Consider the following 429,339-nt stretch of genomic DNA (forward strand, 5'->3'; position numbering starts at 1 on the left):
CTCCGGGCACCAAATTTCTCCGTTAGCGGCCCAAAAACAGCCCCCAATTCGTTTTGACAGGCTCGGTGCCTCAGGTGTCGGATTACGCTTTGCTAATCCGACCTACTGGAAACATCGCGCCATTGCTCGCGTAGGTCGGATTAGGCGAAGCCGTAGTCCGACAAAGCGGCACCCAACCCGTATAAACCGCCAATGTTTGAGTAGGTCGGATTAGCCCGCAGGGCGTAATCCGACACCTGAGGCACCCAGCTCGAATATGATTAGGAATGCCCCTGTCAGGGCGCTGCTTCGCGCTCACCAAACCGTCTTTGCTGGGGCATCAAAACCAGGGTCGCCACCAGCGCACCCGCCACAAACACCCCAAAGGTCCAACCAAAGCCCAGGGCATCCGCCAGATAGCCCATGGCAAAGGCGCCCAGCGCGGGGCTGCCCATGCTGATCACGGTCCAGATGCTCATTACCCGGCCGCGATAGGCGTCGGCAACCATTAGTTGCAGCAGGGCCTGACAGCCGGTGCCGGTAATGGTCATGCACAGGCTGGCCAAGGTCATCACCGGTACCAGCCAGGTCAGGCCGGTCAACACCACCACGGGCAACAAGATCAGCGCGCCCAGCAGCAGGGCACCAAAAATCAGACGGCTGATAACGGCCGGGTCCCCGTGTTGGCGCGATATCAACAATCCTCCAGCGATAGATCCGACACCAGCGGCCGCCGTGAGAATCGCCAGGGATTGTGCGGTGCCATCGGCCAATTGCCCGGAGATTGCAGGTAACAGCTCCATCACCGTACGCCCGAGCAGGCCGTTGATCAGGGTCATGACCAGCACCAGCCGGATCAGCGGGGCCTGGCGGATAAACCCCAGCCCGGCCTTGAGGTCGGTCAGCACCGTGATGCTCCGGTCCCGGGGCATCACTTTAATGGGGGGAACGTTAAATAGCAGCACCAGGGTCGTCAGGAACAGTCCGGCCGACACCGCAAAGGCAACCCCGGTTCCGGCCAGATAGATCAACCAGGCCGCCAATGCCGGGCCCAGAATACGCGCGACGTTGAAGACGATGGCAGACAATCCGATGCCACTGGGCAGCAGGTCGTCGCTGAGGATTTTGGGAATCAGCGCCAGGCGCATGGGGTGATGGGCGGAGGTGATGCAGCCGTAGGCCAGGGCCATGGTCAGGGTCCAGGGCAGGGAGACCGCACCGCTAATAAAGGCGATGGCCATCGCTGAGCAGACGACACTGTTCGCCGCCGCCGTGCACAGGACCCCGGTGCGCGGATCAATGCGGTCCGAGAGCACGCCGAACAGGGGCGATAACACCAGTGTTGGCGCCAGCAGAAAGGCGCTGGCAATACCGACCCAAAACGCCGATTCGGTGAGTGTCCAGACGGTCCAGCCCAACAGAAAACGGACGATCCAGACCCCCAGCGTCGCGCTGCAGCTGGCGAGAAAATAGAAGCGGAAGGGCGGCGCGGAAAAGGCGGCAAAGGTCGTGTGCATCGCGCCATTCTAGCATGATGGGCGACCCGCGAGATGCTGAAAATCCCTTGCGGCCCGGTACGCCCCCTGTCGACCAGGAGCCGCCGCATCTCCCGGTGGATTGGCGTCGAAAGTCGGCTATTATTGATAGGAGCAGTGTACGCTCGACAACAATCGGCAAAAAAAGAGAGGTGTACCATGGATAAGAAATATGTTCTCACCGCGCTCGGTTACGCATTGCTTGGCATGCTGCTGGGTATCTACATGGCAAAAACCGCAAACAATATTCAACATGTCACTCATGCTCATATCCTTCTGATCGGCTTTGTGGTGTCGTTTATCTACGGGGTGATCTACAAACTCTGGTTGAAGGGCAGTTTCGGGAGGATGGGCCAAGTACAGTACTGGGCCCATCAGGCAGGGACGCTGATTATTGTGGTCGGGTTGTTCCTGTTATATGGCGGTTTTGTGGCGGAGTCGGTGGTGGGCCCGATTTTGGGAATTGGCTCCGTCGCTGTGATTGTTGCCATGTTGTTGATGAAGGTGATGTTCATCCGCTCGATCAGGGCTTCCTGATTTCCAAGGCGGGACAGCTGTGAAGCTGTCCCGCCGCGTGCAGCGGGCGAGAGGCTGGCAATCCCCTGCGTGATGGCGTATGGTCACTTTTTAGACAAAAAGACGAAATAACAATAAGGTGCGCAGGATGATGCGATTCTGGCTGGGCTTGGCCCTGCTGCTCTGGTCTTTCTCGAGTGTTGCTCAGGTGGTGATCAATGAGCTTCAGGCCTCTAACGGTGTCACCGTCGAGGACGAAGATGGCGACAACGAGGACTGGATTGAGCTCTACAATGGGGGTTCCGAAGCGGTCAATCTCGATGGTTATTGGCTCTCGGATGACTACGACAATCCCTCGCGCTGGATTTTTCCCGCGGTAACCCTGGAGGCTGGCGACACCCTGTTGGTCTGGGCCTCGGGCAAGAACCGACGCAGCGCCGGTGCGCCCCTGCACACCAACTTCGGTATCAGTGCCGGTGGTGAAGAAATTCTGCTGTCAGCACCGGATGGCACGTTGATAGACGAAGTGCCGCCCTTGCCGTTGCCAACGGACATTTCCTGGGGCCGGGTCAGCGATGGTGCCGATGAGTGGGCTTATTTTGACGAGCCGACACCTGGACAATCGAACACCACCGCGAGCTATGAAGAAATTCTGGACCCGCCGACCTTTTCTGCACCCGGCGGTTTCTATGACGGCGAGTTTTCCCTGACCCTGAGTCACGCCGATCCGGAGGTGACCATCGTTTACACGCTGGATGGCTCGCCGCCAACCCCGAACAACCTGGACGGCACCACCTACAGCTACAAAACCCGTTACCGCCAGGGACCCAGCCAGAGCGACGGTGAATTGGTGGAGCGCAGCTTTACCTCCTACAGCTACAACGAGCCTTTGCCGATAGCGGACCGCTCGGATGCGCCCAACGAGCTGGCGCTGATCCCGTCGACCTTTGACAACAATCCGAACTACCTGCCCGAACACCCCATTGCCAAGGGCCAGGTGATTCGGGCGCGGGCGTTCAAGGACGGCGCAATTCCCAGCACCGTGGCGAGCCATTCCTACTTTATTACCGATGGCGGCGAAAACCCCCATCAAGTGTCTGTGATCTCCCTTGCGGTACAGGAGGACGGGCTGTTCGAGTACCAGGACGGCATCTATGTCGCGGGCTCACGCTTTGATCAGTGGCGCGACGCCAATCCGCATGCTTGGGCCGATGGTGGCACCCAGGCCAACTGGCAGTTGCGCGGGCGCGAGTGGGAGTTGCCTACCCATCTCGAACTGTTCGAGCCCGGCAGCACCCAGGCAGATTTATTGCGCGACATTGGTATTCGTGTTCACGGTGGCTGGAGTCGCGAGGGGCGCAGTAAATCCCTGCGCCTGTATGCCCGCAACGCCTACGGCGAGTCGCGCTTCAATTACCCGATTTTTCCGGGATCCTCCGATGAGGATTACAACCGCTTGATGCTGCGCAACTCGGGCAACGACCGCTCCTATACGCTGTTTCGCGACGCCATGATTCAGGCGTTGGGCGAGGGGATGCGGATGGATACTCAGGCCTACCGGCCGGCGGTGGTGTACCTGAACGGCGAGTACTGGGGCATTCTCAACCTGCGCGAGCGCTATGATCGTCACTATCTGGCGCGCACCCACGGCGTCGACCCGGACAATGTGGACTTTCTCACCAATCGCGACGAAGTGGGTGAGGGCGATGCCGTCCACTATCAGGAGACCCTCGACTATATTGAGGCCCACGGGGTGGTTGAAGATCAACACTTTGCCCATGTCCAGACCCGGGTCGATACCGACAATTACATGGACTACACCATCGCCAACATTTTCGCCAACAACACCGACTGGCCGGGCAACAATGTTGATTACTGGCGTCTGCGCACCGACAGCTATCTGCCCGGGGCTGCGCACGGCCACGATGGCCGCTGGCGCTGGTTGTGGTTTGATGCGGACTTCGGTTTTGGCCTCTACGACGGCGTCAATGGCGCGAGCAATAACACCCTGGCGTTCGCCACTCAGGCAGGTTTGAGCGAGTGGCCCAACCCGGACTGGTCTACCTTTTTGTTGCGCAACCTGCTCGAGAACGAAGGTTACCGCGAGGATTACATCAACCGCTTTGCCGATCTGCTCAACAGTCAGTTCAGCAGCGCCCATGTGGTGCCCACCATCCGAGCCATGCAGGCGGTGATTGAACCGGAGGTCGCCCAGCACAGCGAGCGCTGGCGCGAGCCGGCGGATATTCAGTCCTGGCGCAGTCTGGTGCAGATAATGGTGGATTTTGCTCAGGTGCGGCCCGAGTACCAGCGTCAACATTTGGAGAGTCATTTCGGTCTCGCCGGCCGCTATACCCTGACGTTGGACAGCGCCAATGCCGCCCACGGGCATATTCGGGTAAACACCCTTGAGGTCACTGACGCAACGCCGGGTGTCAGCGATGCGGTTTATCCTTGGGAGGGCGAGTATTTCCGGGGCGTACCCATCCGCCTCGAGGCGGTGCCGGCACCGGGTTACCGCTTCAGTCACTGGAGCGGTGCCAGCGATGCGGATGAGGCCCGGATTACCCTCGACCCCAGTGGCGATACTCAGGTTCAGGCCCACTTTGTGCCGGCGAATCCGCCGTTTTTGCACGCCTGGGTGTTCGACGGTGACCTGGCCAATAACACGCCCCTTGAGACCATCAACGCGAGTCTGAGTCATACCGAAAAACCGGCGCGGATCGTGTTTCACTCCGCGCTTGAGGGTTACCCCTTTGATGAGGCCGATGAGCGCTGGCGCGATGCCTCCATGGAGCGGCGCAACGCGCCCACCACCATCAATTACATGCTCGACACGCCATACGCCGATGCCAACCTGCGCGGGCTCCAGGTCAAGCAGCCGTTTATGGGGGATGCGGGGGAGAATGCGCTGGCCTTCGAGTTGCCCACCACCGGTTACAGCGGCGCGGTGCTGCGTTTTGCCGCCATGGATGAGGGCGCCGCCGACAGCCTGCTGGTGGATTACTCGGTGAGCAGCGGCGAGCCCCGCTGGACCACGGCGGGGCTGTCCAACACCATTCTGCCCTTGGCGGACGACTTTCAGCTCTATCGAGTCAACTTTAAGGGTGTGCCCGGGGTGGATGACAATCCCGACTTCCGGGTGCGGATCCGCTTTGCCGGCCCGGACATGAATGCCAATGACGGCAACCGCGTGACCTTTAACAACATTTCCCTGGCCCTGGAGCAACAGACCGAGCTTGTGTATTTCTGGCTGTTCGACAGCGACCTGCCCAATAACACCGAACTGGAAGACATTCGTCCCACGTTCGGCGCAGTACCGGGTGCAAGGATCCACTATGCCTCGGCACTGCCGGGCTACCCGGACACTGATCGGCAGGCGTCTCTGGAGCGGCGCAATGAGCCTACCGCGCTCAATTACTGGCCTGAAGGCAATCAAGGCATCGACTTTGAGCAGGTCAATATGCGGGCCATTCAGGTGCGCCAGCCGTTCCGGGGCGAGGCGGGCGAAAATGCCCTGATGTTCCAGATGCCCACCGTGGGCATCCGTCAGCCGGTGTTCCGCTTTGCCGCCATGGATGAGGGAGCGGCGAGCGAGCTGAGGGTGGACTATGCCGTGAATGCAGGTACGCCCCAGTGGACCTCGGCGGGCTTGAGTCACCGGCGCCTGCCGTTGGTGGAAGACAGTTTTCAGGCCTACGAGGTGGACTTCAGTGGCATCGCCGGGGCCAGTGACAACCCGCACTTTATCGTCAGGCTGCGTTTTGCCGGTGAGGATATGGCGGCCGACAACGGTGACCGGGTCACCTTCAACAATATCAGCCTGCACGGGCGCCTGAGCGCGGCCACGGATACCGGCGACTTACCGCCCGCGTCCGGTGATCAGCCACCCGCGGGCCCCGGCGAGTTTGCCGGACGCCAGCGGGTGAGTGGGGCCACAGGCAGTGTTCTGGGCGACAACCACGATGCGGGACGTGAATCCGGCGAACCGGTCCACGGCGCGCATCTGAATGTGGAAGGGGCCGAACACAGTCTCTGGTGGACCTGGACCGCCCCGGATACCGAGCGCATGCGTTTTGTCAGTGACCTCAGCCGTATCGACACGGTGCTTGGGGTTTATCGGGGCGAGCAGCTGGAGGCCCTGACACCGGTGGTGGCAGCGCAGGACGCCCCCGATCAGCTGTGGTTTGTGGCCGAAGCCGGCGAGACCTATCACCTGGCCGTGGCCGGACGCGACAATGCGCAAGGCGAGGTGGCCCTGAGCTGGAATGCACAACCCGCCGATGCCGCGCCGGTGAGTGTCGATGGCGAGAGTGGTCAGCCGGCGATCATCTGTGAGTTGGCGGAGTGTGAGCTGGATGCTGACGGCAACCTGTTGTTGGACCTTGAGGGACTGGGACTGCTGGTATTGTTGCTGGAGTCCGATAATCCCCATTTCCATGCGCTCGAATATCATGGTGATAGCCCCTGGTATAACCACTTCAGCAGCCCGCTGGCGGATTCGCGCACGCGTATCATCGCCGACGTAGACGGCTTGCCGGTGGTGATCACCCGCGCTGTGGGGGAGGCTGGCCGCCACTATCAGATTGAAGCGTACGCCGATGGCCGGACCCGCCAGCGGGTGGTGTCGGCTCAGGGCAGCGAACTGCTGCGCGCCAATCTGGCACTGTCCGACAGTGAGGTCGAGCTTGATGATGACGGTGAGCTGCGCACCTGGGTGGCGTTGCCGGAAGGCGAGGCGGGGCCGTTAAGGGCCTATTGGCGACTCAATGACGATGCCAGCCTCCAACTGCGTTACGAGCGCCACAATAGTGTCAGCGATACCTGGGAGCCTGTGTCCGAGCGCCTGGCGGCTAGCCACCTGCCATCGGGAACACTGTTAGTGCTCGACGAAGTAGACGGCGAAATACAGCTGCGCGTGCGCGCGCGGGTTGCCAACGATCTTTATTTCTAGGGGCTCAAGATGATGAAATTATTCGCAATTGCTGCCTTCCTTGTGTGTTTGAGCGCTTGTGATTCGGGGTCGAGCGGGGCGCCGCCGGGCACCGGCTCGCCGGAACCGCCCGAAGAACAGCCGAGCGTGACCGACATGGTTGCCGGGGAGGTCTATACTGTAACCATCAACGACCGCCTGGTGGTGACCAGTGCTGATGCGGCCCTGATTGAGCTGGTCTACACGCTGGATTTGGACACCGGTGAAGACGGCACACAGGTACAGTTGCGGGAGGGTAGCGCCGAGCTGTTTCAGTAGTCTGGCCGATGCTCCATTTTGGGGCGTTCGCGACCCGTCAGTGGACTTGTCTCCTAAGTTGCTGTATTATATGGATAAGTTTGTCGGTGTGCGGGGATGCGCGCCGGCTTTCATTAACTGCTACAGGAACTGACAACGATGGCTACGGATACGGAATCATCTGAAGAAACACATATTGAGCGGGTGGCTGACCTCACCCTGAGAACCCCCAGGTCAACCGATGGCTACGCCCTGCACAAACTGGTAGAAGCCAGCCCCCCTCTGGACCCCAACTCCATTTACTGCAACCTTCTGCAGTGTTCTCATTTTTCCCAAACCGGTGTTGCTGTAGAGCTGGACGGCGAATTGGTCGGTTTTACCTCCGGCTACCTGATTCCCGACCGCCCCGACACCCTTTTTGTCTGGCAGGTGGTAATCGCTGAAGCCGCCCGTGGCAAGGGTCTGGCGAAGCGGATGCTCAAGCATTTGCTCAAGCGCGCCGTCTGCAAAAACGTGCGGCATATCGAAACCACCATCACCCCGGATAACGAAGCGTCCTGGGCGTTGTTTCGCAGTCTGGCGCGCGACCTGGAGACCGAACTGAACAGCGCCGTCTGGTTTGAACGCGAGCCCCATTTTGGTGGCCAGCACGACGACGAGCATCTGCTTAAGCTCGGTCCCTTTGAGGTCAGCACGCTGCGCTGAGACCCGCGCAGCGGTACACCGTTTTCCCCTTAAACCTCGAACCTACTATGCTAAGAGGCATTACACGCATGACAATCTTTTCTGAAGTTGAATCAGCAGTACAGTCCTACGCCCGTTCCTTTCCGGTTGTGTTCGACCAGGCGCGCGGCAGCCATATCTATGACGGCGAAGGCAACGCCTATCTGGATTTCCTGGCCGGCGCTGGCTCACTTAACTACGGGCACAACAACCCGGTTTTGAAGAAAGCGCTGATCAACTACATCGAAAATGACGGTATCACCCACGGTCTGGACATGCACTCCAAGGCCAAAGCGCATTTTCTGAGCGTATTCCGCGAGCGCATCATGGCCCCGCGTGATCTCGACTATCGGATGCAGTTTACCGGGCCCACGGGCACCAATGCCGTCGAGGCGGCCTTGAAATTGGCACGTAAAGTGACTGGTCGCAATGATGTGATCTCCTTTACCAACGGCTTTCACGGTGTGACTCTGGGTGCAGTGGCGGCCACGGGCAATCAGCACCACCGCGGCGGTGCGGGCGTGCCCCTGAGCGATGTCACCCGCATGCCTTTCTGCGGTTACCACGGGCGTGACGTCGACACACTGAAAATGATCGATAAATTGCTCAAGGACCCCTCCAGTGGCGTTGCCACCCCGGCGGCCTTCATCGTTGAGACGGTGCAGGGTGAGGGCGGCCTGAACGTGGCTGAAATGGACTGGCTTAAAGGCCTTGAAAAGCTCTGCCGCAAGCATGAGATTCTGCTGATTGTTGACGATATTCAGGCCGGTTGTGGTCGTACCGGCACCTTCTTCAGCTTCGAGCCTGCCGGCATCAAGCCGGATATTGTCACCCTGTCCAAATCCCTGAGTGGCTATGGCTTGCCGTTTGCGGTTGTGCTGTTGGCGCCGGAATTGGACGAGTGGTTGCCGGGCGAACACAATGGCACCTTCCGGGGCAATAACCACGCCTTTGTGACAGCTGCCGCGGCCATTGAGCACTATTGGGCCGACGACCGTTTTGAAAAGGAAATCCAGGCCAAATCGGCGCTGGTGACCAAGCGTCTGAAGGCGATCCGCGACCAACTGGGTGAAACCGAACTGCGCCTCAAAGGTCGAGGCATGATGCAGGGACTGGAGTGTCGCTCGGGCGAGATCGCGGGCAAGGTCAGTCAGGCGGCGTTTGAGCGCGGTATGATCATTGAGACTGCGGGTAATTACGATCAGGTGGTCAAGGTTTTCTGCCCGCTGACCATCAGTGATGAAGAGCTGAACAAGGGCCTGGATATTCTGGCCGACAGTTTTTCGGCGGTCTTTAAAGAACTGAGCTTGAGTCAGGCGTCCTGATTGGACGTTTTACTCGACCGAACGCACCGGCCCTGACACGGGCCGGTGCTCATTTTATACTTAACGAGTGAGATAGCCATGATCGTCAGAACCCTGAAAGAAGCGCAACAGTCAGACCGCAAGGTCGAGTCCGAAGGCTTTAACAGCGTGCGTTTACTGTTGAAGAACGACCAGATGGGCTTTTCCTTTCACATCACCACCATTTACAAAGACGCCGAGCTGCATCTGCATTACCAGAATCACCTGGAGTCCGTTTACTGCATCAGCGGTAAAGGCTCTGTCGAAACCCTGGACGACGGCAAAGTTCACCCGATCGAGCCGGGCACGATTTACATTCTGGATAAGCACGATAAACACATTTTGCGCGCCGAAGAAGAAATGCAGATGGCCTGCGTTTTCAATCCGCCATTGCACGGCAACGAAAAGCACAATGCCGATGGCGCCTACGAGCTGGACGGCGAGGAAGTCGGGAATTAAGTGATCCGTCAGCGTGGTGCCGAGCTATACCCAAGTCGGCACCCACTGTGGTTACCCCGTCTCGATAATCAACGTCCAGGGAGAATTTGCATGTCTCATACAGTAGAAAAAATCGGCGGCACGTCGATGAGCCAATACGAAGCCGTGCGCGACAACGTCATCAAGCGCAATGGTTCGTCCAAAGAATTGTATAACCGTATGTTTGTGGTGTCTGCCTATGGTGGCATTACCGACTTGTTGTTGGAAAACAAGAAGAATGGCCAGCCGGGCGTTTACGGTATGTTTTCCAGTAGCGATGACGACGATCCGTGGATGGAGGCTTTTGAGCGGCTGCGTGCACGTATCGATGAACTCAATGCCGGCTTCTTCGGCGAAGGCGATCTGCGCAAAAAGGCTGACAAGTTTATCGGCGAGCGCCTTGACGACGCCGAACGCAGCCTGACCTATTTGCAGCGCTTGTGTCAGCACGGCCATTTTGAGCTGGACTCACACCTGTTTACGGTGCGCGAGATGCTCGCAAGCATTGGCGAGGCCCACAGCGCCTGGAGCATGACGCATCTGTTGCAGCGCGATGGCGTCAATGCCTGTTTTGTCGACCTCTCAGGTTGGAAGGCCGAGGAGGCTCTGCCGCTTGACGATATGATCAAGAAGCAACTTGAAAAGATTGATGTCACCAAGCAGTTGCCGATCGTTACCGGTTATACCCACTGCAAAGAAGGGTTGATGGGCACTTTCGATCGCGGCTATAGCGAGATGACGTTCAGTCGTATGGCTGTCGTGTCGGGTGCCAGCGAAGCGGTGATCCACAAAGAGTACCATTTGAGCAGTGCCGACCCGCGTCTGGTAGGTGACGATAAGGTTGTGCCTATTGGGCGTACCAACTACGATGTCGCCGATCAGTTGGCGAACCTGGGCATGGAAGCGATTCATCCCCGTGCCGCTAAAGGCCTGCGTCAGGCGGAAATTGCCCTGCGTATCAAAAACACGTTCGATCCGGATCATCAGGGTACCCTGATCACCGGTGACTACGTCAGTGATACGCCCCGTGTAGAGATTATTGCCGGGCGCAAGAAGCTCTACGCCATCGAGTTCTTTGATCAGGATATGATGGGCAGTATCGACAAGTACGATTCCACGATTCTGGCGGCGATTGCGCGCTTCAAGGCGCATGTGGTGAGCAAGGATATGAATGCCAACACCATTACCCATTACGTTGCCGGCAACCTGAAAACCATCAACCGGATCCGCACGCTGTTGCAGGAAAAATACCCGGATGCGGAAGTCGACACCCGTAAAGTGGCGGTGGTTTCCGCCATTGGCAGTGACATGAAGGTGCCGGGCATGCTGGCCAAAACTGTGTCGGCGCTGTCTGAGGTCAACATCAGTGTGCTGGCGATGCACCAGTCAATTCGTCAGGTGGATATGCAGTTTGTGATCGATGAAGACGACTATGATGAGGCGGTCAAAAGTCTGCACCGTTGCCTGATTGAGGTGCATGACCACGGAAGCGCCATATGCGTTGCCTGATCGCGCTTGTTGCGCTGTTTGTGGCCGCCCATGGGTGGGCGGCTGAGTCCGAGCCTGATGAGTTTGAGGAAAATCGTCGTGTTGCACAGGCGGTCGATGAGCTTGGCGAACCGCTCTACAGCCCGTTTATCGAACGCTATGTGCTGGATGAGCTCAAACAGCTGCGCGTGGATATGGCCAATGTCCGCGTTGAACTGATTCAACAGGTGGTTGACCGCGAAATCGACTCCATCGATCGGGGTGTGACCTACGCGACCAACACCATCACCTATTTCTTCTATCTTATTGCCGGTGTCAGTTCCATTCTGGTGGTGGTGGGCTGGACGTCGATTCGTGACATCAAAGAAAAAATGGGCAATCTGGCCGATGAAGAAGTGGGCAAGTTGGTCGACGTTTACGAGGCGCGCTTGCGCAGCATCGAGAAGCAGCTGACCCAGAAGACCCGCCACATTGATGCCAACCGGGAAGAAATCGAGCGAACCCAGGAAATGCATGCCCTTTGGTTGCGAGCGGGACTGGAGAACTCGGCGGCCAACAAAATCGCGATTTACGATCAGATTTTGGCCACCAAGCCCAACGATACCGAGGCGCTGACCTACAAGGCCGATGCCGTACTGGAGCTGGGTGAGCCCCAGTGGGCGATCAACCTGTGCCACCAGGCCCTGAGTATCGACAAGGGTAATGCCCATGCCTTTTATCAATTGGCGTGCGCGCATACGGTGCTCGAGCACTATGACGAGGCCATCCAGTATTTGGCCGAGGCCTTGCGCTTCTCGGAGAGTTACCTCGACGAGATTTTACAGGAGCCTGCGCTTCAGCCCCTGGCCGAGCTGCCGGCATTCCAGGAACTGGTGGGTGAGCGCGGTCATGATGCCAGTACCTGATCCCTTGATGTTTTTGGAGACTGGCCAATGATGCGCGCCTATCGGGTTCATAAGCATGGCGATGAAAGTTTTCTGACACTGGAAAATGTCCCGGTGCCCGAGCCTGGGCCCGGGGAAGTGCGGGTTGCCCACCGGGCAGTGGGTGTCAATTTTATCGACATCTACCACCGCAGCGGTCTTTATCCGCTGCCGTTGCCCACGGGCATTGGCCTTGAGGCCGCCGGAGAAATTGATGCCGTGGGCGAGGGCGTCGAGGGTTGGCGGCAGGGGGATCGTGTCGCCTATGCAGGTGGTCCGCCCGGCGCCTACGCCGACGGCCACGTGGTCAAGGCCGAGCAACTGATTCGCCTGCCCGAGAGTGTCAGTTTTGAGCAGGCGGCAGCCCTGATGCTGAAAGGCCTGACCAGTGCTTATTTATTGCATGAGACTTATCCGGTGAAAGCCGGAGAGACCATTCTCTGGCACGCTGCCGCTGGTGGGGTAGGCCTGATTGCCTGTCAGTGGGCCAAAGCCCTGGGTGTACGGGTTATCGGCACCGCCGGTTCGCCCGCCAAGGCCGAGTTGGCGCGAGCCAATGGCTGCGACGAGGTCATTCTGTATGATCGGGAAGATGTGGCCAGTCGCGTGCGTGAGTTGACCGGTGGCCGCGGTGTACCAGTGGTGTACGATTCCGTGGGCAAGGATACTTTCGACGCTTCACTCGATTGTCTCGCGCCGCGCGGACTCATGGTGAGCTACGGCAATGCCTCGGGTGCGGTGACCGATTTCAGCCCGCTGCGGCTGGCTCAAAAGGGCTCTCTCTACCTGACCCGTCCGACCCTGGCGCACTACGCGAGTACGCCAGCGGAGCGCCAGGCGCTCGCCGACAAGCTCTTTTCGGCGCTGGACAAAGGGTGGATCGAGGTCGCGATCAATCATCGCTACGCCCTGAGTGAGGCCGCCAGCGCGCAGCGGGCTCTGGCGCGGCGCGAAACCACCGGCGCGAGCGTACTGATTCCCTGACGCGCAAGACTGTATGGCGCGTCACAGATGGTGTATAACAGGGCGTTAACGATAGAGACAGCAGGGCAGGAGAGGTCAGTATGCCATCGGGTTTCGGGACAAAATTGGTGATCGCGATTTCGTCGCGCGCGCTCTTCAACCTGAATGAAAGTCACCGGGTGTTTGAAAGTGAGGGGCTTGAGGCCTACTCCCAGTACCAGATTGACCACGAAGATCAGGTGCTTGAGCCCGGCGATGCTTTTCCCATGGTGCAAAAACTGCTTCGTCTCAACGATCATCTCGATGGCGACCCCCGGGTCGAGGTGATTCTGCTTTCGCGCAACAGTGCCGATACCGGCCTGCGCGTGTTCAACTCCATTGAACACTACGGCCTGCCCATCACCCGGGCGGCCTTCTGCAGTGGCAACAGCCCCTACCGCTATATCAGTGCCTTTGGTTGTCACCTGTTCCTTTCGACGGACAGCGAAGATGTGCGCCACGCGCTCGATCAGGGCGTGGCGGCGGCCACCCTGATGCCCTCCGGCGCCCGCCATGGCAATGACGACCAGCTGCGCTTTGCTTTTGATGGCGACGCGGTGCTGTTTTCCGATGAGGCCGAGCAGATATTCAAGAGTCAGGGCCTGAACGCCTTTACCGAGAGCGAGAAAGCCTCCGCCAAAACGCCGCTGAGCGGTGGGCCGTTCAAGGCCTTTCTGTCGGCGCTGCACGGACTCCAGAGCGAGTTCTCCGAGGCGCGCTGCCCGATTCGTACCGCCCTGGTTACCGCGCGCTCGGCGCCGGCACACGAGCGGGTCATTCGCACCCTGCGGGCCTGGAACATCCGCATCGACGAGTCCATGTTCCTGGGAGGCCTGCCCAAAGGCGAGTTCCTGAAGGCCTATGGGGCGGATGTCTTTTTTGACGATCAACAGACCCACTGCGACTCGGCCAGCGAGCATGTGGCCACCGGCCACGTACCGCACGGGGTCGCAAATCGGCCGCTGGAGAAAAATTCACCATAAATAACGTTGAAGTTTGTGCCAAAGCTGTCGATATGGTCTAAAGTTATCCTATAAGCCAGTAGAGGCCGTTTTCGCGACCGCTGGTAATCATTTGGAATAAGCACTATTCTACAGAAGAATAATTGTTGTTATTTTTATAACGTGACACGGCAGATTCCTTCTGCACGGTGAGCGCCATTCGGAGGGCTCTATGAAGCTTCAGCAGCTACGATATATCTGGGAGGTTGCGCATCATGACCTCAATGTGTCGGCAACTGCACAAAGTTTGTACACCTCGCAGCCGGGCATCAGTAAGCAGATCCGCTTGTTAGAGGACGAACTCGGTGTAGAAATTTTCTCCCGTAGCGGCAAGCACCTGACACGCATCACCCCGGCTGGGGAGGCGATTCTCAAAACCGCCGGTGAAATTCTGCGCAAAGTCGAAAGCATCAAGCAGGTGGCCCAGGAGTTCAGTAACGAGCGCAAAGGGAGCCTGTCCATTGCCACCACCCACACTCAGGCACGCTATGCGCTGCCGCCGGTGATCGAGCAGTTTATCCAGCAGTACCCGGAAGTCTCCCTGCACATGCATCAGGGCACGCCCATGCAGATTTCGGAGATGGCGGCCGACGGCACCGTCGATTTTGCCATTGCCACCGAGGCGATGGAGTTGTTCAGCGACCTGGTGATGATGCCTTGTTACCGCTGGAATCGTTGTATCGTGGTACCGCGCAACCACCCGTTGGCACAGATCTCGGAGCTGAGCCTCGAAGATGTGGCCAAGCACCCGATTGTGACCTATGTTTTCGGTTTTACCGGGCGCTCGAAGCTTGATGAAGCCTTTATCAATCGGGGCCTGGCACCCAAGGTGGTGTTCACTGCGGCGGATGCCGACGTCATCAAGACCTACGTGCGTCTGGGTCTGGGCGTGGGTATCATTGCCAAGATGGCTTACAGTGAAGAGGCTGACAGCGACCTGGTGGCACTGGATGCCAGCCACCTGTTCGAGAGCAGTGTCACCAAGATTGGCTTTCGCCGCGGGACCTTCCTGCGGGGCTTCATGTACGATTTCCTTGAGGGCTTCGCCCCCCACCTCAGTCGGCAAGTGGTCGACGAGGCCTATCACTGCCATTCCCGTGCCGAGCTCGAAGAACTGTTCGAGACCATCGCGCTACCCTCCCACTGATCCCCCTCTTTTATGCCCCGGTCCGCCGGGGCTAAAAAATTTTCACCGCCAGTGATCCAGGCCGCTTGAAAAATTGTACAACCCTAGTAATGAGTACAGTTATTTCAGCCTATGCTTGTACAAACGGTGAGTGGAGATAAAGGGCGGTTTTATGACCAAGATTCCTGTTGGGGTGAGTGAGTGTCTGTTGGGCGAGCCGGTACGCTACAACGGCGGTCATAAGCACTTCCGTTACCTGACGCGGGTACTGAGTGATTACCTGGAACTCTATCCTGCCTGTCCGGAAGTTGCGATCGGGCTGGGTGTCCCCCGGGACCCGATTCACCTGCTCGCCACCGATAAGGGCACCCGAGTCGTCGGCGCCAAGGATCACGGGTTTGATGTCACCGAGCCACTGGCGGCCGAGGCCGAGCGGGTCGCCGATACGCTGCCACAGCTCTGCGGCTATATCTTGATGCAAAAATCGCCGAGTTGCGGTGTCTACAACATCAAGCGCTATCGCAGCAATGGTTACCCCCAGGATAACGATGGCCGGGGTGCGTTTGCCGCCCGCCTGATGGAGCGGATGCCGCTTTTGCCGGTTGAAGAGGCCGGCCGGCTCAACGACCCGGCACTGCGGGAAAATTTCATAACCCGGGTATTCGCCTATCACGACTTCCAGCAGTCGGTCGGTGACAACCCAAAAGCCCGGGTGTTGATCGATTTCTGGTCCCGTTACAAGTATCTGGTGATGGCGCACCATCCGGAAAGCTACCGGGCGATTGGGCGACTGCTGGCGGATCTGTCGGGGCCGGACTTGCGTGGGATCACCGCCGAGCTCAAGGCGCTGCTGATGACCGCACTGAGCAAACATGCCGGGCGCAAAGGTCACACCAACACCCTGATGCACCTGCGCGGCTACCTGCGCGAGCAGCTCGACAGCGACGAGCGCGAGGAGCTGGGGGACGTGATTGAGGCGTATCGCAGCGGTGAAGTTCCACTGGTGGTGCCCATGACCTTGCTTAAACACTATCTGCGCAAGGTGGATTTCCCTTACCTGGAGCAGCAGCGCTACTGGGCTCCTTACCCGGATAAACTGGGGTTGCGTAATGTCAGTGTTGATTGAAACACCGTCCACGGGGGCGCTCAGCACCGACAGCGACGCGCACATCCCGATTCGGGAGGTGTCACGCGTGACCGGTGTCAACAGCGTGACCCTGCGAGCCTGGGAGCGTCGTTACGGGCTCCTGAAGCCGTTGCGTACGCCCAAAGGGCATCGTCTTTACCGGCGAGCAGATATTGAACGTATTCAAACCATTCAGTCCTGGCTCGCGCGCGGGGTCAGCGTCGGCAAGCTGCGCGACTTGTTGGGGCAGGCCGCTTGGGCGGGGCAGGGCGAAACGCCCGGGCAGGCTGCGGACTGGCGCGAATTGATTGACCAATGGCTTGGCGACTTGCGTCAGTTGCGCCGCGCCAAGCTCAAGGGCCGGCTGCGGGATCAGTCCGCCCTTTACCCCCTTGAAGCACTGACCGATGGTCTGTTTATGCCTCTGCTGTATCAACACTTGATTGATGGGGCCTATGACATCAGTGCCCAGCGTGTCGCGTTGCAGCAGGTGTTGCGTGAGCATGCCCACGGGCTTTTGCTGCGCCAGCGACAGGAGCGGGACGAATCCAGCCGTCTGCTCTTTATCGACTTGCAGTCTGGCCGGGCCGGCCCGCTCGCAGCGATGTTGGCGGGAACCTTGACCCTGCACGGGTACAGCGTTGATTTCAGCGAGCGTCTTACCCGTGACGAGTGTATCTATACGCTCGCGCAGCGCCCCTGCAGGGGGCTCTTGTTGTATGGCGATCAACACGAGGCAGACAGCCCGCACTACGTGGCGCACCTGGCTGAACACCTGAGTGTGCCGGTCATGTTTGCCGGACAGCTCACTGGCCTGTACCGCAGTCAGTTACCTGAGAGCTGTCAGCTGCTGGGACAGACTCACCGGGAGGTGGTGGCGGCACTGCGCACCCAATGGCCGCTACCCAATGTCCCTGTGACCACGAAGGAGATAACGAAACCATGACCCTCCCCGAGACCGGTATAGACCTGACAGAGACATCGCCTGCGGCGGCGCTGCGCGCGCTGTATCAACGCTTTGAGCCGGCAATATTGCCCGAGCTGGCGCGCCTGTACCGGGAGGACATCACCTTTATTGACCCGGTTCACGCGCTCAAGGGGCGCGCGGCGCTGGAGGCGTACTTTGCCGAGATGATGAATGGACTTGAGCACTGCCAATTTGAGTTTCACGACCAGTTGGAAAGTGTGTCCGGTGATCGTCAGGGGCAAGCGGTATTGACCTGGACCATGCACTATCGCTATCCGAAATTGGCAGGCGGACAGGCGCTGACCCTTGAGGGCAACAGCCATATCCGCTTCGATGATGGCATTTACTACCACCGCGACTATTACGACCTGGGGGCGATGTTCTACGAGCAGCTGCCGGTTATTGGGCGGGTGGTGAAACAGCTGAAAAAACGTTTGGAGAGCCAATGACAACGCTGGTGTGGCTGCGCCGGGATCTGCGCCTGGCCGACAATCCTGCCCTCTATCACGCGGCCCAGAAAGGGCCGGTGGCCCTGTGCTACCTACACTGTGACGAATTGGCTCAGGCCCACAACACCGCGCCGGTTCAGACGGATTTGATTGCGCGCCAGCTGGAGGCACTCGAACAGTCTGCCGGGCAGTGCAATATCCCGTTGTATTTTCTGCGTGTGGCGGCGCGCGCAGACATTCCCGGAACCCTGGTGACGCTTGCCGGCGAACTGGAAGCGCAACAGCTGTACTTCAACGCCGAGTACCCGCTCGACGAGTTGGAGCGCGATCGTGCCGTTGCGCGCGCCTGCAAAGCGGCTGAGTTGGGTTTTGAGCGCTTCCACGACCGGGTTGTCGTGCCGCCGGGCGAGCTGCGCACAGGCAAGGGCGAGCCCTATAAAGTCTTCACACCGTTCAAGCGTGCCTGGTTGGCGTGGGTGAGGCAGGCGGACCTCCGGCCTCTACCTGAACCCGCTGCTCAGGCGCACCAATCTGTGCGTCGGCCAAGGGCCAGTTGTTCCCGTGAAGCACTTTTTGCCGATGTCCCGCGCCGCAACCTGGCCACTCTCTGGCCTGCCGGTGAAGGCTTTGCTCGCGATCGACTGCAGGCGTTTGTGACTGATGTGCTTGCGGATTATCAACGCGACCGGGACTTTCCGGCACTGGCGGGTACGTCGGCGCTATCGCCTTACCTGGCACTGGGTATTCTGTCGCCGCGTCAGTGCATCAGTGCGGCGCTGGCCTCGGTGCAGGGCGAGTGGGATGCGGCAGGACAGGGCGCGCAAACCTGGATCAGCGAGCTGATCTGGCGCGAGTTCTATCAGCACGTGGCGGTGGATTTCCCGCAGGTGTGTCGGTATCAGCCCATGCAGGCCTATACCGAGGCCTTTCCCTGGCGCGCCGACGATGCCGACTTCGCGGCGTGGTGTGAGGGACACACAGGCATTCCCATTGTCGATGCGGCCATGCGTCAACTGAACCAGACCGGCTGGATGCATAATCGCCTGCGTATGGTCAGCGCCATGTTTCTGACCAAAAACCTGCGTATCGATTGGCGTATGGGCGAAGCCTACTTCATGTCGCAACTGATTGATGGCGATTTTGCGGCCAACAACGGTGGCTGGCAATGGAGCGCCTCAACCGGCACTGACGCGGCACCGTATTTCCGGATTTTCAATCCCCGCACCCAATCGGAACGCTTCGATCCGAACGGGGATTTCATTCGCCAGTATGTGCCCGAATTGGTGGCGGTGCCGACCAAACAGATCCACGCGCCGCCCGCGTGCAGTGATTACCCCGCGCCGATTGTCGATCTGTCTGCGAGTCGAAAAGAGACCATAGCCCTGTTTAAATCTCTGGGCGAGTTGAGGAGTTGATTCATGTCTAAACGTTACTGGTTGACCGGCGCCTCCAGCGGTATTGGTGAAGCCCTGGCGCGGGAGCTCCTGGAGCAGGGTTGCGAGTTGATTGTGTCGGCACGCTCAGCGGAACGCCTTCAGCCGCTCGTGGATGCGTATCCCGAACGGTGCCAGGCTCTCGCCGTTGACCTGATCGACGCGGAACAGCTCGCCCGTGCGGAAGAAGAGCTGGGCGGCCTGTGCGACTACCTCGATGGCGTTATCGTCAATGCCGGTACCTGCGAGTATATTGATGTAAAGGCGTTTGACCCGGCGCCGTTTGCGCGTGTCATGGCGATCAACTTTCAGGGTGCGGTCAATACCCTGGCCCTGGCCTTGCCGCTGTTGCGCAAGACCGAGCGGGCCCACGTGATCGGTATTGGCAGTATGGTTACCCGCTTGCCGTTACCACGCAGTCAGGCTTACGGCGGGTCCAAGGCAGCTTTTGAGTACTTGATGAACAGTTTGCGGGTGGATTTGGCGGGAGAGGGAATTGACGTGACCCTGGTGCGTCCCGGTTTCGTTAAAACCCCGCTCACCGACCGCAACGATTTCGATATGCCGTTTTTGCAAACGCCGATCCAGGCCGCACAAATCATCGCCAAAGGTATTCACAAGCGCCGGCGCATCGTTCAGTTTCCCCGGCCCTTAGTGATCATCATGGCCCTGGTGCGCTTTTTGCCGCTTGGGCTGCAAACCGGATTTTTGAAAAAGCTCTCTCGTAATCAGGAACATTCATGACCCTATCATCCAAAAAAATTGCCATTATCGGTAGCGGCGTCAGTGGCATGCTGGTGGGCTATCTGCTTAGCCGTCGGCATCAGGTCACGCTGTTTGAGGCCAGCACCATTGGCGGCCATACCGCCACCAAAGAGGTTAGCTGGCAGGGTGAAACCCAGGCCGTCGACACGGGCTTTATCGTATTCAACGATCGTACCTATCCCAATTTCATCAAGCTGATGTCGCGTCTTGGCGTGAAAAGCCAGCCTACGGAAATGGGCTTCAGTGTGACCAGCCTGGCGCAGGGGTTTGAGTACAGTGGTACCTCTGTCAACGGCCTCTTTGCTCAGCGTAAAAACCTGTTCAGCATCAGTCACTGGCGCATGCTGTCAGAAATCGTGCGCTTCAATAAAGCCTGTACCCGGGCACTGGAGAGTGGCTCGGTGAATGCGCGAGAAACCCTGGGCGACTATCTCGAGCGCGAAGGGTACAGCCAACGCTTTCGCGATTACTACATTCTGCCGATGGTCTCGGCGATCTGGTCGTCGGGCCTGACAACCGCAGCGGCAATGCCGCTACTGTTCTTTATCCGCTTCTTTCACAACCACGGTTTGCTGACGGTTACCCAGCAGCCTCAGTGGTACACCATCACCGGCGGTTCCAACACTTATATCGAACCTTTGACCGAGCACTATGCCGACCGGGTCTATGCCCATTGCCCAGTGACCCGGATCGTCCGCACTGTGGACGGTGTCCAGGTGACAACCGAGCGTTTTGGCGAAGAGCATTATGATGAGGTGGTTATCGCCTGCCACAGTGATCAGGCGCTGGCACTGCTGGCCGATGCCAGCGATGCAGAGCAAGCTGTGCTCGGGGCAATACCTTACCAGCAGAACGACGTGACTCTGCACACCGATACCGGTTTACTGCCGCGCAGTCGGCGGGCCTGGGCGAGCTGGAACTACTTGATGATGGTTGACGAAACGTCGGGGATACAGGACTTGCCGATGCTGACTTACAACATGAATATTCTGCAGAACCTCAAGAGCGATCACACCTATTGCGTGACCGTCAATCCGGGGAATCATGTAAATCCGGAGCGGATACTGGGTCAATACCGCTACAGTCACCCGGTTTTTACCCGCGAGAGTATTGCCGCGCAGCAGCGCTGGTCAGAGATTAGCGGGGTTCGCCACACCCATTATTGCGGTGCCTACTGGTGCAACGGGTTTCACGAGGATGGGGTTGTATCGGCGCTGCGCGTCGCTGACATGTTTGGTGAGGAGCTGTAGATGCACAGCGCGATCTATCAGGGGCAGGTCAGGCACCGGCGGTTTGTGCCCCGAGCACACGCCTTCACCTACAGCTCGACCCTGTTTTACCTGGACCTGGAAGAGTTGCCAGCGCTCTTTGATGGCACCTTTGGCTGGTCCTGCAACCAGCGCAACCTGGGCTGGTTTCGGCGTGCTGATTATCTCGGTCCGACGACACTGCCGCTGATCGACGCCGTGCGCACGGAAGTTCGTCGACAACGCGGTAGTTGTCCGGACGGCCCTGTGCGCCTGCTCACCAACCTGCGCCTTTGGGGGACCTGTTTTAACCCGGTCAGTCTTTATTATTGCTTCGAGCAGGGCGCCGAGTTTCCCTCCGTGGTTTTGGCACAGGTGAACAATACCCCCTGGCTGGAGCGTCACTGCTATGCACTTCCCTGTGATCCTGCGAACGGCAAGGTGCGTACAGGGTTCGTGAAGCAGTTTCATGTATCGCCCTTTAACCCCATGGATATGCACTACCAGTGGATGAGTACAGCACCGGGCGAGACGCTCGCAGTGCACATGGAAAACCACAAAGATGACCAATGCCATATGGATGCCACCTTGACGCTGACTCGGCGACCCTGGAGCGCCGCTGCGTTACGACGGATACTTTGGCTGCATCCCTGGCAATCGCTCAAAATTCCGGTAGCGATTTACTGGGAAGCATTGCGCCTGATCGTCAAACGCGTGCCAATTTACGATCACACACCGGTGGCGCCGGTGCAGAGCAAGAACACTGAACTATTACCCGTGAGTGACAGGAGTAAGATGTGAGCACTTCCCGTACCCGTATCGCGAGTCTTCGGCCCCACCGGCTGCCCCTGCTTAGCTGGAACCAGGCGCTGGCCAAGCGCTTGCTGATCAAGACCCTGGGCCATATGGAACAAGGCTGTCTGCGGCTCCATGAAGGCGACGAGTGTCACGAGTTTGGCGAGCGCGCCGATCAGGCGGATCTGGTGGCCGATATCCATGTGCACGACCCCCAGGCATACAGCGACGTGGCCTTCGGTGGCTCAGTGGGCTCCGGCGAAGCCTATATGAGCGGCTACTGGTCCTCGCCCAATCTGTCGGCGGTTACGCGCATTTTTGTGCGCAACCTGCGCGCGCTCGACAAGATGGATACCAGTCAGTCGTTGCTGGGGAAGGCCCTGCTCAAAGGCTTTCACTGGCTCAACCGCAATACCCGGGAGGGGTCGCGGCGTAACATTTCCGCCCACTACGACCTGGGTAATGATTTTTTCAAGCTGTTTCTTGATCCCACGATGATGTATTCCTCGGCGATTTATCCGAGCGCCGATGCGGACCTGAATACTGCGGCTGAGTACAAGTTGCAACGTATCTGTGAAAAGCTGGAGCTCAATGCAGATGATCACCTCCTGGAAATCGGTACCGGCTGGGGAGGGATGGCGATCTACGCTGCGCGTCACTACGGCTGTCGGGTGACCACAACCACCATCTCCCGGGAGCAGCGCGACTATGCGCTGGCGGCGGTCAAGGCGGAGGGCCTCGAGGACCGAATCACCGTGCTGTTTGATGACTACCGGGACCTGCAGGGTCGCTATGACAAATTGGTATCGGTGGAAATGATTGAGGCCGTAGGCCACGATCATTTCGGCATCTATTTTGATACTTGCAGCCGATTGCTCAACGATAGCGGCAAAATGTTGATCCAGGCCATTACCATTGCCGATCAGCGTTATGATCAGTCGCGCAAATCCGTGGACTTCATACAGCGCTATATCTTTCCCGGCGGCTCTTTGCCCTCAGTGTCGCGTATTGCTGATCTGGTGCGCAAGAAGACGGATCTGGTCATGGTTCATTTTGAAGATATTGGCGAGCATTATGCGCGTACATTGGCGGACTGGCGCGAACGCTTCCACGCCCAGGTGAGCACGGTGCGGGAGCAGGGCTTCGACGATCGTTTTATCCGCATGTGGGAGTTTTACCTCTGCTATTGTGAGGGTGGCTTCCGCGAGCGCAGTATCGGTACCGGGCAGTTGGTGTTCGCCAAGCCCGGTTATCGGCATCCGAGCCTGTGAGTATGCCCTTGACCCAGCGCCCTCTGGCGCGCACGCTACTGAATATTGGCCTGTTTGAAATTGGCTGGTTTGTCTGCGTGCTCGGCGGCACAGCCTGGGCGCTGCCCTATACGGCGGCGGTAGTGGTCTGGCATTTGGGGTGGTTTGCGCCCCGTCGGGAGGCCTGGCCCCTGGTGCTGGCGCTGCTGTTGGGCTTGCTGCATGACAATGTGCTGGGCTTTTTCGGCGTGCTTGACTACGATGGGGCATTTGCGCCCGTGTGGCTCGCGTGCCTGTGGGTGTTGATGGCCACCACCTTCGGGCATTCTTTGGCCTGGTTTTACCAGCGCCCGGCGGTGGCTGCGGTGTTTGGTTCGCTCGGGGGTGCGCTGGCTTACATGGGCGGAATAGTGCTGTCGGACGTCGCCTGGGGTATGGACCCGGGCTACGGCTTTGCGGTACTGGCCGTGATTTGGCTGGCGGTACTGCCACTGCACCGCTTATTAAGCTTGGGAGGATACCGGTTATGGCGACTTTAGGTAGGTTGAGTGCGCTGCTCGTGACGTTGTGCGTCTCTTTGGCGGCCTTTGCAAGTGACTACTTGATCGAGGGGCAGGCCTACGATCAGGAGGATCTGGACCGACTTCTTTACCGGGAGCGCTACACCGGAATTAATGAAGAAGGTGAGCGTCGGGTGAACTACTATGACCCCGACGGTGAGCGGATTGCCGAAAAGACGCTCTACTATGAGGAGGATCCGGCCAAGCCTGGCTTCCGCATCGTCGACAAACGCGACGGTAGTGAATTGGGTGCGCTGTGGGAAGAGGGGGGCGAACGATTGGTGCTGCTTCGCTCCGGACGCAATAACCTGCGAGAGAAACCGGTACGGCCCGATTCACCCCTGGTGATTGATGCCGGTTTCGATGACTATGTGCAAGCCAACTGGTCGGTGCTTGAAGAGGGCCAAACCCTGCGCTTTTACTTTGCCTTTCCCAATCGCCTGAGCACGGTGATGCTGCGGGCCGAACAGATTCTCCCTGAGGACTCGCCTCTGTATCAGCCCGATGAGCCTTGGCGTTATTTTGAGATTCAGGTGGCTAATCGCCTGATGGCCATGTTCGCCGATAATATTTACCTGGCCTATGACCAAGAAACTCGCCGGCTGATGGTCTATCAGGGGCGCTCCAACATCGCCAGTGATGACGGTGGAACCTGGGATGTGCGGATTTTTTACACCTATTCGGAAGGGGCTGACTGACCGGGACTCTTGCCCTGAAGCTCATAGGCAAAGGCAATAATGTGTGCCACGGCGATGTACAGGGCTTCGGGAATCTCGTCGCCCAGCTCAAGATTGACCAGCAGATCCACCAGCGCGCCATTGTCTTGTAATGGCACCCCGTGTTCGGCGGCAATGGCAATGATCTCCTCGGCCACTTCACCATACCCTTTGGCGGTGACCTGAGGCGCGCTTGAACCATCGTAGTAGAGCGCCACGGCCTTTTGCAGTTCGCGCTCGCTGAAAGGGCGTTCGTCATCGCGCTTGTGACTCATGTCTTGATATCCACCAGAGAGTAATTCAGGCTCACGCCGGCCTTTGGCGGCGGGCCACTGTGGCACTCCATCCGGGTGACAGAAATACCCTGAGCTTCCAGCTGTTTTTGCAGATTAGTCATATGCTTGCGGGTTGTTTTTAAGGTGCTTTCTTGTTCTGCCCAAAGCCGCACTGCCAAGCTTTTCTCAATCAGGGAGAGTTGCGCGTGGAAGGGCCCGGTGACCGGCAGGTCGAAGCTCATCATCACACTCCAGCGACGCTTGCGGCCTGTGCCGGCTTCGTCCTCATCCTCTTCATCCTCCTCGTCGATTTTTAACGCCAACATGCGGGTCTCCATGCCCAGGCGTATGGGGACTTCAAAGCTCCAGCTCTGGGTCGGCTGCGGGCTGTCGGCCTGGGTCAGCTGATGATTGACGGTTTGCAGTTGTGCCAGTTGTACCCGGGCGAGGCTGGCCAGCGTATGTTGTTGCATAAGTTGCATCAGTTGGGTGCGCATAACCCGCTCGGACAGGTCAGCGCGCGGCCCCCCCAGCGGTTGCTGTAAGAGTTGAAGCAGATTCAGGCCTGTGGCAACAGGGCGTTCGGGCGGGCCGCCATCGGTGCGCGTGCTACCGGGCAACTGTTGCTCCAGGCGCGCGAGCAGTTGCAGGAGTGCACCCTTGTAGTCTTGCGCGAGTGCCGGAGGCGGTGCGCTGCCAGGCGTTGCGGGGCGAGGGCTATCGGCTCCTTGTGGCTGCTGGGTCAGCTTGTGCTCGAGGAACACACCGCTGTCGCGCAAGGCCTTCTGCACTTGGGCCGGGTCCTTGAGTTGGTCTGGGCTCAGAGGCATCGTGTTCAGCTGGCGCAGCGCCTGATCGATGGCGGCGGGCAGAAGCCGCTCAAACGTGCGGGCCTGCGTGGGGCTGAGGTTTTGAATCTGGGTCTGGAGCTGACGGAGGTCGGGCTGATCCTTTTTGGGCAGCAATTGCCGCAGTGCGTCAGCCAGAGCCATCTGGTGTTGGGCGGTGCGATCAACACTTGAGGCCGTCGTATTCTGGGGGAGGGGGCTGGCTGGCGTCTGTGTCTGCCCGGGCTGGAACAGGAGACGCTGATCGCGAGCCATCTCCAGTTTCAGCGGTTGCCCGGTTGGCAGCGGCCTGTCGGTGTAGGCCGCCAGCAGTAAGCGCGGCGCCAGACGCAGCCGGGTCAGGAACAGTTCCGGCTTGTTGAGCAGTTGCTGCTGTTCGAGCAGCGCATTGAAACGTACTTGCTGGGTGTTGCTGCTGGGTTGCTTGCCGAGCAAAAGCAGCGCTTGCAGGGTCTGATTGGTCAGCGTCTCCCGCTGCGTCGGGGTCATTGGTGTTGACTGCTCAACCACGGCGTTCAGGAGTTTGCCGGGGGGCAGGGTTATCACTCGCCCGGTGGCGGCCACGTCCGCCGGTGCGCCGGAGGCGGCGGGGGGCGGAGGTGTCGTTGGCAGTTTGATCACCATGATGATGGGTTCCTGTCGACAGGGCCGAAACTCAGGGATGAAAGCCGTCGCCAAGGCCGGTATAATCTGCGCTCCGCTTTGGCGTCCTGTGATTATAGCGGCCCGTTCGCCCAAACCCTGAGGCGAATGGCCGTCAAAATGGACCCGAACGACAATCCTTCGAACATTGGCGAGCAGAGGATACGTTGAGTCTACCATTATTGGAGCTCCAGGCATTGGCTTGCGAACGCGATCAGCGTTTACTGTTTCACGGGCTCAATGTGGTATGTCAGCCCGGTGATGTCCTCCAGATCGTCGGCCCCAATGGCAGTGGTAAAACCACGTTGCTGCGCGCACTGACCGGCTTAAGCGATGACTATCAGGGCCAGATTCTCTGGCGTGGGCAGCCGGTTGCCCAAGTCCGCAACGACTTTCAGCAGTCGCTGCTTTATCTGGGCCACCAGGTCGGCGTCAAGGCCGCGCTCACGCCCCGGGAAAACCTCGATTGGTATCGGGCTTTGCAACTGAGTCAGGCGCAGGCAGAGGGCACCATCGATCAGGCCCTGGCGGAAGTGGGCCTGGCGGGTTTTGGGGACACGCCATGCCTGCAGCTCTCCGCGGGGCAGTTGCGCCGCGTCGCTCTGGCGCGCCTGTACTTGTCTGAGGCACCGCTTTGGGTCCTGGATGAGCCCTTTACCGCGATCGATGTGCGCGGCGTAGCGTCTCTGGAAGCGCGCTTTGCCGCGCACGCTGAGCGCGGGGGAGTCCTGCTTTTGACATCCCATCAAGCATTGAGTCTACCCACTTTGCGCCAAGTTGATCTGGGTCATTATCAGCCGGCGCCGGGGGCGGTAAGCTATGCAGAGTGAAGTTGCTCGCGGCTCGCGCCTGGCCAGTCAGGGACCGCTGCGCGCTACCCTGCGCAGAGATCTGATCCTGGCAGCGCGCCACCCGGGTGAGCTGGCCAATCCGTTGGTGTTCTTCCTGATCGTGATCACTCTGGTGCCCCTCGGTATCAGCCCGGAGCGCGAGGTGCTGGCGGCACTGGCGCCGGGGCTGCTCTGGGTGATGGCACTGCTGGCGGCGCTGTTGTCGCTCGACAGCCTGTTTCGCAGCGATTTTGATGACGGCTCGCTCGAACAGCTGTTAGTGTGCGGCCAGCCCTTGTACTTCGTGGTGTTAGCCAAGATTCTGGTGCACTGGTTAGTGACGGGATTGCCACTGACCCTGATGGCACCCCTGCTGGGGGTCATGTTGGCCTTGCCTGAGGGCGGCTATCTGGTATTGTGCCTGTCGTTGTTGTTGGGCACGGCCGCAATGAGCCTGATTGGTGCCGTGGGCGCGGCGCTGACTGTGGGCCTGCGCCGGGGCGGTTTGTTGTTGTCGCTGATTGTTATGCCGCTCTATGTGCCGATTTTGATTTTTGGCGCCAACAGCGTCCAAAGTGCGGTTGACGGTTTACCCAGCACACCCCAATTGGCGATTCTGGGCGCATTCCTCGCGGCGTCCATTGCCCTGGCTCCCTGGGCCGCCGCGGGTGCCTTGAAAGTGAGCTGTAATGATTGATTGCGGAGGGTTGTACATTTGAATTGGCAATGGTTTCACCGCTTGGGCTCGCCCCGGTGGTTTTTTGAAAAAACCGATCGCTGGCTGCCCTGGCTCACGGCTGTAACCCTGATTTTGCTGCTCGTGGGTACGGTGTGGGGCCTGCTGTTTGCGCCACCCGACTATCAGCAAGGCAACAGTTACCGGATCATCTATATTCACGTGCCGGCGGCGTTTCTGGCGCTGGCGGGGTACTACGTCATGGCCATCAGCGGAGCCATTGGTATCATCTGGAAGATGAAGCTGCCCTATATGATGATGGCTGCTGCGGCGCCCATCGGCGCAGCGCTGACCTTTGTATCCCTGGTCACCGGCGCGATCTGGGGTAAGCCCACCTGGGGCACCTGGTGGGAATGGGATGCGCGGATCACCTCCATGCTGATCCTTTTCTTCCTCTATATCGGGATCATGGCGCTGCAGAATGCCTTCCGCAACCAGGACAGTGCTGACAAGGCTTGCGCAATTCTCGCGCTGGTGGGCACCGTCAATATCCCGATCATTTACAAATCGGTGGACTGGTGGAATACCCTGCATCAGCCGGCGACCTTGAAGCTGACGTCGGCGCCGACCATCCATGCGACCATGTTGTACCCGCTGCTGACCATGGTGGTGGCGTTTTATTGTCTGTATGCGCTGGCACTTTTCCGCTACACGCGGGTCGAAATCCTCCGGCGCGAGCGGCGTACCCGCTGGGTGGCTGATTTGGCACTGGGCATCCGCCCGGGGGATAGACCGCGTACTCAAAAGCAGGACACTGAGGCTTCAGAATGACCCGATTCCAGTTTGAATCCTGGTATGACGTAATGATGATGAGTGGCCACGGGCCCTTTGTATGGGCATCTTTCGCCATCACCTTCGCCATTGTTGCCTACCTTTGGATCATGCCCGGTATACGCGAGCGTCGGCTGTTGCGCGAGCAGCGCCGGTTGCTGGCGATTGAGGCCGCTCAGCACGCGGCGGCCAGGGAAGGGCAGGGAGGGTAAGTCCCGGCGGGATGCTGGTATACTTCGCGCCGGTGAACGATCGGCGGTTTATTGTGTTTTCCAACGTGTGGTAGTCATTTCATGCACCCAGCTCGTAAGCAACGTCTGTACTTCGTCCTTTTTATTGTCATTTTCTCCACCGTGGCGATCGGCCTGATGGCCTACGCCCTGCGCGCCAACCTGAGTCTGTTCTACGGCCCAGCCCAGGTAGTCAGCGGTCAAGTGCCTTTTGATACCCGTATCCGCGCAGGCGGCTGTGTGGTGCCGGGTACGGTCGCGCGCGACCCCGATTCGTTGCAGGTCGGTTTCCTGATCACCGACGGCGTGGCCAACCTGCAGGTTTATTACACGGGGATTCTTCCGGACTTGTTTGGCGAAGGTGAGGCGGCGGTGGTCAACGGCATGGTCCGGGAAGACGATGGGGCCTTCTATGCCAGCGAGGTGCTGGCCAAACACGATGAGCAGTACATGCCCCCCGAAGTGGCCGAGGCCATGAAAGCCTATGACGGCGGCGAAAAGTCGTGCGAGGATATGAATTATGGTACCTGAGGTTGGACATTTTGCGCTGATTCTGGCGCTGTTTTTCAGTTTTGCGTTGGTGGTTTTGCCGCTCCTGGGGGCCAGTTCGGGTAATCGCCTGCTGATGCTCAGCGGACGCTCGCTCAGCTATGGGCTGTTCGTGATGGTGAGTATTTCATTCGCCTGCCTGGTGTACGCCTTTGTCACCGACGACTTCTCGGTGGCCTATGCCGCCAGCCATTCCAACAGTCTTTTGCCCATCTACTACAAAGTCAGCGCGGTCTGGGGCGGTCACGAAGGGTCGCTGCTGCTCTGGGTGATGATGCTTGCGGGCTGGACTCTGGCCATTGCCATATTCAGTGGCTCATTGCCTCTTCCGGTGCAGGCGCGGGTGTTGGCGGTGATGGGCTTTATCAGCATAGGCTTTTTGCTGTTTATGCTGCTGACGTCAAACCCCTTCGATCGGGTTTTGCCAATTCCGCCCGCCGACGGCAGCGATCTCAATCCGCTGCTCCAGGATATTGGCCTGATTCTGCATCCACCGATCCTCTATATGGGGTATGTCGGTTTCAGTGCGACCTTTGCCTTTGCCATCGCCGCGCTCCTGACCGGCAAGCTGGATAGCGCCTGGGCGCGCTGGTGCCGTCCCTGGGCCAACACCGCCTGGTTGTTCCTGACCCTGGGCATTGCCTTGGGCAGCTGGTGGGCCTACTACGAACTTGGCTGGGGTGGCTGGTGGTTCTGGGACCCGGTCGAGAATGCATCATTCTTGCCCTGGTTGGTGGGCACGGCGCTGATTCACTCGCTCGCGGTCAGCGAAAAACGCGGGCTGTTCAAAAGCTGGACGATTCTGCTGGCAATTTTCACCTTCTCCCTGAGTTTGCTGGGGACTTTCCTGGTGCGTTCCGGGGTGCTGACTTCAGTGCACGCGTTTGCCAACGACCCGGATCGGGGGGTGTTTATTCTCGGCTTCCTGCTGGTCGTGGTGGGCGGCTCACTGGCGCTCTTTGCCCTGCGCGCGCCGGTGGTCAAAAATGCACCCAGCTTCAAGTGGACCTCTCGCGAAACCTTGCTGTTGTCGAACAATGTGCTGTTGATGATCATCATGATCACAGTGCTGCTGGGAACGCTGTATCCGCTTATTGCCGATGCGCTCAACTGGGGCAAGATCTCGGTGGGGCCGCCATACTTCAACCTGTTCTTTATTCCGCTGATGGGCATCATTTGTGTGTTGATGGTGTTGGGGCCAGTGTCCAACTGGAAGCGCACGGATCCCAAGCGCTTTGTGCGAGTGCTAGCCAAGCCCTGGGCGCTGAGCCTGGTGGTCGGTTTGCTCTTTCCGATATTCTACGCTGAGGGTTACAGCTGGCTGGCGGCGCTATCGGTGTTTATCGGGGGCTGGGTGATTATCGGGTCGCTCGGTGACATGTGGAGCAAGATGCGCTCGAACAAAAGCCTGCGCCAAGGCTATCGGCAATTGGGTTTGAGCTACAAGGGCATGATCGTTGCGCATATCGGTATTGGCGTGACCGCCATTGGGGTCTGTCTCAACAGCCTGTACAGCGACTTGCGCGATGTCCGTATGGAAGTGGGCCAGGTCGTGCAGATCGAAGACTGGGGCTTCCGTTTGGAAGATGTCTACCGGGTTGAAGGGCCGAATTACATTGCCGATGAGGCACTGGTGACGGTGAAACACAAGGACCGTTTTTATCGGGAAATGAAACCCCAAAAGCGTCGCTACCTGTCCGGGGGTAATATCATGACCGAGGTGGCACTGGATCCGGGTCTGTTCCGCGACCTTTATGTGGCCATGGGTGAGCCGGTCTCTGAAAACGCCTGGGCCATGCGTGTGCACTTCAAACCTTTTGTGCGCTGGATTTGGGGCGGGGCGGTATTGATGGCCATCGGCGCCGGTATGGCAGTGGCCGACAGGCGTTACCGACGCCGCAAGTCGGCGCCCAAAAAAGCGGCTGTGTGAGGGTGCAGGTATGAAACAACGATTGGCATTATTTGTTCCTCTGGGTGTTTTTCTGCTCTTGTCGGTGCTGTTTTTTCGGGGCCTGTTCCTGGACCCAAATGCCATGCCTTCGGAACTGGTCGGGCGAGAAGCTCCGTCGTTTGATTTGCCGGATCTGTTGGCACCGGAGCAGCGGGTGACCGAAGCGGTGCTGAAAGGGGAGGTGACTCTGCTCAACGTCTGGGCTACCTGGTGTCCTCCCTGTCGTGTCGAGCACCCGTATCTGGTTGACCTGGCGGAATCCGGGATTCCGATTGTGGGCGTCAATTACAAGGATGACACCGATGCGGCGCGGGATTGGCTCCGGGATCTGGGTGATCCTTATATCCGTACCGTGATCGATGCCAGCGGTCGTCTGGGCATTGATCTGGGCCTGACCGGCGCGCCGGAAACCTATCTGGTGGATGCTAACGGCATCATTCACTATCGCCATATCGGCATTGTGGATGACGAGGTATGGGAGCAGACCTTAAAGCCCCTGTACGAGAGCCTGCAGTAAGGTGGCCCCCTAAGGCACTTGGCTTGATCCGGGTCAAAGTCAACTCTTCAAGTCACCGCTAGACTGACAGTGTGAATTAAATACTGACAGTGTAGAGGTGGCTTTTATGTATCTGGATGGCGTAGTGGCTTCGAGTATTCTGGTGGTCGTGTTGTGCGCGGCGATGATGGTGTACGGCGGCTGGTATGTCTGGCGGCACGTGAAGGATGAAGAGCGCGATGATAAGCGCGGGTGAATGTGCTGCGTGACGTTTTTTTTGGCAGGGTGGTGGTTTGATTCGGCTTGGGTGTCTCAGGTGTCGGATTACGCTGCGCTAATCCGACCTACTCGATACATCGTGCCATTGTTTGCGTAGGTCGGATTAGCCCGAAGGGCGTAATCCGACACCTGAGGCAGCGAATCCAAAAAAAAGCCCCCAAGCATTGCTTGGGGGCTTTTTTCGTATATGGCGGACCGGACGGGACTCGAACCCGCGACCTCCGGCGTGACAGGCCGGCATTCTAACCAACTGAACTACCGGTCCTCGGCAGTCCTAACGCAGTATGGTGGGTGGTACAGGAGTCGAACCTGTGACCTACGCCTTGTAAGGGCGCCGCTCTACCAACTGAGCTAACCACCCTGCGCTTAGGTGGTGCGTATTCTAACGATAAGTGACTGTAGGTCAACAAGTTTTGGTCAAAAATAGCGGTTTTTTTTAAGCGTTGATCGAATCCTCAACAAACTGCTCGACAACTGAACAATTTGCTCCGATCAGTGTCTCTTTCATTGGCCTTTAGGCGCGTTATGGCTACGTACCCTCGGTCGGCGCTTGGGCCAGATCAAGTGAGCGCATAAAAAGTCGCTCCCGGCTCGCGTCGCCTTTGGCCCCCTTGTTATACTCTATGCTGTTGCCTGTTATGTGGAACCCCTAGGTTATGCCCATCCGTTTGTTTGCTCTTATCTGCCTGTTGTTCGGCGCCGCCAGCGCCACCTGGGCTGCGATCGATACGTTTGAATTTGAGACCGAGGTCCAGCGCCAGCGCTACCTCAGTTTTGTCGACGAGATGCGTTGCCCCAATTGCCAAAGTCAAAATCTCGCCGGCTCCGATTCGCCCATAGCCAACGACCTGCGGCGCGAAGTCTATACCATGATCATGGATGGCCAATCAGATCGGGAAATCGTCGATCACATGGTGGCTCGCTACGGTGACTATATCCTGTATCGGCCGCGCCTGAGTCCGGTTACTGTGGTGCTTTGGTTCGGGCCGCCGGCGTTGCTGATTATCGGTATCGTGATTTTGATCCTTATGGTTTATAAGCGCCGCGGCCGCCGGGCATCGGCCGCGGATGTCGGGAGCTGGAACGAAGACGCTGACCTGGCGCCGCAAGACCAGGAACGACTGGCCGCGCTCCTCGAGCGTCGGCGCAACAACGACTCCGGGGGAGATAAGTAAGTATGGCAATGCTATGGGTGAGTGCAGTTTTTTTGTCGTTGTTGGCGTTGGCCTTTTTACTCTGGCCACTGCTGGTCGGGCGACGGGAGCAGGGGGAGGTGACCGAGGAGGCGGAGGCGCAGCGCCAGCAGCTCGACACCAATATCGCCCTCTATGAGGAGCACCTGGCAGAGCTGGAGGCGAATCGGGAGCGCGGTAGCCTCAGTGAGGAGCAGTTCGTTCAGCTCAAGCGCGAAATGGAGCGTTCGCTGCTGGAGGATGAGCACAACCTGATGAAAACCGAAAAATCCATGAGCGTGCGCTTTGGGCCTTGGTCGCTGGTGGTGGTGAGCCTTGCGGTCATTGTCGGGTCTTTCGGGTTATATCAGTATCTGGGTGCCAGTCAGGATGTGGTGCTCAAACAGTTGCAGCAAGAGAAGATGCAGCTCGACCATGACGATATGGCGGCCGGGCGCTCCCCTGATCCAGAGCGTACCCGCGCGCTCATTCGCAAGATCGAGCAGCGCCTGGAGCGCCGCCCCAATAATACCCAGTATTGGTTTTTCCTGGCCCGCAATGCTCTTGAGATTGGCGATTTTGATCGCGCGATTTCCGCCTACCGTGAAGCCATGGCGCGAGACCCCCGATCGGCCCGTATTACCGCCGAGCTGGCCCAGGCCATGTTCTTGCGCAACAACGAGATGACCGCTGAGATCGCTGCGTTGGCGCAGCAGGCTATCAGCCAGGAGCCGTCCAACACCACGGCGCTCGGGCTCGCGGGCATTAACGCGTTCGAGCAGCAGGATTTTCGCTCAGCGGTAGACTACTGGGAACGGGCATTGAGCTTTCTGGATCCGCGCTCCCAGTCCGCCCAAACCCTGCGTCGCAGCGTCGCCCATGCCCGCGAACAACTCGGCGAAGAGGCACCGGAGCCCGGTGCTGGGCCCGGTCTCGCAATCCAGGTGCGTTTAGGCGACCAGGTTGATGTCAGCGATGACAAGTGGGTTTTTGTCTATACCCGCGAGTGGCAAGGCAGCCCGATGCCGCTGGCAATTACTCGGGTTCGTGTGGGTGATCTGCCGACTGAGATTATTCTCGATAATACCATGGCCATGTCAACAACAGCATCGATGACTGCCGGGCAAGAGCTTGAGGTCGTAGCGCGCCTGTCTCAACAGGGCGATGCCAGCCCGCGTCCGGGGGATTGGCAGGTGACCTACGGACCGGTTGAGTTGTCGAGTCAATCACCCCAGGTTGAACTGATTATCGACCAGCAAATCCCCTGATGACTCAATCCATGAGAGCCAGGGCCTTGATGAGGGCCCAGGCTCGCATGCCCTCCTCAAGTCCCAGCTCGTCGGCGGACCAGCGACTGATCTGCGCCAGCAAGGGTTCACCATTGCCCAAGCGGCAGGACACCAAGCAATGCCCGCCGCCGGCGAGCGGTGTGACCGCCTCAATGGTTACCGGTAACTGATTGCGGATACTGATGCCCTCGATGGCGGTCAGTGCCAGACTCACGTCCTTGGCGAGCACCCGCAGGCGGCTGGCTCCAGACACGCTTCGTCGCTCAGTCACTAACCAGAACTTCAGGCTTTCGGAACTTTCGCTGTTGACCAGGAAGTGCGCCATGGTGCGATCGCCGCCAAGGACAAGCTGTCCCTCGAACACGGAGGCTGGCCCTTCGTTGACAAACAGGGGTGAATCCGGGCGGCTCAGGGCGTCTGGCAGCGACTCAATCCGGTCAATGCGCCCATTGGCCATAAAGGCGACATGATCGGCGAGCCGCTCCACTTCTTCCGGAATATGGCTGATCAGTAAGGCGGGAATCGAGAGTTCGCGCACGACGCGGGTCAAGAATGGCATGATTTCCCGCTTGCTCTGGGTATCGAGCGCTGACAGCGGCTCGTCGAGTAGCAGCAGGCGGGGACTGGTCAGCAGGGCCCGCCCTATGGAGACGCGTTGACGCTGTCCGCCGGAGAGTTCCTGAGGCCGGCGCGCCAGCAAGGGGCCCAGGGCCAGCAGGTCGTAAATCTGCTCCGGGTGCAGGCGCCGGGAGCGCTGGGGCAAGCGTTTGTAGCCGTACTCCAGGTTGGCGCGGATCCCCAGATGGGGCAGCAGACTCGGTTCCTGAAAAACCAGACCCGTGCCACGCTTGTGAGGCGGAACGAAATAGCGCCCGGCCTGCCAGGTTTCCTGGCCCAGGCGGACTTCGCTGGCGCGCACGCGCTCAAGCCCGGCAATGACCCGCAGGAGTGTGGTTTTGCCGCACCCTGAACGACCAAAAAGGGCCGTGACTCCGGTGATCGGAAGTTGGTTGTCTACCTGGAGGCGAAAGCCGTCCGGGCGCCGAACCGTGGTGGTGACTTTCAGGCTCATAGGGTCACCGTACGAAAGCGGCGGTTGATGCCATAGACGATAAACAGCACCACAAAAGCGCTTACCAGCAGTCCGAGTGACAGGCGATGGGCGCTGGCGTAGTTCATGGCCTCTGTGTGGTCGTAGATCAACACCGACAGAACCTGGGTTTCTCCAGGAATGCTGCCCCCGAGCATCAGAATGACACCAAACTCACCCAGGGTATGGGCGAAGGTCAGGGTCGCGGCGACCACAAAGCTGCCCCGCGTTAGCGGCAGAATCACGGAAAAAAAGCGATCCATGGGGCCTGCGCCCAGGCTGGCAGCCACCTCACCCGGACGACGCCCGAGGGTGTTGAAGGCCTCCAGCAAGGGCTGCACCGTAAACGGCAGCGAATAGATCACTGAGCCAATCAGAATCCCGGTGAAGCTGAACGCCAGATGATTCAAGCCCCAGGTCTCCAGTGTCCCCCCTACAAAGCCCTCCGGCCCCAAAGTGATCAATAGATAGAAGCCCAGGACAGTGGGCGGGAGTACGAGGGGGAGGGCCACAATCGCCTGAATAGCGGTGCGCAGGGCCGAGCGTCCGCTCGCCAGCCACCAGGCCAGAGGGGTTCCCAGAAAGAGCAGGATCGCCGTGGTGTAGAGGCAGAGTTTGAGCGTCACCTCAATGGCTTGCCAATCCGTTGGGCTCAGTCCAAACATTTAGGAGTCTGCCTCCGGTAGCACAAAGCCGTAGCGGGTCATCACTGCGCGCGCCTGCTCGCTGCCCATAAAGTTGGCAAACCGGTGCGCGGTGGCCTTGTCGGCGCCGTGGCGAGTAATCACGAAACTTTGGGTCAGCGTTTCGTGCAGGGCATCGTCGATCAGGGTATAGCCATTTTCCGCGAGCTCGGGAAACAAGGCCAGTGAGAGGGCGATAATGCCGGCGTCGGCGGCGCCGGAGGCTGCCATTTGCGCCGCGTGGGCGATGTTTTCGCCGAACACCAACTTGGGTTGAACCTGTTCCCAAAGGCCACTGGCCTGGAGGGCCTCCTGGGCGCGAGCACCGTAGGGCGCGTGGCTCGGTTGGGCAATGGCTACTCGGCGAATGTGGGGTTGGGCCAGATCGGCCAGCTCAAGTTCGCCGTGGCGTCGACTCCAGATCACAATCCGCCCCAGGGCATAGACCGATGGGTCGGTGGCTGTATGATCCCTGGCCTTGAGGCGCTCGGGAAAGGCGATGTCGGCGGAAAAGAAGACATCGAAGGGCGCCCCGTGGATGATCTGGGTGGTCATCTTGCCCGACGAGCCGTAAATGATCTGCACCTGATCCTGAGGGTGTTCGACGAGATAGAGTTCGAGGATGTCGTCAAGGGCGTAGCGCAGGTCTGACGCCGCGGCAACGGTGATCCCCTCGCGGGCGGCCAGCGGGCCGGCTGCCAATAGCAGGACCAGGCTCAACAACAGGGATCGGCACATAAATTGATCACTATTCAGGCGGCATTAGCCAGTGAGCATAACGCGAGTCTCAATCTCACGCAATTTGCGGATTTAATCCATGCTCTCATGGTGTAAAGCGACCGGCAAGCGTGTAGAATTTCGCCCCTTAAGCCGGGCTTGCGTACCGGCCCGCCAGCGCCTCGTGTGCTGGCCAGATAATCCAGATAAATCAACAGGGTAGCGACCGAAAAGAGAATACGGATCTATGCGCCTCAAGTGTATCAAGCTGGCTGGCTTTAAATCGTTCGTCGACCCCACGACGGTGAATTTTCCGAGCAACCTCTGTGCCGTGGTCGGCCCAAATGGTTGCGGGAAGTCCAATATCATTGACGCCGTGCGTTGGGTGATGGGGGAGTCGTCCGCCAAAAACCTGCGCGGCGAGTCCATGACTGACGTCATTTTCAACGGCTCAAACGGCCGTAAACCGGTCGGTCAGGCCTCCATCGAACTGGTGTTCGACAACAGCGACGGCACGGTACAAGGGGAGTACGGTAGTTTCACGGAGATCTCCGTGAAACGTAAAGTCACGCGCGACAGCCAGAATCACTACTACCTCAACGGCGCCAAGTGCCGCCGCCGGGACATTACCGATATCTTCCTGGGTACCGGTCTCGGGCCGCGCAGCTATGCCATTATCGAACAGGGCATGATCTCCCGGCTGATCGAAGCCAAACCTGAAGATCTGCGCGTCTACATCGAGGAGGCGGCGGGCATCTCCAAGTACAAGGAGCGCCGTCGCGACACCGAAAATCGCATCCGGCGTACCAAGGAAAACCTCGAGCGGCTGACCGATATCCGCGACGAGCTGGAACGCCAGCTGTCGCGCTTACACCGTCAGGCCCAGGCTGCCGAGAAGTACACAGAATTCAAGAAAGAGGAGCGGCAACTCAAGGCGCAGCTGCAGGCCCTCAAGTACCGGCAACTCGACTTGCAGGCGAAAGCCAAGCAGGCGGGCATTCGCGATCTGGAATTGCGTATGGAGTCCTTCGTCACCGATCAGGTGAGCAAGGATACGGAAATTGAAAAATACCGGGCTCAGTACACCGAACTCAGTGACAAGTTCAACGAGGTCCAGGGCCGCTATTACGCCATTGGTGCAGATATTGCCCGTATTGAGCAGACCATTCAGCACAGTAAAGAGCGCGGCCGGCAGTTGCAGACGGACCTGGATCAGGCCAATCGCGACCTGAAAGAGGCGGAAGAAAGCCTGCAGGCGGACACCCAAAAGATTGAAGGTTGGGAAGAAGAGTTGCTCGAAATTGAGCCGGAGCTGGCGCTGGTCCGCGCCGCCGAAGACGATTCCGGCGACACTTTGCAGACGGCAGAAGAGTCCATGCAGCGCTGGCAGAGTGAGTGGGACAGCTTCAACCAGCGTGCGGCTGAGCCTCGCCAGAAGGCCGAGGTGCAGCAGTCGCGCATCCAGCATCTGGAGCAGGTCCAGCAACGCCTGCTGCAGCGCATTGAAAAGTTGAAAGAGGAAAAAGCCGGCCTGGGCGGTGATGACAACGACGAAGAGCTGAACCTGCTGCGCGAGCAGCTCTCGGAACAGGAGTTGGCCGCTGAAGAGCAACGCGGGCGGGTTGAGGAAATCAACGATCAACTGGACCAGCAGCGTACCGGCAACAATACCGCCAGTGATGAACTGGACAGCGTCCGCAGTCGCCTGCAGAGCATGCGTGGCCGCCACGCCTCGCTCGAAGCCCTCCAGCAAGCCGCCTTGAACCAGAAAAGCGAAGCGGTCAGTGACTGGTTAGAGGCCCGGCAACTGGATGCCCAACCGCGCTTGGCGGAGACGCTCACCGTGGCCGAGGGTTGGGATCAGGCCCTGGAAACCGTGCTGGGCGATACCCTGCAAGCGGTGTGCGTGGACGGCGTTGATGCCGTTGCTGGCTTGCTGGGCGAGCTGACCCAGGGCGAGCTGGTCCTTTTTGATACCCGCGTGGCGGCACCGGGACGCACCGGAAGCAAAGCCGAACGCCTGAGCGACAAAGTCAGTGCCGATGTTGAGGTCAGTGGCTTGCTCAACGGCATTTATACCGCCGAGGACCTGGCCGGTGCCTTGGCCCTACGCGATCAGTTGGAGCCCGGCGAGTCGGTAGTGACCCGCGACGGCCTCTGGCTCGGCCCACAGTGGCTGCGGGTCGCGCGGGATACCGACGCGACCTCGGGCGTGATTGCCCGACGTCAGGAGCTGGAAGAACTGACCGCCGAGATTGAGCAGGTCGAGGCGGAGGTCGCCGCTTTGAGTGAAAAGCTCACCCAGGGTCGGGAGTCCGTCAAGGCGCTGGAGCAGGAGCGAGAAAACCTGCGTCGCAGTGCTGACGACCAAAATCGCCGCTACAGCGAGCTGCGCTCGGAGCTGAGTGCCCGTCAGGCCCGAATCGAGCAGATCAGCATGCGCCGCGAGCGCACCGACACCGAAATTCGCGAAGCCGCTGAGCAGCTGGATCAGGAGGCTGAACGCCTGGCCGAGGCGCGCATGATCCTGAGCGAGGCCATTGAAGCCATGGGCCAGGACACCGACGAACGCGAGCGCCTGTTGCAGCAACGCGACGACGCTCGCACCGCCCTGGATCAAGCGCGTCAGCGGGCCCGTCACGACAAGGACCGTGCACACGAGCTGGCCATGCGTCACCAGTCCCTGAAAACCCAGCTCGACAGTATGCGGGTCAATATTGCCCGCCTGCAGGAGCAGAGTCAGCGCCTGGTGGAGCGACGTGAGCAATTGCTTGAGTCGCTGGGCGAGACCCGCGACCCGCAAGAGGAGCACGAGCTGGAGCTGGAAGCGAACCTCGCCAAACGGGTGGCGGTCGAAGAGGAGTTGAGCGAGGCGCGTCGGGGTGTGGAAACCATCGAGCAAGGTCTGCGTGCGGCCGAACAGGCCCGCAGCCGTGCTGAGCAAGAGGTTCAGGCTGTGCGCGCGCACCTGGAGCGCGAGCGCCTGGCGGCCCAGGAGTTTGAGGTCAAGCGCGCCGGTTTAGCCCAGCAATTGGAAGAGGATGATTTCACTATTGAGGTTCTGCTGAGCGAGCTTCCCGAGGACGCCGAGCTGCAACCGCTGGAGCAGGCCCTGGAACAGGTGGCCGGGCGCATCGCACGCCTGGGGCCGATCAACCTGGCGGCGATCGACGAGTACAAGACCGAATCCGAACGCAAGAATTATCTGGATACCCAGAACGATGACCTGCTGGAAGCCCTGGAGACGCTGGAGAACGCGATCCGAAAAATCGACCGCGAAACCCGGACACGCTTCAAGGAAACCTTCGACCAGGTCAATAAAAGCCTGCAGGAGCTGTTCCCGAAAGTCTTTGGCGGAGGCCATGCCTATTTGGAACTTACCGGCGAGGATCTACTCGATACCGGTATCGCCATTATGGCGCGTCCGCCGGGCAAGCGTAACAGCACCATTCACTTGTTGTCCGGGGGTGAGAAAGCCCTGACGGCGATTGCACTGGTGTTCTCGATTTTCCGTTTGAACCCTGCGCCTTTCTGTATGCTCGACGAGGTGGATGCGCCTCTGGATGACGCCAACGTCGGTCGTTATGCGCGCATGGTGGAGGAGATGTCGCAACACGTGCAATTCATTTATATTACTCACAACAAAATCGCTATGGAGATGGCTCATCAGCTGATGGGGGTTACCATGCATGAACCCGGTGTCTCACGCCTGGTGACCGTGGATGTGGACGAGGCGGCTGAATTGGCAGCGGTTTAATCTGAAGGCCTGAGTCAGGACCTGAGCAGGAAAGGACAGAGTTATGCGCGAGTGGTTAACGGTCATTATCGTTTTGCTGATTATCGGGATAGTGCTCGATGGGGTGCGCCGTATGCGTCAGTCCCGGCGCGACAGTGTGCGTATGGCCCGCGGTGGACTCAGCGGCAGCAGTCGCAGCGCCGAGCAGGATGACTTCACCAGTGAGCTGCCCAACGGCGGCGCGCGCGTGGTGGCCTATCGCGAGGCGCCCGAGGTGACACTCAAACCGCGACCCATTACCGCTGTCGAGCAGGACCAGGACACGCTAGATGAAGACCTCGAGGCATCGGTCGATGATGACGAGGCTATCGATTCAGACGAAACGTCGCCCGCCGACAGTGGTGTCGACGAAGCCCCTGTTGAGGAGGCGCCTGAGCCGGAGGCACCCGCGCCAGCAACGCGTTACATGCCTGAGCAAGGCAGCCTTAACCTCGACGAGGCGGTACCGCTGCTGATGGAGTCCGTTGAAGACGCTGCCCAGAAGGCCGATTCCACACCCAAGTCAGTGCCGCCAGCCGCCGCCAAGCGGCCCACCCCAGAGGCTCCGAGCCGAAAGCCGGAAACCCTTGATGAGCGCAAGCGCATAGAGCCGAGCTTTTCGGCCTTTGATGCTGACGAGGAAGACGACCTGGATGCCCCCGTAGCGCAGGCCCCGGAGAAACATGACGAGCGCGATGAACCCTTCGCCGCTGCGTCTGCGGCGGCCTCTGCGGCCGCCGCCAAAGCCAAGAGCGTGTTCAGCGCCGGGGCCAAAGCCCTGGCGGCCAAGGCCCCGCGCAGCAAGCCGCCTGAAACGCGTGCCCCGGCGCCGACGCCCCCGCCTCAAAAAGCCCCCGCCGCGACTAAACCCAGTAGCAGCGCGCCAACGCCCCCCGACCCCGAAGAGGTGCTGGTGATCAATATCATGGCGCCGGAAGGCGAGCGCTTCCTCGGGCCCGCGCTGCTCGACGCACTGCTGGCCAGTGGCCTGCGTTTTGGCAGCATGGCCATTTTTCACCGCCACAGCGACGAAAAGGGCAAGGGCCCCATTCTGTTCAGTCTGGCCAATATGGTGAAGCCCGGGGTCTTTGATCTCGAGACGATGGACGAGTTCTCTACGCCGGGTGTGAGCCTGTTTATGACCCTGCCGCTGGAAATTGAAGGCAGCAGTATCAAGGTGTTTGACCTGATGGCCGACGCCGCCCGCGATATCAGCAACGCACTGGGGGGCGAGCTCAAGGACGAAAACCGCAGCATTATGACCCGGCAGACACTGGAGCATTGCCGCCAGCGGGTGGCCGAGTTTGAGCGCAAACAGCTATCGCGCCCCCATCATTGAGTTTGGAAGCGAGAATGTCCGACAATCACCCGGAAAGCCCGGCTGACGCGGCGCGCGAAGTGGACGCGCTGCGGACCCAGATCAACGACCATAATTACCGCTACTATGCGCTCGATGAGCCGCAGATTCCCGATGCCGAGTACGACCGGTTGATGCGGCGTCTGGCGGCGCTGGAAGCCGATTTCCCCGATCTGGTATCGCCGGATTCGCCGACGCAACGGGTCGGCAGTACGCCGCTGAGCGCGTTTGAAACCGTCAGTCACGAGCTGCCCATGCTCTCCCTCGACAACGCCTTTGATGAGGCGGATATGGGCAACTTCAATCGCCGGATTCAGGAGCGTTTGAAGGATACCGCTGAGATTGAGTACGCCTGCGAGCCCAAACTTGACGGTATCGCGGTGAGCCTGCTGTACCGCGACGGCAAGCTTGAGCGCGGTGCGACCCGCGGCGACGGCACCACGGGCGAGAATATTACCCAGAATGTGCGCACCATCGACTCCGTGCCCCTGCGGCTGATGGGGCAGGGTTACCCGGCCGTCCTTGAAGTGCGCGGTGAAATCTATATGCCCAAAGCCGGGTTCGAGCGTCTGAACCAGACGGCCCGCGAGCGGGATGAGAAAGTGTTTGTAAACCCGCGCAATGCGGCAGCCGGCAGTTTGCGCCAGCTCGATGCGCGCATCACGGCGCAGCGTCCGCTCGAAATGTGTGCCTATAGCGTTGGCCTGGTCGAAGGCGGAACCTTGCCTGAGACCCACACCGATGTCCTGTACGCGCTGCAGCGTTGGGGCTTTAAAATCAACCGTGAAATGCGTGCAGTTCAGGGCATTGATGCCTGTCTGGCGTACTACGCCGATCTGGGTGCGCGCCGGCAATCGCTGAGCTACGATATTGACGGCATTGTCTTTAAGGTCAACCGCCTGGACCTGCAACAGACTCTGGGTTTTGTGTCCCGCGCTCCGCGCTGGGCCATCGCCTACAAGTTTCCGGCTCAGGAAGAGATGACCCGCTTGCTGGACGTTGAGTTTCAGGTGGGTCGGACCGGCGCCGTGACGCCGGTGGCACGCCTGGAGCCGGTGTTCGTCGGTGGCGTTACCGTCTCCAATGCAACCCTGCACAACCAGGATGAAATCGAACGGCTCGGCGTAAGGATCGGCGATACCGTGATTGTCCGCCGCGCCGGTGATGTGATTCCACAGATTGTGGGCGTGGTCGAAAGCCAGCGCCCGGATAGCGCGCGAACCATTGTTTTCCCTGAGGCCTGTCCGGTGTGTAGTTCGCCGGTCGAACGGGTACCCGGCGAAGCCGTGGCCCGCTGCGACGGCGGTTTGATTTGCCCCGCACAGCGCAAAGAGGCCATCAAACACTATGCCTCACGCAAGGCCATGGATATCGATGGTCTGGGCGACAAACTGGTCGAGCAACTGGTTGACCGGGATTTGATCACAGCGGTGGCCGATCTCTACACGCTGAGCAAAGAGAATCTGGTGTCCCTTGAGCGAATGGGCGAAAAATCCGCCGAGAACCTGCTGGTCGCGCTCGATAGTAGCAAGACGACCACCTTGGCGAAGTTTATTTACGCTTTGGGCATCCGTGAAGTCGGTGAGGCCACAGCGCGCAACTTGGCCAGTCATTTTGGTACCCTTGAGGCACTCGCCCAGGCGGAGGAAGACACGCTGCAAGCGGTGCGCGATGTCGGTCCGGTGGTTGCCCATTTTGTGGCTGAATTTTTTCGTCAGGCTCACAACCGCGAAGCGGTGGCGGCACTTCAGGCCGCGGGCGTCAACTGGCCCGAGCAAACACCGGTCAAAGCCGAAGCCTTGCCCTTGAACGATCAGACTTGGGTACTGACCGGCACACTTGAACAGTTGACCCGGGATCAGGCCAAAGAGGCGCTACAGGCGCTCGGTGCCAAAGTGGCGGGCAGTGTCTCAGCCAAAACCACCTGCCTGGTCGCGGGGCCGGGCGCGGGCTCGAAACTGGCGAAAGCCGAGAGTTTGGGTATCGATATTCGCGATGAAGCGCAGCTGCTGTCCCTGTTGCGTGAGCATGGCCAAGGAGAAGAGTGGTGACCGGTATTCGTTTGATGATGGTGATGATCACCCTGGCACTCCTGCAGGGTTGTGCGACCTCTGCCCAGCCGAGCAGTATCGATAATGTCTGCGATATTTTTGATGAGAAGCGGGGCTGGTACTCCGATGCTCGTGCCGCTCAGCGCCGCTGGGGGACGCCGGTGCCGGTGATGATGGCGATGATGTATCAGGAGTCGAGTTTTCAGTATTCGGCGCGCCCGCCGCGCACCAAGTTACTCGGATTTATTCCCTGGCGGCGGGCGAGCAGCGCCCACGGTTACGCCCAGGCTAAGAACGAAGTCTGGTCCGAGTACCGGCGCGACAGCGGCAATCCCTGGGCGAGTCGACGTAACTTTCGCGACGCCATTGATTTTGTCGGCTGGTATAACAGCCTGAGTCATCAGCGTAACGATATCGCCCTTAACGATGCCCGCAACCTGTACCTGGCTTACCATGAAGGTCACGGCGGATTCCGTCGCGGCAGCTACAACAGCAAGGCCTGGTTGATCGGTGTTGCCGGGCGGGTCGATGAGCGCGCCAAGCGCTTCGATGAACAATTGTCCCGGTGTCGCCGTCGCTTTCGCGGTGGCTGATACCGGTCAGACTCAATCTTGCGTGAAAACGGAGTGACTATGGATCAGGAGTCCATTGTTTACGGTTGTATCAAAGACGTGCGTTTGCTGCCTTCCGACCGGGAGCGAGTGGCGATCAATCGTGCCGCCATGCTGGCGCTGCCTCACGCCGAAGAGTGGCCGTTCCTCGCACAGGAAATGTTTTCGATTCCGCAAACCGAAGTCCTGGGCGGCTACCAGACCACGGTGATGCACTTTGGGGCTTCCTATAAAGCTGTGGAATACGAATGGGATCAATGGATCGCCCAGTTCGAAGCGCTGTTGAGTCAAATGTACTGGGTGTCCGCGACGGTACACCTGGAAACGGAATTGGCGGGCACGCACACGTTTATCTGGGAGTCCACCGGCAACTTTCATGCCCCCGGCTCAGGCGACATGGAAGTGCGCTGCGAATGGAGCCACGAAGGTGGCCTCGCGCTGTAAACCACACACTGACACCAAGGTTATTGCCATCATGTCTGAATCTCCAAGCCGCTTGCCTCTGACACCTCCGGCTTTTCGTTTTCGCCGTTTGCGACGCACCTCGGCGCTGCGCGAGCTGGTGCGTGAAACCCACTTGCGCATCAGTGATGTGGTACTCCCGATTTTTGTCGAAGAGGACGCGCAGGCGCCCGTGGCCATCGACAGTATGCCCGGGGTAGTCCGCTACCCGGAGGCGCAGCTGGCAGAGGTCGTACAGCGCGCCTGGAACAAGGGCATTCGAGCGGTACTCCTGTTCGGCGTTTCGACCCATAAGGATGCCTGCGGCTCGGATACCTGGCACGAAGACGGACTGATGGCGCGGATGATTCGCGCCGCCAAACAGGCTCAGCCCGAGATGCTGGTGATCAGCGATAACTGCTTCTGCGAATACACCGACCACGGTCATTGCGGTGTGGTCGAAGGCGAGGACGTGGCCAACGATAAAACCCTGGCGAACCTGCAGTTGCAAGCGGTGGTCGCCGCGCGCGCGGGGGTGGATATTATTGCACCTTCGGGCATGCAGGACGGTATGATCAGCGCGTTGCGCGAGGCGTTGGACGCGGCGGGTTTTGAGCATATCCCTATCATGTCCTACTCCACCAAGTTTGCGTCGGCTTTTTACGGCCCGTTTCGCGATGCCGTTGACAGTAACTTCAAAGGTACCCGCGACAGCTACCAAATGGACCCGGCCAACCGCCGGGAAGCGCTGGCGGAGTCTCTGCAAGACGAAGCAGAAGGCGCCGATATCCTGATGGTCAAGCCGGGCATTGCCTACCTGGACGTGATTGCCGACATCCGCGCCAATTCCGAGCGTCCACTCGCGGTTTACCATGTGAGCGGTGAGTATGCCATGATCAAAGCCGCGGCCAACGCCGGCGTCGTCGACGAACGTGCGATCGTGCTTGAAACCCTGCTCGCATTTAAGCGCGCCGGTGCTGATCTCATCATTACCTATTACGCCGAACAACTGGCCGACTGGCTTCAGGATTGAGTTATGCCCACGCTGATTGAACGTTTTAAAACCAACCCCATGTGGTCCGCCTATCTGCTGATTGGCGTCAGCATTTTGTTTGTCATTGGGGGCCTTGTCTGGCTGGCCAGTCAGCCCGCACCGCTGCCGGAAGAGCCGCCGGTGCCTGAGGAGCCAGCGTTGGATGCCTCGACTTACGATCGCGGCTCCGAGCAATGGTGTGATGCCATGCTTGAAATCGACGGCATGACCTGGTCTGAAGACGATACTCGCGACTTCTCTCAGCACTGCTTGTACGACTAGGCGAGTATGTTTTTTGCCGATTCGCGCGAGCATTTTTTCACACCGCTGACCGGTAAGTACCGGGCTGTAGTTGCTGAGTGTCTGCGTCTTTTGTATCAGCGGCTTTACACGGATCTGCGCGATTACGGGATTGCCCTGGGACGTGAGCAGTTGCTCGATATATTCAAGGAGGCGATCGCGCGCGCACCGGTTCTGGACGATGCCGACGAGAGCGACGGGGAAGGGCGCTTCAAGAACCAGCGCGAGCTGGCCGGGTTTATTGTCAACCGGCTGCTTGAGCACGGTTGGCTGGAGAAGCAGGTCGACGAGGCCAGTTTGCAAAGCAGCTACGGTTTTACCCGGATGGGTCGGCTATTTACCCAGCCCTTCGCCGACAGCCAGCGCAACGAATTCCGTACACGCAACCGCAACACCCGCAATACTCGCAACAGCTTGCAGGCCTTTTACGACCGGGGCGAGGTCCACGATCTGCTCGATGCTTATGAATACTCCGAGCGGATCATCAGTGATTTCACCGATGTGATCGCCGACCTGGAGGAGCGTAAGCGGCAACTGGTGCGCGAGGTGGAGTCGCGCCAGTTGGTACAGCAGGCCACCGATGAGTTTTTCGACTTTATGGACAAGGTGTTCAAGCCGGACCTGGAGGTGCGCCTTTCGGCGGACAGCGTGGAAAAATACCGTGACCAGATCGCCGATCTTGTTACCCGCATTCGGCGCAAGCGTAAATACGGCCAAGGCGACCCGGAAACCGCAGACAAGGACTGGCGTGCGGTGATGGAGCTGCGCCTGCGGCAACTCTTGCCGCAACGGGTGGTGCCCGGCAGTTCGCTTCTGGAAGGCCTGCTCCAAACCATTGAGGCGCGCCTGAAGAACGCCTGCGAGACGATGCTGCCGGCTTTGCGCCGAGCGCTTAACACCTTCACCCAGCGAGCGGATATTATTATTCGTCAGCTCACCTACATTCACAGTCAGGGCAATGATGATATCGCGGGCCTGTGTCAGCAGCTCAGTGGACTGGAGCGCGCCCAACAGGATACGGTGCTCGACGCCCATGCGGACGCGTTGAGCGGTGTTCATCTGGGTTTGATCGACCCGGGCCAGATTCAGCTGCGTGAACGGCGCGGCAAACGCCAGGTGCGGGTCAATGTCGATGATGACCCAGCGCTCGACCCCGAGGCACAGAAGCAGCTGTTCATTCAGCAGGCCTTGGATCAGGCCTTCAGTGTGCAGGGCAGCGGTGTGCGTCAGTATATCCACGCGGCCCTGGCCGAGCGCGGCAGCATCAGCAGTCGGCAACTGCGGGCCGAGTCCGCGCAGGAGCTGTTATGTCTCGCCCGTGCCATTGAGGTGGGGGCGCTGGAAAACCTGTCATCGCGCTTTCGCTTTCATATTCACCAGCCCGAGGGCATCTTGCATGCCAGCCCGGCGGTGCGCGATGGTCCCTATTTTAGCGCGCGGGATGATTACCGTATTGAATTGATTGAGGACGCCCATGAGCAGTCTGACGCTTAATCTCGAAGAGCAACTGCGCAAACACAGCCTCGACCTGAGTGATTGGCGCGCACTTTTGCAACGCTTGTTGGATTACGGTGTTTTGTGCCGGAGCGACAGCCAGGTGGAAGCGGAATTCTATGATCAGTTTGTGCGGATTGCGCCGCTGGTGGATGAGTATTTGGCGCTTATCGGGGTGCGCTTTCAACACGATGAGCACTTTCAGTTTGTACGCCTGATACCCCCGGGCGCACGCGTTCCCGGGCTCGAAGACGAGTCCGATGAGCCGTTTAATGGCGGCTTGCGTACGCGCCTGGGGCAGGGCGAGGTGGCGCTGATTCTGGTGTTACGTGCGGAGTATGACAAGGCCTTGCGTGAAGGCGCGATCGACGAGCAGGGCTGTGTGACCTTGTCTCTGGAGGCGGTGGCTTTGGCCATGAAGAATCTGTTGCGCCGTTCGTTACCGGAGTCGCGGGTGGAACGCTGGCAGTTGTTCCGGCGTTTGCGGCAGTTGCGCTTGGTGCATTTTACCCAGGAGGCGGATCTGGAGCAGGCGGATACCTGGATTCGGGTTCGGCCGTTGATTGTGAATTTGGTGAGTAATGAGTGGTTGGCGTCGGTGCGGGAGTCTTTGGATGAGCTGGAGCCGGTGGATGCAGATGAGGCGGATGACGTGGTTGTTGCTGCGTCGGTTTTCGCTTCGTAAGGGTCGTTGCTTCGTAAGAAGGTTTACGGGCTTGGGGGTAAGGGGTGCGGGACACGCTGTAAATACGTCCCTGTACGCTTGAAGTCGGCATCCATGCCTCCTACAGTCCCGCACCCCTTACCCCCAAGCCCTCTGCCGGCCGGTTGATCTCGATGCTCTTTTCAACTCGCTATTTCTCTGGAGTAGGTTGGAGTATGTCGCGACTATCAGGCTTGATATTTGATAGATGCTGATCTGTTTTCCGGTCAGATACTTGTGAGTTTGAACGAATCCACCGTTGGTGGGAGAGGGGATGGGTTCACGGCATGTCCCACACCCCTCTACCCATCCCCTGAGCCGCCCAAGGTTAAAAGTAAATTTATGTATCTAAAAAAGTTTATCTATATCAACTGGGGCAACATCCCCAACAGCGAGTGTGAGTTTGGGCCGATCAACCTCTTTTCGGGGGGCAATGGGTCCGGCAAAACCACCGCGGCGGATGCGATTCAGACCATCATGACCGCCGCCCACGACAGCCTGTTTCACTTTAACCCCGGCCAGGACGAATCCAGCCAGCGGGGGCGAGGGGGGAAGCAGGTGCGTACGCTTGCGTCCTACGTCCTGGGTTGTGACGACGGCGCCTACGCCCGGCCCGATGGCTGTGATGGCTACCTCGGGGCGGTGTTTTATCCCACGCCCGGGGAAGACGGCCAACCTTTTACCGCCTTGATCGGCATGCGTGCGTTTATCGAAGGTGCGGGCCAGCAGCGGGTTGCGCGTCTGGACGACACCCAGTTTTTCATCTTGCCGGACATCAGCCTGAGCTTGAGCGACCTGCTTAAAGAAGACAAAGCCGGGCGCTATGTGTTGCCGCTCGATCGGGTCCATGCCCAGTTGCGGCGTCAGTTCAGTAGCCAGGCGGTGGAGAAGTACGACAAGAAAAAATCCTACCTGTGCCGATTTTATGGCGCGCTGCGGGGGCGTCAGGATGCTGTTTCCGAGCGGGAAGCGATCAACGCGGCACGGGCGTTTTCGCGTTTTATGGCGTACAAACCCATCAAGGGTATCGACGAGTTTGTAGCGACGGAAGTGCTCGAGCCGAGGGATCTGGGCGAAGCTATTCGTACCGTATCGTCGATGCTCAAACGCATTCACACCATGGAGGCGGACGCCCGTCAGATTCAGGAAGCGGTAGAGCGCCTGGCGCAGGGCTTGACCACCACCGATACCTATATCCAGACCTGGCTCGAATGGCAGTTGGCGCATTATGGCCTTGCCCGGCGGCGCTATAATGACTGCCAGTTTCGCTACCTGACGCAAAAGAATTTGCAGCAAGAACTGCGCGACAAGCTGTCGGCCAACAGTCAGGCGGTCACCGTGTGTGAACAACGGCGCGAAGAGCTGCAGGCGCAGATTCTCGACGTCAATACCCGGCGTTTGGGTGTGCCTGCCTTGCGCGACAAAGATCAGTTAGAGAAGGACAAGGCAGCACAGGAGAAGGCGATTCATGCGTCGGTGCCTGACTTATTGACCGGGAGCCAGCAATTGCAGGCTCATACTGAGGCGGCGTCCGAAATCCAGCAGCACCTGAGTCAGGTGTCTCTTGAACTGGCGATACCGGCCCTGGCAGAGAAAAACCTGAAACAATTGCTTAAATCGGTTGCATCTGATGACCGGAAAATCGATGTTCACGGTTTGCTCAATCGGGATTGGATTGATCTGAGTCCACTGGAAGATACCCTCAGCCAGGCACGTGAGCAACAGCAGCAGCACAATCAGTTGGCCGCGGCATTTCACGGCGAACGTGCCGATGGCCAGGAACGTTTACGTGATCAACTGGCTGCCGAGGCGGGCAAACGTCAACGGACGATGGAGCAGGCTCAGAAGCAGAGCGAAGCCCTGCAGCGCGATATCGACGCCTTGAGCACGCAACAGGTCAGTTATCCGCCGTTTGTGCGCGCAGCCTTGGCCGCGATTCAACAACAGTGCCCGCAAGCGGATGCTCGGGTACTGTGCGACTACGTGGAAATTGTGGCGCCCGACTGGCAGTCGGCGCTGGAAGGCTATATCGGGGGTGCGCGCTTCGGCATCATTGTTGAGCCGGAGTATGAGGCTGAAGCCATTCGGCTTGTGCGCAATCTGTCCGGCGGCAGTAAAGCCCGGGTGATCCAGGGCGACAAAGCCCGGCGCGACTGCGAGCGGATGAGCAGTTTGCCCGCAGACTCGGTCATTCACCTGATGCAGTTCAGTCATGCAACGGCTGAATACTATCTCAAAGCCAGTTACGGACAAGTGCTGCAGGTGTCTGATGCCGAGGCGTTGCGCGGTGTCCGGCGCGGGGTTACGCGCGATGCGATGGGCTCTGGCAACTACGCAATGTTCCGTTGTGATATCCCGGATACCGATCTGGTGTTCGGTCAGGGCGCGCGCGAACGGGCGCTGGCGGCCAAACAGGCGGCGTTAATACTGGCACAGAAGGAGTGGCAGGCTGCCGACGAGCTGGCGCAGCGGACGCGGGCTTTGGTGCAGGCGGTGGATCGATTGAAGCCGGTGCAGGTTGCCGATCAATTACAGACCATGCGCGATGCGCAGCGTCGGTCAGACGCCATCGACAAGCAGCTGGAACAACTGGACTTGGGCGACAGTGAAGCCCTGGAGCAGGAACTGGCAGAGCTGAAAGCCCTGGATAAGGCATGCCTGCAAGAGTATCAAGCACTCAACGAAGAGCGGGTGAAGGTTCTGGCGCAGCAGGCCAATGTCGATGACAAATGCCGCCAGCTCGATAGCGAGCAGGATCGCACCCTCGCGACGGTTGATCAGTGCGAAGCTGCACTGGAAGGCATCGGCGCTCTCTGGCCCGAGTTCGACAGCGAAACGCGTCTGGCGGCCGTCGATGACGACCTGCGCGATACCGGCTACTACGAAAATCAGCTGCCTACTCTCAGTGGCGAACTCAAAGCCAGCCTCAATCGGCTGCAACAGAACCTGATGCAACACAACCAGTTCAGTCGCAGTGCCGATGCCATGGCCTTCGAGCTGGATTACACCGACGAGCTGAGTCGCAAAAACTTTGCGGCGGTGTGTGATCTGCGGCGTCAGTACGATGCCCTCTACAACCGTCATAAGAACAACATTCTTGCGCAGCGTCATGCTGAGCTGGGCTCATTGCGGGAGAGCTTTAACAACGCATTTGTCTCGGATCTGTGCCATGTGGTCTATCAGTCCATCAATGACGGCAAGAAAGTCCTGGAAAATCTCAATGCGGAACTTGAGCACCATCGTTTCGGCGCTGACCGTGAACGCTTTCGGTTCGGTTGGGACTGGGTGCCCGAGTACAAAGAGTATTGGCAATTTTTCAAGGCGGTCATGGACAATCCCAGCTTGCGCGAGGGCGACAACCTGTTCGATATTCCCCTGGAGCCCAAACACCAGCGGGTGCGCGAGCGCCTGATGGCTATGCTGCTCAGCGACGATGAACAGCAGGCTCTGCGCGAGCTGACGCGTATGTCCGATTACCGCAACTACCGTCGCTACGAGATCTACAAGGAACCTGAGGGCAAGCCGCCCATCGCCCTGAGCCAGTACGGTACCGGGTCAGGCGGCCAGTTGGAAACCCCGGCCTACATTATCCGCAGCGCGGCGATTACCTCGGCGTTTCGCTTTAACGAAGGCAGCAACCATCTACGCATGGTGCTCGTGGATGAGGCCTTCTCCAAGATGGACGAACATCGCTCGCGCGAGGTGATCAATTACCTGACCGAAAGCCTGGGCCTGCAATTGTTGTTCATTATGCCCAGCAGTAAATCCGGCCCCTTTATGGATTTGATCTCCAACCAGTTTGTGTTCAGCAAATGCCCCACCGCCGAGCGCGTGGGCGAGCTCAACAGCCGGGTGATCCTCGACCGCCAAACCTGTGATCAGGCGCAGATCGAGAAACTGATGGCGAACCACCGCCGTACCATCCGCCAACAGGCGGAACTGGAATTCCTGTCCGAGGTGGAGTGATGCAGCGCCCGGTCTGGTGGCAGGATGAGGATGTTGCCGATTTCCGGGCGCTATGTCTGTGGGCGCTCAATCAGTTTGAACGTCAGAGGGAGTCAGATCGGGCCCGACCCCTTCGGCGCACATTGTCGGCGGTTAACTTTCCGTCACTTTACGATTACCTGTCCGCTGAACGGCGTGAATTTTTGTGGCAGTGTATGCTTGAGGTGTCGCCAGGACTTTTTGTGCTATCGAATCAGAAGTCGCTGCCTGACACCCCGCCTGATCAGCCGTTTACCATCAGCTTCAGTGAAGGGGCCGAGGCAAGATTGCGACAGTGGCTTGATCGGCCGGTTGTCAGTGCTGAACTGAGCGCCTGGCAGAAAGCAGTCAGAGACTGGGAAAACTCCCCCGATTGGCGCGAGCTCGAGGGTGAGCTGCCATGGGCGGACCTCGGCTATTCGCCGGAGGTGGTCTTGGCAGCGTTGTCCGCGCTTGCCGATCTGCCCGAAAGCACACGCTTGACTTGGCGTCAGCTGAGCGCACAGTTGTTTGCGGGAGACTCCAAGTACCTTGACAGGCCTTTGCGCCAGCGCTGGTTGCTCGCGAAATTCCCTGTTCTGAATACCTGTATTGTCCCCCGGCCGATACTGTGTTCCGCGCATTTGGTGGCGCGGGCTCAAACGGTCTTGATCATAGAAAATCAGGACAGCTTTCTCCACCTCAAGTCCTACGCCCAACGTTTGAGGGCACACCTGGTGTATAGCCACGGCTTTACCGGTGCGGCAGAGCGTATCAGGGAGAGACCCATTGTGGATTTCAGTTACAGCGGCGACTTCAGCCAACGGGATGACTTTGAGACACATTGGTTTAACGCCTCGTCACGTTCTTTGCACATGACGTTTTGGGGTGATTTGGATTACTCAGGCCTTGCGATACTGAGCGCTTTGCGTCTGCGCTTTCCTGAACTTGAGGCCTGGCGACCTGGTTACAGCCCGATGTTGGCGGAAATTCGGGCCGGGCGGGGTCATCGGCCGGACGATGCGGGCAAGGAAAACCAGGTCTGCAGTTTTAGTGCATCAGGCTGTGCCTATACAGACAATGAATTGATCCCGGCACTCGCAAGGCATGGCCGCTTTGTCGACCAGGAAGCCGTGACCCATGAGCTGCTAGACTTACCCTTGATAGATGATGCAGGTGATGACTATGCGTAAATTGCTGGGCTTTGTGGGGCTGTGGTTGGTGGGGATCGGGGCGATGGCACCCGTGGCCGCTGAGCCGGTTTTTTCTCACACTCAGGTTGGGATCAGTCTGGGGCGGGTGTCTCTCGATCGCCCGTTGATGTATCGCGCGGAGCGCTTTGACAGCTTGCTGTCGGCGGAGCTGGATGCCAGCGTTCAGGTGCTGGACAATGCGGTTGTCGGCTTCTCTACTCGGGTCGAGACCGCTGACCGAAACGGTGTTGATGTGAGTGTGTTGAACAGCACGGCATTTGTAAAGTTTCCTTTCTCTATCAATGAGTTGGTGATCATTCCTAAGGTAGGTTATAGCTATTCTGAGGCCGAGACCTGCCAGTGGAATCTTTGCGCACGCACCAGCGATGATGCTCTGATGGTCGGGGTTGAGGGTCGTCTATGGGTGGTCCCTGGGCGTTGGGAGTTGTTTGGGGGCTATACGGACTACACCTCTGAGTTTATCAACCCTTGGGCTGATGGCGGAGTCGCTTACTGGTGGGATCGCCAGCACCGCTTTCACGGGCGCTACCGAGAAGATCGTGAAAGTCATACGTGGGAAGTCGGGTATAGCTTTCAGTGGTGAAGACTTGGCTCAAACCTCGTACAATGCGCGATCTTTTAAAGGAGCTGAAAATGCACAAATTGATTCCGGCCATGATGGCCACAGTCGTCCTCGCGTGCGCACCGCTGACCGCTAGCGCGCAATATGCCACCAACTTCTCCTATACCTTTTTGGGCATTGAGATCGGCTCGGCGGACCTGGAACAACAGGTTCTGGTGGACAACGAGGTCTACGAAGAGCTTGGTGTTGCGGACATTTTTGGCAGCTACCAGTTCAGTGATAACGCCGCGGTGTCCTTTTCGAGTCTGGCGATGAGCAATTCCGGCAACAGAACAGAGATCACGGATACGATTGCAACCCTGAGTCTGCACTTCCCGTTTCAATTAAATACCGTGGATCTGGTGCCTCATATTGGTTGGGCCGGCGTTGAGGCTGAGGCCTGTTCAGGCAATTTTTGTTACTCGGAAAGCTTCAACTCACTCACCTATGGTGTCGATCTTCGCCTTTGGCTCGTACCGAATACGTTAGAGCTGGGCGTTGGTTATACCGACTATGCCGAGGATGAGTTGAGCCGTGTGGTGAGCCTTGAAGCTGCGATGTGGGCTTGGGAGCGGCACCGTTTCAGTCTGTCGTATTACGATCGCGAGATGAGCAAGACCACGACGATCGGTTATCGTTATAACTGGTAAGCGTTGGGGTTGGGTGCCTCAGGTGTCGGATTACGCCTGCGGCTAATCCGACCTACTCGGACATTGGTGCTCTGTGTTGGGTTGGGTGCTTCACTGTCGGATTACGCCTGCGGCTAATCCGACCTACTCGGACATTGGTGCTCTGTCTTGGGTTGGGTGCCTCATTGTCGGATTACGCTTCGCTAATCCGACCTACTCGAACAACGGTGCTCTGGTCCGACCTACTCGGGGCAATGGCACGTTGGTTTCAGTAGGTCGGATTAGCGCGGAGCGCGTAATCCGACAAAATGGCAGCAAGCCCGACTTTGTCTTCCGTCTTTCGCCGCTTTATACTCGGTTACAACCCATCCGATTCGATTCAATCCGCGCATAAGGGCTTGTGGTGTCCCAATATTGGCTCAATATTTTCGCCGTCGCCGCGGGCAGTGCTCTCGGCGGGGTGCTGCGTTATTGGGTGTCCACGGCGGTTCAGCATCAGGCTGAGAAGTGGCGCGCCTGGCGCGGTTTTCCCTGGGGCACGCTGGTGGTCAATGTCACCGGAGCGATTCTGGCGGGGCTGCTGATCGGCCTGAGTGTGCGCCTTGCGGCCTGGTCCGCTGAACTTCAACTGCTCCTTCTGATCGGCTTTTGCGGCAGCTACACCACGGTGTCGTCCTTCGCCTTGCAAACTCTGGCTCTGGGTCGGAGCGGCAACTGGCTGGGCGTCGCTGCCAACCTGCTGGGCAGTCTGCTGCTTTGTCTGTTGGGGGTATACCTGGGCCGAACACTGGCGGGGGTGTGGTTATGACCCTGGCGCTCTGGATCGCCCTGGGAAGCGCCCTTGGCGGCAGCGCCCGATTTATGCTGGCCGATCTATCGATGCGCATGGGGCCGCAGGCATTTCCCTGGGACACGCTGGCGGTCAATACCCTCGGCTCACTGCTCATCGGGGTCGTGGCCGCGCTGTCGGCCACCGGTGGTCGCTTCGTGGTAAGCAGTCGCTGGCGGCAATTCTGGATGACCGGCGTATGCGGCGGGTTTACCACCTTCTCCATTTTCAGTGTTCAGAGTCTGGCGCTGCTGCAAACCAACCTGTGGCTGGGGCTGCTAAATCTGCTGGCAACGGCTACTCTATGCCTATTGGCCGTCTGGGTGGGTTGGCACTGGGGCAGCCGACTCGATCGAACAACAACAGAGGTGAACGGTTAAATGTCATTTGAGCGCGCATTGGATCGACTGGAACAGATTCTCGGGCGGGCCGAAGCACTCCTGCCTCCCGTGGCGCCCGAACCGGACTGGCAGGCGGATGCCTTCCGTTGGCGGCGTGAGAATGGGCGCGGTTACCTGCAGGCGGTACGTCATCCCCACGAGATCGCGCTCGACGCTTTGCACAATATCGATGAGCAGAAAAAGGCGATCCTGCGCAATACCCAACGCTTTGTCGAGGGCAAGCCCGCGAACAACGTCCTTCTGACCGGGGCCCGCGGCACGGGTAAATCCACGCTCATCAAAGCCTGCTGGAACCACTTTCGCGACCAGGGTCTGAAGTTGATCGAAGTGGATAAAACCGATCTGCTGTCGCTGATCGACATTCTTGAGTTGATCGAGGAGCGGGACGAGCGCTTTATCCTGTTTTGTGATGACCTTTCGTTTGAGGAAGGGGAGAGCGGCTACAAGGCCCTCAAGTCTGCACTCGATGGCTCCATTGCCGCCCCGTCGGCCAATGTGCTCTTTTACGCGACCTCCAATCGCCGCCATCTGCTGCCCGAGAAGATGCGGGAAAACCTCGACGTCCTCTATGAAGACGGCGAGGTGCGGCCCAATGACAGTATTGAGGAAAAGGTCTCGCTGTCTGAGCGTTTCGGCCTCTGGCTGAGCTTTTATCCGTTCTCCCAGGATGACTACCTGGCCGCGGCCCGTTATTGGGTCGAGGCACTCGGTGGCCAGTGGAATGACGACACCCGAGCGCGGGCACTGCTCTGGCACCGGACCCGGGGGGCGCGCAGCGGCCGGGTGGCCTGGCAGTTCGCCCGGGACGATGTCGAGGCCTAGGTGATGCAACGCCTCGGACGTTGGTTGCTGACCGCGGGGGTGGCCTATGCCACGCTGGTGGTACTGGTCTGGGCCCTGCAGGGCTGCATGATTCACATTCCCAGCCGCACTCTTGCGGCCAGTCCGGCGGCTATCGGGCTGGGTTATGAGGACGTGCGCCTGGAAACGGAAGACGGCGAGCGCCTGCATGCCTGGTATCTTCCTGCGCCCTCGGCCCGCGGAACCCTGCTGTTTTTCCACGGCAATGCCGGCAATATCTCCCATCGTCTGGACTCGTTGCAGATTTTCCACGATTTGGCGCTGAACGTGTTGATTGTCGATTACCGCGGTTACGGCGAGAGCAGTGGCCGCCCCAGCGAGCGGGGCCTTTACCGGGACGGGCAGGCGGCTTTTGACTACCTCTTGAGCGAACGGGACGAAGCGCCGGAGCGTCTGATCTTCTTCGGTCGCTCCCTGGGGGCGGCCGTGGCCGCCGAGACCGCCCGTGGGCAGCCTATCGGGGGCCTGATTCTCGAATCCGGTTTTACCTCCGTTCCCGATATTGGTGCCGATCTCTATCCCTTCTTACCGGTGCGCTGGCTCACCCGTTACCGCTATGACGCCCGGGCGGCGCTTGCTGAGGTCGAAGCCCCGGTTCTGGTGGTCCACAGTCCGGACGACGAGATCATCCCCGAGCGCCATGGTCGGGCGCTCTACGACGCCGCATCTGAGCCCAAGCGCTTTCTGGCAATCAGGGGCGATCACAACCACGGCTTCCTGCGCTCCCGGGAGACCTATATTCCCGGGCTGGACGCCTTTCTCACCGAGGTGCTCGGTCGGTGATGCAAAGCGAGGCCTAAGCCCCTACAATAGCGCCCTCACGATTCAAGAATGGCGTTATTTATGAAAGACTCCCGCACCATCGGCTTTGTCAGCCTGGGTTGCCCGAAGAACCTGGTGGATTCCGAGCGTATCCTGACCCAATTGCGCACTGAAGGCTACGACATCGTGCCGCGCTACGACGACGCCGATATGGTGATCGTCAACACCTGCGGCTTTATCGACAGTGCGGTGCAGGAGTCCCTGGGCGCCATCGGCGAGGCCCTGAACGAGAACGGCAAAGTCCTGGTGACCGGCTGCCTGGGGGCCAAAGAGGATGAGATCCGCGAAATTCACCCGCAGGTGCTGGGCATTTCCGGTGCCCATGCCTACGAGGCGGTGCTGGAGCAGGTGCATCAACACCTGCCCCCCAAGAAGGATCACAATCCCTACCTGGATCTGGTGCCGCCCCAGGGCATCAAACTGACGCCGCGCCACTACGCCTACCTGAAGATTTCCGAAGGCTGTAATCACACCTGTACCTTCTGCATCATCCCGGATATGCGCGGCAAGCTGGTCAGTCGTCCGATAGGCCAGGTGATGGGCGAGGCCGAGCGCCTGGTCAAGGCGGGGGTGCAGGAGCTGCTGGTGATCAGCCAGGACACCTCCGCCTACGGCGTGGATATCAAATACCGCACCGACTTCTGGGAAGGCCGCCCCCTCAAAACCAATATGCTACAGCTGGCCTCGGCCCTGGGAGAACTGGGCGTCTGGGTGCGTCTGCATTACGTGTATCCCTATCCCCATGTGGACGACGCCATTCCATTGATGGCCGAAGGCAAAATTCTGCCGTACCTGGACATTCCTTTTCAGCACGCCAGCCCCCGCATCCTCAAACTGATGCGTCGCCCAGGACAAGTGGATAAGGTTCTGGAGCGGATTCGCAACTGGCGGGCGCAGGTACCGGAACTGGTGATCCGCTCGACCTTTATCGTCGGCTTCCCGGGCGAAACCGAAGAAGACTTCCAGATGCTGTTGGACTTCCTGGAAGAAGCACAACTGGATCGCGTCGGTTGTTTCCAATATTCACCGGTAGACGGTGCACGGGCCAATGACTTGCCTGATCCAGTACCAGAGGACATCAAGCAGGAACGTTTTGATCGCTTTATGCAAGTGCAGCAGCGGATTTCGACCGAGCGCCTGAAACTGCGCGTAGGCAAGGTGCTGACAGTACTCATTGATGAGGTCGATGACGAGGGTGCTATCGGCCGCAGTTACGCCGATGCCCCGGAAATCGACGGCCTGGTTTACCTGAATGGGGAAACCACGGTAAAAGTAGGCGAGCGAGTCAATGTTTTAATTGAAGCCGCCGACGAATACGATCTTTGGGGTTCGGTGGTTTAATTTTATTTCGTCTCTCCAGCGTAGACGTCGTTTGCGAGCGGAGGTACTTCCGGGACACGCTGTGAATACGTCCTTGTACGCTTGAAGTCGGCGTCCTGCCTCCTACAGTCCCGGAAGTACCCCCGCTCGCAAACGACTTGTGCGTACTGCGGTTTTGGCTTTACTTTCCTGGAACGATAAAATTAATTTTGTTGGGTGAGAGTGTTTTATGCAGGCTTTGTTGATCGGTGCGGGGGCATCCTACGAGTGTGGTTTGCCGCTGGCGGAAGAGTTGGGGGCGGAGTTGCGTTTGTGGTTGACGCCCGAGCGGTTGGCCGCGCATAACGAGGCGTGGGCCGAGCAGGGGGTGGCCTGGCCGCGCCCGGTGGTGGCGCTGATGGAGGCATGGCTGGCGGATCGCACCCAGGGTTATGAGGACTTGTTGGCCCAGCTGGATGCCCGTGCCGATAATGAGGCGCAGGCGGAAGACGCCTGGCGGCGGTCGGCGCTGTTTGTGCGGCAGGTGTTGTACGGGTTGTTGTTGGAGCGGCAGATCAAGAACAGTCACTATGCCCGGGTAGTGCTCAGGGATTTTACTGGCATCAAGCACCTGGTCGCCGAGAACCACCCGCTGTGGGTATTCACGACCAATCAGGATTGTCTGCTGGAGTTGTTGGCGGCGGAGCAGTTTATTCCGCTCAAGACCGGCTTTGTGGACGGTACTGAATTGAGTGTGGGCGGTGCCGCTGAGCGGCGCACCCTGGAGTTTGGCACCTGGGATGGCGCTGAGGCGACGGCTGATTTTTTCGGGCCGGGTGAAAGTGGCATCAATCTGGTCAAGCTGAACGGTTCGCTCGATATCTTTGCGGAGTACTCGCCCGAGATGTCGGCGCGTTACTATAAACTCGCATCGAACAGTAAAACGCCGGAGACGTTTCTCGACGGGCTGCTGCACCTCAATACAGTCACGCAAACCCTGGCGCTTGAGCAGGGTGGTGTGGTTGCCAATGAGTGCCTGTGGCAGGACGAGGAGGGCACTGGCCATACCTGGCGCAAGCAGTTTGGTGATGGCCCGGATCTGAACCCGCTGATGGCCGAAGCCTTGACCCAGGTGCGGGAGCTTTACGCTATTGGTTACGGCTTTGGCGACAAGGCACTCAACGATCAGTTGCGGGGTTGGCTTGAAGGTAGCGCTGAGCGTCAGCTGCGGGTGATCAATCCTGAGGTGCGCGCGACGCCGGAGGCGTTTGCCCCTGTCGATGAGCAGTTTATTCCGGCGCGCAAAAAAGGCGCGGGGGCGAGTGATTTTTTTATGAGTCTGGTGCGGGATTACGGCAGCGTGCTGCAACGTCTGCAGCGCTCGATGCGCCACAAGGCCCGGGCCCGCCTCAAGGAAAAGCTGCTGGCAGCACTTGCCCCGAAGTGACTAGCGGAGGGCTTTGGGGGGCAAGGCCCGCCAGAGCCAGAAACTCACGGCGTAAAAACTCACCATCGCCCAGCCAAAATTCCATTCCACGACATTTTCACCTTCAAAGCTCCAGCTGGGTTCCGCAAGGTTGACCCAGAGCGAGCTCAATCCGATAACCCACTGCGCTGATACCAGTGCAAACTGCACCCGCAGCAGTCGTTGTACGTAAGGGCCGAAAACCCGGTCGGCACTGTGCAAGGACTGCAAAGTCATCAATTGCGCGAGTGCGGCAAAGGAAAAATAGAAAATCACGCCGGTACGGCGCATAAAGCGGTAGAAATCACCCTCTGACCCCAGGTAATTGGCGTAGAGCACCAGCGCAAGGGCAGAGATGATCGAGAGAGCCAAAATGACGTGGTGTCGTATTCGCTTCCCAGCCAGCTCATTGAGCCAGTGCCATTGATAGATCCAGTAAATCACCATCAGCATGCTCAGGGGCATCATGAAGCCGCGAAACCAGAAGAGCGCATCGCCGTAGCGGGCTGCACGGCTGATGGAAGTGCAACCCTCCCACAGGGGGATGCAGGCCACCGCCACCTCCTGGTGAATGGCGATCAGGTAGGCACCGACGACGGCAATGATGGGAATAAGGGTGTTAAGCAGGGCGATTAGCGGTGCAAACATCACATTGAGCCTTCGGTCTACAATCACTGGGTCCCTGTCATTGTATGCGTCAACGCCGGTTTTGCCAAAAACGCTCAGTGTTCAAGCGCGTAGCCGCGCACCGCGAGATAGTCTTCAAACAGTTGCTCCGCTGAAAAGTAAAACATGCCCCGGTCATTGTAATCGGGAGTAAAGACCGCCTGTAGCTCGCCCTCGGGGTTAAGCAGGTAGATCATGACTCCGTGATTGACCAGGTAGTGTTCGTCCCTCGGCTCGGGAATCTCCCAGAGTATACCCATGCCGCGCTCGAAAGGCTCCCGGGTATCCGGGTTGACGCCTCCCAGGCCGTGCATGTCCGGATCAAAATGGCGCACGTACTTTGCCAGGCGCTCGGGCGTATCCCGCTCGGGATCGACGGTATAAAAGAGCAGACCCAGATCAGTAAATTGGCCCTGAGCCTGCGCCTGGCGGCGGACGTCCGCGAGCAGGCTCAGGGTGATCGGGCATATATCCGGGCAATAGGTGTATCCATAACCCAGTAGGTGCCAGCGACCTTTGAGGTCGGCGTTAACAAAGGAACGGCCGCCATGGTCCTGTAGTTCAAACGCTGGTAAGGGCTGGGTATCGAGGATCAGAACCCCCTGAATGTTTGGTGCCTGTAAAGGCAGGCGCAGGGCATAGAGCGAAGCCACCAGGCTGACCGCCAAGAAGGCGATCAACAGGGTCACAATCAGGCGGGTTCTTCGGCTCATCGCTCGCATTATTCAGGAAGCTATTGGGTAAAAAACATCAGTCGGGTTACATAGGTGTAGTTGCCCTCAATGGCGAGAATGGCGACCAACACCAGCAGCGCCAGGGGCGGCAACACCAGTGACAGCTGTAGCGAAAGCCGCTCCCACATGAAGTGCATAAATACCGCCACAATCACCGCTGCTTTGAGAATCATAAACAGAATGATCAGAGACCAGCGCAGCATACCTTCGAGGTGATAGTACTCCACCAGATAGGAAAAGAAACTTAAAACGAACAACAGTATCCAGACTTTGATAAACAGCCCGATAGAGGGATGGTGTTGACCGGATTCACTCATAACAACCCCCGTTACCAAAGATAGAAGAAGGCAAAAATGAAGACCCACACCAGATCGACAAAGTGCCAGTACAGGCCCGTAATTTCGACGATGGAATAGCCCTTCTTCTCGTAGTGGCCCTTGTGCACCTTGCGCGCGACAAGGGCAATGTAAATCACACCGCCGAGCACATGCAGGCCGTGAAAGCCGGTGATCATGAAGAAGATGGCACCAAACTGGCTGGCGCCCAGCGGGTTGCCCCAGGGGCGGATGCCGTCGACAAAAATCAGCTTGGCCCACTCGTAGGCCTGCAGACTGACAAACACCAAACCCATCACGGCGGTGAGCGCCATAAACAGGACAGTCTTACGCTTGTCGCCCCGATAGGCGTAGTTCACGGCCATGGCCATAGTGCCGCTGCTGGTGATCAGGATAAAGGTCATGATCGCAATCAGCAGTAGGGGAAACGTGGTGCCGCCGATGGTCATGGCAAACAGCTCAACGGTGTCCGGCCAGGGATCGGTTACCGACATGCGCACAGCCATGTAGGCTATCAGGAATATGCCGAAGATGAAGGTGTCCCCAATCAGGAAGATCCACATCATCAACTTGCCCCACGGAATGGGGAAAGTTTCCTTGTCGGCGGAAAAGTCCGAAACCAGACCGGACCAGCTGTCCCCGGTGCCCGCTACCGTGGGTTTGGCGTCGCTCATAGATCCACCTCCAGGCCACACAAGGCGGCAATGGTGTTATAGGTTTCCGGACTGGCGGTCATCAGCGCGAACAGTACCAACCACAAGGCGAGCAGGTAGTGCCAGTAGCTCGCACAAAGCTTGATACTCTGGGCGCTGCGCGCGAGGGCGGTGCCTTGCCAATTAAGCCATGTGGCGCGCACCAATACCGCAACACCACCGAGCAAGTGCAGGGCATGAATGGCGCTGAGCAGATAAAAATAGCTGTTGGCGGGATTGGTCGTAAAGCCGTAACCCATGCCGGTCAGGTGACGCCAGAGCCAGATCTGAGCGATGACGAATTGGGCACTGAAGAACAGCGTGATCACCAAGGCAATCAAGGTCGGCCCCTGTGCGCCGCGACGTGCGCTGATCAATGCCGCGTGAATTGCGACACTCGCACCCACCAGCAGCGCGGTGTTCATCCACAGCCGACCGGTGTTGTAGAAGGGCGACCAGGGTTCCGCCGCCAGCGCCTGAAAGCCAGGATACTGGGAGTGGGTGATAAAGGTCAGAAAGAACAGTGTAAACAGCACACTGATGATGACCATAAAAATACCCAGGGCGATTTTCTTCGACGTCTGCGGCTGTCCAGGCCCAGCATGCATAACGCCGGTGTGCGCAGGTTCCCAGGATTTTTCGGTGAGTTTCGCAATCAAGCTCATGAGCGTTCCCCCTGGGGCGAATCATCTTCCATTTCCACGGCCTCTGACGGCATATTCTGTGGAATAAAGTCGGCTTTTACACCCGGCACACTGTAGTCGTAAGCCCAGCGATGCACCTCAGGGACTTTCTCGCCCCAGTTGCCGTGCTTGGGCGGGACATCTGGCGTCTGCCATTCCAGACTGGTGGCACCCCAGGGGTTGTGTCCGGCCCTGGGCCCTTTTTTCAGGCTCCAGATCACGTTGGCAATGAAGAGCAGTTGGGCCAGCATGACAATGATGGCTGAGATACTGATGCCGGCGTTAAGGCTGTGGGCTGACTCGGGTACATAGGCCGCTTCGCCCATGGAGAAGTAGCGCCGGGGGAGCCCGAGAAAGCCCAGGTAGTGCATGGGCAGGAAGGTGGTATAGGTACCGACAAAAGTGACCCAAAAGTGCCACTTACCCAGGGCGGTATTGAACATGCGCCCGCTGATCAGCGGATACCAGTGGTAAATGGCGGCGAACAAGACCATCACAGTGGATACGCCCATCACCATATGGAAGTGGGCCACCACAAAGTAGGTGTCGGCCAGGGGCACGTCAATGGCGACGTTACCCAAAAACAGACCGCTCAAGCCGCCGTGGGTGAAAGTGAAGATAAAGCCGATAGCAAAGAGCATGGGTACGGTCATGTGCAGGTTGCCGCGCCAGAGCGTCAGCACCCAGTTGTAGACCTTGATGGCCGTGGGTATGGCGATAATTAACGTCGTGGTGGCAAAGAAGAACCCGAAAGACAGGTTCATCCCACTGACGTACATATGGTGCGCCCAGACCACAAAGCTCAAACCGCCGATGATCACAATCGCCCACACCATCATGCGGTAACCAAAGATGTTTTTACGCGCGTGAGTGGCAAGCACGTCGGACACCATACCGAAGGCGGGCAGGGCGACGATATACACTTCCGGGTGGCCAAAGAACCAGAACAGGTGTTGGTATAGCAGTGGGCTGCCACCGGAGTGGTCGATGGCTTCACCCATGGACATCAATGCCGGCATAAAAAAGCTGGTGCCGGCCAGCTTGTCGAGCATCATCATGATCGCCGCGACCAGCAGCGCCGGGAATGCCAGCAGGCCCATCAGCGATGCGGTGAAAATGCCCCACAGGGTCAGGGGCATGCGCATCAGGCTCATGCCTTTGGTGCGTGCCTGGAGGATGGTGGTGACATAGTTGAGGCCACCCATGGTGAACGCGACAATGAAGATGCCCAAAGACACCAGCATCATGATGATACCGAGCTCGTGCCCGGGCGTGCCGGGCAACAGGGTGTGGGGCGGGTAGAGTGTCCACCCGGCCCCCGTGGCCCCGCCAGGGACAAAAAAGCTCGCCATCAGAACGATAACGGACAGCAGGTAAGTCCAGTAGCTGAGCATGTTGAGATAAGGAAATACCATGTCCCGGGTGCCCACCATCAGCGGAATCAGGTAGTTGCCAAAGCCGCCAAGTAGCAGCGCGGTGAGCAGGTATACCACCATGATCATGCCGTGCATGGTCATGAACTGCAGATAGGTGTTGGGATTGATAAAGGAAAAGGTATCGGGAAAGCCCAGCTGCAGGCGCATCAAACCCGAAAGTACCAGCGCGAGCACACCGACCATGATCGCGGTGACGCCATACTGGATGGCAATGACTTTGTGATCGAGACTCCAGACGTACTTGCTGAAAAAGCCCTGGGGATGGTGCATGGATTCCTGGGGCTGATCGGCGAATGCAATGTGATTCATAACGGTCTTCCCATTAATCCAAGGTGTTGATATAGGCCACCACATCCCGGATGGCCTGTTCGTCGCGCAGCCCCTGCACCAGCATGACCATCTGGTTGCCGTGGGAATCCTGCGGGTGCAGACCGCGAATACCGTCGCGGAAGTAGGTGACCTGCCGCTCCAGATACCAGTCCTGCTGACCGCTGATACGCGGCGCGTTGGTGTGGTAGTTCCCGGAACCATCGCTGCCGTGGCAGTCGCTGCAGAAGTTTCGGTACAGGCGCTCACCACGCGCGGTATTGCCGGTGATGGTGGGTGTTACCTGAGTCTCCGGCATAGCCGCCATGTACGCGCTGACGTTGCGAATGGCCTGGCGGTCGGGCAGTACGGCCATCATGGCTGCCATCTGCTGACCGTAGGTATCGCCATCGTTATAACCACGCACACGGTCTTTGTAATAGGCCAGTTGTCGTTCGAGATACCACTGATCCAGCCCCGCGACTCGCGGCGCATTGAGCCCCTGATTTCCCTCACCCTGTTGGCCGTGGCAGGAGGCACAGGTGGCATAGAGTGCTCGGCCGATGTCTTGGTCACCGCGGTAAGCACGGCTCTGGGTGTCGGCAAAGGTGGGGTGGCTGGCCAGCCACTGGTCAAAGTCTTCCTGCTCCTGAACGACGACCTTGCCGCGCATGGCGTGGTGGGCGGTGCCGCACAGTTGCATACACACCACATCAAAGGTGCCGGTGCGGGTCGGTTCCAGCCACATACGGGTTACAGTGCCGGGCACCAGGTCCATTTTGGCGCGGAAGTGGGGCACGGCAAAGTTGTGCAGGACATCCTGGGAGCGAAGCCAGAATTTGTGGGGTTGACCGACCGGCAAGTGAAGAATATTGCTGAATACCAGAATGTCATCCTGGCCAGCGGGATCCTGAGGGTCGAGACCAAAGGGGTTGTGCTCGCTGACAAAACGCGGGTCGGTGCGCCCTAGCTCGCCGTCCTCGCCGGGAAAGCGATACATCCAATGCCACTGTTTGCCCACGACTTCGACCTGCTGAGCGTCGCTCGGCGCCTTGACAAAGCTGGCCCAGACAAACAGGCCGGGGGCGAGCATGATCGCAATACCCAAAGCGGTAATACCCGTGAGCCAAATTTCCAGCTTTTTGTTTTCCGGCTCGTAGTGGGATTTCTGACCTTTTTTGTGCTTGAATTTAAATATCGCATAGGCCATGAAAAGGTTGACCGCGACAAAAACCAGGCCCGTGATCCAGAAAGTGATATTGATGGTGGTGTCAATCGAACCCCAGTTGGAAGCGAGTGGTGTGAACCACCAGGGGCTCGCGAAGTGAAAAATGACAGTCCCCAAGACCAGTAAGACAAGAATGACTACCAGTACCATAGTGTCCTGCTCCGACTTGTTATTGTAGTCTCACACAAAAGCCGGGTATCGACCCGGCTCAGATTTTTTTGTTCAGGGTGCCCAGTGGGTAAATTTATACCACTGTTTTTGCATGCCCACGACCCAATTGGGGACATCTTCACCAAGCCCCACCGCTTTGACATGCGGATGTTCTTTCATGGTCTGACTCAGTACATCTTCCTGTTCCGGGGAGACGTCGACGATCAGCAGGTGCTTCCCGTGTTCAAGCAGCTTTTGAAAGCGCTTGTATTCGTGGTGGGGCTGTTCGATGCCAATCAGTCCGCCTTCCCAGGTGCAAAAGCCGAGCATGATGATGGCGAGGAAGATAACGGGAATCCAGAGATAACCTTCCGCAAGGCCAAGCAGGTAGTTGCCTCCGAGAATCAAAATGGCGACCACAAGGCCTACCAGTGCGCCAATCTTGGTGGTGTGAACGACATCTTTTCGCAGTAGTGACTCTACTTGATGCAGGTGGTGCTTTTCCAGCTCGGCATCGTTATTACTGAGCACGTGAATTTGTGGGCGACTGATATCCCGACTTTCAAGATCCTTCTCGAGCTGCTCCAGGTCATCCAGGTCATTACTGACGTAGAAGTGTCGTTTCATTGGCTCACCTATTTTTGCTTAGTATGTGTGTAAAAGGTGTAACAACTATCCCGGTTATACCCATTGTAGCAGCTTGATTGGGAGTATCTTGGCGGTCCTGACGGAGGCGACAAAGCGAATGAATCAAAAATAACTTTAATGTCTATGAGAATTCTTTTTGATGAAGAAACACGATTAAAACCCGTGTTATTTTAGGCGTACGTTATTTTTAAGCTTTTTAAGCGCTATCAAAATAGCTGTTTATTTAAAATTCGTTTAACCGCGATCTTTACAAGCAATACAGATGAATTGTGCGTCAGTGAAAATCCCGCGCCTTGGCTTGGAGCTCGGACAGCCGGTGACTGATATCTTCCAGGCGCCCGGCGATGATATGGATGACTTCACCCTCCTTCTCGGCAATGCCGTGAACCTTCAGTAGCCGGGCATTGAGAAAGGCGGATTTTTGCGCCCGGCTTGTGGCCTTCCAGACCACGATATTGCTGGTGCCGGTGTCGTCCTCCAGGCTGATGAACGTCACTCCGCCGGCCGTGCCCGGGCTCTGGCGACCGGTGACCACGCCCACCACGGTCACCAGAGCTTTGTGGCGACAGTGCGCCAGCGCTTCGGCGGGTGTGTAGTGCCCGAGAAGGTCGGCATCGGCGAGAATGCGAATGGGGTGGCGGTTCAGGGTCAGGCCGGTTGCGGCATAGTCTTCGACCAGGTTATCCAGCTCCGAAGGGCGGGGCAGGTAGCTGCCCGGCTCCTCGGCCAGTTGTTGCTGAAACAGCGGCAACCCCGGCAGGTCATCCATCAGCTGCCAGCGCGCCTGGTAGCGGTTATCGCTCAGGCTTTGTAGTGCTCCGGCGCTGGCGAGTGCCTCCCGGTTGTGTTGGCCCAGGGGCAGGGCACTCAGCGCGCTGATACCGGTGAAGCAGCCGCCCGCTGTCTGGGCGCGGGCGTTGACCAGCACCTGGGCTGCCTCCCGGGACAGGCCGGAAACCAATCGGAACCCCAGGCGCAGCTCGCCCCGATCGGTCAGGCTGTGCTCGTAGTCAGAGGCGTTGATATCCACTGGCAGTACGGTCACGTCGTGGCGGCGGGCATCCTGAACCAGCTGTGACGGGCTGTAAAAACCCATGGGGTGACTGTTGAGCAGTGCGCAGTAAAATGCCGCCGGATAATAGTGACGCAACCAGGCCGAGGCGTAGGCGAGCAGCGCGAAGCTGGCCGAGTGGGACTCGGGAAAACCGTACTCGCCGAAACCGCAGATCTGTTGAAAAATGCGTTCGGCAAAATCGAGGCTGTACCCCCGGGCGCGCATGCCGTTGACCAGCTTGTCCCGAAAGGGCGTCAGTTGGCTGTTCTTTTTCCAGCGGGCCATGGCCCGGCGCAACTGATCCGCTTCGCCACCGCTGAAACCGGCGGCCACCATCGCCAACTGGATCACCTGCTCCTGAAAGATGGGCACGCCCAGGGTGCGCTCAAGCACGCCGCGCACGGCATCGGAAGGGTAGTCCACCGCCTCCTCGCCCCGACGGCGCTGTAAATAGGGATGCACCATGCCACCCTGAATCGGGCCGGGCCGAACAATGGCAATCTGAATCACCAGGTCGTAGTAACAGGCCGGGCGCAGGCGTGGCAACATCGACATCTGGGCGCGGGATTCGATTTGAAAGACGCCCACAGTATCGGCCCGCTGGATGTCCGCGTAGACGGCCGGGTCATCCATGGCCCGGGTTATACCCGAGAGCGTCAGTGACGGCCCGCCCTGTTGCCGGACCAGATCAAAACAGCGCCGAATGGCCGACAGCATTCCGAGGGCCAGCACATCGACTTTAAGCAGCCCCAGGCTTTCCAGGTCGTCCTTGTCCCACTGGATCACTGTGCGCTCGGCCATGCTGGCATTTTCCACCGGCACCAGTTCATGCAGTGGTCCGGCGGAAATCACAAAGCCGCCCACATGCTGGGACAGGTGCCGGGGAAAACCGCGCAGGGTATCCACCAGTAGACTGAATTGTTGAAAGCGCGGACTGTTGATATCGACACCGGTGTCGGCCAGCTGTGCTTGCCAGTGATGACCGTCGTCGCGCCGGTTGATCTGCGCCTGCCATTCGGTCAATTGCGCGAGAGGGTAGCCCAGGGCTTTACCGATATCTTTAAAAGCACTTTTAAAACGGTAGCAGATGACGGTGGCGGCCAGAGCCGCACGTTCACGCCCGTACTTGTGATAAATGTACTGAATGATTTCTTCGCGCCGCTGGTGCTCAAAATCCACATCGATATCCGGTGGCTCGTTCCGCTCTTTGGAAATAAAACGCTCAAACAAAACCTGAATGCAGCGTGGATCCACGGCGGTAATTTCCAGGCAGTAACACACTACCGAGTTGGCGGCCGAGCCGCGCCCCTGGTAAAGAATATTGCGCTGCTGGGCAAACATCACCAGATCGTGAATGGTCAGGAAAAAATGTGCGTAGCCGAGTTCGTCAATCAGGCCCAGCTCTTTATCGATCAGTGTTTGAATGTCCGTGCTGACACCTTCAGGAAAACGTTTGCGCGCTCCCTGTTCGACCAGTGCGCATAGGTGCTCAAAGGGGGTTGTGCCGCCGGGCACCAGTTCGGCGGGGTAGTCATAGCGCAGCTCACTCAACGAAAACTGACAGCGCTCGGCAATGGTTTCGCTTTGGGCAATCCAGGTGGCGGGAAAAAGCCGGTTGAGTTTATGCAGGGTGCGCAGGCTGCGCTCGGCATTGGCCAGCAGTGCGCGCCCGGCATCGGCAACCGTTACGCCCAAGCGGGTCGCGCGCAAACACTGTTGCAAAGGCAAGCGTGCCGGACTGTGCATCAAGACCCCGCCACAGGCGCTGATGGGCAAGTCCCACTGATGTGCCAGCTGTTCGCAGTGGGCCTGGTAGTGATGTTCCCCCGGGGCCAAATGACGTTGGCAGCCGATCCACAGGCGTGTCCGGTGATCGCGACACAATTGCGTTGCCCAATCCTGATCAGCCTCGGTATCACCGCTGGGTAACCAGAGCAGGAGGCAGTGTTTAAGGGTGCGGATGTCCCAGGGATCGAGCTGATAGTCGCCCTTGGCACTGCGCCGGCGTGCGCGGGTAATCACCCGGCAGAGTTCAGCGTAAGCGGTGCGGTCGGGGCAGAGTGCCACCAGTGTCAACGCATCCAGGCGCAACAGGCTACCGACAATCAACTTGATGGACAGCTTTTGTTCGCGCATGGCCGTGTGCGCGCGCACCACCCCGGCCACAGAACATTCATCGGTGATCGCCAGGGCGCTGTAACCCAAATGCGCGGCCTGGGCAATCAACTCTTCCGGGTGAGAGGCGCCTTCGAGAAAGGAAAAATTACTCTGGCAAAAGAGTTCGGCGTAGGCCATCGATCACCTCAACTGAAATAACCGTGCAGGTACCAGCGGTGACGCTCGGCGCTGTTGGGTATCCGGTACACCCAACACCACTGACCGGGCTCGCGCGAATCCCGGCGCCGGGCGACATAATAGTCGCGCACCACCAGCGCGCCGTCCCACCAGCCAGTGGTGATCCGCTCCGGGCCGTGAATGATGTCCGGGGCCTGGGCCAAGGCTTGCGGTTTCGGCAGCAACAGGGTCGGGCGCAGCGCCCTGGTGTCGGGCAAAGGCGCTGTCGCTTCGGGCGTAAGGGCCGGGCGTGTGCTGCTGACATACTCCGGGCGATGCTCATTGGCGCAACTGCACTGTTGCACCGCCGCGCGCCCCAGTCGGGCCTGTAACACATTGACCAGTTGCGCGGCCGACTGTCGGTTGCGCCGTCCGGCGAGCAAATCCTGCGAGCTGCCCTGTTGCGGGCAGAGCCTGTCGGCGTAGAGTCCGAGGGCATACACCGGTGCGGCCAGCGGTTTCTCCGTCAAGCTCAGTGCCAGCAAAGTATGCCAGTCGTCGACCCGGTACAGACCCTCGGCGGCGCCCACCTGCAGGCGCTCCGGCGGTTGATCGCGCAGCCAGAGCTGTAGTGTGAGCTGCTGCACGGCGCTGTCCCTGCGGCGCAAAAAACTTTCCAGCTTTGCCAGCAAGGTATCAATGGGTGCCATCAGGCGGTCACTCAGGCTGACTTCGTAATAGAGGTCGAGGGTTTCGGCAAACTGATCTTCCGGTTGATAAAAAGCCAGCGGATGTTTCAACTGTCCGGTGAGTCGCCCGATGTAGTGGACGCTCTGGCTGTCAAAGCGCCGGGCCAGGGCTTTCAGGGGCATCGCGCTCAGTTCGCCCACACCGGTCAGGCCCAAGCGCCGGCACTGGGTTTGGACCTTGTCGCTCAGGTCGGTGTACACCAGTGGGCAGGCGGCCAGGGCCTCGTTCAGAGGCTCGGCGGAAGCGGGCCAGTGGTTGTAGCCGGTAAGGGCCAGCAAGCGCGCGGCCAACGGCGTTGCGCCGGGGGCATAGTGGTAGCCCTGTTCATCCCTGAGCGTTTCCAGTTGCTCGGCAAGGGCGGCCCAATAAACCCGCAGGTCCGGGTAGAGCCGGCGCATGGCCTTCAGTTTAAGCCAGAGTCCCGCCGGAGGATGCAGGCTGATGTCGGCGCTGGTGCGGTACAGCAGACGCGCGCGATCACGCAGCGCGGCATCGGCTTCAGCCTCTGCCAGCGCCGTGAGTGCGGGAAAATACAGATACAGCCACTGCATGGTTAACCGGCGTGACGGGCGGCCGGCTGGCGCACAAAGGGAGTGATATTGGGCGCCCGCTCGGGCACCACCAGGTCGGGCCAGTGGGTGTGCATCGCCACCACAAAGGCGGGGACCGGCCAACCTCCGCGCTGTTTGAGCACCGCTACCTGTACGCCGCGGGCATGGGCACGCAGTTGCAGGCGCAGGTGCACGGGCAGGGCGCCGCCCCGGGCGTGGGGCGAGCGCAGTACCAACAGGAGTGCATCACCTTCACTGGCAGCCAGTTGCAGGCGTTTGATGTGGGTGACTGTGAGCCGGTCGCACCAGGTGATCACCAGGCGGCAAAGCCCGCTTTTCAGGCATTGTTCGGCACTCCAAAGCTGCTTTTTACCGCTCTCGGTGTGAATCAACAACAACCGCTCCAGATCGACCCCCGCGTGCTGCCAGGCGTCACTCTGTAAAGGGTGGGGCGGGTTGATCAGTGCCAGCCAGTGTTCCTGTGTGACCTGTTGCGCCAGGGGCAGCAGTAAGCGCAACTCGCCGATGCCCAAAGGCGTCTCCACCAGCCCGACGCCGGTCGCCGGCCAGCCGCCGCCGAGCGCCTGATCGAGCGCCGGATAACCGCTCGTCAGGGGCGTGCTCTGTGCCAGAGGGCGCTGAAAACCGCGGGCGATCAGGGGGTGATCGAAGGACAGCATGGAAACCTCTCGAATACTGTATATAAAAACAGTATACTCCCCTGGAGTCAGAGCGCAACCCATGAACATTCTGTAATAAGTTGTAACCTCCGTATCATCTTGAACATAGGTTCGGTAAACTTTGCGGTCATCGAATTTCGGGGGCTGTGCGTATAGAGCCCGCAGCGGCTATGTCTTGTGGCCTGTCAACATTCAGGGAGAACCATCCAATGACCAAACGCATGATCATAATGCTGGCTATCGTCGGCGTGATCTTTGGCGGCATTTTCAGTTTCAAAGCCTTTATCAACCATATGATCAACGATTTCTTCGACAATATGCCGGAGGAAACCGCCACAATTACCGCCGCCGAGGTTTTGGAGGATCGCTGGAGTCGGGAGCTTTCGGCAGTCGGCAGTTTTCGGGCCATTAACGGCGCCAACCTGACCACCGAGGTCGGCGGTATTGTCACCGGTATCCACTTCAGTAATGGGGATGAGGTGACCGAGGGCCAACGCCTGGTATCCCTGGATATTGAGACTGACGAAGCCGATCTGGATCGGCTGAAAGCGGCTGAAAGTCTCACCAAGGTCGAGCTGGATCGCTACCAGCGCCTGTATCGTGAAGGCAATATTTCCCAGTCCGAGCTGCAGCGGCGCGAGAGTGAGGCTGCTCAGGCCAGCGCTTCGGTGCGAGCCCAGCAGGCCCGGATTCGTCAAAAAACCATTCGCGCCCCCTTCGACGGTATTTCAGGGATTCGTCAGGTCAACCTGGGGCAGTATGTGTCCCCCGGCAGCGCAGTGGTTTCTGTTCAGGCTCTGGATCCCATTTACCTGAACTTCACGCTACCTGAGCGCCGTCTGGCAGAAATTCAACCGGGACAGCCGGTCAGCGTTAGCATCGATGCTTACCCGGATGAGTATTTCGAAGGCGAGATTACTGCCATCGAACCGGCCATGAGTGAGTCGACCCGGACCTTTACCGCCCAGGCGACCCTCGCAAACCCCGATCACAAGCTGCGCCCCGGCATGTTCGGGCGCGCGGTGGTCACTATGGGTGAGCCGCGAGTCGTGAATATCATTCCCCAGACAGCGGTACAGTTTAATCCCTACGGCAATTCGGTCTATATCATTCGGGAAGACGACGAAGGCACTGAGCGGGTCAGCCAGCGCTTTGTGCGTACCGGAGAGCGACGGGGCGACCTGGTGGAAGTGCTCGAGGGTCTGGAGCAGGGCGACAAGGTCGCCACCTCCGGTCTGCTCAAGCTGCGCAATCAGGCACCGGTCGCGATCAGCGACAATGGTGACATGGCGCCCTCGGCGGACGTCGATCCCCGTCCGCGCAACCAGTAACCGGTCGTCGTCTTTATTAAGGGAGTAAAAGCACATGCGCTTTACTGACGTTTTTATCCGTAAGCCGGTACTGGCAACGGTGGTCAGCCTGTTTATTCTGCTGCTGGGAGCACGGGCGGTATTCGACCTGAATACCCGCCAGTTCCCGGAAGTACAGAATGCCGTGGTTACCGTAAGCACGGCCTATATCGGCGCCGATGCGGACCTGATTCAGGGCTTTATTACCAAACCCATGGAGCGTGAAATCGCTGCCGCTGAAGGTATCGACTATATTGTCTCCTCGTCTTCGGCCGGGATCAGCTCGGTGCAGGCGTACCTGCGCCTGGATTACGATCCCAACGAAGCCCTGACCCAGATCGCCGCTCAGGTTAACGCGCTGCGTTCAGACCTGCCGCAAAATGCCGAAGACCCCGTGGTACAACTGGACGTTGGCCAGCAGGTCGCGGCCATGTACCTGTCATTTTTCAGCGAGGTGCTCGACAACAACCAGATCACCGACTATCTGGTTCGGGTGATTGAGCCCCAGTTGGCCACTATCCCCGGCGTCCAGCGTGCGGATATTCTCGGGGGCCGTACCTTCGCTATGCGCATGTGGCTCGATCCGGAGCGGATGACCTCGTTGAATGTGACCGGTGCCGATGTCATGCGTGCCCTGCAGGCCAACAATGTGTTGGCCGCCCTCGGTCGCACCAAAGGCCAGATGGTCGCTATCGATCTGAACGCCGGCACCGATATGCGCAGTGTCGAGGAGTTCGAACAGTTGATCGTGCGCTCGGAAAACGGTGCTCTGGTAAGAATGCAGGATATTGCCGAGGTTGAGCTGGGTGCCGAAAACTATGACGCCTCAGTCACCTTTAACGGCCTGTCCGCGACCTTTATGGGCATCGAAGTCGCGCCCGATGCCAACGCCCTTGACGTCATCGCCGACGTGCGCCAGGTGTGGGAAAACGACATTATTCCGGAGTTGCCGGAAGGCCTCGAAGCGGATATTCCCTACGATTCCACCGAGTACATTCAAAACGCCATCGACGAGGTGGTGACTACCATCGTGCTCGCGTTGATTATCGTGTTGATCGTCATTTACGCTTTTCTGGGTTCGATTCGCAGCGTGATCATTCCGGCGGTGGCGGTACCCCTGTCGCTGGTGGGCACCTTCTTCCTGATGTGGGTGATGGGTTTTTCCATCAACCTGCTGACGCTACTCGCCATGGTGCTGGCCATCGGTATCGTAGTCGACGATGCCATTATCATGCTCGAGAATATTTCCCGCCATGTGGAGGAGGGCATGTCCCGCTTTGACGCGGCCATTCTCGGTGCCCGGCAACTGGCCTGGCCGGTGGTCGCCATGTCGACGACATTGGTTGCGGTCTTTATTCCGCTGGGCTTTGTGAGCGGACTCACCGGGGTGCTCTTCATCGAGTTTGCCTTTACGCTGTCTGCTACTGTGATTCTGTCCGGTGTTGTGGCGCTGACTCTGTCGCCAATGATGTGCTCCAAGATTTTGCGCTCGCGTCGCCACGGTGGTCCGCGTCCCAAACTGGAAGTGAAGCTCGATAGCCTGTTTAACGGCTTGCGCGAACGCTACCAGCGTCGGCTGCACAACACCCTGAATACCCAGCCGGTGGTGCTGACATTTGCGGCAATCATTTTGGCCTCCTGCTACTTCCTGTTTGTCACCAGCGCCGCCGAACTGGAACCGCAGGAAGATCAGGGTTTTGTGTTCGCGATGGGACAGGCCGATTCCTTCGCCACCCTCGATTACACCGAGCGCAACACCCGCCAGCTCGACAGCATGCGTGACGACATCGACGAACTGGACAAGATGTTCGTCATCAACGGCATGATGGGCACCAACACGGCGGCGGCCGGCTTGGTGCTCAAACCGTGGGGCGATCGTGAGCGCAGCACCAATAAGGTTCTGGAAGAGTCCATTCAGCCGGTTTTGAGCAGTCTGCCGGGGCTGGAAATGTTTGCCTTTATTCCACCCTCACTGCCCTCGCCAGGCGGTGGTGCCCCGGTGGAGTTTGTGATCGGCACCACCCAGCCCTACGAGTCACTCAACGAGGTGGCCAGTACTGTGATTGAGCGGGCTATGGAGAGCGGGCGCTTCATCTTTATCGATGGCGACCTGAAAATTGACCGTCCCCGCCAGACCGTCAATGTTGACCGGGAAAAAGCCGCACTGATGGGGGTCGAAATGCAACAGATTGCCGCTGACCTTGGCAGCCTGACGGCAGGCGCTTACGCGGGACGTTTCTCGCTCGACAGCCGCTCCTATCGGGTAATTCCTCAGGTGCAACGCAGTGACCGGCTCAACCCGGAGCAGTTGGAAAACTTTTACACCCGCAACCGCGATGGTGAACTTGTGCCCCTGTCGACTCTGGTGACTCTGGAGGAGTCGGTGCAACCGCGCCAGCTTTCGGGCTTCCAGCAGCTGAACTCGGTGACCTTGCAGGGCGTTCCTCGCCCGGGTGTGTCCCTTGGCGAGGCGCTGGGCATTCTGCAGGAAATTGCCGACGAGGTGCTGCCACCGGGTTACAGTGTCGACTACGGCGGCCAGTCGCGCCAGTTCATCAACGAGGGCGACGAGTTGGTAATGACCTTCTTCTTCGCGCTGCTGGTGATTTTCCTGGTCCTTTCGGCCCAGTTTGAATCCTTCCGCAATGGCATCATCATCTTGGTGACCGTGCCTATGAGTATTGCCGGCGCGCTGATTTTTATCAGCCTGGGCTTCGCCAGTATCAACATCTACACCCAGGTGGGACTGCTGACGCTGATCGGCCTGATTGCCAAACACGGCATTCTGATTGTCGAGTTTGCCAATAAACTACAGCTTGAAGGCCGCACCAAGCGTGAAGCCATCGAAGAGGCCACGGCGATCCGCCTGCGGCCGATCCTGATGACCACCGCAGCCACGGTACTGGCGGTCATTCCGCTGCTGATTGCCAGCGGGGCAGGGGCCGGGGCCCGCTTCGCGATGGGCTTGGTGATTGCCAGCGGCATGACCATCGGCACACTGTTTACGCTTTTTGTTGTGCCTTCGGTATACTTGTGGCTCGCGCGCGATTTCCACAAAGACCCGGATCGCGAATTGGGTGCAGCCGTGGCAACGGAGTAACAGAGGTATGTGGTTCAGTCATCTGATCACCTGCGGACGCCGGCACTTGTTGCCGGCGTTTGTGGTTTTGGCCAGTGCATTGGGTTTGACGCCCACCGTACTGGCCAATGAGCGTTTGAGTGCCGATCACGTCGAGGTGCGTTGGCTCGCGCCTGAAACCTTCGCCGAGGGCGAAACCGTCACTCTGGGCGTTTATTTTGAGATCGACCCGGGATGGCACCTCTACTGGCGCAACCCGGGCGACTCCGGCGCCGAGCCGCGCTTCCAGTTCAGCGGCAACGCCGACGTTGGCGACATTCTCTGGCCCATTCCCAAGCGTATGGCCATCGCGCACCTGACCAATATCGGCTATGAGGATCACATCGCCTACCTGTTTGAAGTGACCCCGGAGGCGGGGGCCGAGCAGTTGCTGTTGGAGGTCGATCTGGAATGGCTGGTGTGCGAGGTTGAATGTATTCCCGGTTTTGGGGTGCTGAGGCTGGAGCGCGCTGTCAGTGCCGAGACCCGCTGGCCTGATTCCGAGCGCGCGATCAAGACACACTTCAGTGCGCGCCTTCCCCAACCGGCGAGCGTGTCCCCCTGGCAAATCACCGGCGCCTGGCAGCAGCTACGCCAGCTGTTTATTGATGTTGCAGGCGAGGGCGATGAGCCGCCACAGCTATTCCCCGGCGACGGCGGCTTTGTCGCATCGGGCGAGCCCGACTGGGAGCCTACGGAGCGGGGGTTTCGTGCGCAAATTGGAACCAGCGCCATGGCCGCGCCCGAGACTCTGGATCTGGTGCTGGTCGAGGGCGAGCGCGGTTGGGCCTTTCCTTCCGTGCTACTGGGTGATGCTCCCGCAACACGGGTAAGCGAGCCTCTGGCATCGGCCACTTTTTGGGTATTACTGCTGTCGGCGCTGATCGGTGGGGTCATTCTTAACCTGATGCCGTGCGTATTTCCGGTGCTGTCGATCAAGCTTTTCAGCCTGATCAATGCCCAGGGCGAGGGCGGGGCAGCCCTGGCCCATCGCACCCGTGAGGGTCTGCTGTACACCGCCGGGGTGTTGACCACATTTGCCGCGCTGGGCGCACTTTTCCTGGTGTTGCGAGCCAGTGGCGCCGCAGTCGGCTGGGGCTTCCAATTACAATCGCCGGGCGTCGTACTCGGGTTGGCACTGTTATTCTGGGTCATGGCCTTGAGCTTTCTCGGGGTATTTGAGTTTGGTCACGGCCTGATGCGCCTGGCGGGCAAAAGCCAAGGCAGCTCGTCGTTTATGACCGGCGTTCTCGCCGTGTTTGTCGCGGCGCCCTGCACCGGGCCCTTTATGGGCGCCGCCCTGGGTGCCTCGGCGACCCTGCCGCCGATTCAGGCGATGGCCATCTTTATCGGTCTCGGCCTGGGTTTGGCATTGCCATTTCTGATTCTGGCATTGAGCCCGCGCCTCTCTGCACGCCTGCCCAGGCCCGGTGCCTGGATGGACACCTTGCGTCAGTTTTTGGCTTTTCCGCTCTTTGCCACGGTCATCTGGCTGCTGTGGGTGCTGGGGCGCTTGCTCGGCGATAGCGGCTGGCTGCTGGGCAGCTCGCTTCTGTTGCTGGTGGCTTTTGCCATCTGGTTAGCCAAGGCCCAGCGTGCCTTGTGGCGCACAATTGCCTTGCTTCTGGCAATCGGTGCAACGCTGGTCGGTCTTTACCGCGTCGAAACCCAGGCTCCGCCGACGCCTGGCGATGTCGAGGGCGAGTGGAGCGCCTACAACCCGGCGCGTATTAGCGAGGCCCGAGCCACCGGGCAAGCGGTTTTTATTGACTACACTGCTGCCTGGTGTATTACTTGTCAGGTGAACAAGACCCTGGTGCTGGATACCCGCGAAGCCAATGAACTTTTCGCGCGCCATGACGTATTACGGATCAGGGCTGACTGGACCCGTTACGACCAGGTCATTACCGACTCGCTGGCCCAATTGGGTCGTAGCTCGATTCCGGTGTATGCTTTTTATCCGGCGGATGGGGGCGAGGTGCAGCTGTTACCACAAGTACTGACACTCAGCATTCTGCGTGAGATATTTGATTAACTTTGTTCAGTAACCCATTGATTTTAAAAAGAGGAATTTGTGATGAAAGCAACATCTACACTCCTGGCCATTACCCTCTGGGCGTGCTCTGGCGCCGCCTTGGCCGCCGCTGTGCCGGGCGAAGCCGTGCCTGATTTCAGTGTCGTCGATGCCGAGGGTAACACCCACACACAAGCCGATTATGAGGGAAGCTGGCTGGTGGTTGAGTGGTTCAACAAAGATTGCCCCTTCGTCAAAAAGCATTACACCGGCAGCGATAACATGCCTCAAACCCAAGCTTTCGCCCGCGACAATGACGTCGAGTGGCTGACGGTCATCTCGTCCAATGTCGGCACCCAGGGTTACCTGGAACCGGCGCAGGCCTTGAGCGTTGCCCAGGAGTACAATTTGCAAGCCAGTGCTCCTTTCCTGCTCGATGTGAGCGGCGATATGGGTCGCGCCTTTGATGCCCGTGTTACCCCGCACATGTACGTCATCAACCCTCAAGGTACCGTGGTTTATGCGGGTGCCATCGACAGCAACAGCTCCGCCAACCCGGCCGTCATTCCGGAATCCACCAATTATGTGCAACAGGCGCTGGAGGAATCCCTTGCCGGGCAGGCCGTTTCCGTCCCCGTCACCCAAGCCTACGGGTGTACCGTAAAATATTAATGGTGATCGCCTGATCCGATTCGCACAATTGTTGCATTGGAAGCTCTATACTGGTTATCGATACTGACCGCTCGTCAGTCGTTTTGGAGGCACTATGGAGACGCAAGTGACTACTCGTGAACCGGATCAGGCGCTCAGCGTTGACGATTTGAAGGAAAAAATCCTTACACATCTGCATGTTAGCTTAGGCACCGACCGTAACAAGGCCAGCCGCCAAGCCTGGTGGCGAGCGATTTGCTCGGCTGTCAATGAAAGCGTGTTTGACGGCTTGCGTCGTACCCAGCGCACCCACTACAAAGAAGATACGCGCGCCGTGCACTATTTTAGTGTCGAGTACCTCATGGGGCGCCTGCTAAGCAGCAACCTGCACAATCTCGGTTGCTACCAGGCCGTCGCAGACGCGGTGGAGCAGTTGGGCCTGAATCTGTCCGACCTGGAAGAGCAAGAGGAGGACATGGCCCTGGGAAATGGAGGCCTTGGCCGCCTCGCCGCCTGTTATATCGATTCCCTGGCGACGCTCAATTACCCTGCTGTGGGTTACGGCATTCACTACGAACACGGCCTGTTTCAACAGACCTTTCAGGACGGCCGCCAGATTGAGCGCCCGGATAGCTGGCGCGAGTATGGCAATCCCTGGGAAATCTGCCGGCCCGAGTCCATTCAGGAGGTCGCGGTTTACGGCCGCGTTGAAACCCAGCACGATCCCAATGGCAAGATGACCAAAATCTGGCACCCGGGGCGCACTATCAAAGGCGTCCCCTGGGATATTCCGGTTGTGGGTTATAACGGCTCTTCCGTCAATGTTCTGCGTCTTTGGGAAAGCCGTGCCAGTGACTTTTTTAACTGGGACGTCTTCAATTCCGGTGGTTATATCGATGCGGCGCGGGAAAACGTCGAAGCGGAAACCATCTCCATGGTGCTTTACCCGAACGATGAAACGGATCGGGGTAAAGAGCTGCGTCTGATCCAGCAGTATTTTTTCTGTTCCTGTTCCCTCAAGGACATTATCCGCCGTTACAAACGCGCCCATGGTGATGACTGGAGTCAATTCAGTGAGCAGGTGGTCATTCAGCTCAACGATACCCATCCGGCAATTGCCATTCCCGAACTGATGCGCATTCTGGTTGACCGTGCGGGCATGCCTTGGGAAGAAGCCTGGGATATCTGTACTGACGTTTTTGCCTATACCAATCACACGCTTTTACCGGAAGCACTGGAAACCTGGTCGGTAGCGATGCTGAGCAAGGTCCTGCCGCGCCATATGGAAATCATCGAAGAAATCGACCGACGTTTCCTGGTGGAAGAAGTCGAGATCATGTGGCCCGGCGACGAGGGCAAGAAGCGGGAGCTGTCAATTCTGGAGAACGGTGGTCATCCCAGAGTGCGTATGGGACATCTATCGGTCGTGGGCTCCTTCAAAGTCAATGGCGTCGCCGCCGTGCACTCCAACCTGGTGAAGACCGACCTGTTTCCGGATATGGTCAAGCTCTGGCCGGACAAGTTTGTCAATGTGACCAATGGGGTTACGCCGCGTCGCTGGATCAAAGCGTGTAATCCGCGCCTGGCCACTTTTCTTGACGACCAAGTGGGCGATAACTGGCCGGCGCACCTGGAAGATCTGAAAAAGCTGAAAGCCAAAGCGGATGACAAGGCTGTCCAGAAAGCCTTTATGGAGATTAAGCAACAGGCCAAAATTGATCTGGCCAGCACCATTCGGCATCTCACCGGTATTCAGGTGAATCCGAAGGCAATTTTTGATGTGCAGATCAAGCGCTTGCACGAATATAAACGCCAGCATCTGAATCTTCTCCATATCCTGTTGCTCTATAGACGTATCCTGCAAAACCCCGACTACGATATTCATCCGCGGGTGTTCATCTTTGGAGCCAAGGCTGCACCGGGCTATCACCTGGCCAAGGAAATCATCTATGCCATTAACAAAGTGGGCGAAAAAATCAATCACGACCGCCGGGTACGCAACCTGATAAAAGTGATTTTCCTACCGAACTACCGGGTCAGCCTGGCGGAGAAAATCATTCCCGCCGCGGATGTCTCCGAGCAGATTTCGACGGCAGGGAAGGAGGCCTCCGGCACCGGCAACATGAAGTTGTCCATGAACGGTGCACTTACCGTGGGGACACTGGATGGCGCCAACATCGAGATTGCTGAAGAAGTGGGCGAGGATAATATCGCGATTTTTGGTCTGGATGTGGATGGGGTCAAAGCACTGGATCGCGACGGCTACAACAGCCGCGACTACTATGACAACAACGAAGAACTGAAGGCCGTTCTCGATTGGCTTGAAGGTAGCTACTTTACCCCCTCCAACCCGGGGGAGCTGGCAATCATCAAACACAGCCTGTTGGACCATGGTGACCCCTACAAAGTCCTGGCGGACTTTGAGGGTTACGTTGCCGCCCAGGAAAAAATCGACGGGTGGTACCGAGACCCGTCGGTGTGGGCAAAAAAAGCGTTGATCAACATTGCGGGTATGGGCAAGTTCAGTTCCGACCGGTCAATCCAGGATTACGTCCGCCAGGTCTGGAAGTTGGAACCGTGTAACATTGCCGATAAATAGCCTGCTGTCAGTTCAGGCCTCCAGGAGCGGGCGATACACCTGATCCCGGTAGGCCTCGGCACTGGCGTCCCAGGAATAGTCCGCTTTCATCCCCGCCAACTGGATTTTGCGCCAGCGGTCGCCGTCGGTATAGGCGGCCAGCGCCCGCTCCAGTGCACTGAGAAAGCTTGCAGCGGTAGCGTCAGGAAAGACAAAGCCGTTGCCTTCTTCTTCGTTGGCATCGGCATCAATAATTGTGTCTTTGAGTCCACCCACGTTGTGAACCACCGGCGGTGTGCCATAGCGTAGGCTATACAACTGGTTGAGGCCGCAGGGCTCAAACATCGATGGCATCAAAAACAGATCAGCACCGGCTTCAATCTGATGCGACAGCTCCTCACTGTAACCCAGAGTGACCGACAGGCGGCCCGGGTAGCTCCGCGCCAGTTCAGTCAAACTGGCTTCATAGTGACTCATACCACTGCCGAGCAGCGCAAACTGTATCCGACCGCTTTTCAGCAAACCGGGCAGCACCTGTAGCAAGAGATCAATCCCTTTTTGCTCGACCAACCGCCCGATAAACCCGAGCAAGGGCACGTGCGGTTCTACTTTGAGACCGAGTGCCTCTTGCAGCGCGGCTTTGTTCACTGCTTTGCGCTTGAGGGTATTCCGGTTGTAGCGCTGTGCCAGGGACTGATCAGTGCCAGGGTTCCATTCATCGGTGTTGATACCGTTAAGAATCCCCACCAGTCGGTCGCTGCGGCTGCGCAGCAAACCGTCCAGTCCCCAGCCGTGCTCGGGCTGCTGCATTTCGAGTGCATAACTCGGGCTGACCGTGGTCAGGTAGTCGGCGTAGACCAGCCCGCCCTTGATGAAGGCGGCGTAGTCAAAAAATTCCAGTTTTTCAAAATGCCAATAATCATTACCCAGTTTCAGCTGATCAAAGGCGTCCCAGGTAAACAATCCCCTGTAGGTCAGGTTATGGATCGTGAATACCGTGCCGGGGCGATTTTTTTCCTCGTTCAGGAGCAGGGGAAGGGGACCCGTCTGCCAATCATTGGCATGGACAATATCCGCCCGCCAGTTCAGGCCTGCCCGATCCATGGCAAGCTCACAGGCAGCGCGACAAAACAGCATAAAACGCAGATGGTTATCGGGCCAGTCCTGGTTGGGGCTGGCGCAGTAAGGGTTGCCGGGGCGTGCGGAAAAGTAGGGGTGATCCACCAGCCAGACCAGCACGCGGGTGCCCGGCAGGCGGGTTTGCCAGAGTGTTACGGGCTCGCCCAAGACGGTAAATTCTGAAATCGCTTTCATACCGGTAATCCGGGATTTTTCCAGGACGTCCGGGTAGGCGGGAAGTACAAGGCGTACATCACAGTTGGCTCGTGCAAGCGCGCGCGGCAAGCTGCCGGCGACATCGCCCAGGCCACCGGTTTTGATCAGCGGGTGCGCTTCGCTGCTCACAAACAGGGTTTTGATCATTGAAATCGTCCTAGCAGGGGGTTCAAGACATCAGTTTCAGAACGATGCCCGCCAAGGGAGGCAGGGTCACGACCAACGAGTGTTCCCGGGCCATCCAGGGAACGGGTTCGCTGTCCACAGGGATGCCATTTCCAAGGTTACTGCCACCGTAATAGGTGGAGTCAGAATTAAACACTTCCTGATACTTTCCCGCAACAGGTATACCAATGCGGTAGTTCTCGCGCGGTACCGGGGTAAAATTCAGAATAACCAGGTTGAAGGTATCGCCGTCCCGGCGCAAATAGCTGATCACGGATTGGGTGCTGTCGTGACAGTCGACCCATTCAAAACCGCCATGGTCGAAGCTGCGTCGGTGTAAGCTGGGTTCTTCACGGTAGAGCCGATTGAGGTCGGCGACAGCGGTGCGCAAGCCATCGTGGCTGGACAACTCAAGCAGTGACCAGTCGAGGGACTCCTTGTGTGCCCACTCTTTCCATTGACCAAACTCGCAGCCCATAAACAACAGCTTGGTGCCCGGGTAGGTAAACTGGTAGGTGTACAACAGCCGCAGATTGGCAAACTTCTGCCAGTCGTCGCCAGGCATCTTGTTGATCATGCTGCCTTTGCCGTGAACCACTTCGTCGTGGGAAAACGGCAGTTGGAAGTTCTCTGTGAATGCGTAGATCAGGCCGAAGGTCAATTGATCATGATGGAAATGACGGTGCACCGGATCCATGCTCATGTAGTTGAGCGTATCGTGCATCCAGCCCATGTTCCATTTCATGGAAAAACCCAGACCGCCGACCCAGGTGGGGCGGGTCACCTGCGGCCAGGCGGTGGATTCTTCGGCAATCACCAGCGCGCCCGGGTGGTGGCCGTGGCACAGCTCGTTGAGTTGACGCAGAAAGTCGATCGCCTCCAGGTTTTCATTGCCGCCGTGACGGTTGGGCTCCCAGTCGCCCGCTTCGCGGGAGTAGTCCAGGTAAAGCATGGACGCGACAGCGTCGACCCTCAGACCATCAAGGTGGAACTCATCCAGCCAATAGAGTGCGCTGGCCAACAGAAAATTGCACACCTCATTGCGGGAGAAGTTATAAATCAGTGTGCCCCAATCCCGGTGTTCGCCTTTGCGCGGATCCTCATGTTCATAAAGGGCGGTACCGTCAAAGCGCGCCAGTCCGTGTTCGTCCTTGGGAAAATGCGCAGGCACCCAATCCAGAATGATGCCAATACTGTGGCGGTGCAGGTAATCCACAAAGTAGCGAAAATCATCCGGCGAGCCAAAGCGGCTGGTCGGAGCAAAGTAACCGGTTGTCTGATAGCCCCAGGAGTCGTCGAGCGGGTGCTCAGTAATGGGCATTACCTCAATATGGGTAAAGCCCAGCGGCTGGATATAGTCTACCAGCTGATGCGCCAGCTCCCGGTAATTGAGAAATTCACCGGCCGGGCCGCGCCGCCATGACCCCAGATGCAACTCATACACAGACATGGGCGCGTGTTGCCAATCCCAGCCTTGGCGTTCACTCATCCAGTGATCGTCCTGCCATTGATGTGTACCGTCGGCCGGCACCCGGGATGAAGTGCTCGGGCGCATCTCAAACGCACGCCCGAAGGGGTCGCTCTTCATGACCACGTAACCGGTATCACGGTTGCGCACCGAAAATTTGTACAAGGTGTCCGGGCCGAGCCCGGGAATAAAGAGCTCCCATACGCCGCTGCTGCCGCGCACCCGCATCGGGTGGGCATGTCCGTCCCAGCCGTTAAAGTCACCAACCACGCTCACCCGCTCCGCTGCCGGTGCCCAAGTGGCAAACAGCACACCGTCAACGCCATCGACCGACTTCGGGTGCGCACCCATAACGTCGTACAGGTTCCAGTGGCGGCCTTCGCCGAAGAGGTACAGATCCAACTCGCCCACTTGCGGTGCGAAACTGTAGGGATCAACGTCCAAGTGAGTGCAATTGTGCCGATCCGTCCAGGCAAGTGTGTAGTGGGGCGGGAGGTCTTTCGCCTTGCCTTGCCACTCGAAAAGGTCCGTGTCGGGGTAACGCGTCATGGGCGTAGCGGCGCCACTCAGTTGCAAGGCGGCATCTCGGGCGCCCGGAAGGAATGCGCGCACAACCGTCTGATCTTTCGAGCCGCTCACCGGATGGTAGCCGAGCACCTCAAAAGGATCGTGATGGCGGGCTTCCAGGATGCGTTCGAACCCGGAGGGGAGCGTCTTTCCTTGCTGCTTTTTACTCATGAAAAAAGTTCCGCCTAGTGGCCGTCATGATCTGCTTGTGGGAACGGTTTATGCATCACCGAATAACCTGCAACACGCGCTGTCGCTGGCAGGGTGGCACAGTGTTAAATCAAGGTGCACCCTCAGTGTAGCAAAGTTAATTGCCAAGCGGTTGGCACAAATCATTCCCAAAAAATATTTTCTGCGATAGTCTTGATTCGCCAGTTGAACGCTAAAACTGTGACTACACTTAATTATGGTTCCCTACCTTTAATCTCGCAGTACGGTGCTATTCAACAAGGAGCTATTCATGACCAAAACTGAGTCAGGACGTTTTGTCAGTTTGCTGACCCGGGAGACCCTGGCATTGATTCTCGCTGGGGGGCGCGGCTCGCGCTTACGACAACTCACCAATTGGCGCGCCAAGCCCGCTGTGCACTTTGGCGGCAAATTCCGCATTATCGACTTCCCTCTCTCCAACTGTGTCAATTCCGGTATTCGTCGTATCAGCGTCCTCACGCAATACAAGTCACACTCTCTCGACCGCCATATCCAGCGGGGCTGGGGCTTTCTCGGGGGCGAGCTGGGCGAGTTCGTCGAGCTGCTCCCGGCCCAGCAACGGTTGGAGACCTCCTGGTACTCAGGCACCGCCGACGCGGTCCTCCAGAACCTGGACATTATCCGCCGGCACAACCCGTCCTATACGCTGATCCTGGCAGGGGACCATGTCTACAAGATGGACTATGGTGCCATGCTGGCCGCACACGTCGAAAATGATGCTGATATCACGGTGGGCTGCGTCGAGGTCCCCCTGGAGCAGGCCAGTGCCTTCGGCGTGATGTCAGTAGACGGGGATCACCGCATCGTCGAGTTTGCGGAAAAGCCCGAACACCCCAAGCCTACGCCCGACAATCCTGATCGGGCCCTGGCATCCATGGGCATCTATGTCTTCTCTACCGAAGTCCTGTTCAAGCAATTATTGCGTGATCGGGACCTGCCCGGGTCATCGCACGACTTCGGCAAGGACATCATCCCTTCCATGATTGATACCCACCGCGTTCAGGCTTTCCCCTTTCGCGATCCGGTCACCGGCGGCGAAGCCTATTGGCGCGATGTGGGAACCGTCGACTCCCTCTGGCAGGCCAATCTGGAGCTCACCAGCGTCACCCCCGAACTGGATTTGTACGACGAAGCCTGGCCGATCTGGACCTATCAGGAGCAGGTACCGCCGGCCAAATTTGTCTTTGACGATGAAGGCCGACGGGGCAAGGCCATCGATTCCATGATCGCCGGGGGCTGTATTGTCTCGGGCGCCAAGGTCAAGCACTCGCTCCTGTTTTCACGTGGTCGTGTGCACTCCTACAGTGAAGTGACCGACTCGGTGCTGTTTCCCAACGTGGATATTGGTCGCCACTGCCGCATCCGTAAGGCGCTGATTGATCGGCACTGCAAAATTCCCGAAGGCACCGAAATCGGTTACGACCTGGAAGCGGACCGCAAGCGCTTTCACGTGTCGCCGGGCGGTGTGGTTTTGGTAACGCCGGAAATGCTTGACGAGGATTTCCCTCATGTCCTCTAAGCCTATGCGTAAAACGCCGGTGGTGCTGTGCTGGCACATGCACCAACCGGATTACCGCGATCGCGTTCAGGGGCAATTTGAGCAACCCTGGACCTATCTGCACGGCACCAAAGATTACATCGAAATGGCTGCGCACCTGGAGGCACACCCAAAAGCCAAGGCCGTGGTCAACTTCGCCCCCATTCTGCTCGACCAACTGACCGACTACGGTACGCAAATCAATGCCTACCTTGCGGGAGAGGGCGGCTTAAATGATCCGATGCTGGCGGCGCTCGTGGGCGATGACCTCCCCGAGCCGGGGAGTGAGGACTTCGACCGCATTGCACATCAGTGCCTGAAAGTGAATCGTACCCGGGTGATCGAGCGCTTCCCGGCGTTCGCTGCTCTGGCAACCCTGGTTGAGACGGATCACGTTCTGCGCTACGTAGGCAAACAGTTCTTGTGGGACCTTCTGGTGTGGTATCACCTGGGGTGGATGGGTGAAACCGTACGCCGCAACGACGAACGGATTCAGGCTCTGCAGGATAAAGAGTGGCACTTCGACAGCGCAGACCGGCGACTACTGCTGGGCATAATCGGCGAGTTGATTAACGGCATCGGCCCTCGCTACCGGCGCCTGGTGGCAAGCGGCCAGGTTGAGCTGGCCATGAGCCCTTGGGCCCACCCGATTGTGCCTTTGATGCTTGACCTGAATAGCGCAAAAGAAGCAATACCTGATGTCGCCATGCCTGAGGCGGAGACCTACCCAGGCGGGGAGGCCCGGGCACGCTGGCATATTGAAACCGGCTTGCGCGTCTTCGAAGGTTACTTCGGTACGCGTCCGGCGGGCTGCTGGGCGTCAGAAGGTGCACTCAGTAACGCCACGCTCGCGCTTCTGGATGACTACGATTTTGAATGGACGGCCACCGGTGACTCGGTGCTGCACAACAGCTTGCGGCACCCTGACAACGGCGCGCTTAAAGAGACGCTGGACAGCTATCACTGGCACTACCGCTTCGGTGGCCAGGCGGTACGCTGTTTCTTTCGGGACGACGGCCTCTCAGACCTTATCGGCTTCAAGTACGCTGACTGGCATGCCGACGACGCCGTTGGCGACCTGATTCACCATATGGAAAATATTGCCAAGGCCCAGGATTCTGGTGACACCATCATCTCGATCATTATGGATGGCGAAAACGCGTGGGAATACTATCCTGAAAATGGGTGGTATTTTCTCGACGGTCTTTACCAGCAGTTGACGGACCACCCGCACCTGGAGCTGACCACCTATCGCGACCTGATTGACCGAGAGGAAGGGCCCGACGCAGTGCATCTTAAGAACCTCGTTGCGGGTAGCTGGGTCTACGGCACGTTCTCAACCTGGATTGGCGACAATGACAAGAACCTCGGTTGGGATTTACTGTGTGCCGCGAAAAGCGCCTATGACCAGCGCATCGACCAGCTCGACGAGGAAACTCGCCGAGCGGCGACAGAGCAGTTGGGTGTGTGTGAAGGCTCCGACTGGTTCTGGTGGTTCGGTGACTACAACCCGGCGGACAGCGTGAGTGACTTTGAACGCCTCTATCGCCTGCATTTGAGTAACCTGTACCGCTTGCTGGATCTGCCCGTGCCGCCCGCTTTGCTGGAAGTCATGAGCGTCGGCAGCGGCGCACCGGAACACGGTGGCGTGATGCGTCACGGCCATGCCGAAGCGGAAGAGGGCGGACGACGATGATTGAGGTGCCCGCGAGCCTGAGCCCACTGTTTACCACTCGGCGCGCTGGCGTTTTACTGCATCCTACGTCCCTCCCATCGGCGGGGGAGTGCGGTAACCTGGGTAAAGAGGCTTACCACTTTGTGAACTTTCTGGCCGATGTAGGGCTGAGTGTATGGCAGATGCTACCCGTTGGGCCGACCCACGCGGATCTGTCGCCTTATCAATCGCTCTCGTCCTATGCTGGAAACCCGCGTCTGATCTGTTTGGACTGGTTGGTGGAGCAGGGCTGGTTTGGCGCCGAAAGTATCGCGGGCCACACTGACGAAAATCGCGGGGCAATATTTGTTCAATTGGCGGAACAATTTACGCGTGAGCAGGTAAAAGAAAAGAGTGCACTGGGAAAACGTTTTGAGACGTTTGTTGAAGACAACGCACATTGGCTTGAGGATTTTTGCCTGTTCCAGGCACTCAGGGACCACTACCGCAAGGACCCCTGGTATCGCTGGCCAATGCCGATCAGGCACCGGGAACCGGAAGCGCTAACCGAGGCGCATAAAGACCTTGCTCAGCCTTTGCAGCGCTTGCGTTTCGAACAGTTCTGTTTCTTTGCTCAATGGCAGGCCTTGAGAGAGTACGCCCACAGCAAGGACGTGTACTTTTTTGGGGACATTCCGATTTTTGTGGCCCATGACAGTGCAGACGTATGGGCGAACCAGGGGCAGTTCCACCTGGATGATGACGGTCAGCCCATTACCGTGGCGGGCGTACCCCCGGATTATTTCTCCGAAACCGGGCAGCACTGGGGCAATCCGCACTACCGCTGGGACGTGATGCAGGACGATGGCTTTCAGTGGTGGCTGGGCCGTATTGACGCGCAACTCGCGCTCTACGATTTGTTACGCGTTGACCACTTTCGTGGTTTTGACGCTTACTGGTCAATCCCCGGTGGCAGCGAGGACGCTCGCACGGGGCACTGGGAGTCGGCGCCGGGGAGGGCGCTGCTGGATACGTTGTTCGAACACGCTTCGCCACTGCCCATCGTCGCGGAGAATCTTGGCGTCATCACCCCGGAGGTGGAAGCACTGAGACTGGATTACCAATTGCCCGGGATGCGGGTTTTACAGTTTGCCTTTGATGGCAATCCGCAAAACCCGCACCTGCCGCATAACCACGAGCCGTTAGAAGTGGTGTACACAGGGACACATGACAATAACACCAGCCTGGGATGGTTTGAGGGGTTAACGTCGGATGAGCGAACCTTTGTTCGGCATTACTTTGGCTGTGCCAATGATGAGGGCCACTGGCTTCTGATCAAGGCAGCGTTGGCGTCAGTCGCGCAGCTGGCCATAATCCCTATGCAGGATGTATTGGGCTTGGGGAATGAACACAGGATGAACTTACCGGGTACGGTGGACGCCAATTGGCGTTGGCGCTTTGAATGGCAGCAGGTCCCTCCGGAGCTGGTGCCAAGACTGCGCGAATTGCTTCACCTTTACGGACGTTTAACCGAATGATTGCACAAGTGAGGGCAGCACTATGGATAATCGTCGAAGCGAACGTGTGGCAACGGACTTGCCCGCACAGATTTTCAGAAGAGGACTCCCCGTAGCGGTCGGGCGCATCAAATTTTGTAGCCGCCACGGGCTCTTTATCGAAACCGACTACCAGAACGTCGGCCCCAACGACCAGTTGGATCTGACGGTCATTTTGCGGCGCAACGCCGGCGAGATGCCCAAGCGTTACAAGCTGGGCACCCTGGTTGTCCGTAAGGCCAAGAAAGGACACGGGCTGGCGCTGGAAACCCTGGCCGATAACGATGCTTTCGAGCTGCGCCAGCTGGTTCAGTGCGCCAGCGCCAATAGTCGTCGCTCCACCCAGGGAATGACCTGGGCGTACCGGTCGTGAAATGATCCCCACAAGTGTCGGATTGCGGCTCCACCTGGTCTGGTCCATTGGGCATCACGTCACGCACTTATTGACTGAGTAGGTCGGATTAGGCGAAGCCGTAATCCGACACCTCTGGTACCGAACATTAACCAAAGCTGTCACGAGGCCCTTGTGAAAAAAGTCCTATTCCTGTGTGTCGCCAACAGTACCCGCAGCCAACTTGCCGAAGGCCTGGCTCGCCACCTCTGGGAGGGCAAAGCCAAAGTCATGAGTGCCGGTTCCAAACCCACCCAGCTCAATCCGTTGGCGGTGAAAGTACTGGCAGAGGAAGGCATTGATATCAGTCACCACCGGGCAAAATCTGTTCGGGAAATGAACCTCGATGGCGTTGACCTCGTAATCACCTTATGTAAAGAAGAGATCTGTCCAAGTCTGCCCGTGCAAGTAGAGCACCTGCAGTGGCCCATAGACGACCCGGCAAAAATCGGTACCGAGGATGAAGCCGAGGCGTTAGCGGCCTTTCGCCAGGCCCGAGACAGTATCGCCAAACATATCAAAGCTCTGGAGATCTAATGATTGGCCTTTGGCTGCTGGGACTTGCCAGCCTCGTACTCCCTGCCTACGCTCACTATCGCCTGCCAACTCACACCTCGTACCCATCAGCGCTGTGGATCACCCGACTCTTTTTGTTGGGCTTGGGGCTTGGCGTTGCGTGGGTTACCAGCTTCCGCTATTTTGCCCACCTGGACGACGCTGCGCGTCTGCCCCTGCTGCTCTTTGGTTTTGGGATTGCACACTTCCCCGCGGCAGGTGTGCTTTACCTCAAGCAGTGGCGCAGGAATGACCTGCGCCGTACGCAAAATCCTCCGGATTAGGGCAGGGCATCCAGTGTTGCCTGTACCTCGTCTCTGGTAGGTTTGAGTTGTGCCAGACCCTTGTGCTGGCGGCGCATGCCCAGCGCGTGCAGCAGCGGCACTGCGATAAACACCGACGAGCCCGTGCCGAGCACAATTCCGAACAGCATTGGCCAGGCAAAACTTGCCACCGCAGCGCCGCCCACCAGAGCCATAGGGGTCAGGGCCAGCATTGTGCTGATAGAGGTCAAAAGTGTACGCGTGAGGGTAGAGGAGACACTGTCGTTAAATAACGACCAGAGTGAATGTTCGGAGGCATCTCGTAATCGCTCCCGAATACGGTCAAACACCACAACCTTGTCATTGACCGAGTAGCCGATCAACGCTAGCAGGGCCGCAACGGCTGTCAGGTTGAACTCGATTTTTGCGAGAGCAAAAAAGCCCACCGTTATCACCAGATCCATGGCCAGCGTCAGTGTTGCCGCCAGCGCAAAGTGCGACTCAAACCGAAACCAAAGGTAGGCCAGCATGCCGGAACCGGCAATCAATACCGCCAGAATGGTCGCCTCGGTAAAGTCGCCACTGACCTTGGGTCCAACCATTTCGACCCGGGGGAATGTCGCCTCGGCGTCTGCCGTGAGAACGTCATCTTTCAGCGTCTGTATCAGCGATCCGGAGGCAACATTATCGGCGGTCTGCGCAGGTAGCCGAATCTGGAAGACTCCGGCGTCCCCAAGTTCCTGAATCGATGTGCCCTCAAGTGTTGGGTGCGCCAAACTGTTGCGCAGCTGTTCCACGGTCAGTGTCGAGCGCACTTCCGCGATACTGCCACCGGTAAAATCAATCCCGTAGGACAGCCCCTGAACAGAGAAAAGGCCAATGGACACCGCGCAAAGTAGGGCGGCAAAGGCCAGGCTTGCGACGCGCAACTTTAAGAAATTGATCGACCTTCGGCCCAGCGTATTCATCCACTGCGGTCCGGGAATGACCAGTGGTCTGCGCCCCAACCCCCTGACACGCCACTCCATCAATACCCGCGTTATCCCAATCGCGGTAAACATGGAAGTTAACAAACCAATACCCATCGTGACCGCAAAGCCACGCACCGGGCCGCTGCCGAACAGAAACAACAGACTGATCGCAATCAGGGTCGTGACATTGGAATCCAGGATTGTTGCCCAGGCGCGCGCAAAACCGGCATCCAGCGCTTTCCAGGCACTGCTGCCACGGTGTACCTCTTCGCGGATACGTTCATTGATCAGAATGTTCGCATCCACCGCCATACCGATACTCAGAATAATACCGGCGATACCCGGCAGCGTCAGCGTTGCGCCAAACAGGCTCAAGACACCGAAAATCAGCCCAATGTTTAATGCCAGCGCCGTGCTTGCGATCAAGCCCCAGCGGCGATAGACCACCAACATAAAACCGAACACCAGCAGAGTGCCCACCAGGCCCGCGCTGATACCCATGGCGATGGCATCGCTGCCCAGCTCCGGGCCGACGGTTCGCTCTTCCACCACCTCGAGCGGTGCGGGCAGGGCACCGGCGCGCAGCAACAGAGCCAGATTGCTCGCCTCGGCCGCTGTAAAGTGTCCACTGATCTCGCCGCTACCACCAGCAATCACCGAGCGAATAACCGGCGCGGTAATCACTTCGCCATCAAGCACCACAGCGAGGGCGCGACCCACATTGGCACGCGTCAGCTCACCAAAACGGCGGGCACCCGCATCGTCAAGACGAAAGGTCACGACCGGTTCTCGGGTCTCGGGATTAAACGCCATGCGTGCGTCCCGAATATGCTCACCTTGCAAAGCGACGGCCTGCTCAAGACTGTGCATAAAATCGCCGTTGGCGTCGGGCAAATGCAATCGGGGCGCGGCCGAGCGCTCATTGGCGGCCCAATGGAAAGTCATCTTGGCGGTGGTTCCCAGCAGGGTGCGGATACGGCTCGGGTCATCGACGCCGGGCAACTGCACCAGAATGCCGTCGCCACCCTGGCGGGTCACGGTCGGATCTGCCAGCCCGGTTTCATCCAGGCGCCGGCGAACCATCGCCAGGCTGCGGTCTATCACATCCTCCAGCGCCGCTTTGCGCTCATTCGCTGACAATGCGTCCAGACCCAGTTCCGTGGTATCGATATTCAGCAGCAGCTGCGAACCACCGCGCAAATCCAGGCCCAGGGGCACTTGATTAGCGCTGTACCAGCTCGGTAAGTGCTGCGTGAAGGTTAGCGGTAACACATTCGGCAGGGCGCTCAACAGGCCCAGCAGTACCACCAGGCCATAGACAATGGCCCGAGATTTCAGGGATTTCATGATTTTTCCTCGTATAATCCAGTATTTTTAGACGAACTTATAAGCGGATTAAACGAGTGGCGGCCCCCGGGACGAGCGCCCAAGCAGGAATCGGGAAACGGAAAAAGCCGTGAAATACCGGTCTGGCGCCGCCGTTTTGGTCGTCGGAACAGGAAAAAACCCGGTCGCCAAAGCCATCGCCAACGGGTCGTCGGGCGCGTCGCCAAACGGCGAACAGCCCTGAGACGGCACGCCAAGACGCGCGGACGACTGAAGTCCCAGAACCGGGTCGACAGCAATGGCAAAACCCGTATCAGAGGGTAACCGAGCATCCTGGCTGGCTGCTCCGGTGCTGAGCACGCCCAGCAACAGAATCAGCAATACCGCCCAGACGCTGCGGAAAGCGCCAGCGGAGCGTGATATGCCAAAGACCGGATCAGAGTTCATGGAGCTTTCTCAAGAAAGATTCCCATAAATTGGGGGCGCCCGGGGGTAAAGTCAATGCCGGTTCGGAGAAATATCCGGCAGGTAATGGGGCTTGACGACGATCCCATTCTATCTGGCATTGCGTATAATGTATATTATGTTAAATTATGTGTTATCCTGCATGACATTGTCAGAAACGACCCGTTGTCATTTCAATATGAGACTGAGATTGGTCTCAGTACCGTTTGAAACGCGCTAACCCTTGCTACGCCTAGCTTAGCGGCCTATTCTGCTACTGGCCCTGCTACTGATTTTCAAAAATAAGATGAGATTCTTGCCAATTTTGACGTCTACTAAAATTACCTTTGCCGTGCACTAACAGCGTATGGCATAGACCTGAAGCGCTCGTTTAGTCATCAGTTAAACCTATTATCAGTTTAAAATTGTCCAATTATGGAAAAATAAATTATGTAACAACAAGTTACATGGTGTCGCAGCGAAAAATCATCCGATCTTGTATCAGTTTACGTGTTAGTGACAGCGCGTCCACTATGAGTTCTGTCGTCGCTGGGAAGCGTCCAGCGCTCATTTTCGACACACCGCCCTACCGCCTTTTGCTGTCCTCTCAGGGTTGAGGTTCCGGCCCTGGACTCGGCGTTCTGTGCACGGAAGGCTTGCAGGTCGTCTTTCCTACATTCAAGGATGTCTCCAACTGTCCGCATTCGGCCAAAAGCAGACACAGAGAAAGCTACCAGTCCGACTTGTTCGGGTAGTTCACGCGACCCTTGAAATACTCTACATTAAGCGACTGATTGATTCGCACCACTCCAATTGAGTGCGATAACCGTCCGCTGCTTCGATAGGTCTCTTTCTCATAGCGCTGAAGATCGAAGAGCAATAGCAGTTCTTTGTCGTACTTCGCCAGAACTTTCTTAAGTACACTTGATTTGCAGAGCAGAAACAGTCCCGGATGGGGACCGTCTTCTCGGTTGGTTTCATTGCGTCCCCAGGCTTGGGTTCGAAGTGAAAGCGTCCCGCGATTGTTATTCCAAAAACATCCGAACGCATCTCGCCGTGTCAGCTTACAGAACTTCGAATATTCTTGCGCAAGATGCGGCCGTAAATTGGCGACCGAAACGCCATATGGATCATTCTCATCCAACCTGGTCTCGCCGGACGGACAAAAGATCCAGGGTGAGTACTCCTTCTTATCGCTGCGCAGATATTCATCATCTTCGTCGCCCTGGAACGCAGGAACCCAAGCTAGTATGGGCTTTTCGCGAATAAGCTTTCTCGCAAGCTGCTCGGCCTTTTGGGGCGGAACAAGCGCAGAGGATAGTCCGATCTCAACACCATCGGATGAATACCATCTTCCGTGAACAATCAGTTCTCTACCAACGCCTTTCTCAATATCAAGGCCGGCGAGCCCCATAATCTTCTTCTGATCGCCGGTTATCGCGAGTCCGTTCTTCTTATATTCCAGCAGTCTCACAGAGGCGGCATCAGGCGTCCTGTCTGTTCCATCGGATAGCCACAATCCATCCTTGCGAGTAAGCACGTAGCGATCAAGCCACTCTTCCCAAGGGTCATCCTCATACCACCAGTCATCAGTTACAGAATGGGCGGCCAGGAGCTTACCTGCAGCAATGAACAAAGCATGCCAGCCGAGCTGTTGGCCGTAACCGTGAAAGCGCGTAGTCATCTCCCGAGAACTTCTCACGCGCGTTTCGCGGCCTCCATCCTCATACATGTGTGTCATTGATGGATCAAGCTTTTGCACGATGCCCGAAATCAGATCATCAACCTGCCAGCAACCCTTGCCGAACACGCGACCGAGGCTATCAACATCATACTTCCTGAAGTCGTACTCCAGATGAAAACGAAAGGGCGGCTCGGGCACTGACTTCGGACGCCCCTGAAAGAAGCCGCCTCCGTTTCGGCTCTTTTTTCGTAAGCGCGGATACGGAGACTTGTTGGCGTTGCGCCCGGTTTCTAATGTGGCTGCGTCAAGCGTCAGTTTGCCACGATCTACACAGGCAAGGAGGGCGTTGGCAGCAAAGTGCCGCATAAGTACGTGGGGATCATCCTTCTCCATGAAGACGACCAGGAGTAGATCTTTGTAACGCGCGACCTGATCTGGATGATCAAGAGCAGCGCGCGCAAGGGCGATCAGGAGCCACAACCGAGCATGAAGGTAGTAGAACACCAGTTCGGGTGCCTGGAATGGTGCGGCTGTCTTTGTACCGAAGGCGGCAACAACCTTATCAACAATGTCCCAGCGCCCGAATTTTGCAAATCGACGTATGCAGTGAGCCGCGCGCCACCTGTCAACAGCATGGGGTGAACCGAGCACGCGCCAAATTAGCCCAGCCGCGATTTCGACAAAATCATCTGCTGGGTAGCAGCCAGCTTTCCAAGGACCGTCTGTGACGTTTTCGGCAATCCGTGCCGAGTCACTGGAGAGGAGTCGCTTCAGCGCAAGCTGCCCCTGCCCTTCATCCGCTTCAGGGCATATGAAATTTGCGAACGCAAGCCATACCGATCCAGCGACAGTGCTATCAGGGCGTGAGAAGACCTTTATCATCTCAAGGACGAGTTCGGCCATAGGCACGCCCGTGAACTCGGATATCTCATTGATGTTCGACCCCGAGAATCGACCGTCATCGACCAAATCATCAGCATGGGCAAGAATCAGCGGCTGTGCCAAGCTCCTGTAGACGCCCGCAAGCGCCGCGGATGATCCGCCCCACGCTTCCTTTGCATCTTTTAGCTCTGCGAATTTCCAATAGAAGAACAGATTTTCGAGGTTAGCAACATTGCGCACATACTGTCCACGCGCCTGAAAGGGAACTTTGGCTCGCAGCGAGGAAAAGAATTCACCTTTTAGGTCATACATGTTTCCCAGTGCATTGAATTCTTCAATGGCCTTTACAAGCGATGCCTCGTCGGTCGGATTCGTCGCTTCAGCTATACGCGCGAGTGCCACCCGGTTTGCACTGTCACGTTTGGCAGCTTCTCTACGCATCTTCGGATCAAAGCTGCAGCTACTTCCATATGCAGTATTTCGCCCTTGCCTTGCTATCTCATATCGTTCCTGCGCGGCTTTCAGGTGCTTCGTTAGATCATTCGATGTACCCAACGCTTCATCAGCCAGCACGTAAAGTGTCTCGACAGTCTCGACACTCGCTATCGTCGGGTTGTCATCCTCGAACTGCGTAATCAGTTCCGTGACAGTTTCGGCATCCGGCCCAGCCTGGGCGCGCAACGCTTCGGCAAACTCCTTCGTCCCGGCATAGAAATATTCAACCGGATTGGCGAGGCGGTTTAGGCAAAGTGCATCCTTCGGATCGATCTTCCCCGCTTCGAGCAGGCCCGTAAGATAGGTGAAAAGTGTGTTGTCCAGAGCTATCCTGTTGCGGTCATCCCATCGGCTGAGCTTGGATAGACCGCGTATACCAGCCGCCTTCGCCATGCCGCGACCGTACGCACCCCAGAAAAACTTCTCGGGCTCCTCGCCCATATTGAGTTCGCAGATATTGCTGAGCGTGTGAAAGTCACGTTCGTCCAGTTCGTCACCTTTCATCTCTGATGCGAACAAGAGCAGCTCATTTGTGAACAGGTAATCACCTGAGCCGATTGCGTCCATCTGTTCCAGACCATCCCGGAAGTACACAGCAGCCTCATCTAGGCTAGCTGGAAGTATTGCCCGGCCAAGAGCGCCATAGAGAGATGCCCGGTAGGTAACTTCATCCTCTTTCTCGATCATCGCGCGCGCCTTTACGGCCTGCTCGCCTGCAATCGAGTGCAGCGGGATTCGTTGCGCGAGAATCTCGATGATACGAACCAAGTCACTGGCATTGCTCATGTGAGCGTGTACGGCCGTGAGCATGCGCTCTATGGACTCTGGTTTCAGTTCGTTGCGAGACCACAATATGAACAGAACAGCGTCAAGACCCAAGAATTGAAAGAAGGGATCGGTATCCTCAACCCGGTAGTGGTCGCGATTCTTTCGGGTTTGCTCCCAGGCTTCCACAAGCTCGACAAAGCGCTTGTCGATGGTCCGCGCCGATGCTGCGAGTGCAGCCGACAGTGCCTCAGTGATCGCAAGCAGCGGCTCCAGGCGGATGTCAAGAAAGCGCTCGGCCGCCTGCTGCTCATCATAGCTAATGGCATTAGCCGGTACGTTCTTGGTCTGCCCGTCATCGTAACGCGGTTTGCGCGGAAGCTTGGAGAGCTGCTCCTTGGCCTTTTGTCGGAAGATTTTTCCAGAAATAGTCTTCGGAATGCGCGCGCAGACCGATACCAGCTCTTTTGGCAATAGGTCCTTCTCGTGAATAGCACGCTTCTTTGCGGCAGCAAGCAGGGCAACCCGGAACAAGTAAGCGAAGACATCGTTGCGACTAAACGCGTCACGGTATGCCCAGATTCTGGGCCGATCATGCCGTGCTCTTAGTGAAATAGATTGCGCCTCAGCGCCGAGGCCCAACGAGAGCGCGACGGCAGCCGACTTCCTCAGGCCGTCTTCGAGTTCGTAGGTCTTGTGGCGCGAGTAGCTTTGAGGCAAGTCAATCTTCGTCTCCTTCTTGCATAGAGCGGCGAGTTTGACGCAAAGGGGCTTGCGTGTAGCGTTCGTCAGCTCGCGGAATGACAATGCAGCTGCGAGCGGACCGATACTGGGGAGCGCATCGATGAACCTGCCAGCCCAGCGAGCGGGGTGCGTTCCTAGGAAGCTGGCAAGATGCGTGTATCCGAGAACGAGCTGAGAGACTTCAAAGGCATACCAGTCCCGCCAACCTGTCAGGTAGCCAGCCGCATCTTCTGGGCGACCTTCCGAGACCAGAAAGAAACTTGTGGCAGCGATATCGGCCTGATCGGGAACCGGTTCACGATCAAAATCTTTTCGCTCTGTGCGCCGATAATGTTGTATCCACTCTTCATTCGCATAGGCATGTCGGCTCGCCTCTGCCGGATCACCCGACAAAATATTGACGATGGCAAGACGTGCATGCCGCGTTCCCGGCCAAGCCGTTCTTATTTCAAATAGTCGCCGCTGGGCGTCATCATCATCGGCTGCAACGACGAGATCAGGATGTTTCATCAGGTAATCGGCACCACGCTGATCAACCTCGGCTATGGTCGATAGCTCGACGAGCAGCCGCACAAGGCTGTTGTAGTCAACCTTGAGAGCCGCGTGCAAAGTGGCAGCCTTAAGCCGGGCATATTGTATATTGCGCTTGCCAACTGTGCTGGTAATCGAGGCGGGAATACGATCATCGAAAGCAAGGGCGAACAGCCGCTCACCATCATCGAGTTCGTGTAACAGGCGCGGAAGCGCACGGGCCGCATATACCGACGCATCCTGGCGAGCAAGGAGATTGGATGCGACACGCTCAAGCGCATCACGCGATGTCGCGTATCGATTGTGGATCAGCGTTTCCGTTGGCTCATCACGGAACATGAGCCCATGATTGGTGCGCTCCAGTAGAGGGCTTAGGTCCGAAGCAAAGCTCTCAATGGCCGCGAGCTCCATGCCATGAGCGGCGGCATACTCACCCACCGGCACGGGCGGAGGAAGTACCGCCAGCCCTGCAAGAAAGGCACTGAGGTCCTTGTCCTCATAACCTTGCTTTGTAGCCAAAGAGAGCGCATCCGTGATTCTTTGTTGAATCAGATCATCCAGCTCGATGTCTTTGTTGATCTCGGATGGATCGAGAAGACCGCGACCCGCCTTGACCAGGTAATCCAGCACACGCGGATTGCCACCTGACCGGGCGTGCGCGACGTTCACTTCTACGGTCGTGACGCTTTTCAGTCGCGCGCGTAAGAACGCGGCCGTTTCATCCTTGGTAAATGGGTATAGTTCGAATTCATCAAGCTTGGCATAGGTCTTTGGCCTGCGTTCCGATTCGGATCGGCATGAAACGATAAGCTTTACGCCGTAAATCGGTTCCGTATCGAGACTCTCCAGCAGCTTGATTGGAAAGGAGTCTTCGCTGGTCTGGCCTGCCGCGAAAGCAGCGTTGTCGATGGCATCGATAAAGATCGCCAGCTTACGTCCTGGCGTCATACGCGAGAGGGTAGTCAGGCACTGCGTAAGGCGGCGGCGGAATGTGCTGAGCAAAGTGTATACATCGGGACTGTCCGGTAGCATCGGATCGCAGAGGCCGCGAAATGCCAGTGTATTCGCAATATGGATTAGCCCCTTCTTGGGTAAATGTCGCGCGTCTTCCGGAGAGCGGTAAGCACCACCACCAAAACAATCGAAGAAAACAACCTCGTGGTCCGTGGCAATCTTCGAGGCGAGCGAATCCATAAAGACCGTCTTGCCGACGCCGCCGGTCGCATGAATAAGAAACGGCGTTGACGTGTTATCGATGCGAGTCATAGCCTCGCTGAGCTGCTCCCGCTCCAGTACTTTACCTACATCAACGAGGGCCGCATCACAGGGAAGCAGGTCCTTCGGGTCACCGATCTGAAGCGCTGCCAGTACGTCAGTGCGTCTGATCAGATTTCGGTCGGTACCGGCATAACCGGCCTTGTCGCGTACAAGCTCCCGAAGCTTCCCGAGCCGGGCGGCAGCAATCGGATCGCTCGTGGCAGACCAGTCAACGAGCAGGTTGGCAAGCTCGTCCTTTGTTTGCGGCAGGCTCCCGGAGCGTCCAATGATTTTGAGTTTTCGCGCAAATTCCGCCAGTGGCTTTCCCGATAAACCGGAAGCAGTCTTGAACTGCTTCGCCTGTGCCATAACATCACCGCTAACGCTCGACCCCGTCGCCGTAGCCTCTATGGCCTGAAGCAGTGAATCGCTGATTGGCTGGTTCGTGATAAGCTGAAAGTCGAGTTTGTCTTCGACCGCTTCAGCACCGTATTTGCGCTTAAATGAGCGGTAGGTCGCGCCAAACTTTTCTACTGTCTTCTTTGCGTGAGAAGCGCGGAAGTCCTTGTTCTGATTAGCGATGGAGTATTTGAACTGGGCAAAGATTGTTCGGGCGGCATCCTCGAAATTTGTGCCTCGGCCGTAGTAGAACGTCAGATCAGCGACCTCGACCGTAGCAGCGGATGCCCCGGCCTGATCGGCAGGTGAAGGCCCTTCGACAGCGATTGCCTTCAGGTCGGTATCGGGCCATAGCAGCTGCGTCGCTTTGCGAGCTGTCCAAGCTTCATGAAACTCATGTCCGTCCCGTGATGCCCTGACTTTATCGATTTTATGATTTCGTCTCATCATACCCCATGATTCGATTTATGTGCGACTAAACTTAGCCTGACTGCGACCATCAACAAAATTAGAAGCTGATCGCTAAGCCAAATGCGGATCTGGCGCTGAAAACTGAGTGTCCGCTTTGGGTCGATTTCTGACTCTGGCCAAAGGCAGACTTTACATCTATTTGACTTTGAATATTGGAGAACATCATCAACTTATGCAACTATCTGAATCAAATAGCGCTGTGGCTTGTATCTAATTCTCTTTCTGAGCCAATTTATTCAACCCCAAAGGTTCTATATTAAATCTCACTGTTTTGACAAGCATGTTATCTATGTAAATCATTGTTATCTTCAGCAGCGCGAAAAGCTTCTAGAAACTTCTCTCTGTCATTCAGTCGTATCATTACAGGATCATCGCACGAGGATGCTTTTCCGAAAAACACCGCATGTCGTTCTTTTAAGCTTGGTAAAACGCGTGCATATTCTGAACCGATGTAGTTTCCAAGAAATTCCTTACCTGTATCGTCAAACGTCCTCATCGCAAAAATTGAATTGCATTGGTTTAGGATGGTCTTGGTGACGTTTGCTGTCCTCTGTGTAATAAGCAGGCACCCTAAACCATATTTCCTGCCCTGCAAGATGGCCCTCGCACTCGCCGCCGTAGCATTCTTATCACCATCGCTGGCAACGGAGTTCCACTCTGGCACAAGACTATGTGCTTCTTCATAGATTAGGCATGCACGTGCGGCATCCACCATGCCAATCTCTTGGCACGCTTTTAGAGCAGCGCTAGAAAAAACGGCTGTGATTTCACAGGCTGTAAGATCGGTAAATGCAGCCTGATCTTGAAAGGCATTCATCGTTTGCTTGCTGACACGAAATCCAGCAGGATTAAAGATCAGAATTGACTGATCTGTTGCGGGCGAAAGAAATTCAGAAATTTTAGTGTTTACGGCTGCATTGAAAGAATGCAGCGAACCACCTTCATCCTTACCTCTTGTGACGGGCCTTCCCCGTGCGGCGCTAGACAAGTACTGATTAACGGAAGCCTGATAGTCCTGGTCGACAAAGTCTGATAGCAGTGTAGCGTACTGGTCAGTTAGATCGAGACATATAATCTTAATACCTTTTGCGATCATTCGTTCGACCAACTCTATCGAAAGATAGCTTTTCCCAATACCGAGAATGCCGAGAATGGCGGTGTTGTGCGTTACGGCGTCAGAGATGTCGATTGAGATTTGGTAGTCTGTGCCGGGAAAGTGACCTACGGCATCTGCATTGCATTCAAACTCATTGGTCGATTTTATAAAAACGGGTGCGTTAATTCGGGGAAGCCATTTTATTGGCTCAAACTTTCTGTCTTCAGGGTTCCACTTGCCAATCTTCCTGGCTTTAGCGCGAACGTATCCATACTTGTTTTTTTGTTGAACAGCTTCTTCCCGCGTTACACCGCCAACAATCTGATAGATGACGTCGTCGTTTCGAATATTGACATCGATCAGACATCCTTCGGAAAGCTCCTCATCGTTAGTAACTTCTATCTCGATGAACTCAATATCTGAGTCACTATCGACTATGCCGCAAAGAGAGCCGATACGTTCTAACCCCACCACTGCCTGTGCTTCTTCATCGCCAACTGGAAGCAGAGTGGCTGCTCCGCTTCCGACTGTCGCTTTACCCGCCTGTTCCTTTAGCGCTTCCGGAACAGGTAGATTCAATGCTCTCAAAAGAACTCCTTCGTCTCGTCCTACATAGTTGAGAGCGACACCAAGGGTCGTAGGTCCTTGATCGTCGGAAATGGCCATGAGTGTGCCGGACTTGTGGCGAACATCGTCGTCCTGTCGGATTAACACTATCCCTGGAGCCTGATGCGCGGCCACGGTCCCAAGTACGTCAGGCTCATCTTGATCGAATTGTCCATGCACCCACCCGGCGAACTGCCATAAAGCCTCGATAGGATCGAAGGCAACAATCAGGGCCCACGTTGTGAGTATGGCATAAATCTCGATTGGCGAGGCCCGGTGAAATACCCAGGCAAGTATTAGGATAACTAGCGTAAAAATCGTTCTTGGCGCTCCAAAGGCTTTTACTGCGCGTTCAACGCTTAAAGCCCAGGGGCGGCTTTCCCGCCCATGTGTGCGCTTAACCAATAACACGACTATCGAAATAAGGAAGCAAAGAGTACAGGCACTAAAAGCAAGCCAAATTATTATTAGATCGGATTGTAGTGCAGGCTTCGCTGCAACCGCAGCAATCAACGTTCCGGCGGCAACGAACGAGTTAGTTGCGACATCCGCAGGCGGAACGAAGTGAGGATTGAGGAGCCGACTACCTAGAAGAAGGCTTGCGACACCATTGGCAAACCAAAGAAGCTTCTCATTGATCGGAAAGCCTTGCCCGATAACCGCCCATTGTATTATTACCAAGGCAATTAAATACAGGACTGTCGCGGTAGTTCTTCCTTTTTTGTCTATCAATGGAGCTCCTTTGTTTCAATGATCGTGATGTGAAGTTAACGTCCGCTATGGGTCGGAAGCGGACAAGCTATACCGGCTCTGGTCGTGCCGCACTTTTCACGGTAAGGTGAAAAAGACCACAAGGCGGAGAAAATTTGGCCTGGTATTCGCTGCACCAACTTTTAAATGAAAAGCTCTCGTAACGGGATAAAGGGCCTCCCGGTTTCAGCCGCTCGTCGTACCTTTGCTTCTAAAATATCTGTCACGGAAAGTCTTCTATTTAGCATTTCATACAAGTCTAAACCGTCCATGCACACGATGCGTTTCCCTTTCCCAAAAGCTTGAAGCCCGTCGCTAGAGAAACCACTATTGCTCAAAAATAGTCCTCGCGACCAAAGCGCCTTCTGCCCTATCTTTCCTTCAAACGTATGCAAGTCTCCTGCTCCAGTAGGCGCATTTTGCCACTTTGCTTCCAGTAAGTAGGTTTCATTATTCAAAACAAAGCTACCATCAATTTGCTCACCGACCGTTCGGAACGAGGAGCGCGCAGAAAGTCCGTAGGCATCAAATAAGGTTTTTAGGAACCTCTCAAACGCAAATCCACGGCTTTGAGGTGTCAATTCTGACAGTTCAATGAGTTGTGAAAGCAGACGTTGACTTAAATTTTGATCAATTTGGACTTTAGTTTCTTCCTCAGATGACCGCACTCCGGATTCGCCTGCGCCTTCCAGCTTACGAATTATTTGCTTTAGATGCTTCTCGGCAGCACCTGGAATCGACTGATCTGCATAGATTTCCCAACCTTCGAGCAAACCGTTAAGAAACTTCAAAACTTGTACATCTGTAGCCAACCGCCAGAAAGCACGTGTTCTATGAGCTTTAGACCCTGAGGCTTGATCATAAAAGGAGTCAAAAATCGAAACACCGACAATTTCTCTAAAAAATTCATCGAAGGTACGATTGGAAAAGTTGAGCACGTAGCCACTAGACATCCCTAACTCACGTTCCAATTTTTGCTTATCTATCAGACCAAGACTACTCATTTATCTCGCCTAGACGCTAAATGCTTCGACTAAAAGTGTGCGGGCACACTTGCTCGAATCTACCTGGATATTCAACTGCCGTCTCATCGTGTAACTTGTTGATTTATATGAAGCTACCGTTGTCTTTGGGTGGAAGAGTGCGCCCCCCTGACCAAAGTGTGCACTATTTGTCAGCAAATTTAAATGCACCGTAAAAATTGATTAATATTTAATCAGGCTCGTGTGAGGTTGGCCGAAATCACTTACTCCACTTATCTAGTCAGCAACAGCTCGGACTCACCATCAAGCTTCTCCTTAACAGATCTCCATTCCGGCAAAAACCGGTCAAGCAAGCCGTAGAACTTGGGACTGTGGTTGTGCTCAACGAGGTGGCACAGTTCATGGAGCAATACGTAGTCAATCGCACGGGTGGGTGCTTTGATCAGGTGTGGGTTCAGAAGCAATGACCCATCGGGTGAGCAGCTTCCCCACTGGGTCTTCATTTCCAGTATGCGCCACGCTGGGACGTTCTCAGCCCAGGGTAGCGTGTCCACCATCCGCTCCAGTCTTCGCTGAAAAATGTCCAGCGCTCGTTCCCTATACCACTGCCCTACCGCTTTTTGTGTCCGTTCTGGGGTCAGGTTCTGACCTTGGACGCGTAGCTGTCCACGGGTGAGCTTGCAGGTCGTCTTCCGCTGCTCTGGGTCCTCGATCACCTTCAGGACATAGCGCCGGCCCAGATAACGCATACTCTCTCCGCTGACCCATTGGCAAGGCCGGACATGGCGGTTGCGCTCCTCAATGTCGTCCAGATGCTTGAGGACCCACCGGGCTCTCCGCTGTACGGCGGCTTTGACCTCTGGCAGGCGAGCGGACTGCGGAGCGTCCACTTGTACACGGCCGTTGGGGTGGACATGCACCCGGATGGTGGCTTTTTGGTGGTTCGGAAGGAGGCACAAGTGGTACCGGAACTCCCTGTCGCCGTATCTGGCCACATGCTCCGAAGGCTTTTCGTCCTGAGCGGTAGCGATAGAGGTCATCACCTGGCCCCTCGGTTGCGTAGTATCTGCACCACCTCATCCAGCACTTCTTTGGCCTTATCCAGCCCGACCAGGGCGAACAGGCGCGGTAGCAGATTCTTGCGAACGTCCTGCTCAATACCAATGGGGTTGAGCGAGTTCTCTGCCACAGCCCGGCTCACAACTTGGTCGATTTCGAAGGCCTCTTCGATCAGCCGGTCGTCCTGCTCGGCTTCCAGTGCCGCAAAGTCCTCGCCCAGCACCAGCTTAAAGGCACCGTAGTAGGCTTGGGCGTGTTTGTTGCCCCGGAAGGTGCTGACGGGCAGGTCCGGGACATCGCGGTCTTCAACCATTTTCTCCAGATCACTGAACAGCCTGAACTGAGCCTTGTAGTCGAACATGGCCTCGGCTTTTTCAATGGCTTCCTTCAGTAGTGCGGAGAACACCTTCTTGGCGTAGGGGTCATCGCCCAGTTTCTCTTCAATGGTCTTCTTGGTACGGGTCTTGATCTTGTCGGTCTCGTTCCGGGCCTTATCGTCGGACCAGTAATCCGGGTGTGTCTCGCCAATAGACTCAATCACGACCGGCTCTTCACCCTTTTCAACATCAACTCCGGTGACATAACGGTCAATCAGGTCCCGGATCTGGCCCTCATAGGACGAGTAATCAACGGTTTCCTGTGCATCCAGCCGGACGGTCTTGCGTAAATCCGAAAACCATTTGAGGTCCCGCTTATAGCGCCGAATGTCTTCCTCGGTGAACGCTTTGTCCTCAAAGAAGCTCTGGGTTGAGAGCGCTGTCTTCAAGCACATGCCAAATTCCGTGACAGCCTCGTAGAAATCCTCTCGCAGAGCTTGCCGGGTATCGACCTCTTCACCGTCTGGATCGGCCTCGTATTTGGGCATAAACACCTGGCGATACGATTCCTGATCCAGCTTGTTGTCGATGTGGTTGAAAAAGCGCCAGAGTTTGTCGTGCAGGGCCGGTAGCTTTTTGTACTCTGTATCCACGTTGGCATACAGGCCCTCAATATCTTCTATGGCAAAGCCGCCCTGAGTCTGGTTCTCAAAGTCTTGGTAGTCTTTTATGGCGGTATCCAGCTCTTTGAGGATGCCTCGGTAGTCGATCAGGTAGCCGAAGGGCTTTTCCGGGTGCAGACGGTTGACCCTGGCGATGGCCTGGATCAGGTTGTGCCCCTTGAGTTGTTTGTCGATGTAGAGCACTGCATTGCGGGGTTCATCGAAGCCGGTGAGGAGTTTATCAACGACAATAAGAATGTCCGGTGGTCCGTCGGAGCCGAAGTCCTCGATGATGGCTTTCTCATAATCCTGGGGATCACCAGAGACATTTTTCTTCCACCACTCCTGCACCAAAGGCAGGTTGGATTCATCTGCATCGGTGTGCCCTTCCCGAGTATCCGGAGGAGAAATCACGATGGCACTGGTGACCAGGCCAAGGCTGTCCAGAGACTGTTTATAGCGGATGGCACTGAGTTTGCTGTCAGTTGCCAGCTGCCCTTTCAGCTCCAGCCCCGCCTTCTTATAGTTCTCACTGAAATGTACGCTGATGTCGAAGGCATTGAGCCTGATCCGGTCTTCCGCCGTGTAGATTTGGCCTTGGTTGGTGTATTTGCGCTTGAGATCACCCTTCTGGCTGTCCGAGAGTGAGGCGGTGACCTTCTCGAACCAAGTATCGACAGCCTTCTGATTCACTTCCAGCAGGGGTTTGCGCTCCTCATAAAGTAATGGGGTGATGGTGCCATCTTCCACCGCCCGCTTCATAGTGTAAGCGTGAATGATCGCGCCGAATTTTTCGGCGGTTTCGCTCTTCTCATTCTTAAGCAGCGGGGTGCCGGTAAACGCAATAAACGAGGCGTTAGGAAGAGCCTGGCGCATGCGCTGGTGGTTCTCTCCACCTTGGCTCCGGTGGCCCTCATCGACGATGACGATGATGTTGTTGGACGGGTTATAGCACTCCGGCTGCTTGGCGGCCGAGGCGAACTTGTTGATGATGGTAAAGATGATACGCTCGTTCCCGTGGCCAATACGCTCCGCTAGCTGCTTGCCGGAGCGGGTTTTGGCCAGGGCGTCGCCGCTTTTCTTGCCGGCAATGTCGCTGCCGAAGGCGCCGCCGGTCAGGAAAGTCCGCGAGAGCTGCTTCTCCAGATCCACCCGGTCGGTGACCACTAGAATCCGACAGTTCTTTAGAGCGTCACTGAGCAGCAAGGCCCGACAGAGGTACACCATGGTGAAAGACTTGCCGGAACCGGTGGTATGCCATAGCACACCGCCTCGGCGTTCGCCAGTGGGCTTGAAGCCGGAGATGCGCTCCAGCAGAGCCTTTATGCCGAATGCCTGCGGGTAGCGGGCCGCGATCTTTCCGACCTTGCGGTCAAACAGGATGAAGAGGCGGAGAAACTCCAGGAACCGGTTTCGATCCAGTAGGCCTACGAGTAACCGGTCCTGTTCCGTGGGCAGCACGGTCTTGGACCAGAGTTGTTCAAAATAGGACCGAATCTTCGGGGGCTTGCCCTGGAACAGAGCATGCTTGTCCGACGCCGACAAACGACGATTTTTGATGTCCTGGATGGTCTGGTCGTCAAACTCTTCGTCTGTCCACTTGGACCAGAACTTGGCCGGTGTATGCGTTGTACCGTAGCGGCCATCGGTAAGGCTAATGGAAAACAGCAGCTGGGCGAAGGCGTAAAGGTAGGGAATTTCGTCGTTCTTCTGGTTGCGGAGGTTCTGGCTGATGCCCTCCTCCACCATATTCTTGTTGGGATTGCCGGAGGCGGCCCGCTTCGCCTCGACTACCGCCAAAGGGATGCCGTTCACAAATGCCACCACGTCGGGCCGGCGGGTGTGGGTACCCTGGGCCGACAGTACATCCATCTCTTCGGTGACATGAAAATCGTTCTGATCCAGATCTTCCCAATCGATCAGGTGAATCGTGGGCTGTGCCTTCTTGCCACCGACAAACTCGGTCACGGTGATACCCAGGGTAAGGCTGTCGTAAACGGCCTGGTTGGCGTCCATCAAACCCTGCGCCATGGAGGGCGTGGTGATCTCCCGGATGATCTGATCCACCGCCTGATCGGACAACGGGTACCACTCGCCTTTAAACTCAAACCGGCGCCGGCGCAACACCCGCTCCAGCACCGGTTTCATCACCACATCCCGCTGGCTGCCCCGAAGGGCCTGACACTCCGTGGCCGGCAAAAACGTCCAGCCAAGGTTCATCAACGTGGCCAGGGCCGGGATGTGACTGGAATGCTGCTCATTCCCTTGAGGGGTGGTGTTCATGCGGCCTCCGTTTCCACGTTCACCCGACGCTTGCCGGTCAGGAGTTGTTGCATAAGGGCTTTCTTTTCTTTTCGTAAGCAGTTGAGCCGACGTGATAATGCCTCAATTTCAGCAGAGGATGAATAAAGCACGTCCGCAACCCTTTCTTGCTCTTCAATGCAAGGAACGGGAACGGTTGTGCTTAGGAACTCTGATGGTTTGATGTTAAGCAATCCATTATTTCTAACGCCTGTATTTACTAAAGATCCAAGCTGGGGCTTTAGATAGTCCGCTTCGAATAGGTATTTGAAGTATCTGTGGCTCATCCCAGCATTTAGTTTGAAGCAAACATATACGTGTGGAACCAAACCTCTATCGAACTGCTCCAGATCAAAGACGCAACCAAACTCATAAGTTTTCGAGTTTCCCTTGTTGTAGGCAAACTCACCTCTTTCTAGCAGGATATAATTTTTGACACTTTCTCCTGCCATATATCGACTGTACTTATCTTCTTGCTTCACGAATCCGCTTCGTGAGGATATTGTGAGAATTGGGTGTTTCCCTCCATCTGTCTTTCGCTGAATGCGCGAGGAAATCTGGGATATTTTCTTTACTTCCCAGTTATCGCTAAAGGGCTCGCCATCACAACTCAGCAACCGCTTCTTCCCGGTCAGTAGCTGCTGCATCAACCCTTTTTTCCGCTGCTGGCTGTTCTTAAGCAGGCGCTCGGTGGCGGTGATGGCCTGATCCCAGGTGGAGAGGATTTGGGCGATCCTTTTCTGCTCTAAAACTGGAGGAGCTAAAACCTTAAAGCCTCCTATTGCCCTCGTGTCGAGAAAAGGCTGGGCGTTCCCCGTGAAAAGCGCGTGTTGCTGTCGAATTATGGTATCCGAACATAGGAAATAGTATAGGTACCCCGAACAACTCGTAGTTTTAGGGCGAATTCGAGGAGCATTGTATGAGAACGGTAAACCAGAATATTCATCTGGAACCCTAAATATGATTCCCGCAGTAGCACCCGTTCCAGCAATCAAGATATCATCCTTTCTTAAAATGAATCGGTCGATAGCTGAAGTATGGAGAACGTACTTTTTGGAGTCCCCTAAAAAGTCTGAAATGCGAATCAATCGAATTCCGTCGTCTGGAGCTTCGACATAGGTTAAATACTGTGAACCGGCGCCCCTTTTGATATCAGCCAACTCGCTTAGCTGAGTTATAATCCAGCCCTCAGGCACCATAACCCAGCTCCTTCAAATAGCTTTCCATTTGTTCGTTCAATTTCGCAATCTCGGCTTCAATCTCCTTCCGCTCCGCTTGCACGGCCACCAGGTCGATTTCCTCTTCTTCCTCAAAGGTGTCCACGTAGCGGGGAATGTTGAGGTTGAAATCGTTCTCCTGGATTTCTTCAAAGTTGGCCAAGTAGGCGTACTTGTCCGAACCTTGCCGCTGTCTGTAGGTGTCGACCACCTTGGCGATGTTCTCATCGGAAAACTGGTTCTGGTTTTTGCCGGCCTTGAACTCGCGGCTGGCGTCAATGAACAGCACCATGTTGTCAGTTTTGTCCTTGCGGAATATTAAAATCGCGGCCGGAATGCCGGTGCCGTAAAACAGTTTTTCCGGCAGGCCAATAACGGCATCCAGCAGATTTTCCTCAATCAGCTTTTTGCGGATTTTGCCCTCGCTGGAGCCCCGAAACAGAACCCCGTGGGGCACCACCACCGCCATGCGCCCGGTCTTCGGTTTCATCGTTTCAATCATGTGCAGGATAAAGGCGTAGTCACCCTTGGTCTTGGGCGGTAACCCGCGCCGGAAGCGGGCGTACGGATCGCTCTCAGCTCCCTCGACGCCCCACTTTTCCAACGAGAACGGCGGGTTGGCCACCACAATGTCGAAGTGCTTCAGGCCGCCGTTTTCGTTTAGCAGCTTGGGATTGCGGATGGTGTCGCCCCACTCCAACTTGTGATTGTCGACGCCGTGCAGAAACATGTTCATTTTTGCCAAGGCCCAGGTGCTACCGATGGCTTCCTGACCGAACAAGGCAAAGTTCTTGGAGCCGCCATTGCCCTTGCGAATCTGGTTGGCGCATTTGAGCAACAAGGAGGCGGAACCGCAGGCTGGGTCGCAGATTTCGTCGCCCTCCCTCGGGTCGACGATCTCGGCCATCAACTCGGACACTTCTGGCGGAGTATAGAATTCACCGGCCTTCTTGCCGGACGTGGCCGCGAAGTTCTTGATCAGGTATTCGTAGGCATTTCCGATCACGTCCAGCTTGCCGATCCGACTCGGGCATAAGTTCAGCTCCGGGCGGGCGAAGTCTTCCAGAATGTGGCGCAGGATGTCATTTTTTTGCTTCTCGTCACCGAGCTTGTTGGAGTTGAAGCTGATGTCCTGGAAGACATCGGCCAGCTTGGCTATGTTGGCCTCTTCAATGGCGTGCAGCGCCTTGTCGATGCGCTCGCCATTGCCGGGCTCGTGGCGCTGGTCGTGCAGTGCATAGAAGCCTGCCTCGCGAGGCAACACAAAGCGCTCGTTCTTCATCAGCTCTTCAATCAACTCGGGAGTGTCGCCATGCTCGGCCGCATAGGTGTCGTAGTGGTCCTGCCATACGTCCGACAGGTACTTCACGAACAACATGGTCAGCACATAGTCCTTGTAGATGCTGGGGTCTACGGTGCCCCGAAAGGTGTCGCAAGCGTTCCAGACCGCCTTGTTGATCTGTTCCTGCTTGATGGCATCGTTACTCATAGTGTTGAATTCCCGGTTTTTATGTCTGGGCGTAGTATTTGCCGGCCAACCGCATTGATCATGCGCTGTTGGTCCTGGTAACGCCGGATTGGTGCTCGTAGGAAGGTTCAGGTCTGTTTTAAATTCGTTTCGTAGATCGTTGATATTACAGGCTAAATCAAGCTTTTATCAAGATTTTTGCGCCACTTAGGGCGCCATTATCGCACGGCTGCCCTACCCTGTGGGCTCTGTTACCCACAGCACCGCTTGAACTTACGCCCACTGCCGCACAGGCAGATGTCGTTTCGCTCCGGCTTTACGCTTTCATCCCGGGTCTTGCCGCTGACATAGAACCAGCGCGCCGACTCGCGCAGAAAGTCCGAGTGTTCTTCCAGGAAACGCCATTGAGACCCTGCACGGTAATAGGCTTTGAAGTGAACGCGGCCCTGGTCTCCGCTGGCGTCGCTGGCCAACACCTCCAAACCCACCCAATCCGGGCTGTCAGCCAAATCCAGGCTCTTGGGCCGGGTTGAGGAATGCCAGGTCGCCATCAGGTAATCCGCCCGGCCCTGCACAAAGGCGCTAAACCGTGAGCGCATCAGCGCCTCGGGTGTGAGCGCAGGCTCTCCGGCATGGTATGGGCCGCAGCAGCGGTCGTAGGCCTGCTGGCTGCCACAGGGACAAACCTGGGTGTCACTCATGAGATCACTTACGTCACTATCGACCGGTGTCATTGGCGCAAAAACTTCGCCGCATAGGAGCAGCTGGCTTTCATTGGGTAGTCTCGACTTTCAGCCCAAGAGATACCCTGGCGAACCAGCTTTTCAGCCAGTCCTTTATTGCGGTATTCGGGAGGCACATAGGTGCGGGTAAAGTCAACGACGGTCTGGTCCGGCTCGCGTGATTGGCCGGTGCTGAGGGTGTAATTCAGCTCTGCGGGGGTATCGCCGTCGAGTGGAATGATGAAGCGCTTATTTTCCGGCTCGTGGATAACGGTGTCTGTGCTCATATCGGCCTCCTATTTTGTCTATATTGCCTGAAGATGAAGCTTGCTCCTACTGACCTCTAGGCTCTCATCCCAGTTAAGGGTTTTGAGGGTCATACAATCGTTTTCCTCGATCAGACTGACCTTTTGGCGAGCATTAACCACTTTTGTCAGTACCTGTCTCCGATTGACTGCCAAGAGCTTCACGGCGCATAAAGGCCCAGTCAATCAGCGCCTCCACTGAGGGACCGAGCGCTATCCCCATCTCGGTCAAGGTGTACTCCACCTTTGGGGGCACTTGCGGATAAACCATCCGTGTGACAATGCCATCCTTCTCCAACTGTCGGAGCTGCTGGATCAGCATCTTCTGGTTCACCCCCTCAATACGTCGTTCCAGCTCGGAAAACCGCAAAGGCGATTTGGCCGCAAACAGCTGAATGATGATGACGATTTTCCACTTGCCCTCAAGCACTCTCAAAGCTTCGCTGGTCGCAGAAGCCCAGACGAGCTGCTGTTCAGGGTCCTCGCAGCGCCAGTCTCGATCGGCCATGCTTACCTCCCGGTGGGTATTGCACTTTTTGGTAGGTTCTTGTCATTACGTCTGTTTATCTCTATTTTGATCGAAAGCAACGGCGGAGGCTAGTACAGAAATGAAAATTGGCGTAATGGGTATCGGTAATATCGGCGGCACGCTTGCCCGCAAGCTAAGCGCGGCGGGGCATCAGGTTCGGGTCGCAAACTCCAGGGGAGCTGAGAGCGTTCGGCCATTCGCCGACGAAATCGGTGCTGAGGCTGTCGACACGCGCGGCGCAGTCGAGGGAGTGGAGCTGGTTATCCTGGCGATCCCGCTCTCTGCGATTGCCAAGCTCCCCAAATCGCTCTTCGAAAGCATCCGAAAAACGGTTCCGGTGGTTAGCACAAGCAACTACTACCCCGAGCTGGGAGATCCACGCATTCCCGAGATGGATGCGGGGCAGGTAGAGAGCCTATGGGTCTCGCAACAGCTGGGTCTTCCCGTGATCAAAGCCTTCAATAACATTCTTGCCTATTCCCTGGCCGAGCTGGGCCATCCCCACGGGGCGGAAGACCGACTTGCGGTTGCGGTGGCCGGAGACGATGTTGAGCAGAAACGCACGGTCATGGGACTCGTGGACGAGATCGGCTTTGACCCGGTGGATGGCGGCACTCTGGAGGAGTCGTGGCGACAACAGCCCTCAACGCCCTCGTACTGCTGCGATTGGGATGCCGAGACAATGCGCAAAGCGCTGGCCGCTGCCGTGGAAGGCGAGGCACCCCGAAAGCGCGCTCAATTGCCTGAACAATTTGGGTCGCTCGGTGCGAGCCCGACCCACAATGACATCGTCGCGCTCAATCGCTCCCTGAACTGGCCTGACTGATCTGATTATTCCACGAAAGGAGAAGAGAAATGAAAGCTGTAAGACGGACTGCCGGCGACAAGCCGGACCTGGAACTATACGACGAATCGACACCTTCACCCGGGGACCATGATGTGCTGGTTCGGGTTCACGCCGCCTCCCTGAACTTTCGCGATCAGGTGATATTGGATGGCCAATACGGTGGGCCAACTCAAGAAAACGGTATCCCTTTATCGGATGGCGCGGGAGAGGTTGTTGCGGTTGGCAAGCGCGTAACCCGCACCCAAGTCGGCGATCGGGTTTCGGCAAGCTGCAACCCGTTCTGGATCGGCGGGCCGATGCTGGCGGAATACCATTTGAACAGCTTTGGCATATCAGCCGACGGCTGGCTGGGTGAGTCTATCCTCGTGCACGAAAACGCCATCGTGCATCTGCCCGACTACCTATCGTACATAGAAGCGGCATCCTTGCCTTGCGCCGCGGTTACGGCCTGGACAGGCCTCAATTTGTCGTCGCCCCTTCAGCCTGGTCAAACGGTGCTGGTCCAGGGTACAGGCGGTGTCGCCCTGTTCTCTCTCCAGGTGGCGCGAATGTTTGGTGCTCGCGTCCTGGCCATCACCTCGACCGACGAAAAGGCCGAAACACTGAAAGCGCTGGGCGCAGAATCCGTGGTCAACTACCGCACCTTCCCGGACTGGGAACGCGAGATCCTCGAGCTGACCAATGGCAAAGGCGTTGACAAGGTGATCGATATCGCGGGGGAGAAAACCATCGTCAAATCAGCGGCATCCTGCCGAATTGGAGGGGAGATTGCGCAGGTCGGATTCACCAGCGGCGTCGGTGGTGGCTTGCCACCGATCGACATACTCGCACGCTCTCTGCGAGTTGCTGGCACGGCCATTGGCCCGCGGACGAATTTCGAAGCGCTGCTCGCCGCCATGGCCCAACATGAAATGAAACCGGTCATTGATCGGGTCTATCCGTTCGCGGAATACCGCGATGCCTACCAGCGTCTTGCCAGCGGGAATCATGTCGGCAAGGTCGTCATCGACGTGGCACATTAGCCCCAGGACTCTCCAGCTCGGATAGCGCCCTCCCCCGGCGTCAACGCCAACGCCGGAAAATGACGCTGGCGTTGACGCCACCAAAGCCGAAGCCATTGGATATGGCGTGTTCCATCGAGAGTGGACGTGATGTACCTCGCACTAAATCAAGCCCTTCGCTAGCGGGATCCGGATTCTCCAGATTGAGTGTGGGTGGTGCAATCTGGTCACGGAGCGCCAGGATCGTCAGAATCGCCTCCAGGCCCCCGGCCGCCCCGAGCAAATGCCCGGTGGCCGACTTGGTCGCACTTACGGCCACCCTGTCGCCGAAGGTGGCCTTGATGGCCGCAAGCTCTCCCCTATCCCCTAAGGGTGTGGAGGTAGCGTGGGCATTGAGATGCTGAATATCAACGGGACTCAATTTTGCCTGCGCCAGCGCGTTTGACATCGCTCGCCGGGCACCACTGCCGTCCTCGGGACCTGATGTTATATGGTAGGCGTCAGCCGTCGTCCCGTAACCGACGATTTCAGCGATAGGCGTCGCACCGCGGGCAAGCGCATGTTCCAGTTCTTCAATAACAAGAAGTCCTGCACCCTCCCCCATGACAAATCCGTCCCGGGCGATATCAAAAGGACGAGAGGCCTGCGCCGGCGTATCGTTAAAATTCGTGGAGAGCGCGCGAGCGGCCAAGAAGCCCCCCAGACTCACTGTGTCGATGCAGGCCTCGGCTCCCCCGCAGATGGCGACATCCACCTCATCCGCTCGAATCATTCTTGCGGCATCACCAATCGCCTGGACGCTGGCGGCGCAAGCGGTTACCGGCGCCCCGATGGGCCCCTTGTAGCCATGTCGAATAGAGACATGACCCGCAGCCAGGTTGACCAAAAAGGAAGGCACGGTAAAAGGCGAAAGGCGCCGTGCGCCTCGGGTGTCCGTCGTGCGCACTGCGGCGGCAATTGCCGGAAAGCCACCCACCCCGGATGCGATCACCGTAGCGGTACGCTCCTGCTCACGAGCGTGCTTGGGATGCCATCCTGCCTGGGTCACGGCTTCCTCCGCCGCAGCCAGTGCCAGCAGCATAAATCGATCCATCTTCCGCTGCTCCTTGACAGGCACAAAGCGATCGGCATTGAATCCGGCCTCTGGATCTTCCAGGTGATCCGGGACCACCCCGGCGATCTTTACCGCAAGATCACTCACCGTGGCCTCGGGTAATCGCCTGACACCAGACTGGCCATTCAAAAGCCGAGCCCAGTTGGGTTCTACGCCGACACCCAATGGCGAAACCAGCCCAAGACCTGTCACAACAACTCTACGCATACTTTATTCCTCGTTTCAAAATCGTGATGACCACAACGCTCATAACTAGGCGATGTGCCCTTCCCTCGCCACCGGCTTGATCCTGAACCAGATGGCGTACATCGCCGGCAGGAACACCAGGGTCAGCACCGTTCCCGCGAAGGTGCCGCCGATCAAGGTGTAGGCCAGCGTTCCCCAAAACACCGATTGAGTGAGCGGTATGAACGCCAGAATGGCGGCGAGCGCGGTCAAGATGACCGGGCGGGCACGCTGCACGGTGGCCTCGACCACCGCGTCAAAAGGCACCAATCCATCCTGTTTGTTGCTGCTAATCTGACCGATCAGGATGAGCGTGTTGCGCATCAGGATGCCGGCCAGCGCAATAAGCCCGACGAGCGCGTTAATACCGAACGGTTGCTGAAACAACAACAAGGTAGGCACCACACCGATGAGGCCTAGCGGCGCGGTGGCGAACACCATCGTCATGGCAGAGATCGAGCGAACCTGGAAGATGATCGTGGTCAATGTCAGGGCGATCATGATGGGGAACAGCGGCACCAGGGCACTATTCGCCTTGCCGGATTCCTCAATGGAACCGCCCAGCTCTATCCGGTAGCCCGCCGGCAGTGCGGCGATGATCGGCTGAAGCTCTTCCCAGATGGCTTTGGACACGTCGGGTGGCTGCAGGCCTTCCGCTATATCACCACGCACGGTGATCGTCGGCGTGCGGTCGAAGCGGCGCAGAATGGGGTCTTCCATGTGGACGTCTATCGTACCAATCTGCGATACCGGAATTTTCTGGCCGGCGGCTCCGGTCAGAGTGAAATCAGCGATCCTGCTTGGGTCAAGCCTTGTGCTGCCAGCCGAACGGGCCACGACCTGAACCGAGCGGATGTCCTCGCGTACCTCGGTAATAGGGATGCCACTCAACAGGAACTGTAGCTGTTGGGCGACATCGTTCGAGGTCAAGCCAAAGCTCTGCAGCCGATCCTGATCAAGCGAGAAACGCAATGCGGGTACGCGTGCGCCCCAGTCGGTGTTAACCGTTCGCATCTGCGAAGAGTCCTGCACGACGGCACGTACCTGGGCCGCGATGCCGCGCAGCTCATCAGGATCGGGACCCATCACACGAAAAGCCACGGGGAAAGGCGAGTACGGACCGAATACCAACTGGTTCACCCGCACGCGTGCCTCGGGTGCCAAGCCATCGGCCACCGCCTGGCGCAACCTGAACTTGAGTGCATCGCGCGCTGCTGGATCATCTGTGAGGACGACAATCTTGGCAAACGAGGGATCAGGCAGCTCCGGTGCCATGGCGAGATAGAAGCGCGGCGCCCCCTGCCCCACGTAGGCCGTGACAATTGTCGCCTCCGGCTGCTCGGCGAGCCAAGCCTCGACCTTGGCGGTCGCCACGCTCGTCTGCTCAATTGAGGTGCCATACGGCATTTGCACTTCGACCAGCACCTCAGGCCGATCAGAGGCCGGGAAGAACTGCTTGTTGACCACGCCCATGCCAAGGATCGCGATGCCAAAGGCACCGATCACCCCCGCCGCGACCAGCCATTTACGGCGGATCACCGAACCCAGCAGCCGACGGAAACGCTCGTAGTTGGGCGTGGCGTAGATAGCCCCGTGGCCGCCCTCGCGCTTCTTGAAATTCGGAAGCAGCTTAACCCCCAAATAGGGCGTAAACACCACGGCCACGATCCACGACACGATCAAGGCGATACCAACGACCCAGAACATATTGCTGGTGTACTCGCCAGCAGTGGACTTGGCGAAGCCATTCGGCATGAAGCCGATCGCTGTCACCAGTGTTCCGGAGAGCATGGGTGCGGCGGTGTGGCTCCATGCATAGGCCGCGGCACGAATACGGTCGTAGCCTTCCTCCATCTTCACCACCATCATTTCAATAGCAATGATCGCATCGTCGACCAAGAGCCCCAGTGCCAGGATCAACGAGCCGAGAGTGATGCGGTCGAAGGCTATGCCGGTGGCTGCCATGACGATAAAGACGGCGGCAAGTGTCAGGGGAACAGCCGCCGAGACCACGATGCCAGCACGCCACCCCATACTGAGGAAGCCAATCAGCATCACCACGCCGAGGGCGGCGAAGAACTTGAGCATAAACTCGTCGACGGCCGAACGGATATTGTCAGATTGGTCGGTGACCTTGGAGAGTGTCATGCCAAGCGGCATCTCGGCGTTGATAGCTTCAGCTTCCGCTTCTAGCCCTTTACCGAGATCAAGGCCGTTCCAACCCTCCCGCATGACGATACCGAGCAGCACGGCTGGTTCACCGTTGTTGCGAATGAGGAAAGTGGCCGGATCTTCGTAGCCCCGCTTCACCTCGGCAATATCGGCAAGTTTCAGCGTATGGCCCTGTGCATAGACGGGGGTATTGCGTATCGCCTCAAGGTCATCGATCGCGCCATCAAGCCGAATGAAAACCTGGGGGCCCCTCGCATCAATCGAGCCAGCGGGCATCATCGCATTACGCCCATTCAGTGCCGCGAAGAAGTCGCGCGGGGAAACACCGAGAGTCGCTAAGCGATCATGTGAGAACTCGACAAAGATCCTTTCGGACTGCTCGCCGATGATATTCACCTTTTTGACGCCCGGCACGTGAAGCAGACGCTGTCGCATGCTTTCAGCTTCGCGAACGAGGTGACGATGAGGTTCGCCCTTTGCTTTCAACGCATAAAGTGCAAAGGTCACATCAGCGTATTCGTCATTCACCATGGGGCCAATGACGCCACTGGGCAGGCTGCTGGCCTCATCGCCAAGCTTCTTACGTGCCTGATAGAACTGCTCGGCGACCTCGGCGGGTGGCGTGCTATCGAGCAGATACACCGTAGTGAAGGCTAAGCCCGGGCGCGTGAAGGTCTCCGTCCGATCATACCAGTCCAGTTCCTGCATGCGTTTTTCCAGGGGCTCGGCGACCAGCTCTTCCATCTCCTTTGCGGTAGCGCCGGGCCAAGCTGTCACCACCGTCATTTGCTTTACGGTAAAAGCAGGGTCTTCAGCCCGGCCGAGCATCAGGAAAGCCACAATGCCGGCGATGGAAATCGCCACCATCAAAAAGAGAGTGACCGAGCGCTCGCGTACCGCGAGGGCTGAAAGATTGAAGGCGCTCATGGCTGCTCACCGCGATCTACGGCCAAGCCCGTGGTAACCGCGCGCTCATCCAATAACCGGACTTGCGCGCCCTCGTGCAGCAAGTGCGCGCCTAGCGCCACGATGCGATCACCCACGTCGAGGTCGCCAACGACCGACGCCGTTTCATCGCTGAGGCCAACCACCTGTACGGCGTGCCACGTGACCTGCGGCGTCTCCCCTTCGATCAGCCATACGCCCGGCCCTTTGCCTGAATCGAAGAGCGCGCCTATCGGTACCTGCTGGGCCGAGGCGGAAGTGTCGATCCGAATGTCAACGGAGATGGTCGAGCCCAACGGGGCGTCCGCCAGACGGCCCTCCAGTAGGTAGCGCGCCTCGAAAGTCCGAGTCAGAGGATGTGCGGCATCCGACAACTGGCGAAGCGTTGTCGAGTCGGTTAGACCTCGGTCATACAAGGTCGCACGCCCCGTGGATCCGACCGCTGGTCGCAGCGTTTCGGGGAGGTCGATAAGTGCCTCGCGGGGGCCAGCATGGGCCACCCGCACCACGGGCTGACCGGCAGCAACGACCTGACCGGGTTCTGCCAGCGTTTCCACCACCACCCCGTCAGCATCGGCGAGAAGATCGGCATAGTCGGTCTCATTGCGTGCAACGTCCGCCCGAGCCTCGGCCGCCATGAGATCCGCCCGAGCCGTCTCGGCGGCTGCACGGGCACTGTCGTAGGCGGATGCTGACACCGCGCCTCGAGAGACCAGGTCGCGGTATCGCGCCTCGTCCTCAGTGGTTTGGCGCACGCGCGCCCTGGCGGCAGCCACGGCCTGCTCGTGGGCTCGCGCGGCGAGCACCAGATCCGTGGGGTCGATACGCATCAGTGGCTGGCCGCGCTCGACGGCCTGACCTGTATCGACTAGACGCTCCTGTATCTTGCCAGGTACGCGAAAGCCGAGATCACTTTGCACACGCGCGGCAACAATACCGGTAAATGAACGCTCGGCCTTTAGGTCGGCCTCCACGGTCGCTACTCGTACATAGGGATTCTGCGTCCGGGGATCGGCTGAAGCGCTGCCGTCGCTGCAAGCCGCCAGAACCAAGGGCAGCAGAACGACGATAGCGAGGAAATGGGTATTACGGTGCTGAAGCATGGCGACCTCCAGTGAATAAGGCCTCCATCTTCCAACTTGTGACCATTTCTGTCAATAGTCACAAACACATATATTCAGCGCTTTACGGCGCCAAGCTGCGTAGCACCAAGCTCGAAAGCTGCACGGGCCCGTCTTCAACGAGATCCAGGTTGTGCTGCAGCAGGAGGGGATTCGCATAGGGCTGCATGACCAGAAAGATTGAATGTACGGTCTCATCCAGGGGTGTCTTGCGCTCGAAATCGCCGCTTTCCCGTCCTTCACGGACGATCTCCATCAACATCTGTTCTATGCGCTGCGCATAGGCGCGAGCTGAGGGCCACCCTTCGCCTGCGGAGTGGGCGGCGATGTCGTACAACTTGCGATCATTGAAAAACAGGTCCGAGCCGGTCGCCACTAGTGCTTTGAACATTCTCCGAAACTTCTCCGTTGGCGTGGTCGCACTTGCTACGGCCTCTTCAACCGCGACGAGAATGGCGCTCAAGGTCCTGGAGCAGATGGCCTCGCCGATGGCCTGTTTGGAATCGAAGAACTTATAGATATAAGCCTTTGAAAAACCGATCGATTTGGCCAGGTCGGAGACCGTGGTCTTCTCGTACCCGTAGTGGCTGAAGTGTTCTTCGGCGGCCGCCACGATCTGCTCACGAACACTATGATCGGCAGGGCCCCGCGACTGCGGGGCGGAAGATGTAATTTCACTCATGGGGAAAACGATACCTCGCATTCTTTAGCTTGACAACTAGTGACCATACTGGATTATGGTTACTTACACAATTCTGTATCCCGGAGACTCTCATGCCCACCTGTCCTCGCACCCTCCCCTTTCTACTGACTATCAGCGTTTTAGCGGGTTGCGCTGTGGGCCCCGACTATAACCCACCGGAGACGGTCTTGTCGGCTCGCTTCCTCGGGCAGGAGGGCGTCGAGGAGCGTGAGGGCCAAGACAAGGCAAACCTCCAAGCCTGGTGGACCGCCTTCGATGATCCCATGCTAGCGCGTTTCGTCGTCCTCGCCGTCGAGCAGAACCTGGACATCGTGCAAGCGGCGACACGTCTCGCCCAGTCCCGAGCATCATTGCGCCAAGCCGATGCCGCCCTATTGCCATCGGCCAATGTGAACGCTCAGGCTGCAAAAGTATACCAGTCAGTCGAGACGCCGCTAGGGCAAGTGCTTTCTGTCACCCCCGGTTTCGACCGCAGTGGAAGCGCCTTTGAGGCTAATCTTGGTGCGAGCTGGGAAATCGATGTGTTTGGTGGCCTGCGGCGAGGACGGGAAGCGGCGCGCGCGGAGTATGTGGCATCTGAAGCGGGTGTCGTCGCGACACGGCTGGCCGTAGCCGCCCAAACGGCGGACGTATACGTCATGATCCGGGGGTTACAGGCGCGTATCACGATTGCTGAACAGCAAGCTGAAACCCGTCGCGAACTGCTCGACACGATCAAATTCCAGTACGAGAAGGGGGTTGCTGCCGAGCTTCAGGTGAACCAGGCCGAGGGGGCGCTCGCTCAAGTCGAAGCACAAATTCCGGCTCTTGAGGCCGGACTCGAATCGGCGATGAACGCGCTGGACGTGCTTCTCGGTGCGCAGCCTGGTACCTACCGTACCGAAGTGAGTCAGGTGGCGCCAATCCCGGCTGCCCCAGGCCTGGCACAAACCGGCACGCCGGCCGAGATGATTCGGCGGCGCCCGGACCTCATCCTGGCCGAGCAGCGCCTCGTTGCTGCTAATGCGCGCATTGGCATGGCGATTTCGGAGTACTACCCCAAGTTCTCGCTCGGCGCACTGCTGGGCAGTGCCACCACGCTATCGAGCGGTAACCTCTTCTCCAGCGATGCCAGTCAAGCCCAAGGTGTGCTCGGGCTTCGCTGGCGCCTGTTCGACTTTGACCGCGTTGAGGCACAGATTGCCGCTGCGCGCGGCCAGGAAGCCGAAGCGCTCGCCGCTTACCGTATAGCCGTATTGCGCGCAACTGATGAGGTCGAAAACGCCTTTTCCGCGCTTGTTAAACGCGAGGCCCAGGTCGACATTCTGGCGCGGGGTGAATCCTCTCTCGCCCGAGCCCGCGAAAACTCACTTGCCGCCTATGAAAGTGGTGTCGTCAGCCTGATCGAAGTGCTCAATGCCGACGCCAACTTGCTGCAAATAAGCGACACAAAGGCACAGGCACAAACCGAAACCGCACGTGCTGCTATTGCCTCATTTAGGGCTTTGGGAGGCGGATGGGACGCACCGCATCCAAGCACCGCCCGCACAAACTTGGTTAATGACCTAATCCGCTCGATGCACTCGGAATATTCGAAGACCGAATCTCTCGACTGAATTGATCTCTCCCCCCGTCGTCAGGAAAGCGCACCTGAAGGTCTCGGGAGGGGTTCACAGCTCGAGAATGATCCTGGTCTTTAGGCGTTCCTCGCCATAAAACTTCTTCTACAGCCAGGAGAGTTCTCCTTTACCAGCAGCACAGTGCCTTCACCTGTTATGAGTCATTCTCAAGCTTCACACTTCCTTGTCGGACTCTATTTGTATTCGCTTTCTTTCGAGCGAACCGACTGCGTTCAAAATCAAGATTCCAATGAGTAGTCCTAAAATCTCAATCAAACTAAAACTCCCGCCTCCAGAGCTCTCTGGATTACTCGGAGATCCTTGTTCGGGTGCTGCTGGATTCTCTGGCTCCGGAGCGGGATCAACCGGTTCTTCATCGATTGGGTTTTCAATTGGATCCGGGGCTTGGCCAATCGTGAACGATACAGGAAAGATTTGCTGATTCAATGTAGAACCTATCCCTGCCGATGAGCGAACAACCAATAGCACATCGTACATTCCTGGCAATAAATACTCGTGTTGGGTCTGATGAGACTGACCAGCGACGATCTCATTCAAATGGGTGCCATCACCAAAGTCCCACTCAAAGTCATAAGGAGCGACGCCACCTTCGACCATCGCGCTGAAAGTTGCCAACGCAGGCGCGGTGCTCGAGTTAACGGCGAGATCAAAACTGACACTCAGTGTTTCAGGCTGGATAACTGAAAGAATGTAAAGCGTCGCTTTCGCTTCCAACCCGGAACTTTCGTCCTTTAAGGTGACTTCTACGTCGTAGGTACCAGGATCATCAAACGTATGTTGCCAGTCTCCGCCTGCAGAATGTTCTTCCCCATTGATTCTCCAGTTATAGAGATAGTCACCACTACCCCCCTGCCCCTGAGCAGAAAAGTCAACCGTCAGTGGGACTAGGCCTGACAATTGGCTGGCAGACACACTCGCCAAGCTGAGCAAGGTGATCGGTTCAGGGCCCGCGACTACATTAACTGGCATACTTGCCGAGGTAGTACTACCTGTTTCCGAATCGGTTACCGAAACGCTCACCAAATAGGTGCCAGGGGCAATAAAGTCAAAACTAGGATTCTTCTGTGTCGATGATGAACCGTTGCCAAAATCCCATAGATAGGTAACGGTTCCATCGCCCCCCAAAACATCGACTTGAAAATTCACGTTCAAGGGCGCAGCCCCATAGGTTGCATCGGCCGACATTTTACTAATCGAGACTGGATTAAACTGGCTTTCAGCAATCGGATTGATACTTATCAGACCCTGAACATTGTTGAGTGGATTGCTAGCATCTTGCACTTTTAGCATCACCTCCTGCTCGCCCACCTCCAGAAAGCTTAAACTTACGCTCTGACCTTCAAAGGAGTCCCCCGAAGGTAAGGTCCACAGGAAATCATAGGCACCAGAACCACCAACTGCATCCGCAAAGAACTGCACATCAAGAGGAACATATCCAGATAGCTTGTCCGCTGAAATCAGCTTGAGGCTAACAGGTAGAACTGCCGCACCGGCCAAGTCAATTGTAATTTTCGGTGTCACGGGATCGTTGTGGCTAATCTGCAATTCCGTAGACACATTGCCGGTTCTCACCGGATTGAACGCCAGCTGCAAGTCACAGGTTGTGCCTGGGGCGATAACATCACAATTCCCTGTTGGGTAGAAGCCGTAATCCGCACTGACAAACTCAAGGTTTTCAATCAGCAACGGAGCCGTACCATTATTTTCCAAGCCCAAGACCAAATTTGATGTTTCACCTAAAATAAGCGTGCCATAGCTCAAGCTAGTTGTTGATAATGATACTCTGGGGACGTCTTCAGCTTCTGCCAAGATACTTATTTCCATTGTCTCGTAGTCTTCCCCGTCCGTGAAGACAGCAATGGCTCCCGAAAGCGATCCTGATGCCAAGGCTTTCAAACTGACACTTATGACACAACTTTGAAATGAAGCCACCAGGGTTTCACTGCAGTCATCTGTCAGTATTTCAGCGTCTAACTGATTGGGGAAATTGAGAGAAATTCCCTGTATGTTTAAAGGGCTATAGCCCTTATTCTCAATAGTAATTTGTTTTGTTTGAGGGTAGGTTGTCAACAAATTGGCTGTCACTTCAGATTCAAATGCCAAGGGTCTAGCGACTGCTCGGGAAAACCAACTTTCATGACCCCTGGTCATTCGTGTATCTACAGGAACGTCCGGATCATCTACTGCGCCGGCGTAGCTGGCTTTATAAGCCGTTACACCCACGTACCAATTTCCTGGTCCTATCGACTCAATAGAATATTCGGTCGCTAAGCCAACATCCTGACGATACTGATAAAAGGGGGCATCTTTCTTGCCCCAATAGACAAAATACCCCGCCGGATCGGGATGGGTGGTGTGATCCCAGCTAACCGCTATGGTATCCCCAAGGGTGTTAACTTGGATATTGCGTGGCGGTGAAATGGGAGTATCAGAAATTTTCTCTAATTGAAAGGGTGAAAAATCGATAATTGCCAAACCAGAGGACGTGTAAAAATCACGAATAGAATTTTGTATTTCTGCTTCTTCCGAAGTGCCCCACCAGTTATCTGTTGCATTGACATACTGTCCCTGCCCAGCCCACGTTCCCATCAAAATACTAAAGCCACTACGCTCAACATTGCTATTATTGATTCGTGTTCCCGAACTACTAAGTTGAATCATGGCCATAGTGGCCGCTTCATTGCCGCAGGAATTATTATAGAAAAGGCTATTCAGGATTTGATGATTGCCCGGTATAACGAAAAACGGATCTCCACATCCGCTGTTATTAACAAAGCTATGACCACTACCTTGAATTGTAGCCATACTCGAGTTTGATAATATGCGGCTATCTGCAACCAGGTTATGTGATCCCTGAATGCTTATACTGTTCGAGCCCACATATCCAATGATCATATTGTCGGTAAAGTCGTCATCCGAAGATGAAAAATGCGGCGATGTTCCGTTGATTATCAGGTTGCCGTAGATACGATTATTGATACACGACAGGTAAAAGGCAGTCCCATTTTCATAGAAAACGTTAGCTGAGATGTCTACACTACAACCAGCTATTCCTAATTGATACCCTGAAAAATAGTTATTTTTTATTATTGAACTTGGCGGTGTGCTTCCTATACCAACGGCTACACCACCAGTTATAAATTCAGAATCTGTTAGTATTAAACTACCTGCAGACTTGTTTATCGCATACCCTTCAATGTTATTGAACTTTGAACTTCTTACAATCAGGGGCGTGTCAGCAATGTAGCCTCTCAATATTCCGCCACCCATACTGTTCAGAATTGCAATATTGTTGATGTAGGGTGCCTCGCGTTCAATGGCTATCACCGGACGATCACTGAGTGTTGAGTTGCCGCCATCAATGAAATCGACATAGGACAAGATAGAGCCGCTGCTATAGTCATCACCATCCAACTGATAGCCAATACTACCCGATTGAAAGAACACGCCCCCCCAATGCTTGCCTGACTCAATGGCTCCAAAGCTGACCCGGTTGTCTGAGACGCCCAGAATCCTGAGCTCACCCTCTACCTGAATAGCCGATTGCTCTCCAAGTAATACCTGTGTGCCCGGTTCGATAGTAAGTCTTGCGTCAGGGCGAATAAGAACATTCGTCGATATTACGTAAGGGCTACCTGCTTGGTTCCACACCACGTCGCCACTTAGTGCGCCCTGCACCCAGGTTTCGGCCCTGCTTATCAGCGACACAGTGGACAACAGAACCATTCCAAGCGTGACAGATAACACCTTGATTTTGATAGAGATTTTCACAATACCCCTCCTTGCCCATATAGTCGCACCAATTGAAAAAATTGGAACATAGGGCAAATAGTTTGTCATACCTAAAATTAGGTAATTGGCGTATATAACTATTTGAGGAGGTATATCTTGGACGTAAGCCCGGAAAGGGAGTGGGTATCCAGCTTCATGTGGATATTGCGGATATGGGTCCGCACCGTACTTTCAGAAACGCTCAGAATGCCGGCGATGGCCACCGGGGACTTCCCTTCTGTCACAGCTATCGCTATCTGCGCCTCCCGAAGCGTAAGATCATAGTAATCACAGACCCGTTTTACGATATCGCACGCTGTAACCTTTTCTTTTATGACAATCAATAGCTGATAATCGAAAAGCAGGGAGTGGCCCTCTTGTGCGATGGGAATTACTTCCATTATAAGGGGTGAATCCTGATACTTTCCTAACACTAGTGTCTTGGCGGTGGGCACAAAGAAACTTCTAGGCTTGTACCACATGTCTAAGAAAGTAGCATCAAGTTTTTCCTGATCGGCATGACTAAACGCTTTTATTTTTTTGCTTTTTATCTTAAGGACTGGACTTTTGGATAGGAAATCTTCAGCAGCACTGGAAATCGAGGTGATATTAGCCCATTGATCACATATGACAACTCGCTTTGACAACCGCTCAAATGTTGCTTTTACAGTTTCAATGGTCTGACTTTCTAATGCCAACTGCAACTTAACTGCTGACTGTATGATTGGAGATAGTCCATTAAAAATGGCTCTTTGCGGTGGCGACAAGTTTTGTTGGCTCTTACCCCTCATGACTGCCAGTCCGATTAGCATTTCTCTGTTGAGAACTAAGGGGGTCAGGCACGCGTACGGAATATCATAAACATTGGCATGTTCATTGATAAATACCGATGTTCGCCGCTCAGGTTCGAAAAGGAACTCTTCACTTGAACGGCTAGTCAGTTCAGGAATGTTTGTTCCAGCCCGCACAAAGGGATTGATTGACGGATTAGCTCCGCCAATTCTTTGAAAGTCCTCTATCCAATCATTCCCCAAACCGTAAATGCAGTTAAATGGAATTGACGATTTTGGGCCCAAGCCGATTAACTGCGCCGCCTTCGATCCGGTTATCTGTGCCAGGTTGCCAAGTGCATCTGTCCAACTACCCATCCCAGATGCGGCGACACCAAAACTTTGAACCGTCGTTTGCCACTGAGCCTCCAAACTTCTCATAAAAGGTTCCTTGCTAATCACGCTTCTACAGAAAAGCTATTGGGTACTTCTATCCAGTTGCTCGTTAATTCTCCAGCTACAGCTTCCGGCCAATTCGGACAGGATTCCCCGTGAGGTGGCACTAAATTATGTATCATGTAAGTGAGAAGCGCAATTTTGTACATATCAATAAGTGGCAATCTGCTACTTTCGCCCGAGGCAAGAGGTTTCAATTTGACTTGAAATAATCAGGTCCGCTGGTGTCGATTTATTTTACAAATAGTAAGACTGCCCGAATCGGCTATAAGACTGATATTCTTCTTATGATCGCTTGAGGCGCGCATATGCCGTTTTCGGCAGCCTCTCAATCGCTGGCCACGCCGACGAACCAGCGGAAGAGTCAACGGATGGATCCATAGGCACTCTGGAGAAGCTGCAGGAAAGAATTGCCGTAATCAAGAAAGACACGGGGGCAACCGCTCTGCGGTTATCCGAAAATACCCCCTACGTAACGGTACAACCTTGCAACAAGAACTGCATACTTAAAATTGAGTATGACAGCCCCCCGCAACCGTTCTAAGCTAAGCATCATTTCTGAGTTTGATGCACGACCGTCATCTTAAGGAGCTGCGATGCTGACCTTTACCGAATTTTCGTCCAGACACACTCGACTGAAAATGATTAACTTTTTACGCGGAGCCGTATCTGCCAATAGGCGTGGATTGATGCTGGCGGTGCTTGCCAGCCTGGTGCTCACTGGCTGCGGTTGCTGTGAGAACGATGCTGACGGTGGCGGTGGCGACGCAAATACTGGCGGTGGCGACGCAAATACTGGCGGCGGTACGTATGAGGTGAACACGCCGCAGAACTTATCTCAGGCCTTGAACATTGAAGGTGCGACTCGCCGATCCGGCACAGTGCCGGTGCCTCTAGGCGCGTTCGGTGGCGACATCGAAATGCAAGACACCATCGCTTTAACCAAGTATTCCGCTAGTGACATCGAGCTTAGTTTTCCGGCGATTCAAGCGAATATGCAGATCGGTGCCATCTACATGAAGGTCGTTGGTGCGGATGACTATCTCGTCATTCCTGTGGATACTAGCGTGGGGGAAGTCCAGGCCGCCGTCGATCAGTTCTTCACGCAGACCGCCATGCCTTGCCGCGGTGGTGGCGGAGGACCCTCGTGCTTCGGCATCGCTGTCCCTCCAATGCCCCCGACAGCCACTGTTAGCGAAGCCCGGACCTTTCCGGTCGAGTTCACGGCCGCCATGCTTCCGCAAGGCGAGCCGTGCTGCGCTCAGTTTTTCGATAGCATGTGGCCCGGTTTTAATGACCCCAGCCTTTGGAGCAGTACGCGTACGGCGAATTTGAGAGTCCAGCCAGTCGGCACCGGCGACGTGCAAGTCACGCTAACCTGGAACACGACTGCCGACGTGGACCTGCACGTCATCGAAGAGACGTTTGGCGGCCATATTTACTACGCCAACCCCGCCTCAAGCAGTGGCGGCTATCTAGATCTCGATAACACAGAAGGCTACGGCCCCGAAAACATATTTTACGAACAGGTGCCACCAGGGGGGTCCTACCGAGTGGAAGTCCACCATTATTCGGGGGATCTGCCGACGGCCTACACAGTGACGCTGCGCCGTGGAGCCACTATTGAGACGTTTAGCGGCACGCTGACGCGCTACGACCAGTACGATGTTATAACTACCTTTACAATAACCAGCGCGGGCTCGTGGGATGCAGGCTCGGGGGATGCCGGCCTTGGGGATGCCGGCTCGGGCGGTACAGGCTCGGGCGGTACAGGCTCAGGCGGTACAGGCTCGAGTGGCGGCGCAGGTTCGGGCGGGAGCATTGGCCCGGCCACGGGGGCCTTTGGTGTTAAGGTTTACCGGCCGACGGGAGACTGCGAGACAACACGAACAACGTACATTACCGGGCTCGATGGGAGCTCAATTCCCATGACGACTGTGCTGAACTATTCGGGCACCCTAAAGGCATACACCTACGACAATACGGTTGATCGCTACACCGAAGGATTTATTGCTAAACCAGGCGGCATGGGTTCTACCGACAGCCAAGGGCTGTACTGGTACCAGTTGTACGGCCCGCGCTCTGGTACCGTGGGAAACGCCAGGTATTACAAAATCGAGTGGGAATTCACCCCCGAAGGATCCTCGTTCCCGACATATTGCATCATCAGTGGCGTCGCAGAGATCGACTTCGAGGGGCAAACAAAGAACGTCGTGATTCGTTGGTAGGGGCACCAAAAGGTAAATGAGATCGATCGATCCTTACCCACTTTGGTGAGGAGGCCGCACACAGGGGCAATTCAGGATGTTACTCATAGTCTTCTCGAATCGCAAATTGATCGCTCAAATAGGCATCAAACAATCGGCGGGCAATGGGTGCCGCAACCCCCGCGCCTGACTCGGCGTTCTCGACAATCACCACGACGGCGATCTGAGGATTTTCAAGGGGCGCAAAACCGATAAATAGTGCATGAGCGCGATGGCGCTCTTGCAGCGCCTCGGAGTCGTATCTCTCGCCCTGCGCTGTGGCGACAGCCTGGGCGGTACCGGTTTTGCCCCCCATGCGGTAGGCGGCACCACGGCGGATCCCCTGAGCAGTGCCGCGGGGGCCGTGAACAACATCACCCATGGCGTCAAACATAAAATCCCAGTGCTCGTCGCTCACTTGGAGAACATCAACAACATGTGGAACCTGAGGAATCTCTCCAATCGTACTGATTATTTGGGGTCTGTGGCGTACGCCACGATTGGCCAGAGTAGCGGCTACGACGGCCAATTGCATAGGCGTGGTCAGGACATCGCCCTGACCAATAGCCATGTTCAGATTGTCCCCCGGGAACCAAGGCAACCCGCGCGCGCTGCGTTTCCAGTCACGAGAGGGCCAGATCCCCTGCCGCTCCGTGGGTATATCAACCTCGGTGCGGGCGCCGAGTCCGAAGCGCGAGCCAAAGCTGTGCATCGAATCTACCCCCATGCGGTGACCCAGGTCGTAGAAATACGTGTTGCAGGATTCGACCACCGCCTGTTTCAGATTGACTCTATCGCCGTGGCCATGCCGGCGCCAATCCCGATACAGGTGACTGCTACCAGGCAACTGGTAGTAGCCCGGATCCGGAACCGAATAGGCAGGATCGACAATACCGTGGTGCAAGCCAGCAAGACCAAGAACCGGCTTGAGGGTGGACCCTGCCGGGTACTGCCCCTGAACAAGGCGGTTGAACAGCGGATTATCAACAGACTCATTGAGCAGGCGATAATCGGCAAAACTGATACCGGTCACAAACAGGTTGGGATCATAGCTGGGCAGGCTCACTGCGGCCAGAACGCCGCCACTCGCAACATCCAATGCCACCACCGCGCCGCGTCGTCCATCGAGTGCCGCGACGGCCGTTTGTTGCAGGCGAATATCCATGTGCAGGCGGAGATCCTGTCCGGGGCTCGGCGCCGCGCGATCGAGAACCCTCAGCACTCGACCTCTAGCATTGGTCTCAACATTCTGATGCCCGACTTGGCCGAGCAGTAAATTTTCGTACTCACGCTCAAGGCCAACCTTGCCTAGAGAGTGAGTGCCGCTGTAGCGGCGGTAATCGTCTTCGTCAAAGTGTATGAGATCACTCTCACTGATACGTCCGACATAGCCCACCGAGTGGGCAAACAGGTCACCAAACGGATAATGGCGCACTAATTGGGCATCCACTTCTACCCCATCCAGTCGATACTCATTCACGGCCAAACGGGCAATTTCTTCTTCCGTCAGACGATAACGCAATGGGGTCGCCTCAAACGGTCGGCGTCGTTGGGTTAGCTGCTCGCTAAAACGCTCGATATCACCGGGAGTCACATCGACCAGCGTCTGGAGAAGCTGCAAGGTCGCATTCAGATCTGGCACTCGTTCGCGCACCAGGGACAGGGTATAGCTCGGGCGGTTCTCGGCCAGCAAAACACCGTTGCGATCGTAGATCAGGCCCCGCGTTGGGGCTATAGGCTGGACATGCACGCGATTGCGATCGGATTGCGTCGCATAGGCAAGGTGGTCAGTGACCTGCAGGCTGTAATAGCGCAGCACTAGCACACTCATCAATAGAGCCATCAGCAATGCGACCACCACTAACCGGCTCGCGAACACATGCGCCTCACGGTGGTGATCCTTAAAGCGTTGCGACTCTGACATCATGCCTCGACTAAACGGATATTATTGGGAAATTCGCTACTATTTACGGGGGATACGTCGGGTAAGACCACCATGGCCAGATTTGGTTTCCGCGTAAAACCGACAAACGTCCAATTTGGGTGCTCGTGATTGTAGCGCCATAGCCACTGGGTGGCGATCCATATTCTTTTTGAGTCTTTCATCGTACTTGTTAAAAGCATTCGAGTTGGTTGAGAAAATTGCGCTATGCGCGGACTTTAACTACCTTTAGTGGGTGACGCCAGTGATTTAACTCGGGATAAGAGACTATCCCCGCGGCAGAGACTGCGCTGAGTTTGGTGAGAATGTTGCCAACACTAATCAGCCGACAGGAAGTACCTGCCATGTATATCCCGTGCCCTCCCCTACGATTCTACGTGCCCACTATGTTTTGCGCTCTTCTTCTCCTGTCTGCCTGTGGCGGTGGAGGAGGTAATGATGGTGACGGTCCCAACCCTTCCGGCAATAACGGCAGTCATAGCGATAGCACCAGTTCCGCATCCAGCAGCAGTGTTGGCGAGGATCCGGTGGCTCAAACCCTGACCAACCTCAACGTCAGCCTTGCTGAAACTGCGCGGGTCGACCGAAACAACGCCCCGTTACCGGAAGACTACACCCCTCTTGGTAAGAACCGGACCCTACAGAAAAAGAGCGAACTGTTCCTCGCGGGGCTGGTTCTGGAGGACGATGGCCCGGAGGAGTTCGTTCATATTCTGAAATTTGAACCTGGGGTAAGCAACGTCCAGGGAGTTCCCGATTCGCCAGACCGCACGCGGAAGATGCCCGACGCCCCTCTGCATACCGGCTGGAAAGGTAGCCCTTACAACCACGCTACGGGCTGTGATGTGGATGGCGACGGGCTGGAAGAGACCGTCTTGTTCTGGTGGAGTGCCAGTGATAATGCCATGAGGCTACAGGTGCTGGATGACGACGAAGCAGGGTTTACCGAATCCTCGATCAGTATTCTCGGATCCGTAAACACCCCATCCTGGCTGCAGATTGCCTGTGGAGACTTCAATGGTGATCGTCTTGGCAACCTGGTGATCGGTGTCGCAGATGACACTTCCGGGACAGTAACCGTTGATTTTCTCTCTGGCAGTCCGGAAGACGGCTATGTGGTGGATGGCAGTTACCGTAAATCCTTCGCCGCCACGCAAGAAAACAGTAGACTTGGCGTTGAGTTGGTCACGGGACAGCTGGATCACGATGCGGGCTACGAACTGGTGATTTTGATCAATGAGGTTTGGGGCAGCGGTGCACACTCATCGCCCGGCACGGGCCGAAGTGACTACTATGTTTACGATGATCAGCAGAACAGTTTCGCGCTGCTCTCCTCTGGTCGCCTGAGCGCTGAGGCAGAAAACGCTACCTATAACGGCCTTACCGGATCCATTGCGTTGGGCGATATTGATGGTGATGGCCTGGACGAAATCGTACTGGCTGCGTTAACCAGTTTTCCGGTGGTCTGCGAACCGGTAGAAGTCATTCAGTATGTACTGGATCATTCCCTGAACGACTTTGCCAATCTCGGCGCTCACCATTCCGTTACCCATAAAAACGATCAGGGTTCCGGCTGTGAGTCAGGCGGCAATAGCGGACATGTAGCGCACATTTGGGTTAATACACTGGATATCGACGGCGATCAATATCATGAAATCCAGGTCAACGGTGAGATTTACGAGGATTTCTACAACGCGAGCACTCCGTGGACTCGCTTGATGGTCGACGTGGGAGAGGAGAACCCGGTTCCCGCCAGAATTCCCAACAGATATATTTATAAACAGGGCCCCGGAAATAATGCGTGGGCACGAGTCACCCGGGCCAACACCACCATGGCAGTGGGCAATGTTACCGCAGATGATAAAGAGAATGTGATTGTCTACAGCGCTGGTTCAGTGGCTACCCGTAGAAACAGCAGTGGTACCTCTCTTGTGCATACGCCCGCAGTCACCATCTGGGGCATTGATCCACTGACCGGGCGCTGGGGAAGCAACCGTAATATTGCCGATGGATTACTGTATGCCGAGGTGCTTTCCGGACCGGCAGATACGTCCGTATCCGGTGGCCCACCGATTGTGCTCGCCATAAATGTAGACGCCGACGGCACTATGCTGAGCTACAGTGAAGGCTCTTACGAGGTTGTTTTCAGCGAACCAATTGTGCATGCGGCTCTGGCTGCCCCGCCCTGTTACGATGATGGCACTCAGGTTTCCGCCGACTGCCGCACCTCATGGGGTACCGGTACAACCACCGGTGTCAATGCTTCCATTTCTCATGAGATCTCCGTAAAGCATCACACCGGGATAAGTGCAGGGGTCAGTTTGCCGATTGTCGGCGACGTGGGTGTCGAGATGGAACAGACGGTTGGCGTTTCATTAAAGGCAGAGGCAAGTCTGGGGTATCAACTGACCAGAACGGTTACCTATACCACCGGCCCCATGGAAGACACGGTGATTGCCACGGTCATTCCCTACGATCAATACACCTATACGATCATGTCGCACCCGGTGTATCCACAGCTGGTCGGTGAAGATATGGTCATTTCATTGCCCCGCACACCCCGAACCTTTCAGATCAATCGCGATTTTTACAATGACAGTCTGGTTGGCGAAGGCTTGAGAATTGACGACAGCGTGTTTTCCCATACCATTGGTGACCCGAGCAGCTACCCTACCCGCTTCCAGATGTTGTCACAGGCCGGTGCCACCCACATAGGCCCCAAAGATGTTGGTACCAGCAGTGGCAATCAGTCGGTTGCCATCTCTGAAAGTTTGGCGGCAGGATTTACCACTACGGTAGGGATTGCTTACGAAACCACCGTAAAGGCCACCGGCGGGAAAGTCATGCAAGGGTTCACCGTCGCCAACAACACCGAGGCCTCTCTGGGCTTTACCGTTGGTGAGGAAGTCACCTTCACGGGCACGGTTGGGGACATGCCGCCCGGCACCTTGGAGTTGGATGCCGTGTACAGCTTCGGGATGTTTGTGTACAAGCTGAACCCAGCCAACGTTGAGCGACCGTTTCAGGTCATCAATTACTGGGTGGAGTGATTGCCAACCGCCCTGGTAGTATGATGGGCGAAGAATATGGGTTTTACAGCACGTACCGGATGAACAGAAAAGCCGCGAGACCGGCCAGGGAAAACGCGATTATTGCCACCAGGCCGTCATTGGCCACTAATGACAGCCCCAGAATGGCAATGACCAGGCCTGCAATGGTGGCGGAAAACGGGACCACTTCCATCAGTGGCATGATCAGGGCAAGCGCCAGGCAAAGTAACGCAATAATATGGACGCCCGCGCCACTTGTCAGAAAAGTCAGCCGCGGCTGAATATACCGGTCAATAAAAGCGGCGGGCTTGCGGATAGTGCGTATTGCCTTGCGCAACCGTTTTGTGGACACCGAGCGCTTGATCAGCCAATTAGGCAACCAGAAACTGCGTTTGTAGATGAGTAGTTGACCCGAGATCAGGAAGACCAGCACGCCCATCAACGTTGGGAAGAAAGGAATACCGGATAGCGGTGAGAAAAGAATTAAACCCACCAACAGCAACAGCGGGCCAAACGACCGAGTACCCACCTCCTCGATCAGCTCCTCCATTGAGAGCGTCTCGCGGTCCTCGGTCGCTTTGCGGATGCGTGCTAACAGCTGCGTCAGATTGGTGAGTTGCTCGTCGTCGCTCATCCTTCTCCTATAATTGCCCTTCACTCATGCGTTTGTGCGCATAATCCACCGCGCGCGCCGTCAACGCCATATAGGTGATGCTCGGGTTCTGGGTGCCGGCGCTGGTCATACACGCTCCATCGGTGACAAACACATTGGGTACATCGTGCATCTGGTTCCATTGGTTGAGTACGCTTGTGGCCGGATCGTGGCCCATGCGCGCAGTGCCCATCTCGTGAATACAGGCACCTACTGCGGTTGCTTCGTTGCGGGTAGACACATTGACACACCCCGCCGCCTCCAGCATTTTGGCCGCCTGGCGCACACCATCTTCGCGCATTTTGATTTCATTATCACGAAGCTTGGCATCGAACACGATGGTGGGGATGCCCCACTGGTCGCGCTTGTTGAAGTTCAGATACATACGATTCTCATGATACGGCAAAATCTCGCCAAAACAGGTCATGCGAATCAGCCAGGGACCCGGCTGAAATACCACCTCTTTGAGGGCCTCACCGTTTACACCAGCAGGATTGTTGTTCAACCGAATCGCCGACCCTTGATAACTGAAGCCCCGCAGGTAGTCTTCGGTACGGGTTTCATCATCCAGATTCATAAAGCGCGGAATATAAAAACCCACCGGCTTACGGCCGGAATAGTACTGGTCGTCCATCGATGTCAGCACACCCTGAGCGCCCATACCGTAATGGTGATCCATCATATTGTGGCCCAACTCCCCGCTGGTATTACCCAGACCGTTGGGGAAAGTCTCCGAACGGCTGTTGAGCAAAATCGCGGTGGTGCCAATGGTACCGGCGTTGCAGAAAATGATACGCGCGCTGTACTCGTGATGCTCGCCGGTTTCGGAATCGATCACACGCACGCTTTTTGCACGTTTGGTTTCCGGATCGTAGACAATTTCCTGAACAATACTGTTATTGCGCAGTGTCAAATTACCGGTTTCTTCCGCCACGGGCAGCGTCGCCGCCTGGCTACTGAAGTAGGCGCCGTAGGGACAGCCACGGATGCAGCGGTTGCGATTCAGGCACTGACCGCGCTTACCCTTGTGAACCTCCGGTTTGTACTCGGACAGGTTGGCCACCCTGCCCGGCGTTACCACCCGACCAGGAAAGGTTTCGGCCACGGCTTCACGCAAGTGCTGTTCGGCACAATTTAACGGAAAGGGCTTGAGAAACTTGCCGTCCGGCACCTGTTTCAGGCCTTCGGCCTGACCGGCAATACCCACAAAGGTCTCAACCCGATCGTACCAGGGCTCGATATCGTCGTAACGAATCGGCCAATCAATGGCGATGCCTTCTTTTTTGTTGGCCTCAAAATCGATGTCGCTAAAGCGATAGCAGTGCCGTCCCCACATGATCGACTTGCCGCCGGTGTGGTGTCCGCGAATCCAGTCAAAGCGCTCGTCTTCGTCGTAGGAGTAATCGGAGTCCTTGTTGACCCAATGTTTATTCTCCTGGCGTACCCACCAGCCCAAACGACTCTGTTGCGGGTAGTGCTCTTCAATTTCTTCCCGTGGTACGTTATTGCGGTGAGGCAAGTCCCACATATCATCGTGGGCGGTTGGATAGTCACCGTGCTCTACCGAGCGGCCGCGCTCGAGCACCAGTGTTTTGTAACCTTTCTGACACAGCTCCATTGCGGTATAGCCACCGCTAATGCCCGAGCCAATCACAATTGCATCAAAATCGGTTTGTGAAGTCTCAATCATTATTATATCGCCCACGCTGTATTGTTAACGTCGTCCACCGAAATGCACGGAGAGTAGGTGCCCGGAACTGGCACGTAATTCAGGAAATTTTTGCCGACCTCTTCGCTGGTCAGGTAGTAAGCAACGAGCTGTTGCTTCACTTCCACAAAACCCGCCCTCGCCTCGGCCAAGTCGGTAATTTCGCCGATCTCAAGCGCCGTCAGCACCTGGGCCTTCTCGCTGCTGTCAAGGTCACCAAAATGCTGATCAGCCAGGTGACGCTCCAGCTGATACCAGTTTTCGCGGAATTGACGCTGAAAATCGCCATCGAATACCAGGCCAAACATGGCATCCAGGGTCTGATGTGCGCCCACATCCGTGGCTGAGGGGCTGTCTGTGCGGGGCAGGATGGCATCCGCAATCACCCCGAGTAGGGCAAATTGTTCCGGACTGAAAAAGTGCAGCGCCGCTGATAGCTCGGGGGCATCTTCGCCGTTGGTAGTGCTACCAGTGCCGTTAGGGGTAGGGCTGCAACCGCTCAGGATGGCCGCTGCCAGGGGAGCCGATACCGCTGTGCCTGTAAGCCAAGCCGTGTATCGAAGGATTTCTCGTCTATTCATGGTGGTTCGCCTTCGGCAGTGTCGTTATCACATTATCAATGCCCTGCTCCGCCGTATCAAAGGGTGCCTGACACGGCAGAGGTATCTTAAAGGACTTAATGACCATAAGTAAGCCCCGTTTACGTAGATTTACGGACGTTGGCCAGTGTAAAGGCCAGGCCGGTCAGCGCTTGTAGGCCTGATCCGGTGATACCTGCGTTGCTTCCCGACCGGCGTCGGGCAGGTCCGCCCAGGGCTCCCGGGGCGCCGTAGTGCGCTCCCCTTGACGCGCGGCGTAGCGTTCGTCGTGCAGCGATCGCAGCAGTCCCCACGCCATGCCCAAAATAATGACCGAAAACGGAAGCGCTGCCATGATCACCGCCGACTGCAGGGTCTCCAGGCCACCTGCTACCAGCATCACGCCGGTCAGCAACGCCAGAGCCATCCCCCAGATGATCCGGTGGGCAATGGGTGGCTCGGGGTCACCGCCAGACAGGATCGTCGTAATCACCAGGGTGCCGGCATTGGCAGAGGTCACCAGATAGGTGGCAATGAGCACAATCAGGCCCCCGGAAACGATAAGGCCCGTGATCCCAAGGCCCATCCTCTCGACAGTCACGAACAAGGCCTGGGCCACATCGTCGTTGACCGCCGTCGTGATGCCGCCTTCGCCGAACAGCTCATGATAAATGGCTGTGCCGCCGAACAGGCCAATCCACACGATGGTGATCACCGTGGGCACCAACAGTACGCCAGCAACAAACTCGCGTAACGTCCTACCCCGGGAAATCCGGGCAATGAACATCCCCACAAATGGCGACCAGGCCAACCACCAACCCCAGAAGAACACGGTCCACTCGGATTGCCAGCCATCATCGTGGGTCGCGTTGGTGTAGAACGTCATTGTGAACAGGTTGCCTATATAGGCTCCGGCCGACTCCAGGGTCAAGGCAATCAGATACTGCGTCGGCCCCGCAATCAAGACAAACAGCACCACGATAATACTGAGCCAGAAATTCAATTCCGATAGGACCCTCACGCCTTTCTGCAACCCCGAAACTACGGAAAAGGTTGCCACTGATAACAGCCCGAAGGTCACGGTCAGCTGCAACCACAAGGTCGTCTCCAGACCAAAGACCTGTGCCAGACCGGCGTTCATCTGCTGTACGCCCAACCCCAGCGTCGTAGCGATACCAAACACGGTGGCAAAGGTCGCCAGGGTATCAACGGTGTTGCCCGCCCAGCCATCAGTGCGCGCGCCGAGAATCGGCTGCAAACCGGAGCGAATTGTCAGTGGATAGTCTCGACGATAGGCGAAATACGCGAGCACCAGTGCGACGAAACCAAAAATGGCCCAACCGTTCAGACCCCAGTGGAAAAAAGTCAGGCGCATGGCGATCTGCGCCGCCTCGGGTGACAACCCATCCTCGATAAACGGGTTGGCCTGGAATTGCATAATGGGCTGCGCGACCGCCCAAAACAGAATGCCAACTCCCGTACCGGCCGCGAACAGCATCGCCACCCAGGAGAAAAACGCGAATTCGGGTTGCTCGCTATCGTGCCCCAGCCGGACATTCTTATAGCGCCCTACCCCCAACCAGATCATCAAGAACAATAAAAAGGCCACCACGGCCACGTAGTACCACTCCAGCAGCGGCGAGATCGCCTCCCTGGCACCGGACACAAGCGCACTGGCGTGTTCGGTATAAAAGGCCCCATACACCAACGCCAAGGCGACCAGCACAATCGAACTCGCGCTGACGTAAGGGTTCATCCCCTTGAAGGGGCCTGTTGCCGCTTGGCGGTAATGCATGGATAGCTCCGGGTGGTTAGAAAATTCGAGTCTAGCGAACTCATGAAGTTATGCAACCAAAGGAGTTGCCCAGTGGCCCGCTGACGACTAGGCTTAAGGCACTATGAGAATCCGGTATCGTACACTCACAGCTTGGCTCGGCGTGTATTTTTTTCTGACCTTGCTGCCCATGGGCCTGGCGCTGATCTTTGATCGGCCGCCAGCCCGAGCCCTTGGCATTGAAATCGGCGCATTGCTCGGTATGCTCGGCCTGGGGGTTCTGGCGATGCAGTTGGTGATCTCCGGTCGGCATCCCTGGTTTGCCCGTGGCGTAGGGCAAGACAATCTGTTGCAGTTTCATCGGCAGATGGGGCTTTTCGCCTGGCTTTTGGTGTTGGCTCATCCGATCACACTACTGATCGCCGAACCTGATTTTCTTGAGTTTTTGCATCCAGGTGATGAGCTGTTGCGCGCAATCAGCCTGAGTGCACTCCTGGTCGCAACCACCTTACTGATTGTGACGTCCCTGTGGCGCATAAATATGAAGCTGCAATACGAGTGGTGGCGCGCGCTTCACGGTCTGCTGGCGCTATTTGTGGTCAGCACCGGCCTTGGCCATGCCCTGATGGTAAGCCACTACACGGCCGGCTGGCCGGTGAAGATCGCGCTGGCCGTCGCCGTAGGCGCAGCACTCCTGCTATTGATAGACTCACGAGTGCTGCGCCCCTGGCGATTGAAAGGCAGGCCCTGGACAGTCGCCAAAGCCGAACAGATCGACGGTGATGCCACGCGTCTGGTGCTCGACGCCGACAACCACAAAGGTACCCCATTTGCGCCCGGACAGTACGCGTGGATCACGCTGGGGGACACGCCCTTCTCGCTGCAGCAGCACCCCTTCTCGATTCACTCGGACGCCCACAACCCTGCGCGCCTGGAATTTACCGCCAAACACGCCGGTGACTTTACCCGGTCACTCAGCGACGTTAAAACCGGCACCCGCGCCTGGGTTGAAGGGCCCTACGGGGTGTTTACCCTTGACCCGAGCAGCGATCAGGATGCCGTGCTGGTGGCCGGTGGCGTCGGGATCGCGCCCATCATCAGTATGCTGCGCAGTTGCGCGGCTGAAAAAAGCCGCAAAAAGCTCTTGCTGCTGTACGCCAATAGCGATCGGGCGTCGGTCCTATTTTGGGATGAGCTGGAGACGCTCTCGGAGCAGCTGAACCTTCGCGTCGTTCATGTCCTGGAAGACCCGCCCGAGGACTGGACGGGGGAAGAAGGGTTGATTGATGGTGAGCTTATGGACAAGTATCAAGACAGTAGCAGCTACAATCCAGACTATTTTGTGTGCGGTCCACCGCCGCTGATGAACTCGGTGGAATCGGCATTGCGCGATCGGCGCGTACCCCTTCATCGGATCAATTCCGAACGGTTCAACCTCGTTTAACACCCACCCATCAAGGAGGCTTCATGTTGCATCTGTTTGCAAAACACGCGGGCACTGCTATGGCTATCGTCCTGCTGGGTACCACCCTGACGATAGCCTGCGTGCTGTTCGCCTAGAAACGAGGCCTCAGTGCGCCGCCTCCAGATAGCGCGGCGCAACTTCGGTGGCAAAATACATCACCGGCACCAAGGCCGCGTTGGCATCGATAGAGATTTCCCGCGACGCCCAACCCGTGCCCTCAAGGGCAAACATCTTCATACCGGGCTCCGCACCAAAATCCGGCATATAGGGGTCGTTGGAGTTGGTCCAGTTGTTTGGCCCCAGAATCATCTTGCCACTTTTACTGTCGCTGACCAGATTGTCGTGGGTACGGGTGATCGCGTGATCAATATGCGGATAGTCCGCCGCCGTCAGCATCGCAATGGCCACCGCATTGGTGCCAAAGATCTGATCGAGTACGCGCAATACGCCGTTGGTGTAGCGCGCCGCCGCCTGATAGTCACCACGCGCATGACTGATATCGGCGGCACGCATCAGAATGCGTGCATCGTTGAGCTGCATACGGTTCGAGCCCCAACGAAAGTTGTTGTCCACATCGTCATGATCGCCGCTGTTCCAGAAATCCGATTGCACATCAAAGGTGATGCCGGGGTAACCCAGCTGCTGATAGCTCAATACCTGATCCGAGTAGGCAAACAGGTTTTCTTCCGCCTGCGTCAGGTCCAGGCCTTCGGGGCGAAGCGCCAGAAGCGATAACGTGGCCTCAGTAGAAACCGCCCCCCACCAGAACTGCTGCACCCGATTGTGGTGACTGTGCGCAGTGATTTGTGCCTGCAAGCGCTCGGCGTCATCACTGTAACCGAGCTGTTGCGCCGCCAGATAAAGCTCTACAAGCGCGGCGTAGTGATCGTCGTTAACGTTGTTATCGGCCGGGTCCGCTTCAGGCCCGTCCGCACAGGGCTCGCGGTGGGTGCGCGGCTCGCGCCACAGACTCCAATTATCGTTGTTGGGGTAATAGCCCCCTTCCCCACCAAAATCTTCAGGCCCCAGGCACACGAAATCCGTCGTCTCCGCATTGTCCAGTGCTTGTGCGGCAAACCGGTAAGACCGCCGGGTCTGTTCCGGTGTCCCGTAACGGTCGTGCAAACGCGCCATCGCGGCGATGCTGCGCGCCACTGAGAAGGTCGCTTTGGTTTCCGGCTTGGAGATGCACGACAACCCGTCACCGGACGCACCCGGGCACGGCGCCCAGTCATCGTTGGAGTTGGTGTGAAGTTTGGCCACGGCCAGGGTTTCGCCGGGGAAGAACAGCTCGTACATGGGGCTGGCAAAAAACACCAGCTCATCATACACCGAGGTGTTCGGGCCCTGATGCCCCTGATAGTAGGTGTTGATGTCCGGATAGACCTCCAGCAGGTTGATCAGACTCCATTTGGCCTCCGCGGCATTCACCGGATAGTACCCCTGGTCGCCGGCATCGGCGATAAAGTTCAGGGTCACCTCGTGATCGGTCCAACCGTGAACCGCGCGGGCGAAGTGATCACCGACGCGACGGTGGTCGCGGAAGTAGTCGAACACCTCGTATTTGAGTGTACTGTAGGGGTCATTGCTGATTCGGAAACTGTAGGACGCGTCTTCATCGACGGTCAGAAAGTAGCCGCCGCCCTGCCCTGTATAGGCCGAAAAATCGATCAGGAAAAAACTGTCGCCCGAGGCGTAATCATCGGCCCGGTGATCAGAAGCCGTTCCCTCAAGAACCACCCGGCCGGTGGTATCACGCAGCTGCCAACCGACCGGTGTCGGGTCGTCGCTCAGATAGACCGCAACCTTATCCTGCAGCGGCAGATAACCGGCATAGTTCACCCGGAAGCGGTTTTCCATCTGGGAGCCGTCGTCGGGGCTGTTGCCGACCGGGGCCTGGATGCGGGGTTCCGATGTACTGCAGGCGCTGAGCGCGAACACGGTCGCGATACACAAGAGGAGGATACGGGCAAAGATCATGGGGGCACCTTGGTTATAGGTATTATTACAATAAGTGCCCGGCATTATAGAAGAGCGGATGAAATCGGTTCAATACGCTAGGGAGGAAAGTGTTTGTTAATTAGGTGGGGATTAACATTCGGGAGGGTGGTGTCCGATTGTTTGGGTTTGGTGGCACATTATTCGCGCCTGGTGCCTCAGGTGTCGGATTACGCTGCGCTAATCCGACCTACTCAGACATAGGCACGCCGTCTCCAGTAGGTCGGATTAGCCGAAGGCGTAATCCGACAATGAGGCACCCACCCCAATTCAAAGCACCGATGCTCCAGTAGGTCGGATTAGCGCAGCGTAATCCGACAATGAGGCACCCAAACCACCTATTCAAGTAACCCATTACAAATGCTATAGTCCCATCAACCATAACATTCAACAAGAGGTCTCCCATGCCCGGCTACTCCCCCAACCGTCGCCAACTGCTTCAACACCTGGGACTCTCCGCCACCCTGTTATCCACCGGCGTGTCCCCCCACCTGTTGGCCAGCCCGTCACGCAAAATCGGCGTCGCCCTGGTGGGCCTGGGCTACTACAGCACAGACTGGCTCGCCCCTGCCCTGCAATTGACTCAACATTGCGAGCTGCGCGGCATCGTGACTGGCAGCCCGGAAAAAATACCGGTCTGGCAGGAAAAGTATGGTATTCCGGATGGCAATGTTTACAACTACGACAACCTGCATGAAGTCGCCAACAACCCGGATATCGACGTGATCTATGTCGTGACCCCCACCAGTACCCACAAGCGCTTTTCGCTGATTGCCGCCAACGCGGGCAAGCACGTCTGGTGCGAAAAACCCATGGCCATGGACGAGGCAGAGTGCCGGGAGATCATTGAGGCGTGTCGTAAGAACAACGTCAAGCTGACCATCGGCTACCGCATGCACCATGAACCCAATACCCAGACGGTCATGTCACTGGCGGAAAGTCAGCCCTTTGGCCCGATCGAAAACGTCACTGCCCACGCCGCCTATGACGGCGGCACCGAATGGGATCCGGCGTTCTGGAAGTTGCGCTGGGACATGGGCGGCGGGGCCATGTACGATATGGGCGTCTACCCCCTGAACGGGGCCCGCTACGCGACCGGGGAAGAACCCATCGCCGTGACAGCACGGCACGAAGAAACCTTGCCGGACGTGTTTACCGAGGGTGACTCCACGACCTACTTTACCCTGGAGTTCCCCAGCGGCGCCGTCGCCGAGTGTATGACCAGCATGGTGAAAACCGGCAACAAACTGGAGGTCAACTGTACAGAAGGCTGGTATCGGTTGGAACCGATGTCAGAGTTTTCTGGCGTTCAAGGTTCTGCCAGTAACGGTGGCAAACTCAATAAAACCGTCGCCAATCAGCAGGCGGCACAAATGGATAACGATGCCCTGGCAATCATCCACGACACCGATGTGCTTGTGCCCGGCGAAGAGGGCTTGAAAGACATTCGGGTCGTGGTGGCCGCGCTCAAATCCGCGCGCGAGGGTCGGCGGATTGTACTTTAGTCCACTGTATAGTCGAACACGATGATGTCATCCAGGAGCGGTATAAACACTGCTTTCAGCGCGTCGTGTGCCGGATGAGGCAGATACGCCTGGCGCGCGGACTCATCGGTAAAGTTCATGACCACTGCATGGGTATAGCCCTGGTTTTTCCCCTCAGGGCTATCGTTCAAGCCCCACTCGACCGACTCGACACCCGACACCGCATCGGGCATTGATTCAAACAACGCGCGCAGGTCTTTGAGTTTTTCGGCAGTCGCCTGGGAATTAAATTTGATTAAAAGGATATGTCTGATCATTTTTCACTCGCACCAATGAATTACTGTCCGTATCAACCGGACAGTAATTCATTTTGGCGCTGGTGCCAAGCGGGGGCTCAGTTCGGATTATCGATAATGATCTCGACCCGACGGTTCTGCTGTCGCCCTGCGGTCGTGTCATTGCTCGCGACCGGCTGTTCCATGCCGATGCCACTGGTGGAGATCCGGCGGGAAGCAATTCCCTGTTGCGTCAGGTAGTCACGAACCGACTGGGCTCGCTGCAGGGACAAGGTCTGATTGAACGCCGCACTGCCCACGCTATCGGTATGTCCCTCAATCTGAATCCGCCGCTCGGGATGCTCGTTCAAAAAGCTCACCAACCTGTCAAGATTGCGGTTAGTGCCATCCTGGAGCTCAGCACTGCCGGTCGCAAACAACACATCTCCCAACGTCAACACCAAGCCTCGATCGGTGACTTCTGCCTGAAGTTCGTCAATCTGCCGCTGATACTCGGTCGACTGCTGCGCTGCAGAAGAACGTGCGCTTTCAGCATCATCGCGCGCTCTTCCGACCTCGCGTGTGCGCGCTGCCAGTCGCGCCGCATCGCGTTCCTCACTGAGCCGCTCGCGCTGATCTTCCGCATAGCGGGCGGTCGCTCGCGCTTGGGCAATCGCCACTTTCTGTTCCGCCATATAAACACGATGTTCGCCCAATGCCGCATCGGTTCTGGAAACCGGTTGCTCAGCCTCGCGTACAGCCGCTTCCGCCTCCCTGAGTTCTACTCGGGCGCGATCGGCCAGGTTCGGATCATTCTGGAGCGTTGTCAGCGTGTTGCGCACTTGCGCCGCGCCGGGGGGACTCTCCGGCGTGGTGGCGCAGGAAGCGATCATCAGGGATGAGAAAACCAGTGCAAGTACCGTTGAAATCTTCATTGCTGTCCTCCTGTCCGACGCATTTCTTCCTCGAGCGCTTCGGCACTGCGCTCCATTTCTCTATTGATAGCGACAGCCTTGGCGGACTCGGTTCTGGCCGACGCGAGCTCAGCAACGACCATCGCCTCCCGTGCAAGACGCCCGGCCTCAATCATTTGCTCGTTGCTGACGAATTGTTCAGCCTGGGTCAACTTCTGTTGCGCTTCATCCAGCTCGGCGCCAGCGTGCTGACGAGCGCCAGCCTGCTCGGCCATTGCGATGGCCTCACGGGCGTCATTGAGTGCCGAAGTCGGCGCCACAGGTGCAGAACTGCATGCGCTCAATAGAACGATTGCCGTTATCAAACTGAACCCGGCGCGAATTCGATGGCTGATTGTTGTATCCGTGAATTGAGTCATAGAGCTGCTCCTGAGGGTAAGACTTCTTCGACTCAACTATAGAAGTGTAGGTTCTTAGCATCTGTGCGGCAGCGCACCGAAGCCTGGTTGATATCGCGCTAATGTCGGCGTATCAACACAAATTCAGGGAGTAGCAAAAATGGGCGTATCAACAATTTTATTGGTCATCTTGGTGCTGATGCTGGTCGGCGCTTTTCCTGCCTGGTCTCATAGCAGAAGCTGGGGCTATGGACCCAGCGGTGCCATAGGCGTTATCGCCTTAGTACTCCTGATCCTTCTTCTGACAGGGCGAGTTTGACCTGAAAGCCCCAATTTCCCCAATGTGCGATAGCGTACAGACGGGGCCAGTTCTTCAGGCTAACGTCCGCCTGTTTCGTGCGGTAGCAATGCCCCAGAGACCGCTCGATACGGCGTCGCACATTATTTGGGAAGATGGGCTACAATGAAGCTCGCGCGCTAAACCAACAAGGAGACGTGAGACATGCACCAGACGGTCCAGTCGGCACAATCTGCTAAGCAGGTCCAGCCGCCCCAGCAGGTGACGTCAAACAATCCGGTGACGCCAAACCAACCGGTAGAGCCAACTCAAAACCGGCTCCTCGCAGCGTTGACGCCTGACGTTCAACAACGAATTTTCCCCTACCTTGAAGAAATCTCCCTACCCCTGGGTAAAGTGCTCTATGAGCCTGGCGATAGGATGCGCTATGCCTACTTTCCCACCGACAGCATTGTGTCACTCCTTTATGTGATGGAGAGCGGCTCATCGGCAGAAATTTCTGTGGTCGGCAACGAGGGATTGGTCGGGATCTCGCTCTTTATGGGCGGAGAAAGTACGTCCAGTCGCGCCGTGGTTCAGAGCTGTGGCACCGCTTATCGACTGCTCGGGCAACGCCTGATGGATGAGTTCAATGGCCACGGTCAACTGATGTCACTGACCCTGCGTTACACCCAGGCGCTGATTACCCAGATGGCACAGACCGCCGTCTGCAATCGCCATCACTCCATTGATCAGCAACTGTGTCGTTGGCTCCTGCTCTCCCTGGATCGGTTGCCGACGAACCATCTGCACATGACACAGGAGCTTATCGCCAACATGCTCGGTGTTCGTCGGGAAGGTGTAACCGAAGCGGCGGGACGACTGCAAAAACTCGGGATTATCGCGTACCGTCGCGGCCACATTCAAGTGCTGGACCGCCCCAAGCTGGAAGAGCTGAGCTGTGAGTGCTATAGCGTGGTGAAAGCGGAAACCGACCGCTTACTTAAACCCACATGCAACAAACACCGCTCATAGCTGTCTACGCTTAGGCGCCATTAAGGTCCGACAAGCCTTGAGTGTGGTTGCGCACAGACCAGGGACAACAACTTTTCTATTATCGTTGTTATGGCGACTTCTTTGAAGACAATTATGGCGACTAAACCGATACAGTCTGACCAGGCAAAGGCGCACCCGATGCAGAGGTGCCCGGATTGCAAGCATCCCGAATACGCCCCCGGCGAGCTCAGCGGGGTTCGTCATTTCTTCGGCAATATTTCCTTTGAAAATATGGCGCAGATTACCCTAGACGCCATTGGCGATGCGGTTCTCGTTATCGACCCCAAGGGCAAGGTCATCTATCTTAATAAAGTCGCTGAAAAGCTGACTGGTTGGCAGAGTCATGAGGCGCTGGGGCGACCCATTGGACAAGTCTTTCTGATTGTCGATGGCATCACCCGTCAGCGTGCGATAAGCCCGGGGCAGAGAGCCATTCGGGAGAAGCAGACCGTAGAGCTCGCTCTTGGCAGCGTACTGATTCGCCGCGATGGAACAGATTTAGCGATTGAGGACTCTGCGGCGCCCATACTCAACCACCTTGGCGAGATAGAAGGCGCGGTTATTGTATTTCATGATGCTCGCCAGTCCGGTGCCGAGATCCAGAAGATGAATCATCTTGCCCAGCACGATGCGCTCACGGGTTTACCCAATCGCGTACTGTTGATGGAGCGCCTTAATCACGCCATCGGCATGGCGAAAAGGCACCGAAAGAAGATTGCATTACTGTTTATAGACCTCGATTACTTCAAGGATATTAACGACTCCTTCGGGCATACTGTCGGCGATCACTTTCTACAGGATGTCGCGGAAAAACTCGTCTCCTGTGTCCGAATCACCGATACAGTAAGCCGCCACGGCGGTGATGAATTCATGATTCTTTTGAGCGAGATCGAGGAACGAGAAGATGCGGCCCACATTGCCGAGAAACTTCTGGAGAAGTTTGCGGGCAAGCACTTGATCGATGGTCATGAATTACAATTGAGTTTGAGTGTTGGGATCAGCGTCTACCCGGATAACGGCGACGACGCTGAAACATTGATGCGAAACTCCGATGCGGCCATGTATAGTATCAAAGCCAACGGTCGAAACAGCTATCAGTTCTTTGGTGGTTACACCTAAGTAGAACTTACTCCGCCTCTTGCTGTTTACCGTCCTCAATTTTCTCATCGACCTGCTCCGCCTCTTCAGCGTCCGCACCCTCTTCCTCCTGCTCAAGTTCGGCACCTTCGGTCAGCCTCAATTCGATGTAAACCGGGAGATGATCCGACCCCCAGGCAGGCCCTGTCGCCATACGAACCAGTTTGAAATGAGCGGAGTGAAAGACGTGATCCAGCGGCCAGCGCAGAAAGGGATTATTGGCATGGTAGGTGTTATACATTCCTCGCCCGACGCGAGGATCGAGCAGACCACTGATGCTTTGAAACAGATTTGTGGTCGTTGACCAGGGCACGTCGTTGAAGTCTCCGGCAACAAGGGTCGGTCTATCGCGTTTTCCTACATCTCTGCCCACAACCAGCAGTTCCGCATCCCGCTGGGTCGTCTCGGTCGCATACAGTGGGTTGGGCGGGTCCGGATGAACGAAGTGCATAAAAACCCGGTTACCCGACGCTAGCAACACCTGCATGTGCATCGAAGGAATGCTGTCTTTGATAATGTGCCGAATGTCAGGATCGATCAGCTCCAGCCGACTGTGCACCAACATCCCATAGGTGTTGTCGAGTGGCCGCTTGAGCGTGTGCGGATAATTTTCTTCCAGCTCCCTCAGCGACGCCTCCCACCAGTCATCGGTCTCCATGGTCAAGATAACGTCCGGGTCATAATCGTCCACAAGAGCAAACAACGCCTCGGACGCCCTGTTATCCATTTGTACGTTTATGATCAGCAAACCGAGGGTACCCTCACCCGAGGGTGAGTCGGCGGCCAGGACCTGTTTGGGCATCAACACGGTGTACGGGAAGATCTTCACGAGCTGATACCCTACAGCCATTAGCAGAAATCCAAGAATAACTGAATCGTATAAGCGATGCTTTCCCAGCACGTAGAGATAAAGAGCAAAAAGAACGATGCCTGCTATGGCAAGCTGCTTTCGTGGAAAATCAAGAACACGAATCCACCAATGGTCAAAACGCAAGAGCGGCAGTGCCGTAGCGGTTATCAGCACCAACGCCAGAACGATCAGGGCGATTTTGGTCGGATTTGACAGTATTTCTCGAAAAAGCATGACTCACTACGTGGCGGCGGGGTAAATACATAGGCTAGAATAATGACAGCTAGCGTCGAAATGATCTGTTCGCCGGCACACGTAAAGCCCGAAATGGCAAAATATGGACTTCTGTTCGGTGCCGCGCAGACAGGCGGTAGCATTTGCGAGAAACTTTTTGATACCAACCGGTGGAAGCCGAACGGCCCCCACCCGTGTCTCACCACAGCAACGGGGAATATCATGAGTAAAGCAGCCAGTAGTGACCACGCCACCACCGACCACCTCTCTGAACGCGTCCACAAATCGGTTGATCACATCGCCGAGACCGCCGCCAAAGCCGAAGAGCGGATTCGTCATGAGGCCGAGGATGTCAGCCACAAAGCGAAGGAATACTCAGAAAAAACCGTGAGTTCAGTCACCGTCTTTGTACATGAAAACCCCCTGATGGCCTTGGGTATCGCCTTTGCCGCAGGTGCCTTGGTGACTGCACTGAGACGTCGAACCTAGTGTCTCGTCGTACGCAATTGAAACAGGAGGCCGCGCACTTGCGGGGTCGAATTGATCGTCGTACGTGGCTCATTCGCCGGCGTGTCGACCTCCTGAGGAAACCGTTGCGGGCCCTGGTCCGCAATCCAGCCGCACTGCCCGCTGCCTTTGTCTGTGGGCTATTGGCCGGGCGGCTGTCGATATCCAGCATCTACTGCGCTTATGGCGTGCTGACCAGCTTGGTAAACCAGGTGAAACCCGTATCGTCAGACACGCGATAACTTAGCGGAAACGAAACTGAGCTTGTCCCAAAACAGCCGAGATCCCCATACTAATCCCGGTCACGATAAGCTACTATGGGAACGATATTCTGAGAACAAGCTTGGAGTTTGTATGGTCACCACCGTCGATGAATTCAATGTCTACACAAAGCTGCGAAGCAAGGCTGAAGCGCAGTTACAGTCGAGCGCACCACGCATAAGAGGCGACTGGTCGTTGGGCGTTGATGCCCTGCGCCTGCTCCACCGCCTGTCCAGCCACCCTGACAATGCCGATGACGCCCTCAAGCTGCTTCACGAACTGCAGGTTCACCAGGTTGAACTCGATGTTCAGAACGAGGAAATTGCCGCCAATGAGCGCGCACTGGCCGAGGATTTGAGCCTTTACCAAACCCTATTCGACGCCGCGCCCTTTGGCTATTTTCTCGTCAATCTCGACGGCGATGTTATTCAGGCTAATTTTGCCGCCGCAGAACTTTTTGACCTTGATCGAGAGAGCATTGAGGGGGATCCCATCGATACACTCCTGCGCACGCGAAGCCGGCCACAGTTGGTAGGCATGCTGGCGGAAGTCGTACGCAGCGGCACCCGCGATGCCTGTATCGTCGAGACCGACGGGCCAGAAGGCTCCCGGCACATGCAATTCGTGGCCAGCCTCTCGCCAGAGCGCACGCATATTTTGTTGGTTGTCCGCGAGTGCGTGGATGCCGAGTAACACCGGACGCCCGTTTTACCCCATGGAAGCTTTACTTTGACGACGACACGTATCTTGGGGATCGGCGCCTCTGCCGGTGGCCTGGCTCCGCTGGAACAGTTTCTCGCCCGAATTCCGCCCCACAGCCAGATGGCTTATGTGGTGGTACAGCATCTCGATCCCACCCATAAGGCGCTGCTCCCGGAGCTACTCCAGCGCGCCACGGTCATGCCGGTGCGCGAAGCAACCCAGGGTATGGCCATCGAACCTGACTGCGTCTATGTAATCCCGCCGAACAAGGAGCTGACGGTTGCCGACGGTTTGCTGAAGCTTGCCAAGCCCATGGAACCCCGCGGTATGCGTCTGCCCATCAACGTATTGTTCTCCTCGCTCGCCAGCGCCCAGGGCAGGCAGGCCATAGGGGTGGTACTGTCAGGCATGGGCTCCGACGGAACCCTGGGATTACAGGCCATAAAGGCCGTAGGCGGACTCACGGCCGTGCAGCAACCGGACACGGCGCAGTTCGACGCCATGCCCAAGAGCGCCATCGCCGCAGACTGCGCTGATATCACTGGACCGCCCGGCGACCTGCCGTCCCGCATACTGGCATGCCTGGCCCAGGAGCCCCCCCCGGATGACACGCCGGATGAGGTTTCGGTCGAGCCTGATGAAGAGTCTACGCCTTTAGAGCGTATTCTCCGTCTACTGCAGGAGCGTACTCGCCACGACTTTTCACTCTACAAACCCAGCACCTTGCAACGCCGCATAGAACGCCGTATGGCGATTCACGAAATCGCCAGCTTGACGGGGTATGCGGATTTTCTCGAGCGCAACCCGCAGGAAATCGACCTGCTGTTCAAAGAAGTGCTTATCGGCGTGACCCGCTTTTTTCGCGACGCCCAGGTGTGGCAGCAGCTCGCGGAAAGCACCCTGCCCGACCTGCTGGCACGACAGCCCATGGAGCCGCACCTGCGTGCCTGGGTGGTGGGATGCTCAACCGGCGAGGAAGCCTACTCCCTGGCCATCGTGTTCGTTGAGGCGCTGGAAAAACTGCCCCACGCCCACGACTTTACCCTACAGATCTTCGCCTCCGACCTGAGCCCCGACGCGATCGCCACGGCGCGCCGCGGCCACTACCCCCTGGACATCAGCAACAGCGTCTCGCCAGAGCGCCTGGCGCGTTTTTTCAGTGCCCATGACGATGGCTACCAGATCAGCAGTGAGATCCGCGATCTGGTGTTGTTTGCCCAGCAGGATGTGGTACTCGACCCCCCCTTTACCCGGCTTGATCTGATATCCTGCCGCAACTTGCTGATTTACTTTGATCAAAGTCTGCAACGCCGACTCATTCCCCTGTTTCACTACAGCCTGCGCGCGGGCGGTGTCCTGTTGCTGGGGAGTTCAGAGACGGTCGGGCGCTATACCCAGCTTTTTGCGCCTATTCAGTCCAAATTGCGACTGTATCGGCGCCAGGACAATGCCCAGATTCGCGACTCCCGGCTGCCGGTAAAGTCGTTTCCACCTCTATCATGGATAGCCAAGGAGCTTCCTGTGCCCCCCAGCAACTCACCCCCCGAGACAACGGACAACCTGCAATCGGCCGCAGACCAGGTACTGCTGCAGGTGTATTCTCCCGCCGCCGTGGTGGTCAATGATGAGGGGGATATCGTCTATATCAGCGGGCGCACGGGAAAATACCTGGAACCTGCTGCGGGCAAGGCCAATTGGAATTTTCACGCCATGGTGCGTGAAGGCCTGCGCTCACCCATCGGCAGTGCCCTACGCCAGGCTGTGGATCAAAGCGAACCGGTTCATCTTCAAGGCCTGCAGGTACAACTGCCTGGGGGCGCCACGCAGAGTGTCGACGTCATCGTACAGGCGCTCCGTGAGCCCAATAACCTGCGCGGCATGAAGATGATCGTGTTCAGGGATGTCGCCCCTCCCCGTGTCGGTCCCGAAGGCAAGAAAGACACACCCAAAACGGCCACCCAAAAGGCTCATGCCGCAGAGCTGCAACAGTGCCAGGATGAAATTCAGTTATTGCGGGAGGAAAACCGGGCATCCCGGGAGGAACTGCAGTCAGCCAACGAGGAGCTGCAATCAACCAATGAAGAGCTGCAGTCAACCAACGAAGAGCTGACCACCTCAAAAGAAGAAATGCAGTCCATGAACGAAGAGCTGCAAACCATCAACGCTGAAATGCAGACCAAGCTCGATGATCTCGCCCTCGCCCAAAGCGACATGAGTAACTTACTCAACAGCATCGAGATCGCCATTCTGTTTCTCGACCAGAATCTGAATCTTCGGCGTTTCACCGACCGGGCACAAAAAATCATCAGCATCCGCGAAGGCGATATCGGCCGCCCCCTCACTGATCTCACCACCTGCCTGCAATACCCGGACCTTCACGACGATGCCCTCAACACGCTGAGCACCCTGGCATTCTCGGAAAAACAGATCACGACCACCGACGGCCGCTGGTTCACGGTAAGGATCATGCCCTATCGGCGATTGGACAACGTCATTGACGGGGTTGTGATCACCCTGCTCGACATCACCGAAACCAAGGAGCTGGAACAGGCCTTACGCAAGGATCTGGATGCTTGACGATAAGACCGGTGCGCTGACGTGCTCACTTCTCTTCAGGGTGCGGTTTAACCGCACCCACAAGCGAGCGAGCAAGAATGACCAGGGTGTTGACACTTGAGCGGCTATTGCGGAACCTGAGGTCCCGCATGACGCACCTGAGTCGCCAGAAGACCAGAGCCGCAAGCACCATATTCACCAACGCAACGGTCAGCAGAGCCCCCATCACACTGAAGGCCTGAAGGCTGGCCAATGCCATCACCGCCGCCGCTCCGGCAAACAGCCAACCACCCACCAGCAGCATCGAAATAACCACCGTGAGTCCGATCATCACCAGGACTGTGTGCCCGAATAACTTGGCTTCCACCACGATCAAGCGTGCTATGTCAGCGGACATGGCCCTCAGGATCCGGGCGATGCTCCAGGTGTCATCAGCCGCTTCCGTTGTTTTCTCAGAGGAATCTGTTTCGTTCATAAAGTGAGATCCTGCTGGTTGCTCAGTGCGTGTTCCAGGCTGGACTTGATCTCGCTCCAGATGGCAACAAAGAACGCCGTCAAGGGCACCGCGAGTACCATCCCGATAATGCCGCCCAGTGCCGTCCCCCAGAAGAACAGGGAAATCACCACCAGCGCAGGATGCAAGCCTGAGTGGTTGGCCATGATCTTCGGTGTCAACAGCCAGCTTTCAATCAGCTGCACGACCGCAAACGCCAAAAGCGCCAGCATCAGCAGCTGCACGCCGCCGCCATCCTCCTGTAGATAGGCCATGGGCAGGATGACCAGCAAACCAATCAAGGTGCCCAGAAACGGGACAATGTTCAGTAACCCCAACACCAGGCCCGCAAGAACGCCAAACTCCAGCCCGATCACTGTAAAGCACAGGGCGTATAAGGCCCCCATGCACATGGCGATGATCAATTGCCCCTGAAAGAAGGCGGTAACATAGCCTACGAATACATCCATGAAGTACAGCACTTTCTTTCGAGTGCGCTCCTGAAAAATGGAAAGCAGCTCAGATGCGTATCCACGAAGCGCTCCCCCGGAAAGCAGTGCAAAGAACAGAAACAGGGGGACAAAACTCATGGCCGCCAAAAGTCCGAGATAGGAGACGATGGTTTTTCCCGAGTCTCCCAGGACTGACGATGACTCTTCTCCGCCATTGTTGCTCTCCATTCTGCTCTCAATCATGGCACTGAGCTGGGGAAATGTAAAAGAAAAACGCTCCTGCCAGTTTGCCAGCGTCTCGGGTAACACCGTCATCAATTGCCCCGCCTGGCTGATCACAGTGGGCACGAGAAGGACGATTAAACCGCCAAAACTCGCAAAGAAGACCAGCAGTATTACCAGGATCGCCAGCAAGCGCGGAAAGCGGAGTCGACAGTGGAGAAACTCGACCACCGGGTAGAGCACCAGGGCCAGAATACCGGCGAGAGACAGTGACAGGAGGAGGTTGTAGAACGTACTCAGTACCCACCCCAATGACCATACGACGATCACGATCAGAGCGGTCAGTGTAACCAGGGACAACAGAACGGCGGTACAGCGAAACAGGCGAAGCTCAAAGGCATTGAACAGTCGCCTGTCCGGACGCGGTGCCGCAGGGTCGTTCTCGGCAGCCGCGTCCCCGACAACCCGAGGTTCCTCGACGTCGTGGGGCATTGCGGGCTCCTGCGCTAGTTAGCTGAGGATTTACCAAACAGCAGCATCCCAACACCGGCCGCCGCAGAGGCCGCACCCAAAATCACGAGCCAAGTGGTAGATTCGGTGAAACGACCGGTAAAGGCCTCTGACACCTGATCCCCCACGCTTTGGGACGACTGGTAGGCGAAGTATAGCAAAACAGCGCCTACAACAAGCAGTATAAGAGCCATCACTCTGTTAATCGGCATATCAATCTCCTTTCGATCACTTTTTCGCGTCACTGTCGTTCATATCACCCACCTTGGCTTGACCTTTGCCGATATGTTTCTCGGCTTTTCCCTTGTACTCTTTGCCTTTGTCATCGGTCACCTTACCGGCAACCTCTTTGGTTTTTCCTTTCACTTCTTTCTTAGTACCTTCAACCTGATGCTTGTTCATGACACTGCCTCCAGATGACCGTGCTGTTTGGGTGAAGTTCCACGATAATCCAGTCTTCACCCCAGGTCTGTGCGTTGCCTAACGTAGTCCAGCGCCCCGGCTTATTCTGCCCGACCTGAAAAAACAAACGGCAGGAGCTTTCGCCCCTGCCGTCTATCCATTTCACCGTATTCAGAAACCCGGAATTCAATCCCGGTTTTCAAACTCCGGCGCGGAGCGTAAATCTTGACGGGTTACGTCAACTCGCAACTGCCGGTCGTCATGAGTGCCTGTCCTTGTAATCTTGTCCCAGCTGATGGCGACGTCTTTTTCACCAATGCCGAGGAAGCCTCCGACGCCAATGATAACCGCGACAACTTGGCCATCATCGTTAATGATCAGGTCATCCACCGAGCCCAGATCTTCATCATCACTGGTTCGGAGGTCAGTACCGATCATATCACTTGCCAGTCTGCTGTTTGCAGGCGCAGCGCTCATATAGTTCTGACCCTGCATGCGAGACTGGCCTCGCTCTTGCAAACGATCTGACGCCGATTTGGAGTCAGACTGATCAGAGCGGCCTGTACGTTGGTCACTCTGGTTACGCTGATCGCTTTGGTTATACTGGCCACTTTGCGTTTCATGTTTAGTGCCTGGGCCAGTGGATTCCTGAGCAAGCACAGAGGCTGCACTCAGGGTAATGATGGGCGTAACCAATGCGTAGAACGCCAATGATTGTAGCTTCTTCATATGAATCTCCTGCTAGTTGCGTTTGCTGAACAGACAGCGGGCCCTGTCCAACCGCTTCATCAGAGCATTTTATTCCCGGCAGAATTACCCGGAACTCAACTGAATCGCCTTGGGATATGCCGTTCAGGATGAAGCTCTAACGGTACGCTTAGGAAGGTACTTAGTCGGTTCGCTGACGCACTAATGCTTCCGCCACCACCAGATCACGCGCGGCGCCAAAAGCAGCAAAATGATCACCCCGTACAGAACGGCGTCAACATAACTGGAGCGCACCTGCATGAATACATGCACCCAGGCGAGTAGCGCAACCAGATAGATGCTTTTGTGGAGTGTGAGCCAGCGTTTGCCAAGGCGGCGCATCATGCCCTGGGTGGAAGTAACCCCAAGGGCAATCAGCAATACCACCGCGGGCATGGTGACAAGAATGTACGGACGCTCGACCAGTTGTTGACCAAAACGCGCAAAGTCCAGGCCGAGGATAAATACCAGGTAGGCGGTGATGTGCAGGAGCACGTAAAAAAGACAGAACAAGCCCAGCATCCGCCTGTGTGTCTGTAGCCAACGAAAGTGCACGTGGCGCCAGCGCACCAAACGCCGAATGGGCGTAACGGCCAGAGACGCGAAGAGAAAATACAGCGCCCATTCGCCCAGAAAAAGAACGATGGTTTGTGCGGGGTCTGCGCCCAACTGATGGGTGACGGTGCGATAGGTAATCCACAACAGCGGCACCACGCCAACCAGAAACACTAGCCAACGGCGCCATAAAACCGGTATGGAAACGAGTGTGACCATTTAATAGTAACGAGTCAGATCCATCCCCTTGTACAGGTGCGCCACTTCCTCGGCGTAGCCATTGAACAGGCGAGTGGGAATGATGTTGGGGCGAAACAGACCGCTGGGCAGGCGCCGCTCGCTGGCTTGACTCCAGCGCGGATGGTCCACCTCAGGGTTGACGTTGGCATAGAAGCCGTACTCTCGCGGTTGCATCATATTCCAGGTGGTTTTCGGTTCTCGTTCGGTCAGCACGATCTTGACGATCGATTTGATACTTTTGAAACCGTACTTCCACGGCACCACAAGCCGCAGGGGTGCGCCGTTCTGATTGGGCAGCGTTTTACCGTACAAACCTACTGCCATGAGCGTAAGCGGATGCATGGCCTCATCCAGCCGCAAACCTTCCCGATAAGGCCAATCGATGGTACTGAAACGGCTGCGCTGGGCGGGCATCTCCGCCGGTCGCACGAGCGTTTCAAACGCGACATACTTCGCCTTGCTGGTCGGCTCTACCCGTTGCAACAACGCGGCCAGCGGGAAGCCTATCCAGGGGATCACCATTGACCAGGCTTCGACACAACGCAAGCGGTAGACGCGCTCCTCCAGGTCCATCCCCTTGAGGACATCCTCTAGCGGATACACGCCGGGCTTGGCCACCTCGCCGGCAATCTCGACGGACCAGGGGTCCGTTGTCAAGGCGTCGGCCTTGTCGGCCGGGTCGGTCTTACCCTGCCCAAATTCATAGAAGTTGTTGTAGCTCGTCACATGCTCGAAGGGTGTGAGCGTCTCGCCCAGCGCCCGGGTATTTTCATCGGCTGCGGCTATCTGCGCGCGCAACCAGTCGGGTCCCCTCCCCTCGCCCCGGGCAACATGCGCAGGCGCCGCAAATAACGGCGGTGCCGCGATCGCGCCCAGGCCCAACGCGGCAGCGCTCATCGCGCCGCGCATAAAGTCCCGGCGGGCCCGGTACACCGGCTCGGGGGTGATTTCAGACGCAGGAATGTCGGTACGGGTCTTGATCAGCATGGGGTGCCCTCGCGTAGTCGTTCTCAGACCCATTGTAAGGCCCTTAAGTTTCTTACGCGCTAGCTGAGCTTTGGATCAAAAAAACGGGATCGGCATGACGCCGACCCCGCTCTTCGAGCTGCGTGAGTCACTGTCGACTCAGTCTTCACCCTCCAGGGAGCGAATGTAAGCCACAACATCGCGCAATGCCTGGTCGTCAGGCAGGATATTGGCAAAGGTCGCCATTTCCTGACCGCGGGGGTCGCGCGGATCGCCACCCCGGGCACCAGAGCGGTAGTTGCGCAGTTGGGTCAGCAAGTACCAATCCGCCTGGCCCGCCAGTGCCGGGGCTTCCAGATCGCGATTGCCTTGCCCCTGAGCACCGTGACAAGAGGCACAGGTGGCGTAGTGTTGCGCGCCCACGTCGGCGTTGCCTTCAACAGTAGCCGCCTGTTCAATCGGCTCCAGACTGCTCAGGTAGTGCCCAAGGTGCGACATCGGCCGCTCGGATTGTGGCTCAACGTCAATAAACGCCAAAGCCGCCCGCATGGAGATCCCGTCCGGGTCGCGGAAATGGGTACCGCGTACACCCGCATAGAACTTCTGTAACTGGGTCTGAACATACCAGTTTTCCATCCCCGCCAAAGGTGGTGCGGCCTGGCCGCGATCGCCCTCGGCGTCACCGCCGTGACAACCGGCGCAATGCTGCCGGTAGAGGGCCTGACCGTCGGATACCCGACCCCATTCCCACACCTGTGGCTCAAATACATGCTGGGCGTGATACTCGGCATAAGCCGCTTCATCGACCCGGGCAAAGCTCAGCTCCAGACCGGCTGCGCGCAACTTCAGTGCCATCTGGGCGTCGCTGTCCAGCTCATCGACCAGGGCCTGAAGTGCTGCCAGCTCAGACGCGCTTGGCTCGGTACCGCGCTCGCGCCAAACGTCCAGCGCGGCCACGGTCATCAAGCCCAGGCGCTGCACCGGCAGGCCTTCCCACGCTTCCAGGGTCGCGGTCAGGTCATCCGCATCCGCCACCAGGAAGCGCCGGGCCAACAAGTACTCCGGTGTCTGCTCCAGGTTTTCGAAGTGCTCGAGGAAGCTGCCCTCCACCTCAAAGTCGGCATCGGTCAGCACCTGCCAATAGTGGCTGTCATGTGTCAGCGCAGCCAGTGTGAACGCCTGAGCAGTCCACTCATCCACCGGCAGTGCGGTGCGCTGGCGTACCAGTGCTTCGCCGGCGTCAGCCGAAGGCGCTTGCTCCGCGTAGGCCAACACCGCCCACAAGCGCGCACGGGGATCGTCGTCCTCCAGGGATTGAGCGGCCAACTGCAAGTCGGCAGGGGCACCGCTCTCAACCAGAGCCTGAACCGCATTTTTGCGTGTGGAACCCGAAGGATGATCCAACGCACTGCGCACGGCGTCCAGCGCCTCATCTGCAGTGGCGGTAAAGGCGCCCAGGCCATGCAAGGTCCAAATGGCGTGAATCGAGGCCACATCCAACCCCAGCGCATCGCGCTGCGGAGCACCGGTCAGAATGGCGCGCAACGCCGGAATGGCATCGGTGCGCTCTTCAGTCACCAGCAGCCGCTGTGCGGTTTTGCGCCAGAACATGTTGTCGTTGGACAGGGTTTGCACCAGGGTATCGGTATCGGCATCCGTCAGGTCCAACGACGGGGACTCGGGCGCATCTTTGGCCACCAGGCGATAAATACGGCCGCGTTCGCGGTCGCGCAGCGGGTTGATGTGGGCATTCCCTTCACCCGCTTCCGCCGCAAACCCGGCCGACTCCTCGGTCGGGATGGGGTTGTGCTGAATGATGAAGTTATACCAATCGGCAATCCATAAGTGACCATCCGGGCCCACTTCCATATGCACCGGTGACAACCACTCATCGGTACTGGTCAGAATCGACCCGCGGTTCTTCGCGTTATAGCCAACGCTGCCGTCCTCGGCATCGATAAAGAACTGACCGAGCAGATGCGCGGTGGGCTCACCGATAAAGGCGCCCCGATTCCAGAAGGTCTCGGGCCAGGCGCGAGCCGTGTAGATATCCAGGCCGGCGCCAGCGGTATAGCGGCCGTGATGATCCACTTGCAGGAAGTTGTACGTGGACGGAAAGACGTGCGGAAATTCCTCAATCTGTGCGGACATGCGCGGCGGCACTTCGTCGTGTTTGCCGTACACATAATTGCGCCAGAGTGGGACATGAAAGATGGGCGCGTTGTTCGCCGTAGAGCCGAACACTTCAAAGTCTTCGCTAAAGGCAAGCCCCCAGGTGTTGTTGCTGAACTGCCCAACCGCCTCGATGTGACTGCCATCAAGGTTCATGCGATAGACACCGTTCTGGAACGAATCCCCATCTTCATCTTCCGGCGTTGCGGAATAGCCCACCACGCCCCACAGCCGGTTATCGTGACCGTAAAGCAGGTTAGACGGCCCTGCGTGGGTGTCATAAGTACCCCAGCCGGTATTGAGTACTTCCCGCACATCGGCTTTACCGTCGCCCGTGGTGTCTTTCAGGAACAGAAAGTGAGGCGCTTGGGCAACCACAAAACCGCCGTTGAGCGGCATGATGCCCGTGGGAATACTCAAGCCATCGGCAAAGACTTCGCAACGATCAGCACGGCCGTTACCGCTGGTGTCTTCACACATGGTGATGCGGTCATTGCCCTCACCATCCGCGACCATATCGTGGGGATAATCCACCGACTCCACGACAAACAGGCGACCTTTTTCGTCCCAGGTGAAGGCCATCGGATTGACGATATCCGGCTCGCTCACAAACAGTTGCAGTTCAAAACCTTCCGGCACCATGCTCAGGGCCATAGAATCTTCCGCACTGAAGGCTTCCTGATACTGCGGACCGGGCTCAACGCGGCGATAGTTGGGAATGGTGCCGGCATCGCGGTACACACCTTCGGGCAAGGTGGCGACCAACGCCCGATTGGCGTCGCGAATGTCGTCACCCACCGCCCACAGGATGCCGCGAATCAACAGATCGTGGAACGCCGGCTGCCCCCAGGTGCGCTGATCGTGACCGTAAGCGGTATAGAACACACGGCCGTGGCCCTGCTCACGCACCCAGGTCCAGGGCTCGTCCTCACGGTACATCAGTACCGTGCGGCCCTCTTCGTTGTGGTCGCTGTGAACATAGGTTTCATCCCAGGTTTCAAATTCTTCGAAACCGTCCATGATCGGGTGGTTGCGCTGATCTGGCGCAATGGTCGCAGTAAAGTAACCGTCACCATGGCTCTGGAAGCGCGCACCTACCAGATTGACGTAGGTCTCGGAGCACTCGAAGCAGGCACTGGCGCTGTGCACCGGGATAAAGGCGCCGCCGCCTTCAACGTAGCGTTCCAACAACGCTTCGCGATCGCCCAACTCGTTGTAATTGGCGTACATCATGACCGCATCGAAATTGGCCAGCTCCTCTTCCGTCAAACGCTCAAGATCCTCTTCATACTCCATAAAGATCTTTTCGCGCCCGAGCGCCTGATTGAACAGTGGCGCATTGGCGTAAGAGAGGTGATACCCGCCCTCCGTCTGTCGGTGGCCGTGACCGATAAAGAGCAGGTTGATCACCCCGTCTCTATCCCGATCTGCCCGTGAATCCCGCGCTGTTGATGCACTGTCGTCGCCACTGGAGCAGCCCACGAGGGGCACCAGCGCAGCAGATAACACCAAAGCAGATAGCCGTGACCGCCAAGCGGTCCAGTTCAATTTGGATGTATTCATCGTATTATCGCTTATCTCACCTTGCCGGCCTGCGATCAGGCCGGCTTCTCATAGAATAATTTTTTTATGGTCTAGTCCTGGATTGCCACACCGACCAGGGTGCACTAACGCCAGGAACAAAACAGCTTGCCGGAATTTACGAATTCTCAAGCGTAAACGCTGGCATTTTTTTCACTTCACCACCGGCCAGTGCCGATTCGTGCGCAAGAATACCCACACAGGTGATATTGGCAGATTCCACGGCGTTCGGGTAGGCGTTATAGCCCTCCAGTACCGCGCGGATGAAATTGTGTACCAAGTGTGGGTGCGAGCCGCCGTGGCCACCGCCCTGGGTAAAGCTCAGGTGCTCGTGCTCTTCGTCATAAACCCCCTGGCCGGTGAAAGACTGGATCTCTTTCGGCAGCAGGTGTGCGTAATCAGGCACTTTGACTTTCTCGGGTACGTCCGGCTCAGGCTTGCCACGGGTGTGCATGACCGGGTCTTCGCCCTCAACCAGCGGCCACTCGTAGGACTTCTCGGAGCCGTAAACATCAAAGCTCTCGCGGTACTGGCGCGCGGTGTCGTAAAGCGAACGGTAGATGCGGGCACCCACATCCGAGTCTTTGATCTGGATATGGCAAGACTCAATGGCGAAAGGCGAGCCGTAGATTTTGGCAAATTCGTCGCGGATTTTGCCCGAACCGATGCACTGAACCTGGCTCGCCAGCTTGCGCTGCAGCCCCAGAACCGGGCCTACGCAGTGAGTGGCGTAATGCATGGGCGGCATACCTTCCCAGTAGCTGGGCCAGCCGTCCATATCCTGCTGGTGGCTGGCTTGCAGGAATTGAATCCGGCCCAGATCACCACGGTCATACATCTCTTTCACAAACAGGTACTCGCGGCTGTAGACCACGGTTTCCATCATCATGTAGACCTTGCCGCTGGCCTTGGTGGCCTTGACGATGCGCTCACAATCTTCCACGCTGGTGGCCATGGGCACGGTACAGGCCACGTGTTTTCCGGCCTCCAGGGCCATCAGGCTGTGCTTGGCGTGGTCACCGATGGGCGTATTGATGTGAATCGCGTCGACATTCGGGTCAGCCAGCATATCCTCGTAGGAGGTATAGCGGCCACCGGCGGGCACATCGAACTTGTCCGCCAGCTCATTCAGGCTCTTTTCGTTGCGCTGGCACAGCGCAGTCACTTCCGCGTTCGGGTGAGCTTGATAAATGGGAATAAACTCGGCACCAAAGCCCAGTCCAACCAGTCCTACTCGCAATTTGTCATTATTAGCCATGAGTCGATTCCTCCTCGTCAGGAATATTCGTAAAGTTTCGGGTTAAACCTGAGACCACCAGTGGCGCAGGAACGCCAGCCCCCGGCGGGCAAATTCATCTTGATTGGGTGCAAAGCGACGCCAGATGCATACCGCATCGGCCAGGCTGGAGGCGTCGGGGGAGAAGCTTTCGATGGACAGCATGCCGTCGTAGCCCACTGCGCGCAGACCTTCGCGCAAGCCTGCCCAGTCACTGTTACCATCGCCGGGCACACCCCGGTGGCTGTCAGATACCTGTACATGTACCAGCTGATCACCGGCCAGTTTCACCGCTTCGCAAAAGTTGGTCTCTTCAATATTCATATGGAAGCTATCCAGTGCAATGCCAAGATGGGGACTGCCAACCGAGGCCAGCATACGCTGCGCATCCTCGACGGTGCAGATCATGTCGGTTTCGAAACGATTGAGCGGCTCAAGGCCCAGGCGAATGCCGTGCTTACCCGCGCGCTCCGACAGCTCACCGAGGGCAGCGGCTGAGCGTTCCCACTCAGCCTGGCGCAACGCCTCGGTACCCAGGCGGGCCTTGGCGACCGGTGCGTTCATCGGACCCACCAGAACGCCGGACTCCAGGCCCTCGGCAAGTTGCAGACAGTCCTCGAAATAACCCATCGCACGGCGGCGAATGCCCGGATCGTCGGTACTCAGGTCCCGATCGCCCACCACGGCGGTGCAGACAACGGCCTTCAGGCCCAGGTCTTTGAGCACCGGAAGGAGCTTGTCGGCATTGATGTGATCGGGGTCTTCTACCGGAATTTCCACGAAGTCATAGCCCATATCGGCGATCTTCTGCAGCAATTCCACTTGGTCGCTGGTGAAAGGCGATGTCCATAGCCAGGTGCTGGCACCAAATTGCATCTATTATCTCCTTTATAGGTTCGTCTTATAGTCCCTCAGTATAGTAGACGCACCCGGCGCGAAGTGCTTGTACCTTGTCGTAAAAAAATTGTACTATTTCGACATGAATCCACTAAACGCATGGCTCTCTGAACTCGACCCCAGGCACTCTGCAGGGCTGCTCTTTGAGTACATGCCCAACGTGCTCTATTTTGTCAAAGACCGCCAAGGCCATATCATGACTGGCAACCAGGCCTTTGCCGAGCGGTGTGGCTGCCCCTCGGCCAAAGAGCTTTACGGCCGCCGGGACGACACCCTCTTCCCTTTGTATATGGTAGAAAAATTTCGCCGCGACGACGCCACGGTATTCAGCACCGCCGAGCCATTGCACGACCTGATTGAGCTGTTTCCCACCCGAGAGGGACTGCCCGAGTGGTGTATCACCCATAAAGTGCCTTTAATCGACCGCAAAGGCGAGGTGATGGGCCTGTGTGGCATTGTACAGAGCTATGAGCGCATGCATGACCATCCCCAGCGCCCGGTGTTCAAGGTCGTGGAATATATCCGCGCCCACTATGCCGAACGCCTGAATATCCCTGAAATTGCCGAGCATTTTGGCTTCTCTCTGCGCCAGCTGGAGCGCCGGTTTGTAGAGACCTTTCGCGCCAGCCCACGAGAGTACATCATTCGCCTGCGTATCCTGATCGCCTGCGAACACCTGCGCACTACCCGGGCACCCATTTCCGAGGTGGCCCTGGACTGCGGTTTTTACGATCATAGTAGTTTTGTGCGCCACTTCAAGCGGATGCTGGGCGTCACTCCCCTCGCCTACCGGAAAAAACACGCAACCGCCTAAATGTGAACCGGTTCCCCGTTTAGCAAGTTAACGCAATATGCTAAACGCCATCTTATATCATATTAGACTATAAGCTTATATACACCTTGACAATATGATGCCGTTTTTCTAGGGTTCGGCCTGCCCGGCTATGATGCGGTTGGCCGGGCAACGGTGTACGAGGGTTTGTCATACTGGCAAACCAAAACTCATATCCGACAGACGAGAGTCTGACAAACCGGAGAATAATAATGCGATTGAAACTAAACCTGAGCTGGGCTCGGTCACTTTTTGTGACTCTAGCCGCCTTAATGCTGTCCTCGGCGGTCAATGCCCAACAACACTGCGCCAACCAAACCGGCACTCATGACGGTTACTACTTCACCCATTGGTCTGATGGGATAGGGTCCGCCTGCATGACGCTCGGTAGCGATGGCAACTACAGCTACACCTGGTCCAACACCGGCAATTTTGTCGGCGGCAAGGGCTGGGCCACTGGCACCAGCAACCGGGTCATCAGCTACAACGCTGGCACCTACGACCCTCAGGGTAACTCTTACCTGGCACTCTACGGCTGGTCCCGGAACCCGCTGATCGAGTATTACGTGGTCGATAGCTGGGGCAACTGGCGTCCGCCGGGTGGTACATCGGTAGGCACCGTCACCAGTGACGGCGGCACCTACGACCTGTACCGCACCGAACGGGTCCAGCAGCCTTCCATTGAAGGTACCGCGACCTTCTACCAATACTGGAGTGTGCGCACGTCCAAGCGCCCGCAAGGCCAGAACAACACCATCACCTTCCAGAACCACGTCAACGCCTGGGCCAACCAGGGCTGGCAACTGGGTTCGCACGATTACCAGGTGATGGCGACCGAAGGCTGGGAGAGCAGCGGCAGCTCCAACGTCACCGTCTGGGAAGGCGGTAGTGGCGGCGGCAGCAACGGCGGCGGCAACGGTAATGCCGGTGGCGGTGGTGGCGACAACACCATCGTGGTGCGTGCCGTAGGCACCTCAGGCAACGAGCAGCTACGCGTCAACGTCGGCGGCAGCACCGTGGAGACCCTGAGCCTGTCCAGCAGCTGGCAGGACTATACCGTGACCACCAGCGCTTCCGGTGACGTCAATGTTGAATTGTTCAACGATCAGGGCCAAGGCTACGAAGCCCGCGTTGAATACGTCATCATCAACGGCGACACCCGCTACGGCGCCGACCAGAGCTACAACACCAGCGCCTGGGACGGTGAGTGCGGCGGCGGTTCCTTCACCATGTGGATGCATTGCGACGGCATCCTCGGCTTTGGTGACATGTAAACCGCAAAAAAAGCCCCGCTGCTTCCGCAGCGGGGCCTTACCATGTGCAAGTAGGTCGGATTAGCCGCAGGCGTAATCCGACACCTGAGGCACCCCAATACAAACCGAAGCTCCTCTGTGCGCGTAGGTCGGATTAGCCGCAGGCGTAATCCGACACCTGAGGCACCCCAATACAAACCGAAGCTCCTCTGTACGCGTAGGTCGGATTAGCCGCAGGCGTAATCCGACACCTGAGGCACCCGAGCCTAGCCCTAAACACCAAATAACCCACGATCATCCAGCCCCCGGATTCGGGCGCTTCTCTGGTATTTCGACCTCAATTTTTCAGCTGGCTATAGCTTCAAGGGCTCTCAGTGTAACCATCTAACAGTATTTTGCATAAAGGTCACAAAAGCTTCGTGCTGATGGGCATCGCCGTCGTGCCCCAGGGTTGTGACCACGACTCGGCCATCACCGTAATCAACCGTCCATTTCACAGGGTATTCATCACCGGTGTCGGGTTCGATGCCGACCGCCAACACATGCATATCAGAACCTTCTTCGTTTCTCTGAAAACGGTAAAGCTCATCTGTAATCCTAAAACGTTCAGGAACGCCCGCCATCAGTGGGTGCTCAGTATCGGTAACATAGACTTCGAACTCACCCAGCGGACCGTGGCTTGAGGTCCCACCGCCAATCAGGTTTTTGTAGTACTCCGGCCAGTCCCAGATATACCAACTTGCTGCGTGTACCAGGAAAAGGCTGTTTCCTTCCTCAACAAATTCAATAATTCTATCGGGAAATTCCGGAATATCGATTGCCTGATTGGTATTGATATTCAAAATATCGATGTCAGAAAGCGCCGGAAGCACGTCATTCGGATCATTGGTAGAGCGGACATTGGCACCCGCGTCTGTCATTATTTTTGAATCCTCTTCCACAAACCAACGTTCAAAATCGTGCCACTCTCCACCGCTGAAGATCAGCACCTCGGGTGATTTATCCGCTGTAGACTCTGTGCTACTCGGACTGCATGCCGCAAGGAACAACACTGCCGAAAGCAAGAGTGATATCAGTAGAGGGGTTTTTAAGTGGAACAGTTTATCGGCGTAACTCATAAGTCATCTCAGTATAAATATATGTACAGACTGTTAATTGAAATAAATATAAACAACGACGATCAGACAACATAGCAATGATTCAACGGGCCACATCCGTCCAATCCAGACTCGCTGAGCCATTCCGCTTGCCTTCACCAGACGGTGTTCCTAGTGTTGATCCCGTTATCTTCTTGTATTTGTATGATTTTCTCCGATAGCCTATACCAACGCTCCCAGCCACGCAAGAAATGACAATCACAATCCGTGCAGCAACGGCGCTGTTCACGTCGGTCGAATTAGCCCGCAGAGCGTAATCCGCCCCCCAGAGGCCTCCCGATCCCGTGCTAGAGCCGGATCAGAAAGGTTAATTCGCTGACAACTACGGTTTCTCTTCAACAACACGCGGGTTGATATCAATTCTCCCTGTTTGACATCGACTCGACTGTCAGAGTATTTTTAATGTTCATATAAATATTAAATTCGGATAACCATAACACCTATGTCCTATTTAAATATTCGCGCCGACAAGGCAATAACTTACGACGCCATTGTCATTGGTTCCGGTATCAGTGGCGGCTGGGCAGCCAAAGAGTTATGTGAAGGCGGACTGAAAACCCTGGTGCTCGAGCGGGGCCGCGTCGTCGAACACCAGAAGGACTACCCCACCTCCTTCGATGATCCTTGGGACATGGCGCTTCGCGGGGCATTGAGACCCGAAGATCGGGAGAAACACAAGTACACAGCCCGCGCCGGTTTCGTGGGCGAAACCAACAAACATTTTTTTGCGGACGATCGTGCCAACCCCTATACCGAAACCAAACCCTTCACCTGGGTCAGAAGCCATCAGATGGGCGGACGTTCACTGGTGTGGGGGCGGCAGACCTATCGCTGGAGCGACCTGGACTTTGAAGCCAATGCCAAAGACGGCTACGGTGTGGACTGGCCGATCCGCTACCGGGATCTTGAGCCCTGGTACGACTATGTAGAAACCTTCGCGGGTATCAGCGGGGAGCCTTTGGGGCTGCCGCACTTGCCGGACAGTCAGTTCCTGCCCCCGATGGAATTGAACTGCGTCGAAAAGCACGTGAAGAAACGGCTAGAGAAACAGTACCCGGGCCGCTACCTCACCATTGGCCGTGTAGCCCATGCCACAAAAGCCCTTAACGGCCGAGGCCCCTGTCAGTTTTTTAACCGCTGCGATCGCGGCTGTCCCTTTGGCGCTTACTTCAGCAGCAACGCCGTGACCCTACCCGCAGCCGGCGCCACGGGTAATCTTACGCTACGCCCCCACTCTATCGTCCACTCGATCATCTACGACGACAGCCAGGGCAAGGCCACCGGTGTCCGAGTGATTGATGCAGAAACGCACGAGGTTATTGAGTACAAGGCCCGCATCATCTTCAGCAATGCCTCGGCCCTGAGCAGCACACAGATATTATTGCACTCAACCTCGGAGCGCTTCCCCAACGGCCTGGGCAACGACAGCGGCGAGCTGGGCCACAACCTGATGGACCACACCTACCGCGTGGGCGCCATGGGCCGCTTTGACGGTTTTGAGGATCAGTACTACTCGGGGCGCCGACCCAACGGCATTTATATCCCCCGCTACGTCAATCTCGATGAGGCAACCGCCACCGACAAGTTTTTACGTGGCTTCGGTTACCAGGGCGGCGCCTACCGGGAGAACTGGTCCGCCGGCACCAATCAGCCAGCGTTCGGCGCCGACTTTAAAGACAGCCTGTTCACCCCTGGCGATTGGCGCTTTTTTATCACCGGCTTTGGCGAATGCCTGCCCTACCACGACAACAAAGTGAGCCTGGACCACGCGACCCGCGATGCCTGGGGGCTGCCGGTGCTGAATATCGATTGTGAGTTCAAGGACAACGAGAAAGCGATCAACCGGCAGATCCGCGCCGATGCGGCCGAGATGCTCGAAACCCTGGGCTTCAAGGACATTGTGGACTTTGACAATGAGCATGTCCCCGGCCACGGCGTGCACGAAATGGGCACGGCCCGCATGGGGCGCGATCCCGACACGTCAGTGCTGAACGGCACCAACCAGGTCCACGCCGCGCCCAACGTGTTTGTCACCGATGGCGCCTGCATGACCTCATCCTCCTGCGTCAATCCCTCACTGACCTATATGGCCATTACCGCCCGGGCCGCCAATCACGCTGTCGCGGAACTTAAGAAGGGGAACCTGTGATATGAACCGACGAGAAGCTATCAGACAAACCCTTTTTCTTGGCGGTGTCGCGCTATCGGCGCCGGCGTTGATGTCAGTTCTCAGCGCCTGCAGCAATCAGAAGGACGACGCACTCAGTCCCCTGAACAGCGAGCAGGCCAATACCATTGCTGAACTGGTGGACACCATCTTGCCGGCCACCGACACACCTGGCGCCAAAGACCTCAATGTGAATGGGTTTATTGAACAGGTTATCGCCCAGTTGATGCCGCCCGCCGAACAAGACGGTCTGCGGCGGGCTATTGATGCGTTCAACGCGCGCAGTCTGGAACGATTTGAAGACACCTTCGCCAACCTGGATCAAGAACAACGCCAACAGATGCTGAAACAGGAAGAGCGCGAATCCGGCACTTACAACCCCCAGATCTGGGGCGGCACCATCGGCGAACAGAAGCCCGTCGGTTTTTATCGCCAGCTCAAGTCCCTGGCGATCTGGGGGTATTTCAGCTCCGAATACATTGGCAAACATGTGCTGTCATACGATCTGGTGCCGGGCGAGCAGAAAGGCTGTATTCCGCTCTCTCGAGTGGGGAATAGCTGGAGCCTGTGACTAAGGCCGGCTTCGGCCGGCTACAAAGTGTTACATTTTGCGCGTATTTTCTTATTGTACTGACGCCTGAGCGGTGCCACACTATCCGGCGCCCTGTTGTGGAGTTGTCTGGGCATCCAACGGTTTCCCGACCATCGGCCCCGTAAAGGACAACATGGATAATAAAAGCGAACTGCTTTCACAACTGCGTATTGATCGAAGTGATGATGAACCCGGCGCCAGCAAATGGCCCTGGATCTTCGGACTTTGCCTCCTGTTGCTGATCAGCGCAGCCATCCTCTGGGCTGTAACCCGCTCCGAACCGCTATTGGTCGAAACTGCCATCGCCCGGACACACAACCCCGACAATCAGACGCCCCATCAAAGTGTGCTCGATGCCACTGGTTATGTGGTGGCCCGCCGCTATGCCACGGTGTCCTCCAAAGTCACCGCGAAAGTGGAAGAGGTGTTGGTAGAGGAAGGCATGCGCGTGGAAAAAGGTCAGGTCGTCGCCCGCCTGGACGATGTTAACGACCGCAAATTGTTGGCGCTGGAACAGGCGGGCCTGGCCATGGCCGAGGCGCAACTGGAAGAAACCCGCGCCCGCCTGAGCGAGGCCGAACGGGTGCTCGAGCGGGTCGGCGAGTTGCACCGGCGCGAACTGCTGAGTGAATCCGAGTTGGATGTCGCCCAGAGCAATGTGCAATCGCTGCGAGCGCAACAACTGGCCCGCGAGGCACAACTTCTCAGCGCCCAGCGCCGGGTGGAACTGCAAGAGCAGCACCTGGATGATCTGATACTGCGGGCGCCTTTCACCGGCGTGGTGATCTCCAAAGACGCGCAACCCGGTGAAATGATTTCACCGGTATCCGCCGGCGGCGGCTTTACCCGCACCGGCATCTGCAGCCTCGTGGATATGGAGTCGCTGGAGATCGAGGTGGACGTCAACGAGAGCTACATTCAGCGGGTCCAAGCGGGTCAGCCGGTCCTGGCAACGCTGGAGGCCTATCCCAATTGGCGTATTCCCGCGCAAGTCATCGCCATCGTACCTACCGCTGACCGACAGCGAGCCACCGTGCGGGTACGGGTGGGTTTTGATGAACTGGACCCACGCATACTGCCGCAAATGGGCGTCAAGGTCGCGTTTCTCGAAAGTCGCTCAGAGGCCGAGGAGTCATCGGTGCAGGCGCGTCGGGATATCGTAGTTCCCCGCAGCGCCGTGCACCGGAGCGATGGTCGTTCGATGGTTTACACCCTGGAAGACAACAAGGCCCGGCGCCGGGCCGTTGAGGTGGAGGCGCGCAATGAACACGAATTCTGGGTCACCTCCGGGCTCTCCCCCGGAGACCGCTATGTATTGGCGCCACCGCCCGAGCTCGACGACGGAGTGGCCGTGACCTTCCAATAAACACCACAGACAGAATGAGGGAGTATGCGTATGTCTCAAGCAAATCAGGCGGTGGCGCCGTCAGTCAACGAAAACGAACTGTTGGTAGAGTTGAACGACATCGGCAAAAGTTACCGCAAAGGTAAGGAAACGGTACCGGTACTGTCCGGATTGAACATGACCATCAAGCGCGGCGATTTCCTGGCCTTGATGGGTCCCTCCGGCTCGGGCAAAACCACCCTGCTCAACCTGCTCGGCGGGTTGGACAGCCCCACCAGTGGATCGTTGAAAATTGCCGGCGATCGTATCGACCGCTTCAGCGCCAGCCAGCTGACCCGCTGGCGCGCACCCCATGTGGGTTTTATCTTCCAGTTCTACAACCTCATGCCGGTGCTCACGGCAGCGCGCAATGTGGAACTACCGCTGCTACTCACCAAATTGTCCGCGAAAAAGCGCCGTCAACATGTTGAAGCGGCACTGACATTGGTGGGCCTGAAAGACCGGGCCAAACACCGCCCCGGAGAATTATCCGGCGGGCAGGAGCAGCGGGTCGCCATCGCCCGCGCCATTGTCTCTGACCCGGACCTGCTACTGTGCGATGAACCCACGGGTGACCTGGATCGCACCACCGCCGATGAAATTCTTGAACTCTTGAAAACCCTGAATCGCGAGCAAGGCAAAACCATTGTCATGGTGACTCACGATCCGCGTGCCGCCGAGTATGCTCAGAGGACTTTGCACCTGGATAAAGGTGCGCTGATCAAGGACGCCTGATCATGAAATACTTCTACTTTATCTGGAAAAACCTGGTGCGCAAAAAACTGCGCACCACGCTTACGATTCTATCCATTGCGGTGGCCTTTATTCTGTTCGGCGCACTGGGCTCCATCAACGCGGCCTTCAGCCAGGGCGCGGAGATTGCCGGTGCCGATCGACTGCTCACCATTCACAAGGTCTCGCTGATTCAGAGCCTACCCTACAGTTACGTCAACCGGGTGCGCGGCGTCGAAGGCGTGAATGAAGTCACTTACGCCAGCTGGTTCGGCGGCTACTACCAGGAACCACGTAACCAGTTTGCGCAGTTCGCCGTGGATGCGGACAGCTATTTCAGTATTTACTCGGACCTGATGACGCTGCCGGAAGATCAGATGCGGGCCTGGAAAAACAACCGCATGGGCGCCGTCATCGGCCCGGTACTGGCGCAGCGGTTCGGCTGGGAAGTTGGCGACCGGGTGCCGTTGTTCAGTATGTTTCCCCAGCAGGACGGCAGCCGCAACTGGGAATTCGTGATCGAAGGCATTTTCTCAGCGCAGGCCTCGGGCGCCGACGAAGGCAGCATGCTGTTCCATCACGAGTATTTTGACGAGGCTCGCCAGTGGGATCAGGGCACCGTGGGCTGGCTGGTGATCGAGGTGGACGACCCGGAACAGGCGGCCGAAGTGGCCGAGCGGGTCGATGCCCTATTTGCCAACTCCCCCACCGAAACCAAGACCAGCACGGAAAAAGCCTTTATCGAAGCCTTTATGGCGCAGTTTGGCGATATTGGCACCATCACCGGGCTGATTCTCGGCGCCGTATTTTTCACCATGCTCCTGGTCGCCGCCAACACCATGTCTCAGGCTGTGCGCGAACGCATTCCGGAAATGGCCATTCTCAAAACCCTGGGATTTTCTGACCGATCGGTATTGATCATGGTTCTGGCAGAATCGATTTTGATGGCACTTATCGGTGGCCTGCTCGGACTGCTGCTGGCCTGGTTGATGGTGGGGGGCGTGGCCGCGGAAGTGGCCGCGTTCCTGCCGGGCTTTAGTATGCCCGCGCGGGTTTGGAGCAATGGTGTCCTGGCTATCGTCCTGCTCGGCGTTATCGCCGGGTTACTGCCGGCGATTCAGGGGATGCGTCTAAATATTGTGACCGCGCTGGGGAGGCGATAGCCATGAGCGAATTGACACAAATTGGAACCGTCTGCGCGATGAACATTCGCAATCTGCCCAAGCGGCTTGGCTCATCAGCCGTCGCCGTGTTCGGCGTCGCCTGTGTGGTCGGCGTCTTTATCGGGGTGCTGTCCATGGCCTCTGGCTTTCAGCGCACCATGACCATGGCGGGGGCCGACGATACCGCCATCGTCATGCGCTCTGGCTCCACCTCGGAGCTCAGCAGCGGACTCAGCCACGAGGAAACCCAGTTGGTCACCCAGTTACCGGGCGTGCTCCAGCGCGATGGCCAGGCGGTTTCCTCGGCGGAACTGTACGTGGTGGTGGACATCCCCAAACGTGCCACCGGAACCAGCGCCAACGTGCCCCTGCGGGGCGTCCAGCAAGGCGCGTTTCAGGTACGGGACAACATCGAATTTATTCAGGGGCGTAACTTTGATACCGGGCGCAATGAACTGATTGTGGGACGCGGGGCACACCACCAGTTTGCCGAATTGGACATTGGCTCGACGGTGCGCCTGGGGCAGACCGAGTGGACCGTGGTAGGTATTTTTTCCGCCGGAGGCGGGTCTGCTGAATCCGAGCTTTGGGCGGATGCCAGCACGGTCCAGTCCGCTTACCGGCGCGGCAACAGTTTTCAGAGTGTTCGAGTCAAGTTGGCGTCCGACACTGCCTTTGATTTATTCAGCGCAGAAGTCGCGGACGATCCGCGCCTGGATATGGACGTAAAGCGCGAATCGGACTACATGGCCGAACAGGCCGAGCCCTTAAGCCTGTTTATCAAGGCCATCGGTTATCCTTTGGCGGTACTGATGTCGCTGGGCGCCATCTTCGGTGCCATCAACACCATGTACGCCTCGGTGTCGGCACGCACTCGGGAAATCGCCACCCTGCGCGCCATCGGCTTCGGTGCCTTTCCGGTGGCGCTGTCCACCCTGGTGGAGTCCTTGTTACTGGCCGTTGTCGGCGGTCTGATTGGGGCGCTGGTGGTGTTTCTGGTCTTTAACGGTTACACCGTATCCACCATCAATAGCGCCAGCTTTAGCCAGGTGGTGTTCGATTTTGCCGTCACGGCCGACCTGCTGATCCAGGGGATCATCGCGGCGGTGGTGATCGGGCTGGTGGGCGGTTTTTTCCCCGCCGTGCGTGCGGCCCGGTTGCCGGTGGCAACGGCATTGAGGGAGACCTGAGGAAAGGTTGGTGCCACAGGTGTCGGATTACGGCTGCGCCTAATCCGACCTACTGGAAATCGAATACACCTGATCCACCTCGCAAAACAGAAATCTTTTCGGACGTCAGTGGGTGGGAAAGAAAGTATCCTTGACCGTACGCGCACTGATGTTCGCGCAGGAAAGCCAATTGCTCAATCTTTTCAATGCCTTCCGCCACCTGCTCCAGTCCCAGGGCTTTAGCCATATCGATAATGGTGCAGGTAATCGTTGCGCCGTCCTCGCTCGCAGGCAGGGCGTCGATAAACGAACGGTCAATCTTCAAGCTACTTACGGGCAAACGCCGCAAATAAGACAGGGACGAGTAGCCGGTACCAAAATCGTCAATATTGATCTCGATGCCCTGCTCTTTCAGCCATGCCAGGTTCTTATCCACAATCTCGTTGTCTCGCACCAGAGAGTGCTCGGTAATCTCGATACGCAACAGCTTTGCGGGTATCTGCGAGAACGCCAATCGCTCAAGCAAGTCCTGGGAGAATGTGGGTTGCACCAGCTCCGCCGGTGACACATTGATGGCAACTGTTATGTCCCAGTCGGTTTCCCTGCACCAGACCTGCAGCTGCCGGAAGACCTCCTTGCGTACCCAGCGACCGATCGGCACAATCAAGCCGTTCTCCTCTGCCACAGGAATAAATTGATCCGGCGTTACTTGCCCGAGCTCCTGGCAACGCCAGCGTAGAAGCGCTTCCACGCCCGTCATCTTGCCCGTACGCAAGGAAAAAATGGGTTGGTAAAGCAAATAGAATTCATCCCTCGCCAGAGCCCCCTTCAAACAGGACTCAATTCTCAGATGCTCGGAGAGCGAGTCTGAATAGGCATGATCAAAGTAATGCACCGGCTCCGCCAGGCCCTCGGGACTTAACCGAATCGCTGCAGACGCCTGCTCAATCAGGGCGCCGGCACTCTTGCCCTGACCGGGAAATAGACTACCCCCGATTTTGACGCTCAGGTAATGCTCCTGGCCCTCACAACGATAGGGACGTTCAAGTGCAGCGTGAATCTTATGGGTGAAAGCTTCGCGTTGGCTATCGGCTTTTACAGGAAATATAAGCACTAACTCATCCGCTTGTAAGCGCGCGACTGAGCCACCTGCCGGGCAAGTATCCTGCAGCCTGTCAGCCAGTTGCCGCAGCAGCTCATCCCCGGCGTGGGTGCCCAGGCTTTGGTTGATCAGGCGCAGTCCCGTTACATTGAACAGCAAGACGACGACCTGCAAGGACTCTACGTTGGCCAACTCAAGTAACTGATCCAAACGGTTCATCAACAGCTCGCGATTGGGCAAATGCGTCAGGGGGTCATAATAGGCCGACAATTCGATAGAGCCCTTCAGTGCCAGCAAGTCAGCGCAATGGGCAATTTCATTTTCAACCAGATCCGCGAAGTGTCGCAGGCGAGTACACTGCACCTCGTCAAAGTGACGGGGCTTGTGGTCGAGCACGCAGAGCGTGCCCAAGGCATGGCCGGTCGGACCGCGCACCACCGCGCCAGCGTAAAAGCGAATATGAGGATCGCCGGTGACCAGTGGGTTGCCGGCAAAACGCGGGTCTTCCAGCGCATTCGGCACAACCAACAACGAATCCTGATTGATGGCGTGGCCGCAGAAGGAAATATCCCGCGGGCATTCGGATTTGTTCCAGCCCAGCTTGGATTTGAACCACTGCCGGTCCCGATCCACCAGGGTAATCAACACGATGGGAAAATCGAACAGCTCCGCCACCAGGCTGGTATAGCGGTCAAAACGCAGGTCCGATGCAGTATCCAGCAGTTCCAGGCCATACAGCTCCGCCAGGCGCTCCTCCTCACCCTCGGGAATCTTCGGCGCGATGTAGGTGCTCTGATTCATGATTGTCCGGGGCCTCCTGGAGGGTCCTTGCTCTCAGTATAGAGGATAGCGCCGCCACTGCCAGTGTGGGCGCAAGTCCCGACCGCTGGGCTCAAAGCCCCTGCGCGCCCCGGCGCAACCAGTTATGCACAAAGGCAAGTTTATGGCGGGCGTGCTCCGACAGTACGAACGGATAGAGGTCCGCCAACCCCATACTGCGGTTGACGTGATTCATGCCCACGGTGAGCGCTGCGGCGGTTTGGATCAGGCGCCCGGCATCCGGCTCCGAGTAGGGGTCCCAGCCCGAGCTCACTATGTCCGGCGATGACAGCCCGGTGGCCACAAAACTGTCGGCAATGTCGGTCAGGTGCAGCAGGTGGGACGCGGTCTCCGCCCAGTCCTCGTGCGGGTGTGAAGAGGCGTAGCTGGTCAGATAATGCTGTTTCCAGCCCTCTGGCGGGCCGTTCTCGTAGTGGTATTGAAGCGCGGCAGGGTAATCAATCCGCTCGTCGCCGAACATGGCGCGAAACTCGTCCATAAAATCCTCACGCAGACTCAGCCGCCACCAGAGCATGTGGGCAATCTCGTGGCGCATATGCCCGATCATGGTGCGATAAGGCTCTTGCAGCGCCTCGCGGCGAGTCGTGACCAGAATGGGATCCACCTCCGCCACACTGATGGTCACCACGCCCTCCGCATGCCCCATGGGAACCGGCGTCGGGCCCTCTGCGAGCAGGTGAAATACCGGCCGCGCCCCCGGGTCTTCAGGGCGAAACCAGTGCCAACGGCCGAGGTTGTCCAGCGCCCAGCGCTTGGCGGCTTCGGTTTGGGCCCAGTTGGGGATGGCATTGGGAATCGATGGGTCAGGTGCGAGCGCGGTCATGGCGCAGGATCGGCAGAAGGCGCCCTCTTCCGGCGCTATCCAGTTGCACCCGATTCTGTCCCGGTTGGCGCAGAAGGGCCGCATGGGCACAAAGGCCCGGGCTTGGGGGTCGTAGGCGACCGGCGTACCGTCGGCGGTCGCAAGATTGTCGAACCAGAGCCTACCGGCACCGACCGGATTGGCAAAAACGCGCATAGGAAAAGCTCCCGCTAGAAGTGTCAGCCTCCATCATGCGCGTTAGAACCGCCTATGTACACCTTAACGCGCACCCGGCTGGATGCGCGTCAGGGCTTGATCAGGGCGTGTATTCGTAAACACCGATATCCGGTGCGTCCCCCTTGTAACTCAGGCCGATATTGACGCCACCGTCGACCATAAAGCTGTCAGGTTTGGGGCGCAGCAGGTTGATCACCGGCAGCGAACCATCCGCCTGGCGCGGGCTCGTGGCCAGGGACATATCCAGGCTCTCAAACATGCCGCTGGTCGGGCTACCCTCCTGCCAGCTGTTGCCGCCTTGGGTCGCGCCGCTGGAAAGATCCACACTGCCCTGAAAGCTCACATTGTTGTAGAAGATATGGCGCTTGCCCGAATCCGCCGGATCATTGGGGAACACATAGTTTCGCCCGTTATTAAAGGCGGTATTGTTAAGCAACGTCAGGGCACCGCTGTTATTGTTGTGGTCGAAGCCCTTGGCATTGCCGCTGGTCCCAAAGTTGTTGAAGGCGATATTGCGCACCACAATGTGGTCGCCCGGATCGTGGTTGCCGCCCAGCTTGAAGCCGTTGCCGCCGCCTTCGAAATTGCTCGGGTTGCCAAACACGCTGGCGTCGCCGTTGCCGAAGGTCCAGTTGTTCTGTAGCACAATCGGGTGCGGCGCACGCCAGAAATCGAAACCGTCATCCGAGTTCTCCCACGAGCGGTTGCCATAGAAATGGTTGCCCGGCCCGATATCCAACTGCTTGGCCCCAAAGCCATCGGCATTATTCCCCACCCGGCTGGTGTAAACCGCCGAGTTGAAGTTACGGAAGCTGTCGCAATTCATGATCAGGTTATGGGAGGCAGAGCCGCCCAAAAGGATACCGGTATCGTAGTTATCATGGGACACCAGGCGCTCCAGGCGGTTGTGGCTGCCATCCATACGCAGGCCATTGTGCCCTGCATTGCGAATGGTCAGACCATACAAATGCCAGTGGTCGGCATTCAGGCGCACGCCGTGAGCATTGTTCTGGATCCCCTGGGGCGCAAAATCCAGAATGGGTTGCTCGCCGGGATAGGCGAAGACCGTAATGGGATTATTGGCCGTGCCGCTGACATTGTTCAGGCGAACGGTATCGTCGTGAAAGTAGACGCCCCCGCGCATCACAATCACATCACCGGGCTGGGCATTACTCACCGCATGGTTCAACGTCGCATAGGGTGAACCGATCGTGCCTGAATTGTTGTTGCTGCCGTTGGTCGCCACGTACACCGTGCGGCTGCCATTGGGAATCACATTGTGCGGCGTGGGTGTGGGTGCAGCCGGCACCAGATGTGACAGATCTTCCACCAGAGGTGCAGAACCCCCGCCGGAGCTGCCGCAGCCAGGCTGGGGCTGTGCTGACGACTGGTGCTCGATCCACAAATCACTGATGGTTACCGAAGCCTCGCTCTCGACACGCAGTTGCAGAAAGGAAGTCGCGGTGCCCACCGAGGAATCAACCACCACCCGCTGCCCTGCGCCGAGGTTGCTGACGGCAACGTCATGGATGCGGGAAGCGCCGCCGTGGGCCGAGTTAGCCTGGCCAGTGGTATTGTTATCCACGTAGATCTGGAATTTCTTACTGCCGTTGCCCGATGTCCCCTGCACACAGAAAGAAATACGGTAGGGTTGGCTCAGGTCCAGCTCGCCGGTGGTGTTGCTGAGCGAGTCGCTGGAAGAGGTACTCACCGTGGGCGTGGTATTACCCAGGCTGAAGCGGGCATTCCCAAAGGTCAGCTGGTTGTTGGCGACAGACATATTTCCGGAGCCGGCCAGCGCATGGTAGAACGCCGTATTCGAACTGCTCGCCAGTGACTTGTAGTTCGCGCTGAAGAAGTGACTGGCATTGGTCGCGTCGAACGCCTCGGTCAGGAGTGAGGATGAACCGCCACTCACGGGCAGAAACTCCCAGTGTTGGTTCTCCCCGGTGGTTATGTCCCACTGACGGATATCGCCACCGTTGCTGGTGCTCCAGCCCCATACATCCAAGGCCAGGCCGCTGTGACGGGAAACAATGCGCTGATACCCCGAGCCGACGCTTTGAATCTCCCACTGCTGAACATTGGATTCGGTCCAATCGTACTGCCGAATCTCTCCGCCGGGATCCATGCTGAACTCCCACACATCAATCGACTTGTTGCTGCGAACCGGTCGAATGGAGTAGTAGCCATTACCCAGATTGGTCACATCAAACTGCTGATGGGTGCCGCTGCCCAGCTCCCATTGCTGGATGTTTGCACCATTATCTGTACTGGCGCCCTCGACCTCCATGGCCAAACCGCTATGGCGGGAAATAATGTTATAGCGGCCATCGGCCACTTGCGCCTGTACCATCGAAGTGCCCAAAAGTGCCATCGACAGCAAAGCCCACTGACTTATTTTTTTGAAAACGTGCGATATATCTCTCATCGGTTCACCTGTTATTTATTATGGTAATACGTGAACTCACCCGCCAAAACTGCAGCTGTCCCATATGAAGCAAGGGGAGTCCGGATGAATGGAAGCCTTTCCGAGGAGTGCCTCGTCCCTAAGCGACTTATAGTTATCGGTACAGCTGTACTATTATCTGACAATACTCAAAATGGCACTAGGTAACAATTCACAGTTTTGCCCGATATCCAGCACCATTTTGAATAAGGATCTGGGAAATCTATTTCGATATGTTATTGATTTCATTATTCTAATAAGCGACCTGAGGGGGGACCTAGGACCCAGAGTCGATACCAGGTCAGATGGCCAGTAGATTGTATGATTCCCCATCTAAGTTTAAAGGGTCATGCAGCCTACAATATCATGAAGCTCTTCTTTTATATCCTTCCAGTTCTCTGCCAAATTTACCGTGCAAATTCTTACGTTGTGACCCTGTATTCGGTAATTTAAACGAAGCTCTTGTTCAATAGTGGGATAAAGCAACATGCCCTCTGAATGGGCATCGGGGCCGCCGCGAGCCTCCATATTCTTCAGGTACGCAAACAGTTGATACAGATTACTTGAATGGATTCGCTCGGTATCATAGTAACTAGTCAGGGTGCGAACATAGTACTTAGCATCAATAACCAAGGTCTTTGTCTTGCTCCGAACCGATATATCAGTTTCCATCCCTGGCAGATAGGCCATATCAGACGAAGATCCAGGCTCGACCGTCCAGGATATTCTTTCTTTTGTAATAGAGAGATCAGGTCGCTCGGTTCGATAAAAGTTAAAAAGAAACTCCTCGTAGACGCGCGCCATTAGCTTTTCATCACGTAGAAAATCTCGAAATCTATAACCCCCCTCCTCTTGGTCAACCAGAAGGCCGGCAGCGACAAGTTCGCATACGTTTAACAGAAACCGATAGAAACGCGCGTTTCCATGGTGTTGAACTCTTCGGAAAAGGGACTTCTTCAGCGGGGGGCAATCGATACCATCAAGCTCACGATACAGGCCAACCAACTGCTTTCTCAGCTGACCATCCAGATCGGACACCTTCGCGAGGTGGTACAGCGTTGAGCGGATAATCTGGTTGTTCGCAGTATTGGTAGTGAGTTCGTCAAATTCACAGTGAGCCAGCCCCTGAGCAGCAAGCGCCCGGCGCGCAGTCGTTGCCATATCAATGCGGCCTCGAATACCGGGAATTGTCTCTTGATAGTTTTGGTAACCCTGCTCCAAGCCGCGTCTAATCAGATGACGAACCCCCTGAGCGAGCACCGACGCAAAAAGATCCACTTGGCGAGTGGAGTCTATCCCCGATATATTGACCACCTCGGACTCCGCCAACCGATTCCAAGAGTAGATAAGCAAGTAATACAAATTCTGTATAGGAATGGAGGGAGTCATTGGAAAACCTTAGTGTTCATCCTAAGCCAACAAGCCATCAATTAGCGACTGAGCAGTTCTAGGGTCATCAAACCAGTATTCCCGAACCAACGGTGCTATTTCAAACTCAACAACCTGTTTGAACCACGCATTGCCGTAAACACCAGATTCAGAAGGGCCACAAAAAAAGCTATGGCCTATACAGAAACCGGGGCCTAGATTAGCGCTATCGTTAGCAATTTTGGAATTTAAAGCATTCATGCGACTCACAATAGTGGTAATCATAGCCTTCTCCACTCCCTTTACTTCTAAAAAATGGGAAAACCCTTCGCTTTCGAACTCTGGCTTAAGATCTACAAAGGCAAAACGACGGCGCAGCGCGTAGTCTACCATCGAAAGCGAACGGTCAGCCGTATTCATCAGTCCAATTAAGTGAACATTTTCTGGAATATAGAAGCGCTCTCCCAGGTCTTTACTGTAGGTAAGTGGAACACTCCAGTCCGGACCTCGCTTATCGGCTTCTATCAATAGCATTAGCTCCCCGAATATCTTGCTTAGGTTGCCACGGTTAATTTCATCAATTATGAAAACAAACAGCTTTTCAGGGGCTTTCCCAGCTTTGGTGCAGAATTGGTGAAAAAGGCCATTCTTCAACTCAAAGCCAGCGTCGCTTGGGCGATAGCCCTGAACAAAGTCCTCGTAAGCGTAAGACTGGTGAAACTGCACCATATCGACCTGGTTAACGGACTTTTTACCCATCAAAGCGTAAGCTAGTTTCTTCGCCAAAAAAGACTTTCCCACGCCCGGAGGCCCTTGCAATACGATATTCTTCTTGTTCCGAAGAAGACTCAACATACCCTCTAGCCTTTCACGGCTAGTGAACACATCGCCTACAAAGGAATCTATAGAGAAATCCTCCTCTTCACTCTCAGATGGATTCGAGTCATAACCAGGGATTTCTGGCTCACTCACCACAGCAGCTTCTTCTCCAATAGTAGTCAGGTATTCGTCAATAAGATCCGCAAGATCAGCATCAATCTGATCTTTATCAAGTTCTTCTGATAAATTGTAAACGTTATGGACGTATGAATCTCCATAACGAATAGCCGGCTTACCTACCATTTCCCTAAAATATTCGCTCACCGTTTGACTGTCGCCATTAACGTCCCAGCTCATCAACGGAGTATTGGTCGCACTGACACACTTCGCCAAAATCAATATACGCTCGGCCCTGTAGTAAAGGTAAGCAGGGTATATCCCTTTGGTGGGGCTTTGCCCCTTCGCCAACATACCTATCCAGGGCACGTGAGCTTGGTTGCCAGCGCCAAAACTGATCCTCAAGGTTAGTCCAGCGTGAGATCCAGGATAGTCCTTAGTGCGCAAATCTTCGGTTTGGGCCTGCTCAAGAAACGTGATCAAGGTATCGTAAATAGATTGGTTTTCGGTACCGTACTGAGACTTGGTAGTGTTTTGCCACAAAGCTTTTAGCGGGGGCACATACCAGTCCAGATCTGAGGTTCCAAATGAAGCCTCTTGATACGACCGGATCTCGGCAAGCTTACTATCCACCTGATGCGCCTTAAGAACTTTAACTTCTTTGTTAGTCAAACCACCAAAGCTTTTAAGAATTTTGATACGGTCGCTATTTCCGAATATTCGCTCGAACGCGTCAGGAAAAAGAAGGTAAAGCAACATGTGGCGAAACTGCCGGTTATCGTTCCCAGGTATCTTTTCTAGCCACAACGCCAAGCGATCGCCATCTTCAAGCAACGAGGCCCTTTCAGATTCTAATAGCGAAAAAAGCTCCGCCAATATCTCGATAAAATAAACTAACTCCTTCCAGCGCAAATTGTTATATGCAGTACCACCACTACCGATGCCAGAGAGAACGAAATCTGAGAGAAGCGATTCATCGTCGGGCAGACTCTCTCCTGCCCAGGAAAGAATGGCAGCCACGTTCTGCCGCTTCTTTTCTGGATTTATGTTGCTAGGCGACAGCAACATGACCCACATAATCTCAGCGCAAAGGACCTTAGCCTCACGAGACGCGGACTCAAGCTGCTTTTCAAGCTTCTCCGTAAAGTTACCCTCACCATAATCGAGATTTTTTACATAATGAGTAACGAGATCATCTACAGCTGAACTATTCCATACTTCGCCCAGACCGAAAACCGATTGGCCGTCGATCAAACTGGTTTTTCTCCATTTTTCTGCTGCCGAGAGAATGGGGGTTATGTCTTTTGCTCCGCAAAATCTACTCATCTCTAGATGCCCTTTTTAGCTCGTTTCCTTAAAAAATTTTGCCCGCAATAAACTTAGAAAACCCGGACCCAACTTCACATAAGCCTTAATTGCCTTTAAAAACCTTTGCCACCAATTACAACCCCTCTACATCCATCCCATGCTCCGCGAGCCACTGCTTACGCTCTTCATAATCCGGCATGGCGCGCTCCAGGCGCAGCCAGAATTCGGCGGAGTGGTTGGGCTCGTGCAGGTGTACCAGCTCGTGGACGACCACGTACTCGGCGATGCGCGCCGGCAGCAGGATGGTTTTCCAGTGGAAATAGAGCATCTGGCCCTTGCCGCAGGACCCCCAGCGGTAGCCCAGGTCCTGCACTTTCATGCCGGCGGGCTGCACTTCTAGCCGGGCGGCGAACTCCTGCACGCGCTGCCAGAGCCAGGCTTTACCGCGCTGGCTGTACCAGCGGATAAAGTGTTGCCGGGCTTCGGACAAAGCATCCTGGCGCAGGTGAAAGCGGCCGTTGACCAGTTTCAGCGGTTCCGCCTGGTCCTCATCCACCAGGTTCAGGCGGTGGTGGCGACCCAGGTACAGAAAGCCCTCGCCCTGCACAAATTGTTTTTGGCGAATGGTTTTCTGCATCAGCGCCTTTTCGGCGAGTTTTTTGTACACCCAGGGCTGTTTGCTGCGCACAAAGGCTTCGAGCGTCTCCAAATCGACACCCGGCGGGACGGTCAGGCGCAGGGAGCTGTCCCGCTCCACCGTCAGTTGCAGGGTCTTTCGGCGCGGGCTTTCGCGCACCGGAATGGTCAGGTCATCGACGGTGACGATCATTCCTGCTCCAGTTTATAAGAGTTGGCCTTGGCCAACTCACGCAGCTTATCCACCAGCGGCGGCACGTCGTTAAAGTCCAGTAGTTCACTGTCGACAATACGCTCGAACAGTGCCTGCTCCAGCGCCTCCTGCATGGGGCGGCGGTGGGGTTGCCAGAAGGCGGAGGTTCGGACCTCCTGAATGGTGTACTCCACCAGGCTTTCGGTGAGGGTGATCAGGTCCGTCTCTACCGCCATATCCGGCTGGGCCTCGCCGCATTTGGCGGCGCGTAGCATGCGGTAGAACGGCAGGTAGTGCTCCGGCACATCGGGCAAGCCCGCCTCGTGCTGGGTGCTGCCGCTGTTGACCTCGTCGATAATGGATTGCAGTGCGGTAATCAGCTCGGCCCACTGCCCTTCCAGGCCGTCCAGAATGTCCTTTAAGCGCTCGCTGAGTTTGCCGTAGTACACCGGGTCCTCATCCAGCTTTTGCTGAACATGGCTGCGAATGGCATGCTCCATTTCCGAGGCCACGGCCTTCTGGGCTTTCTCCGGGTCGGCGTTGTAGCTGGCGGCCTGGTCGCGCACCTGATTCAGCTGCTGGCTAAAGCTGGCGTCGGTCAGGTTGACCGGGGCGATTTTCGGATCGATGCCCAGGGAAATAACATGGTCATCGATCAGCTTGCGCACCTTGGCGCCCACATCCTTGCCCAACACTGGCCCGTCGCGGTAGCGGCGTCGGGCGGCGGCGTAGATCATGGCCAGTTGCTTGGCGTCCTGGGTAAAGGGCAGCGCCTCCGGGCGCGGCAGCACCAGGTCCAGGCTCTGCATAAAGGCTTTGACCTTTACCCCAAACTCCTGGCGCAGGCGCTCGCTGTCCAGGGCCTGCACGCAAGTTTCGATATCGTTCAAGTCTTCCATGCCACGGGCGCGCAGCACATCCACGGCACGCAGGTGGCGGTCGCGAAGGGCGGGGATTTCGTCTTTCAGGCTGCGCAGGGCGCCGTCCACGTCCTCATCGCTGTAGGCGGCCAGTGCGGCTTTCAGGTGATTGGCCACACCGTAGTAATCCACCACAATGCCGGCGGTTTTGCCAAAGCCGGTGCGGTTGACGCGGGCGATGGTTTGCAGCAGTTCCGCTTCGCGAATGGAGCGGTCCAGGTACATGACGCCTTCAATGGGCGCATCAAAGCCGGTGAGCAGCATGGACTTGACGATCAGAAATGCCAGCGGGTCGCTATTGTCTTTGCTGGATCCTTCTTTGGGAAGCAGCGGTTTCTTGAAGCGGTCAATGGCCAAGTCTTGGGCGGCGCGGTCGGTGTGTTCGGCCCACTCACTGCCGTCGTTATTATCACCGGAGATAATGGTGGCAAACTGCAACCGGCCAATCAGCTCCCGGTAGCGCCAGGCCTGTACCAGCGCCTGCATTTTCGGGGACTTGCGACACAGTTCTTCGTCGTCCAGTGCCTTGATGTGTGGAGGCAGCAATGCCACCTCTCCCAAGAGCTCGTCGCGGGCTTTTTCAAAGGCGCCGTTGTAACGCACCGCCGCGAGGCGACTGTAAGCCACCACCTGGGCCTTGAAACCGTTGGGCAGTATGTAGGTGACGTAGTGACGCAGCATGTCCCGCGCTTTTTCTTCAATCAGCTTGGGCGCTTCCAGGACATTGCCCTTGGTGGCGTATTTCTTCTTGATCGCCTCCAGCTCGTCGTCGCTTTTGCCGGCAAAAAAGTCTTCAAACAACTCGTCCAGGCTGCTACCGTCTTTGACTGCGCCCTGCACCGTGCGGCCTTCGTACAATACGGGTACGGTGGCGCCATCGGCTTCCGCCTCGCGAATGGTGTATTTGTCTATAAACTCGCCAAAGATTTCGTGGGTGCGTTTTTTCTCGCCCATAATAATGGGAGTGCCGGTAAAGCCGATGCGCGCGCAATTGGGCAGGCTGGCCAGCAGGTTGGCGTGCAGGTCGCCAGCTTGAGTGCGGTGGGCTTCGTCCACCATTACCAGAATATCTTCGCTGTTGTTCAGCTGCTCAAAGTCGCCGAGCTTGCTGGCCTCGTCCCGGTATTTTTGAATCATGGCAAACACCAGCCCCGGCCCGTCCTGGCGCAGGATGTTTTTCAGGCTCCGGCTGTTTTTGGCAGTTTGCACCGCTTCGCCACTCAAGGTGGCGGTACCGGAGAGCTGCTTTTGCAGGTCGTTGCGGTCGGTGACTACCACCACCTTGAAACGGCGCAGGGCGGGGTCGGTGCGGATGCGGCGCAGGGCGAACACCATGGTCAGGCTTTTGCCCGAACCCTGGGTGTGCCAGACAATGCCGCCCCGGCGGTCGTATTCGCCGTCCTGCTTGCGGGTTTTGCCGGCTTTCAGCCGGTCAATGGCTTTGACCACACCGCGATACTGCTGGTAGCGGCACACCAGCTTGATGGTCTGGCCGCCGGTGGTCATAAACAGGGTAAAGTGGCGCACAATATCCAGCAGGTTGGCTTTATCCAACATGCCCGCCACGGTGCGCTGCTGGGGCGAGAGGCTTTTAACCCCCAGGGCTTCGGCCACCTCGGCCTCGGTGCGCTGGGGGTTATCGATGCCCGCCACGGTTTTCCAGGGCAGGTAATGGCCACTGCCGGCGGCCAGGGTGCCCACCAGACACTCATCAAAGCAGGTGGCCAGCAGAAACTGGTTGGTGTTAAACAGCGCCGGTGCCCCTTCGTTATCGCTCACCTCCCCCTGGGCAAAACGCTGATTGGAATAGCGGCGCAACTGATCGATGGCCTCGCTCACCGGCGCGGAGCTGGCGGTGGGGCTTTTGCACTCGATCACCACTAGCGGAATGCCGTTGACCAGCAGCACCAGGTCCGGAATCACATGCTGCTTGACGCTGTCGTGCCCCGGTGGGCACTGCACCTTGAATTGGTTGATCACCGTGAACTGATTATTGGCCGGGTTTTCCCAGTCGATATAGTGAATGGTGCGTGAGCGCCCGCCGTCCCAATCCGCCAGGCCGTCCACCACAAAGCCTTCGGTGACAAGTTCCGTGGCAATCTGGTTGGCCTCCATTAGCCCCGGCGCGGCAATGCGCGACAGGGCGGACACCGCACTGCTGCTGCGCTCCTCGTCCAGCCACTCCACCTGCTCGCCATTGTCCAAAGTGCGGGTATTGATCCGTTTTAGCTGGGCGCGCAGTACGTCGGTTTGCAATACCTCGGCAAAACTATTGCGCCCGGTGGCCGCCGGGTTATCCAGGCTGCCGGGGGTAAAGGTCCAGCCCATAGCCACCAGCTGGTCGATTAAGGGCTGTTCGCTGTACTGTAATTCCGGGCCCATAAACAAACTCCTGTTAGCTGGCTTTGGCGGTGTCGAGAAGAGAGGTAACGCGGACGCGGCCGGTTAGCAGGTCGTCCATTAGGCCGGATTTTTGTTTTTTTAGTTTTTCGTTTTCACGGTGATGAGAGTCCATTTTTGAGTTGATGGACTTAACCCGAGTTTCAATCTCTAGCTGTTCCGCCGCAGGCGGAACCATAACCGGATATGCTTTCAACTGCGTCGAATTTATGGATGCTAGATTTGTCGACTGTTTGGAGCTAAGCACAAAATACTTCTTTCCATAATGAGAGCCAGACCAATAAGCGAGAAAGAATGGACTCAGCTGTTTCTTATCAACTCGCACACGAAAAACATGGTTCTGGTGAATACATTCCTCAATCTGCTCTTCCCAAACAGTTCCGCGCCCCAACTTGTCGAAGTCGCCTCCCTCGTTCATTAAGACATCGCCGTATTGCAATCTATAGCGCTCTTTCTCTTCAGCGCTAACGGTGATCGACTTAACTTCGCTCAGATCTAAATATCCATCCTGAACATTCGCTACACGAAGGTATGGAACGCTTACACTCCTAGACTTACCTCCGCTCCCGCCCACAGTTACGCCAGATACAATATCAGCCATGCTTCCGAGCTTAACTTCCTTCCACTCTACAGGGAAGAACCCTTGGCTGAATTTAGAATAGAGCTCGGGGGCTTGGTCGCGGGGTGGGCGGAGTTGGCCGTTGGCGTCGATGCCGCGCGTCAGCAGATCGTGCAGCAGGCCCTGCTTGACCTGCTGCAACTTGGCGATAATGGCCTCGGTTCGGCGGATCTGGGTGTCCAGGGTGTCGAGGATATTGGCGATATACTCTTGTTCTGAGAAACTAAAGCCCGGGAGTGGAATTTCGTATAGGCGCTTCGTTGATAAGTGCTTAACCGTTGTCTGTGGGGTAACTCGGTGTATTTTTTCTATTTGCGGTATTAAGTACCAAAACAAAAAACCTTGATGAATGCTTGGTGAATTTGAAGAAATCTTACAAACACGCTGATTTAGAAGGGCTTCACGGCCCTCCCAGCGAACTACATTAAAGTCGCCATCCATGCCCACCAATAAATCACCGCTTTCAATCAGGTAATCATCCGGGTAAGGGCCGATGTAATTTACTTCGGTTTTTCCGCTCATTATGTCTCGAATTCTTACTAGCGGGATTCCATCTTCTGCCGTGAACCCAGTAGACGGGAAGGCAAAACCGGATAACACCTTGATGCTTGTCCCAACAGAGGCCTCAAACATACCCCAACCCCTCCAAATACCCAGCCAACTGCTTCGCCGCATGATCCCGCTCTTGCTCAATCTCGGTCAGCGTCACCTGATATTTATCCCACCAGTTTTCCGCGGCGGCGATCACCTGCTGGCGCTGAGCACTAACGTAGCGCTCGACGATGCTGTGCATATCGTTGTGCAGTATCGTTAGCAATAGTTCGGCGGCCTGGGCATTGTCCAGGGCGTCCACGCTGGCATTCAGCTCTTCCGGCAGAGCAGCCTGTTTTTCCTTGAGCTTTCTAACAGTGCCAGCGCGCTGCTTCTTCCAGTTCAATATGCGCTTTGTCAGCTCGGCGATTTCCGCCTCGCTCAGCGGCTCATTGTCGTTCTCGCTGTCATCGTCCTGATCGTCGCCGCTTTTGGGCAGCTGTTCTTCGGCGGCTTTGATCTGGCTGTCCAGCTCGGCTTTGCGGTTTTCCAGTTGGTGCAGCTCTTCCAGAAAGCCGTTTAATAAAAACTTCACCAGCTTGTGTTCCAGCGGGTCATCTTTGTTATTTTTGTCCTCCATGGCGGTGAGGATGCTGGTGCGCCAGGCGTCCACCACGCCGCGGCTGTCGCGGGCCATAAGGGTGAGAAAGTCGTATTTTTGCTGGTGCCAGAAGCCAGCGATCATGCCGCTGATTTGAAAGTCGTCCAGCAGGCCGATGGGTTTCAGGGCCTCGCTAAAACTGCTGAGCAGCTCTTTGCGCAGGGCGGCGTATTCCCGGCGCTGGGCCAGTGCCGTGATGCTCTGGCTGTGGTGTTGCCACCAGTGGTTAAAAGCGTCGCGCAGGGCTTGTTCCTGAGCCTGCACCCCGGCGTTTTTTTCGATGGCGGGTTTGATGTCCGCTTTTTGCGTGAACTGCTCGCGAAAGAGCTGGTAGCCAGGGTCGTTGGGTTTGGGCTGGAACAGGTCCTCGGGGTTTAGGCCCTGGGCCTGAAACAGGGGCCGCTTGGCGGTAATTTCCGCCTCGGGGATGCCGCCCACCAGGTGGGCGTGTACGTCGTGGGGCTCCGGCGGCGGCGCGTTGTCCGCGTAGCGGCGGATGTTCAGGTTGTAGCCGTTCTCGCGCAGGGTGCCGGTGCTGACGATGCTGGCAAAGCCGGGAATGTCCCGCCCTTCCCCTTCGGCAAAAGCTTCGTAGACGGCGGCGATTTTTTCGATGTGCTCCGGCATCAGGTAGTTTTGCGCCCGGCCCTCAAAGTATTCCCGATCGGCGTTGATAAACAGGGTTTTGCCCTGGTTGTTGGGGTGTTTGCTACTCACCTGCTGGGCGCCTTCACTGACGCGCTGGCGCAGCACCAATATGCAGGCGGGAATGCCGGTGCCGTAAAACAGGTTGGGCGGCAGGCCGATCACCGCCTCCAGCAGGTCGTGCTCAATAATACCGGCGCGGATGCGCTGCTCGTCACCGCCGCGAAACAGCACGCCGTGGGGCAGCACCGTGGCCACCATGCCGCCCTCGGCACACACCGCCAGCATATGCTGCAGGAACATCAGGTCCGCTTTTTTGCTGCCCAGGGGCACTTCGCCGTACTGGAAGCGCTCGCGGTGCAGGGGCTGGAATACCGGCTGGCCGGTTTCATCCTCGTCCTTGCTGCCGAAGTTGATGCTGAATGGTGGGTTGGTGAGGATGCGGTCAAAGCGCTGCAGCTCGCCGCCTGTGGTATGGCGGGGCTTTTCCAGGGTGTCGTCGTTCTGCAGGTTGGCGGTGGTGATGCCGTGCAGCAGCATGTTCATTTTCGCAATGGACCAGACGGTGCCGGCGGCCTCCTGGCCGTAGCAGTCCAGCCGGTAGCCCTCGCCGCCGTGCTCGTCGATCCACTCCTTGGCGGCAATCAGCATACCGCCGGAGCCGCAACAGGGGTCGTAAACACGGTGGTTTTGCTCGGGCTTTAGCAGCCGCACCATCATGCGCACCACTGGGCGGGGCGTATAGAACTCGCCGCCCTTTTTACCGGCGGAATCGGCAAAGTCGCCAATCAGGTATTCGTAGGCCGCGCCCAGCAGGTCCGGGAATTCAAAGTCCCGGTCGCGCAGGCGGTATTTGTTGAAGTGGTTGATCAGCCCGCGCAGCTTGATATCCGGCAGTTTGCTTTGGCCCACCTTGCGGTTGAAGTCGATATGCTCCAGCACATCCTGCAGGCTGGTATTGCCCTGCTCCAGACCGCCCAGGGCGGTGTTGAGGGCGTCGCCGACGTTTTTGTGCACCTCCTTGACCAGGCAGCTCCAGCGGGAGTTTTCGGGCACATAGAAGGAGTTTTTATACCAGAGCCGGTTTTCGGCGATTTCGGCGGCCTCGGTTTCGGACTTGCCCTTGGCTTTCTGGTCGGCAATCACCTGCTCGCGGCGCTCTTCGAACACATCCGAGCAGCGCTTGAGGAACAGCATGCCGAAGATGTATTCCTTGAATTCCGAGGCGTCCATCTTGCCGCGCAGGATGTCGGCGGCGCTGAAGAGGTGGCGTTCGAGTTGGGTGAGGGTTAGGGGCATAGAACGTCCTGATTCGGGGTCACTTGACAATTTCTTGTTTAATTATCGCGGAGGCCTGGAGCTACTCCGGCTCAAATGACGCCTAATATACCATCCTGACGGCGAAGAGCGCTCATCAGTGTACCCGAATAGGCTGATTTTCCAAGGGTGCATTGAGTGATAATTCAGTGCTAAGAGATGGTGAATCTGGTCCGACAGGCGATAAGGCTATTCCGATATGTTATTGATTTCATTATTCTAATAAGCGCCTTGAGGGGTCACAGCATTCATTTACGTTCCTTGATAATTCTTTGTAGCACGGCAGATTTGAATCGCGTAGAGTCCAATTCAGGGTAGGAACCGCCCTCTCTATCATGAGCATATCCAAGGACCTTGTCCGTGCGCTGACGCACCTGACGGGTCGGTTACACATCTTCATTTATTTTCCCAGGAGCCTGCGGTGCTATCAGTCACACCCACACGCCTGCCTATATTCGCTTTGGTCATGAGCAGCCTTCTGCTTATGGCGTTCTCCCTGCCCGCTCACCCCAGCGAAGGTGGCTATCGGCTCCTTGAGCTTAGCGGCACGAAAGTGAAATGGGGGGAGCGACGGCTGGGTGTGGGTGCCCGCGTCAGCTATGCCTTCGCCACGGAAGCCCTGCGCTTCGATAACGCGCACAACTGCCGCGACCTGGCGCCCATGGAAGCACTCTCCGGGGAGCGCCTCTCCATGGAAACGTTGGAACGTGAGACCGCCGCGGCCTTTAACATCTGGGAGCGCGCCGCCGGCCTGTCGTTCCATCAGGTCAGCGACCCCCAGGAGGCCGATATCATCCTCGGCGCCCAGGGCCGGCCGCGCGGGCGTGCTTACGCCAATGTCGACTATGCGCCGGATCCGGAGGGGGATGTACGCACCATCAAGCAGGCGCTGGTGTGCCTGAATCCAGAGCAGCAATGGAAGGTCGGGTTTGACGGTGATAAGAATGTCTACGATATCCGCTATACGCTGATTCACGAGATCGGCCACGCCATCGGCCTGGACCACCCCGGACCATCCGGACAGGTGATGGGCTTTCGCTACACCGAGTCCTTCGCCGGCCTGCAGCCGGGCGATCTGCGTGGTGTTCGGCTGCTCTACGGACCAGCCATGGATCGCAGCCCGGCCATCACCGGTTTTGACACCGAACTGGCCGTCATCCACGACGAAATGTCGGTGGCCGAGCAGCGCGACGAGTAGTTCAAAAGCACGCGAGAGCTTCGCTATTGCGTCTTGCCGTCAGGAAAACACTGACAGGTTCCAGCGCCGGGCCACCTTGCCGAGCATGCGTACACCCGCGATACTGTTGCCGGCGGCGTCCAGCTTCGGCCCCATGACACCGAAGCCCATACGCCCGGGCACAACAGCCATAATCGCACCGGACACGCCGCTCTTGGAGGGGATGCCGACATCGACGGCATAGCGGCCCGAGGCTTCGTACATACCGGTGAGGAACATCACCGTCAGTACAATGCGTACGTTCTCTTCCTTGATCAGCTGGCGATCCGAGCCGGGTACACGACCCTTATTGGCCAAGACCGACGCGATGCGGCCCAGATCAATGCAATTCATCGTAAGCGCTGTCTGACGGGCGTACGGCAGTACGGTGTCTTCCTCCCTGCCCTTCACCACGTCGTGATCCCGCATGTAGTAAAACAACGCGCGATGAAGATCAAGGGACTCACCCTTGAGCATCTCTGGGTCGTAGTCAATCTTCGGGTTGCTGGCCAGGCTACGGACAAAATCGCGCAGGCGCGAAAACCGCTCCTCACCATCGACGCCATGAATCTTCCCGGTGACGGCAATCGCCCCGGCGGTAATCATGGGGTTGGAAGCGAACCCCTTATGCCCCTCCTCCAGCGCGGCAACCGAATGGTAGGCGTCGCCATTAGGCTCCTTGCCCACGTGCCGGAAGACCTCTTCAGCGCCGCAGTCCTCCAGCGCCAGCGCGAGCGCAAGGGGCTTGGAGGCGCTCTCGATGTGAAACACCGCCTCGGCATTGGCGGCGTGCTTGACCAGGCCTGAGGTGTCCACGGCACAGATACCGAATGTGTCTTTATTGATGCAGCCCTCGTGGTCGGCATCTCGCTCCTCCTCAACGATCTGGTCGAGGAAGGCTTCTATATTTTCATTGATAGCGTCCATTAGGTCGCCACGGGTCGGTCGGTGCCCTGGGACTTGTCCGTATTGTCATTCGCGATGATGACGTCGGCTTCAGGGACTGCCAGCGAAGCCTCTAGGGCCTCGAACTCAAACGGCAAGCTGTCCGACGCTTCCTGGTACTTTTGCTCCAACTGTTCGCGGCTCTGGGCGGCAATCAGCATATCGGCAATCACGTAGCTATAGGGATCCTGGTCACGCAGATCCGTCAACTGATCGCCCTCTTCCAGCCACACATACACGCGGGTATCCGGTTGCACGTTCTTCTGAAACGCCGCGATATCCTCCGCCGTCGGTACGCGCTTTGCCACCATGTTCTCATGGCTGTAACGGCGATGAAGGAACTTCGCCGCGCGCTTATAGCGACCGCTGACCTGGTCAAAACGCGGCCGTTCTCCCAAGGCGACTTGAACAGCCACTTCGTGGTTCGATAAGCCTTTCACTTGTTCAAACAGGTAGGAGTGAGACTGCGAGATACGCGGATTGATCTCGATGATCCAGAGCTTATCTGTCTCGTCATCCCAGAAAAACTCGATATTGAAGCAACCGGAATCGAAGCCGATATGCTCCATAAACCGACAACTCACACTGATGGCCAGCTTCTGCACCGGCTCAGGCGCACAGCTCGGGTATTCATAGCGCTCGAAGCTTTTGCCGTTCGATCCGATAACCATATCAATGATGCCGTGGACGTGGCACTTACCGCTTTGCACATACCCTTCCGGGGCCAACTCCCAGCCGCGCACATACTGCTCAGCGATCAGAAAGTTACCGCTTATTTCGTGCAGCTCCTGGGGCAGCTCGATACGTGCCAGGATGTTATCGAAGGGATCACCCAGCAAGCCGATGGTTCTTCGGATTTTGCTAATCGCGTCATCAAACTCCTGCTCGTTGGTTACATGAAAGCCGAGCATGGAACTGTAGCCTTTGATCGGCTTCAACCAGAACGGAAAGGCAACCGTGATCTTTTCCAGAGCCTTGTCATCAAACGGATCCACAGCACAAAAATCCGGCGTGTGCTCAGGCACCAGACGGCGCTGCTCCAGACGGCTCCAATACTTATGAGAGCATTTGATCACGGATTCCAAGGTGGGGCCCGGTAGCTGATATTCCTTACACAAAATCGCGTGTAACGCTGCCCCGGGAAAATCCCAGTGACAGACGATACCATCAACGCTATCGTACTGGTCCAGTACCATGCGCGCCTTAATGAGCATGGCTTCTATGTCGTAACCGTCCTGGTTCGCGACTTCATCGGTATGTAGCAGCGCGTGGATATTGATGTCTTCAATATCTCTGATGTCCTCAACATCCGACTGATGCTTGAGGTCGTAGCCGAGGACAAAAATATTCCTTCTCGGTATCTCTTCGGGGCGTGACATAAATTCTCCTTACTGCGTGGCAATCTCGTCTTACAGATTGTCTCTGGGCAGCGTTTGCTCCCAGTTCTTTGAGAAAATGCGATGATCGCCCTCGTAGGCATCCAGTCGCGCGTGTACGTGAAATTCGGTTTCCGTGCAGGTCAAAATCGTGCGGGTCTCCACCTCGACATTCCATTCCTGCGCGCGCTTTAGCGCCCACTGGGTGTGAGTCTCACCCCGCACGGAGGTAAAATCATCCTCCCGAAAGCTGTACCACTCCCGGGTATAGCGCGAGAGCTCTGTGTCAGTCTCAGGAATCAAGCGACTGCCCTGGTTGTTGGTCACGATCAGGGTCGAGGTGTTCCTTGCCATATCTTTGTGCACGACCCAGTTGTGCTCCCCCGGGGCGGTACTGATGATTTCCAGGGGCTGCCCGATCACAGGCTCGTCAAAGGGCCGCAGCGCGTCGTCTTCCGGGCGAGGCTCGCGCAGAGGCAGTACCAGCGTGCTTTGCGCCGGGTAAACTGTCAGCCTCACCGGCGCAGGAGGCGTCCAGGCCACAGGCCAATATGAGGTTGAAACGGACACGCGAATCACATTTCCGACCGGTAAACGCTGTGCGATACCGTTCAGCGGAATCTCGACCCGGTAACGCCGATGCGGCTCGAGTGGCTGGGGGTCGGCACTGCCGTCCCGGTGGGTCAGATTCAGTAAGCCATAGGTTATCCGGGTAGACTTGCCGCTCGGGCGCACATCCGACAAACGCACGGCGACCATGGCTTGGGGTTTATCAACGGATAGTTCCAGCTCGAGCACCGGCCTCCCGGCAATCTCAACAACCTGCTCCAGCGGGTCGCTGCTGAAGACCATCGACCCCCCGTCATCCTCGCGTTGGTCTCCGGGCAGATCCGGGGCCGCCGCATAAGAGCACCACTTACCGGCAGACAGACCAACGCCCAGTGGCGACTGCACCACCTGTTCGTCAAACCCGCGGCGTTCACGCTCTGGTGCTTCCCCATCCGAGGGCAACCGGATATGGCCCCGGGTCAGGGGACAGCGCTTGTCCGTAATGTTGCTCGACGGCCAGCCGGGTTCGCTGATCCAGCGCCCCGGACGCTCCTCGTACGCGAAGTACGGCGGCACACTGTCCTGTGACCAGGCGCGCAATGCCGGCTCGTCCATAATTCCCGTCTCTATGCCTTTAAGCCAGTAGTCCCACCAGCGCAAGGCTTCCTGCAAAAAACCAATGGCGGGCCCAGGAATCCCCTTATGCGGGTAGAGGTGCCCCCACGGGCCGATCAAGCCTTTACAGGGCGCCTCCAAATGCTCCAGCAAACGAAATACCGCGTTGGTAAAACCGTCCGCCCAGCCGCCAATGGCATAAACCGGGCACTGAATTGCGGAAAAATTTTCACACACCGAGGCCGTCGACCAATAGGCGTTGCGGTGCTGATGCGCCAGCCACTTCATAATCCAGGGATCGTTTTCCTGCAAACGCTCCAGCCACATGGCGCGCCATTTATCGCCGACCACGGCCGGGTCCGGCGGCAGACTGTTGAAGCCAAACATCACCGTCGCTTCGGACAGGTTGTCGCCCAAAAGGCACCCGCCCATGTAATGCATATTATTGTCGTAAAGGTCGTCGCTGGCGCAGGCGCTGATGATGGCTGTAAGCGCGGGCGGCCCCCGGGCAGCCACCTGCAGGCTATTGAACCCACCCCATGAGATGCCCATCATGCCCACCTTGCCATCGCACCATGCCTGCTCAGCGATCCAGGCAATGGCTTTCACGGCGTCCAACTGCTCGATCTGGGTGTACTCGTCAAGCAACAAACCTTCCGAGTCACCACTGCCACGCATATCGATTCGCACACAGGCGTAGCCATGCCCCGCCAGATAGTTGAAGTTCTCCGCATCGCGAGCGCGGGTTATATCCCGCTTACGATAAGGGATATATTCCATAATCGCAGGCACCGGAACGCTGTCGGCTCCCTCAGGCAGCCAAATCCGCGCCGCCAGCAGGGTTCCGTCGTCCATACGAATAAACGTGTTCTCGATGATGCGAACCTTGTAGGGACAGGCTGCCACTGTTCTCATACCATCTCCTTGCTGATTGTCACCCTGCGACAAACGGTACTCGCTGACACATCAGCCAATGAAAATGGTGTCCCCACAGGATGTGGAAAGCTGAAACAATGATTGAGGCTAACACTATTAAGAAGAGGAGTTCTGTGGGAGAGCGTACAGAGGGTAGGACGCATCGAGGCGTGACAAAGGGGAGTATCGCTCACGCCGTCCTTTGGGCGGCCATCGGCAGACGCACCGCCCGGCCTTCACCGGCCTGGACAGCGGTGTTAAAAGATCTTATCCAGTTGCGCGCGATAGCGCTCAAAGGCCTCGAACTGCGGCATATGGCCGACGTCGTCAAGCTCATACAGATACCCTTGAGGAATGCGTTCAACGGCGGCTTTTCCGAGCTGATCGAAACGACCCAGCTCATACTCCACACCGTCCTTCTTCCACCCTCGCCCGGGGCCAGTGGTATCTCGGGTTCCGATAATCAAATGGGTCGGCACCGCTAACTGATCGAACTCGTTGACCACGCTACCGGTGAAAATCATGTCAAAGGTCAGCGCATTGTTCCAGGCGATGCGCTCCCAGTCCGGGCCGTTCAACCAACCGGCATGCATCTGAATCAGCGCTTCATACGCTTCGGACCATTTGCCGTCGTAGTAATGCTCACGCTGATAGCTGCGCACCTGATCAATGGTTTTGTCGAGTTCGTTGTCGTAGAAAAAGGCGGGATCCTGGTACTCCACGTACCGCAGGTAATCCTCCAAACCAATCGGATTGACCAACACCAATGCCTTGACCCGATCGGAATGGTTCAGAGCATAGCGAGTCGCGAGCATACCGCCCATGGAATGTCCCATCACGATCAGATCATCGATCTCCAGCGCATCCACCAGCTTCTGGGTATTATTGACCAGCCCCTCCAGCGTAAACTGATAATGCGCGGGCTTGGAGGACTTCCCGAAGCCGATCTGGTCGGGCATCAGCACCCCGTAGCCTTTTTCATGAAGGTAGTTCGCCGTATCTTCCCAATAATCAGCCGCGAAGTTTTTGCCATGCAATAACACCACCGTCGGCCGCTGCTTTTTGCCAGGCAAATACATGTAAGCCATTTCCAGGCGCTGACGCTGACTTTCAAACCCAAAGGTCTGTACCTCAAAGGGATAGGGGTAACCTTCAAGGCGAGCATCGTATACAGGCACCTCATCGGCGAACACCGAAGGCGCTACGAGGGACAGACAGGCGACACACGCCAGCGAAGCCCAGCAAAGCGTGCGTGCCTTTTTTGCGACGCCACGGTGATGATTTCTCATGAGTGCTCCTGATAGTCGCCTGAACAGAACTGTCCCAAATCTAGCAAGAGTAAGCCTCGAATACAACGTGGCATTGATGACAGCAGAACGCTCTCACACAGCGGACTTCGGTTGGCGCTCCTTCATCACAGACCAGAGGGTTGCTGACACCATGTAGGCGATAGACGGTAATAACAGCCAGTTGTGCACCAGCGTGATGTCTCCGGTACGCAGAGCGCCGATACCCAGTCCCAGACACACCAAGAGCGACAGCAAGGCGACAAGTCCCGCCACAACCTGCCCTTTGGGCACCGACACGATCGCTTGGTTTGCCCGCTGGTGTGCAGCAACCTCCAGGTAGCGCTGCTCCTGCTCACGCCGCTCGTCTTCGGCGTGCTCGAGCGCTTCGGCCTGTTCACGGTACGCCTCTCGCCCGCCCGCCAGAGACGCCATCCCGATATACAGGAGTGTTGCAGTGACCCAGACCGGCAGCAACAGGAAGAACAGGTGCAACCCCCATTGGCTGAAACCCCAAGCCGCCGCCAATGACAGTACCCAAGCCAGAAGCGCCGGCCAATTTAAATAGCCGCCCCGATAATGATTCCAGTAACGCGTTAGCCCCAGGCGCGGGAACAGCCAATGCTCCGCCACGATCACGGCACCGACGGGTGCCAGAATCAGGCCCATCAAGCCAACAAAATCCAGCAACTGGGTAAACACAAAGGGGAAGCAGGCAATCACCGTCGTGACGGCACCGGTAATGGCCGTCACGACGGTACGATTCCAGCACGGTCGCAGGGAATGAAAGGCCAGGCCGGCGCGGTAGATGGTCGGATTGGAGGTGGTCCAACCGGCAATAATCACCACGATAATGCCGGTAGCACCCAGGGCCTGAAAAGCGACAGCACCCGCATCCAGTTCGACAATGGAGGTCTTGAGCATATAGGCGGCACCGGCACCCATGATCCCTGCGCATACCCACGCCATATAATGGCCAATGAACATGCCCAGGGCGGATAAAAAGCCGTAGCTGGACTTACGCGCGTAGCGCAACAGGGTCATATCCGACAAACCACCGTGCATGGCCAGATTGGCCACCCAGGCGAACGCCGCCACATGCCAGGCATTGAGGCCGCTGTCTGAGCCCTGCCAAATATGGGTCTCGGCAATGGTCATAAAACGCGCCCAGGCGCCCTGCCCCGCCAGCTCCGAGGTACTTGCACTGAGCACCGCATAAAGCGTGAGCGCGCCTACAATAAACATCAGAATCATCCAGGGTGCGCATACCTGAGCGAAAATGGCCACACGCCGAAACCCCTTGACCGCAATCATGGTCACCATAGCACCCACCGCCAGTGCCACGAACACGAAACTGATGCTGGTGGGATACCAATTGACCTGGACGGGAATATTGAAAAGAATTCGTGCCGCCGATGCCGAGACCGTAATCATAGCGCCCGCCAGTACACAGAACAGAATACCGTTGACCACACTGTAGAGGTTGATAATGCCCTTGCCGCCGATACGTTCAAGGTAGGCGTACAGGGTTAACCGGGTATTAACGGCAATCGGCGCGCAGATCAAACCCCAGGTCAGCACCGCGAGCAGGTTGCCCCACAACAGGCCCCAGAGAATATCCTGAGTGCTTACGCCCCAGGCGACAAAGGCAGCGCCAATCACAAACTCGGTGCCGGCTACATGTTCGCCCGAATAGTTGGCGGCGAAGTGGCGCGCGGGCTCCAGACGTTCCGGCTGTACCGGGGATCGCTCGAATTCATTATTATCTGACATACTCATCTCGCCTGGGAGGTGGTCTCGCCGACCCCAATATCAATCATTTATAGTCAATATAATACATATACATTCAACTTCAATCAATTCAAGATGGCACCGCTTCTACCGACAGTCACCCTCGGTACAGGAAGAATCAGCAGGTATTGGTGGGTTTTGGCGTGTTCGACGGGCAAACAAATAAAGCATCGAGCAAAAAGAAAGGGCGCATGGCGCCCTTTCGTCTTTACTGATGAGGGAGAATCAGACTCACTCAGGGGCGGTATTCAAAAGCCCCGATGTCCGGTGCCGCCCCCTCAAATGGGCGCTCTATATCAACACCGCCATCAATCATCATGCTGCCCAAGGCCGGACGCATAACATCAATATCCGGTAAGGAGCCATCGGCCTGACGTGGGCCCTTGGCCGCCTCCACCGATGTGCTGAGCAGCATGGATTCATTTGGGCTACTCGCGGCTTGCCAGCTATTGCCTTCCATAACCGCACCGCTCGGGTAGTTGTTGCCCTGCCCGGTATTGATACTCAGATTGTTGTAGAAGCGATACTGCTTACTGGCGTCTGCCGGGTTCCTGGGAAAATCGAAATTTCTCCAGCCATTACCGACCGAGGTATTGTGCGCAAGGGTCAGCGCTCCCGTGTTGTTGTTATTGTCAAAACCGCGCCAGATATTGCTGAACGAGACGTTGCGGTAAACGATATGATCGCCTGGCTCATGGTTGCCACCCAGCTTGAAGCCGTTACCGCCGCCATCGAACTCATCCGGATTGCCAAATACTTCGGCATCGCCGTTTCCGAAGGCCCAGTTCTTATACATCACGACCGGGTGGAGCGTGCGCCATAAGTCGTAGCCATCATCGGAGTTCTCCCAGGCACGGTTGCCGTACAGCATATTGCCGGGGCCGACACCATTGAATTTGACCCCAAAGCCATCGGCGTTGTTACCAATACGTTCATCAGGGTTGTTCACCAGGCGGCGACGGCCATCGTTAAAGTTGTGGTAACTGTCGCAGTTCATTACCAGATTATTGGAGGCCGTACCGGCCATATGAATCCCGGTATCGTAGTTGTTGTGAGCCACCAAGCGCTCCAGGCGGTTGTGGCTACCATCCATACGGATACCGTTGTGGCCTGCGTAGCGAATGGTCAGGCCGTACAAATGCCAATGGTTGGCATTGAGGCGAATACCGCTCTGATTGCCGTCGGTAACCTGACCATCAAAATCCAGAATCGGCGTTTCGCCAGGATAGGCAAAGACCGTTATCGGATGCTCAGCTGTGCCATTGCGGCTGGTGCCGATACTGACGGGATCAGTGCTGGCGTAAACACCATCGCGCATGACAATGACATCGCCGGGTTGAGCGTTGGCGACGGCGTGATGCAGCGTCGCAAAAGGGGCGCTTTGAGTGCCGTCGGCACTGTTGTCGCCATCCGGTGCAACGTAGAAAGTACGCAGCCCCGTGGGAATGACATCATGGGGTGTCGGCGTGGGCGCTTCCGGCACAGTGAACACGTAGGGTTCAGGCATCGGAGGGCAGCCGGCCTCGTCGTCAGAGCTACCATAGCCAACCACGCAACCGAGATCTTCCGGCAGTTGATCCTGCACTTCTGCAGGGCTGTAGGCGCCGGTGTCTGTCCAGATGACCCAATCGACAGCCCCTCTGTAGGCACTGCCTCCACCGTCACCTATACGGATAAAATTGTCACCGTCATTATTGGTGGGGCGCATGATCACACCGTTGAGTTGAATCAGGGGTGTCATGCTGTCACTGGTGTAAACCGACACATTACCGATCGTCGCGCTCGTTAACGTAATGGCCACCTGATAGATCCGGAAACGGGTCATGTCCAGACCGGAGCCGCTCACTGAGGTGTCGTTATCGGCCCGCTCCAGCTGTACGCCGGCGTTGCCACCATCAGCACGGAAAATTGTTTTCAGGCGACTACCCGGCAGACCTTCGTCAGCCAAAGCCACCTCAATCTCCAATACCCGAAAATTGTCACTATTACCGGTAATCCCGGCAATAAATGTAAAGTGCTTGGGGTACTCACCGTCGGCAGGCGCCACACCATTTAACTGAGCGAGCAAGCGATCGTTGTCATTGGCAGTGCTGTCAAAAGTCACCGTGCCATCGCCGACGACCGTAAAGAAATCCGCCTCCGGAGGTTGGGCAAGCCCGAATTCAAACTGGCTGCTGCTGCCGTCTGCCAGGGTAATGGAGCCAGCCGCTACGGGATGGTGATTGGCATTGTAAGCTGACCAGCCCAGGGGGTTGTCTGCGGGCACACTACTGCTGGAAGAGCTGTCGCTGGAATCCTCAGAACTTGAGCTGCTTTCTGAAGAACTGCTATCTGATGAGGTACTTTCTGAAGAACTACTGGATGATGGGTCGTCGTTGCTAGAACTACCGCCGCAAGCGACGAGTATACTCATGAAGGCCAGGATCAGGCCAAGCGTAAAGGGTCTCATAACGTGTCCTCTTGGCACATAACCCAGGCACTAACCAGGCCCCAGGCTCTGCGCTCGATTGTTTTTTTGGTTATTAGTGTTGTGGTTTTTTCCACCACAACCGGAGCAGTCTAGCATGACTGACAAAGAGATATCACCACGCCTCAACACCAAACTGATGGCCGCTGATGTCGCATTATCACGCATAAACATCCGTGCAAATTGAAATTGCACACTGCGGATGCAAAGTGGGAACGTTGCCCTATAGCACACCTAGCGCTATGAGACTTTCTCTGCCCAGCGGGATCCGCTTCTCGGCATCCGACGCGTCCACTATGTCGATATTCACCGCGAAGCTGTAGACCCTGCCCTGCTTCACGACCCAGCCAATCCACCAGCCGATATTCGGATCCGGGGCATTGGTCCAGCCGGTCTTGGCATGTAGCGCCCAGTCATCGCCTTGCTCGATCAGGGTAATGTCGCGGACCTGCTCTTGAAGGTTCGCCGGGTACGGCAGTTCATTCTGAGCCAGGTCAGCCAGGAAGACGGCCTGTTCAACAGCGGATACCGTTAATGGGCCAACCAGCCAGAAATCGTCGACAACCGCCCCTATCTCACCGTTGCCGTAATTCATCAAGGCAAGATTCTCGGCCATTCGATTCAGGGTGATTTCGCTGGCGAGCCCTTTGTAGATGGGTACATTTGAAATGGGTAACGCGTCACGTAGCGACATGTCCCGCTCCCATGAGGAAAAGCGCTGCGGCTCCCCACCGTAGGGCAAGACCTGGTCTACGTCGTTTACCACACCCTCGGCGAGCCCGATGAGCGTGTGTGGAACCTTGAAGGTTGAAGCGGGTATATAGCGGGTCTCAGCGCGCGCCTGATCAAACCCCACGAATCTGTTCTCCGCCACATCGTATAGCACGAAGGTCCCGCTCACGCCGGCGTCAGAAAACAGCGCTTCAACGTCTCGACTATCCGTCCACTCAGCAGCCAACCCAGTAGTCGCAGCCATTAGACAAACCGTAGCAATAATCCTTTTTACCCTTTTCTTGGTCATTTCGTCTCCGCTGTTCTGGGCTTGCATCTTTTAACCGTGGACCGGCGACCCGTCTTTCTTCACCACGTGCCGCAAATAAAGCGATTGCCCTAAGGTGGCGAAAGGTGAATGATCAGGTTCATGCATGAACTTTCGGTTTCGAGAAAAATACCAATAAAACAGCCAGTGGTCCAAACAGTGAGCCCATGACTACCCAAAATGGGACGTCAGCCTTTCTCTTATTAGCCACGGAATAACAAATTCCGGCGCACAAAAGAAACAGTATCAATAGTGCAGGTATGGGTATCATGAATATACCTTCTCTGAGAATTACAATGCATGGAAGAATCTATCCTGGCGAGGGATATAATAGTTATCATAGTCCAAAGACAACACAACGCTTCTCGATCTACCTACTATTTCATTGCGTGGAACGAAACCTATAACTCTGGAGTCGACACTGTTGTCCCGGTTATCGCCAAGCACCAAATAATGCTCAGAAGGAACCTCCAAAGACCGAAAGCTTGACAACCGAGAACCGCGCTTATCGATACGCACTACGTGCTCAATACCTGGCATATTCTCCAGTTTGTCTACAGTTGATGCAGAGGACGTGATTGTCACGTAATCAAGCTGCTCTCCGTTTATGGTTAAGATATTGTCGTTTAATTCAATAATATCGCCAGGACTTCCAACGACTCGTTTCACCAACCTTTTTCCCGAGGCCTTTGAATCAAAAATGACTATATCGCCCCTGACAGGGTCAGAAAATGTAAACAGCGAGACCTTCGTAAAAGGTATCCGAATATCATAAGCCAACTTATTTACAAAAATTCGATCACCTTCAACTATCGTAGGCTTCATTGATCCCGTCGGAACGTCGCTCCAATCCGCAACAGCGCTCCGAAAAATTAGCATTAAGGCAATAAAAAGAATTAATGACTTATTCTCTCTCCAGGATCTTAAAATCCACTTTTTCATGTAATCACTCCTTATTAAATTCGCGATCTCTAACAACGTCGTTTCAGGCGCTGCAAAGGCCTGAGCTCTGATTTCAGCTCAGGGTCGATATTGATGTTTCGTTCCTTCTCCAGGGTAGCCATACACCAAGTGGAGCTTTATCGTTTGTCCTCGATCGAGGACCTGATAACTTTCAAGATGGAAGTCGTGAACTCTCATATTTGCCTAACATTTATATCGTAGCCTCTGAGGCCGTTTTACCCGAGGCTATTATTCCAAGGCAGGTTTCATACCCCCAACCCCGGCAGCGTCAAGCTTTGCGGGCAGCCTGCATGCTTTTCGGGGTTTTCCACAGGCCCAATATGGCGGCTCCCGGCGGATTTGGGGCGCAACGAATTACTGCTTTGCTGGCCCCCGTCCCAGGTCTGGCAGGGATGTTTCACGAACATAGCATGTGTGGAGTCACTGGGCATCGACTTTGTCTGCCCGAGCAAATCCTCGTCCGATCACGAGGCCGGTGATTATGTCGTCGTCGCTCACGAACTCCACGAGCATTCCATCGCGGGTAAAGAACACATGTTCGGCCTCCGGCAATAGCTCTCGAGTTTCTCCGTCAGCGATTCGCGTGAATAACCGACCTCCCTCGTATGTGATTTCCATAGGGACTTGGTGTTCCTGAATCTGGTAGAGGCCAACGAACCTTTTATACGCCGCTTCAGACAGGGTGATTGTCGTCTTCTCGCGAGGTTTTATTCCTGGCCAACCGTATTCCCGCGCGATAGTAAGCATTAATTCCTGCGCAAGATGTCCGCCACTGTCCGAATTGGTCATCACGATGGCGCCCGCTCCTTGCTCCACGAAGGCAGTGAAAATGGTTCTGAAGCCAGCGTTCGAACCTCCATGACCGAATCGTTCGCCATCGTCTTCGATTATTGGGCCGAGCCCATGGGATTGCATGCCCGCTTTGAGCATCATACGGGCCGAATCCCCAGACAATACGCGACCGGTATCGGCATAGGCTCGTTGAACCTCTACGATATAACGCGCAATATCGGTGGGCGTTGTCCATAAGCCTGCTGCGGCCATCTCAGGATAAACATGCCAACGCCCAACAATTTTATTCCCCTTCCCATCGTATCCAGAGGCGGCGCGTGCATGCCACTCTTCCGGCAGCGGTTGCTCATAGGTACTGTTTTTCATATCGAGAGGCTCAAGCACAATACTTCTCATGAGTCCCGGAAACGGTTGTCCAGAAACGTCACTCATTAGCAACTGCATTACCGTATAGCCGCCGCCTGAGTACCCCCAGCTTTCTCCCGGCTCCTTGCCGACGCGTACGGCTTCAGTATTACCTCCGCCCTCCAGTACCTCGACAGTGGCCGGCACTGTGGTGTCAGTCGTATACCCCGGGAAGCCCCCAACTGTGGTCCCTGAAGAATGGTTGAGTAGGCCGCGTAGCGTCACCTTTTGGTTCGCTGTAAACTCATTTTCCGGAATTTTCCAGCTCGTCAATGAATCATTTACGTCTCGGTCGAGATATAGATGACCATCCTCTACGAGTTTGAGTGCCGCGAGGGCCGCGATAGGTTTGCTGAGAGATGCCGCTTGAAAGAGTGTATCCGTTGTTGCTGGTACGCCGTCCTCTTTGTCAGCGAGTCCGTATGCTTTGGCCCACTCCACTTCTCCGTCCCGAATCACCGCAATGCTGACCGCTGGTACATTTAATTGCTTCATTCGATCCTCTAGCGATACCGCCGGCACTGCTTCACCGCGAACGACGAGAAGAGGAGAGATCGCTGCTTCGATAGCTTCTATCCGATTCTCATGCGCCGGCTTGGAGTCGCAGGCCGAGATCACCGTTACAAGGAGGATAAGAACAGAGCATGTGTACCGTTTCATGATTTTCCCTTTCATTCAGGCGCCAAGTTCAATTTAAACCGAGAGTACCCCCAAAGCCCCGTACGGTCAAGCCTGGAGGTAAGTGGCCCACTTTTGCCACCACCCCACCGATTTGAGGAGCCGCCCTTTGCTGCTATGCTGGTCCCCGTGCAAGGCCTGGCAGAGATGGTTTATGAATGAACCATTGAATAACGCCGCGATCTGCGGCAAATTTGAAGCGCAGCGTGAAATTTGTCCGACAGCAGCGCCTTGTTAAATGCAGCTTTCTATAATGTGCTGCACAAGAATTTTGAGTTTTCCAAAGTCATAACCATCCTCAAGCGAGGAGATTTTTTTAAACTGCTTCGTATAATACTCTTTTTCCTCCAATGCTCCTTGGTAGGAATCTAAGACGCTTTTATAAGAAGACCATCTGATTATAGGTGTATTTCTGGTTTTGTATGACAAGTCAAGAAAGCACTCAATTGCCACAGCTTTTCCGTTAACATTGGCCACCTGCTCACCATTTGGACCAACAGTTAGAAAACTAGAAAACTCTTCTAAGTCAGGAAGTTTAGCAACTCTCAAATTATCCGGCGCATCAATGGATTTTGCCTTTTCATACTTTTCGAGTCCTTCGGCATCGTTGTCGAATATAAATAGGCATTTATTTAGCATCCTAATACTAACGAGCCCTTGAAAGAATTTGAAAAGGTTACCTGTTCCGGAAAATGGGTAATGTTCTTCCATATCTACAAAAGTAAAAAAATCTGAAATATCAGGCCTGAGAAGATCAATTGCCCGTTTAATGATAAATGCGTCGGAAGAACCCTCTGTTACGATTAAGAACTTCTGATTATCATTAAGGTCTTCAAAAAGCTCACTTTCTGTCACCCAGCCACCTTCAACTATGTCATGGGTCCTCCATTCTAGTTTAAGATCCTGATTTTTGGGATTTTCAGCAAGTAGTCTCAGTTGAACATAGGGATCAAGGTTTTCAAAAAACGTTCCTATATCGTTATCCTGAGTATCAACATGCTCTCTCAGCCCCTCAAATTCACTTTGCGAGAGCACAACCTTCGAGGCATATTCTCCAAGGTCGTAGTCAGGATAATCGTCGCTCAACTTAATTTTATCAATATCAATACTTGATATAACCCTGGCAAAATCTTCGAAATTGAGATTAAACTTGGGATAGTAGTCTGGATAATCTTTCAAACAGTCTTCATAAATTCTCTTAATATCTTTGAGCGAATACCCTAGCAGATCTAATCTAAGCTTTACTTTGCGCAAAGGACTGGCAAAGCCGGTTTGCTCGTATGTCTCTCCTTCATACGTGTGATAGTCAATCACTCCCTGATCAGTAGGATTAAATAACCTTGAATGATTGATAAAGTGGTTATTCTTACCCCAATCAATTTCCAAGTTTCCAATACCTAAACTTACTATTGATCCCATCTTATTCTCATGCTTTGAAGACTACCGAGCATTTAACGCTGCCAACACACGCAGCTTTTCAGTGGAGTCGAAGCCGCAACGAAAAAGCTGTCGCTGTAGCTGGCCTTGTTACACATACGCTGAATCGGTGCGCGCATTAATAATCTCAATATCTGGATTAATCTTTTCCACAAGCTCAGTGATAAAACCTTTGTCTTGGGTACTCATGCGGCTGCCACAAATGATTATACGTACTGTGACATCGACAAACAGCTTTCCCCGAGTAAATACTCGTTCCTCTGCCTCGTACTGCCAAACATCAAGTTTATGACTAAGAACGTCAACTGCAGCACCGTTGTGGAAATTATTCAATCCAACCTTATGAGGCCCATCATACTCGATCGGTCGTACCTCATATTCTCCGGGGTTAATCTCTACACCAATAACGACTCCTCGGTGCCCCTCTGAGTAATGAGACCACATCAGTTCGTTATTCGGGTCTCGCGATAAAGCACAGATACGCAACTTCTCCTTCTCGCCTTTCAGCAACCTGCGCATATCCTCATCAAGCGAGCCTCCACTTTGGCTATAGAGGTATTTCCCTTCCATCGGGTCGTTAAGATCGAAGTACGGGGCGGCGTATAGCCGACTTTTTAAAATAATGTCCGTAAAAAACCGGAAATCTTTTATTCCTCGGTACTTATAAAGCAATCTCAAAGTCTCCTAGCGTGTGTAACGCCGTGTACAACGGCAGTTTTTAAGTTGTGGCTTTGTGGGTTACTTTTGCGCAGCAAAACCACAAAGCCGCGACTTAAAAACTGTCCAGCGCACGAAGTGCGCGGGTTGATACACTTTGTTACATGTTTGATACGCCTACGCTTCGAGTCTTTATATGACCAATAAAGTACCGTAAAGAAAGTATTCGATAGCGAAGAAGTAGTATCAGGGCAGAAAACGCCCCAACCAACGTAATCGTATTTTCCAGCTGTCTAAGCTCAAACGCCAGAACTAGGATTCCATAAAGAGAAGCAAAAAACAAAATTGAAATTAAAGCCCACTTTCCGGAGGCCATTTCTTTCCTGTCATCGTACGTCTCAACTAGATAATGTTTGCAACTAGGGCATATTAGAGACTTTTTCGTGTCACGCCAATCTTCACAAATCCTACTTTTCTCATCGAATAAATTTCCGCAATTGCCACACTCATATTTCTTCATAGCATTCACATGTAACGCTTTTGCTAAGGGGCGACAAAAGCGGCAGCTTTTGGCGTCCCGCGGAGGGCCGAAGGCCCGGAGCGAACTTAAGCAATTGGTTATGCGCCTTAGTTGCAGGTATGCTCAGGCTCAAAGTTAAATTCTTTAAAGTATTGCATATCAGTCGAGAACGTCCCAACTTTGAACTTGTGTGCTTCCATTGCTTTGATGGATGATCGCACAAACCGTAAACTAGTCGCCTCAACTATTTCAATATTCTCGGGCGTCCCCTCACTAGAGATATTGAAAGATAGCCTAACAACTCCTGAGTCATCTTTGCATATTGGCGGCATCGGATATCTAGGCTCGACTTCCTCGATAGCTTCTTGGGCGGCCAAATGAAACGTTACGAACACTAAAAAGACTGCTATTAGGTATCTATTCATGGTTCGAATCACCTTGCGCATAACGTTTTTAGCAGGGGCGCAGTTTACTGCGTCCCTTGCCTAAACTTGTTAAAAGGCTGGAGCTTGCTAGAGGCAACGGCGACCAGCTGAAGAACTACCAGCCCCGCCAAACCCAGTGGGTAAAGAACATACCAGCCCATAAACACCTCCGCCTTAACTACTGCAAAAGCAGACAGAATGTCCCATAGAAGTAAGCCGACCCCGCCTACCAGCAACCAAATGACATAGCCAGGCAGATTGCCCGCGCGACGTTCCGCCAAAACAGTACCAACTACAAAAGCCACAAAGAAACAGCCGATGTTAACGGCGTGCACTCTAGCTGGTGCTCCGCTAAGTGCCACAGAAAGAACCGATAGCACTACGAATAAAGTGAAACTTGCGGCAACGGTAGGTTTCATATTGGCCTTTTAACGTTGCGCACACGGGCGCGAGTTTACGAGCGTCCCACCGCCGCCTGCGGCGGTGCAGTGGTGCGCTTGGTTACATGCCATGAACTAGCAAGCCAGTGAAACCTGCAATGAAGGAGCAAATTGTAGCTGAGTACATGGCATCTTTGTATGCTCCTGGCTTAGTGCCGAGAACACCCAGCAAACCACACAAAATCACTGCCGCGACTAAGAATGCCGCTGAAATAGGGTAGAAAACTACTGCCAGTAGCATTACTAAAAGCGTGCAAAGAAAAATTACGGTGAATCTCAGTTTGTCCCTCCGAGTTGGTTTGCCGTACTTTCTTTCAAATGAACCACGAGACAATCTGGAAATAGCAACTCCCGCTACACCAATTGAAATTATGACAAGTATTTGTATTAGCACGTTGCCCATTTATATTCTCATGTAACGCCTAAGCACACGGGCGCGAGTTTACGAGCGTCCCACCACCGCTTTCGGTGGTGCAGTGCTGCGCATGGTTATGTGGTAGCAGATTAGTAAGGGCCGCAGCTCTTCGTTGTAACACCAACGATCTCTCCATCTTCAATGTATGACACTGACTCAACTCTGCTAGAGACTTCAGCACAGCTTCTGCAAGCCGCGACTGTTCCGCTGGCTCGGTTTATATACACGCGAACCTCACCTTCAGATTCGGTCGAATCCCGCCATATTTCGAAACTCGCTGGATCCTCTACCTGCGACCAGTCGCCCTCGCTCAGGACCCTTTGGCACTCTCCAGGGAGAGAGGTGCAACCAGCAACACCCATAGCGAAAAGTACAGTAGCAACATGCCTCATTCCGAACCCACATAACGCCCGCGTAAAGCGCGCGAGGTACGAGCGTCGCATTTAACGCGCTTGTTATGCATGGCCACTAATGCTTGGAATTTCTTCCAGAACCAATTAAAGCTCATAGATATCATTTGGGTTCAATTCCAGTTCCCTTACAGTGCTGGCACTCTATCGGCTCATAATCTAGCTTCTCACCATCCCGAAGGTCACCGCTATTTTGGGGGTTGGCCTTTCCCACCCTCGTACCATGGCAGACGGAACATTCTTTAGTTTGGTTACCAGCATTCATGAAAAGTCTCCTTTTCTTATTGGTGCATAACGCCTGCTATATGCGGCCAGAATGAAGGCGCAAAACGCTGTAACGGAGGTCCGGCCACAGTTTTCTGTGGCGTACACAATTGCATTTTTATGCAGGCTATAGCGATCACCGCCTTTTATTTTCAAGCGCTTTCTCCAATAAAAAGCCGGCCATAAAGCCACTAGGATCAGCTTTTGGCAAAGCACCTTTGTAGCTCTTCTTGACATTACCTGTGCTTGATACGTTCTGCTTACAGTGTGCCATAGCGTTGCTGGACGCGCTCCAGTCAGGGAAGGAAACTGTGATTTTTATGTATTCGTCGTTCCCTGGGTAATGGAACGATTCGCATGCTTCCTCTCCCCCGTCATACTTCATCATCACCAAATGAACGAATGACAGGTTGTTCATTAGCTCTACTTCATCTCTACGCAGATAAAATGTGATCATCCTATCTTTTACATTTTCCTCTATCTCCATTCCTGTATATCTCCTGATAGTGCATAACGCCGCGTACACGGGCGCGAGCTCGCGAGCGTCCCACCGTCGCTTGCGGCGGTGTAGTGGTACGCATTGTTAGCCATGGGTTCTACTCAGCTCGATACCCATAGAGCGGACCTCATCTTCTCTATGGTGACGCCCGGCGAAGGTTCCTTTAAGTCTAGATCCACCATTAGTGACCTTTAGAAGCATAGTCGAGAACGCAACTATCTTCCTATTTGAGCTTTTCAAATTGAGTGTTACGTACCCTTCCCATACAAATCCCGATACGACAAACCCAAAAAAATTATTCTCACCATCACTTCTATCAATGTTTACGCTACCCGTGCCCTTAAGTGAGTGGGCAGATTGCTTTATATCAAGCTTTACTATTGTTTCTGCTGAATCCGTTTTCTCTTTAAATTCCCATACGCCTTCTAAATCAACCCCCTCGTATCGTAACTCTTGATACCACGGAAGAATGACATGTTTAAATAGTGCAGCAACAACTGACAATAAAGCCGCTGTAGCTACACCGCTGACAACACCAAGTACAATCTCCAATTGCTCCCCCATCTTTTTCTTGGCTAACGCCTTGCTCACCGGTAAATTGCGAGCGCAGCGAGTAATTTATCCGCGTGCAGCAAATTGTTATGCATTTTTCTCCCGACAGGCATCAATAAAGAGCTCGCCCAACTCAGTGAGAATCGTTGAGGTGTCCGTGTCAATTTCAATATCAAAGTCTACGGAAGCGTATGATGAGTCTCGATCACCAATCGGTACTTCTATACTATGAGTCCCAGCACTTGCCTCATAGACAACCTTAGCCAATCCCAGCCGAATTATATTGGCAATCTCGAACTCTTTGATGTTCTTCTCCGGGATGCTTTCTGGCGCTGCAATTTGCCTTCTGAGCATAAATTCCTTGTATTCAAGAGAGCGAATCTCTCTTTCCTTTGATCGCGCCAAAGACCTCAGCTCCATTGCCTCTGATGAATATACCTGCTTCCCATCTGGTGACAAACTCTGTAGTTTCTGGCTAATTTCATCAACCTCGGATTTAAGTCTGATTTCTATCGATGACCTATTTTCCAAGAAATCTGATAACTCCCCCTCTAGCTCCGACACTCTTCTTTCTTTTTCAATAAGAACCGACTCAAGAAGTTTGAATTCATCACTTGATAGCTGACTTAAAATATATGGAAATACGTGATTCTGAATATTTTGTTGAGAGTCAACCATATTTACTAGTAGTATTGCCCACTTATCTTGGAGCTCATCATCATCTTCCAAAGATGCATGCTCTAGATATGGACAGAGAAGCTTCGGAGGAATTGCTTTAACGCTTACGTTGTTCTTCTCGCATACTGCCTTTGCCTTATTCAGAATTCGAACTTGATTATTGAATCTCCAGAGTGAGATCTGATCTTTTATCAGAAGACCAAGCTCCTCAGCTGGCGGCAAAACAAGCCTATCAATAAATCCCTTCGCAACATCAATCCCTTTCTCAAGAGCTGTAGATGTGACGTCTATTTTTTTTTGATTGCTGTCATCACTCATTTCGCTATCCATAATTGTGCATAACGCCGCGCACACCGGTGCGAGCTTGCGAGCATCCGGCGGCCGACAGGCCGCGTAGTGCTGCGCTTGGTTATGTGTTGAAGGGCCATAGAAGCTCCACAAGAAAGTCACCATATGACCAGAGTAATGTACCAAAAACTACAATATATACGCCGATATATTTGGCGTAATTGTCAGTTTTTTCAGCCATATCTGCAAACATTCCTTCTATATTAAATTGGCCCACGCCTAACCTTTCTGTGGGTGACACAAGTGGAGGTTTTGGTTCATTTGCGTGATACGGGCCTCGCCGGATTAGATCACGGCCAAGCAATAGGGCGCCAAAAACAGTAATAATTCCACCGCACCGGGATATGTGTTCCCAGTTATTATCCACTAGAGAGAAAGCTACGGATGCGAGAACTATCAAAAGCACCACAGTTACGTATCGATATAAGCCGGCTCTCTTATAATAGATAAGGTGTGATTTCCAAGTCATTGTCATAGTAGAAACACATAACGCCCGCCATAAACGGCCGAGTGAAACGAGGTCCGGCGACCAAAGGGAGCGTATTTAATGGCTTGGTTATGCATTTTCACTCCATTAGGATATCTATTCCGTCGTAACCGCCTCGGCAGCTACGTATTACCTCAAGAATCTGGTCAATTTCAGGGGAGATCGTAGTAATAGAAGATCCATCTTCAAAAGACACCCCTACCACTCGGCTATGCCCTTGAGAGATGGAACGCACATCGCTGCAACGCGAAACAACTTCGGGCTTGGCCTTAGTCCAGGGAACGTAGTTTTCGTACTCCTTCGCTTCGTTCCTCTGAGACGCGTACTCCCGCTCATATTTTAAGTATGAGCAGGAAGCCAGCAGTGCCGTAGCTATTACCAATACTATTCTCATGATTCCCTTGCATAACGCCCGCAACACCGGGCATTTTGTAGCGCAGCGTAAAATTGATCCGTGTTCTTGCGCTTGTTATACAAAATTTCTACCGCCCTCTCTGTTTACAGTCTTGAATGTACCTAAACACTGTATACATCGCATTAACAATGGCGGTTGCTTCAGGGACATCTAACAGGTCATTCACATGGGCGAGGCTCGCCTTATTTCTTAGCGTAGAAAACGCGTCAATAGACGCGGCAAAAGAATTAAGGACTCTGGTAACCTCCTCAGCCCTATGACCTGACGCTTGTAATGCTGGATGAAACTGCCGAAGTTGTTTGAACGCTTTAGATGCCGTAGGGTCGTTGGGTAGATCTATTTGATTGTCGGTACAAAGTTGTACCAAATACCCATGGAGAGCAGTATGAGCGCGATCAATTGCGCTTGAGGAATCCACCGTCCCGATTAAAGCCTTCGCGTCTCCCAAAGCCCTCATCACCGAAGTCGAAATTGATTCACTGAATTCTGGCGCAGCAACACTGCCTGCTGTTTGAATCAACTGATCATCAACAATTTGATAATGATCTTGGTTGTTAAGCAGAATCTGATTGATGTGGTGTACCGTTGGCACAGAAGCACCACTATTCTCCAGCTCCTCTAAAGCCTCATATACAGCAGCTATAAAATTGGGAGCATCCTTCGCTGCATTCTGTGCCTGGCTGGACATGTCAGACTCGGCCCAGTCAAGCGAAGAGCTACGTGCGTAATAATCACCAGAAACTTTGCAGAAGTGTTTCTTAAATACCTCAATTATTTGCTGCCGACTCATTGCTCCCGATACTCTTCTGATCAATGAAGTAAAATCATCTACAGACCGATCGCTGAGCGGTGTCGTTGTTCCCATGGGAAATCTAAGTTCACTTGCCATTTGAAGCGGCATCAGTTACTCCCCATTTTGTATAACATTTATATTGTGCGCATGCGCACATGCCGCTCGAAGGAGCGTCAAGTAAATACCGTAAATTATTGAATTTTTGCATAAAAACAGGAATTCTCACTCCTTGAGTGATCACAAAAACGCGCATGCGCGTTTTTTCCCCTTTGCTGCGCATCTATTTTCTCCGTGCATCCCTAACTGATTGATAAAAGAGCCTTTTTATTTTCTGCCGGGGTGAAAGCGCGCTCACCAATGGCTTTAAGTGTGCACGATTTTTACGCCAATGCAAATATACTGTATGAATTGCTTAAAATTTGGGCAATAAAAAGCCCGCGCTGGGCGGGCTCTTGTTGTGCTGGTTTGTGCGGTTTGGGGTGGGTTGTCGGATTACGCCCTGCGGGCTAATCCGACCTACTCAAACCTAGGCGGCGTTGGGGCGGCGGCCGTTGTTGTTGCGTTTTTGGCCTTGGCCCTGGCTGGGGCGCTGGTTGCGGCTGTTGCCGGGGCTGGCGCTGCTGCCATTACCACTGCGGCCTCTGCCCTGCCCTTGTCCTTGACCACCACGGCGCTGTTGTTGCTGGCCTTGGGGTGCGGGCTTTTTGGCTTTTTTGGGTGCGCGGCCTTTGCTCGGGGTCGGTGATTCCGGGACTTCGTGGTCCGGTTCAAAGCCGTCGATGTATTCGCGCTTGATCACGCGTTGGATCAGGTGCTCGATGCCTTTCAGGTCATCAAATTCGTCGGCGCTCACCAGGGAGTAGGCCTTGCCTTCGGTGCCGGCACGGCCGGTACGGCCGATGCGGTGGACGTAGTCTTCGGCCACGTTGGGCAGGTCGAAGTTGACCACGTGCGGCAGTTGCGCGATGTCGATACCGCGGGCGGCGATGTCGGTGGCAACCAGGGTGGAGATTTTGCCGGCTTTAAAGTCGGCCAGGGCCTTGGTGCGGGCACTCTGGCTTTTGTTGCCGTGGATGGCGGCGGCTTTGATGCCATCGCTTTCCAGGGTTTTCACCAGTTTGTTGGCGCCGTGTTTGGTGCGGCTGAACACCAGCACCTGGGACCAGTCGCGTCCGCGAATCAGTTTGCTGAGCAGGGCCGGTTTACGCTTTTTGTCCACCGGGTAGATGATTTGCGCCACGGTCTCGGCGGTGGAGTTACGTGGGCTCACGTCGATCTCGACCGGGTTGTTGACGATGGTGCGCGCCAGCTGGCGGATCTCGTCAGAGAAGGTGGCGGAGAACATCAGGTTCTGGCGTTTAGCCGGGACCAGCTTGAGGATGCGCTTGATATCGTTGATAAAGCCCATGTCCAGCATGCGGTCGGCTTCGTCCAGCACCAGCACTTCCAGATCGCGAAAGTGAACGGCGTTCTGGTTGTGCAGGTCGAGCAGACGTCCGGGGGTGGCGACCAGGATGTCGACGCCGCGACGCAGTTTTTGCATCTGCGGGTTGATGCCGACACCGCCGAAGACCACGGTGGAGCTGAGTTTGGCGTTTTTGCCGTAGGTTTTTACGCTTTCTTCCACCTGAGCGGCCAGCTCACGGGTGGGAGTCAGGACCAGCGCGCGGACGCTATTGGGCTTGACGCGCGGACCGTCGGCCAGAAGCTGAAGCAGCGGCAGGGTAAAGCCGGCGGTTTTGCCGGTGCCGGTCTGGGCAGCGGCCATCACGTCCCGGCCTTGCAGTACGGCGGGAATGGCTTGGGCCTGGATGGGCGACGGTTGGGTATAACCTTTTTGACGAACGGCGTTAAGCAGGCTTTCTGATAAGCCCAGGGATTCAAAAGACATAGGAGTTCTCAAGGGGAGGTACTGATGGCCCCGCTTGAGACAATATTTCAGCCTTGGGCGGGAATGTGGTGCGTAGTATACAGAGTTTGCGGGTAAATGCCAGTATGGTTACCTGAACCCTACTCCCAGGCAGCCAGCGCAATCTCTCCATTGCCCTGATATTCAAAGGTCACATTCACCATGCCGCCGCTGTCGCTGATCGCCACCAGCTCGTCGCATCTCGCGGTGTCGGCGCATCCGAACGGCTGGCCAAGCATGGTGTACTCCCCATCCTCCTTTACCGTTTTGTTTGATGGTTTGGGTGCCTCAGGTGTCGGATTACGCCCTGCGGGCTAATCCGACCTACTCGAACACCGTGCCTCTGCTCGGTTTTGTCGATAAGTTTTTGTCGGATTACGCCCTGCGGGCTAATCCGACCTACTCGAACACCGTGCCGCTGCTCGGTTTTGTCGATAAGGCGTACCCATGTCCGAGTAGGTCGGGTTAGCGCAGCGTAACCCGACAATGAGGCACCTAACCTATCGAAGCCTTCTTCAAGGCTACTGCGATTCCCTCAAAAAGTCGTACAGCGCTTCCGGCCACAGCTCCAGCCAGCCGCGCCCATGGGTGTTGTCGTCGATCACCTGCAGAGGGTAGCCCAGTCGCTCGGTAAAGGCGCGAGCCACCAGGGGCGGGACTTCTTCGTCCTGGCCGCCGGCCCAATGGGCTTGGGGGATGTCGCTTTCGGTGATTTGTGCGGCCGGGTTGAGTGAGCCCCAGAGGGGGGTGTAACCGTGGTGGCGAGTCCATTCCCGGGTGTCCAGGTTGGCGGCGATGGTGACGATGCCCGCGACCCGCGCCCTTGGCAGCCGGTGGCCGATGAGCATGGCCAGGGTACCGCCGCCGCTATGGCCGATAAGGACCACCTCGCGGTGCTTGTCCCAGTCGACAGCCTGGTTGAGGGCATCGGTCATGCTCGCCACAACGCGCTCGGAGTAGCGTCCCGAGGCCCAGTCGCCGGGGTGGCAGTGGCGGTCGTCCAGGCCGAAGCGGGGCTGGTTGAATTGGCAGGGGCGCCCCAAGTAGAGGGCGTCGGCGCGGGTGTCCCGGCGCATCAGGCGCAGGGACAAGCCGTTCTCCGGGGTCGGGTCGCGGGCGACGAAGTAGCGCCCCACCCAGGCAATGCCATCGCCTTCGATGTAGATGTGCAGCCGGTCGCTGCCCTCCCCGCCCACGCTGGCGCTCTGGCGGGCAATCAGGTGTTGATGCCAGGACGTGTCGATGCGCTCCGTATCCAACTGCTCAACCCACGGCGGCGCTTCGCTTGGCAGGCTCTGGCAGCCCACAAGCAACCCCACCACGACGCCTGTTACAAGCCAGCGCACCACGGTTATGCCCGCTCCCGGTGGGCGCTACAGAGGCCGGGCAGTTGCTCTTTGAGGAGTTGCGCCAGGTAACGGGTGGCCGGCCCGGCGATGTCCCGGTCGGTAAAGGTCAGGTAGGTGGCGGCCTGACGCTCCAGCCCTGCTTCTACCGGCAGCAATCGCAGCCGCCCGGCGCGGATGTCGTCAATCACGTAGGCTTCGGGCAACCAGGCGTAACCCAGGCCTTTGCGCACGGCCTCCAGGGAGGTTTTGGCATGGCTTACGGTCCAGCGCTGTTCGGCTTCCTGCCAGCCCTCGCTGTGGCGCCGGTGGGTGCCGGAATCCCGAATGACCATCTGCCGGTAGTGGCGCAGGTCTTCGTAGGTGACTTTGCGCTCGAAGCGTTGCAGGGGGTGATCCGGGCTGGTGACGCCGAGCATGCTCACGGACATCAGAAAGTCGCCAAAGAAGCCGGGCGGTACGCGGCTGCCGATGGCGAGATCGACTTTGCGCTGTACCAGGGCTTCTTCGGTGCCGCTGAGGACGGATTCGTAGAGTTCGATACGGGTGTTGGGATAGGTGTCGGCAAAGGTGCCCAGGCATTGGAGGATGGCGTCGGAAGGCACCAGCAGGTCGACCGCCATGCGCACCAGGGGTTCGACCCGGGCGGAGAGCTGGCTCGCGGCCAGTTCCAGGCGCTCGGCTTCGTCCAGCAGGTGGCGCGCGCGCCGGTAGAGCAGATCCCCGGCCGGTGTGGCCACGGCACGGCGGCCCTGGAGCTCGAACACCGCGACCCCGAGGGCCGCTTCGATCTGCTGGATGGCGTAGGAGACGGCGGATTGGCTTTTACCCAGGGATTCTGCCGCCTTGGCGTAGCCGCCGGCGTCGATAACGGCGAGGAGTGCGCGCCATTGTTCTAGGGTGACTTTGGCTTCCATTTTTGATCCGTTTTTGGGTCGATTCTTTTAGGGTTCGGTGCCTCAGGTGTCGGATTACGCTTCGCTAATCCGACCTACGCGTAACATCGTGCCAACACCAGGTAGAGGAAACATCGCGTCATTGTCTGCGTAGGTCGGATTAGGCGCAGCCGTAATCCGAGAATGTGGCACCCATAGTCGGCATGCCGATTTCCGGTATCCGACAATGTGGCACCCACATCGAACAATGCACCATCCCCCCACTTCACATCGCACCTGGGGTTGTGGCACCCACCGCGCTTTAATGGCACCGCCATTTGCCTACCCTGCACGGGCTTTAACCCAATATATCAAATTTTTCGATCAATCACCGTTATTGGGTGCTGTGTATCCTTGTGGGACGGGGGTGTTTAATGGATCCCATAGCCAACCGACACATTCAAGGAGTCACCCCATGGCAACGTTACTGCAAATCAATTCCAGTCTTTCTGGCGACAACGGTCAATCCACTGCGCTGGCGAACAAGTTCGCAAAAGAGTGGCTCGCGGGCAATCCCGGCGGCAAGGTGGTGGTTCGCGATCTGGCGGCCAGTCCGGTCCCGCACCTGGACGGTGAGCGTTTTTCCGCGTTTATCACGCCGGCAGACAAGCGCACGGCCGAGCAGAAAGCGGTGGTAGCCCACTCCGACAGCCTGATTCAGGAACTGCGCGACGCCGATGCAATCGTGATGGGTGTGCCCATGTACAACTTTGGTGTGCCCTCGACCCTGAAGGCCTACTTCGATCACGTGGCCCGCTCTGGCGAGACCTTCCGTTACACCGAGAACGGCCCCGAAGGTCTGCTGACCGACAAACCGGTGTATATTCTGGCAGCTCGCGGTGGTGTTTACGCCGGTACCGCGGCGGATTCCCAGACCGGTTACCTGAATGCTTTCCTGGGCTTTATCGGCTTGAAGAACACCCACTTCATCTACGCCGAAGGTCTGGCGATGGGTGATCAGGCCCATCAAGACGCGATTGAGCGCGCGCAAGCGCAAATTAACGAATTGGCAGCCGCGTAAGTCCCGCGGCGCCGGGAGGTCCTTATGCAACGCGAACTGCAACACATCGTACCCGGAATGGCGACCAGCGACGGTGCTGGCGTCAAGATCAAGCGCAGCCTGGGCCAGGCGCCCTACGCCCGCCTGGATCCCTTCCTGATGCTGGATGAGTTCAACTCGGAGAACGCCAACGATTATATCGCCGGCTTCCCGGCTCACCCGCACCGGGGTTTTGAAACCGTCACCTATATGCTCGATGGGCACATGTTGCACGAAGACCATATGGGCAACCGCGGCGACCTGAAAACCGGTGGCGTGCAGTGGATGACCGCCGGGCGCGGCATTATCCACTCCGAGATGCCCCAGCAGTCCGAAGGCCGGATGCGCGGTTTCCAGTTGTGGCTCAACCTGCCGGCGGCGGAAAAGATGAAACCCGCCAACTACCGGGATATCGATCCATCGGAAATTCCGGTGGCGACGCTGCCCGGTGGCGGCAAAGCGAAAGTCATCGCCGGCAGTGTCACCGTCGACGGCAACAGCATCACCGGACCGATCAGTGGCCTCAGTACCGATCCGCAGTATTGGGATGTGCACCTGAGCGCTGACGGTGTGTTCGAGCAACCGCTGCCCGACAGTCACAATGTGTTTGTTTATGTGTATGAAGGCGACATCGCCATCGGCGAGCGCAAATTGACTCACGGCAACGCCGGTATGCTGGGCAAAGGCGACAGCATCCGCGTGACCGCCGGTAAAGACGGTGCCCGCCTGCTGGTATTGGCTGGCATACCGATTGGCGAGCCGATCGCCCAGTACGGGCCTTTTGTGATGAATACGCAAGAGGAGATCGAGCAGGCCATCAACGATTATCGCGCAGGACGACTTGCAGGCTGACCGCTACGGCCCCCCTTTGGTCAGCCACCCGCGCGGCAGATTCTGCCGCGCTTTTTTTTGCCCGCGAATCAGTAAGCGCGCGCGAAACGCAAGGTCAAGGCAGTCACCAGCGACCACACCCAGCAGTACACGATCACAAACAGCGGTGTTAACGTACCCCAGTTCAGGCCAAACAGGCCGCCATGGGTGTGATACGGGAAGTAGAAAAACAGAAATACACCGGCGGGAATCAACGCCAGAAAAAAGCTGCGCAAGAACAGCGAGCCGCGCAAGATGGGGATCATGAACACCAGGCCCCACAAACCGCCCCACACCAGCCCTGAATAGGACCAGATACCGGCCAGGGTCGGCGCCAGACGCACACCAAAGGCCTGCGGGATACCGTTCTGACCTGCAAACCAGGCCACCAAAAAAGCCACCAGAGCACCCAGGCTACCGGCGGCGTACACCATTAACAGCTTACGCATAACAGAAGGTTCCTTGTGAACAAAGTAAAACACCTTAACCGGGTTAAAGCATAGCCGAGTTTGCGCTGCCAGTGCTACCATAAGCGCCCTTGCGATGGAGTCCGCACCACCCATGTTTGCTTTTTTTGAACGTTTGATTGATCCCTTCCCGCCGGAAGAACCGCGCCAGCCGCCCACAACGCTGGTGGCTTTCTGCCGTCACTACACCAAGGGCGTCGGTCGTTTTTTGATCGTGATGTCGCTGCTCGCAGCCATGATCGCACTCATGGAAGTGGCGCTGTTCAGCTTTCTCGGGCAGATCGTCGACTGGCTCAATGACTATACGCCCGCCACACTCTGGGAAGAAAAAGGCACCGCCCTGCTGCTGATGGGTTTTATCGTCCTGATCGCGCTGCCGGTGACCGTATTTTTTCATTCGACGTTGATCCATCAGACCCTGCTCGGCAATTACCCGATGGTGATCCGCTGGCAGGCGCACCGCTACCTGCTCGGCCAGAGCGTGGGCTTTTACCAGAATGAATTTGCCGGGCGGGTTGCAACCAAGGTGATGCAGACCGCACTCGCGGTGCGCGAGTCGGTGATGAAACTGCTCGATGTGTTGCTGTATGTGCTGGTGTATTTTACCGCGATGCTGGTGATGGTGGGTTCGCTCGACTGGCGCCTGATGATTCCGCTCGCACTCTGGCTCGCCGCCTACGCCGGGCTCTTGCGCTTTTTTCTGCCGCGTCTGGCGCGTGTCGCCACCCGTCAGGCCGATGCCCGGGCGGATATGACCGGCCGGCTGGTGGACACCTACACCAATATCGCCACGGTCAAACTGTTTTCCCATTCCCGGCGCGAGTCAGATTACGCACAGGAGGGCATGGGCCGCTTCCTGCACACCGTCTACCCGCAAATGCGTCTCGCGACCCTGCTCAACAGCGGTGTCTGGGCTCTGAATGCGGTGCTGATTTTTTCCATCGGCGCACTCTCCATCTGGCTTTGGGGTCAGGAGGCCATCAGCACCGGCGCCATTGCGGCGGCGCTGGGTCTGGTATTGCGCCTGAACGGCATGTCCCAGTGGATCATGTGGGAAGTATCCACCCTGTTTGAAAATATCGGCACCGCCAAAGACGGTATCAACACCTTCTCGCGCCCCCGGGATGTGGTGGATAAACCCGAGGCCAAGGCGCTCACCGTGACCCAGGGGCATATCCAGTTTGATCAGATGCGCTTTCACTACGGCAAAGGCAGTGGCGTAATCGACAAGCTCACCCTGGATATCAAACCCGGGGAGAAGATCGGTATTGTCGGGCGTTCCGGTGCCGGCAAGTCAACGCTGGTGAATCTGTTGCTGCGCTTTTACGATGTGGAAAGCGGACGCATTGTGATTGATGGCCAGGACATTGCCGAGGTCACACAGGACAGTTTGCGCGCCCATATCGGCATGATCACCCAGGATACCGCCCTGCTCCACCGCTCGGTGCGCGAGAACCTGCTGTACGGGCGCCCGGATGCCTCTGAAGAAGACATGATGCAGGCCGCGCAAGAAGCCGAGGCCCATGAGTTTATTCTCGGTCTGGACGACGGCCAGGGCCGCACGGGTTACGACGCCCATGTGGGCGAGCGCGGTGTGAAGCTCTCCGGCGGTCAACGTCAGCGGGTCGCCATCGCCCGGGTGTTATTGAAAGACGCCCCGATCCTGATCATGGATGAAGCCACCTCGGCGCTGGATTCAGAAGTTGAAGCGGTGATTCAAAGCAATTTGAACCGCCTGATGGAAGGCAAAACCGTGATTGCCATCGCCCACCGCTTGTCTACGATCGCGGCGCTGGATCGGTTGATTGTATTGGACAAAGGCGAGATTGTGGAGCAAGGCACCCACAGCGAATTGATTGCCCAGGAAGGGATCTATGCGCAGCTGTGGGCACATCAGTCCGGTGGGTTTTTGGGGGAGGATTAGTGGCAGCCGTTTACGGTGCCGTCGCATTTATGGATCCGCTGCCTCAGTGTCGGATTACGCCCTGCGGGCTAATCCGACCTACTCGGGACATCGTGCCACTGATCACACACTGGAACTGCGTGCATTATTGTCGGATTACGGCTGCGCCTAATCCGACCTACTCGGGACATCGTGTCACTGATCACATACCGGAACTGCGTGCATTATTGTCGGATTACGGCTGCGCCTAATCCGACCTACTTGGGGCATCGTGCCACTGATCATATACCGGAACTGCGCGCATTATTGTCGGATTACGGCTGCGCCTAATCCGACCTACTCGGGGCATCGTGCCACTGATCACATACCGGAACTGCGTGCATTATTGTCGGATTACGGCTGCGCCTAATCCGACCTACTCGGGACGGCGTGCCATTGTTTGCGTAGGTCGGATTAGCGAAGCGTAATCCGACACCTGAGGCACCCAACCCAAACATTGTGTCCATCACTTGTTGTTCTTATTAAAATACACGTCATACATCAACAACAACAGCCCGACGATAAACGCAAAATGCGCAATAAGCGCCCCCACCACAAAAATCCACGCCAGCCCCACGGGGTTGGCGTCGGCCGGGGCCACCAACATATACAGCATGTAAGGCGCCGCACTCGCGAGCAGCACCACCAGGCCCAGGGCGATGATTTTAAGCCCACGGGTAGCGTCGCTGTTCAGGATACGTTTGATCGGGTTCAGGCTTTTCATATCAATGCTCAATCAGCCAGCACTGGTGAATTTTGCGGTTGCGCTGGAAATCCGGGTCCAGCGTTTGCGCGCTGATGTCTTTGATGTTGAAGTCCGCCAGCGCCTCGGTGTCGAGGGTGAAGCTGCGCAGGTTGTTGGAGAAAAACAGGGTTCCCCCCGCCGCCAGGCTCTGCATGGCCCGCTTGATCAGTGCGACGTGATCGCGCTGAATATCCAGTACATCTTCCATTCGCTTGGAGTTGGAAAAGCTCGGCGGGTCCAACAGTATCAGATCAAATAACTGGTCGTTTTGTTCCAGCCACTGGACGCAATCGGCCTGCTCCAGGCGGTTGCGCGCTTCGCTCAGGCCATTGAGTGCCAGATTCTTACGCGCCCAATCCAGATAGGTGCGCGACATATCCACGCTCAGGGTAAAGCGCGCGCCGGCCTGTGCCGCGTGCACACTGGCCGTGGCCGTGTAGCAGAACAGGTTCAGAAAACGCTTGCCGTTGGCGCGCTCGGCAATCATCTGGCGCACCGGGCGATGATCCAGAAACAGACCGCAATCCAGGTACTGCCACAGATTGATATGCAGGCGCGCCTGCCCTTCGCGCACGCTGATCACGTCACCATTGGGACGCTGGGCGAGCTTCTCGTACTGCTGGGTCCCCTTGTTGCGCCGACGCTGCTTGTAGCTGATGCGGTTGGAGGGAATGTCCAGCACCATGGGCAAGGCCCGCTGAATGTCTTTAAAACGCGCGGCCGCGCTCGCCTCGTTGACCGATTTGGGCGGCGCATACTCCTGCACATGGGCGTAGAGCTGCTCCTGTTTACTCCCTTCCGGGATACCGGTAAACAGATCCACCGCCACCGCGTACTCGGGCATATCGGCGTCATAGATACGATAGCAGGTGATACCCTCTTTTTTGACCCACTTGCTCAGGCCTTTGAGATTCTTGCGCAGGCGGTTGGCGAACATCTTCGCGCCTTCACTGAGATCCGCTTCGGGATCCCCCGGTTTGACTGCGACTGCAGGTCGCTCGGCATAGGCGGCTTCGCGCTCGGCCCGTTCGGCCTGGGCGTGAACGCTGAACATCAGCAGCTCACTGGGGATAAGGCCGTTAAAGAATTTGTATTTTTTATCGGCGCGCATGCCCATCTGTTGGCCCAGGGCCGGGTTGCCGGTAAAGATCGCCGCCTGCCAGCCGCCAAAATCGGCTTTCAGGCGATCGCCCAGGTGGGCGTAAAGCAGCTTCAGGGATTCAACCTCGCCCAGGCGCTCGCCGTAGGGCGGGTTGCAGATCACCAGGCCATGCTCGAGGGTTTTGTGGGTCGGGCGTTTCAGTTCCGCCAGCTCCTTGCGGCTGACCCGCAGCCAGCCGTCCAGGCCAGCGCGGGTGATATTCTCCTCGGCCGCGCGAATCACACGCACGTCGGCATCATAGCCGCGAATCTCGGGTAATGCCTTCGCCAGACCGATGCGGCGGCGCTCGTGGGCTTCGTCCCGCAGCTCCAGCCACAGGTCGTTGCGGTGGTTGAGCCAGCGCTCGAAGCCAAAGCTGGCCCGCTCCAGACCCGGGGCGATATCCGCGGCGATCATCGCCCCCTCAATCAGAAAGGTGCCCGAGCCACACATAGGGTCGATCAGAGCGGCGTTTTCGGCCGCCAGAGCCGGCCAGCCCGCCCGTATCAGCACCGCCGCGGCCAGGTTCTCCTTGAGCGGTGCATTCCCGGCCTTGGTGCGGTAACCGCGCCGATGCAGGCTTTCGCCGGACAGATCCAGGCTCAACACCGCCTTGCCCTTACTCAGGCGCACGTTGACGCGCAGGTCCGGGTCGCGCTTGGCGATATCCGGGCGGGTGCCGCTGAACTCGCGCAAGCAGTCCACGACGGCGTCCTTGACCTTGAGGGCACCGAACTGGCTGTTGCGAATCTGGCGGTTGGTGCCGATAAAATCCACCAGCAAGGTACCACCGGGATTCAGGTGTTCCTGCCAGGGCAAGGCGCGCACGGCGTCGTAGAGCTGATCGGCGCTGTCGCAGTCAAAACGGGTCAGCGGCAGCAGGATTTTGTTGGCCAGACGCGACCAGAGACAGGCCCGATAAGCAATTTCGAGAGGACCGTCGAAATAGACGCCAGCTACGGTTTCTCTGTAACTTTCAGCGCCAAGTCCTTGTAATTCCTCAACTAATAGCCCTTCCAGCCCTTTCGGGCAGGTGGCGAAAAACCGGTGTGTGGATAATGTCATAAACAATAAAACCTGCTGAGAGCCTGACAAGCACATGCGGGCGACTTGTCAATTCTGTTACTAGAGCAATCGGTGCTATAAAGCCGCGATACTATAAATATAAATTCGTTCACAAGCCTCTCGGCTTTTGGTGTACTGAGGCTTCACTTCCCACCCCGCCACCCTTTCAAGGCGGACCGCAGTGCCCCGCAGCTGGCTGATGCTGCTGACCTACACTAACTACTGTCGCAAGTTGTTACAACGAGGTGCACCAATCTATGAAACGCCAAAAACGTGACCAGACCGAACGCGCATATATGAAAGGCTATAAGGCAGGTATTGACGGACGTTCTCGCAGCCTCTGCCCCCACGAAACCGGACAAACCCGCCAACAATGGCTTAACGGTTGGCGCGAAGCGCGCATCGATCACTGGGACGGCTACAATCGCACGGCGCAATTTCAAAAACTGAGCAATATCCACTACAGCGCTGCTAGCGGCTAGCGTACAGATTCAATCGCTTCTCCTACCCTGATAAAGGGTCTACAGCCCGCCACCCGCGGGCTTTCTTTTATTCGTTCCTCAGGTCAGACACGGCACGGATGGCCTCGTTGATCAGTGCCGGGCCCCGATAGATAAAGCCGCTGTACACCTGTATCAGGCTGGCACCGGCCTCCATTTTGGCTCGGGCACTGGCCCCATCCATAATCCCACCGACCCCGATAATGGGGATTTTACCGCCCAGGTGACTGTGCAGTGCGGCAATCACCCGGGTGCTCTTGTCCTGTACCGGCCAACCGCTCAGGCCACCCGCTTCCTCGGCATGCTCGCAACCCGCCACAGCGTCGCGTTCAATGGTGGTATTGGTGGCTATCACGCCATCGATACCCTGCGCCATGAGTAGCTCAGCCACTTGGGCGATGGCACTGTCGTCCATATCCGGCGCAATTTTCACCGCCAGTGGCACGTAGCGGCCCGCGCTCTGGAACTGGCTTTCCTGCTCCTGCTTGAGGGTTTCGAGCAGGTGCTTGAGGCTGTCACCAAACTGGAGGTCGCGCAGCCCCGGGGTATTGGGGGAGGAGATATTCACGGTAATGTAATCAGCGTGGGGATAGACCTTGCGCATACCGATCAGGTAGTCCGAGGCGGCGTCCTCTACCGGAGTTGTGGCATTCTTACCGATGTTGATGCCCAAAATACCCTGATAACGGCGTTTTTTGACCTGTTCAACCAGGTGATCCACGCCCTTGTTGTTAAAACCCATGCGGTTGATGATCGCCTGGCGCTCGGCAATACGAAACATGCGCGGCTTGTCGTTGCCCGGCTGGGGACGTGGCGTGACCGTACCAATCTCGACAAAGCCAAAGCCCAGCTCGCCCAGGGCGTTAAAGTAGTCGCCGTTTTTATCCAGCCCTGCAGCCAATCCGACAGGATTGGAAAACCGCAGTCCCATGACTTCCACCGGGCAGTAATCCGGGGTTTTTGAGAACAGGCCAAGCAGTTTCAGGCGCTCGGCGGCGCCGAGCAGGTCCAGCGTCAATTCGTGAGCGGTTTCAGGATCAAACTTGAACAGGAGTTTTCGGGTCAGATCGTACATGGCAACCGTGGCTTAGCAGCGTGAATAAAGTGGCGCAAGGATACTGGATCGGCGCCTGTTAGTCGATTTTTTCAATAGATTCGAAGCGGTTTTCATCATTGAAACGGATACAAAACCGCCCCCGAATACCCTCCCGGGTCACAAATTTTTGCAGTACCCACGCCGGAAAGCGCACCCGGCGCCCGTCCACGCTGGTGGCCAGCACATGGTAGGCCGTCCCCTGGTACAAGCGCTGATACTCCTCCGCCGATACCGACAGGTTCAGGTAAATTGCGGGCATAGATCAGACATCATCAGTCACGGGCGCGTGCTGACTGGCCTGCACCAGATCCAGCAACTCCCGCAACGCCACCGAGAACATGGCGTAATCCGTGTGCCCGGCGGAATCCAGCTCGTCCACCACGGTGTGCCAGCGTTTGATCAGTGGCGCCTGCTGTGCACGCCAGCGCTCCAGGCGGGCCTGGGCGTCCGCGCTCCCGGCGTCACTGCGGGCAAGGGACACCACCAGGCTGCGCAGTTGGGATTCCAGGTCGTCGAGCAGGGTTTCCCGTGCCCGCGCCTGCCAATGGTTGGTGACCGGCACTTCCGTCAGCTGTTGGGTGAAGCGGTAAAGCCCCAGTTGATCCGCCAAGCCAAAATATATGCTCGCCACAGCCTCCAGCTCAGCGCCACTTTGGCGCGCCGACTCTACCAGCCCGAGGCCGCTGTAGAGGTAACCCGGGGCACCCGCGTTGCGTGCCAGCGCCTCGGGCACACCGGCATCGGTCAGTTGGGCGGTGCGCTCATCCCACTCCTGCTTGGCGGCATCGTCCAGTAGCGTCGAGAGTTGCTCGGCCAGCAGCTTGAAATGCTGATGGAAATAGGCGATTTCCGCTTGTGGGTTCAATTGGCTGCGACGGTTGCGCAAGAACCAGCGGGTCGCGCGGCGCACCCGGCGCATCATCACCGACATCAGTTCGGTTTGCAGCCCGCCGGGTACTTTGAAGTCGAGCGCCTTGAGCTGGCGAGTAAAGTCATCGAGCGCGTAAATGCCCCGCGCCGTCACGTAAGCCCGCGCCACTTCACTCACCGGCGCGCCGGTGGATTCGAGCAAACGCTGGGCAAAGCTGATGCCCATATTGTTGACCATGTCGTTGGCGATCTGGGTAGCGACCAGCTCACGGCGCAGCTTGTGATTATGCACAGCGTTCTGGAAGCGCTCGCGAATCGCCCGAGGGAACGCCAACTCAGCAAAACCCACCAGTGCTGGATCATCCGCCAGGTTGGTTCTGGCCAGGTCCTCTTTGAGAATAACTTTGGCATAGGACACCAAGACCGCCAGCTCGGGCCGCGTCAGGCCCTGGCCTTGACTCTCGCGCTCCTGCAGGGTCTCTTCGTCCGGTAAAAATTCCAGTACCCGGTCGAGCCGCTCCTCACTGTGCCAGGTGTTGATCAGGCGCCGGTACTCGGGTCCCCGATGCAGCGCCTCAGCAGAGGCCATACTGATGGCCCGGGATTGTTGGTAGTTGTTTTCCAGAACCAGCACTGCAACATCTTCGGTCATCTCCCTGAGCAGCTGGTTGCGCTGCTTCTCGGTCATGTCGCCCGCGACCATCACTTCGTTGAGCAAAATTTTGATATTGACTTCGTGATCCGAGGTATCGACACCCGCGGCGTTGTCGATAAAGTCCGTATTGCAGGCGCCGCCATTCAGGGCATACTCAATGCGACCCAACTGGGTCATGCCCAGATTCCCGCCCTCGCCGATGACTTTGCAGCGCAGTTCGTTGCCGTTTACGCGCAGACTGTCATTGGCTTTGTCGCCCACCTGGGCGTGCGTTTCCGACTCGGATTTGACGTAGGTGCCGATGCCACCGTTCCAGAGCAAGTCTACCGGCGCCTTCAGCAAACGGTTGATCAACTCGTTCGGTGTCAGGCGGGACTCTTCTATGGCAAAGCATTCCTGCATCTGCGGGCTGATGTCGATGGACTTGGCGTCCCGACTGAAGACACCGCCCCCCTCACTGATCAGGGACTTGTCGTAATCGTCCCAGCTGCTGCCCGGCGTATTGAACAGCCTCTGACGCTCGACAAAGCTCGCGGCCGAGTCCGGGTTGGGATCGATAAAGATGTGCAGGTGGTTGAAGGCCGCCGTCAGGCAAATGTGCTCTGACAACAACATCCCGTTGCCAAAGACATCACCGCCCATGTCGCCGATGCCCACCACGGTAAAGTCCTCGGCCTGAATATTCAGGTCGCGCTCCATAAAGTGGCGCTGCACGGCCACCCAGGCACCGCGGGCGGTAATGCCCATGCCTTTGTGGTCGTATCCCTGGGAACCGCCGGAGGCGAAGGCGTCGCCAAGCCAGAAGTTGTAATCGTTGGAGATCTCGTTGGCGATATCGGAAAAGGTCGCGGTGCCTTTGTCGGCGGCCACCACCAGGTAGGGGTCGTCGTTATCGTGACGCACCACATCTTTGGGCGGCACCACTTCGCCCTCGATCAGGTTGTCAGTAACATCCAGGAGGGAGCGGATAAAACTTTGGTAGCAGACTATCGCCTCTTTGCGCAGAGCATCGCGATCGCCGCCAACCGGTGGCCGCTTGCAGACAAAGCCGCCCTTGGCACCCCCGGGAACAATCACGGAGTTCTTGACGTGCTGGGCCTTGACCAGCCCGAGCACTTCGGTGCGGTAGTCCTGCAAGCGATCCGACCAACGCAACCCGCCCCGGGCAACTCTGCCCGCCCGCAGGTGCACCGCCTCGACCCGCGGTGAGTAGACAAACACCTCGTACAGCGGACGCGGCTCGGGCAGGTCGGGAATGGTGCGCGGACTGAGCTTGAGTGCCAGCGCCGATTTGGCACTGCCGTCGGCATTGCTCTGGAAATAGTTGGTGCGCAGGGTCGCGGTCATCAACGCCAGGTAGCGGCGCAGAATGCGATCCTCGTTGAGGTTGGCCACCCCTTCGAGACCGTCGGTGATGCGCTTGGTCAACCGCTCGATCCGCTCGCGATCTTTCGCGCGCCCCTGATTCAGACGGGGGTCAAAACGGGCTTTGAACAGCGCCACCAGATTGCGGGTAATGGCACTTTGGTTCAGCAGTGCGTTGGCAATGTATTGCTCTGAGAAGGCAAACAGGGTTTGGCGCATGTAAGCGGCGTAGGCGCGCAGCATCGCCACTTCCTGCCAATTCAGGCGCGCACCCAGCACCAGGCGATTGAACGCGTCGCTCTCGGCGTAGCCGCGCCAGATGGCCGCAAAGGCATCCTGAAACGCGTGTCGCACGGCGTCGATATCGATATCCACGGACTGGTGATAGCTCAACTGGAAGTCGTGCAACCAGACCCGCGCCCCGTTGCTCGGGCGGATCTGGTAGGGATGCTCCGCCAGCACACGCAGGCCCAGGTGCTCGAGAATCGGAATGACGTCGGACAGTTCCAGGGCGTTTTCCAAATGCAGTATTTTAAAACGCATCTCGCCATGTTGCGCGCCCAGGGGCTGATAAAAGCTCATGGCGATATCATTGCGCGAGCCCAACGCCCGACTGAAATCGATATCCTGCACTGCAATGCGCGCCTCGAAATGCTCGCGGTAGGCGGAGGGGAAGGCATCGGCGTAGCGCCGGGCAAGCTGGCTGCCCTGCTCTTCCCCGTGAGCTTCATGCAGCGCCTGATACAGGTGATCTTCCCAGGAACGACTGAGCGCGACCACTTTCGCCTCCAGCGCTTGAGGGTCGTAATCCAGGCTCCGGTTAGGGTCGACCTTGAACACCATATGCACCCGCGCCAGTATCGACTCCGAATAATAGGTGGTGAACTCGTACTCTTCGGCGTGCAGGACGTCGGCAATCAACTGCTGCACTTTTTCCCTCAGGCGGGTGTTGAATACATCCCGGGGAATATAGACGATGGCATTGACAAACTTGCCAAAAATATCCGGACGCATAAACAGTCGTACCTGGTAGCGCTCGTTGATTGCCGCCACCTGGTTGACCGTGTCGTAGAGTTGGTTACTGGTACTTTGGAACAATTCATCACGAGGAAAGGTTTCAAGCACCTGTTGCAAGGCCTTGCCGTCGTGGCTGTTGGGGTTGAGGCCGGTGCGCTCAAACACCCGGCTGACCTTTTCCCGAATCAGCGGGATGGCTTTTGGGCTGGCGGTGTAGACCCGCGAGGTATAGAGCCCCAGTAACCGGGCCTCGCCACACACGTCACCATTTTGGTCGACCCGTTTTACCACGATGTAGTCCGGGTAAGCCTGGCGGTGAATGCGCGAGCGCTCATTGGATTTGGAGAACGCCACCACCTGCGGGGTCAGGTAGAAGCGGCTCATGCCCTCATCGAAGTCGCTTTCAAGAATACAGGCCGCCTCGGCCTGTTTGCGAAACAACCCCAGGCGGCGCTCGCGTTGCTCCTGTAAACACCGGCCTTTATCGCTCTCCTCGAAGTCGTATTCGCTGTAGCCCAGAAACGTAAAGTGGTCATCCAATAACCAGTCGAGAAAGGCCTGACTTTCTTCAACCTGCTGCACGCATTGATTGTCCTGGGCCAAAGCCAACCCGGCACGCAGCGTCTTCACTGCATCCGTCATGGGTTTAAAGTCCCCGACCACCTGAACCACATCTTTGAGCACGGCGCGCAGGGATTTTTCCAAGGCATGCAATTCACCGAGGTCGCTCTCCCGGTTGATTTCCATCACCACCAGCGCTTCGCGCGGATGACTGCCATCGCCATTGGGGTCCCCGAGGTACTGGATCTCGCCCTGTGTCCTTTCAACTTGCATGACCGTACTTTTGATGCGATGAATCGCAATGTTTCGCCGGTTGAGCTCAATACGAATGGAATCCACCAGGAACGGCATGTCCCGCTGCACAACCACCAGCAAGGTGTGCGGACACACCCAGCCATCATTTTCCAGACTGGGGTTGAAGGCCTGGATTCGGGGCTTGCTACCGTCGAACTGGGAGAGGCTGCGCCAGTGGGAATAGAGCGCGCCAAAGATATCATTCAGCGGACGATCGGCCACTTCGTCAAGCGGATAGCGGTTAAAAAACAACCGACAAAAGTCTCTCAGTGGCGCTGACAACTCAGCATCCAGCTGATCTTTTGCCCACGCGTCGAGTTGAGCGACCAGTGATTCGCTATCGCGGGTATCGGCAACCAGGTTCTCCAAAGCGCTACTCCTGTCATGTCCAACCAGTGAATATATCTGTCAGCATAGCCCATTCACCCTTGAATTTGGGGGAACTGGCCGTACTATAACCGGTCTATCGAGCACGTAGCGGCTTGGCATCTCAAGCCACACACATAACACTCAACCGTTTCGAGAAGCATAGCATGCAGGCACACCAAGCTCTTCACAGCGTCAGCCAGTGGCTGAACCAGCAAATCGTCGGACAAGACCACCTCGTTGAACGTCTCTTGATCGCGCTCCTGGCTGACGGCCATCTGTTGGTGGAGGGTGCGCCCGGGCTGGCCAAGACCAAGGCGGTCAAGGCCCTGTCCCAGGCCGTGGAGGGTAACTTTCACCGGGTTCAGTTCACCCCGGACCTGTTGCCTTCGGATGTGACCGGCACCGACATCTACCGGCCCGAAAATGGCAGCTTCGAATTCCAGCCCGGGCCGATTTTCCATAACCTGGTACTGGCGGATGAGATCAACCGGGCGCCGGCCAAGGTTCAGTCGGCCCTGCTCGAAGCCATGGCCGAGCGTCAGGTGAGTGTGGGCAGCAAGACCTATCCCCTGCCCGCCCTGTTTATGGTGATGGCAACCCAGAACCCCATCGAGCAGGAGGGCACCTACCCGCTGCCCGAGGCCCAGCTCGACCGCTTTCTATTGCACGTGACAGTGGATTACCCGGAAGTGGAAGCCGAACGTCAGATCCTGCGCCTGGCGCGCGCCGAAGCGGCTGCCGAACAACCCCAGGCCCCGGCACCGATCGCCCAGGAGACGCTGCAAGCCGCCCGCCAGGAAGTGCTGGCCATGCACATGGCCCCGGCGGTTGAGGAGTATATTGTGCAACTGATCAACGCCACCCGCCGGCCCGGTCTGTACGATGCCGATCTGGCGGGTCTGATCGACTACGGTGCCAGCCCTCGGGCAACCATTGCCCTCGACCGCTGTGCCCGCGCCCACGCCTGGTTGGCGGGCAAGGACTTTGTCAGCCCCGATGATGTTCAGGCCGTGGCCCACGACTGTCTGCGTCACCGTATCATTCTGAGTTTTGAAGCCGAGGCCACGGGCACCACGCCTGACAAGGTCATCGATCAACTGCTCAGCGCCGTGCCCCTGACCTAAGCCATGACCCGAGCTGTGCGCGAACCCGAGTCAGTCAATCCCGAGGGCGCTTACTGCGACCTCAATGCGCTCTTGCGCCTGCGCCACAGCGCCCGCTTTCTGAACCTGTCCAGTCCGCGCCCCGCGCGCAGTCAGTTGGCCGGTGCACAACGCACCGTACGGCGCGGCCGGGGTATGGATTTCGAGGAAGTGCGGGTTTACCAGCCGGGCGATGATATTCGCTCCATTGATTGGCGCGTTACGGCCCGCACCCAGGTGCCCCACACAAAAATCTATCGCGAGGAGCGTGAGCGCCCGGTGATTCTGCTTACCGACCAGCGCGCGCCCATGTTTTTTGGCAGTCAACAGTGTTTTAAATCCGTGGTGGCCGCACACCTGAGCGCGCTGATTGCCTGGGCCACGCTTGAGGCCGGCGACCGCATCGGCGCACTGGTGTTTGGGCCGAACGGCCAGCGCGATGTGCGCCCTCGCCGCAGCAAGCACGCGGTGCTGGAAGTACTGCAACAACTGCAAGCTTACAACCATGCGCTCACAACACCGGTTGCCGAGCCCAACGATCAGAACCTCGAGAGCTTGTTGCGTGACGCCCGACGCGTGGCGCGCCCGGGCAGTGCGGTCTTTATTCTGAGCGACTTTCACGATCTGGACGACGCTGGCAAGCAACAACTGTTTGAGTTGGCGCGGCACACTGAGGTGACCCTCATCCACATTTACGACCCGCTGGAAGCCGCGTTTAGCGCCAATGGCCAACTCGCTATCAGCGACGGTCACGAGCAACTGCAACTCCCGGCAGGTGACCGTGACTTTCAGCGGGCATGGCAGCAACAGTTCGCAGCCCAGCAGACCCGGCTGGTGGATACCGCGGGCGAGCTGCGGTTGCGGCTGCTGAGCTTTTCCACCACTGACGATTGCCTGCGTCTGCTGCGCGATGCTTACGGCACGCGGGGCAAACGCCGATCATGATACGAGTACACACATGAATCCGCAGGACCCCTTACAACAGTTGCGTGATATTCACGCCCCGGACGCCGCCAGTTGGTGGCCCCTGGCGTGGGGCTGGTGGCTGGTGATTCTGGTGGTTGGGATCGCGCTCCTGTGCGGCGTCTGGTGGCTGTTGCGTCGTAAACGCCGGAACCGTTACCGGGCACAGGCCCTGCAAGAGGCGGAGGTTCTGTGGCGACACTATCAAACCGAGGGCAATACGCTTCTGTATCTGGAGCAGGTCAATCGCTTGCTGCGCCGCTGTCTATTGCACCTGCGCCCCAGGGCCGAAGTCGCCCGCTTGCAGGGCGACGCCTGGTTGAAGCAGTTGGCGGCCGTGTGTCCCGAGTGCGCTCCGGCGCTGCGCGAGGGCAGCGGGCGTGTCCTGGCCGATGGCCACTACCGCCCCAACCCGGAAGCCGACATCGATAAACTCCACCCCTTGATTCTCACCTGGATCAGGGAGCACCGCGATGCTTGAGTTTCAATGGCTGTGGCTCTTTCTGCTGTTACCCCTGCCGCTGTTAATGCGGGCCTTACCGCCCGCTGAAGTCCGTCAGGCCGCCGTTCGCGTACCCTTCTACAACACCGCCAAGCGTTTGCAGGGACAAGGCCTGCGCGCGCAGCGCCGCTGGCTCGGTCGGAGTCTTTTATGGCTGATCTGGATTTTGCTGGTCACCGCCGCCGCCAATCCTCGCTGGCTCGGCGAGCCGGTTTCGCAGGTGACCACCGGGCGCGATGTCCTGATCGCAGTGGATGTTTCCGGCAGTATGCGAATCGAAGATATGCGTCACCGCGGCGAGATGATTGATCGCCTGCAAGCCATCAAGATCGTTATTGGCAACTTTATCGAACGCCGACGTGGCGATCGTTTGGGCTTGGTCCTGTTCGGCTCACAAGCTTATCTGTATGCCCCCCTTACTCACGACCTGGACACGGTCAACCAGCTATTGCAGGAAACCGAGATTGGCTACGCCGGCGAGCGAACCGCAATTGGTGACGGTATCGGATTGTCCGTTAAACGGCTGCGCGAACGCCCCGAGAACCATCGCCTTTTGCTGATACTGACTGACGGTGCCAACAACGCGGGCGAACTGACCCCTGAGCGTGGGGCGCAACTGGCGGCGATGGAGGGTATCACCATCTATTCCATGGGTTTTGGTGCTGAAGAGATGACGGTCGATGGCTTCTTTGGCCAGCGCACCGTCAACCCCACTCACGACCTGGATGAAGACGCCATGATTGCAGTGGCTGAAATGACGGGCGGTCGTTACTTCCGTGCACGCAACATTGAAGAGCTGGAAGAGGTTCACCGTGAGTTCGACCGCCTGGAGCCGATTGAACTGGATGAACGGGTTTATCGGCCCTTGCGCACACTCTTTTATTGGCCCCTGGGCGCTGCACTGTTGCTGAGTGCCCTGATGGCAATCGGGCGCAGCGTACCCAACGTTGGCAAACGCCGGGAGGTGTCCGCATGAGTGCGTTTGTCGAGCACTTTCATTTACTGCGGCCCTGGTGGTTGCTCGCCCTGATTCCCTTGCTGGGGCTGGCATGGCTGGTATGGCGGCAGAAATACGGCGCCCATCAATGGCAGAAACTGATAGCACCCGCCTTATTGCCTTATCTTGAGGACGCCGGCAGCCGCCGCCCCCGCCGCCACCTGCTGTGGGGTCTTATCGGCGCCTGGTGCCTGGCGGTCCTGGCTCTGGCGGGACCCACCTGGGAGCAACGACCCACGGCGGCTCATACCACCGGCGACGCACTGGTGGTCGTGCTCGACCTGTCGCCGTCGATGCTGGCAGAGGACATCAACCCCTCACGCCTGGTGCGAGCACGCCTGAAGGTGGCCGATATTCTGCAGCGGCGCACCGAGGGCGAAACGGCGTTGATCAGCTATGCCGGAGATGCCCACGTGGTGTCCCCGCTGACGGATGACAGCAACACCATCATCAATCTGTTGCAGGTGCTGCACCCAAGCCTGATGCCCCTGCCCGGCAGCAACACCGAAGCCGCGATTGAACAGGCCGAGGCGCTGCTGGCCAACGCCAATGTTCGCGCCGGCCATATTCTACTGGTGACCGACGGTGTGGTGAGCAGTGCTCGCGACAGCATCCGCCGCCAACTGGAAGACAGCCCGCACCGCTTGTCGATCCTCGGCGTAGGCACCGAGGACGGCGCCCCCATCCCCAGTGGCAGCGGCGGTTTTGTGCGCGACCGCAGTAACAATATCATTGTGGCGCGCCTTGAAAGTCGCCCACTCCAACAGCTGGCGGGGCAACTGGACGGACGCTACCACACACTCACCAGTGACGAGCGGGATCTCGATTATTTGCTGGCCGACACCCCGGCGCTGGCCGATGCCGAACGCGAAAGCGGCCAGCAGTTTGATACCTGGTACGACCGGGGGCCCTGGCTGGTGCTGTTCCTCCTGCCAGTCGCTCTGTACAGTTTCCGGCGCGGACTGCTCGCCGCCTTGATCTGTGCGCCTTTACTCCTGGCGACACCGCAAACCAGCTATGCACTCGGCGCAGAAACACTCTGGCTGAATCGCGATCAGCAGGCGCAGCGACAACTCGAGCGCGCCAATGCGCTTTATCGCGCAGGTGACTACGAAGCGGCAGCGCAAGCCTTTGCCGAATTCGACCAGCCTCGCGCCCATTACAACCGGGGCAATGCCCTGGCCCGCAGTGGCGATCTGGAGGGCGCACTGGACGCCTATGACCAGGCACTCGAGGCCGACCCGGATTTTGACGATGCCCGCTTTAACCGCGAACTGGTGGAGCAACTGCTCGATCAGCAGGAAGACCAGTCCCAGGACCAGGACTCGGACAACGGCGATGACGAAGGCGAGCCGGGCGAGAACGGGCAGGATGGCGGCGACGGTGATCAACAACAGAACGGCGAGCCTCAGCAGGGCCCCGACGATGACAGCGCACATCCCGACGATGCCGACGCCAACGATGAAGACAGCGCCCAGGATGAACCTCAGGAACCCGGTGAGGAGCAGACGGGTGACGACCAGACCGCTGCCGACGAAGAACTGGAAGATCGTATCGACGAGGTACGCGAACAATTGGCCCAGGAAGAAGGTCTGAGCGACGAAGAACGCCAATCCCTGGAGCAGTGGTTGCGCCGGGTACCGGACGATCCGGGCGGATTGTTACGGCGCAAATTTGAACATCAACACCAACAGCAACAGCGCCAACGGATGCGCGAACGCTTGGCGCCCGCGGCGCCGGATGCGGAGGAACGATGGTAGCCTGGTACACATTCAAAAAACACCTTGGCCTGACCCTTGTGGTCGCGGCACTGGCACTACTCGCCGCCCTACCCAGCGCGGCCGCCAACGAACTGAGCGCCAGCCTGGATCGCAACCAGGCCACGCTGGGCGATACCCTGACCTTGCGTGTGCGCTTTATGGGGCAGCGTGTACAACAGGATCCGGACTTCAGCGCGCTGGAAGATGACTTTGAGATTCTCGGCACCCAGCGCAGTAACCAGATGCGTATTATCAATAACCAGACCGAGTCCTGGACCGAGTGGCGCCTGACGCTCGCGCCTAAACGTGCCGGTGAGTTGCAGATACCGGCCGTCGAGTTCGGGGGCCAGCGCAGCGAACCACTCACGCTGACGGTGCGCGAACCCAGTAGCGGACGTGACGGCGCTGCCCGCGACGACATCTGGGTGGAAGTGAGTTTGAGTAAAGACAACCCCCATGTTCAGGAGCAGGTGCTGATGACCGTGCGCCTGTTTACTTCAGTAGATTTGCAGGCCGTTGAATTACAGCCTCTGGAGCTTGAGGACGCTCTGGTGGTGGAGGTGGCCGAGAATCGCTATCGCCGCCAAATTGATGGTGTGAATCACGGCATTATTGAAAACACCTTTGCCCTCTTCCCGCAACGCAGCGGTGAGCTGCGCATTCCCGCACTGGCTTACAGCGTATCTCTCGGCAGCAGCCGGCGCGATCTATGGGGCAACCTGCACGGCACCGGTCGCAGTGGCTTGCGTCGGTTGCGCACGGAATCCAAAATGCTTGAGGTGCAACCGATTCCGGGTGAAGCCCGAGGCGAGCGCTGGATGCCTGCACGGGATGTCGAGTTGAGTGAACGCTGGAGCCGGGACCCGGACAGTCTGCAAGTGGGTGAACCGGTGACTCGGTCCATCACCATCAATGCCGATGGCTTGAGCGGTGCACAAATCACGCCACTGGGGGAGGCCCGCATTGACGGCTTCAGCTACTACCCCGACCAACCCCAGACCGATGAGCAACGGGATGCATCGGGCGTGCGTGGGACCCGCATGGAAACCGTAGCCATGGTGCCACGTCGCGCTGGCCGGCACACCCTGCCGGAAGTCACCCTGCGCTGGTGGAACACCGAAAGCCAGCGCTTTGAAACGGCCACCTTACCTGAGCGTCGCGTCCGTGTGCAGGCGGCGCCGGGCAGTATCGAAGACGACCGTCAGGCGGTGGAACAACCCGGAGCCAGCCTGGCCGACACGGGCGCCAGTCTGTACCGCGACACACCGTCACAGGATGAGCCGCGGGTAGTCACCTTCGTGGCCTGGTGGTGGATTGCCGGCGCGGTTTTCTTTGCGCTCCTGAGCGCCCTGCTCGCCTTGATGCTCTGGCTCAGTCGCCGTCAACTCTACCGGCTGACCCATACCGAGAATGCCCCGGTACTCGATCGCAATGAAGCCATTCTGTGGCGGCAGATGAAGCGTTCAAGTGCCGACAATGATCTGAATGCACTGCGGCAGCAACTGATTCGGTGGGCGCAGCGTCATTGGCAAACGGACAGCCTGCACCGTTTGGACCAGATCATTGCGCGTACAGACAATGAGACCCTGCACCGTTTGCTGCGGCAACTGGACCAGATTCTGTTCAGCGGTAGCACCGCGACAGATTTTGACAGCGGCGCCCTGCTTCAGGAAGTCGCCGCCCTGCGGCGCGAAAAACGCGACCGCCATTACGGCAAGAACAAGGCGCCGCTGCCACCCCTGTATCCGGAGGAGACCCATGCCGACACGTAAACCCATCGCCATCGCCCTGAGCGCCCTTCTGGTTACCCAACTCACGGCCTGCGGCACCGTGCTTTACCCCGAGCGCCGCGGCCAGACCGGCGGCGACCTGGACGTCGCCGTGGTGCTGATGAACACCATCGGCCTGGTTCTGTTTGTGGTACCCGGGCTGATCGCCTTTATCGTGGACTTTTCCACCGGCGCGATTTATTTGCCCAGCGGGACCAGTGTTCAATTGACCGAGGATGAATTGCAGCAGGTGGTAAAGGGAGGGCAACTGGACAAGGCCGCATTACACGACGTGTTGATGGCGCGCGGTTTGGTGGATGAAGCGCAGGAAGTGAGTGCGTGGGAGGTACGTGAATTGGATGCCGGAGCGGACGTCAATGCCGCGCTGGCACCCTATCGGTCGATGAATCTGGTGGCGGGCTGGTAACCCAGCCCACCATCAGGCCAAGGATTTACTCACTACCTCGTACACATCCTTGGACAATTCCGGCTCCGCCAGAATCCGCTCCAACGCGGCTTTCATCAACGCTTGCTGCTCGGGCAGGTAGCGCCGCCACTTGGTCAGCGGGGTCAGCAGCCGGGCGGCAATCTGCGGGTTCTGCTTATTCAGGCGCAGAACCTCATCCGCCAAAAAGGTGTAGCCCGCCCCATCCTTCTGATGAAAATTGACCGGGTTACCGTTGGTAAATGCGGCCACCACCGAGCGAATTTTATTCGGGTTCTTCGGATCATAAGCCGGGTGCTTGAGCAGTGCATGCACGCGCTCCAGGCCTCCCGGCAAGGGGCTGACCGACTGCACCCGGAACCAGTCGTTGACCACCAGGGGTTCGTCTTGCCACTGCTGGTAGAAAGCCTCAAGCGCATCGCGTTTGCGATCTTCGGCATCGTGCGCACGGCAATTCACCAACGCGGTCAGGGCCGCAAGGGTATCGGTCATATTATTGCTGTCGCGCAATTGCTGCTCGCAGGCATCAAGCTGCGCCGCATCCGGATCGATCATCAAATAACCCAGCGCCAGATTCTTCAGGGTGCGCTGCGCAATCGCTTCAGCGTTTGCCTCATAAGGTTTGCTGTGGTCGTACGCGCTGTAAATCGCCCGTAACGGTTGCGCCAGACGTTTGCCCAGCGCACGGCGCACCGCATTGCGCGCGGCGTGGATGGCGTGGACATCGACCACTTCAGCCTGCTCTGCCAGGTACCCTTCCGACGGCAAGGCCAACATCAAGGCCACCATGGCGGGATCGAGACTGCTATCCCCCAGCAGTTGCTCGCAGGCAACGGCCAACTGTTCATCCAGCGGCCATTGGCCGAGATCTTCGCCCCCCTGATACGCTTTGATGGCATCGCCGATAACCAGCGTCGCCAGTTGCTGACTCGCATCCCAGCGCACAAAACCGTCGTCGTCGGCGCTCATCAGGCGCATCAGGTCGTCCCGGGTGTAGGGGTAACGCAGCTTCACGGGCGCCGAGAAACCGCGCAACAGGGCCGGCACCGGTTTCTCTTTGACGCCGGTAAAGGTAAAGCGCTGCTTGGCTTCAGTGAGCTCCAGTACCGTATGGGTGTTGTCCGGCGTTTCCGTATTGGGCGTTTCGCCTTTTAACTGCAACGGTAAATTACCGGCACTGCCGAGCAGCCCCACCGCCACCGGAATATGGAACGGTTTTTTGTGCTTACACTCAGGGGTGGGCGGGCAATACTGCGCAATCTCAAGCGTATACTCTTGCGCATCGGCATCGTACTGATCGGTCACGGTCAGCACCGGCGTGCCCGCCTGGGAGTACCAGTGTTTGAACTGGGTCAGATCGCGTCCGGAGGCATCGGCCATAGCCGCCACAAAATCATCGGTGGTCACCGCCTGGCCATCATGGCGCTCGAAGTAGAGGTCGCTGCCTTTGCGGAACAACTCGGGGCCCAGCAGGTTGGCAATCATGCGCACCACTTCCGCGCCCTTCTCATAGATGGTCAGGGTGTAGAAGTTGGAGATCTCGATATAGGCATCCGGGCGAATCGGGTGCGCCATGGGACCGCCGTCTTCGGCAAACTGGGCGGTGCGCAGCATGCTCACATCTTCCACCCGCTTGACGGTGCGCGACCCCATATCGGAGGAGAACTCGGCATCGCGGAAGACGGTAAAGCCCTCCTTGAGGCTCAACTGAAACCAGTCGCGACAGGTCACGCGGTTGCCCGACCAGTTGTGGAAGTACTCGTGCGCCACCACTGCCTCAACCCGCTGGAAGCCGGCATCGGTGGTGGTTTCCGGTTTGGCCAGAATGCAGGAGGTGTTGAAAATGTTGAGGCCCTTGTTTTCCATGGCGCCCATGTTGAAGTCATCCACGGCGACGATCATGAAAATGTCCAGATCGTACTCGCGCCCGTAAACCTCTTCGTCCCAACGCATGGCACGTTTGAGCGAATCCATGGCGTGGTCGCACTTGTCCAGGTCTTTGGGTTCGACAAAAATCTTCAGGGTCACTTCGCGTCCGGACGTGGTGACAAATTTGTCTTCTATGTGGGACAACTGCCCCGCCACCATGGCAAACAGGTAGCAGGGTTTTTTGTGCGGATCCTGCCAGACGGCAAAGTGCCGGTCGCCCGCCAGGTCGCCGCCATCGATAAGGTTGCCGTTGGAGAGCAGCACCGGATGCGTGTCTTTATTCGCTTCGATACGGGTGACAAACTCACTCATCACATCCGGGCGATCCAGGTAATAGGTGATTTTGCGAAAACCTTCGGCTTCGCACTGGGTGCAATAAAGCCCACGCGAACGGTACAGGCCGTCGAGGGAGGTATTCTTCTGGGGCTGGATATCAGTCACCACCTGCAACTCAAAAGCCGGGGGCACATCGGCGATGGTCAGGGATTCAGCATCCACCCGGTAATCGGACTCACTCAGGGGCTTGCCGTCGATGGCAACGGACACCAGGCGCAGTTCGGCACCGTCGAGGACCAGAGACGTATCCTGGCGTTCGGACTCGGGGTTACGACGCAGCTTCAGGGTGCTGGTCACGCGGGTCCACTCGTCATTGAGCACCACATCCAGATGGGTGTGCTCAATCAGAAAATCGGGAACCCGATAATCTTTCAGATGAATTGCTTTGGGTTGTGCATCTCGTGCGGCCATAAGACTGTCCAACGTTGTTGGGAAATGTGTGTACGGCTGGCGGGCCTTCAGGCCACAGCCAGTTCCACCTGATAGGCGGTGTATTTACGGATATTGATGACCCCGGTATCGAGGATCAGGTACTGCCCCTTGATGCCGAGCAGCTGTCCTTCGACCTCCGGGGTTTTTTCGAGATTGTGCGCTTTCACCTTCGTCGGGTACTCAAGCACCGGGTAGCGAATCTCGTATAAAGGCGCATCGTCAATCGCCTGAATCGCCTGCAAACCGTGGGCGCTCTGAATATCGTCGACGGCGGCGCGGGTATCCTCCAGCAACTGCTCACGCAGCGCCAGCAGATCGACCGGTGCTGGCTCCCCTTTAAGCATAGCCTGCCAGCTGGTTTTGTCCGCCACAAATGGCTTAAAGGCGGTTTCAACCAGGCCCGACTGTTGGCGCGTGGCGACCCGGAAAACCGGCAATGCCTGGATGGCGCCCTGATCGATCCAGCGGGTCGGCACTTGCGACAGGCGCGTAATGCCCACCTTGGGCTTGGAGGAGTTGGCCAGGTAGACGATGTGGTCGGTCATGCAGAAGCGCTCGCCCCACTCGGGTTCGCGACAGGTGCCCAGATGGAAGTGACACTTCTCCGGACTCACAATGCAGATGTCGCATTGGGCCAGGCGGGTAAAGCACGGATAGCAATAGCCCTGATTGAAACTTTTGCGGGTGGCACGACCGCAATGGGTGCAGTTGATGTCGCCGAGCCAGCGCAGGCGGAGTTGTTTGCCCAACAGCTCATTCATCGCCACCTGTTGCTCCCCGAGAGGAATGGCATAGCTAGGGGTGTCGGCATCCAGCGCCGTTTTCATCTTCGCCAGCGCGCCGCTGGCCGCTACCGCATAGCTCATGCGTCGGTCCATTTCAGGGGTTTGGGTTCATTCGCATCCGCGACCTCGCCGTCGCCGCCGCAATGGCTGTGAGGCTTGGGCGCGATATAGCCGGTGTGCTCTTCTGGCGGCAAGTGTTGATGCTCCCAGGTAATCACAGCCTGTATACACGTCTGCTTTTGTTCGTCAGTAAGCGGCTTGCCATCGGGCCATTTGCCCAGCGCGACCGCATCGCGCAGGCGCCGATAGATGTCGGGTGTGATGCTCGCCAGGAGTTGTTCGTAATTCATGACATACCTCGTAAACGGACGACCGCGCGCAGCCTCACGGCCGGCGACCGTTAAAGATGATACCCCAGAGCATGCCCACCAACAGGCCGCCCACATGAGCGCCGTTGGCAACGCCGCCGGACCCCATAAACATGTCGATCACACCCGTCAGACCCAAGACCAGCCACACCATCATAAAGCCAATGATGCCCGGCGGTACCGCCAGCAGCGGGTGAGGGTTCATCCGGTGACGCATCCATATATAGCCCACCAGTGCGTAGACGACACCCGACATACCGCCGAACAGGCTTTCACCCTGCCAGAAGTACTGCACCAGATTTGAGCCAATGGCCCAGGTGATGACAAACAGGATGTACACCACCCGCCCGTTGAGCAGCTCGATACGCCGCCCCAACTCCCAGAGCCAGAGGGCGTTGAAAGCAATATGAAGCAGACCGAAGTGAATAAACGCCGGGGTCAGCAAGCGCCAGACCTGACCCTGACCGATACCTTCAGCGACCGGCTCAAAAATCGGCTGCCCCATGGGCGACCAGGCGAAGTTCTGAAAGGTAAACCAGGGCAGGAACTGGAAACCGGCGTTGGTCGCGGTCAAGAGTGTCCCGAGCAGGCTCAAAGCAATGAGTACAAGCGTGACCGGCGTGCGCTTGGGTGATAGTTGATGCAGATACATAAAACGTCTGTTGTTCCTCAGTCGAGCAGGTGACCGCCCCACCCCAGCTTGGTTCGGCAACGCTCGTAAAAATTGTGATTCAACGGGTGAATCAGCGTCAGCTTTTGCGGCTTCTTGTGGATGAATATTTCATCCCCGGTACGCGATTCTACGTGGATCTGTCCGTCACAGGTCACCATGGCCTTGGAGCCGCGACTTTGACCAACGGTGATTTTGATTTCGCTGTTGCCGTCAATGACCATCGGCCGACTGCTCAAGGTATGCGGGTTCATCGGCACCAGACCGATGGCATCCAGTTTCGGGTGCATGATCGGACCGCCGCCACTCAAGGCGTAGGCGGTGGAGCCGGTGGGCGTCGAGACAATCATGCCATCGGCGCACTGGCTGGTGACGAAGTGGCCGTCGATGGACAGCTCAAATTCGAGCATATGGATGAATTCACCGGGGTGCATGACCACATCGTTGAGGGCGTCACCGCGCCCCATCAGCCTGCCGCCCCGGCGCACTTCCATATTGAGCAGAAAGCGGCTTTCTTCGAGATAGTGGCCGTCGAGCACCTCACCGACTTTTTCTTCGATATCCTCGGGGGTAATGTCGGTGAGAAAGCCCAGACGACCGCGATTGACACCCAATAAGGGCACGCCGTAGCTGGTCAGCGCCCGGGCCGCCCCCAGGAGGCTGCCATCGCCCCCTACCACAATCACCAGATCGCAGTGCCGCCCCAGGCTGTCGAGCTCGGCGACTTGCCGGGCTGCACCCACGGCCGCATCACTGCCGAGCACGGCGGCGGTTTGCGATTCGAGGGTAAAATCCAGCTGGCGCGACTGCAGAAAAGTGATCAGGCGCTCCATGGAGTAGCGCGCCCGCTCGTTGTCCAGACGGCCAATCAGGCCGATAGTGGCAAATGCTGTCATGACAACCCGCTGTCGTGAAGGAATGGTCAGGCGGCATTATAGCCCCTGGCGCAGGCCGGGGACACCGTTATAGGAAAATCAAGGAGTTATCCGGCTTTGGAGTGATGACATTTGAGCCGGGAATGGTGCCTCACGGTCGGACTACGCTGCGTTAATTCTACCTGTGTGAGCATTGGGGTACTGTTTTGGAGTCGTGCCGCGCTGTCGGATTACGCGCTTCGCGCTAATCCGACCTACGGGATACGGCGTGCCATTGTTTGAGTAGGTCGGATTAGCGCGAAGCGCGTAATCCGACATCTGAGGCACCGAGCAGGCTAAAAACCGCCCTGGGATTTAATCGGTGTCGGCGGGTTCTCGCGGGCCAACTGCTGGCGCAACTTCCAGACATGCTGCTCCAGGCGCCGGGAACGGCTGCGCTCTTCCATCAATTGCTCCCGATAAAACGCCAGGCGCTGCTGATATTCCCGCTTGAGCAGGTTGCAGCGGTGCTCATAGCGACGGTTGATCAGGTCAATCCGATGCCGGTGTTCGCGCAATTGCTTGGCCATACGATCGCGCAATGCCTGAGTATATTTGGCTTTAAGTTCTTCCCGTAACCTATTGTTTTTATAGGGCTCATCCTCCGACTCCTGAGGACTTACTTTAACACTCAAGCGGTTGCGCTGCACCGCGGCGCGCAAGACTTCAAAGTGATTATCCAGTTCATCATCGAGGGGATCCCAGAGGTGTTTCTGATGCCACTCGACCGGGCACTGACTGTAGCTGGCAATACGGATCGGACCGGCGCCCAGGTCGGGGCCGCGTCCGGCAGTGGAGGCAAGGCGGTCAAGGGGCAGGTTCCAGCGCGTGTCGACGACGCCCCGGCTATCAAAGCCAATAGTGAAGAATACCGCCGCCGTGATGCAGAGATTGGTATTGATATGCAGGTAGGCGCCTTTGACCTTCTGGTTGGCGTAGCCTGTCTCGGGCACGACACCGTCGAGGATCGCTTCAAATTCAGAGAACAGCATCTCCCGCTGAAGTCGGTCTTCTTCAAACAGGAATACCGCTTCGGTATAGGCGTCGTTGTGGCTGGCCATGACAACACTCCACTAGCTTTTGGGTCAGGAGTGTCAATTATCGGTCAATGAGTGACTTTTCGGTGTGATAGAGTCGCCAAATCAACGTTAAATATCGGAATAATCGTCGATTGGATCACAATCTTGATCGATTATGGTGTCCTCGGCGAGCAACTCGAGCAGTTCTTCTAGGTAGTCTTGCATGGGATTCTCCCTGGATTTTGGTGTTCGACAGGAGAAAGACTACCCCGGAAATATGACAGATAGATGAAAGCGTGGGGGGTTTTTCTTCCAGACAAAAAAAGCCCCTCAGCAATGCTGAGGGGCTTTTTCTATGTTTGGCGGACCGGACGGGACTCGAACCCGCGACCTCCGGCGTGACAGGCCGGCATTCTAACCAACTGAACTACCGGTCCTCGGCAGTTCTAACGCGTATGATGGTGGGTGGTACAGGAGTCGAACCTGTGACCTACGCCTTGTAAGGGCGCCGCTCTACCAACTGAGCTAACCACCCCGCGTCAGGAGCTGCGCATTCTACCCGAATCGATTTTGATGTCAAACACTTTTAGGAAAAATGTCATAAAGGTCTACAATAGCCCTAACGCACCTAAAAAGAGACCCGCCATGCCGTCACTACCGGGAGTTTTTCTGAGCCTGTTTCTGCTGGCCCTGCTGTTCGCGAGCCTCGGTTACGCCGTGCACCTTCGGGCACAGGCGCGACTGCAACGGCAAGCTCTGGAGGCGGCCGAGAATTTTACCGCGCACCTGATCGACGCCCTGCCCTCCCTGTTGATTGTGGTCAGCGACGAGGGCCACATCAGCCATTGGAATCGGGCCGCTGAGCACGAAACCGGTCTGACCCTGGATGCAGTTCGCGGTCGCGCCCTGAGCGATATCTGCACCTGGCTGCCCATTGAAGCCGGAAAGTTGCGATCGGTCATCAAAGCCGGCATTCCCTATCTGAGCGAAAATCTTCTGTATAAAGACGGCGACACCAGCCGCTACTGCGACCTGGGCATCTACCCCTTTCGCGACATCGACGGTAAGAGCGCCGTTATCCGGATTGACGACGTCACGCCCCGGGTACGCATGGAGAATATGATGATCCAGAACGAGAAGATGCTCTCTCTGGGCGAACTGGCGGCAGGCATGGCACACGAGATCAACAATCCCTTGAGCGCGATTCTGCACGGGGTGCAGAACATTCACCGGCGCACCGCCCCCGGCTTTGATGCCAACCAGCGGGAAGCCGAACGCCTGAACCTGAATCTTATGGATGTCCACACCTACCTGGAGCGGCGCAACATTTTCCGGATGCTCGATGATATGCGCGACGCGGGCGAGCGCTCGGCGCGGATCGTTACCAATATGCTGGAGTTTTCCCGCAGTAGCGGGCGCAAGCAGACCCAGGTTCGCCTGCAGCAGGTGATTGAGCACAGCCTCGACCTGAGCCAGAAACTCGCGACCCTCTCGGCGCCTGATGAGCGCGGCCAGCCCGCCTTCAAGATCGACGTTGATGCCGGCCTCGCACCCGTGCGGGGCTCGGCGGTAGAGCTGCAGCAAGTGGTACTCAACCTGCTCAGTAATGCCCTGCAGGCCTTTGAGCAATCCACCGAAACCGTCGCCCAACCGGAAATTCGCGTGGCCCTGAAGCGCGAGGGCAACCGCGCCCTGCTCTCAGTGGCCGACAACGGGCCGGGCATGGAGGATGAAGTCAGACGCCATATCTTCGAGCCCTTTTACACCACCAAAGACGTAGGCAAAGGCACCGGGCTGGGTCTGTCGGTATCCTACTTCATCATTACCGAACACCACGGCGGCACAATTGAAGTAGAATCAGCGCCCGGCATGGGCAGTTGCTTTAATATCCGCTTGCCGCTGATGGGAGCATAGACTCCCCGGGGAGCCATGAACTGACACGAGGTGAATCATGATCGATACCCAACGCTTTAGTAGATTCCAGTGTTTGGCGCTGCTTGCAGTGGGCCTGCTACTCAATGGCTGCGCCACCGAATTCGCCCCCTCAAGCCAGGACACGCTGGAATCTGTCGCGCGGGATGCTCTGGGCGAGGCCGCCTACATGCAAACGCTGGTGCGCGCCTGCCGCTCACTGGGCGGCGACACGGCTGATGAGGCCGAGATCGTTTACGGCGACTGGCTCGACGCTCACTGGGCCCATGTGGTTGCCGCCGACGACTTCTACAGTCAGCGCCTGGCGAGTCGCACCCATACCTACAGCGATCGCCCGTTGGCACTCGATGCCGTGGACCTCTCCCTGAGCGCACAGGCGCGAGCGCTTGACCGACTGGATCTGCCCCGGCGCAGCCTGAGCAATCAGCACAACACCTGTCGTCGCCAACTCGATCAGTTGTCCCGGGCCCAAACCCCATTGCTTGAGGCCGAATGGCAACACCCCTACCTGGACTACCTCCTTGCCTGGCATCAGGGCCCTGAGCATCATCCGGTGCGCGAGGTGCCCAGCTTGGCGATCGGCGTTCGCCCCCGGCAAGAACCCGGCCGCAGCTATTACGCGGTGGAAGAACAGGCCCGGCAAACATGCGATAATGCCCGGCTGACGGTGATCGATAACGACTGGCCCCAGGAAGCCTACGGTGTTTTCTGCGGCGAGCAGCCCCGGCAGTTCGTCAGCTGCGATTGGGGGCACTGCGAATACGAAGAGGTTCAATGACCATACACCAGACATTTCCCGCCGACTACGATCGACAGTTGGCGGACAAGGTGGCCGCCCTGCGCGCGGATTTCGCCGAGTTCGACCTGCCCGACATCGCTGTTTACCCCTCCCCGCCCGAGCATTATCGCCTGCGTGCCGAATTCAAAATCTGGCATGAGGGCGATACCGCCCACTACGCCATGTTCGAGCCGGGTGAGTACAAGAAGCCGTTTGTGATCGAGAGCTTCCCGGTGGGTAGTGCCTTGATGAATGCGCTGATGCAGCCCCTGTTGGCGCGCATCAACAACAGTCAATTATTGCGAAAAAAATTATTTCGGGTGGAATTTTTAACCACCTTGAGTGCGGACTGCCTCATTACCCTGATCTATCACAAACCGTTGAATGATGAATGGGAAGCTGAAGCGCGCGAGTTGCAGGCGGCGCTTGAGGTGCCCATTTTAGGTCGCAGTCGCAAGCAAAAGCGGGTGCTTGAGCGCGACTACGTGCTCGAAACCATGACCGTCGATGGGCGCGAGTACCGCTATCAGCAGATCGAGGGCAGCTTCACCCAGCCCAACGGTGCGGTGTGTACCGAGATGCTCAACTGGGCCACGGCGCAGAGTAAACATTTCGGGGGTGACCTGGTGGAGCTTTACTGCGGCAACGGTAATTTTACCCTGCCCTTGTCCCGTAACTTCGAGCGGGTGGTGGCGACCGAGTTGGCGAAAAGCTCGGTGCATTCGGCGCGTTATAACATGGCCCTGAACGGTATCGAGAATATCAAGCTGGTGCGGATGTCGAGCGAGGAGTTCTCCCAGGCGATGGATAAGGAGCGGGAGTTTCGCCGTCTGCAGCAGGCGGAGGTGGATCTGGAGGATTACCGCTTCAGTACCATTTTCGTGGACCCGCCCCGGGCCGGGATGGACCCGCACACCACGTCGGTGACCCAGCGTTTTGAGCACATTATTTATGTGTCCTGCAATCCCCAGACGCTCAGGGAGAATTTGCGCCAGATGACCGAGACTCACCGGATTGAGGCCTTTGCGGTGTTTGATCAGTTTCCCTATACCCACCATCTGGAGTGTGGGGTGATTCTCGCAAAACGGTAGTTTGGGTGCCTCAGGTGTCGGATTACGGCTGCGCCTAATCCGACCTACTGGAAACAGCGTGCCATTGTCCACGTAGGTCGGATTAGCCCGCAGGGCGTAATCCGACAATGCAGCACCCAACCGGAATAAAAATACCCTTGCCCGCCTACCACCCAACAACCGTAGGCTCGGGCTCCAGATCAACGCCAAACTCGGTCTTGATAGACGCCCTGATGCGCTCGGCCAGGGCCATCACCTCGGCCCCGCTGGCGTGACCACTGTTGGTGATCACCAGGGCCTGCCGGGGATGAACACCGACGCCACTGGGCTCGGTATGGCCGCGCCAGCCGGCCCGGTCAATCAACCAGCCAGCCGCCAGCTTGTAGCGGCCGTCGGGCTGCGCATAGGCCACCACCCCGGAAAAATCCGCTTTCAAGCGCTGGTAGACGTCGGCACTGACCACAGGGTTCTTGAAAAAACTGCCCACATTGGGTATTTCCCGCGGGTCCGGCAGCTTGCTCGTGCGCACTTCACACACCGCCTCAGCCACCCGCTGCGGGGTCAGGTCCGCCTCAGGCACCCCCGCCAGGGCGTCGCGCAGGGCCGGATAGGTCAGCACCAGGCAAGGCTGCTTACGCAGACGCAGGGTAACGTGGGTGATTACGTAGCGGTCTCGCAACCGGCTTTTGAAAATGCTGTCCCGGTAACCAAAAGCACAGGCGGCCCGGTCAAAGGTGACACTGACACCAGACTGTCGGTCGATCGCCCGCAGCTCCTCGAAGACACTGTCCAGCTCGACCCCATAGGCCCCGATATTCTGGATCGGGGCGGCGCCGACGCTGCCGGGGATCAGTGCCAGATTCTCGAGGCCGCTGTAGCCCTCCGCCAACGTGCTGGTCACCAGTTGATGCCAGTTTTCTCCGGCCGCCACCTCAAACCAAACATGCTGATCGTCTTCGCGCACCTTGCGCCGCCCCTGGGTGGCCATGTGCAGGACCAGCCCGGGGTAATCGCCCTGCAATACCAGATTGCTGCCCCCACCCACCACCAACAGGGGTAAGTCGCGCTTGTGCGCCTCCCTCACCACAGCGACCACCTCGGCCTCGGAGCGGGCGCTGGCGAACCAGGCCGCGCGTGCGGTCACACCCAGGGTGTTGTAGGCACGCAGCTCCGCTTCGGGGATCAATAGGGGCAGAGGGGAGGTATCCGGAGCAATGGCCACAATCACACCAGACGCTGACGGATGTCGTCGAGCAGGCCTTCGGCAGCGTCCTCGACCATGTCGAGCACCTCGGCAAAGCCTTCATCGCCGCCGTAGTAGGGATCGGGGACTTCCCGCGCCGCAGAGCGCCGGGCGAAGTCGAGAAAGAGGCCCAGATGGCCCTTGAAGTGACTTGGCGCCAGACGCTTGAGATCGCTCAAATTGCTATTGTCCATGGCCAGCACATAGTCGTAGTGATCAAAATCAGGGCGCGCGACCTGCCGGGCCCGCAGACCCGAAAGATCGTAGCCGCGCTCGGCCGCCGCCTGTTGGGCGCGTCGATCCGGCGCCTTGCCCACGTGCCAGTCACCCGTGCCGGCGGAATCAATGGTGATACGTTCACCCATTGATTCGCGCTGCACCAGCGCCTGAAACACCCCGTGGGCAGTTGGCGAACGGCAAATATTGCCCAGACAGACAAACAGGACCTTGACGCTCACGGCTTACTCCTCGGTTTCCAGATAGGTTTGAATACGGGCCAGATCCTCCGGGGTATCCACGCCGCCCGGCACCGGCGCGCTTGCCAACTCGATATGGATGGCCTCCCCCGCCGCCAGTACCCGCAGCTGTTCGAGCGCTTCCCAGCGTTCGAGTGCCGCCTGGGGCCAGCGCACAAAACGATTAAGCAGGGCCACCCGGTAGGCGTAGAGTCCGATATGGCGCCGGGCGGGCAGCCCTTGCGGCAGTTCATCGACCGCGGCCTGGGCAAAATGATCCCGGGGCCAGGGGATGGGGGCACGACTGAAATAGAGCGCGTGGCCGCGTTCATCGGCCACTACCTTGACCACATTGGGGTTCTGGAAGTCCGCCAGGGAGCTCAGGGGTTCGCACAGGGTGGCCATGCTTGCCGCCGGGTGCGCCGCCAAATTGGCCGCCACCTGGTCAATCACAGACGGCGGAATCAGGGGCTCATCCCCCTGGACATTGACCACAATGGCATCTTCAGGCAGCACCAGCGTCGTAGCGACCTCCTGCAGACGATCGGTGCCCGAATGGTGTTCGGCAGAGGTCATGCAGACCCGCCCACCAAAGGCCTCCACCGCCTCGGCAATGCGAATATCGTCGGTAGCCACCACCACCGCCGCCGCGCCGCTTTGGCAGGCGCGCTCGTAGGTGTGCTGGATCATGGGTTTGCCGGCGATCAGCTTGAGCGGCTTACCGGGCAAACGGGTGGAGGCATAGCGGGCGGGGATAACGACGTAAAAACTCATAATTCAGCTTCTTTTGAGGCTACTCAGGCGCGGCGCGGGTTCAGGGCCGCTATCTTAGCGTCAAATGCCTCCCAGAAACAGGCATGAGGTTCGGCGCTGACCGCGAGATAGTACCACTCCTGCTCGCCCCATTGGCGTGCCAACGCCCGGCACTTGACCGCGTCCTTGGCGGTCATGACCAGGGCTCGGCCCCGAACAAAAGCCAGGTTCTCGGCGCTGTAGGTCTGATGATCCGCGAAAGCATGAGCCTTGATGGGTAGCCCCAATTGGGTGAGGGTGTCAAAGAAGCGCGCCGGATTGCCGATGCCGGCGATAGCATCCACGGCGTTGGCTGGACGCCACTCTTCAAGCGCTAGCGGCGTGTCGTCGCTCACTCTGCGCCACTGCCCGGGCACGATTTGCATAGGCTGAATGCGGGCTTGAGGGCAACGCAGACTGAGTGCCGCCAGTGCCCCCGCCTGGGGGCTGTTAAGCACGACCAGGTCAACCTGGTTGAGGCGTTCAGCGGGTTCACGCAGGGGCCCCACAGGCAGACGCCAGCCGTTGCCGAGCAGGCGCTGACCATCGACCACGGCAATTTCGAGCTGGCGCGCCAGACGATAGTGTTGCAGGCCGTCGTCGCTCAGCAACAGGGTGCAGCCCTGGGCGATCAAAGCGCGCCCGGCAGCGACCCGGTCCGGGTCGATGGCCACAGGGGCACCGGTCTCGCGCGCGATCGCCAGGGGCTCATCACCGGCCTCCGCGACCGGGGACTCCGGTTCCACCAGAAAAGGATAAGCCGGCGGGCGGGCGCCGTAACCTCGACTGATGATGCCGGGACGATAGCCCTGGGCTTGCAGATGTCTGGTCAGAGCGATCAGCAACGGGGTCTTACCGGTGCCACCGACACTGATATTGCCCACCACCACCACTGGCACCGCCAATCGCTGCTGACGGCGCTTGAGCCAGTGTCCACGCAGGCCACTGAGCACACAGAACAGGCCTGTCAGGGGCAGCAACAACAAAGTCCAGCGGCGCTTGCCGTACCAGGCTGAGAGCCACGCACTGTCCTTGTTGCTGGCCATGGCTAGTCTCCCTGGGGCCGGCGGGTAGTGATACTCAGATGCACAAAGCCCATCTGTCCGGCTGCGTCCATAGCACTGACCACCGCCTGGTGGGGCGCATTGGCGTCAGCGCTGATCACCAGCGGGCGCGCGGTATCGCCCTCGGAGATCTGCTCGAGCGCCGAACGCAGCGTGGCGAGCTGGTTGTTGACCAGGCGCTGGCCATTCACCGAGTAGTTGCCCTCGGCACTGACCAGAATTTCCAGTTGCTCGGCGACCGTTTCACTGGGCGTGCCCTCGGCTTCAGGCAGATCGATTTCGAGGTGGGTTTCCCGGGTGAAGGTGGTGGAGACCATAAAGAAGATCAGCAGCAGGAACACCACATCGATCAGCGGCGTCAGGTTGATGCTGTCTTCTTCTTTGCGTTGACGGCGAAACTGCACAGGACTACCTCGGCGGACTTAAGCGGTTTTGACGTCGACGCGGCGGTCGCTGTGAAGCGCATCCACCAGTTTGATGGCATCGTCTTCCATGGTCACCACCAGACTGTCGATCCGGCGCAGGAAAAAGCGGTGCACAATCATGGCCGGAATGGCGACACACAGGCCGGCAGCGGTGGTGATCAGTGCCTCGGAGATACCGCCGGCAAGCACCCCGGCGTTGCCGGTGCCCTGGAGCATGATCGCGGTAAACACCTTGATCATCCCGATAACCGTCCCCAACAGGCCCAGCAGCGGCGCAATGGCGGCAATGGTACCGAGCGCAGTGATATACCGCTCCAGCTCGTGAATGACCTGATTGGCCGCTTCCTGAATACTGTCCTTCATGACCTCCCGGCCGTGCCGGGAGTTGCTCAAGCCGGCGGCGAGGATCTGGCCCAGGGGCGAAGACTGTTTGAGTTCGCGCAGCTTGCCCGCGTCGAGCTGATTGTTTTTGAGCCAGCTCCAGACCTGGGCCAGCAGGTGCCGGGGCGCCACTTTGGTGGGATTGAGCGTCCAGTAACGCTCGCCCGCAATGGCGATAACGGCAATGGAACAGAGCACAATGGGAATCATCAACCAGCCACCGGCTGAGAGTACATCGAACACAGAGCTTACCTCGAAGTTAGGATTCTGTTTGATTATCGTGTCGTCTTCGGGGCGGCATTCGATCCGACCCCGCAAAGGTGGCATAGATTAAGTGTTTCAGGCCCGAGATTCCAGTCACCAGTTCCCAGTTTTACGGCCTATCAGTCATACCAATAGCGTCGATGGCGCTCGCGCTGGGCCCAGACCTCCGGATCGCCAGGTTCTCGCCAGCGCGCAGTGACGGCGCCCTGGGCACCGGTATCCCAGGCTTGAGCGCCCGTGGCCCGATAGCGTTCGGTCACCTCGGGGTGCGGGTGTCCGAAGCGGCCCTGCCAGGCCGCACTGTAGACCACGGCCTGAGGCTGCGTTCGTTCGACAAAGGCGTGCGTTGACGAGCTCCGACTGCCGTGGTGCGGAGCCTGTAAAACCGTGACCGCCTCGGGTAGTACCCCGGCCGCCAGCAGCGCTCGCTCCGCTGGGCCCTCGACATCCCCCGTGAACAGTACCTTTTGATCGCCGTAGCGCACCAGCAACACACAGGAGCGGTTATTGGCACTGGCATTGGCCGCGATCCGCCAGTGGAGAGGCTCAAAATGAACCTCGCCCCAACGCCACGGTTCGGCGGCGTGGCAATTTTCCGCATCCTGCCCAAGCGCGAGTGCGTCCGGCTCTCCCGCAAGCAGCCGTTCGACCGGCAATGCCGCCATCAAACCGGACGCGCCCCCGGCGTGATCACTGTGACTGTGGCTGATGATCAGTTTGTCGATCTGGCGGACGCCGCGCTGACGCAAGTAAGGCAGAATAATGCCGCTGCCGGCATCAAATTGCTCGCTGTACGCAGGTCCGGCATCGAATACCAAGGCCCGCCCCTCAACCTCCACCACAATAGCCAGGCCCTGCCCCACATCCATAAAGGTGACCCGCAGGGGGTCGGCAGGCGGCATGGGTAGCGACACGGCGATCAGTAGTCCAGCCGCCCCCAGGGCACGCCCAGGCAACCCCCGTGGGAGCAAGAGTAACAATGCGGATAACCCTGCCAAGGCGGCGGTCCAGGGGGTAAAAGCAATCAGCGGGTTGGCTCCGCCCTGCCCCCATCGATCGAGCAGGCTGAGCCACCGCAGCAACGCCTCCAGCCCCCAACTCGCGAGCGTCAGGGCCCAGGCGCCGAGCGTAGGGCTGAACAGATCGAGCAAAGCCCCGAGCAGTAGCGGTGGCACCAGCGTAAAGGTGACCAGGGGAATCGCCAGGGAGTTGGCCAGTGGGGCGGAGAGCGACACGCTGTTAACCAGTAGTCCCAGAGGCAGCAGCAGACCGACAAAAATCAGCCACTGGGCTCGCACCAGCCCCAAGCCCGGCAACCGATACTGGCGCAAACGTCCGACGAAACCGAACAGCAACACCGCCACGGCGCCAAAAGACAGCCAAAAACCCATATCCAAGGGCGCCAGCGGGTCGAGCACCAGGACCGCCACCAGCGCCAACAACAGCGCATCCCGAGGGCGCCAAGAACGACGTAGCAAAAGCGCCAGCTGCACCGCCACCACCATGATCAGCGCGCGCTGCGTAGGCAAGCTGAAACCCGCCAGGGCGGCATAAAACAGCGCCAGCAGGGTGGCTGACAGATGTGCGGGAAGTTGCGCCGGGCAACGGTGCCAGGCCAGGTTGATCAGCCGCCCCAGAGCCAGGCCCAGGCTATACCCCAGGAGCGCGATAAAACCCACATGCAACCCGGAGATGGCAATCAGGTGATTGGTCCCGGTACGCTGCAGTAGCCCCCAGCGCTCGGGCGCGATGCCGCTGCGATCACCCACCAGCAACGCTTGCAGAATTCCGGCATCCGGGTGCGCAACGCCCTCCGCAACCCAGCGCTGCAAGCGCGCCCGCTGGGCATCGACATGCCCTCTTCGCGCTGTTGCCAGACGCTCGTGGGCATCGCTGGGGCGTACGTAGCCCGTGGCGCCGATCCCCTGACGCAGCAACCACGCTTGATAGTCGAAACCGCCGGGGTTGACGAACCCGCGGGGCTGACGCAAACGCACCCGCAGGCGCCAGCGTTCACCGGGCTGCACCTGCTGATCTGAGCGATACCAACTGACTTGCAGACGCTTGGGCAGCGTTTCATTCAATTCCTCGCCAGCGTCGTCTTCATACCGTTCGGGCACCAGAATAAAACGCTGGCGACGATGGTCACTCTGGGGCAGATCCACCACCTGCCCGGTAACCCAGAGATCTTCCCCCGCGAGGTGCGAGGGCAAGCGTTGGGCCAATTGCTGATGCCCCCACGTGATGCTCCAGGTGAGCCCCAGGGCCAGTGCCAGCAGCAACCGGAAGGTGAGCCAGCGCAAGCTCAATAACAGCAGCAGCGGCAAAATGAGCGCCATGGATCGCGGGGGCAATAGCGGCAACCACGCCCCCAACCCCATACCGATAGCGAAAATAACGATCAAGCGCGACATATTCCCTCCGTGGATGTCGAATTAAGCGCCAATTTGTCGGCGCACTAGTCTATACTCGGGTCAGAAATCCGGATTAAAGGCCGTGCTCATGGAGCTCACGCTTACCAACATCATTCTCGCCGAGGTCATCTTTGTTCTATTGGTGACCATTGCCTTCCTGTTGCTCTGGCAACAGCGTCTGCGCAAGCTCTACAAGCGTCTGCTGCGCGCGCACCAGCGCCTCAAACGCACCATTCGGGTCAACCCGGACGCTGAACCGGTCCTGATCAAGGAACCCTACGACAAGAACGCCGCCGGTGACCACAGCCTGGAGTTCTTTCTGCAATCCAATCAGGAGGAAGCCAAGCGCCGCTACACGGCTCTCACTCAAAGTAAGCTGCCGCGTCTCGATCCGACCCAGCCCTATGCCGCCAAGGTAGCCGCCCTGCGCTACCTGTATCTCAGTGCCGAGTCCGACCTGCTGCGTCGCAACCGCTCACCCCACGAAAGCTGGCTGCGTCTGGAGCGGCTTCTGCACGACATCACCCGCTGGGTGGTCGATCGCAAACAGAAACAGCAACAGGCGCGCAACAACCGGGTTGAGCTGCTTGAGCAACGCCTGGCGATCCTGAAAAAAGCGGAGCAGGAAAACAAGGACCTACGGCGCAAGCTCTACCTGAGCAAGGTGCGCCAGGACAAACTGGGCAAGGAGCAACTCGAACAGAAGCAAACCATCGACAAACTTCGGCGCATCAATCGCAAATTCCAGCAAAGCGCCAATGGCCAGGAGCCGCCCCTGCGTCACCTGCACCAAGCCAATCAACACCTGGCCCGCAGCGAGCGGCAGATCGAGGGCATCGACCAACTGGCCCAGAGTAAGCACGACAGCGCCACCAGGCTGCTGAAAGAACTCCAACTGCTGACCAAGCAGGACCCCAAGGCCAGCGCCCGCTATGAGAGCATTATCCGTAATCTCGAGGCGGATCTGCGTGATTCATCGCACACTCTTGAAAAGCTGCGCAAGCAAATGCAAGCGGCTCAACACGCGGTCGATGCCCGCCAGGAAAACAGCGAGAGCGGCGGCGAAAGGGATATTCTGAGTATTGTCGAGGGCAAACTGGGCGAGGGCCACGAGCTCCTGGACTATGTCCATGCCTGGGATCAGGGCAAGGGACACATCACCACCCTGTCGGAAATTCAACACCTGCGCGACAATAACCAGAGCCAGCGCGGCATCATCGTGGACCTTGAGACCCAGCTGCGAAAAGCGCGCAAAAAGCTTGAGCAAACCGACGACGAAGACGAAAAAGCCGTTTACCTCAAGGAGGTCCAACGCCTGGAAGGGATCGCCAAAGAGTACGAATACTGCATCGACACGCTGGAGAGCGAGGTCGATCAGCTCCAGTATCAGCTTAACGCCAGTGCCAAACACGGTCACTCCGCCGAGGCGACCACGGGCGTGAAAATGAAGGAGGATGCCATTACCCAGCTCAATTATGAGCTCGATAAGATTACCCACAAACTGCACACCACCCTGCATCAACACAAAGCCGACAGCGTTATCCGCCGCTATGCGGTGGAGCTACTTGATCTCACCAATATCGAGTCCATCGCCCGGCGTCTGGCGCTGGTGTTACGCGAGCTGGAACTGCGAAGCGGCTTTCATATTTACAGTGAGCTGGGCAATGCCAGCTTTTTTACCGCACGCCAGTTTTCCAACCCGGAAATGATTCTGGTCAAGGAAAAGCGCATAGCCGAAGCCGTCACCTACACCAATGACGGCATACTGTTCAGTCAGGCTTTTATTCAACTGTTGCTCAAGGACCCATCCCGTGACGGAGATGTGAATGCGCTCGAAGTGATCGTCAAGGCTCTGGTGGGGCTCACCAGTGGCCGGGTTGCCTACCTTCAGGCGCAAGCCCAGGCAAACCATACGAGCCGTGACGTCAGTGCCTGGGGGCATCGAGTTCGGGAACTTTTATCCAATCTGGATATCCAGCATGCCTACCGCACCGAGGAAATCACACGGACACTTGAGCGCCTCCTGAACGAGGTAGAGGCACTGGCCGGTGGTCTGGAACTCGGTGACGCCAGTCAGGCTGCGCTCAACAATGCCCTGACCGAAGCGCGTGAACATATGCAGAGGGTGTTCTCCGAGAGCTCGGCACTGGATGTGGAGTACAACCGGCTGCATGAACAACTTGATCGCATGACGCCCGCGCCTTAGGCGTCGAACGCCCCCTACAACCCGAAGGCCAATCAGGGCATAATGCCCGACTTCATACGTTCTCACTGGGTCCTGGAATGGCTCGCAAGATTATTCGCCGGTATCTGCCAAGCCCCCACAGTCTGCGCAATCGCCGTGGCCTGCAATTTCTGGGGGAAGTGCTGCACGACCCGAATCTCTTTCACCTCAACCGCCACTCCGTGTCGGTGGCGTGTTTTGTGGGTATCTTCGTCGCTTTTTTACCCATCCCCATGCAGATGGCCGTTTCCGCTCTCTTCGCCCTGTGGTTGCGTTGCAACCTGCCGATCGCGGTGGTTCTGGTCTGGGTCAGCAACCCCATCACCATGCCGGCCATGCTTTACGGGGCCTATCGACTCGGACGGAGAATTCTTCAGGTGCCCCCGATGCCGGTGTCCTTCGAGCTCTCATGGGAATGGCTGACAGGCGAGTTCGCGCTCATTTGGAAGCCGCTACTGGTGGGGTCGGTTATCTGCGGCCTGGTCCTGGGTACCCTCGCCTACCTGACCATTCAGGTACTCTGGCGCTGGCATGTGGTCAGCAGTTGGCGGGAGCGGCAGCGCAAACGCGCTGTCGCCAAAGCCAAGAAGAAGCAGGATCACTCGTAGCGCAGGGCCTCGGCAGGCTGCACCCGACTCGCACGCCAGGCCGGAAACAAACTGGCGACAAAACTCAGAAACAACGCGGTACCCGCGACCTGGAACACGTCCGGCCAATGTAAGTCGCTCGGTAAGTAGCTCAGCGGGTAGACGTCCGACTGCAGGAACTGGAAGGCGAGCACGCCCTCAAGCCAAAGCACAAAATCAGTCACGCCCAGTGACAAACTGACACCCAGCGCAACGCCAAGCCCCGTCCCAAGGCAGCCGATGATGCCGCCCTGAACCATGAAGACCGTCATAATCTCGCGGCTGGAGGCCCCCAGGGTGCGCAGAATGGCAATGTCCCCACGCTTGTCCACCACCACCATGATCAGGGTCGACACCAGGTTGAATGCGGCGATGGCAATGATCAAAAACAGCAGCAGCCCCACCAGGCGCTTGGACATGTGGATCGCCTGGTACAGATTGCCGTGGGTGCGGGTCCAATTGGAGCCATAATAACCGAAGGGTTTGTCACTCAGCACCTCACTCATTATCCGGGGGGCGGCGAACAGATCGTCAACCTGCAAGCGCAGGCCACTGACCCGACCCGGAAACTCTGAGGCCGATGACGCCTGCTGTAATCCCATAATGGCCAGGGACTGATCGATCTCCGTGCCACTGTGCAGCACCGCCACCACTTCCAGAGAGCTGATCGCGGGTGACTGGGCGTTACTGCCGCGACGCGGTACGATCAGGCTCAAGCGATCGCCGCGCTCGACCCCCAACTGCTCGGCGATACCCGACCCCAGAAGCACCCCCCGCTCACTCGCGGCAAGATCCGCAAAGGCACCCGCCGGCAGATAGCTTTCAACCACCGATACCAGACTCTCTTGGCCAGGATCGACGCCGTAGAGACTCACTGGCGCAACGCGTCGCTGATAGGCCAAAAGGCCCTGAAGCTGAACAAAGGGGCTCACCGCCTGTACCTGCGGGTGTACCAGAACCTCCGCCGCCAGCGATTGCGGGTCCTCGATACCGTCGCGGTGATAGAGTGTTGCCTGGGGCATAATGCCGAGAATCCGCTCGCGCAACTCCCGGTCAAAACCGTTCATGATCGACATCACCAGCACCAATAAGGCGACACCGATCACCAACCCGACTACGGAGACCTTGGAGATGAAGGACACCAAATGGCTGTGGCGCCGGGTAATGGCGTAGCGCCGCCCGACGAACGCGGCCCAGGGTTTCACGCCGCCACCTCCAGATGCCCATCCGTGAGGGTCATCACCCGATCCATCTTGCGTGCCAGCGTCATGTCGTGGGTGACGATGATAAAACTGGTGCCCTGGGACTGGTTGAGAGACAGCATCAACGCCTGTATGGCGTCCGCGGTATGGCTGTCGAGATTGCCGGTGGGTTCATCCATCAGGACGCAGGCCGGGTTGATCACCAGGGCGCGGGCGATGGCCACGCGCTGGCGCTCGCCTCCGGACAGCTCCGACGGCTTGTGACTGACACGCTCTGCCAGCCCCACCCGCTCAAGCATATCCGCCGCCCGGCGCCGGGCCTCTGCGGGAGTGCACTTGCCGATCAACAACGGCATGGCGACATTTTCCAGCGCCGTAAACTCGGGCAGCAGGTGATGAAACTGGTACACAAAGCCGAGCGCGCGGTTGCGCAGGCGTCCGCGCTGATCGGCACTCAACCGGGACAGGGTTTCGCCGGCCACGGTCACTTCCCCCGCACTGGGGGTATCCAGCCCGCCGAGAATATTCAACAGGGTCGACTTGCCCGAGCCCGAGGCACCCACAATGGCAATCCGCTCACCGGGGGCCACCGCCAACTCGATACCGTGTAACACGGTCAGTTCCTGGGGGCCCTGGCGGTAGGTTTTGTGAACGCCGCGGCAGCTCAATACCGGATTACTCATAACGCAATGCCTCTGCAGGTTCAATTTGGGAAGCCCGGTAGGCCGGGTACAACGTCGCCAGAACACTGACCACCAGCGCTACGCCACAGATGGTCAGGACGTCCTGCCACAGCAATACTGAGGGCAAGTGACTGATGTAATAGACATCCGGGTTAAAGATGTACCAGTCAAACAGTGCCTCGATGGTCGCCACCAACGGGCCAATATACAGCGCGAGCAAACAACCCAGCACGGCCCCAATGAGCGTGCCGAGAAAGCCCACAGCGCTGCCCTGCACCACGAAAATGGCCATGACCTGCCGACCGGTAAGCCCAAGCGTGCGCAGTACCGCGATGTCGCTGCGCTTATCGGCGACCATCAACACCAGGCTGGAAACGATATTGAAAGCCGCCACCGCAATAATGATACTGAGCAGCACAGAGATAACGATTTTTTCCATTTTTACCGCCTGGAACAGGCTGCCCTGCGTCTGGGTCCAGTCGCGGAGGGTGTAGCTGTCGTCGAGCTGCTGGCCCACCTCCGCGAGAATTTGTGCAGCCCGATAGATATCAGAGACGCGCACGTGCAAACCCTGCACACCCTGGCTGCGAAACAGACGCCGGGCATCGTCAAGATGAATCATGGCCAGACCCTGATCGACCTGGGCGCCTACCTCGAACACCCCGACCAGCGTAAAACGACGCATGCGTGGGTAAACCCCGGCTGGTGTGATATTGATATCAGGCAAGGTGAGAGTCACTCTGTCGCCCAAGGCCAACCCCAGTTGTCGGGCCATCAGACTGCCCATCACAATACCGAACTCGCCCGGTTCAAGATGATGGCTTGAACCGATCAGCATATGATCCTCAATCACCGAGACCCGGCCTTCGGCCTCCGGCAGAATACCCTGCAACTGAATACCCTCGACACCGCGGGCATAACTGACCAGTGCAAAACCGCCGATATAGGGTGCGGCCGCTTCAACCTGGGGGTGAGCTTCGACCTGATGCGCTAGTGACTCCCAGTCCTCAAGGGCCGGTTCGCGGTCAATAAAGCCGTGGGGTACAACGCTTAGAATCCGCTCCTTCATTTCCCGGTCAAAGCCGTTCATCACCGAAAGTACCGTGATCAACGCCAAAACCCCGAGCGCCATCCCCAAAAAGGAAAAGCCACTCACAAAGGAGATATACTGATTGCGGCGTTTTGCGCGGGTGTAGCGCAAGCCGATATAAAGCGGAATATTGATTGGCATGGAGCGCATTTAACCCTAATGCCGAAGCGGCCACAAGCCCCCGCGAGAACCCTTGTCGGAGCGTGGCCCGCGCCCGGCCAGATGTGCTATCTTAGTGACAAATAACCTGGAGATCGCCCTTGAACAGAGACAGGCGCACTTACTTTCGTATTGATGAACACGTCGCTCTGAGCTTCGAGCCCGTCAGTGCCCAGACGGCGGCCGAGCGCTCGGCGGATGAATTTTTCCCTGGCTCGGCGGTACTGCGTCTGCACGCCGAACTCAAGCGTGTTGACGCCGAAGCGGCACAGCTGATTCTGCCGGTCAAAGAACAGAGCCGCGCACTGGGAGACTATCTGCACCTGCTCGATCGCAAAATCGAGCTGCTGACCCAGCATTTGATGGCGGATCAGCAAAAAGTTCCGCTTAAGCCCCGCCCGGTTAACCTGAGTGATAACGGTATCGCGTTCGGCAATCCCGAACCGTTGGAAAGCGGTCAACACCTCGCCCTGCATATTACCTTTTTGCCCAGCCATGCCGGTGTCGTGCTCTTTGCCGAAGTCGTGCGCTGTGAACCAGATCCCATTAACGGCTGGCAAATTGCGGCAGAATTCCAACATATCACCAGTCAACAACAGCAGCTTATCAGCCAGCAGATTATGCGTGCGCAACTGGCCGAGAAACGCCGCCAACACGATGAGGACGGGCTCCACTGAGGCCTGAACAACGGAGAATGCTTATGAAATACCGACACCTGCCTGTGATGTTTGCTCTGGCGGTCGCCAGTGCCTGGGTCTGTGCCGACACAGTCATTTTGCCGGTGGGCGCACAAGGTGAGGCGCTGCAGGATCTGGAGCGTCCACAACACGGGATGACCATGGTGCAAGTGGAAGCGCGTTTTGGCGAACCGGAACAGAGACATGGGCCCGTGGGTGAGCCGCCCATTTCGAGCTGGGATTACCCGCAGTACGTGGTCTATTTTGAAGGTGATCGGGTATTGCGCTCGGTACTCAAACACAACCGCCGCGACCGATGAGTCCGGTGGCGACGGTTGGGCTGTTGAGCGTTAACGCCGGTTGATACGGCCCATACCATCGAGCGCCGCCAGGCGGTATGCCTCGGCCATGGTCGGGTAGTTGAACGTGGTATCGAGGAAAAACCGGATCGTATTGTTCTCGCCCGGCTGCGCCATGATCGCCTGTCCAATATGGACGATCTCCGCCGCTTCAGCACCAAAGCAATGAACCCCAAGAATTTCCAGGGTGTCGACGTGGAACAGTAGCTTAAGCATGCCCACTTCCTCGCCGCTGATCTGACCACGCGCGGTATTTTTGAACAACGCCCGCCCCACCTCGTACGGCACTTTGGCGGCCGTCAGCTCACGCTCGGTCTGGCCAATGGAGCTGATCTCCGGGAGCGTATAGATGCCCGTGGGTACGCCCGTGACCGGTTGACCCTCACCGCCAGTGATGACGTCGGCAACCGCCCTGCCCTGATCAAAGGACGCGCTGGCCAGACTCGGCCAACCCACCACGTCGCCGACCGCAAAGATGTTGTCAACCTCGGTCCGATAGCGACTGTCGACCTTCAGATTCCCCCGGTAGTCCGCCTTCAAGCCCAGGGCCTCCAGATTAAGCTTGTCCGTGTTACCGCTGCGGCCGTTGCACCAGAGAATGGCATCAGCACGTAGACGCTTGCCGGACTGCATATGCACGGTGACGCTGTGGTCGTTGGCCTCAATGGTCTCGTACTCTTCACTGTGACGCACGGTCACGCCGCTGTCGCGCAGGTGATAGCTGAGCGCGTCGGAAATCTCATCATCAAGAAACGACAGCAACCGATCGCGGTTATTGATCAGGTCCACGTGAATACCAAGGCCGGAAAAAATCGACGCGTACTCGGAACCAATAACCCCGGCACCGTAAATAATCAGGTGACGCGGAGTGTGCTTCATGTCCAGAATGGAATCACTGTCGTAGATACGCGGGTGATTAAAGTCAACATCCTCCGGGTGGTAAGGACGCGAACCGGTAGCGATGACGATATAGCGTGCGCTGATGGTTTCCTGCGCGCCCTCCGGCATGTCCACCACCAGGGTGTTGGCATCGACAAAAGATGCACGCCCAATGTGCAGGTTCACCCGGTTGCGGATGTAGAACTCGGTGTGAAGCTCGACCTGTTTGGGGATGACTTGAGCAGCGGCGTTCAGCACACGCGGATAGGACAGCCAGCGGGTATCACCCAGATCTCGAAAAAGATTGCCGTTATTGAAGCGGATAATCTGCTTGACCGCATGGCGCAATGATTTGGACGGGATGGTGCCCTTGTGGGCGCAGTTGCCGCCCACCCAGGCGCGGTCTTCCACCACCGCCACTTTCAGCCCGGTCTTGGCCGTGGCCATGGCCGCGCTTTCACCGGCGGGCCCGGCACCAATTACAACAACATCATAGGTATGGTCAGTCACCTTTTTACTGCTCCTTACACAACTGTGCCACAAACCGGGTGGCACGACCGGGTCGGCAGTTACTGTTGTTTTTGACCGGCGTCGTAGGCCAGTGCTTTATGGTCTTTCTCTACCACGCCCTGTTCCTGCAGCTCTTCGCATTTGCTTTCATCATTGCCGCAGAAATCACAGACATAGTCTTTTTCCTTCAAGGCAGCGCCTACGCCACCACAGGAACCTTTGATCGGTGTGCGCCCAAACAAGACACCCACCGACATGGCTGTCACAATCAACAGCATCACAAACAGGGTTACCACAAACATCGCCATACTCGTACCTCACTCTTCCAGGTAGGCGGAAAACGCGCTACTAAAACGATCCGTATAGTCATCACCATCTCTGATGATCATATAAATCGCCAATTGTTCCAATTCGGCCAGTGCCATGCCCGCATCCGGGCCCGCGACCATAATCGCCGTTGACCAGGCGTCGGCCTCAGCCGCCGTGGGTGCAATCACACTGACCGAGGCCAGTCTGTGGTCGATGGGGTACCCTGTTAACGGATCGATGGTGTGGGAGTACCGCCGCCCATCGCGCTCAAAGTAATTGCGATAATCTCCCGATGTGGCCAAGCCCACGTCGCTCAAATTCACGATCGCGCGCACCTGCTGCTGCAACTGTGAGGGCTGCTCAATGGCAATGCGCCAGGCATCGCCGCGAGCACTGACCCCCGATGCCGCGATATCACCACCAATCTCCACCAGATAGTTGTCGAACCCCTGAGATGCGAGGAACTCGCCCATCCAGTCAGCGCCGTAGCCCTTGGCAACACCGCTAAGGTCCATGGTAACGGCCCGGTTCTTGCGCAGACGGTGATGTTCGCCATCGAGCTCAAGATAGCGGAAGCCCAGTTGATCCAGGCGCTCTTCTATCGCCTCGGCTGGCGGCGGTTCGGCCACCGATGGATCCGGACCAAAACCCCACAGGTTGACCAGGGGCATGACCGTAATGTCGAAGCGGCCTTCGCTGCGCTCGCTGACCTTTTCACTCACCGCCAGCACTCTGGCCATAGGCTCGGAGAGATCCAGCCACTCGCCTACAGGTGCCGCATTGAGCATCATCAGCTCGGAGTCGTCGATATAGGTCGACATATGCTCATTGATCAACACAAACTTGGCGTCGATGGCTTCGAGCAGTTCATGCTCGTCAAGCGTGAGCTCTTCGCCCTCTTCAGCAACTACGGTAATCGAATAGTAGGTACCCATGGTGCTACCACTGAAGCGGCGCATATCGCGCAGCTCATCGCCTCCGCGATCGCAGCCCGCCAACACCAGCGCCAGCCCCAAAAACAAAAACGAGACCAGCAATGCCGGTCTCGCTTTCGCGACGCGTGAACAAACAGATCGGTTGATCAATTTAGCCACCGAAGTCGTCCAACATGATGTTTTCGTCTTCGACGCCGAGGTCTTTAAGCATCTTGATGACCGCTGCGTTCATCATGGGCGGTCCGCACATGTAGAACTCACAGTCTTCCGGCGCGGGATGATCCTTCAGGTAGTTGTCATAGAGAACATTGTGGATAAAGCCTGTTGGGCCCTCCCAGTTGTCCTCAGGCTGCGGATCGGACATGGCCACATGCCACTCGAAGTTATCATTCTCCTCCGCCAGCTGGTCGTACTCGTCCTGGTAAAAGAGCTCGCGCAGCGAGCGGGCACCATACCAGAAAGAAATTTTGCGTTTGGACTTGAGGCGACGCAGCTGGTCAAAGATGTGCGAGCGCATGGGTGCCATACCAGCACCACCGCCCACGAACACCATTTCCGCATCCGTATCCTTGGCGAAGAACTCACCAAAGGGACCAAACACCTCAATAGTGTCACCCGGCTTCATGTTGAAAACATAGGATGACATGATGCCCGGCGGAATATCTTTCGAACCAGGAGGCGGGGTTGCAATACGGATGTTGAACTTGACCACACCTTTCTCTTCCGGGTAGTTGGCCATTGAGTAGGCGCGAATGGTGGGCTCGGTCACCTTGGACTCCAGCTCGAACAGACCAAATTTTTCCCAGTCGCCCCGAAACTCTTCATCGATATCAAAGTCCTTGAATTTCACGTGATGAGGCGGGCATTCCAGCTGGACATAGCCACCGGCACGGAAATCGACGTTCTCACCTTCCGGCAGTTTCAACGTCAACTCTTTGATGAAGGTGGCCACGTTCGGGTTGGATACCGTCTCGCAGGTCCACTGCTTGACCCCGAACACGTCTTCCGGAACCTCAATCACCATGTCTTCTTTGACCGGTGCTTGGCACGATAGACGCCAGCCCTGACGGATCTCACGGTTGGTGAAGTGGCTCTCCTCAGTCGGCAAAATTGCACCGCCGCCCGACGTCACCACGCACTTGCACTGGGCACAGGTCCCACCGCCGCCGCAGGCTGAAGGCAAAAACAGGCCTGCCGACGACAGGCTTTGCAGCAGCTTGCCACCGGCGGGCACGGTGAGGGTTTTCTCACCGTTAATATCGATAGTGACGTCACCGGAGCTCACCAGCTTCGAGCGGGCGCTGAGGATAATCGCAACCAGCGCCAGTACGATGACGGTGAACATGACAACGCCAAGAATAATTTCTATGTTCATGTAGCTCACTCCCGCTGATTACAGATCAATGCCGCCGAACGACATAAAGCCCAGGGACATCAGGCCCACGATAATGAAGGTGATACCCAAGCCGCGCAGACCTTCGGGCACATCACTGTACTTCATTTTTTCGCGAATACCGGCCAGAGCGGTGATCGCCAGCGCCCAACCGACGCCAGAACCGGCACCAAACACCACACTCTCGGCGAAGTTGTAATCGCGCTCGACCATAAAGAGCGAGCTGCCGAGGATGGCACAGTTCACGGTGATCAACGGCAAGAACACACCCAGTGCGTTGTAGAGCACAGGCACATACTTATCCAGAACCATTTCCAGAATCTGAACCAGTGCGGCAATAACACCGATGTAGGTGATCAACCCAAGGAAGCTCAAGTCGACGTCAGGCAGCCCCGCCCAGGACAGGGCACCATCAGCAAGGACGTAGGTCACCAGCAAATTGTTTACCGGCACCGTGATCACTTGCACCACAACAACCGCCACACCCAGACCGAAGGCGGCGCTGATCTTCTTGGACACGGCCAGAAAGGTACACATCCCCAGGAAGAATGCCAGCGCCATGTTCTCGACGAACACGGTGCGGATAAATAAGCTCAAATAATACTCCACGATTAAGCCTCCTGAGCCGCTTTGGTGTTGGGCTGCATTTCGAAATCAGCCTCTTCCACTTGAGATTTATCCCACACGCGAATCCCCCAGATCATCAGGCCGATGATGAAGAAAGCGCTCGGCGGGAGCAGCAGCAAACCGTTAGGCACATACCAGCCACCTTCGCTGGCAACCGGCAGTATGTTGTAGCCCAACAGGGAGCCGGAGCCGAGCAGTTCACGCACAACCGCAACACCGATCAGGATGATGCTGTAACCAAGGCCATTACCGATACCGTCAAGCAAGCTCGGCAGCGGCGGGTTTTTCATGGCGAAGGCTTCACAGCGACCCATGACAATACAGTTGGTAATAATCAGGCCAACAAATACTGACAGCTGACGGCTGATGTCGTAGGCGACCGCTTTCAATACCTGGTCAACCAGAATAACCAGGGAGGCGATAATGGTCATTTGCACGATAATGCGGATGTTGCCCGGAATGTGGTTGCGCACAATCGACACAAAGAAGCAGGACAAGGCTGCCACCACCGTCAAGGCAATACACATCACCAAGGTCACACTCAGCTGACTGGTGACCGCCAGGGCCGAACAAATACCCAGAATCTGCAGCGTAATAGGGTTATTGCGCAGCAGTGGAGTAATCAGAAGCTCTTTGGTTTTCATGGATTAAGCCTCCCCGTCTTGCAAGTTCATGAGGAAAGGCCTGAAGCCTTTGTCGCCCATCCAGAACTGCATCATATTGTGAACACCACGAGCAGTCAGCGTTGCACCGGACAAGCCGTCAACCTGGTACTGCGCCTGCGGCGAGCCTGAATCGACACTGCCTTTCAATACGGTGAAAGCCACACTGCCGTCCTCGTCGTAAATCTTTTTACCTTCCCAGTTTGCCTGCCAGCGGGGATTATCGATCTCGCCGCCAAGACCGGGGGTTTCGCCGTGCTCGTAGAAACCGATACCCATAATGGTGTTGGCATCAGCTTCCAGCGCGATAAAGCCCCACATGGTTGACCAGAGGCCATAACCACGTACCGGGAGAATAATTTTTTCCAGGTTGCCGTCACTATCCTCGACCAGATAAACCAGGGAGTAATCTTCACGGCGATTGATGCCAGCGATATCCTCACGGTTGTTCAAGTTGGTAGACAAGCTCGGGTCCCGGGATGCCGCGCGGTTCTGGAAGCCATCGGGCACTTCGTCATCAGCATAACTACCCGTTTCCAGCCTTATCACCCGGGTCACAATACGCTCGGCAAAAACCGTCTCGATATCGCGACCGTCGAGCATATTCGCTGCGGCAAGAATGTTGCGCTTAAAGTCCAACTCCTGGTTTGCAATCTGCATGGGGCGCAGCAGCACAGCGGCTGAAGACACCACCACTGAACAGGCAAAACACAGCAGCAGGGTGACGATGATCGTCTTCTTGATAGTATCGTTGTTAGCCACGTGCCAGCCTCCGCTTGATATTCGCTTGTACTACAGAATGGTCGATGAGCGGTGCGAACAGGTTGGCAAACAGAATTGCCAGCATCATCCCTTCAGGGAAGGCCGGGTTGATCACCCGAATGATGATGACCATAAAACCAATCAGGGCACCAAACCACAGCTTGCCGGTGTCGGTCATCGCCGCCGAAACGGGGTCAGTGGCCATAAAGATCATGCCGAAAGCAAAACCGCCAATCACCAGATGCCAATACCAAGGCATGGCGAACATTTGATTGGTCTCGGAGCCGATCACATTGAACAGGGTCGCAGTCGCCACCATGCCCAGGAATACACCCAGGACGATCCGCCAGGAGGCAATACCCATGATCAAAAGCACCGCACCACCAATGAGGATTGCGAGAGTGGATGTCTCGCCGATTGACCCGTGAATGGTGCCAAAGAAAGCATCGAACCAGCTGATCTGATTCTGCAGAGCGCTCATGCCTTCCTGGTAACCAATAGACAGTGCGGTCGCACCGGAATAGCCATCAACGGCTGTCCAGACGCCATCGCCGGACAGTGACGCCGGGTAAGCAAAGAACAGGAACGCACGCCCGGTCAGTGCCGGGTTGAGGAAGTTTTTGCCAGTGCCACCAAACACCTCTTTACCGATCACGACACCGAAGCTGATACCCAAGGCCGCCTGCCACAAGGGCAGATCGGGCGGACAGATCAGGGCAAAAAGCACGGAAGTCACAAAAAAGCCTTCGTTGACTTCGTGGCCACGGATGGTCGCGAACAGGACTTCCCAGAAGCCACCCACCACAAATACGACGAAGTAGATCGGCAGGAAGTAGGCTGCACCGTGGATGAAGTTGTCCCACAGGCTACTGGCGTCGTAACCGCCACCGAGCAGACTGATCAACGTACCGCGCAAACCTTCTACCTGCGCCATACCCATGTCGGCCATGATGGTATTGGCCTGCAGGCCAACGTTGTACATCCCGAAGAACATGGCAGGGAAGGTGCACAACCAGACGGTGATCATGATGCGCTTGAGGTCGATACCGTCACGTACGTGAGCCGTGGTTTTGGTCACGCTCGGTGGACGGTAAAAAATAGTGTCTACCGCTTCGTACAACGGATACCACTTTTGGAGCTTGCCGCCTTTGTGGAAGCTCGGCTCGATGTTGTCGAGGAAGTTGCGTAGAGCCCTCATTACCTTAACCCTCCTTCTCAATACGGGTCAGATTGTCTCGCAGAATCGGGCCGTACTCATATTTGCCCGGGCAAACAAAAGTACACAGTGCCAGATCCTCTTCATCCAGCTCCAAACAACCGAGTTTCTGCGCCGTTTCTGTGTCCTCAACAATGAGGGACCGCAACAGCTGCGTGGGCAAAATGTCGAGCGGCATAACTTTCTCGTAGGCGCCGATGGGCACCATGGCACGCTCACTGCCGTTGGTCGTGGTGGTGAAATTGAACTTTTTCCCTTTGAACAGCTTGGAGATGTAAATACCCATCACCGAGAAACTGTTCACGCCGGCGCGCAGGTAGTGGACCATCGGGCGATCGTTACCTTCTTTAAGCACCGACACCTGATTGTGGTAGCGTCCCAGGTACGCCAGTGGGCCGCGCGCACTGCGACCACCAAAGACGGAGCCTGAGATGATACGATTTTCATCGGCGCTGAGTTCACCCGCGGTCAGCTCTTCCAGGCTCGCGCCGACGCGCGTACGCACCAGGCGAGGCTTCTGCACCTGCGGGCCAGCCAGGGCGACCACGCGATCGGTGTGAATCTGCCCTGTGGTAAACAGCTTGCCGTAGGCGATGACGTCCTGATACCCGATAGTCCAGACAGTTTTCTTGGCGCTAACAGGGTCAAGATAGTGAATGTGCGTACCGACATTACCCGCCGGGTGCACACCACCGAATTCTTCCACTTGCACGCGCTCGACGTTGCCCAGCGGAATATCCGCACCGGGCGCCTTGCCGATAAAGACCTTACCTTCGGTCAGACGTGTCAGTACGGCCAGACCCTGCTCAAAAGCGGCACGCTGCTCGCTGATGATCACGGCCGGATCGGCGGCCAGGGGGTTGGTATCAGTGACCGTAATGAATATGGAGTTCGGACGAGCGTCAAGCGCAGGCACCTTGCTGTAAGGCCGGGTGCGCAAGGCGGTCCAGAGGCCCGACTCGTTGAGCAGATCACGGGTCTGCTCGAACGACAGCGAGTTGATATCAGCACCGGTGTAGGCGCCAAACGTCTCGGCCTCATCCCCTTCGATGTCGATGACCACCGATTGCAACACGCGGCGCTCGCCCCGGTTGATCGCGGCAACAGTACCGGCTGCGGGAGCCGTGTAGCGGATGCCTTCGGTCTTTTTATCGGTAAATAGCAACTGACCGAGCTTCACCTTATCTCCGACCTGCACTTCCATGGTGGGCTTCATACCGTGGTAATCAAAGCCAATCACAGCGACGGAACGGATCTGGGGACCATCTGTAATGGTCTGCTCGGGTGCACCGGATATAGGTAAATCCAATCCCCGACGGATCTTCATCATACGTCTTTGCCTAATCACTCGTTGGATTAAAGGTAGCACTGCTGAACCTGCGCAGCGCCTCGTTGTCACCAGAGGTGGCGGACACAAGGCCACCTGTCACCACGCCCGTCGTTCGGGCCGGCTCCCACTTAGTGTTCTTGGAAGAATTGGCGGAAGAGCATCTCACAGCCCTCTGGTTGCAGGCCGCCGGACCCGTTCTGACCGGACGACAGCCCACCTGGCGGGCAAAGAAACCACTTCAGCAGGCGCCTTGGCGCTCAATTCCTCAGAAGTCCCGTAAATGCCCAACAGGAAAAACGCCGCAATTATACGGATCGAAGCCGCCGTTGGCCAGTGCAAACGGGGCTTTTTCGCCGATTCTCGCAGTTGAGGGAAGTCGGGGGTGGAGAGGCCTTTCCGGGAGCCCCCCCACCCCAACGAAGGTTTTTCCTGTGAAGGTGGCACAGAGCGTCACCGGGTATCCCTTTGCGGGAGCGTCTGCCGCCCGGACGGCGGCAGCCGAGCTCCCAAGGATGGGTTTGCGGCGCCTCCCGCAAAGGGATACCCGGTGACGCGCGCCCCAACCGAGAGCAGAAAACCCGAGCCAAAAGTCAGGTACAATAGCGGCCTTTTTTACCGTTTAGCCGAAATAGGTACCCATGAATTCCTACGCGCCCTTTACGCCCCCCGGCGCCCCGGCCGCCGGCATGCGCCAGCGCTGGGGCCAGCTGCACGGAGCCGCCCAGGCCCTGGCCATCGCCGCCGCCGCACGCACCAACTCCGGCCTGACCCTGGCCCTGACCAGCGACACCAGTGGCGCGCAACGATTGGAGAGCGAGCTCGGGTTCTTCGCGCCAGATCTGCCGGTCCTGCATCTGGCCGACTGGGAAACACTCCCCTATGACAGCATTTCGCCCCACCAGGACATCATTTCGGAGCGCCTGAAAACCCTCTACCAGCTCCCGTCACTCACCCGCGGCCTGCTCGTAGCGCCGGTATCCACGCTGCTCCAGCGCCTGATGCCCTACGACTACCTGACCGGCAACAGCCTGATGCTGGCCACGGGGGAACGGCTGGACCTGGCGCGTATGCGCAGCAACCTCGAGAAAGCCGGTTATCACTGTGTCGATACGGTATACGAACACGGCGAGTTCGCGGTTCGGGGCGCCTTGATCGATATTTTCCCTATGGGCAGCGACCTGCCCTACCGCATCGACCTGTTCGACGACGAAATCGATACCCTGCGCACCTTCGATCCGGAAACCCAGCGCACCATTGAGCAGGTGGACCAGATTCAGCTGTTGCCAGCCCACGAGTTTCCTTTGGACAAGGCCGGCATCAGCCGCTTTCGCGAACAATGGCACCAACAGTTCGACGTGGACCACCGGGCCTGTCCGGTGTATCAGGACGTCTGTGCCGGGATCTCGCCACCGGGCGTGGAGTACTACCTGCCGCTGTTTTTCGCGCAGTGCTCAACCTTGTTCGACTATCTGCCCAGCGATACCCAGATCTACACGCTGGGCGACGTGCCTGCGGCGGCCGAGCACTTTTGGCACGAGCTGAACAGCCGCTATGAAAGTCGCCGGGTCGACCCAACCCGCCCCATTCTGCGGCCCGATCAAATCTACCTGCCGGTGGAAACCCTCAATCAGCAGCTCAAACGCTACGGTCGCACCCAGATCACCCACGCGCCGGTCGAACACCGCCCCGAAGGCGGCGATTTTGACTTTGCCACGCTGACACCCCCGAGTCTGCCAGTGCGCGCCCAGGCCGAGCACCCGCTCACCGCACTGGAAAGCTTTCTGATGAGCCACGACGGCCGGGTCCTGTTCTGCGCCGACTCCGCCGGGCGCCGCGAGACGTTGCTGGAGCTGCTCGGGCGCATTCGGATCAACCCGCAAGAAGTAGCCGATTGGCCCGCGTTTGAGCGCGGCCAGACGCCCATCGCCATTACCATCGCCCCGCTCGAGCAAGGACTGCTTGCTCGCGACCCGGCACTGGCGGTCATCTCTGAATCCCAGCTCTTCGGCGAACGGGTTCAGCAGCAGCGCCGGCGCCGGACTGCCCAGGACACCAGCGAGCAAGTGGTCAAAAATTTGACCGAGCTGAAGCTGGGTGCACCGGTGGTGCATATCGACCACGGCGTGGGCCGCTACCGGGGCCTGGAAACCCTGAGTGTGGGCGATCAAACCGAAGAGTTCCTGACGCTGGAATACGCCGACGAGGCCAAGCTCTATGTCCCGGTCACCAACCTGCACCTGATCAGCCGCTACAGCGGCGCCGATGAAGAATTCGCACCCATGCACCGGTTGGGCAGCGAGCAGTGGCAGAAGGCCAAACGCAAAGCCGCAGAACAGGTGCGCGACACCGCCGCCGAACTGCTGGATATCTACGCCCGACGCGCGGCGCGTAAAGGCTTCGCCTTTGAAGACCCTAAACTCGCCTATGAGAGTTTCTCCGCCAGCTTTCCCTTTGAGGAAACGCCAGACCAACAACAGGCGATTGAAGCCGTGGTCAAAGACATGCTCTCTGCCCAGCCCATGGACCGCCTGGTGTGTGGCGACGTCGGTTTCGGCAAAACCGAGGTCGCCATGCGCGCCGCCTTTATCGCCGCCCACAGCGGCAAACAGGTCGCCGTGCTGGCACCCACCACCCTGCTCGCCCAACAACACCATGAATCCTTTAAAGACCGTTTTGCGGATTGGCCCATTACCATCGACGTGCTCTCGCGCTTCCGGACCGGCAAGGAAGTCACCAAAGTTCAGGAACGCCTCGCGGACGGCAAAGTCGATATCATCATCGGCACCCACAAGTTGCTCCAGAGCGATATCGATTACAAGAATCTGGGATTGGTCATTATCGATGAGGAGCACCGCTTTGGCGTACGCCAGAAAGAGCGCCTGAAAGCCCTGCGCGCCGAGGTGGATATTCTGACATTGACGGCGACACCGATTCCCCGGACGCTGAACATGTCCATGTCCGGCATTCGCGACCTGTCGATTATCGCAACCCCGCCGGCGCGCCGGTTGTCGGTAAAAACCTTTGTGCGCCAACACGACGCCGCCACTCTGAAAGAGGCCATTCTGCGGGAAATTCTGCGAGGCGGCCAAGTGTACTATTTGCACAACGAGGTCAAATCGATCGAACGCATCGCACGCGAATTGCAGGCGTTGGTCCCCGAAGCGCGGGTCGGCATCGGGCACGGGCAGATGCGTGAGCGCGAACTGGAACAGGTGATGAGCGATTTCTATCACAAGCGCTTTAACCTGCTGGTGTGTACCACCATCATCGAAACGGGTATCGATATTCCGAGCGCCAACACCATTATCATCCATCGGGCCGATAAATTCGGGTTGGCCCAACTCCACCAGCTGCGCGGGCGCGTGGGCCGCTCTCACCACCAGGCCTACGCCTACCTGCTCACGCCGGAGCCGCGCGCCATGACCGGCGACGCCGTCAAGCGCCTGGAAGCCATTGCCAGTGCCGAGGATTTGGGTGCCGGTTTTACACTGGCCACTTACGATATGGAAATTCGCGGCACCGGCGAACTCCTCGGCGACGAGCAGAGCGGACAGATCCAGACGGTGGGATTTTCCCTCTATATGGATATGCTCGACCGAGCCATCAAGGCCATCCGGGCCGGCAAGGAACCCAACATTGAGCAACCGCTGGACAGCGGCATAGAGGTCAACCTGCGCATCCCGGCACTGATTCCCGATGATTACCTGCCCGATGTCCACAGCCGCCTGGTGATGTACAAACGCCTGGCCAACGCTGCTAATGATGAAGCGCTCAAAGAGCTGCAAGTCGAAATGATTGACCGCTTTGGACTGCTGCCGGAACCGGTAAAAAACCTCTTTCGTGTGACTCAACTCAAACTTTTGGCGCAAAATCTCGGTATCGCCAAGCTTGAGGCGGGCCCGGGCGGCGGGCGGATTGAATTTTCTGCCGAAACACAGGTCGATCCTTTCACAATTGTGCAATTGGTGCAGGCTGAGCCCCAAGGCTATCGCCTGGAAGGCGCCAACCAGTTAAGATTCACTCAGGCGATGGACGCCAACGACCAGCGTATTGACGCTGTGACTCGCCTGTTGGCGCGACTGACTCCCAAGGAAAATCATTGATGCAAGCTTTACTTCGCAAGCCCCGTCTCCCGTTGATTGGTCTTCTGGCCGGACTGACGCTACTGGCTGTGACAGCCCCGTCCGTTCAGGCGGAGGAAGAGCGCTGGTTTCAGGTTGAGGTGATCGCTTTCTCGCGCCCGGCTGCCACCGGCAGCGAGGAACACTGGCCCAAGGATATCCGCCTGCAGTATCCGGCGCGCTGGCAGCAACTGCTCGATCCGCAACAAACTATTCGGGAAACGCCGGTCCGCGACGGCCCTATGGCCGACCCGCTGGTGCCCACGATGATGCGTGAGCCCGACCTGCGACGCGACCCTTTCTATACCCTGCCCTCCGGTGAGCGCGAACTGGGCCGCTTCGCCAACGCTTTTCAGCGCAGTCCGGATTACCAGCTGTTGTTTCACGAAGCCTGGCGCCAGCCGGTAGAAGACGAGAGTCGCGCGCGCGCCATTCTGATCAGTGCCGGGGAGCAATTTGGAGAGCATCACGAACTCGAGGGCAGCATCCGTCTGCATGTCAGCCGTTTTTTGCATTTGCAGACCCGGCTTTGGTTGACACAGTTTGAAGTCAACTATGGTCAGGATCCGGCCGGCTGGCCGGCATTACCCCTGAGCCCCGCACTCGCACCCAGCGACTCGATCGACGCAGCGCAGGCACCGCTTGAAAGCGACCCCTGGGAGGTGGATTTCAGCAGCGCTTACCTGGGTGACTTCAGTCACAGCCTGGGCGATGCCTACCTGCCCCGGCGCATCGCCACACTCAACCAGAGTCGCCGCATGCGCAGCGGCGAGTTGCACTATATTGATCATCCTTTTATGGGCCTGGTAGTAAAAATCACACCTTACAGCTTGCCCGACTGATCCCCCCCACTCGTCCGATCAAAATCTGTGAAGCAAAAAAAACCGGCCGAAGCCGGTTTTTTTTATTAGCCGAGAGGTACCACATCATCGGCCTGCAGGCCTTTGTCTCCTTTCTGCAAAGCATACTCTACACTCTGCCCTTCCGACAGCGAGCGATAACCTTCGCCGCGAATATTTCGGTAGTGCACAAATACATCCTCACTGCCTTGTTCGCGCGTAATAAAGCCGTAGCCCCGAGCATTGTTAAACCACTTAACGGTGCCCGATTCTCGATCTGACATAATGTAACCCCATTATTGTTCTTCCCAAAAAAGATCCCTCGCTCGACTCGGGCACGCGCTGCCCTCCAGACTAGACGCCTACCCAAGGGTTCCGAGAAACTCTTTTTAAGCCATTAAATTGTCATTGTCCACCCTGAAACCGTAACTGGGTCAAAAAACTGACAAAAAAAAGTGTCAGAATTTTGGTTCATTTATAAAACAATCGTAATTGACAAAAACACCCCAAAAAATCGCAAAAATTCCCTACTGTTAGACGATTATTTTATGAGCACTGATGGCAATAGATGCAAACACGATCAAAACCGAAAGGCGTCTCTGCGCTCGCCGAAAAGCATCGGCAAAACAACAGGTTACTGACAGTGTTTAAAAAGGCGTCCCGCGATGACCTGGCGCCGCCCGAATCACGCTAACCGCAGCGAACATGGTAAGGTAAATCCACCGTGAACTGCGTTTTCGAGGAGGGCACTATGGGCTTCAGATACCCGGAAATCGGCGCTTGGTACCGCGACAACGAACAGCAACAACTGTTTGAGGTCGTGGCCATCGACGATGACTTGGGCGCTATTGAGGTGCAATACCTCGACGGTGCCATCGATGAGTTCGATGTGGAAAGCTGGCCTCAGCTGACGCTCAGCCCAGCGGCACCGCCGGAAGACTCCGACGCGGGCTACGAGCTCAGCCAGGAAGACCGCTGGAGTGACGACGCTCCCTACCTGCCCGTTAGCGACAATCCATTGACGACCATCGAACCGGATCTGTTCGGCGGCTTTGACGATTTCTAAGCACGCTGCCGGGGGCTTGCAAACGCCGACATACTGTATATAATCACAATAGCTGTATAAAAACACAGACCAGGAGTCGGCCCATGCAGAACCTTACACCGCGCCAGGAACAGGTGCTTCAGCTGATCAAGAGCTACGCCGAAGAGACCGGCTATCCGCCCACGCGCGCGGAGATCGCGCGCATGCTCGGCTACAAATCCGCCAATGCGGCTGAAGAACACATCAAGGCCCTGGCCCGCAAAGGCGCCATCGAAGTCATTCCCGGTGCCTCGCGGGGCATTCGTATCCCGGAGACCGAGAACAATGGTTTGCCTGTTGTGGGCCGCGTCGCCGCCGGTCACCCGATACTCGCCCAGGAACACATCGACGACTACTGCGATATCCCTCACAGCTTTTTTTCACCCTCGGCCGACTATCTGTTGCGGGTACAGGGGATGAGTATGCGCGACGTGGGAATTCTGGATGGCGATCTGCTGGCCGTGCACAGCACCAATCAGGCTCGCAATGGCCAGATCGTGGTGGCCCGCATTGGCGATGAAGTGACAGTAAAACGCTTTAAGCGTCACGGTAATCGCTCACAAGTCGAACTCTGGCCGGAGAACCCCGACTTTGATGTTATCGAAGTGGATCTGCGCGATCAGGAATTTACTATTGAAGGTTTAAGCGTGGGGGTCATCCGCCGTGAATAACACTATCCGACTTCAGGCGCCGCCAGCAACGCGGCCGTCAGGCTTGACCCAGCTGGTGCTGGGCAGCGACCAGCAAACCAATTTGGCACTGCTCCTGCCCATGATTGCACACCTGAGCTGGCAAGATGATTCGCGCTGGCTTACCTGGATCGCTCCCAAGGGCATTGACCGTGGATTACTCGAACGCTTTGGCGTGAACAGTCGATGCGTGCGTCTGATTCACCCGCGTCGCAGCGATGCCTGCCGCTGGATTGCCTGGGAAGCCCTTGCCAGTGGCACCAGCCACACAGTGGTAGTGGCGCCGGAACAGTTGAGCGAACGGGATTTACAAGCCCTGGAAGGGGCTGCGCAGACGGGCGAAGCACAGGCCATTGTGCTCCAGACCCGGCCGGATCATTGGCGCTAAAATCTACGCAGAGGTCAGTGTACGGTGGGTTTGTCTTCGTGCAGGTCGGCCAGGCTGGTATCCCAAGGGTCGTCTACAGCGCCATCGGCCAGCTCACCAGCTGCTTCCATTCCCGCCTCAATCATCGCCTTGGCGACATCGAACTTGCCTTCGCGCATAAATGACAGGGAATCGGCTGAAAACCGGATACTCACCAGAGGCTCGCCCTCATCGTTCGCCCGCTGCAGCACGATATCGCCGTTGGGCAGCTCGATAATCTCGTACAGGGTTGATGACATGGTGACTCCATAATAAACCGGCAATAAGGCCGTCAAAGTCCCATTCTACCATTTTTGTATTCGAGATTAAATGCGAGCCAGGGCCGAACTAGTATTCGGCGCTGGTCTCTCGGTGACGCTCGACCATCGCCTGAAAGGCTTCCAACCACCGCTTGAGCTGCTCTGCATTCACAGCCGGGGCTGGTTCTTCGATATGCGCGACCTGAATCAGCCCCGGCGCAATATCTTCTCCCTGCACAGGCTCGGTCGCTGACACCTCGGCCGGTAACCGCCAGCAGTCGTCATAAGCGATACGCATCCGGCTTACCCAACTGTTAGGCTCGGAGCGCATCAGGGAGAGTTCGCTCGCCTCATTGGGCATCTTGCCAATCGCGCTGAGGGCGGCCTGCAGGTCGTTCTCTGTCGCAATCGGCTCGGGGTCGCGCACACCGTAGTTCTCAGCCAGCTCGCGCAGATAGTGCCGATAGCCACACATGGCGTGGAACAGAACGGCACCCTCCAACGCCTGACAACGCAAGCGCTCGCTGGCGTTAACAGGCTCGGATTGAGCCTCAAGCATTTTGAGCACAGCTCGGGCGAAGGCCAACTTCTGGTTGACCGCCTGTAGATACTTGACCGCCATGATTAATCCTTCTTGGTGGTGCCCTGCTCCACCCACTTGCCGTTGCGGTAAAACGCTTTCCAGCCCGTCGCCTTGCCCTCGACTTCGGACTGCACGTACTGCTCCTTGTTCTTGCGGCTGAAACGAATTACTGTCGGCCGTCCTTCGTCGTCCTTGGTCGGAGCCTTAAACAGGTAGGTGTACTTGGGATCAATCGCGTCTTTGTGTGGCAGCAGCTCAGCGACCAACGGTGCGCGCGTTTCACGTTTTTTCGGGAACTGGCTCGCCGCCAGGAACAGCCCAGAGGCTCCATCGCGCAACACATAGTGGTCATCGACCTTGTCACAGGTCAATTCCGGCATGGCTACCGGGTCCATTTTGGGTGGCGCTGGCTCACCGCTTTTCAGCAACTTGCGGGTATTCTTACACTCGCTGTTGGTGCAATCAAAATACTTGCCGAAACGGCCAGTTTTCAGCTGCATTTCACTACCGCACTTGTCGCACTCGAGGGTCGGCCCTTCATAACCTTTGATTTTGAACTGACCGCGCTCAACTTCGTAACCAGGACAGTCTGGGTTATTGCCACAGATATGCACTTTCCGCGACTCATCCAACAGATAACTGTCCATTGCGGCATTGCACAGTTTACAGCGGCGCTTGGTCCGCAACTGCTTGGATTCGGCTTCGTCATCGGCGTCGGCATCGACCGCTTCGTCGCCCGACACCAGATTCATGGTGTTTTTACAGCGTTCCTTGGGCGGTAGCGCATAGCCGGAACACCCCAAAAATACCCCAGTGCTGCCCGTGCGGATCTGCATATGACGCCCGCACTTGTCACACTCAATATCGGTATCAACCGGAGTATTGGCGCGCATGCCGCTGTCTTGCCCCTGGGCCTGTTCGAGCTTACGACGAAACCCGGCGTAAAACTCATCGAGCAGTGTGCGCCAGTTTTTATCGCCTTCAGCCACATCATCAAGGGACTCTTCCATGGTGGCGGTAAAGCTGTAGTCCATTAAGTCATCAAAACTCTCAACCAGACGCCCGGTAACAATATCGCCCATCTTTTCGGCGTAGAAGCGCCGATTCTCCAGGCGCACGTAGCCACGATCCTGAATGGTCGAAATAATCGAGGCGTAGGTGGACGGACGCCCAATACCGCGATTTTCCAATTCTTTTACCAGACTCGCTTCGCTGAAGCGTGCCGGCGGTTTGGTGAAGTGCTGTGCCGGATCAATGGCCAATAGATCCAGCGTCTGGCCTACTTTGATATCAGGCAGCACCACGTCATCGTCTTTTTTACTTTGCGGCGGCAAGACCTTCATAAAGCCGTCGAAGCGGATGACGCGCCCGCGTGCGCGCAACTCGAAATCGCCCGCCTCAACCACAACCGAGGTGCTGGTAAATTCTGCCGGGCTCATCTGGCACGCCACAAACTGCTGCCATATCAGCGTATACAGCCGCTCGGCATCGCGCTCCATACCTTTGAGCTGGGTTGGCAGAACGTCAACGCTGGAAGGCCGAATCGCTTCGTGCGCTTCCTGTGCGCCCGCTTTGCTGGAATAGCTGTTCGGGTTTTTGGGCAGGTATTTATCGCCAAAGGTGCTCTGAATATAGTCCCGACAACCGGCCACGGCATCCTGGCTCAGGTTGGTGGAGTCGGTACGCATATAGGTGATGTAACCCGCCTCGTACAAGCGCTGGGCCATCATCATGGTTTTCTTCACTCCGAATCCCAGCCGGGTACTCGCCGCCTGCTGCAGTGTCGAGGTAATAAAAGGTGCTGGCGCTTTGGAGCTGGTGGGCTTGTCTTCGCGATTGCTGATCCGGTAGCTGGCCTGCTCAAGCGCACGCACAGCCGCCATGGCCTGACTCTCGTTGACCGGCTTGAAGGCCTCACCACTCTGCTTTTTGACCTCAAAACGAATCTTGTCTTTGGTCTCCGCTTGCAGGTCGGCACCGACTGTCCAGTACTCTTCGGGGATAAAGGCGCGAATCTCGCGCTCTCGCTCGACCACCAGCCGTACCGCGACCGACTGCACCCGTCCGGCCGACAGACCACGCGCGACTTTCTCCCACAGCAGGGGAGAGACCATATAGCCAACAACCCGGTCCAGAAAACGGCGAGCCTGCTGAGCATTGACGCGATCCTGATCAATACGGCCCGGGCTTTTGAAGGCGTTTTGAATGGCCGTTTTGGTGATCTCGTTAAACACCACCCGACGGTAGCGCTCGTCGTCTCCACCAATGGCTTCGCGCAGGTGCCAGGCAATGGCCTCCCCCTCGCGGTCCAAATCCGTCGCCAGGAAAATCTGGTCGGCCTTTTCCGCGAGTTTGCGCAACTCGTCGACAACCTTTTCCTTGCCCGGCAATATTTCGTAATGGGCATCCCAACCATTATCCGGATCGATACCCATCCGGTTGATCAGCTGGTTGCGGCTTTTCTCGGCCTTGTACTTGGCTTTCTCGTCCGGTGACATCTTCCGGGTTTTAGCGGCCTGGCGCGCACGCTCTTTCGGGTCGGTGGTTTTGGCACCACCGCTGGTGGGCAAATCGCGAATATGGCCAATACTGGACTTGACGATAAAGTCATTGCCCAGGTATTTGTTGATGGTCTTGGCCTTTGCTGGCGACTCCACAATAACTAAGGATTTTCCCATAGTGTAATCTGCTGATCCCGGTGATTTCGCGCTGACCTGCTCGTCGGTCAGCTCTCGTAAAAGGTGCCTGTCTGCGGCATTAAAGCGTACCTGCGACCTTCTCTGCGGGTACACGTTTATTCATGTATAAGGCCTGAATCCCTTTCGGTCAAGGGCTCCGTATGCGGCGTTCGCGAGCCGCAAGGTTGCAGTCTGGGCGTTGGCCCTGTCAAGCGGGACGTGCTACCGGCGCGTCATCATAGAACATAAGCGCCTGTTTTTGCAGTAAAAAAGGCAATTCCGGTAAAGTTTGGACAGCGCAGGCCGATTTATTGTATAAATCGGGTGATACCCCGGCCTAGCGGCGCCCTGGCGCCTAACCTGACAATAAGCAGCGCCTATGCTTCTACTCGCCATTCTTTTCGTCACCATCATTGGTGCCCTGGCGCTGGTTAACTACGTGGATCAGCGCCACGCCCGGGTCCGCGCTATACGTGCACGGCTGACCCGTTTGCGCTATGAGGTCGAGGATCTCGAAGAAACCCTTGAGTGCCTGGAAAACATCCTGCCTGAGCGTCAGGTCGCCTGGCACGTCAACCAGGAAATTCTGCGTCTGCTGAATACGATGCTGAACCAGGAACCCGGCAACACCTCACCGATCCAAACCAGTATCGAGAAGGCGGAGGAGCGCGCGCAGCGTTTGGCGGACGGACGCCGCAAGCCCCGCGTGGGTTACGCTCGCAACAGTGACGCCAAGATCGCCCAAGCCCAACACTACCTGAACAAGGCGGCCACGGTAATACGCCGGCGCCAATCCCGCGACGAACTGGATCTCGAGCAACAGGAAACCTTCTTGCGTGAATTGACTTGGGCAAGCCTGATGGTGAGTGTTGCCTCTTTTGTCAATCAGGGCAACAAGGCGGTTCGCCGCAATGACTCCATGTCTGCACACGCTTTCTTTAAAAAGGCCCAGGGAATGCTGATAGGCTCACCCCACCCCAACCCGGAACGAATGCGGCTGATTCGCGAGCTGGGAGAATTGATGTCAGGTCGCCGAACCACGATCAGTGAGGATTTGTTGCCCCAGGACGACCCGCAACCGTCGAGCTCGGCTACCGGTGTCGAGGCTGAGCCCGAGGACCCGGCTCTGGCCGAGTCCCCGTAACAGTAGTCGCCAGCGCCTGAACCAGGGCTTGAACCTGCTCCAGCACCGGCTCGCCCCCGCGCTCATCCCAATACACACACCAACCCCGAGTGCCGGCACTGACGGCGCGGACACCGGCGGGTAAGTGCGGTAGGCAGCGGGCCAGCACCTCGGCCTCGGCCGTGGTCGCCCGCCCCTCTTTATGCCAACACCAGCACCCGAGAAAATGGCTCTCATGTTCGTAGGCGGCGCGGGTAAGCTGCCAGTAAGTCGCCGGTTGTATGCGGCCGGCGCGCTGACAATAGGCCGCGATTGGCCTGGGTGCCTCGGTGTCAGTGGGCAGGCGAGGCAAGGTCACCAGGGACACATTCAACCCCCGCTCGGCGGCCTGCAGACGCATCAACTCCTGGCGCCGCTGGCCTTTATTCGGTTTGACTGACAAAATCGGTCCTACCAACGCTGCCAAAACCAGTCCAAACAGGACTATAATCCAAACATCCATCGACTGACTCCAATGGTTACGACCGTTGCATTTGCACACTTTACAGGGAGCACACTATGACCTATAAACACCTGATTGTAGGCCTTGATCTGTCCGAGGAATCGCCCCAGGTACTAGAGCGCGCAACCGCACTGGCTACCGCCTGCAATGCCAAACTGAGCCTGGCCCACGTGATCGAGCCACTGACGTTTGCCTACGGCGGCGACATGCCCGTGGACCTCTCTGAAGTTCAAGAGCAGCTGCAACTGAAAGCCGAACAGGAATTGCAGCGCCTGAGCCACAAAATTGACTACCGCATCGAGGCTGAACACGTGCTCGTAGGGCAGCCAGCCACGGAACTGCACCATCTGGCAGGCCAGATCGGTGCCGACTTGATTGTCGTTGGCAGTCACGGACGCAAGGGGTTTGCCCTGTTGCTCGGCTCAACGTCCAACTCCGTTCTGCACGGTGCGGGCTGTGATGTTCTGGCCGTGCGAGTGAACGAACCGGACACCCGCGAAACCTGAGTCTACGACTTCATTTTCAACCGTCCTGCTGCATATCTTCCAATTCCGCCCAGCGCTCAAAGCATTGCTCGAGCGCTGCTTCAACTTCTGCCAGGGTACTCATGTGGCGCTCCACATCGGCTGCGGCACGCTGATAAAAGTCCGGGGCGCCTGCTTCGCTCTGGAGCGCTTCCAGACGCTGCTCAAGCGCTTCGATTTGCGCCGGTAACTGATCGAATTCGCGCTGCAGCTTGTAACTGAGTTTCTTGCCTTTCGGTTTTACCGGGGCCGCTTTCGCCTGATTCTGAGCGCCTGCTGGCGCCGTCGGTTCCGGCTCGCTATCATCGGTCCAGCGCCCGCCTTGGCGAATCCAGTCCTCGTAACCCCCAACGTATTCACGCACTTGCCCCCGGCCCTCGAAGGCGATCGTGCTGGTAACGATGTTGTCGAGAAAGGCACGATCGTGACTCACCAACAGCACAGTACCGTCGTATTCGGTCAGAATATCTTCAAGCAGCTCCAACGTTTCCACATCCAGGTCGTTGGTGGGCTCATCCATCACCAGCAAGTTAGCGGGCTTGCTGAAGAGTTTTGCCAACAGCACCCGGTTGCGCTCCCCCCCGGACAGTACACGCAACGGCGTGCGTGCACGCTCACCGGTAAACAGGAAGTCGCTCAGGTAAGAGATGACATGTCGGGACTTGCCATTGAGCTCAATAAACTCTCGCCCTTCGGCAATATTGTCGACCGCGTTTTTATCGAGATCGAGTTGGTCGCGCAGTTGATCAAAATAGGCCACCGACAGGTTGGTCCCCCGACGCACGTGCCCGGTTTGAGGCTCCAGTTCGCCCAAAATCAGTTTTAGCAGTGTACTCTTGCCCGCCCCGTTGGCACCCACCAGGCCGATACGGTCACCGCGCACAACCACACCACTAAAACCGCTCACAACCGGCTTTGTGCCCCAGCGATAGCTCACGTCTTCAAGCTCTGCAACCAGCTTACCCGACAGCTCGCCACTGGCCACGGCAAAGTTTGCATTGCCCTGCTGCTCTCGACGTTCGGCGCGGGTATTGCGCATGGCTTTGAGCGCGCGCACCCGGCCTTCATTGCGGGTGCGCCTGGCCTTAATGCCCTGGCGAATCCAGACCTCTTCTTGCGCCAGTTTCTTATCAAAGAGCGCATTGTGGCGAGCCTCTTCCTCCAGAGCCCGCTCGCGGTAGTCCAGGTAGCTGCGGTAGTCTCCGCGCCAGGTGCGCAGATGGCCTCGGTCAAGCTCGGCAATGTGGGTCGCCAGAGATTGCAGTAATGCCCGGTCGTGGGTAATGAAAATCAACGCCCCATTAAAGTTCAGCAGCTGCTTTTCCAGCCATTCGATCGCGGCAATGTCCAGATGGTTGGTCGGCTCATCCAGCAGCAACACGTCGGGCTCCACCACCAGCGCCCGAGCCAGTGCCACGCGCCGGCGCCAACCGCCGGAAAGAGAGCCCATAAGCGCATCGGCCGGCAACTGCAGGCGCGACAGGACGCTCTCTACCCGCTGTTGCAACTGCCACCCATCCACAGCCTCAATGCGTTGTTGCAAGCGCGCCATCTCCGTCATATCGCTGTCCTCGGCATTGGCAATCAGATGGTGGTAGGCGGCAATCAGCTCGCCTACACCCTCCAGACCGCCGGCAACGACATCGTAGACACTGCGCTCGTCCGCATCAGGCAAATCCTGCTCCAGGCGCGCGATGCGGACCCCGGGATCGACCGTTCGGCTGCCCTGGTCCAGTTCAACGTCGCCGGCCAGTACCTTGAGCAAGGTGGACTTACCTGCACCGTTGCGCCCGATCAGGCATAAACGTTGGCCTTTTTCGACGTTGAGCTCGACCCCGTCCAGGAGTACTTGCAAGCCGTAGCTCAGATGTGCTTTTTCCAGTTTAATCAGTGACATAGGGTACTTTAGTAACAAATTGGTTAATGTGTGTAAAAAGCTGGCGTGGCTTTCGGTGGCCTGATATGCTCTATACAGATGTCGGTTGTGCGTGCGCGCCGGCATCATACCCTGTTTGCAAGGTGTCTCCCAGTCACCCGCGAGAGCTGTCGCTGTCCTAAAAGGCTTTAAATAAAAGCGAGGAGTGTTATGCGCGCCCTGTCCGCGTTGCTGTTTTCAACCCTGCTGGCCACCGCCCTGGCGGCAGTGCCTCACAAGAGTTACGCACAACCCCCTGCGACCCAGCCTACTGACGCAGAGGCCGAGCTTCGCGCGCAACAACGGAACCACTACAACGAAGCCCGAATCGCCCTCGAGCGTCGGCAGCTGCAACGCTACCGGGAGCACCTCGACCAACTGGGCGATTACCCCTTGCGCCCCTACCTCGAATACACCGAGCTGACGCGCCGCTTGGGGCGACTGCCCAAAAACGATATCAGTGCTTTTCTCGAAGCCTACCCCAACAGTCTGCTCGCCGAACGCCTGCATCAACAGTGGTTGCGCACGCTGGGAGAAAAACAGCAATGGGCGGATTATCTGTATTTCTGGAATGACAGCATCAGCAATACCGATCTGAACTGCTACCACCTGGAAGCCCGCCACCGCGAAGGCGACGGCCAGGCCCTGGCGCAAGCCGCACCTCTCTGGCTCGTGGGCCACTCCCAACCCGATGCCTGTGATGGCCTGTTCAGCCTGTGGCTTGAGAGCGATCAGTTCACTCCTGAGTTGGCCTGGGAGCGCCACCGCCTGGCGCTGGAAGCACGCAACGGCAGCCTCGCCGGTTATATCAACCGCCTGATGCCTGAGTCCTGGCAGGCGCAAGCGGCACTGCTGCGCGACGTCGATCGCCAGCCTGAGCTGCTGCGCCAACAAGTGCGTTTTGCCGCACAAACGCCGCAGATGCAGGACATCATCCTGCACGGTCTGCACCGCTTGGCCGTGCGCGACGCCAAGACAGCCCTGACCCTCTGGCGCCGCTATGATGCGCAGCAATTGTTCGATGATCAGCGCCGACTTGCCCTCCAGCAGGAAATCGCCGCCCGATTGCTGCGCCAGGGCGAACAGGACGCGGTCGAGTCTCTGCTCGCCGAAGTGCCACAACTGAACAGCGAGACACTGATCGAGCGCCTGCTTCGCGATCAGCTCCGTCAACAGGACTGGAGCGCGGTCACGCGCCTGATTGCCCAGTTGCCGGAAGAGGCGCAAGCGTCACACCGCTGGCGCTACTGGCAGGCGCGCGCCCATGAGAACCTCGATCACAGCCTGACCGAGGGCGCCGCCTCAGCGCGCTCGATTTACGCCGAGCTGGCCAATACCCGCAGCTTTTACGGCTTTATGGCCGCCGATATCCTGGGGATCGAGTATCGTTTGATCGACCGTCCGGTACAGGCCCACCCGGGGGTGGTACGCAGCCTCGAGCTACACCCGGCGATCCGGCGCGCGCGCGAACTGTACATCGTCGGCGAGATCACCGATGCCAATCGCGAGTGGTTTCACGCCCTGGGACAAATGAATACCCAAGCCATTCTGGCCGCCGGCCGCCTGGCGGAACAGTGGGGCTGGCACCGCAAGAGTATTCACGCCATGATCCAGGCCCGCAGCTGGGACGATTTACAACTGCGCTTCCCGCTCGCCTATCAGGAACAGGTCACTCAGGCCGCCGCCGATACGGCAATCAACCCGTACTTCCTGTACGCCATTGCCCGGCAGGAGAGCGCCTTTATGCCTGATGCCCGGTCCCCGGCTGGCGCTCTGGGCCTCATGCAGCTGATGCCCTCAACCGCGCGCTATACCGCACGCCGGGCGGGCATTCCCTATCACAATCAGCACGACCTGCTCAGTCCGGATCGCAATATCCAGCTCGGCAGCCGCTACCTGAACCAGTTGCTGGAAGAGTTCGATGGCAACCGTATCCTGGCCGCCGCGGCCTATAACGCCGGCCCCACCCGTGTGCGCCGCTGGCTGCGTGAGAGCAGCCAACCCCTGCCCTACGACGTATGGATAGAAACCATTCCCTTTCAGGAAACCCGCGGTTATGTTCAAAACGTGCTAACATTTTCAGTAATTTATGGCTATCGCATGGGCGAAAGCCTGCCACTGGTGACACTCAAGGAAGCCAGCAACCCGCTTTAAGGTCAACGCCGCGTAAGGGCGAGCAGGAATTTCAGGCTTACAGGATGCTATGAACGAACAATTGCCGCTGCTGGCGCGCCAACCGATTTTTAACCGTTCCATGGAAGTTGTGGCCTACGAATTGCTGTGGCGCGCCACCGGCACTCAGCGCCAAGCCGATGCCCAGCGCGACGGCGATATGGCCAGCTCGCAGGTTATTCTGAATGCCTTCACCGAGCTCTCGTTCAACGATCTGATCGGCACGCGCAAGGCCTACGTCAACTTTACCCGTTCGCTATTGCTTGCACCGCCACTGATCAACAAGGATCGCCTGGTCATTGAAGTTCTGGAAAACCAGGTCGTCGATCAAGCCATGCTTGATGCCCTCGCACAGCTTCGCAGGCAAGGCTATACCATTGCGCTGGATGACTTCGTCCTCTCGCCGGAAACCCAGCCGCTGCTCGAATTGGCCGACGTCGTCAAACTCGACGTTCTGGCTCTGAGCCGACCTCAGCTTGAAGAGCATATTGAGCGTTTGCGCCCCTACCCGCTCAAGCTGCTTGCGGAGAAAGTTGAGGACCACGAGCAATTGGCGTACTGCCTGGACGCGGGGTTTGATCTTTTCCAGGGCTTCTTCCTGGCTAAGCCCAAAATCATCAAGGGCCGACGACTCACCGAAAGTAAGCAGGCAGTGATCGAGCTGCTCACCACCCTGCACAACCCGGAAGTTGACATTGGCGAGGCTGAACGCTGTATTGCCCGCGATCCCATCCTGAGCTACAAGCTTTTGCGTCTGGTCAATTCCGCCGCCTTTGCCCTGCCCCGCAAGATCGAATCGCTGCGCCAGGCCATTACCCTGTTGGGGCTGGACATCATCAAGAACTGGGTCAATCTGCTCGCCATGTCCAAGCTCGGGAACAAGCCCAATGAGCTGTATATCGCCGCACTGACCCGCGCGCGCATGTGTGAGGTGATCGCCACCACCAGCAGCGGCAGACCGCGCCAAGACAACTTTTTTACCGTGGGCCTGCTGTCAACGCTGGATGCGTTTATGGACATGCCGCTCGAGGAGTTGGTGGCCAGTCTGTCACTGAGCGAAGGACTGAGTCAGGCGCTGCTCGCACACGAGGGTGAAGAGGGTGAGGTGTTATCGCTGGTGCTGCGCTATGAGCAGGCCAACTGGGATGATATTGATTGGGCATTTTTGCGCAAACGCCGGATAACGCCAGAGCTTTTGACCCAGGTTTACCTGGAATCATTGCACTGGGTCGGCGATGTGATGTCGGACTTTTCGGCCCGCACCTGATTTACGCCTGGGCGTCGAGCCACTCGGCCAATTGCAACGCATCGAAGGGCCACCCCAATTCGATACCAGAGGGGGCCGCGACGACAGGAATACGCACACCGTAGGTCTCAATCAGCTGATCGCTGTCCTCGCCCTCGGCAATATCCACTTCCCGCAACTGCCAGCCACGGGCATCAAGCGCGGGCCAAAGAAGCACCTTGGCGGACTCGCACAAGTGACAGGCTTGAGTGGTGTAGAGGGTATAGGTCTGAGACATGGTGGTGAATACCGGTAACGCGGGGTCTAAACCCTAGCGCCACCGGAGCTCAGAATCAAGCCTCGTCGTCTTGCGCGAGGAAGTCCTGGAGGAATTTCAGGCGCAGATCCTCAATACCCTCAATCACCCGTTCGTACGTATTGTCGATATCTGCCTGAATCTCGGGGTTGAGCATACTGAGCGCTTCAAGCTTGGCAGCAGCCTCGGCAAAACCTTGTTCGAACCCCTTGAGGCCCGCCTCCAGGCGTGCTTCAAGCTGCTCTGGAGTGGCGCCATCGGCAGCATCCATTTGCAGGCGTCGCTCGATAAAGCCCAGAATATTGTTGGCCACCTTTTCGGCCGTCAGCGGCTCAAACTGTTTGAAAGCCGCCATCGCCTCGTCGTTCATGCCGCGTCCGGCAATACGCTCATAGGCCTTGGCCAGGGTCTGATCGACCACGCTCAGCGCCTCCTGACGCTGAACACTCATACTCTGTGAGCCGCGATCAAAGCTGACCTCGGTGGTATTTACCTGTGTAACACTGCGGCTTTGCACCACGCCGGCTGGGCCACCTTGCGGGCGGGCGTTGTCAGGTAAGTTTGGCTGCGTGGGCAGGCTGGGAAGCTTCATCGCGATACCCCCTGCGCTCAATGGCGCGTGAGAACGAATTTACGCCTTTTCAGGCACTTGTTCCGTTTATCGGCCGCTTTTGCTCAAACTTTAGCCATGCAGCACGAAAAAAACCAGCATCGCTGCCACTAGCGCGCTTACCCCCAGCGCTGCCCCCCACCAATGTCGACTGCCCGAACGCGCCGCACTCGTCGCGGCCACGCTGGACGGCGCACGCACCGATTCAGGCTCGGCTTGAGGTGCCCGGGGTGCGCGCTGTGCCGTCCGGTTGCGCGTCGTGCGGGCACCGCTACCCGTCATATCCCGGCCCCTGGGCCGTACCGTGGTTTTATCCAGCTCTTCAGAGGGGCCCAAAACACCGAAGGACAGGGTATCAAAACGCAACTCGTCGCCGCGCCGAACCCGGGCCTCAGTGACCCGCTTACCGTTGACAAACGTGCCATTGGAGGAATCCAGGTCCTTGACATAAAGCAGACCTTTGATCAGCCGCAACTCGGCGTGACGGCGCGACAAGTGAGCGGCCCCAAGGGTAATATCACACTCCCGGGCACGCCCCACCAATGTGGTCGCGGCAAGTGGGAACACCCGGTGCGCCAACGCCGTGTGGTTGGCTTTGAGCGACCAACTGCTGACGGCGCCAACACGGCCGCGGGTGTGTTCCTGTTTCGGATCGATGACTTGTAACTCACGATCGAGCAAGGTGATGGTATCGCCGAGCACGAGCGCGTGCTCGCCAATCACGGCTTTACCGTTAACGGCAACCGCAACGTCAGGCTCCCGGTTGACCAATGTCAGCCGATCACCGCTGACGCGAACTTCCAGTTGTTGCTCGGCAACCCGCCGATCATCGATGATTAAATCATTGCTCGCCAGACGGCCGATCGTAACCCCCGGCTCGACGAGCCAAACCGCACTGTGTTTATTATCTTTTGAGCGGATTTTCAGCATGATGAACTTCCCTTGGCGTTCGTTGCAAAGCGCGATAATGCAATATTTTCGGCGTCCAGTTCAACTCTATCTTCCAAACTGTGACGCACATCACGCACCAACCTCAGGGCAAGCGCAAATTCAAAATACCCCCCCCCAGTTCACCACCATTTTCGAGTAAAAGCGCACCCCGCGCGCCCTTCGATTTATGGGCTTCCACGACTCGCTGGGCAAACAACAAACCCAAATGGGTATTGCCGCTACTGAAGGACACTCCGGCATTCTCCTGCGCTGGGGCGTCAAGCATGGCCTGCGGGTAACCGGTGCCATCATCGGCAATGCTGATCAACAGCCCGTGCTCATCCACTCGAGCCGAAACCTTCAGCGTTTCACGCGTGTAGCGCGCCGCATTCACCAGAACATTATTGATGACACCGCCAATCAGTTCAGCATCAAAATACCAAGCCAGGTCATCATCACAATCGAGCTCGACATTGATCCCGCGCGTTTGGAACAACATATCGTTGCGGGCGATCTGGTCTTCAATAACGTCCCGTACATACTGCTCATCGACGTCGACCAGCATACGCCGCTCCTGCATACGGTAAAGTGCCAACAGTTGTACCAGCTCGCTGTTGATACGGGATGTTTCATACTGCAGCACCGCAAACTGACGCGCCTGCGCCTCATCTTGCGGCGGCGACTGCTCGATCACCTCACCAAGCGTGTGCAGTAACATGCCGAGCGAGTTTTTCATATCGTGGACGCTGGAGGCCAGGACAAAGCTGAAATCCAGCTCTTCATCTTCACCGGTGCGGACGCCCGCCTGTTTGTCACTTTGACTCATAGTCGCTCCTGTCACGCCTTGTTGGTTTGCTGATGTTGCTGTTGATAGCGCCGGAACCGCTCGTGCAGCTGCCGGTAGCGCTGGAATTGCTCATGGGCAGGCGACACCGCCGCCTCGACTTCCGCAAGTGCCGTCTGTACTCGCTCGTAATCGCGCTCATCGTGGGACTGATTCTCGAGCTTACCCAGCAGCGTCTGAATAAGGTTCAGACGCAAACCCTGATGATTGGGAAAGGTTCGCAAGGCACTTTCAAAACACTCCCGCGCCGCCGTGTAGTTTTTTGCCTCGTAGTAACCGATACCCCGGCGGTTAATCGAGGCCACCAACTGACGATTCTTGGCGCTAACCGGCTCTTCCAGAAGACGATCGATTTTCTCCAGCTCGGATTCATTCTCACGGTGAAATTCCAGCAAATGCTTGAGCATACGGCTCGCTTCTTTTTCGTCACCCAGCATCCGACAGGCGCCGGTGTATTCCAGCGCGACATCGGTATTTCCGTATAACAGGGTGTCGTCTTCTGTGAAGCTTTCCTTCATCGCCCCGAGCAACTGTTTGGCACGCTGCTTATCGCCCTGAACCACTGCCAATTGTGATTCGATCAAATGCGCCTGCATGTGACGCTCCGGAGACTTGCCAAAGCGCTGCTCGAGGGCGTTGATAGCCTTGCTGGCTTCGCGTGCGAAGGGTTTTGCGAGGTTCTTGTCGGTGCGCCCCAGACCGGCGACTGCCCGCCCAAACTGCAGATGGAATTCAACATTGTCATAGCAGGAAAACTCGCCCTGGCGCACCGCCCGGCGCAGGGCTGTAGCCGCCACCTCGAGGTCGTTGTTGTGCATCGCCACAGAGCCCAGCAGTTGCTGGCGCTGAATGGCCAGTGGAGACACACTCACCGCCTGCTCCAGGGTACGCTGCAAACCCTCCCAGTCCTCCTGCTCCCGAAAAATCTCGGACAGCAGGTCATAGGCCCGCATGGCCAGGGGATTGGTTTGAATCACTTCGTCCAGCCATTGCTGCGCGCCCACCAAATCACCCTGCGCCTTCTTCACGGCTGCCATCCCCACCTGCGCCCAATCGAGTACACGATTGTCCAGAACCTGACGATAGACCGCCTCGGCCTCCTCGGTCTGCCCCTGGGACAGGAAGAGCTCTGCCAGCATTTTCTGGCAGCGTGCAGCGTGGCGCCCTCCTCCGCGAATCTCCTTCTGGCATAGCGCGATGGCAACATCGGTCTGACCGCCCTCAGTCGCCCGCTTGATGCCACCAATCAGTGGCTGCTCCGCCAGTAGTCGCCGCAGGCGCTGATACAGCGCCATGGGCGTCACCGGTTTGGCCATATAGGCGTCGGGCTCAAAGTCGTATGCCGCCATAACAATACTCTTGCTCGACTCCGCCGACACCATGATGAATAACGAGCCACTGCCGAGCAGCTTGCGGTAGCGCAGCTCTTCAAGCACCTGCTGACCATTCTTGCCTTTGCCCAGGTTATAGTCACACAGCACCAGATCATAGGTTTTATGACGGCAGAACTTGAGCGCCTCGTTGCCGTTAATGGCGACATCCACCTTGTCGATCCCGAAATCCTGGAGCATTTTGGTCATGGTCAGGCGAAAACTGTCGAAATCATCGACAATCAGAGCATTGAGCTTGCTGTAGTCATGCAAAGCGGACATGGCGTTTCCTCGCGTTGAGCCGCGACTCCCGGGGTCATCATCACTAGCAGAGTAGCTTACTGTACCTCAGGCCGCAGAGGAACTCACTCCACACTCCGTCGCCGGGACACAAATAAATGGCTACCCGACTGCTGCTTGGCACTGGCTTTGGCCTCAGCCAAAAGCAGTGACAGCTGATGATGGGTGCGGCATGCATCGAGATCCGGATGAACACAGCCAATGGCGAGAGTGAGTGGACCATAGCGCTTGCGCCGCCCCGCTCTATCCTTGCTCCAGTATGCCTGCTGATCCGGGGACAACACCTTGTTGAGCAGATTCGGGAAATCGGCGAGTATCGCCTCGCAACGGGTATACCAATCCGCTGACTGAAAGATCAAGATAAAGTCATCGCCCCCCACGTGGCCAAGAAAATCGCATTCATGATCCAGATGACGGGACAGGGACTGGCTTAAGCGGATGATGATATCGTCGCCATAGCTGTAGCCGAAGGCATCATTGAAGGGCTTGAAGTGATTGATATCGCAATAGGCTGCAGTGAACGGTCGACGCTCGCTTAACAGGTGATCCACCCACTCGTAGAGCGGGACATTGCCCGGCAGCTGAGTCAGGGGGTTGCTATGGCGCGCCGCCGTCAACTTTTCCTCGGTGATCGCGCGCAGCAGGCTTTGCACGCGCGCAACGCCAAAGTATTGACCCCGCTCGCACACCAGGATATCGGTATTGAGGTTCTGCCCCGGCTCTTCCGTTAGCCGTTGACCGACGGATTTCAATTCGCTTTCGGCTTCCAGAATCAAGGCGCGCTTGCTCACAAATCCGGCAATCGGCTTGGTCGCGTGCAGATCGCGGGCGTACTGACGCGAATACATCTCCAGCAGTTCACCCCGATTGACCATGCCCACCGGGCGTGTGCCATCCACCACGGGCAGAGATGCCAGTCCCGGGTCATCGAGAAAGCGCTGCACCACTTGGCCGGTAGCCTCCTTGGGCGCAAGCGGCTGCAAGTGGCGAGTGATATCACGCAGACAGCGGGAAAAAACATCTTGTCGCCGGGGAGTCAGCACCGGTAGCGCAGCGAGGTGCTCGGGAAGAGTCTTCGGAGGGGTGGCTTGCGGTCGCCCAAGGTAAAAACCCTGAAAATAATCCACACCCATGGTGATCAGCGTTTGCAGCTCGGCCTTGGTTTCAATACCCTCGGCAATCACTTTGTTGCCGGTACGGTGGGCAATGGCGAGCATCGCCCGGACGAACTCCCGCTTGACCGGATCCAGGTCAATGTTGGAGATGAAATGTCGGTCAATTTTGACATAGTCCGGGTAGAGCTCACTCCACACCCTGAGCCCGGAGTAACCAGCCCCCAGGTCATCGAGCGCGACGGCAAACCCCTGGCTGCGAAAATGCGCGGTGGCTCGGGTCAGCAGCACCGAATCATCCAGCGGTTGACGCTCAGTGAGCTCAAAGACAATACGCTCCGCCGACAGCCCAACCCGCTGGAGTATCTCCCGGGTGACACCATCCCGGTACTCGGTATCGGTAAAGCTGAGCGGCGACATATTCAGAAACAGCTTGCCCGGCAACCCCAGCGCCGCGAACTGCTCACAGGACACGGCACGGCAGGCAAACTCCAGAGCCGCAAGCTGATGCCCCGAGCGGGCCGCCGCGAACAGCTGATCAGGTGTGTGCAAAGGGCTATCAGCCGGTCCGCGAATCAGCGCCTCGTAGCCCAAAATACGTTGGGCTTCCCAATCAATGATCGGTTGAAACAGTGGAGTCAGTTGACGACCATCAATCAACTGTTGAAGTGCGTAAGAATCCGGGTGCAATGCCACTAACGGTTGCTCAGGTAAGGAGGAATTTGAGTGGCGCCTATCATGTGGCACTTATGTGACACTATTGTGAAATAATTTGGCGCGAGCGGCATCGAGCGCTACAATGGGCGCGCCAGCCACCCCTGCACGGAGCCCTGCTGCCCACCATGTCCGATCGACCCGATACCCTTTACGCCGACCCCCTCGCGCAGGTTGGCCGATTCGCGTTTGACAAGACGGTGGTGGCGGTCTTTCCGGATATGATCAAACGCTCGGTGCCCGGCTACGCCACCATCATCCAGCTTATTGGCGACCTGGCTGAGCGCTACGCGCAATCCGGCAGCCGTTGTTATGATCTGGGCTGTTCCCTGGGTGCCGCGACCCTCGCCATGCGCCACCGGATCCACAGTGCTGACTGCCAGATTGTCGCGGTAGACAACTCTGCGGCCATGATCGAGCGCTGCAAACAGGTGCTGGACGCCGACTCCGGACCCGTGCCGGTCGAGCTGCGCTGCGACGACATCTGCAGCACCGAGATTGCCGATGCCTCAGTGATCGTGCTCAACTTTACACTCCAGTTCGTTGCCCTGGCGAAACGCGACGCGCTGCTGAAACGTCTGTACGACGCCTTGCGCCCCGGCGGCATCCTGATCCTGTCCGAGAAAGTGGCCTTCGACGATGAGCCCCACCAACAGCTGATGACCGAGCTGCATCACAACTTCAAACGCGCCAATGGTTACAGCGATCTGGAGATTGCCCAGAAGCGCTCGGCACTGGAGCAGGTGCTGGTGCCCGAGACCCTCAATCGCCATCGCGAACGCTTGCGTGCAGCGGGCTTTTCCAGTGTCGATGTCTGGTTTCAATGTTTCAATTTTGCCTCGATGATAGCCATCAAATAATGGACGACTTTCAGGACCTGATTAACGCGCTTGCCGACACCCCCCTTGCCGACTGGGCCGATCAATTGCCCGCGCAAATCAGCGCCGGGCTCGATCCCAGGCGCTACGGCGACCTGCCCCGCTGGCAAGCTGCACTCGATGCCCTCCCGACGCCCGAGCCCTCAGACATCGATCTCAAACACGGGGTGCGCATTGGCGCTGACGACCAGGGCCGCGCGTTCGACTGCGACCCGGACACCCAGGCCCAGGTGCGCGCCTCACTTGAACAGCTCATTCCCTGGCGCAAAGGCCCCTACCGTATCCATGGCATTCATCTGGACACGGAATGGCGTTCAGACTGGAAATGGGAACGCGTCGCGCCTCACCTGGCCCCGCTCGACAACCGCCTGGTACTCGACGTCGGTTGCGGCAATGGCTACCACTGCTGGCGGATGCTGGGCGCCGGCGCACGCCGGGTGATCGGCATCGACCCCTCGCCCCGCTTTGTGGTCCAGTTTCAGGCCATCAAGCGCCTGGCCGGCGGACACTTCCCGGTAGACGTTCTGCCTCTGGGAATCGAACATCTACCCCCCAGACTCGCCGCCTTCGACACGGTTTTCTCCATGGGGGTGCTCTATCACCGCCGCTCGCCCATGGACCATTTACGCGAGCTGAAAGAAGCCGTGCGCCCGGGTGGCCAGGTCGTTCTGGAAACACTGGTGATCGAAGGCCCGCTCGGTCAGACCCTGGTGCCGGAAGGACGCTATGGCAAAATGAACAATGTCTGGTTTTTACCCAGCTGCGAGACGTTACTGTCATGGCTGCGCAAAGCGGGTTTTCGCGACCCACGTGTGGTCGACGTCTGCACGACCACTACCGAGGAACAACGCGCCACGCATTGGATGCGCTTTCAGTCGCTCGCCGACTTTCTCGACCCCACCAATCCCGCACGGACGGTCGAGGGCCACCCGGCGCCGATCCGCGCCGTGTTTATCGCCGAGGTATAAGCCATGGAAAACCCTGATACCCTTCCCCGCATCGTCATCGTCGGCGGCGGCGCTGGCGGCCTGGAGTTGGCCACCCGCCTGGGCGACAAGCTCGGACGCAAGGGCAAGGCGCAAGTGGTGCTGATCGACCGCAATACCACCCACGTCTGGAAGCCACTCTTGCACGAAATTGCGGTAGGCACTATGGATGAAGGCGTCGATGCGGTCAGCTACCGGGGCCACGCCTACGCCCACCACTTTCATTTTCGGGTGGGTAGCCTCACGGACATCGATCGGGAGCAGCGCCAAGTGGTGCTGGCACCCCTGAGCGATGATGAGGGCAAGGAGGTGCTCCCCAGCACCCGTATCGATTACGACTACCTGGTGCTCGCCCTGGGCTCCATTTCGAATGACTTTGGCACCCCCGGCGTACGCGACCACTGCACCTACCTGGACAGCCTGGGACAAGCCCACAAATTTCGCAATCGCCTGCTCAATCGCCTGTTACAGATTCAGCGGCTCCCGGACGCCAACAAGGATGTCCATGTGGCGATTGTCGGCGCGGGTGCCACCGGCGTCGAACTGTCCGCCGAGTTGCATCTGGCAGTGACCGAGTTCCATCACTACGGTTTCGACGCAGTCTCCAGCGAGCACCTGCGCCTCACCCTGATCGAGGCCGGTGAACGCATACTCCCGGCGCTGCCCGAGCGTATTTCAAGCGCCGCACACCGGGAACTGCAGAAAATCGGGGTCAATATCCGCCTCAACACCCGCATTACCGCCGCCCATCATCAGCAACTGGAAACCGGCGACGGAGAGACGCTGAATGCGGATTTGATGGTGTGGGCGGCCGGCGTGAAAGTCCCGGATTTTATGGCCAACATCGCCGGCCTTGAAACCAACCGGATCAACCAGCTCAAGGTCAACGAGTACCTGCAATGCACCCGGGATGAGCGCATCTTCGCCCTCGGCGACTGTGCGGAGTTTGTGCAAGCGGACGGCTCGCGGGTTCCTCCCCGGGCGCAATCGGCGCATCAGATGGCCAACTGCTGCTATAGCAACCTGCGCGCAAGCCTGGACGGCAAAAAGCTCACACCTTTCCGTTACAAGGATCACGGCTCGCTGGTGTCGCTCGCCCGCTATTCAACTGTGGGCAACTTGATGGGCAACCTGTCCCGCGGCAGTCTGTTTATTGAGGGGCATATGGCGCGATTTGCATACGTTTCCCTGTACCGGATGCATCAGATCGCCCTTCATGGATTGGCGCGCACGGGCCTGATTGTCTTGACCGGACGCATCAATCGCTGGCTGAAACCGCGCCTCAAACTGCATTGAGGGATCAATCGTCGAGGGTCTGCAGAGGCGTACTCAAACCAAACTCCCGGTGGATCTGGGCGCACCACCGGTTGAGTCGCTCAGCCGTGAGGTCTTCTTGCTGGTCTTCATCGATTGCCAGCCCTACAAAAGCCTCCCCCCCCGGGACCTCCGCTTTGGAGGCATCGTACTCGTAGCCCTCGGTTGGCCAGTGGCCCACAATCTCCGCGCCGGCCGGCACAATCACATCGTGCAACATGCCCATGGCATCGAGAAAGTAATCCCCATAGCCGAACTGATCCCCCAGCCCAAAAAGCGCCACCTGCTTGCCGGTAAAATCAACCTCGGCAATATCTTCCCAGAACTCTTCCCAATCCGACTGAATTTGACCGAAATCCCAGGTCGGAATCCCCAGAATAATCCGATCGTAGTCCGTAAACGTCAGCTGGGTGACATCCGCAATATCGTGAACCGCCACCGCTTCTGCCCCGAGCCGCGCCTGGATGCGATAGGCCACGGCCTCGGTATTGCCCTCGTCACTGCCAAAGAAGAGTCCAATTTTGCTCACGCTAACCCCTTGCCCACAATGGAAAAGCGGAATTTTCCCAGTTACCCGGTACCGGCGCAAGCCCTGTCGGAGAATGCCTGTGCCTGCAGGCAATTCCTGCTAAAATGCCTCAAAACCGGGACAATCACGGACAAGCGGTTCGCTGTTAAGAAGGGTAAAACAACGGCAAAAGCCCATGACAGGGCACCGCCCCTGTAGCACACTTATTCCACGCCCGAAAGACGACGGACAATCTGCGACCTATGACCAAGCTGCTGCTGATCGATGACGACCGCGAGCTCTGCCAATTGCTCAACGAATACCTGGATGCCGAGGGCTTTACGGTAGACATGGCTCACGACGGAGAGCAAGCGCTTGCCCGCCTCGACAGCCAGAGTTTTGACGCCATTATTCTCGATGTCATGCTGCCCATCCTCAACGGCTTTGACGTGCTCAAACGGCTTCGGCAGAGCTGCCAGACCCCGGTGCTGATGCTGACCGCCAAAGGCGATACCATCGACCGCGTGGTGGGCCTGGAAATTGGTGCCGACGACTATTTGGCCAAACCCTGTGACCCCCGGGAGCTGGTGGCGCGGGTGCGCGCCGTGCTGCGCCGCAGCAGCCCTGCCAAGACTTCCGGTAGCGCCAACCCCGAGCGCCTGAGCGCCCGGGATATCGTACTCCACCCGGCCAGTCGCAGCGCTCTGTGGCGGGACAAAGAACTCCCGCTGACCGGAACCGAGTTCAGTGTCCTGGAATTACTGGTACGCGCCGCAGGCCAGGTCGTCAGCAAAGACCATCTGACCGAAGAGGCGCTCAACCGCAAGCTGACCCCCTACGATCGCAGTATTGATGTCCACGTCAGCAACATCCGCAAAAAGCTGACCCAGGCCGGTGCCGACAAGGAGCTGATTATCAACGTCCGCGGGGCCGGCTATATGCTGACGTTGAGTGACGAACAGGCCCCATGATCTCCCGCCTTTACCTGAAGATCTTTTTTACCTTCTGGCTGATCACTGCCCTCATTATCGTGACCACCAATGTGGTCGCCCATTGGTTCGACCTGACGCCGGACTCCAGCATCTCCAACCAGCGCCAGGACGGCAACTACGAGCCCGCCCGACGACTGCTTTACCAGATGGTCGGCTCTGCCATCAACCGCAACACCGAACAGGTGATTCAGGATCTGCGCGCCATGCCTTCCTGGTCCACCCAGTACTTTTATGTGATAGACGCCGATGGTAGGGACCTGCTCGGACGCCCGCTGCCTGCCGGTGTCGACGAACTCCTGCCGCGATTGACGCCGTCTCACCCCTATGACCGAATTCGCGAGCCCGATCGGCGTATCTTTGGCCGCCAGGTCACCCTCAATGACGGTAATGTGGTGAATGTGGTGACCGTATCGGGACGGCGCGGCGAGTCGGAATCCGACGTTATCTGGCAGCTGTTTATCAACAATATCTGGCCACTGCTGCTCATTTCAATTTTGATCAGCGGCAGTCTGTGCCTGGTACTCGCACGGTATTTTTCCAGCGGTATCCTCACCTTGCAAAGAGCCACCCGCCAGATTGCCGATGGTGATCTGAGTGTACGCGTCAGCCCCCACTTCGCCCGACGCCGGGACGAGATCGCCGCCCTCGGCCGGGACTTTGATCATATGACCGCCCGTCTGGAAAAAGCCATGCTCGAGCAGAAACGGCTGATCAAAGATGTGTCACACGAACTGCGTTCGCCGTTGGCGCGCCTGCAGGTTGCCTTGGGGCTGGCTCAGCAGCGCAGCCGCAACGGCGGCAACGTCAATAAAGAGCTCGACCGTATCAAGCTGGCGGCGGACTACCTCAACGATGTCATATCCGACATTCTCGCGCTCCCAGTGAGCGACAATGGCGGCTGGAAGCTTGACGATACCCTCGACCTGCGTTCGCTGCTCGAAACCCTGGTGGACAATTATCTCCCCGAGGCCGACAAGAAACGGGTGCGGCTCGATCTGCACACTGACCTGGATGAGGCGCTGGTGCCCACCCACGGCAACATGCTCGTTGGGGTATTCGAGAATATCCTGCGCAACGCCCTGCACTACACGGCACCGGTCTCGGATATCCTCCTGGACCTGACCTACAACAGTAAGCGCCAACAGTATTGTGTGCGCATCTGCGATGCGGGCCCGGGCGTACCGGAGGAGGAGCTGGACGATATCTTCAAGCCCTTTTACCGAACCGACCAGGCCCGCGATCGAGAGAGCGGCGGCTACGGTTTGGGGCTGGCTATCGCCCAACGCACGGTGGCCCTGCACCAGGGTACCATCATGGCCAGCAACCGCCCCGAAGGCGGCTTGTGTATCCAAGTCTGCCTACCCACGCCGGACGGAATATCGGCACTGCCAGGCCTGTAGCACAGGGCGGCAATAACAGCGCCAAAAAACCGGCAGGATCTTGCCCCCCGCAGGATTCGAGACGCTGAGGTGCCGCCAGAAGAGCGCTCAACCCATTGTTTTTATTAAAAAATATTGCTCGAAAAAAGAATCGGCACAGCCCTTGCTTTAGTCCAGTTCAACACCGGCCGACCAGCCCGGATCAGATGACTGACAGCCAAGGTAGCCTACCCTATGCATTCCCCCGAGGAGTTTGCCCCCGCCCTGAACTGCACTACCAGTGCCGAGGCCGCCTACCATCAGAACCGCCTGTACCGGGCGTTGGCCACCAGCCTTGAACCCGAACGGCTCATTGCTCTGTTTTTCAAGCACCTGCAACCGATGATTCAGGTAGACGGTGTCAGCTTCTGCGCCACCGATAGCGTCTTAGTGGACACCCGGGTCGGCGAAGCCGCTCGCCACCACTGTGAGTACCGGCTCAGCCTTGATGGCTCGGGACGGCCACCGGAACATCTGGGGCTGCTGAAATTCTATCGCAAGCGCCGCTTTAGCGAGGCTGAAACCCAAACCCTGGAGGGGCTACTGAGCACACTGGTCTTCCCCCTGCGCAACGCCCTCACCCACCAGAAAACCCTGATCATGGCGCTGGTCGACCCCCTCACGCAAGTGGGTAACCGCCACGCTCTGGATGCGGCCCTCACACGGGAAATCTGCCTGGCGGAACGCCAGGGTCAGCCCCTGGCACTCCTGGTACTCGATATTGACCACTTCAAGACGATCAACGACACCCACGGGCACAGCTTGGGTGACCGCGCGCTGGCCTTGATCGCTGACAAGCTCAAAGAACTGTGTCGCGCTTGCGACCAGGTTTTCCGCTACGGCGGGGAGGAGTTTGTGGTGATACTGAGCAATACCGGCAGTGAGGGTGCAGGCGTGATCGCCGAGCGACTGCGCAGCGCCATCGAAACAGAAGCGTTGCAGATTGAAGCGCAAGCGCTGAACATGACTGTGAGCATCGGCATCAGCGCTTACAATGGCCGCTGCGGCGAACGCCCGGCACGCCTGTTCGAACGCGCCGACGACGCGCTCTATCAGGCCAAGGCCCAGGGCCGAAACCGCATCGTCACCGAGCCCGCACGCTCCGACCGGCGCCAAGTGGGCTGAGCACAATCAGTTTTTCGGGCTTGGCGGGCGCCGCTTGGACGCGGCCGGCACCGGCGGACGCTTGCCTTTGGGCGCCGAACGCAACTTGCGCTCATGGCGTTCCATTTCGCGCTTCTGCTCCGGCGTCATAGGGGTGATAGCGACACTCTGCTCAATCCCTGCCGTCAGACACAAATCACCGATTTCTTTATCGTTGAGCTCGATCCACTGGCCCACGCGCACGTGGGACGGGATAAAAATATTGCCGTAGCGTACCCGCTTCAGACGACTGACTTTGACACCCTGGGATTCCCACAAGCGACGCACCTCGCGATTGCGCCCCTCCATGACCACACAATAGAACCAGCGATTGCGGCCTTCACCAGCGCCATCGACGATATCCGTAAAACGGGCAACGCCATCATCCAGAAGGACGCCCTCGACCAAGCGCTGCTTCATCTCATCATCGACCTGCCCCTGGATGCGCACCAGGTATTCGCGATCGATGACCGAGGAAGGGTGCATCAATTTATTAGCCAGCTCACCGTCATTGGTGAACAGCAATAGACCGCTGGTATTGAAATCCAGGCGACCCACCGAAATCCAGCGCTCACCGCGTAGCTTGGGCAGGCTTTCAAACACCGTGCGCCGCCCTTCGGGATCAGAGCGTGAGCAGATTTCGCCTTCAGGCTTGTTGTACAGGATAACGCGCCGTTGCGCAGCTTCGGCTTTGGTCATCACGCGCCGGTCGTCAACAAACAGCTTGTCATCCGGGGTAACGCGATCGCCCAAACGTGCGAGCCGGTCGTTGACTTTGACACGACCTTGCTCAATAGCACGCTCCATCTCCCGGCGCGAACCGAGGCCGGCTCGGGCCAAAACCTTTTGTAACTTTTCATCGGTTCCGGTTTCCGGTACCGACGGTTTCGGAGCGTGCTCCGGTTGTTTGCGGGGTGCTTTACCACCCTTGTTCGGGCGTGGCTGTTTGGGTCTGGGCATAATGAATAGTGTCGCTGCAACGCTCACGCGTTGTGTTGGTCCTCGTCGTGCGCGGCGTCCTCATGGTCCGTCGCGCGGGGCTCGTCAATGTCGGTTTCCGACGCCGGCTCTGGCGCGTCTTGTGCGTCCACTGCCTCGTCTTCCTGTTCTTCCACTACCAGGTATTCTTGCGCTTCTTCGTCCGTGTCAGTTGGCTCTTGCACGGCTTCTGTCTGGTCCGACCCGGAAGCCACTTTCGCCTCAATTCCCAGATCCAGTTCGGCATTGAGCTCATCCAGATCGCGAATGTCACCCAGACTCGGCAACTCGTCCAGACTCTTCAGGTTAAAGTAGTCGAGAAATTGTCGGGTGGTGGCGTACAAGGAGGGCCGACCCGGCACATCGCGCTGCCCCACCACCTTCACCCAGTCGCGCTCCATCAGGGTTTTCATGATGTGGCTGCTGACCGCAACGCCGCGAATTTCTTCAATATCGCCGCGAGTAATCGGCTGGCGGTAGGCGATCAGTGCCAGCGTCTCCAGCAGTGCGCGCGAATACCGTTGGGGCTTCTCTTCCCACAGACGGTTGATCCACGGTGCCAGCGCAGGCCGAACCTGCAAGCGAAAACCCGAACCCACTTCCTTGAGCTCGAAGCCCCGCTCGACGTTGGCCGCTTCAATGCGCCCCAAAGCCGCCCGAATGTCTTCATTGCTCGGTGCCACTTCTTCATCAAACAGGGTACGCAAACGGGCGATGGTCATCGGCTGACCAATCGCCAGGAGTGCGCCTTCGATGATTTGAGCGAGCCGCTGCTCGTCGACCGGTTCAGCCGGATTCAGTCGTGAGCGTTCCGCTTTTTCATAATCATCATTGCCCTCGACAAAGCTGTCATCCGCCTCCAGGTGCGCGTCCATGTCGGACATCGACTCAGGGGTCTCATTCTCGATCGCTGATGGCACTGGCTCACTGGCCTCAGTCTCGGGCTGTTCACTGTGCGCCTCGTTCACTCGGCTTTCGTCGTTCATTCAGTCACTCTATTATCGCTGCTGTCTATCAATGCGTTGCGCCCTATTGAACACGCGCCTTTACGTGGATAGAGCCAAAGTCTTCGGTTTGGACAATTTCCACCAGAGATTCCTTGATGAGCTCCATTACCGCCAAGAAGGTAACAATAACCCCCAGGCGACCTTCCTGAACCGTGAACAGACTCACAAAGGGTACAAACTGCTTGTGAGCCAGTTTATCCAACACCTGCGCCATGCGCTCACGGGTAGAAAGCTTCTCCCGGGAAATATGGTGGCTCTCGAACATATCCGCCCGGCGTAATACTTCGGACAGAGCCAGCAGAATTTCCTTCAGCTCGACCTCCGGGTCAGGCCGGGTCAATGTGCGATCGGGAGCCTGGGCACTGGCGCTAAAGACATCGCGGCCAATACGCGGCAATTCGTCAATGTCCTCTGCAGCTTGTTTGAAACGCTCGTACTCCTGCAGGCGACGAATCAACGCGGCGCGCGGATCCTCTTCCTCGTCGTCTTCCTGCGAGCTGCGCGGCAACAACATACGGGACTTGATCTCCGCCAACATGGCTGCCATCACCAGGTACTCGGCGGCGAGCTCAAACTGATGCGCCTCCATCAGCTCCACATAGGCCATGTACTGACCCGTGATCTGAGCGACGTTGATATCCAGAATATCCAGGTTTTGGCGCCGAATCAGGTACAGCAACAGATCCAGCGGCCCCTCAAAGGCCTCCAGAAAGACTTCCAACGCATCCGGCGGAATATACAGATCTTTGGGCAGCTGCGTGTAGGCCTTGCCGTAAACCATGGCAAAGGGCATTTCCGCCTGGCTGGGGTGCTCTGGCTGGGGGTGCTCTGGCAGGTCGTGCGAATCCAGAGCGTCAACCGTCCCCGCCGCTGGCTCTTGCTCAGCTGGTGTCTGCTGCTCGACTGTGTCCTGGGTTTCGCTACTCAACTGACGGCCTGCCTGTCACGTGATCATCTGGATCCGGGGCCGAACCCCGACAAAGCGCGCATTATAGCCTTTATAACCCGGGGGTGACAGCCACATAAATGGCGGATTCAACCGGGCAGAATACCCGAGGCATCGCCCTTGCCCTGGCGGATCAGCTCCGGGACCTCACCGGTCAGATCGATCACCGTGGTCGGCTCGAGATCGCAGTAACCGCCGTCAATCACCAGCTCCACCTGGTGCTCCAGCAGATCCCGGATATCGTAGGGGTCGCTCAGGGGCAACTCATCGTCAGGCAGGATCAGGGAACTGCTCATGATGGGCTCACCCAGCTCTTCCATCAGTGCCAGGGCCACGGCATTGTCCGGTACCCGCAGGCCGATGGTCTTGCGCTTCGGATGCATCAGGCGCCGGGGCACTTCACTGGTGGCTTCGAGGATGAAGGTAAAGGGCCCTGGGGTGTACTGTTTGAGCAAGCGGAAATCCTGATTGTTGACTCGGGCATAGGTCGCCAGCTCCGACAGGTCTCGGCACATCAGGGTGAAGTTATGGTGCTTGTCCAGGCGCCGCATCAGGCGAATCCGGTCGAGCGCCATCTTGTCGCCAATATGGCACCCCAGGGCATAAGCGGAATCGGTCGGGTAGGCGATAATGCCGCCCTGGCGCACAATATCGGCTGCCTGCTTGATCAGGCGGGCCTGCGGATTATCGGGGTGAATCTGAAAAAACTGGGCCACCGTGGTACTCCTGAGAAATCTGGATCGTGGATCTGTGTAAAAACGCGAAGCCTAGCAGCCCAGCGCCGGCAATTGCCAGACAGGGCGGCAATTCTCCGGCAAGGGATCGAACTGACCCAGTGCCTGCCAAGGCTGGTTGGGCTGATGAAAATCACTGCCACAGGAGCTGGCAAGGCCATTGGCTGCGGCAATACGGGCCAGATCCTGGGTCAGGGACAGCACCTGGCGACCACTGATCACCTCCAGGGCATCGCCGCCCGCCTCGCTGAAGGCGCCGATCATCGCACACATCTTGGTTCGCGTCAGGCCATATTTGGCCGGGTGGGCCAATACCGCGACGCCGCCCGCCTGATGCAACCACGCGATAATATCCTCCATCGGCGGCCACTGGTGGCGAACATCACCGACTTTGCCCTTCCCCAAATAACGTTTGAACGCCGCCGACATCGACTTGACGTGACCCTGGGCCACCAGATAACGGGCAAAGTGCGGACGTCCGGGCTGGGCGCCATCGGCCTCGGCCAGCGCCCCGGCGAGACTACCGGGAATTCCTGCTCGGGTGAGCCGTTCGCCAATCTGCTCGGCGCGCTCCGCGCGCGCCGCCTGTTGGACGGCGATCGCCTCCTGCAGCACCGGGTGGTCCAAATCGAACCCCAACCCGACAATATGGACGTCGCGCCCCTGCCAACTACCGGAAAACTCAATACCATTGACCAGTGTCATTCCCAATTTTTGCGCACAACGTCTCGCCTCGGGAACACCGGCTACCGTATCATGGTCTGTAAGGGCGATTATTCGGACCCCGGCCGCATTAGCGCTCGACATCAGCGCCTCAGGGCTTAAAATACCGTCCGAACAATAACTGTGACAGTGCAGATCAACGTGCAATGGGCTCCCCTCTGGTTGTACGCTGCCGTTATAGGCAGCCGTGACGAGCGGCCATTATGACATTTAACGATGAGAGATACCCGCGATCATGACTGAAAAGAGCGCCACCAGCGAACCGCAAGCGAACGCTGACACCACCACTCAGCGTCCCAGACAGGAGAGTTTGTGGGCCAATTTGCTGCTCAACATTGTCATTCCGACACTGATTCTGATGAAACTCAGTGGCGATGACTGGCTCGGCCCACGCCTGGCCCTGATCATCGCCCTCGCCTTTCCGATTTGCTACGGTGTGCGCGATTATCTGGTAAGGCGCAAATTCAACTTTTTCTCGGCGCTGGGGTTCGTCAGTATTCTGCTCACGGGCGGCATCGGCCTGCTCCAGCTCGACCCCCAGTACCTCGCCATCAAGGAAGCCGCCATTCCGGGTCTGATCGGACTGGTGACACTGATCTCGGTAAAAACCCGCTACCCGCTTATCAAGGTTCTGGTATACAACGACAAGGTCCTCAAAGTCAGCAAGGTCGATCACGCCTTGCGCGAACACAACAACGAGGCCGCCTTCGAGAATACCTTGCGCGTTGCGTCCTACCTGGTCGCCGGCTCCTTTTTTCTCTCCTCGTTTCTCAATTACGTACTCGCGCGGCTGATTGTTACCAGCCCGGCGGGCACCACGGCATTTAACGAAGAGCTGGGCAAAATGACGGCACTGAGTTTCCCGGTGATCGCGCTACCGGCCATGATTGTGATGCTCGCTGCGCTATTCTACCTGTTCAAGCGCATTCGGGAGCTTACGCACCTGACACTTGAAGACCTCATCAACGACGGAAAATAAGGAAGCGCCCGTGTTATACGCCATCATGTCTGAAGATATCACCGACAGCCTGCCCTTGCGCAAGCAGGCCCGCCCTGCGCACCTCGAGCGTCTGCAGGCCTTGAAAGATGCCGGGCGCTTGTTGATCGCCGGCCCCCACCCGGCACTGGATACCGAGGAACCCGGCGAAGCCGGCTTCAGTGGTAGCCTGGTGGTGGCCGAATTCGGATCCTTTGAAGAAGCTCAGACCTGGGCCGATGCCGATCCTTATATGGCGGCCGGCGTCTACCGACAGGTCGTCGTCAAACCGTTTAAAAAAGTACTCCCCTGAACCCTTTTATTTACACTTACCGGCGAATGGATAATACCGTGAAAAAACTCGCACTTGTCACTTTGCTTTTGGGGCTCAGCGCCCCGCTTCTGATCCCGGCCGCTCAGGCTGAATCACGCTATGTCTCCGATACCCTGCATGTGCCGTTGCGCTCAGGCATGGGTAACCAGTATCGGATTGTTCACAGTGGCATGCCAAGCGGCACCGAGCTGGAGCTGCTTGAAGAACGTGAAGACAGCAGCGGCGAGGCCTGGAGCCGAGTGCGCACGTCCAACGACGTAGAGGGTTGGGTGCGCAGCCAGTTTTTGCTCGCAACCCCCACCGCCGCCATGCGCCTGAGCACCGCGGAGGGACGAGTCAACCAGCTCAACACCCAGCGCGCACAATTGCAGGGCCAGATCAGTGAGTTGCGCGAACAGAACAGCGAGCTGAGCGAACAGCTGGAAAATCTGCAGGCTGAACACGAAGCATTACAGGCGGACAACGAGCACATCCGCAACGCTTCGGCCTCGGCGCTGGATCTTCAGGAGCAGCACCGGGAACTGAGCGAGGCCTATCAGATGCTGCAAACCCGCGCCGACGTTCTGCAGGCGGACAACCAGCGCCTGAGCCAGGATCGACGCTATCAGGAGTGGCTTTTCGGTGGCGGCTTGCTGATCGCAGGGATTTTACTGGCGCTGATACTGCAGGCGTTGGGCAAGCGCAAACGCGGCTCTGAGTGGGGTTAGATACAATGATAAGGAAATTGCTTATATCCCTTGGCGCGCTGCTGGCTGCCCTCACCGTGAGCGCGGCGAGTGCGGCCGAGCCCGCCCCCCTGGTGCGCCTGAGCACCGACCTGGGCGACCTGGTCGTGGAGCTCGACCCGGAGGCCGCGCCCAAAACCGTCGAAAACTTCCTCGCCTACGTCGATAGCGGTTTCTATGCGGGCACCATTTTCCATCGCGTGATCCCCGGCTTTGTGGCTCAGGGGGGCGGTATGACCTTTGATTTTACCCGCAAGGAAACCCGCGAACCGGTGGTCAACGAGTCCCACAACGGGTTGCAGAATCGGTATATGACCGTCGCCATGGCGCGTACCGCCGATCCTGACAGCGCGACGGCGCAGTTTTATATTAACCTGCGCCACAACCCCAGCCTCGATCCTCAAGGGGAAGCACCCGGCTATACCGTCTTCGGTCGTGTGATTGAAGGCGGCGCCGTCGTTCAGGCCATCGCACGCGAACCGCGCGGCCGCTACCGCGAATACCCGGACGCACCCAATGAACCTATCCGCATTTTGCGTGCCGAACGTATTGAGGTTAGTCGCGAATCCGAGGACACCGAATGAGCAACCCCAAGCTCAGCGTCAATCTTAACAAGATTGCCCTGATCCGCAATTCCCGCCCTGGCAACTACCCCAATGTGGTCAACCATGGACGCCAGGCGCTCGCCGCAGGGGCCGATGGGCTGACAGTGCACCCGCGCCCCGATCAGCGCCATATTCGCCCGAGCGATGTGCGCGAGCTGGCGGCACTGGTCGCCAACTATCCTGGCATTGAGTTTAATGTTGAGGGCAACCCGTTTGCCGACCCTGAGGGTGACTACCCGGGTTTTATGGCATTGGTGCGCGAAACTCGCCCGCACCAATGCACTCTGGTGCCCGACAGCGATGACCAGCTCACCTCGGATCATGGTTTTGACCTGCATCAGGCCAGCGCATCGCTGGCACCCATCGTCGCTGAGTTGCAGACGCTCGGTATTCGTGTGAGCCTGTTTATGGATCCGGACATTGAGCAGTTGGATTTGGCGAAGGCTCTGGGGGTCGAACGTATAGAACTCTACACCGGCCCCTACGCTGCGGCCTACCCCAGCCGCAACGACGCATATGACGCGCTGTTTGAGCGCTACTTCCAAGCCGCAGTGCACGCCCGGAAGATCGGTCTGGAGCTCAATGCCGGCCACGATCTGAATCTGGATAATCTCGACAACTTCTGCCGCCTACCCGGCCTGCTGGAGGTTTCGATTGGTCACGCCCTGACCGTTGACGCTCTGACGATGGGCCTGGACAATGCCGTCAATGCTTACAAGCGCATCTGTGCCTGCCCGCGCCGTGAGCGGGACGCCTGATTAGGGCGCAGGCCAATCCAAACTGGGCTATGCTTAGAACGACGGAATAGCCTTACGTCTAATTTTTAACACCAATGCAGCAGAGGATTACACTATGCATTCGATTTTGGTGAGAGACTATATGCAGCGGGATACCAATGCCATCTCAGTCAGCGCCAATATCGCCGAAGTGGTCAGCCGTCTTGTCAAAGGCAAGATTCCCGGCGCGCCCGTGATCGACGATAAAAAAACGGTGGTGGGTTTCGTGTCCGAACAAGACTGCATCAAGGAAATGCTCAATAATGCCATGTTTTGTGACGAACCACCGTCGGTGACCAAGGTCATGCAGACCGATGTCCTGACCGTCACGCCCAATACCAGTATCGTAGAAATTGCCCAGACCATGCTCAAGCACAAACCCAAAATCTACCCGGTGGTTGACGACGGGAAGTTGGTGGGCATCATCAACCGCAGCCTGATTCTCAAGGCGCTGGTCGAGAACGACGAAGACTGCTACTTGCGCACTTAGCCCACAACCGGGGAGCCCCTGCTCCCCGCCCTACCCGGTTTATGCATTAATGAGTCACCATCCTGAAGGCGATAGCCAGGCCTATCGTGAGAAAAAGCGTTTTTACGATTCCCTGCTCACCGTCTACGGTCGCAAGCCGGTATTGGAGGCACTGAGCGACCCCAATACCCGCTGCCACCGCCTGCACCTCGCGGACAGCAACAAGTCAGCCGGTATCCTCGAGGACATCATCCGAGCGGCCAAAGCCAAGGGGGCGGAAATTTGCTACCACGGGCGTGCCGAGCTCTCGCGCATTTCCAAAAATGTGCGTCAGGATCAGGGGGTCGCCGCCGACTTGGTTCTTCCGGGTTATCAACACTTCGAGGAGTTTCTGGCCCGGCCGCCGGCACGCTACACCCTGCTTGCGCTCGATGGCATCAGCAATCCGCAGAACCTTGGCATGATCATTCGCTCAGCCTGCGCGGGCAATATCGACGGCATACTCGTGCCCCGCAAGGGCAGTGCCCAGATCGACCCACTGGTCATCAAAGCCAGTGCCGGCACCCTGTTCCGTGCCCCGATACTGCGCTGCGAACAACTCGCTCCTGCGCTCGCACAAGCCCGTGAGCAAGGCGCCGATGCCTGTGCCCTCTCCTCCCACGCCAAGTACACCCTGAAGGATTACCAGCCCTCAGAGGCCTGTATTTATGTGCTGGGGAATGAAACTGAAGGCGTGTCCAAGGACGTATTGGCGCAGTGCAATCAGCGGGTGCGTATCCCAATGAACAACGGCGTTGAATCGCTCAACGTGGCAGTTACAGCGGCGCTGATCGCATTTCGGTGACCCTGAAAGCCCGACTCAAACGGATCAGGTCGGTCAGCGCCCGGCGGTTGCCCCCGTAATTAACGCGTTCATAGAGTTCGGCAATCTGAATAAGCTGACGCGCAGCATCGGGAGCGCGCTCGGCCCAGACGCCAGCCAGTCGGTGACTGTAAGTGCGCGGCCCCTCTCCCGGGCGCGGCGGATAGCCAGCTTTGCTCAGGCGCCGTTGAAGCTGTAACCAATAGCGGTCCGCCGGTTGTGCATAGCGCGGCCGACGCTGCCACCAGGCCCGGAGGACAATCAGGCCGGTAACCAGAATCAGAGTGACCGTCAGGCTTACCGCGACCCGCCAGGGGTCCGTGCCCCTGAGCCAGCGCAGCAGAAAACTCTCCCGCGCCTCAGCGTCGTAACCCAGCACCCGCCGGTGCCATTGGTAGTTGATCAGATCCCAGCGCAAACGCAGATTCACCGCCCAGGCAACGCCGTCGAGTGGACCGGTGATGCGGGCACTTTCTGTGGCATCCAGGGAGGACAACAACCCCATTTCAATACGTTCTGGCGCAACCGCGGCGGTGGGATCGACTCGCACCCAGCCCCGCTCAGGCAGCCAGATTTCGGCCCAGGCGTGCGCCTCCTGCTGGCGCACACGCAGGTAATTCTCAAGCGGATTCAACTCACCGCCCTGATAACCCAGCACCACCCGGGCGGGCACGCCGGCGGCGCGCATAAAGAACACAAAGGCACTGGCAAAGTGTTCACAAAAGCCGGCCTGACTCTGCCACAAGAACTCATCGACACTGTCGTCTCCAAGGGGCGGCGGTTCGAGGGTGTAGCGAAACTCATCGGCAATCCAGCGATTGAAACGCTCCACCAGCTGCCACCCATCATCGCCCTCCTCCCGCCACTGCTGCGCCAATGCCCGAGTGCGAGGGTTGCCCTGAGCAGGCAGCTGAAGCTCCTGCTGACGCAGCCACTGAGGCAGGGGTTCAGGGTCATAGCGGTAGTCCAGGGCCGAGGTGACCCGATAGCGCAAGCGCTGGGTGACGGGCTGGCGTCGCTGCAGGCGAAACTCCCGGCCGATGCCAATGTCATCGCTCCACTGGGTAGGCGCTGACAAGACATAGAGCCAGTGGCGCCGGTTGGGCTCGAGCATGATCTCGTAGCTGACTTCCCGTCCGAGGCCTTCGAGCTGTGCGCGCCAGTCGGCATCACCCTCCCAATCCACCAGGGAGTGCAACTGCTGGCGGCTGCTCTGGGTCCAGCGGCGGCCATCGAATTCGGAGAACACCAGCGCCCGCCAGTAAAGGTCGCGGGTTGGGGGCGGCTCGCCTTCAAAGGTTACCCGAAAGGCGAGCTCGCGCGACTGACTCAATTGGGTGATATCACCGGGCGCCATTTCGTCGCTGAGACCGGTGCGTGCCACCGACTCGTTGGTGGGCACACTCCAGAGCGACCCCACCCGGGGCAGCAGCAAAAACAGCACGACCATCACCGGCAGCGCCTGAAGCATCAGCGAGCCACCCAACATCAGGCTGCGCCTGGGGCGATAACCACTCAGGGACTGATGCAAGGCGACCAGACTGGTGGTCACCAGCGCAATGGATATCAGGCCATAGGCACTGGCCAACAAATCGGTTTTGAAGAGAAACTGGCTGGCACTGGCGAGGTAGCCCAAAAAGCAGAGCACCACGAAGTCACGTCGATTTTTGACTTCCAACAGCTTCAGCACAAAGCCCACAAGTAACAGGCTGACCATGGTCTCGGTGCCAAAACTCCAGCCTGCGCCCAACATCAGCCCCCCGGCACAGATCACCACCAGAACCGCGCGCACCCAAAACCCGGCAAAGGCCCAGGCGCCGCGGTAGACCTGCCAGCGCCACAGTGCCGCCAGCAGCCAGACGCCCCAAAGCCAGACCGGCATATGCAGACTGTGCGGCGCCAACACCACCGCTTGGGCAATCAGCGCCCAGGTCAGGGCCTGACGGGGTATCTGCACCTGTTCACGCACTGTTCTGGTCCTCAGGCAAACCCCAAAGCGCCAGTGTCCGCAGACACGCATCCCGGTGCTCCGGTCCGCGCCCCAGAGGCTGCTGGCGTCCGGGCAAACGCAGCCCGTACTCATCCGGGCCCTGGGCCAGGGTCAACACCCAGTAGCATAGTTGGGCCAAGCGGCGCTCAGGATCGCGCTCGGGCACCGCATCCCAGTCGAGCCAGATCTGTCGGCTCTGGTACCCGGCAAAATCCTTCAGGTGCAGGCCCGCGCCGCGAGCAAAGTGCTTCCATGCCACCCGGGTAAGCGCGGCACCGGCCTGATAGCGCACAAAGCCCTGGAATTCTTCACGGTTTTCCGCACTCAGGGTTTCGCCCTCATGGCGCGCATCTAGCGCTGCTACCGGCGGCTCGACGGATGGCTCCGGTGCCGGATAGATCAACGCCCGGGTATCGAGCTGAACCCAGGACCAGGCTTCGAGTAAACCCAGCGGGAAGCGACTGCTGACCCGCAGCCGCCCGGGCCGCAACCAGCCCCGGCGCCGACTGCGTACGGAAAGGCTCAAGTGCCGCTCCGAACAATCGATCAGATCAGCTTCCACCACCAGGGCCGGGTCCCAGCTCAGATGAATATTGTCATGCCGGCTGCCACCCGCACTTTGCAGCAGCACTTCAAACTCCGCGTGTTCACCCGCAAAAGCCGCATGAGATTGCGTCACTGTGAGAGTGAGTCCAGAGAGGTTGCGAAAACCGTGAAGGGTCGAGACGAGCAGTAACGCCAGCAGTAAAAACGCACTGGCGAGCACGAGATTGTTTTCGTAGTTGGTACCCATCAACCAGAGCAGTATCACCAACAGCAAAAAACCGCCGCCAGTGGCCGTGGGCAGAATGTAAATGGTTTTGTGCCTGAGAGTAACCCGCTCAGCCAGCGGCGCCCGACGGTCGGCCCAGTCCATAATCCGGTCGCGCAGTCGGGCTCTCAGGTGGCGCACGGGCTCACCACATCCACGGCATTGAGCAGTTGGGTCACCAGGGCGTGTTCGCCGCTGTCGCCCCAATTGGCCGAGGGTGTAATCCGATGCGTGACCACGGCGGGCACCAGCGCCTGAATATCTTCCGGAATCACAAAGCTGCGGCCGTGAATATAAGCCCAGGTCTTTGCTGCACGCAACAACGCGAGCGCACCCCGGGGGGAGAGTCCGATGCTGAAGTCGCTGTCGTGACGGGTGTAATGAATCAGCCGTTGAAGGTAATCGATCAGGCTATCCGACGTTTTGATCCTGGCGATGGCCGCTTTGATCTCCGGCAGTTGCTCGGGCTTGAGCAGTGGCCGAATCGCGCTGACCTGGGCGCGCGGGTCGCCGCCGGTAAACAGGCGTTTTTCGGAGGCCGGATCGGGATAGCCCAAGCTGATACGCATCAGAAAGCGGTCGAGTTGCGACTCGGGCAGCGGGAAGGTGCCCATTTGGGACTGAGGGTTTTGCGTGGCAACAACAAAGAAGGGATCGGGCAGTGGCCGGGTTTCCCCCTCAATACTCACCTGCCCCTCTTCCATCGCTTCCAGCAGCGCGCTCTGGGTTTTGGGCGTCGTGCGATTGACTTCATCGGCGAGCAGTAATTGGGTAAAGACAGGCCCCGGGTGAAAACGGAAGCGGCTGGTGTCGGTGTCAAACACCGACACGCCGAGAATATCCGCGGGCAGCATATCACTGGTGAACTGAACCCGCTGATAACTCAATCCCAGCACCTGGGCCAGCGCGTGCGCGAGGGTGGTCTTGCCCATACCGGGCAGGTCCTCAATCAGCAGGTGGCCATCGGAGAGCAGGCAGGTCAGCGCCAACTTGATCTTTTCTTCCTTGCCGTAGAGAACATCGCCGATTTCGGCCACTACCGCCTGAATATTATCGCGCATGAATCGCCGCCTTCTGATGGATTCCCGGGGGTAAATTACAAGCTCGACAGCCCTCGCGTCAGGTCTCGTTGCAAATCGCTGAGCGCCTCAAGACCGACAGCCACCCGAATCAGATTGTCACCGATACCCACCTCGGCACGCTGCTCCGGTGTCAGGCGACCGTGGGTCGTGGTGGCCGGATGGACAATCGTGGTTTTGGCGTCACCGAGATTGGCCGTCAGCGACATCAACCGGGTCGCGTCTATCACCTTCCAGGCTTCGGCCTGCCCACCCTTCACGGAGAACGACAGAACGCCGCCGAAGCCCCGTTGCTGTTTACGCGCGAGCGCGTGCCCCGGATGCTCGGGTAGCCCCGCGTAGTAGACACGCTCAACGCCAGGCTGTACCTGCAACCATTGCGCCAGCGCCAGGGCATTGCTGGAATGGGCATCCATGCGCAGGCGCAAGGTTTCCAGCCCCTTGAGAAAGACCCAGGCATTGAAGGCGCTCAAGGTCGGCCCGGCGCTGCGAATAAAGCCCAAGACCTCGTCGACCAGCGCCTGACGCCCCGCAACCAAGCCGCCCAGGCAGCGACCCTGGCCATCGATATACTTGGTGGCGGAATGAATCACCAGGTCTGCGCCAAAGCGCAGTGGTAATTGGAGCGCCGGTGTACAAAAGCAGTTGTCGACCACAAACAACGCCTCGCGCTGATGGCAAAGATGGGCCATACGCTCAAGGTCAACCACCTCACACAGCGGGTTGGAGGGCGTTTCGACAAACAGCATCCGGGTTTTGGGCGTAAATGCAGCCGCCACCGCCGCCTCATCAAGCGGATCGACAAAGGTGACATCGACGCCAAATTTGGTCATGTACTTGCTCAACAACACCGTCGTGGTGCCGAACACACTGCGCGAACAGATCAGGTGATCGCCCTGTGCCAGGAGCGCCATGCAGGTACTGAGGATGGCCGCCATGCCCGAGGCGGTCGCCACCGCCGACTCGGCGCCTTCGAGCGCCGCCATGCGCTGCTCAAAGGCGCGTACAGTGGGGTTGGTATAGCGTGAGTAGACGTTGCCCGGCTGCTCGCCAGAGAAGCGATCGGCGGCCTCGCGGGCACTACCGAACACATAGCTGGACGTTAGAAACAGGGCCTCGCTGTGCTCGCCCTCGGCCGAGCGCACCTGCCCGGCGCGCACCGCCAGGGTATCCAGTTCTGCGCTTGCCAATGGATCGTCCGGATGGTCCATGATCTTCCTGCCTCAGTGACTTTCGGCCGCATCGTTGTGCAGCCCTATCAGCGTCGCTTCAGGACGCTCGGTTTTGCGCCCGACTTTGGCCTTGGCCACGTCGTTACGCGCGGCCTCCAGTCGGTCGAGATAAATTTGATCGACATCGCCGGTTACATACTTGCCATCAAAAACGGCACAATCGAAATGCGCGATAGTCTCATTGCCCTCTGCCGAGGCCGCCACCAGGTCTTTCAGGTCTTGATAGATCAGCCAGTCGGCACCTATCTCCTGACAAATTTCCTCTTCTGTGCGCCCGTGGGCAATCAACTCTTTCGCTGACGGCATGTCGATACCGTAGACATTCGGATACTTGACCGCCGGCGCCGCTGAAGCAAAATAAACTTTTCGGGCGCCAGCGTCCCGCGCCATCTGAATGATCTGTTGGCAGGTGGTACCGCGCACAATAGAGTCGTCCACCAGCAACACATTCTTACCGCGAAACTCAAGCTCAATGGTATTGAGTTTCTGGCGTACAGATTTTCGGCGCTCTTGCTGCCCGGGCATAATAAACGTACGCCCGATATAGCGGTTTTTCACCAGTCCCTCGCGGAACTTGACATCCAGACCGTTGGCCAGGGCCTGACCTGCCACCCGGCTACTGTCCGGAATGGGAATCACCACGTCGATATCGTGATGAGGCCGCTCGCGCAAAATTTTCTCGGCCAGATTTTCACCCTGACGCAAGCGCGCCTTGTAAACGGACACACCGTCCATAATGGAATCCGGGCGAGCAAAATAGACATGCTCAAAAATACAGGGGCTCAGCTCGGCGTGATCGGCACACCGGCGCTTGTGCAACTGGCCGTCACTGGTGACAAAGATCGCTTCGCCGGGGGCGACATCGGCAATCAATTCGAAACCGAGCACATCGAGGGCGACGCTCTCGGACGCCACCATATACTCGACGCCTTTGTCGGTGTCGCGCTTGCCGTACACCAACGGCCGAATGCCGTGGGGGTCCCGAAATGCTACCAATCCGTAACGGGCTACCAGTGCAACCACGGCGTAACCGCCCACGGCGCGGCGATGAACGCCGGCTACGGCGGCAAAAATATCGTCCTCGGACGGAGTCAACTGACCGCGCAATTGCAGCTCATGGGCAAAGACGTTGAGCAGGACTTCCGAGTCCGAGTCGGTGTTGAGGTGCCGCAAGTCAGTCTTAAACAGATCCTCCGCCAATTGCTCGGCGTTGGTGAGGTTACCGTTATGGGCCAAACCGATACCGTAAGGCGAGTTCACGTAAAAAGGCTGAGCCAGCGCAGGACCGGAACTGCCCGCCGTGGGGTAGCGCACATGGCCGATACCCATGTTGCCCACCAGCCGTTGCATGTGCCGAGTGCGAAACACATCCTTGACCAGCCCAGTGCCTTTCTGCTGCGCCAGTGTGCCGTCCTGACAGGTCATAATTCCCGCCGCATCCTGGCCGCGGTGCTGCAAAATCGTCAACGCATCATAAACCTGCAAGTTGACGTCGCTTTTACCGACGATACCAACCACACCGCACATAAGCACTCACCTTTAATACTGCTACTTGATTTACTGTGGCCGCTCGAGCTTACTCGAACAGCGAGACAAAAAACTGGCCAATATCATACGCCAGGTTGCGCGCCCAATCCTCGAACGCCAAAAAGTGTGGAATCAACGTCGATTCCTGCCACCAACCGTCCTCGTTGACCGGAATCAGCGCGGGCAACAGAATCAGCAGTGCCATCACGACCACCAGACCCCTGGCGGCGCCAAAGACTACACCGAAGAGCCGGTCAGTGCCCGACAGGCCGGTCATGCGCACCAGTTCACCGATCAGGTAATTGACCATGGCCCCCACTACCAGCGTCGCGGCAAACAGCGTCGCGAAGGCCACCATTTCACGCACAGAGGGAGTTTCGATCAGATCGACCAACAGAAGAGACAGGCGCTCGCCAAACAGCATCGCGACAATAAAGGCGACTGCCCAGGTCACCAGAGACAGCGCTTCACGCACAAAACCCCGTTTCAGGCTGATAAGGCTGGATAACAGCAGAATCCCGAGTATTGCCCAGTCCGCCCAATTCATTGGCAGCGCATCTCCCGCGTTTGTTGAGCGCGCATTTTAGCAGAGCGCTTGCCGGCGGGCATAGTCCGGATCGGCATCAATATCCCCATTTACGGTTGAAAGCGCACTACCAGCGATTCCACGGAAAGCAGCTGATCGATCGCCGTTTTGGTCTCGAGCGCCTCAGCACGACTGAGCTTGGGACCAATAAACACGCGGCTAACCTCACCACTGGCGGTATTTGCCGAGCGGACATAGGCGCGGAAACCTTCGCTTTGCAAGCGATCACGCAGGTCCGTTGCCGCTTGGGCACGGGAAAAACTCGCCACCTGAACCACCCAGGCAGTCGGTTCGCCCTGTTCATCAAGGCCAGTGGGACTTGCCTCTGTGTCAGGCTCCGGCTCGGACTCTGGCTCGGATTCCACCGCCTGAGTCCGAGCCTCCGCGAGGGAATCAACCACCGGCTGGTTTTCATCGGCCGAGAGAAACATGGTTTCCGGCTCCGGCGCTGGCTCCGATGGCGTTGACGGCTGCGCACGAGCAAACTCGCGCGCCTCGATGGCGGGCGGCTCGGGAATACGGGTATCAGTATCGACCCGGTAGGGCTGGTTCTCTTTGACAAAACTGGGCAGAAAAATCACCGCCAGGGCAATCAGCACAAAGGCGCCCACAAGGCGCTGCTTAAGCTTCTGAGTCACGCCTGCTCTCCCTCTCCAAGTGCTTCACCCCAGGCCAGGGCGTCAGCAACGGTAAAGAATGAGCCCAATACCAACACTCTATCACCCGGTGCGCTCGCTGCCAAAGCCCGAGCGAGATTATCGGCTACCGACCCCCCGAGGGTCCGCTCGGCGGCACCGGTCAGGGCCGACGCCAGACGTTCAGGCGCGGCGGCACGCGGGTTGCCGGACAACTCGGCGAGATACCAACAGTCAATGAGGCCTGTCAACGGCTCGAGCGTGCCCGGGATATCCTTGTCCGCCATCATTGCGACAACGGCCCGAGTACTTCCGTTCACCGGGTCGCCCGCCAGTTTGCCCGCCAAATAAGCCGTTGCCGCAGGGTTATGAGCCACATCCAGGACAAGGTCAACACGCTCCGCCAACCGCCAGTCCGGTCGGTAGTAGCGCCCTGGCAAGCGCAAAGTGCCCAGCGTTTCGCGCCAGCACTCAATGTCGGGCGCCACACCGAGAAGGACCACGGCCTGAATGGCCGCTGCAATGCTGGCCAAGGGCAACGGAGAGCCACGAAAGGGCCCCAGCACCTGAATGGCTGCACCCGTGGAGGTGTCCGGATACCCACGCCAGTACCAGCTTCCATCAGGCTCCTGCTCGGGGACAGCCACCGGCAGCCATTGCGCCCGCGACTGCGACACCGCAGCGCGCAGCCCTTCGGGCGGATCGGGGTCAACACACACCAACGGACGCCCGGCTCGGGCAATACCGGCCTTTTCGCGCCCTATGGCGTCACGGTCAGCCCCCAACCAGTCCTGGTGATCGAGCGCGATACTGGTCACCACGGCGACGTCAGCATCAATGATGTTCACCGCATCCAGACGCCCGCCCAGCCCCACTTCAAGTACCAGGGCGTCGACGTCGTGCTCACGAAACAGCCACAATGCCGCCAGCGTGCCAAACTCAAAATAGGTCAGACTCAACTCGGCGCGCGCTTCATCCACCGCTGCAAAGGCGCGGCAGATAGCCTCGTCGTCAACGGGCTCGCCGTTGATCCGAATACGTTCGCGATAGTGAAGCAGATGGGGGGAGGTATAGCTGCCGACGGACCAGCCCGCCGCCAGCAGCAAGGCCGTGCTCGCGCTGACACACGAGCCCTTGCCATTGGTGCCAGCGACACTGATGACCCTGGCCCGAGTCGTTGCCAAGGCTAGACGCCTGGCCACCTCGCCGACCCGTTCCAGGCCGAGATCAATCTCCCGGGGGTGGGCCTGCTCGAGCCAGGTCAGCCAGTCAGCTAGCCGGGTATAGCGCATGCGGGCCGATCAGTTGACAAATTTATGGGTAAACTTTGCCAGCAAGCCGGCGACTTTATCGCGCATGTCACGGCGGTGAATGATCATGTCGATCGCACCGTGCTCAAGCAAGAATTCACTGCGCTGGAAGCCTTTGGGCAGCTTCTGACGAATGGTCTGCTCAATAATATTGGGGCCCGCAAAACCGGCACGTGCGCCCGGCTCAGCCGCATTGATATCACCCAGCAGCGCCAGACTGGCAGATACGCCGCCGTAAACCGGGTCAGTCATTACCGAAATGTAAGGTGTGCCCTGCTGCTTGAGGCGCTCAATCACGGCACTGGTTTTAGCCATCTGCATCAGGGAAATCAGTGCTTCTTGCATACGCGCACCGCCGGTAGCGGAAAAGCACACCAGGGGGATATTTTCTTTGAGGGCCACTTGGGCTGCGCGGGTGAAGCGCTCGCCCACCACATAACCCATCGAACCGCCATGGAACGCAAACTCAAAAGCCACAGCCACCACAGGCATACCCTTGAGCTCGCCCTTCATGGCCACCAGCGCATCCTTCTCACCGGTATTTTTCTGGGCGGTACTCAGGCGCTCTTTGTATTTCTTCACATCCTTGAACTTGAGCCGGTCGATTGGCTCAACGTCGGTCGCCAGCTCCTCTCGATTCGCTTCGTCGAGAAACATATTCAAACGCGCCCGCGCACCAATGCGCATGTGATGTTCACACTTGGGACAAACATCCAGGTTGCGCTCAAGCTCCGGGCGATAAAGTACCGCACTGCACTTGACGCATTTTTTCCACAACCCTTCCGGGACTTTGCTGCCACCGCCACGTTTGGCATCAGAACGGACCACATTGGGGACAATCTTTTCCAACCAGCTCATTGATCTATTTCTCTCTGCTTCGGATGGTCGAGGGGGCACCGCGAGTGCCCCAACAAAAAACTCAGTTACTCGTATTATAGGCTATCCAGCCCGGCCCTGATTGACCCGGCAATTTCACCTACGGCAGCGGCTATATCATCGGTCGAAGCCGACCCCATAGAGCCCATTTTATCAACCAGGACGCTACCAATCACAACCCCGTCCGCCAGACGTGCAACCGCCTGCGCCGAGGCCGCGTCCTTGATACCAAAACCGACGCACATCGGCAGCCCGGTCAGCTCGCCAAACTCTTCAAGCTTGGCCTTGACCGCATCGACGTCCAGATGCCCGGCTCCGGTCACACCTTTGAGTGACACATAGTAAAGGAAGCCGCTGGCCAGAGCTGAAATACGGCGGGCGCGCTCGACACTGGTGGTCGGGGCCAGCAGGAAAATATTGTCCAGATTGACCTTGTCCAGAGCAGCCTTGAACTGCACCACTTCTTCCGGCGGCAAATCCACGGTAAGGAGACCGTCTACCCCGGCCTCGGCTGCAGCATCGGCGACCTGTTGATAGCCCATACGTTCAAGCGGGTTGGCGTAACCCATCAATACCACCGGGGTCTCGCTGTTTTGCTGACGAAAGGCTTTGACCAGCTCAAAGGTGCCGCGCAAGCTGATATTGTGGCTCAGCGCCCGCTCATGCCCACGCTGAATCACAGGGCCCTCGGCCATCGGATCGGAAAACGGAACCCCCACCTCGATAATATCCACACCCTGAGCAACCAGGGCATGCATTGCTGGCAGGGTCGCCTCCGGGTAGGGATCGCCATTAACAATGTACGCAACCAGGGCCTTACGCCCCTGCTGTTTGGCTTCCGCCATACAACGGCTAATTCGACTCATTGAGCTCACTTCCTTCATTATGAGATGTTGACGCCGTCAACGGTGATACCGTCGAGTGCGGCTACCGTCAGAATGTCCTTGTCACCACGGCCGGAAAGATTGACCACAATGTGCTGATCCGGGCGCATGGTCGCCGCCAGTTTTTCAGCGTAGGCCAAGGCGTGGCTGGTTTCCAGCGCCGGCATGATGCCCTCGGTGCGGGTCAGCTTACGAAACGCGGTCAGCGCCTCATCATCGTTGATGGCGACGTAATTGACTCGACCGATATCCTTCAACCAGGCATGCTCGGGCCCGACACCCGGATAGTCCAGACCGGCTGATACCGAATGGGTCTCGATAATCTGACCGTTTTCGTCTTCCATCAGATAAGTGCGATTGCCGTGCAACACGCCCGGCACACCGTCGTTGAGTGGCGCGGCATGGCGCCCGGTGGCAACACCTTCACCGCCGGCCTCCACACCGTACATTTCAACGCCATCATCGCCCAAAAAGGGGTGAAACAGCCCAATCGCATTGGAACCACCACCGACACAGGCCACCAGCGCATCCGGCAAGCGGCCAGTCTGCTCCAGACTCTGAGCCCGGGCTTCACGTCCGATCACCGATTGAAAATCACGTACCAACTGCGGATAGGGGTGTGGCCCAGCGACGGTACCAATGATGTAAAAAGTGTCATCGACGTTGGTCGACCAGTCGCGCATGGCCTCGTTAAGGGCATCTTTCAGGGTCTTGGAGCCTGAGGTCACCGGCACCACTTCGGCCCCCAGCAACTTCATGCGATAGACGTTGAGCGCCTGGCGCTTGACGTCTTCAGCGCCCATGTAAACCACGCATTCCAGTCCCAGGCGCGCGGCCACAGTCGCACTGGCAACCCCGTGCTGACCGGCTCCGGTCTCAGCAATCACCCGGCGTTTGCCGGTGAATTTTGCCAGCAAAGCCTGGCCGATGGTGTTGTTGACCTTGTGCGCACCGGTGTGGTTAAGGTCTTCGCGCTTGAGATAAATCTGCGCACCGCCGACCTCCCGACTCCAACGTTCGGCGTGGTACAGCGGCGAGGGCCGACCGACATAGTAGGCCAGGTCCTTGTCAAACTGGGCCTGAAAATCCGGATCATCCTTGAGCTTCGTGTAAATCGCTTCCAGCTCTTCCAGGGCGTGAATCAGCGTTTCTGACACGAACCGGCCACCAAACTCTCCGAAATAGCCTTCGGCATTGGGAAACTGGCTGTAATCAACTGCGGAGTACTGCTTGGACTTAGTCACGTATTCTTCACCTGCATCAGTTAATTTGCTTTGCTTGCGCAATAAAGGCGTAGACCTTGTCGGGATCCTTGCGACCAGGCGCGGACTCAACACCACCACTGACGTCCACGGCGCGTGCATGGGTCTGCGCAACCGCTTGGGCAACGTTCCCCGGTGTCAGGCCGCCCGCCAGGACCAGGGGCCGCTCGGCTTCGCGAGGGAAACGCTGCCAGTCGAAGCTCTCTCCGGTGCCGCCGGGCACGCCCGGGCGGTAAGCATCGAGAAGAATGCCGCTGGCACCAGCATAGCGCGCCACCTCTGCGCCGACATCGAGCCCGGGGCGCATGCGCAGCGCTTTCAGATAGGGTCGCTGCCAGCGGGCACAGGCCTCCGGGGTTTCATCACCGTGGAACTGCAACAAATTCAATGGCACCCGTGCCAGAACCTGCTCGATAAAGTCGGCCTCGGCATTGACGAACAACCCGACGGTAGTCACCAGCGGCCCCACCGCAAGCGCAATCGAGCGCGCCTGTTCGAGATCCACACGCCGCGGACTGGACGCATAAAACACCAGACCGATGGCGTCAGCGCCAGCATTCACGGCGGTTCGCGCATCGGCAACAGAGGTGATGCCGCAGATTTTTACCCGCACCGGATTCAAAGCCTTGCTCCCACAAATAAAGCGCGGATACTACCAGAAATTCGGCAAAATTGCTGCTATTCCAGCAGCCCACCCACGGGATCTGACAAAAACAAGGGCCCCGGCACAAGCCCCGGCAAGGCCCAGTGGCGCGCGTAGTCAACCGCGACCAAATAGAGCCCGAAGGGTCGGGCGGTGATGCCACCCGACGTGCGATCGCGCGCGGCCAACACCTCGGCAGCCCAGGACTCGGGCGCATGCCCTGCCCCGACGCTCATCAACACCCCGACAATATTGCGCACCATATGGTGCAAAAAGGCATTGGCCTTTATTTCTAGTACGATCAGTTCGCCTCGACGGACGATATGCAGGTGCTCGATGCGTCGAACCGGGCTTTTCGCCTGGCATTGGCTGGCCCGAAAGGAGGTAAAGTCGTGCTCACCCACGAGCGCCTCAGCGGCGCGGCGCATTTTATCAACGGCGAGTGTGTGACGGCTCCAGGTGACCTGGTCGTGCAACAGGGCGCAGTAACTGGGGCGGTCAGAGATCAGATAGCGATAGGTACGCGAACGGGCGCTGAACCGGGCATGAAACCCGGGCGGCACCTCTTGCGCCCAGCGCACGCTGATACCGTGCGGCAGGTGCGCACGGGTGCCCTGAATCCAGGCTTTCATGGGACGTTGCGCCAGAGTATCAAAATGGACAATCTGCCCGGTGGCATGCACGGCGGCATCGGTGCGGCCGGCGCACACCAGGGTAATGGGCTCGGCGGCAACCGCTGAGAGCGCCTGTTCAAGGCTCTGCTGAACCGTAACAACGCCCGAGCGCTGGGTTTGGAAACCGTGAAAAGCGCCGCCATTATACTCTACGGCGAGCGCCACCCGGCGCATCCCCTCAGGCCAGGGCGTGTCGGGAAAGATTTCGCCGTTGCGTCGGTACTCGGATCGAATCATTGTTTTTAACTGCTAGTAACTTTAACGTTTGGAAGAGACTCGCTTTACAGGGACTCAGAAACAACAAAGCCCTGCACCACAGGCGCAAGGCTTTGCCGGACACTCGAGTCGAGTTAGCTATCGACGCGCGCGATCAGCGCCTCCGCCTCTTTACGTTGTTCCTCGCTACCCTCTTCGATCACCTCGTTGAGGATGTCCCGGGCACCGTCGCTATCCCCCATATCGATATAGGCGCGAGCCAGATCGAGTTTGGTTGACGCTTCGTCTGTGTCGGCCAAGAAATCCAGCTCGGCATCCATTTCATCGTCCGACAGGTCCTCTTCCGGCGGGCGAGCCACGGGCTCTGCTTCTTCGGACACTTGCTCGGGTGCCTGTTCGGACTCAGCCTCTGCGGGCGTTTCCTGCTCGGGCCCGGCTTCCGGCTGGGCGTCGAGTTCCAGGTCCGCATCCAGTTCCGACATCTCGTCATCCAGCGCGGACAAATCGACATCGCCCATATCCATATCGAGGTCGAACTCGTCTTCCTGCCCCGCTTCCTGGGCAGGCGCCTGAGCCGTCTTCTCAGTGGAGCTCGTATCAACGTCGTCCAGGCTGACATCGAAGGCATCCTCATCGACATCTGCCTGGGCGGTTGCGTCTGAGGGCGTGCCGGAGGTATCCGTACTGTCGAAGTCAAAAGTGAAATCGTCGTCACTGACATCACCCGGGGACTCGAACTCAAGATCGGCGGCCTCGTCATCACCCTCCAAGCTCAAAGCAGAGTCATCTTTGGACTCGGGTTTGCCAGCATCACCACCGAGAGCTTCGTCGTCCAGAGAGAGATCACTGTCGAGGTCGAAGCTGAATTCATCATCGGACGCACTAGCCGGTGCAACCGCCGTAGAGGCACTCGCGTCTTCGGACTCAACAGCACCACTGTCAAAATCATCAGACAGATCAAAGTCCAGACTCTCGATCTCTCCTGCATCTTCCGTGGCAGCGTCGGTCTCGGACTCGTCAAATGACAGGTCGTAGGCCTGCTCGGGACCATCAAGCGCGTCAGGATCATCAATCAGCGGTTTCTCTGCTTCAAAACCCGGCTCTTCATCCAGGCCAAACGCCGGCTCGTCATCGTCAAAATCACCCAAGTCAAAAACCAGGTCATCGTCACCGTCACTCGACGCAGGGGTGTCTGTGGCGCCGGCAGCAGCAACCAGGCCCGGCAACTGGGCTCTGAGCGCATTGGCATCCGCAATTCGCGCCTGATCGCCCGTCGCGGTGAGCTGCGAATAATAAGTCTCGAAGGCTTCCGTGTTCTCGTCAGCGGCGTAGACCTCCAGCAGTTTTGAAAGGATGGCAGCGGACCCGGGCTCTCGAGACAGCCCTTTGAGCAACAACTCTTCCGCCTGATCCAGCTTGCCGTAGGCAATATAGATCTCGGCCTCACTGACAACGTCGCCAGTCTCGGCATCAATGTCACTGTCGTCCTGATTCGTCTCCTGTCCCGCGCCGTCATAGGTCTCGTCTAAGGACTCTCCGTCACCGGCCTGCTCATCAAAACTGAATAGATCTTCGTCGTTGTCGTCTTCCGCGCGATAGTCATCCCCGATCAGATCTTCATCGACGACCTCGTCGTCACGATCATCGGCTCCAGCCTTGCGACGGTGCACGATATACCAAGCGGCTACCAACAGCGCCAGTAACAACCCCACAAGCGGGAGCAGGAAATCTTGCAATCGATCGAATAGCGAGGGCCGCGCTGGCGCACCAACCACACGAGAAGGGTCACGAGCAGGGGCTTCGGCGGCGGCTGCAGCAGCTTCAGCTTCGGCCTGGGCACGAGCCGCTTCCGCTTCTTCCTCCGCGGCCTGCTCAGCGCGCTCCTGAGCGCGCGCTTCAGCATCTGCTATATCCGCTGGCGCTGCCTGCTCGGCTTCAACGTCCTCTGAGACAACCGCGTCTTCAACGCTGGCACGCTCTTCGGCGGCCAACTGCAGGGCCCGCAGCTGCTCATTGCTGGCCTGGATCAGGCGCTCCATGGTGTCGATCTGCTCTTCAAGCTCACGCACCCGAGAGGTCAGTTCAGTGTTTTCCCGGCGAGACTTATCAAGCTCTTCCTGGGTGGCGGACAACTCACCGGCGAGCTGTTCGCTGCGGGCGTCCGCACCGTCTGCTCGACCTGTCTGTGCACCCTCGGCACTACCCGGGGTAGCCAGACGCAGTTGACCTGACGGCTCCGACGCCTCGCGCTGCGGCGCGGCGCGGCGCTGACCGGCATCCAGCTGGGCTCCGGTGGTACGCTCGGACCAGGCACGATTCTGCGCAGCCACTTGGGAAACGGCCTGTTGATTATTGAGCGAGCGAATCTCATCAGCATCGGGCACACGCAGGACCTGACCGCGGCGCAGCAGGTTGATGTTACCGTCGATAAAAGCCTCGGGGTTGGCGCGCTGCAAGGCAAGCATGGTTTGCTGGACCGAGACGCTGCGATCGGGCCGAACCCGCAAAGCAATTTCCCAGAGGGTATCGTTGGCCTGAATGGGCCCGTAAACATCGCCGCGCGCTCGCGCCGGGGTCGCCTCTCGCTGGGGCTGCTCGCGACGCGGTTCGGTCCGCGGTTGTGTCGCGGGGGCCTGGCGCGGCTGTGTCGGTGCCTGACGTGCGGCCTCTACCGGCTGTGCGGGCTGATCGTCATCAAAGGTAGGCAGATCAAACAGAAGGGTGTATTCACGCAACAGGCGGCCGCTGGGCCAGCGGGCTTCTACCAGAAAATTCAAAAAGGGTTCGCGCACCCGGCGCTGACTGCTCAAGCGGACAACGGGACCACCTGGAGCATCCAGGTCGACGGTGAACTCTACCTCACGGTGAAACGCCTCGACCGGAATTCCGGCGCGCCGAAAGTCATCCCCCGGCGCCATGCGCACGACGATGTCGCTGGCGTGACGTTCACGCACATTGAGGAGCCTGATCTCAGCCTCAAGCGGCTGGTTCAGGGCTGACTCCAGGGTAATTTCCCCCAAACCCATAGCGCTGACCTGTTGCGCGACAGCAACGAAGGCAAACACACTCAGCGTAATCAGCTTGCGAAGCAGATGCATAGATTGATCCTTTATTATCTCCCTGGCGCCCTGTGCCTGATAATACTACCGCCATTTCCGGCGGCTCCCAAGGGCACGATAGAAGCGTTTTAAGGGATGCACTTAGCCCCCAAGAGCTCGAATGCATCTTCACTAATGTTCGTAAGTATTCATTATAAATAGGCTTTTATCAATACTTATAACCCATACAAGTCAATGCACCTGGCATCTTTTTTCTCATTTCTTGGACTGTGCCACAAAAAAAATGCAAAAACCCCCGATCGAGACACTCGGTCGGGGGTTTTAAAAAGCGGAAAATGTGATTTTCCGCGCCTAAATCAGGCTTCTTTCAGAATACGCAAGACGCGGCGCAGAGGCTCCGCAGCGCCCCACAGCAACTGATCACCCACTGTGAACGCGGACAGGTACTGAGGCCCCATGTTCATTTTACGCAAACGACCCACCGGCACTTCAAGCGTGCCAGTCACCGCTGTCGGCGTCAGACCGCGCAGAGACGCATCACGCTCGTTCGGAATCACTTTTGCCCACTGATTGGCCTCGGCGATGATCGACTCGATTTCATCCAGAGGCGCGTCCTTGGTCAGCTTGATGGTCAGCGCCTGGCTGTGGCAACGCATGGCACCCACGCGCACACACAGACCGTCGATCGGGATCGGGTTATCGCTGCGACCCAGAATCTTGTTGGTCTCGACATGCCCCTTCCATTCTTCTTTACTCTGCTTGTTGTCCAGCTGCTTGTCGATAAACGGCAACAGACTGCCCGCCAGCGGGTGGTCAAACTGGTCGGTCGGAAAACCGCTGCTACGCATGGTTTCGGCAACTTTACGGTCAATATCAAGAATCGCCGACGAGGGATTGTCCAGCTCGGGCTTGACCGCATCGCGCAGTGCGCCCATCTGGCTCAACAATTCGCGCATATTCTGGGCACCGGCACCACTGGCGGCCTGGTACGTCATCGAAGTGACCCACTCCACCAGGCCCTCGCGGAACAGCCCGCCCAGGCCCATCAGCATCAGGCTTACAGTGCAATTACCGCCAACGTAGTTTTTAACGCCGCTACTGATACTTTCTTCAATCACATCCAGGTTCACCGGATCCAACACCAGCGCCGCATCATCGGCCATACGCAGGGTCGAGGCGGCGTCAATCCAGTAGCCTTTCCAGCCCCCTTCGCGCAGCTTGCCAAACACCTCATTGGTGTAGTCGCCACCCTGACAGGTCACAATTGCATCGAGCGCCTTGAGCGCGTCGAGATCAAAGGCATCTTTCAGCGGCGGAACGCCACTCTTCACTGCTGGCGCTTGACCGCCGGCATTCGAGGTAGAGAAAAACACCGGATCGATATCGGCAAAGTCGTTCTCCGCCTGCATCCGCTCCATCAGCACCGAGCCGACCATACCGCGCCAACCTACAAAACCTACTTTCATACCTTCTCTCCTCTACTCAAGTTGAAACTCTTTTACTTCCAAACCTCGGATTTCGAGGGTTGAGGGCGGGCATCCCTTTCCGGGACACGCCGTAAACCCATCCCTGGGGGCTCGACTGCCGCCGTCCAGGCGGCAGACGGTCCCGGAAAGGGATACCCGCCCTCAACCATCAGCTTCGGCGGTTAACCGTCTGGCGCGATGTAGGTTGCTGTCAGCCCGTCGCAACCGGTCGAAACGCGCCAGTCGGTCACTAGCCCAAAGCCGCCAGCACCGCATCCCCCATCTCGGAGGTCGACACCCGCCGGGTACCCTCTGTATGGATATCCGCCGTGCGATACCCCTGATCCAGCACCTTGCCGACCGCCGCCTCAATCGCCTCCGCCGCCTCCGGCATGCCCAGAGAGTAGCGCAACATCATGGCGCCCGACAGGATCGTCGCCAGCGGGTTGGCAATACCCTGCCCGGCAATATCCGGGGCCGAGCCGTGGCAGGGCTCATACATCCCCCGCCCGTCTTTATCCAGAGACGCCGAGGGCAACATACCGATGGAGCCCGTCAACATCGCTGCCGCGTCAGACAGAATATCACCAAACATGTTGCCGGTGACAATCACATCAAACTGCTTGGGCGCGCGCACCAGTTGCATGGCGGCGTTGTCGACGTACATATGGCTGAGCTCGACATCCGGATACTCCGGCGCCAAACGATCCATGACTTCGCGCCAGAGCATGGTCGCCTCCAGGACGTTGGCCTTGTCCACCGAGCAGAGCTTGCCATTGCGTTTGCGCGCCATCTCGAAGGCACTGCGGCCAATGCGCTCGATCTCGCTTTCACTGTACTTATAGGTGTTGTACCCCTCGCGTTCGCCATTGTCCAGCGTGCGAATACCCCGGGGTTCACCGAAATAAATGCCGCCTGCCAGCTCGCGCACAATCAGAATATCCAGACCGGACACCACTTCCGGCTTCAGGGAGGAAGCCTCCACCAGCTGGGGGTAGAGTAACGCCGGACGCAAGTTGGCATAGAGCACCAACTCCGAGCGCATTTTCAGCAAGCCCTTTTCCGGACGGATGGCGCGATCGAGCTTGTCCCATTTGGGGCCGCCCACGGCGCCAAGCAGAATAGCGTCTGCATTGCGCGCGCGCGCCAGGGTCTCGTCGGCGAGAGGTACGCCGTGCTTGTCAATGGCGCAGCCGCCCATGAGATCTTCTTCGAAGGTCAACCCCAGGTTGTGAGTGTCATTGACTCTGGTCAGTACTTTTTGGGCCTCGGCGACAATTTCAGGTCCGATGCCGTCGCCGGGGAGTACCAGGATGTGTTTGGTCACGGTGTTTTTCCTATTTTCAAAAATGTTTTGTTAGGGTTTGGTGCTTCAGGTGTCGGATTACGCTGCGCTAATCCGACCTACTGGATACCTCGTGCCATTGTCCGTGTAGGTCGGATTAGCCGAAGGCGTAACCCGACAACCCGCACCATCTGTCATCAACCGCGCACGGCGTCAAACAACCAGGGGGCCTTTTTGCGCCGACGCGTCTCGTACGCCTTGATGGCGTCCGCGTGCTCCAGAGTCAAACCGATATCGTCCAGACCATTAAGCAGACAGTGCTTGCGGAACTCGTCAATATCAAACGCGAACACATCGCCACCGGGCGTGGTCACGGTCTGCGCTTCAAGATCAATGGCCAACGCATAGCCTTCGTGGGCATACATTTCCTGAAACAGCTGTTCGACAACCTCTTCCGACAAGGTAATCGGCAGGATCCCGTTCTTAAAACAGTTGTTATAGAAAATCTCCGCAAAACTCGGCGCAATCACACTGCGAAAACCGAAGTCTTCCAGGGCCCAGGGGGCATGCTCACGGCTAGAACCGCAACCAAAGTTTTTGCGTGTCAACAAAACGCTGGCACCCTTGTAGCGCGCAAAATTAAGCGGAAATTCCGGGTTCAACGGTCGCCCGGTGCACTCCTGATCGGGCTGCCCCTCATCCAGATAGCGCAGCTCATCAAACAGGTTTTTACCGAAGCCGGTCCGCTTGATGGACTTCAAAAACTGTTTCGGAATAATCATGTCGGTATCGACGTTGGCCCGATCCATGGGCGCCGCGATACCGGTGTGTTGGGTAAATGCTTTCATGGTTTAATTCTCCTCATGCCGCTGTAGCGGTCAATTCCCGCACATCGACAAAATGACCGGCGATAGCCGCGGCCGCCGCCATCGCGGGGCTCACCAGGTGGGTGCGCCCGCCGTAGCCCTGACGCCCTTCAAAGTTGCGGTTCGAGGTGGACGCACAGTGCTCCCCTGCCCCCAACTTGTCCGCATTCATGGCCAGGCACATGGAGCAGCCCGGCTCGCGCCATTCGAAACCGGCCTCCAGCAAAATCAGGTGCAAACCTTCTTTTTCCGCTTGCGCTTTCACCTGACCGGAACCCGGCACCACCATGGCCTGTTTGATACTGCTGGCCACCTTGCGCCCCTTGGCCACCGCAGCCGCTGCACGAATATCCTCAATGCGCGAATTGGTGCAGGAACCGATAAACACCCGATCCAGGTTGATCGCGGTCATCGGCTGTCCGGCCTTGAGCCCCATATAGTCGAGCGCGCGCTTCATACCCTCGCGTTTGACCGGGTCACTCTCCTGGTCCGGATCAGGCACGCTCGCATGAACCGGAACCACCATCTCCGGCGAGGTCCCCCAACTGACCTGGGGCAGAATATCGTCGGCGTGCAACTCGATCACCTTGTCAAAGTCCGCACCTTCGTCGCTGACCAGATCCCGCCAGGCTTCAACGGCCTTATCCCAGTCTTCGCCTTTAGGCGCATACGGACGGCCTTTGACGTAGTCGATCGTGGTCTGATCCACCGCCACCATACCCGCGCGCGCACCGGCTTCGATCGCCATATTGCAGACAGTCATGCGCCCTTCCATGCTCATATCCCGAAAGACCTGACCGCCAAACTCGATGGCGTAGCCGGTGCCGCCGGCCGTACCGATTTTGCCGATAATCGCCAAAATCACATCCTTGGAGGTCACGCCCTCGCCGAGGACACCCTCCACCTTGACGAGCATGTTTTTCATTTTCTTGGCCACCAGACACTGGGTCGCCATCACATGCTCGACTTCACTGGTGCCAATGCCGTGCGCAAGTGCACCCAAGGCGCCGTTGGTGGCGGTATGCGAGTCACCGCAGACGATCGTCATACCGGGCAGCGACGCGCCGCTCTCGGGACCGATCACATGCACAATGCCCTGGCGGTGATCGTTGATTTTGTATTCAACGATGCCAAACTCATCGCAGTTGTCGTCGAGGGTCTGCACCTGAATCAGAGACACCGGGTCCTGAATGCCCTGCACCCCACTGGCCCGCTCAAGCGCCGATGTCGGCACATTGTGGTCGGGCGTCGCCAGAATAGAATCCACCCGCCAGGGCTTACGTCCGGCCAGACGCAGACCTTCAAACGCCTGGGGCGAGGTCACTTCGTGGATGATGTGGCGATCGATATAGATCAACGCCGAGCCATCGTCGCGCTGCTGCACGAGATGCGCATCCCACAATTTGTCATAAAGCGTACGAGCAGACATTTTCTGTTCCTCATTGTCGTTAGACACGCCGTTGGAAGAGGCGAGCCCGTTGATACCCATGGGTATGAGCGGCCGCAAAGACCGGGCAGGACACGCCGTAAACCCATCCTTGGGGGCTCGACGCGCGAGTCCCGCGCGCGACGGTCCTGCCCACCCTTTCCGGCCGCTCCTGCCAACGTTGGGTGCCTCACTGTCGGATTACGGCTTCGCCTAATCCGACCTACGGGAAACTCTGTGCGAAGACAGTGTCGGGTAGCGGGGTTGGGGACTGTAGGAGGCATGGATGCCGACTTCAAGCGTACAAGGACCGTATTCACAGCGTGTCCCCAACCCCGCTACCTGACACGGTCGCCACAAGCTATGACGCTATTGTAAGCGGGAGCACCCAATAACTCAAATTCATATTTTTCATCTATTGCATTCCAAAAAGGAATACGGAATACTCAACCCCATGGATACTCAACAGCTTCAAGCCTTCATCGCCGTCGCTGAAAACCACTCGTTTTCCGGCGCTGCCGAGCAACTGCACCTCACCCAACCGGCGGTGAGCAAACGCATTGCCAGCCTGGAACAGCAGCTGGGCACCCCAGTGTTCGACCGCTTCGGGCGCACCACGGCACTGACCCAGGCGGGCCTCGCACTGCTCCCCAAAGCGCGCCAGATCCTTCAGGACATGACCGATGCGCAACAGATCATCGCTGACCTCCAGGGGGACATCAAAGGCACCTTGAGTCTCGCCACTAGCCACCATATCGGCCTGCATCGATTGCCTCCGGTACTGCGCCAGTTCACGCGAGACTACCCTGACGTCCGCCTCGACTTGCACTTTCTGGACTCCGAGCAAGCGTACGACGAGGTACTTCAGGGTCACTTTGAACTGGCGGTCATCACCCTGTCGCCGCAACTGGATACCCGGGTTGATACCCAGGTGGTGTGGCAGGACCGACTCCGGTTTGTGGCGGCACCAGAGCACCCGCTGGCATCAAAATCATCGTTAACCCTGAGTGACCTGAGCCAGTGGCCCGCTCTCTTGCCCGACCAGGACACTTACACCACCCGCCTGATCCGCCAGGAGTTTGATCTGCAGCAGCTGAGCCTGGATGTGGGCATGGTGAGCAATCATCTGGACACACTGAAAATGATGATCTCGCTGGAATTGGGCTGGGGTGTACTCCCCGACACCATGATCGACGCGCAGGTCAGAGTTTTGCCGGTCTCCAAACCCATCGTCACTCGGCAGTTGGGCTGTATCCGTCATCGCCAACGCAGCCCCAGCAACGCTGCGCGTGCCTTTACCCGCCTGCTGGCGTAGCAAAGTGTTGTCTGAGTCACTTAATCACACGCTGGTTTCTGCTAAGATACGGGCATAAAGGCTTATCCACCCACGTTAAAAGAAGAGTGAGCACAACATGACGATGAAAAAACTGGCTCTCGCCACCAGCCTCCTTGCGACCGCCCCTTTGGCCTCGGCCGATTTCCTGGCGCTGTACGGCGGCGCGGGCATCTGGCAAACCGAATTCAGCGGTGACCTGGGCACCTCCGATACCAGCATCGAAGGCCTCGGCTACGACGACACCAACAACGGCTATTTTTACGTTGGCGTGGAACACTTTCTGCCGTTGATCCCCAACGCCCGCATTCAACGCACCAACATTAACGACACCAGCACGGCCGTCTTGACCAGCAATTTCACCCTGAACAACGAGACTTTTCAAGCCGGTACCGAGGTCGCAACCGAGCTTGATCTGAGCCATACCGACGTTGTGATTTACTACGAATTGCTGGACAACATCGTCGAACTGGATTTGGGTGTTGCACTGCGTAAGTTTGGTGGTTACGCCAGCGCCGCTTCCGTTGATGTCAATCAGGACGAGCGTGTAGACATCGACGCCTGGATTCCTCTGGCCTACGCCGGCGCGCAAGTGAACCTGCCCATGAGCGGCTTCTACGCCGGTTTAGACCTGTATATGATTAGCGCGGGCGACAACAAAATCAGTGACTACGCCGCGAAGGTAGGTTACACCTTTGATTTTGTTGCCGTAGACTTTGGATTGGAACTGGGCTATCGCGACTTGACAGTAGAGTACGACGAAGATACCCAGGCTGACGCCAGCTTCAAAGGCGCCTACTTGGGCGCGACCATCCGCTTCTAAGCCTGCCTGACCGTCGGGGCGCGTCGCGCCCCGATTTATTCCTCTATATCCAGCGAAAAGCTGTCCGCATCCAGGTGTGCGGGAAAAGCACTGCGGTAAGTGTCCAGTTCCCCGAGTACCAGATTGACCGAAAAAGCCCCGGCTTCAGCCTTCGCCTCCAGCAACGTTCGACCATCAGCCCCATAGACTGCGGAATCACCGCTGTACTCCTGCCCCTGCGTATCGGCACCGATACGGTTGACGCCGACCACGACACTCAGGTTTTCAATCGCACGTGCCTGCAGCAGGCGCTGCCAATGCAGGCGCCGCGCCGCTGGCCAATTGGCAACGTAAAGGGCCAGGTCATAGTCATCCCGGTTACGACTCCAGACGGGAAAACGCAGGTCGTAGCAAATCAAAGGCAGTATGCGCCAACCGCGCCACTCAACCACCAGGCGCTCGCGCCCCATAGCATAACGCTCATGCTCCCCGGCCATGCGAAACAGGTGACGCTTGTCGTACTCCTGATAGTCCCCGTCCGGCCGCATCCAGACCAGTCGATTGACATAGGCGTTACCCACTTGCACCACCAGACTCCCGGTAATCACGGTATCCAGCCGCGCGGCCCACTCGGCCATCCAGCGATAGGCCTTACCATTCGGCCGTTCCGCGTGGGCCCGCGCGCCCGGACAGAAACCGGTAGTAAACACTTCCGGAAGCACCACCAGGTCAGCGTCCCCACAGCCAGCCAGGTGCCGGTCCCAGCGCGCCAGATTTGCGGCCGGGTCCTCAGGAATAAGGCTGTCCTGAAGCAGCGTCAAACGTAAGTTATCGGTCATGAATCGCTCCTCACGGGATTGCGCAACCCCCACCAGGCCAAAAGGAACCCGGCTAAAGCTGCGCCGGCCGCAATGACAAAAGTGAGGGTCGCACCCACATCCCAAAGCATACCGCTGATCAACGCCCCAGCGGAACCACCGGCACCAAAACTCATGGCGCTGTAGAGCGCCTGGCCCTGGCCGTGGTGACGCCCGCCAAACTGACGCCGAACCCACTCTACCCCGGCGGCGTGGGCCACCGCAAAACTGAAGGCATGCAAGAGTTGAGCGAGTATCAGCAAGCTCAGGCTATGGGCCCAGAAGCCGATCATCAGCCAGCGGGCTGCTGTCAATACAAGGCTGGCAAGCAGCAGCTGGCGTACACTGAAGCGCATCAACAGGCGATGCATCACCATGAAAATGCCCACTTCCGCCAGTACACCCAGGCCCCACAGAAGGCCCGTCGCGGTGCGCGTATAGCCGTACTGCTCCACCAAATACAGACTGTAGAAGGTGTAGTAAGGCCCGTGACTGAGCTGGAGCAGAAAGATCAGGCCGTAAAAGCAGAGCACCGGGCGGGACAGCAACTGGCGAGCAAAACTCCCGGCCGCCTCTGCGTGCCCGCTCTCCCGCACGGTGTGGGCACGCTCTCCCACGGTGAGGCTTGAACCCCATATCAGCAAGAGAAACGTTAACAGGAAGATTGGCAGGGTATCGATTGGCAACCAGTCAAACACCCATCCGAGTCCGACCACCGCAACAATGAATCCCACTGAGCCCCAGAGTCGTATACGGCTATAGCGCTCGTAATCACGCCCGAGATGACCGAGGGTCAGCACCTCGAATTGGGCCTGAATGGCATTCCAGAAAAAGGTATAGCAGGTCACCACCAAGGCAACCCAGAGAAAATCCTGGCGGATGAACAGCCCCGCAAAGAACACGCAGGACAGAAATGCCCCGAGCCGGATATAGCGCAGACGCTCGCCGGTGCGATCCGCCACCCAGCCCCAGAAATTGGGGCCGACAATTTTGGTGCCCATGATCAGGGCGCCAATCATGCCGATTTCTTGCGACGAATAACCGAGGGATTTCAGATAGAGACCCCAATAGGGAATCAGGGCCCCGAGTACCGCGAAGTAGAAAAAATAAAAGCCGGACAGGCGCCAGTACGGCAGTGCCATGCTAGAGACTCCCGGTGCAACCCATTACCGCGCCTGAGCGGGGATCTGCGGCACCTTATGCTGCACCTCGGCATTCTGGGCGCGGTGGCGCAGTAGATGATCCATCAGTACCAGGGCCATCATCGCCTCGGCGATCGGCGTCGCGCGAATACCCACACAGGGGTCGTGACGACCGGTAGTGATGACCTCAACCGGGTCCCCGTTGACGTCGATGCTGCGCCCCGGCACCCGCAGGCTGGACGTGGGCTTGAGTGCAATATGCGCCACGATATCCTGGCCCGAGGAGATCCCGCCGAGAATGCCGCCGGCGTGATTGGAGAGAAAACCTTCCGGCGTGAGCTCATCCCGATGCTCGGTACCCTTCTGCGCCACCGAATCGAAGCCCGCGCCAATTTCTACACCTTTGACCGCATTGATACTCATCAGGCCGTGCGCCAATTCCGCATCCAGGCGATCAAAAATCGGTTCACCCAGGCCCGGCATCACACCGGTCGCCACGACGCTGATGCGCGCCCCGACCGAGTTACCCTCTTTGGTGAGCGCCTGCATGTAGGTCTCCATTTCCGGCACCTTGCTCGCATCCGGGCAGAAAAACGGGTTCTGATCAATCTGATCCCAGTCCACCGATTCGATTTTGACCGGCCCCAATTGGGACAGGTAGCCACGCACCTCGATACCGAAATGGGCTTTCAAATACTTCTTGGCAATGGCGCCGGCGGCCACCCGCATGGCAGTTTCGCGTGCCGAAGAGCGACCGCCACCCCGGTAATCGCGAATGCCGTACTTGTGCATGTAGGTGTAGTCGGCGTGGGCGGGGCGAAACTGATCCTTGATTTTGGAGTAGTCCTTGGAGCGCTGGTCGGTGTTCTCAATCATCAGACCGATGGGAGTGCCGGTGGTTTTCCCCTCGAAGACGCCCGAGAGAATCCTTACCTGATCCGCTTCACGCCGCTGAGTGGTGTAGCGCGACTGACCCGGTTTGCGCCGGTCCAGGTCGTGCTGCAGGTCCGCTTCGCTCAGCGCCAGCCCCGGAGGACAACCGTCGACAATACACCCAAGGGCAGGCCCGTGACTTTCGCCAAAGGAGGTGACTGTAAACAGCTTGCCAAAAGTATTACCGGACATGGTAGTTGCCTTATCAATTCAGGTTCAGTCAGCCCGACGCGGGGCCACAAAGCGCCGGATTATACGCCAGAGTACAGACGGATTCGAGCCACACACGGTGCAATCGCCTGTCGGTCAGAGCGCATCCAGATCTTGGGCTCGCAGCGCGAAAACGCCATGACCGCCGCGTTCAAATTCAATCCAGGTAAAGGGCAGCTCGGGGAAGGCCTGCTCCAGAGCCGGCCAGCTATTACCCACCTCAACCACCAACAGCCCCTGATCGGTCAGGTACTGCCGCGCTTCGCGCAACAACCGACGGGTAAAATCCAGACCATCGTCGCCCGACCCCAGGCCAACGGAGGGTTCAGCCTGATATTCCGCCGGCATCTCCGCCAGGTCCCGGGCGTCCACGTAGGGCGGATTACTGACGATCAGGTCATAGCGCTGATTGCCGAGCCCGGCAAAAAGATCCGAGTGCAACGCCCGAACGCGCTCGGCCACCTGGTGACGAGCGATATTCTGCTCGGCCACCGCCAACGCCTCTTCCGAGATATCGCTCAGATCCACCTGCGCGTCAGGGAAGGCGTAGGCACAGGCGATGCCGATACAGCCGCTGCCGGTACACATATCCAGAATCTGCGCAGGCTCCTCCGTCAACCAGGGCTCAAAGCCTTTCTCGATCAGCTCGGCCATCGGTGAGCGCGGCACCAGCACACGCTCATCGACGTGGAATTTCAGGCCCGCAAACCAGGCTTCGCCGGTCAGGTAGGCCCCGGGCAGGCGCTCGTCGACGCGCCGCTCCAGCAGTGCCAGCACCGCCATGCGCTCGTCTTCGGTCAGTCGCGCATCGAGAATCTGGGCATTGTTGAATTCGCTCAAATGCAGCGCGTGCAGCACCAACTGCACCGCCTCATCCCACGCATTATCAGTGCCGTGGCCAAAGTAGAGGCCAGCGGCGTTGAACTGACTGGCGCCCCAGCGAACATAATCTCGAACGGTGACCAGGTCACGACACAATTGGGCAGAGACTTCCAGAGTCATACAGAATCCTTGCGTGGGATTGGGTAAAATAGCGTATTACGCCTTCACAATGTCGCTATTGTACTGGGTTTAGGGGCGCTTGCGAGCGCAAATGATCCCACGAGCTTCAGCGCGCGTATTGGCTGCGTGAGCTCGAAAAAAAGACTTTACCCGCGCGGCGCCATCCCTTAGGGTTAGCGCCCCTGTTTTACACCCGAGATAAACAGTAGAGCCCTCAGGGGTTAAGGACACGACAATGAAAGAACATTTTGCCCGGATAATTGAGGGCATTGGCGAAGACCTGAACCGCCCGGGCCTGGTGGACACCCCGGAGCGCGCCGCCAAAGCCTTCGCCTTTCTCAACCGCGGTTACAGTGAAACCGTCGAGCAAGTGGTTAACGGCGCCCTCTTCCCCTCGGATTCGAGCGAGATGATCATGGTCAAGGACATCGAACTCTACTCTCTGTGCGAGCATCACTTGCTGCCCTTTATCGGTAAGGCGCACGTGGCCTATATTCCCACCGGCAGCGTACTGGGGCTGTCAAAAGTGGCCCGGATCGTCGATATGTTCGCGCGCCGTCTGCAGATCCAGGAGCAGTTGACCGTACAGATCGCCGAATCCATTCAGGAGATTACCAACGCTTCGGGTGTGGGTGTGATTATCGAAGCCCAGCATATGTGCATGATGATGCGCGGCGTCGAGAAGCAGAACTCGGTCATGAAAACCTCGGCCATGCTCGGCTCCTTCCGCAACAACCCGTCAACCCGCATGGAGTTCCTGTCCCTGCTACGTTAGACCGTTATTGGGGCGCCAACACCGCTTCAATGCGCGCACTGCTCCCGCTACGCCCTGCGGGAGCAAGACTACCCACCCCCTCTACGCCCAGACGAGATTCCTCAATACCCTGACGCACCAGTCGCGTTTTCAAGGCCTGAGCATAAACCCGTGAGCGTTGACGTTGGCGTTCCAGCTCGCCACTGCCGTAATCATGGCCAACCAGCAGTAACTTCACTGACTCGCGCGCACGCAGCAATTGCACCACTGCCGCGACCGATTCATCACTGATAACGACCTCGAGTTCATCCCCATAGCCGCTCACTGCCATACCGGCGACCACAAAATACCCTTGACTGTTGAGTAAGCGATAGAGCGTCTCCGGCGGAAACACCGTTTCCGCACCGGCATCGGGTTTGATGATATCAACCTGAACATAGGCCCGACGGTTGCCCCGTAGGACACTGTAGAGCGAAACATAGAAGCGTTCCTGATCCGGCGTGACGACTTCATAGGCACCGTAACGCTGATGTTGGTCCAGGCCATAGAGCTGCAGGACGCCAAAGTGGTTATTGGCCCAGCTATTGCTCGGGCCGCACTCGCGACTCTCGCAGGCGTAAAGTTCGCGCACAGTATGCCCCTGCAACTGCTCCAGGTAGAACCGAAAGCCCTCTTCAGCCGAATGGCTACTGGGGAGCTCCAGCGTCAGACGGCGCAGGTTCCCGGCAAGACGCTGGGATTGCATCGGCAAGGTATCGCGTCCGGCGCTGCGATAGCGACCAAGAGCGAGCAGATAACTGTCCTCATGCTCAACCTGCTCGACCATGACCCGGGCACCGGGAAAGACGTCCAACTCAAGGGCAGGCCCGGCACTCACTGGCACAACGAGCACGAGGCCCAAAAGCCCCAGACCCCACTGCGCGAAACAACGGAAACTCACGATACTCTACCAGGCAGTGGCTGCTGCATAAACTGATGAATGTGCGCGGCAACTTCCGCCGCCTGCGCTTCCAGGTGTAAATGATGTCCACCGGGCAACACGGTCATATCGAGGGCCGGAAACAACGCCAGCGCCTCGCGAAAGCGCGGAAAGAGCTTGGGAACGCCCTCCTCGCCAAGCACCAACTGAATCGGAGCGCCAATACGGCCGACAAAGGCCCGCAGGTGATCCACCGTCAACTTTACTGCCGAGGGCGCCAGCAGGCGCGGGTCCGAACTCCACTGATAGCCCTCGCTGAGTGCTATTACCCCGCGTTCGGTAAGCGCCTTGGCCGCCGCCCAACTGAGCGGGAACATCCCCTGCGCGCGTGCGCGGATAGCCCGCTCGAGATCCGGGTAAACCGTCATTGGCTTGGCCAACTGCGCACGCGTACCCAGAATCGAACGCGCCAATTGCTCCGGTGCATCGTCAATGCTCGCAGGCTCTGGCCACAAGCCCTCAATCAGCATCAAGCGTTCGACACGCTCGGGAAAGGTCCCGGCACAAAGCACATTGATAATGGCACCACGCGAGTGCCCGAGCAGGTTGAAGCGCTCCCAGCCCAGCTGATCCGCAACACCGAAAACCTCGGCCACATCCTCCCAGATATTGTAAGGTGCGCTGCCGGGACGATGATCACTCTGACCGTGCCCCGCCAGATCAAGAGCGATAAGGTGACAACCCTCAAGCCGGGGCGCCAGGGCGTCAAAGCTCGCACAATTGTCCAGCCAGCCGTGGGTGGCGAGCACCGGCAAGCCGCCGGGCTCCCCCCATTCCCGTGCAGCGATACGCAAGCCGTCAATGTCGAAACACCGCTCGCGCATCAGGCCACCTCAATCATGGGCATGGCGCAGCCAGGTAAGCACACCCAAACCCTCGGCAACCAGTTCAGTATCGACGCGGGCCAGGCTGGCGGTACCCATCGTGTGATACCCGGCTTCCGTGCCACACAGGCGGTCGAGCAAGCGACCGACCAGAGGCTGGTGACTGACAAGCAGTACCGCCTCAGCTTCACAGACCTGCAGCTGCGCGAACAGCTTTTCCGGATCCGCCTCAGGGACCAACAACTCCGTTTCCAGCGTATCGCTGAGATCGAGGATCTCTGCCGCGATAGCGGCGCTCTGACAAGCTCTGCGATAAGGGCTGGCCCACAACTGGGTCAACCCTTCGAGCTCCGCTCGCACACCTTCTATCATGCGGGCCACCTCGCGCTCGCCTCGCGTGGTCAAAGGTCGCTCGGCATCGCTGGCGGCGCGAGCCTCAGCCTGCCCGTGGCGTAAAATATAAAGTTTCATGATCGGTCCTGAGGGTCTTCACTCGGCTGCGCGTCCAGGTCAACCGGCTCACCGGCTGGCCAATCGGCAAAGGGAAAGGGTTTTTGCTCGGTATTAAAACTCAAAAAGCGCAAAATCTGGTAGACGTAGCTGGACAATGAAGCCCCGGCACGGCGCAAGTTTTCATTGTCGTCACCGGTAAACAACAGAAACACAAACTGTAGCACTACGACCACAAACAACGCCAGCTTCAGGAGCTGCAGAATGCCCCAGAAGAGCAGCATGAAAGGCAGGCGTAGCCAAGTGCTGACCGACAATAAATGGATTTTCAGTTGTTCTGTTTTCATGCAGTCTGTCCCGTGTATTCCACATCAGTGTTTTGCTCGCCCAACATCAGGTGCCGCGCGACGTCGGCGATACTCCGGCCCTCAAAGATAATGGCGTGCAAGCCGCTCACCAAGGGCATATAGACCCCGAGCTCATCGGCCTTACGCTTGACCTGCTGGAGCGTATTGACGCCTTCAGCCACCTGGCCGATGCCCGAAACGACCGACTGCAGAGGCTTACCTTTACCTAACTCGTAACCCACACGATAGTTTCGACTGAGGTCCGAGGTACAGGTCAAAATCAGGTCGCCGACCCCGGCCAATCCCAGAAATGTCATGGGATTTGCGCCCATCTCCGACGCAAATCGCCCCATCTCCGCCAAACTGCGGGTGAGCAGCATGGCCTGGGTATTATGTCCGGCTCCCAGCGCGGCCGCCATACCACAGGCAATAGCATAGATGTTTTTGAGCGCGCCGCCCAATTCGACCCCGTAGCGATCGGTATTGGCGTAGACCCGGAAAGTTTCCGAGCGCAGCGTCTCCTGCACGCAGCGCACCACCGCCTCATACTCACTGGCCACGACCGTACCGGTCTGCTGATGCTGGACGATCTCCCGGGCGAAATTGGGGCCGCTGACGACCCCGATGGGGTGATCGGGCAGCTCCTGCTCCAGGATCTGACTCATCAGCGTGAAGCCATCGGGCTCAATACCCTTGGCGGTGCTGACCACCATCGCGCTGGCACTCAAATAGGGCTTAATCTGGCGCGTGACGGCCCGAAAAGAATGACTGGGAATCGAAACAAACACCAACTCGCTGCCACCCACGGCGCGCTCGAGGTCGCCGGTAATCTCCAGACCGTCGGCCAGGGGATAACCGGGCAAATAGCGGGTATTCTCCCGTGCCTGGTGACAACTGTCAGCCAGTGCCGAATCCCGCATCCACAAAAATGTGGGATGACCGTTGGTCGCCGAAATATTGGCAATGGCGGTACCAAAGCTGCCGCCGCCGAGAACACAAACCTTCACTGTATCGCGCATTCTTCCCCCCGGATTGCGATCTTTTGGGATTGCGGAATGTTTTTCCACATTTTCTGTGGATAACTTAGTGGATAGTTTTTGGGAAACTGCTCCAACCCCGCATTATCCCTACCCCCTCTACAAATTGGCCAAAATTTGACCTCAGGGAAAATGTTTTTGTTTTTCAATAAGTTACATCTGTCAAGAAGCTTTTAAAGCGTTTTTGCCCAAGGCTTGCGCAGCCTCGATGCGGCGTGCTCCCAAGATGTGCATAAGAAGGTTAGCAACTCTTAACCACGCACGGGCCGTAATAACCAATGTTTCATAAATCAAGCATTTTCTTTAAACTTTAGTTACATATAAACGGGCACGTTAACCCACAAAAATGCCATATAAAGGTTACCGATTTAAGAACCCTGACCCTCACCGTGTGCATCCCGCGCAATCGCGGCGTAGCCGCCGTCAACATAAAGCAGCGGATCCACGCTCAGGCTGCTCATACGCACCGAGGTAATTTTGCCAATGACGATATGGTGAGTACCGTAACTGCTCACTTGGTCAGACTCACAGAAAAACACGGCCTGCGCATCCGCCAGGTACGGGAGGTTCTGCTCATTATCTTGCCAATCGCCCTCGGCAAAGCGGTCTTCACCGGCAAAGCCCGCACACAGATTCGACACCCCTTGCTGGTCGTGGGCGAGAATGCTCACCACAAACGGACTCCCCAAGGTTGAGAGATGCCCCTCAAGCGCGACCTGCTTATTAACGCACACCAGTAGCGATGCAGGACTGTCAGACACCGAAGTCACCGAGGACACGGTCATGGCAAAGGGGATACCCTGCTCGTCGCGGGTGGACAATACACAGACCCCCGACGCCAATCGGCGCATCCCCATCTTCATCGCCATCCCCAAATCCACTGCCTGACTGAGATCGTCTGCTTGCATACTGCCTCCGCGTTTACATTAAGCGCTCTATTCTGACGAGCCCGGGCACCGGACACAAGCCTTGGTGATTGGGGACGCCTCGCTAAGCTGTTGAACCCCGGCATTTTTTACGAAAATACGCTTTTGGCCGTTGACGTCACAGGTGGGCATGGGTATTATGCGCACCTCGCAAAACGCGGTAGTCGCGGCACAGCGGAGTGTAGCGCAGCCTGGTAGCGCGTCTGCTTTGGGAGCAGAATGTCGGGGGTTCGAATCCCTCCACTCCGACCAGCGTTTTCTGGCCGCAGGACGTCGAGCTCCAGCAAGCGCCCGTAGCTCAGCTGGATAGAGCATCCGCCTTCTAAGCGGATGGTCGCAGGTTCAAGTCCTGCCGGGCGCGCCATATTGGCGCACAGCTGGTCAGGCTCACCGGAGCTTTTGCGAAGCATACGCCCTTGCGTATCATTATGGTGGCTGTAGCTCAGTTGGTAGAGTCCTGGATTGTGATTCCAGTTGTCGCGGGTTCGAGCCCCGTCAGCCACCCCACTTCTTTCCCCTGATACGCAGACATTACAGCCCATTACCCAGTGCCCACTAAGGTAACCCTGCCCATGTCAGAGTCAACTGCCCTGCTACTCGATGGCAAAGCCCTTGCCAAAAAAACCGAACAGGAACTGTCTGAACGCGTAGCCGCGATCAAGGCCTCCAGCGGCGGACAAGCGCCGATCCTGGCGACTATTCTGGTCGGTGAAGATCCGGCATCGGCGACTTACGTCAAAATGAAAGGCAATGCCTGTGAGCGTATCGGCATGGAATCCATTCGGGTACACCTCCCGAACGAAACCACGACCGAAGAATTACTGACCAAAATCGACGAACTCAATCTGGACCCGAACGTGCACGGCATTCTGCTGCAGCACCCGGTACCCGAGCAGATCGATGAACGCCTGTGCTTCGACGCCATCAGCCTCGAAAAAGACGTAGACGGCGTCACCTGCCTGGGCTTTGGCCGCATGAGCATGGGCGAACCCGCCTACGGCTGCGCCACACCGAAAGGCATCATGCGCCTGCTCGAAGCCTACGACATTGAGCTGGGCGGAAAACACGCCGTGGTTGTGGGCCGCAGCCCCATTTTGGGCAAGCCCATGGCCATGATGCTGCTCAACGCCAACGCTACGGTGACCATCTGTCACTCCCGCACCCGCAACCTGGCCGATCACATCCGCCAGGCCGACATCATTGTCGGCGCCGTGGGTAAACCGGAATTCATCAAAGCCGACTGGATCAAAGACGGTGCAGTGGTGGTTGATGCCGGCTACCACCCTGGCGGTGTCGGCGATATTGAACTGGCGCCACTCACCGATCGCGTCGCGGCCTATACCCCAGTCCCCGGTGGCGTCGGCCCCATGACCATCAACACCCTGATTTACCAGACCGTAGATTCCGGCGAGCGCAGTATTCAGGCCGAAGGCTGATGCGTCTCGACAAGTTCATTGCTCACACCAGCGGGTTATCCCGCACCCTGACCCAGCGCGCCCTCTGGCGCGGTGAGGTCACAGTCAACGGCGAGGTGGTCAAAAAGGCCGCCCGCGCGATTCAGCTCAGCGACACTATTTGCCTCGATGGCCAGGTCATGCAGTGGCCGGTGGATCGCTACCTGATGCTGCACAAGCCTGCCGGCTATCTGTGCGCCCGCACCGATGGCCAACACCCGACGGTACTCGACCTGATTGATCTGCCGCGCGCCAGCGCGCTGCAGATTGTCGGGCGTCTGGACCTGGATACCACCGGACTACTGTTACTCACCGACGACGGCCAATGGAATCACCGACTCACCAGCCCCCGTCACGCCTGTCCGAAAACCTACCGGGTATCAACCCGCGATGCCATTGCTACAGACACAGCAACGCGCTTCGCCGAAGGTATCGAACTGCGCGGAGAACGACACCCGACCCGCCCCGCCCAACTCGAACAATTGAGCGAACGCGAGTGTCTGCTGACCATTGATGAGGGCAAGTACCATCAGGTCAAGCGGATGTTTGCCGCGCTTGGCAATCACGTCATCGCCCTGCATCGCGAGCGCATCGGCGCCCTGGCACTTGACCCGGATTTGACACCGGGCAGCTTTCGCGCCCTGACGCAGGATGAGATCGAGCGCCTGGGATGAGCGACGCCCCACTGCACTGGCTCGACCAGCAGATTCGACGCACTCAAGGCCGCACCCTTCTGTGCGCCGACGACGCTACCGCCGCCCTGCTGGCCAACGCCCCCAACTGGCCTCACAAACCACGTCTGATCAGCAACCGCTGGGATATCGCCGAACTTGCCCGGGCACACGAGCTGGATACCGATTTCAATGACTTTGATCTCGATGCCATCGAAGATCACAGTCTCGATGCGATGTTTTACCGGGTCTCCAAAGAAAAGCCTGTGGTCCACCATCTGATCAATCAGGCGGCCCGGGTCCTGAAGCCTGGCGGCCGCCTGTTGTTGTGCGGCTTAAAAAATGAAGGTACCAAGACCTACATCGACAAAGCCGGGCAGCGTCTGGGTAACCCGGGCCGCGCGGAGAAGATCGGCGAGGTCTACGCCGCTGTGCTGGTGGCGAGTCCGAACGCCAATGCGAACCAGGCACTGGACACCGACGATTACCCTCGCCTGCGCCCGATTGCCGAGCACGGCAACCTGACCTTCTGGAGCAAGCCGGGACTGTTTGGCTGGAAGAAGATCGACCAGGGCAGCGCCCTGCTGATTGAACAGTTGAACAGCCTGCGTCCGAGCCTGCCGGAACCCCTGAGCCTGCTCGACCTGGGTTGTGGCTACGGTTACCTGAGCCTGATGAGCGCGCACCTGCCAGCGCACCGGCGGGTACTTACAGACAACAATGCGGCGGCGCTACTGGCGGCCCGGCACAATATGCACTCTGCCGGCATTGAGGCTGACGTGATCCCGGCCAATGCCGGGGATGCCCTGAACGAACGCTTTGACCTCATCCTGTGCAATCCGCCTTTCCACCAAGGCTTCGCCGTTGAAGGCGAATTGACCGAACGCTTTCTCACCGCCGCTGCGCGACTCCTGGCGCCCGGCGGCACCTCGCTCTGGGTGGTCAACGCCTTCATTCCTCTGGAGCGCAAGGCCGAACGCCATTTCAGTCAGGTGCGCGAACTGGCCCGCACGCCGAGCTTTAAGGTACTCGCCCTCAGCCAGATTCAGTTGGCCGGGTAGCCACTAGAAAATGTCGCGCAACCCATAACGCAAACGGCAACGACTGCGCCCTTGATCCAGCGCCGGCCAACCCCGCAAACGACGCAGGAAGTCTTCGACATCGACGGGGGCGCGAAAGAACGCACCCACCTGATTCTCATAGCCCGGCACCGTCAACGCCCAGCCAGCGGTGAACTCTGCGCGCAACCCATGCAACGGCGCTGCAGCGCGCAAGGTTCGCGGCCGGTCGCAGTTGATCACCAGGGTGCCTTCGGGCTTCAATAGCCTTATCAGGCGCCCGCACCAGTGTTCATCCGGCGCAACCACCCGCTCAGCCTCACCGTCCACATGCCCGAAGAGATCGTCGATAATCAGATCAAAAAGCGGGCCTTGATAGTAGTCGACCCAGGTCAGGGCATCAGCCTGGTGCAAAGCAATGTTCGGGCCTTTGAGTCCGAAAAAACGCCGGGCCACAGACAGGTGTACGGGGTTGAGCTCAATGCCGACCATCAGGGTGGGACGCACAAAGTGCTGCAGCTGACGGAGGACTGCGCCGCCGCCGACGCCGAGCACCAGAACCCGGCGACAATGTTCGGGCGGCCGCGCCAAGGCCGGCAACATCAGGGTATCCCAGATGCCGCCGGTCACCGGTTGCCTGGAGTTGTACTGGCTGTGGAATACACCGTTGGTGTAGAGACGCAGATTCTGACCGGCACGACGCACCTCGTAGCGATCGCCGCCCTCCTGGGCCATCCACACCAAGGCCATCAGAGCTGGCCGTAGTACCGATTGAGCGCCGCCATTGCGGCATTCAGGCGCTGCAATTTCTCTTTGCTGCCTCCGCGATCCGGGTGGTGCACCATGGCCAGCTTGCGGTAGCGTTGCTTGATGTCACGCAAGGTCACCGGCTCGACCAGTTCAAGCTCGGCCAATGCTTCCTCGCGCTCGGACAAACTGATGGTACCGGACCGAAAACGCCGCCAGAAATCCTCCAGCAGCGACGCCACCGTCTGCTCAGTGGCTTCGTCATAGTGGGTCCAGTCCAGATAGAAAAGTCGCAGTGGGTCGCTGACACGCACGCCATCGTCAGGAACACCCGCCTTGGCCAGGCGCACTGGGCCAGCGGAAATCGACAATGTGGAGATTTGCAGCCAGACGCCCTGCTCAATCAACTCGTCTTGCAGCTGGTAGAGGGCATTAAAGAGGCGGAAATGCAGACGAAAGAGTGCCAGGCCCGTGTCTGGCCGGTCCTTCGGAAGCGCTCCCTGGGCCCGCAACTCACTGATCAGTTCGTATTCCGTCACCCCGGGCAGGTAGCGGTCGAAATAACTTCGCAGCGGCGGTAGCAGCGCATTATAACGCTGGCGTGGTTGAGACATGGCGCCTATTATAGCAGCAACTTTTAACGCAATGTGGCTGGGAGCTAATCATTGGGCATAAAAAAAGCCACCCGGGGTGGGGTGGCTTTTATGTTTGGCTCCGCCTGCTGGGCTCGAACCAGCGACCCAATGATTAACAGTCATTTGCTCTACCAACTGAGCTAAGGCGGAGTAGCTAACCTCGTCCGTTGAAGTTGGTGCGCATATTATAGGCCACTTTAGTCTCGGTCAACCCTTTTTCTCAAAAAAAGCGGGTTCTTGCTTACAGCTGTTCAAACGGGCAGCAATTTGCGGGATTCTTGTGCAAAATCCGGCACTTAGGGTGTGTCACCAGCGCTCTGCCAGAGCTCCTTGGCGAGTTTCAAAGCGCGCGTATCCGACCAGATAACGCCGTGGCCCCGCCCCTCAAACAGTTCCAGGCGACTGCCCGGCCAAGCCAGATGAAGCTGCTCGGCCCACGCCTGCGGGGTGATCGGATCCCGCTCGCCGGCCAGAATCAATCCGGGTACGGTCGGCACGGGCACGGTCAACGCATGCTCGCGAGAGGGGCCAGACCAGGGGCAACCCCAGTACTCAGCCAGCGGGGCCAAGTAGGGCAACAAATCCGGGTAGTCGGCAGCGGCGCTCAGATAGCGGCCCCGATCGATACCGGGGTTATCCTGGCAATCGACAGCGTAGTAGACCAGGCTGAACCAGTCCTCGGAAAACGCCAGATTCACCAGTGCTGTCATCAGCTCGCGCACAGGCTCGCGCTCGCCCGCGTGTACCGCAGCGACGGCGGCAGGCACTCGGGGCCAGGCACTGTCTTCATAGAGCGCATTGAATACCCCAGCCAGAAAACGGTCGTCATTGACCGCGACCGACTGGCTGCCAGTGCGGCCCCAACGCTCGACACGTATCTGCCAGGGCGTGTGCCGCAGGCTCCCGAGAGCCTGAAAAAAATCGTTCCGATAATCGCCTTCACCGCGATAACAGTCTGTCTCGTCGCACCAGGAGAAGTGCTGCTCCAGAGCATTGGCGAGGGTTTCCGGCCACTGCTCCGCGCCACCCCGGCCATCGGGAAAGGGCGAGTCGAGCACCAGCGACAAGACCCGATCATTCTCGGCAGCCGCCACCATGGCCACGCGCGTGCCGTAGGACACACCCAGTAAATGAAAACCCTGATAGCTCTCCAGCAACGTCATCAAGGCCGCCAGGTCCTGGGCGCTTTGGGGCGTTCCGTAGTCCGCCGGATCAAAGTCCCCACGTTCTCCCAGCCGCTGGAAGCAGTCATCGAGCACCAGCGCACCTTCGGCCAACTCTGTCTCAAGACTGACCGGCCGCGCCAGAATCTCCTGACTGAAACGCTCATAGGCGTCACACCATAGTGCCGGCTCGCCCTCCCCTACACCCCGAGGGTCAATCAGTATCAGATCGCGTCCCGCTTCCACATACGTCAACCAGTCAAACCACTCATCAATGCCATCGCGATGCAAGCCGGCAGCAGCCCCTGGCCCACCCTGCAAATAGATCAGAGCATCGTCACTGGCTCGCCCAGCCCGCGCGCGCAGGATCACCACAGGCAGGCGGAATGTACGCTCGTGTCCGGGCGCGACCAGGTCGGCGCACACCACCGAATCAGGAGAAATCGCTGAAGAGAGAGAGAAGTGGCAGGGACGCAGATCCAATGCATAATCAACTGATGTCGACTCGATTGCATCTGCCCGACCAGGGTCTGGCTTAAGAAGAGACCAGGTTCCACCCAATGCCAGGGCGCCAGCAATAAACAATACGACGACTAAAGCGGATCGGCGCTTCACGACGCCTGTAAAACCTGTTCCAGGCGATTCCGATAATCCGCCAACGTCATGGGTCGTGCGAGGAAAAAGCCCTGGAGGTAATCCACACCGAGTGCACTCAAGGTACTCGCTTGACGCGCCGTTTCTACGCCTTCTGCCACCACGTTCAGCTGCAATGCCTTGGCCATGGCGACGCTGGCCTGAACCAACCCGTAATCCTGGCGCGACTCTTCCATGCCCTGGACGAACATGCGGTCTATTTTGAGGTAGGTAAAAGGGTGTTGACGCAGATAGCTGAGCGAGGAGTAACCCTGCCCAAAATCATCAAGGGCAATGGTGATGCCCTTGGCCACCAGTGAGTTCAAGGTGTCTGTGGCCTCGGCAATATTGCTTAGAAACACCCCTTCGGTGATTTCCAGAATCAGCTGCTCCGGGGCCAACCCGCTTGCCTCCAACACCTGCCGCACATCTTCCAGCAAGTGCCCATTGGCAAACTGCTTGGGCGATACATTCACCGAGACTTTCAGGGGATAACCCAGCGCCTGACTCAATGCGACCGTATCGGTACAGGCCCGTGCCAAAACCCATGAGCCCAACGTCCGAATATGGCCGGTATGTTCAGCGATGGGGATAAAATCTGCGGGCGAGATGAACTCGCCGTCCTCTTGCCAGCGCGCTAGCGCCTCGGCGCCGACAATGCGCTGCTCGCCATCGTAGAGAGGTTGATAGTAGACCTCAAGGCGCTCCTCACTGAGCGCGCGTCGCAGCTTGGCCTCAAGGTCAAAGCGGTAGCGCATACCCTCGCTCATATCTGGACGATAGAACTTGTAGCACTGTTTGAAACGCTTGCTCTCATGCAAGGCCAGGCTGGCACTGCGAATCAATACGTCGGGAATTTTTCCGTCCTCAGGGAAGCGCGCAATACCTATGCTGGCGGGTACCTGGAGCTGCATGTCTTCAATCACCAGAGGCTGGGAAAACGCCTCCAGCAGCATCTGCGCCACAGACGTCGCCGCGGGCTCGCTGTCACAGCCAGGCAACAACACCATGAACTCATCACTGCCCTGGCGAATCAGGCTGTGCTCGACAGCCAAGGCCGCCGCGATGCGCTGCCCCACTTTGACAATCACTTGATCACCGACCGCATTACCCAGTGTGTCGTTGATCTGTTTGAAACTGTCTAGGTCTAAGTACAGCAAGTAGAAGGGCCGCCCACTCTGGGCATGTTCGAGGGTCAGACGACTGAGTTCCCGCTGCCCCAGGCGCCGGTTCGCCAGCCCGGTCAGGTCGTCGGTATAGGCTTTGCGACGCAGCTCCTCAAGGTGCTGGCGCTTGGTTGCCAGCTCCCGCCTGATCACACTCTGCAGACGCCGTGCCATCAAATAGACAATCATCGCCGTGACGCTCACAAAGGCCCAGCCCTTGAAGGTCTGTGCTTTATGCAGGATCGCGGGGTCATCCCAGAGCCAGTGTACAACACTGTCTGAGGTCAGAATCCAGACCAATGACAACGAAAGATAGATAAGCGCGAGGCGGAGTGGCGTCATGAATACCTTATAATGGGTAGTTGTGCGTATCCTGAACCAAGGATAGCAAGCTCTCGACGCCCGCGCCAGCGCGCAGCGAAGCCGCTTTTGATACACTGGCGGGATGACTCCGTGGCGAACTTTGCGCCCAATGCGGACTCTATAACGACGCTCTGAGCTCGATTATTGGCGATTTTGAGGTTTTTAATGCGTATATGGTCACTGGCGCTGGGCGCCCTTCTGATTTTTGTCATCCAATCGGCCAATGCCGAAAGCGTGGTCATCCAGGATTTTGCCTGGATGGACGAGAACCACCTGACCCAACAAATCGAGAAAATCGACGACCTGGGGCGACAGCACTACGGCGTTCGGGTCCGCGGCGACAAAAGCGACCTGGAGCTGCTTCAGCGCCTGATCGACGATGATCACATTCCCCCTTCGGATGTGTTGACGCTGCAGGCATTGGGCGCAGTGCTCGGCAACGTGTTAAAGACCGAAGTTCCCCAACTCCAATGGAAGGTCTACGCCGACAACCTCGGGCGCAGTCGTGCCCTGTGCCTGAATGACTCCAAGAACTGCCTGTTCCCGGTTACCATGCTGTCTCGGCGCATTGAGCAAGGTCTGCAACCCAATGTCAGTGCCATTTACGATCGGGCGCTGGCCGACGTCAAACCGCTGTTGCCGCGCCTGCCTTACACGGCAGACTGACCCGGCGGGCGGTTGACCGCACACGCCGAGCCGTTATAATAACCACCTCCTCTCGGGGGAGTAATCTGCCGCACTGGCCCGCCAGTCGGCGCTGCTGTCAACACACTTGCGCCACAGCGCATGGCAACAGCGTCCCGCCCTTCAGGGCAGGGATTGATGAGACCTGAGACAAACACGCTTTCCGGCGGGGCGGCGTGCTTGTCTCTTGTGTCACAGTCCCGCCCGGTTAGACAAACTCATGGAAGCTTTTTTCGGCTCTACGCTCGCTGTCGCCATTGCGGAGATCGGTGATAAAACCCAATTATTGGCGCTTCTGCTTGTCGCCCGCTACCACCGGCCCTGGACTATTGCCGCCGGCATTCTGGTGGCGACACTGGTTAATCATGCGGTCTCGGCGCTTTTAGGGGTCTGGCTCGCAGACGTCATCCCGTCGCAATGGATGTCCTGGCTGATCGCTGCCAGTTTTGTCGCGGTCGCCATCTGGGTGCTGATACCGGACAAAGCTGATGACAATATCAGTCGCTGGGATAAATACGGTCCCTTCGTCGCTACCTGCGTGCTCTTTTTTATCGCTGAAATTGGCGACAAAACCCAGGTTGCCACCGTCATTCTGGCCGCCAAGTACGATGCCTTGATCGCCGTCATTCTCGGCACCACACTGGGCATGCTGCTGGCCAACTTGCCCGTGCTCTTCACAGGCCGCTGGCTACTCTGCCGTATTCCCCTCAACGTGGTGCACTGGTGTGCGTTTGTATTGTTTATCGGGTTTGCGGTAATTACTGTACTGCGCTGACTTGCGGCGCCTGCTACAAAGCTGCCTTGATCTTGGCCGCCGCAGCGGCCAGTACCTCGGGCTCGGCATTGCCAGCGTGCTCGAAGCTGAGATCACCCATGGTATCGAGCGGCACCAGGTGAATGTGCGTGTGCGGCACCTCCAGTCCGGCAATCATCATGCCCACACGCCGGGCCGGATAGGCTTTCTTCAGGGCTTTCGCGAGCGTACGCGACACCTTCATCAGGTGCATGGCCATCGGTTCGGGCAGGTCGTCCCAATGGTCGATCTCCTCCCGCGGCACCACCAGCACATGCCCTTCGCGGATCGGCTGGATGGTCATAAAGGCTACCGCCAGGTCATCTTCGTAGACGAAGTGTCCGGGCAGGTCGCCGGCAATAATCATACTGAAAACACTGGCCATGGTTGGCTCCTCCATCACGGTAAATAGGCAGTCTACCCCAGGTACCGGCCGACGTCTAAAGGCAGTGGCGAAACACGGAAGGCGCAACAGAACCGGTTATATTTTCAACAACCACTGGCTTTTTTTGGCGCCAACCCCTATACTCCGCGCTTCTTCAGTAAGCCTCAAGAGTGAAACAGACGAGTGCGGGGCGATGCTGAAACATTCATACAGCATCCGGGGCTCTCGCTGATCTGTTTCAGGCGCGCACAGACACGCCTGTTTTCGGCCCCACGCCGTGAGTTACTCCAAGGTTTACGCATTTATGTCTTCCGATACTCCCTTATTTTCCGAGCTGGGCCTCTCCGCGCCTGTCCTCAAAGCCATTCAATCCGTGGGTTATGAAACGCCGTCGCCGATTCAGGCCGCCGCGATTCCCGTACTCCTTGAAGGTCGCGACATCGTCGGCATGGCCCAGACCGGCACCGGCAAAACCGCTGCTTTCGCCCTGCCCTTGCTGTCACACCTGGACGTCAAACAGAAAAGCCCGCAGATTCTGGTACTGGCACCCACCCGCGAGCTCGCCATTCAGGTTGCCGAAGCCTTCCATCGCTACGCCAGCGATATTCCCGGCTTCCACGTACTGCCGATCTACGGCGGCCAGGACATGCGCGGACAACTGCGCGGACTCAGTCGCGGCGCGCACGTTGTTGTGGGCACCCCGGGCCGGATTATGGACCACCTGCGTCGCGGCAGCCTGGACCTGTCCCACCTGAAAAGCCTGGTGCTGGATGAAGCCGACGAAATGCTGCGCATGGGCTTTATTGACGATGTTGAATGGATTCTGGAGCACACGCCCAAAGAGCGTCAGACGGCTCTGTTCTCGGCTACCATGCCCAAGCAGATTCGTCACGTCGCCAGCAGCTACCTGAACAACCCGCAAGAAATCAAAATCGCCAGTACCACGACGACCGGTGACAATATCGAGCAGGTGTACTGGATGGTCAGCGGCACCAACAAGCTCGACGCCCTGACGCGCATTCTCGAAGTCGAAGAATTCGACGGCATGATTATTTTTGTGCGCACCAAAAACGCCACCGTCGAATTGGCCGAGCGTCTCGAAGCGCGCGGTTACTCAGCCGCCGCACTCAACGGCGACATGAACCAGCAGGTGCGCGAACGCACCATTGATCGCCTGAAAGACGGCAAACTCGATATCGTGATCGCCACCGACGTGGCCGCGCGCGGTATCGACGTGGAACGCGTCAGCCATGTGGTCAACTACGACATCCCTTACGATGCCGAGGCCTATGTTCACCGCATCGGCCGCACCGGCCGTGCCGGCCGCAGCGGCAAGGCAATTCTGTTTGTCGCCCCGCGCGAAAAGCGCTTGCTGTACGTGATCGAAAAAACCACCCGCCAGCCCATCAAGCACATGGAGCTGCCCAGCGGTGCCACGGTGACCGCCGCGCGTATCGACCAATTCAAACAGCAGATCACGGAAGTGTTTGAGCAGAAAGTTGATCTGACCTTTTTCAACGACCTGCTGGCAGCCTACAGTCACGACAATGACCTGGCACCGGAAGACATCGCTTCGGCACTGGCTTACCTGGTACAGAAAGAACGTCCCTTGCAGGTCAAGTTTGCAGACGTCAAACAGGACAAGCCCAAGCGCGACATGACCCGCAAAGAGCGTACCCGCGACCGCGATGGTCGCCGTGAAGGCCCGTCAGCCCCGCGCCGTGAGCGCGAGATGGGCGAGAATATGCAGCGCTACCGCATCGAAGTCGGCCGCAAGCACGAAGTACGTCCCGGCGATATCGTCGGTGCGATTGCCAATGAGGCGGGGATTGATAGCCAACACATCGGTCACATCAAGTTGTTTGATGATTTCACCACGGTCGATTTGCCGTCTGGCATGTCCAACGAGCAGTTTCAGCAGTTGAAGCGGGTTCGGGTGCGTAACCAACCGATGAATATTTCACTGGATAGCGGTCCGGCGTCAGGCCCAGGTAAACCAGCCGGCAAGAAGCCCGCCGGTTTCAAGCCCAAGCACAAGAAACCGGGCGGCTTCAAACGCGATAAAAGCTGATCGCCTTTTCCACCCGTTCTAACAAAAAAAGCCTCCATTCTGGAGGCTTTTTTTGTGGCTGACTTCGTGAGGGTACTACCGGTATTTGGGTGGGTATCCCCCTCTGAAAAGTCTCCCCCCTTCAATCCACCGGGAGTAAACTAACGAAGCCGCCAGCGACAATATCAAACCGTCATGATAACCCGCACAGAATCCAACTGCAGCGTGGCACTCTCCAGAAAACCGCGCGACTGCTCGCGCCGATCTTCCCAATAGCGAATCTCATCCGGATGAATATTCGGATTCACAGCCGCCAGCGCCTTCAAACGCTCCGCCTCATCAGTCAACTCCCCGTGCATCTGCGCCACGGCAGCTGCTACCAGCGTCTCCTGCTGCGGACGAACCTTCTGCTCCGCCTGATTGACCATCTCCGTCAAGGCCGGACGTGCATGACGCACCAGCTCTTGCGCTTGCGGGCGCGAGACCTTTTGCAGCAACTGGCTCAGCTTGCCAATTTCCAGGACTGCGGCCAGGTCCTTGCCTTTATCGTCCAGCAGAACCCGCACCAGAGAATCGCCCAGGTACTTGGGCAACTGCAATTGTGTCGGCGCGGTGCACTTCAGGACAAACACCGCTTCCACCATCAGCGTACCGGGTTTTAGCGGTGGCAGCTTGAGCGTACACACCGCAGTGTTCCCAAACTCGCCGCTGATGATCAGCTCTTGGGCGCCGCGGATCAGTGGATGCTCCCAGGTCAGAAACTGCATATCGTCGCGCGCCAAAGCTTCGCTGCGTGACGTAGTGACCGTCATACCGTCATCGAGCAGACCCGGCACATGGGAAACGCGCATATGGTTGCCGGGGTGCAGAACCTGACTGTGCTCACCGTGATCCTCGACCTCAACACCAAAGGCGTCACAGACCCGATCCAGATAGTCATCGACACCCGTTTCGGAATCGATGCGTGTCAGCTCGGCTATCAGCGATTGCGCCAACGCCGGCTGACAGGAGTTCATCTCCAGCAAGCGATCGCGACCGGTTTGCAGTGTTTCGGTCAGGTCCTTCGCATAGGTCCGGGTGGTTTTGATCAGCGCCGCCACTTCCGACTCATCGCCGTCGCTCAATACCCGGGTAAAATCCTCCCCCACATGCAGCTTCACCGCCTGGCCAATGGCACAGGTTTTCTCAAAGGCGTTGATGCCCTGGTGATACCAGTTGAGCAGGTTTTCCTGCACCGAGTCCTCGTAGTAAGGCACATGCAAACGAATATCGCCTTTCTGACCAATGCGGTCCAGGCGACCGATGCGTTGCTCCAGTAGATCCGGGTTGAGAGGCAAGTCGAACAGCACCAGGTCCTGGGCGAATTGGAAGTTGCGACCCTCGCTACCAATTTCCGAACAGATCAGCACCTGAGCGCCGTCTTCATGATCGGCAAAATAGGCGGCAGCCCGATCCCGCTCCAGTAAGCTCATGCCCTCGTGAAAGACCGAGGTCGGCAACCCTTTGCGCAAACGCAGGTGCAGCTCCAGCGCCAAAGCGGTATCGGCACTGGCGCAGATCACCAGGGTTTTCTGACGCCGATTGGCCTTCAGCAACTCGGTCAACCACTCGACCCGCGGATCGGAAAGCAGCCAATCGTCGCCCGTATGCGTTTCCCAAAAAGTCTCCGGGCGCAACTGCGCTTCGAGCGACTGCTCCTCCAGAGCCATAAGGGCTTCATCATCAAGGACCAGCGGATGTGGCATCAGCTGTCGCTCGGGGAAACCCGCCACCGAGTTGCGGGTATTGCGAAACAGGACCCGACCGGTGCCGTGCTGATCGAGCAAGTAGGCAACGGCTTTGTCGATGGCCGCCGCCAGCGATTCAGATTGGGCCAGAGTTTGCAGGTGCTCGCAGGTCGACGCCGGCAGATAGTCAGTCAGCAGCTGCCAGTGCTCCGGCGCAAACTTTCCCGAGCTGTCGCTGCGTGCCGCGAGCAGGCTATCCAATTCCCGATTGAGGGCAAAATAGCTGGACTCTTCCGCAATAAATGTTTGTAAATCGTGATAACGGTCCGGGTCGAGCAGACGCAAGCGCGCAAAATGACTCTCAAGCCCCAACTGCTCGGGCGTCGCCGTCAACAGCAGACAGGAGGGGATCGCCTGGGCCAGGGCTTCAACACACTGATAGGCGGGGCTGGGCGCCTCAGGCGACCATTGCAGGTGATGAGCCTCATCCACCAATAACATATCCCAGCCCGCGTCGAGCGCCTGCTGCTGGCGATTGGGATTGGCGACCAGAAAATCGAGTGCACAGATGACCAGTTGCGCGCTTTCGAACGGATTGTCATCCGCCTCGTCAATAACGATTTCTTCATTATCGGGGAGCAGCGAGGGGTCGATATCATCCAGGCTCCAGAGACTTTGGCAGCGCTCTTCGTCGAGCAGGGTGAAGCTCAGGTTGAAGCGCCGGAGCATTTCCACCAGCCACTGGTGCTGCAAACTCTGAGGCACAACGACCAGCGCCCGCTGAACCTGGCCGGACTGCAACTGCTGATGCAGAATCAGGCCCGCCTCGATGGTTTTACCCAGCCCCACCTCATCCGCCAACAACACCCGAGGCGCATGGCGGCGCGATACCTGGCGGGCGATGGTCATCTGGTGAGGCAGCAGGTCGACGCGTGGCCCGGCCAGACCAAACGCCGGTGACTGCCGGTGTTTAAAGTAACTGTTCAGGCTCTGATAGCGGAGAGTAAAATCTTTGTGTTTATCGATCTGCCCCGCGAACAGGCGTTCCCGTGGGGTCGTGAATTGCACAAAGCTATCAAGCTCAAATTCGGGAATCAGCAGCGCATCGCCGCTGTCGGTGTTGCCTTGGTAAGCGAGGCATCCATTCTGCTCCAGCACCTCGTAAATGGTGATTGTGGCGCCGTCCTGATTGCTGACCCGCTCACCCACCTGGTAGCGCACACGGCTCACCGGCGCGCCTTTGGTCGCGTAGGTCCGGCGCTCGCCGCTGGCAGGGAAACTCAATGTCAGCTGGCGCTCGGACATTTCCAGGACAATACCTAAACCTAACTCGGCTTCAGCCTCGCTTACCCAGCGCTGACCGATCATAAATGGGGTCTTGCTCACACTCGCCTCTTCACTGCTTGTCTGTGCCCGCATGATACTGGGATGAGGGCCATTTCTCCAGACCAAATGGCCTCGGGTCACGATTCGATCCGGGGCCCGGTATCCGCTTGGTGGGGTCGTTGTGCTATGATTCCCGGTTTTCAATGACAAAGAGATGCGTATGACAGTCCGTCAAAACTCACTCGACCTGCTCCTGGCAGAGCACCGATTTTTACGCCTGACCCACAGCTCAGACGTTTTGTCCGATGCGAGCGGGGCCGGTATTCCCCTGCTGCAGGTCGTAACAGACCACTGCGTCGCGCTAATTGCGTTGCAAGGGGCGCAACTGCTGTCTTTTCAGGCACTGAATCAAGCACCGCTGCTTTGGTTGAGTCCCGCCTGCGATTTTACACCCGGAAAACCACTGCGCGGCGGAATCCCGGTATGCCTACCCTGGTTTGGCCCTCACCCAACGGATGATGGCCAGCCCAAACATGGCTTTGCGCGCACCCGAGACTGGGCACTGGAGACGGCGGCCATGAGCGATGACGGCAGCGTGACTCTGGTATTTGCGCTCGACAGCCCCGGGCATCCGGGTTTTGAGCATCCGTTTCGCGCGCGCCTGACGATGGTGCTCAATCAACGTATCAAGCTCGACCTGACGATCCACAACATCGGCGAAAAGCCTTTTGAGACCACCTGGGCGCTACACAGCTACCATCCGGTACAAGACCTGAAGGCAGCGCGGGTACTGGGACTGAAAGGGCGCGATTATCTGGATAATCTGGCGCAGCTGGCACGCAAGACACTGACCGAAGATTTGGCGTTTAACGGCGAAGTCGACCGGGCCTTTCCCGGTGTAGACGAGCCATTGATGGTCGAGACGGGGGAGCACAGAATCCATATTGAGCACGCGAACTGCCCAAGTGTGATCACCTGGAACCCGGGCCCCGAAAACGCCGCCGGAATGGCCGATGTGGGTGCCGGTAACGAGCAGGGATTTGTGTGTGTCGAGCGCGGCGCGGTGCATGATGACGCCTGGACGCTGGCACCGGGCGAGACGCGACAGGCTCAATTGGAGATTTGGGGGGAGAGCTAAGGAGAGGCTCCGAAACGTTACGGGGCCCAAGAAATTCTCGGGCCCCGCAGCCGGCTTACGCTGGCAACAATGCCTTCACTGCATCACGCTCTTCCTGCAACTCCTGCTCGGTCGCCGTCATCTTGCCACGCGAGAAGTCGTTGACGTCAACGCCCTGCACAATCTCCCAGTCGCCGTTCTTGCAAACGCAGGGGAAAGAGTAAATCAGACCTTTCTCAATGCCATAGCTGCCATCGCTGTAGACACCCATGCTGGTCCAGTCACCTTCAGCAGTACCCAGCGCCCAGTCGTGCATGTGATCGATAGCGGCCGACGCAGCAGAGGCAGCCGAAGAGGCGCCACGCGCTTCGATAATGGCTGCGCCACGCTTCTGCACGGTGGGGATAAAGTCGTTCTCGTACCAGGACTGCTCAACCAGATCGATGGCGTTTTTGCCGGCGACTTTGGCCTGGTGAATGTCCGGGTATTGGGTCGAGGAGTGATTGCCCCAAATGGTCAGATGGGTAATATCATTGATGGACTGCCCGGTCTTCTGCGCCAGCTGGGTCAGAGCACGGTTGTGATCCAGGCGGGTCATGGCGGTAAACTGACGGGGATCGATATCCGGTGCGTTGCGCTGGGCAATCAGGGCGTTGGTGTTGGCCGGGTTGCCCACGACCAGCACTTTAATAGCGCGTGAGGCGACGTCGTTGATCGCTTTACCCTGAACAGAGAAGATTTTGGCGTTGGCTTCGAGCAGGTCTTTACGCTCCATCCCGGGGCCACGCGGGCGAGCACCCACCAGCAGCGCGTAATCGCTGTCTTTGAAAGCCACGTTCGGGTCATCGGTGCACACCATGCCGGCCAGCAGCGGGAAGGCGCAATCGTCCAGCTCCATAGCCACGCCTTGCAGCGCTTTCAGCGCCGGGGTGATTTCCAGCAATTGCAGAATCACGGGCTGGTCTTTACCCAGCATTTCGCCAGCAGCGATACGGAACAGCAGGGAGTAGCTGATTTGGCCAGCGGCGCCAGTGACGGTAACTCTTACGGGTGCTTTCACAGTGGTTCTCCATTTGGGTTGAAAATGCGATCAGCGCCGGGCGAACCGGGTTGTCCGGGGCACTGCCAAGGTATATGTTGTCCCGGCCTTCTGCGGAGCCGGTGTATGGTGGGCCGGTATTATAGAGGATTATGGCGAGTGAAAACCAGCCGCGCAGCGCCGCCCTGACAGGTATAGGCGCCTCGGGAAGCGCTATCGGTACCGCTCACTCAACGCCTGGTAGACATCGTCTTTGAAGCTGGCAGTGGCCGCATCCAGGCTCTGCACCACTTCCACCAAATGCTCGTTGTCCTCACGACCATCGTGCCACTGCTTGCGGTAGCTGCCATCCTTGTAGCCGTGATCCTGACGGAAGAAATTGAGCACGTTTTTGCCCACGTAGCCCCGATAGAGCTGCTCAGGCGTCATCCCTACCCCCGCCATCAAACGGCCGAACAGGCCGATATGAAACTGTTTGTCATTCAGAGTGGCTGCGGTAAACGCTTCCAGATCCAACCGAAAATCTGCGCTGTCGGTGTGCACCACCAGGCGCTCGGCCAACTGGCGTGCCAATACTTCATCAGAGGCACCACTTTGAAGCAGTATGCTCAGGCCAAAATGCCAGATATCGATCAACTCCAGCGCGACCTGTTCAGTGTCCGGGGTCTGATGCTTCCACCACTTCCAGCCGTAGTGATCCATCAACTCCGCGCACTCCACCCAAATGGCCCGGTACCACTCAAAACCCTGGTTGCGCCAGTCGGTATTGACCTTGGTATTCATACTGTTCTGCAGATTCAGCATCGTGTGCATCTGCTGGATGCGGGTGTCCTGATTGCTCATAGGAGTCCTTAATTGCCCCCGTCAGTGGGGTAAATGGTCTTTGGCTCGGGGGAAGAGCCGATAGAAGTTCTCAGTGGTCCGCTCGGCAAGCTCCTCGAACGCGATGCCCCGCAGCTCAGCGACGTATTCGGCCACTTCGCGCACCATACGCGGCTCATTGGGTTTGCCCCGGTAAGGCACCGGCGCCAAATAGGGGGAGTCAGTCTCGACCAGCAGCCGGTCGATAGGTACCTTCTGCGCCACTTCCTGTACCTGCTTGGCATTTTTGAAGGTCACGATACCGGACATGGATACATAAAAGTTCATATCCAGTGCCCGACTGGCCATGGCCCAATCCTCGGTAAAGCAGTGCAGCACACCGGCGTGGGTTTCGCTGGCGTGCTCGCGAATCAGGCGCAGGGTGTCCTCCTGAGCGTCGCGAGTGTGCACCACCACTGGCAAACCCGCCTGTTTACCCGCCTCCAGATGCAGCGCAAAACTCTCTTGTTGAAGCTCGGCACTCTCGGTTTCATAGTGGTAATCCAGCCCGGTCTCACCAAAGGCGACAACCTTGTCCTTATTCGCCCAAGTGAGCAACTGCTCCAGACTGGCGGTGCCGGATTTGACATCACAGGGGTGCACGCCCACCGAACAGACCACTTCCGGATGCGTCTGAGCAATCGCCATGACGGTGGGAATGTTCTCCAGGCTGATACCGATACACAGTAGCTGCTGAATGTCCCGGGCCCGGGCGGCCGCTATGGCCGCGCCCAAGTCGCCGTCGTACGGTTCGAGTTTGAGACGATCCAGATGGCAGTGGGAGTCAACTAGCATGGGGCTCCTTCGAAGTCGGTGTTGCTGGCAAAAATGAATACAGGGGCCGTATTGTGCCATTTTTTGGTCGTTGCGGGGGAGTTGTCGCGTACATCGACCAAGGAGGGAAGAACGTTACATAGTGTGTGTCGGGCGCTCGGACTCGAGGGTGCCGGCAAGGTAATTCTCGATTTTGCTGACGGCGGTATTGTCCTGGTCGCTGAACTGAACGCCGATACCGGCAGCGCGGTTGCCCTGGGCCCCTTTAGGCGTTATCCAAACCACACGCCCCGCCACGGGAATTTTTTCGGGTTCATCCATCAGGCTCAAAAGCATGAACACCTCGTCCCCCAACTTGTAGGACTTGCCGGTAGGAATAAACAGGCCGCCGTTCTTTACAAACGGCATATAGGCCGCGTAGAGCACGGCTTTATCTTTGATGGTCAGAGAGAGCAGCCCGTTGCGGGCACCGCCTAGCGCTTGCATCGTTTATCCCGGTGTTGGTTCGGTGTTATCGCCTGTCCCTGTGCAGATAGCCGTGAAAGCTGTTGTCCCACAGCCCGTTACCAGACAAAGTTACTGCATTGCTTTAAGCCTGTCCAGCCGCGTTGCGTGCACTGGCGCGCAAAATCGCGGTCCAGTCCATCATTGCCTCCTCCAGAACCAGCGGTTTGTTCGGGTTGGCGCCATTGCGCAGTTGCTTGCGCACCCCGAGCAGCTTTTCCTGATACCGCTGCAAGAGGCTTGGCGCCGCCAACTGCAAACGTTCGGCGACAGCGGGCTCCAATTGCGCCAGCACGGGCACTTTGAGACCCAACTGCCAACGACACAGGTCGTGCAGCCAGCCCAGCCACCAGCGCAGAAAGAGGTCCAGGTCATCGCCTTGCAGCTTGGCCGCTGCTTCTACCGCCGATACCTGTCCCAGGGAAAGCTGGGCAATCAGCGTCTGCCACTCCGCCCGTCGCTCCAGGGTGTCCCCCGCCAACAGCGCCAACGCCGCCAGGGGTGCGCCCCGGGCGCTCGCCAACAAGGTCTGGGCGCTCAATTCGGACCCCGCCACCAGAGGCTCCAGCCAAGGCAATACCTGCGCCGCGGGGGGCACCGGAATCAGCTGCAACTGACAGCGGCTGCGAATGGTGGGCAATACCGCGCCGGGGCTGTCACTTACCAGCACCAGCACGGTTTCCGGCGCGGGCTCTTCCAGGGCTTTGAGCAGGGCATTGGCCGCGTTGACATTCATCGCCTCGGCGGGATAGAGCAGAACCACACGACGCCCGCCCTGCTGTGCCGTTTTACCCAACTGATCGATCACCTGGCGCACCTGATCCACCTTGATGGCCCGACTGCCCTCCTCCGGGGTCATCAGCAAGCGATCCGGGTGAGTGCCCGCCCGATTCAGTTCACAGGTGCGGCAGCGCCCGCAGGCGCTGCCGCTGCTGGGTTGCTGGCATAGCAAACGTTGAGTCAAAGCCTCCGCCAGGTGGCGTTTCCCGATCCCCGGCGGTCCTGCCAACAGCAGGGCATGGGGCAGCTTGCCCGCCTCAATCTGGGCATCCAGCTGGCGCCACAGGGACTGTTGCCACGGGTAAGGATAGGCGGGAAAATCACTCATCGGGCGTTTGAACTCCAACGTTTGCGCTGCCGGGCCGGGCTTCGGCCCGGGGTACTTTGGCCGCAAGCTTACCAAGGGCGTCTCTTTTTTGCGATAATCGCCCGCCTTTGACCTTCAGGACAACCCATGACCCACCCCCCGCTGGCTATCGTTTATGCTGACTCCCAGTTGCTGGTGGTCGACAAACCCTCCGGGTTGCTCACCGTCCCGGGCAAGGGTCCGGACAAGCAGGATTGCCTGATCAACAGGGTTCTGGCCGATTACCCCAACGCCCGTATCGTCCACCGGCTCGACCAGCCCACCTCCGGACTGGTGCTGATTGCCCTGAGCTATCCCGCCCAGAGGGCTCTGTCCATGCAGTTTCAGGCCCGCACGGTCGATAAAACCTACCTTGCCGTGGTCGACGGTCTTGTGGCGGAAGACCAGGGCAGCGTCGAGTTGCCACTGATCTGCGACTGGCCCAATCGCCCTCGGCAAAAGGTGGATCACGAGCACGGCAAGGCCGCCCTGACCCACTACCGCGTTCTGGAGCGCGATCATGAGGCCCTTTGCACACGGGTGGCCCTGAGCCCAGTCACCGGCCGCTCCCATCAGTTGCGGGTGCATATGCTCGCCCTGGGACACCCGATCCTCGGGGATCAGCTCTATGGCGATGCCCGTCAACAGGCGGCCGGCGAACGGCTCTTGCTTCAGGCACGAACCATCGGCTTTGCACATCCCGCAACCGGCGATCGGTTGGATTTGGCTCTGAGTCCGGCTTTTTAGCCAACGGTGCGTCAAGTTTTTGCAGAAAAGGCCGATTTCACCCATATAGGTTATTGCAAGACTCTGTGCAAAGCCCGACACTGTGGCATAATAATCCACATATAGGTACCACCGTTGACACGCAATCACCACGAGCCCAATCAGGATACCCCATGAAAAAGACGCTTATTGCCCTCTCTCTGACCGCTATGGCCTTTCCGGCCGCCGCCAGCGATTACTTCAACGGCCGTAACACTGCTGTCTCCGGTGCCGCTGTGGTCACCGGTAACTACCGCGACTCACTGCTGCTGAACCCGAGCATGGGCGCCAACTATGGGCCCAACGACGATTTCGCCATGGCGGGTAACTTCGGGGTCATGGCCACCGACCGGGATGACCTGATCGACGCTTTGGAAGAGCTGGAGGACTATATCGACTTCCTCGATAACCGTCCCAATGACGACTTGACCGAGCCCCAGGGCGAAGAACTCAAAAGCCGTTTGCGCGCAGTGGACAACAAAACTGTATTTGTCGGTATGGGCGCCAACGGCCTGATCGCGATCCCCAACCGTTTCGCCTCCGCTGCCCTGGTGGCACGCACCCGCGCCAATATCAGTGCAACGCCGGATATTGATGAAACCGACTTCGACGTTATCGACGCCGCTGTTGAGCAAGACACCAGCTTCCGCACCGATGACCTCTTCTCGGAAGTCAACGCCCGCGGCACCATCATTACCGAGGTGGGGATCAATCTGGCGCGCGCCTTTATGGAAACCGAAGACAGCCGCCTGTTGGTGGGCGTGATGCCCAAGCGCATGTACGTTGAATCCATCGTCTACACCGCCCAAGTTGCGGACTTCGACTCCGACGATCTGGATGCAAACGACTACACCCGTTCAGACAGCATGATGAACCTGGATGTAGGGGTAACCTATCAGATGGGCGACCTGAGTTACGGTTTTGTGATGCGCGATATGGTCAGCAAAAGCTTTAGTACTCGTAGCATTCACGGCGAGCGGGTTGAGATCAAAACCCAATCCACGGCGGCCGTCGGTTACGATCGCGGCTGGTTTAGCGCCGAAGTCGCCATGGATCTGAACGCGGTGCCCAACTTTGCCCTGCAGGGCGACACCCAGATGCTGCGCGCCGGCTTTACCTTTGATGCCTGGCGCTGGGCTCAACTGCGTGCAGGGTTCCAGCGGGATTTGAGCGACACCCTGGAAGATACCTACTCGATCGGTTTGGGCCTGTCGCCGTTTAATGTGATCAACCTGGACATTGCCGGATTGGTGGGTGACAACAACACTTACGGTGGTTCTGTGCAGTTGGGACTTCGCTTCTAGGCAAGTGCCTCGGGGGTCGGATGGCGGCTGCGCCTAATCCGACACCTGAGGCAACTGGCTTGATGGCGTCATGCCCCAGCCAACAACTGACCAACGGCCTGTTCCCAGCCAGCCAGGTGCGCCTTGCGCACCTTCGCATCCATTTGCGGTTTGAACACCCGATCCACCTCTCGCCACGCGGCGGCAACCTCGATTGACTCGATCAGCCCAGCCTGCAGTGCCACCAGGAAACTCACCCCTTGGGCCGTGGTTTCAAAATGCACAGGCCGCTCGACCTCAACCTCCAACATGTCGGCGAGAAACTGACACAACCAGTTGTTGACCGCCATCCCCCCATCGACCCGCAAGCGGGTAAACGCAATGCCATCACCTGCATAGGCTTCCTGCAGGTCCCGCGTCTGATAGCAAACAGATTCCAGTGCCGCGCGCACCAACTGCGCCTTGCCGCTGGCCCGGGTCAGTCCGAACACCGCCCCGCGCACATCCGGGTTCCAGTGAGGTGCACCCAGGCCGGTAAACGCCGGCACCAAGTACACGCCACCGGTGTCCGACACCGACTTCGCCAGCGCTTCCGTTTGCTCAGCGCTGTCAATAATCTGCACATCGTCGCGCAGCCATTGCACCACTGAACCGGCATTAAAAATCGAACCTTCAATGGCATAGTGGACTACGCCCTTCAACCGGTAGGCTACCGTGGTCAGCAACCGGTGACGGCTCGCCACCGCCTCAGTGCCGGTATTCGCCATGACAAAGCAGCCAGTGCCGTACGTGCTTTTGCAGTCCCCCGGCGCAAAACACCCTTGCCCGATCGTGGCCGCCTGCTGGTCCCCTGCGACCCCGAGAATAGGCAGCTCGGTGTCGAGTATTGACACCGCTGTAGTGCCAAAATCCGCCGCACAGTCAAACACGTCGGGCAACAGCGCGGCCGGTACATTAAAGAGATCGAGCAGCGCTTCGTCCCACGCCTGCGTGTGAATATTGAACAGATTGGTACGCGAGGCGTTGGTGGCATCGGTGACATGGCGCTCGCCACCGGTCAGACGCCAGATCAGAAAGCTGTCGATCGTGCCAAAGGCCAATTCGCCGGCTTCAGCCCGAGCCCGAGCGCCGTCTACATTGTCCAGCAACCAGGCAACTTTCGTCGCTGAGAAATAAGGATCGAGCAGCAGCCCGGTCTTGGCGCGAACCGTCTCCTCTTCCCCCCGCGCAGCCAACTCGTGACAGGCGCCGGCCGTGCGCCTGTCCTGCCACACGATCGCGTTGTGAATGGCCTTGCCGGTTTTACGCTCCCACACCAGGGTGGTTTCCCGCTGGTTGGTGATACCGATACCCATCACCGGGCGATTGAGCGTGTCAGCCTCTGCCAGAACCTCCCGGACGACTTTCACCACCGAGTCCCAGATTTCTTCCGGATCCTGCTCAACCCAGCCGGACTGGGGCTGATAGAGCGGGAAACTCTGCTGGGCCGCAGCAACCACCCGACCGCGGGTATCAAAGAGAATCGCCCGGCTGCTGGTGGTGCCTTGGTCGATGGACAGAATCAGGGGTTCATCAGTCATGGGGTGACTCCGTGTTCTCGTAATGCGCCACAGGTGTCGGATTACGGCTGCGCCTAATCCGACCTACGCCAACAATGGCACACCGTTTCATGTAGGTCGCATTAGCTCGAAGGGCGTAATCCGACACCTGTGGCAGCGGCGCCCGATTTCAGGTCAACAAGACGGTCAATTGGGCGTCAATCGCCGCCTGGACGTCCGCCAGAGGCAGTCCGGCATCCACCAAAGCATAGCGCTCTGGCGCCGCCTGCGCACGCGCACGATAGGCGGCCCGTACGCGCTCAAAAAAGGCAATTTCCTCGCTCTCGAACCGATCCAGTGCGCCCCGGCGGCTGGCCCGGGCCAGCCCTTGTGCCGGCTCGATATCCAGGACCAGCGTCAGATCCGGACGACGCTCCCCCTGCACCAGGGTCTCAAGCTGGGCAATGACACCGGTATCCAAACCCCGGCCACCGCCCTGATAAGCATAAGTGGCATCGGTAAAGCGGTCGCACAACACCCATGCACCCCGCGCCAGGGCGGGTTCAATGACCTGGGCCAGGTGCTGGGCACGGGCGGCAAAAATCAGCAATAACTCGGCGGTGGGCACCACCGTCTCCTCTCTGGGGGCCAACAGCAGTTCGCGCACCTCTTCTGCCAGGGGCGTGCCACCGGGCTCACGGGTGACCACCACGTCCAGCCCCCGGGCTTCCAGCCACTGGCGCACAAACGCCAGGTTGGTGCTCTTGCCCACCCCCTCGGTGCCCTCCAGGACGAGGAACCGCCCTTGCCCGCCTGTTGCCCGCATAATCTCTCCATTTCGTGAAAAATCAGTGGCTTATTTGTAACACAGTGTTGCCGCCTCAGGCGAGAAAATCTATCATGGCGCTTTTTCCGAGGATACACCCATGATTACTCTGCACACCAACTACGGCGACATCGTACTTGAACTGGATTTTGACAAGGCGCCCAAAACCGCTGCCAACTTTAAACAGTACGCCGAAGACGGTTTCTACACCGGTACCATTTTTCATCGCGTTATTGACGGATTTATGGTTCAAGGCGGCGGCATGACTGAAGATATGGAACAAAAAGCCACGCGTGAGCCGATCCAGAACGAAGCCGACAACGGCCTCAAGAACGACACCGGCACCGTCGCCATGGCACGCACCAATGACCCCCACAGCGCCACCGCACAATTTTTCATCAATGTAAAAGACAACAATTTCCTCAACCATACAGGCAAGAACATGCAGGGCTGGGGTTACTGCGTTTTCGGTAAAGTGACCGAAGGCATGGATGTGGTCGACAAAATTCGCAAAGTGAAGACCAGCACTCAGGGCTATCACAGCGATGTGCCGGTTCAGCCGGTGACCATCGAGAAAGTCACCGTTGCCTGACATGCACTGAGCTACCCGGGAGCCGTTATGCCGACTCTGTTCATTTCCGATATGCATCTGCACGAAAGCCGCCCGGCCGTGACCGAGGCGTTCTATGATTTTCTGCAGACGCGAGCCTCGGACGCCCATGCACTCTACATTTTGGGTGATTTCTTCGACGCCTGGATCGGTGACGACGACGACAGTGCTTTGGCGACAGACGTCGCCAAAGCCTTGGCAAAGGTCTCTGCAGCTGGCACTGAAATATTTCTGATGCACGGCAACCGGGATTTTCTGATTGGCCATGACTACGCCAAGCGCTGTGGTGCCAGCTTGATCCCCGGCGGCACCGTGATCGACCTCTACGGCACTCACACGCTACTGATGCACGGAGACGAGTTGTGCACCCAGGATCGCGAGTACATGGCTTTCCGTCAGCAGGTCCGCTCGCCGGAGTGGCAGCAACAGATTCTGTCTCAACCGCTCACAGTGCGCCGTGCTATGGCTCAGCAGTTGCGAGAGCAAAGTGCGAGCATGAACAGCCTGAAGGCCGAAGACATCATGGACGTGACACCTGAAGACGTCGTGCGGGTGATGCGTGATGCGCTGGTGACCCGGATGATTCACGGTCACACCCACCGCCCGGCCCGCCACCCGCTAGGAATCGACGGACGCAGCGCCGAGCGTATTGTGCTCGGTGACTGGCATGATAAGGGCTGGTGTGTCTATGCCGACGAGGGTCGACTGGAATTGCAGGATTGGCGGATTTGAGGGCTTGAGAATTAGAGAGCTAGAAAAGTGACCTGAGTTTTGTCGGATTACGCCCTTCGGGCTAATCCGACCTACGGGAAAGCTCGATCCTACTGGAGAGCAGGGACGCCCGAGTGGAAGCGGAACTCGGTGTCCTGGGACTCGATCAGGGTGCGTTCAAAAGCCAGAAACTCCTGTACTCGGGCATCAATCGATTCCCCTTCCGCTGCTCGCTCCGCCAGCGTCAGATAATCCTCGTAATGCCGCGCCTCCGATTTGAGCAACGACAGATAAAATTTCTGTAGCTCCTCATCCAGATACGGTGCCAGTCTGGCAAAGCGTTCGCACGAGCGGGCCTCGATTATCGCGCCTACAATCAACGTGTCGATATAGCGCGCCGGCTCATGGGTGCGGACTTTTTTACGTAGCTTCGCCGCGTAGTGACCAGGGGTAATCTGGTCATAGGGTATCCCGCGGGCCTGCATAATGCTCATCACCTGCTCGTAATGACGCAACTCCTCCCGCGCCAGGCGTGACATCTTGTGCATCATGTCGTAGTCATCAACATACCGGTACATCAGAGTCAGTGCCGTGGAGGCCGCTTTTTTTTCGCAGTTGGCATGATCGAGCAACATTAACGGCTCATTCGCCAACGCACTCTGCACCCAGGCGTCCGGGGTTTCACAGTGCAAAAAGGCTTGAATATGGCTGATATCCTGCATTCTAAATCACTCAGTGGTCGACGATTGCTCACCCGCCGGCCTTGGCAACCCGGGCAACACATAGCGCTCATAGTGAGCGCACGAAAGGGTGTAGAAGTCCTGATCAATGGCATCACGAATGGCCGGCAGTGCCATGCCCTGCCCCCCTGACGCCCGTTCTAATCCATAGTGCCGAAGATCCTGGATCTGATTGGCGCCGGCCTTGAGCAGATCAAATACCCACGTGTAGGGACTTTGCTCCTCACGAAAACGGACCTGCTGGTGGGAGATCTGCTCGTACAGCAGTCGCTCGTCGCTCACTGCCAGGTAATAACTCACCACCTGCACCAGGAAGCTCTCCAAGCGCTGAGCAATCAACCGCTTCTCGGATTGGTCGTAAACGTTCCAGTCAATGACCTCATGGGCAAATCGCTTGCAACCCCGGCAGACACTGTCGCCAATACCGGTGGAGCAGACGCCCACGCAAGGGGTTTTTACGGGTGCAAACAGGGACATGACATCTCGCTCTCGAATTCCGAGGCATTATACCCTAGTGAGCTCGACCCGCGGCAAGCGGATCGAAAGTCTGACGCCGACGCCAGCGCGTCTAATAGGGGTAACCCGCAATATCGAGCTCGATAGCCCAGAGCGCGCCCGCGCCGGTGATGTAGAGGGTCTTGCGGTCCGCGCCACCAAATGCGGCATTGGTGATATTGGCATCGATGGCGATGGTCGCGATCGAGTCGCCGTCAGGGGTAAATACCTGGATACGCTGTCTCGTGTGCTCGGTGGCGTAGATATTCCCCAGACAATCAATGGCAATCCCATCGGGCGTGGACAGCGACGCGATATCCTCACCCTCCCCCGGCACGCCATCCACCAACGGGTAGCGGCGCAGCACCCCATCTTCCATGTCACCGGAGACATAAAGCACGTTCTGATCTGGCGACAACGCAATACCATTGGGGTTGTACATGCTCTCGTCCACCACGGTCACACCGTCCTCGGCCACCCGGTAGACCCGGGTCTTGGGCTGCTCGCCCGGTCCGGCACTGCGCTGAAAATCCGGGTCGGTAAAGAAAATGACGCCCTCGTCGGTCACCACCAGATCATTGGGGGAATTGAACGGTTCACCTTCAAACTCATTCACAATCAACTCACGGTCGCCGGTATGCGGGTTATAACGAGAAATGGCTTTGAGGTCGTGGGTGGCCGACAGCAGATAGCCGTCTCGGTCAATGGCAGCACCGTTGGAGCCGCTGTTATCAATTGCGGTCGTCAGCTCACCGGTTTCCGGGTCAAAGCGTTGAATACGGGAGGGAAAATGAGATTCAAAGGTGAAGTCGCTGAAATAGAGCGCACCGTCGATCCACGCAGGTCCCTCGTAGAGTCCAGCCTGATCCCGACCGGGCGCCGTATTGGGCAGTCGTTCGGCCACCAACTCGCCGCTCGGCGGCCTACCGGGCTCCTCGGGGCAAGCCCAGGTCGGGGGTGTGGGAACACCGGTGGGAACCGCGTCCGGCTCCGGCGTCTCAGCAACAGGCGGTTCCTCCGCCACTCGGGCCCCATCCCCGCACGCGGTAAGGGCCAATGCGGCGGCCAAAGCAATGAGTGAATAGCGGGTTGTCGTCAACATAGAAGGCGCTCCTTGGCAATTATTGTCGAATGTCGTTAGCGCAAACATCATAGCCTGAAAACCGGTCAATGTAAGCCCCCGCCACCAAAACACGCTTTCGTTCTGCAAAGGCCCGCTTGGGACTGGGGGCCGCTTTGTGTATAATTCGCGCGCCCTATAACGCTGCGCCCCAGGCGCCGCCATCCATGTCGGTCATGGATAGCCTCTCGCGGCAGAGATCCTGCCAAGGGAGTAACCCATCAATCAGAGGAAATCAACCGTGCTTGAAGCCTATCGTAAACACGTCGAAGAGCGCGCGGCAGAAGGCGTGCCGCCCAAACCCCTGAGCGCCGAACAAGTCGCCGGCCTGGTCGAGCTGCTGAAGAATCCGCCCGCAGGCGAAGACGCCATCCTGGTCGACCTGATCACCCACCGCGTGCCCGCTGGCGTGGACGAAGCCGCCTATGTCAAAGCCGCGTTCCTGAGCGCGATCGTCAAAGGCGAAGCTGAAAGCCCCTTGATCACCAAAGAAAATGCCGTAAAGCTGCTGGGCAATATGCACGGCGGTTACAACATCGAATCCCTCGTCAATCTGCTCGACGACGCCACGCTGGCGCCTCTGGCGGCTGAGGAACTGAAGCACACCCTGCTGATGTTTGATGCGTTTCACGATGTTGAGGAAAAAGCCAAAAACGGCAATGCACACGCCCAAGGTGTCATGCAATCCTGGGCCGATGCCGAGTGGTTTACCCAACGCAACGCCGTTCCCGAAAGCATCAAACTCACCGTCTTTAAGGTTACCGGCGAAACCAACACCGACGACCTGTCCCCGGCTCAGGATGCCTGGTCCCGCCCGGACATTCCGCTGCACGCCCTGGCCATGTACAAGAACGAGCGTGACGGACTGACTCCCGACGAGCCCGGCACCATTGGCCCGATCAAGCAGATCGACGAGCTCAAAAAGAAAGGCTATCCCCTCGCCATGGTGGGTGACGTGGTCGGCACCGGTTCTTCACGCAAGTCCGCTACCAACTCGGTGCTCTGGTACATCGGTGACGATATCCCCGGCGTTCCCAACAAGCGCACCGGCGGTGTCTGTATTGGCAGCAAGGTTGCCCCGATTTTTTACAACACCATGGAAGATGCGGGCGCGCTGGTATTTGAAGCCCCGGTCGACGACCTGAACATGGGCGACGTGATCGAAGTTCGCCCCTACGAGGGCAAAATCCTTAACGGCGAAACCGGCGAGCTGATCTGCGAGTTCGGCCTCAAGTCTGACGTACTCCTGGACGAAGTACAGGCCGGCGGCCGGATTCCCCTGATCATCGGTCGCGGACTCACCGGCAAAGCGCGCGAGTCCCTCGGCCTGGCGCCCTCTACCCTGTTCCGCAGACCCGAGCAGCCCAAAGACACCGGCAAAGGCTACACCCTGGCCCAGAAAATGGTGGGCAAGGCCTGCGGTATCGAAGGCGTGCGCCCGGGCACCTACTGCGAACCCTACATGACCACCGTCGGTTCCCAGGACACCACCGGCCCCATGACCCGCGACGAACTGAAAGACCTGGCCTGCCTTGGCTTCTCCGCCGACCTGACCATGCAGTCTTTCTGCCACACGGCGGCCTACCCCAAGCCGGTAGACATCGACACCCAACACACCCTGCCCGACTTCATCATGACCCGCGGCGGTGTATCTCTGCGCCCGGCCGACGGCATCATCCACAGCTGGCTGAACCGCATGCTGCTGCCCGATACCGTGGGCACCGGCGGCGACTCCCACACCCGCTTCCCGCTCGGCATTTCCTTCCCGGCCGGTTCCGGCCTGGTGGCCTTTGCTGCCGCCACCGGCGTGATGCCGCTGGATATGCCCGAGTCGGTGCTGGTGCGCTTCAAAGGCGAAATGCAGCCGGGTATCACCCTGCGCGACCTGGTCAATGCCATCCCCTACTACGCCATTCAGAAGGGCTTGCTGACCGTTGAGAAGAAGGGCAAGAAAAACATCTTCTCCGGTCGCATTCTGGAAGTGGAAGGCCTGCCGGATCTGAAAGTCGAGCAAGCCTTTGAGATTTCCGATGCCTCGGCCGAGCGCTCTGCCGCCGGCTGTACCATCAAGCTGGGCAAAGAGCCCATCATTGAGTACCTGAAATCCAACATCACCATGTTGCGCTGGATGATCGAACAGGGTTACGGCGATGTCCGTACCTTGGAGCGTCGTGCACGCAAGATGGAAGAGTGGCTGGAGAATCCGGAACTGATGGAAGCCGATGCGGATGCCGAATACGCCGAGGTCATCGAGATCGATCTGGCGGAAGTGACCGAGCCCCTGCTGGCGTGCCCGAACGACCCGGACGACGTCAAGAAGCTGTCCGACGTTCAGAACACCAAGATCGACGAGGTCTTTATCGGTTCGTGCATGACCAATATCGGCCACTTCCGTGCTGCGGGCAAACTGCTCGACGCCAGCAAGGAAGAACTGGCCACCCGCCTGTGGATTGCGCCGCCCACCAAGATGGACGAGCACCAACTGATGGAAGAAGGTTACTTCAACATCTTTGGTCGCAAGGGCGCGCGCACGGAGATGCCGGGCTGCTCCCTGTGTATGGGTAACCAGGCACGCGTGGCTCCGAACTCTACCGTGGTGTCTACCTCCACACGTAACTTCCCGAACCGTCTGGGACAAGGTGCCAACGTGTACCTGTCATCCGCCGAGCTGGCGGCAGTGGCCGCCATCACTGGCAAGCTGCCCACGCCTGCGGAGTACCTGGAGTACACCCAGGGCCTGAACAGCATGGCGAGCGATATCTATCGCTACCTCAACTTTAACGAGATTGAGGAATACCAGAAGTCAGCTGACGAAGGTAAGCGCATCGCTGCGGTTCAGATCGAAAGCGTTGCCGTATAACGCCCGACGGCTCCCGTAGTACCGAAAAGCCCGCCGCTCACCCGGCGGGCTTTTTTATTATTCACTAGGGCTTCTTGCGTCTCCAGCAGCGGGCCGCTAGCATGGCCCAAAGCGCGGGGAGCCATCCCCGTTGACCTGACAAGACTGACCGGGCAGAACCACGATGATCATCCAAAACGATTACGTTGACCTGAACACCGCTACCGGCACCATGCGCACCTACGTATACCGACCGGTAGCCGACGGCCGTTACCCGGCCATTATTTTTTATTCCGAAATTTTCCAGCAGACAGCGCCCATCGCCCGCTCCGCCGCGATCATGGCCGGGCACGGATTTGTGGTGTTGGTGCCGGAGGTGGCGCACGAACTCAACCCGATTGGCACGGTGCTGGGCTATGACGATGCAGGTAAGGACAAAGGCAATGCTGACAAATTCGCCAAGCCTCTTAAGGACCACGACAGCGATACCGTGGCAATGGTCGACTTTCTTGAGCAACAGCCCTATTACGCCGGCAGTGTCGGCAGCATGGGGGTGTGTCTGGGCGGACACCTGGCCTTTCGCGCCGCGCTCAACCCTGCTCTCAAGGCGGCCTGCTGCCTCTACGCGACCGACCTGCATTCCAATACCCTGCCCGCCCCCGACGCCGACCAGACGCTGGCGCGCGCCGACGAAATCCGAGGCGAATTGCTGATGATTTGGGGCCGCCAGGATCCTCACGTGCCGGATGCGCCACGAGCGCAGATCAACGAGGCCTTGCGCAAGGCCGGGTGTCAGTTCAGTTGGGTGGAAGTCAACGGTCAGCATGCGTTTATGCGTGACGAGGGCGAACGGTACGACCCGGAATTGGCGTTGCAGTGTTACCAGATGGCAGTGAATTTATTTCGGCGTTGTTTGCGTTGAGGCATTAAATCGATTGGGCTTGGGTAGTTCCAGTCGGTATCGGTGCCTCAGGTGTCGGATTACACCTTTAGGGCTAATCCGACCTACTGGAAACAAAGTGCCATTGTTCGAGTAGGTCGGATTAGGCGAAGCCGTAATCCGACACCTGAGGCGCCCTTACCGGCTGGAGGCAATCAGTCTTCAATCAACTGCAACACCGGACGCCAACCAAACCCCCAACCGGTAAAATCCGCTGGCGTTGCGTGAAAACGCGAGGGCACCAGAAAGCCGCGATTGATGCCATGCTCATCACCGTAAATGCTGACATTTTCTCGACACCAGGTGGCCGCGCCTCGATCGGTGTGCAGATTCAGTGCAGCGGGTTCAAAAGGCTCATCGAGCCAACCGTAACGACTGGGAAAGCGTGCGAAATCCCCGTCGGGCTCCACGACACCGCCAATCAGGCGATTCCACTCACTGTCGTGATCCAGTGTCGACTTGCCACACTGTATGAGGCGGACCCAATAGCGATTGCCGTCGGTATCCGTCACGGTGACATCCTGATCGTAGCGGCGCATGCCCACTCTGACCTTGCGGTTTTCACCGGCCACCAGCCCGGCCTTTGCCAATGCATTCCAGCTCAGGGAGTGACGGACCGACTGGGCTGCGACGAGTAGCGTCTGCCCCCGATAATGGAATTTGAGCCAGTCCGGCGCGCCGGTCTCATGCTCCTCACCCTTGTGAAAACCCACAAGATCAGCGATCTTGGTCCCCGAGCCAAACAGTTCATCGTTGCCAACCGTGCCGTAGTAGCGCACCTGGCCATCCGGTGAGCGCTGAGCAACAGCATGATCCAGCGTCTCGTCCGGCACGGCCTCAGGCTCGACCACCTCCAGCACGGGACGCCAATAGACGCGACTACCGCGAAAACCGGGTCGGGCAGCATGGAAGCGGGAGACAAAATAGTAGCCGCGCATGACCCGGCGATTTTGACTGTACCGATCCTGACACCAGTTCAGCGACCCCTGATAACCGACCTTCAGATCATCATTGTCATAAGGCCGACGAATCCAGCCGTAGCGCTCGCCGCGAAAATCCATATCGCCTTGATGAACACCGCCGATCAGGAGATTCCACTCGGACAATTCATCCATGGTGTGTTGTCCACAATGCAGCAGGCGCACCCGATACTCGGTACCATCGAGATCAGTCACCCGTGCGTCACCATCGGCGGCACCGACGCGCGCAATATCCCACCAAGCCACGGTATGCATGACCGGCTGCTTAGCCACCAGAACGCGGCTACGTTCGCCATCAATCTGATAATCAAACGCGAGCCAATCCGGGCTGGCTCGGTGGATCTCGCCACGGACCTTGCCCCGTGCGTCCACCGGCTGGATCAGGTCGGGAAAGGTTTTTTCACCAAAGAGGGCGCTGCTCGAGCGCTCACCGTAGAAGCGCACGACCACCTGACGGTTGTCGTAGTCGGTGGCAAGAGTTTCAACCGGGTCGCGCTCACAGCCCCACACCAACGCGAGTGCTGCAAGCCAACCAAAACGCAGTAGATAGGCCATTGTTATTATTCCTAAGACAAGTTGAGTGTTTTCATTTTACGCCAGAGCGTCGCCCGGGAGATACCCATGGCTTTGGCCACGGCGAGCTTGCGCCCTCTGTGATGTTGCAACAGGGCCAGAATCTGCTCGCGCTCACTGGCCTCCAGGTCGGTCACCGCTTCGTCCGCCGGGCCCTCGCCGCGCAGCTCCGGCGGCAGATCCTCACACCGAATCACGGTGCCCGTGCCGATGGCGTGACTGTAGGTCATGACATTGTTCAGCTCACGGATATTGCCGGGCCAAGGGTAGCTGAGCAGCGCCTCGTAGGCCTCGCGGGACACCTTCTCCACTTGACGCTCGCTGTCGGCATTGAGCTCGCGAATAAAGTGCCAGAGCAACATTTCGACATCCCCTGCCCGCGCCCTGAGCGGCGGCAGGTAGAGCGGCACAACGCGCACCCGGTACATCAGATCTTCCCGAAAGCGCCCTTCCTGTACCAGTCGCCGCAAGGGTTTGTGCGTTGCGGACACCAGACGGATATCGGTGTGAAGGGTGTCGCTCGACCCCAGGGGGGTGAAGCAACGATCCTGCAGCACGCGCAACAGGCCCGCCTGGATATCCAGCGGCATCTCGGCAATTTCATCCAGAAAGAGCGTGCCCCCATCGGTCAACTGCAGCAACCCCACCCGGTCATGGGTGGCGCCGGTAAAGGCGCCGCGCTTGTGGCCAAAAAGCTCTGAGGCCATAAGCTCCCGGGACAGGCCCGCGCAGTTGATCGCACTGAAGCGGCTGCCTTGGCGGCGCGACGCCCGATGTACCATGCGCGCGACCAACTCCTTACCGGAACCGGTCTCACCGCGCACCAGTATCGACGCCTGCGTGCGCGCGACCCGTTCAACCTGGCTGACAAAATCGCGCATGGTGTCGGCTTGGGTGAGCAGACCACCGTAGTTGTCCGGGCGAAGCCCCGGGTCTGTGTAATACTGAGTCATGGCCGTGCTCATGCGGGAGTGCGTGATTCAAAGGTTAACGCGCTGAAACATCTGTTGCAACATTATGCCGCACTCAGTCCGGCTGCAGGCGATTTTATCAATATAATCAACACCTTAATACTGGCACGAAGCTTGATAGAACAGAGTTGACCTAGGCATCCATCGAAAACCTGGAGAGATTCAAGAACCGCCCATGACCCCTCGAAACCTTACCCGCGTGAGCCGATGGCTGCCAGCACTGACCTGGCTTGCCGGCTACCAGCGCCGTTTTTTGCGCGGTGATCTGGTGGCCGGCGTGACCGTCGCCATGATGCTGATTCCCCAGGCCATGTCTTACGCCATGCTGGCGGGACTGCCCCCCACCGTCGGCCTTTACGCATCGGTGGTGCCTCTGCTGATCTACGCGCTCTTCGGCAGCTCACGTCACCTGGCGGTCGGGCCGGTGGCGATGGTCGCCCTGCTCGTGGCCAGTGGCATTGGGCCACTCGCCGAGGCGGGCACCGGGGAATATATTGCGCTCGCGGTGCTGCTCGCCCTGTTGGTGGGCGCCGTTCAACTCGGTATGGGTCTGCTGCGCCTGGGCTTCCTCACCAACTTCATGTCCCATCCGGTGATCGCGGGTTTTACCAGTGCAGCCGCGCTGATTATTGGCTTCAGCCAGCTCCAGCACCTGACCGGCTTGAGCCTGCCCCGCTCGGAGAATATTGTCCTGATCGCCTGGCACACCCTCCGGGAGGCCGGCGCCATCGCCCCAGCCACGCTGGCGTTGGGCGCTGGCAGTATTGCCGCCATGCTGATTCTGCGGCGAATCAATCCGGTGCTGCCCGGCGCCATGATCACGGTGGTGGTCAGTACCCTGCTGGTGTGGTTGTTCGAGCTGGACCGCCGTGCCGGCGTTGCCGTGGTGGGCGAGGTTCCGGCGGGTCTTCCGGGGTTCAGTCTGCCCTCACTGGAATTGGGCCAGATCAGCTCGCTTGTTCCCATTGCTGTCACCATTGCCTTTATCGGCTTTATCGAGAGCATTGCCGTTGCCAAAAAAATTGCCGCGCAGAAGCGCTATGAGATCGACCCCAATAAAGAGTTGGTGGGGCTCGGGCTGGCCAATATCGGGGGGGCTTTCTTTAAGGCCATGCCGGTCACCGGCGGCTTCAGCCGCACCGCAGTCAATGCCAGTGCCGGGGCCAACACCGGGCTGGCGTCGATCATCACCGCGCTGCTGGTGGGGCTCGCGCTGCTGGTACTGACGCCGCTGTTTTACACCATACCCAATGCAACCCTGGCGGCCATCATTATCGTCGCGGTGGCCGGGCTGATTGATGTCCACGAGGCCAGGCACTTGTGGCAGGTCAAACGCGAAGATTTTGTCATGATGACGGTGACTTTTTTTGCGACTCTGTTACTGGGCGTCAAGACCGGTATTTTCCTGGCACTGGGTGCTTCCATGGTGTGGTTCGTGGTGAAGACCACACGCCCACACTACGCCGTGCTCGGGCGTCTGCCGGATACCGAGATCTATCGCAACATCAAGCGTCACCCGGAGGCGGTGACCGAACCGGGCGTTCTTGCGCTGCGCTTTGACGGGCAGTTTTACTACGGCAATGTGAGTTTTCTGAAGCTCAAGATCCGGGAGGCGGAGGCGGCAATGACGTCACCGTTGCGGATTCTCGTGCTCGACGCCAGTGCCATCAACCAGTTGGATTCCTCGGCGGACACGGCGCTGCACGAGCTGACTGACGATTTCCGCCGCCGGGGCATCGACCTCTACTTTGCCAACGTCAAAGGGCCGGTGATGGATGTCATGGGGCGCAGTGGTTTTGTCAATCACCTGGGGGAGGATCACTTTTTCCTCACCACCCACAGCGCCCTGGTTCAGGCCCGAAGAAGCGTGAAACAAGTGTTGCAACATACTGATACATTACGCAGCAATTATTTATAATTTCCTTTATTTATCAAAAGGTTACACATTGGCACGCGATTTGATCAATCACTTTATCAGCCGCCAATTTTGCCTTGGCGAGGTAACCCAGGAGGGACAATGACCATGACTCCAAGCATCAGAACATTTTACGACGACGCGACCCATACCCTGACCTACGTGGTTTACGACCCGGAGACGCTGGATGCCGTGGTGGTCGACCCGGTACTCGACTATGATCCGATTGGCAGCAAGGTGTCGGACGAATCCTTTCAGAAGGTGGTGGACTTTGTGCGCGCTGAGCGCCTGACGCTGCACTACGTACTGGAGACACACGCGCACGCCGATCATTTGAGCGCGAGTCAACTGTTCAGGGATGAGTTCCCGGGTCTCAAGGTTGCCATCAGTGAGCGCATCACCCAGGTGCAGAAAGTCTTTAAGGGCATTTACAACCTGCCCGACACTTTCGTCACTGGCGGGGAGCAGTTCGATCGGTTGATCAAGGACTTTGAAGTGTTTCATGTGGGCAGTCTGACGGTGAAAGCCCTGCCGACCCCGGGGCACACGCCCGCATGCCTGAGCTATCTGATGGGCGACGCGGTGTTCACCGGTGATGCGCTTTTTATGCCCGACCACGGTACCGGACGCTGCGATTTCCCGGCCGGTGATGCCCGCGCCATGTACAAGGGGGTCACCGAAAACCTTTACACCCTGCCCGACTCGGTCAAGACTTACACCGGGCACGATTATCAGCCCGGCGGCCGCGAGCTGCGCTGGGAGAGCAGTATCGGCGAGCAAAAAGCGCTCAACGTGCAGCTCAATGCCGCGACCACGGAAGACGCGTTTGTACGTTTTCGCGAGCAGCGCGATGCGACCCTGGCGGCGCCCACACTGATTTACCAGAGCATTCTGGTCAATATCGAGGCCGGGCATTTACCGAGACAGGAGAGCAATGGCAAACGCTACCTGAAGATTCCGCTCAATATTCGCACTGACCGGATCGCTCACTAACCAACACGAGGAGAACAGCCTGTGGAAATCATCAACTTCACTCCGGTGAGCGCCTTTATCGGCGGCGGCCTGATCGGCCTTGCCGCCGCCCTGCTCATGCTACTCAATGGCCGTGTGGCCGGTATCTCGGGCATTGTCGGCGGCGCCCTGGTGCCCGCCAAAAATGACAGCGGCTGGCGGCTGATGTTTATCGTCGGGCTGGTGGTCGGTGGGCTGATTTACCAACTGCTCGGCATCGGTCCCGGTGTCGGCCATATTCAGGCGGTCGCAGGCACCCCCGTGCTGATTGTTGCGGGCCTGCTGGTCGGTATCGGCACCACCATCGGCAGCGGCTGCACGTCCGGCCACGGCATCTGTGGCCTGGCACGGATGAGTCCGCGCTCGCTGGTGGCGGTGCTGAGCTTTATGGGCGCCGCTTTCGTCACCGTTTATATCACCCGCCATCTGATTGGTTAAGGAGCCTGATACATGAGTAATCAAAAACAAATGGCAACAGCACTTCTGGCCGGCATTGTGTTCGGTTTCGGGCTGTCGGTGGCGCAGATGATTGATCCGGCCAAGGTGGTCAATTTTCTCGATGTGTTTGGCACCTGGGATCCGTCACTGGCTTTCGTCATGGGTGGCGGCCTGCTGGTCAATGCCATTGCCACGCCCTGGATTTTCAAGCGCGGAAAACCGATTGTCGCCGACCTGTTTCACTTGCCTACCAAAAAGACGATCGATAAACGCATTGTTTTTGGCGGCGTGCTCTTTGGTATCGGTTGGGGTCTGGCGGGTTATTGCCCCGGACCAATGCTGACATCGTTGAGTTTTTTCAATGCCGACATTCTGACGATTGTTTTTGCGTATCTGGTGGGCACCTGGGTGACCAAGCAGGTATTGGCCCGCATGTGATTTTCCCCCGGGCGAGTCCGGTGCCTCACGTGTCGGATTACGCCCTTCGGGCTAATCCGACCTACTGGATGCAGTGCACCGTTGTTCGAGTAGGTCGGATTAGGCACAGCCGTAATCCGACGATGAGGCACCTAACCCAAAACGACCCCACAGCGCACCAACGCTCGAATAGGTCGGCTTAGCGCAGCCGCGCTCCGACACCTGAGGCATCTCCCCTCAAGATACCGGGCATCTCTCACCCCTCCCAACACGTACTGATAAACGTTACACTGAAACGATGATGCCTCCGCAACCAAAGGCACCCCATGACGCGTCTATCAATCCGCTTACTACTCGTGCTCCTCGCCCTCTGCCTCGGCGCCTGCAGCCCCCAAAGCGCCGAGGATGTGCACCGCGATTATCTTGCCCGCCTGGCCCGGGTGCTAGATGCCGAACGCCCGCGCGTCGAGCGTGACAATCCGCCCCGACTGCCGCGCTCCGCCGAGTTGCGTCAGGTCATAGAGTCTCCCTCCGTCAACCTGCTCGACTGGTGGGCCTTTCGCGAATGCGGCCTGACGCCGCTGTTGAGCGAGCGCAATACCAGCCTGGCCCGGGTCATGCCACCGGCGCACCACATGGATATGGATGCTCGGATCATCCAGCAACTGCGCCACTGCAACGACACCGTCGACGACGAAGAGCTTCTGGCCCTGAGCGAGTCCCTGTTCGAGCTCAAGATGGCCCAATGGCCGGCCCGCTACTGGAATGCGACCGCCGCCGGACCGGAGCTGCGCCTGTTCTGGTCTCCGTCCACCAACCCGCTGCGTCCTGGCGACGAAGCCTCATACAGCCCCGCGATCGCGGCGATTGAGCGCCTCACACAGCTTCACGATCAAGTGTTATCTCCCGAAGACTGGCCCGGCATTCGAACTCTGGAGCCTCACTATCAGGCCCTCGAGCGCGGCCGCCTGGGCGGGCAATTGGTGCAGAGCCTTCAGGTCAATGTCGATTATTTACAGGCCGCCAATCGTATGATGGCAGAAGCGGTCGAGCGCCGGGCGCTGTGTCCCGTCAGCCCGCAGGCGGACCTGACCGCAGCCCGCAACGTCATGACCTTATACTTCATAGGCAGCGTTCAACCGATGATGGCGGCGGTCAATCAGCGAGCCAACCTGTTGCTGCCCGCCTACGCCCGTCTGATCGCGGTACAGGACCCGACGCTGCAACCCCTGATTGCGGGCCACAGGGATGCGGTGCAGGGGCTCCACGAGACCGCCCTGCAAGCCACTCGCCAGCATGTGGACTACTGGCAGCAGCTCTTCGCCCAATGCGGGCGCGAAGCCGTCGAGCGCTAAGCAACCGTCGGATTACCGCCAGCGCTGTGGCACAATGGCGCCTTTTCAGAAGCCACGGAGGCTGCCATGACCGAACAAGCCCGCTCCATTCTGATCACCGGCGCGTCGACGGGCATCGGCTATTACTGTGCCAAAGCACTCCACAAGGCGGGCTATCAGGTGATTGCCTCCTGCCGCGCGATGGCGGACGTCTCCCGTCTTCAGTCCGAGGGGCTGACCTGTATTCAACTGGACGTCGCTGACCCGCAAAGCGTTGAGGCCGCCGTGGATAAAACCCTGGCACTCACCGATGGCAAGCTTTACGCCCTGTTCAACAACGGCGCTTACGGCCAGCCCGGCGCTGTCGAAGACCTCAGTCGGGATGTCTTGCGCGAGCAATTCGAGACCAACTTTTTTGGCTGGGCGGACCTCACCAACCGCCTGCTTCCCAGCATGATCGCCCAGGGCGAAGGGCGCATCATTCACAACAGCTCGGTGCTGGGCTTTGCCGCCATGTCCTTTCGGGGCGCTTACAATGCCAGCAAGTTTGCGCTCGAGGGCCTGACCGATACCCAGCGCCTGGAGCTGCGCGGCACGGGGGTCCAGGTGAGCCTGATTGAGCCCGGCCCGATCCTGAGCGATTTTCGCAAAAATGCCCTGGCAGCGCTCAAACGCAATATTGATGTCGGGTCCAGCCGCCATCGGGCGGGGTATGAAAAGGCTCTGGAGCGGCTGAACAAAACCGGGAAGGCCATGCCGGGCACCCTGGGGCCGGAGGCGGTGTACAAGAAGCTCAAACACGCCCTGAAGGCCAAGCGCCCCAAACCCCGCTATTACGTGACCTGGCCGACCTATTTGATGGGCGCCCTCAAGCGGGTACTCAGCACCCGGTTGATGGACAAGGTGCTGGCGCGAGTCAGCAACTGACCGTATCCCTAGCGCGGGCTGAGGTGCCTCAGGTGTCGGATTACGGCTGCGCCTAATCCGACCTACGCGAACAATGGCACCCTCCCCCAGTAGGTCGGATCAGCCCGCAGGGCGTAATCCGACAGAGATGCGCCACACCCCGAACAGTGGCACGATGTCTCCAGTAGGTCGGATTAGCCCAAAGGGCGTAATCCGACAAAAACACCACCCAACCCCGAACCAAGACACCACCGCCCCAGTAGGTCGGATTAGCCCGCAGGGCGTAATCCGACAGTGATGCACCACACCCCGAACACTGGCACGATGTCTCCAGTAGGTCGGATTAGCCCAAAGGGCGTAATCCGACACCTGAGGCACCCAACCCTCCCCGATCCTCCCCTTGAAATCCTCTACGCCGCCCCCACTAACTACCCATCCAACACCCTCCCTACCTGTCACAAAGGAGCCAAACATGACTGTAGAGGCACATAAAGAAACGCGGGGCTTCCAGACCGAAGCCAAGCAACTGCTGCACCTGATGATCCACTCCCTGTACTCCAATCGGGAGATCTTCCTGCGTGAGCTGGTATCCAATGCCTCGGATGCCGCCGATAAACTGCGCTTTAAAGCCGTGTCGGACGACAGCCTGTATGAGGGCGACAGTGACCTCAAGATCCGCATCGGTTTTGACAAGGACGCCAAGACCATTACCGTTACCGATAACGGCATTGGCATGAACCGGGAGGAAGTGATCGAAAACCTCGGCACCATCGCCAAATCCGGCACCGCCGCCTTCCTCGAACAGCTGAGCGGCGACCAGAAGAAAGACTCGCAACTGATCGGTCAGTTCGGTGTCGGCTTCTACTCGGCCTTTATCGTCGCCGACAAGGTAGTCGTGACCACCCGCAAGGCCGGCACACCCGCCAACGAAGCCGTGCGCTGGGAGTGCAGTGGCGAAGCCGATTTCACCATTGAGAACACTGAGCAGGCCGAGCGCGGCACATCGATTGAACTGCACCTGAAGGATGACGCGCTGGAATTCGCCGATCATTGGCGCCTGCGCTCCATCATCAAGAAGTATTCCGACCATATCTCACTGCCCATCGTCATGCAGAAACCAGCCTCTACCGATGACAGCGATGAGAAGACCCCGGAAGACGAAACCATCAACACCGCCACCGCACTCTGGACCCGCTCGCGCAGCGAGATCACGGATGAGGAGTACAAGGAGTTCTACAAGCACATCAGTCACGACTTTGAAGACCCGGTCAGCTGGAGTCACAACCGCGTGGAAGGCAAGCTCGACTACACCAGCCTGCTCTACCTTCCGGCGCGTGCGCCCTTTGATCTGTACAACCGCGACGCCGCGCGCGGCTTGAAGCTGTACGTTCAGCGCACCTTCATCATGGATGATGCGGAGCAGTTTTTGCCGCTGTACCTGCGTTTTATCAAGGGCGTGGTGGACTCCAATGACTTGTCACTGAACGTGTCACGGGAGATTTTGCAAAAAGACCCGAACATCGACAACATGCGCACCGCATTGACCAAACGCGCGCTGGATATGCTGAACAAATTGGCAAAGAATGAGCCTGAGCAATATGCGAGCTTTTGGAAGGAATTCGGCCAGGTGCTGAAAGAGGGCCCAGCAGAAGATCACGCCAACAAGGACAAGATTGCCAAGCTGCTGCGCTTCAGCACCACGCACACCGACAAGCCGGAACAGGATCAATCGCTGGACGACTACATCAGCCGTATGCAGGATGGCCAGGACAAGATCTATTACATCGCGGCGGAAAATTTCAACACCGCCAAGAACAGCCCGCACCTGGAAGTGTTCCGCAAAAAAGGCATTGAAGTCCTGTTGCTGTGCGACCGTGTCGATGAGTGGCTGATGAGCCACCTCATGGACTACGACGGCAAGCAATTGCAAGACGTAGGTAAAGGTGAGCTGGATCTGGGCAAGCTGGATTCCGAAGACGAGAAAAAAGAGCAGGAAAAAGTGGCCGAGGAACTGAAGCCCCTGCTGGAGCGGGTGAAGGCGGCCCTGAGCGATAAAGTTGAGGATGTACGCCTGACCCACCGCCTGACTGAGTCGCCCGCGTGTGTGGTGGTGCCGGAGCACGAGATGGGTGCACAGATGCGCCGTATTCTGGAAGCGGCCGGGCAGAAGTTGCCGGAGAGCAAGGCGATTTTTGAGTTGAACCCGGAACACCCGCTGGTGCAGAAGCTTAACGGCGAAACCAGCGATGAACGCTTCAACGATCTTGCCAGCGTGTTGTTTGATCAGGCAAACTTGGCTGAGGGCGCGCACTTGGAAGACCCGGCGGCTTATGTGCAGCGGTTGAACAAATTGTTGCTGGAATTGAGCCATTAATCCATTTTTGAGTTGGGTGCCAGAGTGTCGGATTACGGCCCTTTGGGCCTAATCCGACCTACTCGAAAAATGGCGCTGTGGGGTTTTGTCGGATTACGCCCTTCGGGTTAATCCGGCCTACTCGAACAAATGGCACAGGGTCTCCAGTAGGTCGGATTAGGCGCAGCCGTAATCCGACAACAAGGCACCCAACCAAGAGCAACGGGCACGAGGTCTCCAGTAGGTCGGATTAGCGCAGCGTAATCCGACACCTGTGGCACCCATCCCCAATAAAAGGAATCCCCATGGATTACAAAACCATCGAACTCCCCGCCGACAAAAGCATCGCGCTGGTCGCCCATGACAACAAAAAGAAAGACATGGTCGCCTGGTGCAAAAAGCACCAGAGCACGCTCAACAAACACACCCTCTACGCCACCGGCACCACCGGCAGCATTATCGAGAAAGAGGCGGGCCTGACCATCAACAAACTGATCAGCGGTCCGCTCGGTGGAGACCAGCAGGTCGGTTCACTGATTGTCGAAGGCAAAGTCGATTTTCTGATCTTCCTCTGGGACCCGTTCGAGCCCCTGCCCCACGATCCCGACGTCAAAGCCCTGCTGCGCATCGCAGCGGTGTGGAATATCCCGGTGGCCTGCAACCAGATTTCTGCCGACATCATGATTGCCTCGCCCCTGTTCAACGAAACGACTCCGCGCTCGGTACCCGACTACGACCGCTACCTCAAGGCCCGCACCCAGTAACCGGGTGACGCGCCCTCAGGGCGCATCCAGGATGGTGGTCAGGCGCGCCTCCGCACTGCCGCTCATGGCGTAGTCGATCATCACATCCAGGCGGTTGACCGAGGGCCGTGCCACAGGCTCGCTCACGGTCAATCCTTCGGTGCCGCTTTCCAGACGAATCCGGCTCTGATTACCCACCGAGTGGGCGCCTCCGGTGTACCAGTTGAAATCGTTTCCGGGCGCTGTACCAACACCGTGATCGTCGTTGCGGTAGAACACGCTAAGTGTGCCCTGCAAGGGAACATCGCTGCTCAACAGCCAGTCCTTGTTGATCGGATTTTCCGGATCACCCGCGACCGCGGCCAGGCGGATATAGGCACCGGCCGGCACTGACTCGGCGGCGGTGAAACGCCCTACCGTGAAGCCGAACTGATCCACAAAGGTCAGGGTTTCGCCCTCGCCCAAAGTCTCGTTCAATGTCAGCTCCCGCTCATGACGACCCACGCTCTGACTACCGGAAATATAGATACGCAAATGCTCCCGGCGTAAGTCACGATACTCGCGCACCTGCTCGACATGCTCCTCATAGGCGACGCCCAGATCAAAATGATTTTCGTGGTTGCGCGCAAACTCGTTGTCATACAGCCCGCGTGGGCGTCCATAGGGCTCGGTCTGCTCAAGCACCCGCTCAAGCTCTGCATCGAACGCAGAGAGCCATGTATCGCTGTCGACCTGCTCAAGCAGCCAGTCATTCAACTGACTTCGCAACGCATCGGTCTGCATAAAATAGCTGAACAGGCGATTGACGTGCTGCCCCTGCTGGACAAAACGTTGATGACGATATTCGTAAGGAAACATCAATTGTCCAAAGGCACCCAAACCATCGCTGTCATTTCGGGTGTGGGAGCCCATGCTGAGGTTCTTATCCCAAGGGATAAAGAACCACTTGGCTTCCGGGTCTTCATGATCTTTGAACCACCAGTAGTCATTACCCCAAAACGTGTCGATATCGCCAATCAGAATATGCACACCCAGAAATTTCATCATGGCTTCAACGTCGACACGCTCGGCCAGCTCTTCAGCAAAGCGATCACCTGGTTCGCTCTGATCGACCCACAAAATCAGGTCTAGCACCTCGTCCCAATCGGCACGCCGATCATTAAACCTGGCTTCGACGCACGCCAACGCTTGCTCTCGCGTCATTGCTGACCAATTATTGTCTGCAAAAGCGGTGAACTTATTCGCCCCTACTCCACAGTCATTTCCACCATCACGAAACTGATCACGAAACTCATCGCGCACCAGAGTGGCATCACGATTCAAACCACGCTTGCGTGAGAAGCGCCGATCGATACGCTCCACATGCATGTAGAAACCTTCAAAAACATCATTGATAAACAGTTCGAAAAAGAAGGTGTCCGGTGCTGGCAGCTCGTACTGACGGAACAGCCACATGGCCATGTGCTCGCGTACAAAGCTGGGGTCGCGCCACATGGCTCTGGCGTTGATGCGATCGGCGCCATCAAGAAAGTCCTGGTCGCCGTCGTCAAAGCGTATGTTGTAGCCCTTCTTGGGCTCACTGCGAGTGGAGTTGCCCCGAAAGCGCATTTCGACGGGGTAGGTTTCGGGGTCATCCTCCAGCCGAACCTTTGCTGGCAGACGGTCATCTGATTCCACTGGACGGCGGTATAGCTCATTTAGATCGGCAGGATGCAACTCAAGATTGACAGTTAACACTGTGCCCGCGGGTGGTGTAACGACGGGTGTCTGGTTACCAGAATCCGGCTCGGGGGCAGAAGTTGAGGAGCCGCAGCCTCCCACTAAAAGCAACAAAAAGGCGGCTGCAAAAGATGATGCTAGCGTTGATTTGAGGTGCATAAATTATTCGCTTTCCTTGCCAAAAGGCGGGGATATTAGCAAACCAAACTAGCCGAAGCAAACACACTTAAATTCTAATGATTTTCCCTATCAGTCTTCGAAACCCCAGGTACAACCGAAAGAACTCCCGAGTCACTTTGTAAGCAAGAGGCGTGCGGGCTTTCTGGGGCGGATGGATGGTGGTTTCAAACGGCTGCTCCAGCCCTACCACGCCGGGCTTGATACCCAACATGGGAACACCGTGACGCCAGGACAAATCCATATAGTCATCGACAGGCAATACCCAGGGGTGGGCGTGATAGAGAAAGCGCTGCGCCGCTTCGGGGGTCAAGAGATAAGCCACAGCGCCAAAAGGCGTTTTCCGGTATTCGTGAATGGCGTAACCGGCCACCGTCTTGCGAAGGCGGCTGGGTTTGTCAGCCTGATATAAACGCACGTAATCCACCTGCTCGGCCACCGCGCGCGCCTGCGTCAGAAACACCGCAAACGCTGGCCCGATGACGGCGTCGTCCTCCAACACGATGATCGGGTGCCCGAGCGCGACGCAGCGCTGCCACAGCAGGGTGTGACTGGCCCACACGCCCAATTCACCGGCGGAAAACGGGCGTCCTTTACAGCGCAGGCGCCGGGCCCGGTCCACACGCTCAAACAATGGATGTGCCGCGCGGCCATCCACGGCCTCAAACATCTCGAGCGCCACACCCAACGCAGCCGCCTGCTCTTGCATAAAAGCACGCCGCTCGGTCGAACGGGGCAGATTGATGACATATAGCGGAAGCTGACTATCGGTCATGACTGGCAGCACGCCGACGTTGAGGGTTCAGATGCACAAAGCAGAACGTCAAAACGGTAAACAGTGCGAACAGCGTCAGGCGATTGTGCAGCGGCACATCGGTCAGGCCGGAGACGATAAAACTCGCGATAAACACCAGTGCCATACGCGCCACCAACTGGTCACGATGACGCAAAAAAAACACCGCTAAAAATCCGTAGAACAACAACAGACAGACCAACCCCGGGTATCCCGCCACCGCCAGCGATTGAAAAATGTCCGAATGAAAGTGGGCGACCTCGAGACTGCTGCGCACATAAGGCCGAACCCGGCCCTGATCGACCCACTCCAGCGCCTTGGCTCGGGCATTTTCCTCACCCAACCCGAACGGGTGTTCGCGCGCGACCAGAGTTGCCGCGCGATAGAGCTCCAAGCGAATGGCGGTCGAGGATGCGCGCTCCGGATTGCGTTGATACTGTTGGTATTCCTGGGCCGCCACCTGAAAACGGTGGGTAATGACTTTGCCGGACAGAATCTCCGCCACCAACAGGCAGAGCACCAATGCCATCAGCGCCAAAATCGATACCTTGCGACCACAATAGCGCGCCGCGAACCAGGCCAGATAAAGCACCCCCGGCAGGGTGGCCAACAGTGCACCGCGCGCTTCGGTCAGAATAATCACGCCAATCCACAACAGCAGGCCGAGCACGCCCACCGCCAGTTGCCACCATCGACGCGCGGCCGTAACCGCGACACAGGCCAGACAAAAAAGTCCGGCGGCAACTTCCGCATAGGGGATTGGATTGAAGTGCATGGAGGGCCGGTCGCCGCCCTGCAGCAGTTGCGCCCCGAAGGTTGTCGCCGCACCGACCACCAGCGCATAGAGCACGGGCTGGGCCGAGGGGCTGTAGCGCAGTGCCGCTGCACCCACGGCCAGAAACAACCAGCCGTAACTGACCCGCTCCATGACACTGGCATCGCTGGCGCTGACAAGAACGCTGAAGTAATGGGGCAGGCTCAAGATCAGCAGCGCCCAGGCCCAGGCGGTCATGGCCGGATTCCAGGTGGCGCGTCGACGCGCCAACACCACGAAGCTTGCGAGTACGAGCAGGATGGGCACCAACCGATAACCCAGGCTGGTGCTCAATGCAAAGACCGGAAAAGCCGCAAACATCAGGGCGTAGTAGCCGCTAAAAAAACCCTCTTCCCGGGTTTCCCCGGCACGACGTTCAATACCGAGCGCCGAGGCCAGCTGTGTCCACCCTGCCATCGACGTCTAGCTCCGCCCGTAGGTATCTTCAAAGCGCACGATATCGTCCTCGCCCAGGTAGGAGCCGCTCTGCACTTCAATCAACACCAGGTTGATCAGGCCGGGATTCGCCAAGCGGTGCTTGTGGCCCATGGGGATAAAAGTCGATTCGTTTTCCCGCAGCAGGATTTCCTGCTCGCCGTTGACCACTTTGGCGGTGCCACTCACCACGATCCAGTGTTCGCTGCGGTGATGGTGCATCTGCAGTGACAGCGAGGCACCCGGCTTGACTTCAATGCGTTTGATCTTGAAGCCCAGCCCTTCTTCAATCACGGTAAAGGTGCCCCACGGACGATGCACAGTGCGGTGGAATTGCTGCAAGCCGTTGCCGGCTTTCTTGAGCTTGCTGACCACTTCCTTGACGTTCTGGGCGTGGTCTTTGCGCGCCACCAGGAGCGCGTCTTCGGTGTCCACCACGATCAGGTCTTCGACTCCCAGAAGCGCGCTCAGGCGGTAGGGACTGTAAACGTAATTGTTGCGCGCGGACTCCACCAGCACCTCGCCTTCCAGGCGGTTGCCGGCATCGTCGGGCTCGGTCAATTCTTCCATGGAATTCCAGGAGCCCATATCGCTCCAGCCGATCCGGCAGGGAATGACCGCCACTTTTTGCGAGAGCTCCATGAGCGCGTAGTCGATGGAAATGTCCGGCACCTGGGAAAAGTTGTCGATATCCAGGTTGATACAGCGCTGACGCGGCCCTTCGGTCTGGCCAGAGGCTTCCAGCGTGCGGGCGACCGCGTCCAGGACCTGCGGGCAGTGCTCGCGCATTTCCTTCAGCAGGCTGCTGACTTTGAAGCAGAACATCCCCGAATTCCAATAGTAGTTCCCCGCGTCCAGGTACACCTGGGCCTGGGCTTCGGCCGGCTTCTCCACAAAGCGGGCAACGCGACAGCCCCCGCCCTGCCCCAGGGCCTGACCGGCGTCGGCTTCGATATAGCCGAAGCCGGTTTCCGGGTAGTGGGGATGGATACCGAAAGTCACCAGCCAGTCGTCGGCGGCCAGCAGACGGGCCTCGGCCACGGCGCTCTGAAAAGCGGCGCTGTCGCGGATCAGGTGGTCGGCAGCCAGGATCAGTACCTGAGCATCATCGCCATGGGTCTGCTGCACTTGCAGGGCCGCCGCGGCCACGGCGGCCGCCGTGTTGCGTCCGAAAGGCTCGAGAATGTAGCTGAGTGTCGTCTCGCCCGCACCCACTTCCCGGTACTCGTCATCGGTGCGGAAATAGAGGTCGCGATTGGTGACCGTCAGGATTTCGCCCACATCGGGCAGGTTGCGTGCCCGCTCGAAGGTCTGGCGGATCAGATTGGCGCCGCCGGGCAGCTCCATAAACGGCTTGGGGTTGGCCGAGCGAGAGACCGGCCACAGGCGACTGCCTGCGCCGCCGGACATGATGACGGGGATTAACGACATAAGCGGGGTCCTTGGCTTTAAACTGCAATTAGGCGCCGATTGTAACCCAAATAATGGCTTATTTGGGGTTGGGTGCCTCATTGTCGGATTACGCCCTGCGGGCTAATCCGACCTACTCAAACAATGGCACCCCGCATCCAGTAGGTCGGATTAGGCGCAGCCGTAATCCGACAAAAGCGCCACACAGCCACAAAGAAGCACCCGAGGTCTACCGCGGCGTCACCAAACCGGCACCTGACCGGTAAAACACCACCAACAACGGCACATAGGCCGCCAACACCCCGACCACCCCCTCAACCGGCCCCGCCACCACCGCCAGCGCCCAGGGCAGCAACCAACACACATTGATCGCGCCGTACAGCAGGGTCACCCGCCGGTGTCCGTAACGCTGGGCCAGGTGCTGGTACGCATGACTGCGGTGCGCCTCGTAAAAGCGCTGCCCGTGCAGGACACGACGCACCAGGGTGAGCGTGGCATCGACAATAAAGCTCCCCAGCAGGATCAGCCAGGCCCAGAACAGCACCGGATCCACCTGGGCGGCCAACACCGACAGCAGGCCCAGCTGCAAACCCACAAAACCGCTGCCGGCATCGCCCATAAAAATCTTGGCGGGCGGATAATTGAGGACCAGAAACCCCAATACCCCGGCCCCGAGTGCCAACATCGGCAACCCATTGCCCGGGCCTGCAGGCACCCACCAGAACAGCAGGACACCGGCGAGACAGACTGTCAGCGCCTCGACCCCGGCTATGCCGTCGATACCGTCCATAAAGTTATAGAGGTTGAGCAGCCACACCAGATACACCAGCACCAGCGCCTGCAGCAGCCAGCCCCAATCCAATGACCAGCCCCACAGCATCAGCGGTGGCAGGCCGCCGAGCCAATAGAGGCCCCAGGCCGCCCCGGCAAAGTGCGCCAGCAGACGCCAGCGCGCCGCTATGTGGCCGTGGTCGTCAAGCCAGCCGATCAGCGCCACAATCGCGCCACCGCCGACCATCGCCATCACCACGGGCAACGCCAGCCAGTCCAGCAACCCCAGGACCACCAGCGCCATCGATACCGTCACCACGATGGCCACGCCGCCACCGCGCGGTGTGGGCACGGAATGACTGCTGCGGGCATTGGGGATATCCAGCAATTGTCTGTGCACGGCATAGGCGCGCAGGCCCCAGGTCAGCAACGCACTGGCCAGGAGCACACTCCCCATAAACAGCAACAACCACAGCATCATGGACTTTTCTCCTTGAACGTCTGATCGGTGGGCAGCGGCGCCCAGCCGAGGCGTGTGCGGGCCTTGCGGCAGTCCACCTGCAGGGAGCCCAGCAACCGCTGCGCCAGTCCGGTGCGCCCGAGCAGGGTCAACATCAGCCGCAAAACCGGACCGGGCACGGGCACCAGACGCGCACGGCGGCCGGTGGCACGGGCCATTTTTCGCAAGAGCTGTGGGGTCGACAGGTCGTCATTATCGCTGGCGAGAAAGAGCTGATGGGCGGCGTCGGGGTGGTCCGCGCAACACACCAGCAAAGTGACCATGTTCTCCAGCGCCAACAGGCTGCGGCGATTGTTGATCGCCCCAAACGGCAATGGCAGGCCGCGCTCAAGCCAACGCTGCAGGCGCGCCAGATTGCCCTTGACCCCGGGGCCGTACATGAGCGGCGGGCGGACAATCACGATCTCCATACCGGTTTCCTCGCCCAGCGCCCAAAGGCCCTGCTCGGCGTCGTATTTGGACTGGGCATAGTCGTCCTGCGGCGCCGGCGCACTGGATTCGGTAAACACCTGGCCCGGCGCGGTGGCCTCGCCATTGACCTTTATCGTGCTCACAAAAACAAAGCGCCGGCAGCCACGCGCTGCTGCGGCGCGCGCCAGGGCCAAGGTCAGTGTGACATTGGTGCGCTGATACTCGGTGCGCGGATCCGTCGCCGTCTCTGCCAGAACATGGGCCCGACCGGCCAGGTGAATAAGTACAGGCGGCAGTTTTTCTGGCAGCAAACCTGTGTCGCCCGCAAGCAAGCCTTCCAGTGCCGGCCGCTCAATAATCTGAAATTTCCGCGGGCACTGACTGAGGTGCGCGTGCAGTGCCCGACCGACAAACCCTGACGCACCGGTGAACGCAAGCTCGCACTTTTCCCCCTGCACTGACACTGACCACCCCTTAGGCTAGAATGGCCGCTCGATTGCCAGCGACCAGGATTACGATGAGCCCGGATTACACCACAAGCCCTGCCCCCGCGCCAGCCCGACTGTTTATCTCGGTGGTGTCGCACCACAACGCCGAAGAGATTATCAACGCCCTGCAGCCACACCGCTTCGTAGGGCCACATTCCCAGGTGATTCTGCTCGACAATCGTCCGGAAAAATCCCTTGCGCACTATGCCGCTGATCATCAATTGCACTACTTGAGGAATGAGCAGCCTCAAGGTTTTGGCGCCAATCACAACCGGGTATTCCGGCATTGCTGCGACCATCTCGGGCTGGTCCCCGAGCGGGATGTCTTTTTAGTAGTGAACCCGGATGTGGTGTGCGGTGCGAGAGCGCCAGAGCAACTTGCCCAGGAGATGCTTGCCCACGAGGCCGCCATCGGTGCGCCCAACCTGTTCAAAGACGAGGCCATGACCCTGCATGAGCAGTCGGTGCGCCGTTTTCCCTATCTGTGGGACCTGCTGCCATCATTCCTGATGCGCCGCAACCGCACGGGTATTGATCGCGCGCGGGTGACGGAGCCAGTGGCGGTGGACTGGGCGTCCGGCGCCTGCCTGGCGATCAGGGGGGATGTGTTCAGGCAGCTTGACGGGTTTGATGAGCGCTACTTTCTGTATTACGAAGATGTGGATTTGTGCTGGCGGGCGCGGCGGGATCTGCAGGTACCCGTGTGGTATTTTCCGAGTGTGAAGTTGGTGCATACCGGCAAGCGGGCCAGCCACGGGTTATTCAATCGCCATTTGTGGTGGCACCTGAGCAGCGCCCTGCGATTCGCGCGCGTGCGGCATTTGGGTGGGCGGTGATTTGACGTTTTTACAAAACGCGGTGCCACAGGTGTCGGATTACGCTGCGCTAATCCGACCTACTGGATACACCGTGCCATCGCTCACCTAGGTCGGATTAGCCGAAGTTGTAATCCGACAAAACAGCACCCAACCCAGTACAACGTGCCAATGCACAAGTAGGTCGGATTAGCCGAAGGCGTAATCCGACAAAACAGCACCCAACCCAGTACAACGTGCCAATGCACAAGTAGGTCGGATTAGCCGAAGGCGTAATCCGACAATAACGCGACGGAAATAAACCCGAGCCCCCGCATCACGATCGCGCCAACGCATCCAACATCTCCGCCAACTGATGCCGCCAATGACGGTTTTCCAACTCGAAGGTCGCCAGGGTATCGCTCTTATCAAGCACACTGAATGCCGGGCGAACGGCCGGTGTCGGATAGGCCGTCGAGGCGATGGCCTGTATCGGAATGCGCTTGTCGAGCAACCCCAACTCCAGCGCCAGGTCCTGAATCGCCACGGCGAAATCATACCAGGAGGCCACACCACCATCGGTCCAATGGTAGCAACCACCGGGCACCTTACGTAGCACCCCGGCCCACAGCATCTGTGCCAGGCCGCGCGCCCAGGTCGGGGAGCCCACCTGGTCGACCACGACACCGAGCGTCGGCTTCTCGGCCATCAGGCGGAGCATGCTTTTGACAAAATTACTGCCTTGCACGGAATACAGCCAGGCGGTACGGACAATCAGCGCTTCGGGCAGAATCCGCGCCACGGCGCGCTCGCCCGCGAGCTTGGAAGCACCGTACACCCCTTGGGGATTGGGCCAGGCATTCGGCAAATAAGGGCTGCTGTTCTGGCCGTCAAAGACAAAATCCGTGGACACCTGAATCATTCGGGCACCCACCAGTTTGCAGGCCCGCGCCAGATTTTCAGCCCCCTGACCGTTGACTGCATAGGCGCCTTCGACGTCGCTTTCCGCGTCGTCCACGGCGGTATAGGCCGCCGCATTGATCAGCCAGTCCGGGTGCTCGGACGCCAGTAACTGCTGGCAACCTTCGGCATCGGTAATATCCAGCAGGCTGCGCTCCGCGCGCACCAGCTCGATGCTGGCCGGCAGGGTCTGCGCCAACTCCCAGGCGAGCTGACCACCACCGGTAACCACGACCTTCATAGGGGCTCCTCACGTATTGACCGCAAAAGCGCGAGTATAGCAGGCAGGAGGAGTTTGCACCGTGGCTGGCCGGGTATCAAGCGGTGGCGGGGAAACGGGTGACGCTGGGTCGGGATGGGTGCCTCAGGTGTCGGATTACGCCCTACGGGCTAATCCGACCTACTGGAAACAACCCACCATCATCCAGTAGGCCGCACCATCGTTCGAGCAGGTCGGATTGGGCACAGCCGTAATCCGACAAAGTCGCACCCATCCCGGGCCAACGCGCCATCGTGCGAGTAGGTCGGATTAGCCGCAGCCGTAATCCGACAAAAGCAGCACCCATCCCGGACCAACGCGCCATTGCTCAGGTAGGTCGGATTAGCCGAAGGCGTAATCCGACAAAGCCGCACCTAAACTTAAGGTTCCAACAACCGGTGTACTGCATTGGCCAGGAACAGATAACTGGCACCCACGGTAATCACATACTCGTTTTGGCCCCAAAAGAACGGCCAATTGTCCTTGTTCTCCGGAAAGTCCGGCGACAGCACCAGTATCCCCGGAACAATACCACCGGGTACGAATGAGAAATCCGCGCGATTCATGCCGTAGGCAATGGTTTGCGAGTCAGCCCCGACACCGGAAACAAAGGAATAGTTGGACGCCGGGTGTTTACCCAATACAAAATCGAAACTGCGGAACACCAGATCCGCCTCGACAATGTCGGGGAATGCCTGATGCAGCCAGTAGTTGGCGATCCCAAAACTGATCACCGTACCAGCACCCGCCCAACCGCCGCGGGTAATGGGTACACCGAAGGGGTTTTCCTCATCGAACTCGCGAATGTCTTCCCGGTACTGACGGGCCAGGCGCTCCAGTTCATTCCGGTAGGCCTCATCCATATGTGGCAAGGCGCGGACCAGCATAAAGGCATTGAAGCGGAAACGCTCCTCCACTTCGGGCAACAGTTCGTGGATGGCGCGCGCAAACCGCGGCTCGCCGGTGGTGACCAACAATTCGACCGCGAGCTTGAGTTTTTCCTCCTCAATACGACCGCCGGTGGTATTGCCAAACCGATAGGTATTGGGTTCCCGGTTGGCCTCGTAGTCCCACACCCCAAGCGCGGTTTCCAATGCCTCGTCCGCCAGTTCATCGTCGTAACCGCGCAGCGCCCTGCTGGCCGCGGTCAACGCCGCCGACGAGCCATAGTTGAGGGCCGTGGTGTTGGTGGTGAAGGCCCAACGATCATCGAAGCGACCACTGCGATCACCTTCGGAAACCGGTGCCGGCTCCATTGGCGTCGGATCGTCTGTTGAGGGTAAATACATGTCCCCCGGATGGCGTTCATCCGCCAGAGGGTCGAGCGACGCGTCGTAGATTTTATTGTCGGTCTTGGTAATACCGTCGCCCAGGTGCGGATACTGGTAGAGCCGCCCCGCCACAATACCCGGGATCGCGTGGCCGATGGCCCGGTACTGGGCGATCAATGCCAGGGTGCCGTGCTCAATCTGCTGGATGATATCCGACTGACCGTCAGGGCGATGGATCTCGGTGTAGAGCCGATCCTGCATCACGGTGGTGTTGTCGCGGTCGATATTGAACTGCTCCCAGGCATGCACCAGGTGCTGGACGGTAAAGTACTGGGACTGGGTGCGAATATCGTAGTCGCCCGCATCGTACCAGCCACCGTAATTCAGGCCCGGGATGTGCTCGAAGACGTCGAAGTCGGTGTCGGTACTGTCGCCGTGGGCGTAGAGGTCAAAGTGCTCGTAATCCGGCGGCGCCTGCAGGGCATCATCAAGGTGAGAAGCACCGTGCCAGACCCGGTAGGCTTCGCGCACTTTCATGTGGTCCATCTGCACGGGGAAGAAGACGTCCAGGGTCAGGTGCCAGGTGTCCTCATGCACCCGGGGATCGATACGGAACGCCTTGGTGGTCTGGTCACCGTATTCCAACTGATACAGACCGGGCTCACGCACCTCGGAGAAGTCGTATTGATAATAGCGATAACGCAGGTAATCGCCCCAGGATTCGGGCGCGGCCTGGTGAGCAACGGAGCGACTGCCATCGCTGTGTACGCGCATCAGACGTACTGAAGATTCGACCCGATCGTTGCGATCCAGCTCGATCACGGCCTGTTTGGGCTGCGCCGGGTGGTAACCCACCTGGGAATAGCTCACCACAGGCTCGCGGGTCCAGTCGGGCGCCGCATTGGCAGTCAGTTCCCAGGCAATCACCTCGCCGGAGGCACCTTCGGGAATCACGCTGCGCACCACATACCAGCCATTCTGCGCTTTGTTGCGACCGTCGAAAAGCATCAGGGTGTTGTCACCGGTCAGTTCACGAATGGTGACTTTGCGCATTGAGTCTTCTGGTGCCAACACCAGTTGGCCGCCCCGTGCGAAGGCCACGGGTTCAGTCAGACCGTCATCGGTAACCGCCATGGGGCCGGCCGGATGACGCGGAAACTGACCGGAGTGCTCGTCCATCAGATAGGATTTACCCCAGTATGCGGCTGGCAAAAACTCCATATTGAAGCCCGCTTTTCCCGCCAACGCCGATGGTAGAGGCTCGTCCAGGTGCACACTCAGATGGACGCTACCGTCATGAGCGGTGGCCCGTACCTGATAGGTGAAATTGTGCTCGGGATAGCTGAGCGTGGCCGTGATGGTGCCCGCCTCCGCGTCCACCTGACGCTCGACCAGCTCGCCCATGCCATCCCACTGCTCAGGTGTGTTCAGCAAGCGTACGTCGCCATTGGTGGCCGTGCGCTCACCGTGGTGGATCAGCTCAATGCCGCTGGTTTTGGCATCAAAGAACATGCCCCCAGGGGCGTTACTGAACGCCAGGACGTTCACGCCCGGACGCTCGAAGTATTCGAGCTCGGAGAGTTTCAGGGCCGAGTCGCGTGTGTCCTGGGTGGCACAGGCGCTGATGCCGCCCGCTACGGCCAGGGAGCCGATTAACGGCCAGAATAGAGATTTCAGACGTGTTCTCATTATCACTCCTTATTTTCATTGTGACTATTATCAGTGGCAACCATAGCCTATGGCTTATGGGATTGCGAGGGGGGGAGCGTTAAGGAGCGTAAATGGCGATAGGATCAGGTGGCTGGAGGCGGTGTGCTGATTTGGGTTGGGTACCTCAGGTGTCGGATTACGCCCTTTGGGCTAATCCGACCTACTGGAAAGTGGGGTGCGTTGGGTTGGGTGGGGGTGCCTCGGTGTCGGATTACGCTGCGCTAATCCGACAGTTGAGGCACCGCACCTGGTGCGGAGGGTTTATGCGTTGTAGGTGGTCGATGCGGTATCCCCGCCGCGACCGGTCCAATTGGTGTGGAAAAACTCACCGCGATCGTGGTCGATCCGCTCATAGGTGTGCGCGCCAAAGTAATCGCGCTGCGCCTGGAGCAGGTTGGCGGGCAAGCGCGCGGTGCGGAAGCCGTCAAAATAGCTGAGCGCCGAGGTGATCGCCGGGGCCGGAATACCCTGGGTCAACGCGGTCGCAGCGACGCGACGCCAGCCCGCCTGGGCGTCTTCCACAGTTTTGCGGAAGTAATCGTCCAGCAACAGGTTTTCCAGCTCCGGGTTTTTATCAAAAGCGTCTTTGATGTTCCCCAGGAAGGATGAGCGGATGATACAACCACCGCGCCACATCAGCGCGATACCGCCGTAGTTCAGGTGCCAGCCAAACTCTTTCGCGGCTTCGCGCATCAGCAGGTAGCCCTGAGCGTAAGAGATGATTTTCGACGCGTAGAGTGCGTCTTTCAAATCCTTGATCAATTGCTTCTTGTCGCCGTCAAAGGTGGTCTCGGGGCCTTTGACCACTTGCGACGCTTTGACACGCTCGTCTTTGCGCGAAGAAATACAGCGCGAGAACACGGCTTCGGAAATCAGCGTCAGGGGAATACCCAGGTCGAGCGCAACAATACCGGTCCACTTGCCGGTGCCTTTCTGCCCGGCGGTGTCCAGAATCTTGTCGACCAGCGGCTCACCGTCGTCGTCTTTGTACGCCAGGATATCGCGGGTGATTTCAATCAGGTAGGAATCGAGGTCGCCCTCATTCCATTCGGCGAACACCTCGTGCATTTCGTCAGCGCTCATGCCGAGCACATCCTTCATGATCTGATAGGCTTCACAGATCAACTGCATGTCGCCGTATTCGATGCCGTTGTGGATCATTTTCACGAAGTGGCCTGCGCCGCCCTCGCCTACCCAGTCACAGCAGGGGCTGCCGTCGTCCACTTTGGCGGAGATGTCCTGCAGGATGTCTTTGACGTGGGGCCAGGCTTCCGGAGCGCCGCCGGGCATAATGGATGGACCGGTCAGAGCACCTTCTTCACCACCGGATACGCCGGTGCCGATAAACAGCAGGCCCTTTTCTTTCAGGTAGTCGGTACGCCGATTGGTATCCGGGTAGTGGGTATTGCCACCGTCGATAATGATGTCGCCCGGCTCCAGATGCGGAATCAGCTGTTCAATAAAATCATCGACCGCTTGACCGGCTTTTACCATCAGTTTGATTTTGCGGGGCTTCTCCAGGGAAGCCACCAGCTCTTCAATTGAGGCGGCGCCGCGGATTTTCTTGCCTTTGGCCCGACCGTCGAGAAAGCTTTCCACTTTTTCGACAGAGCGGTTGTAGGCAGTGACCGTATAGCCTTTGCTCTCCATATTCAGGATGAGGTTTTCGCCCATAACGGCGAGGCCAACCAAACCAATATCAGACAATTCTTTCATAGCATACCGTTTTTTAGTCAGTGTGTTGGGGTGTTTCTCTCTCAAGGGCGGCAATTGTAACCGATGGCGGCAAAATTTTCTCGCCATACGCTGTCATGCCGCTAAGCTATTGATTTTTAAGGAACCACTGGGTCAGCGCGCGCGACGACAGCGCTCTGAGCAGTAAATAACCCGCGCCCAGTCCCGGCGCCACTTTTTACGCCACGCAAAGGTCAGACCGCACTTCGGGCAGGTTTTTTGGGGCAAATCCGCTCGCTTGCGCATTTTCATCGCCTGTCACTCTCCCATGACCGTTATTTCACGTATTGCACACCCGAGCGTCAGAGCCTAGTCTGAGAGGATAACCGTTGTCTGGAGCCCCCCAATGTCTCGCCCCACCCCTGCGCCTGATAGTGAAAACGAAACAGAAACCGTCAAGATCGTTGGGGGCGGCCCCAAGAAGGTGTTGTATACGCTCAAAACCCTCACCCGGATCGGACTTTTAAACAGTACCAAGGCACTCAAGTCACACAACACCTGTAAGGCCTGTGGCCTGGGTATGGGCGGCCAGCGGGGCGGAATGACCAACGAGCTGGACGAGTTCCCCTCAGTGTGCAACAAAAGCATTCAGGCCCAGTCCACAGATATTCAGCCACCCATCCCCGAGGCGCTGTTCGAACACACTCTGGATGACTTTCGGGCACTCTCTGCACACGAACTGGAACACCTGGGGCGCCTCGATACCCCACTGTATAAGCCCGCTGACGCCAACCACTACCGCCCTATCACCTGGGATGAGGCGCTCGCGCTGGCCGCCGAGCGCTTCGTCAAGACTGCGCCTGACCGCAGCTTCTTTTACGCCTCCGGACGTTCTTCTAATGAAGCCGGATTTGTACTTCAACTGCTCGCTCGACTGTACGGCACCAATAACGTCAACAACTGCTCCTACTACTGCCACCAAGCCACCGGCGTCGGTCTGGGCAACGCGTTGGGAACCGGTACCGCCACGGTGAGCCTCGAAGATGTGGGCGGTGCAGATCTGATCTGGGTCATTGGCGCCAACCCGGCGTCTAACCACCCACGCTTCGTCCATCAACTCAAAAACTGTCGCGAGCGTGGCGGCCAGGTACTGGTGGTCAACCCCGCCAAAGAGCCGGGACTGGTGCGTTTCTCGGTCCCCAAAAGCGCCAAATCCATGCTCAGCGGCGGCAGTTGGATCGCGTCTAGGTATGTTCAACCTAAAATCGGGAGCGACCTGGCGCTGCTCCAGGGCGTTGCCAAGGCACTTATCGAGGCCAATGCCATCGACCAGGCATTCATCGACCAATACACCGACGGTTTTGCCGACTATTGCGCCAGTATCGCCACCACAGACTGGCCCCTGATTACCGAACTCACCGGCCTTGAGAAAGCCGAGATCGAAGCGCTGGCCAGCGATTACGCCCGTGCCGAAAAAGCGATTTTTGCGTGGGGTATGGGCATTACTCACCACCGGCACGGCGTCGACAATGTTGAGGCCATCGCCAATCTGGCGCTGTTGCGGGGCATGCTCGGCAAACCCTCCGCCGGGCTTCTGCCCCTGCGTGGCCACAGCAATGTTCAGGGCATCGGCACCATTGGGGTCAAACCGGTGTTGAGTGACGATGTCCTGAGTGCGCTGGAAACGCATTTGGGCGTCGAGCTCCCGCACGCAGTCGGGATGGATACCCTCGCCTGCCTAGAGGCCGCCGACGGGGGTCAAATAGGTGCCGCGCTGATGATGGGCGGCAACCTCTACGCCGCCACTCCGCATGCCGAATTTGCGCGCCGCGCCCTGGACCGCATTGGCTTCAAGCTCTATTTGACTACCACCCTGAATCGGGGCCATGTGACCGGCATGGAGCACTCGGAGGCGCTGATATTGCCGGTGACTGCGCGCGATGAAGAGCCACAAAGTACCACCCAGGAGTCGATGTTCAACTATGTGCGCCTGAGCGACGGCGGCATTCAGCGCCTGCGCCAGGCACGCTCGGAGGTGGGGATTCTCGCAGATTTCGGGTCACGCCTGCTCAAACGGTACGCACCTGCACTGGACTTTGGCGCCTTCAAACAGCATAGGCGCGTGCGCGAGGCCATTGCCGCTACAGTCCCGGGCATGGCGCAGCTGCGCGAGATCGATCAGAGTAAAGAGGAGTTCACCATCACCGGGCGACTGCTACGCGAACCGCAATTCAATACCCCCACCGGCAAAGCACGCTTTCACAGCCACCCGTTAAAAGCGCGCGCCGAATCGGCATACCCTTTTATCCTCGCCAGTATTCGCAGCGAAGGCCAGTTCAATTCCATTATTTACGAGGAAGCCGATAGCTACCGCGGCGCCGAACACCGCTGGTGCATTTTTATCGGTGCTGAAGATCGGCGACACCTCAAACTACGCAAAGGCGATACGGTGACACTGCGCTCCCCTTACGGCGTTATGAAAAACCTGACTGTCGTACCCTTTGATTTGCCGCAGGGCAGTCTGATGGCTTACTACCCGGAGGCCAATGTCCTCATTGGCACCGAACGCGATCCCCGCAGCCAAACACCGGCGTTCAAATCTGTGTCGGTCGCCATCGACCAAATGCCTCCGACCTGAAAGCGTGACTGACGTCATACTTTTGGCAATTGAAGACGACGAAGGTTTGAGCCATGGCCCGGGTTGCGGCAGAATTGCACAAGCGACAACCGCTGGGGTGCGGAAGCCCCTGAATGGACGAGTTTTACGGACAAACGTTGAAAGGATCAATGGTCGAGCTATCCAACAAAACCCCCTTTGCTGCCCACTACCTGCTGCTTCCCGACACGCGGGGCGTAGATACCCTCTTTGTCAACGTTGCGGCCCGCTTCCACATCGGTGCGCAATGGGTCCTGTGTGAAACACCAGCCGAACTGCTGACTGAAGATTGCTACTGGGGCGAACCGGGCCAGTCCAGTCTGCGTCAGCCGCTCGATACCCACACCGGCAAGCTCGCGACCGACATTGCCATTGCCGGTAACGCCTGGGCACCCGGCGCCAAACCCGTAGGCCGGATTGATGTGTCCGCGCGCGTCGGCAACCGGCAGAAAACCGTTAGCGTCTTTGGCGACCGGGTGTGGGACAACCGGCGTATCAGCGCCCCCGAACCTTTTACCACCAAGCCTCTGCGCTATGAAGGTGCCTATGGTGGCCCCGGCTACCCCGCCAATCCCGTTGGCACAGGCTATTTTGACGACGATACCGACGAAGCGGTCAACGGCAGCCCGCTGCCCGCCATTGAGTGCGCGCGCGATCTGATTCAGAACCCCAAAGACCGTCCGGCGCCGGCGGGCTTTGGTTTTATCGCGCCCCACTGGTACCCCCGAGCCGACTTTGCCGGCACCTACGATCAACAGTGGCAAGAAACCCGTGCCCCTTACGTCCCCCTGGATTTCAATCGGCGCTTTCTCAATGCAGCGCACCCGGATTGGATCTACGACGGCTTTTTACAAGGAGGTGAGCCTGTTGAGCTGATCAATGCTCACCCCGAAGGCCCGTTACGCTTCGAGCTTCCCACAGTAAAACTGGCGGCTAGGGCCCAGTTTCAGCGTGAAGTCGTGCGAGAACTGGCGTTCAATCTCGAAACGGCAGTCATCGATACCGATGACCTGACGCTTCACCTGTGCTGGAAAGCCAGTACCCCCTGCAGCAATGCTTTCTCGCGTCTGCGTAATCTGACCGTAACACTGCGCCGGTGACGCCATGACCCTTGCCCTCAAAGCCCGGCAGTTCAGCCATGTAATAGAGCAGCACCTCGAAAGCGCGGCGTTTCTGTGGTTACTGCGAGCCCAGGCGGTCAATCAGAGCCACCACACACCGGATACTCTGGCGCGCCTTGAAAGCCGCATCGACAAACACCTAAAAGGTCTCTATCTGGCACCCGCCATTGCCTGGGAGTGCACACTGGAAGCCGCCCGCGACTTTCAAGAGCCCGGCGAGTTGTTTGTCCTGACCTCGCTGGCGCTGCACGCGGACTGCCCCCAGAAAATCGCTCTCGCATTGGCCATGAGTGCCGAAAGTGATGAAGGCCGAAAAGCCGCTGTCTCCGCCCTCGGCTGGCAAGACAGCGCCCGGGTTTACCCCCACCTGAGGGCGTGGGTCACCAGCACCGATCCCTATCTCCGTTATTTGGCGCTGTCGACCAGCAGTATCCGACGCCTGGATCCCAAAACCTATCTCAACCAGGCACTGCAAGACAGTGCAGACCTCACGTTGCTGGCCCGCGCGCTGCGCTTGGCCGGCGAGCTCGGTCGATGCGATGTACGAGCGCTACTGGCACATTGTTTTGATCACGATGATCAGACAGTGGCCTTTTGGGCGCACTGGTCAGCGGCTCTTCTGGGGGAAGCGCATCACTGGGAGGGGTTTTCCCGCTTTGTCACAGAGCCTGGACCATTTCAGGAGCGCGCAATTGCGCTGGCCTTCCGTGCACTGCCCATTGATCGCGCGTGGGCCTTGATCAATGAGTTGATCAATAGCCATCAGGATCAGCAAGCTATTATTGCCCTCGGCGCATTGGGGGATCCACGCGCGGCGGGCTGGTTGCTCACGCGTATGGACGAGCCCCAGCTCAATGCCATTGCGGGTGAAAGTTTTACCTTGATTACCGGCTTGCGCGCCAATACCGAAACCTCTCCCGCCCAAGATGACGATAAGGATACCGACCTCGCGCCGATTGAAGGATACGACGAGCTCCCGCCCGCAGATGGCGAGCGCCTGGCAGCCCTGTGGCACAGCGAACGCCCTGCTCTGGTCGCAGGTCAGCGCCATATTCTGGGCCAGCCGCGCGAACCGACACGACTTGATCACCTGCTGAATCACGGCCATCAGAAACAACGGCTTGGGGCTGCTTTAGACCTTGCTCTCATAGGTGCAACACCCCTGCTTGTAAATGCCAAGGCACGTCAGGCGGTAGCGTTATGAGCAGATTGTACCTTTGTGCCAACCGCATACTGACCCCTTTGGGGGCCGACCCCGCGATGGTACAGGCTGCCATGGATGCCGGCCTGAGCGCCTATCAACGATGCCCCCTACTGGGTCGAGATGAACCCGAGATACCGTTCGCGCCAATTCCCGACGATGCCCTGGATGCCACTCTGCCACCGACACTGCCTGGACTGAGCCCTCCCCAGAAACGCCTGCTGACCATTGCCGCGAGCACCCTGGGCGGGTGGGCTGCCGAGCTCCCAGAACAACCCCTGCCGCTATACCTTGCGGGGCCAGAACCCTACTACCAACCGCCATTGATCACCCGACAGTTTATCGACCACCTCACCGAGACCACGGGGCTCAATATTGACCAACGTCACAGTCGTTACTTCGGCAGTGGCCGCTGCGCAGCGATTGAAGCTATTCAAGCGGCCGGACGAGCCCTGGAAGCCAGCGGTTCGCCCTATATCCTTTTAGGCGGTATCGACACCTTTTATGACCCCCGCACCCTGGGCCTTCTGCAACGCGACTTCCGGCTAGCCGGTGAAGGCAGCTTTGATGGCTTTGTACCCGGCGAGGCGGCTGGCTTTCTTTTGCTCTGCAGCGCCGATGCCCCTCATGCCCAGGGCGGTGCAATGCTCGCTGAATTGGGCACACCCAGCCTGGCCTTTGAAAGCGGACATGTGGGCAGCGAGCAACCCTACACGGCCGAAGTCTTGGCCGATGTCTGCCGCCAAAGTGCCTCAGCGCTCGGTGAGCTTGTCGACACCGTGTACAGCCCGGAAAACGGCGAGCTTCACTACCACCGGGAGCTAAGCGTGGCGTGGATTCGTTTACAGAACCGGCTCGCATCCAATGCCAGCCTTCACCGCCCGGCCGAACATCTCGGCGATACCGGCGCTGCCTACGGTGTCGTGGCGATTGCACTCGCCAACCAACGCTTGCAGTCCCAGGAAAGTCAGCACGTCCTCATCGGCGCCTCATCGGACGGCGGCCCCCGGGGTGCGCTCACCCTCAGTGCCATCAACCGGTCATAACACCTCAAGGAGAGACTATGTCCAGCAGCGTTTTTGCCAACAACCGCAATTGCAGCCACAAAGGCAGTGGTGACAAATCCCTTTGCACCGCCCCGGATGTGTGTAAGACCCCTATCGGCACCGGCACGCCGCCCATCCCCTACTTTGTCTCCAGCCATGCCAGCAACCTCGGAAAAACTGCCGGAAGCGTGAAAGTCGACGGCAACCCGGTGGCCATCGCCAGCTCCGAGCACAGTCAATGCATGGGCGATCAGGCGGGCACCGCAAAAGGCTTGATCTCAAGCACCACCGGTGACAAAACCGCCTTTATGAGCTACTCCTTTGACGTCAAAGCAGAGGGGGAAGGGATTGCGCGGCATATGGACCTCACCAGCATGAATAACCGCAACACGGTGGGCATGAATCTGGGCACAATGACGCCGCCGGTGATGAGTGACCTGAGCACCGATGAGGTGGAGGACATCTACACCCTGCGCTTCAAGCTCGTGGACAAATTCGGACAACCGATAAAAGGAGTCAACTACAAAGCAGTTCCTGCCGGCGATACAGATAAACTGCAGGTACCGGATGGCAGCACCAACGCCCAAGGCCAAACCATGATCACGTCTACCCAACAGGACGAGGAAATCGACCTGCATTTCACCTGGGCCAAAGTGACGGTTAAGAAGTCTTAAGCTGCGGGCACAAAAAAGGGGGAAGCCTTTGGCTTCCCCCTTTTATTCCCAACGGTACTAACCGTTCAACTTACCAACCGGTAGCTTCTTGCAGAGCGTTACCGATCTCGGCCAAGCTGCGGACGGTTTTTACACCGGCGTCTTGCAGCGCCGCAAACTTATCATCAGCCGTACCTTTACCGCCGGAGATGATTGCGCCTGCGTGCCCCATACGCTTGCCAGCAGGTGCAGTCACGCCAGCAATGTAGGAGACAACCGGCTTGGTGACGTTTGCCTTGATGTAGGCCGCCGCCTCTTCTTCGGCCGTACCGCCAATCTCACCGATCATGACGATAGCTTCGGTAGCGGGATCTTTCTCGAACAGCGCCAGGATATCGATAAAGCTCGAACCCGGAATCGGGTCGCCGCCGATACCGACACAAGTAGACTGGCCGTAACCGAAGTCGGTGGTTTGCTTGACCGCTTCATAAGTCAGAGTGCCCGAGCGGGAAACGATACCCACTTTGCCCGGCTTGTGGATGTGGCCCGGCATAATGCCGATTTTGCACTCACCCGGTGTGATCACACCCGGGCAGTTCGGGCCGATCAGACGCACGCCCAGCTCGTCGCATTTCACTTTGGCGTCGAGCATATCGAGGGTGGGAATACCTTCAGTGATACAAACGATCAGTTTGATGCCACCGTTAGCCGCTTCCAGGATAGAATCCTTACAGAAAGGAGCCGGCACGTAAATCACCGACGCCTCTGCACCGGTAGCTTCAACAGCTTCGGCTACCGTATTGAACACCGGCAGACCCAAATGCGTTTGACCGCCTTTACCCGGGGTAACGCCACCGACCATTTTAGTACCGTAAGCAATCGCTTGCTCAGAGTGAAATGTACCCTGTGCGCCAGTAAAACCCTGGCAGATCACTTTAGTGTCTTTGTTAATCAATACGCTCATTTATTTGCCCTCCGCTGCTTTAACCACTTGCTGAGCAGCGTCAGTCAAGCTGGTGGCGGCAATGATGTTCAGACCACTGTCCGCCAGAACTTTGGCACCCAGCTCGGCGTTGTTGCCTTCCAGGCGCACGACCACCGGCACTTTTACGCCGACCTCTTCAACCGCACCGATCACACCTTCGGCGATCAGGTCACAGCGTACAATACCGCCGAAGATATTGATCAGTACCGCCTTGACGTTGTCGTCAGAGAGAATGATTTTAAACGCTTCAACCACACGCTCCTTGGTCGCGCCACCGCCTACGTCGAGGAAGTTGGCCGGCTCACCACCGTGCAGCTTCACAATATCCATGGTGCCCATGGCCAGGCCGGCGCCGTTCACCATGCAACCGATGTTGCCGTCGAGGGCTACGTAGTTGAGCTCCCACTTGGCCGCACGTGCTTCGCGGGCATCTTCTTGCGTGGCGTCGTGCATTTCTTTCAGGTCGGGGTGACGGAAAAGCGCGTTGCCGTCGACCGCCACCTTGGCATCCAGGCAGTGCAGATCGCCAGCCGGGGTGATTACCAGCGGGTTAATCTCGATCAGTGCAATGTCCTTGTCCTTGAACAGCTTGGCCAGGCCCAGGAAGATCTGTACGAACTGCTTGACCTGCTTACCTTCCAGACCCAGTTTGAACGCCAGCTCGCGACCTTGGTAGGGCTGAGCACCCACCAACGGATCAATGATGGCCTTGATGATTTTCTCGGGAGTCTCTTCAGCAACTTTCTCGATCTCAACGCCACCCTCGGTGGAAGCCATGAAAACGATGCGGCGAGTGGCACGATCAACGACAGCGCCCAAGTACAACTCCTGGTCGATATCGGTGCAGGGCTCGACCAGAATACGGCTGACCGGCTGACCCTTTTCGTCTGTCTGGTAGGTCACCAGATTGTTGCCCAACCACTTGCGCGCAAATTCTTCGATTTCAGACTTGGTTTTGACCAGCTTTACACCGCCGGCCTTACCGCGACCGCCCGCGTGCACCTGGGCTTTGACCACATACGCATCACCACCGATTGTGTCGGCAGCCGCAACGGCCTCGGCAACGGTTTCGGCGGCTACGCCCTGAGAAACCGGCAGACCATATTGGGCGAAGAGCTGTTTGCCCTGATATTCATGCAAATTCATGACTGTGTTCCATTTAACGGGTGTTAACGGAGTTCTTCTCTCTCAAACTCATTAACAGTGAGTTAGCGATGGCAGGTCGCCGAAGCGCCCTGCCCCCAATGAATAGCCCGGCACTCGCCGGGCCGTTCGCGTTTCATTATTATTTGCGCTTCTTCTTGTTGGCAACGTGGATGGCATGACCATGCACCGCCAACGCAGCTTCATGAACCGCTTCGGACAGAGTCGGGTGACCAAACACCATCATACCCAGATCCTCAGCACTGGAGCCAAACTCCATGGCAATGGCGACCTGCTGTACCAGGTCGGCCGCGCTCGGGCCCACAATGTGGCAGCCCAAGATGCGATCGGTATCGGCGTGGGCAATGATCTTGACCAGGCCGGCGGTTTCGTTAGCGGCCATCGCACGACCACTGGCAGCAAACGGGAAGGTGCCGATATTGTACGGTTCACCGTCCTTCTTGACCTGCTCTTCAGTACGACCGACAGACGCGATTTCCGGGTGCGTGTAAATCACGTTCGGCACCACATCATAATTCATCTGGGTCTTCTGACCGGCGATACGCTCGGCGACCATCACGCCTTCTTCAGACCCTTTGTGGGCCAGCATCGGGCCGCGCACGACGTCACCGACAGCCCAAACGCCCGGCGCGTCCGTGGCACAGACTTCATTGACGTGGATAAAGCCACGCTCATCCAGGTTGACGCCACTGTCACCAGAGAGCAGGCCTTCGGTATAGGGGCGACGCCCCACACAGACAATCAGCTTGTCGAAGGTTTCTTTCTGATCCTTGCCGTCTTTGTCCGTGTAGGTCACGGTCACTTTCTTGCCTTTCACTTCTGAGCCTGTCACGCGACAGCTCATGCGAATATCCAGGCCTTGCTTGCTCAAAATCTTGAAAGATTCTTTCGCAATCTGCTGATCCATGACTGCCAGAAAGTCATCCATCGCTTCGAGCACAACCACATCTGAACCCAAACGAGACCAGACAGAGCCGAGCTCCAGGCCAATAACACCGGCGCCGATAACACCCAGACGCTTGGGCACCTCGGTAAATTCCAGCGCGCCTGTGGAGTTGACGATGACCTTTTCGTCAACCGGGGCAACCGGAATATCGATCGGGCTGGAGCCAGACGCCAGAATCACGTTGTCGGCTTCCAGGGTTTGGGTTTTGCCATCGTGATCAGTGTACTCGACTTTTTTACCGGACAGCAGCTTGCCAGTACCGAACAGGCTGGTAACACCATTGGCTTTAAACAACGCGCCGATACCACCGGTCAACTGTTTGACGATATTGGCTTTGCGCTCGATCATCGAGGGCACGTCAATACCTACATCCTTGGTGGTGATACCGTGAACTTTCAGTTCTTCTTTGGCTTCGTGGTATTTATAGGAGCTGTCGAGCAGCGCCTTGGACGGGATACAACCCACGTTCAGACAAGTGCCACCATTGACACCTTTGCCTTCTTCATTGCGCCACTTCTCAATACAAACCGTTTTCAGACCCAGCTGCGCAGCGCGGATAGCGGCCACGTAGCCAGCGGGGCCAGCACCAATTACAATCACATCGTACTTGTCAGACATAACCTTGTTCCTAAATTTGGACTCTTTGCACCCCTGCAAATGCAACGGCGCATTAAACATTGAGGGCGACTCGCGCCCTCATCCGCACACGGCTTGACGAGCCGCTGTTATATTTCCAGCAGCAAGCGTGCCGGGTCTTCAAGCAGATCTTTGATCGTTACCAGGAACTGCACGGCTTCTTTCCCGTCGAGCAACCGGTGATCGTAGGACAGCGCCAGATACATCATCGGCAGAATCTCAACCTTGCCGTTGACCGCCATCGGGCGCTCCTGGATTTTGTGCATACCCAGAATGGCTGATTGGGGCAGGTTCAAAATCGGTGTAGACAACAACGAACCAAACACACCACCGTTGGTGATCGTAAAGGTGCCGCCGGTCATCTCTTCAATGCTCAACTTGCCGTCACGAGCGCGCAATCCGAAATCGCGAATGGTGCTTTCAATGTTGGCAATACCCATATTCTCGGCATTGCGCAGCACCGGTACGACCAGACCTTTTTCGGTGGATACCGCAACACCCACATCTTGGAAGCCGTGATACACGACATCATTGCCATCAATGGAGGCATTCACCGCAGGGAAACGACGCAACGCTTCAACCGCCGCTTTCACAAAGAAGCCCATAAAGCCCAGACGGGTACCGTTGTGTGTTTTCTCAAACTGGTCCTTGTACTTGGCGCGCAAGTCCATGATCGGCTTCATGTTGACTTCGTTAAACGTTGTCAGCATGGCGGTGCTGCTGCTCGCCTCAAGCAGGCGCTCAGCAATACGTTTGCGCAGGCGGGTCATCGGCACACGTTTTTCGTGACGCTCGCCTTCGGCTTCCGGTGGCGGTTCAACTGCCGCGACCGGTGCTGCAGTACCACCCTTGGGCGCATCTTTAAGGAAGCTGGCAACATCCTCCTTGGTCACGCGGCCATCTTTGCCGGTACCCGGAATCTTATTGGGATCCAGATCGTTCTCGTCAGCCATTTTGCGTGCCGCCGGGCTCAGAATTTTATCGCCATCGTCGGTGACATCTTCTTTCTCTTTGGCTTGCGCCTTGCCTTCGCTCTTCTCTTCTTTGGGAGCCTCTTTATCATCACCCTTGCTGTCGCCGCCCGCAGCGCCTTCAACAAATATGGCAATCACTTCATTGCTCTCAACAGTATCGCCTTCATCTTTCATGATTTTTTCGATGCTGCCGTCGGCGGGGGCAACAACTTCGAGCACCACCTTGTCAGTTTCAATGTCGACAATCAGCTCGTCACGGCTCACGGCCTCGCCAGGCTTTTTGTGCCAGGTGGCGATAGTGCCGTCCTGGACTGACTCGGGAAATTGTGGGGCTTTGATATCTATGCTCATTACGGTTCCTTGGCTCTCGCTATCGGTGTCGAATTCTTACACTGAGCGTTAAACGCTCAGTGCCTCGTCGATGAAACGCTTCTGTTCTTCAAGGTGGACAGACATATAGCCTGACGCGGGTGCGGCGGACGGTGCCCGGCCCACATACTCCAAGTTGATCTTGGGATGGGTTTCACCGATGACCCGACGCATATGGTGCTGACTGCTATACCAGGCGCCCTGGTTCTGCGGCTCTTCCTGGCACCAGACAATATCCTTAAGTTTCTTAAAGGGCTGAAGCACGGTCTTGAGCTCCGCCTCCGGGAAGGGGTATAACTGCTCCAGGCGTACCAGTGCGACATCGTCCTGACCGCGCTCCATCCGCTCCTCCAGCAAATGATAATAAACCTTGCCACTGCACAAAACGACACGCTTGGCCTTGGCAGGGTCGATGTTGTCATCGCCCAGAACATTGTGGAAGTGGCCATTGGCCAGATCTTCCAGACTTGAGGTCGCCAACTTGTGACGCAGAATCCACTTGGGACTCATGACAACCAGTGGGCGACGCATCGGACGAATGGCCTGGCGGCGCAGCATATGGAATACCTGCCCGGGCGTGGTCGGGATACACACCTGAATATTGTGCTCGGCACACAACTGCATGAAACGCTCAAGGCGCGCCGAAGAATGCTCAGGCCCCTGCCCTTCATAGCCGTGGGGCAGCAACATGGTCAGACTGCACAACCGCCCCCACTTGTGCTCACCACTGGTGATGAACTGGTCGATAACCACCTGTGCACCATTGGCGAAATCCCCGAACTGCGCTTCCCAGACAATCAGCGCATCGGGCGTAGTCGTCGAATAACCGTACTCAAAGGCCAGCACGGCCTCTTCCGACAAATACGAGTCATAGAGATCAAAAACGGGCTGGTCGTCGCTCAGATGCTGCAGCGGCGTATAGCTGGTGCCGTCTTTCTGGTTGTGCAAGACCGCGTGGCGGTGGGAGAAAGTGCCTCGCCCGATATCTTGGCCAGTCATGCGCACGCCGTAGCCCTGATCGAGCAAGGTGGCGTAGGCAAGCGTTTCCGCCATGCCCCAATTGATGGGCAGGGAACCGGCCGCCATTTTTTTGCGATCTTCGTAGATCTTGCCAACCTGCTTCTGCACCTGAACGCCATCGGGGATGTCGCACATTTTGTTGGCCAGCTCTTGCAGGCGCTTGAGCGGAAAGCCGGTATTGCCTTCAGCAGTCCAATCATGACCCAGGTAAGGTGACCAATCCACAAACAGGCTGCTGTCCGGCTCACTGACGAGGCCTTTGGCCACGTGCTCCCCGCGATCCAGCGTCGCCCGATATTCTCTGGCCATCTCGTCAACCTTGTCCTTGTCGACCACACCTTCGGCAATCAGTCTATCGGCGTAAAGTGTCCGGGTCGTCTTTTGCTTGCGGATGACCTTATACATCAATGGCTGAGTCGCAGACGGCTCATCCGTCTCATTGTGGCCGCGGCGGCGATAGCACACCAAATCAATAACCACGTCCTTCCCAAATTCATAGCGATAATCGGTCGCCAGCTGCGCCACAAACAGTACTGCGTCCGGGTCATCACCGTTGACGTGAAAAATCGGGCACTCGATCATCTTGGCGACATCGGTACAATATTCGGTGGAGCGCGCATCATCGCGGCGGCTGGTGGTAAAACCCACCTGGTTGTTGATCACCAGATGCAGCGTACCGCCGGTGCCGTAGGCCCGGGTCTGAGACATCTGAAAGGTTTCCATAACCACGCCCTGACCCGCGAAGGCGGCATCGCCGTGAACCACGATGGGCACAACCTTATCGCCTTTCTTGTCGTCACGGCGGTCCTGGCGTGCACGCACGGACCCCTCGACCACCGGAGAAACGATCTCCAGGTGCGACGGGTTAAAAGCCATGGCCATATGCAGCTCGCCGCCCGGGGTCATGACATTGGATGAAAAACCCTGGTGGTATTTTACGTCCCCGGAGGTGTCAACCAGGCGCTTGCCCTCAAACTCTTCAAACAGGTCCGACGGGCGCTTACCAAACACATTGACGAGGGTGTTGAGGCGGCCGCGGTGGGCCATCCCTAGAACGATCTCCTTGGCACCTTTACTGCCCGCACGATTGACCAGCGCGTCCACCAGCGGGATAAAGCTCTCACCGCCTTCCAGACCGAAGCGCTTGGTACCGGGGTATTTGCTGTCGAGGTGCTTTTCCAGACCTTCAGCCGCCGTCAGACGCTCGAGTACAGCGAAGCGTTGCTCCGGGCTGTGATCCGGGGCGGAACGCACGCTTTCCAGACGCTGTTGAAGCCACTGCTTCTCGGACAGGTTGGTGATGTGCATGATCTCGGGGCCGATATGGCCACAATAGGTCTGCTCCAGGGCATCGATGATTTCGCTGAGCTTGGCTTCGTCCTTGCCAATAAAGAGCGGACCGGTCTGGAATACCGTGTCCAGGTCAGCACTGGTCAGGCCGTGGAAGCCCAGCTCCAGATCCGGCACCTGGGAACGTTCCATGATACCCAGCGGATCAAGCTTGGCTTTTTGGTGGCCTCGAAAACGGTAAGAGCTGATCAGCTGTACAACCTTGACTTGCTTACGCTCATGCTCAACGCTGCCAGCCGAGGCGCCATCCACCACGGCTCGCGGCCGGCGCTTGCCGAGTTGCTCAAAGTGTGAGCGGACGACCGAGTGAGGGGTATCCTGAGTCACGACGCCATCGACCCGGGGCAACTGCTCAAAATAGTTACGCCATTGCTCGGGCACGGCATTCGGATCGTGAAGATATGTGTCGTAGAGCTCTTCGACGTAGGCCGCGTTGCCGCCGGAGATGTGCGACGTGCGCCAGTATTGCTCCATGATGCTGTCTTGCATTACACCCACCTTGTCATTGAGGCCCGCCGGGGATGTCCCGCCACTCCTCCTATTTTAGCTACTAAAACACGCTCTGCTTGTGGCAGGCGTGCCGCTTTTGTTCTGGTGTGACCGCCGCTCCGGCAGCGGATACACAAATGCGCCACAGCACCGGCGGGCTCGGCCGGCGGGGGTGTGGCGCACTGTTACTCAGGTTTCGCTCATGTCGCCGCGGATCAAGTCCCGCTGCGCAGTAACATGTTGCGAATGTGTCCGATGGCCCGCGTGGGGTTAAGCCCCTTGGGACAAACAGAGACACAGTTTTGGATACCGTGGCAGCGGAACACGCTGAACGGGTCATCCAGGCTGCTCAGGCGCTGCTCAGTGGCGGTATCGCGGCTGTCAGCCAGGAAGCGATAAGCCTGCAGCAGTCCCGCCGGACCGATGAACTTGTCCGGATTCCACCAGAAAGACGGACAGCTGCTGGAGCAGCAAGCGCACAGAATGCACTCGTACAGTCCGTCCAGTTTGGCCCGCTCTTCCGGCGACTGCAAGCGCTCAATGGCCGGCGCCGGCGTATCGTTTTGCAGAAAGGGCTCAATTTTCTTGTACTGATCGTAGAACTGGGTCATGTCGACCACCAGGTCCCGGATCACCGGCAGGCCGGTCAGCGGGCGAACCACCAGCTTGTTGTTCTTCACCGCCTCTGACAAGGGGGTGATACAGGCCAGGCCGTTCTTACCGTTGATATTCATGCCATCGGAGCCACACACGCCCTCGCGACAGGAGCGGCGATAGGACAATGTCTGGTCTTGCGCCTTAAGCTTCTCCAGCACATCCAGCACCATCAGGTCCTTGCCCTGGGTATCCAGCTCATAGGACTGCATGGACGGCGCTTTGTCCGTCTCGGGGTTGTAACGATAGATTTCTACCTTCAACATCTTTGATCAACTCCCCTGCATTAATAGGTGCGGATTTGCGGTTTAAAGGTCTCCATGGTGCGGGGCTTGAAGTTCACCTCGCGCTTGCCCACACGCTTACCGTCCGGGAAGTACATGGAATGGCACAACCAATTCTCGTCGTCGCGCTCCTGGAAATCGTCGCGCGCGTGAGCACCGCGAGATTCCTTACGCTCCTCAGCCGCAACCGCTGTGGCCTCGGCCACTTCCAGCAGATTCTGCAACTCCAGCGCTTCGATACGCGTGGTATTGAAGGCGTTGCTCTTGTCGGTGATGCTGACGTTTTCGATACGCTCGCGCAGCGCAGCCAGCTTTTTGATGCCTTCCTGCATGAACTCACCCTTGCGGAATACGCCGAAGTAGTTCTGCATGATGGTTTGCAACTCGGCACGCAGCTCCGCAGGGCCTTCACCGCCTTCAGAGGCGTTGATCTTGTTCAGACGCGCCATGGCCGCCTCAATATCAGCGTCGGTGGCTTCACGGTGCTCTACGCCTTCACGCAGCGCTTTTTCGATGAACTGGCCGGCAGAGCGACCAAACACCACCAGATCCAGCAACGAGTTACCGCCCAGACGGTTGGCGCCGTGGACCGATACGCACGCGGCCTCACCGCAGGCATAAAAACCTTCGATGACCTTGTCGTTGCCACTCTCATCCAGAGTCAGGGCCTGACCGCTGACATTGGTCGGGATACCACCCATCATGTAATGGCAGGTGGGCACCACCGGGATCGGCTCTTTGACCGGGTCCACGTGGGCAAAGGTGCGCGACAGCTCACAGATACCGGGCAGGCGGCTTTCCAGCACTTCCTCACCCAGATGATCGAGCTTCAGCAGTACGTGATCCTTGTTCGGGCCACAACCGCGGCCTTCCAGGATCTCCAGCACCATTGAGCGGGCCACGACGTCACGGCCAGCCAGGTCTTTGGCGTTGGGTGCGTAACGCTCCATAAAGCGCTCGCCTTCGGCGTTAATCAGGTAACCGCCCTCGCCGCGGCAACCCTCGGTCACCAAGGTCCCCGCACCGTAAATGCCGGTGGGATGGAACTGCCACATTTCCATATCCTGCATGGGGAAGCCTGCGCGCAGCGCCATACCAATGCCATCGCCGGTATTGATGTGGGCGTTGGTGGTAGAGGCATAGATACGCCCCGCGCCGCCGGTTGCGAATACGGTGGCCTTGGACTTCACATAGACCACTTCACCGTCTTCAATATTGATTGCGACCACGCCGACCACGGCGCCGTCCTGGTTCTTCACCAGATCGACCGCGAACCACTCGTTCAGGAACACGGTGTTGTTCTTGATGTTGTTCTGGTACAAGGTATGCAGGAGCGCGTGCCCGGTACGGTCAGCTGCCGCACAGGTGCGCGCCGCCTGGCCACCCTTACCGAAATCTTTGGACTGCCCACCGAACGGACGCTGGTAAATACGGCCGTTTTCGGTGCGCGAGAACGGCAAGCCCATGTGCTCAAGCTCAAACACCGCTTCCGGGCCCACGGAGCACATATACTCGATGGCTTCCTGATCACCGATATAGTCCGAACCTTTGACGGTGTCGTACATGTGCCAGCGCCAATCGTCATTCGGATCTGAACTGGCAATGGCGCAGGTAATGCCGCCTTGCGCGGAGACCGTATGCGAGCGGGTCGGAAAAACCTTGGTGATTACCGCTGTTTTGTAGCCGGACTGGGACAGCTGCAGAGCGGCACGCATGCCCGCGCCGCCGCCGCCAATTACAATACCGTCAAACGAAATAGTGCGAATATTTGCCATCAGATTAGATTCCCCAGATGATTTCAATGCCCCACACGGCGTAAGTCACCGCGACTACGGCCAGGATAACCTGGGCGATCAGGCGCAATACGACGGCTTTGCTGCCCATCATGCGCTCCGTGAGGTAGTCGGTCAGTACGGCCCAGAGTCCGATCCAGGCGTGTGCAATCACTGATACGAGCGTAATCAGGGTGAAGATGCGCACCCACAGCTGACTGAACAGTGTCTGCCACTGGGCGTATTCCATCCCGGGGTTCAACAACAGATAAAAAACGATAAACAAAGTGTATGCTGCCATGGCGACCGCGCTCACACGCTGGACCAGCCAATCGTAAAGGCCACTACGGCCAAAACTGGTTACTGCCGTTACCATACCCAGACTCCTGCCAGAATAATCAGTACTACAGCCACGGCCAATGCCACCCAGGCACCGATGCGACCACCTTTAAGGGACTCGCCTAAGCCACAATCCATCAGCAGATGGCGCACCCCCATAACAGCGTGATACGCCAGGGTAGCGAGCACGGCCCAGACCACAAACTTGATCAACGGGGCACTGAGTGACTCTTGCAGAGCAATAAAACTCTCCTCACTGCGCAGGCTCGCCGCGAGCAACCACAGCAAAACAGCAGTGCCGGCAAACAAAAATACGCCAGAGAGACGATGGAGAATAGAAACGATAGCGGTAATGGGAAGCTTGATGGTGGAGATATCGAGGTTAACAGGTCGATTGCTTTTCACGGTCGTTAATCACCTTTTGGCCCGATGTGGGCAGGTTGACGGAATGCGCGTTCAACGCGTCGGTTTCCAGCGCGCGATACACCTCTTTCAGCCAGTGCACCACTCCCTGCAAAGTCGCGCCGTATTATAAGGACTCAGGGTATGAAACACAAATGCAAAAGGGCCGAAAATAGCGCTTCAGCGGCATTTTTGGGCACCAAATGAGGGCATGATGATATACGTTTAGCATACCATTTGAGATCTACCCCCAAAAACCGCTATAAGTCATACAAATAAAGGTGATGAAATTCACACCCAGAGCTACCCGAGCGTTCGTATCTCCTCTATAATGCCGCCTCCCAACGGTACCATCCCGGCGGTTTGACAACTGCCTGAGGGGCCCTATAGTGACCCTCATTTGACACGCACATCGTGTATACCCGGTCTGGCCCCGCTGCCATACCCGCACGCAAGATCCCACAGCAACTACAGGAGTCCGTAATGACTGACAAAAGAGCACGTTTAACGGTCGACGGGCTGGAAGCACCTATTGATTTGGCAATTCATTCCAGCTCTGTCGGCCCCGACGTGATTGACGTCTCCGGCCTGACCAAGAAAGGCTACTTCACTTACGATCCCGGTTTCATGTCAACCGCCCCCTGCGAGTCCAAAATCACTTACATCGACGGCGGCAAGGGCGTTCTGCTGCATCGCGGCTACCCCATCGACCAACTCGCCGAACACTCGGACTATATGGAAGTGTGTTATCTGCTGTTAAACGGCGAGCTGCCGACCGACGCGCAGAAGAAGGCTTTCAGCGATGCCGTCATGGCAAACGCCAAAGTCGACCCGAGCGTCGCCAACCTGATCAAAAGCTTTGCCCGCGATGCTCACCCGATGGCCATCATGGGCAGTGCGATCAATGCCCTGGCAGCGGTCTACAACAACGATATTGATATCAGCAAAGAAGAAGACCGGCTGCAGACCGCCTACCGTCTGATTGGCCAGGTGCCGACACTGGCCGCGATGGCCTACAAGCACAGCAAAGGCGAAGCATTTATTGAGCCCGACGCCAGCCTGAGCTATGCCGAGAACTTCCTGCATATGACGTTTGGCAAGGCGGGCGAGAAACCCAACGTCAAACCGGTGCTGGCCAAAGCCGTTGATCGCCTGTTTATTCTGCACGCCGATCACGAACAGAACGCATCCACCTCGACCGTGCGTCTGTCCGGTTCTTCGGGCACCAACCCGTTTGCGGCTATTGCGGCCGGCGTAGCCACCCTCTGGGGCCCTGCCCACGGCGGTGCCAACGAAGCGGTACTGAACATGCTCGACGAAGTCGGCAGCGTTGAGAACATCGATAAGTATGTCGCCAAAGCCAAAGACAAGGCTGACCCCTTCCGCCTGATGGGCTTCGGTCACCGTGTTTACAAAAACTTTGACCCGCGCGCAAAGGTGATGAAAGTCGCCTGTGACGAAGTACTGGTTGAGCTGGGCAAAGAAGACGAGCCGCTGCTGGATATTGCCAAACGCCTGGAAAAAATCGCACTGGAAGACGATTACTTTATCCAGAAAAAACTCTATCCTAACGTGGACTTCTACTCCGGCATTATCATGAAAGCAATGGAGATTCCCACCGAAATGTTTACTGTGATGTTTACCCTCGGCCGCGCTGTTGGCTGGTATTCACACTGGAACGAAATGGTGAGTGCGCCCTACAAAATTGGTCGTCCGCGCCAACTGTACACCGGCTACACCCAGCGGGATTATCCGCAGAAGTGATTGATCGGCTGGACATAAAAAAGGGCTGCATTTGCAGCCCTTTTTTATTGGGAGATATGTTTTGAAGGTTTGGTGCCTCAGGTGTCGGATTACGGCTCCGCCTAATCCGACCTACTGGAAGCAGCGTGCCATCGCATGAGTAGGTCGGATTAGCCCGCAGGGCGTAATCCGACAGAGCCGCACCCAACCCGGACCAACGCACCATCGCCCGAGTAGGTCGGATTAGCCCGCAGGGCGTAATCCGACAGAGCCGCACCCAATCCGGACCGAGGCACATCCCCAATTGTCTACAACTAAAAACTCGCTTCGGCCTGCAACCACAACTTCCGGGTGTCGGAGCCAAAATCGTCGGCCTGATAATCGGCATATTTGAGTAACAGCCCCACCGGCCCTACCCGCTTCGCCGCGCTAAAGGCAAACTCTTGCCCATAACTCACACTGCCTTCATCAGACGAGAAATCGTGAACCATCACCATCACATTCACGCCGGCGATAGCCGTGCCGGCCGTGAAGTATATGTTCTCGATCCCTGCCGCCGGAGTCTCCAGAAAACGATCCGTCCACCCCTGAAAGGCGTGCGCCGTCGCCAGCGGGGTCGCGAAAGCGGCTGCGCCACCATCCGAGCCAAGCAGCTCGTACCCCAGCTTGACGGTAAACTGTCCGAGCTTTACCGCGCCTTCCGCCAACAGATAATCCGCTGAATAGCTCATCGGGTTGTCGCCGGCATCGCTTTGGGTGGCGTACTCCAGGGTGTAGCTCAACTGCGGATTGATCACACCCTGCCAACGCACGCCCAGCGTGTCGCTGGAGAGCCCCGGTGCACTTTCATTGTCCAGCAGATACGCATAACCGGTAAGCGCACCAAACGACAGGCCATCGTATTTCACGTTGAGCAAGTGACTGTCGTGGCGATGATCACCAATGGGGTTCAATTCACCAAAGATGCGATTGACGTTATCCAGGTAGGCGTAAAAGATAGTGGTGTCCTGCACGCTCTTGTCCGTGATCGAAAAGGCATCGTAAGTCTGTTCGTTCTGACGCCAACCAACACCGCCGACAAAACGCTGGTTGTCCAGCAGGATACGCTGGCGACCCAGGCGCGCTTGGGTATCGCCCCATTGGTAGCGAATAAAGGCCTGATTGACTTCGGTACCCTCCGGGTCAGCGATAATGACCGCGCCGCTATTCATGGGGTCATTCCCCGCCGTGCGGTAGTCAACGCTATCCAGTTCGCGCACATCGTCAAACTCAAGCGCCAATCCCCAGCCCTGAAAGTCCCCCGAGCTGTAGGTCAACCGGGTGCGCAGGGTCAATGCACTGGCGTCCTCGAGCCCATCCCAGCTGACGTCCTCGTAGCGCAGACGAAAATTGAGCCCGGTGGTGCCTTCGCCCAGAGCCTGAACCAGGGTGGTGTCCGCTTGGGCGGTCGTCGTGCACAGGATTGAGGCAGCCGCGAGCGGAATTAGGGGCATGAGTTTATTCATGGTGTTCATCTCCGTGATGAGTGTCCGGTTAGGCGTGCAACAGGGCGTGAGCAAAGCCTGTGCCAGCTTCTGAAAACCCTTATAAAATCTTTTAAAAACAAGGTATTAGAACTGAAAACCAACACCAGCGAGGTAACCGCTTGCACGGCCGCATGCGCCAGCAAGGGGCCTTGCCCGCCCCTTGTGCGCCAGTTTGTGACAACAAGGTTACCGAAACACGCACCGAGGAATATCGATACAGATCAAAAAACCGACTAAAACCGCCCCGGTTTGGGGCATCACTTGCACACCGAGCGACCAAGCTGGGCAAGAAATCACCCGGCAGAGCACTTTTTCCTATTAAATCAGCCTGTTTGCTTGACAGCCCCGGGGGAATTGATAAAATGCGCCCCGCTTCTGCAGAGAAGCAAAGACATGGGGCCATAGCTCAGCTGGGAGAGCGCAACACTGGCAGTGTTGAGGTCAGCGGTTCGATCCCGCTTGGCTCCACCAAACAA

Annotated in this window: 357 protein-coding genes and 9 tRNA genes; 158 read left to right on the top strand and 208 right to left on the bottom strand. The window is 57.8% G+C overall.

Annotated features, from left to right (window positions below):
* Positions 1 to 275 precede the first annotated feature (275 nt).
* A complete protein-coding gene (locus DKW72_RS07430) occupies positions 276 to 1,496 on the bottom strand; it encodes an MFS transporter (RefSeq protein WP_111641724.1) in 1,221 nt (406 codons plus the stop codon).
* 177 nt (positions 1,497 to 1,673) lie between these two features.
* Here DKW72_RS07430 and DKW72_RS07435 point away from each other — a divergent pair, with 177 nt between their 5' ends.
* The 21 genes from DKW72_RS07435 to DKW72_RS07535 all read left to right on the top strand — a co-directional run bounded on the left by DKW72_RS07435 (position 1,674) and on the right by DKW72_RS07535 (position 24,633).
* On the top strand, positions 1,674 to 2,051 hold the full coding sequence (locus DKW72_RS07435) for a TonB-dependent receptor (protein WP_111641725.1): 378 nt from the start codon (positions 1,674 to 1,676) through the stop codon (positions 2,049 to 2,051).
* Positions 2,052 to 2,178: 127 nt separating this feature from the next.
* On the top strand, positions 2,179 to 6,984 hold the full coding sequence (locus tag DKW72_RS07440; protein ID WP_111641726.1) for a CotH kinase family protein: 4,806 nt from the start codon (positions 2,179 to 2,181) through the stop codon (positions 6,982 to 6,984).
* 9 nt (positions 6,985 to 6,993) lie between these two features.
* Positions 6,994 to 7,281 carry a hypothetical protein gene (locus DKW72_RS07445; protein WP_111641727.1) on the top strand — a complete coding sequence of 96 codons (288 nt, stop codon included), beginning with the start codon at positions 6,994 to 6,996 and terminating at the stop codon, positions 7,279 to 7,281.
* A 138-nt stretch (positions 7,282 to 7,419) separates the two neighbouring features.
* Positions 7,420 to 7,965: a diaminobutyrate acetyltransferase gene (gene ectA / locus DKW72_RS07450; protein WP_111641728.1), complete on the top strand. Its 546-nt coding sequence runs from the start codon at positions 7,420 to 7,422 to the stop codon at positions 7,963 to 7,965.
* A gap of 68 nt (positions 7,966 to 8,033) precedes the next feature.
* Positions 8,034 to 9,308, top strand: a complete 1,275-nt coding sequence (gene ectB, locus DKW72_RS07455; RefSeq protein ID WP_111641729.1) for a diaminobutyrate--2-oxoglutarate transaminase — start codon at positions 8,034 to 8,036, stop codon at positions 9,306 to 9,308.
* 78 nt (positions 9,309 to 9,386) lie between these two features.
* A complete protein-coding gene (locus tag DKW72_RS07460; protein ID WP_111641730.1) occupies positions 9,387 to 9,785 on the top strand; it encodes an ectoine synthase in 399 nt (132 codons plus the stop codon).
* Between the two features lie 90 nt (positions 9,786 to 9,875).
* Positions 9,876 to 11,312 carry an aspartate kinase gene (locus DKW72_RS07465; protein WP_111641731.1) on the top strand — a complete coding sequence of 479 codons (1,437 nt, stop codon included), beginning with the start codon at positions 9,876 to 9,878 and terminating at the stop codon, positions 11,310 to 11,312.
* A complete protein-coding gene (locus DKW72_RS07470; protein WP_111641732.1) occupies positions 11,300 to 12,196 on the top strand; it encodes a TPR end-of-group domain-containing protein in 897 nt (298 codons plus the stop codon). Before DKW72_RS07465 ends, DKW72_RS07470 begins: the two co-directional genes overlap by 13 nt.
* A 27-nt stretch (positions 12,197 to 12,223) precedes the next feature.
* Positions 12,224 to 13,198 (top strand): quinone oxidoreductase family protein, encoded by a 975-nt coding sequence (locus DKW72_RS07475; RefSeq protein WP_111641733.1) that lies wholly within the window; start codon positions 12,224 to 12,226, stop codon positions 13,196 to 13,198.
* An 80-nt stretch (positions 13,199 to 13,278) separates the two neighbouring features.
* Complete coding sequence (locus tag DKW72_RS07480; RefSeq protein WP_111641734.1) at positions 13,279 to 14,199, top strand: 5'-nucleotidase; 921 nt, start codon at positions 13,279 to 13,281, stop codon at positions 14,197 to 14,199.
* A gap of 190 nt (positions 14,200 to 14,389) precedes the next feature.
* Positions 14,390 to 15,364 carry an HTH-type transcriptional regulator CysB gene (gene cysB / locus DKW72_RS07485; protein ID WP_111641735.1) on the top strand — a complete coding sequence of 325 codons (975 nt, stop codon included), beginning with the start codon at positions 14,390 to 14,392 and terminating at the stop codon, positions 15,362 to 15,364.
* Between the two features lie 151 nt (positions 15,365 to 15,515).
* Positions 15,516 to 16,469: a YbgA family protein gene (locus tag DKW72_RS07490; RefSeq protein WP_111641736.1), complete on the top strand. Its 954-nt coding sequence runs from the start codon at positions 15,516 to 15,518 to the stop codon at positions 16,467 to 16,469.
* On the top strand, positions 16,453 to 17,415 hold the full coding sequence (locus tag DKW72_RS07495) for a MerR family transcriptional regulator (protein WP_111642059.1): 963 nt from the start codon (positions 16,453 to 16,455) through the stop codon (positions 17,413 to 17,415). Before DKW72_RS07490 ends, DKW72_RS07495 begins: the two co-directional genes overlap by 17 nt.
* Positions 17,412 to 17,885: a nuclear transport factor 2 family protein gene (locus DKW72_RS07500; protein ID WP_157960429.1), complete on the top strand. Its 474-nt coding sequence runs from the start codon at positions 17,412 to 17,414 to the stop codon at positions 17,883 to 17,885. Before DKW72_RS07495 ends, DKW72_RS07500 begins: the two co-directional genes overlap by 4 nt.
* On the top strand, positions 17,882 to 19,300 hold the full coding sequence (gene phrB / locus DKW72_RS07505) for a deoxyribodipyrimidine photo-lyase (RefSeq protein WP_111641738.1): 1,419 nt from the start codon (positions 17,882 to 17,884) through the stop codon (positions 19,298 to 19,300). The genes DKW72_RS07500 and phrB overlap by 4 nt, the downstream gene beginning before the upstream one ends.
* Positions 19,301 to 19,303: 3 nt before the next feature.
* Complete coding sequence (locus DKW72_RS07510; protein WP_111641739.1) at positions 19,304 to 20,062, top strand: SDR family NAD(P)-dependent oxidoreductase; 759 nt, start codon at positions 19,304 to 19,306, stop codon at positions 20,060 to 20,062.
* Positions 20,059 to 21,333, top strand: a complete 1,275-nt coding sequence (locus DKW72_RS07515; RefSeq protein ID WP_111641740.1) for an NAD(P)/FAD-dependent oxidoreductase — start codon at positions 20,059 to 20,061, stop codon at positions 21,331 to 21,333. The genes DKW72_RS07510 and DKW72_RS07515 overlap by 4 nt, the downstream gene beginning before the upstream one ends.
* Positions 21,334 to 22,131 (top strand): DUF1365 domain-containing protein, encoded by a 798-nt coding sequence (locus DKW72_RS07520; protein WP_111641741.1) that lies wholly within the window; start codon positions 21,334 to 21,336, stop codon positions 22,129 to 22,131.
* Positions 22,128 to 23,396 (top strand): SAM-dependent methyltransferase, encoded by a 1,269-nt coding sequence (locus DKW72_RS07525; RefSeq protein ID WP_111641742.1) that lies wholly within the window; start codon positions 22,128 to 22,130, stop codon positions 23,394 to 23,396. Before DKW72_RS07520 ends, DKW72_RS07525 begins: the two co-directional genes overlap by 4 nt.
* A 2-nt stretch (positions 23,397 to 23,398) precedes the next feature.
* The gene (locus tag DKW72_RS07530; protein WP_111641743.1) at positions 23,399 to 23,914 is read left to right on the top strand and encodes a DUF2878 domain-containing protein; all 516 of its coding nucleotides are present in this window, start codon (positions 23,399 to 23,401) and stop codon (positions 23,912 to 23,914) included.
* The gene (locus tag DKW72_RS07535; RefSeq protein WP_157960430.1) at positions 23,902 to 24,633 is read left to right on the top strand and encodes a hypothetical protein; all 732 of its coding nucleotides are present in this window, start codon (positions 23,902 to 23,904) and stop codon (positions 24,631 to 24,633) included. Before DKW72_RS07530 ends, DKW72_RS07535 begins: the two co-directional genes overlap by 13 nt.
* On the opposite strand, the gene DKW72_RS07540 is transcribed toward DKW72_RS07535, so the two are convergent.
* Both DKW72_RS07540 and fliK read right to left on the bottom strand, forming a co-directional pair.
* The gene (locus DKW72_RS07540) at positions 24,612 to 24,926 is read right to left on the bottom strand and encodes an EscU/YscU/HrcU family type III secretion system export apparatus switch protein (protein WP_111641745.1); all 315 of its coding nucleotides are present in this window, start codon (positions 24,924 to 24,926) and stop codon (positions 24,612 to 24,614) included. The two genes, DKW72_RS07535 and DKW72_RS07540, sit on opposite strands and share 22 nt — an antisense overlap.
* Positions 24,923 to 26,398: a flagellar hook-length control protein FliK gene (gene fliK / locus DKW72_RS07545; protein WP_157960431.1), complete on the bottom strand. Its 1,476-nt coding sequence runs from the start codon at positions 26,396 to 26,398 to the stop codon at positions 24,923 to 24,925. The genes DKW72_RS07540 and fliK overlap by 4 nt, the downstream gene beginning before the upstream one ends.
* A gap of 185 nt (positions 26,399 to 26,583) precedes the next feature.
* Here fliK and ccmA point away from each other — a divergent pair, with 185 nt between their 5' ends.
* The 8 genes from ccmA to DKW72_RS16685 all read left to right on the top strand — a co-directional run bounded on the left by ccmA (position 26,584) and on the right by DKW72_RS16685 (position 32,235).
* Positions 26,584 to 27,246, top strand: coding sequence for a cytochrome c biogenesis heme-transporting ATPase CcmA (ccmA, locus tag DKW72_RS07550; protein ID WP_111642060.1), 663 nt, complete (start codon positions 26,584 to 26,586; stop codon positions 27,244 to 27,246).
* Positions 27,236 to 27,943 carry a heme exporter protein CcmB gene (ccmB, locus tag DKW72_RS07555; RefSeq protein ID WP_111641747.1) on the top strand — a complete coding sequence of 236 codons (708 nt, stop codon included), beginning with the start codon at positions 27,236 to 27,238 and terminating at the stop codon, positions 27,941 to 27,943. The genes ccmA and ccmB overlap by 11 nt, the downstream gene beginning before the upstream one ends.
* Before the next feature lie 18 nt (positions 27,944 to 27,961).
* On the top strand, positions 27,962 to 28,753 hold the full coding sequence (locus DKW72_RS07560; protein ID WP_111641748.1) for a heme ABC transporter permease: 792 nt from the start codon (positions 27,962 to 27,964) through the stop codon (positions 28,751 to 28,753).
* A complete protein-coding gene (ccmD, locus tag DKW72_RS07565) occupies positions 28,750 to 28,965 on the top strand; it encodes a heme exporter protein CcmD (RefSeq protein ID WP_111641749.1) in 216 nt (71 codons plus the stop codon). Before DKW72_RS07560 ends, ccmD begins: the two co-directional genes overlap by 4 nt.
* 81 nt (positions 28,966 to 29,046) lie before the next feature.
* Positions 29,047 to 29,514 carry a cytochrome c maturation protein CcmE gene (locus tag DKW72_RS07570; RefSeq protein WP_111641750.1) on the top strand — a complete coding sequence of 156 codons (468 nt, stop codon included), beginning with the start codon at positions 29,047 to 29,049 and terminating at the stop codon, positions 29,512 to 29,514.
* Positions 29,504 to 31,462, top strand: coding sequence for a heme lyase CcmF/NrfE family subunit (locus DKW72_RS07575; RefSeq protein WP_111641751.1), 1,959 nt, complete (start codon positions 29,504 to 29,506; stop codon positions 31,460 to 31,462). The genes DKW72_RS07570 and DKW72_RS07575 overlap by 11 nt, the downstream gene beginning before the upstream one ends.
* Before the next feature lie 10 nt (positions 31,463 to 31,472).
* A complete protein-coding gene (locus DKW72_RS07580; protein WP_111641752.1) occupies positions 31,473 to 32,000 on the top strand; it encodes a DsbE family thiol:disulfide interchange protein in 528 nt (175 codons plus the stop codon).
* A gap of 106 nt (positions 32,001 to 32,106) precedes the next feature.
* Positions 32,107 to 32,235: a hypothetical protein gene (locus DKW72_RS16685; protein WP_269777885.1), complete on the top strand. Its 129-nt coding sequence runs from the start codon at positions 32,107 to 32,109 to the stop codon at positions 32,233 to 32,235.
* A 211-nt stretch (positions 32,236 to 32,446) separates the two neighbouring features.
* On the opposite strand, the gene DKW72_RS07585 is transcribed toward DKW72_RS16685, so the two are convergent.
* Positions 32,447 to 32,523: transfer RNA gene (locus DKW72_RS07585), tRNA-Asp, on the bottom strand.
* A 20-nt stretch (positions 32,524 to 32,543) separates the two neighbouring features.
* Positions 32,544 to 32,619, bottom strand: a tRNA-Val gene (locus tag DKW72_RS07590).
* Positions 32,620 to 32,914: 295 nt separating this feature from the next.
* On the opposite strand from DKW72_RS07590, the gene DKW72_RS07595 reads away from it, so the two are divergent.
* Entirely contained in the window at positions 32,915 to 33,433 is a 519-nt protein-coding gene (locus DKW72_RS07595) for a cytochrome c-type biogenesis protein (RefSeq protein ID WP_111641753.1), read from the top strand.
* A gap of 2 nt (positions 33,434 to 33,435) precedes the next feature.
* A complete protein-coding gene (gene ccmI, locus DKW72_RS07600) occupies positions 33,436 to 34,698 on the top strand; it encodes a c-type cytochrome biogenesis protein CcmI (RefSeq protein WP_111641754.1) in 1,263 nt (420 codons plus the stop codon).
* A gap of 4 nt (positions 34,699 to 34,702) precedes the next feature.
* Here ccmI and modC read toward each other — a convergent pair whose 3' ends face one another.
* From modC to modA, 3 genes are read right to left on the bottom strand one after another with little or no spacing between them, the layout of a single operon-like run.
* Positions 34,703 to 35,791, bottom strand: a complete 1,089-nt coding sequence (modC, locus tag DKW72_RS07605) for a molybdenum ABC transporter ATP-binding protein (RefSeq protein WP_111641755.1) — start codon at positions 35,789 to 35,791, stop codon at positions 34,703 to 34,705.
* Positions 35,788 to 36,474, bottom strand: coding sequence for a molybdate ABC transporter permease subunit (gene modB / locus DKW72_RS07610; RefSeq protein ID WP_111641756.1), 687 nt, complete (start codon positions 36,472 to 36,474; stop codon positions 35,788 to 35,790). Before modB ends, modC begins: the two co-directional genes overlap by 4 nt.
* The gene (gene modA, locus DKW72_RS07615) at positions 36,475 to 37,230 is read right to left on the bottom strand and encodes a molybdate ABC transporter substrate-binding protein (protein ID WP_111641757.1); all 756 of its coding nucleotides are present in this window, start codon (positions 37,228 to 37,230) and stop codon (positions 36,475 to 36,477) included. It lies immediately after the preceding gene.
* A 226-nt stretch (positions 37,231 to 37,456) separates the two neighbouring features.
* On the opposite strand from modA, the gene smc reads away from it, so the two are divergent.
* From smc to DKW72_RS07710, 19 genes are all read left to right on the top strand, one after another.
* Positions 37,457 to 40,966, top strand: coding sequence for a chromosome segregation protein SMC (gene smc, locus DKW72_RS07620; protein ID WP_111641758.1), 3,510 nt, complete (start codon positions 37,457 to 37,459; stop codon positions 40,964 to 40,966).
* 43 nt (positions 40,967 to 41,009) lie between these two features.
* Positions 41,010 to 42,323: a cell division protein ZipA gene (zipA, locus tag DKW72_RS07625; protein ID WP_232522350.1), complete on the top strand. Its 1,314-nt coding sequence runs from the start codon at positions 41,010 to 41,012 to the stop codon at positions 42,321 to 42,323.
* A 14-nt stretch (positions 42,324 to 42,337) separates the two neighbouring features.
* Entirely contained in the window at positions 42,338 to 44,392 is a 2,055-nt protein-coding gene (ligA, locus tag DKW72_RS07630; RefSeq protein WP_111641759.1) for an NAD-dependent DNA ligase LigA, read from the top strand.
* Positions 44,389 to 44,985, top strand: coding sequence for a transglycosylase SLT domain-containing protein (locus tag DKW72_RS07635; protein ID WP_232522351.1), 597 nt, complete (start codon positions 44,389 to 44,391; stop codon positions 44,983 to 44,985). The genes ligA and DKW72_RS07635 overlap by 4 nt, the downstream gene beginning before the upstream one ends.
* A gap of 39 nt (positions 44,986 to 45,024) precedes the next feature.
* Positions 45,025 to 45,447, top strand: a complete 423-nt coding sequence (locus tag DKW72_RS07640; protein ID WP_111641760.1) for a hypothetical protein — start codon at positions 45,025 to 45,027, stop codon at positions 45,445 to 45,447.
* A gap of 31 nt (positions 45,448 to 45,478) precedes the next feature.
* A complete protein-coding gene (gene hemB / locus DKW72_RS07645) occupies positions 45,479 to 46,477 on the top strand; it encodes a porphobilinogen synthase (protein ID WP_111642063.1) in 999 nt (332 codons plus the stop codon).
* 3 nt (positions 46,478 to 46,480) lie between these two features.
* Positions 46,481 to 46,759 (top strand): DUF3012 domain-containing protein, encoded by a 279-nt coding sequence (locus tag DKW72_RS07650; RefSeq protein ID WP_111641761.1) that lies wholly within the window; start codon positions 46,481 to 46,483, stop codon positions 46,757 to 46,759.
* 6 nt (positions 46,760 to 46,765) lie between these two features.
* On the top strand, positions 46,766 to 48,271 hold the full coding sequence (locus DKW72_RS07655; RefSeq protein WP_111641762.1) for a Wadjet anti-phage system protein JetA family protein: 1,506 nt from the start codon (positions 46,766 to 46,768) through the stop codon (positions 48,269 to 48,271).
* The gene (locus DKW72_RS07660; RefSeq protein ID WP_111641763.1) at positions 48,252 to 48,956 is read left to right on the top strand and encodes a DUF4194 domain-containing protein; all 705 of its coding nucleotides are present in this window, start codon (positions 48,252 to 48,254) and stop codon (positions 48,954 to 48,956) included. Before DKW72_RS07655 ends, DKW72_RS07660 begins: the two co-directional genes overlap by 20 nt.
* A 360-nt stretch (positions 48,957 to 49,316) precedes the next feature.
* A complete protein-coding gene (locus DKW72_RS07665) occupies positions 49,317 to 52,940 on the top strand; it encodes an ATP-binding protein (protein ID WP_111641764.1) in 3,624 nt (1,207 codons plus the stop codon).
* The gene (locus DKW72_RS07670; protein ID WP_111641765.1) at positions 52,940 to 54,130 is read left to right on the top strand and encodes a Wadjet anti-phage system protein JetD domain-containing protein; all 1,191 of its coding nucleotides are present in this window, start codon (positions 52,940 to 52,942) and stop codon (positions 54,128 to 54,130) included. Before DKW72_RS07665 ends, DKW72_RS07670 begins: the two co-directional genes overlap by 1 nt.
* Positions 54,123 to 54,734: a hypothetical protein gene (locus DKW72_RS07675; protein WP_111641766.1), complete on the top strand. Its 612-nt coding sequence runs from the start codon at positions 54,123 to 54,125 to the stop codon at positions 54,732 to 54,734. The genes DKW72_RS07670 and DKW72_RS07675 overlap by 8 nt, the downstream gene beginning before the upstream one ends.
* A gap of 50 nt (positions 54,735 to 54,784) precedes the next feature.
* Positions 54,785 to 55,402: a hypothetical protein gene (locus tag DKW72_RS07680; RefSeq protein ID WP_111641767.1), complete on the top strand. Its 618-nt coding sequence runs from the start codon at positions 54,785 to 54,787 to the stop codon at positions 55,400 to 55,402.
* A 382-nt stretch (positions 55,403 to 55,784) separates the two neighbouring features.
* Positions 55,785 to 56,189: a fluoride efflux transporter CrcB gene (crcB, locus tag DKW72_RS07685; protein WP_198411266.1), complete on the top strand. Its 405-nt coding sequence runs from the start codon at positions 55,785 to 55,787 to the stop codon at positions 56,187 to 56,189.
* Positions 56,186 to 56,590: a CrcB family protein gene (locus DKW72_RS07690; protein ID WP_111641769.1), complete on the top strand. Its 405-nt coding sequence runs from the start codon at positions 56,186 to 56,188 to the stop codon at positions 56,588 to 56,590. Before crcB ends, DKW72_RS07690 begins: the two co-directional genes overlap by 4 nt.
* Positions 56,591 to 57,433: an ATP-binding protein gene (locus DKW72_RS07695; RefSeq protein WP_111641770.1), complete on the top strand. Its 843-nt coding sequence runs from the start codon at positions 56,591 to 56,593 to the stop codon at positions 57,431 to 57,433.
* A 3-nt stretch (positions 57,434 to 57,436) separates the two neighbouring features.
* On the top strand, positions 57,437 to 58,255 hold the full coding sequence (locus DKW72_RS07700; RefSeq protein WP_111641771.1) for an alpha/beta hydrolase: 819 nt from the start codon (positions 57,437 to 57,439) through the stop codon (positions 58,253 to 58,255).
* A gap of 60 nt (positions 58,256 to 58,315) precedes the next feature.
* Positions 58,316 to 59,635: a 30S ribosomal protein S12 methylthiotransferase RimO gene (gene rimO, locus DKW72_RS07705; RefSeq protein WP_198411268.1), complete on the top strand. Its 1,320-nt coding sequence runs from the start codon at positions 58,316 to 58,318 to the stop codon at positions 59,633 to 59,635.
* A 208-nt stretch (positions 59,636 to 59,843) separates the two neighbouring features.
* A complete protein-coding gene (locus tag DKW72_RS07710; RefSeq protein ID WP_111641773.1) occupies positions 59,844 to 61,040 on the top strand; it encodes a hypothetical protein in 1,197 nt (398 codons plus the stop codon).
* Here DKW72_RS07710 and DKW72_RS07715 read toward each other — a convergent pair whose 3' ends face one another.
* From DKW72_RS07715 to imuA, 11 genes are all read right to left on the bottom strand, one after another.
* Positions 61,041 to 61,706 (bottom strand): hypothetical protein, encoded by a 666-nt coding sequence (locus DKW72_RS07715; protein WP_111641774.1) that lies wholly within the window; start codon positions 61,704 to 61,706, stop codon positions 61,041 to 61,043.
* Between the two features lie 74 nt (positions 61,707 to 61,780).
* A complete protein-coding gene (locus DKW72_RS07720; protein WP_157960432.1) occupies positions 61,781 to 62,437 on the bottom strand; it encodes an SCO family protein in 657 nt (218 codons plus the stop codon).
* A 20-nt stretch (positions 62,438 to 62,457) separates the two neighbouring features.
* A complete protein-coding gene (locus tag DKW72_RS07725; RefSeq protein WP_111641776.1) occupies positions 62,458 to 62,775 on the bottom strand; it encodes a cytochrome C oxidase subunit IV family protein in 318 nt (105 codons plus the stop codon).
* 11 nt (positions 62,776 to 62,786) lie between these two features.
* Positions 62,787 to 63,467: a cytochrome c oxidase subunit 3 gene (locus tag DKW72_RS07730; RefSeq protein ID WP_111641777.1), complete on the bottom strand. Its 681-nt coding sequence runs from the start codon at positions 63,465 to 63,467 to the stop codon at positions 62,787 to 62,789.
* Positions 63,464 to 64,150: a cytochrome c oxidase subunit 3 gene (locus tag DKW72_RS07735; protein ID WP_111641778.1), complete on the bottom strand. Its 687-nt coding sequence runs from the start codon at positions 64,148 to 64,150 to the stop codon at positions 63,464 to 63,466. Before DKW72_RS07735 ends, DKW72_RS07730 begins: the two co-directional genes overlap by 4 nt.
* On the bottom strand, positions 64,147 to 65,913 hold the full coding sequence (locus DKW72_RS07740) for a cytochrome c oxidase subunit I (protein WP_111641779.1): 1,767 nt from the start codon (positions 65,911 to 65,913) through the stop codon (positions 64,147 to 64,149). Before DKW72_RS07740 ends, DKW72_RS07735 begins: the two co-directional genes overlap by 4 nt.
* Positions 65,914 to 65,926: 13 nt before the next feature.
* A complete protein-coding gene (locus tag DKW72_RS07745) occupies positions 65,927 to 67,288 on the bottom strand; it encodes a c-type cytochrome (RefSeq protein ID WP_111641780.1) in 1,362 nt (453 codons plus the stop codon).
* 72 nt (positions 67,289 to 67,360) lie between these two features.
* Positions 67,361 to 67,915 carry an NAD/FAD-utilizing enzyme gene (locus DKW72_RS07750; protein ID WP_111641781.1) on the bottom strand — a complete coding sequence of 185 codons (555 nt, stop codon included), beginning with the start codon at positions 67,913 to 67,915 and terminating at the stop codon, positions 67,361 to 67,363.
* A 295-nt stretch (positions 67,916 to 68,210) separates the two neighbouring features.
* Positions 68,211 to 71,285 (bottom strand): error-prone DNA polymerase, encoded by a 3,075-nt coding sequence (locus DKW72_RS07755; protein WP_111641782.1) that lies wholly within the window; start codon positions 71,283 to 71,285, stop codon positions 68,211 to 68,213.
* 8 nt (positions 71,286 to 71,293) lie between these two features.
* Complete coding sequence (locus DKW72_RS07760; RefSeq protein ID WP_111641783.1) at positions 71,294 to 72,565, bottom strand: Y-family DNA polymerase; 1,272 nt, start codon at positions 72,563 to 72,565, stop codon at positions 71,294 to 71,296.
* 2 nt (positions 72,566 to 72,567) lie between these two features.
* Positions 72,568 to 73,245, bottom strand: coding sequence for a translesion DNA synthesis-associated protein ImuA (imuA, locus tag DKW72_RS07765; protein WP_157960433.1), 678 nt, complete (start codon positions 73,243 to 73,245; stop codon positions 72,568 to 72,570).
* 209 nt (positions 73,246 to 73,454) lie between these two features.
* On the opposite strand from imuA, the gene DKW72_RS07770 reads away from it, so the two are divergent.
* From DKW72_RS07770 to DKW72_RS07790, 5 genes are all read left to right on the top strand, one after another.
* Complete coding sequence (locus DKW72_RS07770) at positions 73,455 to 74,576, top strand: efflux RND transporter periplasmic adaptor subunit (RefSeq protein WP_111641785.1); 1,122 nt, start codon at positions 73,455 to 73,457, stop codon at positions 74,574 to 74,576.
* A gap of 34 nt (positions 74,577 to 74,610) precedes the next feature.
* Positions 74,611 to 77,694 carry an efflux RND transporter permease subunit gene (locus DKW72_RS07775; RefSeq protein WP_111641786.1) on the top strand — a complete coding sequence of 1,028 codons (3,084 nt, stop codon included), beginning with the start codon at positions 74,611 to 74,613 and terminating at the stop codon, positions 77,692 to 77,694.
* Between the two features lie 7 nt (positions 77,695 to 77,701).
* Positions 77,702 to 79,747, top strand: coding sequence for a protein-disulfide reductase DsbD family protein (locus DKW72_RS07780; protein ID WP_111641787.1), 2,046 nt, complete (start codon positions 77,702 to 77,704; stop codon positions 79,745 to 79,747).
* 42 nt (positions 79,748 to 79,789) lie between these two features.
* Positions 79,790 to 80,398 carry a redoxin domain-containing protein gene (locus DKW72_RS07785; protein ID WP_111641788.1) on the top strand — a complete coding sequence of 203 codons (609 nt, stop codon included), beginning with the start codon at positions 79,790 to 79,792 and terminating at the stop codon, positions 80,396 to 80,398.
* 106 nt (positions 80,399 to 80,504) lie between these two features.
* Positions 80,505 to 82,976: a glycogen/starch/alpha-glucan phosphorylase gene (locus DKW72_RS07790; protein WP_198411269.1), complete on the top strand. Its 2,472-nt coding sequence runs from the start codon at positions 80,505 to 80,507 to the stop codon at positions 82,974 to 82,976.
* Positions 82,977 to 82,988: 12 nt separating this feature from the next.
* Here DKW72_RS07790 and glgA read toward each other — a convergent pair whose 3' ends face one another.
* Positions 82,989 to 84,437 carry a glycogen synthase GlgA gene (glgA, locus tag DKW72_RS07795; protein WP_111641790.1) on the bottom strand — a complete coding sequence of 483 codons (1,449 nt, stop codon included), beginning with the start codon at positions 84,435 to 84,437 and terminating at the stop codon, positions 82,989 to 82,991.
* Between the two features lie 22 nt (positions 84,438 to 84,459).
* Positions 84,460 to 86,661, bottom strand: coding sequence for a 1,4-alpha-glucan branching protein GlgB (gene glgB / locus DKW72_RS07800; RefSeq protein WP_111641791.1), 2,202 nt, complete (start codon positions 86,659 to 86,661; stop codon positions 84,460 to 84,462).
* Between the two features lie 289 nt (positions 86,662 to 86,950).
* Between glgB and glgC the strand changes: the two genes are divergently transcribed.
* The 6 genes from glgC to DKW72_RS07830 all read left to right on the top strand — a co-directional run bounded on the left by glgC (position 86,951) and on the right by DKW72_RS07830 (position 92,677).
* Complete coding sequence (gene glgC / locus DKW72_RS07805) at positions 86,951 to 88,219, top strand: glucose-1-phosphate adenylyltransferase (protein WP_111641792.1); 1,269 nt, start codon at positions 86,951 to 86,953, stop codon at positions 88,217 to 88,219.
* A complete protein-coding gene (locus DKW72_RS07810; protein WP_111641793.1) occupies positions 88,209 to 89,933 on the top strand; it encodes a glycoside hydrolase family 57 protein in 1,725 nt (574 codons plus the stop codon). Before glgC ends, DKW72_RS07810 begins: the two co-directional genes overlap by 11 nt.
* Complete coding sequence (malQ, locus tag DKW72_RS07815; protein ID WP_111641794.1) at positions 89,930 to 91,429, top strand: 4-alpha-glucanotransferase; 1,500 nt, start codon at positions 89,930 to 89,932, stop codon at positions 91,427 to 91,429. Before DKW72_RS07810 ends, malQ begins: the two co-directional genes overlap by 4 nt.
* A gap of 22 nt (positions 91,430 to 91,451) precedes the next feature.
* Entirely contained in the window at positions 91,452 to 91,820 is a 369-nt protein-coding gene (locus tag DKW72_RS07820) for a PilZ domain-containing protein (RefSeq protein WP_111641795.1), read from the top strand.
* 153 nt (positions 91,821 to 91,973) lie between these two features.
* On the top strand, positions 91,974 to 92,375 hold the full coding sequence (locus DKW72_RS07825) for an arsenate reductase ArsC (protein WP_111641796.1): 402 nt from the start codon (positions 91,974 to 91,976) through the stop codon (positions 92,373 to 92,375).
* Positions 92,375 to 92,677: a hypothetical protein gene (locus tag DKW72_RS07830; protein ID WP_111641797.1), complete on the top strand. Its 303-nt coding sequence runs from the start codon at positions 92,375 to 92,377 to the stop codon at positions 92,675 to 92,677. The genes DKW72_RS07825 and DKW72_RS07830 overlap by 1 nt, the downstream gene beginning before the upstream one ends.
* Here the strand turns inward: DKW72_RS07830 and secD are convergent.
* From secD to DKW72_RS07890, 12 genes are all read right to left on the bottom strand, one after another.
* Positions 92,674 to 94,974 carry a protein translocase subunit SecD gene (gene secD, locus DKW72_RS07835; RefSeq protein WP_111641798.1) on the bottom strand — a complete coding sequence of 767 codons (2,301 nt, stop codon included), beginning with the start codon at positions 94,972 to 94,974 and terminating at the stop codon, positions 92,674 to 92,676. The two genes, DKW72_RS07830 and secD, sit on opposite strands and share 4 nt — an antisense overlap.
* Before the next feature lie 48 nt (positions 94,975 to 95,022).
* Complete coding sequence (locus tag DKW72_RS07840) at positions 95,023 to 95,400, bottom strand: hypothetical protein (RefSeq protein ID WP_111641799.1); 378 nt, start codon at positions 95,398 to 95,400, stop codon at positions 95,023 to 95,025.
* Between the two features lie 727 nt (positions 95,401 to 96,127).
* Positions 96,128 to 102,604 carry a P-loop NTPase family protein gene (locus DKW72_RS07845; RefSeq protein WP_111641800.1) on the bottom strand — a complete coding sequence of 2,159 codons (6,477 nt, stop codon included), beginning with the start codon at positions 102,602 to 102,604 and terminating at the stop codon, positions 96,128 to 96,130.
* Positions 102,605 to 102,908: 304 nt separating this feature from the next.
* Positions 102,909 to 105,059: an ATP-binding protein gene (locus DKW72_RS07850; protein ID WP_111641801.1), complete on the bottom strand. Its 2,151-nt coding sequence runs from the start codon at positions 105,057 to 105,059 to the stop codon at positions 102,909 to 102,911.
* 161 nt (positions 105,060 to 105,220) lie between these two features.
* Positions 105,221 to 106,081, bottom strand: a complete 861-nt coding sequence (locus tag DKW72_RS07855; RefSeq protein ID WP_111641802.1) for a restriction endonuclease — start codon at positions 106,079 to 106,081, stop codon at positions 105,221 to 105,223.
* Between the two features lie 251 nt (positions 106,082 to 106,332).
* On the bottom strand, positions 106,333 to 107,019 hold the full coding sequence (locus DKW72_RS07860) for a M48 family metallopeptidase (protein WP_198411270.1): 687 nt from the start codon (positions 107,017 to 107,019) through the stop codon (positions 106,333 to 106,335).
* 80 nt (positions 107,020 to 107,099) lie between these two features.
* Positions 107,100 to 110,381, bottom strand: a complete 3,282-nt coding sequence (locus DKW72_RS07865; protein ID WP_111641804.1) for a type I restriction endonuclease subunit R — start codon at positions 110,379 to 110,381, stop codon at positions 107,100 to 107,102.
* Positions 110,378 to 111,598, bottom strand: a complete 1,221-nt coding sequence (locus DKW72_RS07870) for a restriction endonuclease subunit S (RefSeq protein WP_111641805.1) — start codon at positions 111,596 to 111,598, stop codon at positions 110,378 to 110,380. Before DKW72_RS07870 ends, DKW72_RS07865 begins: the two co-directional genes overlap by 4 nt.
* Complete coding sequence (locus tag DKW72_RS07875) at positions 111,588 to 113,105, bottom strand: type I restriction-modification system subunit M (RefSeq protein ID WP_111641806.1); 1,518 nt, start codon at positions 113,103 to 113,105, stop codon at positions 111,588 to 111,590. Before DKW72_RS07875 ends, DKW72_RS07870 begins: the two co-directional genes overlap by 11 nt.
* A gap of 230 nt (positions 113,106 to 113,335) precedes the next feature.
* Positions 113,336 to 113,785, bottom strand: a complete 450-nt coding sequence (locus tag DKW72_RS07880) for a YchJ family protein (RefSeq protein ID WP_111641807.1) — start codon at positions 113,783 to 113,785, stop codon at positions 113,336 to 113,338.
* A gap of 29 nt (positions 113,786 to 113,814) precedes the next feature.
* Positions 113,815 to 114,093 carry a GNAT family N-acetyltransferase gene (locus tag DKW72_RS07885; protein WP_111641808.1) on the bottom strand — a complete coding sequence of 93 codons (279 nt, stop codon included), beginning with the start codon at positions 114,091 to 114,093 and terminating at the stop codon, positions 113,815 to 113,817.
* 133 nt (positions 114,094 to 114,226) lie between these two features.
* Positions 114,227 to 114,619 carry a winged helix-turn-helix transcriptional regulator gene (locus tag DKW72_RS07890; RefSeq protein WP_111641809.1) on the bottom strand — a complete coding sequence of 131 codons (393 nt, stop codon included), beginning with the start codon at positions 114,617 to 114,619 and terminating at the stop codon, positions 114,227 to 114,229.
* 100 nt (positions 114,620 to 114,719) lie between these two features.
* On the opposite strand from DKW72_RS07890, the gene DKW72_RS07895 reads away from it, so the two are divergent.
* Positions 114,720 to 115,466 (top strand): NADPH-dependent F420 reductase, encoded by a 747-nt coding sequence (locus DKW72_RS07895; protein ID WP_111641810.1) that lies wholly within the window; start codon positions 114,720 to 114,722, stop codon positions 115,464 to 115,466.
* A 29-nt stretch (positions 115,467 to 115,495) separates the two neighbouring features.
* Positions 115,496 to 116,509, top strand: coding sequence for a zinc-dependent alcohol dehydrogenase family protein (locus DKW72_RS07900; protein WP_111641811.1), 1,014 nt, complete (start codon positions 115,496 to 115,498; stop codon positions 116,507 to 116,509).
* A 40-nt stretch (positions 116,510 to 116,549) separates the two neighbouring features.
* Here the strand turns inward: DKW72_RS07900 and fabF are convergent, their stop codons facing one another.
* The 4 genes from fabF to DKW72_RS07920 form a co-directional block, all read right to left on the bottom strand.
* Positions 116,550 to 117,809 (bottom strand): beta-ketoacyl-ACP synthase II, encoded by a 1,260-nt coding sequence (gene fabF / locus DKW72_RS07905; protein WP_111641812.1) that lies wholly within the window; start codon positions 117,807 to 117,809, stop codon positions 116,550 to 116,552.
* 45 nt (positions 117,810 to 117,854) lie between these two features.
* Positions 117,855 to 120,926, bottom strand: coding sequence for an efflux RND transporter permease subunit (locus DKW72_RS07910; protein ID WP_111641813.1), 3,072 nt, complete (start codon positions 120,924 to 120,926; stop codon positions 117,855 to 117,857).
* On the bottom strand, positions 120,923 to 121,918 hold the full coding sequence (locus DKW72_RS07915) for an efflux RND transporter periplasmic adaptor subunit (protein ID WP_232522352.1): 996 nt from the start codon (positions 121,916 to 121,918) through the stop codon (positions 120,923 to 120,925). Before DKW72_RS07915 ends, DKW72_RS07910 begins: the two co-directional genes overlap by 4 nt.
* A gap of 211 nt (positions 121,919 to 122,129) precedes the next feature.
* Entirely contained in the window at positions 122,130 to 122,747 is a 618-nt protein-coding gene (locus DKW72_RS07920) for a TetR/AcrR family transcriptional regulator (protein WP_111641815.1), read from the bottom strand.
* A gap of 92 nt (positions 122,748 to 122,839) precedes the next feature.
* On the opposite strand from DKW72_RS07920, the gene DKW72_RS07925 reads away from it, so the two are divergent.
* Positions 122,840 to 124,363 (top strand): efflux transporter outer membrane subunit, encoded by a 1,524-nt coding sequence (locus DKW72_RS07925; RefSeq protein ID WP_111641816.1) that lies wholly within the window; start codon positions 122,840 to 122,842, stop codon positions 124,361 to 124,363.
* Between the two features lie 177 nt (positions 124,364 to 124,540).
* On the opposite strand, the gene DKW72_RS07930 is transcribed toward DKW72_RS07925, so the two are convergent.
* On the bottom strand, positions 124,541 to 128,158 hold the full coding sequence (locus DKW72_RS07930; protein ID WP_198411272.1) for a PKD domain-containing protein: 3,618 nt from the start codon (positions 128,156 to 128,158) through the stop codon (positions 124,541 to 124,543).
* Positions 128,159 to 128,256: 98 nt separating this feature from the next.
* Positions 128,257 to 129,369 (bottom strand): helix-turn-helix transcriptional regulator, encoded by a 1,113-nt coding sequence (locus DKW72_RS07935; protein WP_111641818.1) that lies wholly within the window; start codon positions 129,367 to 129,369, stop codon positions 128,257 to 128,259.
* Positions 129,370 to 129,980: 611 nt separating this feature from the next.
* On the opposite strand from DKW72_RS07935, the gene DKW72_RS16515 reads away from it, so the two are divergent.
* Complete coding sequence (locus DKW72_RS16515) at positions 129,981 to 131,612, top strand: YfaP family protein (protein WP_198411273.1); 1,632 nt, start codon at positions 129,981 to 129,983, stop codon at positions 131,610 to 131,612.
* A 79-nt stretch (positions 131,613 to 131,691) separates the two neighbouring features.
* On the opposite strand, the gene mrdA is transcribed toward DKW72_RS16515, so the two are convergent.
* Positions 131,692 to 133,554: a penicillin-binding protein 2 gene (mrdA, locus tag DKW72_RS07945; protein ID WP_111641819.1), complete on the bottom strand. Its 1,863-nt coding sequence runs from the start codon at positions 133,552 to 133,554 to the stop codon at positions 131,692 to 131,694.
* A gap of 404 nt (positions 133,555 to 133,958) precedes the next feature.
* On the opposite strand from mrdA, the gene DKW72_RS07950 reads away from it, so the two are divergent.
* A complete protein-coding gene (locus DKW72_RS07950) occupies positions 133,959 to 136,622 on the top strand; it encodes a hypothetical protein (protein ID WP_157960434.1) in 2,664 nt (887 codons plus the stop codon).
* A 43-nt stretch (positions 136,623 to 136,665) separates the two neighbouring features.
* Here the strand turns inward: DKW72_RS07950 and DKW72_RS07955 are convergent, their stop codons facing one another.
* The 4 genes from DKW72_RS07955 to DKW72_RS07970 all read right to left on the bottom strand — a co-directional run bounded on the left by DKW72_RS07955 (position 136,666) and on the right by DKW72_RS07970 (position 141,355).
* Positions 136,666 to 137,256, bottom strand: coding sequence for an exopolysaccharide biosynthesis protein (locus tag DKW72_RS07955; RefSeq protein WP_111641821.1), 591 nt, complete (start codon positions 137,254 to 137,256; stop codon positions 136,666 to 136,668).
* A 7-nt stretch (positions 137,257 to 137,263) separates the two neighbouring features.
* Positions 137,264 to 138,964, bottom strand: a complete 1,701-nt coding sequence (locus DKW72_RS07960) for a GMC oxidoreductase (protein WP_111641822.1) — start codon at positions 138,962 to 138,964, stop codon at positions 137,264 to 137,266.
* A gap of 2 nt (positions 138,965 to 138,966) precedes the next feature.
* Positions 138,967 to 139,563, bottom strand: a complete 597-nt coding sequence (locus DKW72_RS07965) for a gluconate 2-dehydrogenase subunit 3 family protein (protein WP_111641823.1) — start codon at positions 139,561 to 139,563, stop codon at positions 138,967 to 138,969.
* Between the two features lie 163 nt (positions 139,564 to 139,726).
* Complete coding sequence (locus tag DKW72_RS07970; protein WP_111641824.1) at positions 139,727 to 141,355, bottom strand: BCCT family transporter; 1,629 nt, start codon at positions 141,353 to 141,355, stop codon at positions 139,727 to 139,729.
* Between the two features lie 103 nt (positions 141,356 to 141,458).
* Between DKW72_RS07970 and DKW72_RS07975 the strand changes: the two genes are divergently transcribed.
* Positions 141,459 to 142,778 (top strand): ferredoxin reductase family protein, encoded by a 1,320-nt coding sequence (locus tag DKW72_RS07975; protein WP_111641825.1) that lies wholly within the window; start codon positions 141,459 to 141,461, stop codon positions 142,776 to 142,778.
* 126 nt (positions 142,779 to 142,904) lie between these two features.
* Here DKW72_RS07975 and DKW72_RS07980 read toward each other — a convergent pair whose 3' ends face one another.
* Positions 142,905 to 144,779 carry a glycoside hydrolase family 9 protein gene (locus tag DKW72_RS07980; RefSeq protein WP_198411274.1) on the bottom strand — a complete coding sequence of 625 codons (1,875 nt, stop codon included), beginning with the start codon at positions 144,777 to 144,779 and terminating at the stop codon, positions 142,905 to 142,907.
* Positions 144,780 to 145,201: 422 nt separating this feature from the next.
* Here DKW72_RS07980 and DKW72_RS07985 point away from each other — a divergent pair, with 422 nt between their 5' ends.
* On the top strand, positions 145,202 to 146,302 hold the full coding sequence (locus DKW72_RS07985) for a Gfo/Idh/MocA family protein (RefSeq protein WP_111641827.1): 1,101 nt from the start codon (positions 145,202 to 145,204) through the stop codon (positions 146,300 to 146,302).
* Here DKW72_RS07985 and DKW72_RS07990 read toward each other — a convergent pair.
* The 3 genes from DKW72_RS07990 to DKW72_RS08000 form a co-directional block, all read right to left on the bottom strand.
* The gene (locus tag DKW72_RS07990; RefSeq protein ID WP_111641828.1) at positions 146,299 to 146,598 is read right to left on the bottom strand and encodes a Dabb family protein; all 300 of its coding nucleotides are present in this window, start codon (positions 146,596 to 146,598) and stop codon (positions 146,299 to 146,301) included. The two genes, DKW72_RS07985 and DKW72_RS07990, sit on opposite strands and share 4 nt — an antisense overlap.
* A gap of 77 nt (positions 146,599 to 146,675) precedes the next feature.
* Positions 146,676 to 147,491: an OmpA family protein gene (locus DKW72_RS07995; protein ID WP_111641829.1), complete on the bottom strand. Its 816-nt coding sequence runs from the start codon at positions 147,489 to 147,491 to the stop codon at positions 146,676 to 146,678.
* Positions 147,488 to 147,889, bottom strand: a complete 402-nt coding sequence (locus tag DKW72_RS08000) for a DUF4398 domain-containing protein (protein WP_111641830.1) — start codon at positions 147,887 to 147,889, stop codon at positions 147,488 to 147,490. Before DKW72_RS08000 ends, DKW72_RS07995 begins: the two co-directional genes overlap by 4 nt.
* Before the next feature lie 139 nt (positions 147,890 to 148,028).
* Here DKW72_RS08000 and DKW72_RS08005 point away from each other — a divergent pair, with 139 nt between their 5' ends.
* The 3 genes from DKW72_RS08005 to DKW72_RS08015 all read left to right on the top strand — a co-directional run bounded on the left by DKW72_RS08005 (position 148,029) and on the right by DKW72_RS08015 (position 150,320).
* Positions 148,029 to 148,187, top strand: coding sequence for a DUF3309 family protein (locus tag DKW72_RS08005; RefSeq protein WP_111641831.1), 159 nt, complete (start codon positions 148,029 to 148,031; stop codon positions 148,185 to 148,187).
* 183 nt (positions 148,188 to 148,370) lie between these two features.
* Entirely contained in the window at positions 148,371 to 149,180 is an 810-nt protein-coding gene (locus DKW72_RS08010; RefSeq protein WP_111641832.1) for a Crp/Fnr family transcriptional regulator, read from the top strand.
* Between the two features lie 114 nt (positions 149,181 to 149,294).
* Positions 149,295 to 150,320: a diguanylate cyclase domain-containing protein gene (locus DKW72_RS08015; protein ID WP_198411275.1), complete on the top strand. Its 1,026-nt coding sequence runs from the start codon at positions 149,295 to 149,297 to the stop codon at positions 150,318 to 150,320.
* A 7-nt stretch (positions 150,321 to 150,327) separates the two neighbouring features.
* Here the strand turns inward: DKW72_RS08015 and DKW72_RS08020 are convergent, their stop codons facing one another.
* Entirely contained in the window at positions 150,328 to 151,422 is a 1,095-nt protein-coding gene (locus DKW72_RS08020; RefSeq protein WP_111641834.1) for an endonuclease/exonuclease/phosphatase family protein, read from the bottom strand.
* A 222-nt stretch (positions 151,423 to 151,644) separates the two neighbouring features.
* Between DKW72_RS08020 and DKW72_RS08025 the strand changes: the two genes are divergently transcribed.
* From DKW72_RS08025 to DKW72_RS08040, 3 genes are all read left to right on the top strand, one after another.
* Complete coding sequence (locus tag DKW72_RS08025) at positions 151,645 to 151,911, top strand: DUF883 family protein (protein ID WP_111641835.1); 267 nt, start codon at positions 151,645 to 151,647, stop codon at positions 151,909 to 151,911.
* Positions 151,912 to 152,283: 372 nt separating this feature from the next.
* Positions 152,284 to 152,883, top strand: coding sequence for a PAS domain-containing protein (locus DKW72_RS08035; protein WP_111641836.1), 600 nt, complete (start codon positions 152,284 to 152,286; stop codon positions 152,881 to 152,883).
* A 36-nt stretch (positions 152,884 to 152,919) separates the two neighbouring features.
* On the top strand, positions 152,920 to 155,469 hold the full coding sequence (locus DKW72_RS08040; protein WP_198411276.1) for a chemotaxis protein CheB: 2,550 nt from the start codon (positions 152,920 to 152,922) through the stop codon (positions 155,467 to 155,469).
* A gap of 25 nt (positions 155,470 to 155,494) precedes the next feature.
* Here the strand turns inward: DKW72_RS08040 and DKW72_RS08045 are convergent, their stop codons facing one another.
* The 10 genes from DKW72_RS08045 to DKW72_RS08090 form a co-directional block, all read right to left on the bottom strand.
* Entirely contained in the window at positions 155,495 to 155,923 is a 429-nt protein-coding gene (locus DKW72_RS08045; protein ID WP_111641837.1) for a hypothetical protein, read from the bottom strand.
* Positions 155,920 to 157,107 (bottom strand): AI-2E family transporter, encoded by a 1,188-nt coding sequence (locus DKW72_RS08050; RefSeq protein ID WP_111641838.1) that lies wholly within the window; start codon positions 157,105 to 157,107, stop codon positions 155,920 to 155,922. The genes DKW72_RS08045 and DKW72_RS08050 overlap by 4 nt, the downstream gene beginning before the upstream one ends.
* Positions 157,108 to 157,121: 14 nt before the next feature.
* Positions 157,122 to 157,337 carry a DUF3185 family protein gene (locus DKW72_RS08055; protein WP_111641839.1) on the bottom strand — a complete coding sequence of 72 codons (216 nt, stop codon included), beginning with the start codon at positions 157,335 to 157,337 and terminating at the stop codon, positions 157,122 to 157,124.
* Between the two features lie 16 nt (positions 157,338 to 157,353).
* A complete protein-coding gene (locus DKW72_RS08060; RefSeq protein ID WP_111641840.1) occupies positions 157,354 to 157,527 on the bottom strand; it encodes a CsbD family protein in 174 nt (57 codons plus the stop codon).
* Positions 157,528 to 157,713: 186 nt separating this feature from the next.
* Positions 157,714 to 158,256 carry a PRC-barrel domain-containing protein gene (locus DKW72_RS08065; protein WP_111641841.1) on the bottom strand — a complete coding sequence of 181 codons (543 nt, stop codon included), beginning with the start codon at positions 158,254 to 158,256 and terminating at the stop codon, positions 157,714 to 157,716.
* A 180-nt stretch (positions 158,257 to 158,436) separates the two neighbouring features.
* The gene (locus DKW72_RS08070; protein ID WP_232522354.1) at positions 158,437 to 159,003 is read right to left on the bottom strand and encodes a protein-methionine-sulfoxide reductase heme-binding subunit MsrQ; all 567 of its coding nucleotides are present in this window, start codon (positions 159,001 to 159,003) and stop codon (positions 158,437 to 158,439) included.
* A gap of 45 nt (positions 159,004 to 159,048) precedes the next feature.
* A complete protein-coding gene (gene msrP, locus DKW72_RS08075; RefSeq protein WP_111641843.1) occupies positions 159,049 to 160,056 on the bottom strand; it encodes a protein-methionine-sulfoxide reductase catalytic subunit MsrP in 1,008 nt (335 codons plus the stop codon).
* A 138-nt stretch (positions 160,057 to 160,194) separates the two neighbouring features.
* The gene (locus DKW72_RS08080; protein ID WP_111641844.1) at positions 160,195 to 163,770 is read right to left on the bottom strand and encodes a PVC-type heme-binding CxxCH protein; all 3,576 of its coding nucleotides are present in this window, start codon (positions 163,768 to 163,770) and stop codon (positions 160,195 to 160,197) included.
* A gap of 136 nt (positions 163,771 to 163,906) precedes the next feature.
* Positions 163,907 to 165,046 (bottom strand): Gfo/Idh/MocA family protein, encoded by a 1,140-nt coding sequence (locus tag DKW72_RS08085; protein ID WP_111641845.1) that lies wholly within the window; start codon positions 165,044 to 165,046, stop codon positions 163,907 to 163,909.
* A 42-nt stretch (positions 165,047 to 165,088) separates the two neighbouring features.
* Entirely contained in the window at positions 165,089 to 165,940 is an 852-nt protein-coding gene (locus DKW72_RS08090) for a sugar phosphate isomerase/epimerase family protein (protein ID WP_111641846.1), read from the bottom strand.
* Positions 165,941 to 166,043: 103 nt separating this feature from the next.
* On the opposite strand from DKW72_RS08090, the gene DKW72_RS08095 reads away from it, so the two are divergent.
* Positions 166,044 to 166,775, top strand: coding sequence for an AraC family transcriptional regulator (locus tag DKW72_RS08095; protein WP_157960435.1), 732 nt, complete (start codon positions 166,044 to 166,046; stop codon positions 166,773 to 166,775).
* A 230-nt stretch (positions 166,776 to 167,005) separates the two neighbouring features.
* A complete protein-coding gene (locus DKW72_RS16690; RefSeq protein WP_111641848.1) occupies positions 167,006 to 168,067 on the top strand; it encodes a glycoside hydrolase family 11 protein in 1,062 nt (353 codons plus the stop codon).
* A 350-nt stretch (positions 168,068 to 168,417) separates the two neighbouring features.
* Here DKW72_RS16690 and DKW72_RS08105 read toward each other — a convergent pair whose 3' ends face one another.
* The gene (locus DKW72_RS08105) at positions 168,418 to 169,164 is read right to left on the bottom strand and encodes a ThuA domain-containing protein (protein WP_111641849.1); all 747 of its coding nucleotides are present in this window, start codon (positions 169,162 to 169,164) and stop codon (positions 168,418 to 168,420) included.
* A gap of 481 nt (positions 169,165 to 169,645) precedes the next feature.
* Between DKW72_RS08105 and DKW72_RS08110 the strand changes: the two genes are divergently transcribed.
* The 6 genes from DKW72_RS08110 to DKW72_RS08135 all read left to right on the top strand — a co-directional run bounded on the left by DKW72_RS08110 (position 169,646) and on the right by DKW72_RS08135 (position 176,431).
* Positions 169,646 to 171,352 carry a GMC oxidoreductase gene (locus DKW72_RS08110; protein WP_111641850.1) on the top strand — a complete coding sequence of 569 codons (1,707 nt, stop codon included), beginning with the start codon at positions 169,646 to 169,648 and terminating at the stop codon, positions 171,350 to 171,352.
* A 1-nt stretch (position 171,353) separates the two neighbouring features.
* Complete coding sequence (locus DKW72_RS08115) at positions 171,354 to 171,941, top strand: gluconate 2-dehydrogenase subunit 3 family protein (RefSeq protein WP_111641851.1); 588 nt, start codon at positions 171,354 to 171,356, stop codon at positions 171,939 to 171,941.
* 154 nt (positions 171,942 to 172,095) lie between these two features.
* Positions 172,096 to 173,328, top strand: coding sequence for an efflux RND transporter periplasmic adaptor subunit (locus DKW72_RS08120; protein WP_456298942.1), 1,233 nt, complete (start codon positions 172,096 to 172,098; stop codon positions 173,326 to 173,328).
* Between the two features lie 30 nt (positions 173,329 to 173,358).
* On the top strand, positions 173,359 to 174,081 hold the full coding sequence (locus DKW72_RS08125; protein ID WP_111641853.1) for an ABC transporter ATP-binding protein: 723 nt from the start codon (positions 173,359 to 173,361) through the stop codon (positions 174,079 to 174,081).
* A 2-nt stretch (positions 174,082 to 174,083) separates the two neighbouring features.
* Entirely contained in the window at positions 174,084 to 175,241 is a 1,158-nt protein-coding gene (locus tag DKW72_RS08130) for an ABC transporter permease (protein WP_111641854.1), read from the top strand.
* Between the two features lie 2 nt (positions 175,242 to 175,243).
* The gene (locus DKW72_RS08135) at positions 175,244 to 176,431 is read left to right on the top strand and encodes an ABC transporter permease (RefSeq protein ID WP_111641855.1); all 1,188 of its coding nucleotides are present in this window, start codon (positions 175,244 to 175,246) and stop codon (positions 176,429 to 176,431) included.
* 49 nt (positions 176,432 to 176,480) lie between these two features.
* Here DKW72_RS08135 and DKW72_RS08140 read toward each other — a convergent pair whose 3' ends face one another.
* The 9 genes from DKW72_RS08140 to DKW72_RS08180 form a co-directional block, all read right to left on the bottom strand.
* Positions 176,481 to 178,313, bottom strand: a complete 1,833-nt coding sequence (locus DKW72_RS08140) for a sensor domain-containing phosphodiesterase (RefSeq protein ID WP_111641856.1) — start codon at positions 178,311 to 178,313, stop codon at positions 176,481 to 176,483.
* A gap of 91 nt (positions 178,314 to 178,404) precedes the next feature.
* A complete protein-coding gene (locus DKW72_RS08145; protein ID WP_111641857.1) occupies positions 178,405 to 179,370 on the bottom strand; it encodes a zinc-binding metallopeptidase family protein in 966 nt (321 codons plus the stop codon).
* Positions 179,371 to 179,470: 100 nt separating this feature from the next.
* Positions 179,471 to 181,822 carry an RICIN domain-containing protein gene (locus DKW72_RS08150; RefSeq protein ID WP_111641858.1) on the bottom strand — a complete coding sequence of 784 codons (2,352 nt, stop codon included), beginning with the start codon at positions 181,820 to 181,822 and terminating at the stop codon, positions 179,471 to 179,473.
* A gap of 357 nt (positions 181,823 to 182,179) precedes the next feature.
* The gene (gene mcrC / locus DKW72_RS08155; RefSeq protein WP_111641859.1) at positions 182,180 to 183,229 is read right to left on the bottom strand and encodes a 5-methylcytosine-specific restriction endonuclease system specificity protein McrC; all 1,050 of its coding nucleotides are present in this window, start codon (positions 183,227 to 183,229) and stop codon (positions 182,180 to 182,182) included.
* Between the two features lie 21 nt (positions 183,230 to 183,250).
* Complete coding sequence (locus tag DKW72_RS08160) at positions 183,251 to 185,470, bottom strand: MrcB family domain-containing protein (protein ID WP_111641860.1); 2,220 nt, start codon at positions 185,468 to 185,470, stop codon at positions 183,251 to 183,253.
* A 115-nt stretch (positions 185,471 to 185,585) separates the two neighbouring features.
* Complete coding sequence (locus DKW72_RS08165) at positions 185,586 to 186,281, bottom strand: M48 family metallopeptidase (protein ID WP_111641861.1); 696 nt, start codon at positions 186,279 to 186,281, stop codon at positions 185,586 to 185,588.
* Positions 186,278 to 189,583: a type I restriction endonuclease subunit R gene (locus DKW72_RS08170; RefSeq protein WP_111641862.1), complete on the bottom strand. Its 3,306-nt coding sequence runs from the start codon at positions 189,581 to 189,583 to the stop codon at positions 186,278 to 186,280. Before DKW72_RS08170 ends, DKW72_RS08165 begins: the two co-directional genes overlap by 4 nt.
* Before the next feature lie 13 nt (positions 189,584 to 189,596).
* Positions 189,597 to 190,853 (bottom strand): restriction endonuclease subunit S, encoded by a 1,257-nt coding sequence (locus DKW72_RS08175; protein ID WP_198411277.1) that lies wholly within the window; start codon positions 190,851 to 190,853, stop codon positions 189,597 to 189,599.
* Positions 190,846 to 193,356 (bottom strand): HsdM family class I SAM-dependent methyltransferase, encoded by a 2,511-nt coding sequence (locus DKW72_RS08180; RefSeq protein WP_111641864.1) that lies wholly within the window; start codon positions 193,354 to 193,356, stop codon positions 190,846 to 190,848. Before DKW72_RS08180 ends, DKW72_RS08175 begins: the two co-directional genes overlap by 8 nt.
* A gap of 439 nt (positions 193,357 to 193,795) precedes the next feature.
* On the opposite strand from DKW72_RS08180, the gene DKW72_RS08185 reads away from it, so the two are divergent.
* Complete coding sequence (locus DKW72_RS08185; protein WP_198411278.1) at positions 193,796 to 194,572, top strand: matrixin family metalloprotease; 777 nt, start codon at positions 193,796 to 193,798, stop codon at positions 194,570 to 194,572.
* A gap of 39 nt (positions 194,573 to 194,611) precedes the next feature.
* Here DKW72_RS08185 and glsA read toward each other — a convergent pair whose 3' ends face one another.
* From glsA to DKW72_RS08285, 21 genes are all read right to left on the bottom strand, one after another.
* Positions 194,612 to 195,517 carry a glutaminase A gene (glsA, locus tag DKW72_RS08190; protein ID WP_111641865.1) on the bottom strand — a complete coding sequence of 302 codons (906 nt, stop codon included), beginning with the start codon at positions 195,515 to 195,517 and terminating at the stop codon, positions 194,612 to 194,614.
* Positions 195,517 to 196,914 carry an ATP-grasp domain-containing protein gene (locus DKW72_RS08195; RefSeq protein ID WP_111641866.1) on the bottom strand — a complete coding sequence of 466 codons (1,398 nt, stop codon included), beginning with the start codon at positions 196,912 to 196,914 and terminating at the stop codon, positions 195,517 to 195,519. The genes glsA and DKW72_RS08195 overlap by 1 nt, the downstream gene beginning before the upstream one ends.
* A 30-nt stretch (positions 196,915 to 196,944) precedes the next feature.
* Positions 196,945 to 198,990 carry a CocE/NonD family hydrolase gene (locus DKW72_RS08200; RefSeq protein WP_111641867.1) on the bottom strand — a complete coding sequence of 682 codons (2,046 nt, stop codon included), beginning with the start codon at positions 198,988 to 198,990 and terminating at the stop codon, positions 196,945 to 196,947.
* A gap of 257 nt (positions 198,991 to 199,247) precedes the next feature.
* A complete protein-coding gene (locus DKW72_RS08205; RefSeq protein WP_111641868.1) occupies positions 199,248 to 200,279 on the bottom strand; it encodes an alpha/beta fold hydrolase in 1,032 nt (343 codons plus the stop codon).
* 93 nt (positions 200,280 to 200,372) lie between these two features.
* Positions 200,373 to 202,049, bottom strand: a complete 1,677-nt coding sequence (locus tag DKW72_RS08210; RefSeq protein WP_111641869.1) for a purine-cytosine permease family protein — start codon at positions 202,047 to 202,049, stop codon at positions 200,373 to 200,375.
* Between the two features lie 253 nt (positions 202,050 to 202,302).
* Positions 202,303 to 204,516 carry a right-handed parallel beta-helix repeat-containing protein gene (locus DKW72_RS08215; protein WP_111641870.1) on the bottom strand — a complete coding sequence of 738 codons (2,214 nt, stop codon included), beginning with the start codon at positions 204,514 to 204,516 and terminating at the stop codon, positions 202,303 to 202,305.
* 241 nt (positions 204,517 to 204,757) lie between these two features.
* Positions 204,758 to 205,555 carry a class D beta-lactamase gene (gene blaOXA / locus DKW72_RS08220; protein WP_198411279.1) on the bottom strand — a complete coding sequence of 266 codons (798 nt, stop codon included), beginning with the start codon at positions 205,553 to 205,555 and terminating at the stop codon, positions 204,758 to 204,760.
* A gap of 309 nt (positions 205,556 to 205,864) precedes the next feature.
* Positions 205,865 to 206,515 carry a signal peptidase I gene (gene lepB / locus DKW72_RS08225; RefSeq protein ID WP_111641871.1) on the bottom strand — a complete coding sequence of 217 codons (651 nt, stop codon included), beginning with the start codon at positions 206,513 to 206,515 and terminating at the stop codon, positions 205,865 to 205,867.
* A gap of 441 nt (positions 206,516 to 206,956) precedes the next feature.
* A complete protein-coding gene (locus tag DKW72_RS08230) occupies positions 206,957 to 208,393 on the bottom strand; it encodes a serine hydrolase (RefSeq protein ID WP_157960436.1) in 1,437 nt (478 codons plus the stop codon).
* A gap of 252 nt (positions 208,394 to 208,645) precedes the next feature.
* Positions 208,646 to 209,830, bottom strand: a complete 1,185-nt coding sequence (locus DKW72_RS08235; RefSeq protein ID WP_111641873.1) for a HEPN/Toprim-associated domain-containing protein — start codon at positions 209,828 to 209,830, stop codon at positions 208,646 to 208,648.
* 108 nt (positions 209,831 to 209,938) lie between these two features.
* Positions 209,939 to 210,520: a hypothetical protein gene (locus tag DKW72_RS08240; RefSeq protein ID WP_198411280.1), complete on the bottom strand. Its 582-nt coding sequence runs from the start codon at positions 210,518 to 210,520 to the stop codon at positions 209,939 to 209,941.
* A 612-nt stretch (positions 210,521 to 211,132) separates the two neighbouring features.
* Positions 211,133 to 211,471: a TonB family protein gene (locus DKW72_RS16770; protein WP_111641875.1), complete on the bottom strand. Its 339-nt coding sequence runs from the start codon at positions 211,469 to 211,471 to the stop codon at positions 211,133 to 211,135.
* 23 nt (positions 211,472 to 211,494) lie between these two features.
* Positions 211,495 to 211,869, bottom strand: coding sequence for a hypothetical protein (locus DKW72_RS08250; RefSeq protein ID WP_157960438.1), 375 nt, complete (start codon positions 211,867 to 211,869; stop codon positions 211,495 to 211,497).
* Positions 211,870 to 213,115: 1,246 nt separating this feature from the next.
* Positions 213,116 to 213,466, bottom strand: a complete 351-nt coding sequence (locus DKW72_RS08255; protein WP_111641877.1) for a hypothetical protein — start codon at positions 213,464 to 213,466, stop codon at positions 213,116 to 213,118.
* A gap of 96 nt (positions 213,467 to 213,562) precedes the next feature.
* Positions 213,563 to 214,069 carry a hypothetical protein gene (locus DKW72_RS08260; protein WP_111641878.1) on the bottom strand — a complete coding sequence of 169 codons (507 nt, stop codon included), beginning with the start codon at positions 214,067 to 214,069 and terminating at the stop codon, positions 213,563 to 213,565.
* Between the two features lie 48 nt (positions 214,070 to 214,117).
* Positions 214,118 to 215,026, bottom strand: coding sequence for an Abi-alpha family protein (locus tag DKW72_RS08265; protein WP_111641879.1), 909 nt, complete (start codon positions 215,024 to 215,026; stop codon positions 214,118 to 214,120).
* Positions 215,027 to 216,025: 999 nt separating this feature from the next.
* On the bottom strand, positions 216,026 to 216,859 hold the full coding sequence (locus DKW72_RS08270) for an abortive infection family protein (RefSeq protein ID WP_111641880.1): 834 nt from the start codon (positions 216,857 to 216,859) through the stop codon (positions 216,026 to 216,028).
* Between the two features lie 418 nt (positions 216,860 to 217,277).
* Positions 217,278 to 218,642, bottom strand: coding sequence for a DEAD/DEAH box helicase (locus DKW72_RS08275; protein ID WP_111641881.1), 1,365 nt, complete (start codon positions 218,640 to 218,642; stop codon positions 217,278 to 217,280).
* Positions 218,643 to 218,761: 119 nt separating this feature from the next.
* Positions 218,762 to 218,899, bottom strand: a complete 138-nt coding sequence (locus tag DKW72_RS16375; protein ID WP_157960439.1) for a hypothetical protein — start codon at positions 218,897 to 218,899, stop codon at positions 218,762 to 218,764.
* 282 nt (positions 218,900 to 219,181) lie between these two features.
* Positions 219,182 to 220,009, bottom strand: coding sequence for an alpha/beta fold hydrolase (locus DKW72_RS08280; RefSeq protein ID WP_111641882.1), 828 nt, complete (start codon positions 220,007 to 220,009; stop codon positions 219,182 to 219,184).
* 2 nt (positions 220,010 to 220,011) lie between these two features.
* On the bottom strand, positions 220,012 to 220,923 hold the full coding sequence (locus tag DKW72_RS08285; RefSeq protein WP_111641883.1) for a LysR family transcriptional regulator: 912 nt from the start codon (positions 220,921 to 220,923) through the stop codon (positions 220,012 to 220,014).
* A gap of 433 nt (positions 220,924 to 221,356) precedes the next feature.
* Between DKW72_RS08285 and DKW72_RS08290 the strand changes: the two genes are divergently transcribed.
* Both DKW72_RS08290 and DKW72_RS08295 read left to right on the top strand, forming a co-directional pair.
* Positions 221,357 to 221,962 carry an FMN-dependent NADH-azoreductase gene (locus DKW72_RS08290; protein WP_111641884.1) on the top strand — a complete coding sequence of 202 codons (606 nt, stop codon included), beginning with the start codon at positions 221,357 to 221,359 and terminating at the stop codon, positions 221,960 to 221,962.
* A gap of 24 nt (positions 221,963 to 221,986) precedes the next feature.
* On the top strand, positions 221,987 to 222,832 hold the full coding sequence (locus DKW72_RS08295; protein WP_111641885.1) for a pirin family protein: 846 nt from the start codon (positions 221,987 to 221,989) through the stop codon (positions 222,830 to 222,832).
* 68 nt (positions 222,833 to 222,900) lie between these two features.
* Here the strand turns inward: DKW72_RS08295 and DKW72_RS08300 are convergent, their stop codons facing one another.
* Positions 222,901 to 223,299 carry a hypothetical protein gene (locus DKW72_RS08300; RefSeq protein ID WP_111641886.1) on the bottom strand — a complete coding sequence of 133 codons (399 nt, stop codon included), beginning with the start codon at positions 223,297 to 223,299 and terminating at the stop codon, positions 222,901 to 222,903.
* Between the two features lie 112 nt (positions 223,300 to 223,411).
* On the opposite strand from DKW72_RS08300, the gene DKW72_RS08305 reads away from it, so the two are divergent.
* Positions 223,412 to 225,241, top strand: a complete 1,830-nt coding sequence (locus tag DKW72_RS08305; RefSeq protein ID WP_111641887.1) for an ABC transporter ATP-binding protein — start codon at positions 223,412 to 223,414, stop codon at positions 225,239 to 225,241.
* A gap of 484 nt (positions 225,242 to 225,725) precedes the next feature.
* Here the strand turns inward: DKW72_RS08305 and DKW72_RS08310 are convergent, their stop codons facing one another.
* The gene (locus DKW72_RS08310; RefSeq protein ID WP_111641888.1) at positions 225,726 to 225,983 is read right to left on the bottom strand and encodes a hypothetical protein; all 258 of its coding nucleotides are present in this window, start codon (positions 225,981 to 225,983) and stop codon (positions 225,726 to 225,728) included.
* 1 nt (position 225,984) lies between these two features.
* Positions 225,985 to 228,210 (bottom strand): bifunctional 23S rRNA (guanine(2069)-N(7))-methyltransferase RlmK/23S rRNA (guanine(2445)-N(2))-methyltransferase RlmL, encoded by a 2,226-nt coding sequence (gene rlmKL / locus DKW72_RS08315; protein WP_111641889.1) that lies wholly within the window; start codon positions 228,208 to 228,210, stop codon positions 225,985 to 225,987.
* A gap of 257 nt (positions 228,211 to 228,467) precedes the next feature.
* On the opposite strand from rlmKL, the gene rmf reads away from it, so the two are divergent.
* Entirely contained in the window at positions 228,468 to 228,692 is a 225-nt protein-coding gene (gene rmf / locus DKW72_RS08320) for a ribosome modulation factor (protein ID WP_111641890.1), read from the top strand.
* Positions 228,693 to 228,759: 67 nt separating this feature from the next.
* Here rmf and DKW72_RS08325 read toward each other — a convergent pair whose 3' ends face one another.
* Genes DKW72_RS08325 through DKW72_RS08335 form a run of 3 tightly spaced genes read right to left on the bottom strand, consistent with a single transcriptional unit; the run spans position 228,760 to position 234,937 of the window.
* Positions 228,760 to 229,785 carry a quinone-dependent dihydroorotate dehydrogenase gene (locus DKW72_RS08325; RefSeq protein ID WP_111641891.1) on the bottom strand — a complete coding sequence of 342 codons (1,026 nt, stop codon included), beginning with the start codon at positions 229,783 to 229,785 and terminating at the stop codon, positions 228,760 to 228,762.
* A 58-nt stretch (positions 229,786 to 229,843) separates the two neighbouring features.
* Entirely contained in the window at positions 229,844 to 230,065 is a 222-nt protein-coding gene (locus DKW72_RS08330; protein ID WP_111641892.1) for a DUF2835 domain-containing protein, read from the bottom strand.
* A 3-nt stretch (positions 230,066 to 230,068) separates the two neighbouring features.
* Entirely contained in the window at positions 230,069 to 234,937 is a 4,869-nt protein-coding gene (locus DKW72_RS08335; RefSeq protein WP_111641893.1) for an NAD-glutamate dehydrogenase, read from the bottom strand.
* 164 nt (positions 234,938 to 235,101) lie between these two features.
* On the opposite strand from DKW72_RS08335, the gene DKW72_RS08340 reads away from it, so the two are divergent.
* From DKW72_RS08340 to DKW72_RS08370, 7 genes are read left to right on the top strand one after another with little or no spacing between them, the layout of a single operon-like run.
* Positions 235,102 to 236,061, top strand: a complete 960-nt coding sequence (locus tag DKW72_RS08340; RefSeq protein WP_111641894.1) for an AAA family ATPase — start codon at positions 235,102 to 235,104, stop codon at positions 236,059 to 236,061.
* A 3-nt stretch (positions 236,062 to 236,064) separates the two neighbouring features.
* Positions 236,065 to 237,024, top strand: coding sequence for a DUF58 domain-containing protein (locus DKW72_RS08345; RefSeq protein ID WP_111641895.1), 960 nt, complete (start codon positions 236,065 to 236,067; stop codon positions 237,022 to 237,024).
* A 13-nt stretch (positions 237,025 to 237,037) separates the two neighbouring features.
* Positions 237,038 to 237,523 carry a DUF4381 domain-containing protein gene (locus DKW72_RS08350; protein ID WP_157960440.1) on the top strand — a complete coding sequence of 162 codons (486 nt, stop codon included), beginning with the start codon at positions 237,038 to 237,040 and terminating at the stop codon, positions 237,521 to 237,523.
* Positions 237,516 to 238,520: a VWA domain-containing protein gene (locus DKW72_RS08355; RefSeq protein ID WP_111641897.1), complete on the top strand. Its 1,005-nt coding sequence runs from the start codon at positions 237,516 to 237,518 to the stop codon at positions 238,518 to 238,520. Before DKW72_RS08350 ends, DKW72_RS08355 begins: the two co-directional genes overlap by 8 nt.
* Positions 238,517 to 240,301, top strand: a complete 1,785-nt coding sequence (locus DKW72_RS08360; protein ID WP_111641898.1) for a VWA domain-containing protein — start codon at positions 238,517 to 238,519, stop codon at positions 240,299 to 240,301. The genes DKW72_RS08355 and DKW72_RS08360 overlap by 4 nt, the downstream gene beginning before the upstream one ends.
* Positions 240,295 to 242,073 (top strand): BatD family protein, encoded by a 1,779-nt coding sequence (locus tag DKW72_RS08365; protein ID WP_111641899.1) that lies wholly within the window; start codon positions 240,295 to 240,297, stop codon positions 242,071 to 242,073. Before DKW72_RS08360 ends, DKW72_RS08365 begins: the two co-directional genes overlap by 7 nt.
* Positions 242,060 to 242,497: a polyribonucleotide nucleotidyltransferase gene (locus DKW72_RS08370; protein ID WP_111641900.1), complete on the top strand. Its 438-nt coding sequence runs from the start codon at positions 242,060 to 242,062 to the stop codon at positions 242,495 to 242,497. Before DKW72_RS08365 ends, DKW72_RS08370 begins: the two co-directional genes overlap by 14 nt.
* A 12-nt stretch (positions 242,498 to 242,509) precedes the next feature.
* Here the strand turns inward: DKW72_RS08370 and pepN are convergent, their stop codons facing one another.
* The 8 genes from pepN to DKW72_RS08410 all read right to left on the bottom strand — a co-directional run bounded on the left by pepN (position 242,510) and on the right by DKW72_RS08410 (position 249,503).
* On the bottom strand, positions 242,510 to 245,191 hold the full coding sequence (pepN, locus tag DKW72_RS08375; protein WP_111641901.1) for an aminopeptidase N: 2,682 nt from the start codon (positions 245,189 to 245,191) through the stop codon (positions 242,510 to 242,512).
* A gap of 47 nt (positions 245,192 to 245,238) precedes the next feature.
* Positions 245,239 to 246,078 carry a DUF2797 domain-containing protein gene (locus DKW72_RS08380; RefSeq protein ID WP_232522355.1) on the bottom strand — a complete coding sequence of 280 codons (840 nt, stop codon included), beginning with the start codon at positions 246,076 to 246,078 and terminating at the stop codon, positions 245,239 to 245,241.
* The gene (locus DKW72_RS08385) at positions 246,075 to 246,347 is read right to left on the bottom strand and encodes a YeaC family protein (RefSeq protein WP_111641902.1); all 273 of its coding nucleotides are present in this window, start codon (positions 246,345 to 246,347) and stop codon (positions 246,075 to 246,077) included. The genes DKW72_RS08380 and DKW72_RS08385 overlap by 4 nt, the downstream gene beginning before the upstream one ends.
* A gap of 34 nt (positions 246,348 to 246,381) precedes the next feature.
* Positions 246,382 to 247,017: a rhomboid family intramembrane serine protease gene (locus DKW72_RS08390; protein ID WP_111641903.1), complete on the bottom strand. Its 636-nt coding sequence runs from the start codon at positions 247,015 to 247,017 to the stop codon at positions 246,382 to 246,384.
* 17 nt (positions 247,018 to 247,034) lie between these two features.
* The gene (locus tag DKW72_RS08395; RefSeq protein ID WP_111641904.1) at positions 247,035 to 247,931 is read right to left on the bottom strand and encodes an NAD(+) kinase; all 897 of its coding nucleotides are present in this window, start codon (positions 247,929 to 247,931) and stop codon (positions 247,035 to 247,037) included.
* A gap of 314 nt (positions 247,932 to 248,245) precedes the next feature.
* Positions 248,246 to 249,010, bottom strand: a complete 765-nt coding sequence (locus DKW72_RS08400; RefSeq protein WP_111641905.1) for a hypothetical protein — start codon at positions 249,008 to 249,010, stop codon at positions 248,246 to 248,248.
* 318 nt (positions 249,011 to 249,328) lie between these two features.
* Positions 249,329 to 249,405: transfer RNA gene (locus tag DKW72_RS08405), tRNA-Asp, on the bottom strand.
* A 22-nt stretch (positions 249,406 to 249,427) separates the two neighbouring features.
* A tRNA-Val gene (locus tag DKW72_RS08410) sits at positions 249,428 to 249,503 on the bottom strand.
* A gap of 110 nt (positions 249,504 to 249,613) precedes the next feature.
* Between DKW72_RS08410 and DKW72_RS08415 the strand changes: the two genes are divergently transcribed.
* The 3 genes from DKW72_RS08415 to trmA are packed head-to-tail and all read left to right on the top strand — an operon-like array spanning position 249,614 to position 252,769.
* The gene (locus DKW72_RS08415; protein WP_198411281.1) at positions 249,614 to 250,882 is read left to right on the top strand and encodes a two-component system sensor histidine kinase NtrB; all 1,269 of its coding nucleotides are present in this window, start codon (positions 249,614 to 249,616) and stop codon (positions 250,880 to 250,882) included.
* Positions 250,883 to 250,919: 37 nt separating this feature from the next.
* On the top strand, positions 250,920 to 251,678 hold the full coding sequence (locus tag DKW72_RS08420) for a hypothetical protein (RefSeq protein WP_111641907.1): 759 nt from the start codon (positions 250,920 to 250,922) through the stop codon (positions 251,676 to 251,678).
* Positions 251,675 to 252,769, top strand: a complete 1,095-nt coding sequence (gene trmA / locus DKW72_RS08425) for a tRNA (uridine(54)-C5)-methyltransferase TrmA (RefSeq protein ID WP_111641908.1) — start codon at positions 251,675 to 251,677, stop codon at positions 252,767 to 252,769. Before DKW72_RS08420 ends, trmA begins: the two co-directional genes overlap by 4 nt.
* A gap of 145 nt (positions 252,770 to 252,914) precedes the next feature.
* Here trmA and murB read toward each other — a convergent pair whose 3' ends face one another.
* From murB to DKW72_RS08460, 7 genes are all read right to left on the bottom strand, one after another.
* A complete protein-coding gene (murB, locus tag DKW72_RS08430; protein ID WP_232522356.1) occupies positions 252,915 to 253,970 on the bottom strand; it encodes a UDP-N-acetylmuramate dehydrogenase in 1,056 nt (351 codons plus the stop codon).
* A 2-nt stretch (positions 253,971 to 253,972) separates the two neighbouring features.
* Positions 253,973 to 254,449 (bottom strand): low molecular weight protein-tyrosine-phosphatase, encoded by a 477-nt coding sequence (locus tag DKW72_RS08435; RefSeq protein ID WP_111641909.1) that lies wholly within the window; start codon positions 254,447 to 254,449, stop codon positions 253,973 to 253,975.
* Positions 254,450 to 254,452: 3 nt separating this feature from the next.
* Positions 254,453 to 255,220 (bottom strand): 3-deoxy-manno-octulosonate cytidylyltransferase, encoded by a 768-nt coding sequence (gene kdsB, locus DKW72_RS08440; RefSeq protein WP_111641910.1) that lies wholly within the window; start codon positions 255,218 to 255,220, stop codon positions 254,453 to 254,455.
* A gap of 23 nt (positions 255,221 to 255,243) precedes the next feature.
* A complete protein-coding gene (gene lpxK / locus DKW72_RS08445; protein ID WP_111641911.1) occupies positions 255,244 to 256,284 on the bottom strand; it encodes a tetraacyldisaccharide 4'-kinase in 1,041 nt (346 codons plus the stop codon).
* Positions 256,285 to 256,286: 2 nt separating this feature from the next.
* Positions 256,287 to 256,706 carry an ExbD/TolR family protein gene (locus DKW72_RS08450; RefSeq protein WP_111641912.1) on the bottom strand — a complete coding sequence of 140 codons (420 nt, stop codon included), beginning with the start codon at positions 256,704 to 256,706 and terminating at the stop codon, positions 256,287 to 256,289.
* 18 nt (positions 256,707 to 256,724) lie between these two features.
* The gene (locus DKW72_RS08455) at positions 256,725 to 257,318 is read right to left on the bottom strand and encodes a MotA/TolQ/ExbB proton channel family protein (protein WP_408631105.1); all 594 of its coding nucleotides are present in this window, start codon (positions 257,316 to 257,318) and stop codon (positions 256,725 to 256,727) included.
* Positions 257,319 to 257,491: 173 nt separating this feature from the next.
* Positions 257,492 to 259,786, bottom strand: coding sequence for a DNA internalization-related competence protein ComEC/Rec2 (locus DKW72_RS08460; protein ID WP_111641914.1), 2,295 nt, complete (start codon positions 259,784 to 259,786; stop codon positions 257,492 to 257,494).
* Positions 259,787 to 259,874: 88 nt separating this feature from the next.
* Here DKW72_RS08460 and DKW72_RS08465 point away from each other — a divergent pair, with 88 nt between their 5' ends.
* Together DKW72_RS08465 and DKW72_RS08470 are read left to right on the top strand one after the other, a co-directional pair.
* Entirely contained in the window at positions 259,875 to 261,992 is a 2,118-nt protein-coding gene (locus tag DKW72_RS08465) for a coiled-coil domain-containing protein (RefSeq protein WP_111641915.1), read from the top strand.
* Positions 261,993 to 262,069: 77 nt separating this feature from the next.
* Positions 262,070 to 262,618 (top strand): DUF2062 domain-containing protein, encoded by a 549-nt coding sequence (locus DKW72_RS08470; RefSeq protein WP_111641916.1) that lies wholly within the window; start codon positions 262,070 to 262,072, stop codon positions 262,616 to 262,618.
* Here the strand turns inward: DKW72_RS08470 and DKW72_RS08475 are convergent.
* The 3 genes from DKW72_RS08475 to DKW72_RS08485 are packed head-to-tail and all read right to left on the bottom strand — an operon-like array spanning position 262,609 to position 265,752.
* On the bottom strand, positions 262,609 to 263,841 hold the full coding sequence (locus DKW72_RS08475; protein WP_111641917.1) for a lipoprotein-releasing ABC transporter permease subunit: 1,233 nt from the start codon (positions 263,839 to 263,841) through the stop codon (positions 262,609 to 262,611). The two genes, DKW72_RS08470 and DKW72_RS08475, sit on opposite strands and share 10 nt — an antisense overlap.
* The gene (gene lolD, locus DKW72_RS08480) at positions 263,838 to 264,521 is read right to left on the bottom strand and encodes a lipoprotein-releasing ABC transporter ATP-binding protein LolD (protein WP_111641918.1); all 684 of its coding nucleotides are present in this window, start codon (positions 264,519 to 264,521) and stop codon (positions 263,838 to 263,840) included. Before lolD ends, DKW72_RS08475 begins: the two co-directional genes overlap by 4 nt.
* On the bottom strand, positions 264,514 to 265,752 hold the full coding sequence (locus DKW72_RS08485; RefSeq protein ID WP_111641919.1) for a lipoprotein-releasing ABC transporter permease subunit: 1,239 nt from the start codon (positions 265,750 to 265,752) through the stop codon (positions 264,514 to 264,516). Before DKW72_RS08485 ends, lolD begins: the two co-directional genes overlap by 8 nt.
* A gap of 119 nt (positions 265,753 to 265,871) precedes the next feature.
* Here DKW72_RS08485 and DKW72_RS08490 point away from each other — a divergent pair, with 119 nt between their 5' ends.
* Positions 265,872 to 266,447 carry a PilZ domain-containing protein gene (locus tag DKW72_RS08490; RefSeq protein ID WP_111641920.1) on the top strand — a complete coding sequence of 192 codons (576 nt, stop codon included), beginning with the start codon at positions 265,872 to 265,874 and terminating at the stop codon, positions 266,445 to 266,447.
* 23 nt (positions 266,448 to 266,470) lie between these two features.
* Positions 266,471 to 266,767 carry a hypothetical protein gene (locus DKW72_RS08495; RefSeq protein ID WP_198411282.1) on the top strand — a complete coding sequence of 99 codons (297 nt, stop codon included), beginning with the start codon at positions 266,471 to 266,473 and terminating at the stop codon, positions 266,765 to 266,767.
* Positions 266,768 to 266,797: 30 nt separating this feature from the next.
* Here DKW72_RS08495 and sthA read toward each other — a convergent pair whose 3' ends face one another.
* Genes sthA through DKW72_RS08540 form a run of 9 tightly spaced genes read right to left on the bottom strand, consistent with a single transcriptional unit; the run spans position 266,798 to position 275,429 of the window.
* Positions 266,798 to 268,195 carry a Si-specific NAD(P)(+) transhydrogenase gene (gene sthA / locus DKW72_RS08500; protein WP_111641921.1) on the bottom strand — a complete coding sequence of 466 codons (1,398 nt, stop codon included), beginning with the start codon at positions 268,193 to 268,195 and terminating at the stop codon, positions 266,798 to 266,800.
* A gap of 59 nt (positions 268,196 to 268,254) precedes the next feature.
* Positions 268,255 to 268,497, bottom strand: coding sequence for a (Na+)-NQR maturation NqrM (gene nqrM, locus DKW72_RS08505; RefSeq protein WP_332835787.1), 243 nt, complete (start codon positions 268,495 to 268,497; stop codon positions 268,255 to 268,257).
* A gap of 15 nt (positions 268,498 to 268,512) precedes the next feature.
* On the bottom strand, positions 268,513 to 269,541 hold the full coding sequence (locus tag DKW72_RS08510) for an FAD:protein FMN transferase (RefSeq protein ID WP_232522357.1): 1,029 nt from the start codon (positions 269,539 to 269,541) through the stop codon (positions 268,513 to 268,515).
* Positions 269,542 to 269,590: 49 nt separating this feature from the next.
* Positions 269,591 to 270,814 (bottom strand): NADH:ubiquinone reductase (Na(+)-transporting) subunit F, encoded by a 1,224-nt coding sequence (gene nqrF / locus DKW72_RS08515; RefSeq protein ID WP_111641924.1) that lies wholly within the window; start codon positions 270,812 to 270,814, stop codon positions 269,591 to 269,593.
* A gap of 18 nt (positions 270,815 to 270,832) precedes the next feature.
* Entirely contained in the window at positions 270,833 to 271,441 is a 609-nt protein-coding gene (gene nqrE / locus DKW72_RS08520) for an NADH:ubiquinone reductase (Na(+)-transporting) subunit E (RefSeq protein WP_111641925.1), read from the bottom strand.
* Between the two features lie 2 nt (positions 271,442 to 271,443).
* On the bottom strand, positions 271,444 to 272,103 hold the full coding sequence (locus DKW72_RS08525; RefSeq protein ID WP_111641926.1) for an NADH:ubiquinone reductase (Na(+)-transporting) subunit D: 660 nt from the start codon (positions 272,101 to 272,103) through the stop codon (positions 271,444 to 271,446).
* Between the two features lie 3 nt (positions 272,104 to 272,106).
* Positions 272,107 to 272,883, bottom strand: coding sequence for a Na(+)-translocating NADH-quinone reductase subunit C (locus DKW72_RS08530; RefSeq protein WP_111641927.1), 777 nt, complete (start codon positions 272,881 to 272,883; stop codon positions 272,107 to 272,109).
* On the bottom strand, positions 272,876 to 274,081 hold the full coding sequence (locus DKW72_RS08535) for an NADH:ubiquinone reductase (Na(+)-transporting) subunit B (RefSeq protein ID WP_111641928.1): 1,206 nt from the start codon (positions 274,079 to 274,081) through the stop codon (positions 272,876 to 272,878). The genes DKW72_RS08530 and DKW72_RS08535 overlap by 8 nt, the downstream gene beginning before the upstream one ends.
* A 4-nt stretch (positions 274,082 to 274,085) precedes the next feature.
* Entirely contained in the window at positions 274,086 to 275,429 is a 1,344-nt protein-coding gene (locus DKW72_RS08540; protein ID WP_111641929.1) for a Na(+)-translocating NADH-quinone reductase subunit A, read from the bottom strand.
* A 638-nt stretch (positions 275,430 to 276,067) separates the two neighbouring features.
* Here DKW72_RS08540 and mfd point away from each other — a divergent pair.
* Together mfd and DKW72_RS08550 are read left to right on the top strand one after the other, a co-directional pair.
* Entirely contained in the window at positions 276,068 to 279,532 is a 3,465-nt protein-coding gene (mfd, locus tag DKW72_RS08545) for a transcription-repair coupling factor (RefSeq protein WP_111641930.1), read from the top strand.
* Positions 279,532 to 280,392 carry a CsiV family protein gene (locus tag DKW72_RS08550; protein WP_111641931.1) on the top strand — a complete coding sequence of 287 codons (861 nt, stop codon included), beginning with the start codon at positions 279,532 to 279,534 and terminating at the stop codon, positions 280,390 to 280,392. Before mfd ends, DKW72_RS08550 begins: the two co-directional genes overlap by 1 nt.
* A 65-nt stretch (positions 280,393 to 280,457) precedes the next feature.
* Here DKW72_RS08550 and DKW72_RS08555 read toward each other — a convergent pair whose 3' ends face one another.
* The gene (locus DKW72_RS08555) at positions 280,458 to 280,673 is read right to left on the bottom strand and encodes a cold-shock protein (protein ID WP_111641932.1); all 216 of its coding nucleotides are present in this window, start codon (positions 280,671 to 280,673) and stop codon (positions 280,458 to 280,460) included.
* 467 nt (positions 280,674 to 281,140) lie between these two features.
* Here DKW72_RS08555 and DKW72_RS08560 point away from each other — a divergent pair, with 467 nt between their 5' ends.
* From DKW72_RS08560 to DKW72_RS08570, 3 genes are all read left to right on the top strand, one after another.
* Positions 281,141 to 281,455, top strand: coding sequence for a DUF6763 family protein (locus DKW72_RS08560; RefSeq protein WP_111641933.1), 315 nt, complete (start codon positions 281,141 to 281,143; stop codon positions 281,453 to 281,455).
* A gap of 83 nt (positions 281,456 to 281,538) precedes the next feature.
* Entirely contained in the window at positions 281,539 to 282,144 is a 606-nt protein-coding gene (lexA, locus tag DKW72_RS08565) for a transcriptional repressor LexA (RefSeq protein ID WP_111641934.1), read from the top strand.
* Positions 282,137 to 282,550 carry a cell division inhibitor SulA gene (locus DKW72_RS08570; RefSeq protein WP_111641935.1) on the top strand — a complete coding sequence of 138 codons (414 nt, stop codon included), beginning with the start codon at positions 282,137 to 282,139 and terminating at the stop codon, positions 282,548 to 282,550. The genes lexA and DKW72_RS08570 overlap by 8 nt, the downstream gene beginning before the upstream one ends.
* Positions 282,551 to 282,564: 14 nt before the next feature.
* On the opposite strand, the gene DKW72_RS08575 is transcribed toward DKW72_RS08570, so the two are convergent.
* From DKW72_RS08575 to topA, 3 genes are all read right to left on the bottom strand, one after another.
* Positions 282,565 to 282,828, bottom strand: coding sequence for a hypothetical protein (locus DKW72_RS08575; RefSeq protein ID WP_111641936.1), 264 nt, complete (start codon positions 282,826 to 282,828; stop codon positions 282,565 to 282,567).
* A gap of 88 nt (positions 282,829 to 282,916) precedes the next feature.
* Entirely contained in the window at positions 282,917 to 283,450 is a 534-nt protein-coding gene (locus DKW72_RS08580) for a DUF6586 family protein (RefSeq protein ID WP_111641937.1), read from the bottom strand.
* A 2-nt stretch (positions 283,451 to 283,452) separates the two neighbouring features.
* On the bottom strand, positions 283,453 to 286,089 hold the full coding sequence (gene topA, locus DKW72_RS08585) for a type I DNA topoisomerase (protein WP_111641938.1): 2,637 nt from the start codon (positions 286,087 to 286,089) through the stop codon (positions 283,453 to 283,455).
* 379 nt (positions 286,090 to 286,468) lie between these two features.
* Here topA and DKW72_RS08590 point away from each other — a divergent pair, with 379 nt between their 5' ends.
* Positions 286,469 to 287,233: a hypothetical protein gene (locus DKW72_RS08590; RefSeq protein ID WP_111641939.1), complete on the top strand. Its 765-nt coding sequence runs from the start codon at positions 286,469 to 286,471 to the stop codon at positions 287,231 to 287,233.
* Here the strand turns inward: DKW72_RS08590 and DKW72_RS16380 are convergent.
* On the bottom strand, positions 287,181 to 287,654 hold the full coding sequence (locus tag DKW72_RS16380; RefSeq protein WP_157960441.1) for a hypothetical protein: 474 nt from the start codon (positions 287,652 to 287,654) through the stop codon (positions 287,181 to 287,183). The two genes, DKW72_RS08590 and DKW72_RS16380, sit on opposite strands and share 53 nt — an antisense overlap.
* Positions 287,655 to 287,770: 116 nt before the next feature.
* Here DKW72_RS16380 and DKW72_RS08600 point away from each other — a divergent pair, with 116 nt between their 5' ends.
* The gene (locus DKW72_RS08600) at positions 287,771 to 288,220 is read left to right on the top strand and encodes a universal stress protein (RefSeq protein WP_111641941.1); all 450 of its coding nucleotides are present in this window, start codon (positions 287,771 to 287,773) and stop codon (positions 288,218 to 288,220) included.
* Positions 288,221 to 288,236: 16 nt separating this feature from the next.
* Here the strand turns inward: DKW72_RS08600 and DKW72_RS08605 are convergent, their stop codons facing one another.
* Positions 288,237 to 290,135 carry an ATP-binding cassette domain-containing protein gene (locus tag DKW72_RS08605; protein WP_111641942.1) on the bottom strand — a complete coding sequence of 633 codons (1,899 nt, stop codon included), beginning with the start codon at positions 290,133 to 290,135 and terminating at the stop codon, positions 288,237 to 288,239.
* Between the two features lie 189 nt (positions 290,136 to 290,324).
* On the opposite strand from DKW72_RS08605, the gene DKW72_RS08610 reads away from it, so the two are divergent.
* Both DKW72_RS08610 and DKW72_RS08615 read left to right on the top strand, forming a co-directional pair.
* On the top strand, positions 290,325 to 292,307 hold the full coding sequence (locus DKW72_RS08610) for a transglycosylase SLT domain-containing protein (RefSeq protein ID WP_111641943.1): 1,983 nt from the start codon (positions 290,325 to 290,327) through the stop codon (positions 292,305 to 292,307).
* A gap of 49 nt (positions 292,308 to 292,356) precedes the next feature.
* Positions 292,357 to 293,592 carry an EAL and HDOD domain-containing protein gene (locus DKW72_RS08615; protein WP_111641944.1) on the top strand — a complete coding sequence of 412 codons (1,236 nt, stop codon included), beginning with the start codon at positions 292,357 to 292,359 and terminating at the stop codon, positions 293,590 to 293,592.
* A gap of 1 nt (position 293,593) precedes the next feature.
* Here DKW72_RS08615 and DKW72_RS08620 read toward each other — a convergent pair whose 3' ends face one another.
* The 6 genes from DKW72_RS08620 to DKW72_RS08645 all read right to left on the bottom strand — a co-directional run bounded on the left by DKW72_RS08620 (position 293,594) and on the right by DKW72_RS08645 (position 299,728).
* The gene (locus DKW72_RS08620; RefSeq protein ID WP_111641945.1) at positions 293,594 to 293,848 is read right to left on the bottom strand and encodes a glutaredoxin family protein; all 255 of its coding nucleotides are present in this window, start codon (positions 293,846 to 293,848) and stop codon (positions 293,594 to 293,596) included.
* Positions 293,849 to 293,903: 55 nt separating this feature from the next.
* On the bottom strand, positions 293,904 to 294,458 hold the full coding sequence (locus tag DKW72_RS08625; protein WP_111641946.1) for a DUF5610 domain-containing protein: 555 nt from the start codon (positions 294,456 to 294,458) through the stop codon (positions 293,904 to 293,906).
* 90 nt (positions 294,459 to 294,548) lie between these two features.
* Positions 294,549 to 295,406, bottom strand: a complete 858-nt coding sequence (locus DKW72_RS08630) for an FHA domain-containing protein (protein ID WP_111641947.1) — start codon at positions 295,404 to 295,406, stop codon at positions 294,549 to 294,551.
* A gap of 103 nt (positions 295,407 to 295,509) precedes the next feature.
* The gene (locus tag DKW72_RS08635) at positions 295,510 to 296,232 is read right to left on the bottom strand and encodes a sensor histidine kinase (RefSeq protein WP_111641948.1); all 723 of its coding nucleotides are present in this window, start codon (positions 296,230 to 296,232) and stop codon (positions 295,510 to 295,512) included.
* An 11-nt stretch (positions 296,233 to 296,243) separates the two neighbouring features.
* The gene (locus DKW72_RS08640; protein WP_111641949.1) at positions 296,244 to 297,902 is read right to left on the bottom strand and encodes a tetratricopeptide repeat-containing response regulator; all 1,659 of its coding nucleotides are present in this window, start codon (positions 297,900 to 297,902) and stop codon (positions 296,244 to 296,246) included.
* 83 nt (positions 297,903 to 297,985) lie between these two features.
* On the bottom strand, positions 297,986 to 299,728 hold the full coding sequence (locus DKW72_RS08645; RefSeq protein WP_111641950.1) for a bifunctional diguanylate cyclase/phosphodiesterase: 1,743 nt from the start codon (positions 299,726 to 299,728) through the stop codon (positions 297,986 to 297,988).
* A 146-nt stretch (positions 299,729 to 299,874) separates the two neighbouring features.
* Between DKW72_RS08645 and cmoA the strand changes: the two genes are divergently transcribed.
* Genes cmoA through DKW72_RS08660 form a run of 3 tightly spaced genes read left to right on the top strand, consistent with a single transcriptional unit; the run spans position 299,875 to position 302,906 of the window.
* Complete coding sequence (gene cmoA / locus DKW72_RS08650; RefSeq protein ID WP_111641951.1) at positions 299,875 to 300,606, top strand: carboxy-S-adenosyl-L-methionine synthase CmoA; 732 nt, start codon at positions 299,875 to 299,877, stop codon at positions 300,604 to 300,606.
* The gene (gene cmoB, locus DKW72_RS08655; protein ID WP_408631104.1) at positions 300,570 to 301,592 is read left to right on the top strand and encodes a tRNA 5-methoxyuridine(34)/uridine 5-oxyacetic acid(34) synthase CmoB; all 1,023 of its coding nucleotides are present in this window, start codon (positions 300,570 to 300,572) and stop codon (positions 301,590 to 301,592) included. Before cmoA ends, cmoB begins: the two co-directional genes overlap by 37 nt.
* Positions 301,593 to 301,595: 3 nt before the next feature.
* A complete protein-coding gene (locus DKW72_RS08660; RefSeq protein WP_111641953.1) occupies positions 301,596 to 302,906 on the top strand; it encodes an NAD(P)/FAD-dependent oxidoreductase in 1,311 nt (436 codons plus the stop codon).
* 4 nt (positions 302,907 to 302,910) lie between these two features.
* Here DKW72_RS08660 and DKW72_RS08665 read toward each other — a convergent pair whose 3' ends face one another.
* The gene (locus DKW72_RS08665; protein ID WP_111641954.1) at positions 302,911 to 303,453 is read right to left on the bottom strand and encodes a flavodoxin; all 543 of its coding nucleotides are present in this window, start codon (positions 303,451 to 303,453) and stop codon (positions 302,911 to 302,913) included.
* A 242-nt stretch (positions 303,454 to 303,695) separates the two neighbouring features.
* Here DKW72_RS08665 and DKW72_RS08670 point away from each other — a divergent pair, with 242 nt between their 5' ends.
* The 3 genes from DKW72_RS08670 (at position 303,696) to DKW72_RS08680 (ending at position 306,967) form a co-directional block, all read left to right on the top strand.
* Positions 303,696 to 304,403 carry a response regulator transcription factor gene (locus DKW72_RS08670; RefSeq protein ID WP_111641955.1) on the top strand — a complete coding sequence of 236 codons (708 nt, stop codon included), beginning with the start codon at positions 303,696 to 303,698 and terminating at the stop codon, positions 304,401 to 304,403.
* Entirely contained in the window at positions 304,400 to 305,824 is a 1,425-nt protein-coding gene (locus DKW72_RS08675; RefSeq protein ID WP_111641956.1) for an ATP-binding protein, read from the top strand. The genes DKW72_RS08670 and DKW72_RS08675 overlap by 4 nt, the downstream gene beginning before the upstream one ends.
* A gap of 213 nt (positions 305,825 to 306,037) precedes the next feature.
* A complete protein-coding gene (locus tag DKW72_RS08680) occupies positions 306,038 to 306,967 on the top strand; it encodes a GGDEF domain-containing protein (RefSeq protein WP_111641957.1) in 930 nt (309 codons plus the stop codon).
* A 6-nt stretch (positions 306,968 to 306,973) separates the two neighbouring features.
* Here the strand turns inward: DKW72_RS08680 and rluB are convergent, their stop codons facing one another.
* The 5 genes from rluB to DKW72_RS08705 form a co-directional block, all read right to left on the bottom strand.
* Positions 306,974 to 307,945 carry a 23S rRNA pseudouridine(2605) synthase RluB gene (gene rluB, locus DKW72_RS08685; protein WP_111641958.1) on the bottom strand — a complete coding sequence of 324 codons (972 nt, stop codon included), beginning with the start codon at positions 307,943 to 307,945 and terminating at the stop codon, positions 306,974 to 306,976.
* Positions 307,946 to 307,968: 23 nt separating this feature from the next.
* Positions 307,969 to 308,949, bottom strand: coding sequence for an SMC-Scp complex subunit ScpB (scpB, locus tag DKW72_RS08690; RefSeq protein ID WP_232522358.1), 981 nt, complete (start codon positions 308,947 to 308,949; stop codon positions 307,969 to 307,971).
* A 43-nt stretch (positions 308,950 to 308,992) separates the two neighbouring features.
* Positions 308,993 to 309,820 carry a segregation and condensation protein A gene (locus DKW72_RS08695; protein ID WP_232522367.1) on the bottom strand — a complete coding sequence of 276 codons (828 nt, stop codon included), beginning with the start codon at positions 309,818 to 309,820 and terminating at the stop codon, positions 308,993 to 308,995.
* Positions 309,821 to 310,005: 185 nt separating this feature from the next.
* Positions 310,006 to 310,632, bottom strand: coding sequence for an L-threonylcarbamoyladenylate synthase (locus DKW72_RS08700; protein WP_111641959.1), 627 nt, complete (start codon positions 310,630 to 310,632; stop codon positions 310,006 to 310,008).
* Between the two features lie 51 nt (positions 310,633 to 310,683).
* Positions 310,684 to 311,520, bottom strand: a complete 837-nt coding sequence (locus DKW72_RS08705; RefSeq protein WP_111641960.1) for a PHP domain-containing protein — start codon at positions 311,518 to 311,520, stop codon at positions 310,684 to 310,686.
* Between the two features lie 88 nt (positions 311,521 to 311,608).
* On the opposite strand from DKW72_RS08705, the gene DKW72_RS08710 reads away from it, so the two are divergent.
* From DKW72_RS08710 to DKW72_RS08740, 7 genes are all read left to right on the top strand, one after another.
* Positions 311,609 to 312,352, top strand: a complete 744-nt coding sequence (locus tag DKW72_RS08710; RefSeq protein WP_198411283.1) for a VC0807 family protein — start codon at positions 311,609 to 311,611, stop codon at positions 312,350 to 312,352.
* 10 nt (positions 312,353 to 312,362) lie between these two features.
* Complete coding sequence (locus DKW72_RS08715; RefSeq protein WP_111641961.1) at positions 312,363 to 312,662, top strand: YciI family protein; 300 nt, start codon at positions 312,363 to 312,365, stop codon at positions 312,660 to 312,662.
* 38 nt (positions 312,663 to 312,700) lie between these two features.
* Complete coding sequence (locus DKW72_RS08720; RefSeq protein WP_157960442.1) at positions 312,701 to 313,390, top strand: TIGR04211 family SH3 domain-containing protein; 690 nt, start codon at positions 312,701 to 312,703, stop codon at positions 313,388 to 313,390.
* An 8-nt stretch (positions 313,391 to 313,398) separates the two neighbouring features.
* Positions 313,399 to 313,992 carry a peptidylprolyl isomerase gene (locus DKW72_RS08725; protein ID WP_232522368.1) on the top strand — a complete coding sequence of 198 codons (594 nt, stop codon included), beginning with the start codon at positions 313,399 to 313,401 and terminating at the stop codon, positions 313,990 to 313,992.
* Positions 313,989 to 314,771 (top strand): pyridoxine 5'-phosphate synthase, encoded by a 783-nt coding sequence (locus DKW72_RS08730; RefSeq protein WP_111641964.1) that lies wholly within the window; start codon positions 313,989 to 313,991, stop codon positions 314,769 to 314,771. Before DKW72_RS08725 ends, DKW72_RS08730 begins: the two co-directional genes overlap by 4 nt.
* Before the next feature lie 94 nt (positions 314,772 to 314,865).
* Entirely contained in the window at positions 314,866 to 315,279 is a 414-nt protein-coding gene (locus DKW72_RS08735) for a CBS domain-containing protein (protein ID WP_111641965.1), read from the top strand.
* Positions 315,280 to 315,328: 49 nt separating this feature from the next.
* Complete coding sequence (locus DKW72_RS08740; protein WP_111641966.1) at positions 315,329 to 316,102, top strand: TrmH family RNA methyltransferase; 774 nt, start codon at positions 315,329 to 315,331, stop codon at positions 316,100 to 316,102.
* Here DKW72_RS08740 and DKW72_RS08745 read toward each other — a convergent pair.
* From DKW72_RS08745 to leuC, 18 genes are all read right to left on the bottom strand, one after another.
* Positions 316,074 to 318,089, bottom strand: a complete 2,016-nt coding sequence (locus tag DKW72_RS08745; RefSeq protein ID WP_198411284.1) for a transglutaminase TgpA family protein — start codon at positions 318,087 to 318,089, stop codon at positions 316,074 to 316,076. The genes DKW72_RS08740 and DKW72_RS08745 overlap by 29 nt on opposite strands.
* Entirely contained in the window at positions 318,082 to 319,062 is a 981-nt protein-coding gene (locus tag DKW72_RS08750; protein ID WP_111641968.1) for a DUF58 domain-containing protein, read from the bottom strand. Before DKW72_RS08750 ends, DKW72_RS08745 begins: the two co-directional genes overlap by 8 nt.
* Positions 319,050 to 319,982: an AAA family ATPase gene (locus DKW72_RS08755; protein ID WP_111641969.1), complete on the bottom strand. Its 933-nt coding sequence runs from the start codon at positions 319,980 to 319,982 to the stop codon at positions 319,050 to 319,052. The genes DKW72_RS08750 and DKW72_RS08755 overlap by 13 nt, the downstream gene beginning before the upstream one ends.
* Before the next feature lie 35 nt (positions 319,983 to 320,017).
* On the bottom strand, positions 320,018 to 321,211 hold the full coding sequence (locus DKW72_RS08760; protein ID WP_111641970.1) for an O-succinylhomoserine sulfhydrylase: 1,194 nt from the start codon (positions 321,209 to 321,211) through the stop codon (positions 320,018 to 320,020).
* 12 nt (positions 321,212 to 321,223) lie between these two features.
* Complete coding sequence (gene purF, locus DKW72_RS08765; protein ID WP_111641971.1) at positions 321,224 to 322,759, bottom strand: amidophosphoribosyltransferase; 1,536 nt, start codon at positions 322,757 to 322,759, stop codon at positions 321,224 to 321,226.
* 49 nt (positions 322,760 to 322,808) lie between these two features.
* The gene (locus DKW72_RS08770) at positions 322,809 to 323,306 is read right to left on the bottom strand and encodes a CvpA family protein (RefSeq protein WP_111641972.1); all 498 of its coding nucleotides are present in this window, start codon (positions 323,304 to 323,306) and stop codon (positions 322,809 to 322,811) included.
* Between the two features lie 89 nt (positions 323,307 to 323,395).
* The gene (locus DKW72_RS08775; protein WP_111641973.1) at positions 323,396 to 323,983 is read right to left on the bottom strand and encodes an SPOR domain-containing protein; all 588 of its coding nucleotides are present in this window, start codon (positions 323,981 to 323,983) and stop codon (positions 323,396 to 323,398) included.
* A complete protein-coding gene (gene folC / locus DKW72_RS08780; protein WP_111641974.1) occupies positions 323,980 to 325,272 on the bottom strand; it encodes a bifunctional tetrahydrofolate synthase/dihydrofolate synthase in 1,293 nt (430 codons plus the stop codon). The genes DKW72_RS08775 and folC overlap by 4 nt, the downstream gene beginning before the upstream one ends.
* Positions 325,273 to 325,281: 9 nt before the next feature.
* Positions 325,282 to 326,148, bottom strand: coding sequence for an acetyl-CoA carboxylase, carboxyltransferase subunit beta (gene accD / locus DKW72_RS08785; RefSeq protein ID WP_111641975.1), 867 nt, complete (start codon positions 326,146 to 326,148; stop codon positions 325,282 to 325,284).
* Positions 326,149 to 326,222: 74 nt separating this feature from the next.
* Positions 326,223 to 327,032, bottom strand: a complete 810-nt coding sequence (gene trpA / locus DKW72_RS08790) for a tryptophan synthase subunit alpha (protein ID WP_111641976.1) — start codon at positions 327,030 to 327,032, stop codon at positions 326,223 to 326,225.
* 17 nt (positions 327,033 to 327,049) lie between these two features.
* Complete coding sequence (gene trpB, locus DKW72_RS08795; protein ID WP_111641977.1) at positions 327,050 to 328,294, bottom strand: tryptophan synthase subunit beta; 1,245 nt, start codon at positions 328,292 to 328,294, stop codon at positions 327,050 to 327,052.
* Positions 328,295 to 328,310: 16 nt separating this feature from the next.
* Complete coding sequence (locus DKW72_RS08800; protein ID WP_111642074.1) at positions 328,311 to 328,925, bottom strand: phosphoribosylanthranilate isomerase; 615 nt, start codon at positions 328,923 to 328,925, stop codon at positions 328,311 to 328,313.
* A 65-nt stretch (positions 328,926 to 328,990) separates the two neighbouring features.
* Positions 328,991 to 329,866, bottom strand: coding sequence for a tRNA pseudouridine(38-40) synthase TruA (gene truA / locus DKW72_RS08805; RefSeq protein ID WP_111641978.1), 876 nt, complete (start codon positions 329,864 to 329,866; stop codon positions 328,991 to 328,993).
* Between the two features lie 113 nt (positions 329,867 to 329,979).
* Positions 329,980 to 332,943, bottom strand: coding sequence for a FimV/HubP family polar landmark protein (locus DKW72_RS08810; RefSeq protein ID WP_111641979.1), 2,964 nt, complete (start codon positions 332,941 to 332,943; stop codon positions 329,980 to 329,982).
* A 317-nt stretch (positions 332,944 to 333,260) separates the two neighbouring features.
* On the bottom strand, positions 333,261 to 334,370 hold the full coding sequence (gene asd / locus DKW72_RS08815) for an aspartate-semialdehyde dehydrogenase (RefSeq protein WP_111641980.1): 1,110 nt from the start codon (positions 334,368 to 334,370) through the stop codon (positions 333,261 to 333,263).
* 250 nt (positions 334,371 to 334,620) lie between these two features.
* Positions 334,621 to 335,697, bottom strand: a complete 1,077-nt coding sequence (gene leuB / locus DKW72_RS08820; RefSeq protein ID WP_111641981.1) for a 3-isopropylmalate dehydrogenase — start codon at positions 335,695 to 335,697, stop codon at positions 334,621 to 334,623.
* A gap of 155 nt (positions 335,698 to 335,852) precedes the next feature.
* A complete protein-coding gene (gene leuD / locus DKW72_RS08825; RefSeq protein WP_111641982.1) occupies positions 335,853 to 336,503 on the bottom strand; it encodes a 3-isopropylmalate dehydratase small subunit in 651 nt (216 codons plus the stop codon).
* Between the two features lie 13 nt (positions 336,504 to 336,516).
* Entirely contained in the window at positions 336,517 to 337,950 is a 1,434-nt protein-coding gene (gene leuC / locus DKW72_RS08830) for a 3-isopropylmalate dehydratase large subunit (protein ID WP_111642075.1), read from the bottom strand.
* A gap of 451 nt (positions 337,951 to 338,401) precedes the next feature.
* Between leuC and DKW72_RS08835 the strand changes: the two genes are divergently transcribed.
* Both DKW72_RS08835 and DKW72_RS08840 read left to right on the top strand, forming a co-directional pair.
* The gene (locus DKW72_RS08835) at positions 338,402 to 339,262 is read left to right on the top strand and encodes a LysR family transcriptional regulator (protein ID WP_111641983.1); all 861 of its coding nucleotides are present in this window, start codon (positions 338,402 to 338,404) and stop codon (positions 339,260 to 339,262) included.
* Between the two features lie 97 nt (positions 339,263 to 339,359).
* A complete protein-coding gene (locus DKW72_RS08840) occupies positions 339,360 to 340,103 on the top strand; it encodes a TIGR04219 family outer membrane beta-barrel protein (RefSeq protein ID WP_111641984.1) in 744 nt (247 codons plus the stop codon).
* A gap of 35 nt (positions 340,104 to 340,138) precedes the next feature.
* Here the strand turns inward: DKW72_RS08840 and DKW72_RS08845 are convergent, their stop codons facing one another.
* The 4 genes from DKW72_RS08845 to prmB form a co-directional block, all read right to left on the bottom strand.
* Positions 340,139 to 340,921, bottom strand: a complete 783-nt coding sequence (locus DKW72_RS08845; protein ID WP_111641985.1) for an amidohydrolase — start codon at positions 340,919 to 340,921, stop codon at positions 340,139 to 340,141.
* Complete coding sequence (locus tag DKW72_RS08850; RefSeq protein WP_198411286.1) at positions 340,918 to 342,081, bottom strand: MFS transporter; 1,164 nt, start codon at positions 342,079 to 342,081, stop codon at positions 340,918 to 340,920. Before DKW72_RS08850 ends, DKW72_RS08845 begins: the two co-directional genes overlap by 4 nt.
* Before the next feature lie 24 nt (positions 342,082 to 342,105).
* A complete protein-coding gene (aroC, locus tag DKW72_RS08855; protein ID WP_111641986.1) occupies positions 342,106 to 343,206 on the bottom strand; it encodes a chorismate synthase in 1,101 nt (366 codons plus the stop codon).
* 114 nt (positions 343,207 to 343,320) lie between these two features.
* Entirely contained in the window at positions 343,321 to 344,226 is a 906-nt protein-coding gene (gene prmB / locus DKW72_RS08860; protein ID WP_111641987.1) for a 50S ribosomal protein L3 N(5)-glutamine methyltransferase, read from the bottom strand.
* A gap of 235 nt (positions 344,227 to 344,461) precedes the next feature.
* On the opposite strand from prmB, the gene folE reads away from it, so the two are divergent.
* Positions 344,462 to 345,001: a GTP cyclohydrolase I FolE gene (folE, locus tag DKW72_RS08865; RefSeq protein ID WP_111641988.1), complete on the top strand. Its 540-nt coding sequence runs from the start codon at positions 344,462 to 344,464 to the stop codon at positions 344,999 to 345,001.
* A gap of 4 nt (positions 345,002 to 345,005) precedes the next feature.
* On the opposite strand, the gene DKW72_RS08870 is transcribed toward folE, so the two are convergent.
* From DKW72_RS08870 to DKW72_RS08895, 6 genes are all read right to left on the bottom strand, one after another.
* A complete protein-coding gene (locus DKW72_RS08870) occupies positions 345,006 to 345,920 on the bottom strand; it encodes a DUF4892 domain-containing protein (RefSeq protein ID WP_111641989.1) in 915 nt (304 codons plus the stop codon).
* Entirely contained in the window at positions 345,917 to 346,783 is an 867-nt protein-coding gene (locus tag DKW72_RS08875) for an alpha/beta fold hydrolase (protein WP_111641990.1), read from the bottom strand. Before DKW72_RS08875 ends, DKW72_RS08870 begins: the two co-directional genes overlap by 4 nt.
* A gap of 9 nt (positions 346,784 to 346,792) precedes the next feature.
* Positions 346,793 to 347,254: a phosphohistidine phosphatase SixA gene (gene sixA, locus DKW72_RS08880; RefSeq protein WP_111641991.1), complete on the bottom strand. Its 462-nt coding sequence runs from the start codon at positions 347,252 to 347,254 to the stop codon at positions 346,793 to 346,795.
* Positions 347,251 to 347,580 carry a DUF4389 domain-containing protein gene (locus DKW72_RS08885; protein ID WP_111641992.1) on the bottom strand — a complete coding sequence of 110 codons (330 nt, stop codon included), beginning with the start codon at positions 347,578 to 347,580 and terminating at the stop codon, positions 347,251 to 347,253. The genes sixA and DKW72_RS08885 overlap by 4 nt, the downstream gene beginning before the upstream one ends.
* Positions 347,577 to 348,599, bottom strand: a complete 1,023-nt coding sequence (locus DKW72_RS08890; RefSeq protein ID WP_111641993.1) for an NAD(P)H-dependent glycerol-3-phosphate dehydrogenase — start codon at positions 348,597 to 348,599, stop codon at positions 347,577 to 347,579. Before DKW72_RS08890 ends, DKW72_RS08885 begins: the two co-directional genes overlap by 4 nt.
* 386 nt (positions 348,600 to 348,985) lie before the next feature.
* Positions 348,986 to 349,525 carry a flavin reductase family protein gene (locus DKW72_RS08895; RefSeq protein WP_111641994.1) on the bottom strand — a complete coding sequence of 180 codons (540 nt, stop codon included), beginning with the start codon at positions 349,523 to 349,525 and terminating at the stop codon, positions 348,986 to 348,988.
* A 193-nt stretch (positions 349,526 to 349,718) separates the two neighbouring features.
* Between DKW72_RS08895 and DKW72_RS08900 the strand changes: the two genes are divergently transcribed.
* From DKW72_RS08900 to DKW72_RS08925, 6 genes are all read left to right on the top strand, one after another.
* Positions 349,719 to 349,795 (top strand) — tRNA-Pro (locus tag DKW72_RS08900).
* Between the two features lie 35 nt (positions 349,796 to 349,830).
* Positions 349,831 to 349,907 (top strand) — tRNA-Arg (locus DKW72_RS08905).
* Between the two features lie 67 nt (positions 349,908 to 349,974).
* Positions 349,975 to 350,050 (top strand) — tRNA-His (locus tag DKW72_RS08910).
* A gap of 65 nt (positions 350,051 to 350,115) precedes the next feature.
* Positions 350,116 to 350,979 (top strand): bifunctional methylenetetrahydrofolate dehydrogenase/methenyltetrahydrofolate cyclohydrolase FolD, encoded by an 864-nt coding sequence (gene folD / locus DKW72_RS08915; protein ID WP_111641995.1) that lies wholly within the window; start codon positions 350,116 to 350,118, stop codon positions 350,977 to 350,979.
* Positions 350,979 to 351,671, top strand: a complete 693-nt coding sequence (gene rsuA / locus DKW72_RS08920) for a 16S rRNA pseudouridine(516) synthase RsuA (protein WP_111641996.1) — start codon at positions 350,979 to 350,981, stop codon at positions 351,669 to 351,671. The genes folD and rsuA overlap by 1 nt, the downstream gene beginning before the upstream one ends.
* Positions 351,668 to 352,729: a methyltransferase gene (locus DKW72_RS08925; protein ID WP_111641997.1), complete on the top strand. Its 1,062-nt coding sequence runs from the start codon at positions 351,668 to 351,670 to the stop codon at positions 352,727 to 352,729. The genes rsuA and DKW72_RS08925 overlap by 4 nt, the downstream gene beginning before the upstream one ends.
* Positions 352,730 to 352,732: 3 nt before the next feature.
* Here DKW72_RS08925 and DKW72_RS08930 read toward each other — a convergent pair whose 3' ends face one another.
* The 5 genes from DKW72_RS08930 to DKW72_RS08950 form a co-directional block, all read right to left on the bottom strand.
* On the bottom strand, positions 352,733 to 353,476 hold the full coding sequence (locus DKW72_RS08930; RefSeq protein ID WP_111641998.1) for a spermidine synthase: 744 nt from the start codon (positions 353,474 to 353,476) through the stop codon (positions 352,733 to 352,735).
* Positions 353,476 to 354,087, bottom strand: a complete 612-nt coding sequence (locus DKW72_RS08935; protein WP_111641999.1) for a DNA-J related domain-containing protein — start codon at positions 354,085 to 354,087, stop codon at positions 353,476 to 353,478. The genes DKW72_RS08930 and DKW72_RS08935 overlap by 1 nt, the downstream gene beginning before the upstream one ends.
* A gap of 95 nt (positions 354,088 to 354,182) precedes the next feature.
* Positions 354,183 to 354,258, bottom strand: a tRNA-Asn gene (locus tag DKW72_RS08940).
* A 146-nt stretch (positions 354,259 to 354,404) separates the two neighbouring features.
* The gene (locus tag DKW72_RS08945; protein WP_157960443.1) at positions 354,405 to 355,754 is read right to left on the bottom strand and encodes an alpha/beta fold hydrolase; all 1,350 of its coding nucleotides are present in this window, start codon (positions 355,752 to 355,754) and stop codon (positions 354,405 to 354,407) included.
* A gap of 128 nt (positions 355,755 to 355,882) precedes the next feature.
* A complete protein-coding gene (locus DKW72_RS08950; RefSeq protein WP_111642001.1) occupies positions 355,883 to 357,412 on the bottom strand; it encodes a putative bifunctional diguanylate cyclase/phosphodiesterase in 1,530 nt (509 codons plus the stop codon).
* A gap of 186 nt (positions 357,413 to 357,598) precedes the next feature.
* On the opposite strand from DKW72_RS08950, the gene DKW72_RS08955 reads away from it, so the two are divergent.
* The gene (locus tag DKW72_RS08955) at positions 357,599 to 358,099 is read left to right on the top strand and encodes a DUF3806 domain-containing protein (protein ID WP_111642002.1); all 501 of its coding nucleotides are present in this window, start codon (positions 357,599 to 357,601) and stop codon (positions 358,097 to 358,099) included.
* Positions 358,100 to 358,337: 238 nt separating this feature from the next.
* Entirely contained in the window at positions 358,338 to 358,892 is a 555-nt protein-coding gene (locus DKW72_RS08960; protein ID WP_111642003.1) for a TMEM165/GDT1 family protein, read from the top strand.
* A gap of 13 nt (positions 358,893 to 358,905) precedes the next feature.
* Here the strand turns inward: DKW72_RS08960 and DKW72_RS08965 are convergent, their stop codons facing one another.
* A complete protein-coding gene (locus DKW72_RS08965; RefSeq protein ID WP_111642004.1) occupies positions 358,906 to 359,295 on the bottom strand; it encodes an HIT family protein in 390 nt (129 codons plus the stop codon).
* Positions 359,296 to 359,599: 304 nt separating this feature from the next.
* On the opposite strand from DKW72_RS08965, the gene DKW72_RS08970 reads away from it, so the two are divergent.
* Positions 359,600 to 361,366: a DEAD/DEAH box helicase gene (locus DKW72_RS08970; protein WP_111642005.1), complete on the top strand. Its 1,767-nt coding sequence runs from the start codon at positions 359,600 to 359,602 to the stop codon at positions 361,364 to 361,366.
* Between the two features lie 164 nt (positions 361,367 to 361,530).
* Here the strand turns inward: DKW72_RS08970 and rapA are convergent, their stop codons facing one another.
* Positions 361,531 to 364,458, bottom strand: coding sequence for an RNA polymerase-associated protein RapA (gene rapA, locus DKW72_RS08975; RefSeq protein ID WP_232522360.1), 2,928 nt, complete (start codon positions 364,456 to 364,458; stop codon positions 361,531 to 361,533).
* Between the two features lie 160 nt (positions 364,459 to 364,618).
* On the opposite strand from rapA, the gene DKW72_RS08980 reads away from it, so the two are divergent.
* Positions 364,619 to 365,536: a D-hexose-6-phosphate mutarotase gene (locus DKW72_RS08980; protein ID WP_232522361.1), complete on the top strand. Its 918-nt coding sequence runs from the start codon at positions 364,619 to 364,621 to the stop codon at positions 365,534 to 365,536.
* A gap of 55 nt (positions 365,537 to 365,591) precedes the next feature.
* On the opposite strand, the gene DKW72_RS08985 is transcribed toward DKW72_RS08980, so the two are convergent.
* From DKW72_RS08985 to DKW72_RS09005, 5 genes are all read right to left on the bottom strand, one after another.
* Entirely contained in the window at positions 365,592 to 366,575 is a 984-nt protein-coding gene (locus DKW72_RS08985; protein WP_111642008.1) for a malate dehydrogenase, read from the bottom strand.
* Positions 366,576 to 366,767: 192 nt separating this feature from the next.
* Positions 366,768 to 367,397: a dUTP diphosphatase gene (locus DKW72_RS08990; protein WP_111642009.1), complete on the bottom strand. Its 630-nt coding sequence runs from the start codon at positions 367,395 to 367,397 to the stop codon at positions 366,768 to 366,770.
* A gap of 21 nt (positions 367,398 to 367,418) precedes the next feature.
* Positions 367,419 to 368,210 (bottom strand): TatD family hydrolase, encoded by a 792-nt coding sequence (locus tag DKW72_RS08995; RefSeq protein ID WP_111642010.1) that lies wholly within the window; start codon positions 368,208 to 368,210, stop codon positions 367,419 to 367,421.
* Positions 368,211 to 368,324: 114 nt separating this feature from the next.
* Positions 368,325 to 368,675, bottom strand: coding sequence for a PilZ domain-containing protein (locus DKW72_RS09000; RefSeq protein WP_111642011.1), 351 nt, complete (start codon positions 368,673 to 368,675; stop codon positions 368,325 to 368,327).
* A gap of 103 nt (positions 368,676 to 368,778) precedes the next feature.
* Positions 368,779 to 369,801, bottom strand: coding sequence for a DNA polymerase III subunit delta' (locus tag DKW72_RS09005; protein ID WP_111642012.1), 1,023 nt, complete (start codon positions 369,799 to 369,801; stop codon positions 368,779 to 368,781).
* 126 nt (positions 369,802 to 369,927) lie between these two features.
* On the opposite strand from DKW72_RS09005, the gene DKW72_RS09010 reads away from it, so the two are divergent.
* Positions 369,928 to 370,566, top strand: coding sequence for an RluA family pseudouridine synthase (locus tag DKW72_RS09010; RefSeq protein ID WP_111642013.1), 639 nt, complete (start codon positions 369,928 to 369,930; stop codon positions 370,564 to 370,566).
* Between the two features lie 152 nt (positions 370,567 to 370,718).
* Complete coding sequence (traF, locus tag DKW72_RS09015; protein ID WP_111642014.1) at positions 370,719 to 371,888, top strand: conjugal transfer protein TraF; 1,170 nt, start codon at positions 370,719 to 370,721, stop codon at positions 371,886 to 371,888.
* A gap of 68 nt (positions 371,889 to 371,956) precedes the next feature.
* On the opposite strand, the gene glpK is transcribed toward traF, so the two are convergent.
* Both glpK and tmk read right to left on the bottom strand, forming a co-directional pair.
* Positions 371,957 to 373,447 (bottom strand): glycerol kinase GlpK, encoded by a 1,491-nt coding sequence (gene glpK, locus DKW72_RS09020; protein WP_111642015.1) that lies wholly within the window; start codon positions 373,445 to 373,447, stop codon positions 371,957 to 371,959.
* Positions 373,448 to 373,595: 148 nt separating this feature from the next.
* Positions 373,596 to 374,231, bottom strand: coding sequence for a dTMP kinase (gene tmk, locus DKW72_RS09025; protein ID WP_111642016.1), 636 nt, complete (start codon positions 374,229 to 374,231; stop codon positions 373,596 to 373,598).
* A gap of 100 nt (positions 374,232 to 374,331) precedes the next feature.
* On the opposite strand from tmk, the gene DKW72_RS09030 reads away from it, so the two are divergent.
* Together DKW72_RS09030 and lpxH are read left to right on the top strand one after the other, a co-directional pair.
* On the top strand, positions 374,332 to 374,823 hold the full coding sequence (locus DKW72_RS09030) for a peptidylprolyl isomerase (RefSeq protein WP_111642017.1): 492 nt from the start codon (positions 374,332 to 374,334) through the stop codon (positions 374,821 to 374,823).
* A gap of 27 nt (positions 374,824 to 374,850) precedes the next feature.
* Entirely contained in the window at positions 374,851 to 375,573 is a 723-nt protein-coding gene (gene lpxH, locus DKW72_RS09035; protein ID WP_111642018.1) for a UDP-2,3-diacylglucosamine diphosphatase, read from the top strand.
* Between the two features lie 89 nt (positions 375,574 to 375,662).
* On the opposite strand, the gene miaE is transcribed toward lpxH, so the two are convergent.
* From miaE to DKW72_RS09050, 3 genes are all read right to left on the bottom strand, one after another.
* Entirely contained in the window at positions 375,663 to 376,274 is a 612-nt protein-coding gene (gene miaE / locus DKW72_RS09040; RefSeq protein ID WP_111642019.1) for a tRNA-(ms[2]io[6]A)-hydroxylase, read from the bottom strand.
* A gap of 6 nt (positions 376,275 to 376,280) precedes the next feature.
* Positions 376,281 to 376,769, bottom strand: coding sequence for a DUF1289 domain-containing protein (locus tag DKW72_RS09045; RefSeq protein WP_198411287.1), 489 nt, complete (start codon positions 376,767 to 376,769; stop codon positions 376,281 to 376,283).
* A gap of 91 nt (positions 376,770 to 376,860) precedes the next feature.
* Positions 376,861 to 377,889 carry an SMP-30/gluconolactonase/LRE family protein gene (locus DKW72_RS09050; protein ID WP_111642020.1) on the bottom strand — a complete coding sequence of 343 codons (1,029 nt, stop codon included), beginning with the start codon at positions 377,887 to 377,889 and terminating at the stop codon, positions 376,861 to 376,863.
* Positions 377,890 to 378,148: 259 nt separating this feature from the next.
* On the opposite strand from DKW72_RS09050, the gene acnB reads away from it, so the two are divergent.
* Positions 378,149 to 380,767, top strand: coding sequence for a bifunctional aconitate hydratase 2/2-methylisocitrate dehydratase (gene acnB, locus DKW72_RS09055; protein ID WP_111642021.1), 2,619 nt, complete (start codon positions 378,149 to 378,151; stop codon positions 380,765 to 380,767).
* Between the two features lie 163 nt (positions 380,768 to 380,930).
* Positions 380,931 to 381,668, top strand: a complete 738-nt coding sequence (locus DKW72_RS09060) for a dienelactone hydrolase family protein (protein ID WP_111642022.1) — start codon at positions 380,931 to 380,933, stop codon at positions 381,666 to 381,668.
* Between the two features lie 173 nt (positions 381,669 to 381,841).
* Here DKW72_RS09060 and DKW72_RS09065 read toward each other — a convergent pair whose 3' ends face one another.
* Complete coding sequence (locus tag DKW72_RS09065; protein ID WP_111642023.1) at positions 381,842 to 383,221, bottom strand: hypothetical protein; 1,380 nt, start codon at positions 383,219 to 383,221, stop codon at positions 381,842 to 381,844.
* Positions 383,222 to 383,232: 11 nt separating this feature from the next.
* Positions 383,233 to 384,192 carry a sigma-54 interaction domain-containing protein gene (locus DKW72_RS09070; RefSeq protein WP_111642024.1) on the bottom strand — a complete coding sequence of 320 codons (960 nt, stop codon included), beginning with the start codon at positions 384,190 to 384,192 and terminating at the stop codon, positions 383,233 to 383,235.
* A 193-nt stretch (positions 384,193 to 384,385) separates the two neighbouring features.
* On the opposite strand from DKW72_RS09070, the gene DKW72_RS09075 reads away from it, so the two are divergent.
* From DKW72_RS09075 to DKW72_RS09110, 8 genes are all read left to right on the top strand, one after another.
* Positions 384,386 to 386,128: a SulP family inorganic anion transporter gene (locus DKW72_RS09075; RefSeq protein WP_111642025.1), complete on the top strand. Its 1,743-nt coding sequence runs from the start codon at positions 384,386 to 384,388 to the stop codon at positions 386,126 to 386,128.
* A gap of 99 nt (positions 386,129 to 386,227) precedes the next feature.
* On the top strand, positions 386,228 to 387,118 hold the full coding sequence (locus DKW72_RS09080) for an MBL fold metallo-hydrolase (RefSeq protein ID WP_111642026.1): 891 nt from the start codon (positions 386,228 to 386,230) through the stop codon (positions 387,116 to 387,118).
* 21 nt (positions 387,119 to 387,139) lie between these two features.
* On the top strand, positions 387,140 to 387,574 hold the full coding sequence (locus DKW72_RS09085) for a YeeE/YedE family protein (protein WP_111642027.1): 435 nt from the start codon (positions 387,140 to 387,142) through the stop codon (positions 387,572 to 387,574).
* A 12-nt stretch (positions 387,575 to 387,586) separates the two neighbouring features.
* On the top strand, positions 387,587 to 388,012 hold the full coding sequence (locus tag DKW72_RS09090; RefSeq protein ID WP_111642028.1) for a YeeE/YedE family protein: 426 nt from the start codon (positions 387,587 to 387,589) through the stop codon (positions 388,010 to 388,012).
* Positions 388,013 to 388,317: 305 nt separating this feature from the next.
* Entirely contained in the window at positions 388,318 to 389,346 is a 1,029-nt protein-coding gene (locus tag DKW72_RS09095) for a DUF3080 family protein (RefSeq protein WP_111642029.1), read from the top strand.
* 66 nt (positions 389,347 to 389,412) lie between these two features.
* Positions 389,413 to 390,252, top strand: coding sequence for an SDR family oxidoreductase (locus tag DKW72_RS09100; protein ID WP_111642030.1), 840 nt, complete (start codon positions 389,413 to 389,415; stop codon positions 390,250 to 390,252).
* 451 nt (positions 390,253 to 390,703) lie between these two features.
* Entirely contained in the window at positions 390,704 to 392,605 is a 1,902-nt protein-coding gene (gene htpG / locus DKW72_RS09105) for a molecular chaperone HtpG (protein ID WP_111642031.1), read from the top strand.
* Between the two features lie 284 nt (positions 392,606 to 392,889).
* Entirely contained in the window at positions 392,890 to 393,348 is a 459-nt protein-coding gene (locus DKW72_RS09110; RefSeq protein WP_111642032.1) for a methylglyoxal synthase, read from the top strand.
* 15 nt (positions 393,349 to 393,363) lie between these two features.
* Here DKW72_RS09110 and DKW72_RS09115 read toward each other — a convergent pair whose 3' ends face one another.
* From DKW72_RS09115 to DKW72_RS09140, 6 genes are all read right to left on the bottom strand, one after another.
* The gene (locus DKW72_RS09115) at positions 393,364 to 395,004 is read right to left on the bottom strand and encodes a CotH kinase family protein (RefSeq protein WP_157960444.1); all 1,641 of its coding nucleotides are present in this window, start codon (positions 395,002 to 395,004) and stop codon (positions 393,364 to 393,366) included.
* A 268-nt stretch (positions 395,005 to 395,272) separates the two neighbouring features.
* Positions 395,273 to 395,998: a glycosyltransferase family 25 protein gene (locus tag DKW72_RS09120; protein ID WP_111642034.1), complete on the bottom strand. Its 726-nt coding sequence runs from the start codon at positions 395,996 to 395,998 to the stop codon at positions 395,273 to 395,275.
* Entirely contained in the window at positions 395,988 to 397,247 is a 1,260-nt protein-coding gene (locus tag DKW72_RS09125; RefSeq protein WP_111642035.1) for an O-antigen ligase family protein, read from the bottom strand. The genes DKW72_RS09120 and DKW72_RS09125 overlap by 11 nt, the downstream gene beginning before the upstream one ends.
* 6 nt (positions 397,248 to 397,253) lie before the next feature.
* A complete protein-coding gene (locus tag DKW72_RS09130) occupies positions 397,254 to 398,696 on the bottom strand; it encodes a mannose-1-phosphate guanylyltransferase/mannose-6-phosphate isomerase (RefSeq protein ID WP_111642036.1) in 1,443 nt (480 codons plus the stop codon).
* Positions 398,697 to 398,904: 208 nt separating this feature from the next.
* Positions 398,905 to 399,927, bottom strand: coding sequence for an MraY family glycosyltransferase (locus tag DKW72_RS09135; RefSeq protein WP_232522362.1), 1,023 nt, complete (start codon positions 399,925 to 399,927; stop codon positions 398,905 to 398,907).
* Positions 399,924 to 400,841, bottom strand: coding sequence for an NAD-dependent epimerase/dehydratase family protein (locus DKW72_RS09140; RefSeq protein ID WP_111642037.1), 918 nt, complete (start codon positions 400,839 to 400,841; stop codon positions 399,924 to 399,926). The genes DKW72_RS09135 and DKW72_RS09140 overlap by 4 nt, the downstream gene beginning before the upstream one ends.
* A gap of 53 nt (positions 400,842 to 400,894) precedes the next feature.
* Here DKW72_RS09140 and DKW72_RS09145 point away from each other — a divergent pair, with 53 nt between their 5' ends.
* On the top strand, positions 400,895 to 401,701 hold the full coding sequence (locus DKW72_RS09145) for a glycosyltransferase (RefSeq protein ID WP_157960445.1): 807 nt from the start codon (positions 400,895 to 400,897) through the stop codon (positions 401,699 to 401,701).
* Between the two features lie 295 nt (positions 401,702 to 401,996).
* Here DKW72_RS09145 and rfbD read toward each other — a convergent pair whose 3' ends face one another.
* From rfbD to DKW72_RS09165, 4 genes are all read right to left on the bottom strand, one after another.
* Positions 401,997 to 402,860, bottom strand: a complete 864-nt coding sequence (gene rfbD, locus DKW72_RS09150) for a dTDP-4-dehydrorhamnose reductase (RefSeq protein ID WP_111642039.1) — start codon at positions 402,858 to 402,860, stop codon at positions 401,997 to 401,999.
* A 398-nt stretch (positions 402,861 to 403,258) separates the two neighbouring features.
* Positions 403,259 to 405,838: a glycoside hydrolase family 9 protein gene (locus tag DKW72_RS09155; protein ID WP_111642040.1), complete on the bottom strand. Its 2,580-nt coding sequence runs from the start codon at positions 405,836 to 405,838 to the stop codon at positions 403,259 to 403,261.
* 282 nt (positions 405,839 to 406,120) lie between these two features.
* Positions 406,121 to 407,575 (bottom strand): decarboxylating NADP(+)-dependent phosphogluconate dehydrogenase, encoded by a 1,455-nt coding sequence (gene gnd, locus DKW72_RS09160; protein ID WP_111642041.1) that lies wholly within the window; start codon positions 407,573 to 407,575, stop codon positions 406,121 to 406,123.
* Between the two features lie 132 nt (positions 407,576 to 407,707).
* Positions 407,708 to 407,845: a DUF2256 domain-containing protein gene (locus tag DKW72_RS09165; RefSeq protein WP_332835788.1), complete on the bottom strand. Its 138-nt coding sequence runs from the start codon at positions 407,843 to 407,845 to the stop codon at positions 407,708 to 407,710.
* A gap of 94 nt (positions 407,846 to 407,939) precedes the next feature.
* On the opposite strand from DKW72_RS09165, the gene DKW72_RS09170 reads away from it, so the two are divergent.
* From DKW72_RS09170 to DKW72_RS09190, 5 genes are all read left to right on the top strand, one after another.
* Entirely contained in the window at positions 407,940 to 410,171 is a 2,232-nt protein-coding gene (locus tag DKW72_RS09170) for an FdhF/YdeP family oxidoreductase (protein ID WP_111642043.1), read from the top strand.
* A gap of 113 nt (positions 410,172 to 410,284) precedes the next feature.
* Complete coding sequence (locus DKW72_RS09175) at positions 410,285 to 411,289, top strand: DUF2169 family type VI secretion system accessory protein (RefSeq protein WP_111642044.1); 1,005 nt, start codon at positions 410,285 to 410,287, stop codon at positions 411,287 to 411,289.
* Between the two features lie 4 nt (positions 411,290 to 411,293).
* A complete protein-coding gene (locus DKW72_RS09180; protein WP_111642045.1) occupies positions 411,294 to 412,514 on the top strand; it encodes a TIGR02270 family protein in 1,221 nt (406 codons plus the stop codon).
* Positions 412,511 to 413,557 (top strand): hypothetical protein, encoded by a 1,047-nt coding sequence (locus DKW72_RS09185; RefSeq protein WP_111642046.1) that lies wholly within the window; start codon positions 412,511 to 412,513, stop codon positions 413,555 to 413,557. Before DKW72_RS09180 ends, DKW72_RS09185 begins: the two co-directional genes overlap by 4 nt.
* Positions 413,558 to 413,574: 17 nt before the next feature.
* Entirely contained in the window at positions 413,575 to 414,231 is a 657-nt protein-coding gene (locus DKW72_RS09190) for a DUF4150 domain-containing protein (RefSeq protein ID WP_111642047.1), read from the top strand.
* Positions 414,232 to 414,301: 70 nt separating this feature from the next.
* On the opposite strand, the gene sucD is transcribed toward DKW72_RS09190, so the two are convergent.
* The 9 genes from sucD to sdhC all read right to left on the bottom strand — a co-directional run bounded on the left by sucD (position 414,302) and on the right by sdhC (position 425,597).
* Positions 414,302 to 415,174 (bottom strand): succinate--CoA ligase subunit alpha, encoded by an 873-nt coding sequence (gene sucD, locus DKW72_RS09195; protein ID WP_111642048.1) that lies wholly within the window; start codon positions 415,172 to 415,174, stop codon positions 414,302 to 414,304.
* Positions 415,175 to 416,341, bottom strand: a complete 1,167-nt coding sequence (sucC, locus tag DKW72_RS09200; protein ID WP_111642049.1) for an ADP-forming succinate--CoA ligase subunit beta — start codon at positions 416,339 to 416,341, stop codon at positions 415,175 to 415,177. It abuts the gene before it with no gap.
* Positions 416,342 to 416,480: 139 nt separating this feature from the next.
* Positions 416,481 to 417,923 (bottom strand): dihydrolipoyl dehydrogenase, encoded by a 1,443-nt coding sequence (gene lpdA / locus DKW72_RS09205; protein WP_111642050.1) that lies wholly within the window; start codon positions 417,921 to 417,923, stop codon positions 416,481 to 416,483.
* A 107-nt stretch (positions 417,924 to 418,030) separates the two neighbouring features.
* On the bottom strand, positions 418,031 to 419,266 hold the full coding sequence (odhB, locus tag DKW72_RS09210; RefSeq protein WP_111642051.1) for a 2-oxoglutarate dehydrogenase complex dihydrolipoyllysine-residue succinyltransferase: 1,236 nt from the start codon (positions 419,264 to 419,266) through the stop codon (positions 418,031 to 418,033).
* Positions 419,267 to 419,314: 48 nt separating this feature from the next.
* Entirely contained in the window at positions 419,315 to 422,143 is a 2,829-nt protein-coding gene (locus DKW72_RS09215; RefSeq protein WP_111642052.1) for a 2-oxoglutarate dehydrogenase E1 component, read from the bottom strand.
* Positions 422,144 to 422,358: 215 nt separating this feature from the next.
* Positions 422,359 to 423,063: a succinate dehydrogenase iron-sulfur subunit gene (locus tag DKW72_RS09220; RefSeq protein ID WP_111642053.1), complete on the bottom strand. Its 705-nt coding sequence runs from the start codon at positions 423,061 to 423,063 to the stop codon at positions 422,359 to 422,361.
* A gap of 20 nt (positions 423,064 to 423,083) precedes the next feature.
* Positions 423,084 to 424,856: a succinate dehydrogenase flavoprotein subunit gene (gene sdhA, locus DKW72_RS09225; RefSeq protein ID WP_111642054.1), complete on the bottom strand. Its 1,773-nt coding sequence runs from the start codon at positions 424,854 to 424,856 to the stop codon at positions 423,084 to 423,086.
* A 4-nt stretch (positions 424,857 to 424,860) separates the two neighbouring features.
* Positions 424,861 to 425,229, bottom strand: coding sequence for a succinate dehydrogenase, hydrophobic membrane anchor protein (sdhD, locus tag DKW72_RS09230; protein WP_111642055.1), 369 nt, complete (start codon positions 425,227 to 425,229; stop codon positions 424,861 to 424,863).
* Positions 425,223 to 425,597, bottom strand: a complete 375-nt coding sequence (sdhC, locus tag DKW72_RS09235; protein WP_111642056.1) for a succinate dehydrogenase, cytochrome b556 subunit — start codon at positions 425,595 to 425,597, stop codon at positions 425,223 to 425,225. Before sdhC ends, sdhD begins: the two co-directional genes overlap by 7 nt.
* Positions 425,598 to 426,077: 480 nt before the next feature.
* Here sdhC and DKW72_RS09240 point away from each other — a divergent pair, with 480 nt between their 5' ends.
* The gene (locus DKW72_RS09240) at positions 426,078 to 427,358 is read left to right on the top strand and encodes a citrate synthase (protein WP_111642057.1); all 1,281 of its coding nucleotides are present in this window, start codon (positions 426,078 to 426,080) and stop codon (positions 427,356 to 427,358) included.
* A 293-nt stretch (positions 427,359 to 427,651) separates the two neighbouring features.
* Here DKW72_RS09240 and DKW72_RS09245 read toward each other — a convergent pair whose 3' ends face one another.
* Positions 427,652 to 428,842 (bottom strand): alginate export family protein, encoded by a 1,191-nt coding sequence (locus DKW72_RS09245; protein ID WP_232522363.1) that lies wholly within the window; start codon positions 428,840 to 428,842, stop codon positions 427,652 to 427,654.
* A gap of 416 nt (positions 428,843 to 429,258) precedes the next feature.
* Between DKW72_RS09245 and DKW72_RS09250 the strand changes: the two genes are divergently transcribed.
* Positions 429,259 to 429,334 (top strand) — tRNA-Ala (locus tag DKW72_RS09250).
* The last annotated feature ends 5 nt before the right edge of the window (positions 429,335 to 429,339 follow it).

This window comes from Marinimicrobium alkaliphilum, from assembly GCF_003259155.1.
GTDB lineage: Bacteria > Pseudomonadota > Gammaproteobacteria > Pseudomonadales > Cellvibrionaceae > Marinimicrobium_A > Marinimicrobium_A alkaliphilum.

Bases quoted from the DNA above. Each gene is read 5' to 3' on its own strand.
- DKW72_RS07430 (WP_111641724.1), bottom strand. From the start codon at position 1,496: ATGCACACGACCTTTGCCGCCTTTTCCGCGCCGCCCTTCCGCTTCTAT.
- DKW72_RS07435 (WP_111641725.1), top strand. From the start codon at position 1,674: ATGGATAAGAAATATGTTCTCACCGCGCTCGGTTACGCATTGCTTGGC.
- DKW72_RS07440 (WP_111641726.1), top strand. From the start codon at position 2,179: ATGATGCGATTCTGGCTGGGCTTGGCCCTGCTGCTCTGGTCTTTCTCG.
- DKW72_RS07445 (WP_111641727.1), top strand. From the start codon at position 6,994: ATGATGAAATTATTCGCAATTGCTGCCTTCCTTGTGTGTTTGAGCGCT.
- ectA (WP_111641728.1), top strand. From the start codon at position 7,420: ATGGCTACGGATACGGAATCATCTGAAGAAACACATATTGAGCGGGTG.
- ectB (WP_111641729.1), top strand. From the start codon at position 8,034: ATGACAATCTTTTCTGAAGTTGAATCAGCAGTACAGTCCTACGCCCGT.
- DKW72_RS07460 (WP_111641730.1), top strand. From the start codon at position 9,387: ATGATCGTCAGAACCCTGAAAGAAGCGCAACAGTCAGACCGCAAGGTC.
- DKW72_RS07465 (WP_111641731.1), top strand. From the start codon at position 9,876: ATGTCTCATACAGTAGAAAAAATCGGCGGCACGTCGATGAGCCAATAC.
- DKW72_RS07470 (WP_111641732.1), top strand. From the start codon at position 11,300: ATGCGTTGCCTGATCGCGCTTGTTGCGCTGTTTGTGGCCGCCCATGGG.
- DKW72_RS07475 (WP_111641733.1), top strand. From the start codon at position 12,224: ATGATGCGCGCCTATCGGGTTCATAAGCATGGCGATGAAAGTTTTCTG.
- DKW72_RS07480 (WP_111641734.1), top strand. From the start codon at position 13,279: ATGCCATCGGGTTTCGGGACAAAATTGGTGATCGCGATTTCGTCGCGC.
- cysB (WP_111641735.1), top strand. From the start codon at position 14,390: ATGAAGCTTCAGCAGCTACGATATATCTGGGAGGTTGCGCATCATGAC.
- DKW72_RS07490 (WP_111641736.1), top strand. From the start codon at position 15,516: ATGACCAAGATTCCTGTTGGGGTGAGTGAGTGTCTGTTGGGCGAGCCG.
- DKW72_RS07495 (WP_111642059.1), top strand. From the start codon at position 16,453: ATGTCAGTGTTGATTGAAACACCGTCCACGGGGGCGCTCAGCACCGAC.
- DKW72_RS07500 (WP_157960429.1), top strand. From the start codon at position 17,412: ATGACCCTCCCCGAGACCGGTATAGACCTGACAGAGACATCGCCTGCG.
- phrB (WP_111641738.1), top strand. From the start codon at position 17,882: ATGACAACGCTGGTGTGGCTGCGCCGGGATCTGCGCCTGGCCGACAAT.
- DKW72_RS07510 (WP_111641739.1), top strand. From the start codon at position 19,304: ATGTCTAAACGTTACTGGTTGACCGGCGCCTCCAGCGGTATTGGTGAA.
- DKW72_RS07515 (WP_111641740.1), top strand. From the start codon at position 20,059: ATGACCCTATCATCCAAAAAAATTGCCATTATCGGTAGCGGCGTCAGT.
- DKW72_RS07520 (WP_111641741.1), top strand. From the start codon at position 21,334: ATGCACAGCGCGATCTATCAGGGGCAGGTCAGGCACCGGCGGTTTGTG.
- DKW72_RS07530 (WP_111641743.1), top strand. From the start codon at position 23,399: ATGCCCTTGACCCAGCGCCCTCTGGCGCGCACGCTACTGAATATTGGC.
- DKW72_RS07535 (WP_157960430.1), top strand. From the start codon at position 23,902: ATGGCGACTTTAGGTAGGTTGAGTGCGCTGCTCGTGACGTTGTGCGTC.
- DKW72_RS07540 (WP_111641745.1), bottom strand. From the start codon at position 24,926: ATGAGTCACAAGCGCGATGACGAACGCCCTTTCAGCGAGCGCGAACTG.
- fliK (WP_157960431.1), bottom strand. From the start codon at position 26,398: ATGGTGATCAAACTGCCAACGACACCTCCGCCCCCCGCCGCCTCCGGC.
- ccmB (WP_111641747.1), top strand. From the start codon at position 27,236: ATGCAGAGTGAAGTTGCTCGCGGCTCGCGCCTGGCCAGTCAGGGACCG.
- ccmD (WP_111641749.1), top strand. From the start codon at position 28,750: ATGACCCGATTCCAGTTTGAATCCTGGTATGACGTAATGATGATGAGT.
- DKW72_RS07570 (WP_111641750.1), top strand. From the start codon at position 29,047: ATGCACCCAGCTCGTAAGCAACGTCTGTACTTCGTCCTTTTTATTGTC.
- DKW72_RS07575 (WP_111641751.1), top strand. From the start codon at position 29,504: ATGGTACCTGAGGTTGGACATTTTGCGCTGATTCTGGCGCTGTTTTTC.
- DKW72_RS07580 (WP_111641752.1), top strand. From the start codon at position 31,473: ATGAAACAACGATTGGCATTATTTGTTCCTCTGGGTGTTTTTCTGCTC.
- DKW72_RS16685 (WP_269777885.1), top strand. From the start codon at position 32,107: ATGTATCTGGATGGCGTAGTGGCTTCGAGTATTCTGGTGGTCGTGTTG.
- DKW72_RS07595 (WP_111641753.1), top strand. From the start codon at position 32,915: ATGCCCATCCGTTTGTTTGCTCTTATCTGCCTGTTGTTCGGCGCCGCC.
- ccmI (WP_111641754.1), top strand. From the start codon at position 33,436: ATGGCAATGCTATGGGTGAGTGCAGTTTTTTTGTCGTTGTTGGCGTTG.
- modC (WP_111641755.1), bottom strand. From the start codon at position 35,791: ATGAGCCTGAAAGTCACCACCACGGTTCGGCGCCCGGACGGCTTTCGC.
- modB (WP_111641756.1), bottom strand. From the start codon at position 36,474: ATGTTTGGACTGAGCCCAACGGATTGGCAAGCCATTGAGGTGACGCTC.
- modA (WP_111641757.1), bottom strand. From the start codon at position 37,230: ATGTGCCGATCCCTGTTGTTGAGCCTGGTCCTGCTATTGGCAGCCGGC.
- smc (WP_111641758.1), top strand. From the start codon at position 37,457: ATGCGCCTCAAGTGTATCAAGCTGGCTGGCTTTAAATCGTTCGTCGAC.
- zipA (WP_232522350.1), top strand. From the start codon at position 41,010: ATGCGCGAGTGGTTAACGGTCATTATCGTTTTGCTGATTATCGGGATA.
- ligA (WP_111641759.1), top strand. From the start codon at position 42,338: ATGTCCGACAATCACCCGGAAAGCCCGGCTGACGCGGCGCGCGAAGTG.
- DKW72_RS07640 (WP_111641760.1), top strand. From the start codon at position 45,025: ATGGATCAGGAGTCCATTGTTTACGGTTGTATCAAAGACGTGCGTTTG.
- hemB (WP_111642063.1), top strand. From the start codon at position 45,479: ATGTCTGAATCTCCAAGCCGCTTGCCTCTGACACCTCCGGCTTTTCGT.
- DKW72_RS07650 (WP_111641761.1), top strand. From the start codon at position 46,481: ATGCCCACGCTGATTGAACGTTTTAAAACCAACCCCATGTGGTCCGCC.
- DKW72_RS07655 (WP_111641762.1), top strand. From the start codon at position 46,766: ATGTTTTTTGCCGATTCGCGCGAGCATTTTTTCACACCGCTGACCGGT.
- DKW72_RS07660 (WP_111641763.1), top strand. From the start codon at position 48,252: ATGAGCAGTCTGACGCTTAATCTCGAAGAGCAACTGCGCAAACACAGC.
- DKW72_RS07665 (WP_111641764.1), top strand. From the start codon at position 49,317: ATGTATCTAAAAAAGTTTATCTATATCAACTGGGGCAACATCCCCAAC.
- DKW72_RS07670 (WP_111641765.1), top strand. From the start codon at position 52,940: ATGCAGCGCCCGGTCTGGTGGCAGGATGAGGATGTTGCCGATTTCCGG.
- DKW72_RS07675 (WP_111641766.1), top strand. From the start codon at position 54,123: ATGCGTAAATTGCTGGGCTTTGTGGGGCTGTGGTTGGTGGGGATCGGG.
- DKW72_RS07680 (WP_111641767.1), top strand. From the start codon at position 54,785: ATGCACAAATTGATTCCGGCCATGATGGCCACAGTCGTCCTCGCGTGC.
- DKW72_RS07690 (WP_111641769.1), top strand. From the start codon at position 56,186: ATGACCCTGGCGCTCTGGATCGCCCTGGGAAGCGCCCTTGGCGGCAGC.
- DKW72_RS07695 (WP_111641770.1), top strand. From the start codon at position 56,591: ATGTCATTTGAGCGCGCATTGGATCGACTGGAACAGATTCTCGGGCGG.
- DKW72_RS07700 (WP_111641771.1), top strand. From the start codon at position 57,437: ATGCAACGCCTCGGACGTTGGTTGCTGACCGCGGGGGTGGCCTATGCC.
- rimO (WP_198411268.1), top strand. From the start codon at position 58,316: ATGAAAGACTCCCGCACCATCGGCTTTGTCAGCCTGGGTTGCCCGAAG.
- DKW72_RS07710 (WP_111641773.1), top strand. From the start codon at position 59,844: ATGCAGGCTTTGTTGATCGGTGCGGGGGCATCCTACGAGTGTGGTTTG.
- DKW72_RS07715 (WP_111641774.1), bottom strand. From the start codon at position 61,706: ATGTTTGCACCGCTAATCGCCCTGCTTAACACCCTTATTCCCATCATT.
- DKW72_RS07720 (WP_157960432.1), bottom strand. From the start codon at position 62,437: ATGAGCCGAAGAACCCGCCTGATTGTGACCCTGTTGATCGCCTTCTTG.
- DKW72_RS07725 (WP_111641776.1), bottom strand. From the start codon at position 62,775: ATGAGTGAATCCGGTCAACACCATCCCTCTATCGGGCTGTTTATCAAA.
- DKW72_RS07730 (WP_111641777.1), bottom strand. From the start codon at position 63,467: ATGAGCGACGCCAAACCCACGGTAGCGGGCACCGGGGACAGCTGGTCC.
- DKW72_RS07735 (WP_111641778.1), bottom strand. From the start codon at position 64,150: ATGAGCTTGATTGCGAAACTCACCGAAAAATCCTGGGAACCTGCGCAC.
- DKW72_RS07740 (WP_111641779.1), bottom strand. From the start codon at position 65,913: ATGAATCACATTGCATTCGCCGATCAGCCCCAGGAATCCATGCACCAT.
- DKW72_RS07745 (WP_111641780.1), bottom strand. From the start codon at position 67,288: ATGGTACTGGTAGTCATTCTTGTCTTACTGGTCTTGGGGACTGTCATT.
- DKW72_RS07750 (WP_111641781.1), bottom strand. From the start codon at position 67,915: ATGAAACGACACTTCTACGTCAGTAATGACCTGGATGACCTGGAGCAG.
- DKW72_RS07755 (WP_111641782.1), bottom strand. From the start codon at position 71,285: ATGGCCTACGCCGAACTCTTTTGCCAGAGTAATTTTTCCTTTCTCGAA.
- DKW72_RS07760 (WP_111641783.1), bottom strand. From the start codon at position 72,565: ATGCAGTGGCTGTATCTGTATTTTCCCGCACTCACGGCGCTGGCAGAG.
- imuA (WP_157960433.1), bottom strand. From the start codon at position 73,245: ATGCTGTCCTTCGATCACCCCCTGATCGCCCGCGGTTTTCAGCGCCCT.
- DKW72_RS07770 (WP_111641785.1), top strand. From the start codon at position 73,455: ATGACCAAACGCATGATCATAATGCTGGCTATCGTCGGCGTGATCTTT.
- DKW72_RS07775 (WP_111641786.1), top strand. From the start codon at position 74,611: ATGCGCTTTACTGACGTTTTTATCCGTAAGCCGGTACTGGCAACGGTG.
- DKW72_RS07780 (WP_111641787.1), top strand. From the start codon at position 77,702: ATGTGGTTCAGTCATCTGATCACCTGCGGACGCCGGCACTTGTTGCCG.
- DKW72_RS07785 (WP_111641788.1), top strand. From the start codon at position 79,790: ATGAAAGCAACATCTACACTCCTGGCCATTACCCTCTGGGCGTGCTCT.
- glgA (WP_111641790.1), bottom strand. From the start codon at position 84,437: ATGATCAAAACCCTGTTTGTGAGCAGCGAAGCGCACCCGCTGATCAAA.
- glgB (WP_111641791.1), bottom strand. From the start codon at position 86,661: ATGAGTAAAAAGCAGCAAGGAAAGACGCTCCCCTCCGGGTTCGAACGC.
- glgC (WP_111641792.1), top strand. From the start codon at position 86,951: ATGACCAAAACTGAGTCAGGACGTTTTGTCAGTTTGCTGACCCGGGAG.
- DKW72_RS07810 (WP_111641793.1), top strand. From the start codon at position 88,209: ATGTCCTCTAAGCCTATGCGTAAAACGCCGGTGGTGCTGTGCTGGCAC.
- malQ (WP_111641794.1), top strand. From the start codon at position 89,930: ATGATTGAGGTGCCCGCGAGCCTGAGCCCACTGTTTACCACTCGGCGC.
- DKW72_RS07820 (WP_111641795.1), top strand. From the start codon at position 91,452: ATGGATAATCGTCGAAGCGAACGTGTGGCAACGGACTTGCCCGCACAG.
- DKW72_RS07830 (WP_111641797.1), top strand. From the start codon at position 92,375: ATGATTGGCCTTTGGCTGCTGGGACTTGCCAGCCTCGTACTCCCTGCC.
- secD (WP_111641798.1), bottom strand. From the start codon at position 94,974: ATGAAATCCCTGAAATCTCGGGCCATTGTCTATGGCCTGGTGGTACTG.
- DKW72_RS07840 (WP_111641799.1), bottom strand. From the start codon at position 95,400: ATGAACTCTGATCCGGTCTTTGGCATATCACGCTCCGCTGGCGCTTTC.
- DKW72_RS07845 (WP_111641800.1), bottom strand. From the start codon at position 102,604: ATGATGAGACGAAATCATAAAATCGATAAAGTCAGGGCATCACGGGAC.
- DKW72_RS07855 (WP_111641802.1), bottom strand. From the start codon at position 106,081: ATGAGTAGTCTTGGTCTGATAGATAAGCAAAAATTGGAACGTGAGTTA.
- DKW72_RS07865 (WP_111641804.1), bottom strand. From the start codon at position 110,381: ATGAACACCACCCCTCAAGGGAATGAGCAGCATTCCAGTCACATCCCG.
- DKW72_RS07870 (WP_111641805.1), bottom strand. From the start codon at position 111,598: ATGGTGCCTGAGGGCTGGATTATAACTCAGCTAAGCGAGTTGGCTGAT.
- DKW72_RS07875 (WP_111641806.1), bottom strand. From the start codon at position 113,105: ATGAGTAACGATGCCATCAAGCAGGAACAGATCAACAAGGCGGTCTGG.
- DKW72_RS07880 (WP_111641807.1), bottom strand. From the start codon at position 113,785: ATGAGTGACACCCAGGTTTGTCCCTGTGGCAGCCAGCAGGCCTACGAC.
- DKW72_RS07885 (WP_111641808.1), bottom strand. From the start codon at position 114,093: ATGAGCACAGACACCGTTATCCACGAGCCGGAAAATAAGCGCTTCATC.
- DKW72_RS07890 (WP_111641809.1), bottom strand. From the start codon at position 114,619: ATGGCCGATCGAGACTGGCGCTGCGAGGACCCTGAACAGCAGCTCGTC.
- DKW72_RS07895 (WP_111641810.1), top strand. From the start codon at position 114,720: ATGAAAATTGGCGTAATGGGTATCGGTAATATCGGCGGCACGCTTGCC.
- DKW72_RS07900 (WP_111641811.1), top strand. From the start codon at position 115,496: ATGAAAGCTGTAAGACGGACTGCCGGCGACAAGCCGGACCTGGAACTA.
- fabF (WP_111641812.1), bottom strand. From the start codon at position 117,809: ATGCGTAGAGTTGTTGTGACAGGTCTTGGGCTGGTTTCGCCATTGGGT.
- DKW72_RS07910 (WP_111641813.1), bottom strand. From the start codon at position 120,926: ATGAGCGCCTTCAATCTTTCAGCCCTCGCGGTACGCGAGCGCTCGGTC.
- DKW72_RS07920 (WP_111641815.1), bottom strand. From the start codon at position 122,747: ATGAGTGAAATTACATCTTCCGCCCCGCAGTCGCGGGGCCCTGCCGAT.
- DKW72_RS07925 (WP_111641816.1), top strand. From the start codon at position 122,840: ATGCCCACCTGTCCTCGCACCCTCCCCTTTCTACTGACTATCAGCGTT.
- DKW72_RS07935 (WP_111641818.1), bottom strand. From the start codon at position 129,369: ATGAGAAGTTTGGAGGCTCAGTGGCAAACGACGGTTCAAAGTTTTGGT.
- DKW72_RS16515 (WP_198411273.1), top strand. From the start codon at position 129,981: ATGCTGACCTTTACCGAATTTTCGTCCAGACACACTCGACTGAAAATG.
- mrdA (WP_111641819.1), bottom strand. From the start codon at position 133,554: ATGTCAGAGTCGCAACGCTTTAAGGATCACCACCGTGAGGCGCATGTG.
- DKW72_RS07950 (WP_157960434.1), top strand. From the start codon at position 133,959: ATGTTTTGCGCTCTTCTTCTCCTGTCTGCCTGTGGCGGTGGAGGAGGT.
- DKW72_RS07955 (WP_111641821.1), bottom strand. From the start codon at position 137,256: ATGAGCGACGACGAGCAACTCACCAATCTGACGCAGCTGTTAGCACGC.
- DKW72_RS07960 (WP_111641822.1), bottom strand. From the start codon at position 138,964: ATGATTGAGACTTCACAAACCGATTTTGATGCAATTGTGATTGGCTCG.
- DKW72_RS07965 (WP_111641823.1), bottom strand. From the start codon at position 139,563: ATGAATAGACGAGAAATCCTTCGATACACGGCTTGGCTTACAGGCACA.
- DKW72_RS07970 (WP_111641824.1), bottom strand. From the start codon at position 141,355: ATGCATTACCGCCAAGCGGCAACAGGCCCCTTCAAGGGGATGAACCCT.
- DKW72_RS07975 (WP_111641825.1), top strand. From the start codon at position 141,459: ATGAGAATCCGGTATCGTACACTCACAGCTTGGCTCGGCGTGTATTTT.
- DKW72_RS07980 (WP_198411274.1), bottom strand. From the start codon at position 144,779: ATGATCTTTGCCCGTATCCTCCTCTTGTGTATCGCGACCGTGTTCGCG.
- DKW72_RS07985 (WP_111641827.1), top strand. From the start codon at position 145,202: ATGCCCGGCTACTCCCCCAACCGTCGCCAACTGCTTCAACACCTGGGA.
- DKW72_RS07990 (WP_111641828.1), bottom strand. From the start codon at position 146,598: ATGATCAGACATATCCTTTTAATCAAATTTAATTCCCAGGCGACTGCC.
- DKW72_RS07995 (WP_111641829.1), bottom strand. From the start codon at position 147,491: ATGAAGATTTCAACGGTACTTGCACTGGTTTTCTCATCCCTGATGATC.
- DKW72_RS08000 (WP_111641830.1), bottom strand. From the start codon at position 147,889: ATGACTCAATTCACGGATACAACAATCAGCCATCGAATTCGCGCCGGG.
- DKW72_RS08005 (WP_111641831.1), top strand. From the start codon at position 148,029: ATGGGCGTATCAACAATTTTATTGGTCATCTTGGTGCTGATGCTGGTC.
- DKW72_RS08010 (WP_111641832.1), top strand. From the start codon at position 148,371: ATGCACCAGACGGTCCAGTCGGCACAATCTGCTAAGCAGGTCCAGCCG.
- DKW72_RS08015 (WP_198411275.1), top strand. From the start codon at position 149,295: ATGGCGACTAAACCGATACAGTCTGACCAGGCAAAGGCGCACCCGATG.
- DKW72_RS08020 (WP_111641834.1), bottom strand. From the start codon at position 151,422: ATGCTTTTTCGAGAAATACTGTCAAATCCGACCAAAATCGCCCTGATC.
- DKW72_RS08025 (WP_111641835.1), top strand. From the start codon at position 151,645: ATGAGTAAAGCAGCCAGTAGTGACCACGCCACCACCGACCACCTCTCT.
- DKW72_RS08035 (WP_111641836.1), top strand. From the start codon at position 152,284: ATGGTCACCACCGTCGATGAATTCAATGTCTACACAAAGCTGCGAAGC.
- DKW72_RS08045 (WP_111641837.1), bottom strand. From the start codon at position 155,923: ATGAACGAAACAGATTCCTCTGAGAAAACAACGGAAGCGGCTGATGAC.
- DKW72_RS08050 (WP_111641838.1), bottom strand. From the start codon at position 157,107: ATGCCCCACGACGTCGAGGAACCTCGGGTTGTCGGGGACGCGGCTGCC.
- DKW72_RS08055 (WP_111641839.1), bottom strand. From the start codon at position 157,337: ATGCCGATTAACAGAGTGATGGCTCTTATACTGCTTGTTGTAGGCGCT.
- DKW72_RS08060 (WP_111641840.1), bottom strand. From the start codon at position 157,527: ATGAACAAGCATCAGGTTGAAGGTACTAAGAAAGAAGTGAAAGGAAAA.
- DKW72_RS08065 (WP_111641841.1), bottom strand. From the start codon at position 158,256: ATGAAGAAGCTACAATCATTGGCGTTCTACGCATTGGTTACGCCCATC.
- msrP (WP_111641843.1), bottom strand. From the start codon at position 160,056: ATGCTGATCAAGACCCGTACCGACATTCCTGCGTCTGAAATCACCCCC.
- DKW72_RS08080 (WP_111641844.1), bottom strand. From the start codon at position 163,770: ATGAATACATCCAAATTGAACTGGACCGCTTGGCGGTCACGGCTATCT.
- DKW72_RS08085 (WP_111641845.1), bottom strand. From the start codon at position 165,046: ATGGCTAATAATGACAAATTGCGAGTAGGACTGGTTGGACTGGGCTTT.
- DKW72_RS08090 (WP_111641846.1), bottom strand. From the start codon at position 165,940: ATGCAATTTGGTGCCAGCACCTGGCTATGGACATCGCCTTTCACCAGC.
- DKW72_RS08095 (WP_157960435.1), top strand. From the start codon at position 166,044: ATGAATCCACTAAACGCATGGCTCTCTGAACTCGACCCCAGGCACTCT.
- DKW72_RS16690 (WP_111641848.1), top strand. From the start codon at position 167,006: ATGCGATTGAAACTAAACCTGAGCTGGGCTCGGTCACTTTTTGTGACT.
- DKW72_RS08105 (WP_111641849.1), bottom strand. From the start codon at position 169,164: ATGAGTTACGCCGATAAACTGTTCCACTTAAAAACCCCTCTACTGATA.
- DKW72_RS08110 (WP_111641850.1), top strand. From the start codon at position 169,646: ATGTCCTATTTAAATATTCGCGCCGACAAGGCAATAACTTACGACGCC.
- DKW72_RS08115 (WP_111641851.1), top strand. From the start codon at position 171,354: ATGAACCGACGAGAAGCTATCAGACAAACCCTTTTTCTTGGCGGTGTC.
- DKW72_RS08120 (WP_456298942.1), top strand. From the start codon at position 172,096: ATGGATAATAAAAGCGAACTGCTTTCACAACTGCGTATTGATCGAAGT.
- DKW72_RS08125 (WP_111641853.1), top strand. From the start codon at position 173,359: ATGTCTCAAGCAAATCAGGCGGTGGCGCCGTCAGTCAACGAAAACGAA.
- DKW72_RS08130 (WP_111641854.1), top strand. From the start codon at position 174,084: ATGAAATACTTCTACTTTATCTGGAAAAACCTGGTGCGCAAAAAACTG.
- DKW72_RS08135 (WP_111641855.1), top strand. From the start codon at position 175,244: ATGAGCGAATTGACACAAATTGGAACCGTCTGCGCGATGAACATTCGC.
- DKW72_RS08140 (WP_111641856.1), bottom strand. From the start codon at position 178,313: ATGAATCAGAGCACCTACATCGCGCCGAAGATTCCCGAGGGTGAGGAG.
- DKW72_RS08145 (WP_111641857.1), bottom strand. From the start codon at position 179,370: ATGCGCGTTTTTGCCAATCCGGTCGGTGCCGGTAGGCTCTGGTTCGAC.
- DKW72_RS08150 (WP_111641858.1), bottom strand. From the start codon at position 181,822: ATGAGAGATATATCGCACGTTTTCAAAAAAATAAGTCAGTGGGCTTTG.
- mcrC (WP_111641859.1), bottom strand. From the start codon at position 183,229: ATGACTCCCTCCATTCCTATACAGAATTTGTATTACTTGCTTATCTAC.
- DKW72_RS08160 (WP_111641860.1), bottom strand. From the start codon at position 185,470: ATGAGTAGATTTTGCGGAGCAAAAGACATAACCCCCATTCTCTCGGCA.
- DKW72_RS08165 (WP_111641861.1), bottom strand. From the start codon at position 186,281: ATGATCGTCACCGTCGATGACCTGACCATTCCGGTGCGCGAAAGCCCG.
- DKW72_RS08170 (WP_111641862.1), bottom strand. From the start codon at position 189,583: ATGGGCCCGGAATTACAGTACAGCGAACAGCCCTTAATCGACCAGCTG.
- DKW72_RS08175 (WP_198411277.1), bottom strand. From the start codon at position 190,853: ATGTTTGAGGCCTCTGTTGGGACAAGCATCAAGGTGTTATCCGGTTTT.
- DKW72_RS08180 (WP_111641864.1), bottom strand. From the start codon at position 193,356: ATGCCCCTAACCCTCACCCAACTCGAACGCCACCTCTTCAGCGCCGCC.
- glsA (WP_111641865.1), bottom strand. From the start codon at position 195,517: ATGGACGCTATCAATGAAAATATAGAAGCCTTCCTCGACCAGATCGTT.
- DKW72_RS08195 (WP_111641866.1), bottom strand. From the start codon at position 196,914: ATGTCACGCCCCGAAGAGATACCGAGAAGGAATATTTTTGTCCTCGGC.
- DKW72_RS08200 (WP_111641867.1), bottom strand. From the start codon at position 198,990: ATGAGAACAGTGGCAGCCTGTCCCTACAAGGTTCGCATCATCGAGAAC.
- DKW72_RS08205 (WP_111641868.1), bottom strand. From the start codon at position 200,279: ATGAGAAATCATCACCGTGGCGTCGCAAAAAAGGCACGCACGCTTTGC.
- DKW72_RS08210 (WP_111641869.1), bottom strand. From the start codon at position 202,049: ATGTCAGATAATAATGAATTCGAGCGATCCCCGGTACAGCCGGAACGT.
- DKW72_RS08215 (WP_111641870.1), bottom strand. From the start codon at position 204,516: ATGAGACCCTTTACGCTTGGCCTGATCCTGGCCTTCATGAGTATACTC.
- blaOXA (WP_198411279.1), bottom strand. From the start codon at position 205,555: ATGACCAAGAAAAGGGTAAAAAGGATTATTGCTACGGTTTGTCTAATG.
- lepB (WP_111641871.1), bottom strand. From the start codon at position 206,515: ATGAAAAAGTGGATTTTAAGATCCTGGAGAGAGAATAAGTCATTAATT.
- DKW72_RS08230 (WP_157960436.1), bottom strand. From the start codon at position 208,393: ATGAAACGGTACACATGCTCTGTTCTTATCCTCCTTGTAACGGTGATC.
- DKW72_RS08235 (WP_111641873.1), bottom strand. From the start codon at position 209,830: ATGGGATCAATAGTAAGTTTAGGTATTGGAAACTTGGAAATTGATTGG.
- DKW72_RS16770 (WP_111641875.1), bottom strand. From the start codon at position 211,471: ATGCGCAAGGTGATTCGAACCATGAATAGATACCTAATAGCAGTCTTT.
- DKW72_RS08250 (WP_157960438.1), bottom strand. From the start codon at position 211,869: ATGAAACCTACCGTTGCCGCAAGTTTCACTTTATTCGTAGTGCTATCG.
- DKW72_RS08255 (WP_111641877.1), bottom strand. From the start codon at position 213,466: ATGGAGATAGAGGAAAATGTAAAAGATAGGATGATCACATTTTATCTG.
- DKW72_RS08265 (WP_111641879.1), bottom strand. From the start codon at position 215,026: ATGAGTGATGACAGCAATCAAAAAAAAATAGACGTCACATCTACAGCT.
- DKW72_RS08270 (WP_111641880.1), bottom strand. From the start codon at position 216,859: ATGCCGCTTCAAATGGCAAGTGAACTTAGATTTCCCATGGGAACAACG.
- DKW72_RS08275 (WP_111641881.1), bottom strand. From the start codon at position 218,642: ATGTCTTTTGAATCCCTGGGCTTATCAGAAAGCCTGCTTAACGCCGTT.
- DKW72_RS16375 (WP_157960439.1), bottom strand. From the start codon at position 218,899: ATGCTTGGCCAGCCGTTCGGATGCGCCGACACCGCGAGATGCGACGAG.
- DKW72_RS08285 (WP_111641883.1), bottom strand. From the start codon at position 220,923: ATGGAAGCCAAAGTCACCCTAGAACAATGGCGCGCACTCCTCGCCGTT.
- DKW72_RS08290 (WP_111641884.1), top strand. From the start codon at position 221,357: ATGGCAACGTTACTGCAAATCAATTCCAGTCTTTCTGGCGACAACGGT.
- DKW72_RS08295 (WP_111641885.1), top strand. From the start codon at position 221,987: ATGCAACGCGAACTGCAACACATCGTACCCGGAATGGCGACCAGCGAC.
- DKW72_RS08300 (WP_111641886.1), bottom strand. From the start codon at position 223,299: ATGCGTAAGCTGTTAATGGTGTACGCCGCCGGTAGCCTGGGTGCTCTG.
- DKW72_RS08305 (WP_111641887.1), top strand. From the start codon at position 223,412: ATGTTTGCTTTTTTTGAACGTTTGATTGATCCCTTCCCGCCGGAAGAA.
- DKW72_RS08310 (WP_111641888.1), bottom strand. From the start codon at position 225,983: ATGAAAAGCCTGAACCCGATCAAACGTATCCTGAACAGCGACGCTACC.
- rlmKL (WP_111641889.1), bottom strand. From the start codon at position 228,210: ATGACATTATCCACACACCGGTTTTTCGCCACCTGCCCGAAAGGGCTG.
- rmf (WP_111641890.1), top strand. From the start codon at position 228,468: ATGAAACGCCAAAAACGTGACCAGACCGAACGCGCATATATGAAAGGC.
- DKW72_RS08325 (WP_111641891.1), bottom strand. From the start codon at position 229,785: ATGTACGATCTGACCCGAAAACTCCTGTTCAAGTTTGATCCTGAAACC.
- DKW72_RS08330 (WP_111641892.1), bottom strand. From the start codon at position 230,065: ATGCCCGCAATTTACCTGAACCTGTCGGTATCGGCGGAGGAGTATCAG.
- DKW72_RS08340 (WP_111641894.1), top strand. From the start codon at position 235,102: ATGCAGGCACACCAAGCTCTTCACAGCGTCAGCCAGTGGCTGAACCAG.
- DKW72_RS08345 (WP_111641895.1), top strand. From the start codon at position 236,065: ATGACCCGAGCTGTGCGCGAACCCGAGTCAGTCAATCCCGAGGGCGCT.
- DKW72_RS08350 (WP_157960440.1), top strand. From the start codon at position 237,038: ATGAATCCGCAGGACCCCTTACAACAGTTGCGTGATATTCACGCCCCG.
- DKW72_RS08355 (WP_111641897.1), top strand. From the start codon at position 237,516: ATGCTTGAGTTTCAATGGCTGTGGCTCTTTCTGCTGTTACCCCTGCCG.
- DKW72_RS08360 (WP_111641898.1), top strand. From the start codon at position 238,517: ATGAGTGCGTTTGTCGAGCACTTTCATTTACTGCGGCCCTGGTGGTTG.
- DKW72_RS08365 (WP_111641899.1), top strand. From the start codon at position 240,295: ATGGTAGCCTGGTACACATTCAAAAAACACCTTGGCCTGACCCTTGTG.
- DKW72_RS08370 (WP_111641900.1), top strand. From the start codon at position 242,060: ATGCCGACACGTAAACCCATCGCCATCGCCCTGAGCGCCCTTCTGGTT.
- pepN (WP_111641901.1), bottom strand. From the start codon at position 245,191: ATGGCCGCACGAGATGCACAACCCAAAGCAATTCATCTGAAAGATTAT.
- DKW72_RS08380 (WP_232522355.1), bottom strand. From the start codon at position 246,078: ATGAGCTATGCGGTAGCGGCCAGCGGCGCGCTGGCGAAGATGAAAACG.
- DKW72_RS08385 (WP_111641902.1), bottom strand. From the start codon at position 246,347: ATGAATTACGAACAACTCCTGGCGAGCATCACACCCGACATCTATCGG.
- DKW72_RS08390 (WP_111641903.1), bottom strand. From the start codon at position 247,017: ATGTATCTGCATCAACTATCACCCAAGCGCACGCCGGTCACGCTTGTA.
- DKW72_RS08395 (WP_111641904.1), bottom strand. From the start codon at position 247,931: ATGACAGCATTTGCCACTATCGGCCTGATTGGCCGTCTGGACAACGAG.
- DKW72_RS08400 (WP_111641905.1), bottom strand. From the start codon at position 249,010: ATGGCCAGCCACAACGACGCCTATACCGAAGCGGTATTCCTGTTTGAA.
- DKW72_RS08415 (WP_198411281.1), top strand. From the start codon at position 249,614: ATGCCGTCACTACCGGGAGTTTTTCTGAGCCTGTTTCTGCTGGCCCTG.
- DKW72_RS08420 (WP_111641907.1), top strand. From the start codon at position 250,920: ATGATCGATACCCAACGCTTTAGTAGATTCCAGTGTTTGGCGCTGCTT.
- trmA (WP_111641908.1), top strand. From the start codon at position 251,675: ATGACCATACACCAGACATTTCCCGCCGACTACGATCGACAGTTGGCG.
- kdsB (WP_111641910.1), bottom strand. From the start codon at position 255,220: ATGAGTTTTTACGTCGTTATCCCCGCCCGCTATGCCTCCACCCGTTTG.
- lpxK (WP_111641911.1), bottom strand. From the start codon at position 256,284: ATGGCCAGCAACAAGGACAGTGCGTGGCTCTCAGCCTGGTACGGCAAG.
- DKW72_RS08455 (WP_408631105.1), bottom strand. From the start codon at position 257,318: ATGATTCCCATTGTGCTCTGTTCCATTGCCGTTATCGCCATTGCGGGC.
- DKW72_RS08460 (WP_111641914.1), bottom strand. From the start codon at position 259,786: ATGTCGCGCTTGATCGTTATTTTCGCTATCGGTATGGGGTTGGGGGCG.
- DKW72_RS08465 (WP_111641915.1), top strand. From the start codon at position 259,875: ATGGAGCTCACGCTTACCAACATCATTCTCGCCGAGGTCATCTTTGTT.
- DKW72_RS08470 (WP_111641916.1), top strand. From the start codon at position 262,070: ATGGCTCGCAAGATTATTCGCCGGTATCTGCCAAGCCCCCACAGTCTG.
- lolD (WP_111641918.1), bottom strand. From the start codon at position 264,521: ATGAGTAATCCGGTATTGAGCTGCCGCGGCGTTCACAAAACCTACCGC.
- DKW72_RS08485 (WP_111641919.1), bottom strand. From the start codon at position 265,752: ATGCCAATCAATATTCCGCTTTATATCGGCTTGCGCTACACCCGCGCA.
- DKW72_RS08495 (WP_198411282.1), top strand. From the start codon at position 266,471: ATGAAATACCGACACCTGCCTGTGATGTTTGCTCTGGCGGTCGCCAGT.
- nqrM (WP_332835787.1), bottom strand. From the start codon at position 268,497: ATGTTTGTGGTAACCCTGTTTGTGATGCTGTTGATTGTGACAGCCATG.
- nqrF (WP_111641924.1), bottom strand. From the start codon at position 270,814: ATGAACATAGAAATTATTCTTGGCGTTGTCATGTTCACCGTCATCGTA.
- DKW72_RS08525 (WP_111641926.1), bottom strand. From the start codon at position 272,103: ATGAAAACCAAAGAGCTTCTGATTACTCCACTGCTGCGCAATAACCCT.
- DKW72_RS08535 (WP_111641928.1), bottom strand. From the start codon at position 274,081: ATGAGGGCTCTACGCAACTTCCTCGACAACATCGAGCCGAGCTTCCAC.
- DKW72_RS08540 (WP_111641929.1), bottom strand. From the start codon at position 275,429: ATGATGAAGATCCGTCGGGGATTGGATTTACCTATATCCGGTGCACCC.
- mfd (WP_111641930.1), top strand. From the start codon at position 276,068: ATGAATTCCTACGCGCCCTTTACGCCCCCCGGCGCCCCGGCCGCCGGC.
- DKW72_RS08550 (WP_111641931.1), top strand. From the start codon at position 279,532: ATGCAAGCTTTACTTCGCAAGCCCCGTCTCCCGTTGATTGGTCTTCTG.
- DKW72_RS08555 (WP_111641932.1), bottom strand. From the start codon at position 280,673: ATGTCAGATCGAGAATCGGGCACCGTTAAGTGGTTTAACAATGCTCGG.
- DKW72_RS08560 (WP_111641933.1), top strand. From the start codon at position 281,141: ATGGGCTTCAGATACCCGGAAATCGGCGCTTGGTACCGCGACAACGAA.
- lexA (WP_111641934.1), top strand. From the start codon at position 281,539: ATGCAGAACCTTACACCGCGCCAGGAACAGGTGCTTCAGCTGATCAAG.
- DKW72_RS08575 (WP_111641936.1), bottom strand. From the start codon at position 282,828: ATGTCATCAACCCTGTACGAGATTATCGAGCTGCCCAACGGCGATATC.
- DKW72_RS08580 (WP_111641937.1), bottom strand. From the start codon at position 283,450: ATGGCGGTCAAGTATCTACAGGCGGTCAACCAGAAGTTGGCCTTCGCC.
- topA (WP_111641938.1), bottom strand. From the start codon at position 286,089: ATGGGAAAATCCTTAGTTATTGTGGAGTCGCCAGCAAAGGCCAAGACC.
- DKW72_RS08590 (WP_111641939.1), top strand. From the start codon at position 286,469: ATGCTTCTACTCGCCATTCTTTTCGTCACCATCATTGGTGCCCTGGCG.
- DKW72_RS08600 (WP_111641941.1), top strand. From the start codon at position 287,771: ATGACCTATAAACACCTGATTGTAGGCCTTGATCTGTCCGAGGAATCG.
- DKW72_RS08605 (WP_111641942.1), bottom strand. From the start codon at position 290,135: ATGTCACTGATTAAACTGGAAAAAGCACATCTGAGCTACGGCTTGCAA.
- DKW72_RS08610 (WP_111641943.1), top strand. From the start codon at position 290,325: ATGCGCGCCCTGTCCGCGTTGCTGTTTTCAACCCTGCTGGCCACCGCC.
- DKW72_RS08615 (WP_111641944.1), top strand. From the start codon at position 292,357: ATGAACGAACAATTGCCGCTGCTGGCGCGCCAACCGATTTTTAACCGT.
- DKW72_RS08620 (WP_111641945.1), bottom strand. From the start codon at position 293,848: ATGTCTCAGACCTATACCCTCTACACCACTCAAGCCTGTCACTTGTGC.
- DKW72_RS08625 (WP_111641946.1), bottom strand. From the start codon at position 294,458: ATGAAGCTTCCCAGCCTGCCCACGCAGCCAAACTTACCTGACAACGCC.
- DKW72_RS08630 (WP_111641947.1), bottom strand. From the start codon at position 295,406: ATGCTGAAAATCCGCTCAAAAGATAATAAACACAGTGCGGTTTGGCTC.
- DKW72_RS08635 (WP_111641948.1), bottom strand. From the start codon at position 296,232: ATGAGTCAAAGTGACAAACAGGCGGGCGTCCGCACCGGTGAAGATGAA.
- DKW72_RS08640 (WP_111641949.1), bottom strand. From the start codon at position 297,902: ATGTCCGCTTTGCATGACTACAGCAAGCTCAATGCTCTGATTGTCGAT.
- cmoA (WP_111641951.1), top strand. From the start codon at position 299,875: ATGTCCGATCGACCCGATACCCTTTACGCCGACCCCCTCGCGCAGGTT.
- cmoB (WP_408631104.1), top strand. From the start codon at position 300,570: ATGTTTCAATTTTGCCTCGATGATAGCCATCAAATAATGGACGACTTT.
- DKW72_RS08660 (WP_111641953.1), top strand. From the start codon at position 301,596: ATGGAAAACCCTGATACCCTTCCCCGCATCGTCATCGTCGGCGGCGGC.
- DKW72_RS08670 (WP_111641955.1), top strand. From the start codon at position 303,696: ATGACCAAGCTGCTGCTGATCGATGACGACCGCGAGCTCTGCCAATTG.
- DKW72_RS08675 (WP_111641956.1), top strand. From the start codon at position 304,400: ATGATCTCCCGCCTTTACCTGAAGATCTTTTTTACCTTCTGGCTGATC.
- DKW72_RS08680 (WP_111641957.1), top strand. From the start codon at position 306,038: ATGCATTCCCCCGAGGAGTTTGCCCCCGCCCTGAACTGCACTACCAGT.
- rluB (WP_111641958.1), bottom strand. From the start codon at position 307,945: ATGCCCAGACCCAAACAGCCACGCCCGAACAAGGGTGGTAAAGCACCC.
- scpB (WP_232522358.1), bottom strand. From the start codon at position 308,949: ATGAACGACGAAAGCCGAGTGAACGAGGCGCACAGTGAACAGCCCGAG.
- DKW72_RS08710 (WP_198411283.1), top strand. From the start codon at position 311,609: ATGACTGAAAAGAGCGCCACCAGCGAACCGCAAGCGAACGCTGACACC.
- DKW72_RS08730 (WP_111641964.1), top strand. From the start codon at position 313,989: ATGAGCAACCCCAAGCTCAGCGTCAATCTTAACAAGATTGCCCTGATC.
- DKW72_RS08735 (WP_111641965.1), top strand. From the start codon at position 314,866: ATGCATTCGATTTTGGTGAGAGACTATATGCAGCGGGATACCAATGCC.
- DKW72_RS08740 (WP_111641966.1), top strand. From the start codon at position 315,329: ATGAGTCACCATCCTGAAGGCGATAGCCAGGCCTATCGTGAGAAAAAG.
- DKW72_RS08755 (WP_111641969.1), bottom strand. From the start codon at position 319,982: ATGCGCGATAATATTCAGGCGGTAGTGGCCGAAATCGGCGATGTTCTC.
- DKW72_RS08760 (WP_111641970.1), bottom strand. From the start codon at position 321,211: ATGGACCATCCGGACGATCCATTGGCAAGCGCAGAACTGGATACCCTG.
- purF (WP_111641971.1), bottom strand. From the start codon at position 322,759: ATGTGCGGTGTGGTTGGTATCGTCGGTAAAAGCGACGTCAACTTGCAG.
- DKW72_RS08770 (WP_111641972.1), bottom strand. From the start codon at position 323,306: ATGAATTGGGCGGACTGGGCAATACTCGGGATTCTGCTGTTATCCAGC.
- folC (WP_111641974.1), bottom strand. From the start codon at position 325,272: ATGCGCTATACCCGGCTAGCTGACTGGCTGACCTGGCTCGAGCAGGCC.
- accD (WP_111641975.1), bottom strand. From the start codon at position 326,148: ATGAGCTGGTTGGAAAAGATTGTCCCCAATGTGGTCCGTTCTGATGCC.
- trpA (WP_111641976.1), bottom strand. From the start codon at position 327,032: ATGAGTCGAATTAGCCGTTGTATGGCGGAAGCCAAACAGCAGGGGCGT.
- truA (WP_111641978.1), bottom strand. From the start codon at position 329,866: ATGATTCGATCCGAGTACCGACGCAACGGCGAAATCTTTCCCGACACG.
- DKW72_RS08810 (WP_111641979.1), bottom strand. From the start codon at position 332,943: ATGCATCTGCTTCGCAAGCTGATTACGCTGAGTGTGTTTGCCTTCGTT.
- asd (WP_111641980.1), bottom strand. From the start codon at position 334,370: ATGAAAGTAGGTTTTGTAGGTTGGCGCGGTATGGTCGGCTCGGTGCTG.
- leuD (WP_111641982.1), bottom strand. From the start codon at position 336,503: ATGAAAGCATTTACCCAACACACCGGTATCGCGGCGCCCATGGATCGG.
- leuC (WP_111642075.1), bottom strand. From the start codon at position 337,950: ATGTCTGCTCGTACGCTTTATGACAAATTGTGGGATGCGCATCTCGTG.
- DKW72_RS08835 (WP_111641983.1), top strand. From the start codon at position 338,402: ATGGATACTCAACAGCTTCAAGCCTTCATCGCCGTCGCTGAAAACCAC.
- DKW72_RS08840 (WP_111641984.1), top strand. From the start codon at position 339,360: ATGACGATGAAAAAACTGGCTCTCGCCACCAGCCTCCTTGCGACCGCC.
- DKW72_RS08845 (WP_111641985.1), bottom strand. From the start codon at position 340,921: ATGACCGATAACTTACGTTTGACGCTGCTTCAGGACAGCCTTATTCCT.
- DKW72_RS08850 (WP_198411286.1), bottom strand. From the start codon at position 342,081: ATGGCACTGCCGTACTGGCGCCTGTCCGGCTTTTATTTTTTCTACTTC.
- aroC (WP_111641986.1), bottom strand. From the start codon at position 343,206: ATGTCCGGTAATACTTTTGGCAAGCTGTTTACAGTCACCTCCTTTGGC.
- prmB (WP_111641987.1), bottom strand. From the start codon at position 344,226: ATGACTCTGGAAGTCTCTGCCCAATTGTGTCGTGACCTGGTCACCGTT.
- folE (WP_111641988.1), top strand. From the start codon at position 344,462: ATGAAAGAACATTTTGCCCGGATAATTGAGGGCATTGGCGAAGACCTG.
- DKW72_RS08875 (WP_111641990.1), bottom strand. From the start codon at position 346,783: ATGCGCGAGCGGTGTTTCGACATTGACGGCTTGCGTATCGCTGCACGG.
- sixA (WP_111641991.1), bottom strand. From the start codon at position 347,254: ATGAAACTTTATATTTTACGCCACGGGCAGGCTGAGGCTCGCGCCGCC.
- DKW72_RS08885 (WP_111641992.1), bottom strand. From the start codon at position 347,580: ATGAAAACAGAACAACTGAAAATCCATTTATTGTCGGTCAGCACTTGG.
- DKW72_RS08890 (WP_111641993.1), bottom strand. From the start codon at position 348,599: ATGCGCGATACAGTGAAGGTTTGTGTTCTCGGCGGCGGCAGCTTTGGT.
- DKW72_RS08895 (WP_111641994.1), bottom strand. From the start codon at position 349,525: ATGCAAGCAGACGATCTCAGTCAGGCAGTGGATTTGGGGATGGCGATG.
- folD (WP_111641995.1), top strand. From the start codon at position 350,116: ATGTCAGAGTCAACTGCCCTGCTACTCGATGGCAAAGCCCTTGCCAAA.
- rsuA (WP_111641996.1), top strand. From the start codon at position 350,979: ATGCGTCTCGACAAGTTCATTGCTCACACCAGCGGGTTATCCCGCACC.
- DKW72_RS08925 (WP_111641997.1), top strand. From the start codon at position 351,668: ATGAGCGACGCCCCACTGCACTGGCTCGACCAGCAGATTCGACGCACT.
- DKW72_RS08930 (WP_111641998.1), bottom strand. From the start codon at position 353,476: ATGGCCTTGGTGTGGATGGCCCAGGAGGGCGGCGATCGCTACGAGGTG.
- DKW72_RS08935 (WP_111641999.1), bottom strand. From the start codon at position 354,087: ATGTCTCAACCACGCCAGCGTTATAATGCGCTGCTACCGCCGCTGCGA.
- DKW72_RS08950 (WP_111642001.1), bottom strand. From the start codon at position 357,412: ATGACGCCACTCCGCCTCGCGCTTATCTATCTTTCGTTGTCATTGGTC.
- DKW72_RS08955 (WP_111642002.1), top strand. From the start codon at position 357,599: ATGCGTATATGGTCACTGGCGCTGGGCGCCCTTCTGATTTTTGTCATC.
- DKW72_RS08960 (WP_111642003.1), top strand. From the start codon at position 358,338: ATGGAAGCTTTTTTCGGCTCTACGCTCGCTGTCGCCATTGCGGAGATC.
- DKW72_RS08965 (WP_111642004.1), bottom strand. From the start codon at position 359,295: ATGGCCAGTGTTTTCAGTATGATTATTGCCGGCGACCTGCCCGGACAC.
- DKW72_RS08970 (WP_111642005.1), top strand. From the start codon at position 359,600: ATGTCTTCCGATACTCCCTTATTTTCCGAGCTGGGCCTCTCCGCGCCT.
- DKW72_RS08980 (WP_232522361.1), top strand. From the start codon at position 364,619: ATGACAGTCCGTCAAAACTCACTCGACCTGCTCCTGGCAGAGCACCGA.
- DKW72_RS08990 (WP_111642009.1), bottom strand. From the start codon at position 367,397: ATGAGCAATCAGGACACCCGCATCCAGCAGATGCACACGATGCTGAAT.
- DKW72_RS08995 (WP_111642010.1), bottom strand. From the start codon at position 368,210: ATGCTAGTTGACTCCCACTGCCATCTGGATCGTCTCAAACTCGAACCG.
- DKW72_RS09000 (WP_111642011.1), bottom strand. From the start codon at position 368,675: ATGCAAGCGCTAGGCGGTGCCCGCAACGGGCTGCTCTCTCTGACCATC.
- DKW72_RS09005 (WP_111642012.1), bottom strand. From the start codon at position 369,801: ATGAGTGATTTTCCCGCCTATCCTTACCCGTGGCAACAGTCCCTGTGG.
- DKW72_RS09010 (WP_111642013.1), top strand. From the start codon at position 369,928: ATGACCCACCCCCCGCTGGCTATCGTTTATGCTGACTCCCAGTTGCTG.
- traF (WP_111642014.1), top strand. From the start codon at position 370,719: ATGAAAAAGACGCTTATTGCCCTCTCTCTGACCGCTATGGCCTTTCCG.
- glpK (WP_111642015.1), bottom strand. From the start codon at position 373,447: ATGACTGATGAACCCCTGATTCTGTCCATCGACCAAGGCACCACCAGC.
- tmk (WP_111642016.1), bottom strand. From the start codon at position 374,231: ATGCGGGCAACAGGCGGGCAAGGGCGGTTCCTCGTCCTGGAGGGCACC.
- DKW72_RS09030 (WP_111642017.1), top strand. From the start codon at position 374,332: ATGATTACTCTGCACACCAACTACGGCGACATCGTACTTGAACTGGAT.
- lpxH (WP_111642018.1), top strand. From the start codon at position 374,851: ATGCCGACTCTGTTCATTTCCGATATGCATCTGCACGAAAGCCGCCCG.
- miaE (WP_111642019.1), bottom strand. From the start codon at position 376,274: ATGCAGGATATCAGCCATATTCAAGCCTTTTTGCACTGTGAAACCCCG.
- DKW72_RS09045 (WP_198411287.1), bottom strand. From the start codon at position 376,769: ATGTCCCTGTTTGCACCCGTAAAAACCCCTTGCGTGGGCGTCTGCTCC.
- DKW72_RS09050 (WP_111642020.1), bottom strand. From the start codon at position 377,889: ATGTTGACGACAACCCGCTATTCACTCATTGCTTTGGCCGCCGCATTG.
- DKW72_RS09060 (WP_111642022.1), top strand. From the start codon at position 380,931: ATGATCATCCAAAACGATTACGTTGACCTGAACACCGCTACCGGCACC.
- DKW72_RS09065 (WP_111642023.1), bottom strand. From the start codon at position 383,221: ATGGCCTATCTACTGCGTTTTGGTTGGCTTGCAGCACTCGCGTTGGTG.
- DKW72_RS09070 (WP_111642024.1), bottom strand. From the start codon at position 384,192: ATGACTCAGTATTACACAGACCCGGGGCTTCGCCCGGACAACTACGGT.
- DKW72_RS09075 (WP_111642025.1), top strand. From the start codon at position 384,386: ATGACCCCTCGAAACCTTACCCGCGTGAGCCGATGGCTGCCAGCACTG.
- DKW72_RS09080 (WP_111642026.1), top strand. From the start codon at position 386,228: ATGACCATGACTCCAAGCATCAGAACATTTTACGACGACGCGACCCAT.
- DKW72_RS09090 (WP_111642028.1), top strand. From the start codon at position 387,587: ATGAGTAATCAAAAACAAATGGCAACAGCACTTCTGGCCGGCATTGTG.
- DKW72_RS09095 (WP_111642029.1), top strand. From the start codon at position 388,318: ATGACGCGTCTATCAATCCGCTTACTACTCGTGCTCCTCGCCCTCTGC.
- DKW72_RS09100 (WP_111642030.1), top strand. From the start codon at position 389,413: ATGACCGAACAAGCCCGCTCCATTCTGATCACCGGCGCGTCGACGGGC.
- htpG (WP_111642031.1), top strand. From the start codon at position 390,704: ATGACTGTAGAGGCACATAAAGAAACGCGGGGCTTCCAGACCGAAGCC.
- DKW72_RS09110 (WP_111642032.1), top strand. From the start codon at position 392,890: ATGGATTACAAAACCATCGAACTCCCCGCCGACAAAAGCATCGCGCTG.
- DKW72_RS09120 (WP_111642034.1), bottom strand. From the start codon at position 395,998: ATGACCGATAGTCAGCTTCCGCTATATGTCATCAATCTGCCCCGTTCG.
- DKW72_RS09125 (WP_111642035.1), bottom strand. From the start codon at position 397,247: ATGGCAGGGTGGACACAGCTGGCCTCGGCGCTCGGTATTGAACGTCGT.
- DKW72_RS09130 (WP_111642036.1), bottom strand. From the start codon at position 398,696: ATGTCGTTAATCCCCGTCATCATGTCCGGCGGCGCAGGCAGTCGCCTG.
- DKW72_RS09135 (WP_232522362.1), bottom strand. From the start codon at position 399,927: ATGATGCTGTGGTTGTTGCTGTTTATGGGGAGTGTGCTCCTGGCCAGT.
- DKW72_RS09145 (WP_157960445.1), top strand. From the start codon at position 400,895: ATGAGCCCGGATTACACCACAAGCCCTGCCCCCGCGCCAGCCCGACTG.
- rfbD (WP_111642039.1), bottom strand. From the start codon at position 402,860: ATGAAGGTCGTGGTTACCGGTGGTGGTCAGCTCGCCTGGGAGTTGGCG.
- DKW72_RS09155 (WP_111642040.1), bottom strand. From the start codon at position 405,838: ATGAGAACACGTCTGAAATCTCTATTCTGGCCGTTAATCGGCTCCCTG.
- gnd (WP_111642041.1), bottom strand. From the start codon at position 407,575: ATGAAAGAATTGTCTGATATTGGTTTGGTTGGCCTCGCCGTTATGGGC.
- DKW72_RS09165 (WP_332835788.1), bottom strand. From the start codon at position 407,845: ATGAAAATGCGCAAGCGAGCGGATTTGCCCCAAAAAACCTGCCCGAAG.
- DKW72_RS09170 (WP_111642043.1), top strand. From the start codon at position 407,940: ATGTCTCGCCCCACCCCTGCGCCTGATAGTGAAAACGAAACAGAAACC.
- DKW72_RS09175 (WP_111642044.1), top strand. From the start codon at position 410,285: ATGGACGAGTTTTACGGACAAACGTTGAAAGGATCAATGGTCGAGCTA.
- DKW72_RS09180 (WP_111642045.1), top strand. From the start codon at position 411,294: ATGACCCTTGCCCTCAAAGCCCGGCAGTTCAGCCATGTAATAGAGCAG.
- DKW72_RS09185 (WP_111642046.1), top strand. From the start codon at position 412,511: ATGAGCAGATTGTACCTTTGTGCCAACCGCATACTGACCCCTTTGGGG.
- DKW72_RS09190 (WP_111642047.1), top strand. From the start codon at position 413,575: ATGTCCAGCAGCGTTTTTGCCAACAACCGCAATTGCAGCCACAAAGGC.
- sucD (WP_111642048.1), bottom strand. From the start codon at position 415,174: ATGAGCGTATTGATTAACAAAGACACTAAAGTGATCTGCCAGGGTTTT.
- sucC (WP_111642049.1), bottom strand. From the start codon at position 416,341: ATGAATTTGCATGAATATCAGGGCAAACAGCTCTTCGCCCAATATGGT.
- lpdA (WP_111642050.1), bottom strand. From the start codon at position 417,923: ATGTCTGACAAGTACGATGTGATTGTAATTGGTGCTGGCCCCGCTGGC.
- odhB (WP_111642051.1), bottom strand. From the start codon at position 419,266: ATGAGCATAGATATCAAAGCCCCACAATTTCCCGAGTCAGTCCAGGAC.
- DKW72_RS09215 (WP_111642052.1), bottom strand. From the start codon at position 422,143: ATGCAAGACAGCATCATGGAGCAATACTGGCGCACGTCGCACATCTCC.
- DKW72_RS09220 (WP_111642053.1), bottom strand. From the start codon at position 423,063: ATGTTGAAGGTAGAAATCTATCGTTACAACCCCGAGACGGACAAAGCG.
- sdhA (WP_111642054.1), bottom strand. From the start codon at position 424,856: ATGGCAAATATTCGCACTATTTCGTTTGACGGTATTGTAATTGGCGGC.
- sdhD (WP_111642055.1), bottom strand. From the start codon at position 425,229: ATGGTAACGGCAGTAACCAGTTTTGGCCGTAGTGGCCTTTACGATTGG.
- DKW72_RS09240 (WP_111642057.1), top strand. From the start codon at position 426,078: ATGACTGACAAAAGAGCACGTTTAACGGTCGACGGGCTGGAAGCACCT.
- DKW72_RS09245 (WP_232522363.1), bottom strand. From the start codon at position 428,842: ATGAATAAACTCATGCCCCTAATTCCGCTCGCGGCTGCCTCAATCCTG.